Annotated in this window: 397 protein-coding genes, 2 tRNA genes and 5 pseudogenes; 219 read left to right on the top strand and 185 right to left on the bottom strand. The window is 65.8% G+C overall.

Annotated features, from left to right (window positions below; translation table 11 throughout):
- From A1D30_RS09530 to A1D30_RS25485, 5 genes are all read left to right on the top strand, one after another.
- Window positions 1-978 (top strand): RHS repeat-associated core domain-containing protein (locus A1D30_RS09530; protein WP_277922019.1); only part of this gene is annotated, 978 nt, incomplete at its 5' end.
- A gap of 4 nt (window positions 979-982) precedes the next feature.
- Window positions 983-1,402 carry a hypothetical protein gene (locus A1D30_RS25490; protein WP_131798442.1) on the top strand — a complete coding sequence of 140 codons (420 nt, stop codon included), beginning with the start codon at window positions 983-985 and terminating at the stop codon, window positions 1,400-1,402.
- 96 nt (window positions 1,403-1,498) lie between these two features.
- Entirely contained in the window at window positions 1,499-2,416 is a 918-nt protein-coding gene (locus tag A1D30_RS09520) for a transposase (RefSeq protein ID WP_082836383.1), read from the top strand.
- 219 nt (window positions 2,417-2,635) lie between these two features.
- Window positions 2,636-3,394 (top strand): RHS repeat-associated core domain-containing protein, encoded by a 759-nt coding sequence (locus A1D30_RS09515; RefSeq protein WP_063460486.1) that lies wholly within the window; start codon window positions 2,636-2,638, stop codon window positions 3,392-3,394.
- Window positions 3,385-3,888 (top strand): hypothetical protein, encoded by a 504-nt coding sequence (locus tag A1D30_RS25485; RefSeq protein WP_131798441.1) that lies wholly within the window; start codon window positions 3,385-3,387, stop codon window positions 3,886-3,888. The genes A1D30_RS09515 and A1D30_RS25485 overlap by 10 nt, the downstream gene beginning before the upstream one ends.
- 594 nt (window positions 3,889-4,482) lie before the next feature.
- On the opposite strand, the gene A1D30_RS09510 is transcribed toward A1D30_RS25485, so the two are convergent.
- Complete coding sequence (locus A1D30_RS09510; RefSeq protein WP_063460485.1) at window positions 4,483-4,776, bottom strand: hypothetical protein; 294 nt, start codon at window positions 4,774-4,776, stop codon at window positions 4,483-4,485.
- A gap of 290 nt (window positions 4,777-5,066) precedes the next feature.
- On the opposite strand from A1D30_RS09510, the gene A1D30_RS09505 reads away from it, so the two are divergent.
- The 3 genes from A1D30_RS09505 (at window position 5,067) to A1D30_RS09495 (ending at window position 9,612) form a co-directional block, all read left to right on the top strand.
- Window positions 5,067-7,436, top strand: coding sequence for a Tex family protein (locus tag A1D30_RS09505; RefSeq protein WP_063460484.1), 2,370 nt, complete (start codon window positions 5,067-5,069; stop codon window positions 7,434-7,436).
- Window positions 7,437-7,509: 73 nt separating this feature from the next.
- Window positions 7,510-8,337 carry an HDOD domain-containing protein gene (locus tag A1D30_RS09500; RefSeq protein WP_063460483.1) on the top strand — a complete coding sequence of 276 codons (828 nt, stop codon included), beginning with the start codon at window positions 7,510-7,512 and terminating at the stop codon, window positions 8,335-8,337.
- Between the two features lie 63 nt (window positions 8,338-8,400).
- Complete coding sequence (locus A1D30_RS09495; protein ID WP_063460482.1) at window positions 8,401-9,612, top strand: patatin-like phospholipase family protein; 1,212 nt, start codon at window positions 8,401-8,403, stop codon at window positions 9,610-9,612.
- 119 nt (window positions 9,613-9,731) lie between these two features.
- Here the strand turns inward: A1D30_RS09495 and A1D30_RS09490 are convergent, their stop codons facing one another.
- On the bottom strand, window positions 9,732-12,524 hold the full coding sequence (locus tag A1D30_RS09490; RefSeq protein ID WP_242421833.1) for an EAL domain-containing protein: 2,793 nt from the start codon (window positions 12,522-12,524) through the stop codon (window positions 9,732-9,734).
- 286 nt (window positions 12,525-12,810) lie between these two features.
- On the bottom strand, window positions 12,811-13,947 hold the full coding sequence (locus A1D30_RS09485; protein ID WP_063460480.1) for an iron-containing alcohol dehydrogenase: 1,137 nt from the start codon (window positions 13,945-13,947) through the stop codon (window positions 12,811-12,813).
- Between the two features lie 97 nt (window positions 13,948-14,044).
- On the opposite strand from A1D30_RS09485, the gene A1D30_RS09480 reads away from it, so the two are divergent.
- From A1D30_RS09480 to A1D30_RS09470, 3 genes are all read left to right on the top strand, one after another.
- The gene (locus A1D30_RS09480) at window positions 14,045-14,914 is read left to right on the top strand and encodes a fumarylacetoacetate hydrolase (RefSeq protein ID WP_109790914.1); all 870 of its coding nucleotides are present in this window, start codon (window positions 14,045-14,047) and stop codon (window positions 14,912-14,914) included.
- Window positions 14,915-15,021: 107 nt separating this feature from the next.
- Entirely contained in the window at window positions 15,022-15,942 is a 921-nt protein-coding gene (locus A1D30_RS09475; RefSeq protein WP_063460898.1) for an alpha/beta hydrolase, read from the top strand.
- An 8-nt stretch (window positions 15,943-15,950) separates the two neighbouring features.
- Window positions 15,951-16,811 (top strand): YbgC/FadM family acyl-CoA thioesterase, encoded by an 861-nt coding sequence (locus A1D30_RS09470; protein WP_063460479.1) that lies wholly within the window; start codon window positions 15,951-15,953, stop codon window positions 16,809-16,811.
- A gap of 60 nt (window positions 16,812-16,871) precedes the next feature.
- Here A1D30_RS09470 and A1D30_RS09465 read toward each other — a convergent pair whose 3' ends face one another.
- Window positions 16,872-17,780, bottom strand: coding sequence for a folate-binding protein YgfZ (locus tag A1D30_RS09465; RefSeq protein WP_063460478.1), 909 nt, complete (start codon window positions 17,778-17,780; stop codon window positions 16,872-16,874).
- Window positions 17,781-17,789: 9 nt separating this feature from the next.
- Between A1D30_RS09465 and mltG the strand changes: the two genes are divergently transcribed.
- The 6 genes from mltG to A1D30_RS09435 all read left to right on the top strand — a co-directional run bounded on the left by mltG (window position 17,790) and on the right by A1D30_RS09435 (window position 22,428).
- Window positions 17,790-18,812, top strand: a complete 1,023-nt coding sequence (gene mltG, locus A1D30_RS09460) for an endolytic transglycosylase MltG (protein WP_199865942.1) — start codon at window positions 17,790-17,792, stop codon at window positions 18,810-18,812.
- A 17-nt stretch (window positions 18,813-18,829) separates the two neighbouring features.
- Window positions 18,830-19,507: a dTMP kinase gene (tmk, locus tag A1D30_RS09455; RefSeq protein ID WP_063460476.1), complete on the top strand. Its 678-nt coding sequence runs from the start codon at window positions 18,830-18,832 to the stop codon at window positions 19,505-19,507.
- Window positions 19,504-20,511 carry a DNA polymerase III subunit delta' gene (locus tag A1D30_RS09450; protein ID WP_063460475.1) on the top strand — a complete coding sequence of 336 codons (1,008 nt, stop codon included), beginning with the start codon at window positions 19,504-19,506 and terminating at the stop codon, window positions 20,509-20,511. Before tmk ends, A1D30_RS09450 begins: the two co-directional genes overlap by 4 nt.
- A 15-nt stretch (window positions 20,512-20,526) precedes the next feature.
- Complete coding sequence (locus tag A1D30_RS09445; protein ID WP_063460474.1) at window positions 20,527-20,886, top strand: PilZ domain-containing protein; 360 nt, start codon at window positions 20,527-20,529, stop codon at window positions 20,884-20,886.
- 64 nt (window positions 20,887-20,950) lie between these two features.
- Window positions 20,951-21,757, top strand: a complete 807-nt coding sequence (locus A1D30_RS09440; protein WP_063460473.1) for a TatD family hydrolase — start codon at window positions 20,951-20,953, stop codon at window positions 21,755-21,757.
- Window positions 21,754-22,428 carry an ankyrin repeat domain-containing protein gene (locus A1D30_RS09435; protein WP_063460472.1) on the top strand — a complete coding sequence of 225 codons (675 nt, stop codon included), beginning with the start codon at window positions 21,754-21,756 and terminating at the stop codon, window positions 22,426-22,428. The genes A1D30_RS09440 and A1D30_RS09435 overlap by 4 nt, the downstream gene beginning before the upstream one ends.
- A gap of 28 nt (window positions 22,429-22,456) precedes the next feature.
- Here the strand turns inward: A1D30_RS09435 and msbA are convergent, their stop codons facing one another.
- Window positions 22,457-24,259 (bottom strand): lipid A export permease/ATP-binding protein MsbA, encoded by a 1,803-nt coding sequence (gene msbA / locus A1D30_RS09430; protein ID WP_063460471.1) that lies wholly within the window; start codon window positions 24,257-24,259, stop codon window positions 22,457-22,459.
- A gap of 184 nt (window positions 24,260-24,443) precedes the next feature.
- Here msbA and tolB point away from each other — a divergent pair, with 184 nt between their 5' ends.
- The 5 genes from tolB to A1D30_RS09405 all read left to right on the top strand — a co-directional run bounded on the left by tolB (window position 24,444) and on the right by A1D30_RS09405 (window position 28,090).
- Window positions 24,444-25,763: a Tol-Pal system beta propeller repeat protein TolB gene (tolB, locus tag A1D30_RS09425; protein WP_063460470.1), complete on the top strand. Its 1,320-nt coding sequence runs from the start codon at window positions 24,444-24,446 to the stop codon at window positions 25,761-25,763.
- Between the two features lie 44 nt (window positions 25,764-25,807).
- Complete coding sequence (pal, locus tag A1D30_RS09420) at window positions 25,808-26,350, top strand: peptidoglycan-associated lipoprotein Pal (RefSeq protein WP_063460469.1); 543 nt, start codon at window positions 25,808-25,810, stop codon at window positions 26,348-26,350.
- Complete coding sequence (gene ybgF / locus A1D30_RS09415; protein ID WP_063460468.1) at window positions 26,350-27,141, top strand: tol-pal system protein YbgF; 792 nt, start codon at window positions 26,350-26,352, stop codon at window positions 27,139-27,141. Before pal ends, ybgF begins: the two co-directional genes overlap by 1 nt.
- The gene (locus A1D30_RS09410) at window positions 27,141-27,989 is read left to right on the top strand and encodes a tRNA threonylcarbamoyladenosine dehydratase (RefSeq protein ID WP_063460467.1); all 849 of its coding nucleotides are present in this window, start codon (window positions 27,141-27,143) and stop codon (window positions 27,987-27,989) included. The genes ybgF and A1D30_RS09410 overlap by 1 nt, the downstream gene beginning before the upstream one ends.
- 25 nt (window positions 27,990-28,014) lie before the next feature.
- Window positions 28,015-28,090, top strand: a tRNA-Lys gene (locus tag A1D30_RS09405).
- Window positions 28,091-29,225: 1,135 nt separating this feature from the next.
- On the opposite strand, the gene A1D30_RS09400 is transcribed toward A1D30_RS09405, so the two are convergent.
- The 13 genes from A1D30_RS09400 to A1D30_RS09345 form a co-directional block, all read right to left on the bottom strand.
- A complete protein-coding gene (locus A1D30_RS09400; protein ID WP_063460466.1) occupies window positions 29,226-30,014 on the bottom strand; it encodes a hypothetical protein in 789 nt (262 codons plus the stop codon).
- 3 nt (window positions 30,015-30,017) lie between these two features.
- Window positions 30,018-30,227, bottom strand: coding sequence for a hypothetical protein (locus A1D30_RS09395; RefSeq protein WP_063460465.1), 210 nt, complete (start codon window positions 30,225-30,227; stop codon window positions 30,018-30,020).
- 2 nt (window positions 30,228-30,229) lie between these two features.
- Window positions 30,230-30,433: a hypothetical protein gene (locus tag A1D30_RS09390; protein ID WP_063460464.1), complete on the bottom strand. Its 204-nt coding sequence runs from the start codon at window positions 30,431-30,433 to the stop codon at window positions 30,230-30,232.
- 1,931 nt (window positions 30,434-32,364) lie between these two features.
- Window positions 32,365-32,814: a hypothetical protein gene (locus tag A1D30_RS09385; protein WP_063460463.1), complete on the bottom strand. Its 450-nt coding sequence runs from the start codon at window positions 32,812-32,814 to the stop codon at window positions 32,365-32,367.
- Window positions 32,815-32,821: 7 nt separating this feature from the next.
- Window positions 32,822-34,051 carry a hypothetical protein gene (locus tag A1D30_RS09380; protein ID WP_063460462.1) on the bottom strand — a complete coding sequence of 410 codons (1,230 nt, stop codon included), beginning with the start codon at window positions 34,049-34,051 and terminating at the stop codon, window positions 32,822-32,824.
- Between the two features lies 1 nt (window position 34,052).
- Window positions 34,053-34,337: a hypothetical protein gene (locus tag A1D30_RS09375; RefSeq protein WP_242421832.1), complete on the bottom strand. Its 285-nt coding sequence runs from the start codon at window positions 34,335-34,337 to the stop codon at window positions 34,053-34,055.
- A gap of 20 nt (window positions 34,338-34,357) precedes the next feature.
- Entirely contained in the window at window positions 34,358-34,690 is a 333-nt protein-coding gene (locus tag A1D30_RS24730) for a hypothetical protein (protein ID WP_082836379.1), read from the bottom strand.
- A 79-nt stretch (window positions 34,691-34,769) separates the two neighbouring features.
- On the bottom strand, window positions 34,770-34,949 hold the full coding sequence (locus A1D30_RS09370; protein ID WP_063460460.1) for a hypothetical protein: 180 nt from the start codon (window positions 34,947-34,949) through the stop codon (window positions 34,770-34,772).
- Entirely contained in the window at window positions 34,946-35,200 is a 255-nt protein-coding gene (locus A1D30_RS09365) for a hypothetical protein (RefSeq protein ID WP_063460459.1), read from the bottom strand. The genes A1D30_RS09370 and A1D30_RS09365 overlap by 4 nt, the downstream gene beginning before the upstream one ends.
- 186 nt (window positions 35,201-35,386) lie before the next feature.
- Window positions 35,387-36,148, bottom strand: a complete 762-nt coding sequence (locus A1D30_RS25480) for a hypothetical protein (RefSeq protein WP_131798440.1) — start codon at window positions 36,146-36,148, stop codon at window positions 35,387-35,389.
- A 106-nt stretch (window positions 36,149-36,254) separates the two neighbouring features.
- Window positions 36,255-36,665: a type II toxin-antitoxin system HicB family antitoxin gene (locus A1D30_RS09355; protein ID WP_063460457.1), complete on the bottom strand. Its 411-nt coding sequence runs from the start codon at window positions 36,663-36,665 to the stop codon at window positions 36,255-36,257.
- Between the two features lie 12 nt (window positions 36,666-36,677).
- Window positions 36,678-36,857 (bottom strand): type II toxin-antitoxin system HicA family toxin, encoded by a 180-nt coding sequence (locus A1D30_RS09350; protein ID WP_063460456.1) that lies wholly within the window; start codon window positions 36,855-36,857, stop codon window positions 36,678-36,680.
- Window positions 36,858-36,909: 52 nt separating this feature from the next.
- Window positions 36,910-38,244 (bottom strand): integrase family protein, encoded by a 1,335-nt coding sequence (locus A1D30_RS09345; protein WP_063460455.1) that lies wholly within the window; start codon window positions 38,242-38,244, stop codon window positions 36,910-36,912.
- A 132-nt stretch (window positions 38,245-38,376) separates the two neighbouring features.
- On the opposite strand from A1D30_RS09345, the gene A1D30_RS25835 reads away from it, so the two are divergent.
- Window positions 38,377-38,445, top strand: a tRNA-Ser gene (locus A1D30_RS25835).
- A 1,194-nt stretch (window positions 38,446-39,639) separates the two neighbouring features.
- Here the strand turns inward: A1D30_RS25835 and A1D30_RS26015 are convergent.
- The 3 genes and pseudogenes from A1D30_RS26015 to A1D30_RS09325 form a co-directional block, all read right to left on the bottom strand.
- A complete protein-coding gene (locus A1D30_RS26015; RefSeq protein ID WP_199865976.1) occupies window positions 39,640-40,263 on the bottom strand; it encodes a hypothetical protein in 624 nt (207 codons plus the stop codon).
- Window positions 40,264-40,519: 256 nt separating this feature from the next.
- Window positions 40,520-40,835: pseudogene (locus A1D30_RS24720) on the bottom strand (transposase); the annotation flags it as partial.
- A 105-nt stretch (window positions 40,836-40,940) separates the two neighbouring features.
- Entirely contained in the window at window positions 40,941-42,005 is a 1,065-nt protein-coding gene (locus A1D30_RS09325) for an AI-2E family transporter (protein WP_063460451.1), read from the bottom strand.
- Window positions 42,006-42,248: 243 nt separating this feature from the next.
- On the opposite strand from A1D30_RS09325, the gene A1D30_RS09320 reads away from it, so the two are divergent.
- The 5 genes from A1D30_RS09320 (at window position 42,249) to A1D30_RS09300 (ending at window position 49,850) form a co-directional block, all read left to right on the top strand.
- A complete protein-coding gene (locus A1D30_RS09320) occupies window positions 42,249-45,128 on the top strand; it encodes a 2-oxoglutarate dehydrogenase E1 component (RefSeq protein WP_063460450.1) in 2,880 nt (959 codons plus the stop codon).
- Between the two features lie 52 nt (window positions 45,129-45,180).
- Entirely contained in the window at window positions 45,181-46,449 is a 1,269-nt protein-coding gene (gene odhB / locus A1D30_RS09315; protein WP_063460449.1) for a 2-oxoglutarate dehydrogenase complex dihydrolipoyllysine-residue succinyltransferase, read from the top strand.
- A gap of 90 nt (window positions 46,450-46,539) precedes the next feature.
- Complete coding sequence (gene lpdA / locus A1D30_RS09310; RefSeq protein WP_063460448.1) at window positions 46,540-47,967, top strand: dihydrolipoyl dehydrogenase; 1,428 nt, start codon at window positions 46,540-46,542, stop codon at window positions 47,965-47,967.
- A gap of 84 nt (window positions 47,968-48,051) precedes the next feature.
- The gene (gene zapE, locus A1D30_RS09305; protein ID WP_063460447.1) at window positions 48,052-49,149 is read left to right on the top strand and encodes a cell division protein ZapE; all 1,098 of its coding nucleotides are present in this window, start codon (window positions 48,052-48,054) and stop codon (window positions 49,147-49,149) included.
- The gene (locus A1D30_RS09300; RefSeq protein ID WP_109790912.1) at window positions 49,146-49,850 is read left to right on the top strand and encodes a hypothetical protein; all 705 of its coding nucleotides are present in this window, start codon (window positions 49,146-49,148) and stop codon (window positions 49,848-49,850) included. Before zapE ends, A1D30_RS09300 begins: the two co-directional genes overlap by 4 nt.
- A gap of 150 nt (window positions 49,851-50,000) precedes the next feature.
- Here the strand turns inward: A1D30_RS09300 and A1D30_RS09295 are convergent, their stop codons facing one another.
- A complete protein-coding gene (locus A1D30_RS09295; RefSeq protein WP_063460446.1) occupies window positions 50,001-50,807 on the bottom strand; it encodes a protein phosphatase 2C domain-containing protein in 807 nt (268 codons plus the stop codon).
- Window positions 50,808-50,914: 107 nt separating this feature from the next.
- Here A1D30_RS09295 and A1D30_RS24715 point away from each other — a divergent pair, with 107 nt between their 5' ends.
- Window positions 50,915-51,118 carry a YdcH family protein gene (locus A1D30_RS24715; RefSeq protein WP_094291039.1) on the top strand — a complete coding sequence of 68 codons (204 nt, stop codon included), beginning with the start codon at window positions 50,915-50,917 and terminating at the stop codon, window positions 51,116-51,118.
- Window positions 51,118-53,178, top strand: a complete 2,061-nt coding sequence (locus A1D30_RS09285; RefSeq protein ID WP_063460444.1) for an ATP-dependent DNA helicase — start codon at window positions 51,118-51,120, stop codon at window positions 53,176-53,178. The genes A1D30_RS24715 and A1D30_RS09285 overlap by 1 nt, the downstream gene beginning before the upstream one ends.
- Here the strand turns inward: A1D30_RS09285 and A1D30_RS09280 are convergent.
- Window positions 53,141-53,938, bottom strand: a complete 798-nt coding sequence (locus A1D30_RS09280; RefSeq protein WP_063460443.1) for an outer membrane protein assembly factor BamD — start codon at window positions 53,936-53,938, stop codon at window positions 53,141-53,143. The genes A1D30_RS09285 and A1D30_RS09280 overlap by 38 nt on opposite strands.
- A gap of 196 nt (window positions 53,939-54,134) precedes the next feature.
- Between A1D30_RS09280 and dnaE the strand changes: the two genes are divergently transcribed.
- The 3 genes from dnaE (at window position 54,135) to clpA (ending at window position 60,570) form a co-directional block, all read left to right on the top strand.
- Complete coding sequence (dnaE, locus tag A1D30_RS09275; RefSeq protein WP_063460442.1) at window positions 54,135-57,674, top strand: DNA polymerase III subunit alpha; 3,540 nt, start codon at window positions 54,135-54,137, stop codon at window positions 57,672-57,674.
- A 121-nt stretch (window positions 57,675-57,795) separates the two neighbouring features.
- Window positions 57,796-58,164, top strand: coding sequence for an ATP-dependent Clp protease adapter ClpS (clpS, locus tag A1D30_RS09270; RefSeq protein ID WP_029414237.1), 369 nt, complete (start codon window positions 57,796-57,798; stop codon window positions 58,162-58,164).
- Window positions 58,165-58,221: 57 nt separating this feature from the next.
- Window positions 58,222-60,570: an ATP-dependent Clp protease ATP-binding subunit ClpA gene (gene clpA, locus A1D30_RS09265; protein ID WP_063460441.1), complete on the top strand. Its 2,349-nt coding sequence runs from the start codon at window positions 58,222-58,224 to the stop codon at window positions 60,568-60,570.
- A gap of 248 nt (window positions 60,571-60,818) precedes the next feature.
- Here the strand turns inward: clpA and A1D30_RS09260 are convergent, their stop codons facing one another.
- The gene (locus A1D30_RS09260; protein WP_082836376.1) at window positions 60,819-62,204 is read right to left on the bottom strand and encodes a lytic murein transglycosylase; all 1,386 of its coding nucleotides are present in this window, start codon (window positions 62,202-62,204) and stop codon (window positions 60,819-60,821) included.
- A 246-nt stretch (window positions 62,205-62,450) separates the two neighbouring features.
- Here A1D30_RS09260 and sbcB point away from each other — a divergent pair, with 246 nt between their 5' ends.
- The 3 genes from sbcB (at window position 62,451) to A1D30_RS09245 (ending at window position 66,930) form a co-directional block, all read left to right on the top strand.
- Window positions 62,451-63,899: an exodeoxyribonuclease I gene (gene sbcB, locus A1D30_RS09255; protein WP_063460439.1), complete on the top strand. Its 1,449-nt coding sequence runs from the start codon at window positions 62,451-62,453 to the stop codon at window positions 63,897-63,899.
- A 255-nt stretch (window positions 63,900-64,154) separates the two neighbouring features.
- Window positions 64,155-65,402, top strand: a complete 1,248-nt coding sequence (locus tag A1D30_RS09250; RefSeq protein WP_063460438.1) for a cystathionine gamma-synthase family protein — start codon at window positions 64,155-64,157, stop codon at window positions 65,400-65,402.
- Between the two features lie 184 nt (window positions 65,403-65,586).
- Window positions 65,587-66,930: a protein kinase gene (locus A1D30_RS09245; RefSeq protein WP_063460437.1), complete on the top strand. Its 1,344-nt coding sequence runs from the start codon at window positions 65,587-65,589 to the stop codon at window positions 66,928-66,930.
- A 70-nt stretch (window positions 66,931-67,000) separates the two neighbouring features.
- Here A1D30_RS09245 and A1D30_RS09240 read toward each other — a convergent pair whose 3' ends face one another.
- Window positions 67,001-67,672, bottom strand: coding sequence for a pYEATS domain-containing protein (locus A1D30_RS09240; RefSeq protein ID WP_131798438.1), 672 nt, complete (start codon window positions 67,670-67,672; stop codon window positions 67,001-67,003).
- A 401-nt stretch (window positions 67,673-68,073) separates the two neighbouring features.
- Between A1D30_RS09240 and A1D30_RS09235 the strand changes: the two genes are divergently transcribed.
- The 3 genes from A1D30_RS09235 to A1D30_RS09225 all read left to right on the top strand — a co-directional run bounded on the left by A1D30_RS09235 (window position 68,074) and on the right by A1D30_RS09225 (window position 70,346).
- Window positions 68,074-68,580 carry a hypothetical protein gene (locus tag A1D30_RS09235; protein ID WP_082836375.1) on the top strand — a complete coding sequence of 169 codons (507 nt, stop codon included), beginning with the start codon at window positions 68,074-68,076 and terminating at the stop codon, window positions 68,578-68,580.
- Window positions 68,581-68,704: 124 nt separating this feature from the next.
- Window positions 68,705-69,328: a superoxide dismutase gene (locus tag A1D30_RS09230; RefSeq protein ID WP_063460435.1), complete on the top strand. Its 624-nt coding sequence runs from the start codon at window positions 68,705-68,707 to the stop codon at window positions 69,326-69,328.
- A gap of 61 nt (window positions 69,329-69,389) precedes the next feature.
- Window positions 69,390-70,346 (top strand): ZIP family metal transporter, encoded by a 957-nt coding sequence (locus tag A1D30_RS09225; RefSeq protein ID WP_082836374.1) that lies wholly within the window; start codon window positions 69,390-69,392, stop codon window positions 70,344-70,346.
- A 219-nt stretch (window positions 70,347-70,565) separates the two neighbouring features.
- Here A1D30_RS09225 and A1D30_RS09220 read toward each other — a convergent pair whose 3' ends face one another.
- Window positions 70,566-72,845 (bottom strand): EAL domain-containing protein, encoded by a 2,280-nt coding sequence (locus A1D30_RS09220; RefSeq protein ID WP_082836373.1) that lies wholly within the window; start codon window positions 72,843-72,845, stop codon window positions 70,566-70,568.
- A gap of 296 nt (window positions 72,846-73,141) precedes the next feature.
- The gene (locus A1D30_RS09215; RefSeq protein WP_063460434.1) at window positions 73,142-74,371 is read right to left on the bottom strand and encodes a spore maturation protein; all 1,230 of its coding nucleotides are present in this window, start codon (window positions 74,369-74,371) and stop codon (window positions 73,142-73,144) included.
- A 210-nt stretch (window positions 74,372-74,581) separates the two neighbouring features.
- Between A1D30_RS09215 and A1D30_RS09210 the strand changes: the two genes are divergently transcribed.
- From A1D30_RS09210 to A1D30_RS09180, 7 genes are all read left to right on the top strand, one after another.
- Window positions 74,582-75,295 (top strand): YebC/PmpR family DNA-binding transcriptional regulator, encoded by a 714-nt coding sequence (locus tag A1D30_RS09210; protein WP_063460433.1) that lies wholly within the window; start codon window positions 74,582-74,584, stop codon window positions 75,293-75,295.
- A gap of 87 nt (window positions 75,296-75,382) precedes the next feature.
- Complete coding sequence (locus A1D30_RS09205; RefSeq protein ID WP_063460432.1) at window positions 75,383-75,670, top strand: DnaJ domain-containing protein; 288 nt, start codon at window positions 75,383-75,385, stop codon at window positions 75,668-75,670.
- A 19-nt stretch (window positions 75,671-75,689) separates the two neighbouring features.
- Window positions 75,690-76,265: a hypothetical protein gene (locus A1D30_RS09200; protein WP_063460431.1), complete on the top strand. Its 576-nt coding sequence runs from the start codon at window positions 75,690-75,692 to the stop codon at window positions 76,263-76,265.
- A gap of 2 nt (window positions 76,266-76,267) precedes the next feature.
- Window positions 76,268-77,029, top strand: coding sequence for a hypothetical protein (locus tag A1D30_RS09195; RefSeq protein WP_063460430.1), 762 nt, complete (start codon window positions 76,268-76,270; stop codon window positions 77,027-77,029).
- Entirely contained in the window at window positions 77,029-78,285 is a 1,257-nt protein-coding gene (locus tag A1D30_RS09190) for a hypothetical protein (protein WP_082836372.1), read from the top strand. Before A1D30_RS09195 ends, A1D30_RS09190 begins: the two co-directional genes overlap by 1 nt.
- Before the next feature lie 173 nt (window positions 78,286-78,458).
- On the top strand, window positions 78,459-79,631 hold the full coding sequence (locus A1D30_RS09185) for a GGDEF domain-containing protein (protein WP_242421831.1): 1,173 nt from the start codon (window positions 78,459-78,461) through the stop codon (window positions 79,629-79,631).
- Window positions 79,632-79,817: 186 nt separating this feature from the next.
- Window positions 79,818-80,423, top strand: coding sequence for a DUF1569 domain-containing protein (locus A1D30_RS09180; RefSeq protein WP_063460428.1), 606 nt, complete (start codon window positions 79,818-79,820; stop codon window positions 80,421-80,423).
- 179 nt (window positions 80,424-80,602) lie between these two features.
- On the opposite strand, the gene A1D30_RS09175 is transcribed toward A1D30_RS09180, so the two are convergent.
- Window positions 80,603-81,871, bottom strand: coding sequence for an amidohydrolase family protein (locus A1D30_RS09175; RefSeq protein ID WP_063460427.1), 1,269 nt, complete (start codon window positions 81,869-81,871; stop codon window positions 80,603-80,605).
- A gap of 37 nt (window positions 81,872-81,908) precedes the next feature.
- Complete coding sequence (locus A1D30_RS09170) at window positions 81,909-82,400, bottom strand: hypothetical protein (protein ID WP_242421830.1); 492 nt, start codon at window positions 82,398-82,400, stop codon at window positions 81,909-81,911.
- A gap of 177 nt (window positions 82,401-82,577) precedes the next feature.
- On the opposite strand from A1D30_RS09170, the gene A1D30_RS09165 reads away from it, so the two are divergent.
- Window positions 82,578-82,973, top strand: coding sequence for a VOC family protein (locus A1D30_RS09165; protein ID WP_063460425.1), 396 nt, complete (start codon window positions 82,578-82,580; stop codon window positions 82,971-82,973).
- 43 nt (window positions 82,974-83,016) lie between these two features.
- Here A1D30_RS09165 and A1D30_RS09160 read toward each other — a convergent pair whose 3' ends face one another.
- The 11 genes from A1D30_RS09160 to A1D30_RS09110 all read right to left on the bottom strand — a co-directional run bounded on the left by A1D30_RS09160 (window position 83,017) and on the right by A1D30_RS09110 (window position 95,562).
- Window positions 83,017-83,691, bottom strand: coding sequence for a helix-turn-helix domain-containing protein (locus A1D30_RS09160; RefSeq protein WP_063460424.1), 675 nt, complete (start codon window positions 83,689-83,691; stop codon window positions 83,017-83,019).
- 1 nt (window position 83,692) lies between these two features.
- Window positions 83,693-84,616 (bottom strand): ABC transporter permease, encoded by a 924-nt coding sequence (locus A1D30_RS09155; RefSeq protein WP_063460423.1) that lies wholly within the window; start codon window positions 84,614-84,616, stop codon window positions 83,693-83,695.
- Window positions 84,617-84,730: 114 nt separating this feature from the next.
- On the bottom strand, window positions 84,731-85,792 hold the full coding sequence (locus tag A1D30_RS09150) for an ABC transporter permease (protein ID WP_063460422.1): 1,062 nt from the start codon (window positions 85,790-85,792) through the stop codon (window positions 84,731-84,733).
- Between the two features lie 24 nt (window positions 85,793-85,816).
- Window positions 85,817-87,361 (bottom strand): ABC transporter ATP-binding protein, encoded by a 1,545-nt coding sequence (locus A1D30_RS09145; RefSeq protein WP_063460421.1) that lies wholly within the window; start codon window positions 87,359-87,361, stop codon window positions 85,817-85,819.
- Between the two features lie 362 nt (window positions 87,362-87,723).
- Window positions 87,724-88,695, bottom strand: coding sequence for a 5'-methylthioadenosine/S-adenosylhomocysteine nucleosidase (locus A1D30_RS09140; protein WP_063460892.1), 972 nt, complete (start codon window positions 88,693-88,695; stop codon window positions 87,724-87,726).
- A gap of 223 nt (window positions 88,696-88,918) precedes the next feature.
- Window positions 88,919-89,929 (bottom strand): BMP family protein, encoded by a 1,011-nt coding sequence (locus A1D30_RS09135; RefSeq protein WP_063460420.1) that lies wholly within the window; start codon window positions 89,927-89,929, stop codon window positions 88,919-88,921.
- A 223-nt stretch (window positions 89,930-90,152) separates the two neighbouring features.
- Window positions 90,153-90,782 carry a uracil phosphoribosyltransferase gene (gene upp / locus A1D30_RS09130; RefSeq protein WP_063460419.1) on the bottom strand — a complete coding sequence of 210 codons (630 nt, stop codon included), beginning with the start codon at window positions 90,780-90,782 and terminating at the stop codon, window positions 90,153-90,155.
- Window positions 90,783-90,859: 77 nt separating this feature from the next.
- Window positions 90,860-91,864 carry a threo-3-hydroxy-L-aspartate ammonia-lyase gene (locus A1D30_RS09125; protein ID WP_063460418.1) on the bottom strand — a complete coding sequence of 335 codons (1,005 nt, stop codon included), beginning with the start codon at window positions 91,862-91,864 and terminating at the stop codon, window positions 90,860-90,862.
- A 178-nt stretch (window positions 91,865-92,042) separates the two neighbouring features.
- Complete coding sequence (locus A1D30_RS09120; RefSeq protein WP_063460417.1) at window positions 92,043-92,888, bottom strand: enoyl-CoA hydratase-related protein; 846 nt, start codon at window positions 92,886-92,888, stop codon at window positions 92,043-92,045.
- A 130-nt stretch (window positions 92,889-93,018) separates the two neighbouring features.
- Window positions 93,019-93,837: a hypothetical protein gene (locus A1D30_RS25195; protein WP_063460416.1), complete on the bottom strand. Its 819-nt coding sequence runs from the start codon at window positions 93,835-93,837 to the stop codon at window positions 93,019-93,021.
- Window positions 93,838-94,014: 177 nt separating this feature from the next.
- On the bottom strand, window positions 94,015-95,562 hold the full coding sequence (locus A1D30_RS09110) for a helicase HerA-like domain-containing protein (protein ID WP_063460415.1): 1,548 nt from the start codon (window positions 95,560-95,562) through the stop codon (window positions 94,015-94,017).
- Between the two features lie 241 nt (window positions 95,563-95,803).
- Between A1D30_RS09110 and A1D30_RS09105 the strand changes: the two genes are divergently transcribed.
- The 7 genes from A1D30_RS09105 (at window position 95,804) to rng (ending at window position 102,711) form a co-directional block, all read left to right on the top strand.
- Window positions 95,804-96,523 (top strand): YebC/PmpR family DNA-binding transcriptional regulator, encoded by a 720-nt coding sequence (locus tag A1D30_RS09105; RefSeq protein WP_015014275.1) that lies wholly within the window; start codon window positions 95,804-95,806, stop codon window positions 96,521-96,523.
- Between the two features lie 114 nt (window positions 96,524-96,637).
- Window positions 96,638-97,918: a phosphoribosylamine--glycine ligase gene (gene purD / locus A1D30_RS09100; RefSeq protein WP_063460414.1), complete on the top strand. Its 1,281-nt coding sequence runs from the start codon at window positions 96,638-96,640 to the stop codon at window positions 97,916-97,918.
- Window positions 97,918-98,889: an oxygen-dependent coproporphyrinogen oxidase gene (hemF, locus tag A1D30_RS09095; protein ID WP_063460413.1), complete on the top strand. Its 972-nt coding sequence runs from the start codon at window positions 97,918-97,920 to the stop codon at window positions 98,887-98,889. The genes purD and hemF overlap by 1 nt, the downstream gene beginning before the upstream one ends.
- A 202-nt stretch (window positions 98,890-99,091) precedes the next feature.
- Complete coding sequence (gene rsfS, locus A1D30_RS09090; RefSeq protein WP_063460412.1) at window positions 99,092-99,946, top strand: ribosome silencing factor; 855 nt, start codon at window positions 99,092-99,094, stop codon at window positions 99,944-99,946.
- Window positions 99,947-100,013: 67 nt separating this feature from the next.
- Complete coding sequence (gene rlmH / locus A1D30_RS09085) at window positions 100,014-100,481, top strand: 23S rRNA (pseudouridine(1915)-N(3))-methyltransferase RlmH (protein WP_007858784.1); 468 nt, start codon at window positions 100,014-100,016, stop codon at window positions 100,479-100,481.
- A 99-nt stretch (window positions 100,482-100,580) separates the two neighbouring features.
- Complete coding sequence (locus A1D30_RS09080; protein WP_063460411.1) at window positions 100,581-101,195, top strand: Maf family protein; 615 nt, start codon at window positions 100,581-100,583, stop codon at window positions 101,193-101,195.
- Between the two features lie 25 nt (window positions 101,196-101,220).
- Window positions 101,221-102,711, top strand: coding sequence for a ribonuclease G (gene rng, locus A1D30_RS09075; RefSeq protein ID WP_063460410.1), 1,491 nt, complete (start codon window positions 101,221-101,223; stop codon window positions 102,709-102,711).
- 69 nt (window positions 102,712-102,780) lie between these two features.
- Here rng and A1D30_RS09070 read toward each other — a convergent pair whose 3' ends face one another.
- Window positions 102,781-103,389 (bottom strand): glutathione S-transferase family protein, encoded by a 609-nt coding sequence (locus A1D30_RS09070; RefSeq protein WP_063460891.1) that lies wholly within the window; start codon window positions 103,387-103,389, stop codon window positions 102,781-102,783.
- A 94-nt stretch (window positions 103,390-103,483) separates the two neighbouring features.
- Here A1D30_RS09070 and A1D30_RS09065 point away from each other — a divergent pair, with 94 nt between their 5' ends.
- Complete coding sequence (locus tag A1D30_RS09065; protein ID WP_063460409.1) at window positions 103,484-104,437, top strand: YafY family protein; 954 nt, start codon at window positions 103,484-103,486, stop codon at window positions 104,435-104,437.
- 30 nt (window positions 104,438-104,467) lie between these two features.
- Here the strand turns inward: A1D30_RS09065 and A1D30_RS09060 are convergent, their stop codons facing one another.
- Window positions 104,468-105,199, bottom strand: coding sequence for a TorF family putative porin (locus A1D30_RS09060; protein ID WP_063460408.1), 732 nt, complete (start codon window positions 105,197-105,199; stop codon window positions 104,468-104,470).
- A 362-nt stretch (window positions 105,200-105,561) separates the two neighbouring features.
- Between A1D30_RS09060 and A1D30_RS09055 the strand changes: the two genes are divergently transcribed.
- The 7 genes from A1D30_RS09055 (at window position 105,562) to A1D30_RS09025 (ending at window position 115,134) form a co-directional block, all read left to right on the top strand.
- Window positions 105,562-105,660, top strand: coding sequence for a potassium-transporting ATPase subunit F (locus A1D30_RS09055; RefSeq protein ID WP_056414695.1), 99 nt, complete (start codon window positions 105,562-105,564; stop codon window positions 105,658-105,660).
- Window position 105,661: 1 nt separating this feature from the next.
- Window positions 105,662-107,467, top strand: coding sequence for a potassium-transporting ATPase subunit KdpA (gene kdpA / locus A1D30_RS09050; RefSeq protein WP_063460407.1), 1,806 nt, complete (start codon window positions 105,662-105,664; stop codon window positions 107,465-107,467).
- 9 nt (window positions 107,468-107,476) lie between these two features.
- Window positions 107,477-109,576, top strand: coding sequence for a potassium-transporting ATPase subunit KdpB (kdpB, locus tag A1D30_RS09045; protein WP_063460406.1), 2,100 nt, complete (start codon window positions 107,477-107,479; stop codon window positions 109,574-109,576).
- A 10-nt stretch (window positions 109,577-109,586) separates the two neighbouring features.
- Window positions 109,587-110,159 (top strand): potassium-transporting ATPase subunit KdpC, encoded by a 573-nt coding sequence (kdpC, locus tag A1D30_RS09040; protein ID WP_063460405.1) that lies wholly within the window; start codon window positions 109,587-109,589, stop codon window positions 110,157-110,159.
- A gap of 50 nt (window positions 110,160-110,209) precedes the next feature.
- Entirely contained in the window at window positions 110,210-112,984 is a 2,775-nt protein-coding gene (locus tag A1D30_RS09035; protein ID WP_063460404.1) for a DUF4118 domain-containing protein, read from the top strand.
- Window positions 112,985-112,989: 5 nt separating this feature from the next.
- The gene (kdpE, locus tag A1D30_RS09030) at window positions 112,990-113,694 is read left to right on the top strand and encodes a two-component system response regulator KdpE (protein ID WP_063460403.1); all 705 of its coding nucleotides are present in this window, start codon (window positions 112,990-112,992) and stop codon (window positions 113,692-113,694) included.
- A 537-nt stretch (window positions 113,695-114,231) separates the two neighbouring features.
- Complete coding sequence (locus tag A1D30_RS09025; protein ID WP_063460402.1) at window positions 114,232-115,134, top strand: DMT family transporter; 903 nt, start codon at window positions 114,232-114,234, stop codon at window positions 115,132-115,134.
- Between the two features lie 171 nt (window positions 115,135-115,305).
- Here the strand turns inward: A1D30_RS09025 and A1D30_RS09020 are convergent, their stop codons facing one another.
- From A1D30_RS09020 to lptF, 6 genes are all read right to left on the bottom strand, one after another.
- Window positions 115,306-115,722: a hypothetical protein gene (locus A1D30_RS09020; RefSeq protein WP_131798437.1), complete on the bottom strand. Its 417-nt coding sequence runs from the start codon at window positions 115,720-115,722 to the stop codon at window positions 115,306-115,308.
- A 10-nt stretch (window positions 115,723-115,732) separates the two neighbouring features.
- Window positions 115,733-116,899: a pyridoxal phosphate-dependent aminotransferase gene (locus tag A1D30_RS09015; RefSeq protein WP_063460400.1), complete on the bottom strand. Its 1,167-nt coding sequence runs from the start codon at window positions 116,897-116,899 to the stop codon at window positions 115,733-115,735.
- Between the two features lie 66 nt (window positions 116,900-116,965).
- Window positions 116,966-117,907, bottom strand: coding sequence for a CysB family HTH-type transcriptional regulator (locus A1D30_RS09010; protein ID WP_063460399.1), 942 nt, complete (start codon window positions 117,905-117,907; stop codon window positions 116,966-116,968).
- A gap of 74 nt (window positions 117,908-117,981) precedes the next feature.
- Window positions 117,982-118,353: a CbiX/SirB N-terminal domain-containing protein gene (locus A1D30_RS09005; protein ID WP_063460398.1), complete on the bottom strand. Its 372-nt coding sequence runs from the start codon at window positions 118,351-118,353 to the stop codon at window positions 117,982-117,984.
- Window positions 118,354-118,380: 27 nt separating this feature from the next.
- Complete coding sequence (gene lptG, locus A1D30_RS09000; RefSeq protein WP_063460397.1) at window positions 118,381-119,499, bottom strand: LPS export ABC transporter permease LptG; 1,119 nt, start codon at window positions 119,497-119,499, stop codon at window positions 118,381-118,383.
- Complete coding sequence (lptF, locus tag A1D30_RS08995; protein WP_063460396.1) at window positions 119,496-120,620, bottom strand: LPS export ABC transporter permease LptF; 1,125 nt, start codon at window positions 120,618-120,620, stop codon at window positions 119,496-119,498. Before lptF ends, lptG begins: the two co-directional genes overlap by 4 nt.
- A gap of 73 nt (window positions 120,621-120,693) precedes the next feature.
- Between lptF and A1D30_RS08990 the strand changes: the two genes are divergently transcribed.
- The 4 genes from A1D30_RS08990 to A1D30_RS08975 all read left to right on the top strand — a co-directional run bounded on the left by A1D30_RS08990 (window position 120,694) and on the right by A1D30_RS08975 (window position 124,506).
- Window positions 120,694-122,214: a leucyl aminopeptidase gene (locus A1D30_RS08990; RefSeq protein WP_063460395.1), complete on the top strand. Its 1,521-nt coding sequence runs from the start codon at window positions 120,694-120,696 to the stop codon at window positions 122,212-122,214.
- Between the two features lie 15 nt (window positions 122,215-122,229).
- Window positions 122,230-122,664, top strand: a complete 435-nt coding sequence (locus A1D30_RS08985; protein WP_063460394.1) for a DNA polymerase III subunit chi — start codon at window positions 122,230-122,232, stop codon at window positions 122,662-122,664.
- 323 nt (window positions 122,665-122,987) lie between these two features.
- The gene (locus tag A1D30_RS26010; RefSeq protein WP_242421829.1) at window positions 122,988-123,248 is read left to right on the top strand and encodes a hypothetical protein; all 261 of its coding nucleotides are present in this window, start codon (window positions 122,988-122,990) and stop codon (window positions 123,246-123,248) included.
- Between the two features lie 130 nt (window positions 123,249-123,378).
- Entirely contained in the window at window positions 123,379-124,506 is a 1,128-nt protein-coding gene (locus A1D30_RS08975) for a branched-chain amino acid ABC transporter substrate-binding protein (protein ID WP_063460392.1), read from the top strand.
- A gap of 116 nt (window positions 124,507-124,622) precedes the next feature.
- Here the strand turns inward: A1D30_RS08975 and A1D30_RS08970 are convergent, their stop codons facing one another.
- From A1D30_RS08970 to lexA, 3 genes are all read right to left on the bottom strand, one after another.
- Window positions 124,623-125,630, bottom strand: coding sequence for a D-2-hydroxyacid dehydrogenase family protein (locus A1D30_RS08970; RefSeq protein WP_063460391.1), 1,008 nt, complete (start codon window positions 125,628-125,630; stop codon window positions 124,623-124,625).
- Window positions 125,631-125,890: 260 nt separating this feature from the next.
- The gene (locus A1D30_RS25475) at window positions 125,891-126,346 is read right to left on the bottom strand and encodes a hypothetical protein (RefSeq protein WP_131798436.1); all 456 of its coding nucleotides are present in this window, start codon (window positions 126,344-126,346) and stop codon (window positions 125,891-125,893) included.
- A 246-nt stretch (window positions 126,347-126,592) separates the two neighbouring features.
- Entirely contained in the window at window positions 126,593-127,279 is a 687-nt protein-coding gene (lexA, locus tag A1D30_RS08960) for a transcriptional repressor LexA (protein WP_063460389.1), read from the bottom strand.
- Between the two features lie 89 nt (window positions 127,280-127,368).
- Here lexA and A1D30_RS08955 point away from each other — a divergent pair, with 89 nt between their 5' ends.
- From A1D30_RS08955 to A1D30_RS08945, 3 genes are read left to right on the top strand one after another with little or no spacing between them, the layout of a single operon-like run.
- Window positions 127,369-128,322: an asparaginase gene (locus tag A1D30_RS08955; protein ID WP_063460388.1), complete on the top strand. Its 954-nt coding sequence runs from the start codon at window positions 127,369-127,371 to the stop codon at window positions 128,320-128,322.
- A 26-nt stretch (window positions 128,323-128,348) separates the two neighbouring features.
- A complete protein-coding gene (locus A1D30_RS08950) occupies window positions 128,349-128,768 on the top strand; it encodes a hypothetical protein (protein ID WP_063460387.1) in 420 nt (139 codons plus the stop codon).
- Window positions 128,769-128,803: 35 nt separating this feature from the next.
- On the top strand, window positions 128,804-129,274 hold the full coding sequence (locus tag A1D30_RS08945) for a DUF6152 family protein (RefSeq protein WP_063460386.1): 471 nt from the start codon (window positions 128,804-128,806) through the stop codon (window positions 129,272-129,274).
- Between the two features lie 181 nt (window positions 129,275-129,455).
- Here A1D30_RS08945 and adk read toward each other — a convergent pair whose 3' ends face one another.
- From adk to A1D30_RS08915, 6 genes are all read right to left on the bottom strand, one after another.
- Entirely contained in the window at window positions 129,456-130,112 is a 657-nt protein-coding gene (adk, locus tag A1D30_RS08940; protein WP_063460385.1) for an adenylate kinase, read from the bottom strand.
- Between the two features lie 210 nt (window positions 130,113-130,322).
- The gene (kdsB, locus tag A1D30_RS08935; protein ID WP_082836370.1) at window positions 130,323-131,141 is read right to left on the bottom strand and encodes a 3-deoxy-manno-octulosonate cytidylyltransferase; all 819 of its coding nucleotides are present in this window, start codon (window positions 131,139-131,141) and stop codon (window positions 130,323-130,325) included.
- A complete protein-coding gene (locus A1D30_RS08930) occupies window positions 131,138-131,320 on the bottom strand; it encodes a Trm112 family protein (protein ID WP_056165650.1) in 183 nt (60 codons plus the stop codon). The genes kdsB and A1D30_RS08930 overlap by 4 nt, the downstream gene beginning before the upstream one ends.
- A gap of 48 nt (window positions 131,321-131,368) precedes the next feature.
- Window positions 131,369-132,481, bottom strand: coding sequence for a tetraacyldisaccharide 4'-kinase (gene lpxK, locus A1D30_RS08925; protein ID WP_082836369.1), 1,113 nt, complete (start codon window positions 132,479-132,481; stop codon window positions 131,369-131,371).
- A gap of 5 nt (window positions 132,482-132,486) precedes the next feature.
- A complete protein-coding gene (locus A1D30_RS08920; RefSeq protein WP_063460384.1) occupies window positions 132,487-132,933 on the bottom strand; it encodes a biopolymer transporter ExbD in 447 nt (148 codons plus the stop codon).
- A gap of 17 nt (window positions 132,934-132,950) precedes the next feature.
- A complete protein-coding gene (locus A1D30_RS08915; RefSeq protein WP_063460383.1) occupies window positions 132,951-133,598 on the bottom strand; it encodes a MotA/TolQ/ExbB proton channel family protein in 648 nt (215 codons plus the stop codon).
- A 353-nt stretch (window positions 133,599-133,951) separates the two neighbouring features.
- On the opposite strand from A1D30_RS08915, the gene xseA reads away from it, so the two are divergent.
- Together xseA and A1D30_RS08905 are read left to right on the top strand one after the other, a co-directional pair.
- Window positions 133,952-135,280 (top strand): exodeoxyribonuclease VII large subunit, encoded by a 1,329-nt coding sequence (gene xseA, locus A1D30_RS08910; RefSeq protein ID WP_063460382.1) that lies wholly within the window; start codon window positions 133,952-133,954, stop codon window positions 135,278-135,280.
- A gap of 181 nt (window positions 135,281-135,461) precedes the next feature.
- Window positions 135,462-136,043 carry a Fe-Mn family superoxide dismutase gene (locus A1D30_RS08905; protein ID WP_063460381.1) on the top strand — a complete coding sequence of 194 codons (582 nt, stop codon included), beginning with the start codon at window positions 135,462-135,464 and terminating at the stop codon, window positions 136,041-136,043.
- A 174-nt stretch (window positions 136,044-136,217) separates the two neighbouring features.
- Here the strand turns inward: A1D30_RS08905 and A1D30_RS08900 are convergent, their stop codons facing one another.
- The gene (locus tag A1D30_RS08900) at window positions 136,218-136,760 is read right to left on the bottom strand and encodes a DUF192 domain-containing protein (protein ID WP_109790911.1); all 543 of its coding nucleotides are present in this window, start codon (window positions 136,758-136,760) and stop codon (window positions 136,218-136,220) included.
- 199 nt (window positions 136,761-136,959) lie between these two features.
- Window positions 136,960-137,163, bottom strand: coding sequence for a hypothetical protein (locus A1D30_RS08895; RefSeq protein WP_063460379.1), 204 nt, complete (start codon window positions 137,161-137,163; stop codon window positions 136,960-136,962).
- Between the two features lie 226 nt (window positions 137,164-137,389).
- Between A1D30_RS08895 and icd the strand changes: the two genes are divergently transcribed.
- Window positions 137,390-138,649 carry an NADP-dependent isocitrate dehydrogenase gene (gene icd, locus A1D30_RS08890; protein ID WP_063460378.1) on the top strand — a complete coding sequence of 420 codons (1,260 nt, stop codon included), beginning with the start codon at window positions 137,390-137,392 and terminating at the stop codon, window positions 138,647-138,649.
- Between the two features lie 108 nt (window positions 138,650-138,757).
- Here icd and A1D30_RS08885 read toward each other — a convergent pair whose 3' ends face one another.
- Complete coding sequence (locus A1D30_RS08885; protein WP_063460377.1) at window positions 138,758-139,669, bottom strand: LysR family transcriptional regulator; 912 nt, start codon at window positions 139,667-139,669, stop codon at window positions 138,758-138,760.
- Between the two features lie 106 nt (window positions 139,670-139,775).
- On the opposite strand from A1D30_RS08885, the gene gstA reads away from it, so the two are divergent.
- The 6 genes from gstA to A1D30_RS08855 all read left to right on the top strand — a co-directional run bounded on the left by gstA (window position 139,776) and on the right by A1D30_RS08855 (window position 147,173).
- Window positions 139,776-140,393 (top strand): glutathione transferase GstA, encoded by a 618-nt coding sequence (gene gstA, locus A1D30_RS08880; protein ID WP_242421828.1) that lies wholly within the window; start codon window positions 139,776-139,778, stop codon window positions 140,391-140,393.
- Between the two features lie 11 nt (window positions 140,394-140,404).
- Complete coding sequence (locus A1D30_RS08875; protein WP_063460376.1) at window positions 140,405-140,623, top strand: 4-oxalocrotonate tautomerase family protein; 219 nt, start codon at window positions 140,405-140,407, stop codon at window positions 140,621-140,623.
- A complete protein-coding gene (locus tag A1D30_RS08870) occupies window positions 140,620-141,003 on the top strand; it encodes a nuclear transport factor 2 family protein (protein WP_063460375.1) in 384 nt (127 codons plus the stop codon). Before A1D30_RS08875 ends, A1D30_RS08870 begins: the two co-directional genes overlap by 4 nt.
- A gap of 232 nt (window positions 141,004-141,235) precedes the next feature.
- The gene (locus A1D30_RS08865; protein WP_063460374.1) at window positions 141,236-143,089 is read left to right on the top strand and encodes a PAS domain S-box protein; all 1,854 of its coding nucleotides are present in this window, start codon (window positions 141,236-141,238) and stop codon (window positions 143,087-143,089) included.
- Complete coding sequence (locus A1D30_RS08860; protein ID WP_063460373.1) at window positions 143,086-143,484, top strand: response regulator; 399 nt, start codon at window positions 143,086-143,088, stop codon at window positions 143,482-143,484. Before A1D30_RS08865 ends, A1D30_RS08860 begins: the two co-directional genes overlap by 4 nt.
- A 20-nt stretch (window positions 143,485-143,504) precedes the next feature.
- The gene (locus tag A1D30_RS08855) at window positions 143,505-147,173 is read left to right on the top strand and encodes an EAL domain-containing protein (RefSeq protein ID WP_063460372.1); all 3,669 of its coding nucleotides are present in this window, start codon (window positions 143,505-143,507) and stop codon (window positions 147,171-147,173) included.
- 76 nt (window positions 147,174-147,249) lie between these two features.
- On the opposite strand, the gene A1D30_RS08850 is transcribed toward A1D30_RS08855, so the two are convergent.
- From A1D30_RS08850 to A1D30_RS08820, 7 genes are all read right to left on the bottom strand, one after another.
- Window positions 147,250-148,113: an META and DUF4377 domain-containing protein gene (locus tag A1D30_RS08850; RefSeq protein WP_063460371.1), complete on the bottom strand. Its 864-nt coding sequence runs from the start codon at window positions 148,111-148,113 to the stop codon at window positions 147,250-147,252.
- Between the two features lie 109 nt (window positions 148,114-148,222).
- Window positions 148,223-149,659, bottom strand: coding sequence for an ATP-binding cassette domain-containing protein (locus tag A1D30_RS08845; RefSeq protein ID WP_063460370.1), 1,437 nt, complete (start codon window positions 149,657-149,659; stop codon window positions 148,223-148,225).
- A complete protein-coding gene (locus tag A1D30_RS08840; RefSeq protein ID WP_063460369.1) occupies window positions 149,656-150,498 on the bottom strand; it encodes an ABC transporter permease in 843 nt (280 codons plus the stop codon). The genes A1D30_RS08845 and A1D30_RS08840 overlap by 4 nt, the downstream gene beginning before the upstream one ends.
- Window positions 150,495-151,463, bottom strand: coding sequence for an ABC transporter permease (locus A1D30_RS08835; RefSeq protein ID WP_063460368.1), 969 nt, complete (start codon window positions 151,461-151,463; stop codon window positions 150,495-150,497). The genes A1D30_RS08840 and A1D30_RS08835 overlap by 4 nt, the downstream gene beginning before the upstream one ends.
- Window positions 151,460-153,073 carry an ABC transporter substrate-binding protein gene (locus A1D30_RS08830; RefSeq protein WP_063460367.1) on the bottom strand — a complete coding sequence of 538 codons (1,614 nt, stop codon included), beginning with the start codon at window positions 153,071-153,073 and terminating at the stop codon, window positions 151,460-151,462. The genes A1D30_RS08835 and A1D30_RS08830 overlap by 4 nt, the downstream gene beginning before the upstream one ends.
- A gap of 159 nt (window positions 153,074-153,232) precedes the next feature.
- The gene (locus A1D30_RS08825) at window positions 153,233-155,413 is read right to left on the bottom strand and encodes a TonB-dependent receptor (RefSeq protein WP_109790934.1); all 2,181 of its coding nucleotides are present in this window, start codon (window positions 155,411-155,413) and stop codon (window positions 153,233-153,235) included.
- A gap of 344 nt (window positions 155,414-155,757) precedes the next feature.
- Complete coding sequence (locus tag A1D30_RS08820) at window positions 155,758-156,147, bottom strand: DUF2946 family protein (protein ID WP_063460366.1); 390 nt, start codon at window positions 156,145-156,147, stop codon at window positions 155,758-155,760.
- 306 nt (window positions 156,148-156,453) lie between these two features.
- Here A1D30_RS08820 and A1D30_RS25470 point away from each other — a divergent pair, with 306 nt between their 5' ends.
- Window positions 156,454-157,107 carry a hypothetical protein gene (locus tag A1D30_RS25470; RefSeq protein ID WP_131798435.1) on the top strand — a complete coding sequence of 218 codons (654 nt, stop codon included), beginning with the start codon at window positions 156,454-156,456 and terminating at the stop codon, window positions 157,105-157,107.
- Window positions 157,108-157,149: 42 nt separating this feature from the next.
- On the top strand, window positions 157,150-157,689 hold the full coding sequence (locus tag A1D30_RS25465) for a hypothetical protein (RefSeq protein ID WP_131798434.1): 540 nt from the start codon (window positions 157,150-157,152) through the stop codon (window positions 157,687-157,689).
- A 54-nt stretch (window positions 157,690-157,743) separates the two neighbouring features.
- On the opposite strand, the gene mmsB is transcribed toward A1D30_RS25465, so the two are convergent.
- The 6 genes from mmsB to A1D30_RS08790 form a co-directional block, all read right to left on the bottom strand.
- Window positions 157,744-158,670 (bottom strand): 3-hydroxyisobutyrate dehydrogenase, encoded by a 927-nt coding sequence (gene mmsB / locus A1D30_RS08815; protein ID WP_277922020.1) that lies wholly within the window; start codon window positions 158,668-158,670, stop codon window positions 157,744-157,746.
- A 76-nt stretch (window positions 158,671-158,746) separates the two neighbouring features.
- Window positions 158,747-159,148 carry a DUF488 family protein gene (locus A1D30_RS08810; RefSeq protein WP_063460364.1) on the bottom strand — a complete coding sequence of 134 codons (402 nt, stop codon included), beginning with the start codon at window positions 159,146-159,148 and terminating at the stop codon, window positions 158,747-158,749.
- A gap of 141 nt (window positions 159,149-159,289) precedes the next feature.
- The gene (locus tag A1D30_RS08805) at window positions 159,290-159,760 is read right to left on the bottom strand and encodes a TfoX/Sxy family protein (RefSeq protein ID WP_063460363.1); all 471 of its coding nucleotides are present in this window, start codon (window positions 159,758-159,760) and stop codon (window positions 159,290-159,292) included.
- A 292-nt stretch (window positions 159,761-160,052) separates the two neighbouring features.
- On the bottom strand, window positions 160,053-161,219 hold the full coding sequence (locus tag A1D30_RS08800) for an acyl-CoA dehydrogenase family protein (protein WP_063460362.1): 1,167 nt from the start codon (window positions 161,217-161,219) through the stop codon (window positions 160,053-160,055).
- A 172-nt stretch (window positions 161,220-161,391) separates the two neighbouring features.
- On the bottom strand, window positions 161,392-161,772 hold the full coding sequence (locus A1D30_RS08795; RefSeq protein WP_109790909.1) for a lysozyme inhibitor LprI family protein: 381 nt from the start codon (window positions 161,770-161,772) through the stop codon (window positions 161,392-161,394).
- Between the two features lie 190 nt (window positions 161,773-161,962).
- Window positions 161,963-163,486 carry a CoA-acylating methylmalonate-semialdehyde dehydrogenase gene (locus tag A1D30_RS08790; RefSeq protein ID WP_063460886.1) on the bottom strand — a complete coding sequence of 508 codons (1,524 nt, stop codon included), beginning with the start codon at window positions 163,484-163,486 and terminating at the stop codon, window positions 161,963-161,965.
- Between the two features lie 196 nt (window positions 163,487-163,682).
- Here A1D30_RS08790 and A1D30_RS08785 point away from each other — a divergent pair, with 196 nt between their 5' ends.
- The 4 genes from A1D30_RS08785 to A1D30_RS08770 all read left to right on the top strand — a co-directional run bounded on the left by A1D30_RS08785 (window position 163,683) and on the right by A1D30_RS08770 (window position 166,909).
- Window positions 163,683-164,582 carry a LysR family transcriptional regulator gene (locus tag A1D30_RS08785; protein WP_063460360.1) on the top strand — a complete coding sequence of 300 codons (900 nt, stop codon included), beginning with the start codon at window positions 163,683-163,685 and terminating at the stop codon, window positions 164,580-164,582.
- Window positions 164,583-164,685: 103 nt separating this feature from the next.
- Window positions 164,686-165,618, top strand: a complete 933-nt coding sequence (locus A1D30_RS08780) for a patatin-like phospholipase family protein (protein WP_063460359.1) — start codon at window positions 164,686-164,688, stop codon at window positions 165,616-165,618.
- A gap of 82 nt (window positions 165,619-165,700) precedes the next feature.
- Window positions 165,701-166,162 carry a YiiD C-terminal domain-containing protein gene (locus A1D30_RS08775; RefSeq protein WP_063460358.1) on the top strand — a complete coding sequence of 154 codons (462 nt, stop codon included), beginning with the start codon at window positions 165,701-165,703 and terminating at the stop codon, window positions 166,160-166,162.
- A 174-nt stretch (window positions 166,163-166,336) separates the two neighbouring features.
- Window positions 166,337-166,909, top strand: a complete 573-nt coding sequence (locus A1D30_RS08770; protein WP_063460357.1) for a hypothetical protein — start codon at window positions 166,337-166,339, stop codon at window positions 166,907-166,909.
- Between the two features lie 130 nt (window positions 166,910-167,039).
- Here the strand turns inward: A1D30_RS08770 and A1D30_RS08765 are convergent, their stop codons facing one another.
- The 6 genes from A1D30_RS08765 to A1D30_RS08740 all read right to left on the bottom strand — a co-directional run bounded on the left by A1D30_RS08765 (window position 167,040) and on the right by A1D30_RS08740 (window position 173,467).
- A complete protein-coding gene (locus A1D30_RS08765) occupies window positions 167,040-168,674 on the bottom strand; it encodes a DHA2 family efflux MFS transporter permease subunit (RefSeq protein WP_063460356.1) in 1,635 nt (544 codons plus the stop codon).
- Between the two features lie 15 nt (window positions 168,675-168,689).
- Window positions 168,690-170,012, bottom strand: a complete 1,323-nt coding sequence (locus A1D30_RS08760) for an HlyD family efflux transporter periplasmic adaptor subunit (RefSeq protein WP_063460355.1) — start codon at window positions 170,010-170,012, stop codon at window positions 168,690-168,692.
- A gap of 187 nt (window positions 170,013-170,199) precedes the next feature.
- Window positions 170,200-171,675 carry an efflux transporter outer membrane subunit gene (locus tag A1D30_RS08755; protein WP_199865941.1) on the bottom strand — a complete coding sequence of 492 codons (1,476 nt, stop codon included), beginning with the start codon at window positions 171,673-171,675 and terminating at the stop codon, window positions 170,200-170,202.
- A 53-nt stretch (window positions 171,676-171,728) separates the two neighbouring features.
- A complete protein-coding gene (locus A1D30_RS08750) occupies window positions 171,729-172,256 on the bottom strand; it encodes a MarR family transcriptional regulator (protein WP_063460354.1) in 528 nt (175 codons plus the stop codon).
- 215 nt (window positions 172,257-172,471) lie between these two features.
- Window positions 172,472-173,119: a zeta toxin family protein gene (locus tag A1D30_RS08745; RefSeq protein ID WP_063460353.1), complete on the bottom strand. Its 648-nt coding sequence runs from the start codon at window positions 173,117-173,119 to the stop codon at window positions 172,472-172,474.
- Between the two features lie 6 nt (window positions 173,120-173,125).
- Complete coding sequence (locus tag A1D30_RS08740; protein WP_063460352.1) at window positions 173,126-173,467, bottom strand: hypothetical protein; 342 nt, start codon at window positions 173,465-173,467, stop codon at window positions 173,126-173,128.
- Between the two features lie 149 nt (window positions 173,468-173,616).
- On the opposite strand from A1D30_RS08740, the gene A1D30_RS08735 reads away from it, so the two are divergent.
- Window positions 173,617-174,570, top strand: coding sequence for a ketopantoate reductase family protein (locus tag A1D30_RS08735; RefSeq protein ID WP_063460351.1), 954 nt, complete (start codon window positions 173,617-173,619; stop codon window positions 174,568-174,570).
- 142 nt (window positions 174,571-174,712) lie between these two features.
- On the opposite strand, the gene metE is transcribed toward A1D30_RS08735, so the two are convergent.
- Window positions 174,713-177,103, bottom strand: a complete 2,391-nt coding sequence (gene metE / locus A1D30_RS08730; RefSeq protein ID WP_063460350.1) for a 5-methyltetrahydropteroyltriglutamate--homocysteine S-methyltransferase — start codon at window positions 177,101-177,103, stop codon at window positions 174,713-174,715.
- Window positions 177,104-177,211: 108 nt separating this feature from the next.
- On the opposite strand from metE, the gene A1D30_RS08725 reads away from it, so the two are divergent.
- Window positions 177,212-178,138, top strand: a complete 927-nt coding sequence (locus A1D30_RS08725) for a LysR family transcriptional regulator (RefSeq protein ID WP_063460349.1) — start codon at window positions 177,212-177,214, stop codon at window positions 178,136-178,138.
- Here A1D30_RS08725 and A1D30_RS08720 read toward each other — a convergent pair.
- On the bottom strand, window positions 178,116-178,544 hold the full coding sequence (locus A1D30_RS08720) for a nuclear transport factor 2 family protein (RefSeq protein WP_063460884.1): 429 nt from the start codon (window positions 178,542-178,544) through the stop codon (window positions 178,116-178,118). The two genes, A1D30_RS08725 and A1D30_RS08720, sit on opposite strands and share 23 nt — an antisense overlap.
- A gap of 93 nt (window positions 178,545-178,637) precedes the next feature.
- Here A1D30_RS08720 and A1D30_RS08715 point away from each other — a divergent pair, with 93 nt between their 5' ends.
- Window positions 178,638-179,504: a LysR family transcriptional regulator gene (locus A1D30_RS08715; protein WP_063460348.1), complete on the top strand. Its 867-nt coding sequence runs from the start codon at window positions 178,638-178,640 to the stop codon at window positions 179,502-179,504.
- Between the two features lie 101 nt (window positions 179,505-179,605).
- On the opposite strand, the gene A1D30_RS08710 is transcribed toward A1D30_RS08715, so the two are convergent.
- The 4 genes from A1D30_RS08710 to A1D30_RS08695 form a co-directional block, all read right to left on the bottom strand.
- Window positions 179,606-180,574: a 2-hydroxyacid dehydrogenase gene (locus A1D30_RS08710; protein WP_063460347.1), complete on the bottom strand. Its 969-nt coding sequence runs from the start codon at window positions 180,572-180,574 to the stop codon at window positions 179,606-179,608.
- Window positions 180,575-180,743: 169 nt separating this feature from the next.
- Complete coding sequence (locus tag A1D30_RS08705; protein ID WP_063460346.1) at window positions 180,744-181,208, bottom strand: nuclear transport factor 2 family protein; 465 nt, start codon at window positions 181,206-181,208, stop codon at window positions 180,744-180,746.
- Between the two features lie 118 nt (window positions 181,209-181,326).
- Entirely contained in the window at window positions 181,327-182,238 is a 912-nt protein-coding gene (gene kdgD / locus A1D30_RS08700; RefSeq protein ID WP_063460345.1) for a 5-dehydro-4-deoxyglucarate dehydratase, read from the bottom strand.
- A 47-nt stretch (window positions 182,239-182,285) separates the two neighbouring features.
- Window positions 182,286-183,257: a tripartite tricarboxylate transporter substrate binding protein gene (locus tag A1D30_RS08695; RefSeq protein ID WP_063460344.1), complete on the bottom strand. Its 972-nt coding sequence runs from the start codon at window positions 183,255-183,257 to the stop codon at window positions 182,286-182,288.
- 402 nt (window positions 183,258-183,659) lie between these two features.
- On the opposite strand from A1D30_RS08695, the gene A1D30_RS08690 reads away from it, so the two are divergent.
- Together A1D30_RS08690 and A1D30_RS08685 are read left to right on the top strand one after the other, a co-directional pair.
- Window positions 183,660-184,781, top strand: a complete 1,122-nt coding sequence (locus A1D30_RS08690; protein ID WP_242421827.1) for a beta-propeller fold lactonase family protein — start codon at window positions 183,660-183,662, stop codon at window positions 184,779-184,781.
- Between the two features lie 85 nt (window positions 184,782-184,866).
- A complete protein-coding gene (locus tag A1D30_RS08685; protein WP_063460343.1) occupies window positions 184,867-185,862 on the top strand; it encodes a tripartite tricarboxylate transporter substrate binding protein in 996 nt (331 codons plus the stop codon).
- A 94-nt stretch (window positions 185,863-185,956) separates the two neighbouring features.
- Here A1D30_RS08685 and A1D30_RS08680 read toward each other — a convergent pair whose 3' ends face one another.
- Window positions 185,957-186,268, bottom strand: a complete 312-nt coding sequence (locus tag A1D30_RS08680; protein WP_063460342.1) for a helix-turn-helix transcriptional regulator — start codon at window positions 186,266-186,268, stop codon at window positions 185,957-185,959.
- 230 nt (window positions 186,269-186,498) lie between these two features.
- Here A1D30_RS08680 and A1D30_RS08675 point away from each other — a divergent pair, with 230 nt between their 5' ends.
- Window positions 186,499-188,496, top strand: a complete 1,998-nt coding sequence (locus A1D30_RS08675) for a tetratricopeptide repeat protein (RefSeq protein WP_063460341.1) — start codon at window positions 186,499-186,501, stop codon at window positions 188,494-188,496.
- 179 nt (window positions 188,497-188,675) lie between these two features.
- On the opposite strand, the gene A1D30_RS08670 is transcribed toward A1D30_RS08675, so the two are convergent.
- From A1D30_RS08670 to A1D30_RS08655, 4 genes are all read right to left on the bottom strand, one after another.
- Window positions 188,676-189,944 carry a hypothetical protein gene (locus tag A1D30_RS08670; RefSeq protein WP_131798433.1) on the bottom strand — a complete coding sequence of 423 codons (1,269 nt, stop codon included), beginning with the start codon at window positions 189,942-189,944 and terminating at the stop codon, window positions 188,676-188,678.
- Window positions 189,945-190,060: 116 nt separating this feature from the next.
- Window positions 190,061-190,321: a hypothetical protein gene (locus A1D30_RS08665; RefSeq protein ID WP_131798432.1), complete on the bottom strand. Its 261-nt coding sequence runs from the start codon at window positions 190,319-190,321 to the stop codon at window positions 190,061-190,063.
- Between the two features lie 176 nt (window positions 190,322-190,497).
- Window positions 190,498-190,875: a transcriptional repressor gene (locus tag A1D30_RS08660; RefSeq protein WP_063460338.1), complete on the bottom strand. Its 378-nt coding sequence runs from the start codon at window positions 190,873-190,875 to the stop codon at window positions 190,498-190,500.
- 99 nt (window positions 190,876-190,974) lie between these two features.
- Window positions 190,975-191,316, bottom strand: a complete 342-nt coding sequence (locus A1D30_RS08655) for an EthD family reductase (protein ID WP_063460337.1) — start codon at window positions 191,314-191,316, stop codon at window positions 190,975-190,977.
- Between the two features lie 186 nt (window positions 191,317-191,502).
- On the opposite strand from A1D30_RS08655, the gene A1D30_RS08650 reads away from it, so the two are divergent.
- Entirely contained in the window at window positions 191,503-191,934 is a 432-nt protein-coding gene (locus A1D30_RS08650; protein WP_063460336.1) for a GNAT family N-acetyltransferase, read from the top strand.
- A 1,541-nt stretch (window positions 191,935-193,475) separates the two neighbouring features.
- On the opposite strand, the gene A1D30_RS08645 is transcribed toward A1D30_RS08650, so the two are convergent.
- From A1D30_RS08645 to A1D30_RS08605, 9 genes are all read right to left on the bottom strand, one after another.
- Window positions 193,476-195,332, bottom strand: a complete 1,857-nt coding sequence (locus A1D30_RS08645) for an ABC transporter ATP-binding protein (protein ID WP_063460335.1) — start codon at window positions 195,330-195,332, stop codon at window positions 193,476-193,478.
- Window positions 195,333-195,456: 124 nt separating this feature from the next.
- A complete protein-coding gene (locus A1D30_RS08640; protein ID WP_063460334.1) occupies window positions 195,457-195,924 on the bottom strand; it encodes a CopD family protein in 468 nt (155 codons plus the stop codon).
- 110 nt (window positions 195,925-196,034) lie between these two features.
- Complete coding sequence (locus A1D30_RS08635; protein WP_063460333.1) at window positions 196,035-197,402, bottom strand: GGDEF domain-containing protein; 1,368 nt, start codon at window positions 197,400-197,402, stop codon at window positions 196,035-196,037.
- 154 nt (window positions 197,403-197,556) lie between these two features.
- The gene (locus A1D30_RS08630; RefSeq protein ID WP_063460332.1) at window positions 197,557-198,417 is read right to left on the bottom strand and encodes an isocitrate lyase/PEP mutase family protein; all 861 of its coding nucleotides are present in this window, start codon (window positions 198,415-198,417) and stop codon (window positions 197,557-197,559) included.
- Window positions 198,418-198,495: 78 nt separating this feature from the next.
- Entirely contained in the window at window positions 198,496-199,686 is a 1,191-nt protein-coding gene (prpF, locus tag A1D30_RS08625) for a 2-methylaconitate cis-trans isomerase PrpF (protein ID WP_063460331.1), read from the bottom strand.
- Window positions 199,683-200,066: an endonuclease domain-containing protein gene (locus A1D30_RS08620; RefSeq protein WP_063460330.1), complete on the bottom strand. Its 384-nt coding sequence runs from the start codon at window positions 200,064-200,066 to the stop codon at window positions 199,683-199,685. Before A1D30_RS08620 ends, prpF begins: the two co-directional genes overlap by 4 nt.
- Window positions 200,067-200,203: 137 nt before the next feature.
- Complete coding sequence (gene acnD, locus A1D30_RS08615) at window positions 200,204-202,870, bottom strand: Fe/S-dependent 2-methylisocitrate dehydratase AcnD (protein ID WP_063460882.1); 2,667 nt, start codon at window positions 202,868-202,870, stop codon at window positions 200,204-200,206.
- Between the two features lie 166 nt (window positions 202,871-203,036).
- Entirely contained in the window at window positions 203,037-204,194 is a 1,158-nt protein-coding gene (gene prpC / locus A1D30_RS08610; protein ID WP_063460329.1) for a 2-methylcitrate synthase, read from the bottom strand.
- Entirely contained in the window at window positions 204,191-204,586 is a 396-nt protein-coding gene (locus A1D30_RS08605; RefSeq protein WP_063460328.1) for a hotdog domain-containing protein, read from the bottom strand. The genes prpC and A1D30_RS08605 overlap by 4 nt, the downstream gene beginning before the upstream one ends.
- A 125-nt stretch (window positions 204,587-204,711) precedes the next feature.
- Between A1D30_RS08605 and A1D30_RS08600 the strand changes: the two genes are divergently transcribed.
- From A1D30_RS08600 to A1D30_RS08555, 10 genes are all read left to right on the top strand, one after another.
- Window positions 204,712-206,172, top strand: a complete 1,461-nt coding sequence (locus A1D30_RS08600) for a short-chain fatty acyl-CoA regulator family protein (RefSeq protein ID WP_063460881.1) — start codon at window positions 204,712-204,714, stop codon at window positions 206,170-206,172.
- Between the two features lie 273 nt (window positions 206,173-206,445).
- Window positions 206,446-209,532: an EAL domain-containing protein gene (locus A1D30_RS08595; protein WP_063460327.1), complete on the top strand. Its 3,087-nt coding sequence runs from the start codon at window positions 206,446-206,448 to the stop codon at window positions 209,530-209,532.
- 294 nt (window positions 209,533-209,826) lie between these two features.
- A complete protein-coding gene (gene smc / locus A1D30_RS08590; protein WP_063460326.1) occupies window positions 209,827-213,351 on the top strand; it encodes a chromosome segregation protein SMC in 3,525 nt (1,174 codons plus the stop codon).
- Between the two features lie 16 nt (window positions 213,352-213,367).
- Complete coding sequence (locus A1D30_RS08585) at window positions 213,368-214,483, top strand: hypothetical protein (protein WP_063460325.1); 1,116 nt, start codon at window positions 213,368-213,370, stop codon at window positions 214,481-214,483.
- Window positions 214,484-214,488: 5 nt separating this feature from the next.
- The gene (locus tag A1D30_RS25460; protein WP_131798431.1) at window positions 214,489-215,055 is read left to right on the top strand and encodes a hypothetical protein; all 567 of its coding nucleotides are present in this window, start codon (window positions 214,489-214,491) and stop codon (window positions 215,053-215,055) included.
- On the top strand, window positions 215,045-217,138 hold the full coding sequence (gene ligA / locus A1D30_RS08575) for an NAD-dependent DNA ligase LigA (RefSeq protein WP_063460323.1): 2,094 nt from the start codon (window positions 215,045-215,047) through the stop codon (window positions 217,136-217,138). The genes A1D30_RS25460 and ligA overlap by 11 nt, the downstream gene beginning before the upstream one ends.
- Before the next feature lie 35 nt (window positions 217,139-217,173).
- The gene (locus A1D30_RS08570) at window positions 217,174-219,459 is read left to right on the top strand and encodes a transglycosylase domain-containing protein (RefSeq protein ID WP_063460322.1); all 2,286 of its coding nucleotides are present in this window, start codon (window positions 217,174-217,176) and stop codon (window positions 219,457-219,459) included.
- A 323-nt stretch (window positions 219,460-219,782) separates the two neighbouring features.
- The gene (locus A1D30_RS08565) at window positions 219,783-220,484 is read left to right on the top strand and encodes a transporter substrate-binding domain-containing protein (RefSeq protein WP_063460321.1); all 702 of its coding nucleotides are present in this window, start codon (window positions 219,783-219,785) and stop codon (window positions 220,482-220,484) included.
- A 42-nt stretch (window positions 220,485-220,526) separates the two neighbouring features.
- A complete protein-coding gene (locus A1D30_RS08560; RefSeq protein WP_199865940.1) occupies window positions 220,527-223,649 on the top strand; it encodes a response regulator in 3,123 nt (1,040 codons plus the stop codon).
- The gene (locus A1D30_RS08555) at window positions 223,646-224,773 is read left to right on the top strand and encodes a two-component system response regulator (protein WP_063460319.1); all 1,128 of its coding nucleotides are present in this window, start codon (window positions 223,646-223,648) and stop codon (window positions 224,771-224,773) included. The genes A1D30_RS08560 and A1D30_RS08555 overlap by 4 nt, the downstream gene beginning before the upstream one ends.
- 64 nt (window positions 224,774-224,837) lie before the next feature.
- Here A1D30_RS08555 and A1D30_RS25455 read toward each other — a convergent pair whose 3' ends face one another.
- From A1D30_RS25455 to A1D30_RS08545, 3 genes are all read right to left on the bottom strand, one after another.
- Window positions 224,838-225,395, bottom strand: coding sequence for a hypothetical protein (locus tag A1D30_RS25455; protein WP_131798430.1), 558 nt, complete (start codon window positions 225,393-225,395; stop codon window positions 224,838-224,840).
- A gap of 121 nt (window positions 225,396-225,516) precedes the next feature.
- Window positions 225,517-226,068: an NUDIX hydrolase gene (locus A1D30_RS08550; RefSeq protein WP_063460318.1), complete on the bottom strand. Its 552-nt coding sequence runs from the start codon at window positions 226,066-226,068 to the stop codon at window positions 225,517-225,519.
- Between the two features lie 134 nt (window positions 226,069-226,202).
- Window positions 226,203-226,898: a fumarylacetoacetate hydrolase family protein gene (locus A1D30_RS08545; protein ID WP_063460317.1), complete on the bottom strand. Its 696-nt coding sequence runs from the start codon at window positions 226,896-226,898 to the stop codon at window positions 226,203-226,205.
- 168 nt (window positions 226,899-227,066) lie between these two features.
- Here A1D30_RS08545 and A1D30_RS08540 point away from each other — a divergent pair, with 168 nt between their 5' ends.
- The 3 genes from A1D30_RS08540 to pgeF all read left to right on the top strand — a co-directional run bounded on the left by A1D30_RS08540 (window position 227,067) and on the right by pgeF (window position 229,154).
- Window positions 227,067-227,522 carry a MarR family transcriptional regulator gene (locus A1D30_RS08540; RefSeq protein ID WP_063460880.1) on the top strand — a complete coding sequence of 152 codons (456 nt, stop codon included), beginning with the start codon at window positions 227,067-227,069 and terminating at the stop codon, window positions 227,520-227,522.
- Window positions 227,523-227,607: 85 nt separating this feature from the next.
- Window positions 227,608-228,276 carry a maleylacetoacetate isomerase gene (maiA, locus tag A1D30_RS08535; RefSeq protein WP_063460316.1) on the top strand — a complete coding sequence of 223 codons (669 nt, stop codon included), beginning with the start codon at window positions 227,608-227,610 and terminating at the stop codon, window positions 228,274-228,276.
- Entirely contained in the window at window positions 228,276-229,154 is an 879-nt protein-coding gene (gene pgeF, locus A1D30_RS08530) for a peptidoglycan editing factor PgeF (protein ID WP_063460315.1), read from the top strand. The genes maiA and pgeF overlap by 1 nt, the downstream gene beginning before the upstream one ends.
- Here the strand turns inward: pgeF and A1D30_RS08525 are convergent.
- Window positions 229,074-229,391 (bottom strand): hypothetical protein, encoded by a 318-nt coding sequence (locus A1D30_RS08525; protein WP_063460314.1) that lies wholly within the window; start codon window positions 229,389-229,391, stop codon window positions 229,074-229,076. The two genes, pgeF and A1D30_RS08525, sit on opposite strands and share 81 nt — an antisense overlap.
- A 125-nt stretch (window positions 229,392-229,516) precedes the next feature.
- Between A1D30_RS08525 and phaC the strand changes: the two genes are divergently transcribed.
- From phaC to phbB, 3 genes are all read left to right on the top strand, one after another.
- The gene (phaC, locus tag A1D30_RS08520; protein ID WP_063460313.1) at window positions 229,517-231,217 is read left to right on the top strand and encodes a class I poly(R)-hydroxyalkanoic acid synthase; all 1,701 of its coding nucleotides are present in this window, start codon (window positions 229,517-229,519) and stop codon (window positions 231,215-231,217) included.
- 80 nt (window positions 231,218-231,297) lie between these two features.
- Entirely contained in the window at window positions 231,298-232,476 is a 1,179-nt protein-coding gene (locus A1D30_RS08515) for an acetyl-CoA C-acetyltransferase (protein ID WP_063460312.1), read from the top strand.
- A 326-nt stretch (window positions 232,477-232,802) separates the two neighbouring features.
- Window positions 232,803-233,540, top strand: coding sequence for an acetoacetyl-CoA reductase (gene phbB / locus A1D30_RS08510; protein ID WP_063460311.1), 738 nt, complete (start codon window positions 232,803-232,805; stop codon window positions 233,538-233,540).
- Window positions 233,541-234,034: 494 nt separating this feature from the next.
- Here phbB and A1D30_RS08505 read toward each other — a convergent pair whose 3' ends face one another.
- The 6 genes from A1D30_RS08505 to dapC form a co-directional block, all read right to left on the bottom strand.
- A complete protein-coding gene (locus tag A1D30_RS08505; RefSeq protein ID WP_063460310.1) occupies window positions 234,035-236,071 on the bottom strand; it encodes an ATP-binding cassette domain-containing protein in 2,037 nt (678 codons plus the stop codon).
- Window positions 236,072-236,183: 112 nt separating this feature from the next.
- On the bottom strand, window positions 236,184-237,122 hold the full coding sequence (prmB, locus tag A1D30_RS08500; RefSeq protein WP_063460309.1) for a 50S ribosomal protein L3 N(5)-glutamine methyltransferase: 939 nt from the start codon (window positions 237,120-237,122) through the stop codon (window positions 236,184-236,186).
- Window positions 237,119-238,312 (bottom strand): succinyl-diaminopimelate desuccinylase, encoded by a 1,194-nt coding sequence (gene dapE, locus A1D30_RS08495; protein ID WP_063460308.1) that lies wholly within the window; start codon window positions 238,310-238,312, stop codon window positions 237,119-237,121. Before dapE ends, prmB begins: the two co-directional genes overlap by 4 nt.
- A 163-nt stretch (window positions 238,313-238,475) precedes the next feature.
- The gene (locus tag A1D30_RS08490) at window positions 238,476-239,639 is read right to left on the bottom strand and encodes a PilT/PilU family type 4a pilus ATPase (RefSeq protein WP_063460307.1); all 1,164 of its coding nucleotides are present in this window, start codon (window positions 239,637-239,639) and stop codon (window positions 238,476-238,478) included.
- Window positions 239,640-239,707: 68 nt separating this feature from the next.
- Entirely contained in the window at window positions 239,708-240,541 is an 834-nt protein-coding gene (dapD, locus tag A1D30_RS08485) for a 2,3,4,5-tetrahydropyridine-2,6-dicarboxylate N-succinyltransferase (RefSeq protein WP_063460306.1), read from the bottom strand.
- A gap of 45 nt (window positions 240,542-240,586) precedes the next feature.
- On the bottom strand, window positions 240,587-241,792 hold the full coding sequence (dapC, locus tag A1D30_RS08480) for a succinyldiaminopimelate transaminase (protein ID WP_063460305.1): 1,206 nt from the start codon (window positions 241,790-241,792) through the stop codon (window positions 240,587-240,589).
- A 172-nt stretch (window positions 241,793-241,964) separates the two neighbouring features.
- Between dapC and A1D30_RS08475 the strand changes: the two genes are divergently transcribed.
- Window positions 241,965-243,449, top strand: a complete 1,485-nt coding sequence (locus A1D30_RS08475; RefSeq protein ID WP_063460304.1) for a methyl-accepting chemotaxis protein — start codon at window positions 241,965-241,967, stop codon at window positions 243,447-243,449.
- Between the two features lie 56 nt (window positions 243,450-243,505).
- On the opposite strand, the gene rsxB is transcribed toward A1D30_RS08475, so the two are convergent.
- The 3 genes from rsxB to A1D30_RS08460 form a co-directional block, all read right to left on the bottom strand.
- Window positions 243,506-244,189 carry an electron transport complex subunit RsxB gene (gene rsxB, locus A1D30_RS08470; protein ID WP_063460303.1) on the bottom strand — a complete coding sequence of 228 codons (684 nt, stop codon included), beginning with the start codon at window positions 244,187-244,189 and terminating at the stop codon, window positions 243,506-243,508.
- The gene (phaZ, locus tag A1D30_RS08465) at window positions 244,186-245,808 is read right to left on the bottom strand and encodes a polyhydroxyalkanoate depolymerase (RefSeq protein WP_063460879.1); all 1,623 of its coding nucleotides are present in this window, start codon (window positions 245,806-245,808) and stop codon (window positions 244,186-244,188) included. Before phaZ ends, rsxB begins: the two co-directional genes overlap by 4 nt.
- A gap of 138 nt (window positions 245,809-245,946) precedes the next feature.
- Window positions 245,947-247,032, bottom strand: coding sequence for a (p)ppGpp synthetase (locus A1D30_RS08460; protein ID WP_063460302.1), 1,086 nt, complete (start codon window positions 247,030-247,032; stop codon window positions 245,947-245,949).
- Window positions 247,033-247,215: 183 nt separating this feature from the next.
- Between A1D30_RS08460 and A1D30_RS26645 the strand changes: the two genes are divergently transcribed.
- The gene (locus A1D30_RS26645; RefSeq protein WP_063460301.1) at window positions 247,216-250,041 is read left to right on the top strand and encodes an EAL domain-containing protein; all 2,826 of its coding nucleotides are present in this window, start codon (window positions 247,216-247,218) and stop codon (window positions 250,039-250,041) included.
- 56 nt (window positions 250,042-250,097) lie between these two features.
- Here A1D30_RS26645 and A1D30_RS08450 read toward each other — a convergent pair whose 3' ends face one another.
- A complete protein-coding gene (locus tag A1D30_RS08450; protein WP_063460300.1) occupies window positions 250,098-250,664 on the bottom strand; it encodes a GNAT family protein in 567 nt (188 codons plus the stop codon).
- On the bottom strand, window positions 250,651-251,709 hold the full coding sequence (gene dusA / locus A1D30_RS08445) for a tRNA dihydrouridine(20/20a) synthase DusA (RefSeq protein ID WP_277922018.1): 1,059 nt from the start codon (window positions 251,707-251,709) through the stop codon (window positions 250,651-250,653). The genes A1D30_RS08450 and dusA overlap by 14 nt, the downstream gene beginning before the upstream one ends.
- A 213-nt stretch (window positions 251,710-251,922) precedes the next feature.
- Between dusA and A1D30_RS08440 the strand changes: the two genes are divergently transcribed.
- Window positions 251,923-253,314, top strand: coding sequence for an HD-GYP domain-containing protein (locus A1D30_RS08440; RefSeq protein WP_063460298.1), 1,392 nt, complete (start codon window positions 251,923-251,925; stop codon window positions 253,312-253,314).
- Window positions 253,315-253,512: 198 nt separating this feature from the next.
- Entirely contained in the window at window positions 253,513-254,100 is a 588-nt protein-coding gene (locus A1D30_RS08435; RefSeq protein WP_063460297.1) for a lysophospholipid acyltransferase family protein, read from the top strand.
- A 70-nt stretch (window positions 254,101-254,170) separates the two neighbouring features.
- On the opposite strand, the gene A1D30_RS08430 is transcribed toward A1D30_RS08435, so the two are convergent.
- Window positions 254,171-254,650: an Lrp/AsnC family transcriptional regulator gene (locus tag A1D30_RS08430; RefSeq protein WP_063460296.1), complete on the bottom strand. Its 480-nt coding sequence runs from the start codon at window positions 254,648-254,650 to the stop codon at window positions 254,171-254,173.
- Between the two features lie 147 nt (window positions 254,651-254,797).
- Between A1D30_RS08430 and A1D30_RS08425 the strand changes: the two genes are divergently transcribed.
- Both A1D30_RS08425 and A1D30_RS08420 read left to right on the top strand, forming a co-directional pair.
- Window positions 254,798-255,907: a saccharopine dehydrogenase NADP-binding domain-containing protein gene (locus tag A1D30_RS08425; RefSeq protein ID WP_063460295.1), complete on the top strand. Its 1,110-nt coding sequence runs from the start codon at window positions 254,798-254,800 to the stop codon at window positions 255,905-255,907.
- Between the two features lie 56 nt (window positions 255,908-255,963).
- Window positions 255,964-256,902 (top strand): GSU2403 family nucleotidyltransferase fold protein, encoded by a 939-nt coding sequence (locus A1D30_RS08420; protein ID WP_063460294.1) that lies wholly within the window; start codon window positions 255,964-255,966, stop codon window positions 256,900-256,902.
- Window positions 256,903-256,920: 18 nt separating this feature from the next.
- Here the strand turns inward: A1D30_RS08420 and A1D30_RS08415 are convergent, their stop codons facing one another.
- On the bottom strand, window positions 256,921-258,777 hold the full coding sequence (locus tag A1D30_RS08415; protein ID WP_063460293.1) for a long-chain fatty acid--CoA ligase: 1,857 nt from the start codon (window positions 258,775-258,777) through the stop codon (window positions 256,921-256,923).
- Window positions 258,778-259,078: 301 nt separating this feature from the next.
- Between A1D30_RS08415 and A1D30_RS08410 the strand changes: the two genes are divergently transcribed.
- Window positions 259,079-260,296: a GGDEF domain-containing protein gene (locus tag A1D30_RS08410; protein ID WP_063460292.1), complete on the top strand. Its 1,218-nt coding sequence runs from the start codon at window positions 259,079-259,081 to the stop codon at window positions 260,294-260,296.
- A 14-nt stretch (window positions 260,297-260,310) separates the two neighbouring features.
- Here A1D30_RS08410 and A1D30_RS08405 read toward each other — a convergent pair whose 3' ends face one another.
- On the bottom strand, window positions 260,311-260,946 hold the full coding sequence (locus A1D30_RS08405; RefSeq protein WP_063460291.1) for a GntR family transcriptional regulator: 636 nt from the start codon (window positions 260,944-260,946) through the stop codon (window positions 260,311-260,313).
- Window positions 260,947-261,088: 142 nt separating this feature from the next.
- Between A1D30_RS08405 and scpA the strand changes: the two genes are divergently transcribed.
- From scpA to bioB, 7 genes and pseudogenes are all read left to right on the top strand, one after another.
- Window positions 261,089-263,257, top strand: a complete 2,169-nt coding sequence (gene scpA / locus A1D30_RS08400; protein ID WP_063460290.1) for a methylmalonyl-CoA mutase — start codon at window positions 261,089-261,091, stop codon at window positions 263,255-263,257.
- Window positions 263,258-263,403: 146 nt separating this feature from the next.
- A pseudogene (locus A1D30_RS26640) lies at window positions 263,404-263,610 on the top strand (GIY-YIG nuclease family protein); the annotation flags it as partial.
- A 198-nt stretch (window positions 263,611-263,808) separates the two neighbouring features.
- Complete coding sequence (meaB, locus tag A1D30_RS08390) at window positions 263,809-264,819, top strand: methylmalonyl Co-A mutase-associated GTPase MeaB (protein ID WP_063460288.1); 1,011 nt, start codon at window positions 263,809-263,811, stop codon at window positions 264,817-264,819.
- Window positions 264,820-264,854: 35 nt separating this feature from the next.
- A complete protein-coding gene (locus tag A1D30_RS08385) occupies window positions 264,855-266,387 on the top strand; it encodes an acyl-CoA carboxylase subunit beta (RefSeq protein WP_063460287.1) in 1,533 nt (510 codons plus the stop codon).
- A 27-nt stretch (window positions 266,388-266,414) separates the two neighbouring features.
- Window positions 266,415-268,463, top strand: coding sequence for an acetyl/propionyl/methylcrotonyl-CoA carboxylase subunit alpha (locus A1D30_RS08380; RefSeq protein WP_063460286.1), 2,049 nt, complete (start codon window positions 266,415-266,417; stop codon window positions 268,461-268,463).
- Window positions 268,464-268,582: 119 nt separating this feature from the next.
- Window positions 268,583-269,053 (top strand): VOC family protein, encoded by a 471-nt coding sequence (locus A1D30_RS08375; protein WP_063460285.1) that lies wholly within the window; start codon window positions 268,583-268,585, stop codon window positions 269,051-269,053.
- A 432-nt stretch (window positions 269,054-269,485) separates the two neighbouring features.
- Window positions 269,486-270,562: a biotin synthase BioB gene (bioB, locus tag A1D30_RS08370; RefSeq protein ID WP_063460284.1), complete on the top strand. Its 1,077-nt coding sequence runs from the start codon at window positions 269,486-269,488 to the stop codon at window positions 270,560-270,562.
- Window positions 270,563-270,660: 98 nt separating this feature from the next.
- Here the strand turns inward: bioB and A1D30_RS08365 are convergent, their stop codons facing one another.
- The 7 genes from A1D30_RS08365 to A1D30_RS08335 all read right to left on the bottom strand — a co-directional run bounded on the left by A1D30_RS08365 (window position 270,661) and on the right by A1D30_RS08335 (window position 278,169).
- Window positions 270,661-271,578 (bottom strand): response regulator, encoded by a 918-nt coding sequence (locus tag A1D30_RS08365; RefSeq protein ID WP_082836366.1) that lies wholly within the window; start codon window positions 271,576-271,578, stop codon window positions 270,661-270,663.
- Window positions 271,579-271,599: 21 nt separating this feature from the next.
- Window positions 271,600-272,769 carry a two-component system response regulator gene (locus A1D30_RS08360; RefSeq protein ID WP_063460282.1) on the bottom strand — a complete coding sequence of 390 codons (1,170 nt, stop codon included), beginning with the start codon at window positions 272,767-272,769 and terminating at the stop codon, window positions 271,600-271,602.
- Window positions 272,762-275,815, bottom strand: coding sequence for a hybrid sensor histidine kinase/response regulator (locus tag A1D30_RS08355; protein WP_063460281.1), 3,054 nt, complete (start codon window positions 275,813-275,815; stop codon window positions 272,762-272,764). Before A1D30_RS08355 ends, A1D30_RS08360 begins: the two co-directional genes overlap by 8 nt.
- 36 nt (window positions 275,816-275,851) lie before the next feature.
- A complete protein-coding gene (locus A1D30_RS08350) occupies window positions 275,852-276,337 on the bottom strand; it encodes a molybdopterin-dependent oxidoreductase (protein ID WP_063460280.1) in 486 nt (161 codons plus the stop codon).
- 321 nt (window positions 276,338-276,658) lie between these two features.
- Window positions 276,659-277,012 carry a carboxymuconolactone decarboxylase family protein gene (locus tag A1D30_RS08345; RefSeq protein ID WP_063460279.1) on the bottom strand — a complete coding sequence of 118 codons (354 nt, stop codon included), beginning with the start codon at window positions 277,010-277,012 and terminating at the stop codon, window positions 276,659-276,661.
- A gap of 60 nt (window positions 277,013-277,072) precedes the next feature.
- A complete protein-coding gene (locus A1D30_RS08340; protein WP_063460278.1) occupies window positions 277,073-277,264 on the bottom strand; it encodes a DUF2892 domain-containing protein in 192 nt (63 codons plus the stop codon).
- A gap of 44 nt (window positions 277,265-277,308) precedes the next feature.
- Window positions 277,309-278,169 (bottom strand): MBL fold metallo-hydrolase, encoded by an 861-nt coding sequence (locus tag A1D30_RS08335; protein ID WP_063460277.1) that lies wholly within the window; start codon window positions 278,167-278,169, stop codon window positions 277,309-277,311.
- A 103-nt stretch (window positions 278,170-278,272) separates the two neighbouring features.
- Between A1D30_RS08335 and A1D30_RS08330 the strand changes: the two genes are divergently transcribed.
- Genes A1D30_RS08330 through sulP form a run of 5 tightly spaced genes read left to right on the top strand, consistent with a single transcriptional unit; the run spans window position 278,273 to window position 281,675 of the window.
- On the top strand, window positions 278,273-278,620 hold the full coding sequence (locus A1D30_RS08330; protein WP_063460276.1) for a metalloregulator ArsR/SmtB family transcription factor: 348 nt from the start codon (window positions 278,273-278,275) through the stop codon (window positions 278,618-278,620).
- Window positions 278,614-279,045, top strand: a complete 432-nt coding sequence (locus A1D30_RS08325; RefSeq protein ID WP_063460275.1) for a YeeE/YedE family protein — start codon at window positions 278,614-278,616, stop codon at window positions 279,043-279,045. The genes A1D30_RS08330 and A1D30_RS08325 overlap by 7 nt, the downstream gene beginning before the upstream one ends.
- Window positions 279,046-279,071: 26 nt before the next feature.
- Window positions 279,072-279,536: a YeeE/YedE family protein gene (locus A1D30_RS08320; protein WP_063460878.1), complete on the top strand. Its 465-nt coding sequence runs from the start codon at window positions 279,072-279,074 to the stop codon at window positions 279,534-279,536.
- A 1-nt stretch (window position 279,537) separates the two neighbouring features.
- Window positions 279,538-279,882, top strand: coding sequence for a TIGR01244 family sulfur transferase (locus A1D30_RS08315; RefSeq protein ID WP_063460274.1), 345 nt, complete (start codon window positions 279,538-279,540; stop codon window positions 279,880-279,882).
- Between the two features lie 47 nt (window positions 279,883-279,929).
- On the top strand, window positions 279,930-281,675 hold the full coding sequence (sulP, locus tag A1D30_RS08310) for a sulfate permease (protein ID WP_063460273.1): 1,746 nt from the start codon (window positions 279,930-279,932) through the stop codon (window positions 281,673-281,675).
- 31 nt (window positions 281,676-281,706) lie between these two features.
- Here the strand turns inward: sulP and A1D30_RS08305 are convergent, their stop codons facing one another.
- Entirely contained in the window at window positions 281,707-282,195 is a 489-nt protein-coding gene (locus tag A1D30_RS08305) for a hypothetical protein (RefSeq protein ID WP_063460272.1), read from the bottom strand.
- A 321-nt stretch (window positions 282,196-282,516) separates the two neighbouring features.
- Here A1D30_RS08305 and A1D30_RS08300 point away from each other — a divergent pair, with 321 nt between their 5' ends.
- Together A1D30_RS08300 and A1D30_RS08295 are read left to right on the top strand one after the other, a co-directional pair.
- Complete coding sequence (locus A1D30_RS08300) at window positions 282,517-284,901, top strand: EAL domain-containing protein (protein WP_063460271.1); 2,385 nt, start codon at window positions 282,517-282,519, stop codon at window positions 284,899-284,901.
- 92 nt (window positions 284,902-284,993) lie between these two features.
- Complete coding sequence (locus A1D30_RS08295) at window positions 284,994-285,797, top strand: SDR family oxidoreductase (RefSeq protein WP_063460270.1); 804 nt, start codon at window positions 284,994-284,996, stop codon at window positions 285,795-285,797.
- A gap of 67 nt (window positions 285,798-285,864) precedes the next feature.
- On the opposite strand, the gene A1D30_RS08290 is transcribed toward A1D30_RS08295, so the two are convergent.
- Genes A1D30_RS08290 through A1D30_RS08275 form a run of 4 tightly spaced genes read right to left on the bottom strand, consistent with a single transcriptional unit; the run spans window position 285,865 to window position 289,604 of the window.
- The gene (locus A1D30_RS08290; RefSeq protein ID WP_063460269.1) at window positions 285,865-287,286 is read right to left on the bottom strand and encodes an MATE family efflux transporter; all 1,422 of its coding nucleotides are present in this window, start codon (window positions 287,284-287,286) and stop codon (window positions 285,865-285,867) included.
- Entirely contained in the window at window positions 287,283-287,810 is a 528-nt protein-coding gene (locus A1D30_RS08285; protein WP_063460268.1) for a MaoC family dehydratase, read from the bottom strand. Before A1D30_RS08285 ends, A1D30_RS08290 begins: the two co-directional genes overlap by 4 nt.
- A gap of 41 nt (window positions 287,811-287,851) precedes the next feature.
- Entirely contained in the window at window positions 287,852-289,114 is a 1,263-nt protein-coding gene (locus A1D30_RS08280; RefSeq protein ID WP_063460267.1) for an MFS transporter, read from the bottom strand.
- Window positions 289,104-289,604 (bottom strand): MarR family winged helix-turn-helix transcriptional regulator, encoded by a 501-nt coding sequence (locus A1D30_RS08275; RefSeq protein ID WP_063460266.1) that lies wholly within the window; start codon window positions 289,602-289,604, stop codon window positions 289,104-289,106. Before A1D30_RS08275 ends, A1D30_RS08280 begins: the two co-directional genes overlap by 11 nt.
- A 73-nt stretch (window positions 289,605-289,677) precedes the next feature.
- On the opposite strand from A1D30_RS08275, the gene A1D30_RS08270 reads away from it, so the two are divergent.
- Entirely contained in the window at window positions 289,678-290,229 is a 552-nt protein-coding gene (locus A1D30_RS08270) for a PaaI family thioesterase (RefSeq protein WP_063460265.1), read from the top strand.
- Window positions 290,226-290,639 carry a lactoylglutathione lyase gene (gloA, locus tag A1D30_RS08265; protein WP_063460264.1) on the top strand — a complete coding sequence of 138 codons (414 nt, stop codon included), beginning with the start codon at window positions 290,226-290,228 and terminating at the stop codon, window positions 290,637-290,639. The genes A1D30_RS08270 and gloA overlap by 4 nt, the downstream gene beginning before the upstream one ends.
- Window positions 290,640-290,756: 117 nt before the next feature.
- Here gloA and A1D30_RS08260 read toward each other — a convergent pair whose 3' ends face one another.
- Window positions 290,757-291,284, bottom strand: a complete 528-nt coding sequence (locus tag A1D30_RS08260) for an OmpA family protein (RefSeq protein ID WP_063460263.1) — start codon at window positions 291,282-291,284, stop codon at window positions 290,757-290,759.
- A 264-nt stretch (window positions 291,285-291,548) separates the two neighbouring features.
- On the opposite strand from A1D30_RS08260, the gene A1D30_RS08255 reads away from it, so the two are divergent.
- Together A1D30_RS08255 and A1D30_RS08250 are read left to right on the top strand one after the other, a co-directional pair.
- A complete protein-coding gene (locus tag A1D30_RS08255; RefSeq protein ID WP_063460262.1) occupies window positions 291,549-292,142 on the top strand; it encodes a gamma-glutamylcyclotransferase in 594 nt (197 codons plus the stop codon).
- 104 nt (window positions 292,143-292,246) lie between these two features.
- On the top strand, window positions 292,247-292,774 hold the full coding sequence (locus A1D30_RS08250) for a superoxide dismutase family protein (RefSeq protein ID WP_063460261.1): 528 nt from the start codon (window positions 292,247-292,249) through the stop codon (window positions 292,772-292,774).
- A 332-nt stretch (window positions 292,775-293,106) separates the two neighbouring features.
- Here A1D30_RS08250 and A1D30_RS08245 read toward each other — a convergent pair whose 3' ends face one another.
- Window positions 293,107-293,688: a nucleotidyltransferase family protein gene (locus A1D30_RS08245; RefSeq protein ID WP_063460260.1), complete on the bottom strand. Its 582-nt coding sequence runs from the start codon at window positions 293,686-293,688 to the stop codon at window positions 293,107-293,109.
- A gap of 42 nt (window positions 293,689-293,730) precedes the next feature.
- On the opposite strand from A1D30_RS08245, the gene A1D30_RS25825 reads away from it, so the two are divergent.
- The 4 genes from A1D30_RS25825 to A1D30_RS08230 all read left to right on the top strand — a co-directional run bounded on the left by A1D30_RS25825 (window position 293,731) and on the right by A1D30_RS08230 (window position 295,476).
- Window positions 293,731-293,889, top strand: coding sequence for a hypothetical protein (locus A1D30_RS25825; protein WP_157891320.1), 159 nt, complete (start codon window positions 293,731-293,733; stop codon window positions 293,887-293,889).
- A 327-nt stretch (window positions 293,890-294,216) separates the two neighbouring features.
- The gene (locus tag A1D30_RS08240) at window positions 294,217-294,630 is read left to right on the top strand and encodes a hypothetical protein (RefSeq protein ID WP_063460877.1); all 414 of its coding nucleotides are present in this window, start codon (window positions 294,217-294,219) and stop codon (window positions 294,628-294,630) included.
- 32 nt (window positions 294,631-294,662) lie between these two features.
- Window positions 294,663-294,872, top strand: coding sequence for a hypothetical protein (locus A1D30_RS08235; protein ID WP_109790933.1), 210 nt, complete (start codon window positions 294,663-294,665; stop codon window positions 294,870-294,872).
- A 268-nt stretch (window positions 294,873-295,140) separates the two neighbouring features.
- Window positions 295,141-295,476 (top strand): hypothetical protein, encoded by a 336-nt coding sequence (locus tag A1D30_RS08230; protein ID WP_063460258.1) that lies wholly within the window; start codon window positions 295,141-295,143, stop codon window positions 295,474-295,476.
- 86 nt (window positions 295,477-295,562) lie between these two features.
- Here A1D30_RS08230 and A1D30_RS08225 read toward each other — a convergent pair whose 3' ends face one another.
- The 4 genes from A1D30_RS08225 to A1D30_RS08210 form a co-directional block, all read right to left on the bottom strand.
- Entirely contained in the window at window positions 295,563-296,075 is a 513-nt protein-coding gene (locus tag A1D30_RS08225; protein ID WP_242421826.1) for a tetratricopeptide repeat protein, read from the bottom strand.
- A gap of 150 nt (window positions 296,076-296,225) precedes the next feature.
- The gene (locus A1D30_RS08220; RefSeq protein ID WP_063460257.1) at window positions 296,226-296,663 is read right to left on the bottom strand and encodes a hypothetical protein; all 438 of its coding nucleotides are present in this window, start codon (window positions 296,661-296,663) and stop codon (window positions 296,226-296,228) included.
- Window positions 296,664-297,101: 438 nt separating this feature from the next.
- Window positions 297,102-297,674: a flavodoxin family protein gene (locus A1D30_RS08215; RefSeq protein ID WP_063460875.1), complete on the bottom strand. Its 573-nt coding sequence runs from the start codon at window positions 297,672-297,674 to the stop codon at window positions 297,102-297,104.
- A gap of 14 nt (window positions 297,675-297,688) precedes the next feature.
- Window positions 297,689-298,573 (bottom strand): NmrA family NAD(P)-binding protein, encoded by an 885-nt coding sequence (locus tag A1D30_RS08210; RefSeq protein ID WP_063460256.1) that lies wholly within the window; start codon window positions 298,571-298,573, stop codon window positions 297,689-297,691.
- A 101-nt stretch (window positions 298,574-298,674) separates the two neighbouring features.
- Here A1D30_RS08210 and A1D30_RS24705 point away from each other — a divergent pair, with 101 nt between their 5' ends.
- Window positions 298,675-299,586 carry a LysR family transcriptional regulator gene (locus A1D30_RS24705; protein ID WP_206779304.1) on the top strand — a complete coding sequence of 304 codons (912 nt, stop codon included), beginning with the start codon at window positions 298,675-298,677 and terminating at the stop codon, window positions 299,584-299,586.
- Between the two features lie 100 nt (window positions 299,587-299,686).
- Here the strand turns inward: A1D30_RS24705 and A1D30_RS25450 are convergent, their stop codons facing one another.
- The 4 genes from A1D30_RS25450 to A1D30_RS08185 all read right to left on the bottom strand — a co-directional run bounded on the left by A1D30_RS25450 (window position 299,687) and on the right by A1D30_RS08185 (window position 303,672).
- Window positions 299,687-299,947 carry a hypothetical protein gene (locus A1D30_RS25450; protein WP_131798429.1) on the bottom strand — a complete coding sequence of 87 codons (261 nt, stop codon included), beginning with the start codon at window positions 299,945-299,947 and terminating at the stop codon, window positions 299,687-299,689.
- Between the two features lie 234 nt (window positions 299,948-300,181).
- Complete coding sequence (locus A1D30_RS08195) at window positions 300,182-302,461, bottom strand: xanthine dehydrogenase family protein molybdopterin-binding subunit (RefSeq protein ID WP_063460253.1); 2,280 nt, start codon at window positions 302,459-302,461, stop codon at window positions 300,182-300,184.
- A 28-nt stretch (window positions 302,462-302,489) separates the two neighbouring features.
- On the bottom strand, window positions 302,490-302,951 hold the full coding sequence (locus A1D30_RS08190) for a (2Fe-2S)-binding protein (protein WP_063460252.1): 462 nt from the start codon (window positions 302,949-302,951) through the stop codon (window positions 302,490-302,492).
- Window positions 302,952-303,099: 148 nt separating this feature from the next.
- Window positions 303,100-303,672 carry a TetR/AcrR family transcriptional regulator gene (locus A1D30_RS08185; protein ID WP_063460251.1) on the bottom strand — a complete coding sequence of 191 codons (573 nt, stop codon included), beginning with the start codon at window positions 303,670-303,672 and terminating at the stop codon, window positions 303,100-303,102.
- A 105-nt stretch (window positions 303,673-303,777) separates the two neighbouring features.
- Here A1D30_RS08185 and pdxH point away from each other — a divergent pair, with 105 nt between their 5' ends.
- Window positions 303,778-304,416 carry a pyridoxamine 5'-phosphate oxidase gene (gene pdxH / locus A1D30_RS08180; RefSeq protein WP_063460250.1) on the top strand — a complete coding sequence of 213 codons (639 nt, stop codon included), beginning with the start codon at window positions 303,778-303,780 and terminating at the stop codon, window positions 304,414-304,416.
- Between the two features lie 16 nt (window positions 304,417-304,432).
- The gene (locus A1D30_RS08175) at window positions 304,433-304,684 is read left to right on the top strand and encodes a hypothetical protein (protein ID WP_131798428.1); all 252 of its coding nucleotides are present in this window, start codon (window positions 304,433-304,435) and stop codon (window positions 304,682-304,684) included.
- A gap of 9 nt (window positions 304,685-304,693) precedes the next feature.
- Here the strand turns inward: A1D30_RS08175 and A1D30_RS08170 are convergent, their stop codons facing one another.
- The 9 genes from A1D30_RS08170 to A1D30_RS08130 all read right to left on the bottom strand — a co-directional run bounded on the left by A1D30_RS08170 (window position 304,694) and on the right by A1D30_RS08130 (window position 314,048).
- On the bottom strand, window positions 304,694-305,647 hold the full coding sequence (locus A1D30_RS08170) for an AEC family transporter (RefSeq protein ID WP_063460248.1): 954 nt from the start codon (window positions 305,645-305,647) through the stop codon (window positions 304,694-304,696).
- Window positions 305,648-305,861: 214 nt separating this feature from the next.
- The gene (locus A1D30_RS08165; RefSeq protein ID WP_063460247.1) at window positions 305,862-307,484 is read right to left on the bottom strand and encodes a sensor domain-containing diguanylate cyclase; all 1,623 of its coding nucleotides are present in this window, start codon (window positions 307,482-307,484) and stop codon (window positions 305,862-305,864) included.
- 320 nt (window positions 307,485-307,804) lie between these two features.
- On the bottom strand, window positions 307,805-309,940 hold the full coding sequence (locus A1D30_RS08160) for a TonB-dependent receptor (protein ID WP_242421825.1): 2,136 nt from the start codon (window positions 309,938-309,940) through the stop codon (window positions 307,805-307,807).
- Window positions 309,941-310,187: 247 nt separating this feature from the next.
- Window positions 310,188-310,625: a hypothetical protein gene (locus tag A1D30_RS08155; protein ID WP_063460246.1), complete on the bottom strand. Its 438-nt coding sequence runs from the start codon at window positions 310,623-310,625 to the stop codon at window positions 310,188-310,190.
- A 19-nt stretch (window positions 310,626-310,644) separates the two neighbouring features.
- The gene (locus tag A1D30_RS08150; RefSeq protein WP_242421824.1) at window positions 310,645-311,343 is read right to left on the bottom strand and encodes a DUF3299 domain-containing protein; all 699 of its coding nucleotides are present in this window, start codon (window positions 311,341-311,343) and stop codon (window positions 310,645-310,647) included.
- Between the two features lie 55 nt (window positions 311,344-311,398).
- Complete coding sequence (locus tag A1D30_RS08145; RefSeq protein WP_063460245.1) at window positions 311,399-311,650, bottom strand: hypothetical protein; 252 nt, start codon at window positions 311,648-311,650, stop codon at window positions 311,399-311,401.
- 60 nt (window positions 311,651-311,710) lie between these two features.
- Entirely contained in the window at window positions 311,711-312,946 is a 1,236-nt protein-coding gene (locus A1D30_RS08140; protein ID WP_063460244.1) for an FtsX-like permease family protein, read from the bottom strand.
- Complete coding sequence (locus tag A1D30_RS08135; RefSeq protein ID WP_063460243.1) at window positions 312,943-313,626, bottom strand: ATP-binding cassette domain-containing protein; 684 nt, start codon at window positions 313,624-313,626, stop codon at window positions 312,943-312,945. Before A1D30_RS08135 ends, A1D30_RS08140 begins: the two co-directional genes overlap by 4 nt.
- Window positions 313,623-314,048, bottom strand: a complete 426-nt coding sequence (locus tag A1D30_RS08130) for a hypothetical protein (protein ID WP_063460242.1) — start codon at window positions 314,046-314,048, stop codon at window positions 313,623-313,625. Before A1D30_RS08130 ends, A1D30_RS08135 begins: the two co-directional genes overlap by 4 nt.
- Window positions 314,049-314,300: 252 nt before the next feature.
- On the opposite strand from A1D30_RS08130, the gene A1D30_RS24700 reads away from it, so the two are divergent.
- Complete coding sequence (locus tag A1D30_RS24700; RefSeq protein ID WP_157891319.1) at window positions 314,301-315,380, top strand: hypothetical protein; 1,080 nt, start codon at window positions 314,301-314,303, stop codon at window positions 315,378-315,380.
- 170 nt (window positions 315,381-315,550) lie between these two features.
- Here A1D30_RS24700 and msrA read toward each other — a convergent pair whose 3' ends face one another.
- On the bottom strand, window positions 315,551-316,087 hold the full coding sequence (gene msrA, locus A1D30_RS08120) for a peptide-methionine (S)-S-oxide reductase MsrA (protein WP_063460240.1): 537 nt from the start codon (window positions 316,085-316,087) through the stop codon (window positions 315,551-315,553).
- 102 nt (window positions 316,088-316,189) lie between these two features.
- Here msrA and A1D30_RS08115 point away from each other — a divergent pair, with 102 nt between their 5' ends.
- The 6 genes from A1D30_RS08115 to A1D30_RS08090 all read left to right on the top strand — a co-directional run bounded on the left by A1D30_RS08115 (window position 316,190) and on the right by A1D30_RS08090 (window position 323,799).
- The gene (locus A1D30_RS08115; protein WP_063460239.1) at window positions 316,190-316,888 is read left to right on the top strand and encodes a TetR/AcrR family transcriptional regulator; all 699 of its coding nucleotides are present in this window, start codon (window positions 316,190-316,192) and stop codon (window positions 316,886-316,888) included.
- A 7-nt stretch (window positions 316,889-316,895) separates the two neighbouring features.
- Window positions 316,896-318,074 (top strand): efflux RND transporter periplasmic adaptor subunit, encoded by a 1,179-nt coding sequence (locus tag A1D30_RS08110; RefSeq protein WP_063460238.1) that lies wholly within the window; start codon window positions 316,896-316,898, stop codon window positions 318,072-318,074.
- A gap of 15 nt (window positions 318,075-318,089) precedes the next feature.
- A complete protein-coding gene (locus A1D30_RS08105) occupies window positions 318,090-321,275 on the top strand; it encodes an efflux RND transporter permease subunit (RefSeq protein WP_063460237.1) in 3,186 nt (1,061 codons plus the stop codon).
- Between the two features lie 24 nt (window positions 321,276-321,299).
- A complete protein-coding gene (locus A1D30_RS08100; RefSeq protein ID WP_063460236.1) occupies window positions 321,300-322,013 on the top strand; it encodes a protein-L-isoaspartate O-methyltransferase in 714 nt (237 codons plus the stop codon).
- A gap of 22 nt (window positions 322,014-322,035) precedes the next feature.
- Window positions 322,036-322,389: a rhodanese-like domain-containing protein gene (locus A1D30_RS08095; protein ID WP_063460235.1), complete on the top strand. Its 354-nt coding sequence runs from the start codon at window positions 322,036-322,038 to the stop codon at window positions 322,387-322,389.
- A gap of 75 nt (window positions 322,390-322,464) precedes the next feature.
- Window positions 322,465-323,799 (top strand): TolC family outer membrane protein, encoded by a 1,335-nt coding sequence (locus tag A1D30_RS08090; protein WP_063460234.1) that lies wholly within the window; start codon window positions 322,465-322,467, stop codon window positions 323,797-323,799.
- Between the two features lie 4 nt (window positions 323,800-323,803).
- Here the strand turns inward: A1D30_RS08090 and A1D30_RS08085 are convergent, their stop codons facing one another.
- The 4 genes from A1D30_RS08085 to A1D30_RS08070 all read right to left on the bottom strand — a co-directional run bounded on the left by A1D30_RS08085 (window position 323,804) and on the right by A1D30_RS08070 (window position 329,830).
- Window positions 323,804-326,104, bottom strand: coding sequence for an EAL domain-containing protein (locus A1D30_RS08085; RefSeq protein WP_131798427.1), 2,301 nt, complete (start codon window positions 326,102-326,104; stop codon window positions 323,804-323,806).
- A gap of 124 nt (window positions 326,105-326,228) precedes the next feature.
- Window positions 326,229-327,596: a 3-deoxy-D-manno-octulosonic acid transferase gene (locus A1D30_RS08080; protein WP_063460233.1), complete on the bottom strand. Its 1,368-nt coding sequence runs from the start codon at window positions 327,594-327,596 to the stop codon at window positions 326,229-326,231.
- The gene (locus A1D30_RS08075) at window positions 327,593-328,390 is read right to left on the bottom strand and encodes a carbon-nitrogen hydrolase family protein (RefSeq protein ID WP_109790908.1); all 798 of its coding nucleotides are present in this window, start codon (window positions 328,388-328,390) and stop codon (window positions 327,593-327,595) included. Before A1D30_RS08075 ends, A1D30_RS08080 begins: the two co-directional genes overlap by 4 nt.
- A gap of 51 nt (window positions 328,391-328,441) precedes the next feature.
- Window positions 328,442-329,830: a phosphomannomutase/phosphoglucomutase gene (locus A1D30_RS08070; RefSeq protein ID WP_063460232.1), complete on the bottom strand. Its 1,389-nt coding sequence runs from the start codon at window positions 329,828-329,830 to the stop codon at window positions 328,442-328,444.
- A gap of 153 nt (window positions 329,831-329,983) precedes the next feature.
- Between A1D30_RS08070 and A1D30_RS08065 the strand changes: the two genes are divergently transcribed.
- The 5 genes from A1D30_RS08065 (at window position 329,984) to A1D30_RS08045 (ending at window position 337,673) form a co-directional block, all read left to right on the top strand.
- Window positions 329,984-331,534, top strand: coding sequence for a DNA-3-methyladenine glycosylase 2 family protein (locus tag A1D30_RS08065; protein WP_109790930.1), 1,551 nt, complete (start codon window positions 329,984-329,986; stop codon window positions 331,532-331,534).
- A gap of 81 nt (window positions 331,535-331,615) precedes the next feature.
- On the top strand, window positions 331,616-332,188 hold the full coding sequence (locus A1D30_RS08060; protein WP_063460230.1) for a methylated-DNA--[protein]-cysteine S-methyltransferase: 573 nt from the start codon (window positions 331,616-331,618) through the stop codon (window positions 332,186-332,188).
- The gene (locus A1D30_RS08055; RefSeq protein ID WP_063460229.1) at window positions 332,185-333,111 is read left to right on the top strand and encodes a DMT family transporter; all 927 of its coding nucleotides are present in this window, start codon (window positions 332,185-332,187) and stop codon (window positions 333,109-333,111) included. Before A1D30_RS08060 ends, A1D30_RS08055 begins: the two co-directional genes overlap by 4 nt.
- Before the next feature lie 160 nt (window positions 333,112-333,271).
- Entirely contained in the window at window positions 333,272-337,108 is a 3,837-nt protein-coding gene (locus tag A1D30_RS08050) for an EAL domain-containing protein (protein WP_063460228.1), read from the top strand.
- 163 nt (window positions 337,109-337,271) lie between these two features.
- Window positions 337,272-337,673, top strand: a complete 402-nt coding sequence (locus A1D30_RS08045; RefSeq protein ID WP_131798426.1) for a hypothetical protein — start codon at window positions 337,272-337,274, stop codon at window positions 337,671-337,673.
- A 31-nt stretch (window positions 337,674-337,704) separates the two neighbouring features.
- On the opposite strand, the gene A1D30_RS08040 is transcribed toward A1D30_RS08045, so the two are convergent.
- A complete protein-coding gene (locus tag A1D30_RS08040) occupies window positions 337,705-339,606 on the bottom strand; it encodes a propionate--CoA ligase (RefSeq protein WP_063460226.1) in 1,902 nt (633 codons plus the stop codon).
- A 324-nt stretch (window positions 339,607-339,930) separates the two neighbouring features.
- Here A1D30_RS08040 and A1D30_RS08035 point away from each other — a divergent pair, with 324 nt between their 5' ends.
- Genes A1D30_RS08035 through A1D30_RS08025 form a run of 3 tightly spaced genes read left to right on the top strand, consistent with a single transcriptional unit; the run spans window position 339,931 to window position 343,209 of the window.
- Window positions 339,931-340,881 (top strand): chromate resistance protein ChrB domain-containing protein, encoded by a 951-nt coding sequence (locus A1D30_RS08035; protein WP_242421823.1) that lies wholly within the window; start codon window positions 339,931-339,933, stop codon window positions 340,879-340,881.
- The gene (gene chrA / locus A1D30_RS08030) at window positions 340,878-342,254 is read left to right on the top strand and encodes a chromate efflux transporter (protein ID WP_063460224.1); all 1,377 of its coding nucleotides are present in this window, start codon (window positions 340,878-340,880) and stop codon (window positions 342,252-342,254) included. The genes A1D30_RS08035 and chrA overlap by 4 nt, the downstream gene beginning before the upstream one ends.
- A gap of 28 nt (window positions 342,255-342,282) precedes the next feature.
- On the top strand, window positions 342,283-343,209 hold the full coding sequence (locus A1D30_RS08025) for a Fe-Mn family superoxide dismutase (protein WP_063460223.1): 927 nt from the start codon (window positions 342,283-342,285) through the stop codon (window positions 343,207-343,209).
- A 140-nt stretch (window positions 343,210-343,349) separates the two neighbouring features.
- Here the strand turns inward: A1D30_RS08025 and A1D30_RS08020 are convergent, their stop codons facing one another.
- From A1D30_RS08020 to A1D30_RS08005, 4 genes are all read right to left on the bottom strand, one after another.
- Entirely contained in the window at window positions 343,350-343,952 is a 603-nt protein-coding gene (locus A1D30_RS08020; protein ID WP_063460222.1) for an isochorismatase family protein, read from the bottom strand.
- A 90-nt stretch (window positions 343,953-344,042) separates the two neighbouring features.
- Window positions 344,043-344,954 carry a ribose-phosphate diphosphokinase gene (locus A1D30_RS08015; protein WP_063460221.1) on the bottom strand — a complete coding sequence of 304 codons (912 nt, stop codon included), beginning with the start codon at window positions 344,952-344,954 and terminating at the stop codon, window positions 344,043-344,045.
- A 2-nt stretch (window positions 344,955-344,956) separates the two neighbouring features.
- Window positions 344,957-346,486: a thymidine phosphorylase family protein gene (locus tag A1D30_RS08010; protein ID WP_063460870.1), complete on the bottom strand. Its 1,530-nt coding sequence runs from the start codon at window positions 346,484-346,486 to the stop codon at window positions 344,957-344,959.
- A gap of 195 nt (window positions 346,487-346,681) precedes the next feature.
- Entirely contained in the window at window positions 346,682-347,779 is a 1,098-nt protein-coding gene (locus tag A1D30_RS08005) for a PQQ-dependent sugar dehydrogenase (protein WP_063460220.1), read from the bottom strand.
- Between the two features lie 248 nt (window positions 347,780-348,027).
- Here A1D30_RS08005 and A1D30_RS08000 point away from each other — a divergent pair, with 248 nt between their 5' ends.
- Complete coding sequence (locus tag A1D30_RS08000; protein WP_063460219.1) at window positions 348,028-348,615, top strand: C40 family peptidase; 588 nt, start codon at window positions 348,028-348,030, stop codon at window positions 348,613-348,615.
- A 39-nt stretch (window positions 348,616-348,654) separates the two neighbouring features.
- Here the strand turns inward: A1D30_RS08000 and A1D30_RS07995 are convergent, their stop codons facing one another.
- Window positions 348,655-349,044, bottom strand: coding sequence for a hypothetical protein (locus tag A1D30_RS07995; protein WP_063460218.1), 390 nt, complete (start codon window positions 349,042-349,044; stop codon window positions 348,655-348,657).
- Window positions 349,045-349,223: 179 nt separating this feature from the next.
- On the opposite strand from A1D30_RS07995, the gene A1D30_RS07990 reads away from it, so the two are divergent.
- From A1D30_RS07990 to A1D30_RS07980, 3 genes are all read left to right on the top strand, one after another.
- Window positions 349,224-349,910 (top strand): adenylate/guanylate cyclase domain-containing protein, encoded by a 687-nt coding sequence (locus tag A1D30_RS07990; protein ID WP_063460217.1) that lies wholly within the window; start codon window positions 349,224-349,226, stop codon window positions 349,908-349,910.
- A gap of 135 nt (window positions 349,911-350,045) precedes the next feature.
- Entirely contained in the window at window positions 350,046-350,300 is a 255-nt protein-coding gene (locus A1D30_RS07985; protein ID WP_063460216.1) for a GlsB/YeaQ/YmgE family stress response membrane protein, read from the top strand.
- A 21-nt stretch (window positions 350,301-350,321) separates the two neighbouring features.
- The gene (locus A1D30_RS07980) at window positions 350,322-350,831 is read left to right on the top strand and encodes a hypothetical protein (protein ID WP_063460215.1); all 510 of its coding nucleotides are present in this window, start codon (window positions 350,322-350,324) and stop codon (window positions 350,829-350,831) included.
- A gap of 12 nt (window positions 350,832-350,843) precedes the next feature.
- Here A1D30_RS07980 and A1D30_RS07975 read toward each other — a convergent pair whose 3' ends face one another.
- From A1D30_RS07975 to A1D30_RS07965, 3 genes are all read right to left on the bottom strand, one after another.
- Complete coding sequence (locus A1D30_RS07975) at window positions 350,844-352,538, bottom strand: tannase/feruloyl esterase family alpha/beta hydrolase (protein WP_063460214.1); 1,695 nt, start codon at window positions 352,536-352,538, stop codon at window positions 350,844-350,846.
- A gap of 145 nt (window positions 352,539-352,683) precedes the next feature.
- Window positions 352,684-353,685: a tripartite tricarboxylate transporter substrate binding protein gene (locus A1D30_RS07970; protein WP_063460213.1), complete on the bottom strand. Its 1,002-nt coding sequence runs from the start codon at window positions 353,683-353,685 to the stop codon at window positions 352,684-352,686.
- Between the two features lie 70 nt (window positions 353,686-353,755).
- On the bottom strand, window positions 353,756-354,232 hold the full coding sequence (locus A1D30_RS07965; RefSeq protein WP_063460212.1) for a DUF3237 domain-containing protein: 477 nt from the start codon (window positions 354,230-354,232) through the stop codon (window positions 353,756-353,758).
- A 232-nt stretch (window positions 354,233-354,464) separates the two neighbouring features.
- On the opposite strand from A1D30_RS07965, the gene A1D30_RS07960 reads away from it, so the two are divergent.
- On the top strand, window positions 354,465-355,277 hold the full coding sequence (locus A1D30_RS07960) for a helix-turn-helix transcriptional regulator (RefSeq protein ID WP_063460869.1): 813 nt from the start codon (window positions 354,465-354,467) through the stop codon (window positions 355,275-355,277).
- A gap of 27 nt (window positions 355,278-355,304) precedes the next feature.
- Here A1D30_RS07960 and A1D30_RS07955 read toward each other — a convergent pair whose 3' ends face one another.
- Entirely contained in the window at window positions 355,305-355,748 is a 444-nt protein-coding gene (locus A1D30_RS07955) for an Lrp/AsnC family transcriptional regulator (RefSeq protein ID WP_063460211.1), read from the bottom strand.
- Between the two features lie 136 nt (window positions 355,749-355,884).
- Here A1D30_RS07955 and A1D30_RS07950 point away from each other — a divergent pair, with 136 nt between their 5' ends.
- The 10 genes from A1D30_RS07950 to alkB all read left to right on the top strand — a co-directional run bounded on the left by A1D30_RS07950 (window position 355,885) and on the right by alkB (window position 366,303).
- Window positions 355,885-356,799 carry a DMT family transporter gene (locus A1D30_RS07950; protein WP_063460210.1) on the top strand — a complete coding sequence of 305 codons (915 nt, stop codon included), beginning with the start codon at window positions 355,885-355,887 and terminating at the stop codon, window positions 356,797-356,799.
- A 171-nt stretch (window positions 356,800-356,970) separates the two neighbouring features.
- Window positions 356,971-357,228: a PepSY domain-containing protein gene (locus tag A1D30_RS07945; protein WP_063460209.1), complete on the top strand. Its 258-nt coding sequence runs from the start codon at window positions 356,971-356,973 to the stop codon at window positions 357,226-357,228.
- A gap of 45 nt (window positions 357,229-357,273) precedes the next feature.
- Entirely contained in the window at window positions 357,274-357,819 is a 546-nt protein-coding gene (locus A1D30_RS07940; RefSeq protein WP_063460208.1) for a cytochrome b/b6 domain-containing protein, read from the top strand.
- Window positions 357,820-357,838: 19 nt separating this feature from the next.
- Window positions 357,839-358,504, top strand: coding sequence for a response regulator transcription factor (locus A1D30_RS07935; protein WP_063460207.1), 666 nt, complete (start codon window positions 357,839-357,841; stop codon window positions 358,502-358,504).
- 13 nt (window positions 358,505-358,517) lie between these two features.
- Window positions 358,518-359,819 carry a HAMP domain-containing sensor histidine kinase gene (locus tag A1D30_RS07930; RefSeq protein ID WP_063460206.1) on the top strand — a complete coding sequence of 434 codons (1,302 nt, stop codon included), beginning with the start codon at window positions 358,518-358,520 and terminating at the stop codon, window positions 359,817-359,819.
- Window positions 359,820-359,872: 53 nt separating this feature from the next.
- Window positions 359,873-360,595 (top strand): hypothetical protein, encoded by a 723-nt coding sequence (locus A1D30_RS07925; RefSeq protein ID WP_242421822.1) that lies wholly within the window; start codon window positions 359,873-359,875, stop codon window positions 360,593-360,595.
- Window positions 360,596-360,633: 38 nt separating this feature from the next.
- Entirely contained in the window at window positions 360,634-363,471 is a 2,838-nt protein-coding gene (locus tag A1D30_RS07920; RefSeq protein WP_063460205.1) for a DEAD/DEAH box helicase, read from the top strand.
- Window positions 363,472-363,745: 274 nt separating this feature from the next.
- On the top strand, window positions 363,746-364,885 hold the full coding sequence (ada, locus tag A1D30_RS07915; protein WP_063460204.1) for a bifunctional DNA-binding transcriptional regulator/O6-methylguanine-DNA methyltransferase Ada: 1,140 nt from the start codon (window positions 363,746-363,748) through the stop codon (window positions 364,883-364,885).
- A 5-nt stretch (window positions 364,886-364,890) separates the two neighbouring features.
- A complete protein-coding gene (locus A1D30_RS07910; RefSeq protein ID WP_063460867.1) occupies window positions 364,891-365,640 on the top strand; it encodes a 2OG-Fe(II) oxygenase in 750 nt (249 codons plus the stop codon).
- 6 nt (window positions 365,641-365,646) lie between these two features.
- Complete coding sequence (gene alkB / locus A1D30_RS07905; protein WP_063460203.1) at window positions 365,647-366,303, top strand: DNA oxidative demethylase AlkB; 657 nt, start codon at window positions 365,647-365,649, stop codon at window positions 366,301-366,303.
- A 31-nt stretch (window positions 366,304-366,334) separates the two neighbouring features.
- On the opposite strand, the gene A1D30_RS07900 is transcribed toward alkB, so the two are convergent.
- Complete coding sequence (locus A1D30_RS07900) at window positions 366,335-367,393, bottom strand: DUF3592 domain-containing protein (RefSeq protein ID WP_063460202.1); 1,059 nt, start codon at window positions 367,391-367,393, stop codon at window positions 366,335-366,337.
- A gap of 104 nt (window positions 367,394-367,497) precedes the next feature.
- Window positions 367,498-367,881 carry a hypothetical protein gene (locus A1D30_RS07895; RefSeq protein WP_063460201.1) on the bottom strand — a complete coding sequence of 128 codons (384 nt, stop codon included), beginning with the start codon at window positions 367,879-367,881 and terminating at the stop codon, window positions 367,498-367,500.
- A gap of 206 nt (window positions 367,882-368,087) precedes the next feature.
- On the opposite strand from A1D30_RS07895, the gene A1D30_RS07890 reads away from it, so the two are divergent.
- The 3 genes from A1D30_RS07890 (at window position 368,088) to A1D30_RS07880 (ending at window position 370,903) form a co-directional block, all read left to right on the top strand.
- Window positions 368,088-368,771: a response regulator transcription factor gene (locus A1D30_RS07890; RefSeq protein WP_063460200.1), complete on the top strand. Its 684-nt coding sequence runs from the start codon at window positions 368,088-368,090 to the stop codon at window positions 368,769-368,771.
- Window positions 368,768-370,276: an ATP-binding protein gene (locus A1D30_RS07885; RefSeq protein ID WP_063460199.1), complete on the top strand. Its 1,509-nt coding sequence runs from the start codon at window positions 368,768-368,770 to the stop codon at window positions 370,274-370,276. Before A1D30_RS07890 ends, A1D30_RS07885 begins: the two co-directional genes overlap by 4 nt.
- Window positions 370,277-370,393: 117 nt before the next feature.
- Entirely contained in the window at window positions 370,394-370,903 is a 510-nt protein-coding gene (locus tag A1D30_RS07880) for an EVE domain-containing protein (protein WP_063460198.1), read from the top strand.
- A gap of 45 nt (window positions 370,904-370,948) precedes the next feature.
- Here the strand turns inward: A1D30_RS07880 and A1D30_RS07875 are convergent, their stop codons facing one another.
- On the bottom strand, window positions 370,949-373,753 hold the full coding sequence (locus A1D30_RS07875) for a PAS domain S-box protein (RefSeq protein WP_131798425.1): 2,805 nt from the start codon (window positions 373,751-373,753) through the stop codon (window positions 370,949-370,951).
- A gap of 168 nt (window positions 373,754-373,921) precedes the next feature.
- Here A1D30_RS07875 and A1D30_RS07870 point away from each other — a divergent pair, with 168 nt between their 5' ends.
- Complete coding sequence (locus A1D30_RS07870) at window positions 373,922-374,425, top strand: NAD(P)H-dependent oxidoreductase (protein WP_063460866.1); 504 nt, start codon at window positions 373,922-373,924, stop codon at window positions 374,423-374,425.
- Here A1D30_RS07870 and A1D30_RS07865 read toward each other — a convergent pair.
- Window positions 374,422-375,393, bottom strand: a complete 972-nt coding sequence (locus tag A1D30_RS07865) for a class I SAM-dependent methyltransferase (protein ID WP_063460196.1) — start codon at window positions 375,391-375,393, stop codon at window positions 374,422-374,424. The two genes, A1D30_RS07870 and A1D30_RS07865, sit on opposite strands and share 4 nt — an antisense overlap.
- 629 nt (window positions 375,394-376,022) lie before the next feature.
- Between A1D30_RS07865 and A1D30_RS07860 the strand changes: the two genes are divergently transcribed.
- The 4 genes from A1D30_RS07860 to A1D30_RS07845 all read left to right on the top strand — a co-directional run bounded on the left by A1D30_RS07860 (window position 376,023) and on the right by A1D30_RS07845 (window position 380,044).
- A complete protein-coding gene (locus A1D30_RS07860; RefSeq protein WP_063460195.1) occupies window positions 376,023-377,147 on the top strand; it encodes an ABC transporter permease in 1,125 nt (374 codons plus the stop codon).
- 153 nt (window positions 377,148-377,300) lie between these two features.
- Window positions 377,301-378,161 (top strand): ATP-binding cassette domain-containing protein, encoded by an 861-nt coding sequence (locus tag A1D30_RS07855; RefSeq protein ID WP_063460865.1) that lies wholly within the window; start codon window positions 377,301-377,303, stop codon window positions 378,159-378,161.
- Window positions 378,161-379,123 carry an MlaD family protein gene (locus A1D30_RS07850; RefSeq protein ID WP_063460194.1) on the top strand — a complete coding sequence of 321 codons (963 nt, stop codon included), beginning with the start codon at window positions 378,161-378,163 and terminating at the stop codon, window positions 379,121-379,123. Before A1D30_RS07855 ends, A1D30_RS07850 begins: the two co-directional genes overlap by 1 nt.
- A 255-nt stretch (window positions 379,124-379,378) precedes the next feature.
- A complete protein-coding gene (locus A1D30_RS07845) occupies window positions 379,379-380,044 on the top strand; it encodes an ABC-type transport auxiliary lipoprotein family protein (RefSeq protein ID WP_242421821.1) in 666 nt (221 codons plus the stop codon).
- A gap of 9 nt (window positions 380,045-380,053) precedes the next feature.
- Here the strand turns inward: A1D30_RS07845 and A1D30_RS07840 are convergent, their stop codons facing one another.
- The 3 genes from A1D30_RS07840 to A1D30_RS07830 form a co-directional block, all read right to left on the bottom strand.
- Window positions 380,054-381,448 (bottom strand): NAD(P)/FAD-dependent oxidoreductase, encoded by a 1,395-nt coding sequence (locus tag A1D30_RS07840; protein ID WP_063460193.1) that lies wholly within the window; start codon window positions 381,446-381,448, stop codon window positions 380,054-380,056.
- A 92-nt stretch (window positions 381,449-381,540) separates the two neighbouring features.
- Entirely contained in the window at window positions 381,541-382,986 is a 1,446-nt protein-coding gene (locus A1D30_RS07835; protein ID WP_063460192.1) for a DUF1501 domain-containing protein, read from the bottom strand.
- A gap of 31 nt (window positions 382,987-383,017) precedes the next feature.
- On the bottom strand, window positions 383,018-384,976 hold the full coding sequence (locus A1D30_RS07830; protein ID WP_063460863.1) for a DUF1800 domain-containing protein: 1,959 nt from the start codon (window positions 384,974-384,976) through the stop codon (window positions 383,018-383,020).
- A 382-nt stretch (window positions 384,977-385,358) separates the two neighbouring features.
- On the opposite strand from A1D30_RS07830, the gene A1D30_RS07825 reads away from it, so the two are divergent.
- From A1D30_RS07825 to A1D30_RS26380, 4 genes are all read left to right on the top strand, one after another.
- Entirely contained in the window at window positions 385,359-385,577 is a 219-nt protein-coding gene (locus tag A1D30_RS07825; RefSeq protein WP_063460191.1) for a CsbD family protein, read from the top strand.
- Window positions 385,578-385,704: 127 nt separating this feature from the next.
- Window positions 385,705-386,304, top strand: coding sequence for a hypothetical protein (locus A1D30_RS07820; protein WP_063460190.1), 600 nt, complete (start codon window positions 385,705-385,707; stop codon window positions 386,302-386,304).
- A gap of 173 nt (window positions 386,305-386,477) precedes the next feature.
- Entirely contained in the window at window positions 386,478-387,014 is a 537-nt protein-coding gene (locus tag A1D30_RS07815; protein ID WP_063460189.1) for a hemerythrin domain-containing protein, read from the top strand.
- A gap of 535 nt (window positions 387,015-387,549) precedes the next feature.
- Window positions 387,550-388,215: a GGDEF domain-containing protein gene (locus A1D30_RS26380; RefSeq protein ID WP_242421820.1), complete on the top strand. Its 666-nt coding sequence runs from the start codon at window positions 387,550-387,552 to the stop codon at window positions 388,213-388,215.
- 166 nt (window positions 388,216-388,381) lie between these two features.
- Here A1D30_RS26380 and A1D30_RS07805 read toward each other — a convergent pair whose 3' ends face one another.
- Window positions 388,382-388,750: a hypothetical protein gene (locus A1D30_RS07805; RefSeq protein WP_063460188.1), complete on the bottom strand. Its 369-nt coding sequence runs from the start codon at window positions 388,748-388,750 to the stop codon at window positions 388,382-388,384.
- Window positions 388,747-390,249 carry a cell envelope integrity protein CreD gene (gene creD, locus A1D30_RS07800; RefSeq protein ID WP_242421864.1) on the bottom strand — a complete coding sequence of 501 codons (1,503 nt, stop codon included), beginning with the start codon at window positions 390,247-390,249 and terminating at the stop codon, window positions 388,747-388,749. The genes A1D30_RS07805 and creD overlap by 4 nt, the downstream gene beginning before the upstream one ends.
- 136 nt (window positions 390,250-390,385) lie before the next feature.
- Here creD and A1D30_RS07795 point away from each other — a divergent pair, with 136 nt between their 5' ends.
- Window positions 390,386-390,931, top strand: coding sequence for a hypothetical protein (locus tag A1D30_RS07795; protein ID WP_063460186.1), 546 nt, complete (start codon window positions 390,386-390,388; stop codon window positions 390,929-390,931).
- Here the strand turns inward: A1D30_RS07795 and creC are convergent.
- The 5 genes from creC to A1D30_RS07770 form a co-directional block, all read right to left on the bottom strand.
- Complete coding sequence (gene creC / locus A1D30_RS07790; RefSeq protein WP_063460185.1) at window positions 390,928-392,394, bottom strand: two-component system sensor histidine kinase CreC; 1,467 nt, start codon at window positions 392,392-392,394, stop codon at window positions 390,928-390,930. The two genes, A1D30_RS07795 and creC, sit on opposite strands and share 4 nt — an antisense overlap.
- Before the next feature lie 79 nt (window positions 392,395-392,473).
- Window positions 392,474-393,865, bottom strand: coding sequence for a hypothetical protein (locus tag A1D30_RS07785; RefSeq protein WP_131798424.1), 1,392 nt, complete (start codon window positions 393,863-393,865; stop codon window positions 392,474-392,476).
- Window positions 393,866-393,958: 93 nt separating this feature from the next.
- Window positions 393,959-394,666, bottom strand: coding sequence for a winged helix-turn-helix domain-containing protein (locus tag A1D30_RS07780; RefSeq protein ID WP_063460183.1), 708 nt, complete (start codon window positions 394,664-394,666; stop codon window positions 393,959-393,961).
- 6 nt (window positions 394,667-394,672) lie between these two features.
- Window positions 394,673-395,308, bottom strand: coding sequence for a MarC family protein (locus tag A1D30_RS07775; RefSeq protein ID WP_057228413.1), 636 nt, complete (start codon window positions 395,306-395,308; stop codon window positions 394,673-394,675).
- Window positions 395,309-395,473: 165 nt separating this feature from the next.
- A complete protein-coding gene (locus A1D30_RS07770) occupies window positions 395,474-396,220 on the bottom strand; it encodes an SDR family oxidoreductase (protein WP_063460862.1) in 747 nt (248 codons plus the stop codon).
- Window positions 396,221-396,336: 116 nt separating this feature from the next.
- Between A1D30_RS07770 and A1D30_RS07765 the strand changes: the two genes are divergently transcribed.
- Together A1D30_RS07765 and A1D30_RS07760 are read left to right on the top strand one after the other, a co-directional pair.
- Window positions 396,337-397,026, top strand: coding sequence for a dienelactone hydrolase family protein (locus tag A1D30_RS07765; protein WP_063460182.1), 690 nt, complete (start codon window positions 396,337-396,339; stop codon window positions 397,024-397,026).
- 43 nt (window positions 397,027-397,069) lie between these two features.
- Entirely contained in the window at window positions 397,070-397,987 is a 918-nt protein-coding gene (locus A1D30_RS07760) for an amidohydrolase (protein WP_242421819.1), read from the top strand.
- Between the two features lie 164 nt (window positions 397,988-398,151).
- Here A1D30_RS07760 and A1D30_RS07755 read toward each other — a convergent pair whose 3' ends face one another.
- Entirely contained in the window at window positions 398,152-399,306 is a 1,155-nt protein-coding gene (locus A1D30_RS07755) for a magnesium transporter CorA family protein (RefSeq protein ID WP_109790929.1), read from the bottom strand.
- A 68-nt stretch (window positions 399,307-399,374) separates the two neighbouring features.
- Window positions 399,375-400,382: a porphobilinogen synthase gene (gene hemB, locus A1D30_RS07750; protein ID WP_063460181.1), complete on the bottom strand. Its 1,008-nt coding sequence runs from the start codon at window positions 400,380-400,382 to the stop codon at window positions 399,375-399,377.
- Between the two features lie 350 nt (window positions 400,383-400,732).
- Between hemB and A1D30_RS07745 the strand changes: the two genes are divergently transcribed.
- The 23 genes and pseudogenes from A1D30_RS07745 (at window position 400,733) to A1D30_RS07645 (ending at window position 415,993) form a co-directional block, all read left to right on the top strand.
- A complete protein-coding gene (locus tag A1D30_RS07745) occupies window positions 400,733-401,170 on the top strand; it encodes a CopD family protein (RefSeq protein ID WP_063460180.1) in 438 nt (145 codons plus the stop codon).
- 4 nt (window positions 401,171-401,174) lie between these two features.
- On the top strand, window positions 401,175-402,272 hold the full coding sequence (locus A1D30_RS07740) for a VanZ family protein (RefSeq protein ID WP_063460179.1): 1,098 nt from the start codon (window positions 401,175-401,177) through the stop codon (window positions 402,270-402,272).
- Window positions 402,273-402,281: 9 nt separating this feature from the next.
- A complete protein-coding gene (locus tag A1D30_RS07735) occupies window positions 402,282-402,641 on the top strand; it encodes a hypothetical protein (RefSeq protein WP_063460178.1) in 360 nt (119 codons plus the stop codon).
- A 92-nt stretch (window positions 402,642-402,733) separates the two neighbouring features.
- Window positions 402,734-403,384 carry an alpha/beta fold hydrolase gene (locus A1D30_RS07730; RefSeq protein ID WP_063460177.1) on the top strand — a complete coding sequence of 217 codons (651 nt, stop codon included), beginning with the start codon at window positions 402,734-402,736 and terminating at the stop codon, window positions 403,382-403,384.
- Window positions 403,385-403,474: 90 nt separating this feature from the next.
- Window positions 403,475-404,644, top strand: a complete 1,170-nt coding sequence (locus A1D30_RS07725) for a D-alanyl-D-alanine carboxypeptidase family protein (RefSeq protein ID WP_063460176.1) — start codon at window positions 403,475-403,477, stop codon at window positions 404,642-404,644.
- Window positions 404,645-404,960: 316 nt separating this feature from the next.
- On the top strand, window positions 404,961-405,338 hold the full coding sequence (gene rpsL / locus A1D30_RS07720) for a 30S ribosomal protein S12 (RefSeq protein WP_015012185.1): 378 nt from the start codon (window positions 404,961-404,963) through the stop codon (window positions 405,336-405,338).
- Between the two features lie 169 nt (window positions 405,339-405,507).
- Window positions 405,508-405,981 carry a 30S ribosomal protein S7 gene (gene rpsG, locus A1D30_RS07715; RefSeq protein WP_005798541.1) on the top strand — a complete coding sequence of 158 codons (474 nt, stop codon included), beginning with the start codon at window positions 405,508-405,510 and terminating at the stop codon, window positions 405,979-405,981.
- Window positions 405,982-406,131: 150 nt separating this feature from the next.
- On the top strand, window positions 406,132-408,234 hold the full coding sequence (fusA, locus tag A1D30_RS07710) for an elongation factor G (protein WP_063460175.1): 2,103 nt from the start codon (window positions 406,132-406,134) through the stop codon (window positions 408,232-408,234).
- Window positions 408,235-408,376: 142 nt separating this feature from the next.
- Window positions 408,377-408,549: pseudogene (locus tag A1D30_RS26190) on the top strand (GTP-binding protein); the annotation flags it as partial.
- A gap of 1 nt (window position 408,550) precedes the next feature.
- Window positions 408,551-409,671: pseudogene (gene tuf / locus A1D30_RS07705) on the top strand (elongation factor Tu); the annotation flags it as partial.
- A gap of 1 nt (window position 409,672) precedes the next feature.
- Window positions 409,673-409,867 (top strand): annotated as a pseudogene (locus A1D30_RS26185) (elongation factor Tu); the annotation flags it as partial.
- Between the two features lie 26 nt (window positions 409,868-409,893).
- On the top strand, window positions 409,894-410,205 hold the full coding sequence (rpsJ, locus tag A1D30_RS07700) for a 30S ribosomal protein S10 (protein WP_005796953.1): 312 nt from the start codon (window positions 409,894-409,896) through the stop codon (window positions 410,203-410,205).
- A gap of 225 nt (window positions 410,206-410,430) precedes the next feature.
- Window positions 410,431-411,105: a 50S ribosomal protein L3 gene (gene rplC / locus A1D30_RS07695; protein WP_063460174.1), complete on the top strand. Its 675-nt coding sequence runs from the start codon at window positions 410,431-410,433 to the stop codon at window positions 411,103-411,105.
- Window positions 411,105-411,725 (top strand): 50S ribosomal protein L4, encoded by a 621-nt coding sequence (gene rplD, locus A1D30_RS07690; protein ID WP_008906425.1) that lies wholly within the window; start codon window positions 411,105-411,107, stop codon window positions 411,723-411,725. The genes rplC and rplD overlap by 1 nt, the downstream gene beginning before the upstream one ends.
- On the top strand, window positions 411,722-412,036 hold the full coding sequence (gene rplW / locus A1D30_RS07685; protein ID WP_007847815.1) for a 50S ribosomal protein L23: 315 nt from the start codon (window positions 411,722-411,724) through the stop codon (window positions 412,034-412,036). Before rplD ends, rplW begins: the two co-directional genes overlap by 4 nt.
- A 2-nt stretch (window positions 412,037-412,038) precedes the next feature.
- Window positions 412,039-412,863 carry a 50S ribosomal protein L2 gene (gene rplB / locus A1D30_RS07680; RefSeq protein WP_063460173.1) on the top strand — a complete coding sequence of 275 codons (825 nt, stop codon included), beginning with the start codon at window positions 412,039-412,041 and terminating at the stop codon, window positions 412,861-412,863.
- 10 nt (window positions 412,864-412,873) lie between these two features.
- Window positions 412,874-413,149 carry a 30S ribosomal protein S19 gene (rpsS, locus tag A1D30_RS07675; RefSeq protein WP_010467177.1) on the top strand — a complete coding sequence of 92 codons (276 nt, stop codon included), beginning with the start codon at window positions 412,874-412,876 and terminating at the stop codon, window positions 413,147-413,149.
- A gap of 9 nt (window positions 413,150-413,158) precedes the next feature.
- Window positions 413,159-413,491, top strand: coding sequence for a 50S ribosomal protein L22 (rplV, locus tag A1D30_RS07670; RefSeq protein WP_005796970.1), 333 nt, complete (start codon window positions 413,159-413,161; stop codon window positions 413,489-413,491).
- Between the two features lie 15 nt (window positions 413,492-413,506).
- The gene (gene rpsC, locus A1D30_RS07665; protein WP_063460172.1) at window positions 413,507-414,388 is read left to right on the top strand and encodes a 30S ribosomal protein S3; all 882 of its coding nucleotides are present in this window, start codon (window positions 413,507-413,509) and stop codon (window positions 414,386-414,388) included.
- 2 nt (window positions 414,389-414,390) lie between these two features.
- Window positions 414,391-414,807 carry a 50S ribosomal protein L16 gene (gene rplP / locus A1D30_RS07660; protein WP_015012190.1) on the top strand — a complete coding sequence of 139 codons (417 nt, stop codon included), beginning with the start codon at window positions 414,391-414,393 and terminating at the stop codon, window positions 414,805-414,807.
- A 17-nt stretch (window positions 414,808-414,824) separates the two neighbouring features.
- Window positions 414,825-415,022, top strand: coding sequence for a 50S ribosomal protein L29 (gene rpmC, locus A1D30_RS07655; protein WP_063460858.1), 198 nt, complete (start codon window positions 414,825-414,827; stop codon window positions 415,020-415,022).
- 9 nt (window positions 415,023-415,031) lie between these two features.
- Window positions 415,032-415,301 carry a 30S ribosomal protein S17 gene (gene rpsQ, locus A1D30_RS07650; protein ID WP_063460171.1) on the top strand — a complete coding sequence of 90 codons (270 nt, stop codon included), beginning with the start codon at window positions 415,032-415,034 and terminating at the stop codon, window positions 415,299-415,301.
- Window positions 415,302-415,483: 182 nt separating this feature from the next.
- Complete coding sequence (locus tag A1D30_RS07645; protein ID WP_063460170.1) at window positions 415,484-415,993, top strand: peroxiredoxin; 510 nt, start codon at window positions 415,484-415,486, stop codon at window positions 415,991-415,993.
- An 11-nt stretch (window positions 415,994-416,004) separates the two neighbouring features.
- Here A1D30_RS07645 and A1D30_RS07640 read toward each other — a convergent pair whose 3' ends face one another.
- From A1D30_RS07640 to A1D30_RS07630, 3 genes are all read right to left on the bottom strand, one after another.
- Window positions 416,005-417,567 carry a reverse transcriptase family protein gene (locus A1D30_RS07640; protein WP_242421818.1) on the bottom strand — a complete coding sequence of 521 codons (1,563 nt, stop codon included), beginning with the start codon at window positions 417,565-417,567 and terminating at the stop codon, window positions 416,005-416,007.
- 246 nt (window positions 417,568-417,813) lie between these two features.
- Window positions 417,814-418,305 carry a GNAT family N-acetyltransferase gene (locus A1D30_RS07635; protein WP_063460169.1) on the bottom strand — a complete coding sequence of 164 codons (492 nt, stop codon included), beginning with the start codon at window positions 418,303-418,305 and terminating at the stop codon, window positions 417,814-417,816.
- 61 nt (window positions 418,306-418,366) lie between these two features.
- The gene (locus A1D30_RS07630) at window positions 418,367-419,047 is read right to left on the bottom strand and encodes a cytochrome b/b6 domain-containing protein (protein ID WP_063460168.1); all 681 of its coding nucleotides are present in this window, start codon (window positions 419,045-419,047) and stop codon (window positions 418,367-418,369) included.
- Between the two features lie 167 nt (window positions 419,048-419,214).
- Between A1D30_RS07630 and A1D30_RS07625 the strand changes: the two genes are divergently transcribed.
- The gene (locus A1D30_RS07625; RefSeq protein WP_063460167.1) at window positions 419,215-419,670 is read left to right on the top strand and encodes a cytochrome c; all 456 of its coding nucleotides are present in this window, start codon (window positions 419,215-419,217) and stop codon (window positions 419,668-419,670) included.
- A 116-nt stretch (window positions 419,671-419,786) separates the two neighbouring features.
- Here A1D30_RS07625 and A1D30_RS07620 read toward each other — a convergent pair whose 3' ends face one another.
- Entirely contained in the window at window positions 419,787-420,290 is a 504-nt protein-coding gene (locus A1D30_RS07620; RefSeq protein WP_063460856.1) for a TlpA disulfide reductase family protein, read from the bottom strand.
- Between the two features lie 137 nt (window positions 420,291-420,427).
- Between A1D30_RS07620 and A1D30_RS07615 the strand changes: the two genes are divergently transcribed.
- From A1D30_RS07615 to A1D30_RS07590, 6 genes are all read left to right on the top strand, one after another.
- Window positions 420,428-420,961 carry a hypothetical protein gene (locus tag A1D30_RS07615; protein ID WP_063460166.1) on the top strand — a complete coding sequence of 178 codons (534 nt, stop codon included), beginning with the start codon at window positions 420,428-420,430 and terminating at the stop codon, window positions 420,959-420,961.
- Window positions 420,958-422,214, top strand: coding sequence for an MFS transporter (locus tag A1D30_RS07610; protein WP_063460165.1), 1,257 nt, complete (start codon window positions 420,958-420,960; stop codon window positions 422,212-422,214). Before A1D30_RS07615 ends, A1D30_RS07610 begins: the two co-directional genes overlap by 4 nt.
- Window positions 422,215-422,300: 86 nt before the next feature.
- Window positions 422,301-422,753, top strand: a complete 453-nt coding sequence (locus tag A1D30_RS07605; RefSeq protein WP_063460164.1) for a PTS fructose transporter subunit IIA — start codon at window positions 422,301-422,303, stop codon at window positions 422,751-422,753.
- Entirely contained in the window at window positions 422,722-422,991 is a 270-nt protein-coding gene (locus tag A1D30_RS07600; RefSeq protein WP_063460163.1) for an HPr family phosphocarrier protein, read from the top strand. The genes A1D30_RS07605 and A1D30_RS07600 overlap by 32 nt, the downstream gene beginning before the upstream one ends.
- Window positions 422,992-423,036: 45 nt before the next feature.
- Window positions 423,037-424,794, top strand: a complete 1,758-nt coding sequence (gene ptsP, locus A1D30_RS07595; protein WP_063460162.1) for a phosphoenolpyruvate--protein phosphotransferase — start codon at window positions 423,037-423,039, stop codon at window positions 424,792-424,794.
- A gap of 64 nt (window positions 424,795-424,858) precedes the next feature.
- Window positions 424,859-426,088: an MFS transporter gene (locus tag A1D30_RS07590; protein ID WP_063460855.1), complete on the top strand. Its 1,230-nt coding sequence runs from the start codon at window positions 424,859-424,861 to the stop codon at window positions 426,086-426,088.
- Window positions 426,089-426,139: 51 nt separating this feature from the next.
- Here A1D30_RS07590 and A1D30_RS07585 read toward each other — a convergent pair whose 3' ends face one another.
- Window positions 426,140-426,973, bottom strand: a complete 834-nt coding sequence (locus A1D30_RS07585) for a DMT family transporter (RefSeq protein ID WP_063460161.1) — start codon at window positions 426,971-426,973, stop codon at window positions 426,140-426,142.
- Window positions 426,974-427,052: 79 nt separating this feature from the next.
- A complete protein-coding gene (locus A1D30_RS07580; RefSeq protein WP_063460160.1) occupies window positions 427,053-427,775 on the bottom strand; it encodes an AraC family transcriptional regulator in 723 nt (240 codons plus the stop codon).
- A 154-nt stretch (window positions 427,776-427,929) separates the two neighbouring features.
- Here A1D30_RS07580 and A1D30_RS07575 point away from each other — a divergent pair, with 154 nt between their 5' ends.
- The 5 genes from A1D30_RS07575 (at window position 427,930) to A1D30_RS26000 (ending at window position 442,433) form a co-directional block, all read left to right on the top strand.
- A complete protein-coding gene (locus A1D30_RS07575) occupies window positions 427,930-430,092 on the top strand; it encodes a type I secretion system permease/ATPase (RefSeq protein ID WP_063460159.1) in 2,163 nt (720 codons plus the stop codon).
- 1 nt (window position 430,093) lies between these two features.
- Window positions 430,094-431,509: an HlyD family type I secretion periplasmic adaptor subunit gene (locus A1D30_RS07570; protein ID WP_063460158.1), complete on the top strand. Its 1,416-nt coding sequence runs from the start codon at window positions 430,094-430,096 to the stop codon at window positions 431,507-431,509.
- Window positions 431,510-431,514: 5 nt separating this feature from the next.
- Window positions 431,515-432,159 (top strand): response regulator transcription factor, encoded by a 645-nt coding sequence (locus tag A1D30_RS07565; RefSeq protein ID WP_063460157.1) that lies wholly within the window; start codon window positions 431,515-431,517, stop codon window positions 432,157-432,159.
- Window positions 432,152-432,385 carry a hypothetical protein gene (locus A1D30_RS07560; protein WP_063460854.1) on the top strand — a complete coding sequence of 78 codons (234 nt, stop codon included), beginning with the start codon at window positions 432,152-432,154 and terminating at the stop codon, window positions 432,383-432,385. The genes A1D30_RS07565 and A1D30_RS07560 overlap by 8 nt, the downstream gene beginning before the upstream one ends.
- Before the next feature lie 145 nt (window positions 432,386-432,530).
- On the top strand, window positions 432,531-442,433 hold the full coding sequence (locus tag A1D30_RS26000) for a retention module-containing protein (RefSeq protein ID WP_063460156.1): 9,903 nt from the start codon (window positions 432,531-432,533) through the stop codon (window positions 442,431-442,433).
- The last annotated feature ends 258 nt before the right edge of the window (window positions 442,434-442,691 follow it).

The raw sequence follows: 442,691 nt of genomic DNA, 5'->3' as shown, positions 1-442,691 counted from the left end.
AGCCTGCTGGGCGAATACGGCTCGGGCGGCAGCAACAGCAGCGGCACCGCCCAATACATCTACCTGCCCACCGCCAGCGGCCCCATGCCGATAGCGGCAGTGATCAAAGGCCAAACCTATGCCGTCCACAGCGACCACCTGAACACCCCTCGCAAACTCACCCAGCCCGACGGCCAGGTGGCATGGCAATGGGCGTACAGTGCGTTTGGAGACGAGCAGCCCACCATCGGGGCCAAACGGTTCACCAGCCAGAGCACCAACCCCACCACGGGCGCCACCAGCATCCCGGAAGTCACGTTCAACCTGCGGTATCCGGGGCAGTACTTCGACAAAGAGACGAAGCTGCACTACAACCACTTCCGTAGCTACAGCCCGGCGATGGGCGGGCGGTACACGCAGTTTGATCCGATTGGATTAGCGGGCGGGTGGAACCGGGCTACCTATGCGGACGGTAATCCGCTGAGCGCGATAGATGCGGATGGTTTGAATTTCGTCAATGTCGCAAACTGGCTGGCAATGCGCGCTCAAAACGTGTATTACCGCTATGGTCCGGCGATCACGGAGTTCGTCGCCGGGGCGTCAGGGGTAAATGGGGCGGTCGTCTCGCCGATGAGCCCGCTGGTGGCACAGATTCCCACGAATGTGTCGCGTATGACGCCAGTGGTGCGAGGAATTCTTGAGGGGGTAGAGTCTGGAGGTTTTTGCTCTGCGGCTGCCTTTGGGCGCAAGATTGAGTTGGTAGATGGATTTTACCAGGCCGAGGGGTCAGCTTTTAAATTCTCGGAATATTACTATAATAAGCTTTGGACTTCAGGGCGTCCTGCTGCTTTTCTTCAGGCAGAAGAGGTGCTAAATACTTATAGGAGTGTTGCTCCTGATCGTATGCCTGGATTTAATCGCTACGTTAACGAGGTGTATGAAATGGTATACAACCCTGCAACGAGGGAAGTTTGGCACGTTCAGCCGCTGAGAAAATAATTTTATGTTTGAAGATAATCTATTTTCTGTGTACCAAGTCTTTCTTTTTGAGGGCGGGGAAAGAGTTGGTTATTTGGAGGATCGATTTGGTTTTTTTTCAAATCAGCCCGTTTTAATTGATGAGAGAAGAAATATAAAAAATTCATACGCTCTTTTATTTTCTGGTGAAAATAAAAGAAGATTGGAGGAGTTGTATTTTGATGCGATGAAGGAGATGGAGGGAGCTGATTATGATCGATGTGATCATATTTTGAGAGCTTTGGAGTTTATTCAGCAGATTTCAGCTACTGCAATGTGGCGATATGGCCAGAGCGTGAGCCAAGTAATGGAAGATTTTGTCAGGGATTTTGACCGATTGGATGTGCCGGCGGAGCGTCATCGTCTATATGAAGTTGCGCAAATGGCCAGGCGGTCTCAAATCTGAAGTGCAACACCCTCATATTCACCGGGGTCAGGTCTTGCCTTTTGCCTCCACTCCGCACAAACTCCGCTGCAATCTAACTCAGCGGAGTTTCCGAACATGGCAAGGCCCCTACGCATCGAGTTCCCAGGCGCTGTGTATCACGTGACCTCTCGGGGAGACCGGCGCGAGCCCATCGTACTGGGCGACGAGGATCGCGAAGACCTGTTGGGCGTGTTGGGTCAGGCGCTGCATCGGTTTGATGCTTGTGCCTTGGCATGGTGCTTGATGGACAACCACTATCACTTTGTTCTGCGCACGCGGCAGCCCAATTTGTCGCTGTTGATGCGCCATGTGAACGGTGTCTATACCCAGCGTTTCAACCGCCGCCATGGCAAGGTGGGGCATCTGTTTCAAGGGCGGTTCAAGGCCATTTTGGTGGACCGCGATGCCTATTTGCTGGAGGTGTGCCGCTATGTGGAGCTCAACCGGGTGCGCGCCCAGCTGGTGGAGCACCCGGCGCAATGGCCTTGGTGCAGCTACCACGCGCTGACGGGCGTGCGCCCAGCCCCGGACTGGCTGGATGTGCAGGCGGTGTGGGATTATCTGCTGGGGCGTGATGTGGTGGATGAGGACACGCGCAGCCAAGCGGCCCAGGCGTATGCAGCGTTGGTTCAGGCTGGGCAAGGGGTGCAGCTATGGACCCAGGGGCTGCGCCAGCAGGTGTATCTGGGCGATGAAGGCTTTGTCTTGCGCATGCAGGCTTTGGCCAGTAACCGGGCTGTGAGCGCCAAAGAGGTGCCCAAAGCCCAGCGCGCCAGCCCCAAGAGTCTGCAAGATTGGCTGGCCCAGTGCCCCACGCGTGAGCAGGCTTTGTATCAGGCGCACTATGCGTCGCAAATCAGCCTGTCAGAGATTGCCCGGCAGTTGGGGCTGTCCGTGTCCCGCATCAGCCGGATTGTTTCGGGGCAGAGGGCTTTGAGGGAAACTGCTAGGCTGGATGAAATGAGGCTGGGGGAGGCAAAAGGCAAGACCTGACCCTGTTCACTCCTGGGGGAGGCAAAAGGCAAGACCTGACCCTGTTCACTCCTGACCCTGTTCACTCCCTGTTCACTCCTCTGTTCACTCCTGACCCTGTTCACTCCATGACCCCGTCCACTCCATGAGGCTGGGGGAGGCAAAGGACAAGACCTGACCCCGTTCACCCACAGCGACCACCTGAACACCCCCCGCAAACTGACCCAGCCCGACGGCCAGGTGGCTTGGCAATGGGCGTACAGTGCGTTTGGAGACGAACAGCCCACCATCGGGGCCAAACGGTTTACCAGCGAGAGCACCAACCCGACCACGGGCGCCACCAGCATCCCGGAAGTCACGTTCAACCTGCGGTATCCGGGGCAGTACTTCGACAAAGAGACGAAGCTGCACTACAACTACTTCCGCACGTATGCGCCGGGTACGGGGCGGTATACGCAGGGGGATCCGATTGGGTTGGATGGGGGGTGGAATCGGTTTGGGTATGTGGGAGGGAATCCGCTCAGCCGGACCGACCCGCTGGGACTCTTTGAAGTCGAGGGTTATCCTAGTTCGGCCTTCGACAGGCGGAAGTATCCCGCCAATGTCCAGGAGCTTTATCGGTACGCTAGTCACCTTCAAGACTTGCTGGCAAAGGCGTGCCCTGGAAACAAAAAGGCAAAAGAGCTGTTTGATGCTTGGATTGGCCGGATCACTGCCGGTGGCGGGAACCCCGTTACGGACTATGAAAAGAGAACCACGGACTTCACTCGCCCGTTCTTCGATCCATCGAATTACGGCTATGGCAAGGCCAGTCCTCAGTTTGTCTTCATGCACGAATTTATGCATCTAGTTGACTCGAACAATCGAGTCATGCGGCAGACGTCGACTGGTGAATACATCAACAAGTACATGCAAGGCCAATCGAATCAGTTGCCTGGTGAGAGGCACGCTGATCAGCTTGTGCGCGATCTTCTGAATGGGAAGTGCCCATGCGACTAGCTCCCTTCGCACTCGCAGCGGCGCTGGCGCTAGCGTCGCCGCTCGCGTGCGCCGAATATTGGGTGTACTACGACATCCTCCATCCGAATAGCCAGTTCGTTCTGGAGACAAAGCCGGATCGAAGTGCGTGGGTAGACGTTGCAGGTCCAGTGAAGTACTGCCAACGTGGCGAGGGCTTTCAGTGCTTTGCGGCCGGTGACTTTCGATTCGCGGTTCCACGCGGCTTCACGGGAACACAACAGAGGTGGAATCTTGACGGTGCGGCCTATGAGGTGACTGGGACGAGTCGCCGACAACTTCTTGGCCGGACATACACAACCTACTTCATCGAAACCGACATTGCGCAGCATCGGCTGCGCTATCTCTACACCCTTGAAGCCGGCTTGATCGGAATTGCCACTGTTGGCAAACCCGAACGAATGCAGTTGATGCTGGGTGGAAAATGCGGATTTGGTGCACCGTCGGACTGCACCCAAAGCACCAAGCTTCGCTGACGTACCTAGCTCCCGCGCTACTGCGACCGGAGCAACGGGATCACCCATTAGCCGAGCCCGTCAAGTGGCAAATTGGGATTGGGGTCAGGTTTTGCCTTTTACCTGAGTCGCGTACCGGTGGATTCAAAGCTGAATTGCACACCGCCCCACATATGCTGGCTTACAGCTGTCAAAAACTCCTAAATTGATAGCTGTCAGCACATACCCATCAGGCGGTAGCGCCCAATTTGGCTCTAAACCCAGCAAGGCCAGCCCGCCTGCTGGGCTTTGAGCCGACGGCCACCAGCGCGGCAGGCAACAGCGCCAGCACCAGCGTCACTTACCAACACAACAGCGCAAGTGACCTGTTGGGCGACGGCCTGACTACCTACCGCTACGACAGCGAAGGCCGCATACAGAGCGCTTGAAACCGATGGGGCCAGGTTTCAGAGTTTCCGAGCCAATCAAGCACCAACAAAAAGGGCTCCCAACAGGAGCCCAGTTTGCTTGGCCAGCACGGGTGTCTTCAAAACACCTCCCATGGCACCAGCACCCGCACCGCGCGAAGTGCCGCCACCATGGGAAGTCCCGCAACTGTGTCAATCGATCAACCGATTACATGGCGCTGAATTCGCCGTGGGGGATCTGGCCGGTGCGCACGGCTTCGGCAGCCTGGGCGCGCACGGCAGCGCGGTCGGCGTTGGACTTGTAGGTCACCACGCGCGAGCCTGCGGGTTCCATGTTGTGGGTCTTGGCTTCCACTACGGCTTCGGCTTGCACTTCAGCGCGGGTGCGGTTGGTGTCGAACTTCAGGGCAAATTGCGAGCCATCGGCTTCGTCAGCGTGGGCGCCAAAAGAGGCGAAAGCAGCCACAGCAGCGATGGAGAGGAAACGGGCGGTCTTGTTCATGATGAAAATCCTTGAAAGTGAAAAAAGCGTCTCAAAAAAGCCGGGTCAAAAACCATTCCTGAACCGGGTTCGGTGAGTCGCCTTGCGGGTTCGGCTCATCGATGGGCTGAACTGTACGCCGATGGTGTTCACGGAAAAACCATCCAGTCGCAAACTAACTGTTCCGGTATTGAGAACAATCGACGATCCGGCCGTTGAGGGCCGGGGAGTGGCCAAACCGCCTGTGGCAAACTCCCGCGCTTCGCCTTTTGTTCCTATCGTTAGACCGCGTCTGAGAGAGTTTTCCCACCATGCAGCAGATCGTTCGGCAGTTGGCCGCAGAAATCAAAGTCAGTGAATCCCAGGTGCGCGCAGCGGTGGAGCTGCTGGACGGTGGGGCCACGGTGCCCTTCATCGCCCGCTACCGCAAGGAGGTGACGGGCGGGCTGGACGACATCCAGCTGCGCGAGCTGGAGGCGCGCCTGTCGTACCTGCGCGAGCTGGAAGACCGTCGCGTGGCCGTGCTCAAGGCGATTGACGAGCAGGGCAAGCTGACCGACGCGCTGCGCGCCGCGATTGCGACCGCGCCCACCAAGCAGGAGCTGGAAGACATCTACCTGCCGTTCAAGCAAAAGCGCCGCACCAAAGGCCAGATTGCGCGCGAGTTCGGCATTGAGCCGCTGGCCGACAAGCTGTTTGCCGACCCGACGCTGGACCCGGCTGTAGAGGCCGCCGCGTTCACCAAGCCGCCCGAGGTGCTGGACGATGGCAAGCCGGGCGCCGACTTCTCGACCGTGCCCGCCGTGCTCGACGGCGTGCGCGACATCCTGAGCGAGCGCTGGGCCGAAGACCCGGCCCTGGTGCAAAACCTGCGCGAATGGCTGTGGGCCGAGGGTCTGTTGCGCAGCAAGAAGGTGGAGAGCAAGAACGAGAACGACCCCGAGGTCTCCAAGTTCCGCGACTACTTCGAGTACGACGAGCCCATTGGCCGCGTGCCTTCGCACCGCGCGCTGGCGGTGTTTCGGGGCCGAGGCCTCGAAATCCTCGAAGCCAAGCTGGTGCTGCCCGTGGAGCCCGAGCCGGGCAAGCCCAGCCTGGCAGAAGGCAAGATTGCGCTGCACCTGGGCTGGAGCCATGCGGGCCGCAAGGCCGACGACCTGATCCGCAAATGCGTGGCCTGGACCTGGCGCGTGAAGCTGAGCCTATCGACCGAGCGCGACCTGTTCGCCCGCCTGCGTGACGATGCCGAGAAGGTGGCGATCAAGGTGTTCGCGGACAATCTGCGCGACTTGCTGCTGGCCGCCCCCGCTGGTCCGCGTGTGGTGATGGGGCTGGACCCCGGCATCCGCACTGGCGTGAAGGTAGCCGTGGTGGACGCCACGGGCAAGCTGGTGGAGACGGCCACGGTGTACCCGCACGAGCCCAAGCGCGACTGGGATGGATCATTGTTCACCCTGGCCAAGCTGGTGGAAAAGCACGGCGTGAACCTGATTGCGATTGGCAACGGCACGGCCAGCCGAGAGACGGACAAGCTGGCGGCCGACCTGATCAAGATGGCCGCCAAGGCCGAGCGCGCCATCGAAAAGGTGGTGGTGAGTGAGGCGGGCGCTTCGGTGTACTCCGCCAGCGAGTACGCATCGCAAGAGATGCCCGATGTGGACGTGAGCCTGCGCGGCGCCGCCTCCATCGCCCGCCGCCTGCAGGACCCTCTGGCCGAGCTGGTGAAGATCGACCCCAAGAGCATCGGCGTGGGCCAGTACCAGCACGACGTGAACCAGAGTGAGCTGGCGCGCACGCTGGGCACGGTGGTGGAAGACTGCGTGAACTCGGTGGGCGTGGACCTGAACACGGCCAGCGTGCCCTTGCTCAGTCGCGTGTCGGGCCTGTCAGGCAGCGTGGCAAAGGCCGTGGTGCGCTGGCGTGAGGCCAATGGCGCGTTCAAGAGCCGCAAGCAGCTGATGGACGTGGCGGGCCTGGGCGCCAAGACCTTCGAGCAGAGCGCGGGCTTTTTGCGTATTCGCGGCGGCGAGAACCCACTCGACATGACGGGTGTGCACCCCGAAACCTACCCCGTGGTCGAGCAGATCATGGAAAAGACGGGCAAGCCCGTGGCCGAGATCATGGGCCGCGCCGACATGCTCAAGACCCTGAAGCCCGAGCTGTTTGCCAACGACAAGTTTGGCGTGATCACCGTCAAGGACATCCTGACCGAGCTGGAAAAGCCCGGCCGCGACCCGCGCCCCGACTTCAAGGTCGCGCGCTTCAACGACGGCGTGGAAGACATCAAGGACCTGAAGGAAGGCATGGTGCTGGAGGGCACGGTGAGCAATGTGGCCCAGTTCGGCGCCTTCATCGACCTCGGCGTTCACCAGGATGGCCTGGTGCACGTGAGCCAGCTGGCGCACAAGTTCGTGAACGACGCGCGCGAAGTGGTCAAGACCGGCGACATCGTCAAGGTCAAAGTGATGGAAGTGGACGTGGAGCGCAAGCGCATCGGCCTGTCGATGAAGCTCGACGCCGCACCGCGCCCGCAGGGCGACCGCGACCGGGGCCCGCGCGACAACCGTTTTGAAGGGGCAGGCCGGGGTTACGCCCAGCCCCCGCGCCGCGCCAACGAGGCGGCCCAGCCGTCGGCCATGGCGTCGGCGTTTGCGAAGTTGCAACAGGCCAAGGGCCGGTAACTGCGCGCTGGCGGTGGGGGCCTGCCGGGGGCCATAATCGCCAGCACCCCCATCACAACAGGTGCCCTGTCCCATGGAGTTGAACGCACTGCTGGCCCAACCTGTGGCACTGCCCAGCCTGCCGCGCGCCGTGGCGCTGCTGATGAGCGAGCTGGCCCAGGGCGAACCCAGCCTGCGCCGCCTGAACCAGCTGTTTGGCACCGACCCGGCCCTGGCCGCGCGCCTGCTGGAGCTGGCCAATTCCCCCACCTTCCAGTTGCCGCGCCAGATCGCGGGCATCCCCGAGGCGCTGGCGCTGCTGGGCATTGCCCAGCTGCGCACGCTGGTGTCGTCGGCCCCGCTGGGCACCACCTCGCGGTCGGTGCCGGGCGTGAACATGCAGCAGTTCTGGCGCTACAGCCTCAACACCGCCAAGCTGGCCCGTTCGCTGGCGGGCATCGTGCACCAGAACCAGATTGCCGCCTACACGGCGGGCCTGCTGCACGCGGTGGGCGAGCTGGTGATCCACCTCGTCGATCCGGAAAAAGCCCAGTCGGTCAACACCCTGGTGGCGCCGTTCGATCTGCGCCGCGACAAGATCGAGCAGCGCATCTTTGGCTACAGCTACGGCCACGTCACGGCGGGCTGCGCGCGCCGCTGGCAACTGCCCGAGGTGGTGATCGACGCCCTGCAGTACCAGAGCGCGCCGTTCGACAACAAGGCCTACGAGCCTCTGGCGGGTGTGATCCACCTCGCCGCCTGGCGCGCCCGTGCCCGCGAAGCCGAGCTGAGCGAGAAAGAGCTGGCCGTGTCCTTCCCCGGTGAAGTGGGCCTGACCCTGGGCCTGGACATCGACATGGTGCTGCAGCAGGACCCCATCGACTGGACAGCCAAGCCGGAAGTGGCGGATTTTGTGGTGTAGGCCCCTGGGGCCCGCGCAGCTTGGCGACAGCCCGCAGCGTGCTGCTTTGCGACAATCGCCGCCATGAAAGCACTGCGCATCCACGCCGGCCCCCGCGCCCGGCAACACCTTGAGCAACACGGCCTGCAACCCGGCGATGTGGGGGTGATCCCCGCAGCCGCAGGGGGCCCCAAGGGGCTGATCCTGGGGCCGCTGGACCGGTTCATTTTTGGGGAGTGGCTGCCGCAATCTGACCAGCCCGTGCACCTGGTGGGCGCCTCGATTGGCGCGTGGCGCATGGCCACGGCCTGTTTGCAGCAATCGGTGCCGGCGTTTGAGCGGCTGGAGCATGACTACATCCACCAGGACTATGAGCTGCCTCCAGGCAAGAAGCGCCCTACGGCAGCCCATGTGAGCGAGCGGTTTGGACGCAACCTGGATGCGTTTTATGGCGGGCGGGKGGACGAGGTGCTGAGCCACCCGCGCTATCGCCTGCACATCATCACGTCGCGGGGTCGGCACCTGCTGGGGCGTGAGCATGGTGTGGCAACGCCGCTGGGCTATCTGGGCGCCTTCCTGACCAATACCGTACACCGCAAGGCCATGGGGGCCTGGCTCGAGCGGGTCGTGTTCTCGTCGCCCGACGCAACGGTGCCGGGGGCGGCCTGTGCGGCGCTGCCGTTTGGCACGTCGGACTACCGCACGCGGCAGGTGCGGCTCAGTGCGGCCAATTTCATGCCCGCGCTGCAGGCCAGCTGCTCCATCCCTTTTGTGCTGCAGGCCGTGCACAACATTCCGGGGGCGCCGCCCGGGGCGTACTGGGATGGCGGCATCACCGACTACCACCTGCATCTGGCCTATGGCCAGGCAGGCTCGGATGCTTCTAATTTGATAGCTGAAAAGGCAATAGGGACGCGCGCAGACGGCCTAAAAACCTTGAAAAGCGAGGGTGCGCAGGCCATGGCGGCAGGTGCGCGCCCGGGTTCTGCGGGCATCGTGCTGTATCCGCACTTCCAGCACCGGGTGGTGCCGGGCTGGCTGGACAAGGGCCTGAAGTGGCGCCACCGGGCCACCCCCGCGCTGGACAACATGGTGGTGCTGTCGCCCAACCCCGACTGGGTGCGCGCGCTCCCCAACGCCAAGCTGCCGGACCGCAAGGACTTCACCCACTACGGCACCGACAGCCGCGCCCGTGCCCAGGCCTGGCTGGGCGCCACCAGCGCCAGCCAGCAGCTGGCGGATGAATGGGCCGAGTGGCTGCAGCGGCCCGACATGGGGGCCGTGCATCCCCTGTAGGCGGGGTGAACGTGGTTTGAACGTGGGGTGGGCGCGGTCCGAACGCTCTGCCGCTTGGCCTGCTCTCACGCATCCACTGCGTTGCGAGGGAAGTTGCCCGTTCGCCGCTCTGGCGGCCCTCAAGCCGACGCAGGGCGCCGCGTGGCCGCGTCCTGCACCGCCCGGGCGGCGTGGCGGGCCGCATGGTCGCGCGCCCAGCCCAGCACCTCATGGGCGGGCATGGGCCGTGCGATGCCGTAGCCTTGCGCCCGCTCGCAGCCCAGCTCCAGCAGCCGGGCGGCATGTTCGGCGGTCTCCACGCCTTCGGCCACCACATGGCGGTGGAAGGCGGCGGCCAGGGCCACGATGGCCTGGACCAGGGTGAGGTCGTCGCCGTCCTCCAGAATGCCGCGCACGAAGGACTGGTCGATCTTGATCGTCTCGGCGGGCAGGCGCTTGAGGTAGGACAGCGATGAGTAGCCGGTGCCGAAGTCGTCCAGCGCAAACCGCACGCCCAGGGCCTGGCAGCTTTGCATCATGCTGCGCATGTACTGCATGTCCTCCAGGGCGGCGGATTCGAGGATCTCCAGCTCCAGCCGGGTGGGGGACACCTCGGGGCAGGTGTGCAGGATGTCCTTGAGGCGCGGCACGAAGTTGGGCCGGTGGAAATGGGGCGCGGCGATGTTGACGCTGACCTCCCACAGCATGCCCGCATCGGTCCACTGCCGCATCTGGGCCAGGGCCTGGCGCAGCACCCATTCGCCCAGCTCGACCTGCAGGTCGGTGTCTTCCACCAGGGGCAGCACATGCTGCGGGCCCAGCAGGCCTTCGGTGGGGTGTTGCCAGCGCAGCAGGGCCTCCAGCCCGATGATCTCGCCGGTGCGCAGGTTGACCTTGGGCTGGTAGTGCAGCACCAGTTCGCCCGCGTGCAGGGCCTGGGCCACGCGGGTCTGGCGCGTGTGCTGGGTCTGCACGGCATGGTCTTGCTGTACGTCGAACACATGCAGCTGGTTGCGGCCGAAGCTCTTGGCCTGGCACATGGCCTGGTCGGCGTGGCGCAGCAGGGTGTCGGGGCTGGCGTTGTCGTGCGGAAACACGGCCACACCAATGCTCACGGTGGTGTTTACCTCGCGGTTGTCGATGGCATAAGGCGCGGCCAGCTGTTGCATGAGCACGGCCAGGCGGGCTTCGATGGCCGGGATGTCGGGTTGCTCGCCCAGCAGCAGCACAAATTCGTCGCCGCCCATGCGGGCCACGGCATCGCTTGGGGTGATGAAGGCCCCCAGGCGCCGGGCGGTTTCCTTGAGCAGGCGGTCACCCACGCGGTTGCCAAAGGCGTCGTTCACCGCCTGGAAATGGTCCAGGTCCAGCATGCACACGGCCAGCAGCAGGCCCTTGTTGCGGGCCACGAACAGGGCGTGCGTGAGGCGCTCGGCCAGGGCGGTGCGGTTGTAGAGCCCGGTCAGCGGGTCGTGCCGGGCGTGCCAGGAGATCTGGTGGCGCAGGTTGCGGGCTTCGGTCACATCACGGAACACCAGCACGCAGCCCACGGCCTGGCCGTTGTGCTGGCGGATGGGCGAAGCGGTGTATTCGATGGCGTAGCGTTCGCCCGAGCGGTGGATCAGTACCTCGTGGGTGGCCTGCTGCAGCGCGCCGGGCTGGCTGTCGCGCTCGGCGGCCGTGCTGGCGTTGCGGCTGGCGGGCTCTTCGTACAGGCGGAACACATCGTCCAGCTGCCGGCCCACGGCCTGCAGGGCGGTGAAGCCGGTCATGAGCTGCGCGGCCTCGTTGAGGGTGTCGATGCGCCCCGCCAGGTCGGTGGTGATGACCCCGTCGCCAATGGAGGCGAGCGTGACTTCGGCGCGCTCCTTCTCGGCCTGCAGGGCCTCTTGGGCGCGCTTGCGTTCGGTCACGTCCACCAGGGTGCCGATGGTGCCTGCCAGCGCGCCGCTGGTGCTGGTGAAGGGCGCTTCGTAGTACGCCATGTACAGCGGTGGCTGGTGGGCGGTGTGGAGGGGGTGGATCGCGACCACGTTGTCCTGTGCGTTGGCGACCTGGGCCGAGTGTTCGGGCGCCAGGGCGTCGGGCACGTTGGAGGCGTGGTGGGCGCCGGTCGGGTCCACCGGGGCCTGGAAGAGCCGCTGCCAGGCGCGGTTGGTGTCCACATAGGTGCCGTCGGCATTGCGCACGAACACGGGCAGGGGCAGGGCGTCGATCAGCTGCCGGGTGAAATGCAGTTGCTCGCTTTGCTGGCGCTGGGTTTCGTGCAGCGACAGCACCAGCGACTGGACCTTGCCCGCCATGTCGTTGAACGTCTCGGCCATGGCCCGGGATTCGAGGGTGCCGGTCACCTCCATGCGGGTGCCCAGGTAGCCCTGGCGGAACGCATCGGTGGCCTGCGCCAGCCGCCGCAGCATGCGTGCATTGGCGCGCAGCAGCAGGGTGAGCAGGAACAGGATGGTGAAGATGTTGAGCGCCGAGATGCGGGCCTGGACGATCACCGTGCCCCAGACCCGGTCCACCAGCGGCTGGGTCTGCAGCGCGATGGTCAGGCGGCCCGGGGTGCCGTCGGCCAGGCGCTGGGCGGACTGCTGCAGGGGCTGGGGGATGTTCAGCCAGCGGGCAAACCAGGCCGGGGCTGCCGGGGCGGTGGGGGCGGGGGCATGCACCTCGGTGGCGGGCAAGGCGAGCTGCTGGGCCGACTCCGAGGGCTCCCACCGGAGCGCCTGCACGCCGGGCCCCAGGTGGGTGATGCCATCGCGCAGGATGCCCGCAATCGCGTCGGCATCCGGGGTGGGGGTGGTCGCCAGGCGCGGCAGGAGGTAGTCACTGGCGCGGCGCAGTTCGGCCGCAGCATGGCGGTGGACTTCGCCGGTCTCGGCCTGCAGCAGGGCGTGGTAGCGCACGCCACTGACCAGCAGGATGATCAGCACGATGGGGACGTAGAGTCGGGGGTAGGTGCCCCGCAGAAGCCATGTGCTGAGATTTGCAGTGCGCGTCATCGGCGGTGGCCCTCTCCCCCATCCCAGGTAATGAATCGTTAATTAATGGTGAACCGGTGGGAGTCTAGCCGCAGGTGCTGCGCGGGCTGACTTTTGATCGAAGCCTGGTGGGGGAGTGTGGCGAGTTTGTGACATTTTGTAATGTTCAAGCCAATGCCACCTGCGGCGGGGCCCGCGCGCGGGTCCGAAGACCCGTGGCGGGCGGATGGGGATGCGGTCAGCGCGACTGGGCCAGCATGTCGCGGTATTCCTCGGGGGTGGCAATGCGCGGGTTGGTCTTGTGGCAGTGGTCGGCCATGGCGCCTTTGATGATGTCGTCGAACATCGCCTCGTTCACCCCCATGGCGGCCAGGCCCGTGGGCAGGCCCAGGCGGGCGTTCATATCGCGGATGGCTTCGGGGATGTCGCCTGCGCTGGCCAGGCCCATGGCGTGGGCCATGCGTTCCAGGCGCTTTTCTTTTTGCACCGACTCGGCCTGCGCGTTGAAGCGCACCACGGCGGGCAAAAACATGGCGTTGAGCGTGCCATGGTGCAGGCGCGGGTTCACGCCGCCCAGGCTGTGGCTGAGCGAGTGCACGGCGCCCAGGCCCTTCTGAAAGGCCATGGCGCCCTGCATGCTGGCGCTCATCATGTGCAGGCGCGCGTCGCGGTCGCTGCCGTTTTTGGTGGCCTGTTCGATGTTCGCCCAGCCGCGCGTGAGGCCGTCCAGCGCAATGCCGTCGGCGGGCGGGTTGAACGCGGCGGACATGAAGGTTTCCATGCAGTGCGCAATCGCGTCCATGCCGGTGGCTGCCGTGAGCATGGGCGGCAGGCCCAGCGTGAGTTCCGGGTCGCAGATGGCGGTCTTGGGCACCAGGTTCCACGAGTGGAAGCCGAGCTTGCGGTGGTCGTCCACGATGATGATGGCGCCGCGCGCCACCTCGCTGCCGGTGCCGCTGGTGGTGGGCACGGCGATCAGCGGCGCAGCGCGGTCGGTGATGCGCGGCGAGCCGCCTTCGATGGTGGCGTAGTGCGTCAGCGGCCCCTCGTGCGTGGCGGCAATCGCGATGCCTTTGGCGCAGTCGATGGCCGAGCCGCCGCCCACGGCGATCAGGCCGTCGCAGCCCTGGGCCTTGTACATCTCCACGGCGGCGCGCACGGCGGCTTCGGTGGGGTTGGACGGGGTCTGGTCAAACACGGCCACCGTCATGCCGGGCAACGCATCGAGCGCCTTTTGCAGCACGCCAGCAGCCTTCACGCCAGGGTCCGTCACGATCAGCGGGCGGGTGATGCCCACACGCCCGCATTCCTGCTTGAGCAGTTGGACGGCGCCGAATTCAAACTGGATCTGGGTGACGTAGTAGATGAAAGCCATGGTGCAACAGGATGTGTGAATGGGAGTGCCAGCGATTACGATAGCCCGCCAGCCCTTGATACGGGTTCTGAGCCCACTTTATAAGGAGGAGACAGCCGTGAAAACGAAGCAAACCCTGATGGTGACCCTGGTGGCCGTCGCATCTGTGACAACGGCCCAGGCCCAGTGCCTGAGCGAAACACAGGCCGCCGAGCTGGTGGCCAGCTACGTGGCCAAGACCCCGGCCGCCAACCCCGAGAACCTCACCGACGCCGATGGCGCCTGCACACGCGGCAAGGTCAACGCCTTGCTGGCCCAGCGCATGGGCAAGGTGATTGGCTACAAGGCGGGCCTGACCAACCCCGCCGTGCAAAAGCGCTTCAACACCGACAAGCCCGTGTGGGGCAAGCTCTACGAGGGCATGGTGCTGCAAAGCGGCGCGACGGTGGACCCCGCATTCGGCGCCCGCCCCCTGTACGAAGCCGACATGCTGGTGCGCGTGAAAAGCGCCGCCATCAACCAGGCCAAGACCCCCATGGACGTGTTGGACGCTGTGGACCAGGTCATCCCCTTCATTGAACTGCCCGACCTGATGGTGCAGGCGCCACCCAAGCTCAACGGCGCTGGCGTGACCGCCATCAACGTGGGTGCACGCCTGGGGGTGGCCGGTGCGCCCATTGCGGTGCCTGTGTACCGGGGCGAGCGTTTTGCCATGCTCAAGGCACTGGCCGACATGAACGTGTCGCTGGCCGATGGCGCAGGCGCGCGCCTGGGCGGCGGCAAGGGCAGCGACATCCTGGAGCATCCGCTCAATGCCGTGGTGTGGCTGGCCGGTGCGTTGGCGCAGGAAGGCCTGGCGATGCAGCCGGGCGACCTGATCAGCCTGGGCTCGTTCTCTGCATTGCTGCCGCCCAAGTCGGGTCTGGCGGTGACGGCGACCTATGACGGCCTGCCCGGCGCGACGCCCGTGCGCGTGACCTTCAAGTAAGCCGCTCCCAACGGCCCGCCGCTGTGCAGGCCGTTGCCTTTCTTTTCGCCATAGAGACCCCACCGTTGACCGACCTGCACATCCACCACACCCGCCTGACCCCGCAGATGCGCAGCGTGCTCGAACGCATGGCCCGCGCCGGGCACCCACCGTTGCACACGCGCACGCCGCAGGACGCGCGCATTGCCTACCAGGCGGGTGCGGATGTGCTGGAGGTGCCCAAGGCCGCGCTGGCGCGGGTGGAAGACCTGCAGATCCCCACCCGCGATGGGGCCCAACTGCCCGCGCGGCTGTATGCGCCCAGCACCGACAAGGGCCTGCCCATGCTGCTGTACACGCACGGCGGCGGCTTCACCATTGGCAACATCGCCACACACGACATCCTGTGCCGCGAACTGGCGCGCCTGGCCGGTTGTTTGGTGGTGTCGCTGGACTACCGGCTGGCGCCGGAGCACCGCTTCCCCACCGCCAGCAACGATGCCTGGGATGCGCTGCAGTGGCTCGCAGCCAACGCGGAACGCCTTGGTGCTGACCCCCAACGCCTCGCTGTGGGTGGCGACAGTGCAGGCGGCACGCTGGCCGCCGTCAACGCCATCCTGGCGCGCGATGCGGGCCTGCCGCTGGCGCTGCAGCTGCTGATCTACCCCGGCTGTGCGGCGCACCAGGACACGCCGTCGCACGCCACTTTTGCGCGCGGCCTGGTGCTGGAGGAGCCTGCCATCAGCTGGTTCTTCGGCCATTACGTGACCACGCGCGAGGAGCGCGAGGACTGGCGTTTTGCCCCGCTGCTGGCGCCGGACGTGGAGGGCGTTGCGCCCGCCTGGATCGGTCTGGCTGAATGCGACCCGCTGGTGGACGAAGGCATTGACTACGCCGACAAGCTGCGCCTGGCGGGCGTGCCGGTGGACCTGGACATCTACCGCGGCGTGACCCACGAATTCATCAAGATGGGCCGCGCCATCCCCGAGGCGCGCAAGGCCCATGCCGACGCGGCCCGTGCGCTGCGCCTGGCTTTTCACCTGGAGTAAATCAATCCATGCAACGCAGTGACTTCCGTTGTTTCCACCGCCTGCGCGTGCGCTGGGCCGAGGTGGACATGCAAAAGATCGTGTTCAACGCGCACTACCTCATGTACATCGACACGGCCATGTCCGACTACTGGCGCGCGCTGGCGCTGCCGTACGAAGCCAGCATGCTGGCCCTGGGCGGCGAGATCTATGTGAAGAAGGCCACGGTTGAATACCACGCCTCGGCGCGGCTCGATGACACGCTGGATGTGGGCATGCAGTCCACGCGCATTGGCAACTCGTCGTGCCTGTTCACCGCAGGCATTTTTTGTGGCGACCGGCTGCTGATCTCGGCCGAACTGGTCTATGTGTTTGCCGACCCGGCCACGCAGACCTCCCGCCCCGTGCCGCCCGCACTGCGCGCAATCTTTGAAGGCTTCGAAGCGGGCGCCGAGATGGCCGAGGTGCGCACGGGCGACTGGAACACTTTGGGGCGTGACGCAGGCCGCGTGCGCACGGCAGTGTTTGTGCACGAGCAGGGCATCCCCGCCGACGTCGAGGCCGATATTCACGACATTTCAGCCCGCCATGCCGTGCTCTACAACCGGCTGGGCATGCCCATCGCTGCAGGCCGCCTGCTGCAGCCATCGCCGGGCGTGGGCCGCATTGGCCGCATGGCGGTGGACCGCTCGGTGCGTGGTGCGCAATGGGGGCGGCAGTTGCTGGATGCGCTGGTAGACGCCGCCCGCGCCCGGGGCGACACCGAGGTGCAGCTGCATGCCCAGAGCAGTGCCGAGGGCTTCTACCGCCGCGCGGGCTTCGCCGTGGTGGGCGAGCCGTACGAAGAGGCGGGCATTGCGCACATTGCCATGGCGCGCAAGCTGCAGTGATTTGCTATTAAAAAGTGAGCTGCTAGCGCATGATGGACGCGCGCAGGAGCCCATTTTTATTCAAATATCTTCGAGCAGAGGGTAGGGCAGGGGCTGCAGCGACAGCGCCACGCCATCCGCCGCGCCCACCTGCAGGCTGCCTGCCTGCGCTGCGCTGATCTGCAGCGACACGATGGTGTCGAAACCGCTGCCCGGTGCAGGTGCCACCTGCACCACCGTGCCGCACGGCTGCTCCAGATCGCTGGTGCTGAACACCTCGGCGCCCACCGCCACCTCGGCTGCGGCGTGGGCGATGTAGGCGCGGCGCTTGAGCGTGCCCCGGAACTGGCTGCGCGCCACCACCTCCTGGCCGGGATAGCAGCCCTTCTTGAAGTTCACGCCGCCCACGGATTCGTAGTTGAGCATCTGGGGCACAAAGGCTTCGACCACAGGCGTGGTCAGTGTGGCCACGCCACTTTTTACTTCGCTCCAGCGCCACAGCGCCTCGTCCAGCGCGGGGCCTGTGGGGGCGGGGTTGGCTGCCGGGGCCACCCACAGCGCGCGGGGCTGGCCGTCGGCGGGATAGAGATGGACCACTGATGCGCTGCCGGTGTCGGTCTTGGTCCAGGCGGGCTGGCTGCCGCCGGGCAGGGCGTCTCCGGCCAGGCCGTACAGGGCAAAGTCGTTGGTGGCGTCGGTCAGCTTGGCTTTGGCGCGCAGCACAAACATCGACAGGCGCTTGAGTGTGGGCGGCAGCAGGTCGCGGCTGCAGACCAGCAGCACTTCGGTGGCGCTGCGCTTGAAGCCAATGAAGCTGGCCTGCATCCGGCCCTTGGCCGACAAGAAGGCCGCGAGGCGGGCCTGCTCCATGCCGAGCAGGGCGAAATCCTGGGTGAGCTGGCCGTGCAGAAAATTGGCGGCGTCTTCGCCTTCCACGCGAATCACGCCGAGGTGGGACAGGGGGGCAATGCCATTCAAGGGGTAGGTCATCGCTGAATTATGATGCCCTGTTTCATACATACAGACGGCAGGGTTGTGCGACGTTTACTGGCTTTGATCGTGTTGGTGGGGATCGCACTGGGCGGTGCCGCTTACTGGTGGCTGCACCAGCCGCTGGACCTGGGTCCCGAGCCGCTGGAGCTGGCCATCGAGCCCGGCACCACGCCACGCGGCGTGGCGCGCGATGTGGTGGCGGCCGGAGTCAAGACGGACGCGCGCCTGCTCTACGCCTGGTTCCGCGTCTCAGGGCAAGACCGCGCCATCAAGGCCGGCAACTACGAAATCCCGCCTGGCACCACGCCCATCAGCCTGCTGCAAAAGCTGGCCCGGGGCGAAGAGGCGCTGCGCGCACTCACCCTGGTGGAAGGCTGGAACTGGCGCCAGGTGCGCCAGGCGCTGGCCAAGGAAGAGCAGCTCAAGCGCGACTCCGCCACGTTGACCGACGAAGCACTGATGGCCCAGCTGGGCCGCCCCGACGTGGCGCCCGAGGGGCGGTTCTTCCCCGACACCTACACCTACGCCAAAGGCTCCAGCGACATTGCCTTGCTGCGCCGGGCGATGCACGCCATGGACCGCCGCCTTGAAGCCGCCTGGGCGCAGCGCGCGGCCGACACGCCGCTCAAGTCGGCGGACGAGGCGCTGATCCTGGCCAGCATCGTTGAAAAAGAAACCGGCAAGGCCAGCGACCGGGGCCAGATTGCAGGCGTGTTCGTCAACCGCCTGCGCGTGGGCATGCTGCTGCAGACCGATCCCACGGTGATTTATGGCCTGGGCGAGAAGTTTGACGGCAACCTGCGCAAGCGTGACCTGCAGACCGACACCCCCTGGAACACCTACACCCGCCCCGGCCTGCCACCCACGCCCATCGCCATGCCCGGCAAGGCCGCGCTGCTGGCCGCCGTGCAGCCGCAGGCCACGCGGGCGCTGTACTTTGTGGCCAAGGGCGACGGCAGCAGCCACTTCAGTGCCTCGCTGGAGGAGCACAACCGTGCCGTCAACCGCTACCAGCGCGGGCAGCAGTAGATTCAACCAAGGCTTCCATGTCACGACCCGGACTCTTCATCACCTTTGAAGGCATCGATGGCGCAGGCAAGTCCTCGCACATCGAGGGCCTGGCGGCTGCGTTCCGCACCCAGGGCCGCACCGTCACCGTGAGCCGCGAACCCGGCGGCACGCCGCTGGCCGAAAAGCTGCGCGAGATGGTCCTGAACGACCCGATGGATGCGCTCACCGAGTCCTTGCTGATCTTCGCAGCCCGCCGCGACCACCTGCTCAACGTCATCGAGCCTGCACTGGCCCGGGGCGACGTGGTGCTGTGCGACCGGTTCACCGACGCCACCTTTGCCTACCAGGGCGCGGGGCGGGGCTTTGATCTGGAGGTGCTATCAACTTTGGAGCGCCTGGCCCAGACAGGACTGGCGCAGGACCCTGTTTTGATGCGTGAACCCGACCTGACGGTGTGGTTTGACCTGGCCCCCGAGGTAGCGGCCGAGCGCCTGGCCGGTGCACGCGTGCCCGACCGCTTCGAGGCCCAGCCGGTCGAGTTCTTCCGCCGCGTGGCCCAGGGCTATGCCGATCGCGCTGCTGCGGCGCCCCAGCGGTTTGCCCGCCTGGATGCGGCGCAAGACCGCCACCGCGTGTGGCAGCAGCTCACCAGCGTGTTTGTGCGCAAGGGCTGGCTGGCCATCATGGTCGCCACACAGGGAGGGCCGCAATGAGCGAGTCAGCCGTGCCATTGGCACCCTGGATCGCCGCGCAGCGCACCAGCCTGTTGGCCCAGCGCGGCCATGCGTGGCTGCTGCAGGGGCCGTCGGGCCTGGGGCAGTACGCCCTCGGGCTGGAAATGGTCCGTGCCTGGCTGTGCGACGCGCCGACAGAGCGGGGCGCCTGCGGCCAGTGCGGCAGCTGCCACGCCATCGACGTGCGCACCCATGCCGACCTGTGCGTGCTGATGCCCGAGGTGCAGATGATGGCGCTGGGCTGGCCCCTGTCGGAAAAAGCCCAGGCCGACATTGATGACAAAAAGCGCAAGCCCAGCCGCGAGATCCGCGTGGAGGCCATGCGCGATGCGGTGGAGTTCTCGCAGCGCACCTCGGCGCGTGGCAAAGGCAAGGCCGTGCTGGTCTACCCGGCCGAGCAGATGAACCATGTGACGGCCAACGCGCTGCTCAAGACGCTGGAAGAACCGCCGGGCGACGTGCGTTTTGTGTTGGCGAGCGAGGCTGCGCACCAGCTGTTGCCCACCATCCGCAGCCGCTGCCTGGGCCACACCATGGTCTGGCCTGTGGAGGCCGACAGCCTGGCGTGGTTGCAGGCCCAGGGCCTGGCCCGGGATGCGGCAGCGTCGTTTCTGCGTGCAGCAGGTGGGCGGCCCGAGGACGCCCTGGCGCTGGCCCAGTCCGGCCGCAGCCCGCAGGCCTGGTCTGCCTTGCCGCAGGCGGTGGCTCGCGGCGATGTGACGGCGCTGGGCGACTGGGCCCCGGCCCAGGTGATCGACGCGCTGCAAAAGCTCTGCCACGACCTGCTGGCCGCCAGCGTGGGCGCCGCACCACGCTACTTTGCGCCCGCCGACCTGCCCAAGACGCCGCCGCTGGGCGCGCTCACCCGCTGGTCGCGCGCGCTCTCCAAGGCCGCACGCACGGCAGACCACCCGTTCAATGGCGGGCTCATGCTGGAGGCGCTTGTCGCCCAGGCGCGAAACACCCTACACTCCAAACACTAAGCCGCACCCCCACCCATGAGCAGTCCATCCACCGCACCCCGTCCCAGCGTCATGCAGCTGGCCATCAAGGAGAAAGGGGCCCTCTACGCGGCCTACATTCCCTTTTTTGCCGAAGGGGGCATTTTTGTACCCACCCAGCGCGACTACAAGCTGGGCGACGACGTGTATGTGCTGCTGACCTTGCCGGACGACACCCAGCGCTACCCTGTGGCAGGCCGCGTGGCCTGGGTCACACCGGCCCGTGCTGCGGGCAACCGCACCCAGGGCGTGGGCATCCAGTTCCCCAAGGACGAAAAATCTCGCCAGCTCAAGGCCAAGATCGAGGAATTGCTGGGAACTGCGCTGGGCTCGGACCGTCCTACCCAGACGATCTGACCGCGCCGCCGCTGCCCCTGTGCCGACCCGCGCTGGCTGGTCGGCTTTTTTATTTTGAAATCGCATGTTCACTGATTCGCACTGTCACCTCAACTTCCCGGAACTGGTCAGCCAGCTGCCCGCCATCCGCCAGGCCATGGCCGAGGCGCAGGTCACCCGGGCCCTGTGCATTTGCACCACCATGGAAGAGTTCGAGGGCGTGCACGCCCTGGCCCTGGCCCACGACAACTTCTGGAGCACGGTGGGCGTGCACCCCGACAACGAGGGCGTGACCGAGCCCAGCGTGCAGGATCTGCTGGACCGCGCGGCACTGCCCCGCGTGGTGGCGATTGGCGAGACCGGCCTGGACTACTACGGCATGGAAGATCGCAAGGGCGGGCGCAGCATTGCCGACCTGGAATGGCAGCGCGACCGCTTCCGCACCCATATCCGCGCGGCGCGGGCCTGTGGCAAGCCGCTCATCATCCACACGCGCAGTGCGTCTGACGACACACTGGCCATCCTGCGGGAAGAGGGCGAGGACGGCGGCGGCAACCAGGCGGGCGGCGTGTTCCACTGCTTTACCGAGTCGATGCAGGTGGCGCGGGCCGCGCTGGATCGGGGCTACTACATCTCGTTCTCGGGCATCGTCACCTTCAAAAGCGCGCAGGAGCTGCGCGACGTGGTGGCCTTTGTGCCGCTGGACCGTATGCTCATCGAGACCGACAGCCCCTACCTGGCCCCGGTGCCCTACCGTGGCAAGACCAACAACCCGTCGTATGTGCCCCATGTGGCCCGACAGGTGGCCGAGACCAAAGGCCTGGCGCTGGAGGTGGTGGCCGAGGCCACCAGCCGCAATTTCGACCGCTTGTTCCCGGGGGTGATGGCATGAGTCTGCAACGACGTTCCGCCCTGGCCGCTGTGGCGCTGGGTCTGGTGTCTGCCCAGGCCTGGGCGGGTGCTTATGAAGATTTTTTTGTGGCCATCCTGCGGGACGATGGCGATGCGATCACTGCATTGCTGCGCCGGGGTTTTGACCCCAACACGCGCGACCCCAAGGGGCAGGTGGGGCTCACCATCGCATTGCAGAACGGTGCCAACAAGGCCTTTGCTGCGTTGCTAGCGTCGCGCACGGTGAATGTGGATGCCCGCAATGCCCAGGATGAAAGCCCGCTCATGATCGCCGCGATCAAAGGCAATGTGGATGCGGTGAAGGCGCTGATCGCCCGCGAGGCCGATGTGAACAAGACCGGCTGGGCGCCGCTGCACTATGCGGCATCGGCGGGCTCGCCGCAGCATGCGGTCATCATCTCGCTGCTGCTGGAGAACCATGCCTACATCGATGCCACCTCGCCCAACGGCACCACACCACTCATGATGGCCGCGCACTATGGCTCGATTGAAGCGGTGCAGCTTTTGCTAGACGAGGGCGCAGACCCTACGCTCAAGAACCAGCTGGGTTTGACTGCCGCCGATTTCGCCTTGCGTGTGAGCCGCACGGAGTCTGCCGAGAAAATTGCTGCCGCCATTCGGCGGCGCCAGCCCAACCGGGGCAAGTGGTAAACAGCAGGTAGCCTGCTGTCGCCGAGGGCTACTCTGGCGCGGCGCCGCCAACGGCTGGACGCGCCTGCAGGCGGGCATACAGCCCACCTTGCGCCATCAGTGCGCTGTGGGTGCCTTGTTCGGCAATGCGACCCCGTTCCATGACAACCACGCGGTCGGCGTGTTCGATGGTGGACAGGCGGTGCGCAATGACGAGCGTGGTGCGGCCCTGCATCAGGCGCTGCAGGGCGTCCTGCACCAGCCTTTCGGATTCGGTGTCGAGCGCTGAGGTTGCTTCGTCCAAGATCAGGATGGGGGCATCCTTGTACAGGGCCCGTGCAATGGCCAGCCGCTGGCGCTGCCCGCCCGACAGTTGCGTGGCGTTGTGGCCGACGATGGTGTGGATGCCCTGCGGCAGTCCCGCGACATGCCCCGCCAGGTTCGCGGCTTCCAGGCAGTCGCGCACCCGTTGTTCGTCCACCGTGGTTCCCAGTGCCACATTGGCTGCAATGGTGTCGTTGAACATGACCACGTCCTGGCTCACCATTGCAAACTGCGAGCGTAGCGACCCCAAGTCCCAGTCCTGAACGGGATGACCATCAACCAGGATGTTGCCCTCTACCGGTGCAATAAAACGCGGCAGAAGGTTGACGAGTGTGGTCTTGCCTGCACCGGACGGGCCAACAAGTGCCACGATTTCACCGGGCGCCACTTTCAGGCTGATCTGGTCCAGGGCAGGCGCATGGTCCGGCCCGAAGGACACCGTGACCCGTTCCAGCGCCAGCTCGCCCCGGACCCGATCGGTGCGGTACTGGCCGCCACTTTCGGCGCCGGTCTCGCCCAGCAGGGCCAGGCCGCGCTCCAGCGCCGCCACGCCGCGCGTGATGGGGCTGGCAACATCGGCCAGGCGCCGGATGGGGGCGATGAGCATCAACATGGCCGTGATGAAGGCGGCAAAGCCCCCCACCGTGACACCCTTGGCATCCACGGCCCCACGGCTCTGCCAGAGTGCAATGCAGATCACCACCGACAGTGCGGCTGCGGCGAGCAGCTGGGTCAGTGGCGTCATGGCTGCGGATGCAATCGTGGATTTGATGGCCAGCCGCCGCAGGCTGTGGCTGAGGCCCTCAAAGCGCCGGGCCTGGCTCTCCTGGGCACCGTGCAGCCGAACCATGCGGTGAGCCAGCACGTTTTCCTCCACCACATAGGCCAGTTCGTCCGTGGCCTGCTGGCTGCTTTTGGTGAGGTGGTACAGCCGCTTGGACAGCGTCTTCATGATCCAGGCCACGCCGGGCACCACCACTGCCACGATCAGCGTCAATTGCCAGTTCAGGTAGAGCAGGTAAAACAAGAGTGCGACCAGCGTGAATCCGTCGCGCGAAATCCCCATCAGCGCCTGCACGAGCAGTGTTGACCCGGTCTGGACTTCATAGACCACGGTGTTGGACAGCGCACTGGCGGATTGGCGGCTGAACAGGCCCATTTCTGCGGCAAGCACCCGTTCAAACAATGAAGTACGCAGGGTAAGCATGCCTTCATTGGCGATGCGCGCGAGGGCGTACTGGCCCACGAACTGGGCAAGCCCGCGCACGAAGAAGATCCCGAGAATGGCCAGTGGAACCATCCACAGCTGCAGGCTCCCTTGGGTGAACCCTTGGTCCAGCAGGGGCTGCAGCAGGGCAGGAATCAGGGGCTCGGTCACTGCCCCCACGAGGGTGGCAACAATCGCCAGGCCCCAGGCCAGCCGCTGGCCGCCGAAATAGACGGACAGCCGCTTCAGGCGCGTGGTCAGGCTGGCGGGTGGCGAGGAGGGGGCGTTGGCAGGCGTAGAGCCCGTGTCGGTGGCATGCATGTGGCCCGGATTCTAAGGTTGTGCTTCTTGGGGCCGCAGTCTGCGCCCAAGGCGCATACCCGGCCCAACCGGATATGGTGCACATGAAGCACATGTGGAGGCACAGTTTGTCACAGGGGGTTTACCGCTGTGTGTACCATTCAGGGTTGCCCTTCGGCATTTGTTCGGCCACTGCTGGATGCCAATGACCACAGATCGAATCTCCAAACACCTCTCCTTTGCGGCTTCGCCGCTTCCCTTGCGCCGCCAGCTTTTGGCCGCGCTCATTGCAACCCCCTCCCTTCCGGCCCTGGCGCAGTTTCGCGTCGAGGTGACGGGCGTGGGTCTCACCCAGTTGCCCATCGCCATTGCCTCCTTCCGGGGCGAGGCACAAGCCCCCCAGAAGATTGCGGCCATCATCCAGGCCGATCTGGAGCGCAGTGGCCAGTTTCGCGCCATCGACGCTGCGGGCGCTGCACTGGACGAAACCGCCCGTCCCGATGTAGCGCTGTGGCGGCAAAAAAGTGCCGACTCGCTGGCCACGGGCAGCGTGACGCGGCTGGCCGACGGGCGTTTTGATGTGCGCTTTCGGCTGTGGGACGTGGTCAAGGGGCAGGACCTGGGAGGGCAGAGTTTTGTCGTGACCCAGGGCGACCTGCGCTTGGTGGCACACCGCATTGCCGATTTCATCTACGAAAAGCTCACGGGCGAGCGCGGCGTTTTCTCAACGCGTATCGCCTATGTGACCAAGACGGGCCCCCGTTACAGCCTGTGGGTGGCCGATGCCGATGGCGAGAACGCGCAATCGGCTCTGTCGAGCCCGGAGCCCATCATTTCCCCCGCCTGGTCGCCCAATGGAGGGCAGCTGGCCTATGTGTCCTTCGAATCCCGCAAGCCGGTGGTCTATGTGCACGACGTGGCGTCAGGCCGTCGCCGCCTGATTGCCAACTTCCGGGGCTCCAACAGTGCGCCTGCCTGGGCACCGGACGGGCGTTCGCTTGCGGTGACGCTGAGCCGCGACGGTGGCTCGCAGCTCTACACCATCGACGCGAATGGCGGCGAGCCTCGTCGCCTGATGCAGAGCTCCGGCATTGACACCGAGCCGGTGTTCTCGGGCGATGGCCGCAGCATCTTTTTTGTTAGCGACCGTGGTGGCGCCCCCCAGATCTACAMGGTGGGTACCTCGGGCGGCAACGCCGAGCGCGTAACCTTCACGGGCACCTACAACATCTCGCCCACGGTGAGTCCGGACGGGCGCTGGCTGGCCTATATCTCCCGCGTGGGCGGTGCTTTCAAGCTGCACGTGATGGACCTGTCCACAGGCACCGTGAATGCCGTGACCGACACCATGGCCGACGAAAACCCCAGCTTTGCCCCGAACAGCCGCCTCATCGTGTACGCCACCCAGCAGCAGGGGCGTGAGGCACTGATGACCACCACGCTGGACGGCAAGATCAAGGCCCGCCTTGCAGGGCAGGCGGGCGATCTGCGCGAACCCGACTGGGGTCCGTTTCAAAAGCAATGAACTTATCGACATTTTCAGTTATCAAGCCTTCAGGAGAAATTTGGATGATCAAACGTTTTACCCTTGCCCTTACCGTTGTTGCGCTGGTCGCCGGCTGCAGCTCTGGTGTGAAGCTGGACGATGTTCCCGTCGAAGACAAAAACGCAACGTCCACCATGGGCGGTGCCAACAGCGGTGCCAACTCTGGCAATACGTCTCAGAGCGGCGTGGCCGGTGTGGATCTGGGGCAATCCGGCCGCGATGGCGCTGGTCCAGTGGGCGTGGCGCGCATCGTGTACTTCGACTACGACAGCTATGTCATCAAGCCCGAGTTCCAGTCCGTGATCGAAGCGCATTCCCGTTTCATCAAGGCAACCCCCAACCGCAAGGTCATGATCGAAGGCCACACCGATGAACGTGGCGGTCGCGAGTACAACCTGGCACTGGGCCAGAAGCGTGCCGAGGCTGTGCGCCGTTCGCTGGGCCTGCTGGGCGTACCGGACAGCCAGGTGGAGGCTGTGAGCTTTGGCAAGGAGAAGCCCGCAGCCCAGGGCGGTACAGAAGATGTGCACGCGAAGAATCGCCGTGCTGAACTGTCCTACCGTTGATGCGAACCGCTGCCGTGGTGTTCCCTCTTCGGCTCTTGGCGGCTGCCGCGTTGTCGGTGGCCTTGCTGCCCTCGGCCCAGGCGGCCATTTTTGAGGATGGCGAAGCACGCCGGGCCATCCTGGAAATGCGCCAGCGTGTGGATGGTCTGCAAATGTCCAGCCAGCGCTCTGCCGAGGAGCTGCGCAAGCTGGGTGAAGAAAATGCCCAGCTGCGCCGCAGCCTTCTGGATCTGCAGACGCAGATAGAGACCCTGCGGGCTGAGCAGGCCAAGCTCAATGGCCAAAACGAGCAACTGCTGCGCGATGTGGGCGACCTTCAGCGGCGCCAGAAGGACATCGCCCAAGGGGTGGATGAGCGGCTTCGCCAGTTCGAGCCCGTCAAGGTGGCGGTGGATGGCAAGGAGTTTCAGGCGGATCCTGCGGAAAAACGGGATTTCGAGGCCGCACTTGCGGTCTTCCGGTCCGGCAAATTCCCCGAGGCCAGCACGGCATTCGCGGGATTTGTGCGCCAGTATCCGCGCAGCGGTTTTGTGCCATCAGCGCGCTTCTGGCTTGGCAATGCCCAGTACGCCACGCGGGAGTACAAGGAGGCCATCGGTAACTTCAAGCAAATGCTGGCGGACGCGCCCGGCCATGCCCGGGCTCCGGAGGCCGCTTTGTCGATTGCCAACTGCCAGATCGAACTCAAGGACACGCGCACCGCACGCAAGACGCTGGAAGATCTGGTTCGCGCCTACCCACAATCTGAGGCGGCTGTCGCTGCCAAAGAGCGTCTGTCCCGCTTGAAGTAATGCCGGGCGAGATCGTTTCGCCGGGGTTGCCTTTGCCGCAAGAGTCTGAGGCTTCACTGGAGCGCCGGTTTGGTGGGTTGGCGCGGCTGTATGGCGTGGAAGGCGCGGCGAGAATCCGCTGCGCTCATGTTGCCGTCATCGGCATTGGCGGGGTGGGGTCCTGGGCTGCAGAGGCGCTGGCGCGCAGTGGCGTGGCCCAGATCACCCTGGTCGATCTGGACCATGTCGCCGAGTCCAATATCAACCGCCAGATTCATGCGCTGACAGATACGGTGGGCCAGGCCAAGGTGCTGGCGATGCGGGACCGTATTACCCAGATCCATCCGGCGTGCACCATCCATTGCATTGAGGAGTTTGTGGAGCCTGGCAACTGGCCTGGGTTGTTGACGACCCCAGTGGATGCGGTCATCGATGCCTGTGACCAGGTGCGGGCCAAGGTGGCTATCGCAGCATGGGCGCAATCTGCAGGTGTTCTGCACATTGCAGTCGGTGCTGCCGGTGGCAAGCGCCAGGCCCACAAGGTCGATGTGGATGATCTAGCCTACACGACCCACGACCCTCTGTTGGCCCAGTTGCGCTACCAGATGCGCAAGCACCACCGCGCACCGCGCGGGGGCAAGAAGATCGGTGTGACCTGCGTGTTCAGCCGTGAAGCTGTGGCTCCTCCCGATGCGTCCTGCAACATCCAGGGCGACGGCACTTTGAACTGCCATGGCTATGGCTCGGTGGTCGCGGTCACGGCCACCTTCGGGCAGTGCGCTGCTGGGTGGGTGCTCGACAAACTTGCGACAATTTCTAAGTTGGGGTCAAAAAAAGACGCTATAATCCAAGGCTTTGCAGCAGTCTGATCAGTCTGGATTGATGCAATCGGTCGGGACGTTAGCTCAGTTGGTAGAGCAGCGGACTTTTAATCCGTTGGTCACAAGTTCGAATCTTGTACGTCCTACCAAGCTACATAAGGAAACCTCGCTATCGTTTTGGTAGCGGGGTTTTTTCTTTTCCGTCGCCTGTAGGCAATCTGTAGGCAACTTGCCCAAAACAAGCCACGGTCACGGCACAGAAAAAGCACCACGGCGGCAGGCACTCGGCCACCAGCGCCAGCAAAAGAAAACCCGCTCGCGGCGGGGCTGTAGGTCGTTCTACTGGGTGGGTACTGAGTGCCCACCCTCCGCGTTGCTCTCTGCAATCGTGTACTCAGTGCCCATTTGGATGCAGCGCCAGGGTGTAACCATCGCCGTAACCATGCCTCAGTCCTGTCGGTTCAGCAGCAACTCAAGCTGCGCAGTTGGGTCGGGCGGTTGCGGTACGTGCTGGGCATCATCCAGCCCCGGCCCCTTTGGCCTTCGCCTGGGTCTGGTGGGTCGTGGTGCTGCCTCGCGCTTTCGGCTGGCGCTGTCGTCATCCTGCCCGATGTTTGCCCGCCTCTCCTGCCCCCCTTCAACACCCTGAACATCCGTCGCTGCGCTCGCTGTAGATGGTTCTCTAGATAGGTGTCCGTGTGGCGGTACAGGCAGAGCCCCAAAAACACCCCGGATAGGACCGTGGGGCGGTACAGTGGGCCCTCTCTCTGTACCGTGGGGCGGTGCAATGGGGCCATCTTTGGGACCGTGGGACGGTACAAGGGATGCGTTTTTCTCTGTACCGTGGGGCGGTGCAGGCGGGGCAATTTGCACAGGGTCTTGCAGGCGGTACGCGCCTCGCTGGAATGCTTCGGCAGTGCCTGCTTCATACCCTGGGTGTCGGTCCAGCGCACGCCATGTCACGGCATACCGGGCGGCCTTGTTCGGGCGCTGGCCCTTCACCGTCTCAAAGATGAATCCTGCGTCCAGCAGTTCGCGCTTTGCTTTGGTCAGCATGTCGTTGGAGTTCCAGCCCCTGCCTGCCATGTAGGCCCGTGACAGCAGCAGCCAGCCGTTGTTGTCCCGCGTGAACTGCCTCGCCACCTCCAGCAGCAGGGCACGGGCGTGCATGGATAGCTGGGCGTAGGCGGGACTGTCCAGCACCGCCCACGGCAGCGCCACGAACCCGCCAGCATCCCGGCCCGCATCGCCCCGGCGTAGCTTGTTGCGTCCGTTTGCCATGGCTCAGTGCTGCGCCGTGGTGCTGACTCTACGCTGTGCTTTGCTGAGTCTGGCGGCCTTCATGCGCTCCACGAAAGCGGCCTTCTCTTTTGCGTCCAGCTCCGCCATGGTTGCCTGCAAGCGCTCGGCCTCGGCAATCTTTGCGGCCATGTATTGCCCGTGCAAGGAGTGCCGGGCCATGAAAGTCAGGGCCTCACCGACAATCTCCATGAAAGCGGAACCTGCACCGCGCCGGGATGGCTTGCTGTAGGGTTCATCGCTGGCCTGCAATGCCGCCTTGATGACGTGTTGCTTGGTGATGTGCGGCCCGTAGCCACGCGCCAGGGCGTCCAGCAGTTCAGCGGCGCAGCGGTAGCCCGTGACGCACCCAGAGTAGAAGTCCTCTTGGGGAACATCAAAGCAGCGCTCTGCTTTGTATCCGCCTGCTGGGCCGACTTCCTCGGTGACAAAGGACAGAGCCCCTCGGCGCGTGCGGGTGCCGTCTGGGTGGCGGATGATGGGGTGGGCCACATGCTTGCGCAGTCGCTGCACGTCTGCCTGGGGCAGCTCAGAGAACAACGGGTGCCAAGCGTCTGCCTCGGTGGGCAGGTCAATCGTGCGCTGCCAGCCGCCAGGGAACTCCAGCAGCGCGGTCTTTCCGTATTCCCCTGTGCCCAGCGCCAGCAAGCGAATGGGCTTGGTCACCCCATCTTTGATGTGGTTGGCGGGCGTCCATGGCCCAGCGGCGGGTGCTGCGGGGGCTCTGGCCTCGGTCGGGTTGAGTGGGGTATCTGCGGGGATGAAGTACGCCATGGCTCAATCCCCTTTTCTGGTCAGGGCGTCATGGGCCAGGGCGCAGATACCGCCGAAAGTCCAGGTGTCGCCGTCAATGGTCATCCGGTCGTGCGTCTCGATGGCGCAGCCGTCATCAATGGCTTTTTCCAGCGCTGCCAGTGCCAGGCGCAGGGCCTCGCGCAATGCAGCGGCTTCGCCCTGGGGGTGGGCGTGGTGGTGAGTGCTGCTCATGGTCAGCCCTCCGCTTGCAGTTGGCCGATGGATGCCAGGGCCTGCACCAGCTTGCGGCGGGCGGCGGTGAAGTTGCCGCGCTCGATGTAGCTGGATGCAAGGTTTGCCGCATTGAAGGCGGCCAAAACGGCGGTCAGGTTGGCAGTGGGGATGGTGTCCGTGGTGGACGTGCTGGGCGCGGGTTTGCGCTCAGTGATTGCGGTCATGGTCTTGGCTCCTTCGGGAGTGGCAAGGAAAACCACCGTTTGCGTTTGAACGCGCATCAGGTGGACGGGATGTTTCAAACACGTCCGAAGCCGTGCGGCCATCCTTGCGGGTAAGCCCATCCCGCCCGAAACCATGCGGGGCCAGTGCAGACGCACCAGTCCCAGAATTTGGGCATGACAAAACCCCGCTTGTCGGTGGGGGCTGCTACCGCTTCGGATGTGGTGTTTGAACGCACCGGGCCTTTCGGCTTGGAGGAACTGTAGCACGGTCACAGGTCGTTGAGTGCAATTCGCGCCTGTAGAATCCACGCCATGTCGTAAGCCAACCCTCCTTGAGATGAACCATTGCACAGCACTAAACGTGTTGCGCTTTTCTATGCCTCAAGGAGAAGATATGCCTTACGTTCGTACAGCTCGCGCCTATGTTTGGGTCGATGCCCAAGCTACTGCAAAGCCTGAAAAATTTGTCCCCGCGCCCGAAGAAATCCGGTGGGCAAAGAATCCGCTCCCTTCACATCACGGCCTGTGCATCGGGTTCGCCGATACACCACACGGTGCCATTGTGTCCGTCAAAAGGTCATCGGGCACGTTCTGGCTCGCCGCTGACCACGTTCTCCCTCCCCGTGAACTTTCCGATTGGCTGCGCTCCGGATTTGGCGCTGTCGTGTAGCACGGCCTGCACCCGCCCCGGCTAAACTGCTGCCCGTGCCGAACCGGCGAGTTGTGTCATCCGGTTCACATACTTGGCGGTGTCCGCACTCGCGCCAGGGGCACACCCTACAACGTTTTTTGCCGTTACCATTTGCTTGCGGCTGGTTGGGGCGAGAGGGGTTTCCTTGCACCGTTCCAGAAGTCTCGACAGTGCGTGAAGTCTTGTCGGCACCGGCCCACTTTCCGTTGCGCGCAGCGCTACGCACTTTCTTTTTGTCGCTTCCAGGCGGGGGCGAAAAGCCTTCTCTAAAGCCTTTCATCAAGCCTTTTGCCGGTCAGGCAAATCCATCCGCGACAAAGATTAAGGGCACTCACCGGAGGGACAGCAGCGCACAGAACAAGCTGTGAATTCCCCTCATCCTTTAACCGCAGAAGCGGCAAATCCGGAAGCTGATTTCCCGGATGCTCGGTGAGGCCGTGAAAAGTGTACCCGCCAAACCTCAAGGTCTCCGCAGAAACACTTCCCGCAATCGCGCCAGCAGACCACGCCTTAGCGGGTTTCGCTTGTACCAATCCGGGTCGTACCGGGTGTCGTTTGGCGGAACGTCAGACTTGCGACTCGCAGGGCCGTAATTCCAGTGAGTCACTGCCTCTGCTGGCTGAGGGCTACGGCCTTCGCTGGTAGGTTCGAGTGGCATAAAAGCTAAGGAAAACTAAGCGTCGCAGGCACTGTAACGCAGCACCCGCAAGCATTGCGCTTTTCAGTGGTAACCGGCCTGGTAACCAACACGGTGATGCACCCTTGCGGAAATCTTGGGGTGGGGGGTGTTACGCCCATCGAATTCATGGATACCTGTATGGATACCAGCCTCGCGCGCGTGTGCGTACTGGTCCCTGAGCAAGCAGCCTCACGCGCGCGCGTATTGTTCTGAAAACTCAGGGCTGCTGCCATCGTTGCGCTTTTTTTGCGCCTTCGTCACACAGCACCAGACAACTTTGGTGCGGTCGTGACTGACGACCACACCATCCGCGCGTGCTAACTTTTTGCTGACAAGGTGGAATGTGGGGTTTTGACAGGTCCAAACGCTCGGCAATATGAGGTTTTCTGAGGTGCTGTCGCAGCCACGCACTAGAGCCCCTGCAAGGCTTCCGGCTGGGTAGGCATTGGCGGGCGCGGAAAGGGCCTTCCTGCGGCCTCCCAAGCCCCTTGCGCACGAAAGTAGGCGTCCACGTAGCTGCGCCATATGCGGCGTCGTTCTGCATCGGTCATGTCCAGCCTCTCAAAGCAATGAAGCCTGGGCGGCAGGTGCACTGGTGCACTCGGGCGGCGTGGTCTGTTGTTGCGGGCCTTCGCCAAAGCCTTCGGGTAAGCCTTCCTCGAAGTCCGCGCACCACTCGCCCGCCAGGTCTTGCAGCGCCCGTAGCTGGGTCGTTTCATAACTCAGGTCGGCGTGCGCGTGGTCGCTGTGATTTGCCATCCAGTCGGCCAAGTTGTCGATACGGTCGCGCAGTCCCACCATGCGGCGCTGCAATGTGGCGATGGTCTTTGCCGCACGGGTGTCGCTGGCGATGATGCCGAACCGTTCGCAGACTGCGCGAAGCTGGAACGGGTGAACCAGAATCGAATGCGGTTCTTCAATCCCGTCTTGCTGGGTCAGGAGGATGGCTGTTCCGTGGTCGTCATTGACCTGCTCCGCGCACAAGTGGTGGTGGGTCAGTTTGGTGGTCATGGTGGTGTCAGTCGTTCCAAGCGTGCAGGTCTTGGGCTTCGCTGCGGTCAACATGCCGGTCGTCGTCTGGGTCGGCCAGCACGGGCAAGGGCTTGATGGCGTGCCGGGTGGTTGCGGCCTCCTGGGCGGCCCGCGCCACGCTCAAGCGGTGGTGGCGTCCGGCGGCGGTCTTGCCGACCCGCACAGCACCAGCACGGCCAATCTTCGGCAGAGCCATCGCACGGATGCCGACACGCTGCCAAAGCTCGTCCAGCGATTCGATGACGTTGCGCTTCCCGATGCCATCAGCACCAGCGCCCGAACTGTCTTTGTGGGCCGGTTCTGGCATCGCTGGTGCTCGGCCTGGGCGGGATGCGGGGGCGGTTTTGAGGGTGGTTTTTGAGTCAATCCCTACACAGGATAGGGATTGGATTTTTTCACCCTGTTTTTCAATCCCTATAGGGTTTGCTTTGCTGCTCATCGTGGTTCCTTCAATCCCTATAGGGTTTGGCTCGGCCTGGGTTTGGCGGTCTTTTTGGGCGCTCAGTTCAATCCCAAGCGCACGCACGGCGGCGGTCGGGTCGCGCTCGATGGCAGCCACCAGCACCGGCCACAGCGGGCCATTGACGGCAGGGAGCCCCATCGCCTCACAGCGGGCCATGACGGCGGTAACTGCCCAGCGTTTGGCCTGTCCGCGCAGCTTGGCCGACTCGCGCTGCAATCCGGCAGGCCCGGCCACCACGTTGAAAAAGCTCTCGCGCAGTTGCAGCAGCTTGGGGCGCTCCACGGGTTTGCCTCCCGCATACACGCCATCAGCCAGCGGCAGCAGCAGAATGTGAAGGTGCGGCGCATGCTCGTCGGCATGGCTCACGGCAGACAGCAGCGGCATCGGTAGAGCCCCCGTCAGCCAGGCAAGGCAGCGGTCAAAGTAGGCGGCAGGGTCAACCCCGGACGATGGCGGCAGGCTGAAAACAAACTCCAGTGCCTGAACGTGGTCACGGCGCATGGTGTCAGGATTGAGCCCAGCAGCAGCCAGCAAAGACACGGCCAGGGCCTGCACCTGGGCGGCATCGGTGGGCCCGGCCAAGATGGCATTGGTGGCGCTGCGGCCTGGGTCAATCCGGCCCACACTGCCCATCTCGGCCTGAATCTCGCGCAGGTTGTGGCGGGCGGCGGTCAGCAGGTCGCAGGGCTTGCGCCCGTTGACCTTGCTCATGCCGATGGTCTTTGCCGCAAAGTAGGCAACATCACCGGCCATGTCAGGGCCCCACCTTTTCGCGTGCCGTGCGGGTGCGATACGTCAAGTCGCCCTTGATGATTGCCAACAGGTCGTGACGGTGGCGCGGTGTCATGGTCGGCAGCTCGGCCAGTAACTCGCGCTGTGCATCGTGCGGCAGTGCCTTTGCCAATGTCTCGCAATGCTTCATTGCGAGCACTCCGTCATGAGCAGCCTTGACCAGCTCGGCACAGCCATAACGGTGAACGGCGGCAGCTTGGAACAACAGGCGGCGCGACACGCCTGTACTGTCGGCCAGTTGCTGCATGGTCGGGTGCATTGGTGCACTCATGCTTCACCCCCATTCATGCGCCGGGCCTGCCATTGGTGGAGCTTGCGGCGGTCGGCTAGGGTCAGGAAGTACACGCCAGGACGGCAAATGAATCCATCACGGTCAACAAAGTTGATTCGCTTGCATGGCACCTCAAGCCCACGGCGGCGAAGCTCTGCCACCAGTTCCGGGCCATTGCTGCAACCCGCTACGGTGTCTAAGTTTTCGCGTGGCAGGGGACGGCGCAACAAAGCGGTGATTGCACGCAAGTGACGTGGGTTGTCTGTGCCGGTAAACTTCGCGCTGTTCGGGGCGCTCGGGTTTTCTTTGGAAGGCTCGGGCGTTTTCATTTGCAGCCCTCCACCTTGCGAAACCAGCGGGACGGGGCGGCGCACCACAGTGCCAGCAGCAGGTGATTGACGGCGGCGGTCATGATTGCACCTCCACTTCAGCGGCCAGCGCCAGCAGCTTTGCAGCCACATCGCGCAGGCCGTCAGGCCCGATGGGCAGGGAAACGGCGGTGCCATCGCTGGTGCAGGCGGTCAGCAGGCCATAGCCAACCGTGATTTCGTGCCCGTCCGGGTGGGCGTAGATGGTGGCGGTGCTCATACTGCCACCCCCAGCGCAGCGCGTATGCCAGCCACCGGCCAGGCAAGACGGCCATTGATGCGCACGGGGCGCAGACCAGCATCAAAAGTTTCGGCGCAAGCCCAGCCGCGCAAAGTCTGCGGGCGGCGGTTCAGGTAGTACGCAGCCTGTTCGGTCGGCACCGTGGGGCGGTTGACCAGTTCCAGCGGAGGGAACTGTTGGGGCTCAGTGGCAGCGCGGCGGGTGTCGGCGCTGTGTTGGATTGCTTGCATGGTTCGCTTTCCATTCCAGCATCGCGGGCCTTGCGTTGTGCATGGCGTCCGGGCTAGGAATGAGCGAATTGCAAATTTCCGGGGTTTGCGCGCTGTCACCCCGGAATTTGAATGCCTTTTGAAATCAAGCGGTTATGTGGATTGCGGTGGCAAAACGCGGAATTAATTCCCGGAAATTCAACGGCTTCACTTGGCATCGTTGAACATCTCGTAATGCTCATTCCAAGCAGCACGCCAGGGCTCTAATACCGGGTTGCTTTTGAATCGCTTGTTCAACGTTTCAAGCGTACTTTGCCTCGCTGGGCCGCTTCCCCTGTCGTGTATCAGTCGCGCCAGTGTTGCCGGGCACCAAAGACTTGTTGCTCCACCAGCAGCGCCTAATGCCACCCGAGCAGGCTGTAGCCACTTTGTGCCACTCAGTCGCCTCGGCCAGTTTTCAGCGGTGTATGGCAATCCATCGAAAATCACTGCAATCTGTGCTGTTGCAAGGCCATTGCTCGGCTCGCTGCTGGCGCTCTCGGCCACCTCTGGCGCGGTCGCTGCGGCCTGGGTCTGATGGCCTATCTCATGTGGTGGGTCGGCCTTGCCAACAGGACCGAAGTCATAGCAAGACTTGAGTCCACATTCGGCCATCAAGGTGAGGAATCTGTGGAGGTCACCGCGGCTGACGACTTCGCCTGCTACGTCTGCGAGGGCGGGGAATGGCGGCAGAGAGCCATCTTCATTCAAGATACCCTCCAAAACAATACTCTTGGGGCGTTCGGGGTTCTTTTTCTGGAAAAACCACTCGTAGTAAGCCCCGGCAAGTTTTATGAGAATAGGCCTCGCTTGAGGCGGCAATTCCTCACTTATTGGGTGCCGTTTTGAAATTGGCATAACGCCGGCAATCAAACACGCCGCCTCATGCAATCGAAAGCTGGACGCCCAGTTCCAGGCAGTGAAATCCATGCGCATTCCTCCCGGATGCTGCTCCACTGATAGGAGCCCCAGCAGGCCAGCGGGAGGAACCGGCTTTTCGGCAGGATTGCGGCCCTGCCTAGCTGGGGCGAAACTGTCAGGCGTGTGCGGCCTCGTGCCCCTCCACAGCCATGCGCGCAATGAATCCTGAGCGGGTTTCACCAGCACTGCGGGCGCGGGCGTCCAAGCGGTGCAGGACGCGGCGGGGCAGACTGATATTCACCCGCTCAAGCGTGTCGTCCAGCATGGCCGGGTCAACCTTCACCAGGGCCCACAGCCAGCCCTCAAACTCAGGATGGGCAGCGCGAAGGGCCTCGATGTGCGACGGTGCAGGAATGTCCTGTCCGTCATCAATAGCTGCCTCAATCCATCCGGTGATAGCGTCCTCGGCCTTAATCATGGCTTCTTCCAGCGTGTCGCCCGCTGAAAAGCAGCCGGGCAGGTCAGGCACGACAACGCCCCACGCGGTGGCGTCATTTCCGGGTTCGATGGCAATGGGGTAGCGCATGGGTGTCACCTCTCAAATACCGGCCTGCCGCCGGATGGCTTTGACCAGCCCTTGCCCCAAGTCTTTCTTGGGGTGCGGCACCACTACGATGCCTTGGCGGCTCGGGTGCTTGAAGATGTGGTGCGAGCCGTTCACCCGGTCAAGTTGCCACCCGGCACGCTGCATGTCTCGTATCAGGTCGGCGCTGGTCATTTGTGTGTATGGTACACATTGATGGTGATTGATGCAAACATAGGCGCGTTGATTACCCAGCCACCACGCGCAGCGCACCGGGCACGGCCTTGGCATCAAACTGCACACCGGCCTGCTCCAGAATCCACGCCTCGATGCGCTCATGGTGAAGGCGCAGCAGGTCAAGCGGGCGCACGGTGTAATGCTTTTCAGCGGTTGCGCTCGGCTTGTGGCCTTGAATCTGCGCCACCACGCCAGCAGGGATTTCAAGCCACTCGGTCAGGCTTTTGAAACTGCGGCGCAGGCCGTGGAATGTCAGTCCTTCGATGCCAGCCACTTTGCAGGCTGTGGCGTGGGCGTGGTGGGGCTTGGCAATCGGCCGGGCAACCTTGCCCGGCTCGCGTACAGCGCCAGCAAACACCCATTCACTGCGACGGGGTAGGGTGGTCAGCAGGTGATGCACATAGGGCGTCAGTGGAATGACGCGCTCTCCCTCCACCTTGTCGCGGATGGTCAGTCCTCGCCATTGCGTGTTCAAGTCGTTCCAGCGCATCGCCAACACCTCACCGGGCCTTGCACCGGTCAGCAGCAGGGTTTGCAGGTAGACCGATATGGCGGGGTTGCCGATGTTGCGCACGGCGGTGAACCAAGCGGGAAGCTGCTCACGCAAAAGCGCATCCTGCTTCACCCCCGCCTTACCAAGAGCATCGCGGGCGCGGCGGGTCTTGGCTGGGTTTTGTGATGGCACCACTGCGGAAAACTCAGGATGCTCGGCACACCACGCCAGAAAAGCGCGTATCAGACGCCAGGACAAGCGGGCAGGGGTAGGCCGGGTCTTGGCCTGCTCTGATGCCCATGCCTCGATAACCGGGGCGGTCAGGTCTTGCAGGCGCATCGCCATCAAGGGATGCAGCGGCCCGGCAATGGTCACGCCACGGCCACGGGTGCCCCGGTTGGCAGTCGTGCCGCCTGCACGGGCTAGCTTTTCGTGGTCTTGATAGTGGCGCTCGCCCCAGTGCGGGCGGCGGTCGGCAAGGTACACGGCCCACGCCTCGGCCACGGTGACGGCCTTCACAGCAGCAATGGCTTTCTGTGCAGCCTGGGCGGCTTGTTGCTGGCGCTCCACTTCGCGGGGGTCGATTCCACTGTCAACCAGCACTTTCAGGCGCTGCGCCTCGCCCCGTGCCTTTTCAATCGGCCAATCGGCTGCGGTGCCGATGTTCAAACGGATGGTGTTCCCGTGCAGGCGCGATTCAAACACGAAGGTCTTGCGGCCCGTGGGTGTCACGCGCAGCGCCAGGGCGGGGGTATCGGTGTCCCATAGGAATGCCTGGGACTTTCCAGGCTGGCAAGCGAAGTCAGCCACCCGGCCAGCGGTCAAACGCACCCGGCTTTTCTGTCCACTCATGGAGTCACCTGAAATCTGTAGGCAATCTGTAGGCAAATTTGGGAAATATGCCCATGTGTAAATCAACAGTGGTGAGCATTTAATCTCTCGCAAGTTGTTGATTTGTATTGATTGTATCTACAGCGCTCAACAAGGGCAAATGGTATCTTTCGTGGACTTTTAATCCGTTGGTCACAAGTTCGAATCTTGTACGTCCTACCACACATTCAAGGCCCTGTAGCAATACAGGGCCTTTTTGTTTGCTATCACAGTTGATGTATTCGCCGCTTCCGTTGATTGCGCTTGTTCCGCAAACATGATCGGTGTTCCGCAAAGTAAGTCAACTTGCTGCGATAGCGTGGGCTTCTTCGATTCTTTGAAGCTCAGTTTGCTCTGTGACTCCATCGCTCCCTATCCCAACCGACACATCTACAAATTCGCGTGTTTGTTTGGCTTTCATCGGGCACCGCGTCGAGCGCTGTGGCCAGCTCCGATGCTATCAAGGTGAATTCCCTGAGCTTGTCGGTAGGCATCTCCATGCGTGCGGCCGCCGTCATCATGTTGGTGATTTCGGTGGGAATCCTGCCGCTCAGCTCGCGCACGTCGCGCTCGGCCTGGTCCAACCCTGCTCGGTGTCGAAGCGGTGCGCAACCCTAGCACACGGGCTGCGGCGGGCGATTCCAGAACGCCCGCGCCGGTTTTGAGGGCCTTCCAGTTGGGCCGCAGCAGCATCAGCTCGCTGGCTCCGAAGTAGTTGCGGGAGGCCTGGGCTTCACCGATGGTGTCGCCCTGCGCGGCAGCGTAGACCATGGCGCGCAGCTTCCGGGCCACGGCAACCATGGCATCTGTCACGGCTTGGCGGTCCAGGACCGGGGTGCCCAGGATGCGCGGCCTCACGCCCCCGGCTCAGCCTGCGCCGACTGCAGCGCTTGCAGTCCGGTCTTTTTTTTGCCTGTGGGGGGCCGATGACCTTCACGGCTTGGTCGGCCGCCTTCTCTTCATCGTCGGCGCTCACGCTATTTTCCACCCGCACGATGACCGGCTTGGGGCGGGCTTGTTCCTTGATGGCGTTGAGCGAGGCGGCCAGCGTGCCCGGCTCTCCCGCTTTACCGATGGCCGTATCAATCTTGGTGACAAGCACCGGGGTGTTGAGGTGAAAAGACAGCCGCATCAGTGTCCGAGGCTGTGGCCTCCGGGCCGTCATTGACTTCAGTGACGCGCACGCCGTGGAGGTTGCCAAGGGTGGCCATGCGCACTCCGGCTGGGACGGGGAAATGGGATGTACTGATCTTCACCCCTTCCCACGCGCAAGGCCACCGGCGGCGAATGCATGCGCCGCCTGCACATGAAAAAGCCCGCCGTGCGCGAAGCGGGCGGGCTGTTTTCTGTGGCGGAGCTACGCAGAAACGCAATCCATCAGCGTCGCCCCCTTACGGTGTCTGCCTGTTCATCGCTCACGTTGTCGAGTTCGCCATGCAAGTGCCTCCACGAACCTTTGTGGCGAGAGCCGAAGATAAGCAAGCTAGCAAGTGACCAGAATAATCCGAACGCTACGACCAATACAAGCCACGTCAGCATGGCGCCGAGGGGCTTGTAGTCTCCGCCCCGCATTACCAGGGCTCCGGTCTGCCATGCCCAGAGCAAGAGACCCACAGGCACTATGGCAAACACAATGCCAATGGTCAGCCCGAGACGGGGGAGCGCCTTGCCCAGCCCTGCCACCACCCAGCAAACTGCCACCATCGTCACCAGCGCAGCCATATGTTCAGGCAGCACCAGCCAGCTCAATCCCGCCGCCAATATCTTCAACATGGCAGTTCCTACAACGGAGCCTTGATCCCCGCCACGGTTGGATGAGCTGGTTGGCTCGGGAGCTGGGTCTACATGTTCGAGCCTGCTGTTCAAAACCTCTTGCGCAATGGCCATGGTCGGAGCCGCAAGCATGCCGTTGGCGATTCGGTCCTCCAGCTCCTCGATGGGCATCCGGTGGTAAAGCGCTGCCAGTGAAAGTCGCTTCTTTTCGCTGAGAACATTCGTCATCTTGGCAGTCCAATGATTTGGTTATCGGGCTGGGTGCCGTTTTTGTGAATCCGGGTGCCGCTTTTTTTGGGGGGCGGGCCCTGGCGACGACAAGCGCAGGCGCCTGAACGAATGCGTGATGGACTATAGCCTGCGGCGGAGCGTGGGGGGGGGCAGGCTCCGGCGCTTGCACGCGGTGGCAAACGTTGTCAGTGTTCGCGACCGATACGGTGGCGGGGTCTTCAAGGTGGATCAACTGGGCGGCAGCTTGGCCGGCCAACTGTCGGCACATGGCAATGAAGCGCTTGCAGACGTTGCAGATGCGAGTGCCGTTGCTCCGGCGGAAGTCCGCAATGGTCTTGAAGTCCTGTCAAGGAGCCCGGTCAGCCACATCAGCTCGACATTGCGCTGGGCTTTGCGCTCCAGGCGGCGGCTCGATTGGATACGGTTGAGGTGGTCGTAAATGTAGAGTTTGAGCGGTACTGCCGGGTGGTACGCAGGCCGTCCAGTGGCCGCCGGATTGATCTCACCGAACCGAGCGACCGAAGATCCAGTTCGTGGGCAAACACATCGACAACGCGCACCCGATGCGTTACGCAGCGTCTGGTGTGCATTTCCAAAGGCCTCTCTCGCGGAGGCCTTTGTCTTTTCCGGCGTGTGTTTTGCAGGCGCCCCTGCAGGAGGGGGCGTGTTGCGCGTCACGGACTGGCCGTGGAGTCTGTTTGGTTCGGGGCAAAAAGGTCCCAGCTGGCCATGAACAGCGCAGCGATGACGGGGCCGATCACAAAGCCTGTCAGGCCGAAAAGTCCCATGCCTCCCAGTGTGGAGATGAGTACGATGTAATCCGGCATCTTGGTGTCCTTGCCGACCAGGATGGGGCGCAGGACGTTGTCCACGAGGCCAATCACGCCGATCCCGAATGCGGTGAGCACCGCACCCTGCCACACGGCTCCGGTGGCGAGGAAGTAGATGGCCACCGGTACCCAGATCAGGCCTGCGCCCACAGCAGGCAGCAGTGACAGGAAGGCCATCAGTACCCCCCACAGAACCGGGCCCTGGATGCCCAGCACCCAGAAGATCAGGCCGCCCAGGGCCCCCTGAGAGGCCGCCACCACGATGTTGCCTTTGACGGTGGCTCGGATGACGGTGGTGAACTTGCTGACCAGCTGCCGTTTATGGGCATCGTCCAGTGGGGTCGCATGGCCAATCCGGCGGGCCAGGCTGGCGCCATCGCGCAGCAGGAAAAACAGGAGGTACAGCATGATGCCGAAGCCGACGAGGAACTCCAGCGTGTTCTGACCAATGCTCAGCGCTTGTGTTGCGACGAACTGGCTGGCTTGTACGGCAACGGAGGAGAGTTTTTGCTGCAACTCACCGATGCTGGTGAGATTCAGTCGCTCCAGAAGATTGGCGGCCCACGCAGGCAGGGCTGCGATCACCTGCTGCAGATAGAGCCCGAAATTGAGCTGGCCTGAGCGCACCCGTTCGTAAATGACGCTGGCCTCCTGAACCAGCGACACGGTGATGGCGGTCATGGGCAGGATGACGATGACCAGGCAAAGCCCCAGCGTGCACAGGGCTGCCAGGGTGGGGCGCTTAGGCATGCGCTTGAGTAGCTTGCGATGCAGCGGGGCAAACAGGATGGCCAGAATCACGCCCCAAAAAACAGCGCCGTGAAACTGCCAGAGGATGGCTCCGAAGGCGATGGTCACGGCGATCAGCAGCAGCAGGAAGGCTTTGTCTTGGAGGTGATTGGGTGTCATGTCGCTTGGAGGCAATGAGATACCCGGAATGTACGCGAGGCCCGCTGACGTCAATTTGTCGGCGGCCTGTTGTGGGTGCGCGCATGCCCCTTCCTTTGGGCGATCGCCCGTTCGGTGGCACAATACCGCCCGTACCAAGGCCCTTCCCCAGCCACAGTCGCATCCGCCAATCGGTTCAGCCGTGTCGCGGAAGGTTTCTCAACCAGCTAATGCTTTCCCAAGGAAAGCGGAGGTCAGCGGAATATGAGCGATACGACATCCGTCTATCAAGCCTACCAAGGCAACACTTACCTCTTCGGCGGCAATGCGCCCTATGTCGAAGAGATGTACGAAAACTACCTTGCCAACCCAGGTAGCGTGCCAGACAACTGGCGCGAGTACTTTGATGCACTGCAAAATGTGCCCGCAGTGGATGGCAGCAATGCCAAGGACGTTCCCCACCTGCCGGTGATCAATGCCTTTGCCGAGCGTGCAAAGCAGGGCGGTACCAAGGTTGTCGTCGCCACCGGCGCGGACTCCGAACTGGGCCGCAAGCGCACCGCGGTTCAACAGCTGATCGCCGCATACCGCAATGTGGGCGCGCGCTGGGCCGATCTGGACCCGCTCAAGCGCACCGAGCGCCCTGCGATTCCCGAACTCGAACCCTCTTTCTACGGCTTCAGCGACTCCGACCAGGAAGTCGTGTTCAACACCAGCAACACGTTCTTCGGCAAGGAATCCATGCCGCTGCGCGAGCTGATCAATGCCTTGCGCGAAACGTACTGCGGCTCCATCGGCGCCGAGTACATGTACGCCACCGACCAGAACCAGAAGCGCTGGTGGCAGGAAAAACTCGAAACCATCCGCAGCAAGCCCAGTTTCGGCGCGGAAAAGAAAAAGCAGATTCTCGACCGCCTGACGGCTGCTGAAGGCCTGGAGCGTTTTCTGCACACCAAGTACGTCGGCCAGAAGCGTTTCTCCCTCGAAGGGGGCGAGAGCTTCATTGCTGCCATGGACGAGCTGATCCAGCAGGCGGGCTCCAAGGGCATCCAGGAAATCGTCATTGGCATGGCCCACCGTGGCCGCCTGAATGTGCTGGTCAATACGCTGGGCAAGATGCCCGCCGACTTGTTTGCCGAGTTTGACCACACCGCTCCGGAAGACCTGCCAGCGGGCGACGTGAAGTACCACCAGGGCTTCTCCTCGGATGTGTCCACCCCCGGCGGCCCGGTCCACCTGTCGCTGGCGTTCAACCCCTCCCATCTGGAAATCGTCAACCCCGTGGTGGAAGGCTCGGTGCGCGCCCGCATGGACCGCCGTGATGATCCCCGGGGCAGCCAGGTGCTGCCCGTGCTGGTACACGGTGACGCCGCCTTTGGCGGCCAGGGCGTCAACCAGGAAACCCTGGCGCTGGCGCAGACCCGTGGCTACACCACGGGCGGCACGGTGCACATCATCATCAACAACCAGATCGGTTTCACCACCTCGGACCCGCGCGACATGCGCTCCAGCGCGTTCTGTACCGACATCGTGAAGATGGTCGAATCGCCGGTGCTGCACGTCAACGGTGATGATCCCGAAGCCGTGGTGCTGGCCACGCAACTGGCGCTGGAATACCGCATGGAGTTCCGCCAGGACGTGGTGGTGGACATCACCTGCTTCCGCAAGCTGGGCCACAACGAGCAAGACACGCCTTCGCTCACTCAGCCGCTGATGTACAAGAAGATTGCGTCCCACCCCGGTACCCGCAAGCTGTACGCCGACAAACTGGCCACCCAGGGTCTGGGCGCCACGCTGGGTGAGGACATGGCCAAGGCCTACCGCGCTGCGATGGATGCGGGCAAGCACACGGTAGACCCGGTACTGACCAACTTCAAGAGCAAGTACGCGGTGGACTGGTCGCCCTTCCTGGGCAAGAAGTGGACCGACGCGGGCGATACCGCGATTCCGCTGACCGAATGGAAGCGCCTGTCCGAAAAGCTCACCACCATTCCTGCCAGCGTCACACCGCACCAGCTGGTGAAGAAGGTTTACGACGACCGCGCTGCCATGGGCCGTGGTGAAGTCAACGTGGACTGGGGCATGGGTGAGCACATGGCCTTTGCCTCGCTGGTGGCCAGCGGCTACCCGGTGCGCCTGTCGGGCGAAGACTGCGGACGCGGTACCTTCACCCACCGCCACGCCGTGGTGCACGACCAGGCCCGCGAGAAGTGGGATGCCGGCACCTATGTGCCGCTGCAGAACGTGGCCGACAACCAGGCCCCGTTTGTCGTTATCGACTCCATCCTGTCCGAAGAGGCAGTGCTGGGCTTTGAATACGGCTATGCGTCGAACGACCCCAACACCCTGGTGATCTGGGAAGCCCAGTTCGGCGACTTCGCCAACGGCGCCCAGGTGGTGATCGACCAGTTCATCGCCTCCGGCGAAGTGAAGTGGGGCCGTGTGAACGGCATCACGCTGATGCTGCCGCACGGTTATGAAGGCCAGGGCCCCGAGCACAGCTCGGCCCGCCTGGAGCGCTTCATGCAGCTGGCTGCCGACGCCAACATGCAGATCGTGCAGCCCACCACGGCCAGCCAGATCTTCCATGTGCTGCGCCGCCAGATGGTGCGTGACCTGCGCAAGCCGCTGATCATCATGACGCCCAAGTCGCTGCTGCGTAACAAGGATGCGACCTCGCCGCTGTCCGAGTTCACCAAGGGCAGCTTCCAGACGGTGATCCCCGAGCAGAACGAAGCCATCGTGAAGAAGGCCGCCAAGGTCAAGCGCGTGATCGCGTGCTCGGGCAAGGTGTACTACGACCTCGTGAAGAAGCGCACCGAGCGCGAAGACGAAGACGTGGCCATCGTCCGTGTGGAGCAGCTCTACCCGTTCCCCCACAAGGCGTTTGCGGCTGAACTCAAGAAGTACCCCAACGCGACGGACGTGGTGTGGTGCCAGGACGAGCCGCAGAACCAGGGTGCCTGGTTCTTCATCCAGCACAACATCCACGAGAACATGCTCGACGGCCAGAAACTGGGCTATGCAGGTCGCGCCGCGTCCGCTTCGCCCGCTGTGGGTTACGCCCACCTGCACCAGGAGCAGCAAAAGGCGCTGGTGGATGCAGCATTTGCCAAGCTCAAGGGTTTTGTCCTGACCAAGTAAGGCCAGCTACCCGAACGAACACAGAACAGAACCCCTACCGAAAGAATTCAAAATGGCTATCGTAGAAGTCAAAGTCCCCCAGCTGTCCGAATCCGTGGCAGAAGCCACCATGCTCACCTGGAAGAAGAAGGCCGGTGAAGCCGTGACCGTGGACGAGATCCTGATCGAGATCGAAACCGACAAGGTCGTGCTCGAAGTGCCCGCGCCCTCCGCAGGCGTGCTGTCCGAAATCATCCAGGGCGACGGCGCCACCGTGGTGGCCGAACAGCTCATCGCCAAGATCGACACCGAAGGCAAGGCGGGCGCCGCCGCAGCAGCTCCTGCCGCTGCCGCGCCAGCCCCCGCCGCAGCTGCCCCTGCTGCAGCGCCTGCCGCCGCTGGTGGTTCCAAGGGTGATGTGGCCATGCCCGCTGCTGCCAAGCTGCTGGCCGACAACAACCTGTCTGTCTCGGCCGTGGCCGGTTCGGGCAAGGATGGCCGCGTGACCAAGGGCGACGTGCTGGCCGCAGTGGCCGGTGGCGCCAAGGCCGCCGTGGCAGCCCCCAGCGTGATCCCCACTGGCGTGCCCTCCAAGGCACTGCCCCAGGTGGCAGCGCCCGCTGGCAAGGAAGACCTGAGCGGTCGTCCCGAGCAGCGCGTGCCCATGAGCCGCCTGCGCGCCCGCGTGGCCGAGCGTCTGCTGCAGTCGCAATCGACCAACGCCATCCTGACCACGTTCAACGAAGTGAACATGGCGCCTGTGATGGACCTGCGCAAGAAGTTCCAGGACAGCTTCACCAAGGAACACGGCGCCAAGCTGGGCTTCATGTCCTTCTTCGTGAAGGCTGCTGTGCATGCCCTCAAGAAGTACCCCGTGCTGAATGCGTCGGTGGACGGCAACGACATCGTCTACCACGGCTACTTCGACATCGGTATCGCCGTGGGTTCGCCCCGTGGCCTGGTGGTGCCCATCCTGCGCAATGCAGACCAGATGAGCTTTGCCGACATCGAGAAGAAGATCGCTGAATTTGGCAAGAAGGCTGCAGAAGGCAAGCTGGGTATTGAAGAAATGACCGGCGGCACGTTCTCCATCTCCAACGGCGGCACCTTCGGCTCGATGATGTCCACCCCCATCATCAACCCGCCGCAATCGGCCATCCTGGGCGTGCACGCCACCAAGGACCGCGCCATGGTCGAAAACGGCCAGGTCGTGGTGCGCCCGATGAACTACCTGGCGATGTCCTACGACCACCGCATCATCGACGGCCGCGAAGCCGTGCTGGGCCTGGTGGCGATGAAGGACGCGCTGGAAGACCCATCGCGCCTGCTGTTCGACATCTGATCCCCTGACTGCATCGACCCACCCGCGTGGCCCGGCCTCTGGTCCTGCCCGCCGGTGGGTCTTTCTCCAACAGACTGAACGAGATTTCCCATGAGCAAACAATTTGATGTGATCGTCATCGGCGGTGGCCCCGGTGGCTACATCGCCGCCATCCGCGCAGCCCAGCTGGGCTTCAACGTCGCCTGTATCGACGAGTGGAAGAACGGCAAGGGTGGCCCCGCACCCGGTGGCACCTGCACCAACGTGGGTTGCATCCCCTCCAAGGCGCTGCTGCAGTCGTCCGAGCATTTCGAGCACGCCAACAAGCACTTTGCCGAGCACGGCATCACAGCCACCGGCGTCAAGATGGACGTGGCCAAGATGATTGCCCGCAAGGACACCGTCGTGAAGCAGAACAACGACGGCATCCTGTACCTGTTCAAGAAGAACAAGGTCAGCTTCTTCCACGGCCGCGGCTCGTTCGTGAAGGCTGCCGAAGGTGGCTACGAGATCAAGGTGGCGGGCGCCGCCGAAGAGTCCATCGTCGGCAAGCAGATCATCATCGCCACTGGCTCCAACGCCCGTGCGCTGCCCGGCACGCCGTTTGACGAAGAACTGGTGCTGTCCAACGACGGCGCGCTGCGCGTCGGCGCCGTGCCCAAGAAGCTGGGCCTGATCGGCTCGGGCGTGATCGGCCTGGAAATGGGCTCGGTGTGGCGCCGCCTGGGCGCTGAAGTCACCATCCTCGAAGGCCTGCCAACCTTCCTGGGTGCAGTGGACGAACAGATTGCCAAGGAAGCCAAGAAGGCCTTCGACAAGCAGGGCCTGAAGATCGAGCTGGGCGTGAAGGTCGGCGAGATCAAGACCGGCAAGAAGGGCGTGAGCATCGCCTACACCAACGCCAAGGGCGAAGCCCAGTCGCTGGACGTGGACAAGCTCATCGTCTCCATCGGTCGCGTGCCCAACACCATCGGCCTGAACGTCGAAGCCGTGGGCCTGGCGCTGGACGAGCGCGGCGCCATCGTGGTGGATGGTGACTGCAAGACCAACCTGCCCGGCGTGTGGGCGGTGGGCGACGTGGTGCGCGGCCCGATGCTGGCGCACAAGGCCGAGGAAGAAGGCGTTGCCGTGGCCGAGCGCATCGCCGGCCAGCACGGCCATGTCAACTTCAACACCGTGCCCTGGGTCATCTATACCAGCCCCGAGATCGCATGGGTGGGCCGTACCGAGCAGCAGCTCAAGGCCGACGGCGTCAAGTACAAGGCCGGCACCTTCCCGTTCCTGGCGAACGGCCGCGCACGCGCACTGGGCGACACCACCGGCATGGTCAAGATGCTGGCCGATGCCGAGACCGATGAAATCCTGGGCGTGCACATCGTGGGCCCGCAGGCCAGCGAGCTGATCTCCGAAGCCGTGGTGGCCATGGAATTCAAGGCCAGCAGCGAAGACATCGCGCGCATCTGCCACGCACACCCCTCGCTGAGCGAAGCCACCAAGGAAGCGGCCCTGGCCGTGGACAAACGCACCCTCAACTTCTGATATTTGAATAAAAAAGGGCTTCAGCGCCTGCTAGTCATGCGCTGGTAGCTATCAAATTCATAGTATCGGAAGGGTGCCCATCCCGTGACAGTCAAACAGGCTTACCTGGCCGAGCTGGCCGCTAAAGGCTACCAAAGCGACCCGGCCCAGCTGCGGGCCGTGGATGCGCTGCAGCGCTGCGCCGATGAGTGGGCTGCCTACAAGGCGCGGCGCTCCAACGCGCTCAAGAAGCTGATCAACCGGCCCGAGATCCCGCGTGGCGTCTACATGTACGGCGGGGTGGGGCGGGGCAAGAGCTTCCTGATGGAGTGCTTTTTTGACGCCGTGCCCCTGAAGCGCAAGGTGCGCCTGCACTTCCACGAGTTCATGCGCGAGGTGCACCGCGAGCTGGTGGCGCTGCAGGGCACGCAGAACCCGCTGGATGTGCTGGGCGAACGCATTGCCAAGCGCTACAAGCTCATCTGCTTTGATGAGTTCCACGTAGCGGACATCACGGACGCGATGATTCTGCACCGGCTGCTGGTGGCGCTGTTCGACAACGGCGTGGGGTTTGTCACCACCTCCAATTTCAAGCCGGACGATCTGTACCCCGGCGGCCTGCACCGCGACCGCATCCTGCCTGCCATCGCACTGCTCAACGAGAAGCTGGAAGTGGTGAACGTGGACAACGGCACCGACTACCGGCGCCGCACGTTGGAGCATGTGAAGCTCTACCACACGCCTTTGGGCGCGGAGGCCGATGCCGAGATGAGCCAGGCTTTCGACCAGCTGGCCGAGGTGCATGACGAAGACCCGGTGCTGCACATCGAGCAGCGCGAGATCCGTGCACGGCGCAAGGCGGGTGGCGTGGTGTGGTTTGACTTCAAGGCGTTGTGCGGCGGCCCGCGTTCGCAGAACGACTACCTGGAGATCGCCACGCAGTTCCACACCGTGTTGCTCTCCGACGTGCCGTACATGCCTGTGAGCATGGCCTCGCCCGCGCGGCGTTTCACCTGGCTGGTGGATGTGTTGTATGACCGCCGCGTCAAGCTCATTCTGTCGGCGGCCGTGCCGCCTGAGCAGCTCTACACCGAAGGCCCGCTGGCGCACGAGTTTCCGCGCACGGTGTCGCGTCTCAACGAGATGCAGTCCAAGGAGTTCCTGGACCTGGAACGCCGCATGGTGGATACGGGGCTGACATGATGCAGCGAGCATGTTTTGCTACAGCGGTGCTTGCCACCTTGCTGGTGCTGCCAGTGGCTCCCGTGGGGGCCCAGGCCACCGATGGAACACAGGGCAGCGCTCTGGCCGCTGCGGCCGCGCACCGCAAGGCCGAACACGAACGCATCCGCCACGAGCGCGAGGCCCTGGCCGCCGTGCGCCAGAAGGAAGAAGCGGCCTGCTACAAGCAGTTTGCGGTGGAGGACTGCCTGCGCACTGCTCGCACCAAGGCGCGTGAAACCGGCGACCGCCTCAGAGCCCAGGAGGTGGAGCTGAACGACGCCGAGCGCAGGGAAAAAGCGGCTGAGCGCCTGCGCTCCATCGAAGAAAAGCAGAAGGCCGTGCCGCCCCCGGCCGCCAGAGGGCAGGGCACAGATGCCACGGTGCGCAAAACCCCGGCATCCCCCGCGAGCACCAAAGCGCAGCGGGACCACGAAGCCGAGCAGCGCGCGCAGCTGCAGCGCAACCGGGTCCAGCAGCATGACGGCGAGCAGGCTGCCCGCGCGGCCGTCCAGGCTGACCGCGCCGCCCAGGCGCGTGTCCGTCATGCAGAAACCCTGAAAGCAGCGGACGAGCGTCGTGCCAGGGTCGAAAAATCCAAGGCCGATGCTGCCGCCAAGGGGCACCCTCCTGCTGCGCCGCTGCCCGCACCGGCGCGGGTGGCATCCAGCCCGGCGCGGTGAATGCCTGAAAGGCGCAGCGGGGCATCGTCGGCCCGCTGGCCAGTTAATCTATGAGGGATAGCCGCTACCGCTGGAGGGTGGCAGCCAAAAGCGTCTGGCCGCCCCATGGCCCCATGAGGTGGCCGCAGTGTGCCGTGGAGCGTAAGCAGGTCAGGCGCGGCCTGCGTCGAGCGGAACGAGGCGTGCGATCTTCTTTTCTTCGACCAGTGCCTCGATCTTCACGATGACCAGCGACAGGTTGTCGCCGCCGCCCCGGGCCCGGGAGCGTGCCTTTTCAATCAGGAACTCGGTGGCTTCGCGGGGGGACAGCGAATCCACCACCGAGGCCAGTTCGGTGGGCGAGAAGTAGTGCCACACACCGTCGCTGCAGGCGAGCAGCACATCACCTGGCTGCAGTTGCGGAATGACGTGGGTGGTGATGGGCGGGTCGCTTTCGGTGCCCAGGCAGCCCACCAGGATGTTCGAGTGGGGGTGGTTGTTGGCCTCGGCCTCGGTCAGCTCGCCCCGGTCCACCAGCGCCTGCACATAGGAGTGGTCGCTGGTGCGGAACACCATGCGGGGGCCCTGGAAATGGTAGATGCGCGAGTCGCCTGCATGCACCCAGTGGCAGTCGCCCCGGGGGTTGATGAGGAAGGCGGCAATCGTGCTGTGGGGTTCCTGTTCGGCCGAAATGGCCGTCAGGCGGATGACGATATGGGCCTCTTCGACCATGTTCTTGAGCATGGACACGGCATCGTCGGTGTCGGGCGAGTAGCGCTCGAACAACTGCCGCGCGGTCATCATGACCTGGTCCGATGCCTTGCGGCCACCGCTGCGGCCGCCCATGCCATCGGCGATCACGCCCAGAACACAGCCATTGTGTCGGTCGTGGGAGATCAGGGCGACCTGGTCTTGCTGGTATTCCCGGTCGCCCTTGTGGATGCCGGTGGACGCGATGAGGCGAAACGCTTTGGTCATGCTGGTGATTGTGGGGGCGCGTGCACAAACGCTCGCCGTGAAAACGGGCCAAGCGCGTATTATCCGCCCGCCTGTGGCATTTTCGCCATGCTTGTGGCGCTCCCGCCTTGAAACCCAGCCTCCACTCTCCCCACCGACAACTGATCGAATTGCGCATGGAACATGCCGATCTGGACGCGTTGATCGATCGCTGCGCCCCTGATGCGGCGCCCGACGAACTGGCGCTGCGGCGGCTGAAGAAGCGCCGCTTGGTCCTGCGCGACGCGATGGACCGGCTGGAACGTGAGCTTCTGCCGCAAGAGCCTGCCTGATGGCGCTGGTTGACATGGTGGCGGAGGTGTTTGCCGCCGGCGGAGTTCTGGAGCGGGCAGACACGCACTTCCAGCCCCGCGAAGGGCAAACCCAGATGGCCTGTGCCGTCGCACGGACCATCGAAGCAGGGGGTGCCCTGGTGGTGGAGGCGGGCACCGGGGTGGGCAAGACCTTTTCTTATCTGGTGCCCGCGCTGCTCAGCGGCGAGCGGGTGCTGCTGTCCACCGCCACCAAGGCGCTGCAGGACCAGCTTTTTGCGCGGGACCTGCCCTGGCTGGTGGAAACGCTGGGCATGCCCGTGCGCATGGCGCTGCTCAAAGGCCGTTCCAGCTACCTGTGTCTGTACCGCATGGAGCTGGCGCGCCAGGACGCGCAGGCCCAGGACCGTGGCGTGGCGCGTGTGCTGGCCAAGGTCGAGGACTGGTCACACCACACCCAGTCGGGCGACCTGGCGGAACTGACGGGACTGGATGACCGCTCGCCCGTGATTCCCTTGGTCACATCCACCCGCGAGAACTGCCTGGGTTCGCAATGCGCCCAGTTCCGCCCCTGCCATGTGCACCGGGCCCGGCGCGAGGCGCTGGCGGCCGACATTGTGGTCATCAACCACCACCTGTTTTTTGCCGATGTTGCGGTGCGCGAGTCGGGCATGGCCGAGCTGTTGCCCACGGTGCGTGTGGTGGTGTTTGACGAGGCGCACCAGATCAATGAGACCGGCGTGCAGTTCCTGGGCACCCAGTTGTCCACAGGGCAGGTGATGGACTTCAGCAGGGATTTGCTTGCCGCTGGCCTGCAGCATGCCCGGGGCCTGGCAGACTGGGTGGAATTGTCCCGCAGGGTGGAGTTGTCGGCCCAGGACCTGCGCCTGGTCGCCCGCACGGCCTTGGGCGCCACCAAGCTGCGCTGGGCGGACGATGCCCCAGAGGGTATCCCGGCGGAGCATTGGCACGGCGCCCTGCGCGGCGTGGCGCTGGCCTGTGCCCAGGCCCAGGAGGCGCTCGATACGGTCAGCGAGATCGCGCCGGATTTTGTGCGCCTGTATGAGCGCGGCTCGGAGCTGCTGGCGCGCCTGGCCCGGTTCTCGGGCCCCGGCGATCCCGAGGTGGTGCGCTGGGTGGATGTGGGCACGCAGCTGAGGCTGGTTGAATCGCCGCTGGACATTGCCGAGGCCATGCGCACGCGCTTGCTGGGGGCGCCTGCCGAGGCTTCTGAGGATGCGGGCGGCGACGGCTGGCCCGGTGACAGCCCCGCAGGCCCGGGCCGGGCCTGGGTCTTCACCTCGGCGACCCTGGGCGATGACGAACGCCTGAGCTGGTTCACCGAACGGGCAGGGCTGCAGGAGGCTGAAATCCTGCGGGTGGTCAGTCCGTTCGACTACCCCGCGCAGGCCGCGTTGTATGTGCCGCGCCACCTGCCCGCGCCCGCCGACCCCGCGCACAGCCTGGCGCTGGCGCAATGGGTGGGCCAGGCGGCTGAGCAGCTGGGAGGGCGCACCTTGGTGCTCACCACCACGTTGAAGGCGTTGCGCGCGGTGGGGGATGCACTCCAGAAGCGGTTTGCGTCGTCAGGAGCGCTTGAGGTGCTGGTGCAGGGCGAGTGGCCCAAGCGGCGGCTGATGGAGCGCTTTCGGGAGGGGGCTGACCATGGCCAGCCAGGCTGCGTGCTGGTCGCCTCCGCCACCTTCTGGGAAGGGTTTGATGTGCCCGGCGACGCGCTGCAGCTCGTGGTGATCGACAAGCTGCCGTTTCCGCCCCCTGGCGACCCCTTGGTCGAGGCGCGCACCCAGCGGATTGAAAAGGCGGGGGGGAAGGCTTTCAAGGCCTATGCACTGCCCGAGGCCGCCGTGGCACTCAAGCAAGGGGCGGGGCGCTTGATCCGGCGGGAGTCGGACCGGGGAATCCTGGTGGTGGGGGACACCCGCCTTGTCACCATGGGCTACGGCAAACGCCTGCTGGCTGCATTGCCGCCGATGCGGCGGCTGGAGTCGGAGGAGGCGTTTGAGGATGCCCTGCAGGCGCTGCTTACCAGACCTTCCACCACGGATCCGACTTGCCCTTGAAGCCGCCACTCAGGTAGGGGCTTTGGGGGTAGGACTTGTCCATCACGCGGCGTGCGTCGTCACGCAACTGGGTCATGCCCAAGGCGTCATACGACTGGACCAGGATGTACAGCGCTTCTTCCAGCGCTGGCACGCCCTGGTAGTCGGCCACGGCCACCTGGGCGCGGCTGATGGCCGCCACATAGGCGCCACGCTGGAAGTAGTAGCGGGCCACATGCACTTCGTACTGCGCGAGCGAGTTGACGATGTAGGTCATGCGCTGGCGCGCGTCCTGCGTGTAGCGCGATTCGGGGAAGCGGGTGGACAGTTCGCTGAAAGCCTCGAACGAGTCCTTGGCGGCCTTCTGGTCCCGCTCGGACAGGTCCTGGCGCGAGATGAAGGAGAACAGCCCCAGGTTGTCGTTGAAGTTCACCAGGCCCTTGAGGTAGAGCGCATAGTCCAGCGCAGGGCTGGCCGGGTGCAGCTTCATGAAGCGGTCCAGCGTGGCGATGGCCTGGGCCTTTTCACCGGCCTTGTAGTGGGCGTAGGCCTTGTCGATCTGGGCCTGCTGCGCCAGCGGTGTACCGGCCGCACGGCCTTCGAGCTTTTCGAGCAACGGAACCGCCTTGTCATAGGCGCCGCTGCTCATTTCGTCCTTGGCTTCCGAGTGGATGCGGTTGGGGCTCCAGCCCGCCGTTTTGTCGTCGGGGGTGCTGGAGCATCCCGCCAGCAGACCGGCAAGCAGCAGGGCGGAAACGAGGGGCAGTGGGGCACGCAGCATCGCAGGCAGCTTTCAGCAAATGAGGGAACAGGTGCACACGGGGCTGGGTCCGTCCGGGGCGTGTGTTGCGCTTCCGGCCCCAGGGTCCACGGGCATCTTGAACAGAAAAGGCATTGTACTGGTGGCCGTTGCCGCCAAGCGGCGCCGTGTGCCCCGCTTTCCGGCGGGCGGGTGCAGGGCTTTCTACAATGGCTCCATGTTTGTTCACCTGCGCCTGCACACCGAATTTTCCGTCGTGGACGGGACCAACCGAATCGATGAGGTGGCCAAGGCGGCCGCCAAGGATGGCCAGCCTGCATTGGCCATCACCGATCTCAACAACCTTTTTGGCGCAATCAAGTTCTACAAAGAAGCCCGGGGCAAGGGCGTCAAGCCCATCCTGGGCGCAGAAATTTTCCTGGAAGGCGAAGCGGGGGCTGCGCCATCGCGAATGATCGTGCTGGTGCAAAGCCGCAAGGGCTACCTCAACCTGTCGGAGCTGCTGGCCCGCGCGTGGACGCGCAATGTGGTCAAGAACCTGGCGCTGTGCACCTGGGCGTGGCTGGAGGAGCTGTCGGAAGGGCTGATTGCCCTCGCGGGCGCGCAGGCGGGCCCGGTGGGGCAGGCCTTGCTGAAGGGGGACGAGTCTGGTGCGGCCGATCTCGCTCTGCGCCTGGCGGGGATATTTCCGCACCGCTTTTACATGGAGTTGCAACGCGCGGGGCGCGCTGACGATGAACCCCATGTGGCCGCTGCAGCCCAGCTGGCGGCGCGCCTGAACCTGCCCGTGGTGGCCACCCACCCGGTGCAATTTGCCACGGCAGACGACTACGAGGCCCACGAGGCCCGCATTTGCATTGCAGAGGGCGAAATCCTGGCCAACCCGCGCCGGGTGCGCAAATTCACCCGCGACCAGTATTTCAAGTCATCGGCCGAGATGGAGGCGCTGTTCGCCGATGTGCCCTCGGCCATTGCGAACACGGTGGAAATCGCCCAGCGTTGCAACTTGACGCTGGTGCTGGGCAAGCCGCAACTGCCGGACTTCCCCACGCCCAATGGCATACCGATCGATGAGCACTTCCGCAATGCATCGTTCGCAGGGCTGGAGGAGCGCCTTAAGCTGCTTTTTCCCAAGGAGGCCGTGCGCGATGCCCAGCGCCAGCGCTATGTGGACCGGCTGGAGTTCGAAATCGGCACCATCCTCAAGATGGGGTTCCCGGGCTACTTCCTCATCGTGGGCGACTTCATCCAGTGGGCCAAGGAAAACGGCTGCCCCGTGGGGCCGGGGCGGGGGTCGGGTGCGGGTTCGCTCGTGGCCTACGCGCTCAAGATCACCGACCTGGACCCGCTCGAATACAACCTGCTGTTCGAGCGCTTTCTGAACCCTGAGCGGGTCTCGATGCCTGACTTCGACATCGACTTCTGCCAGGGCAACCGCGATCGCGTGATCGACTACGTGAAGGACAAGTACGGCAAGAACGCCGTGAGCCAGATTGCCACCTTCGGCACCATGGCCGCCAAGGCTGCCATCCGCGACGTGGGCCGGGTGATGGACATGAGCTACACCTTCTGCGATGGCATCTCCAAGCTGGTGCCGGGCAAGCCGGGCATGTCGTACACCTTGCAGTACCCGCCCGAGGTGAAGAAGGAGGGCGACAAGAACAACTACGCGCTGGAGCTGGAGCCCATGCTCTACGAGCGCGTGCTCAAGGAAGAAGACGTCAAGACCGTCATCGAGATGGCGCAGAAGCTCGAAGGCATGACGCGCAACATCGGCATGCACGCCGGGGGCGTGCTGATTGCGCCGGGCAAGCTCACCGATTTTTGCCCGCTTTACCAGCAGCCGGGCAGCGAATCGGCCGTGAGCCAGTACGACAAGGACGACGTGGAGGCCATCGGCCTCGTGAAGTTCGACTTCTTGGGCCTGGCCACGCTCACCATCCTGGAGATTGCGCGCGAGTTCATCATGAAGCGCCACAAGGGCCAGGAGAACTTTGCGTTCGAAACCATTCCGCTGGATGACGGCCCCACCTACCGGCTGTTCTCCGAGGGCAAGACCGAGGCCGTGTTCCAGTTTGAAAGCCGGGGCATGCAGGGCATGCTCAAGGAGGCCAAACCCAGCCGCCTGGAAGACCTGATCGCCCTGAATGCGCTCTACCGCCCAGGCCCCATGGACCTGATCCCCACGTTCGTGAACCGCAAGCACGGCAAGGAGCCGGTGGAGTACCCGCACCCCCTGGTCGAGCCCGTGCTGGCCGAAACATACGGGATCATGGTGTACCAGGAGCAGGTGATGCAGACCGCCCAGGTGCTGGGCGGCTACAGCCTGGGCGGTGCCGACATGCTGCGCCGGGCCATGGGCAAGAAAAAGGCCGAGGAGATGGCCGAGCACCGCGAGATCTTCCGCAAGGGGGCGGCCGAAAAAGGCATCGGGCAGGAAAAGGCCGACGAGGTGTTCGACCTGATGGAGAAGTTCGCGGGCTACGGCTTCAACAAGTCGCACGCCGCCGCTTACTCGCTGCTCGCCTACCACACGGGCTGGCTCAAGGTGCACTTCACGGCCGAGTTCTTCTGCGCCAACATGACCGTGGAAATGGACGACACCGACAAGCTCAAGGTGTTGTACGAGGACGCGGTCAAGCACTTCGGCATGACCTTCGAACCACCGGACGTGAACCGGGGCAAGTACCGGTTCGAGCCGGTCACGGACAAGATCATTCGCTATGGCCTGGGCGCCGTGAAGGGCACGGGCCAGCAGGCCATCGAAGCCATGGTGGCCGCGCGCGAAGGCCGGGGCGAGGGGCCGAACGGCTCCACCACCGGGCCTTTCAAGAGCCTGTTCGACTTCTGCCTGCGCGTGGACAAGTCGCGCATGAACAAGCGCACGGTGGAGGCCCTGATCAAGGCGGGTGCCTTCGATTCGATCAACATGAACCGCGCAGCGATGGTGGCGTCCATCGACCGGGCTTTTGACTTTGCGGCCGCCACGCTGGCCAATGTGAACCAGGGCGGGCTGTTCGACATGATGGGCGATGACGCCCATGGCTCCAGCACGCAGGAGCCCGAGCTGGTGGAGGCATTACCCTGGGGCATCAAGGAACGGCTTACGCTGGAGAAAACGGCCGTGGGCTTTTACCTGTCCGGCCATTTGTTCGATGAGGTGGCCACCGAGGTGCGCCGCTTCGTGCGCACCCAGATTGACGAGTTGCTCGACAGCCGCGAGCCCCAGGTGCTGGCCGGGATCATCAGCGACTTCCGCGTCATCAATGGGCAGCGGGGCAAGCTGGCCCTGTTCAAGCTGGATGACAAGTCCGCCGTCATCGAAGCATCGGCCGACGAGGCCTTGATCAACACCTACCGCAACCAGCTCAAGGAAGACGAGTTCGTGGTGATGATGGGGCGCCTGCAGCTGGACCATTTCAGCGGAGGCCTGCGCGTGAAGGTGCAGCAGGTGTGGGACCTGGCCGGTGCACGCTGCCGGTTTGGCAAATACCTGCATGTGGTGGTGGGTGAGAAGCTGCCCGATGTGCCCCGCCTGGTGCAGGAGTTTCCCGCGCGGCGCGAGGAAAGTGCCGAGGGCGAGGTCGCCGTGCATGGCCTGCGGGTGCGCATGGGGGTGCGCTGCAAGGCCGAGGACGCAGCGGCGGTGGCGGAGCTGCAACTGGGCGAAAACGCGCGGTTTTTCCCGTCGGATGCGGCCCTGGCGGCATGGACCGCGCAGGCGGGCCCGGGGGCAGCCACGGTGGTGTACGAGTAAGGCGAGGGCAAGGCGAGTGGCGCGGTTCCGGGGTGTGGCGCCCTTTGCGGCGCCACGGCTTGAAAAATACCGGGTCAACTCCCAACTTCTTCAGCGGCAGCCCCCTGCGCGGGTCGCTAGAATGATTTTCATGGCAACAAAACCACCTTCACCCCCCACCGCGCCGCCGGTTACACGGCCAGCGCGGGATGATGGCGGTTCGGTCGTGCTCGAAAGGCGCACACAGAAGACCCAGCCGCCCCAGATGTACCAGGTGGTCATGCTCAATGACGACTACACCCCCATGGAGTTCGTCATCGTGGTTCTGCAGGAATTCTTCAGCAAGGACCGTGAACAAGCGACCCAGATCATGTTGAAGATCCATCTCGACGGCAAAGGCGTTTGCGGCGTGTATTCCCGCGATGTCGCTGCCACCAAGGTGGAACAAGTGCTTGACGCCGCCCTCAAGGCGGGCCACCCACTGCAATGTGTCAGTGAGCCTGTTGAATAACAGGTCTTTGATCCCGAAATACAGTTATCCCTTCCACGCAAGCACAAAGGAGTTCACATGATTGCCCAGGAACTGGAAGTCAGCTTGCACATGGCCTTTGTTGAGGCCCGCCAGCAGCGCCACGAATTCATCACCGTGGAGCATCTGTTGCTTGCATTGCTCGATAACCCCAGCGCAGCGGAGGTGCTGCGCGCATGTTCGGCCAATATCGATGATCTGCGTTCATCGCTGTCGAACTTCATCAAAGACAATACCCCCCAGGTCGCCGGTACCGACGAGGTGGACACCCAGCCCACGCTGGGCTTCCAGCGCGTGATCCAGCGCGCCATCATGCACGTGCAGTCCACGGGCAATGGCAAGAAAGAGGTGACGGGCGCCAACGTGCTCGTGGCCATCTTTGGCGAGAAGGATTCGCACGCTGTGTACTACCTGCACCAGCAGGGCGTCACGCGCCTGGACGTGGTCAACTTCATTGCCCACGGCATCAAGAAGGGCGAGCCGCCAGAACCCGCCAAGGCTGAGAACCAGGCCGAAGGTGAAGAGGGCGGTGGTGGCGAGCGCAGCGAAAAGGCCTCGCCCCTGGAGCAGTTCACGCAGAACCTGAACCAGGCAGCCAAGGACGGCAAGATCGACCCCCTGATCGGCCGCCACTACGAGGTCGAGCGCACGATCCAGATTCTGTGCCGCCGCCGCAAGAACAACCCGCTGCTGGTGGGTGAAGCCGGCGTGGGCAAGACGGCCATTGCTGAGGGCTTGGCCTGGCGCATCACGCAAAACGACGTGCCCGAAATCCTGGCCGAAGCCGTGGTGTATTCGCTCGATATGGGCGCACTGCTGGCGGGCACCAAGTACCGTGGTGATTTCGAGCAGCGCCTGAAGGGCGTGCTCAAGTCGCTCAAGGACAAGCCCAACGCCATTTTGTTCATCGACGAAATCCACACCCTGATCGGTGCGGGCGCTGCCTCGGGCGGCACGCTTGATGCGTCCAACCTGCTCAAGCCGGCGCTCTCCAGCGGCCAGCTCAAGTGCATCGGCGCGACCACTTTCACGGAATACCGTGGCATCTTCGAAAAAGACGCCGCGCTGTCCCGCCGCTTCCAGAAGGTGGACGTGGTCGAGCCCACGGTGCAGGAGACCATCGACATCCTGAAGGGCCTGAAGTCGCGCTTTGAAGAGCACCACAGCGTGAAGTACGCTGCGGCGGCCCTGCAGGCTGCGGCCGAGCTGAGCGCCAAGTACATCAACGACCGCCACCTGCCCGACAAGGCCATCGACGTGATCGATGAAGCCGGTGCGGCGCAGCGCATCCTGGTGCCCAGCAAGCGCAAGAAGACCATCGGCAAGGCCGAGATCGAGGAGATCGTGGCCAAGATCGCGCGCATCCCGCCTGCCAACGTGTCCAACGACGATCGCAGCAAGCTGCAGACGCTGGAGCGCGACCTGAAGAGCGTGGTGTTCGGCCAGGACAAGGCGCTTGAAGTGCTCGCTTCATCTGTGAAGATGGCGCGTTCGGGCCTGGGCAAGGGCGACAAGCCGATCGGCTCCTTCCTGTTCAGCGGCCCCACGGGCGTCGGCAAGACCGAAGCGGCCAAGCAGCTCGCCTACATCATGGGCATCGAGCTGATCCGCTTCGACATGTCGGAGTACATGGAGCGCCATGCCGTGAGCCGCCTGATCGGTGCGCCTCCGGGCTACGTCGGGTTTGACCAGGGTGGCCTGCTGACCGAAGCCATCACCAAGAAGCCGCACGCGGTGCTGCTGCTCGACGAGATCGAGAAGGCACACCCGGACATCTTCAACGTGCTGCTGCAGGTCATGGACCATGGCACGCTGACGGACAACAACGGCCGCAAGGCCGACTTCCGCAACGTGCTCATCATCATGACCACGAACGCTGGCGCCGAGACCATGAACAAGGCGACCATCGGCTTCACCAACCCGCGCCAGGCGGGCGACGAGATGGGCGACATCAAGCGCCTGTTCACGCCCGAGTTCCGCAACCGGCTGGATGCCATCGTCAACTTCAAGGCGCTCGACGAGCAAATCATCCTGCGCGTGGTGGACAAGTTCCTGCTGCAGCTGGAGACGCAACTCGCCGAGAAGAAGGTGGAAGTCACCTTCACCGACACGCTGCGCAAGCACCTGGCCAAGAAGGGCTTTGATCCACTCATGGGCGCCCGCCCGATGCAGCGCCTGATCCAGGACACCATCCGCCGCGCGCTGGCCGACGAGCTGCTGTTTGGCCGCCTGACCGAAGGTGGGCGCCTGACGGTGGACATCGAGATGAAGACCGACGACAAGGGTGTGGAAACGCCCGAAGTGTTGCTCGACATCCAGCCGCTGCCCAAGAAGGAGCGGTCTGCCAAGTCCGAGCCTGCCGAGCCGGAAGAGGCCACGGCAGACTGATCCGGCTGACGCTGTTGCTGGGGGCGCCTTCCGGGGCGCTGCCAGACAGATAAGAAACCCACGGTGAATGCCGTGGGTTTTTTGTTTTCCGGCTTGCGGATGAGGGGACTTTTCGCCTTACCGCCTTACCGCCTTACCGCCTTACCGCCTTACCGCCTTACCGCCTTACCGCCTTACCGCCTTGCCGCCTTGCCGCCACGCGGTCCCCAGGGCGGCCCGCCACGGACCGCCGCACCCGCCCAGTGTCTTCAGGGCGCCTGCAGCCGCTGCAGCAATTCCATCGTCGGATACCCATCGGCCGCCAGGCCCAGGCTGCGCTGGTAGCCGCGCAGCCCGGCGCGGGTGGCGGGGCCCATCACGCCGTCGGGTGTGCCTGCTGCAAAGCCCTTGCGGTTCAGTGCCTCCTGCAGCGTCTGCATCTGCGTGCGGGACAGCGGTTCCAGCTCGCGCGGCCAGGTGCCGGTGACCGGGGCGCCGCCGCCCATCTGGCGCGACAGCAGCGCCACCGCAAGCGCGTAGTTCACCGAATTGTTGTAGCGCAGGATGGCCCGGAAGTTCGCTCCCACCACAAAGGCCGGGCCGCGTGCGCCCGCCGGGGCGGTGATGGAAGCCGCGCCCAGGGCGGGCAGCGGCTGGCCGTCGGCAGACCGTACACCCTCGGCCTCCCACTGCGCCGTGGTCTGCCGCACGGCCGGGTCGGCCCGGGCATGGTCGAAGTTGGCGGGCAGCACCACTTCGGCGCCCCAGGTCTCGCTGGCCAGCCAGCCAGAGCGTGCGAGGAAGTGCGCGGTGGAGGTCAGAACATCGGGGATGCTGCCCCAGATGTCGCGCCGCCCATCGCCATCGGCATCCACGGCGTAGGCCAGAAACACCGAGGGCAGAAACTGCGTGTGCCCCATGGCGCCCGCCCACGAGCCCAGCATGCGCTCGGCCGCAATGTCGCCCCGGTCCACGATGCGCAGCGCCGCCAGCAGCTCGGCCTGGGCCCAGGCGCGGCGGCGGCCTTCGTAGGCCAGGGTGGCCAGCGCGTCCACCGTGCGGAAGCTGCCAAAGTTGCTGCCGTAGTTGCTCTCCATGCCCCAGATGGCGGTGACCACGGTGGCAGGCACGCCGTAGCGCGCGGCAGCGGCCTCCAGCGTGGGGCGGTGCTCGCCCAGTTTGGCCTGGCCCTGGGCCACGCGCTGGGCCGATACCGCGCTGTCGAGATACGCCCAGGGCGTGCGCGAGAACTCGGGCTGGGCCCGGTCCAGCTCCACCACACGCGGCTGCCACTGCGCCTGGCCCAGCACATCGCGCACCGTGTGCGGCGCAATGCCCGCCGCCAGGGCCTGCGCCGCAAAGGCGGTGCGCCAGGCGGCAAAACCGGCGGCGTGGTCATCCGCCTCGGCGGCCACGGTGGTTGCAGCGCCTGTGGTGCTTATGGTGCTTGTGGTTGCAGGTGCCGATGGGGCGCCGGGGCTGGCGGGCTTGGACGGCGCGGGGGCAGGGACCGCTGCGCAGCCCGCCAGCGCCAGGCCCACAACCCCGGCCGTGAACCAGGCTGCGAGTGGCGCGGGCCGCACAGAAGGAGGAGAGGGCGAACGCTGGGGCAGGGCGGCGGTGGCGGTGGTGAATTCAGGGTGAGGGCAATGCATGCGCCATTGTCCCGTGCAGCCATGCCGTTGCCCCGTACGCAGGTGTATCACTGCGTGAATGCCCAGTGAGCGCGCTGAGAGCGCCCTCTGAGCGCCGTGCAGCCGCAGAGTACGCATTGCTATCATTTAGATAGCTGTAAAGGCATGATGGACAGGCGGTAGGGGCATAAAAAGCCTGTAAATCCGGTTACAGTTGCGCCTCTACCCCGCCTTCATCCCCGCCTCGCCCCTGTTTGCCCACCAACCATGGCTGCCCACACCTTCCTCTGGCACGACTACGAAACCTTCGGGGCCAACACGCGCCGCGACCGTCCGGCGCAGTTCGCTGCCATCCGCACCGATGCCGACCTCAACGAGATCGGCGAGCCGCTGATGATCTACTGCCAGCCGGCCAACGACTACCTGCCCGACCCCGAGGCCTGCCTCATCACCGGCATCACCCCCCAGCTCTGCCTGGAAAAAGGCCTGCCCGAGCGCGAGTTTGCCAACCGCATCGAGGCCGAGTTTGCCCAGCCCGGCACCATTGGCGTGGGCTACAACACCATCCGGTTTGACGATGAGATCACGCGCTTCATGTTCTGGCGCAACCTCATCGACCCCTATGCGCGCGAGTGGCAGAACCAGTGCGGTCGCTGGGATTTGCTGGACGTGGTGCGCATGACCTATGCGCTGCGGCCCGACGGCATCACATGGCCGAAGAAAGAAGACGGCGTGACGCCCAGCTTCAAGCTCGAACACCTCTCCAAAGCCAATGGCCTGCTGCACGAAGCCGCGCACGATGCGCTGTCGGACGTGCGCGCCACCATTGCGCTCGCGCGGCTCATTCGTCAGCACAACACCAAGCTGTTTGACTTTGCGCTGAGCCTGCACAAGAAGGACCGTGTGGCCGCCGAGCTGCGCCTGCCCGCCACCGCCATCACCGCGCGGCCGTTTTTGCATGTGTCGGGCATGTTCCCGGTGGAACGCGGCTGCCTGGGCGTGATGTGGCCGCTGGCCAGCCACCCCACCAACAAGAACGAGCTGATCGCCTGGGACCTGGCCCACGACCCGCGCGAGCTGGCCACGCTGAATGTGGACGACATCCGCCTGCGCATGTTCACCCGCACGGCCGACCTGCCCGAGGGCGTGGCGCGCCTGCCCATCAAAACCATCCACCTCAACAAGTCGCCCATGGTGGTGGGCAATGTGAACACGCTCACGCCCGCACTGGCGCAGCGCTGGGGCATCGACCTGGCCCAGGCCGCGCAGCACGCCGAGGTGGCGCGCAGCCTGCCCGACATGAGCGGCATCTGGCCCGCCGTGTTCGCCCGGCCGCAAGAGCCCGCGCCCGATGTGGACCAGGACCTGTATGGCGGCTTTGTGGGCAACAACGACCGGCGCTATTTGAACGACCTGCGCAGCATGTCGGGCGCCAAGCTCGCCGCCGCCCGCACGGGCTTTGACGACCCGCGCCTGACCGAGCTGGTCTGGCGCTACCGGGCGCGCAACTTTCCGCAAACCCTCACCCCCGAAGAGCAGCAGCGCTGGGAGGCGCACCGCGCCGCCTGCCTGTTTGACGGGCAGGGCGGGGCGCGCACGGTGGAGCAGCTGTTCACCGAAATCGATACCCTGTCAGAGACCGCCGACGACGACCGCACGCAGGACATCCTGGGGGCCTTGTACGATTACGCTGAGCACATTGCACCGGAGCGGTAGCTCCTCTCACAGCGGTCCGCGTTCAAAGACATCCATCCGTTCACGCTGAGCGTGCCTGTCCTGAGCTTGTCGAAGGATCGAAGCGCCGCGCAAGGCTTCGACAAGCTCAGCCCGAACGGTTTTAATTGATCGAACGTGAATCCGCATGAGGGGCTGCACGCCTTTCCCTGATGGGGGCGGTGGCATCAGGGCGCGCCAGCGCTGATCGCCCCCGTTGCACGCCGACCCGCCGAAACAAAACAGCCGCAGATTTTTATGACGACACCGCAGAACCAAAGCTTCACCACCCAGATCGTGCATGCCGACCGCCTGGGCGGTGCCGAGCAGGGCGCCATCCACCAGCCCATCCACACCTCGGTGCAATACGGCTACGACAAGGTCGAAGACCTGATCGCCGTCTTCCAGGGCACGGCCAAGGGCGGCTTCAACTACGCGCGCCAGGGCACGCCCACCACGGCGGCGCTGGAGGCCAAGATCACCAAGATGGAGCGCGGCCACGGCACCATCGTTTTCTCCAGCGGCATGGCGGGCATCTGCGCCGTGTTCCTCACGCTGCTCAAGGCGGGCGACCACCTGGTGGCCAGCCAGTTTGTGTTTGGCAACACCAACAGCGTGCTGGGCACGCTGGCCGACCTGGGCGTTGAAGTGACCACGGTGGACGTGACGGACGCCGCCAACGTGGCCGCCGCGCTGCGCCCCAACACCCGCATGGTGTTTGTCGAAACCATTGCCAACCCCGGCACCCAGATCCCCGACCTGGAAGGCATTGGCGCGCTGTGCAAAGCGCATGGCGCGCTCTACGTGGTGGACAACACCGTGGCCTCGCCCTACCTGTTCCGCGCCGCCACGGTGGGCGCGGGGCTGGTGGTCAACTCGCTCACCAAAAGCATCGGCGGCCTGGGCGACGCGCTGGGTGGCGCCATCACCGACACCGGCCTGTACGACTGGTCGCGCTACCCCAACATCTTTGCCGCCTACCGCAAGGGCGACGCCAAGGGCTGGGGCCTGCAGCAGCTGCGCAAAAAGGGCCTGCGCGACATGGGTGGCACGCTGTCGTCCCACGCCGCCCACCAGTTGGCCCTGGGCGCCGAAACCCTGGCCCTGCGCATGGACCGGACCAGCGCCACGGCCCTGGCCCTGGCGCAGTGGCTGGAGGCCCACCCGGCTATCGCGCGCGTGCACTACCCCCTGTTGCCATCGCACCCGCAGCATGCCTTTGCAAAAAAGCACCTCAAGGCGGGCTCGTGGCTGCTGTCCTTCGAGCTGCGCGACCCCGACCAATGCCTGCCCGTGTGCAACCGCCTGCAACTGCCCATCAAGGCCACGGGCCTGGCCGACACGCGCACGCTGATCATCCCGGTGGCGCACACCATCTTCTGGGAGGCCGGCCCCGCCGTGCGCGCAAGCATGGGCATTGCCGACAGCATGATCCGCCTGTCGGTGGGCCTGGAAGAGGTGGAAGACCTGCTGGCCGACTTTGAGCAGGCGCTCGCCGGAGCCTGACAGCATCCTGCCTCGCTTCACCATGCGTTCAAACACATGAACCCGTTCACGCTGAGCTTGGCCTGTCCTGAGCCTGTCGAAGGGTCGAAGCGCCGCGCAAGACGCAGGCAGGCCCAGTCCGAACGGTTCCCACCTATTGCACGCAAATAGGTACTCACCGCCCACCCTCGCCGGGAGCCCCGCCATGGCCACAGCCACCTCCGCACCGCCCGCCAACATCGGCAAATACCGCATCGAGCGCGAACTGGGGCGGGGCGCCAGTGGCATTGTTTACCTAGGGCTCGACGGCTTCCGAGGCCGCAAGGTGGCCATCAAGCAGACCCACGCCCACCTGCTCAAGGTGCCCGAGCAGGCCGAGCGCTACCGCAAGCTGCTGCGCAACGAGGCCGCACTGTCGGGCCGCCTGCGCCACCCCAACATCGTGCGCCTGCTCGATGCCGACGAAGAGGCGGTGCCCCCGTACCTGGTGCTCGAATACGTAGACGGCCAGCCCCTGTCGGCCTTTGCCACGCCCGACGCGCTGCTGCCCATGCCCCAGGTGCTCGACATCGCCTTCAAATGCTGCAACGCGCTGGACTACGCCTGCCGCGAAGGCCTGGTGCACCGCGACATCAAGCCCGCCAACCTCATGCTGGCGCGCGATGGGGATGTGAAGCTGACCGACTTTGGCGCCGCCCTGTCATTGCGCAGCGACGCCACGCAGCTGTCGGGCCTGGTGGGCTCGCCCTCGTACATGTCGCCCGAACAGGTGCGCGAACACGACCTCACGCACCACAGCGACATGTTCTCGCTGGCCGTGGTGGTGTACGAGCTGCTCACCGGCCGCCGCCCGTTTGACGGCGACACCGACTTCGCCACCCTCTACAAGATCAGCCACGAAGCCCCCACACCCCCCAGCCTGCTGCGCGCCGCGCTGCCGCCGCATGTGGACGAGGTGCTGCTGCGCGCCCTGGCCAAAGACCCCGCAGACCGCTTTGCCACCTGGCCCGACTTTGCCCAGGCCCTGCTCGCCGCCCACCGGGGCCTGCCCCGCCAGCGCTCGCAAGACACCGAGGCCGAACGTTTTGCCCGCCTGCGCGCACTGCCGTTTTTTGCAGACTTTCACGATGTGGCCCTGTGGGAGCTGATGCGCCTGGGCAGCTGGCGCCGCCTGGAGCAGGGCACCGTGCTCATGCGCGAGAACACCCCGGGCGACTCGTTCTGCATCCTCATCGAAGGCCAGATCGCCATCAGCCGCCAAGGCTGGAACCTCAGCACCCTGGGCCCCGGCGTCACCCTGGGCGAGATGACCTACCTGCGCCCCGACAACAAAATGCGCACCGCCACCGCCGTGGCCGAAACCGAGGTGCTGGTGCTCAAAGTGCGCAACCCCGCACTGCGCGAGGCGTCGGAGGATTTGCAGTCTCGCTTTGACAAGGCCTTTATCAAGCTGCTGGTGGGGCGGTTGATTGCGACCAATGAGCAACTGGCGGAGTGGGAGCTGGTGGCTGCGCCGGGTGGGGGGATGCAGGAGGGGGTGGGGGATTGAGGGGCCCGGCTGGGAGCGGCCGGGATGCAGCAGTTGCTGAAAGTGAATGGTCAACGTTTGATATCGGAGGCTAGCCCGCACTCGGTGGACGCTGTACTGAATTGCCCATTTCAAAGTCAATGTACCTGTACACAATCGTCGATGTGCCGTCGTTGAAAATCAACTTCGCGGTGCAAAGGAACGAACCATAGGCTGAAGTGACGATGGGGAATCCACGACTTCTGTCATGCGAGGGATAGACCTTGTTTCCCCAGAAGCTCCCGAAGAAGTACTCGACGGTTACTAGTCCGGTGAAGCTGGTCTTGTGTGGAATCACATAGATCAGGATGTCGTAAAGCTGGCCGTCTTGGCTGGATTTTTGCAAGCGGTGCACCAGCATTACGCCACGCGCTTCCTTGTAAATTTCATGCCGCTGATTTGCGCGGCTCTCGTCGTCTTGATAAACACCGACCCTACTGTCTTCTTTCGAGAAGCTGCCTGGTATAGCAACCAAGCCCGACGCAGACCCAATTTCAAGTCCGCCCACCTTCAAGACCGCACCATCTTTGATACGAACAACAAGCGCCTTGAGAAGACTTGAGATGTGACCGCGAAAGTAGACCATCACACCGAGTGCTATCAGCGCCCAGAGGATGCTTGGTATTGCCGACCACACAGCCAGGTCAAAGATCGATTTCGTTGTGGAGTCTGCCGTTGATGCGGCTGAACTAGCAGCAGCAGCAGATGCTGGTGGCGAAGGCATTGGGTCTCCTTGAGCGGGCTAACGTGATGTTCCCCGCAAAACCTGCGGGACAAGCTGGGCCGTGAGCGATATTCTGGAAATTGACATCCTTCTGGATGTGCCTTGTAGGCTAGGGCTGCAGACGCAGGGCTGTTCAAACATTCAGATATAAGAATCCTGACGGACCCGGCAGGCGACAACTGCGCAAACTATAGCTTGCGAACGGGCAGGGCCGGAGCCCTCCGTAGGCAGCTTTTACACAGTGAGCAAGCCGGGCTTTGAGTCAATGTGGCTCCATCCACCAAACCCCAGGCACGCATCTCCAATTCCTGCTCGACATTGCAAATGCAAATCGTTATCATTTAATCGCCTGAGTACGCCACACCCCGTCCACCGCAAAAGGCTCCTCCAGGAGTTTTGCGATGGATCTGATGGGCACCCCCTCCCACCCCTACACCCCTGACAGCGCCGCTGCCTCCATAGGTCTGCCGCCAGTCCCCGCCACCTTGCCCCAGTGGGAGCGCACCATGCAGCGCGCCCGCGCCGCCGGGCAGATGGGCCAGATGGCCATGGCGCTGGCGTTTGAGCAGCAGGCGCTGGCGCTGGCGTTGCGCCTGGTGCAGCAAACGCCCCCGGCGGGGCGGGAGGACGATTGCATTGCGGCCCTGGTGGTGTCGCACCTGAATGTGGCCGATTTGCAGGTGCAGGCGGCCGAGCCCGATGCGGCGGCGCGTTTGCTGGGCCGGGCCCATGGGCTGCTGCAGAGCCTGGTGGCAGATGGCCGGTGTGGCGCCGCGCTGCGCCAGGCGGCGTGGCGGCATGGGCGCGAAACGCATGCGGCCTTGCTGGCCCATGTGCGCAGCCATGGCCCCCATCCCGCCATTGCCCAGGCGCTGGCCGGGGGCGGGCTTGCTGGCCTGTCGTCCTGACGGCAATGCGGCCGCCTCGCCGCTGTGGCCCGGCTGGCGTGGTTGCACCTTCTTCCCGCACCGGCCAGCGCTGCCCGCGCCGGATGTTGTCCTTGCTTCCTTCTCTCAACCCAACTGAAAAACCATGCCTTACACGCTGCCTGCCTTGCCCTATGCCTATGACGCGCTGGAGCCGCACATCGACGCGCGCACGATGGAGATTCACCATGCCAAACACCACCAGACCTACATCAACAACCTGAACGCCGCGCTGGAGGGCACGCCCCACGCCGATCTGCCCATTGACGAGCTGGTGGCGCGGCTGGTGCTGTTGCCCGAGAACCTGCAGGGCCACGTGCGCAACAACGGCGGCGGGCACGCCAACCACAGCCTGTTCTGGCGCGTGATGTCGCCCCAGGGCGGCGGGCAACCCGATGGCGAGCTGGCGCGTGCCATTGATACCGACCTGGGCGGGTTTGCCGCGTTCAAGGATGCGTTCACCAAGGCGGCGCTTACGCGGTTTGGCAGCGGCTGGGCCTGGCTGTGTGTGGGCGCGGCGGGCCAGCTGGTGGTGGAGAGCACCGGCAACCAGGACAGCCCGCTGATGGCAGGGGCGATGTCGGGCAACACGCCCATCCTGGGGCTGGATGTGTGGGAGCACGCCTATTACCTGCAGTACCAGAACCGCCGCCCGGAGTACATCGCGGCGTTCTACAACGTGATCGACTGGGCCGAGGTGGCGCGCCGCTTTGCGCTCGCACGGGCGTGACCGCTTCGCCCAGCGATTTCTGTTCCTCGACCCACCTGTTGCCCATACCGGAGCCGCCGCCATGCAGATGCCGCCCACTTCGCCCGACACCGCTTTGGACCCCCCCGTGCTTACCACTGAGCACGTGACCCCGCCCGCCGGGCGCGCCGTGGCTTTGCGCTGGCGGCAGTGGCTGGGCCTGGGCATTGTGTTGCTGGGCATCGTGGCCGCCGCTGCCCAGGCGTGGCAGTGGATGGCCAGCCAGCCCACGGTGGAGGCGGCGTGGTGGAGCGGCCTGGTGGCTGCACTGGCCACGGCTTTGGGCACGCTGCCGGTGCTGCTGTCGCAGCGGCTGTCCGAGCGCGCGCAAGACACGCTGTTTGGCTTTGGCGCGGGCGTGATGCTGGCGGCCTGTGCGTTCTCGCTGATCATCCCGGGCCTCCATGCGGCGCGCGGGGCAGGGGCGGGCGCCTGGGGCGCGGGGGCCACGGTGGGCGGGGCCATCTTGCTGGGGGCGCTGGTGCTGCTGTGGATGGAGCGCCTGCTGCCGCACGAGCATTTCATCAAGGGCGTGGAGGGCGCCCCGGCGTCGCGCACGCTGCAGCGCACCTGGCTGTTTGTGTTTGCGATTGCGCTGCACAACCTGCCCGAGGGGCTGGCCATTGGCGTGGCGCATGCGGGCGGCGACCCCCTGCGGGCCAACGCGCTGGCCACGGGCATCGCCATCCAGGATGTGCCCGAGGGCCTGGTGGTGGCCATGGCGCTGCTGGCGGCGGGCTACCGGCGCGCGCTGGCGGTGGGGCTGGGCATGGCATCGGGCCTGGTTGAGCCCCTGGGCGCCGTGCTGGGGGCGGCTGTCGTCAGCGCATCGGCCAGCCTGCTGCCCTGGGGGCTGGGGTTTGCGGCCGGGGCCATGTTGTTTGTGATCAGCCACGAGATCATCCCTGAGTCCCACCGCAAGGGCCACGAGGCCTGGGCCACGGGCGGGCTTATGGTGGGGTTTGTGGTGATGATGCTGCTGGATACAGCGCTGGGTTGAGTTGATTGCTATGTATTTGATAGCTATCAGGGCATGGTGGACGCGCGCAGGGGCCTGTTTTGACTTGGATTTTTCTGTCAGCAGGAACCGTTCGGGCTGAGCCTGCCTGCGCCTCGCGCGGCGCTTCGACAGGCTCAGCGTGAACGGTTTATGTTTTTGAACGGATGCCGCTATCAGCGCCTGTGACGCCAGTGGCCAGTGGTGGTCGGCGGCAGGCACTCAGTGCGCCACGGTTTCCAGCAGCAATTCGTCGATGGGGGCGGGGCGGCCCAGGGCGTATCCCTGGGCAAAGTGCACGCCCAGGCCGGTCAGCAGGTCCACGATGGCCTGGCTTTCGGCAAACTCCGCCACGGTTTTCTTGCCCATCAGGCAGCCGATCTCGTGGATGGACTTCACCATGGCAAAGCTCACGGGGTCGTCGGCCATGTTCTTCACAAACTGGCCGTCGATCTTGAGCGTGTCCACCGCCAGCTCGCGCAGGTAGGCGTATGACGACAGCCCGCTGCCGAAGTCGTCGAGCGCGAACTGGCAGCCCCGTGCGCGCAGGGCCTGGAAGAAGCGGTTGGCGGCTGCCAGGTCGCCCATGGCGGCGGTTTCGGTGATCTCGAAACACAGGCGGTCGCAGCGCACCGGGGTCTGGTCCATGGCCTGCAGCACCTGGCTTAGGAAGGCCGCGTCGCCCACCGACTGGCCCGAGAGGTTGATGCTGCACAGCTCCACCCCGTCCTGGTGTTCGGCCATCCACGCCAGGGCGTTTTTGATGACCCAGCGGTCCACACGGGCGGCCAGCTGGTAGCGCTCCACGGCGGGCATGAACTCTCCGGGCGAGACCAGGCGGCCGTCGGCCGTGCGCATGCGCAGCAGGATCTCGCAACGCAGGCCAGTGGGCTGGCTGCAAGGGGCCGCGCCCAGGCGGGCGATGGGCTGGCCGAACAGCTCGAACCGGTCGTGCTGCAGGGCGTCTTCGATGCGGCTGACCCATTCCATGACGCCGTAGCGCTGCGCCAGTGCCGGGTCGTTCTCGGCATAGACATGGATGCGGTTGCGGCCGCCGTCCTTGGCCACGTAGCAGGCGCTGTCGGCTGCCTGCAGCAGGGCGCCCACACTTTCGGTGGTGGCGTCGAGCATCACCGCCCCGATGCTGACGCTCACGCTGAACACATGGTCGCGCCACACAAAGCGGAACGCGGCCAGCTCCTGCTGCATGCGTTCTGCCACCTGCAAGGCCTGCTGCAGATCCTGCTGCCACAGCAGGATGCCGAACTCGTCGCCGCCCAGGCGGCACAGCAGGTCCTGGGGCTGCAGGTGGGCCAGAAACAGGCGCGCCACCTGCCGCAGCAGTTCGTCGCCTGCGGCATGGCCGCAGGTGTCGTTGATCACCTTGAAGTTGTCGAGGTCGAGGTAGCACACGCAGTGGCGGGCCGCGCCATCGCGCGTGGCGGCAAAGGCCTGGGCCAGCAGGTGCTCGAACGCACGGCGGTTGCCCAGGCTGGTGAGCGTGTCGTGCAGGGCCTGGAACTCCATTTCGCGGCTCAGCCGGCTGGCTTCGGTCACGTCACGAAACACCAGCACCACGCCGTCGGCACCCCCGCCGGGGCGCAGCAGGGGGGAGGCCGACAGATCGATCAGCAACGGTGCACCCGCCTGTGGCGTGCACCGCAGCTTGGGGTGGAACTGGGTGCTGCCTTGCGCCAGTGCGCGGCCCACCAGGTCGGGGGCGGTGTCGGTACCGGGCTCGGTGCCCAGGCCCAGCACGTCCTGGTGACTGCGCCCGCAGGCGGCGGCCAGCGGCCAGCCGGTCAGCGCCTGGGCGGCGGGGTTGAGGTATTGCACCAGCCCCGCAGCATCGGTGGTGACCACGGCGTCACTGATCGATTGCAGGGTCACCTGCAGGCGCTCTTTCTGGTGCACCAGCGCTTCTTCGGCCTCGCGCCGCGCGGTCATGAAGCGCACCCGGTCCAGCGCCACGGCCAGGTGTCCGGCGGTGGCCTGCATCAGCGCGATCTGCCAGGGCTTGGGTGGCCGCACGCCTTCTTCGTCGCCATAGGTGCCCATGCCCAGTGCGCCCAGGCGCTGGTCGGCCATGATCAGCGGTACGTTGACGATGGTGCGGTTGTGCAGTGCCGCCACCACGGCCTTGTTGGTGCGGGGGTCGGTGCGCGCGTCTTCCACCACCACGACGTGGGTGGCGCGCAGGATTTCTTCGATCAGCGCATCCCCTTTCACGGGGATTTTCATGGTCTGCACCTGGCGGCCCAGGGCGCTTTCTTCGCCGCTGGTGGTGTGGGTGAGGAAGTCCAGCATGCCTGAGGCTTCGTCGAAAAGCGCCAGCCAGACATGGCGATAGTCGAAAACGCTTTCGCCCATGGGTTTGACGGCTTCCAGCACGTCGGGCAAGGTCCAGGCGCGCTCCAGGCGCTTGCACAGCTGGAGCAGGGCGTCGGCATGTCGGCGCTCTTCGGCTTCGTGGGGCGCTGCGGGGTGGTGGGGCAAGGTCATGGAACGTGGTGGAGGGCGCTTTCCGGGTGCCCTGGAGCAAGGGTCAAAGTGCTGGATCGCTGCCGTGGCGCCGCTTGCGGGCCCGTGGGCAGAGCATAGGTAGCGCCTCGGTGGTCCGCATGGTGGAAACCACTGAGAGCGGCTCACAAAACTCTTCGGGTGTCGCTGCCGGGCAGCAGGGCAAGCCTGTGGGGGCGGTGTGCCCCCGGGAACAGGCCAAGGCAGTATTTTGCTGCAAATTTCGTAGCTATCTGGGCTTGATGGACGCGCGGTGGGGCCTGATTTGATCCATTTTTTTATCCGAAGAACTGATAGCACACGGCAATGGCCGCCACCACGCCCGCCAGCTCAGCCAGCAGCGCGCAGCCCACGGCGTGCCGCGCCCGCTGAATGCCCACGGCGCCAAAGTACACGGCCAGCACATAGAACGTGGTCTCGGTGCTGCCCTGGATGGTGGCGGCGGCCAGGGCGGCAAAGCTGTCCACGCCCTGGGTCTGCATGGTCTCGATCAGCATGGCGCGCGCGGCGCTGCCCGAGAACGGCTTGACCAGGGCGGTGGGCAGCGCATCCACAAACCGGGCGTCGGCGCCCAGCGTGGTCACGCACCAGCGGATGCCGTCCAGCACATAACCTAAGGCGCCCGAGGCGCGGAATACGCCCACGGCGCACAGCATGGCCACCAGGTAGGGCAGCAGGCCCTTGGCCACGTCAAAGCCTTCGCGCGCGCCGTCGATGAAGGCTTCGTACACCGGCACCTTGCGCCAGGCGCCTATCGCCACAAACAGCACCACCAGCGCAAACAGCGTGAGGTTGCCCAGCAGCGACGACAGCGAGGCCAGGGCCGCAGCGCTGAGCGTGGTGAGCAGCGCCATGAAGCCGCCCAGCACCAGCGCCACCGGCAGCAGGTAGGCCAGCACCACGGGGCTCCACAGCGGCAGGCGCTGCACCACGGCCACGCTCAGCAGCCCCACCAGGGTGGATGCGGAGGTGGCCAGCAGGATGGGCAAAAAGACCAGCGTCGGGTCGGGCGCGCCCTGCTGCATGCGGTACATGAAGATAGTGACCGGCAGCAGCGTGAGCGACGACGCGTTGAGCACCAGAAACAGGATCTGCGCGTTGGTGGCAGTGTCGGGCTGCGGGTTCAGCTCTTGCAGCGACTTCATGGCCTTCAGCCCCATGGGCGTGGCCGCGTTGTCCAGCCCTAGGGCGTTGGCGGCAAAGTTCAGCGTGATCAGCCCCAGCGAGGGGTGGCCGCGTGGCACTTCGGGCATGAGCTTGGCAAACAGCGGCGCCAGCCAGCGCGCCAGGGCATCCACAAGGCCCGCCTTTTCGGCGATGCGCAAGAACCCCAGCCACAGTGTGAGCGTGCCAAACAGCAGCACCATCACCTCGACCGACAGCTTGGCCATCTGGAACAGGGCCTGCACCATGGCCGAAAAAATCTCGGCGTTGCCGCCCACCAGCCACTGGGCCAGCGCGGCCACCGCCGCCGTCAGGAAGAAGCCGAGCCACAGGGTGTTGAGCATGGGATGAATGGAGGTGCTGGGGCGGGATGCTGCCGAGGTTACACGCTGGTCGGCGGGGGATGGGCGGGTTGCAACCCGTTTGGCGCCGCCACGACATCGCCAGGGTTGTCCGCACGGGGTGATGGAAGGGCTGCGGGTAAACTATAGGGTTTTGCCGCGCGGGACGACCCACGGCAAACACCCCCCAACCCACACACAAAGGTAACCCCCATGGGCGCGCAGTGGAAAGCAAAGGGCAAGGCACTGGTTGCCGATGCCAAGGGCAAGCTGTTTGGCAAGCTGGTCAAGGAAATCACCGTGGCCGCACGCGGCGGTGCCGACCCGGCCAGCAACTCGCGCCTGCGCCTGGTCGTCGAGCAGGCCCGCAAGGCCTCGATGCCCAAGGACACGCTGGAGCGCGCCATCAAGAAGGGCTCGGGCACCGGGGCCGATGCCGTGAACTACGAGCGCGTGATCTACGAAGGTTATGCACCGCACCAAGTGGCCGTGATGGTCGAATGCCTGACCGACAACGTGAAACGCACGGCGCCTGAGATGCGCGTGCTGTTTCGCAAGGGCCAGTTGGGCACCTCGGGCTCGGTGGCCTGGGATTTCGACCACGTCGGCATGATCGAAGCCGAGCCTGCCGTGGCAGGCGCTGACCCTGAAGAGGCCGCCATTGAAGCGGGCGCGCAAGACTGCGAGCCAGGCGATGAAGAGGGCACCACCACTTTTTGGACCGACCCGGCTGAACTGGACCTGGTGAGCCGTGCGCTGCCCGCCCATGGGTTCAACGTGCTGTCGGTCAAGCTGGGCTACAAGCCCAAGAACCCCGTCAACCCCGCCAACCTCACGGCCGAGCAGCTGGAAGAGGTTGAAAACTTCCTGGCAGCCATCGATGGCAACGACGACGTGCAGAACGTGTTTGTGAGCCTGGGCGGCTGATACACGGTTGATGCACGGCCGCAGGCCCCTGCGGCCTGCGTCATCGCTATCACCGTCGCCACCAGCGCTCACACCACCCACCATTCAATGACTGCAGACCACTACGCCGCCCTCGGGCTGGCGGCCAATGCGTCGCTGGCCGACATCAAGAAGGCCTTCCGGCAAAAGGCCTCGTTCTACCACCCCGACCGCAACGACGCGCCCGACGCTGCCCAGCGTTTTGCCCAGGTGCAAAAGGCGTACGAGGTGCTGTCTGACGACGAGGCGCGCCAGGCCTACGACGACAACCGCCGCCGCAACCTGCTGGACGACCCGCTGCAGACCGCGCAAGAGATCTGGCAGGCCTATTCGGCGCGCATTCTTTCTTCTTCCTGATTTCTTCCTGATCGCCTCTGTGAAACTTTCTCCTTACTTTCATGACCTGCGCTCCGCCTACCAGGCCGAGCTGGACGACCTGGTCTCCGACTCCGAAGGCAACGATGTGCTGCGCAAGCGCCTGGCAGAGAAGCGCAACGAAATCGCCTTTCTGGTGCAGATGATGGAGCTGGCCCCCGAGATGGTGGCCGTGGTGTTTCACCGGGGCTTTCGCTTCACCAAGCCTGCAGCGGTCGAGCAACTGCTGGGCCAGCCCGCCGACAGCCTGCCCGACTGGCACAGCCTGACCCACGCCGTGGCGCTGGAGCCCTGGGCGCAAAGCCTGGCGCAGACCGTGCTGCGCGAGCCCCAGGGCGCGCGTTTTCTGGCGGTGGCGGCCGGGCTGGAATACCTGCAGCAGCACGCCCGCATGGCGCCTGCATCGGCGGCGCATGGCGACAACGATGCCGAGGACGATGGTGAAGACGCCGCCGAGCACGACGACGACTACAACGCGTTGAGCGCCGACGACGCGGTGGACCCGCACAACAGCCGTACGCGCGAAGAGTCCAGCGCCAACTGGCTGGCCGACGCAGGTTTCGACCGGAAAGAATGACCATGAGCAGCAACCAACATCTCGCCCTGATCACCAAAACCACCAGCCTGATTGCGGCCGGTGACATCGTGGGCGCCGAATCGGCCCTGGCCGAGCTGGCCGACACTGACGGCGACGGCGCGCTGATGGTGGTGCTGGACCAGCTGGCACCCAAGGACATCCTGGCCGTGATGCGCGAGTACGACGACTCCAAGGCGTCCGTGGTCAACATGCTGGTCACGCCCGAGCAGTTCGCGCGCGCCATGGTGCTGGAGAAGCAGTACAAGGACCTCACCCACACGCACCTGCGCAACATGGTCAACGCCGTGGTCTTCCGCGACGATGCCGACCCGGTGGAGTTCCTCACCGCCATTGGCGACCTGGAAGGCGGCGCTGAGGCCCTGGCCAACTACTTTGCCGAGAAGTGGAGCCGCATTGAGGCCTTTGCCCGCACCGGCACCTTTGACGCGACCGAAGACTACGGCGTGACGCTGAGCGACGACGAGCTGCTGGCCTCTGGCTACGTGCAGCCGCGCGTGGACCAGGACGAAGTGGCCGACCGCGACTGGATGCAGATGGCCTGGCTGCTGCGCTATGAATGCCGCGACCTGTTCATCGAAATGCTGCTGGTGCTGCGCGCCAAGGCCCGCGCCTTTGACCTGGGCCTGGAAGAGGGCGACGACGCACCCGCCGAGGAAGACGACGGCAAGTTCGAGACCAGCGAGACCGACCGGGGCAAGGCCACGCCTGCGGCCCGCGCCTCTGACGAAGAGTCGGCGATCTGATGATGTCCCAAAGCTCGGCCCTGCAACTCCACGACGCCCGTCCTTTCTTTGAAAAGGCGCTGGTGCACGGCGTGCAGCACGGCATCCTCGATGCGGACCGTCTGGCGGCCATCAACACCGATGCGCCCAAGGGCATGGTGCAGATTGCGCGCTACTTTGGCAGCGAGTTCTTGCGGCCTGAGCTGGAAAAAGCGCGCGACCGCATGGTCAACCTCATCAGCCTGTACCTGCTGGAGACCACGGACGGCGATCTGGCCAAGGCGGCGGTCTCGCTGCGCGACAACTCGTTCCTCTCGCGCTCCAAGGGTGGCTCGGACATGCTCAAGCGCCTGATCGCCATGCCCGAGAGCAGCAACTTCGGCATGGCCGGGTATGCCGATGCCGAAACGCCGCTGCTGGCCGCTTGGTCGCTGCGCAGCCATGCCGACTACCGCGCCGAGCTGGCCCGGCGCAGCCAGATTGCCCAGGCCATCGCCGCCGCCGAGTGGCTGGCCGCGCAGTACGACCTGGACACTGACGAGCTGGAGTCCGCCGGGGCCGACGCCGAGGCCGTGGTCCGCACAGGCCTGCTGACGCAGGCCCTGGCCCCGCAGGCCATGGCGGCGGGCGAATGGCCCAGTGCACCAGCGTTTGAAAAGCTGGTGACGGCGCTGCGCAAGAAAAAGCTGCCCGTGCCCACGGCGCTGCGCCTGCCGCCCGGGCTGCCCCAGCCGCTGCACGACGCCGTGGCGGCGCACTGCAGCGCCGTGCTGGCTGATTTGCCCAAGCTGCTGCAGTCCACCACGCCGCTGCGCACCCTGCTACGGCCCATGGGGGCCTTCCGGGCGCGCTACTTCCTGCTGGACGACCCGCTGGCCGAGGTAGAGGCCCTGCACCACAGCCTGGACGCGCTGGAAGACGACGCCGAACCCCCGCAGCCCGCCAGCAAGACCTGGCTCAAGACCACCGACGGCAACGACGACGAGCATTCGCTGCTCACGCTGTTCCTGTGCCTGGCCGCCGGTGTGCCCAAGAAGACCTTGCTGACGGAGAAAACCGCCGCCAACCTGGTGCGCAAGGCGCGCAAGTCCGGCCTGCAGCCTGCGCTGGCCGCCGACTTCATCCGTGCCCATGCGCCCGGCGTGCACCAGCAGGACTACCTCGCGCTGTGGGCCAGCTTTGTGCAGGACGCCGAGAAAACCTTGCTCAGCGACATGGACTACCAGCTGCACGACGCGCTGGCGCTGCTGCGCCGCGAGTGCAATGTGGCGGGGTAGCCAGCCCCAGGTTTTTGATCGAGGTTCTTGACCCGGGCCTTAACCCAGGTCAAGCAAGCTTGCCCGGCGCACCGGCCCCGGGCAGGGCGCGGCGGCGGCGCGGTTAACATTTGGGGCACCCGCCTGCCCATCTCTTCGTGCACAGCCCCACACTCACCATCCTTGCGGCGCTTTTGACCGCACTTGTCACCGCCGTGCTCTACGCCGTGTGGCATTTCAACAAGAACATCCCCGGCCTGCGCCTGTGGATGTTGTCCTTTCTGTGCAGCTCGATTTTTACCGTGAGCCTGCTGGCGCGCAGCTGGCTGCCCGAGGTGGTGGGGGTGGTCATCTCGCAGGGGTTTGTGGCGCTGGGGGCGTATCTTTGCCTGCTGGCGGGCCGCATGTACATGGGGCGGCGGCCGTTTTCGCACCTGTATGCGGTGGTGGGCATCGGGGTGCTGGTGGCCTTGTCGGTGGTGTTCACGGTGGTGATCCCGCACCTGGGCATGCGGTTTTTGCTGGCGGGGCTGGGCGCAGGTGTCTGCTACCTGCTCACGGCGCGCACCCTGGCGGCAGGGGGCATGCACCGCGTGCCCGCCCGCTACCTGCTGGCGGGGGTGCTCGGCCTGCATGGCCTGTTCCTGCTGCTGCGGCCTGCCTTGTTCACGTTGGGCGGCGCAGGCCCCGGGGCGCTGCCGGGGGCGGGGCCCATGGTGCAGATATCGCAGTTTGTGGTGTTGGAGGCCATCGTGGCCGTCGTGCTGCTGGGGTTTGGCGCGCTGATCCTGGCCAACGAATTCATCACCAGCGAGCTGCGGCACCTGGCCGAGGTGGACCCGCTCACCAGCGTCTTCAACCGCCGCGCATTCTTCACTTTGCTGGACAAGGCAGTGAGCAGCGCCCAGCGCACCCACACCCCGGTGCCCGTGCTGGTGCTGGACCTGGACCTGGGCCACTTCAAGACCATCAACGACACCTGGGGCCACCGTGCGGGCGACGATGTGCTGCGCCACTTTGTGGCCCTGGGCCTGCGCTGCCTGCGCAAGGAGGACGTGATGGGCCGGCTGGGTGGCGAGGAGTTCGCCATCTTCTTGCCCAATGCCGGGGCAGAGGGCGCACGCGCCGTGGCCGAACGCCTGCGGCTGCTGGTCGAATCCCACCCGGCCACAGCGGGCGCGCGGTCGATTCCTCTCACGGTGAGCATCGGCATTGCCCTGTGTGGCCCCGGCGACTCGGCGGGCGCCGCGCTGCAGCGGGCCGACGAGGCCATGTACCTGGCCAAGCAACGCGGCCGCAACCGGGTGGAAATGTCGGGCCCTTTAACGCCCGCCGCTGCGCCTGCAGTGGTGGCAACAGCGGCCTGAGTGGAGCAGCTGCGGGATCGCGCTGGGGGCTTGGGCGGCCAGCGCACAGAAACGCCCGCACGTCGCCCAGCAGCCCAATGTCGGCTGCCCGACCTTCAGGGGGGCGTGCGCTGTAGGTGCCCGGCACGGGCCTGCCGCAAAATTGCAGGCCCTGAGGTCACCCCACGTCTTTGACAAGAACACGCCATGGCAGCCACTCCCCCCCGCAGTAGCAGCGTCCCTACCAGCCCGATGGCCCGGCCCCGCAGGGCCTTCCTGCGTGTGGGGGGCGGTCTGGCCGCCGCGGGGGCGGTGGCGGGGGGCGGCTACTTGCTGTACCGGCCTGCCAACGACCGGCAGCTGGTTTTTGCCACCGTGGCCGATGCCATGCGCGAGGTGGAACGCCTGGCCAGCGCCAAGGTGGGCCCACTGGCCCCCGCCATGGCCTGGAACTGGTCGCAGACGCTGGTGCACTGCGCGCAGAGCATCGAGTATTCGCTGCAGGGCTTTCCGGCACCCAAGTCGGCCCTGTTCCAGAACACGCTGGGCGCCGCAGCCTTCAACCTGTTTGCCCTGCGCGGCCGCATGAGCCATAACCTGGCCGAGCCCATCCCCGGCGCCCCTGCGCTGGACGCAGCAGCCCAGGCCCAGGCCGCCCTGGCCCGGCTGCGCAAGGCAGCGCAAGACTTTGCCGCCCACACCGGCCCCTTGCAGCCCCACTTTGCCTATGGCGCCCTCGACAAGGCCCAGTACGAGCAGGCGCATGCCATGCACCTCGCCAACCACCTGTCGGCATTTGATGTGGTGGTGTAGCTATATTTTTGATAGCTATTGGGGTATATCAGACGCGCGCAAAGGCCGTTTTTTGACTCGAATCGCAGGTCGGGTTGGCGCAGCGTAACCCGACGCGGTGGACCGCGCGGAAGATGTCGGGTTACGCCCTTTCGGGCTGACCCGACCTGCGGGTGCTGCGGTGCTGCGGGTGCTGGAGGCTACAAAAAGCCCACGCTGCCCGACCGCCCGGGCAGGCGCAGCTCCGCCGTGGGAGAGGGTTGGCTGGCCACCCGCTGGCCGCGCCGCCACACCCCCAGCCGCGTTGCGCGCAGGCGGATGGCGTCCACCGGGTTGCGCGCATGCAGCAGCACCAGGTCCGCATGGCAGCCGCGCGCAATCCCATAGCCCTCCAGCCCCAGCAGGCGCGCGGGGTTCACCGTCACCGCATCAAAACACTGGCGCATGGCCGCCTGGCTGGTCATCTGGCCCACATGCAGGCCCATGTGCGCGGCCTCCAGCATGTCGGCGCTGCCGCCGCTGTACCAGGGGTCCAGCACGCAGTCGTGGCCGAACGCGACCGTCAGGCCTGCGGCCATCAGCTCGGGCACGCGGGTCATGCCCCGGCGCTTGGGGTAAGTGTCGTGCCGGCCCTGCAGCGTGATGTTGATGAGCGGGTTGGCCACCACGCCCAGGTCGGCCTCGGCCATCAGCGCCATCAGCTTGCTGACGTAATAGTTGTCCATGCTGTGCATGGAGGTGAGATGCGAGCCCGTCACGCGCCCGTGCAGGCCCAGGCGCTGGGTCTCAAACGCCAGGGTTTCGACGTGGCGAGAGTGCGGGTCGTCAGATTCGTCGCAGTGCATGTCCACGCGCTTGCCGCGCTCGGCCGCCAGCTCGCAGAGGATCTTCACGCTCTCGGCTCCTTGGGCCATGGTGCGTTCGAAGTGGGGGATGCCGCCCACCACGTCCACGCCCATGTCCAGCGCGCGTTTCAGGTTGGCCAGCCCACCGGGCGCGCGCAGCACGCCGTCTTGCGGAAAGGCCACCAGCTGCAAATCCAGGTACGGCGATACGCGCTGTTTCACATCCAGCAGCGCCTCCACTGGCAGCAAGCTGGGGTGGCTGGTGTCCACATGGCTGCGGATGGCCAGCAGCCCGCGCGCCACGGCCATGTCGCAATAGCGCAGGGCGCGCTCTACGATGGCCTCGTGCGTCAGCGTGGGCTTGAGCTCGCCCCACAGCGCAATGCCTTCGAGCAGCGTGCCGCTTTCGTTCACACGCGGCTGGCCGTAGCTCAGGGTCGAATCCATGTGGAAATGCGCGTCCACAAACGGGGGGCTGACCAGCAGGCCGCCTGCGTCCACCGTTTCGTGCGCGGGGGCTTGCAGGCCTTCGGTCACTTCGGTGATGCGGCCGTTTTGCACGGCAATCGACATGTTCTGGCGGCCGTCGGGCAGGGTGGCGTTGTGGATAAGCAGGTCGAGCATGGGGAAGGTCTGCGGGTAATGGGGAAGGGGTGAAGGCCTATTTCCAGCGCTTCTGGTTGCTGCGAAAGCGCATGTCGCCCGGCTTGTGTCCGGCGTCGATGGTGATGCGGAACACCTCGCCATCGTGCCCGGATTCTGCGCGCGCCGTGAAGCGGATGCCGCGCCGCGTGGGCAGGCAGTTCATTTGGCTCAGGGTGATGGAGGCGTGGTCGTTGTTGATCTGCGCAAAGCTTTCGGTGTGCACCTCGCTGGCGCTGTCGGTGCCGTCACGCACGATCCACTGCAGGTACAAAAAAGACTGCGCATGCCGCGTGGCATGCACGATGCGGTACATGCCGCCGCCCTCGCCAGGCTGCACGGGCGCGGGCCACTGGCCGCAGACCTTGATCCAGTCCACGTCTGGCGCGGTGCCGAACGAGGTGTAGGGCATGTCCATGCCCAGCGCATGGGCCGACGGCTGGCCGCATGCCAGCGCCAGGCAGAGCAGGGCGCTGCGCCATGGCCGGCTGGGCCGGAGTACTTGGTGCAAAGGAGGGCGCTTCATTTATGCAGTGCAGTGTAGGCAGAGAGGCCGCAGGCGGTGCTGTCGGGTTTCTTCAAGACGCGCGCCTTGTGGCGCGACTAAGCTGCCTGCATGGATCGCCCGGCAACCTGCGGGCGCCCGTGGTCTTCTCGCCGTTTCACCCACCAGGAGCTTTTTCACACCATGCATTTTGGCTACACCATCCTTTACGTCGAAGACGTGCCGCGCACCATCGCTTTTTACGAAGCCGCCTTTGGCCTGCAGCGCCGTTTTGTGAGCGAAGAAGGCGATTTTGGCGAGCTGGACACCGGCGCCACGGCCCTCGCGTTTTCGTCGCTGCAACTCATGGCCCAGCTGGGCAAGAACCCGCAGCGCGCCTCTGCCAGCGCGCCCAGCTTTGAGATCGCCTTCACCACGCCCGACGTGCCAGCCGCCGTGGAGCGCGCCGTGGCCGCAGGTGCGCGCCTGGTGCAGGGCGCCGAACAAATGCCCTGGGGCCAGACGGTGGCCTATGTGGCCGACATCAACGACGCGCTGGTGGAGCTGTGCACGCCCATGGCGCCGCCCCCGGCCGCCTGAGCCACTCTGGCGGTGAGGCACCAGGCAGTCAGGCACGAAGCAGTCAGGCGCCATACCCGGGCTGGGCCACCGTGGTCAGCTGGTCGGGCGAGTGCCGCAACGTGTGCGGCGTGTGGCCCAGCCAGCGCAGGCATTCGCGGCTGAAGTGGGACTGGTCGGCATAGCCGTGGTCTGCCGCAATGGCGACCAGCGGCGCATCGCCAGACAACGCGCAGGCGGCACGGCGCATGCGGGCCAGGGCGCGCCAGTAGCGGGGCGGCTGGCCTGTGGCCTCTGCCAGCATGCGCTCCAGGCTGCGCGGTGAGATGCCCAGCGCACGGGCGGCGTCATCCACGCTGGCGCAGGCTTGCAGTGCTTCCAGCGCTTCTGCGGCGCGTGCATGCAGCACCACATGGTCTTCCAGCGCGCTCAGCACGCGTCCTTCATCCCAGCCGCCGGAGTGCCGCGCCGCACGCGCGGCGGCCAGCAACGCCCGTTCTTCCACCTGCACCCCGGGCCGCAGGCGAAACCCGATCCACTGCGTGGGCCGCAGCGTGTTCACCCGCCGCGCCTGGGTGTCCAGCGGCGTCACCATGCCGTCTGCCTGGCCAGTGGCCGTGTCCAGCCGCAGGACCAGATCGCGGCAGCCATCGGGCAGAACCGTGGTGGTGCCGGGCCCCTGGCTGGTGTGCTGCCAGCGCGCCAGCACGGTGCCGGGCAGCAGCAGCGCGGGCGCCATGTCAGCGCTCCCCCTTGCGGTAAGGCTTCATCAGCGCCTGCGGATACGCCGCCTTGCGCGCCACCAGCACCAGCGCCAGGATGGACAGCAGGTAGGGCAGCATCAAATACACCTGATAGGGCAACCAGGCATCGCCCGCCTGCTGCAGCCGCAGCTGCAGCGCGTCAAAAAAGGCAAACAGCAGCGCACCCAGCAGCGCCTTGCCGGGGCGCCAGGACGCAAACACCACCAGCGCCACGCAGATCCAGCCGCGCCCGTTGATCATGTTGAAGAAAAACGCGTTGAAGGCCGACAGCGTGAGGAACGACCCCGCCACGCCCATCAGCGCCGACCCCGCCACTATTGAACCCGTGCGGGTGGCCGCCACGGAGATGCCCTGGCCCTCGGCCGCCTGCGGGTTTTCACCCACCATGCGCACGGCCAGACCCAGCGGGGTGCGCAGCAGCAGCCAGGCCAAGAGCGGCACCAGCAGCAGCGCCAGCAGCGTGAGCGGAGTTTGCGCAGAGAGGATAGGAATCGGCAGCCACTCCATCGCCGCAAAGGGCTCGATGGTGGGCGGTGTGTTCACCTTGGGGAAGCTCACCCGGTAGCCGTAGTAGCTGAGCGCCGTGGCCAGCAGCGTGATGCCCAGGCCCGAGACATGCTGCGACAGCGCCAGCCCGACGGTGAGCCAGGCATGCAGCAGGCCAAACAACGCGCCCGTGAGCGCCGCCACCAGCACGCCCGTCCACAGTCCGTAGCCCGCATACACCGCCAGCCAGCCGGTGAAGGCACCCGCCACCATGATCCCTTCGATGCCCAGGTTGAGCACGCCAGCGCGTTCGCACATGAGCACCCCCAGCGTGCCCAGGATGAGCGGTGTGGCCACGCGCAGTGTGGCGATCCAGAACGCGGGGTTGGCGAGGATGTCGAGCAGTTCGGTCATGCGGCTGCTCCGGCATGGTTTGCTTTGTTTTTGATAGCTAACAAGGCATGATGGACGCGCGGTAGCGGCCCATTTTTCTTGAAGTTTTGGTGTGAATGAGGGTTCATGTTGCCCTCACTTCCAGCGCACGCGGTATTGGGTCAGCAGCCCCGCCACCAGCACCGCAATCAGCGAGGTCGCCACGATCACATCCGCAATGTAGGTGGGCACGCCCACCGCCCGGCTCATGCTGTCAGCCCCCACCAGCACACCCGCCACAAAGGTGCCCGCCGCGATCACGCCCAGCGGGTGCAGACCCGCCAGCATCGCAATCACGATGCCGCTGTAGCCATAGCCGGGCGACATGTCGGGCGTCACATAACCGGTGCGGCCCGCCACCTCGATGGCGCCCGCCAGCCCCGCCAGCCCGCCCGAGAGCAGTGCGACCAGCACCACGGTGCGGGTGATGGGCACGCCCGCAAACGCCGCCGCCCGCGCGTTGGCCCCGGCGGCGCGAATGTCAAAGCCCGGCACCGTGCGCGCCAGCAGCGCCCACAGCATCACGGCCAGCGAAACGGCCCACAGCAGCCCTGTGTGCAGCCGCGTCTGTGGCACCAGCTTGGCAAGTTCCAGGTCGCCCTGCAGCGCCACACTCTGCGGCCAGCCCATGGAGAGCGGGTCTTTCATCGGCCCATCCAGCAGGGCCGACACCAGCAACAGCATGATGAAGTTGAGCAGCAGTGTGGTGACCACCTCGTCCACCCCCAGCCGCGCCTTCATCAGCGCCGGGCCCAGCAGCAGTGCTGCCCCTGCCAGCGCGGCGGCCAGCATCATGAGCGGGAAGAGCACATACGGCGACCACTCCAGCCCCGTGCCGCCATGCATACCGCCCACGGCCACGGCGGCCAGCGCGCCTGCATAAAGCTGCCCCTCGGCCCCAATGTTGAACAGCCGCGCGCGGAAGGCCACGGCGGCTGCCAGCCCCGTCAGGATCAGCGGCGTGGCGCGGGTGAGGGTTTCGGTCAGTGCGAACACTGAGCCGAACGCGCCTTGCAGCAGCAATGCATAAGTCTGGCCCACGGGGGCCCCGGCCCACAGCACCAGCAGGGCGCTGACGATCAATGTGAACACCACAGCGCCCACCGGCGCCAGCACATAGGCGGCGGGGGAGGTGTGGTTGCGTTTTTCGAGTCTCATGTGGGTTGTTCTTGTTGTTGTCGCTCAATGTGCAGCGCCTGCCATCGCGAGGCCGATGGCTTCGCGCGTCCAGCCTTCTGCGGGCAGGGCCTCGCTCAGGCGCCCGTCATGCATCACTGCCACGCGGTCGCCCAGCGCCAGCACTTCGTCCAGGTCGTCGGAGATCAGCAACACCGCAGCACCACTGTCGCGAGCATTGATGAGCTGCTGCTGCACAAACATGACCGCGCCAATGTCCAGCCCCCAGGTGGGTTGGTGGGCCACGATGAGCTGGGGCACGGGGGCCGAGTTACCCGCTGCGTCCTGTGGCGGCATCAGTGCCCGGCCCAGGATGAGCTTTTGCATGTTGCCGCCCGACAGGGACCGTGCCGGCGCATCGGCCCCGCCGCCGCGCACGTCAAAGGTCTCGGCCACACGCTGTGCATGCTGGCGTGCGGCGCGGCGTTTGACCCAGAAGGCGCGAAACCACGGGTGCGCAAACCAGGGGCCGCGCAGGCGTTCGGAAACCGCGTTCTCCCACACCGGCAAATCGCCCACCACGCCCACGGCGTGGCGGTCTTCAGGGATGCGGGCCACACCCTGGCTGACCAGCCATGCGGGCCGGGCTTGCAGCGGCGCGCCGCGCAGGGTGACCTGGCCGGTGGTGGCTGCACGCACGCCACACAGTACATCGGCCAGTGCCACCTGGCCGTTGCCGCTCACGCCCGCAATCGCCACGATCTCGCCTGCGCGCAGGGTGAGGGACACATCGTTCAACCGGTCGCGCCCTGCGGGGGCGGTGCTGACGTTGGACAGGGTGCAGATGGGCTCGCCCACGTTCTGCGCGGGTCGGCGTTCGGCCGCTTCAATGGCGTGGCCCACCATCCATTGCGCGAGCTGCCCTTGTGTGGTGCCTTGCGCAGGCGCCTCGGCCACCAGCTTGCCCTGGCGCAGCACGGCCACGCGGTGCGATACACGCAACACCTCACCCAGCTTGTGGCTGATGAAGATGATGGACAGGCCCTGCGCCACCATTTGCGCCAGCGTGTCGAACAGTGCCTCGCTCTCCTGCGGGGTGAGCACGGCGGTGGGCTCGTCCAGGATGAGGATGTGCGCGCCTCGGTACAGAGCCTTCAGGATCTCGACCCGCTGGCGTTCGCCCACCGAGAGGCTGCCCACTTTCGCATCCGGGCTGACTGGAAGGCCGAACTGCTGCGACACGGCCAGCAGCTTGGCACGCGCCTCGCTGCGGCGTGAGAAAGGCTGCCACAGCGGCTCGCTGCCCAGCAGCACGTTGTCCAGCACCGTGAGGTTGTCGGCCAGCGTGAAGTGCTGGTGCACCATGCCAATGCCCGCCGCCAGTGCCGCGCGCGGCTGGCCGGGGGGCAGGGGCTGGCCAAAGACTTCGATGCTGCCTTCGTCGGCGACGTAGTGCCCGAACAGGATGGACATCAACGTGGACTTGCCCGCGCCGTTTTCGCCCAGCAGGGCCAGCACCTCGCCGCGTGCGAGGGTCAGGCTGATGCTGTCGTTGGCGACGAGTTTGCCGAAGCGTTTGGTGATGTGGGAGAGGCGAAGTACGTTGGACATATCAGCGGCCCATCAGCCACGCGCTGCCGACCATCGGCTATCACTCCCTCTCCCTTCGCGGGAGAGGGTGGGGGAGAGGGGGTTAGGCGCTGGAATCAAGCACTGCGCCGGTTTCCACGCTCCCCCTCTCCCCAACCCCTCCCCCGCGAGGGGGGAGGGGCTCTGGTGTCGCGGCGAACTCCGCGCTGCCTGCAGTGGCCCAAGACTCCCTCTCCCCTTGTGGGAGAGGGTGGGGGAGAGGGGGCTCTGCGCTGGTACCAAGCACGGCGCTGGTTTCCACGCTCCCTTTCTCTCCAACCCCTCCCCTGCGAGGGGGGCGGAGCTACTGGCACATCGCGAAGGCTGTTGTGGGCTCATGGCGCTCACTTCCAGGCTGCCAGAAACGCTCGCAACACTTTGGCCGAATTGGCTGCCGCCAGGCCCATGAAGGTGCCCATTTCGTTCTCGCCCTCGCCACCCCCGGCCAGGTCGCTCAGCGACCGGAACGCGATGTAGGGCACGCCGTTGCTGTGCGCGACCATGGCGGTGGCGGCGGTTTCCATGTCGAGTACGTTGGCTTCGAAAGTCTTGAATGCGTATTCACGGAAGGCCTTGTTGTCCACAAACGCCTGGCCCGATACGCCGTTGCCGCCCACCACCAGTTGCGGGCGCTGTTTGAGGCAGGTGGCGGCCAGGCAATGCTCCAGGCCCACGTTCTGCAGGCTGCGGGCGGTGGCCAGCATCTTGGGGTCGGCTTCGAACCAGAATTTTTTGCTGAGCTGGGGCTTAGCGGCAGACCGAACCTCGACCGGGCGCGGGTGCATCATGCCGAAGGCGGGCATCGTCAGCTCGTTTTTCATCCACGCGGGGGCGCTGTACTGGCCGGGCTTGTCCTCGCGCGCCATTAGCCATTCCATGTACTGGCCCCACTGTGCGGGCACCGTCACGTCGCCGATGTGCAGGCTGGGGTTCACGCCGCCTGCAATGCCGCTGAAGACCACATGGCTCACGTTGAAGCGGTCCAGCACCAGCTGCGTGTTCATGGCCGCGTTGGTCATGCTGATGCCCGACAGGAACACCACCACGGGCTTGCCTTCGAGCGTGCCGGTGGTGAATTCGACACCGTTGACGCTGTGCTTGGCGGGTTGCTGCACCTGGGGCAGCAGCACCGTCAGCTCAGGGGCAAAGGCGGAGATGACGGCGATGCGGGGTGTGTCGTCCAGCCGGACCGCCGTCTTGCTGGTGGGGCTCGATGCACAACCGGCCAGCGCACCAGCCAATGCCAGTGCTCCCAGCAGCCGGGTGGAATGAGAGGTGATGGAGTAGCGCAACAGGGTGGATGAGGAGGTGGTCATGGGCATACCAGGCAGGGACAGAGACGGACGGATAACGACAACGAAAAGGGCCACCGCGATGAGTGGTGGCCCAGGTATTTACCCGCTTTGTCTCGCATGGGTGATTTGGAGTGGCTGACAAAGCTCAGCGCAGCGGTTCTGGCGAGGCGCTGTGTCGCAGGCAGTACTGCAAGTACGACAAGACGCAGCAACAACGCCAGAAGAGTTTTGTCATCCACTCCGCTTACTTGGCCGTCGATTTAGGCTGGCTGTCGTCCACCTTCACGGTGAACTTGCCCACCAGGATGTCGGCCTCTTTGGCCTTGACCTTGGCGACGATGTCTGCGGGCACCTTCTTCTCGAACGTGCCCAGGGGCGCGAGTTCAGAGCCCTTGTGCTTCATCATCGAATACGGGCCGTAGTCTTCGGCGGTGAACTTGCCTTCCTTGACCAGCTTGAGCGCGCGCTCGATGCTGGGCTCCATGTGCCAGATGGCCGAGGCCACCACCGTGTCGGGGTACTTGTCCTGGGTGTTGATCACGTTGCCGATAGCGAGCTTGCCTTTTTCCTTGGCGGCATCGCTCACGCCAAAGCGCTCGGCATAGAGCACGTCGGCGCCCTTGTCGATCATGGCGAAGGTGGCTTCCTTGGCCTTGGGTGGGTCAAACCAGCTGTTGATGAAGGTGATGGTGAACTCGACCTTGGGGTTGGTTTCTTTGGCGCCCGCCATGAAGGCGTGCATCAGGCGGTTCACCTCGGGGATGGGGAAGCCGCCCACCATGCCGATCTTGTTGGTCTTGGTCATGCCGCCTGCGATCATGCCGCTGAGGTACGCGGGCTCCTGGATGTAGTTGTCGAACACGCTGAAGTTGGGCGCCTGGGGCTTGCCGGATGAGCCGAGCAGGAAGGAGGTCTTGGGGAAGTCCTTGGCCACCTTGCGGGCGGCGGCTTCCACCGCAAAGGCCTCGCCCACGATGAGCTGGTTGCCGCCGGTGGCGTACTCGCGCATCACGCGTTCGTAGTCGGCGTTGCTCACGTTTTCGCTGGCCTTGTATTCGATCTCGCCGCGTGCTTCGGCGGCTTTCAGGGCCTTGTGGATGCGGCTCACCCATTGCTGCTCGAAGGGCACCGTGTAGATCGCCGCGACCTTGAGCTTGGACTGCGCTGTGGCCAGCGAGGGCGCCATCGCCATGGCGGCCGAGAGGGCCAGGGAGGTGCAGAGCAAGCGTCCGGTGAAAAGGCGGCGAGTGGTCATGGTGGGGTTCCTTCAGACAAACGAACAAAGGGTTGGAAGTGCCTTTGTCAAGCAAGGAGCGCGCCAGTAGGCCCCCCGGACTGCGGCAAACCGCTGGCAAGTCTGCCAGAGGAAAGCCACCAGGTGGTAAAAATTTGCGGACGCGGACGGGCCATCATGAAAAAAGCCACCGCCGGGCTCCATGGCCCTGCGGTGGCTGGTGCACGCCAAGGCGACCGTGCGCTTATTTGGTGCCAAAAATCCGGTCACCCGCATCGCCCAGGCCCGGCAGGATGTAGCCGTGGTCGTTCAGCTCGCGGTCGATGGCAGCGGTGAAGATCGGCACGTCGGGGTGGGCCTTCTGCAAGGTGGCCACACCTTCGGGGGCGGCCAGCAGGCAGACGAACTTGATGGAGCGGGGGTTAAGTTTTTTCAGGCGGTCCACACAGGCGGCGGCCGAGTTGCCGGTGGCCAGCATCGGGTCCACCACGATGATGTCGCGCTCGTCCATCTCGGACGGCATCTTGAAGTAGTACTCCACCGGCTGCAGCGTGGCCGGGTCGCGGTACAGGCCGATGTGGCCCACGCGCGCGCCGGGCACCACGTTGAGCATGCCGTCCAGAAAACCGTTGCCCGCACGCAGGATGGAGACCAGCACCAGCTTCTTGCCGTCGATGACCTTGCCGGTCATGGTCTCCAGCGGGGTTTCGATCTGCACGTCCTGCAGCGGCATGTCGCGCGTGACTTCGTAGGCCATCAGCGTGGAGAGTTCGCCCAGCAGGCGGCGGAAGCTGTTGGTGCTCGCGTCCTTCTTGCGCATCAGCGTGAGCTTGTGCTGGACGAGGGGGTGGGTGATGACGGTGACGTTGCTCATGGAGAACCTGAAAGAGGAGGGCCGGAGGGCTGTGCTGGTGCGCAGTCCGCTGGGGCCAGGCTGTAAAAAAGTGGGGGCTAGTCTGCCAGAAACCGGGCGAGGCGCGGCAAATCGACGTTGCCCCCGCTCACGATCACGCCCACATGCTCGCCTTGCAGCAGCTTGGCGCCGTCGTCCTCGCCCGAAAACGCCTGCACGCCCGCAAAGGCCAGGGCGCCCGTGGGTTCAACGACGACCTTCATGCGCTCTGCAAAAAAGCGCAGGGCTTGGATGAGCTGCTGGTCGCTCACGGTGACGATGTCTTCGACATGCTCGCGGATGATGGGGTAGGTGAGTTCGCCCAGGCTTGGGGCCTGCGCGCCGTCGGCAATGGTGTGGGGGTTGGGGATGCGCACGATGTGGCCCGCGCGCAGCGACTGCTGGGCGTCGTTGGCGGTCTCGGGCTCGACGCCGATCACCTTGCACCGGGGCGCCAGCGCCTGCGCGGCCAGCAGGCTGCCCGACAGCAGGCCACCGCCGCCCAGGCAGACAAACAGGTAGTCGAGGTCGGGCACCTCCTGCAGCAGCTCCAGGGCGGCCGTGCCCTGGCCTGCAATCACATGGGGGTGGTCGAACGGCGGGATCAGCGTCATGCCGCGCTCGTGCGCCAGCTGGCGGCTGATGGCCTCGCGGTCTTCGGTGTAGCGGTTGTAGGTGACCACCTGGGCGCCGTACTCGCGCGTGGCGGCCATCTTGGAGGCAGCGGCGTCTTCGGGCATCACCACCAGGGCGGGCATGTCGAGCAGCCGGGCCGACAGGGCAATGGCCTGCGCATGGTTGCCGGCCGAGAAGGTCAGCACGCCGTGTTCGCGCTGCGCGTCGCTGAACTGGGCCAGCGCGTTGTAGGCGCCCCGGAACTTGAAGGCGCCGGTGCGCTGCAGGTTCTCGCACTTGAAGAACAGCTTGGCGCCCAGCCGCTCGTCGATGGTGTTGCAGCGCATCACCGGTGTGTGGTGTGCCACGCCCGCCAACCGCCGGGCGGCGGCGGCCACGTCGTCATGGGTGGGCAGGCTCACAGAGGGGGGCATGCTGGGCACGGTCATGGTGGCGTCCTTGCTGCGGGGCGTGTGCCGCCCCGGGTTGCCACATGATAGCCCTTCGGACCCGGAATAGGCATAAAAATAGCTGCCAACGCGCGATGGGTAAGCGCTAGCAGCTATGAATTTTGTAGTGAATGAGGTGTTTTGCCTCAGCGCCTGGCCTGGCCCCTGGCCCCGTCCCTCAACCCTGTTCGCTGAACCGGATCAGCGGTGTGAGCGCCGGGAACTCACCCGCCCGCTTTTGCTTCATCGCCGTGACGGACTCCATCACATGCCGGTTGCTCCAGATGGCGCCTTGCAGCCAGCCCATCTGGCGCAGGCTGTCTTCCACGCTGTGGTCGCGCGCGTAGTTCACGGCCTGCTTGGTGCCCCAGATGGCGACGGGCGGCTTGCTGGCAATCTCTTGCGCGCATTGCAGCGCGGCGGCCACCATGGCCTCTGGGGTGTCGAAGACTTCGTTGACCAGGCCGTAGCCCTGGGCCCTTTGTGCGCTCAGGCGGCGGCCGGTGTAGGCCAGTTCTTTCACCACACCCAGCGGGATGAGCTTGGGCAAGCGCTGCAGCGTGCCCACGTCGGCCACCATGCCGATGTTGATCTCCTGGATGCAGAAGAATGCGTCGGCCGTGGCATAGCGCACGCAGGCCGTCGTCACCATGTCCACCGCGCCGCCGATGCAGCCGCCCTGGATGGCCATGATCACGGGGATGCGCAGGCTTTCGATGCGGGTGAAGGTGGCCTGCATGTCGGTCAGCAGGTCAAAGATGGCGGCGCGGCCCTCGGGGCTCTGGTCGTCCATGGTGATGGCGCCGCCGAACGTTTCGAGCGCCATGCCCGCGCTGAAGTGTTTGCCGGTGCTGCTGACCACCAGCGCCCGCGCCTCGCCGCTTTTGTTCAGCTGGGCCAGCACCTCATCCAGCTCGCGCCAGAAGGTCGGGTGCATGGTGTTCATGGCCTCGGGGCGGTTCAGCACCAAATGGGCCACATGGTTAGTGATGCTGAGGGAGAAGCAGGTGAGGGTGGTGTTCATGGGCCGTCACTGTAGACCCGCTGGCCGCAGGCGGGTCGTCGCCTGGGTGACTTTGCATGATTTTGGCCGTTTCCGCCTGTCTGTATTGGGTTAATAGCTATAAAAATAAGAGCATTCGTGGGCAGGCGAGTCAGTCGCCGCCCCCGCCGCCGCAGCCACCACCGCCATCGCCCCCGCCGTCCCCTCCATCCCCGCCACCACCGTCCGAGCTTTCGGCGCCGCCAAAGTCGCCCGAACTGCCGCTGTAGCTGCCGTCCGAAAAGCTGGTGCCGCAGTAGCTGTCGCCGCCGCTGCCACCCGCGTCGCTCTTGCGGGCAATGTCAGAACAGTCGGGCACGTAGGTAAAGCCCCCGGCAATGGCGAACTTGGCATCCAGCGCAAACAGCAGGGGCAGGCGGCTGGGGGCCTTGGGGTCGATGGATTCCTCCTTGCACACCCAGTACCAGCAGCGGCGCAGGCCGTCGTTGTGACGGGCCTTTTTGCCCAAGGCCTCGGCCGGGGTGTGGTGCAAAAAGAAGCCCAGGGCGTTGTGGCACCACTGTTTGTAGGCCTGCGTGTGCAGGATGAACTCATGCCACAGCGCATCCACGGCCCTCGATGGCATGGCCACAAAGTCCTTGTTGCTGCGCAGGCAGGCCATGAAGAACTGGCGCAGGCCACGCTCCACCAGCTCGCAGTCGCGGGGGCTCAGATGGGGGTAGGTCTCGCGCAGCTTGCGCTGCAGAAAGCGGGGCAGGGGGGCTTCGCGGATGTAGCGCTCGCGCACGGCGGTGGTCCAGCGGATCAGCACTACGGTGAGCAGCACCGTGACAAACACATACAGCAGCCAGTTCCACTGGAGCTTCCACACCCCGGCAAACACCCCGATGAAAGCCAGCACCCACAGGACGATGGCCGCCTGGACCACCTTGTTGCCCCAGCGCACCAGGGCGTGTTCGACTCGTTGCATCGTGTCCCTCCTTGTTGTTGTGTGTTTCGGCCATTGCACGGCCGCAATGTGACCGAATCGTGACAAGCGCGTGGCATTGTCGCCAGCCTGTCACAAGGCCACCACACCTGCGGAGGGCTCTGGGCGGTAGCGGGGCGGTGGCTGCCTGGCCGGGCCGCCGCGCTACCCCTTCTCCGTTCAGCGGCGCTTGCTGCCGCCGCCGAAGATGCCGCCCAGCACACCGCGCAGGATCTCCTTGCCCACGTTGGTGCCCACGGTGCGCACGGCCGACTTGGCCATGGTCTGCACCAGCCCGTCCTTGCGCCCGCCGCGCGGGCCGGTGGTGCCAAACAGCAGGTCGTTGAGGAAGCTGCTCTCCTGCGGCTGGGCTCCGCCCGGCGCCGTGCCCACGGGGCTGGCGCCGCCCGCTGTGCGGCTGGCAGGCGTGCCCGCCGGTGCGGGCGGGGCGTTTTCGGCGCGGCCCTTGAGCTTTTCGTAGGCGGATTCGCGGTCCACCGTGGTTTCGTACACACCGGCCACCAGCGAGCTGGCCATCAGCGCCTGGCGCTGCTGCGGTGTGATGGGGCCCAGCTGGCTGCCCGGGGGCAGCACGAACACGCGCTCCGTCACGCTGGGGCGGCCCTTGGCGTCGAGAAAGCTCACCAGTGCCTCGCCCACGGCCAGCTCGGTGATGGCGGTTTCGATATCGAGGCCCGGCTTTTGCCGCATGGTGGTGGCCGTGGCCTTCACGGCCTTCTGGTCACGCGGAGTGAAGGCGCGCAGCGCGTGCTGCACGCGGTTGCCCAGCTGGGCCAGCACGCTGTCGGGGATGTCCAGCGGGTTTTGGGTGACGAAATACACGCCCACGCCTTTGGAGCGCACCAGGCGCACCACCAGCTCGATGCGCTCGACGAGCACCTTGGGCGCCTCGTTGAACAAGAGGTGGGCTTCGTCGAAGAAGAACACCAGTTTGGGTTGTTCGGGGTCGCCGATCTCGGGCAGTTGCTCGAACAGCTCCGACAGCATCCAGAGCAGGAACGTGGCGTACAGGCGCGGCGCGTTCATGAGCTTGTCGGCCGCCAGGATGTTCACCACGCCGTGGCCGTCCACGGTCTGCATGAAATCCTGGATGTTGAGCATGGGCTCGCCAAAGAACTCGCTGCCGCCCTGCTGTTCGATCTGCAGCAGCCCGCGCTGGATGGCGCCCACACTGGCGGCGCTCACGTTGCCGTATTCGGTGGTGAACTCCTTGGCGTTGTCACCCACGAAGGTGAGCATGGCGCGCAGGTCTTTCAGGTCCAGCAGCAGCAGTCCGTTGTCATCGGCGATCTTGAACACGAGGTTGAGCACGCCCAGCTGCGTCTCGTTCAGGTTGAGCATGCGGCCCAGCAGCAGCGGGCCCATGTCGGAGATGGTGGCGCGCACCGGGTGGCCCTGCTGGCCAAACACGTCCCACAGCGTGGTGGGGCAGGCCAGCGGGGTAGGCAGATCCAGGCCCCGCTCCTTGAGCACCGCCGCCAGCTTGTCGCCGATCTTGCCCGGCTGGCTGGCGCCAGTGAGGTCGCCCTTCACGTCGGCCATGAACACCGGCACGCCAATGCGCGAGAAGTTCTCGGCCAGGGTCTGCAGAGTGACGGTCTTGCCCGTGCCGGTGGCGCCGGTGATAAGCCCGTGGCGGTTGGCCAGGCCGGGAAGCAGGTGGCATTCAATCGTGTCGTGCTTGGCAATCAGCAGGGGTTCGGCCATTTCGGGTTTCCTCGGGGTGGGGGAACCTCTGCACGCATCGCGCGCCGTGTGCATCTGCGGTCTCGGGCGATCTGCTGCGTTACAAATGCTCGCAATAGCTGTGGCTATTGCTGCGCTTTGTGCCTTGCAGCCCATCCCGATCCGCAGCGCACACTTTCCGCGCGACGCGTGCAGAGGTTCCCAGGGTTCAGCAAAAAGTAAAATCTGCCAGCTAGATTAAATCAATACAAAAGGACTTCTCGTGGCAGGACACAGTAAATGGGCGAATATCCAGCACCGCAAAGGGCGGCAGGATGAAAAACGCGGCAAGATCTGGACCCGCATCATTCGTGAAATCACTGTGGCCGCCCGTGCCGGTGGCGGCGACCTGTCTGCCAACCCCCGCCTGCGCCTGGCGGTGGACAAGGCCAAGGCGGCCAACATGCCCGCCGACCGCATCAAATACAACATCGACAAGGCCACGGGCAACGCAGAAGGCCTGACCTACGAAGAAATCCGCTACGAAGGCTATGGCATTGGTGGTGCGGCCATCATGATCGACACCATGACCGACAACCGCGTGCGCACCGTGGCCGAAGTGCGCCATGCGTTCAGCAAACACGGTGGCAACATGGGCACCGAAGGATCGGTGGTGTTCCAGTTCAAGCACTGTGGCCAGCTCATTTTTGCCCCCGGCACCAGCGAAGACAAGGTGATGGAAGTGGCGCTGGAGGCAGGCGCCGAAGACGTGGTGACCGACGAAGACGGTGCAGTAGAGGTGCTCACGGCCCCGGCCGACTTTGAAGCCGTGAAAAACGCGCTGGAGGCCGCAGGCCTGACGGCCGAGGTGGCGGGTGTGACCATGCGGCCCGAAAACACCATCGAGCTGACCGGCGAAGACGCCGCCAAGATGCAAAAACTGCTGGATGTGCTGGAAGACCTGGATGATACGCAAGAGGTCTACCACAACGCGGCGTTGTGACTTTGCGCCTGCAGATCGCCGCTTTTTTCTTGCCCTGACTTGTTTTCCGACTGATATTTCCCCGAACCCCACCCAGCAGTGCAGCGCTGTGGGCCGGGTTCACCAAAGGTTCCTATGAAAGTACTTGTGATTGGTGGCGGCGGCCGTGAACACGCGATGGCGTGGAAACTGAGCGAGTCCCCCAAGGTGACTAAGGTGTTTGTGGCACCCGGCAACGGTGGCACGGCCTTGAACCCCAAGCTCGAAAACGTGGCGATCTCCGATGTGCGCGAACTGCGCACCTGGGCCCAGGCCGAGAAGATTGCACTGACGGTGGTGGGCCCCGAGGCACCGCTGGCGGCTGGTGTGGTCGATGAGTTTCGCGCCCACAACATGCGCATCTTTGGCCCGACCAAGGCGGCGGCCCAGCTCGAAAGCTCCAAGGCGTTCAGCAAGGCCTTCATGCGCCGCCACGGCATCCCCACGGCCGACTACGACACCTTTACCGACCCCGCCGCAGCCCATGCCTTTGTGGACCGCCTGGGTGCACCCATCGTCATCAAGGCCGATGGCCTGGCTGCCGGCAAGGGTGTGGTGGTGGCCATGACGCTGCAAGAGGCCCACGACGCCGTGGACTTCATGCTGGTGGACAACAAATACGGCGTGACGCACAACGAGGGCGGAGCACGTGTGGTGATCGAGGAGTTCCTCGAAGGTGAAGAAGCCTCCTTCATCGTGCTGTGCGACGGCAAGAACGTGCTGGCCCTGGCCACCAGCCAGGACCACAAGCGCCTGAAAGACGGCGACGAAGGCCCCAACACCGGCGGCATGGGCGCGTATTCGCCCGCCCCCGTGGTCACGGCCGATGTGCATGCCCGCGCGATGCGCGAAATCATCCTGCCCACCATCCGGGGCATGGAAAAGGACGGCATTCCCTACACCGGCTTCCTGTACGCCGGTCTGATGATCGACGCCAAGGGCCATCCCAAGACGCTCGAATTCAACTGCCGCATGGGCGACCCCGAGACGCAGCCCATCCTGATGCGCCTGAAAAGCGACTTCAGCGACGTGATGGCCGCTGCCGCAGACGGCAAGCTCGACCAGATGGAACTGCAATGGGACCGCCGCACCGCGCTGGGCGTGGTCATGGCTGCCCATGGCTACCCCGAGAACCCGCGCAAGGGCGACCCCATCACCGGCCTGCCTGCCGATGCGGACGATGCCGTGGTGTTCCACGCGGGCACGCAGCTCAAAGACGGCGTGGTCAGCGTGACGGGGGGCCGGGTGCTGTGCGTGACCGTGCTGGCGGACAGCGTCAAGCAGGCGCAGCAGCGTGCGTATGACGTGGCGCGTGGCATCCAGTTCGATGGTGCGCAGTACCGCCGCGACATCGGCTTCCGCGCCCTGAAGAGCTGATGGCAGACGCCCAGACTTTGAACCCCGCCGACACGGTGGCCCGTGTGCGTGGCTACCTGGTGGGCCTGCAGGCGCGCATCACGGATGCACTCGAAGCCGTGGAGGGTGAGGGCGGAGCGCGCTTTTTGGCCGATACCTGGAGCAAGCCGCCCGGCGAGCCGCTGCAGGGCGACGGCATCACCAAGATCATGGAAGGTGGCCGGGTGTTTGAGCGCGCGGGCTGCGGCTTCAGCCATGTGCGTGGCCCGCAGCTGCCGCCTTCGGCCACCCAGCACCGGCCCGAGCTGGCGGGTGCGCCGTTCGAGGCCATGGGCGTGTCGCTGGTGTTCCACCCGCGCAACCCGTATGCGCCCACGGTGCACATGAACGTGCGCATGATTGCCGCCGGGCACCCCGGCCAGGCGCCGACCTGCTGGTTTGGCGGTGGCATGGACCTCACGCCGTACTACGGGTTTGAAGAGGATGCTGTGCACTTTCACCGCACCTGCCGCGATGCGCTCAGCGCCTTTGGTGACGACAAGTACCCGCGCTTCAAGCAATGGTGCGACGAATATTTCTTCCTCAAGCACCGCAATGAACAGCGCGGCGTGGGCGGCGTGTTCTATGACGATTTCTCGGAGCTGGGCTTTGAGCAAAGCCTGGCGATGACGCAGTCGGTGGGCGATGCCTTTCTGGACGCCTACCTGCCCATTGTGGAAAAGCGCCAGAACACGCCCTTTGGCGAGCGCGAGCGCGACTTCCAGCTTTATCGCCGGGGCCGCTATGTCGAGTTCAACCTGGTGTGGGACCGGGGCACGCACTTCGGCCTGCAGTCGGGCGGGCGCACCGAGTCCATCCTGCTGTCCATGCCGCCGCTGGTGTCCTGGTCGTACCAGCGTACCGAGGCTGCAGATTCTGTCGAAGCCGAGCTGGCGCAGCGTTTTCTGGTGCGCCGGGACTGGCTGGCCAGCGCTGCTGCGGCAGCGTGCTGACGGGGTAAAAAGCGCAAAAGCTATAATTTCAATAGCTGGCCACGCTTTTTACACAGGCGCAGGAGCCCTGAAACACCCCAAACCAACGCTGCGCCAGGGTGCAACACCGGCGCAACAACACGCAACACCCAAGGCGCAGCCCTATTGGTTGCACGCCGTGTTGCGCGCTATATTGATCTATTCCCTCTCTAATCACCGCCTGATGACCACCTCCACCAAATCGGAAACCGCCGCCAAAAAAGACGTCACCAAACTCCAGCGCGCCATCGTCGATGGCCTGGAAGACGTCAAGGCGCAAGACATCCAGGTTTTCAACACCGAGCATCTCTCGCCGCTGTTTGAACGGGTGATCGTGGCATCGGGCACCTCCAACCGCCAGACCAAGGCCCTGGCCGCCAGCGTGCGCGATGCGGTCAAGGAAGCCGGTTTTTCCAAGCCCCGCATCGAAGGCGAAGACAACGGCGAGTGGATCATCGTGGACTGCGGCGCTGCCGTGGCGCACATCATGCAGCCCGCCATCCGCCAGTACTACCGCCTGGAAGAGCTGTGGGGCGACACCCCCGTGCGCTTGAAGCTGGGCGCGGCCAAGCCCCAGTCCAGCGCCGCCACCGAACTGGCCGAGAAGAAGTCGGCCCAGAAGGCCGCCAAGTCGGGTGCCAAGGCAACGGCCAAGAAGGCAGCGGCCCCCACGGTAGCCGCCCGTTCGGGCAAGGCCACGGTCAAGGCCGTCGCCAAGACCGCTGCGAAGACAGCCGCCAAAACGCCAGTCAAAGCCGCACCCAAGCCAGCAGCAAAAACAACGGCCAAGGCGGCACCCGCCAAGACGGTCGCCAAGACCAGCGGCACGGTGGTTGCCAAGAAGCCCGCAGCCCCCAAGACGCCTGTCAAGACGGTGGTGGTCAAGCCCGGCGGCGCCAAGAAGCCTGCGGCCAAGAAGTCGTCACCTGCCGCCAAGACCCCCGCACGCGCCGCAGCCAAGCCTGCTTCTGCAGCGGCACCCAAGGCGGCTGCCAGCAGCAAGCCCGCCGCCAAGAAGGCCCCGGCCCGCAAGGGTTGATCTGCGGCCGCAGTGCGCCCGGCTGGGTGCGCTGCGGCAACCATCCCCCACGCATCCAGGTTGATCCATGAAGCTGCTTATCGTGGCGGTCGGGCAGCGGGTGCCCGACTGGGCACAAACGGCTTACGACGACTACGCCAAACGTTTTCCCCCCGAACTCAAGGTCGAACTCAAGGCCGTCAAGACCGAGCCACGTGGCTCCAAGACGCTGGAAACGCTCTATGCGGCTGAGCGTGAGCGCATCGAAGCCGCCATCCCGCGCGGCACGCGCGTGGTGGCGCTGGACGAGCGCGGCACCAACCTCACCACCAAGGCCCTGGCCGAACGCCTCAAGGGCTGGCAGCTGGGGGGCGACGATGTGGCGCTGGTCATCGGCGGCCCCGACGGGCTGGACCCGGCGTTTCGCCAGGCCGCGCACGAACGCATTCGCCTGTCCGACCTGACCCTGCCCCATGCCATGGTGCGCGTGCTGCTCATCGAGCAGCTGTACCGGGCCTGGTCGGTGAACGCCGGGCACCCCTACCACCGGGAGTAAAGCGGGTGCCCGTGCTGTTGGCTCTATTTACTATTGTTTTGATAGCTGCTAGCGCTTGATGGTCAGGCGCTGAGGCCGATTTTTATTCAAAATCTGTTCATGCCTGACTTCATCTACCTCGCCTCCCAAAGCCCACGCCGGCGCCAGTTGCTTGAACAGTTGGGTGTGCGCCATGAGTTGCTGTTGCCCAATGTGGACGGCGACGAGCCCGAGGACACCGAAGCCATCGAAGTGGTGCTGCCCGCCGAAGCGCCCACGGCCTATGTGGAGCGCGTCACCGGCCTCAAGCTCGATGCCGCCGTGGCCCGGCGCACCCGCCGGGGCCTGCCGGATGCGCCCATCCTCTGCTCCGACACCACCGTGGCCCTGGGCCGCACCATCTATGGCAAGCCCGACGATGCAGCGCATGCCGCGCGCATGCTGGCCGAGCTGGCGGGGCACGAGCACCGCGTGCTCACCGCCGTGGCGCTGCAGGTGGGCGGCAAGCGGCTGGCGGCGCTGTCGGTGTCGCGCGTGACCTTCGTCGCCATGACACCCGCGCAGATCGACGCCTATGTGGCCACGGGCGAGCCGCTGGGCAAGGCCGGGGCCTATGGCATCCAGGGCCGCGCGGCAGCCTACGTGGAGCACCTGGCGGGCAGCTATTCGGGCATCATGGGCCTGCCGATGTACGAGACCGCACAGCTGCTCCGTGCAGCGGGCTTCTCCCTATAAGCAAGAACAACAAGGTACCAGAGCCATGCAACAAGACATCCTGATCAACTGGTCGCCGCAGGAGACGCGCGTGGCCGTGGTGGAGCACGGCGCCGTGCAGGAGCTGCACATCGAGCGCACGCTGGAGCGCGGCCTGGTGGGCAACGTCTACCTGGGCAAGGTCTCGCGCGTGCTGCCGGGCATGCAGTCGGCCTTCATCGACATTGGCCTGGAGCGCGCGGCCTTCTTGCATGTGGCCGACGTGTGGCAGCGCCAGCCCGATGGCGAGCCGCCCGCATTCGCCCGCAAGACCGAACCCCAGGTGCCCATCGAAAAGCAGGTGTTCGAAGGCCAGGCGCTCATGGTGCAGGTCATCAAGGACCCCATTGGCACCAAGGGTGCGCGCCTGTCCACGCAGATCAGCATTGCAGGCCGTCTGCTGGTGTTCTTGCCGCAGGATGACCATGTGGGCGTGTCGCAGAAGATCCCGCCCGCCGAGCGCGATGCCCTGCGCGCGCGCCTGCAGGCGCTGGTGGGTGACAAGTCCACGGGCGGTGGCGGCGGCTTCATCCTGCGCACCAACGGCGAAGACTCCACCGACGAAGAACTGGCCGAAGACATCGCCTACCTGCGCAAGACCTGGGCGCGCATCAAGGAGGCATCGCTCAAGCTGCCCGCGATGTCGCTGCTGCACCAGGACCTTGATTTGCTGCAGCGTGTGCTGCGTGATCTGGTGGGCGACCACACACAGACCATCCGTCTTGATTCGATGGAGCAGTTCCAGCGCCTGCGCGCGTTTGGGCAGGAGTTCATGCCCGCCGCCGCTGGCAAGCTGCAGCACTACAAAGGCGAGCGGCCGATTTTTGACCTGTACTCCATCGACGAGGAAGTCGCCAAGGCGCTGGGGCGCCGGGTGGAATTGAAATCGGGCGGCTACCTCATCGTGGACCAGACCGAGGCCCTCACCACCATCGACGTGAACACCGGTGGCTACGTGGGTGCGCGCAACTTCGACGACACCATCTTCAAGACCAACCTGGAGGCCGCGCAGGCCATTGCGCGCCAGCTGCGCTTGCGCAACCTGGGCGGCATCATCATCGTGGACTTCATCGACATGGTGCGCGAGGACCACCAGCAGGCTGTGCTGTCGGAGTTCAAGAAGCAGCTTGCGCGCGACCGGGTCAAAACCATGTCCTCCAGCGGTTTTTCGCAACTCGGCCTGGTGGAGATGACACGCAAGCGCACCCGCGAATCGCTGGCCCACATGCTGTGCGAACCCTGCGAGGTCTGCCAGGGCAAGGGCAGCGTGAAAACCGCGCGCAGCGTGTGCTACGACATCCTGCGCGAGATCCTGCGCGAAGCCCGCCAGTTCAACCCGCGCGAGTTCCGCGTGGTGGCCTCGGCCCGGGTGGTGGAGCTGTTTCTGGACGAGGAAAGCCAGCATCTGGCCGGGCTCTCCGACTTCATCAAGAAGCCCATCTCGCTGCAGGCCGAGAGCGCGATGGGGCAGGAACAGTACGACATCGTGCTGCTGTAGTTTGACCGGCGGGCTTGGCGGCAGCTGCCCGCGCCAGCCTTCGATCTGCAGCCAGCCCTTGATCGACCGTCAGGCCTCGATCTGCATCGCCGGGCGCGCCTGCACGCGTTCCAGCCAGGCCTGGACATGGCGGTGCGCCTTCACCGGAGCGCCCAGGTACACGCTGTAGCCCAGCACCGAGCCCACCACCAGGTCCACCAGCGAATAGTGGGCGCCCAGCATCCAGGGCTGCTGCGCCATCCGGGCATCCAGCACCGCCAGCAGCTCGTTCAACCCGCGCATCGCGGCGTCGGCGTGCACCGGGCTGCGCAGGGTTTCGTCCCCCTGCGTGGCCACCTGCAGGCGCACCAGCACTGCGCCATAGGTCACATATGCCCAGGCGCACCACGACAGCGCTTGCAGCGCCTCGGGCGTGCCCGCAGCAGGCCACAGCCCACGCTCCACGCCAAAGCGGTGGCCCAGCCACAGGTGGATGGCCAGGGCCTCGAACATCGGGGCGCCGTCCACGGTCATCGTGGGCACTTTGCCATTGGGGTTCAGGGCGAGGTACTCGGGGCGGCGCTGTTCGCCGGTGCGGATATCGATCTTCACGCGCTCATGCGGCACGCCCAGTTCTGTGAGGGCGCAGGCGATGGGGGTGGCGCTGGACATGGGGTGCCAGTAGAGGACGATGGACATGGAGAACTCCTTGGTTGTGGTGAAAGAAAAGGTGTTGCCACTGTAAAAACCATTGCGGACAATTTCGGTCCTCAATAAAAAGTAAAGTGCCCACATGCTCAGTTCATCGACCCGCCTGTTGCGCCTGCTTTCGCTGCTGCAAACGCGTGCCCACTGGATGGGCCCGGACCTGGCTGAGCGCCTGGAAGTGCACCCTCGCACGCTGCGGCGCGACATCGACCGGCTGCGCCAGCTGGGCTACCCGGTGCAGGCCAGCAGTGGTGTGGCGGGCGGCTATGCGTTTCGCGCAGGGCAGGCCCTGCCGCCGCTGCTGCTGGATGACGAGGAAGCCCTGGCGGTATCGATTGCGCTGCGCACCGCCACGGCAGGGGCGGTGGGGGGCATCGAAGAGCCCGCACTGCGCGCGCTCGTCAAGCTGGAGCAGGCCATGCCCGCGCGCCTGCGCAAACGGGTGGACGCGCTGCGCTCGGCCATCCTGCCGCTCACACGCACGGGGCCGGTGGTAGAGGCCTCGGTGCTGGCCACACTCGCATTGGCTTGCCGTGACCAGTTGCGCACCGAGTTCCAGTACCAGGACAGCCAGGGCCGCAGCGCACAGCGCTCGGTCGAGCCGCAGGGCGTGGTGCACACCGGCCAGCGCTGGTACCTGGTGGCGTGGGACAGGGTGCGCAACGACTGGCGCACCTTCCGCATCGACCGCATCGTGGGCGACCCGCAGGTGGGCGCACATTTCGCGCCCCGGGCCTCGCCCGATGGGGGGGATCTGAAAGGCTACGTGTCACGCTCCATCTCTGCGCCGCACCAGGCCGAACAGGCGCGCGTGGTGCTGCACGCGCCCTACGCCGTCATGTCGCGCCGCATCCCGCCGTCTGCCGGGGTTGTAACCACTCTGGACCAGGGCCAGCGTTGCCAGCTGGAATGCGCAGCCAACGATTCGCTGGTGTACTGGCTGATGGCCCTCGATGTGGAATTCGAGGTGCTGGCTCCCGCCGCACTGAAAGCGCGGCTGCGCGTGGCGGGGGAGCGGGCGCTGCGGTGCGCGCTGTGAAAGCCTGCTGCTAACCCTTGGCGCAGGGGGCTACAGGGTTTTGGTCAGCGTGACGATCACGCGCGACTTGTTCACGTGGCCGAAGAAGGCCTTCTTGTTGGCGCCGACCACGGCTGCACCCAGCGACACGCCACCGCCGAAGTCATACGCGCCACCCACGCTGTAATCCATGTAGTTGGGCACGCCCAGGTCCTTGATGTCGCTGGCAAAGCGGGTAAAGCCCACCGAGGCCTTCACCGTGACGCTGGGCGCCACTTCTTGCGCAAAGCCGAAGTTCAGGTAACCCGTGTTGCGGCCCTTCAGGCCCGAGCCGGACTTGGCACCGGCGAAGCCGAAGTAGTCCTTGGAGATGGTGTGCGAATACTTGGCGGTGAAGGGGCCCATGGTGGCCGCGCCATACAGCTCGGTGGTGTTGCCGTTGCTGTTGCCGGGGTAGATGTAGGTCAGTGCGCCCACATCGAAGTCAGCGCCAGCGGCCTTGAACTTGTAGCCGCCGTACAGATCGGATTCGAGCGAGTTGTTGGTCAGCCAGTCCACGCTGGAGTTCCAGTTGCCCACGTACCAGCCGGACTCGCCGAAGGCGTAGTCAAAACCGCCTTGCAGCGCAGGCTTGACGGCCTTGGCCTTGGTGGCGTCCTGGTCCTGGCCACGGAACTTGTAGTTGGTGGTCAGGCTGACGTTGCCGGTGAGCTGGGCACTGGCCAGCAGGGGCAACGCGGCCAGCAGGGCGGCGGCGAATACTTTGGATGAAGAACCGTTCATGGCAGCAATGTTTGAAAAAAGAACAAGAGCGCAAGCGTAAAAAAGCCCGCGTATAAAGTTCGCAAAAATTGCGCCCCTTTGCGTCAATGTTGCGCAAGTCTGCAGCCGCCGGGCGCGGTGGCTTGTGAGCTGCATCCCCCGACGCCGCCCTCGACGGGCCCGCGTTTTTACGCCGTTTTTACGGCCCTCACCACAGTCTGTGCACACTTTTTACGGCCACCTTCTCAGAATCAAACACCTGTTCTGATGCAGGAGTTGTCGATGGACGTGATTTGGATGGCCGCACTGGCGGCGTTGTGGGTGGTCATGGCCGAGGCCGTGGTTTTGCTGGGCAAGTTCGGCCCGGCCAAGGGGGAGCGTTCATGATCGGCATGGAAATGCTTTACGGCTTTGGCGCCATCGTGGCCTTGGTGCTGCTGGCCTACCTGGTGTTTGCGCTGATCTGCGCGGAGGAGTTCTGACATGGACACCTCTGCCTGGAGCCTGATGGGGCTCTTTTTGATGGTGCTGGGCGTGCTGGCGTGGCCGCTGGGCAAATGGCTGGCCGCAGTGTGTGAAGGCCGCCTGCCAAGGTGGATGCATGCCGCCGAAAAGCCGTTGTACAAGCTGGCCGGGGTCGCGCCGGATCAGATGATGCACTGGCGCAGCTATGCGCTGGCGCTGCTGGCGTTCAATGCCATCGGCGCTTTTGCGGTGTATGGCCTGCAGCGTTTGCAGCACCTGCTGCCACTCAATCCGCAGGGCATGGCCGCAGTGTCGGGCGATTCTTCGTTCAACACCGCCATCAGCTTTGTCTCCAACACCAACTGGCAGGGCTATGGGGGCGAGTCCACGATGAGCTACCTCACGCAGATGCTGGGCCTGTCGGTGCAGAATTTCTTCTCGGCGGCCACCGGCATCGCTGTGGCGTTTGCGCTCGCGCGCGGCTTTGCGGCGCGCAGCACCGATGGCCAGGGCTTTGTCGGCAACTTCTGGGCCGATGTCACGCGCATCACGGCATGGGTGCTGGTGCCCATCGCGTTTGTGATTTCCATGGTGCTGGTCGGGCAGGGGGGGATTCAGAACTTTGACGCCTACAAGGATGTGGCCACGTTGGAGCCAACGGCCTATGACGTGCCCAAGCTCGACGCATCGGGCCAGCCGGTGGTGGGCAGCGATGGCGCGCCGGTGATGGAAGCCAAGACAAGCAACACCCAGACCCTGGCCATGGGCCCGGTGGCATCGCAGGAGGCCATCAAGATGCTGGGCACCAACGGCGGTGGCTTTTTCAACGCCAACTCCGCCCATCCTTATGAGAACCCGACGGCCCTGACGAACTTCGTGCAGATGCTGGCGATTTTTCTGATTCCCGCCGCGCTGTGTTTCGCATTTGGCCGGGTCGTAGGCGACCAGCGCCAGGGCTTTGCGATCCTGGCAGCCATGACCGTGATGTTTGTGGTGGCCGTGATTGCGGTGGTTTCCGCCGAGAAAGCCGGCAATCCGCAATGGGTGGGGCTGGGCGTGGAGCAAACCGCCAGCGCCTTGCAGGCGGGCGGCAACATGGAGGGCAAGGAGGTGCGGTTCGGCATCAACGCGTCGGCCCTTTTCGCCGCCGTGACCACTGCAGCCTCATGTGGCGCGGTGAACGCCATGCACGATTCCTTCACGCCCCTGGGCGGCATGGTGCCGCTGGTGCTGATGCAACTGGGCGAAGTGGTGTTTGGTGGGGTTGGCACGGGCCTCTACGGCATGCTGGTGTTTGCCATCCTCGCCGTCTTCATGGCGGGCCTCATGATTGGCCGCACGCCAGAGTACCTGGGCAAGAAGATCGAGGTGCGGGAGATGAAGCTCACCTCGGCGGCCATCCTGGTCACGCCCATTCTGGTGCTGGTGGGCACGGCGATTGCCGTGGCCACGGACGCGGGCAGGGCGGGCATCGCTAACCCGGGCGCGCACGGGTTCTCTGAAATTCTGTATGCGCTGACCTCGGCCGCCAACAACAACGGCAGCGCCTTTGCAGGCCTGTCGGCCAACACACCGTTCTACAACGTGCTGCTGGGGCTGGCGATGTGGCTGGGCCGTTTTGGTGTGATCGTGCCGGTGCTGGCCATTGCGGGTTCGCTCGCGGCCAAGAAGCGCTTGCCTGTCACGGCGGGCACCATGCCCACACACGGGCCGTTGTTTGTCACGCTGCTGATCGGCACCGTGCTTCTGGTGGGTCTTCTCAACTACGTGCCCTCCCTGGCCCTGGGTCCGATGGTGGAGCACCTGATGCTCCGGGTTCAGTGAGGTATGGCAATGATCAAGAAAAAATCTTCTCCCGTTTCGCTGCTGGATGCAGCGCTGATCAAGACCGCGCTCTGGGGCGCACTGGCCAAGCTGAGCCCCTTTGTGCAGTGGCGCAACCCGGTGATGTTCATCGTGTACATCGGCAGCATCTTCACCACGCTGCTGTGGCTGCATGCACTCAATGCGCCTGAGGATGCCAGCATGCGCCCAGCGTTTGTGCTGGCCATCACGGTCTGGCTGTGGTTTACCGTGCTGTTTGCCAATTTTGCCGAAGCGCTGGCAGAAGGCCGCAGCAAGGCGCAGGCCGCCTCGCTGCGCGGGCTGCGCAAGGAGACCTGGGCCAAGAAGCTCAAGGAGCCGGTGCACGGCGCTGCATTTTTGCCCGAGCTGGCCACCAACCTGCGCCGGGGCGACGTGGTGCTGGTGGAGGCGGGCGATGTGATCCCGCTGGACGGCGAGGTGATCGAGGGCGTGGCCTCGGTGGACGAGAGTGCCATTACCGGTGAATCGGCCCCCGTGGTGCGCGAGTCCGGTGGCGATTTTTCTGCCGTGACCGGCGGCACCCGTGTGTTGTCCGACTGGCTGGTGGTGCGTGTGGCGGTGAACCCGGGCGAGTCCTTCCTCGACCGGATGATTGGCATGGTGGAAGCCGCCAAGCGCCAGAAAACGCCCAATGAGATCGCGCTGACCATCTTGCTGGTGGCGCTGACCATCGTGTTCCTGGTCGTCACCGTGACCCTGCTGCCGTTTTCAATCTTCAGCGTGCAGGCCTCGGGCGCGGGCACAGTGGTCTCGCTGACTGCGCTGGTGGCGCTGCTGGTGTGCCTGATCCCCACCACCATTGGCGGCCTGCTGTCTGCCGTGGGTGTGGCTGGCATGAGCCGCATGATGCAGGCCAACGTGATCGCCACCTCGGGCCGGGCTGTGGAGGCCGCTGGCGATGTGGATGTGCTGCTGCTGGACAAGACCGGCACCATCACCCACGGCAACCGCCAGGCCAGCGCGTTTCTGCCAGCGCCGGGTGTGTCCAGATCGCGGCTTGCACGCGCCGCGCTGCTGGCGTCGCTGGCAGATGAGACACCTGAAGGCCGCAGCATTGTGGAGCTGGCCCGCCGCGAGGGTGTGGAAGGCCAGAACCCGCAGGGCGTCAAGCTGGTGCCCTTCACGGCGCAAACCCGCATGAGCGGCGTGGACCTGCCTGCGGGCGAGGGGCAGCCGGAATCTGCGGGCACCATGCTGCGCAAGGGGGCCGTGCTGGCACTGGCCAAACATGTGGAAGCCCTGGGCGGCAAGATGCCGCAGGATGTGATGAGCGCGGCCGACCAGGTGGCCCTGCGGGGCAGCACGCCCCTGGCGGTGGCCGATGGCAACCATGTGCTGGGCATCGTCGAACTCAAGGACATCGTCAAGGCGGGCATCAAGGAGCGCTTCATCGAGCTGCGCCGCATGGGCATCAAGACCGTGATGATCACCGGCGACAACAAGCTCACGGCAGCGGCCATCGCAGCTGAGGCGGGGGTGGACGACTTTCTGGCCGAAGCCACGCCCGAAGACAAGCTGGAGCTGATCCGCAAATACCAGGCCGAAGGCCGCCTGGTGGCTATGACCGGCGACGGCACCAACGACGCCCCCGCGCTGGCCCAGGCCGATGTGGCCGTGGCCATGGGCAGCGGCACGCAGGCCGCCAAGGAGGCGGGCAACATGGTGGACCTGGACTCCAACCCCACCAAGCTGCTGGAGGTGGTGGAGACGGGCAAGGCGCTCTTGATGACGCGCGGCTCGCTCACCACCTTCTCCATCGCGAACGATGTGGCGAAGTATTTCGCGATCGTGCCGGCCATCTTCGTGTCCACCTACCCGCAGCTGTCGGCACTCAACGTCATGCAGCTGGCAAGCCCGTCGTCCGCCATCCTGTCGGCCGTCATCTTCAATGCGCTGGTGATCGTGTTCCTGATTCCCCTGGCCTTGCGCGGCGTGCGCTACCGCCCGGTGGGTGCGGCTGCGCTGCTGCGGCGCAACCTGGCCATCTATGGGCTGGGCGGGCTGCTGGTGCCGTTTGTGGGCATCAAGCTGATTGACTGGATACTGGTGGCCGTCGGGCTGATCTGAGGAGATTCTGATGAAAAACATTCTTCGCCCTGCGCTGGTGCTGTTTGCCTTGTTGAGCGTGTTGACGGGTCTGCTCTACCCGCTGGTGGTGACGGGCGCCGCCCAGGCGGTGTTCCCCCAGCAGGCAGCGGGCAGCCTGGTGCAGCGCAATGGCCAGACCGTTGGTTCGTCGCTGATCGGCCAGAACTTTTCTGACCCCCGCCATTTCTGGGGCCGCCCATCGGCCACGGCGCCCATGCCGTACAACGCGGCGGCGTCCGGTGGCTCCAACCAGGGGCCGCTCAATCCGGCGCTGACCGATGCCGTGAAAGCGCGCGTGGAGGCCCTGCGTGCGGCCGACCCCGGCAACACGGCCCCCGTGCCGGTGGACCTGGTCACGGCCTCGGCCAGTGGCCTGGACCCGCACATCAGCCTGGCTGCGGCGCAGTACCAGGCAGGGCGCGTGGCGCGGGCCCGCAGCCTGCCGGTGGCCAGCGTGAATGCCGTGATTGGCCAGCACGCGGAGCAGCCGCTGTGGGGGCTGCTGGGTGAATCTCGGGTGAACGTGCTGGCGCTGAACCTGGCACTCGATGGCCTGCGCTGATGCGCTCTGACATGCGCGGACATTTACTTGGCACCGATACTCGTTGATGCATGACTGACATCCAGCGCCCCGACCCCGACGCCTTGATTGCGCAACTGCGCGCCCAGGAAGCGCAGACCCAGCGGGGCAAGCTGCGCATCTACTTCGGTGCCAATGCCGGGGTTGGCAAGACCTGGGCCATGCTCAGCGCCGCGCAGCGCGAACGGCGCGCGGGGCGCGACATCCTGATCGGCGTGGTGGAAACCCATGGCCGTGCGGAGACTGCGGCGCTGCTGGACGGGCTGGAGTCCCTGCCCTTGAAGCAGGTGGCGTACCGGGGCCGGACCCTTTCCGAGTTTGACCTGGACGCAGCCCTGGCCCGCAAGCCCGCCATCCTGCTGGTGGATGAACTCGCGCACTCCAACGTGCAGGGTTCCCGCCACGCCAAGCGCTGGCAGGATGTGCAGGAGCTGCTGGCCGCTGGCATCGACGTGTGGACTGCACTCAACGTGCAGCACCTGGAGAGCCTGAATGGCACGGTGGGGGCCATCACCGGTGTGCGCGTGCACGAAACGGTGCCCGACACCGTTCTGGACAACGCTGACGAGGTGGTTCTGGTCGATGCCACGCCCGATGAGCTGATCGCCCGCCTGGGCGCGGGCAAGGTCTATGTGCCCCAGCAGGCCGAGCGCGCGGCGCAAAGCTTCTTCCGCAAGGGCAACCTGATCGCCCTGCGGGAGATTGCGCTGCGGCGCACGGCAGAGCATGTGGAGGACGATGTGCTGGGCTGGCGGGTGGAGCAGTCGGGCGCTTCCGGCAGCCGTGTGGCCAGTGCCTGGAACACCTCGGGCAGCATCCTGGCCTGTGTCGGGCCGCATGAAGATGCGGCGCAGACGGTGCGCACAGCCGCCCGCCTCGCGGGGCAGCTCAATGTGAAGTGGCATGCCGCCTATGTGGAGACACCCCGGCTGCAGCGCCTGGAGGCCGCCCAGCGCGACAAGATTCTGGCCGTGCTGCAACTGGCGCAGGAGCTGGGTGCCGAGACAGCCGTGCTCACGGGCGACCGGGTGGCGCCCGCGCTGGCGGCCCAGGCGCTGCATTTGAACTGCGCCACGCTGGTGCTGGGGCGCCCCGCCGTGCGGGCGGGGTGGCGCAAGCTGCTGGCCGCCAAGGGCGTTGCGCGCGAGTTGGCCGAACGGGCGCCTTCGCTCGACATCGTCGAGGCCGCGCATGCGGGCAGCTCGCGGCGCCTGCCCCAGGCGCTGTGGGACCGCCATGTGGGCCTGGAGGATGACGGGGATGTGGGCGAGCCCGGCGCAGGGCGCTATCGCTGGCAGGGTTTTTTGTGGGCACTGGGCGCCAGCATTGCCGTCACGGTGCTGGCAACGCCGCTGCATGGTTTGCTGGAGCTGACCAACATCGTGATGCTCTACCTGGTGGGGGTGGTCGCGGTGGCCATGCGTTTTGGCCGGGTGCCTGCGGCCATGGCGGCGTTGCTGAACGTGCTGGCATTCGATTTTTTCTTCGTCTCGCCGCGCCTGTCGTTTGCGGTGAGTGATGTGCAGTACATCGTCACGTTTGCGGTGATGCTGGGCGTGGGGCTGCTGGTGGGGCAGCTCACGGCCGGGTTGCGGTTTGCGGCCGGGGTGTCGATCAGCCGGGAGCGGCGGGCCCAGTCCCTGTTTGAGTTGACGCGCGAGCTGTCGGCGGCGCTGGAGACCAGCCAGGTCATCGAGATTGGTGCGGCGGCCGTGCAGGGGCACTTTGGGGGCCGCGCCGTGGTGGTGGCGCTGGACGCGTCAGACCGCCTTCAGTACCCCGACGATTTGCCGCCGGGCTTTGACAAAAGCGTGGCGGACTGGACCATGCGCCAGGGCCAGAGCGCCGGGCTGGCGACCAGCACCCTGGCTGCGCAAACCTGGCGCTACGTGCCGCTGAAGGCCCCCATGCGCGTGCGGGGCGTGCTGGCGCTGGAGCCCGCCCAGCCCCGCTGGCTGCTGATCCCGGAACAGGCGCAGCAGTTGGACACCCTGGCGCGGCAGATCGCGATTGCCCTGGAGCGTGTGCACTATGTGGACATTGCGCAGCAGGCTGTGGTGGACATGGAGTCGGAGCGGCTGCGCAATGCCCTGCTGGGCGCGGTGTCGCACGATGTGCGTACGCCTCTCACGGCGCTGATCACGCTCGCTGAATCGCTGCAGGCCGCGCCGCCGCAAGAGGCGGGCACCATGGCCAAGGCCATCGTGCACCAGGCGCACCAGCTCAACGCGCTGGTCAGCAACCTGCTGGACATGGCGCGGCTGGAGAGTGATGTGTCGGGGCAGAGCGTCCACTTGCGGCGGGACTGGCAGTCGGTGGAAGAGGTGGTTGGCTCGGCCATCCGGGCCGCCCGGCCAGCGTTGGGCGACATGCCCGTGCGCACCGAGCTGCCCGCCGACCTGCCGCTGGTGGAGTTTGACCCTGTGCTCATCGAGCGCGTGCTGGTCAACCTTTTGGAGAATGCGGCCAAATATGGCGCGGCGCCGGTGGTGGTGAAAGCATCCACCACCGACACCATGCTGGTGCTGAAGGTGCGGGACCATGGCCCGGGCCTGCCCGCCTCGGTGCGAGGCAAAGAGCACACCCTGTTTGAAAAATTCACCCGGGGCCAGGCGGAATCCGCCACCCCGGGCGTGGGCCTGGGCCTGGCGATCTGCAAGGCCGTTGTGCAAGCCCATGGCGGCGCAATTTCTGCCGACAGCGTGGAAGGGGGCGGGGCAGAATTCACGGTGACCCTGGCGCGGCGCGAGCCGCCGCCCGACCCCGGTTTGAGTGAGATGGAGCGGGGCGTTTCTGCCCCCAGATGACAACCATGCAGATACGTACCGTTTTGGTGATCGAGGACGAGCCACAGATCCGGCGCTTTGTGCGCGGCGCGCTGGAGGCTGAGGGCTGGCAGGTGCACGAGGCGGGCACCCTGCGCGAGGGCCTGTCGGCCGCAGGCACCCGCCACCCCGACTTGCTGGTGTTGGACCTTGGGCTGCCCGACGGCGATGGGGTGGAGCTGATCCGCGATGTGCGGGGCTGGTCTGCCGTGCCCATCATCGTGTTGTCAGCCCGCACCGACGAGACCGACAAGATCGCCGCACTCGATGCCGGTGCAGACGACTACCTCACCAAACCGTTTGGCACGGGCGAATTGCTGGCGCGGGTGCGGGCCAACCTGCGCAGACCCCGCGCCGCCACCGGCAACGGGCTGGTGCAGGAGGCGGCGGAGCCCCTGTTCCATTTCGGCGATGTCGAGGTGGACCGCAGCGCGCGCCTGGTGCGCAGGGCCGGGGTGGAGGTGCACCTGACCCCCACCGAGTACCGCATGCTCATGGTGCTGGTGGCCAACGCGGGGCGGGTCATCACCCAAAAGCAGCTGCTGCGCGAGGTGTGGGGCCCCATGCGCTCGGACCAGAGCCACTACCTGCGCATCTACATGGGGCACCTGCGCCAAAAACTGGAGGCCGACCCCGCGCAGCCCCGCCATTTGCTCACCGAGTCAGGGGTGGGATACCGCCTGGCGGTGTAGGGCCGACGGCAGGTGGAGCAGTGCTTCAGCGCCAGCCGGATGGTGGGCGGTCAGTATCACCGGCCCGCCTTGGGGCTGGCGATGGCTGCGAAGTAGAGCGTGTTTGCCGTTGGCGTGTCGGCACCCGAAGCCAGCCCGTTTGCAAAGGGAGGGTGTGGGCAGATGGTGGGGCTGCTTGCACCCGCTCTTTTTTCTGGGGGCAGAAATTCATGATTTTGCTATTAAATGTGTAGCGATTAACGCATGGTGGATGCGCGGAAGGCGGCATTTTTTCTTGTATTTTTTGTCTGTGTCTGCGCCGCGCGCACCAACAGGCGGTCGGCTTGCCTCGGACTTCGTGCCAGCTCATCGGGGCTGGTAGGGCAGTTCTGTATGCCTGGGGGGTGAATGGGGCTGCGACCAGGGCACGCGGGCGAGGCCCCAGTGGCCGGGCAGACGGTGCGATGATTGGCAGGCCCTCTGCCGTACTCCTGCTGCCTTGGCATCCTCCCAAGTCTGGCGTGACCGCCGCAGGCAGACGCTTCATCTTCACACCCCATGACCCAGACAACGCCCCACCCGTCCCCCATCTCGAATCCGCTGGATTCACTCGTCCCCTTGCTGTTTGTCGCGCTCTGGAGCACGGGCTTCATCGGTGCCAAGCTGGGCCTGCCGTACATCGAGCCGCTGACCTTCCTGGGGTTGCGCTTTGCCATCGTCACCGTGCTCATGCTGGCCGTGGTGGCGCTGGTGCGTGCGCCCTGGCCCCCGGCGGGCAGGGCCTGGGGGCACATCGCGGTGTCGGGCCTGCTGGTGCATGGCGTGTACCTGGGCGGGGTGTTCATGGCCATTGGCCACGGGCTGCCGTCGGGCATCACGGCATTGGTGGTGGGGTTGCAGCCGCTGTTGACGGCCCTGGTGGCGGGCGCCTTGCTGGGCGAGAAGGTGCGGCCCGCGCAGTGGGTTGGGCTGGGGTTGGGGTTCAGCGGCGTAGCGCTGGTGGTGGCGGGCAAGGTGGCCACTGTGCCCGCCGGTGCTTTGGCGGGCATGCTGCTGCCCGCGCTGGTGGCGCTGCTGGGTATCACGGCGGGAACGCTGTACCAGAAACGTTTCTGCCCCTCGTTCGATCTGCGCACGGGCTCGGTGATCCAGTATCTGCCGTGCGCGATTGCCATGGCGGTGCTGGCCTATGCCACCGAAACCATGGCGATCACATGGAGCGGTGAGTTCGTGTTTGCGCTGGGCTGGCTGGTGCTGGTGTTGTCGCTGGGGGCGGTGAGCCTGCTGAACCTGCTCATCCGCCGGGGCGGCGCGGTGAACGTGGCCAGCCTGTTTTACCTGACCCCACCCACCACGGCGCTGATTGCCTGGGCCATGTTTGGTGAAACGCTGACCGGCTGGGCGCTGGTGGGGATGGCGTTGGCGGCTGCGGGTGTGTGGCTGGCGCGGCAGACGCGGTGAGGGCGGCGTTTATCAGGGCGCGGCCCTCTGGAAGCACGCAGGGTTGCGCTGCAGTTTGAACGGTTGCGGATCGAATTTGCTATCTTATTTGCAGCATATTCCGCATGCTGGATGCGCGCAGAAGCCCATTTTTTCTATAAATTCACGTACCTCCGGACGGTACTTCGTCCCTCACACGGGGGGATGCACCGCAAGGATGTTCAGCGGCCCTGAGATAGAGAGCCCGCTGAAACCCACGGCGGACTCCAGTGCGGACACATGGCCGCCCTCTGCCCATACATCCACCAGTGCATCTTTCACCCCAAACTGGCAGGCAATGGTGGCGATGCGGAATGCATCCGCGCGGTCGAAAAGGAGCTGTGCCGGCCACCGGACCCGAAACCAGTGCTTGCACTGGAACTCAATGCGCTTCCAGTCCGACGGGCGGCGAATGTGGTTGATGCAGTCCACCTGCTTCGCCAGCAACGCGGCCTCAGTCGGTTGCAGCGCAGAAGCAGCGGCGTGGAGCAAGGCTTTCTCAAACGGTAGCAACTGGTTGGTGGGCGTGGGCGCGACGATGGGCCGGAGAGGTCCGGTCAGTGCAGCCATGGCAACGGCCTCAGAGCTTGCGCAGCCGCTCCAGCGCGGCGCGCAGCGTCTCGTCCTTCTTGGCAAAGCAGAACCGCACCACACGCTGGTCAAACCCGTCGCCATAAAACGCCGACAGCGGAATCGCCGCCACGCCCACTTCGCGGGTGAGCCACTGGCAGAAATCGGCCTCGTTCAGGTCGCTGATGGCCGAGATGTCCACGCACTGGAAGTAGCTGCCGGTGCTGGGCAGCAGCTTGAAGCGCGAGCCTGACAGCCCTTCTCGGAACAGGTCGCGTTTGGCCTGGTAGAACGCGGGCAGCTGCAGGTAGGGCGCGGGGTCTTGCAGGTAGGCGGCCAGCCCATGCTGCACGGGGGTGTTCACGGTGAACACGTTGAACTGGTGCACCTTGCGGAACTCGGCCGTCAGTGCTGCGGGGGCCGCCACGGTGCCGACCTTCCAGCCGGTGACGTGGAAGGTCTTGCCGAAGCTCGACACGATGAAGGCGCGGGCGGCAAGGCCGGGAAAGCGTGCAGCGCTTTCATGCTCGGCGCCGTCGAACACCATGTGCTCGTACACCTCGTCGCTGATGAGCAGGATGTCGGTGGGGGCGAGCAGGTCTTCAAGCTGGCGCATTTCCTCGGCCGTCCAGATGGTGGCGCTGGGGTTGTGTGGGCTGTTGACGAGGATGGCGCGGGTGCGCGGCGTGATGGCGGCGCTGATCTTGGCAAAGTCGGGGCGGAAGGTGCCGGGCGTGAGCGGCACACGCACGGCCTTGCCACCGGCCAGCTCGATGTTGGGCACATAGCTGTCGTAGCAGGGGTCGAGCACGATCACCTCGTCACCCGCGTGCACGATGGCCAGGATGGCGGTGATGATGGCCTGCGTGGCGCCAGCGGTGATGGTGATTTCGGTGTTGGGGTTGTACGCGCGGCCATGCAGCGCCTCAATCTTGCGGGCCACGGCCTCGCGCAGCGCTGGGATGCCGGGCATGGGCGGGTACTGGTTGTGCCCGGCCTGCATGGCGGCGGTGACGGCGTTCACCAGCTCAGGGGCGCATTCAAAGTCCGGGAAGCCCTGGCCCAGGTTGACGGCCTTGTGCTCTGCGGCCAGCGCCGACATCACGGTGAAGATGGTGGTGCCCACGTTGGGCAGCTTGCTGGGGAAGGCGGGTGTGCGGGCGGTGGATTGAGTCATAGCGCAGCAGCGAGGAAAGCGTGGCAATTCTGGAAGAGGTCAGTGTGTTTCGGGCCTAGGTGCAGGTCACAGCTCGTAGTCGTTGACATGGCCAGTCATCGCACGGGCAATCAGCTCGCGGCTCAGGCGGTCGCTGAGCAGCTCGGCAAACTTGTAAACGAAGTTGCGCAGGTAAGCCCCGCGCTTGAAGGCCACGCGCGCCACGCTCTGGCCGAACAGGTGGCCCACGGGGCGCACCACCAGGTCGCCCAGCGGGTCGTCGCGCATGGCCATTTCGGCCACGATGCCGATGCCCAGGCCCAGGCGCACATAGGTCTTGATCACGTCGGAGTCGATGGCTTCGAGCACGATGCGGGGCTGCAGCTTGCGGGCGGCAAACGCGTGGTCGATCTTGCCCCGGCCGGTGAAGGAGGGGTGGTAGGTGATGAGCGCCTCATGGGCGAGGTCGTCCAGACCGATGCGTTCCTTTTGCGCCAGCGGGTGGTCATTGGGCACGACCAGCACGTGTTGCCATTCGTAGCAGGGCAGGGTGACCAGCTCGGGGTAGTCGGCCAGGGATTCGGTGGCCATGCCGATCTCGGCCACCTCGTCGATGATCATGCGGGCCACTTCGTGTGGCGTGGCCTGGTGCAGGCTGATGTTGACCTTGGGGTAGGCCTCGCGCAGGCGGGCCACGGGCACGGGCAGCACGTAGCGGGCCTGGGTGTGCGTGGTGGCGATGCTGAGCGTGCCGCTGTCCTGGGCGCTGAACTGCTCGCCGATGCGCTTCAAGTTGCCCACCTCGCGCATGATGACCTCGATGCTTTTGAGCACATGCTGGCCGGGCTCGGTGATGCGCTTGAGGCGTTTGCCGTGGCGGGCAAAGATGTCCACGCCCAGCTCCTCTTCCAGCTCGATGATGGCTTTGGACACGCCCGGCTGCGAGGTGTGCAGGGCCTTGGCGGCTTCGGTCAGGTTGAGGTTGCGGCGCGCCGCCTCTTGAACGAAGCGGAATTGGTGCAGGTTCATATCTGATATCGCCTAAAGATTTGCATCATTATGCTGCAATCGTCTAAGCGCTATCGGGCGCATCCACAGAATTTTCAGTCCAGCGGAGCCTCGCAGGCGATGTCAGCCATCAGGGCGGTCATGCGCGGGTCTTCGCCGATGGCGGCCTGGACGTGGAACTGCACGCCGGGATGGGCCGCATGCAGTTCCTGCAACAGAACGGGCAGGTCTTCACGCGCATGTTTGCCGGTGCCCAGGAACATGGGAACCACGGTGACGTGGGTGGCGCCCTGGGTGACGAGCCGCTGGGTAGCCTCTGCCAGGCTGGGTGTGCACAGCTCCAGGTAGGCGCAGGCCACAGGGCGCGCTGGGCGCTGCGCCGCGATGTGCGCGGCCACGGCTTCGATGGGGGCGCGCCACAGTGGGTCGCGGGAGCCGTGCGAGAACAGGACGATGGCTTTTTGCATGGGTTGTGGAATGGCGTGCTATGGCGGTCAGCGCCGCAGCACCAGCCAGCCGAAAGCGGCCAGGGAGAGTACGGAATAGATCAACCCCGGCGCGGCGGCCGTGAGCATGGGCGACCAGTTCTGCAGATTGCCTGCATAGCCGAAGACGTTGTTCAGCAGGAAGAAGCTGATGCCCGCCATGACCCCGCCAAACACATAGCCCGCAATCCCGCCAGAGCGGAAATGCAGATAGGCAAAGGGCAGGGCCAGCACCACCATCACCAGGCAGGAGAGGGGGTAGAACACCTTGCGCCAGAACTCGATCTCATACTTTTGCGCGGACTGGCCATTGGCATTCAGGTGCCGGATGAACTGGAACAGGTCGAGCGTGGCCATGCGGTCGGGTTTGAGCAGGGAGGCGGCCACCATGTCGGCGCTGATGCGCGTGGGCCATTGCAGGCTGGGGGTATCCAGGTGCTCCACGCGCGCTTCGCCTTTGCTGTCGGTGGCGCTGTGGTGCTCAAAGCGGCTGCGCTGCACGTTCGTGAGCGCCCAGGCGCCGTCCGAGCCGAACTGGCCAGAGGCAGCCCGCGTCTGCGAGGCGAGGCGCCCTTTGTCGTCGAACTCGAAGATGCGCACATCCAGCATGCCGCCGTTGGGCGTGAGCGCGCGCACGTTGACGGCAAAGGAGTGGTTGTCCTGCCGCTCCTTGAGCCAGGCGCCAGTGGCGCCGGTGGTCAGTTTGCCGAGGTAGCGCACCTTGATGAGCTGGGCCGTGCGGTCGGTGAGCGGGGCCAGATAGTCACCCACGGCAAAAGTCAGCAGCACAAACATGCCGCCCAGGGTGACCAGGGTGCGCAGCGCGCGCCAGGGGCCCATGCCGCTCGTGCGCATGATGGTGAATTCGGAGCTTTGGGCCAGGCGCGCCATCACAAAGATGGTGCCGATGAGCACGGTGATGGGCAGCAGCTCGTAGAGGTGGCTGGGAATGCTGAGCACCACGAACAGCAGGGCGTGCGAGAGCTGGTAGCCCTCGGCCCCGGCGCGGCCCACCCAGCGCAGTTCGTCCACCAGGTCGAAGAAGAAGAACAAAGCCAAGAAACCGACCGTGACAAAGGTGACGGCGGACAGGGCCTCGCGGTGGATCAGGCGGCGGATGGTTCTCATGCGGGCTGCCCTCCCTGTGGCTGGGTGGCACCCGATGGGCGGGGCGGCAGCAGGCGGCGCACGCTCCACTGGTTGTGCCGTATCGCCAGCACCAGCAATGACACGGCCAGCATGCCGCCGTGCAGCAGCACCATGAAGCTTGCCAGACCCAGACGGCCCGCACCCACCCAGCTTTGGCCCAGGGTCATGAGGTTGTAGTAGACGATGAACCCGAACAGCGCAAACACCAGGCTGGTGCTGCGCGCGGCGCGCGGGTTGGCACTGGCCACGGCCAGGCCCAGCAGCACAAAGTTGAGCGCGGCCAGCGCCAGGCCCAGGCGCCAGCCCAGCTCGGCCCGGTAGGCAGGCAGGGGCTGCATGAGCAGGCTGAGGGTGGTACGGGTCTTTACGGCCAGCTCTTCGGCGGAGCCCGGCGAGGCGGCGCCGATGCGGGTGCCGTATTCGGAGAAGTCGCTGATCTTGACGCCGGGCTTGTCGCGCGACGTCTCCAGACGCTGGCCATTGCTGAGCAGCACCATGCGCTCGCCGGCCTGGGTCTCCAGCCGTGCGCTGCGGGCCGAGGTGACGGATTCGCGTGTGCCGTCGTTGGCCGCGATGAACACGTTGTTGGCAGCCTGGGTGTCGGGGCTGTCCTTGTCGATGAAGAACACCCGGCTGCCGTTGGAGGACTCCTGGAATTCGCCGGGTGCAATGCGGTCGATGTCGCTGCGCTGCTCGTAGCGGGTCTTGAGCTCCTGGATCTGCGAGTTGGCCCAGGGCCAGACCAGCAGCGACAGCACGGCAATCACCACCATCACGGGCCAGGCAAATCGCAGCAGGGGCTTGACCAGGCTCAGCAGGCCCCGGCCGCTCGCGAACCAGATCACCATTTCGCTGTCGCGGTACATGCGCGAGAGGGTGCCAACCACGGCAATGAACAGGCTCAGGCTCAGGATGATGGGCAACTGCCCCAGCACGGTGAAGCCCATGACGAGCATCACATCGGAGGGGCTCACGCTGCCTTTGGAGGCCTGGCCGAGGGTGCGGATCAGCATCATGGTCATGACCACGGTCACCAGCACCACAAGCGTCGCGCCGAAGCTGCGTGCCAGCTCTTTGCGAATGGATGAATCGAATAACATTGGCTCAGCGCGTGCTATGCATTTTTGCGTGCGCATCAAAGCGCATGGCCCGCTCAAAAGGAAAACACCGATTATGAACTTTGATCTCAAGACCCTGGATTTGACGGCGGCCGCTTCAGAGAAATGCGACCTGCTGGTGGTACTGATTCCGGAGGGTTTCAAGCCGGGGGCGGACGCCCTGTCTGCCCTGGCGGCGCTGGCGCTCAAGAACGGAGATCTGGCGCTGAAGGCGGGCAAGCAGCTGCAGCTGTACCAGGTGCCCGCCGTGGCCGCGCGCCGCGTGGTGCTGGTGGGTGGCGGTGATGGTTCTGCCCGCGCGCTGCGCCAGGCTGTGCTGGCGGTGGGCGCTGCGATCAAGGCTCCACATACCAAGCGGGTGGTGCTGTGCTGGGCAGGCGCCGCTTCTGCAGATGCCGTGGGCGCTGCCGTGCAGGCGGTGGCCGAGGCCAGCTACGTCTACACCACCACCAAATCCAAGGCAGAAGCCCGCAGCCTGGGCCGCTGTGTGATCGGTGTTGCCAGCCCCACCGAGGTGCGAGAAGGCTTTGACCGGGGTGTGGCGCTGGTGGCGGGGGTAGAGTTTGCGCGCGAATGGGGCAACCGCCCGGCCAACCATGCCACGCCCAGCCTGCTGGCCGATGCCGCCAAGACGCTGGCCAAGCTGCCGCGCATCCAGTGCAAGGTGCATGGCCCGGCCGAGGTCAGCCGTCTGGGCATGGGCTCCTTCATGGCCGTGGCCCGTGGCTCTGAAGAGCCGCTGCGGTTCATCGAGCTGCGCTACAACGGTGCCGCCAAGGACAAGGCGCCCGTGGTGCTGGTGGGCAAGGGCATCACCTTTGACACCGGGGGCATCTCGATCAAGCCCGCGCCTGAGATGGACGAAATGAAGTTCGACATGTGTGGCGCCGCCAGCGTGCTGGGCACGTTCCGCGCCCTGGGCGAGCTGCAACCCGCGATCAATGTGGTGGGGCTGATCCCGGCCTGCGAGAACATGCCCGATGGCCGCGCCGTGAAGCCCGGCGACGTGGTCACCAGCATGAGCGGCCAGACCATCGAGATTTTGAACACCGACGCCGAAGGCCGCCTGGTGCTGTGCGATGCGCTGACCTATGCGGCCCGCTTCAAGCCTGCTGCCGTGGTGGACATCGCCACCCTGACCGGCGCCTGCGTGATTGCGCTGGGTGGCGTGCGCAGCGGCCTGTTTGCCAACAACGACGGCTTGGCCACTGCATTGCAGGAGGCGGGCGAATCCGCACAAGACCCCTGCTGGCGCATGCCGCTGGACGACGACTACGCCGACGGCCTCAAGAGCAACTTTGCCGACATGGGCAATGTCGCCGGGCGTGCGGGTGGCTCCATCACGGCCGCCAAGTTCCTGCAAAAGTTTGTGGGTGACATGCCCTGGGCGCACCTGGACATTGCTGGCACGGCCTGGCGTGGTGGTGCGGCCAAAGGCTCCACCGGGCGCCCTGTGGGTTTGCTGGTGCACTACCTGCTGGCCCAGGCCCACGCAAAGGTGGGCAAGGCGGCGCCCGCACCACGTGCTGCCGTCAAGCCTGCGACCAAGCGCGCTCCCCGGGCCAAGGCAGCCTGATCGAGCGGGCATGCCATGACAGAGGTCGCCTTCCACTTCAACGCGCCAGACAAGCTGGCCTACGCGTGCCGTTTTGCGCGCAAGGTGCAGCGCAGTGGGGCGCGCCTGGTCATCACGGCACCGGCCGAGGCGCTGGAGACCCTGGACCGCATGCTCTGGGCCATGGCACCCCAGGACTTTGTGGCCCATTGCCGCAGCGATGCGGACGAGGAACTGGTGCTGTCATCGCCGGTGCTGCTGGCGGTCGATGCGCGGTCGTCAGCGCACCATGAGGTGCTGCTGAATCTCAACACGGAAGTCCCCGAAGGCTTCGGGCGGTTTGACCGGCTGGTGGAGGTGGTGAGTGCCCATGACGAAGCCGATCGTGCCGAGGCGCGCTCACGCTGGCGCCACTATGCCTCGCGGGGCTACGCCATCACGCGCCATGATCTGGTGCTGAAAGGCGGCTGATGGCCACCCCACCCAAAGCGCCTCCCCGTTTTGTGCCCACACTCACCGAAGTGGTGCAAGTGCCGGGGGCGCCACAGGCCGCGACGGCGGTGGAACCCCGTGCACGCACCACGGTCATGCCACCGCCGCACCCCACCGCACCTTTGGATATGCGGCAACCCGTTGCTACCGCATTGCCCGCTGCGCCCCGGTCGGCACGCCCACCGGCTGCTGTGCCCGCGAGTGGGATGGTTGGTGCCAGTGTGAGTGCCGCGAGGGCTCAGGCACCTGTATCCCAACAGCGCGTGCCGGGCGCTGCGGCAACTGTGCCAGGCGGGCTGCCAATGGCGCGCGCAGCCACCCCTGCGCTGGTGCGCCCCATGCCCGAGGGCATGGAGGAATACATGGTGCACCGTGTCATGCAGCGGGTGGACGTTGTGCTGGATCAACGTCTGCGCGAAGCGATCGCCACGGTGGTGCAAGAACAGACAAGATCGGTACTGCCCAGGTTGCGGGAAGAGATTGAGTCTGTGGTCCGCCACGCGGTGTACGAGGCCGTGGCCGAGGAGCTGGCCAGCGGTGCGCCCACAGCCAGCAAGGGATGACAGGGTATTCCCCTGTGGTTTCCCTCGCATTTAATCGTGTTCCCTAATGATCTGGCCCGTAAATTGCGATATGTTCGCCTGCGTTGAGACACAAGAAGATTCTCAGCGTTTATCTTTACTGGAGATTGATATGCAATTGAAGTTGAAACTGACCGTGGTTGCTGCTATCGCAGCTGCAGCTGGTGTGGCCTCTGCACAAGAGCAGGTGGTCAAGATCGGCCACGTGGCTCCGGTTTCCGGCGCCCAAGCCCACTACGGCAAGGACAACGAAAATGGCGCCCGCATGGCCATTGAAGAGTTGAACGCTCAAGGTGTCACCATCGGTGGCAAGAAGATCAAGTTCGAGCTGGTCGCTGAAGACGACGCTGCAGATCCAAAGCAGGGCACCGCTGCTGCACAGAAGCTGTGCGATGCCAAGGTTGCTGGCGTGGTGGGTCACCTCAACTCCGGTACCACCATCCCCGCTTCCAAGGTCTACAACGACTGCGGCATTCCCCACGTCACCGGCGCTGCCACCAACCCCAACCTGACCAAGCCCGGCTACAAGACCACCTTCCGCATCATCGCCAACGACAACGCCCTGGGCGCTGGCCTGGCGTTCTACGCTGTGGATACGCTGAAGCTCAAGACCGTTGCCATCATCGACGACCGTACCGCTTACGGCCAAGGCGTGGCAGACGTGTTCAAGAAGACGGCCACTGCCAAGGGCATGAAGGTGGTGGACGAGCAGTTCACGACCGACAAGGCCACCGACTTCATGGCGATCCTGACCGCCATCAAGGCCAAGAACCCCGACGCGATCTTCTACGGCGGCATGGACCCCCAAGGCGGCCCAATGCTGCGCCAGATGGAACAGCTGGGCATGGGCAATGTCAAGTACTTCGGTGGCGACGGCATCTGCACCTCTGAAATCGCCAAGCTGGCCGCTGGTGCCAAGACTCTGGGCAACGTGATCTGCGCCGAAGGCGGTTCTTCGCTGGCCAAGATGCCTGGCGGCACGGCCTGGAAGGCCAAGTACGACGCCAAGTACCCCAACCAGTTCCAGGTGTACAGCCCCTACACCTACGACGCTACGTTCCTGATCGTGGACGCCATGAAGCGCGCCAACTCCGTGGACCCCAAGGTCTACACGCCTGAGCTGGCCAAGTCCAGCTTCAAGGGTGTGACCTCCACGATCGCCTTCGAGCCCAACGGTGAAATGAAGAATCCCGCGATCACGCTGTACGTCTACAAGGACGGCAAGAAGACCCCTCTGTAATAGAGAGTCTTCATTTGCAGGGTGCTCAGGTGCCTTGCAAAAAACAAAAAGGCTTCCCTCGGGAAGCCTTTTTGTTTTTGGGCGTGAACCTCCCAGGGTTGTAGTGGGCGTGCGCCTTACCGCCGCACTTGCAATGAACCTGGGTTCACGATGTTGGTCGGTGTGCCCTTGATGAAATTCACCACGTTGTCAAAGGCCGCGCCAAAGTACAGCTCGTAGCTGTCCTGTTCGACATACCCGATGTGTGGCGTGCAGATGCAGTTTTCCAGCCGGAGCAAGGCGTGGCCTTGCAGAATGGGCTCGCTCTCGAACACATCGACAGCAGCCATGCCGGGGCGCCCCCGGTTCAGGGCGGCAATCAGCGCGTCGGGTTCAATGAGTTCTGCGCGCGAGGTGTTGACCAGCAGGGAGGTGGGCTTCATGCACGACAGGTCTTCGAGCGAAATGAGGCCTCGGGTCTCATCGTTGAGGCGCAGGTGCAGCGAGATCACGTCGCACTGCGAGAAGAACTCCTCGCGCGTCGTGGCCGCCTGGTAGCCATCCGTCAATGCCTGCGCACGCGAGCCCTCGCGGCCCCAGACGCGCACATTCATTCCAAACGCCCGGCCATAGCCGGCCACCAGTTGCCCGATGCGCCCATAGCCCCAGATGCCGAGTGTTTTGCCGCGCAGCACGTTGCCCAGCCCAAAATTGGCGGGCATGGACGCGGTCTTCAAGCCGGACTGTTGCCAGGCACCATGCTTGAGGTTGGAGATGTACTGGGGCAGCCTGCGCATGGAGGCCATGACCAGCGCCCAGGTGAGCTCGGCGGGGGCCACCGGGGAGCCCACGCCTTCGGCAACGGCAATACCGCGCTCGGTGCAGGCGGCCACGTCAATGTGGCTGCCGATCTTGCCCGTTTGTGCAATGAGCTTGAGCCGAGGCAGCTTCTCGACGAGCTGGCGGGTGATCTGGGTGCGTTCCCTCACCAGCACGATGATGTCGGCATCCTTGAGCCGCACAGAGAGCTGGCCCAGTCCCTTGATGGTGTTGGTGTAAACCTTGGCGGTGTACGCGTCGAGCCGGGTGGCGCAATGCAGTTTGCGCACTGCATCCTGGTAATCGTCGAGGATCACTATGTTCATCCCGACATTGTGCCTTGGCAGAGATTGCGTACCGCGCCAAGTGGCCGCTTGGCGTACCAAAATCCCCGGCTTTTGGTGACGGAGTGTTGGTGTTGCGCGGCTGGGCATTCCGCCGAGGGGGCGTGAAATTGGGCCGATGGGTTTGAGGCGCTGGTGTCTTTGCTCTCTGACGGCATCCAAGCTTGCGCGCCATCTCCAAAGCATGCACATCCATCACCGTGGGACTGCCATGCGATCTTCGAAAAAACTCCCGACAGTCTTCAGGCCCGCATGGCTTCGGAGGCCACCATGCGGTCCAGCTCGGCGCACACATCGGCCATGCGGCCCGCAATCACCAGGCGGCCGGTGCCAGAGTCGGACACCCGCCGCAGGACCTTGGGCGACCGCAGGCTGCTGGCATGCGAATCTGTGGGCAGCGCTGATAAAAATGCGTGGCGGTGGCTGCCCATGGGGTTGGCCATGGGCAGAAATGACCTGCCCGCTGGTGCAGGCTGCCGGGTGGGTGGCTCGGAGGGGCGCAGCGGAGGCCTGACCGTGAAAGGCCAGTTGCCACGCAGTGGCCGTGGGCCATGCTGCGGGGTTGGCGGGCGCGGGCGGCCCGCTGCTGTTGCGTTGGCATCTGCTGCGGTCTCTGCGCGTGCAGGGTGTACCAGCAGGCGCTTCAGGCCGCGCAGCGGATTTTGCAAGGCGGTCAGGGTGAACAAGGCAAGTCGCATGTGAAAACTCCGAAGGTCGGGGGTTGAACACAGGCAGGATTGCAAAGTGATTTCATGCCATGCAGTTTGCCGGGCCATGGCGGACGTGCGGGTGCCTGTGGTGCAAGAAACTGGCATCACAAGACAGACAACGTCGCCGCACTGGTACGACGGGTGACATGGCATGGGGTCTGCACTGCAGGGCTGGTGTGCTGTAGCCAGCCCACCAAACGCCCGCCACCCGCAGTGCGACCCAAACGGAGTGGCCTACATCAGCATGGTGTTGCGGATGAGCCCCACAGCCAGGCCTTCGATTTCGAAGGGTTCACCGGGCTGGACCACGATCACCGGGTAGTCGGGGTTTTCGGGCAAGAGCTCGATGGCGGTGGCGGTGCGGCGCAGGCGCTTGACGGTGACATCGTCACCCAGCCGCGCCACGATGATCTGCCCGTTGCGGGCCTCGCGGGTGGACTGCACGGCGAGCAGGTCGCCGTCCATGATGCCAGCGTCGCGCATGGACATGCCGCGCACCTTGAGCAGGTAGTCGGGCTTGTGCTGGAAGAGGCTGTTTTCCACACTGTAGGTCTGGTCCACATGTTCCTGCGCGAGAATGGGTGATCCTGCCGCCACGCGCCCCACCAGGGGCAGCACCAGCTGCGACAGGCCTGGAATCGGCAGGCTGAACTGGCTGCCCAGCTGGAGGCTACGGGCCGCATTGATGGAGCGGACCGTGTCACCCCGCAGGCGGATGCCACGCGATGTGCCGCTGACCAGCTCGATCACCCCTTTGCGGGCCAGGGCCTGCAGGTGTTCTTCGGCGGCGTTGGCTGATTTGAATCCCAGCTCGGCCGCGATTTCTGCGCGGGTCGGGGGCGCGCCAGTGCGTGCAATGGCGGTCTGGATGAGATCCAGAATCTGCTGCTGGCGGGCGGTGAGTTTGGGGTTGTCGAGCATGGTGGTTTCCGGTGGCGGCGGTTACAGTGGCGAACAACTGTTTTTTAATCCAGTAACTGTATTTTTCACCAGTTTTTCGGAGTACGCAAGTGAGTGGGCAAAAAATTGTGGTTTTGGGCACCGGAGGCACCATCGCGGGTACCTCGGCGCAGGCGGGGGACAACATTGGCTACACCGCAGCCCAGGTGGGGGTAGAACAATTGCTGGCCGCCGTGCCGGGCCTGCAGGCGCTGGCGGGCGGCACGCTGGTGGTCGAGCAGGTGGCCCAGGTGGACAGCAAGGACATGGACGACGGCGTCTGGCGGGCGCTGGCCCAGCGCTGCGCGCACCACCTGGCGGACCCGGACGTGCGGGGCCTGGTGATTACCCACGGCACCGACACGCTGGAAGAAACCGCCTGGTTTCTGCACGAGGTGCTGGACACCACCAAGCCAGTGGTGCTGACCTGCGCCATGCGCCCCGCGACGGCGCTGACGCCCGATGGCCCGCAGAACCTGCTGGACGCCGTGGCCGTGGTGCTGGCCCCCGGTGCCACCGGGGTGGTGGCCGTGGCGGCCGGGGAACTGCATGCCGCCCGGAACGTGCAGAAGGTCCACCCGTACCGGGTGCATGCTTTCAATTCGGGCGATGCCGGCCCCCTGGGCTGGGTGGAAGAGGGGCGGGTGCGCTTTGTGCAAAATTGGCCTCTTCCGCCTGTTGGACGTGCCTTTACTGCTATCAAAACAGGAATTGAATCCGCCGAATGGCCTTGGGTGGAGGTGGTGCTGAGCCACGCAGGGGCGCGGGCCCAGACCGTGGATGCGCTGGTGCACGCCGGTGTGCGGGGGTTGGTGGTGGCCTGCACTGGCAACGGAACCATTCACCATGCGCTGGATGCCGCCTTGCTGCGGGCGCAGCAGGCCGGTGTGCGCGTGGTGCGGGCCACCCGGTGCGCCGAAGGGCAGGTGCTGCCCAAGCCCGGCGATGTGTTGCCGGATTCCCGGGGGTTGTCTCCGGTGAAGGCGCGGGTGGCCTTGCTGCTTGACCTGCTGCAGGCGCACTGACGGGGCTGGCTGCCTTATTTACAGATATGTTCGCAGCACTCAAGACACATGCCTGGGCCTATCCGGCGTTGGAGGTGGTGCACATCGTGGGCATCGCGTTGCTGCTGGGCAACCTGGTGTTGCTGGAGCTGCGGGTGTTTGGCCGGGGCACGGCGCTGCCGGTGAAGGACCTGGCCCGGCTGAGCCTGTCGCTGGCGCTGTGCGGTTTCGCACTGGCCGCCGCCTCGGGCCTGCTGATGTTTGCCACGCAGCCTGCCGAGCTGCTCAGCAACCGGGCATTCACCTTGAAGATGCTGTTGTTGATGCTTGCCGGGTGCAATGCCGCATGGTTTCATGGGCGCGGTTCGCTCACGCGGCTCGATGCCCTGGCCCGCGCGCAAATGCTGGCATCCACGCTGGTCTGGCTGGCCGTGGTGGTGTGTGGCCGCTGGATCGCCTATCTGTAAAACCTGTCCGGTTCCTCTTTGCTTCAGGAGTCTGTATGAGCCTGCAACGACGCCACCTGCTTGTCGCCGCCACTGCCTGGCCCCTGGGGGCGCAGGCGCACCATGGCTGGAGCAGTTTTGACCCGGACCGCCCCATTTACCTGGAAGGCACCGTGCGCAAGGTGCGCTGGCAAAACCCCCATGCGGAACTCTCGCTGGAGCTTGCCGCTGGCCTGAAGCTGCCTGCCGACCTGGCCCAGCGCCCCGTGCCTGCGCAGACGGCGCCGGTGGATGGCCGGGCGCTGCTGGCCAAGGCCGTGTTGCCCACCCGCAAGGACCGGCTCTGGGAGGTCGAGCTGGCGCCCCTCACGCGCATGCAGGCGTGGCAGGTGCAGGAGATCCGGCCGGGCGCCCAGGTGTCGGTGGTGGGGTTCACCTTGCGCGAAGAAAAGGGCGACCCGGTGTTGCGCGCGGAGTACCTGTATGTCGATGGCAAGGCCTACGGCCTGCGGTCCAGCCCCGCATGATGCGTGGGTCAACACCTGAGTGATATGGGGCGCTGCGGCGGAGCTGATGCCGCCGGGCAGCGTCGGCGCACGGGCATGGTGGCGCCATAAAAAAAGCGACGCCCCTGTGCAGGGCGTCGCCGGTTCGTAGCGATCAGCGTGGCCGGGGCCGCCGCATTAGTGACCGCATTATTTTCTGGTCTCAGCTGGCCAGGGCCTGCAGCGCGCGGGCTGTGATCTCGTCCACGCTGCCCGTGCCGCTGATGGCGCGGTACTTGGGGGCGGCATCGGGCTCGGCCTTGGCCCAGTTGCCGTAGTAGTCCACCAGGGGGCGCGTCTGGTCGCTGTAGACCTGCAGGCGCTTCTTGACGGTTTCTTCCTTGTCGTCCTCGCGCTGGATCAGCTCTTCGCCCGTCACGTCATCCTTGCCTTCCACCTTGGGCGGGTTGAACTTGACGTGGTAAGTGCGGCCGCTGGCGGGGTGCGAGCGGCGGCCGCTCATGCGTTCGATGATGGCGTCGAAGGGCACGTCGATTTCGAGCACGTAGTCGAGCTTGACGCCTGCGGCCTTCATCGCGTCGGCCTGGGGGATGGTGCGGGGGAAACCGTCGAACAGGAAGCCCTTGGCGCAGTCGGGCTGCGTGATGCGTTCCTTGACCAGACCGATGATGATGTCGTCACTGACCAGGGCGCCCGAATCCATCACGGCCTTGGCCTGCAGGCCCAGCGGGGTGCCGGCCTTGACGGCGGCGCGCAGCATGTCGCCGGTGGAGATTTGCGGGATGCCGTACTTCTGGCAGATGAACGTGGCTTGCGTGCCCTTTCCGGCGCCAGGCGCGCCCAACAGAATCAGTCTCATGGAAGTCCTCGAAGGTTAGAAATCAGTTGGCGCCGCTGGCGGGGACGCGCGAAGGGCGCCTGTAGCCGTTCTGTGCGCCCGGGATGCGGTGCTCTCGTTGCGGTCGAGGATAGCATGTGACCACCTTGCGCTGACTTACATCGGCGACTAGATGGGCGGCAGTCTCCCCGGGCTGCACCACCACAGTGCAGCACAGGGTGGGCCGGGCCCTCAGCCAAGCAGTGCGCGCACCCGCTCCAGGTCTTCGGGGGTGTCCACGCCCGGGCCCGGGGCCGTGTCTGCGATGTGCACGGCGATGCGGTGGCCATGCCAGAGGGCGCGCAGTTGTTCCAGCGCCTCCACGGCCTCGGTCGGTGCCGGGGCCAGTTGCGGAAACTGCCGCAGAAAACCGGCGCGGTAGCTGTAGATGCCGATGTGCCGCAGCGGCGCAAAGCCCGCCAGTGCCGCAACACCCGGGGCCGCCGCCTGCGCGGCGCCTTGCCACCACGCAGTGCCCACATGGTCGCGCGCAAACGGGATGGGCGCGCGGCTGAAGTAATGCGCCAGGCCCTGCGCGTCGAGCACCACCTTCACCACATTGGGGTTGGCCACGTCGGCCAGCGAGGCAATCGCATGGGCTGCCGTGCCCATGCTGGCTTCGGGCCGCGCAGGCAACAGGCTTGCCACGGCGTTGATGAGCGCCGGGTCCATCAAAGGTTCGTCGCCCTGCACGTTGACGACGATGTCGTCGCCCGCCAGACCCAGCTGGGTGCAGGCTTCGGCCAGCCGGTCGCTGCCGCTGGCGTGGTCGGGCCGGGTCATGATGGCCTGCACGCCGTGGGCCTGGCAGGCCTGCAGGATGCGGGCATCGTCGGCAGCCACCACCACGCGGGTGGCGGCGCTTTGCGCAGCGCGCTGGGCCACGCGCACCACCATGGGCAACCCGGCGATGTCGGCCAGGGGTTTGTCCGGCAGGCGGCTTGAGGCCATGCGCGCCGGGATCAGCACCGTGAAGGGGCTGGTCGCTGCCGGGGCGGCGGTGGCGCTCACCGCTCCAGTTCCTCATCGGTCAGCGTGCGGGCTTCGTTTTCCAGCAACACCGGAATGCCGTCACGCACCGGGTAGGCCAGCCGTGCGCTGCGCGAGACGAGTTCCTGCGCCTCGCGGTCATAGGTCAGGGGGCCTTTGGTGACGGGGCAGACCAGCAGTTCAAGCAGTTTGGGGTCCATGGGGGCGGGGCTTTCCTGGAAGATTCAGGGGGGTGGGGCAAGGCCCATTCAGGCAGGGGGGGATGATAGCGGCGGCCTGTGTGCTGCGGCCTGGGCCAGCAGTGCTGACAGCTTCGTATCCAGCGCAGCAAAAAAGCGGGGGTCGATCTGCACGGCCAAAGGCACGGCCAGCGCCTCGGGGTGCAGGGCCCACAGTTTGACGGCGTCTTTTTCGGTGCAAATCACGGGCTTCCGCGCATCCAGTGGTCGCTTCCAGCTATTGAAATCATAGTGATCCGACAGGGCTTCGGTGTGCGCCAAGGTCAGGCCTTCAGACCGCAGCATGGCAAAGAAGTCGCCGGGCCGCGCCACGGCTGCCAAGGCGTGCAGAGCTTGGCCCCTCAGCTGGGCCAACGGTACCTGGCTGCCGTCTGACCGCACCGCCCAAGGGGCTAGGCGGCGCTGCAGGCCAAATGACGGGGCTGAGGTTCCACCGGGGGGCTTGTCACCCGCATGCAGCACAAAGTCCACCCGGCGCGGCCAGGGTTCGCGCAACGGCCCGGCGGGCAGCAGCCAGCCATTGCCCACGCCCTGGTCGTTGAAGATGCAGATTTCCATATCGCGCCGCAGCGCCAGGTGCTGCAGGCCATCGTCGCAGACGATCACATCGGTGCCGGGGTGGGCGGCCAGCAGTGCCCGTGCGGCGGTGATGCGGCGCGGCGCCACAAACACGGGCAGGGAGGCAGTTCCCGCAAAGCTGCGCGCGATCAGCGCGGGCTCGTCGCCCACTTCACTGGCCGGGCTTTCGGGCAGCACCGCGCGGCAATCCTGGGTGCTGCGGCCATAGCCGCGCGAAATGACACCCACCTGCAGGCCCTGTGCCTGCAGATGTTTCGCCAGCGCAATGACCACCGGCGTCTTGCCAGCGCCCCCGGCAATCACATTGCCGACCACGATCACGGGGCGGCCGGGGTGTTCAGAGTGCAGCAGGCCGGTGCGGTAAAGCAGGCGGCGCACTACCACCAGCGCGCCATACAGCAGCGCAACGGGCGACAGGGCCCAGGCGGCCAGGCCCCGGGTTTGCCAGATTTTTTGCAGGCCTTGTTCGGCGGTGGCGCGCCCGGTGGGCGGGCGGGCGGGGGAGGGCGTTGCCGGGGGCGGCTGTGGCCCGGGGGCGCCCATGCCCGTCAGCGGCTGGCCGCGTTGGTCGCGCGTGCGGACGCGGACGACGACTGCGTGGCAAACGTGATCTGCGTGAGACCCACGCGGCGCGCGGCCTCCATCACCGTGACCACGGACTGGTGCGGCGCCATGGCGTCGGCGCTGATAATGACCACGCTGCCGGGGCCGGCCGTGGCCGCAGCACGCAGGGCCTGGGCGATGGAATCCACGCCCTTGCCGTCTACGCCCGTCTTGTTGACAGCATAACGGCCATCGGCCGCCACGGCCACGATGATTTCCTTGGGGTGGTCGCGCTGCTGCTCGGCGTCGGCCACGGGCAGGGTGAGTTGCAGCTCGGTGAACTTGCTGTAGGTGGTGGTCAGCATCAGAAAGATGAGGATCACCAGCAGCACGTCGATGAACGGGATCAGGTTGATCTCCGGCTCTTCCTTGGCGCGGGGGCGGAAGTTCATGGGGCTTGAGGTCGGCTTTACTTGGCTTTGCGCAAGCGCAGGATGTGGCGCACGAATTGTTCCGAAGCCAGCTCCAGGGTAAGCAGGTACGCATCCACGCGGGCGCGGAAGTAGCGCCAGAAGATCAGCGCCGGGATGGCCACGATGAGGCCAAAGGCGGTGTTGTAGAGCGCGATCGAGATGCCATGCGCCAACTGGGCGGGGTTGCCGCCGCCCATGGCCTGGCCTACACCGCCGCCGCCTGCTTGCGAGCCAAAGATCTCGATCATGCCGATGACGGTGCCCAGCAGGCCCAGCAGGGGCGCTGCCGAGGCGATGGTGGCCAGCGCCGAGAGGTACTTTTCCAGCCGGTGCGCCACGGCGCGGCCGGTGCCTTCCATGGCGGCGCGCAGGTCGGTTTCACTGCACTGGGGGTTGCTGTTGAGGGTGCGCAGGCCGCTGGCCAGCACTTCACCCAGGGCCGAGTTCTGCGCCAGCTGGTTCACCACATCGGGGGTGGGCAAGGCCTTGGACGACACGGTGATCGCTTCATCCAGCAATTTCGGGGGGGCGACGCGGGCCGTCTTGAGGGCCACGAAACGTTCGAAAATCAGCGCCATTCCCAGGACGGAACACGCAATCAGGGGCCAGATGGGCCAGCCTGCGGCTTGTATGATGGACAGCAAATCTCTCTCCGCGCAGATGAAAGCAATCGGCGATTATGGCCCAGCTTGCGGGGGCTCTTGACGTCACAAACCGTTACGTTGCCGTGCACACGGCCCCCGTTCCTGCTCACCCACAAAATCTGTGGATAACTTTGTGGGCAACCCCTGTTCCAGGCCTCGCAAAGTGGCTCCACACCGTGCTTGCAACAGATTGATGAAAAATTGCGCAATGAAAAATCTTTATAAATCAATGACTTGTACGTGCGCTGGTGTTTTGCGGGCGGTTTTTGGTTGTGACCCAGTGTGCTCTGGTGCGGGCTGGTTTCTGTGGAGTACTTGCGCGGTGAGCCCTGCGCAAACGCCCGCCGTTTCTCATGTTTGAGCGCACAAACCCAGGCGTGGCGCCGCGTGTGTGGGAAGTTGGCGCGCTGTGCCGCGCCATTGCTGATGCGCTGGAGGCGCGCTTCAATCCTGTGGCCGTGCGCGGCGAGATAACGGGCTTCTCGCGCGCATCCAGCGGGCATTGCTATTTTTCGATCAAGGATGCCAACGGCCAGCTGCGCTGCGCCATGTTTCGCCGTGCCGCCAGCCTGCTTGACTTTTCGCCGCGCGATGGCGAATTGGTGGAAGTGCGCGGGCGCCTGGGGGTGTACGAGGCGCGCGGTGACCTGCAGTTCATCGTCGAGAGCATGCAGCGGGCCGGGCAGGGCGCGCTGTTCGAGCAGTTCCTGCGCCTGAAGGCCCAGCTGGATGCCGAAGGCTTGTTTGACACCGCCCGCAAGCGCCCGCTGCCGCTGCTGCCGCGCGCCATTGGCCTCGTGACCTCGCCCGGTGCGGCGGCGCTGCACGACGTGGTCACGGCGCTGCGCCGCCGCGTGCCACACATCCCCGTGGTGCTGGTGCCTGCGCTGGTGCAAGGGGCAGCCGCCCCGGCGTCGCTGGTGGCGGCGCTATCAAAAATGTATCTGCTTGCGCAAGCGGGGCGCGCCCAAGGGGCCGATTTGGCCCAAAACCCGCCGGTGGATGTGATCCTGCTCGTGCGCGGTGGCGGCTCCATCGAAGACCTCTGGGCCTTCAACGACGAGCAACTGGCCCGCACCATCGTGCAAAGCCCGGTGCCCCTGATCAGCGGGGTGGGGCATGAGACCGACTTCACCATTGCCGACTTCTGCGCCGACCTGCGCGCGCCCACGCCCACGGCGGCGGCCGAGCTGGTGGCCCAGCCGCGCGAGGTGTGGCTGGGCGCCTTGGGTCTGTTGGCCGGTCGCCTGGCCGATGGCGTGGAGCGCCAGCTCGACGCACGCCACCAGCGGCTGGACCAGGCCGCCGCGCGCCTGGGCCGCCCCTCGGGCCTGGTGGCGCGTGAGCAGCTGCAGCTGGCCCGGCTGGCCCAGCGCATGCGCCATGGCGTGCTCCTGAAACTGCAGCGGCTTAGCCAGTCCCAACAGGCGATGGAGGCCAATTTGCCTCAAAAAATGCAGCGCTGCGTGGCACAACACACCCAGCGGCTGGATCGCGCCGCCCTGCGCCTGGATCTGCTCGACCCGCGCCTGGTGCTGCAGCGCGGCTATGCGCTGCTGACCGACACCGGGGGCCGGGCCGTGACCAGCGTGCAGCAGGCCCACCCGGGCGATGCCCTGCGCGCTACGCTGGCCGACGGTGTGGTGGATGTGACGGTGGCCGCACAACCACGCCTGTTGTGAACAGGTTCTGAGGGGCTATCGGTTTTTTCGGGCCCCTTGTGTGCGATGGGGTCTCCCTGAGCCTGCACAGGTCACCTGATGTTCCTACAATGCCCCCTCGCGCTGTGTCCGACTGCATTGCTCAGGAAAGCCCGCGTTGCAGGCGGCATCCCAGAATTTCAAACCACGAGGAAATACCACCATGGAACACACCCTTCCCCCGCTGCCCTACGCCATCGACGCTCTGGCCCCGCACTACAGCCAGGAAACGCTGGAATTCCACCACGGCAAGCACCACAACGCCTACGTGGTGAACCTCAACAACCTGCAAAAGGGCACCGAGTTCGAATCCCTGACGCTCGAAGAGATCGTCAAGAAGTCGAGCGGCGGCATCTACAACAACGCCGCGCAAATCTGGAACCACACCTTCTTCTGGAACTGCATGGCCCCCCAGGGTGGCGGTGAGCCTTCGGGCGCACTGGCTGCTGCCATCAACGCCAAGTGGGGCAGCTACGCCGCTTTCAAGGAAGCCTTTGTGAAGTCTGCCGTGGGCAACTTCGGTTCGGGCTGGACCTGGCTGGTGAAGAAGGCCGACGGCAGCGTGGACATCGTCAACACCGGCGCCGCCGGCACGCCCCTGACCACCGCCGACAAGGCCCTGCTGACGGTGGACGTGTGGGAACACGCCTACTACATCGACTACCGCAACATGCGCCCCAAGTTTGTCGAGACCTTCCTCGACAAGCTGGTTAACTGGAAGTTTGCCGAAGCCAACTTCGCCTGATGCCCAGCGCATGGCCGCCGGGGTTCGCCCTGGTGGCTGTCGCCACAAAAAAACGGCCCGGGGGCCGTTTTTTTGTGGGTTCTTCAAAGCTTTTTCGGCTGCTTGCGCGCGTCCATCAAGCGATGTTTGCTATCGAAATGGGAGTGAGTGCGGGCGGCGGGCGCAGCCCCGGCATCATTTGCGGCTGAAGGGCGCCCCGGTCAGTTTGGCGCCCGCCTTGATGTTCTTCTTGGCAAACCAGCCCTGGTTCATCTCCAGCACATAACGCACCGGCTTGGCCGAGCAGTGCGAGTCCAGCGTCTGGGGCTTCATGTCCGCCAGGTTCACGATGGTGCCGTCGTCATCCACAAACGCCGCCGTGAGCGGCAGCAGCGTGTTTTTCATCCAGAAGCATTGCTGCGCGGGTTGTTCAAACACAAACAGCATGCCCTCGTGCTGGGGCATGTCCTTGCGGTGCATGAGCCCGGTCTGGCGCTCCTGCGGGGCGGCGGCCACCTGGGCGTCAATGCGGTGCATGCCAGCGGTCAGCTCTACGCGCTGCAGGTTCAGCTGGGGGCCCTCCTGGGCGGTTGCGACACCAGCGGGGACCGCCAGCGAACATGCCACGCACACAGCACTCCAGAACCCCGCAGTGCGTCGGGCAAGGCGCTGAAGAATGCCCGTGGCAGTGTGCAAGGCATCCAACGAGGGGGCAGGGGTGGCGCGTGAGGCGGTCATGGGCGGAACTTTCAATTCAACAAGGAACATGGCGGACAACAACGGGCTGCGCCAGGGACGGACTGCTCAGCGCGCAGAAAGTTCTGGCGCTGTGTGCCGGGTCGCGGCACCAAAGAAAACGCCCGCTGGTGCGGGCGATTTTGAATCAGTGAAGGTCAGAGGCCCCTGTGATGGGGGTGCCTGACCTTGCCAGACTGCTTCAGGCGGCCTTGTGGGTGGCTTTCTTCTTGGCGACCTTTTTGGTGGCCTTTTTCTTGGCAACCTTCTTGGTGGCGGGGGCGGCGGACTGGGCCGTCATGGGGGCCGCAGCGGGGGCGGTGGTGGTGGGGGCGGCTGCAGGTGCCTGTGCAAAAGCACCAGCGGTGAACAGACCGGCCACGAGGACAGCGAGGAGTTTTTTCATATATGCCGATTCCAGTGTGAACGAAGGTTGAAGGGCCGTACGAGAACCGCACGGCTCCACTCGCAACGATAGCAGCGCCCAGCGCGTTGACAGGGTCTTGGATGAAAAATTTTGTCATTAGAATGGTTTGAAACCACACCGCCGCGCCGTTGGCGGTGCTCCCTTTTCTTGCTTTTCCCCTTCATCGACCGAATTCCATTCGGCGCATACCGGAGACTCCCCACCCATGACCACCTACCAGCACATCGTGGTGCCTGCCGCAGGCCAGAAAATCACCGTCAACGCCGACATGTCGCTGAACGTGCCGGACGAGCCCATCATCCCCTTCATCGAAGGCGACGGCACGGGCCTCGACATCACGCCTGTGATGATCAAGGTGGTGAATGCCGCTGTGGCCAAGGCCTATGGCGGCAAGAAAAAGATCCACTGGATGGAGGTGTACGCGGGCGAAAAGTCCACCAAGGTCTATGGCCCCGACGTGTGGCTGCCCGAAGAAACCCTGGCAGTGCTGCGCGAGTACGTGGTCTCGATCAAGGGGCCGCTCACCACGCCCGTGGGGGGCGGCATCCGCTCGCTCAACGTGGCGCTGCGCCAGGAGCTGGACCTGTACGTCTGCCTGCGCCCCGTGCAGTACTTCAAGGGCGTGCCCTCGCCGCTGAAGGAGCCTGAAAAGACCAATATGGTGATCTTCCGCGAGAACTCGGAAGACATCTACGCTGGCATCGAATTTGAAGCCGAGTCCGACAAGGCCAAGAAGCTCATCAAGTTCCTGCAGGACGAGATGGGCGTGAAGAAGATCCGCTTCCCCAACACCTCGGGCCTGGGCGTCAAGCCCGTCTCGCGCGAGGGCACCGAGCGCCTGGTGCGCAAGGCCATCCAGTACGCCATCGACAACGACAAGCCCAGCGTGACCATCGTGCACAAGGGCAACATCATGAAGTTCACCGAAGGCGGCTTCCGCGACTGGGCCTATGCGCTGGCGCAGAAGGAGTTTGGCGCCGAACTGATCGATGGCGGCCCCTGGTGCAAGCTCAAGAACCCGAAGACGGGCAAGGACATCACCGTCAAGGACAGCATTGCCGACGCCTTCCTGCAGCAAATCCTGCTGCGCCCCGCCGAATATTCGGTGGTGGCCACGCTCAACCTCAATGGCGACTACATCTCCGACGCGCTCGCAGCCCAGGTGGGCGGCATCGGCATTGCGCCCGGCGCCAACATGTCCGACTCGGTGGCCTGCTTTGAAGCCACCCACGGCACGGCGCCCAAGTACGCAGGCAAGGACTACGTGAACCCCGGCTCCGAGATCCTCTCGGCCGAGATGATGCTGCGCCACATGGGCTGGACCGCCGCCGCCAACCTGATCATCAGCTCGCTGGAGAAGTCGATTGCCTCCAAGAAGGTGACCTATGACTTTGCGCGCCTGATGGACGGCGCCACGCAGGTCAGCTGCTCGGGCTTTGGGCAGGTCATGATTGACCACATGTAATCGAGGCTCCCTGGCTTCGGGGCGGCTCGGAACGCCGCAAAAAAGAACCCTGGTGCGTTGATCGGACCAGGGTTTTTTTGCTTGGTGCTGCCTCAGCGCCTGAACCTCTTAACGCCCCAGCGCACGCACCAGGTAGTCAATCAGAACCCGCACCCGCAGGGGCATGTGCCGGTTGCCGGGGTAGATCAGCGAGAACGGCCGCGAGGCGCCTGCGTGTGCGGCCAGCACCTCGACCAGCTGGCCGCTGCGCAGATCGTCCTCGACCAGAAAGCGGTAGGTCTGCACCAGCCCGGCGCCCGCGCGGGCCAGTGTGACCTGGCCCAGGATGTCGTCGGCGCAGCGCAGCTTGCCTTGTGTGGGCCAATCGACGGCCTGGCCGTCGCGCACCAGCAGCCAGGGCACCACCTGCCCGCTGCTGGGCAGCACAAACTGCACACATTCATGCTGCTCCAGCTCCTCGGGCATCTGCGGTGCGCGGTGGCGCTGGAGGTAGGCGGGCGCCGCGACCACCACCAGGCCCGCGTCCTCCAGCTTGCGGGCCACCAGGCTCGAATCGGGCGGCGTGCGGCCCCGGATGGCGAGGTCAAAACCTTCCTCGGTGAAGTCCACGTTGCGGTTGGACAGCTGCAGCTCGATCTCGATGTCGGGGTACTTTTGGCTGAAGGCGGGCAGCAGCGGCAACACGCGGTGGTGGCCGTACGAAGTGGGCAGGCTCACGCGCACCAGGCCGGCAGGCTTGAGCTGCTGGCCCGATGCCTCGCGCTCGGCCTCGCTGAGCTGGGTGAGCGCGTTGCGGCACTGGTCGTAATAGCGCTGCCCGACCTCCGTGAGGCGCACCTGGCGCGTGGTGCGCATGAGCAGGCGCACGCCCAGGCGCTCTTCCAGCCGCGCCACCGACCGGCTCACAGCCGCCGCCGTGAGCCCCGTGGCCTTGGCCGCTGCGGTGAACCCCTGGTGCTGTGCCGTGAGGCAGAACAACTCGATGCTGCCCAGGCGTAGGTTGTCGAATTGCCGGTTCATTGGTGATTTATGTGTAATTAGTGATTTGAAAGTAGTCTGCTTTATTGTCAATAACATCGCAAATAGAGTCACTGCATCACCAACCCAGGACATAAGGAGTCCCCCGATGCAGACCTCTATCAAGCTCTACTACGCCCCCGGCGCATGCTCGCTGGCCACGCACATCCTTCTGCGCGAAACCGGCACACCCTTCACGCTGGAGAAGGTCGATACCAGCAAACACACCACCAGCGGCGGCGACTTCTATGCCATCAGCCCGAAAGGCCAGGTGCCGGTGATCGAACTCCCGGACGGGACGCGAATCACCGAAGGCCCGGTGGTCGCCCAGTACGTGGCCGACCGCGCGGGTGCCCACACCCTGATGCCGCCAGCGGGCAGCCTGGAGCGCTACCGCGTCATGGAATGGCAAAACTACGTGACGGCCGAGCTGCACAAGTCCTTCACGCCGCTGTTCCACAGCGATGTAGATGCCACCGCCAAGAAGGCGCTGGCTGCGGTGCTCTACAAAAAGCTGGTCTGGCTCGACGGGCAGCTGGCGGGCAAAAGCTACCTCACGGGCGACGATTTCACTGCCGCCGATGCCTATCTGTTTGTGGTGCTCGGCTGGGCCAAGTTCGTACAGATCGATCTGGTCGAGCTGCAGCACATCGGCAGCTTCATGGCGCGCGTGGCGGCCCGCCCCGAGGTCCGGGCCGCGATGCAAGCCGAAGGCCTGGTGGGCTGAGGAAGCGAGCCATGCCCTACATCAACATCCAGATCACCCGCGAAGGTGCATCGCGTGAACAAAAGGCCCAGCTGATCCGTGGCGCGACCGACCTGGTGGTGCAGGTGCTGGGCAAGAACCCGGCCACCACCTTTGTCGTGATCGAAGAGGTGGACACCGACCATTGGGGCATTGCGGGTGAAACCGTGACCGTGCTGCGCGAGCGCGCCAGACAAGGGGGTGCGCAATGACCAGCACCGCCGCCGACTTTGCCGCCATCCACGCGGTGCTGGAGCTGTACCTGGACGGCCTGTACCACAGCGACACAGCGCGCCTGGCCCAGGTGTTCCACCCGCAGGCCCTGTACGCCACGGCGGTGGGTGATCAACCCATCTTCTGGCGCATGCACGAGTACTTCCCGGTGGTGGACGCCCGCCCGGCACCGGCCGCGAGCGGCCAGCCGCGCACCGACCGCGTGCTCTCCATCGAACTGGTGGGCCCCGTGACGGCGCTGGCCAGGCTGCAGTGCTCCATCGCGCCGAAACACTTCATCGACCTGCTCACCTTGCTTTGGCTGGATGGGCGTTGGCAGATCGTCTCCAAGGTCTTTCACTACGACATCCGGGGTTGATCGCCCGGCGCCGTGGGCGTTCTGGGTCCACAGAAAAAGTCTCTGAAGCCCTTGCCGCTTCAGGGGCTTTTTTGTGCCTTGCGCCCTGTGGCGCAGCGGTTGTGGCCCGGGCATTCACGATGGCACTTCTGTGTTGGTGTTTTCTTGCGTTCCCACATAATATGGTTTTGCACCCTGGCGGTGCGGTGCAGGGAAGGAACTCCACTTGGAACAAGAGGCACAAGAGGGCTGCATGGGATCCAAACTTTCTGTCGCGTATTGGGAGCAGAACCCCGACGCACTGCTGGTGCTGTCTCCGGAGGGGCTGGTGCTGGAGTGGAACCCGGCCGCCGAGTTGATCTTTGGCTACAAGCAAGCCGACGTGCAAGGGCGCTCTCTGCTGGATCTCATCGTGCCCCCGGACCGGGCCCACGAAGAGGACATCATGCGGGCAGAGGCCGTGAATATGGGGAGTTCGGTGCGAGAGACGGTGCGCCGCCGCAAGGATGGCACGCTGGTCCACATCAACGTGTCCACCAAGGCGGTTCTCGATGGCAGCGGCCAGTTGCTGTACTTCCTGTCGAGCAAGAAGGACGTGACCCAGCTGAAGGTGGAGCGCGAGGCCAAGCTGCTGGAGGCCCGCTTTCGCGACCTGCTCGAATCCACCCCCGATGCCATCGTGATGGTCAATGTGACGGGGCGCATCGTGCTCGTCAACTCGCAGGCCGAGCGCGTGTTTGGCTATCCCCGCGCCGAACTGCTGGGCCAGGCGATCGAGATGCTGCTGCCCCACCGCTACCGGGGCGCCCACCTGGGCCACCGCAGCGGCTTTTTTGGCCAGCCGCGCACGCGCACCATGGGCGCGGGGCTGGAGCTGCATGGCCTGCACAAGGACCGGGGCGAGTTCCCGGTGGAGATCAGCCTGAGCCCGATCGACACCGAAGAGGGCACCATGGTGATGAGCGCCATCCGCGACATCACCGACCGCAAGCGAGCCGACCAGAAGTTCAAGGACCTGCTCGAAGCCGCGCCCGACGCCATGGTCATCGTCAACCGCGAAGGGCGCATCGTGCTCGTCAACTCGCAGGCCGTGAAGCTGTTTGGCTGGAGCCGCGACGAGCTGCTGGGCCAGCCCATCGAGCTGCTGGTGCCCGAGCGTTTTGGCGCCCGCCACCCCGAGCACCGGCACCGTTTTTTTGCCGAGCCGCGTTCGCGCTCCATGGGCGCGGGGCTGGACCTGTATGGCCTGCGCAAGGACAAGTCCGAGTTCCCGGTCGAGATCAGCCTGAGCCCGCTGGAGACCGAGGAAGGGCTGTTTGTATCGAGCGCCATCCGCGACGTGACCGAGCGCAAGCGCATCGAGCAGGTGCTGCGCGACAAGAACCTGGAGCTGGAGAACGCCGCCCTGGTCAAGGACCGCTTCCTGGCCAGCATGTCGCACGAGCTGCGCACGCCGCTCAACGCCATCATCGGCTTCACCGGCACCTTGCTTATGAAGCTGCCCGGCCCGCTCAACGCCGAGCAGGAAAAACAGCTGCGCATCGTGCAGACGGGTGCCAAGCATCTGCTGTCCCTCATCAACGACCTGCTGGACGTGGCCAAGTTGAGCGCCAACAAGGTGACGTTGAACCTGGAGGCCGTGGACTGCAAGGCCCTGATCGAGGAGGTCTCGGCCACGCTGGAGCTGGAGGCACGGCGCAAGGGGCTGGCATTTGCCGTGCATGTGCCGACACAGGCGGTGGCCCTGCAGACCGACCGGCGCGCGCTGAGCCAGATCCTGATCAACCTGGTGGGCAACGCCATCAAGTTCACCGAGCAGGGCCGGGTCGATGTGGTGCTGCACGAGCTGCCCATGCCTGACGGCGGCCGCAGCGTGCAGCTGCGGGTGCAAGACACCGGCCCCGGCATTGCGCTGCAGGAGCAGCCCCGCCTGTTCGAGGCCTTCTCGCGCGTCGAGAGCGCAGACCGCCGCCACCACGAAGGCACGGGCCTGGGCCTGCACCTGAGCCGCAAGCTGGCCGAAGCCCTGGGCGGAACCCTGGGTTTTGACAGCGAAGAAGGGCGCGGCAGCACCTTTGTTCTTGAAATCCAGGAGCGCAGCGCATGACCAAAGCCACCATCCTGGTCATAGAAGACGACGATGCCAGCCGCCAGCTGGTCACCTACCTGCTGGAAGCCGCAGGCCACCGCGTGCTGGCCGCAGAAAACGGTGCCGTGGGCGTGCGTGTTGCACTGGCAGAAAGCCCGGACATCATCCTGTGCGACCTGCAGATGCCTGTGATGAACGGCTATGAGGTGGCCCGCAGCCTGCGCACCAGCATGATCTGGCGCGTGGTGCCGCTGGTGGCGGTCACGGCGTTCTCGATGCCGGGCGACCGGGAGAAGGCGCTGGACGTGGGCTTCAACGAACACCTGTCCAAGCCCATCACGCCCGAAACCTTCGTGCAGCAGGTCGAGGCCTTCCTGGGGCCGCCGTTCAACACCCCGCCCACCGAGGGCTGACCAGAAGCACCGGGCAGCGCATGGCAAAGATCCTTGTTGTTGATGACCTTCCCGCCAACCGGGCGCTGGTGGTCACGCTCATCGGGCACAGCGGCCACCAGGCCCTGGAGGCCGCCGATGGCGCCGAGGCCCTGGCCCTGGTGCGCGCCGAGCGGCCTGACCTGGTGATCTCCGACATCCTGATGCCGACCATGGACGGCTACGAGTTCGTGCGCCAGCTGCGGGCCGACCACCACCTGGCGGCCACGCAGGTGATCTTCTACAGCGCGCACTACCGCGAGCAGGAGGCGCGCAACCTCGCGCTGGCCTGCGGCGTCACGCAGGTGCTGGTCAAGCCCTGCGAGCCGCAGGACATCCTGGCCGCCATCGAGCAGGCGCTCACGCAGATTGCGCCCCGGCCTTCGGTGGCGCTGGAGCATGGCTTCCAGACCCGCCACCTGCAGCTCGTTACCGACAAGCTCACGGGCAACGTGGCTGAGCTGGAGGCCATGAACCGGCGCCTGGCGGCGCTGACCGACCTGAACCTGCAGCTCGCCTCCGAACGCGACCCGCAGGTGCTGCTGGCCAATGTGTGCCGTGGGGCGCGCGAACTGGTGGGGGCGCAGTACGCCGTGTTGTGCGTGGTGCGCAAACACAGCGGCAGCGCCATCACCTGCACCAGCGGCATCGATCCCGCACGCACAGGGCCGCAGGACCGGCCGCTGGACCTGCCCGTGGTCTCCCACGGCCTGCTGGGGCAGTTGCGGGCCGACCGCCGCTCCGAGCGCGTGACCAACCCCGGTGGCAACCCCAGCGTGATCGGCCTGCCCGCAGGCTACCCGCCGCTGCACACCGGGCTGATCGCGCCCGTCACCTCGCTGTCGTTTTCCTACGGCTGGATCTGCCTGGCCAACAAGGAGGGGGCCGAAGAGTTCAGCGCCGACGATGAAAAGGTCTTGGCTATCCTGGGCGCCCAGGTGGGGCGCATCTACGAAAACGGCAGCCTCTACATGGAGGTGCAGAAACACGCCGAACAGCTGCAGGTGGAGGTGTTCGAGCGCCAGCGCGCCATGGACGAACTGCGCGCCAGCAAGGTCAGCCTGCGCCGGGCGCAGGCCCTGGCCAAGATCACCCATGTGATCAGCGGGCACGACGGCGCGTTTGAAAGCTGGCAAGACACCTTGCCCGACATCCTGGGCCTGCCCGCCGACGCGGTGCCCCGCTCGGCGCGCGAATGGCTGGAACTGGTGCACCCGCACGACCGGGGCACGTTCCGCCACCATGCGCTGCAGGCCGCGCGCCAGAGGATCCGGGTGGACTTCACCTACCGCGTGCTCAACCCGTCGGGCGAGCTGCAGTACCTGCGCCAGGTGATGGAGCCGCTGGAGGACGAGACCGGCCGGGGCACGGTGGGCCGCTGGTTCAACACCATCCAGGACGTGACCAAGGAAAAACGTGCCGAAGAAGAGCTGCACGAAAGCGACCGGCGCTTCAACACCATGCTCGACAAGGTCGAGATGATCTCGCTGATGCTGGACTGCACCGGCCTGATCACCTACTGCAACGACTACCTGCTGCGCCTGACGGGCTGGCAGCGCGAGGAGGTGTTTGGCCGCAACTGGTTCGAGCTGTTTGTGCCGCCCGAAACCGCCCATGTGCGCGATGTGTTTGCCGACCTGCTGGCCGACCGGCCCTCGGCCTGGCACTACGACAACGAAATCCTCACCCGCTCGGGCGAGCGCCGCCTGGTGCACTGGAACAACACCGTGCTGCGCTCGGTGGGCGGGCAGGTGACGGGCGTGGCCAGCCTGGGCGAAGACATCACCGAGCGGCGCGAGGCCGAGCGCAAGATCAAGCGGCTGAACCGCGTGTACGCCATGCTCAGCGGCATCAACACCCTGATCGTGCGCGTGCGCCAGCGCGACGAGCTGTTCCGCGAGGCCTGCCGCATTGCCGTGGACCATGGCCACTTCCGCATCGCCTGGATCGGCCGGGTGGACCGCGCGGCGCGGCGCGTGGTGCCCGTGGGCGTGTCGGGGGCCGAGGCCGACTTCATCCACAACATCCACGACCGGCTGGGCCTGTTCGATGTGCCCACGCCCGAAGAAAGCCTGGCCGCCGCCGTGGTGCGCTCGGGGCGGCCCGTGCTGTGCGACGACATCACCGGCGACCCGCGCGTGATGCTGCGCGAACAGCTGCAGGCGCGTGGCGTGGCCAGCATTGCGGTGCTGCCCATTGTGGTGGCGGGGGATGTGGTGGCCGTGGTGGCCCTGCTGGCGGACGAGGTGGGCTTTTTCGACGCGGCCGAGATGAAGCTGCTGACCGAGCTGGCCGGGGACATCGGCTTTGCCATGGACCACCTCGACAAGGAAGACCGCCTGAGCTACCTGGCCTATTACGACGAAATCACCGGCCTGCCCAACCGCACGCTGTTTCTGGAGCGCACCGGGCAGCACCTGCGGGCCCGCGACGGGGCCAAGGCCTTGCATGGCGTGGCGCTGATGGATGTCAGCCGGTTTCGCATCGTCAACGACACCCTGGGGCGCCAGGCGGGCGATGAACTGCTCAAGCAGGTCGCGCTGCGGCTGCAGCATGCAGCGAGCAACCTGCACGACGTGGCGCGCATCGGCATCAACAGCTTTGGCATCGCCGTGACCGAGGCCCGCGACGCCGGGGCCGTGGCGGTGGCGGTGGACCTGCTCATGCGTGCCTGTTTCGACACGCCTTTTGTGGTGGGCGGCACCGAGCTGCGCATGGCCGCCAAGGCCGGGGTGGCCCTGTACCCCATGGACGGTGCCGATGCCGAAACCCTGCTGCGCAACGCCGAAGCCGCCGTCAACAAGGCCAAGGCATCGGCCGACAGCCTGCTGTTCTACACCTCCGAGATGAACACCCGCGTGGCCGAGGCGCTGAGCCTGGAAGGGCGCCTGCGCGCGGCGCTGGAGCAGGGCCAGTTTGTGTTGCACTACCAGCCCAAGCAGCACCTGGCCAGTGGCGCCATCACGGGCGTCGAGGCGCTGATCCGCTGGAACGACCCGCGCCGGGGCCTGGTGCCGCCCGGCCAGTTCATCCCCATCCTCGAAGAAACCGGCCTGATCTACGACGTGGGCCGCTGGGCGCTGCGGCAGGCGCTGGCCGACAACCTGCGCTGGCGCCAGGCGGGGCTGGCGCCGCTGCGGGTGGCCGTGAACGTGTCCATCCTGCAGCTGCGGCACCAGGGCTTCATTGCCGAGGTGCGCGACGCCGTGGCGCACGACGCCGCCGCCGCCAGCGGGCTGGAGCTGGAGATCACCGAAAGCATGGTGATGGACGATGTGGAGCGCAGCACCCAAAGCCTGCACGCGCTGCGCGAGATGGGCATCACCATCGCCATCGACGACTTTGGCACCGGGTTCTCGTCGCTGAGCTACCTGGCCCGGCTGCCGGTGGACACGCTCAAGATCGACCGTTCGTTCACCATGAACATGGCCTCCGGGCCCCAGGGGCTGTCGCTGGTGTCCACCATCGTCAACCTGGGGCATTCGCTGCGCCTGAAGGTGGTGGCCGAGGGCGTGGAGACCGAGGACCAGCGTGCGCGGCTGGCGCAGCTGGGCTGTGACGAGATGCAGGGCTACCTGCTCAGCCAGCCGCTGCCTGCCAGCGCGTTCGAGCAGCGCTTTTTGCGCGCTGCGGCACCCTCGGGGGCGGCTGTTTCAGTGCCTGTGCCGTAGTGATGCTATGTATTTGATAGCTATAAAGGCATGATGGTCGCGCGGTAAAGGCACTTTTTGCTTGAAGTTTCAGGCTCTACCGGACCCGTTCGGTCTCTACCACCATGTCGAGCAGATACGCATGGCTGGGCGCATCGGCGGGCAGTTGGCCGTTGCGCGCCAGCGAGTAGCGCTGCACCCGCAGCACGTTGCGCAGGCCCGGCTCGTGGCGGTAGCCCTCGATCTCGCCCTGGAAGATGCGCCACTCGCCCACCCCTTGGCGCACACCGTTGTCGGCATAGCGCACATCGCGCACGCGCAGACACTGGGCCTGGGGCATCAGCGGGTGGTTGCAGGCCACACGCTCGGGGGCCACTTCCAGAAACATCCGTTCGCCCGCCGAGCCAAACCGCGTGGCCGGTGTGGGCGAACCCGCCAGCTCCCAGCGGCTGCCGTCGGCAAACCACAGCGCCAGCTGCGGCGCGGTGGTGGCGGTGACTCCCTTTAGCTCCCAACGCTGGGCCTGGGGCAGCAGGGTGGCCACCCGCTGCTCCAGATCCATCAGGTCGCGCTCGGCGCAGGCGCGTTTGGTGGACACGGGCTGGCCTACCTGCAGATTCGGGCCGCTCAGCGTGTAGCCCGCGCCCATCACGTTGCACAGGTTCTGCACCGACAGCCGCTGGGCCTCAAAGTGCAGGCGCAGCGGGCGCTTGCCCGCCAGCAGCCAGCCAGGCGCCGCCTGGCCCCGGGCATCGTGGGCGGCGACCAGGTCCCAGTCATAGGCCTGCAGCGTGTGGGCGGAAGAAGACGGGGAAGAAGAAGGAGACGGGGGCTGCGTCATGGGGGCTCCCTGGGGCTGGCTGCTGCAGGCCGCCAGCAGGGTTGCAAGGGTGGCGGCCGCCAGGGCCTTGCCGAAGGCGGGGCGCCCGCCGCTGAGGGTGTTGAGTCGTTTCAGATGCATCCCGCCACCTTAGCGGAAAAGCGCCCCGGGCAGGGTAGGAGAAGGGCGCTTTGGGGCGAGCGCCTGGGTAGACTCCTGCCCGGCCCCATGCGTGAAGTGATGCGTGGACTCACGCCGCGCAGGCCAGCGTGTTGCCCTGTGCAAAGTCCAGCGTGCGCGTTCCCACGGCGGCGGCCAGGTGGGGGTCATGGGTCACCAGCATCAGCGCGGCGCCGGTGTCTTGCACCGCGTGCAGCAGCACCTGGATGGCCTCCTGCTGCGTGATCGGGTCCAGGCGCGAGGTGGGCTCGTCGGCAAACAGCAGGGCCGGTTGCGCCACCAGCACGCGCGCCAGCGCAATGCGCTGCAGCTCGCCGCCCGACACCTGGTCGGGCCTGCGCGCCAGCAGGTCTTCGGGCATACGCAGCTGCGCCAGGCGCTGCTGCACCGCCTTCCAGTCGCAGCGGTGCAAGCGGGCAGCATCGCGCAGCGACTGGGCCAGGCTGATGTGCGGCGCAAACGAACCCACCGGGTCCTGGTACAGCTTTTGAAAGGCATGCGGGCGCAGCCGGGCGCTGCGCTCCACGCGGCCGGTGTCGGGCGCCACCAGGCCCAGCAGCACATTGCCCAGCGTGCTTTTGCCGGTGCCGCTCGGGCCCTGCACGGCGATGCGTTCACCGCTGTGCAGCGTCAGGTCCAGCGGCGCAAACAGCTGCTGCGCGCCATAGGCTTTGGAGATGCCATGCGCCTGCACCACCGGCTCGCCCGGCGTGGGCGCGCCAAACGGCAGCCAGCGGGCCGGGTCGGCCTGCAGCAGCTGGCGCGTAAACGCGTGCTGCGGTGCGGCGGCCACGGCGTGGATGTCGCCTTGCTCCACCGCCTGCCCGTGGCGCAGCACGATGACCTGGCCGCCCAGCGCCTGCGCCACCTGCATGTCGTGGGTGATGGTGAGCAGGCAGCCGCCCGCCTGCAGCACGCCCTGGAACAGCTCCACCATGCGGCCGCGCCAATGCGCGTCCAGGCCCTTGGTGGGCTCGTCCACCATCAGCACCGGCGCGCCCCCGGCCAGGGTGATGGCGGCCACGGCGCGCTGGGCCATGCCGCCCGACAGTTGCCAGGGGTAGTGGCTGCCAGCACTGCCCAGGCCCGCAGCGCTCAGCGCCTGGACGGCCTGTGCGCTGGCGGCGCTGGGGGGCTGCTGGTGCAGCAGGCGGTACACCTCGGCCAGCTGCGGCGCCACGCGGGCCAGGGGGTTGAGCGCCAGCGAGGGCTCTTGCGGCAGCAGCGCCAGCTTGCGGCCCCACAGGGCACGGCGCGCGGCGGCGTCCTGGGCGCGGGTGGTGGTGCCATCCAGCGTGATCTGGCCCGTCGCCTGCAGTGCAGGCGGCAGGTTGCCCATGATGGCCTGGGCCAGCAGCGACTTGCCCGCGCCGCTTTCGCCCACCAGAGTCAGCGCCTCGCCCGGCCGCAGGCTGAAGCCGATGTCGCGCAGCAGCCGTTTGCCGCCCACCTGGATGCCCAGCCCCTCCACAACCAGCAGGGCGTCGGATTTCAAAGGCGTGGTCATGCGGTCTCCCGGTCGGGGTTGAGCAGCATCAACGCGGCCACCAGCCACACCAGCAGGGCGGTGGGGGCGGCAATGAGCCACGGGGCTTCTTCGTAGTAGGGCATGGCCTCGGTCATCATCAGTCCCAGCTCGGGCGTGGGCGGCTGCATGCCCACGCCCACAAAACCCAGTGCGGCCAGCGCCAGCACGGCCTGCGATGTGGTGAAGGCCAGCAGCGTGCCCAGCGTGGGTGCCAGCGCGGGCAGCAGGTGGCGGCGCAGCACATAGCCGCGCCCAAAACCCAGCAGGCGCGATGCCTGCACTGCGTCGCCCGCCAGCACGGGCCGGGCCACTGCACGGCTCACGCGAAAGTATTCGACCCACAGCGCAGCCGACAGGCCCGCATACAGCGCCCACAGCGCGCCGGGCGCCAGGGCGGCCACCAGCAGCACCAGCAGCAGGCCGGGGATGGCCAGCACCGAGTCCGACAGCATGAGCAGCGCCCGCTCGGTGCGCCCACCGCGCCATGCGGCGACGATGCCCAGCAGCGTGCCGGGCACGGCGGCGCTCACGGCCGCCAGCAGCGCCATGCCCAGCGAGAGCTGCGCCGCATGCGCCAGCCGCGCCAGCGCCGAGCGGCCCAGCACATCGGTGCCCAGCCAGTGCTGGGCGCTGGGTGGGGCCAGGGTGTTACGCAGGTCTTGCACCACCGGGCTGGCGCCCACCAGCCAGGGGCCGAGCAGGGCAAACAGGGCCAGCAGGCCGAGCAGGGCCAAGCCCAGCATGGTGCGCAGCGGCCAGCGAGGCTGGGCCACCAAGCCGCCAACTGGCGACGAAAGAGTGGAAGGTACGGCACTCATGCAGCTACCTTCTGGGTATGCCGAGGGTCCAGCGCCAAACACGCCGCATCTACCAGCAGGTTGAACACTACAAACAGCACGCCCATGCACAGGGCCGTGCCCTGCACCACGGGGATGTCGCGCCCGAACACGGCGTGCACCAGCGCATGGCCGATGCCGGGCCAGGCAAACAGCGTCTCCACCACCAACGCGCCCTCCACCAGAAACAGCGCTTGCACGCCCAGGTAGGCCGTCACCGGCACGGCGGCATTGCGCAGGCCATGGCGCACCAGCGCCTGCCAGTCGCTCAGGCCCTTGGTGCGCGCAAATTCAAAAAAGGGCGATACCACCACCTCCAGCATCGCGGCGCGGGTTACACGCGCCAGCCCGGCAGCCAGGCCCAGCCCCAGCGTGAGCGCGGGCAGCACCAGGCTGGCCTGGCTCTCGTCACCGCCCGCAGGCAAAAAGCCCCATTGCACGGCCACCAGCAGGATGAGCAGCACCGACAGCAAAAACGGCGGCAGCGCGCGCAGCACCACGGCCATCAGCCAGCTGGCCTTGTCCACCCAGCCCTGGGACCGCAGCCCGGCCCACACGCCCAGGGGCACGCCCACGGCAAAGGCAATGGCCAGCGCGGCGGCCGACAGGCGCAGCGTGGCGCCCAGGTGGTGCGTGACCTCGTGCCACACCGATCGCTGCGACACCAGCGACTGCCCCAGGTTGAAGGTGACCATGTCGCGCCACCAGTGCAGCAGCGCCAGCCAGCCGGGGCGGTCCAGCCCCAGCTCCGCGCGCACGGCGTCGGCGGCTGCGTTGCTCACCAGGTCATAGCCATAGCGGCCCGCGGCCACGCGCATGGCCAGGTCGCCGGGCAGGGCGCGCACCATCAAAAAGCACAGCGTGCCGATCAGCAGCGACACGGCCAGCACCTGCACCAGCCTGCGGCCGAGCAGGGCGGCCCAGGGTTTTGACATCAAGGGGTTCATGGGTTGGTCCACTTCATGCCGGTCAGGCGGTAAGAACGCTCCAGCGGGTCCAGCGTGACGCCCGCCAGCCGGGGGGCCACGGCCACATGCTGGCGGTACCACGCCACGGGGATCACGGGCAGCTCCGCTTGCAGGGTGTGCGTGATGGATCGCCGCAGCACTCGCGTGCGCTCGGGCGGCGTCTGGGTGCGCGTCAGCTCGTGCAGGGCCTGCACCACGGTGTCGCTGTGCCAGCCCATGGCGCCCCAGTCGCCGCCCTGGGCGGCAAAGTCGCCCGCCAGCGTGCCTGTGGGGTCGGGCACGTTGGCGTAGTTGCGGGTGGCCAGCGCCAGTTGCAGGCTGCCGTCGCGGTGGCCCCGGGGCACGTCGCCCGAGTTGCCAATGCTCACCTTCACCGCCATACCCGCCAGCCGCCACTGCTCCTGCAAGGCGGTGGCAATCAGCGGCAGCTCGGGCCGGTCCACAAAGGTTCGGATCACCAGGTGCAGCGGCTGGCCCTGGGCATCGCGCAGGCCATCGCTGTGGCGCTGCCAGCCTGCGGCGCGCAGCAGGCGTGCGGCGGCTTCGGGGTCGTGCTGCAGCGGGGGCAGGTGCGGGTTGTGCCACGCGCCCAGCGTGGGCGGCAGCAGCTGCGTGGCGGCCAGCGCCTCGTCGCCCATCAGCGCCAGCGCAATGCCCGCGCGGTCAATGGCCAGGCTCAGCGCCTGCCGCACGCGCACATCGCGCAGCGCAGGCAGGCCCGCATTGAGCTTGACGATAACGGTGCGCGGCAGCGTGACCGAGGCAATGCGCACCGGCGTGCGGCGCGCCAGCGCAGGGTTTTGCGCATGGCGCTGCAGCCGCCGCAGGCTGGCCGGGTCCAGCCCATAGGCCAGGTCGGCCTGGCCACTCTCGGCCATCAGCGCGCGGGTTTCGGCACGGCTGGCGGCCAGGTAGCGCACGGCGGCAATCGCGGGGCGCGGGCCGTCGTAGGCGTCAAACACCACTGTCTCGACCTGCTGCGGCGGCACCAGCAGCGCAATGCGGTAGGGGCCGCAGCCAATGATGCTGCGCACCTTGCCGTCGGCCCCATAGCTGGCCGGGGCCAGCACCATGGTGCTGGAATGCGCCAGCAGCGCAGGCAGGGCGGTGTGGGGGCGTTGCAGGCGGATGAGCACCGTGCCTTCGTCAGGCGCGGTGATGGACTCGATGGGCGCTTGGCTCAGCAGCGCAGGCGCCACCTGCGCGGCCTGCAGGCTGCGCACCACGGCGGCGGCGGTCACGGGTTTGCCGTCGTGAAAACGCGCCCCGGCCCGCAGCTCAAACTGCCACGCCAGCCCATCTGCCGACCGGCGCCAGTGCTGCGCCAGCGCGGGCCGTGGTTGGCCGTCGTCTGCAGCGTCCAGCAGGGTTTCGGTGACCTGCAGGCGCGTGAACACATAGCCGCTGCTGGCGGGCGCCAGGCCGCTGATCTCCCACGGGCCGACGATTTGCAGCGGTGCGGGAGGGGCGGCGGGTTTTGTGTCCTGCGCCCAGGCTGCGGGCAAGGCGCCCGCAGCCAGCGCGGCCACGGGGGCCTGCAAGGCACGGCGGCGCGTCAGCGGTGAAAAGGGGTTGAAGAAACGATTCATTTCAGTGATTCATGGTGCTGTGCATGCAGTGCAGCCGCTGAAATTCGGGCGGCGATGGCTTCGGCATCTTTGAACTTCCACTCACCGTTCGGGCTGAGCCTGTCGAAGCCTTGCGCGGCGCTTCGACAAGCTCAGCGTGAACGGTTCTGGCTCACTGGGTCAAAACTTCGCCTGCAAACCCACGGTGACCGTGCGCGCCGCCCCCGGCGCCACCCACACGCGGCTGTACGAGCTGGTGTAGTGCACTTTGTCAAACACGTTGTCCACGTCCAGCGACAGGTTCAGCGTGGGGCTCAGGCGCCAGTACGCCATCAGCTTTGCTGTCGTGTAGCTGGGCAGTTCAAACGCAGCCGTGCCTGCATTGGCCTCGGCCTGCGTGCGGGCCTGGCCCAGGCGCTTACCCATGTGGGTCACGCCGCCGCCCACGCCGTAGCGCTGGCCGTTGGCCAGTGCGTTTTCGTACACCGCCAGCACGCTGCCGTTGACCTTGGGCACGTTCAGCAGGCGGCCGCCCACCTCCAGCGTGTTGTCGCGGGTCACCTCCACGTCGTTGAACACCAGGCTGGCGTTCACCCGCCAATGTGCGCTCACGCGGCCCGACAGGTCCAGCTCCAGCCCCCGGCTGCGCACCTCGCCAGCGGCGGCTGAAAAGCCCGCGTTCAGCGGGTCGCTGGTCAGCACATTGCGCTTGGTAATGTCGAACAGCGCCGCCGTGGCGCCCAGGCGCTGGTCGGTGCTCTCCCACTTGGCGCCCAGCTCCAGCGCGCGGGATTTTTCGGGGTCAAAGCCGTTGCCCGCCACATTGCTGCCCGTGTTGGGGCGGAACGAACTGCCCGCATTGGCATACACCGTCCACCCCTGCGTGGGCAGCCAGCTCACCCCCAGGCGCGGCGACACGGCCGAGGGGCTTTGCGCCGTGGTGCGGTGGGTGATGCGGTTTTGCAGGCTCTGTTCATAGTTGTCGGCCCGCAACCCGGCCATCACGCGCCACTGCTCGCCCAGCTTCAGCGTGTCTTGCACATACAGCGCGGTGTTGCGCTGCTTCTCCAGCGTGTCGGTGTTGCGCCCCGGCGTGGGCTGGGCCTGGCCGTAGACGGGGTTGAAGATGTCGATGGCATAGGGCGCGGCAGCGCTGGGGTTCACCCGCAGCATCACCGAATCCATGCTGAACCGGTAGCTCTCCACCCCCACCAGCAGCTCATGCTCCAGCCCGCCCGTGCGCAGGTTGCCCTGCAGCTCGGCCTGCACGGCCACGTCGTCCGACTGGAAGTCGCGGTACCGCCGCTGGCGCGTCAGCGTGCGGCCATTGGCCTGCAGCGCGGTGGCCTCGGTCGAGAAGCCTTCCATCCCGGTCTCGCGGTACGACAGCCCCACGCGGCTGCGCCAGTCGGGGTTCCACTCGTGCGACAGCACCAGCTGGTGCGTCTGGTTGGTCACCGTCACATCGCCATCGGCAGGCTCGCCCAAAAAGCGGCTGGCGGGCACCGGGCCCAGGCGGTTGTTGACCGCCACCACGCCCCGGTCCAGCGGAGTGGCGTGGCGCAGAAATTCGGCCGTGTACTCCAGCACCGTGTCGGGCGAGAGCTTCCAGGTCAACGCCGGTGCCACCACCTGCCGCTGCGCGCGCACATGGTCGCGAAAACTGCCCTTGTCTTCCACCGCCACATTCAGGCGGTAGGCCAGCCGGTCGCTGATGGGGCCCGTGGTGTCCAGCGCCGCCCGGCCCAGGCCGTAGCTGCCCGCGTAGGCCTCCACCGAATGGGCGGCCTTCCACAGCGGCTTCTTGCTCACGATGTTGAGCGTGCCGCCGGGCTCGCTGCTGCCATACAGGGCCGCCGCTGGGCCCTTGAGGAACTCCACCCGCTCCACCCCCGCCAGGTCGCGCGGCGCATTAAAGCCCCGGTTAGACGAAAACCCGTTGAGCAGCGTCGCCATGCCCGTGTTCTCGTTGCCCGGCAGCCCCCGGATGGCGATGTTGTCCCACAGCCCGCCAAAGTTGTTCTGGCGCGAGACCCCGCCCACATAGTCCAGCACATCATCCAGCCGCGTGGCACCCAGGTCGTCCAGCGTCTGGCGCGACATCACCCGCACCGACTGCGGCAGCTCGCGCAGCGGCAGGCTGGTTTTGGCACCCTCGGCCTCGTCGGCGTAGTAGGTGCCCGAGGCACTGCGGCCCACCACGTCTACGGCAGACAGGGTGGGCGGTGTGACCACATCGCCGTCTGCGGCCCAGGCGGGGTGGAGGGAGGCCAGCAGGGCCGCTGCCGCCAGGGCCGTCAAGGTGGGGCGCGGCAGGGGCGCAGGGCGTGAAGAAGAATCAGGAGAAGACGAAGAACGCATGGCAAACCAGTCCAAAAGCGGTGAATGCAAAAGCCAGTAGCAACGCGGCTCACACCCGCCAGGGAGTTGGCAGGCGCACATGGCCGCGTGCCCGCACGCACCCCACGGGGGTGAATGCAAGGGCAAAAACGAAAAGGGGATGCGCTGGGGAGCGCAGGCTGGCTAGGGATCCTCTGTGCGAATCGAGCGGCGAGTGAGCGCTGCGGATCGGGATGGGCTGCTAGGCGCAAAGCACAGCAATAGCCGTAGCTATTGCGAGCATTTGCAACGCCGCAGACCGCCCGAGACCGCAGATGCACACGGCGCGGTGATTTGCGCAGAGGATCCCTCGGGCCCGACGCGTGTCAGGCCCGCTGGGCTGGCGGGGGATCGCGTGCTGCAAACGGCCAGCGCACCTGCTGGGCCGTAAAGGGGTCTGCGCTGTGCGGCGCGACGGCGCTGGGTTCTGCGGGGACTTGCGGCTGGCGAGCCGGTGCATGCGCCAGCCCCGCCTCCAGCGCGTGGGTCAGGCACCAGGCGCAGGTGGTGTGTGTCTCTTCGCTGTGATCGTCGCTGGCTGTGGCGTTGTTTGCCAACGCATCCACATCGCCTGCGGTTGCTGAGACTGTGGCGCTGCTAACCAGCTCCTGGATGTGCCGCGCCTCGTGTAAGGGCGTGCCCGCCAGCGCGTTGAACAACGCCACCAGCAGAAGCACGATGTGGAAAGGCAGAGCGGGGATGGTGCGGTGCAGCATGAGGGATGCGAATCATACTCAACTGCGGGCTGCGAATTGGTGGGCAAGTCGTTCCGCCATGAAGTGACGGGGAGGCAAAAGCCGTCAATCCAACCTACGTGAAATGCTCGGGTGAGAACGCTCCGTTGGACTGCGCAACTCAGGTCGGACCGACTGAATGGCAGTCGTTTTAGCTGGCTAAAACAACCTGCATCCGGAAGCTAAACTGCCCCTTTCGGACTGAAGCCGCCACTCCCGCGCCTTCTCCGATGAAGCTAAATTCGACGCTCCGAAGGGTTAGCCAAATGAAAAACTACCGAGGGACCAATGAAAGAAGACGATAACGAATTTGTCCTCTACGAGCCCACAAAGTCTGTAAGTTATGGTCATCAGGCTCGGGAAAAGAATGCACGGAGGGCGTGGGCACAAATTGAAGACTTTCTTCAAAAGTGGACCATTGCAAAGCTGCATGACTCCATCTCACTTCAATGCGTACCTCCCTATGATGGCCCGGTGAAGGTCTATAACGAGTTTCGCGCGCACATTAATCGCACTCTCGGAACGGAAGGCGAGGGACTCTGGCACTTCTCGCCCGAAGACCTTCCCAGGGCACTGGCGTTGGCATTCGACGAAGAAAAATGGCCAAGGCAGCAAGGCGATGGCCCTGCATATTTGCGGTTTACCTATGATTTTGAATGGGCGACACCGATACTACCGGCCGCCAGTCCCCTGCGGCGAGGTTCATCGTTCACCATCACTGTCAGCGGTAAACGCATTTTCATTCAGCCGACGCTTATTTTCCCTTGGCCCATCGACTCAGGCATAATCCAAAAATTTTTGTCCGACATTGGGCCTGATGCTCCTATTCAATTGCGAGAGGGTTATTTCAAGCGCATGATTCCAACGAAGAATGGCGAACATAGGGTCCTGCGCATTGCCAAAGATCGGCTAGTTCTTGGTCCTGGGATAGTATTGTCATAGTGGCGGCGCAAACCACATTCATTCCATCAGCGTAGGTAATATATGAAATCACCAGAGGTTTATGCACTACTCAAGTCCGAACTCGCGCCTTGGTTCAAATCTGCTGGATTCAAGCGCGCAAACGGGCCTTTGAGCTGGTATCGTGAATGCGGCAGCGCTTACGTCGTCGCGTGGTTTCAGATTTCGCAAGACGGTTGGGATTTCCACTCCGGCTCAAAATTTGTAGTTGAATTTCAAAAGTCAACGAAGCCAATCGTCGGAGCCAATCCGTCAAGAAGGAAGCGGCTCGCAAAATTTCTCTCAGCAGGTGAGCGAGAAGAAATTCGATTAATTCAAAACAGAGTTATTTCGGATCTGCCCCCTCCACCTCAAGATCATCCGACGTTTCAAATATCTCCAGACGTTGCAAAGTGGTATATTGAGAAGTTCCGAGAAGTCTCGGCTCCTTATCGTGAAAACGAGGACATATGGCTGCGGTACCACTCCTCCCAGCACGTGTCTAGCTGGGCAAGTTTCATCGGGCCCAAATTGCCAGAATGCGTCAGTATTGCTGAGTCATGGAGTTCAGAATTTTTTTCTTAGCACCAATGAAAAAACGCCAGCAGACGCTGGCGTTTTTCTGTGACGGAAGAGCGATTAACCCTTCTGCACCATCTTGATAATGCTGGAAAAATCCAGCCCCCCATGTCCCGCCAGGCTGTGCGCCGCATACAAATTGCGCGCCATGCCCCCCAGCGGCGTGGCGGCCTTCACCGCCATCGCGTTCTCCTGTGCCAGCCCTAGGTCCTTGAGCATCAGGTCCGTGCCAAATCCCCCCGCGTAACCCTTGCTGGCGGGTGCGGKTTCCATCACGCCGGGGAAGGGGTTGTACTTCTCCAGCGCCCAGTTGCCGCCCGAGCTGCGGCGCATGATTTCTGAGAGGACTTTGGGGTCCAGGCCGTTGGCGACGCCCAGGGCAATGGCTTCGCTGGTGCCTGCCATCAAGATGCCCAGCAGCATGTTGTTGCAGATCTTGGCCGTCTGGCCTGCGCCCACGCTGCCTGCGTGGAAGATGTTGGCGCCCATTTTTTCGAGCACGGGGCGGGCGCGTTCCAGGTCGGCGGCGTCGCCGCCCACCATGAAGGTGAGGGTGCCTGCGATGGCGCCGCCGGTGCCGCCCGACACGGGTGCGTCGATGAACGCCACGCCCTTGGCCTTGGCGGCGTCGGCCACCTTGCGGGAGGTAGCGGCTGCGATGGTGGAGCAGTCGATGATCAGCGTGCCCGCAGGCAACTGGGCCAGCAGCTCGCCCGCGCCCAAAAAGAGGCCTTCCACATGCTGGCTGGCGGGCAGCATGCTGATGACGACTTCGGCGCCTGCGACTGCTGCCTTGGCGTCGGTGGCGATGGGCACGCCGTCTGCGGCCAGCTTGTCGCGGGCGGGTTGCGAGAGGTCGAACGCGCGCACTTCGTGGCCTGCCTTGTGCAGGTTGTGTGCCATGGGGCCGCCCATGTTGCCGAGGCCGATGAATGCGATTTTCATGCTGTGTTGCTCCTGGATGTCGTTGTGATGGTGAAAGGGAATGGGTGCGGATTTAGTATGAATTTGATAGCTGGAAAGGCTTATCCATCGCGCGGTAGCGGCCTAAAAAGCTTGAAATCTAGGGGCTGATGTCGGCCCCGCGCTGGGCCAGCTCGGCGCGCAGCACCGAGCGGTGGCAGCGGGCTTCGTCCTCGCAGTAGCAGCCCAGCGACATGGCGCTGTGGTGCGACAGCGCGGCCAGCAAATCCAGCGTGCGGCTGGCTTCGGGCTGGGCCAGTTCTTTGCGGAATTGTTTGGTGAAGGCCTCCCATTCCTTGTCGCCTTCTTTGCCGGTGGGCACCTGCTGGCCCTGGGCCATGAGGTCGGCGCTGGGGGAGAGCAGGGGGTACCACACGTCGTAGTAGTCGCGGCTGGCGAACTCGGCCTTGGGCACGCCGCGCGGTGGGCGGCGCACGGTGCCGATGCGGGTGCCTTCCCCGGCGGCGCGCGGGGTGCCAAGGCGGACTATGCGTAGGGGCATGGGGGTGTCTCCGGGCAGGCTGGATTCATACGGATCTGCGTTCAAACTTCCATACCGTTCGGGCTGAGCCTGTCGAAGCCTTGCGCGGCGCTTCGACAGGCTCAGCGTGAACGGTTTTGTATTTTTAAAGGCCAATTGGTATCAGTCGTCGGCTTCGAAGATGCTGTGCTTCTTCTGGGCAGCGGCTTTTGTCTTGGGCGTCTTGCTGGCGGCAGGCGAAGCCTTGTTGTCTGCAGCCGCAACGGGGGTTTTCTTCGGCTTCTTGCGCGGTGATGCCTTGGCCAGCGGGTTGTAGGCCAGGGCCTCCTGAACCCAGTAGGTCCACTGCTCGCGGGTGGCGTAGCCGTTGGGCTCCACCCAGAAGTAGCCTTTCATGCCGCCGCCCGGCGAGAGTTCGCGGGTGTTCTGCATCTCCTGTAACTCGCCGTGGCGCTCGGGCGGCAGGCGCACCAGCAGGTCTTCGCCCTTGATGCCAATGCACAGCTTGCCGTCCACAAAGAAGCAGTAGCAGCCAAACATGGTCCGTTCTTCCACGTCGCTGCGGTGCGCGAGCGCGCTGCGCACGGCGTCGATCAGGTGCAGGGTTTCGTCGGAGAGGGGACGGGCGGGCATGGTGGCTGGTTCAAATGGCGCTGGCTAGATACCTGTCTCAGAGGGTTGTCTCAGTGGGCTGTGGCTCCCTCTCCCCTTGTGGGAGAGGGCCGGGGAGAGGGGTGAAACCGGCGCGGTGCGGGTGCGGCCCCCTCTCCCCAACCCTCTCCCGCGAGGGGAGAGGGGGTAGCCCCCGGCGCTGCTGCAGGTGCGTGGGCGGGTGTTCCTGTCTGAGAGAGGTGTTTCATGAGGAAAATTGGCCGTTACCGCCCGTTGGGTAAGCGCTAGTAGCTATGAAAACAGGAGTAAACGCTCAGCGAATCACTTCCGTCGCATCCCCATCCAGCATGCGCCGCGCAATGATCACCCGCATGATTTCGTTGGTGCCTTCCAGGATCTGGTGCACGCGCGCGTCGCGCAGCAGGCGCTCCAGCGGGTATTCGCGGATGTAGCCGTAGCCGCCGTGCAGCTGCAGCGCGTCGTTGATGACGGTGAAGCCTGCATCGGTGGCAAAACGCTTGGCCATGGCGCAGTAGGTGGATGCGTCGCGCGCACCGGCGTCCAGCTTGCTGGCGGCCAGGCGCACCATTTGGCGGGCGGCGACCAGCTCGGTGGCCATGTCGGCCAGCTTGAACTGCAGGGCCTGGAAGCTGGCGATGGGTTTGCCAAACTGCTTGCGGTCTTGCATGTACTGCTGGGCGGCGTTGAGCGCGCCTTGCGCCGCGCCCACCGAGCAGGTAGCGATGTTGATGCGGCCGCCGTCCAGGCCCTTCATGGCGATCTTGAAGCCTTCGCCCTCGCGGCCCAGCAGGTGGTCGGCAGGGATGCGCACGTTGTCGAAGCTGATGGTGCGCGTGGGCTGGCTGTTCCAGCCCATCTTTTGTTCCTTTTTGCCGTAGCTGATGCCGGGCGCATCGGCGGGCACGGCAAAGGCGCTGATGCCGCTGGCGCCGGATTGCGCATCGCCCGTGCGGGCCATGAGCACCAGCACGTCGGTGCTGCCTGCACCGCTGATGAAGGCCTTGGCGCCGTTGATGACGTATTCGTTGCCCACCAGCTCGGCGCGGGTCTTGAGCGAGGCGGCGTCGGAGCCTGCGCCCGGCTCGGTCAGGCAGTAGGACGCGAGCTTTTCGCCCGTGGTCAGCAGCGGACCCCAGTGGTCGCGCACGGCGGGCGTGGCCCAGGTGCCCAGCATCCAGGTGGCCATGTTGTGGATGGTGATGAAGGCGGTGGTGCTGGGGTCCACAGCCGCCATTTCTTCAAAGACAAGCGTGGCATCCAGCCGGGGCAGGGCCAGGCCGCCTGCGGCTTCGGGCGCGTACAGGCCACAAAAGCCCAGCTCGCCCGCCTTGGCGATGGCTTCTTTCGGGAAGATGCCTTCCTCGTCCCAGTGCGCGGCGTGGGGTGCGAACTCAGCTTGTGCAAAGTCGCGGGCCGTCTGGGCAAAGGCGCGTTGTTCTTCGGTGAGTTCAAAGTCCATGGTGTGTCTCGATGTCGCTTGTTGTTGTGCTTTTTTCGGATGAATGGGGTTTACGCGCCAATCAACCGTTCACGCTGAGCGCAGTCGAAGCGCGGCGCGAGGCTTCGACAGGCTCAGCCCGAACGGATATTTGAAGTTCAAAGAGGTCGAGTCCATCGTGAATCCATCTTGTTCACGGCTTGGCGGACGGGTGGTCCAGCGTCAGCCAGCGCATCAGGCCCTTGCGGCGGGCCTGCGTTTCGGCCGTGAGGCACTCGTGGTACAGGCGCGGCCACTGGGGTTGCGCTTCGTTGCTACGCTGCGCCTGCTTGCAGCGCGTGGTGCGCTCGCGCTGCCAGGCCGTGTGCTCTTGCCGCAGCTGGGGCCGCTCGTGGGCCGACAGGGCGCGCATCACATCGCCGTAGAGGATGGCGATCTCGGTGTCGGCCGCCTGGAAGGATTGCACGGCGCAGGCGTTGGTTTCTTCCACCGTGCCGCCGGGTTTGCAGGCGGCACCGGCCTGTGCGTGGGCATCGGCACCCACCAGCACTACGCACCCAGCACCGACGACCATGGCCCATCTCCGCATCGTTGTCTGAAAAGTTTGCATGCCCTGCTTTTACCACCGACAGCCGCGCGCAAGAACTGGCACAGCCTAGGCCAGTGCCACCGCGCAAGGGCCGCCCCGCCGCGCTGGTGGCGTCCCCCTTCCGCATCGCGCAGCGATGCAGAGAAAGGGGGAAGCGGCGAAGCCGCTCAGGGGGTTACTTCAAACTAATCGTCGTATTGACACCGTGCGAGATGGTGCTGTCATCAAACCAGCGCGCCGTCACGGTCTTGGTCTGCGTGTAGAACAGCACGACCTGCTTGCCGTAAGGGCCCAGGTCGCCCAGCTTGGAGGCACGCGAGCCCGAGAACGAGAACAGGGGCACTGGCACAGGGATTGGCACATTGATGCCGACCTGGCCCACGTCGATCTCTTCCTGGAACTTGCGTGCGGCAGCACCCGACTGGGTGAAGATGGCGGTGCCGTTGCCGTTGGGGTTGTCGTTGATGAAGGCGATGGCTTCGTCAATGTCTGCTGCAGCCGACAGGCACAGCACGGGGCCAAAGATTTCCTGGTCGTAGATGCTCATGCCGGGCTTGACGCCGCTGAACACCGTGGGGCCCACGAAGTTGCCCTTTTCGTAGCCAGCCACCTCTGGGTTGCGGCCGTCCAGCTCCAGCGTGGCGCCGTCGGCAATGCCGCGCTCGATCAGGCTCTGCACGCGGTCCTTGGCGGCGCAGGACACCACCGGGCCCACGTCCGTGCCTTTTTCCACACCGGCGCTCACCTTCAGGGTCTTGGCCTTGGCGACCAGCTCGGGGATCCACTTTTGCGCCTCGCCCACCAGCACCACCACCGACAGCGCCATGCAGCGCTGGCCTGCGGCACCAAAAGCCGCACCGGCCAGGGCGTTCAGGGTTTGTTCCTTGTTGGCATCGGGCATCACGATGGCGTGGTTCTTGGCGCCCATCATGCATTGCACGCGCTTGCCGTTGAGGCTGGCGCGGTTGTAAACGTGCGTGCCCACCTTGGTGGAGCCCACAAAGCTGATCGCCTTGATGTCCTTGTGGTCGCAGATCGCGTTCACAGCGGCTTCGCCACCGTGGATCACGTTGAGCACGCCGGGGGGGATGCCCGCTTCGAGCGCCAGCTCGACCAGGCGCATGGTCACCATGGGGTCTTGCTCGGACGGCTTGAGCACGAAGGTGTTGCCCGTGGCGATGGCCATGGGGAACATCCACAGCGGGATCATGGCGGGGAAGTTGAAGGGGGTGATGCCTGCGCACACGCCCAGGGGCTGCATCAGTGTGTAGGTGTCCACGCCACCGGCCACGTTGTTGGCCAGCTCGCCCAGTTGCAGGTTGCCGATGCTGGCTGCGTGTTCGACCACTTCGAGGCCACGGAATACATCGCCTTCGGCATCCGGCAGGGTCTTGCCTTGCTCGGCCGTCAGGATGGCGGCCAGCTCAGCCATGTTTTCGCGGATCAGCTGCTGGTATTTGAGGAAGATGCGGGCGCGGGCGCCGATGGCGGTCTTCTTCCAGGTCTTGAAGGCCTCCTGGGCCGAGGCCACGGCTGCGTCGATTTCTTCAGGGGTGGCAAACGGCACGCGGGCCAGCACTTCCTGCGTGGCAGGGTTCACTACGTCGCGCCACTGCGTGGTCTTGGACTCGACGAACTTGCCGCCGATCAGCAGTTTGACGGTGGGGGCCAGCACGGCCTGGGAAGTCGGTGCATTCATGGGTTTGTCTCCTGGGTTGGCACGCGGCGGTTTGCCGACGAATGGCGCATCGTAGCTGTGCAAAATTGCTGAAGCAATAGACAATGCTGCACTTTGGTTTTGCAAATTTGCACATCATTGATCGCCACGCCTTGCTTGGCACGCCGATCACGGCACTGGGCATTGGCGAGCGCGTTCAACTACCGTTTCTAGGATCATGGACTGGGACAACCTGCGTTACTTCCTGGAGCTGGCCCGCTCTGGCACCCTGGCAGCCGCCGCCCGCCGCGCGGGGGTGGAGCACACCACCGTGGCCCGCCGCATCCAGGCGCTGGAAAAGCAGATGGGCGCCGCCCTGTTTGCGCGCGAGGCGGGCGGCCACCGGCTGACCGAGGCCGGGCGCCAACTGCTGCCCGCCGTGGAGGCCATGGAAACCGCCGTGCTGGGCGTGGAGCGCGCTGCCCCGGCGCAGGCGGGGGCAGGGCCCTCGGGCCTGGTGCGCGTGGGGGCCACCGAGGGCTTTGGCACGTTGATCCTGGCGCCGCACCTGGCGCGTCTCACGCAAAAGCACCCGCATTTGTCCATCGACCTGCTGGCGTTGCCGCGCATGCTGCACCTGTCGCGGCGCGAGGCGGACATCGTCATCTCGCTGGAGCGGCCCACGCGCGGCTCGGTCATCGTCACCAAGCTGGCGGATTACTCGCTGCACCTGTACGGCCAGCGCGAGTACCTGGCCCGGCGCCCCCTGGTGGCCACGCGCGAGGACCTGCGCCACCACGCGTTTGTGAGCTATGTGGACGATCTGCTGTTCACCAAGGAGCTGCAGTTTCTCGACCAGCTCTACCCGCCCGAGCGGTTTGCCATGCGCAGCACCAGCGTCACCGCGCAGTACGAGGCCGTGCGCGCCGGGGCCGGGCTGGCGGTGCTGCCCGCCTTTCTGGCCGACACCGACCCGGTGCTGGCCCGCGTGCTGCCGCAGGAGGCGCGCTTTACCCGCACCTTCTGGATGAGCATGCCCGCCGAGGCGAAACACCTGGCGCGCATGCAGGCGGTGTGGAGCTTTTTGAAGGAAGTGGGGCAAGGGGAGAGCGGGCGGCTGCGGCCGGACCGGCGGTAGCGATGGGTGTGGTGGCCGCGTCGGGACTGGCACGATTCTTCTTGGCACCCGCCTCGGCGCCTCCTAGCATGCGGTCCATCCATTCACAGACTTGGAGGCGCCCATGGCCAAGTACCGAATCCTCTGCCTGGACGGCGGCGGCCTGCGTGGTCTGATCACGGCGCGGCTGCTGGCCCGGCTCAACGCCCACCCGCAGGTGGCGGGCTGGCTGAGCACCGTGGACCTGTTCGCAGGCACCTCCACTGGCGGCATCCTGGCGCTGGGCCTGGCCTGCGGCAAAACGCCCGAGGAGATCTGCACCGTCTACAAGGAGCGCGGTGGCGTCATCTTTGACGACAGCATCTGGGACAACCTGCGCGACCTGGGAAAAACCGTGGGCGCCGACTATTCAAGCAAGGGCCTCAAGGCCGAGCTGAAAGCGGTGTTTGGCGACCTGAAGCTGCGCGACATCCCACGCAAGGTGGCCATCCCCACCTTCGACCTCGACAACGAGGAAGTGGCCGCCAAACGGACCTGGAAGCCCAAGATCTTTCACAACTTCCAGGGCGCGGACTCGGACGGCGAGCAGCTGGTGGCCCACATCGCCCAATACACCAGCTCGGCGCCCACCTACTTCCCCTCGGCCGATGGCTACATCGACGGCGGCGTGTATGCCAACAACCCCAGCATCGTCGCGCTGGCCCAGGCGATTTCGCGCCGCAACCAGCCCGCCGAACGCGCCGCGCTGGATGAGGTGGTGATGCTGTCACTGGGCACCGGCGTGAGCCTCACCTACATCAAGGGCCAGACGCTGGACTGGGGCTACGCGCAGTGGGCGCAGCCGCTCATCAACGTGCTGATGGATGGCGTGGCCGGCATCTCGGACTACCAGGCCCGGCAGCTGCTGGACGACCGCTACCACCGCCTGCAGATCGTCTTCCAACCGAACGAGACGATTGCGTTGGACGCGGTGGACAAGCTCGAACGCATGGACGAGATTGCGAGGGGGCATCCGCTGCAGGAGACAGTGGATTGGCTGCGGGGCGTGTGGCTCTGAGCCTGGGTGGCTTCGGCGAGGGGCGGGGGCGCCTGTATCAGAATCGCGCCACCACAACCCACCGGTTTCCCCGGCGCGCACCGTGAATCCTCTTGAACTCCAGGCCTACCTGCACCAGCACATTCCCTTGTCCCACGCCATGGGCGTGAGCGTGGTGGAGGCATCGCCCCAGCAGGTGGTGCTGAGCGCGCCGCTGGCGCCCAACATCAACCACCGCGACACGGTGTTTGGCGGCAGTGCCTCGGCCGTGGCCATTCTGGCGGCGTGGTCCATGCTGCACCTGCGGCTCTCGGCCGAGGGGCTGGGCAGTCGGCTGGTGATTCAGCGCAACACCATGGACTATCTCGCGCCCATGGCGGGCACCTTCACCGCTGTGGCGCAGGCACCGGCCGCGCAGGTGTGGCAGCCCTTTGCGCGCATGCTGCAGCGCAAGGGCATCGGGCGCATCGTGCAGGCGTCGGTGCTGCACTACCAGGGCGAGCCTGCGGGGCAGCTGGAGGGGGAGTTTGTGGCTTTTGGGCCTGGCTACATTTCGCCAGCCTGATGGACATGGGGTCAAGCGGCCCGGGTGATCCTGCAAAGTGGGCCCGGGAGCCCCGTTTTATTGCGCCACCGCCGCCTGCCGCGCCGCGTACGCTCCGATCACAAGGCGAAGCGGTGGCTGGCGGGATGTGTCCCAGCACGGCACTGGGATGTCGCCACGCAGGAGTTCAAGGCGATGTCACCTCTTCTTTCCGGTCTTGCATCCGTAGCCTCGCTGGTCTTCAACGCTGCGTCCAGCGGGGCGGCCAAACCTGCGGCGCCCCGGCGCGGCAGCGAAGAAGCGCAGGCGCAGCCATCGGCCGTGGTCACGCTCAGCCCCCAGGCCGAGGCGCTGGCGGGGTTTGCGGGCAAGGGCATTCTGGTGTCGCAGGGCAAGGTAGACAGTGCCCTGGGCGGCGTGCAGCGTGGCGGTGGCAGTGGTGGTGGCCTGGTGGGGTTGCCTGCGGCGGGGGGCGCGGTCTCTGCGCAGGATTTCAAGGCGCTGCTCAGCGAGTTTGGTGCGGACGACGCCCAGCAGGAGCAGATTGCCGCCGGGTTTGACACCAGCAAGGACGGCCGGATTTCGCACCAGGAGTTTCTGCAGGGGCTGGCGAGCACGTCGATCACCCGGCCGGGCAATGATTTTTCGCAGGCCGTGCTGCAGCTGATGGACCGCAGCGGCATTGCCGATGGGGTGGTGAGCCAGAGCGAATTTGCTGCGCTGGCCACGGCGTTTGCCAACGCAGAAAAGCGGGTGGGGGCTGCATAGGCCCATTGCGGGCCATGCGGCGCACCCTCAACACCAAAAAGCGGCTCCGAGGAGCCGGTTTTGGCATCAATGCTATGCAAAAGATAGCAAACTTTTCTTTTCTATAGCGCGGAGAGGGCGTTTTTTCCTCTCAATGTGCGCCGCCTGCATCGGCCGCACCACCGCCACCTGCCGTTCTGGCGGGCCGCTTGGTCAGCCAGATCAGCGCGATCAGCAACAGGAACAAACCTGCCGAGCCCAAAAAGATGTCATTGGCCGCGCGGGTGAACGCCTGCTGGTCGATCAGCCGGTTGATCTGCGCCAGCGCCTGCATCTGCGTGAGGCCGGACGCGGTGAGGTTGTCCAGCGTCTGCGCAAACACGCCCTGGCCTTGCACCAGCCCTTCGGTCAGGTGGGCGTGGTGCATGGCGGCGCGGCTCTCCCACAGCGTGGTGGCGATGGACGTGCCCATGGCCCCGGCGGTGATGCGCACGAAGTTGGAGAGGCCTGCGGCCGCCGGGATGCGCTCGGGTGCAATGCCTGCCAAGGTCAGCGTGGTCAGCGGGATAAAGAAGAACGCCATGGCTGCGCCCTGCAGCAGGGTGGGGATCAGGATGTGGATGAAGTCCGTCTGCACCGTGAACTGCGAGCGCATCCACAGCACCGTGCTGAACACGATGAACGCGCCCGTTGCCATGCGGCGCGGGTCCCACTGGCCCACCTTCTTGCCCACCAGCGGCGTGAGCAAGATGGCGAACACGCCCACCGGCGCCAGCGCCATGCCGGCCGAGGTGGCGGTGTAGCCCATCCACTGCTGCAGCCACAGCGGCAGCAGCACCACGTTGCCGAAGAAGAGGGCGTAGGCCACCGACAGCGCCAGCGCGCCAAAGGTGAAGTTGCGGCCCTTGAAGAGCTTCAGGTCCACCACCGGGTGCTTCTCGGTCAGCTCCCACACCAGGAACACGGCAAACGCCACCACCGCGACCACGGCCATGGTGATGATCTCGCCCGAGGCAAACCAGTCCAGCTCCTTGCCCTTGTCGAGCATGAGCTGCAGCGCACCCACCCACAGCACCAGCAGGGAGAGGCCCACGGTGTCGATGGGCAGCTTGCGGATGGGGGTCTCGCGCTGGCGGTAGATGCCCCAGGTGAGCAGCCCGGCCAGCAGGCCCACGGGCACGTTGATGTAGAAGATCCACGGCCAGGAGATGTTGTCAGTAATCCACCCGCCCAGCAGCGGCCCCACCACAGGCGCCACCAGCGTGGTCACGCCCCACAACGCCAGGGCGGTGCCCGCCAGCGCCTTGGGATAGCTGGCCAGCAGCAGGGTTTGGCTCAGCGGGATCATCGGCCCCGCCACCAGGCCCTGCAGCACGCGGAAGAACACCAGCATTTCCAGCGACGAGGCAAAGCCGCACAGCCAGGAGGTCAGCACAAACAGCATCACGCTCATGGTGAACAGGCGCACCGCGCCAAAGCGCTGCGTGAGCCAGCCAGTGAGCGGCACCGAGATGGCATTGGCCACGCCAAAGCTGGTAATGACCCAGGTGCCCTGGCCGGGGCTCACACCCAGGTCACCGGCAATGGCGGGGATGGAGACGTTGGCGATGGACGAGTCCAGCACGTTCATGAACGTGGCCAGCGACAGCGACAGCGTGCCTAGCAGCAGGGCCGTGCCTTGCAGTGGCGGGTAGGCGGCAGGCGGCCCGGGCGGGGCAGGGGGTTGTGTTGCAGCAGGCGCCGAACTGGCGGGCGCCTGGTCTGCAGTGGGGTTGGCGGCGGTCATGCTCTGTCCACCGGTTTACTGCACCACGGGCGACTGCACGGTGGCTGCGGTTGGCGCCGAGGCATGCTGCTGGCTTGCCACAGGCGCCTTGCCCACCTTGGGCGATGCCACGGCCACGGCGGCCTTGCCGCTGCGGCCCAGGTTGGCGGCAATGATATGGGCCACCTCATCGTCGGCAGCCTTGAACTGCGCGTCGAACACGGCGGTGGCAGCCACGGGGGTGGTGCGCTGGGTGTCGGCCAGGGTCTTGCCAGTCTGGTCGGCGGTGTCCACCTTCACTTCCATCGACAGGCCCACGCGCAGCGGGTGCTCGGCCACTTCCTTGGGGTCGAGCGCAATGCGCACGGGCACACGCTGCACCACCTTGATCCAGTTGCCGGTGGCGTTCTGTGCGGGCAGCAGCGCAAAGGCGGCGCCGGTGCCTGCGCCCAGGCCCGTGACGGTGCCGTGGTAGACCACCTTGGTGCCGTACACGTCGGCTTCCAGCTCGGCGGTCTGGCCAATGCGCAGGGTCTTGAGCTGGCTTTCCTTGAAGTTCGCGTCCACCCACAGGTCGTTCAGCGGCACCAGCGTCATCAGCGGGGCACCCGCCTGCACACGCTGGCCCACCTGCACGCCGCGCTTGGCCACATGGCCGTCCAGCGGGGCCACCAGCTGGGCGCGCTGCACGGCCAGGTAGGCCTCGCGCACGCGGGCCGAGGCACGCGCCACGTTGGGGTGCTGCTCGATGGAGGTGCCCTCGGTCTGTGTCTGGCTGGCGGCCAGTTGTTCTTGCGCGGCCAGCACGGCCGACTGCGCGGCGGCCACGGTGCTCTTGGCGGCGGCCAGCTGGGCGCTGGCGTGCTGGAACTCTTCCTTGCCCACGGCCCCGCTGGCCATCAGCGGGGCGCGGCGGTTCACGTCGTCCTGCATGCGGGCGGAGTCGGCCTGGGCGCGGGCCAGGTCGGCACTGCGCAGGCTGACCTGAGCCTTGAGCGTGGCGTTGTTGGCATACAAGGTGCGCACCTCGCGCACGGTCTGGGCCAGCTGGGCCTCGGCCTGCTCCAGCGCCACGCGGGCGTCGGCAGGGTCCAGCTTGACCAGCAGTTGCCCGGCCTTCACGTAGTCGGTGTCGTCTGCGCCGATAGACACCACGGTGCCGCCGATCTGCGGCGTGATCTGCACCACGTTGCCTGCCACGTAGGCGTTGTCGGTGGTCTCGACATGGCGGCCATTGGCCCAGTGCCAGCCGCCCCAGCCGATGGCTGCGATCGCCACGGCGGCAGCAATGATCGTGAGGCCCCGGCGGCGGGCGGTGTTGGCTTCGTTGGCGGTGAGGGGTTCGCTGTTGGCGGTCATGGCAGTGGTCTTTCAGGAATGTGTTGTTGTTTGGTTTTGTCTGTTTTCACCTCACCATCGTTCGGGCTGAGCTTGTCGAAGCTCTGCGCGGCGCTTCGACAGGCTCAGCGTGAACGGGTGGGGGTGTGCATGAAGGGGGGGCGGCCTCGGGTCTCTACGTTGGACTTCAGCGCTTACTTTTCTGCGCTTATTTCGCCGCGGTGTGCAGCACGGCGGTGTCATCGGTCCAGCCGCCACCCAGCGCCTTCATCAGCACCAGGCGGGTGTCCAACTGGCGCGCCCGCAGGTCCACGGCCAGGCGGCGCTGGGCCAGCACCTGGCTTTCGGTGGAGAGCACCACCAGGTAGTTGCCCAGGCCCGCGCGGTAACGCTCCTGTGCAAAGCGGTAGGCCTTTTCGGCGCTGGCCACGGCTTCGTCCTGCAGCGCCTGCTGGCGGGTGAGCGACTGGATGGAGGCCACGGCGTCGCCGGCTTCTTTCACCGCATCGAGCACGGCGCCGTTGTACTGGGCGATGGCCATGTCCAGCTCGGCAGCGCGGCCGCCCAGCTGGGCACGCAGGCGGCCCCCGTCAAAGATCGGCAGGCGCAGCGCGGGCGTCACGCCCATCTGGCGCGAGCTGCCGTTGAACAGCCGGTCCAGCCCCAGCGAGTTCAGGCCAATGAACGCGCCGATGTTGATGTTGGGATAGAACTCGCTGCGCGCGCTGTTCACGCCCTGCGTTGCCGCCTCCACGCGCCAGCGCGCGGCCACCACGTCGGGGCGGCGGCCCAGCAGGTCGGCGCCCAGCACCTCGGGCACGGCTGTGGGTTGCAGTGCGGCGAGCTGCGGCGTGACCGTGGGCAGCGCGTCGGGCGCCTGGCCGGTCAGCACGGCCAGCTGGCGGCGGGCCAGGGTGATCTGCTCGTCCAGCGCTTCGATTTGTGTGCGGGCGTCGGGCACAGCGGCCTGTGCCTGGGTCAGCTCGACCTGGCTGTCCAGGCCTGCAGAGGTGCGCTCTTGCGTGAGCTTGCGTTGTTCTTCACGCTGCTCCAGCGCGCGTGTGGCCACATCGCGCTGGGCCACCAGCCGGGCCAGGGCCACATAGCTGCGGCCCACCTGGGCGGCCAGGGTGTTGGCAGCGGCGGCTGCATCGGCCTGGGCGGCGCGGGCCTGGCCCAGGGCGGCCTGCAGCTCGGCGGCGTGCTGGCCAAAGAAGTCGGGCGACCAGCTCAGCGTGGCCTGCACGGTGCCGCTGTTGTAGGTGTTGCCTGCCACGGGGGCTGGCACCAGCCCATTGGCGGTGTAGCGCTGGCGGGTGGCGTCCACGCCCAGGGTGGCCTGCGGGCCGTTGGCGGCTTCGCGCACCTGGCTCAGCGCCACGGCCTGTTCCAGGCGCGCACGGCTCACGGCCAGGCTGGGGTTGCCTTGCAGGGCGGTGTCGATCAGGGTGTTGAGCTGCGCGTCGCCCAGGGCTTTCCACCACTGGCTGGGGGCGGCGGTGTCGGTGGTGCCGGCTGCCGCCAGGCCGACCGCAGCAGGCGTGGTCTGGGTCAGCGGAGTATGCGGCGCGCCAGGGCTGGCGCAGCCCACCAGCAGGATGGCGGCGGCCAACGCCAGTGCGGAGACCGCGAAGTGCGCGGCGAACGCCGTGCGGATGGAGGGCTGGGGGGCGGTGGTGTTCACAAAGTTCTCCCGAATGATTTTGAGGTGTTGTGTGGAGGAAAACGGTGCGCGGATCAGGCAGAGGGCATAGCGGCGGAGTCCGGCCTGAGCTGCTGGCGCAGGGCTTCGCCATTGGCCAGCATGCGGCGCAGCAGGCTCAGCAGCGTTTGCCATTCCTCATGGCTGAAGTCGCTCAGGTGGCCGTTGAGTACGTCGGCCAGCACCGGCGGCACCTGGGCGGCTACCTTGTCGCCCTCGGGAGTGAGCGCCAGTTGCACCACGCGGCGGTCGGTGGTGGAGCGCTCGCGCGCCACCAGGCCCTTGGCCTCCAGGCGGTCCAGTGCGCGGGTCATGGAGGCCGGGTCGGTCTCCAGGTCCCGCGCCAGGCTGGCCACGGTGGTGGTGGGGCAGCGCGAGATCTTGAACAGCGGCAGCCACTGGGCGTAGGTCAGGTCGTGGGTGGACAGCTGCGCATCGGCCTGGGTGCGGATGGACGTCATCACCTTGCGCATCAGGTAGCCCACGCTGTTTTCGGGCTGGAGCTGGTTGGGGCTGTAAAAGCCAGGGCCGGGCTGCGACGGCGAGGAGGTGTGGGAAGTCATGGAGGGTGAATTTAATTGACTAGACAATTATTGTCTTGGCAAATAGATAACACCCGCGATGTACTCAGGGTTTTTGCGGGGTCATGATTGCTATCAAAGGGATAGCTATGGATGAATACAGACGTGCGCAGGGCACCAATTTGACATTGAGCCGACGGTACAGCAGATGAGAGTGGGCCGCCCGCGCAGGCCCGTGCAGCGCGTGGGCGTATCGGCTATTGCCCGGTCAGGCGCTGCGCCCAGGCGGGCAGCGGCTGGGCCAAGGGCGCGACCTGGGCGGGGGAGCACACGGCCACCAGCTGCGGTCCGGTGCTGGTGCCGGTGGCCTCGGCAGCGTCATACAGATAGGACACATCCGCCTGCCGCACGGCCTGGGCCAGGTTGTCCATGGTGCGGGGGTAGCGGGCCAGGATGCGTTCGGGCAGCACCGGGTGCCCGCCTTCGCGCACGCGCTGCGCCACGCGGGTCAGCAGCCGGGCCGGGTCGTCCAGCGCCACGATGTACAGGGCCACGGTGTAGCCGCAGCGCTGGGCTTCTTCGATGAGCGCCAGTTTGGAGGGGTGTGAAAACACGGTTTCGCTGGCGAAGTCGGTGCCCTCGCGCAGCAAGGTGGCACGGCGGTCATCGGCCCATTGGCGGGCGGCTTCGGACCGGGCTTCGGGGTCGGCAATGTGTTGCAGGTGCGCCTGTTCGTACAGGTCGGCGTTCACAAACTCCAGCGGCGGGCCCAGGATGCCTTCGCGCACCAGGGCGCGGTACAGCGTGGATTTGCCCGCGCCGTTCGGGCCTGCCAGCAGGTGGAACCAGCGGGGTGGAGTGTTGTGGCGGGGCGGCGGAGAGGGCTGCTGGGCGGGGGCCACCATGCAAGGTCAGGCGACAGGGGTGGCGGCTTTGGCCTGGTTCTCCAGCACCACTTCACGCACCCGCTGCGCCAGCGTGCCGCGCGTTTGGGCTGCCAGCAGGCGGGCGGTGAGGGCGTCCACCGACGTGGGGGGCGCCAGGGCGGCGGTGCGCGCCGCTGCGGCTTCGTACTGCTCAATGGCGCTGCGGGCCTCCTGCACGCTCAGGCCCGTGTGTTCCACGATCTGGCCCAGCGTGGCCCAGTATTCGATCTGGCTGGCCACCGAGCGGCGCATGGGCTGCGCGGCCTGGCGGGCCTGCTCCACCAGGTGGGCGGGGAGCTTGACGGAAGAAAAGGCGGTGGCGGACATGGCGATCTCCTGATTGGCGCATTTTGCGCCAATCAGGACGCAGATGCAAAGTGCCCGGCCGGCCTCACTCTCTCCGTACATGGGTGTAGGGCGATACCATGCGCGCTCAAACCTTCATTCACCCGCCGATTCAGCCTGCAGATTGCCCTATGACCGAATCTCCCTTGCTCGCATCCGCCCCTTCTGCCACCCCTCCGCTGCGTTTTGCTGTGATGGGCGCGGGCGCCGTGGGTTGCTACTTTGGCGCCTTGCTGGCGCGTGCGGGCCATGCCGTCACGCTCATCGGGCGGCCCGCCCATGTGCTGGCCGTGCGCGACAACGGCCTGCGGTTGCAGACGGCGGAAATGGACGTGCAGGTGCCCCTGGCGGCCAGCACCGAGGCCAGTGCCGTGCACGGTGCAGACGTGGTGCTGTTCTGCGTGAAGTCGTCCGACACGGAAGACGCGGCGCGCCAGATTCGCCCGCACCTGGCCTCCGGCGCGCTGGTGCTGACCTTGCAGAATGGCGTGGACAACGACGAGCGCGTGCGCGCCGTGCTGGACGCCAGCACCCCCGTGGCCGCTGCCGTGGTCTATGTGGCCACCGCCATGGGCGGCCCGGGGCATGTGGTGCACCATGGCCGGGGCGAGCTGGTGATTGCGCCATCGCCACGCAGCGATGAAGTGGCCCGCCATCTCACGGCGGCAGGCATCCCCACCCAGGTGTCAGACAACGTGCGCGGCGCGCTCTGGGCCAAGCTGGTGCTCAACAGCGCCTACAACGCGCTGTCGGCCCTGTCGCAACAGCCCTATGGTCCGCTGGTGCAGGTGCCCGGCGTGACGCAGGTGATTGCCGACATCGTGGCCGAATGTCTGGCCGTGGCGGCGGCCGATGGGGTGACGATTCCGGGCGATGTGCAGGCGGCCGTGCGCGGCATTGCCAGCACCATGCCGGGGCAATATTCGTCCACCGCGCAGGACCTGGCGCGAGGCAAACCCACCGAGATCGACCACCTGAACGGTTATGTGGTCCAGCGCGGCGCGGCCCTGGGGGTGCCAACGCCGCTGAACCACGCGCTGCAGGTGCTGGTGAAGTTGGCAGAAGCGCGGGGCGTTTCTGCTTAGTGGGGGCGCTTAGCGGGGCTCCAACCGTACGCCCTCAAAAACCTGAAAACCGTTCACGCTGAGCCTGTCGAAGCGCCGCGCACGGCTTCGACAGGCTCAGCCCGAACGGGTATTTCTGGCGGATCGAACGCGAAAAACGCTATCAGGCTGCCGCTTCCTCCAGCAGCCGCTCCCGCACTTCCCGTGCCGCCTGCACCATGTGGCGCAGGGCGGCTTCGGTCTCGGGCCAGCCCCGGGTTTTCAGGCCGCAGTCGGGGTTCACCCACAGGTGCTCCACGGGCACGACCTCGGCGGCTTTTTCCAGCAGCGCGGCCATCTCCTGCACGCCGGGCACGCGGGGCGAGTGGATGTCGTACACGCCGGGGCCGATCTCGTTGGGGTAGCGGAAATCTCCGAACCCCTGCAGCAGCTCCATGTCCGACCGGCTCGTCTCAATCGTGATCACATCCGCGTCCATGGCCGCGATGGCGGGCAGGATGTCGTTGAACTCGCTGTAGCACATGTGGGTGTGGATCTGCGTGTCGTTGCGCACCCCGCTGGCACTGATGCGGAAGGCGCGTGTAGCGCGGTCCAGATAGCTCTTCCACCCCGCGCGGCGCAGCGGCAGCCCTTCACGGATGGCGGGTTCGTCGATCTGGATGATGGCAATGTCGGCGGCTTCCAGGTCGCACACCTCGTCGCGGATGGCCCAGGCGATCTGGTCGGCCGTGGTGGCGCGGGGCTGGTCGTCGCGCACAAAGCTCCACTGCAGGATGGTGATGGGGCCGGTGAGCATGCCTTTCATGGGCTTGGTGGTCAGGCTCTGCGCGTACTGCGTCCAGGCCACCGTCATGGGCGTGGGACGGGCCACGTCGCCGTAAATGATGGGCGGCTTCACGCAGCGCGAACCATAGCTTTGCACCCAGCCATTGGCGGTAAAGGCAAAGCCGTCCAGCTGCTCGCCAAAGTATTCGACCATGTCGTTACGCTCGGCCTCGCCGTGCACCAGCACGTCGAGGCCCAGCGCTTCCTGCTTGCGCACGGCCAATTCGATTTCGGCTTGCATCTTCTGTTGATAGTGCGTGGAATCGAGTGCGCCACGCTTGAATGCAGCGCGTGCGGCGCGGATCTCCGCCGTCTGTGGGAACGAGCCGATGGTGGTGGTGGGCAGCAGCGGCAGCTTCAGCCGTGCGCGCTGGGCCTTTTGCCGGGCGGGGAAGGCACTGGCGCGCTGGTCGGCCCCCGGTGCGGCGGCGGCAATGCGGGCCGCCACGGTGGCGCGGTGCACACGCGGGCTGGCGCGGCGGGCGGCCAGCGCGGTGCGGGCGGCGTGCAGTTCGTCGTCCACCGCCGCTTCGCCTTGCGACAAGGCGGTGGAGAGCACACGCAGCTCGTCCAACTTCTCCACCGCAAACGCCAGCCAGGACTTCACTTCGGCGTCCAACTGCGTTTCGGCCTCTAAGCTGAACGGCACATGCAGCAGCGAGCACGATGGTGCCAGCCACAGCTCGCCCTGGTGTTTGTCGGCCACGGGGCGCAGCTTTTGCAGCGCTGTATCTAGGTCGGTGCGCCAGATGTTGCGGCCGTCCACGATGCCCACTGACAGCACCTTGTGTGACGGGAGCCAGTCGGCCACGCCCACCAGCTCGTCGGGGGCACGCACGGCATCCACATGCAGGCCCGCCACGGGCAGCTGGCAGGCCAGGCGCAGGTTTTCGGCCAGCGGCGAGAAGTAGGTGGCCAGCAGCAGCTTGGGCGCGCTGCGGGCGAGTTGCCAGTAGCTGGGCTCGAACGCATGGCGCCACGCATCGGGCAAGTCTAGGCCCAGGATGGGCTCGTCGATCTGCACCCATTCCACACCCTGGGCCTTCAGGCGTGCCAGCACGGCTTCGTACACGGGCAGCAGGGACTCCAGCAGGCTGAATCGGTCGAAGCCCGCCGTTTTGGATTTGCCCAGCCACAAGAAGCTCAGCGGCCCCAGCAGCACGGCCTTGACGCGGTGGCCCAGCGCCAGGGCCTCGGCCACTTCGGCAAACAGGCGCTCACTGGCCAGGTGGAACTGGGTGTGGGCGCTGAACTCGGGCACGAGGTAGTGGTAGTTGGTGTCGAACCACTTGGTCATCTCCAGTGCGGGCTGGCCTGCGGTGTGGTGCTTGGCGGTGCAACCGGCGCTGCAGCCTGCGTGGTCAGGTGTGGTGTGGGCCGACACGCCCCGTGCCATTGCAAAGTAGCGGGCCAGCTCGGGCGTGTGGGCATCAAAGCCAAAACGTGCAGGCTCGCAGCCCAGCAGTTGGATGTGGTTGGCTACGTGGTCGTACAGCGCAAAGTCGCCCACGGTCACACAACCCAGGCCTGCATCGGCCTGCGCTTGCCAGTGTTGCTGGCGCAGCTGGGCGGCCGTGGCCTGCAGATCGGCCTCGGTGCTGTCGCCGCGCCAGAAGGATTCGAGTGCGAACTTCAGCGCGCGCTGCGCCCCCATGCGCGGAAAGCCCAGGGTGTGCGTGAGCACGGGGCGGCGGGTGGCGGCTGTTACGACAACTGCGGCGAGCGACATGGTGATTTCCTTCTTCTGAATGGAGCAATGCAATGAAGGCACCGATGGTCGCGCGGGCTCGTTTATTATTCAAACGAAAGTTTTAGTCGATCAACTTGAAAATTTATAATGAACCAGTCGATTCTGGAAGTGCGCCACCTGCGCACCCTGGTGGCCTTGCGTGACAGCGGCAGCCTGGTGCGGGCTGCGCAGCTGCTCAACCTCACGCAGTCGGCCCTGTCGCACCAGATCAAGCTGCTGGAAGACCGCTACGGCCAGCCGCTGTTTGAGCGCAAATCGGTGCCGCCGCAGTTCACCGCCGTGGGCGAACGCCTGCTCGCGCTGGCCGATGCGATGCTGCCGCAGGTGGAAGGGGCCGAGCGCGACATTGCCCGCCTGGTGCTGGGGCAGGGTGGGCAGATGCGCATTGCGGTGGAGTGCCACACCTGCTTTGACTGGCTGATGCCCGCGATGGACGCGTTTCGCACCCGCTGGCCCGAGGTGGAGCTGGACATCGTGAGCGGCTTCCATGCCGACCCCGTGGGCCTGCTGCACCAGGGCCGGGCCGATGTGGCCATCGTGTCGGAGGTGGATGCCGACGAGGCGGGCGTGGACTACCACGCGCTGTTTGCCTTTGAGATCCGCGCGCTGCTGGCCAACACGCACCCGCTGGTGGCCAAGCCGCACCTGGTGGCGCAGGACTTTGCCGACCAGACCATCATCACCTACCCCGTGCCCGACGAAATGCTCGATTTGATCCGCCAGGTGCTGGAGCCCGCCGGCGTGCGCCCCCCGCGCCGCACCACCGAGCTGACGGTGGCCATGCTGCAGCTGGTGGCCAGTGGGCGCGGCGTGGCGGCGCTGCCGCTGTGGGCGGTGCAGAGTTACCTGGACCGGGGGTACGTGACTGCTAGGCCGATTGGCGACAAAGGCCTGCGCGGCGAGCTGCACGCCGCCTGCCTGCCCAGCCTGTCGGCCAAGCCCTACCTACAGGATTTTGTGCAGGTCACGCGCGAGACGAGTTTTGTGACGCTCAAGGGCGTTGAGCTTTTGTAGTCGGATCAGGCGCGTACTTGTCGCCCACCTCTTCGCGCAGCGGGTGGGTGTCGTAGACGATGTTCATGTCGCGGATGCGGGTGCTGCCCGCGTCGAAGGTGAACACATCCACGCAGGTGAAGGTCACCTCGCGGCCGTCGTTCAAAGTCCAGTCGTAGCGGAAATAGGCAGCGACCCGCACGGCGCCGCCGTTGTCTGGTTGGACGGATTCGAACAGATCCAGCACGGTGATCACGCTGCCGCTGGAGGCCTGGGCGAGCTTTTGGAAAAAGTCGCTCGCGCGCATGGTGCCCAGAAACGGCGAGTGCACCACGCCATCGTCTTCAAAGCAGCCGATCAGCCCGTCGGTGTGGCTGGCGTGCAGGTGGGCGAGGTAGGTGCGGACGGTGTCGAGTGGCGTGGTCATGGGCAGGAGCGTGGTGGAGAAAGATGCCCAGAGCTTCGCCGCGCCCGGCGGCTGCGACAAGAGACAATGGCGCCTCATACATAAAAGCTGCTTATGTATCTGCGCTACCTGCACTACCTCCAATCCGTCATCGACCAAGGCTCGTTTGCGCGTGCCGCGCAGGCCTGTGGGGTGTCGCAGCCCGCCATCAGCCAGGGCATGAAGGTGCTGCAGGCGCAGTTCGAAACGCCCCTGCTGGTGCGGGACGGGCGCCGTTATGTGCCCACCGACCTGGCCCGGCGTGTGGTGGCCGAAGGCGCGCCGCTGGCCCAGCGCATTGACGCCTTGCCGCTGACCCGCGCGGGCGCTGCAAACCGCAAGGTGTTGCGCGTGGGGCTCACGGCCTCCGCCGCGCTGGTCTGTGGGCCGCTGCTGTACGAGGCCTGGTGCCTGCCGCAGCCCCAGCGTTCACTGGAGATGACCACCACCGACGAGGGGAGCCTGCTGACGGGCCTGCTGCATGGCAGTTTCGACGCCGTGATTGCGCCCCGGCCGCGCCAGTTTGCCCACCCGGATGTGGTGCAGTGGCGCTTGTACGAGCTGCAGCCGCAAATTTATGCACGGCGGCGCCACCCGCTGGCGCGTGCCCGGTCGCTGGCCGATTTGCAAGGCGCTGCCTGGGGCTGTGTGGGCCCGAGCGTGAGCGGCCCGGTGGACGTGCTGACCGAGGCACACCGCGTTCGGCGCATGCCCGCGCCGCGCATGGCCGTGCGCTGCCCGGACTTTGCCAGCCTGTTGAACCTGGTGGTGGACTCGGACCTGCTGGCTGTGGTGCCGCACCCCGCGCTGCTGGGGGCGGCGGCAGAGTTGGTGGCCCCGCTGCAATTGGCCGAGGCGCTGCCGCTGTATGGCATGTGGCTGTTCGAGCGCAAGGCGCGCAAGCCCCGCCTGGGGCCGCAGGTGTTTGCGGGGTGGGTGTGAGGCAGGGCCGCACGGGTGTGGAGCTTGGCGCTATGTATTTGATAGCCATCTAGGCATGATGGTCGCGCGCAGATGGCCTAAAAAACTTGAAAAACCAACGATCAGCCAGCCACCGTGCCTGGCACGGGCACCCGCACGGCGCCCGAGGTGTAGAACGCGTGCAAATTCTCCAGCACCAGGTCGGCCATCGCCCGGCGGGTTTCGTGCGTGGCGCTGGCGGTGTGGGGGGTGAGCACCACGTTGTCCAGCGCCATCAGGGCGGCGGGCACCTGGGGCTCGTTGTCGAACACATCCAGGCCCGCCCCGGCGATGCGGCGTTCGGCCAGCGCGTCGATCAGTGCGGCCTCATCCACCACGCTGCCACGCGCCACGTTGATGAGGTAGCCCTGCGGGCCCAGGGCATCGAGCACATCGCGGTTGACCAGGTGGCGCGTGCCCGCGCCGCCCGCCACCGTCAGCACCAGGTAGTCGGCCCATTGCGCCAGGGCGGTCAGCGATTCAAAGTAGGAGAGTGCGCAGCCCTCGGCCGGGCGGCGGTTGTGGTAGCTCACCTCCATGCGGAAGCCCGCCGCGCGCTCGGCCACGGCCTGGCCGATGCGGCCCATGCCCACGATGCCCAGGCGCTTGCCCGACACCCGCGTGCCCAGCGCAAACCGCGCCTTAGGCCATTGGCCTTGGCGCACAAACCGGTCGCTGGCCGCAATGCCGCGCGACACATCCAGCATCAGCGCAAACGCCATGTCGGCCACGCAGTCGTTGAGCACGCCGGGCGTGTAACCCACCTGCACGCCGCGCGCCGTGGCCGTGCCGATATCCAGCGCATCAAAGCCCACGCCAAAACTGCTGATGACCTGCAGATGGGGCAGGGCTGCAATCACCTCACCCTGGAGCCCGATGGATGCCGTGGTGACCACCCCCGAAAACTCCGCGCCCTGCGCCGCCAGAAAACCCTGCGGGTCGGCCTGGTCGGCCAGGCAGGCCACGCTGTAGCGCGCGGCCAGTTCGGTTTCGAGGGCGGGCAAGGGCAGGCGGCCGATTTGCAGGATGCGGGGCTGGGCGTTGGTGGTCATTGGATGGAGTGCAACCTGGAATGTTGAGAAGGCGGACTTGAGTCGCAGTGTCGCGTATCGCCGTGCTACGGAGACGGGCGCGGCCCCGCCAGCGCCGCCGTGCAAGGGCCGCCCCGCCGCAGGGGCGGCGTCCCCCTGAGGGGGATGGCGCGAAGCGACTCAGGGGGTATCAAGTGTTTACGCGAACGGCCTGGCGGGCCAGCAGCTTCCACTGGCCGCCTTGCTGCTGCCACACACCCAGGATCTTGATCTGCACCTTGCCGGGCTTGCCCGAGTCATTGGTGTCGGCCGTGAGGGTGTGGCGCACGATGGCAGAGTTGCCCACCACCTTGATGGTCTGGTCGGTGATGGTGATGGTCACGAAGTCAGACTTGCCCGCCACCAGATCGCCAATGAAGCTGTCCTTGGTGTCCACGCGGCCACCCGAGTGGCCGTAGCTCAGGTCGTCGGCCACCAGCGGGGCCAGGGCGGCAGGGGTGGGGTCGATCATGGCCAGGCGCAGGCGCTCGGCGGCGGCGGCCACGGCCTGTTCGGCCGATGCAGCGTGCGAAGCCGCTGGTGCGCTGGCGGCGCAGCCCGCCAGGGTGGCCACGGCGATGGCGGCGGCGGTGGCGAGAAGGAATTTCCTGAACATCTTGTCTGTCTCCGTTGTGGTGGTTTTGTGGACGAGAAGGGCGTGCCAAAGCAACACCACACGCCCGTGCACGGCCAGGTGTGTGGTGGTTTCTTGCGAAGGTGTTGGCCGGGCGTGCTTACTGCGGCCCGAGCTTCTTGATCAGCGCAGCCAGCTCTTCCACCTCATGGGGCTTGAGGTCCGTCAGCGGCGCCCGCACCGGCCCGCCGTCATGGCCCACGATCTTGGCGCCCGCCTTGATGATGGATACGCCATAGCCTTCCACCCGGTTGCGGATGGCCAGGTAGGGCATGAAGAACTCCTTGAGCAGCTTGTGCTGCGTGGCAATGTCGTCCGCCGCCACCGCCTTGTAGAAGTCCATCGCCGTCTTCGGGATGAAGTTGAACACCGCCGACGAATACACCGGTGTGCCCAGCGCCTTGTACGCCGCCGCATACACCTCGGCCGTGGGCAGGCCGCCCAGGTACGAGAAGCGGTCGCCCATCTTCATGTAGATGGAAGACATGGTCTCGATGTTGCCCACGCCGTCCTTGAAGCCAATCAGGTTGGGGCAGCGCTCGGCCAGGATGGCCAGGGACTCGGCCGTGAGCTTGGTGCGGTCGCGGTTGTAGACGATCACACCGAACTTCACGCTGTTGCAGACCTGGGCCACATGCTCGATCAGGCCCTCCTGGCCCGCTTCGGTCAGGTAGTGGGGCAGCAGCAGGATGCCGTGGGCACCCAGGCGCTCAGCCTCTTGCGCATGGGCAATCGCTGTGCGGGTGGGGCCGCCAGCTCCGGCAATGATGGGCACCTTGCCCCGGCAGGTGTCCACGGCGGTCTTGATGACCTCGCTGTACTCGGGGCCCGAGAGCGAGAAATACTCGCCCGTGCCACCAGCGGCAAACAGGGCGCTGGCGCCATAGGGGGCGAGCCACTCCAGGCGCTCGATGTAGGTCTTGGGGCGGAAGTTGCCCTGCTCGTCGAAGTCCGTGATGGGGAAGGACAGCAGGCCGGAGCCCATGATGGTTTTGAGGTCTTGAGGGGTCATGTCAGTGCGGGGCGGTAAGAGGAAATGGGGAGGCGGGGGCGGGGGACTCAGTCCAGCTTGATGTTGGCGGCCGTGACCACGCTGGCCCAGCGCGCGCGTTCCTTGGCAAAGAACTGGTCTTGCTCGGCGGGAGTCATGGTCACGACTTCGGCGCCCTGGCCTGCGAGGCGCGAGCGGATCTCAGGCGCGCGGATGGCGGTGATGAGGGCCTTGTTGAGCTTTTGCACCACGGCCTCGGGCGTGCCGCGTGGCAGCAATACGCCTTGCCAGGTGCCGGATTCGTAGCCGGTCACGCCCTGTTCGGCAATGGTGGGCACGTTGCCGATGAGTGGCATGCGGGTGGACTTGGACACGCCCAGCACCTTGAGCTTGCCGTTCTGCACCTGGGGCAGGGTGGCGAGCATGCCGTTCATCAGCACCTGGGTCTGGCCCGCCACGGTGTCCTGGATCGCGGTCACGCCGCCCTTGTAGGGGATGTACTGCCAGCGGGCGCCGCTGGCGCGCTCCAGCGCCACACCGGCCAGGTGGGGGGCGCTGCCGGTGGCCGTCACGGCAAAGTTCAGGTCGTTCTTCTTGGAGTAGGCAATCAGCTCCTTGAGGTTGTTGACCGGCACCGAGGGGTGCACCACCAGCAGGTGGGGCGAGTAGGCCAGCATGGTCACGCCGCGCAGGTCTTTGGAGGGGTCGAACGACAGCTTGGTGTACACCGAGGGGCTGATGGCCAGCGCGCCCACGTCGCACAACAGCATGGTGTAGCCATCGGGTTCGGCCTTGGCCACAAAGTCGGCGCCCAGGTTGCCGTTGGCGCCCGGCTTGTTCTCGACGATAACGGTTTGCTTGAGCGACTCGGACAGCACCTGGCTGATGGAGCGCGCAATGATGTCCGAGCTGCCACCGGGCGGGTAGGGCACCACGATGCGCAAGGTCTTGGCGGGCCAGTCGGCCGTCTGGGCGGTGGCAGAGGCGGCAGCAAGGGCTGCGGTGCAGGCCAGAAGGACGGCGCGGCGGTTCAGGGTCATGGAATGTCTCCGGTGGGTCAGGTTGTTGTTAGTCATCGTACAACTAGGTCGGTAAAAACACAAGACACCGAATCGCAAACTGGCCTGATGTGCGAAAAAATCAGGGTAAATACTGAGAATTTTGCCCGCTATTGGCTTTGGAATGCCTCTGAAACAGGGCGCCAGGCGCTCACAAAAACTGCGGGTAATCCCTTTGCTCAGATGGGCTCGGTTCGGTTCACAATGCCATCTATGTTGTATGACGACATATAACAAAACAGCACCTAACCCAGGATGAACACCTGCTTCCCATGGGTTGGGTGCTGCCAGACCCGCCCCGAAGAAGGCGCCCCGGCACCGAGACATCGCATGTCTGTGGCCCCCGGCCCGCAGGCTGTGCACCACCAGAAGAAGGAAAACCGAATGACCGCTGTACTTCACACCCGCCGCCCGGCCGGGCCTCATGCGCGTCTTGCGCGCCTGGCGCCTTTGGCTGCGCTTGCCCTGGCCCTGGCTGCGCCCGGTGCCGGGGCCGCCACCTGGGTCTATGTGTCCAACGCCGACAGCCAGGACGTGTCGGTGTTCGAGCTGGACCGCAATGCGGGCGCCTTGAAGCCGGTGGACACGACGGCACTGGGCGGTATGGCCATGCCCATGGCCGTGAGCCCGGACAAGAAGGTGCTGTATGTGGCGCTGCGCTCGCAGCCGTTTCGGGTGGTGAGCCTGGCCATCGACCCGGCCAGCGGCAAACTGCGCAAGCTGGGCGAGGCCCCGCTGGCCGACAGCATGGCCAACATCGACACCGATGCCACGGGCCGCTGGCTGTTCGCGGCCTCGTACCCCGGCCACAAGATCACGGTCAACAGCATTGGCAAGGACGGCGCGGTGGGCGCGGTGCAGCAGCTCATCCCCACAGCGCCCCACGCACACGCCATCCATGCCGATGCGGCCAACCGCCATGTGCTGGCCACCAGCCTGGGGGGCGACAACCTCTCGGCCTGGCGCTTTGATGCCGAGACCGGCAAGCTCACGGCACACGAGCCCGCGCTGACCACGGTGACCCCCGAAAAGTCGGGCCCGCGCCACTTTGTGTGGGACAAGGCCCAGCGCAGCCTGTATTTGCTGAACGAGCTGGACGCCTCGGTGCACGTGATGGCCTACGACAAGGAGCGCGGCACGCTGCGCGCCGTGCAGCGCGCCACCACGCTGCCCGCAGGTTTTGCTGGCAAGCCCTGGGCGGCCGACATTCACCTGTCGCCCGACGGTCGCACGCTGTATGCGTCCGAGCGCACCTCCAGCACGCTCAGCAGCTTCCGCGTGGATGCCGCCACCGGCCAGCTGCAGCCGCTGGGCCAGGTGCCGACGGAGAAAACCCCGCGCGGCTTTGCGGTGGATTCGTCGGGCCGCTTTCTGATTGCGGCGGGGCAGGAGTCGCACCACGTCGCGCTGCACCCCATCGACCCCGCCACCGGCATCCCGGGCGCCGCCACGCGCGTGCCTGCGGGCAAGAACCCCAACTGGGTCGAGATTGTTGACCTGCCTTGACGCGCGCTGGACGCCAGCCGCCGCGCCAGAACGGCCCCGTCCTTCCGCCCCCATTCACTATTTACACACCAGGAGACTTTTGACCATGCAACAACGCAGACACCTCATCCACACGGCAGCCCTCGCCGCTGCCGTGGGCTTCATCGGCCTGCCCGCCGCCGCCCAGGGCACCTGGCCCACGGGCAAGACCATCAGCTACGTGGTGCCCTTTGCCGCAGGCGGCACCACCGACACGCTGGGCCGCCTCATCGGCCAGCAGCTGGGGCCCGTGCTGGGCACCACGGTGGTGGTGGAGAACAAGGGCGGCGCGGCGGGCAGCGTGGGCTCGGAGGCCGCTGCGCGCGCGGCGCCCGATGGCTATACGCTGCTGGGCGGCACCGTCAGCTCGCACGCCATCAACATCAGCCTGTACCCCAAGCTGGGCTATGACCCCATCAAGTCCTTCAGCCCCGTGACGCTGATCGGCACCAACCCCGTGGTGCTGGTGGTGGCCGCCAACAGCCCGCACAAGACCCTGAAGGACGTGCTGGCCGCGGCCAAGGGGAAGGAGGGCGGGTTGTCGTCGGCGTCGGCCGGCACGGGCAGCTCGCAGCATCTGGCGGTGGAGCTGCTGGCCTACAAATCGGGTGTGAAGTTCACCCACATCCCCTACAAGGGCAGCGGCCCCGCCATCCAGGACGTGATCAGCGGCCAGGTGGACATGATGTTCGACACCACCGTGGTGGCCGCACCGCACATCCAGAGCGGCAAGCTGCGCGCCATTGCCGTCACCTCGCCCAAGCGCCTGGCGTCGATGCCCGACGTGCCCACCGTCGCCGAGTCGGGCGTGAACGGCCTGGCCGACTTCCAGGTGCAGTCGTGGCAGGCGATTTTTGTGCCCGCCGCCACGCCCGCACCCATCGTCTCGCGCCTGCACGACGAGATCCGCAAGATCCTGGCCCAGCCCGACATGCAGACCCGCTTGAAGGGCTTTGGCATGGAGCCCGCCGACCTCAACACCACGCAGATCGCCGCCTTCCAGAAGGCCGAGGTGGAGAAGTGGGCCCAGGTGATCAAGGCGGCGAACATCAAAGTGGACTGAGCCGCCGCGTACTTTTTTATCTCCCTGTGAAGACTTTGCGGAACCGCCTGCGGGCTGTTCCGCTTTTTTTATGGTGTCCGCGTTGGTGTGCCGGTCAGCCGGTGGCGGTGGCGCTGTCGCCGCCGTCCACCGGGCGCGCCGCCAGCACAAAGTCGGGGTGCTGGCCGGTCAGCAGCAGGAACATGGCGTACACGGGGCCCTGCATATTGCGCTCGTCGCTCATGCTCTCCAGCGCCTGCCAGGTGCGCGACTGCACGCCGCCCCGGCTGCCGGTCTGCAGCGGGTAGCCCATGAGTTCGGCCGCCTGGGCCTGGCTCAGCCCGGCGGCGGCGCGGGCGGCCTTGAGCTGGTCGCCAGTGGGCACGGGCATGGCGAGGGAGAGGGCAGGCAGTGGTGGCTGGGACATAGGTTTGCTATAAAAATAGGAGCTATTTGGGCAGGATGGACGCGCGCAGAGGCCCATTTTTATCCAAAACTGCGTGCCAGCAGCCGGGTGTGGCGCGGGTGCGTCACTGGACAAACTGGTGGGGTGCGCCTCTGGGGCGTGGCGTGGGGCCGCTTCTAGAATTCGCTCGCGCTTGACGAAAGACAACACGACCACACGCCGCGCACCCAGCGGCATCCGAGGAGGGACCTGTGAGTTACACCATCCAGATCTGGGAAAAGCCCGCCGATTGGCCCTGGCCCACCACCAAGGCCGAGGCAGACGCGCAGTACGAGCGCGCAGAGGCGGGCCCCCAGGTGCCGATGAACCCCAGGTTCGTTGCCTGGGCCCAGGCCGTCGAGCAGCGCTTTCCCGGGTTCTGGGACGTCTACCTCGACGTCCCTGGGATGACCGACCCCACCTGGGGCGTGGGCATCAACACCCGCGCTTCGGAATGGGGCGCTCCGTTTGACGATGGCTGGGAGCAGGCCGTGCGCCTGGGCCTGAACCTGTACGACCCGCAAAGCGGCGTGCACTACCTGGCCAACGGCGATGCGCCCGAAGAACCCGACCTGCCTGTGCAGCGTGCGGCGCGCGCCCGCAAGGCGGGCGACGACGCCACCGCCTGGGCCGAGTACCGCCACTGGGCCGCGCGCGGCAACCCCCACGCGCTCTACGCCGTCGGCCGTGCGCTGCGCTTTGGCACCATGGGCCAGCGCAGGCATTTCGACCTGGCGGCTGCGCTGCAGCTCTTGGGCGCCCACGATGCCGAGACCCGCAAGGATGCCCAGGCGTTCTTCCAGCGTTTTCCGGACCCGGCCAAGGCGCGCGTGCAGGCGCTGATGGCGCGCCTGAAGGGCGTCCCGGCCGAGCAGCTGCTGCAGATCGTGGACGATGACCGCAAGGCCGTGGACGACGCCGTGACCCGCAGCGAGCAACTGGCGCTGTACTCGCGCAAGCGCATTGAAGCCGCCGACGCCCTGGAGCCCGCCGCAGCGCTGGGGCACGAGGTAGCGGCCTTCCTGCACGCGCTGGATGTCGTGATCGGCTGGGAGCAGCCCAACTTTGAAAACGCCCGCACCTGGTGCCAGCGCGCCGCCGAATGGGACCACGAGCCCGCCAAACGCCTTTTCGCCCTGATGCACGAGCGCGGCTGGGGCGGGCCGGTGGACATGCAGGAGGCCGCAAAGTGGAACGCCGCCGCGCAAGAGCAACGGCAGCGGGCGCAGAAAAAGCAGCATGCACGGGAAGAGGCGGAATCGCCCGGTGGCCTGAGCCTGGCGCCTATGTCGCCAGCCGCGCACGCGTCGGCCGCAGCAGCGCCGGTGGTGTGGACGGGCAACCCCCTGCGCGACCTGCCCGGCTGGTACGCGCACGAGGGCGACCCCCACGCCGCCTTCCACCTGGGCACCAGCGACGAGCATGGCCGCTATGGCGGGCCCGTGAACCTGGCCCAGGCCCGCGCCTGGTACGCCCAGGCGGCCGAGGCAGGCCACGCCGATGCCACCTACAACCTAGGCACCTTCATCGAAAGCGGCAAGGGCGGCCCCAAGGACGCGCAGGTGGCCAAGGCGCTGTTCATGCTGGCCAACACGCGCGGCACCACCATGCAGGTGGCCGACCTGGGCATCAAGCCGCAGGAGCAGGGGCCCGTGCGGGCGCTGGTGGTGGCCCTGCGCGAGCCCGGCCGCCTGCGCAGCGTGCTGCAGCAGCGCGGGCTGGCGGCTGCCGTGGCGGCACCCGGGAGTGTTGCGCCTGCGGCAGCCGCAGTGGTGGCTTCGGCCGCCGCTGCGGGGTTGTCGGCATCGGACTGGGGCCGGGCCGGTGGTGCGGCGCCGCAGGCCCCCCGACCTGCGCCCAGCCGTGCGCGCAGCACACGGGATGATGACGAGGATGAGGAAGCAGACGCAGACACTCAGGGCGCTGGTTATGGCGCCCGCTCGGGCTTCTCGCTGCACCTGGGCCATGTGGCCCTGGGGGTGGGCGTGGCCAGCGTGCTGCTGCTGATCGCCTTCTTCAAGCCCGGCGCGAGTTTCCGCATGGGCATGGTGGGCCTGGGCCTGGTGGCGGCCTTTGGCGCCTGGCGCACGGCGCGCGACTTTGACTGGTCGCCCCTGGCGCGCGCCGTGGTGGCGCTGCTCGCTGCCATCCCGCTGCTGGGCATGGCGGTGTGCCTGGGGCTGCTGTTCAAGGCCTTTCGCGCACGCTAGGGATGTCCCGCATAACTCCCTGCGGTCCGTGATAGCGCGGTCTCGGGCGGTCCGCTGCGTTGCTTTTTTTGCCAATAGCCGCGCTATTGGCTGCAAAAAGTCGCCTTGCGGCCCATCCCGATCCGCACTACCACCGACCCGCGAGGGTTGTGCAGGACATCCCTCGGCGCTGTGCTCACTTATCTCGCGATGCCCAGCCAGGCAAGGTAGGTGGGCCGGAAGTCCAGCGCAGTGCGGCGTGCCACTTCGAGGGTGGTGGTGTTGATGGCCACCAGCTGGCGCGCGCCGGGGTCGGAGAGGTAGACCTCATCGCGCGCCTCGTTGGCAACAAACGCCGGGAACGGCGCCGCCGTGGGCATGGCCGGGATGGCGCCGGTGATCGTCTTCTTCACCACCCAGCCCGTTGCCCCCCGCTCCAGCGCATGCAGGGCGCCGGTGTCGTCCAGCACAAAGAAGGTGCGCCCCGCGCGGTCAAACCCGTGCGCGCGGCGCAGGCGCCCGTCGGCCCATCCGGTGATGGCCACCGGCGTGGCTTTGGCCGCCGCGGTGTCGATGTCGTAGAAGCGGGTGGTGGAGGGTGTGCCCGCATTGCCGATGCCGATGAAACGCGCCCCCAGCTTCGGGTGGCCCGCAATGGTGCCCACACCCGTGGGGGTGGCGATCTTGGTGGCGGCTGCTGTGCCCGTGGCCTGGGGTGATACGGCCAGCACGCCGTCGGCGCAGCCGCTCACGGTGGTGCCGCCGCTGGTAAAGCTGCCGTGCATGCCGGGGCACTGCGCATCCAGGCGCCGCGTCAGCGTGTATTGAGCGCCCTGGCGGCTGTAGACCTCGACCTGGGTGGGGCCGGTGGCATCGGGCGCCCGGTAGGTGGCCACCAGGAAGTTGCCATTGGGCTCGGCAAAGCCATGCATGGGCTGCGCAAAGCTGATGCTTGCGCCCACGCGGCCCGCACCCAGATCGGCATCCTGGAAAACGGTGGCCGAGGCCACAGCCGATGGCGCGCGGCCGTCCATGAAGATACTGGCCTGGCCCGCGCGGTCGTCGTAGTGAGTGGGCTGCGGGCCGGTGATGCGGAAGCTCAGCAGCTTGGGCACGGCCTTGTAGTCGTGCAGGTGGTCGCCATGGTCTTCCTGCCAGATGCCCGCATCGGCGATCTGCACCGTGTCCTGCGGCCGCTGGAAGGCCAGCGCATAGCGCCGCCCGGGGCTGGCATACACGGCAGATGGCGGGTTGGCCAGGGGGATGTTGGCCACCACGGCGCTGCTGTCCAGGTCATAGATGCGCAGCGCGGTGGCAGCGTCTTCGGCCATGGCCAGTCGGCCTGCGGTGTCGATGCGGGTGTCCTGGTGCGGCGCTTCGCTGCTACTGCCGCCACTGCCGCCGCCGCAAGCGGCCAATGCCAGAACGAGGGACAGCGCCAGGCCGCCCTGAAGGGATGAATGTTTCATGGTTTTTTCTCACTGAATAGGTCGATGCGGCCCGGCAGGTACGCATGGGCGCATAGGCGCACCGGTACATGCGTGCTTGCACATGCCCGCCGGTCGCAGGTGGGTTGCCGAGGGGTTCAGTGAGACAAGGGCGGGCCGCGCGCGTCAAACAGCGTGGCCCAGCGCGCCACAAACGCGCCTTCCAGGCGCCGCAGTCGTTGCATGCACGGGGGCACTGCGGGCGGGGGCACTGGCCCGGCCATTGCGGCGCCCGGCTGCTGGCCCAGTGCGTCGAACAAGCGGCAGTCTTCGGCGTCTTCGTGCTGGGCGAAGAGGGTTTCCAGCACATCCGGCGCAACCTGCGCATTGCCGTGGGCATGCCCAGGGTGGGCCGCCACAGCCTGTGCGGCCTGAGTGCCAACATCCCCGTGGACCGGGCCATGTGCAATGCCATGCGCCAGCCCAAGCATCTGCGCAAACAAGATGCACAAGGCACACCACGCGCACAGCAGCGCGGTGGCCCGCCACCGAGGTGGCTCCGCCCGGGGGCGGTGCAATGCAATGGCCCTCGCGCTCATGCTGCCTGCGCGCAATCTGCACACAGGCCGTAGAGCGTCAATTCATGGCGCTGCACCTGGAATCCCTGTGGCGCCAGCCCCTTCAAGTCGCCCGGGCAGGCATGCACATCAAAAACACGCGCGCACTGCGTGCACTGGAAGTGGTGGTGGTGCGACTGGCCTGCGGGCTCATAGCGTGGGCTCTCGCCGGGCAGTTGCACCACTTCGATGGCGCCATCTTCCAGCAACGCCTTGAGGTTGCGGTAGACCGTGGCCAGGCCCAACCCCTCCACCGACACCTGGGCGGTTTCCAGGATCTCCTGCGGCGACAGCGGACGCTGCGCGCCAGCCACCACGGCATAGATCGCTGTGCGTTGCCGGGTGAATCGTTCCATGGAGGTTTGCTGTGGGGTGGTATTTAATGAGAATGAATTATCAACTAAATCCGGGTGGCTGAGGCCACCCGTTTCCGCCCCCGCGCAGAAAAGTCGGCCTTACCCCGTGACAGCAGGGCCCGGCACTTCGTGCGCCAGCATTTGCGCGAAGTACGACTCCGGCTGGATGTTCGTGTAGTTGGGGATGTCGCCCGCCAGTTCGGCCATCGTCTGCTTGGCCGCTGTCTGGGCCTGTTTCAGGTCGCTGAAGAAGGCATTGGTCAGCGCCACCACCTGGCCTGGGCGTGGTTCGCCAGGGTAGAGCACGCGGTCGCTTTCGAGCCGCACCAGGCCCAGGGGCTGCAGCGCCGCGCGGGCGATGCGCATGTGCTCGCTGTGGTAGTAGTCGTGGTCGAAAGTGGCGCCTTCGCGCCAGCGGTATACGGCGGTGACTTTGATCATGGGTGGGCTTCCATCCGGTCGTTGAAAACCTCCACCGTAAAGACACTGCACCTGCTGCACAGCCGCCTGGGTGACAGGCTGTCACCCAGGTGCGTAGTCCGGTGATGACGACCGGTCAGTCCGGCGTCATGAGCGCCCGCAGCAGGTATCCTCGTCAGCGGCCGCAAGCAAACATTGGAGTCTCAAATGCCACTCGAATGGAAACACTCCACCGAGGGAGTCGATTGGGAAGAGCTTTCTGCCCTCTATCGGGCCGCCCCACTAGGCGAGAAGCCGCCGCATCATCTGCAGAGAGTCTTCTCCAACAGCATGTTCACGTGTTTCGTCTACGAGAATGCGAAGCTCGTTGCGGTGGGGCGCGCGCTCGCTGATGGTGGAGATTGCTCGTACATATGCGACGTTGCGGTATTGCCCAGCTATCAAGGCACAGGCCTCGGCAAACAGGTTGTCAGTGACCTGGTGGAAATGTCATCCGGTCACAAGAAAATCATCTTGTACGCGGTCCCTGGCAAAGAGCCTTTCTACAGGAAATTCGGCTTCATGCGAATGAAGACGGCTATGGCCATCTTTAAGAATCAGCAGCAGCAGGTTGAGGGGGGCTACCTTAGTGAAACTTAGTCCTTCAATCAGGATGATGTACACCAGGCATGCCTGGTCACGGACGTCTACTACAGGGATGCCAAATGTCTGTAACGGGCCCGAAGGCGACTGTGAGCGCCACTCCCCAATCTGGTCATTGGTTTGCGGGCGGCCCAAACGTGAGTGTCGGCACCGCTGCCTCTGTAAGTTCGGAGGCTATATTTTCCCAGCTGAAGCTTGCAGGGTTTGATGTCCGGATGTCTCAACAGCCCTACGCTTGAAACCCAGGCTGCAAGCCACTTTCAGGAGAAAGCAGTGTCTGGTCTATCCCGCAGGTTTTTCGGTCAACATTACGAGGTGAGTCATAGCTATGCGCTACTGTTCCGAATATTGCATCGAGGTCCCTGACGACTTTCCAGTCGAAGAACTCACCACCTTCATGGCGGCCGCCCGTCGAGTTCTACTGTCGCCAATGGGGCCTGAGTGGGCCGAGTTTGCGGGGGCGTCAAACCTTATTGGCTGGCGGTACAGAGCATCCTCCGAAGAATGGCACTACTACAAGCGCTCTTGGCAAACGCATGGTGTGGCAGTGGATCACGAGTGCCTCTATCGCAGAGAGCGAGCTCTATTTGCCATGTTCACGGCGGGCGTGTCTTGTATCGAAAGCACTTCGTACGCACTAGCTGCCCTTTCAAGTCACCCGCGCATTGACCTCATCTCTTTTGGTGCCAGTGAAAAAAGAAACTGCAGCCCGAAGAAGCTGCTTGAATGGCTTGCGCCATTACCGATGGCGGCTGCGCTTACCCAAGCGCTGTCGGAGCTTTGCGCATCCGCAGAGTGGAAGCTATGGGTCGATCTCCGCAACCGAATGAGCCACAGATCCAACCTACCGCGAGTTAGCTTTGGCGCAATTGGCGCAGCGCCACCGCCTGCGAAGCCTCTTCAATTCGCGGCGACTTCTAGTACTCCAGTCGTTGAGGGCGACTTGGAGTCATTCGACGCTCTGCACAGTTGGCTAACTGACTCGCTTCGTAAGCTTCTCATTGAAGGCAACAACCTTTGTCCGAAATGACGACCAACCCATCAATTTATCGGACCTAAAGACGCGCGAGGCCACTCATTTCAGTCGTTGTGCGTTCGCTTTTTCTTTGGCGCCACAGACTGCTTCTGGCCGAATTCTGCCGGAGAAGAGCGCCTGGAAAGGGAGTTGTCGGCCGGTGATCGGTGCTGGCGGAGTGGTCAGGTCGAAATGAACCCCGTGTTCAGGTGCATCCGGAACATGTACTCAGGTGGCGTAGAGCCTGTTTACGATCTCCCCGGGGTCGCGCAGCAGTCTTTGCGGGATGGGGCGCCAGGCGCGGTGCGCAGTGGATAGCCCGGCTATCCACCAGCGCCGCAACGCCGCAGATCACCCGCAAAGACCACTGCCCGCAGGGTTGGAGCGAAATCGGGCCAATGAACTCGAAGCTTTGGCGCCCCGGCTGCTTGCATGGGCACGAGCCCATGCAGCGCATCCGAAGCGTCCACGTCCATCACGATGGCGCTCCAAAGCGACCCCCTGCGAGATCGCAAACAGACCCTTAGTCTTCGTCCTCCTCGCCCAGGAACCCGCCGCTCTGGTGCCCCCACAGCCGCGCATACACGCCGCCCTGGGCCAGCAGCTGCGCGTGGGTGCCTTCTTCCACGATGCGGCCTGCGTCCAGCACGATGAGCCGGTCCATGGCGGCGATGGTGGACAGTCGGTGCGCGATGGCGATCACGGTCTTGCCTTCCATCAGGCTGTCCAGGCTTTGCTGGATGGCGGCCTCGACCTCGGAGTCGAGCGCGCTGGTGGCTTCGTCCAGCAGCAGGATGGGCGCGTCTTTCAGCATCACGCGCGCAATCGCCACGCGCTGGCGCTGGCCGCCCGAGAGCTTCACGCCGCGCTCGCCCACCTGGGCGTCGTAGCCGGTGCGGCCGTGCAGGTCGCTCAGGGTGTCGATGAACTCGGCGGCCTCGGCGCGGCGGGCGGCGATGTGCATGTCTTCTTCGGTCGCATCGGGGCGGCCATACAGGATGTTGTCGCGCATGGAGCGGTGCAGCAGCGAGGTGTCTTGCGTGACCATGCCGATGTTGCGGCGCAGGCTGTCTTGTGTGACCTGGGCGATGTCTTGCCCGTCGATGAGGATGCGGCCCGCGTGCACGTCGTGAAAGCGCAGCAGCAGGTTCACCAGGGTGGATTTGCCTGCGCCCGAGCGGCCGATCAGGCCGATCTTCTCGCCCGGGCGGATGGTGAGCTGCAGCGCATCGATGACGGGGCGGCCCTTGCCCAGGGCGTCGCCCCGGCTGTCGTAGGCAAAGCTCACGTTGTCAAAGCGCACCTCGCCGTGCGTGACCTGCAGCGGCTGTGCATCGGGTGCATCCACCACGGTGCGGGGTTTGGTCAGTGTGTTGATGCCGTCCTGGATGGTGCCCACGCTTTCGAACAGTGTGGTCATCTCCCACATCACCCAGTGGGCGTGGCCCGACACACGCAGCGTCATGGCGATGACCGCAGCCACGGCGCCCGCGCCCACCTCGCCCAGCGTCCAGAGCCACAGCGCCGTGCCGCAGGCGCCCAGGATCATGGCCACCACCAGCGCCTGGTTCACGATCTCGAACAGGCTCACCAGCCGCATCTGCGCGTAGCCGGTGAGTTTGAAGGCATCCATGGCCGCGCGCGCAAACTCGGACTCGCGCCGCGTGTGCGAGAACAGCTTGACGGTGGCGATGTTGGTGTACGCGTCGGTGATGCGCCCGGTCATCACCGAGCGCGCGTCGGCCTGCGCCTTGCCCACCTTGCCCAGGCGCGGCACAAAGTACCAGCAGGCCAGGCCATAGGCCACGATCCAGAGCGCAAACGGCACGATCAGCCGCGCATCAAACCCCGCCAGCAGCACGAGGATGGTGACCAGGTAGATGCCCATGCCGATCACCACGTCGGTGGTGGTGAAGATCATGTCGCGCACGGCCAGCGCGGTCTGCATGATCTTGGTGGTGATGCGGCCCGCAAACTCGTCAGCATAGAAGGCCATGCTCTGGCCCAGCATCAGGCGGTGGAAGTTCCAGCGCAGGCGCAGCGGGAAGTTGATGGCCAGCACCTGGTGCTTGAGGCTGGTCTGCCAGGACACCAGCACCAGCGTGCCCATCAGCAGCGCGACGATGCCCAGGATCGCCCCTTTGTGCTCGGCCCACAGCGCATGGGGCGCCACGGTAGACAACCAGTCCACCACATGGCCGAGCACCGCAAACAGCAGGGCCTCGAACACGGCAATGGCCGCAGACAGCGCCGCCATGGCCACCACGTAGCCGCGCAGGCCACGGGTGCAGTCCCACACAAAGGCCATGAAGTCCTTCGGGGGCAGATGGGGTTCGGCGGGGGGATAGGGGGGAAGGCGGCTTTCGAAATACTTGAACACGTAGCAGGGCTCCTCGTTACCCGATGGTAGAGGAGCCGCAGGACCAGGGTGTGTCAGCAGTGGCTTGCCCGCGCCTGAAGTAGGTGCACTGTGGCCAGCGGCCTGCGCAATGCGTTGCCGTGGGTTACAGCAGCAGGGTGATGACCACAATGGCCACGCCCAGGCCCAGGTTTACCGCCACCCATTGGCGGATGGCCGCCATGGCCTGGCCGCCTGCGGACCAGTCGGATGCTGCCACCGCCCGCTGCAGCCGCCGAAAAAGCGCAAAGCGGATGTGGCCGAAGATGGCCATCATCACGATGCCCAGCGCGGCCATGAGGGTCCAGTCCAGCGGCATGGCAAAGCTACCGCCCGACTGCACGGCCTGCCGGGCGACGTTGCCGATCATCCACAGCCCGCTGACGAGCACCACCACCACCGCCACGCTGACCGCGCCCAGAAACCGCTGCAGCACGTCGTGCATCAACCGCAGGCGCTGCGGCGGCTCCAGCGACTGCGCCGCCGGGCGCAGGAAGAAATGGGCAAACACCATGCCACCGATCCACACAATGATGGACAGGACATGGGCGAGCTTGAGGGCGTTGTAGAGCATGGGGATGAACCTGGTGGGGAGGGGCGGGCCGCAGGGCTTGCTGCGGGCCCGGATTGTGCCGCGAACGCCCGCTGCACGGGGGCTTGGCCCTGCCTGTCAGAGGGCTTGGGTCAGAGGGCCTGGACCGGGGCTTCTGCCTGCTGCGCCACACGCACCTGGTTGCCGCCGCTTTTTTTCGACTGGTACATGGCCTCGTCGGCGTGGCCCAGCAGGTGGTCTTCTTCGCCCCCGTGTTCGGGGTAGATCGCCACGCCAATGCTGGGCTGGATGTTCAGGCGAATGCCTTCCAGGTCGAACGGTTGGGTGAAGGCCGACAGGATCTTGTCGGCCACGGTGGTGGCGTGGTCGCGCGCCAGGCCGCTTTCGAGCAGCACCACAAACTCGTCGCCCCCGAGGCGGGCCACGGTGTCGGAGCCGCGCACACATTCGAGCAGGCGCTGCGCCACGCGCTGCAGCAGCAGGTCGCCCATGGCGTGGCCCAGGGTGTCGTTGACCTCCTTGAACCGGTCCAGGTCGATGAACAGCAGCGACAGCAGGCGCTGGTCGCGCCGGGCGCGGGCCAGGGCGGTCTTGAGGCGGTCCAGAAACAGCTGGCGGTTGGGCAGGTGGGTGAGCTGGTCGTACTGCGCCATGTGTTCCAGGCGCTCGTGCATCTGCTTGCGCTCGATGGCGGCGGCCACCTGGGTGGAGACGAACTGCAGCAGGTCCTTGTCCTTGTCGGTGTAGCGGCCCTGTTCGGTGTAGCTTTGCAGCACCAGCGCGCCAATCGCGCCTTTCTGGGTTTGCAGGGGCACGCCCAGCCAGTACAGCGGCGGGCGCTGCTGCGGGGCCGGGGGCGGGTGGGCGGTGCGGTTTTCGGGGGTCAGCAGCAGGGTGCAGCCGTTGTGGATGACCTCGGCACACAGCGCGTCTTGTGCCAGCGCCATGGGGGGCGGGGCAGGCAGTGATTCGTTGACGTGGTAGGGGAAGCTCAGCGCATCGGCCTGCGCGTCGTACAGCGCCACCGCAAAGTTGGTGGCGGGCAGCAGCCGCCCGATGATCTGGTGGATGTGCTGGAACAGCGCCTGCAGGTTCTGCGTGGTGTGGGCGGCCTCGGAGATCGCGTAGATCACGGCCTGCATGGACTCGGTGAGGCGGCGCTCGGTGATGTCGTGCGCCACGGCCAGCCGCACCTGCTGCTCGGGCAGCCAGCGCGCCGTCCAGCGGATGTGGGCAATGGTGCCGTCCTTGCGCAGGTAGCGGTTTTCGAACTGCAGCTGCAGGTTGCCTTCGGTCACGCTTTTGGCCTGGCGCTGGGTGATGGCGAGGTCATCGGGGTGCACCATGTCCAGCATGCGCTTGCCCACTACTTCTTCGGGCTGGTAGCCAAAAATGCGTTCGAACGCGGGGCTGACAAAAACAATGGTGCTGTCCACGTTGACGAGGCAGACGGCATCGAGCATCAGGTCCACCACGTTCAGGGAAGGAATGCTGTGCATGGGGCAGCGCGCGCAGAGTGCATGGAGCGACCATTGTGCCGCGCGCATTGTGTTTGTCGCCGCTTTTGTGGCGCTGTGTGGATAAACAAATACGCCCCATCCCGCCCGCCGTGCCGTCCCCGTCCCGTTGGAGACAGGACACAGGCGCTGGATATCAGGTGTACCTGGCCTCCAACGCATCCCACTCGGTCTTGCGCACCAGGCGCTGGCGCTCGGCAAACGGCGCCACCAGGGCCGGGTCTTCGTCGATGCGCCGCTGCTCGCGCAGCACCGTGAGCGCCTTTTGCATGCCTGCCACCGCGCCCTGCAGCGCGGCGTTGGCATACAGCACCAGGCCGTAGCCGAGCGTGGCCAGCTCTTCGGCGCTGGTGATGGGGGTCTTGCCGCCAATCACCATGTTCATGAGCTGGGGCGCCGCCAGCCGCTGGGGCAGGGCGCGGATCTCGTCCAGCGTGGTGACGGCTTCCACAAACAGGATGTCGGCACCCGCCTCCTGAAAGCGCTGGGCACGCTCCACGGCGGCCTCAAAGCCCTGGGTGGCGCAGGCATCGGTGCGGGCGAGGATGAGAGTGCCTGCGTCGCGGCGCGCGTCCACGGCGGCCTTGATCTTGCCCAGCATTTCGTCGGTGCCGATCACCTCCTTGCCATTGAAGTGCCCGCAGCGCTTGGGGCTGACCTGGTCTTCGAGCTGGATGCAGTCGGCGCCAGCGCGCTCCAGCGTGCGCACCGCGTGGTAGGTGTTGAGCGCGTTGCCAAAGCCGGTGTCGGCATCGACGATGAGCGGCAGCTCCACCGCGTCGCGGATGCGCGCCGTGTGGTCGGCAATGTCGGTCAGGCCCATGAAGGCCTGGTCGGGCAGGCCGAACCACATGTTGGTGACGCCCGCGCCGGTCACGTAGATGGCTTCAAAGCCCAGGTCGGCCACCACACGGGCGGAAAGCGCGTTGAATGCGCCGGGCACGATCACGCCCCGGCGGGCCTGGGCCAGGGCTTTGAGTTGTTGTTTGGTGTTCATGAATCGCAAGGAATTTGATTTGCTACTGTTTTGATAGCTATAAAGGGATGATGGATGCGCGGAAGGGGCCAAAAAACCTCAAAAAACACCGCCAGGCACACGCACCCAGCCCTCCATCAGGATGCGCGCGCTGCGGCTCATCAGGGCTTTGGTCACCTTCCATTGGCCGTTGATCTGCGCTGCCTCGGCCCCCACACGCAAGGTGCCCGAGGGGTGGCCAAACCGCACGCTGCTGCGCACGCCGCCACCCGCCGCCAGGTTGACCAGCGTGCCCGGGATGGCTGCCGCCGTGCCAATGGCCACGGCCGCCGTGCCCATCATGGCGTGGTGCAGCTGGCCCATGGAGATGGCGCGCACCAACAGGTCGATGTCTTTGGCATCGATGGCTTTGCCGCTGGAGGCCGTGTAGCTGGCGCGCGGCGCGACGAACGCGATCTTGGGTGTGTGCTGGCGTGTGGTGGCCTCTCCCAGGTGCTGGATCAGGCCCATGCGCAGGGCGCCGTGGGCACGGATGGCCTCGAAGCGCGCCAGTGCCACCGCATCGCCATTGATCGCGCCTTGCAGTTCGGTGCCGGTGTAGCCCAGCTCCTGCGCGTTGAGAAAAATGGTGGGGATGCCCGCGTTGATCAGCGTGGCGGCAAAGCTGCCGACGCCCGGTACTTCGAGGGTGTCTACGACATTGCCGGTGGGGAACATGCCGCCCCCTTCGTCGCCATCGTCCGCTGGGTCCATGAACTCCAGTGCCACCTCGGCCGCCGCAAAGGTCACCCCGTCCAGTTCAAAGTCGCCCGTCTCCTGCACCTGCCCGTGGGTGATGGGCACATGCGCCACGATGGTCTTGCCGATGTTGGCTTGCCAAATGCGGACGGGGATGGTGCCGTTCTGCGGAATGCGCGCCGCATCGATCAGCCCCATGTGGATGGCGCAGGGCCCCACGGCCGCCGAGAGGTTGCCGCAGTTGCCGCTCCAGTCCACAAAGGGCTGGTTGATGGACACCTGGCCAAACAGGTAGTCCACATCGTGCCCCGGCCGCGTGCTGCGCGACAGGATCACGGCCTTGCTGGTGCTGGAGGACGCATTGCCCATGCCGTCGATCTGCTTGCCATACGGGTCGGGGCTGCCCAGCACGCGCAGCAGCAGGGCGTCGCGCGCGGGGCCGGGTTGTTGGGCGGGGGCGGGCAAGTCTTCTAACAGGAAGAACACGCCTTTGCTGGTGCCGCCGCGCAGGTAGGTGGCAGGTACTTTGATTTGATGGGGATGGTTGTTCATGGTGTTCCTCCCCTCGCCCCTTGCGGGAGAGGGGTTGGGGGAGAGGGGGTGTCCGTGTGCATGGCGTGCCAAATGGCTTCGAGGACTGCGTTGGTGTTGTGCAGGATGTCGTTGTTCCAGAACCGCAGCAGGGTGAAGCCCTGGCTGCGCAGCCAGGCGTCGCGGATCGCGTCGTGGTCCGAATCCACATGCTGCCCGCCATCCGCTTCCACGATCAGCCGCTGGCCGAAATGCACAAAGTCCACGATGTAGGGGCCGATGGGTTGCTGGCGGCGGAACTTATGGTCGCTCATGCGGTGGGCGCGCAGGTGCTTCCAGAGCAGTTGCTCGGCGTCGGTCATGTTTTGGCGCAGGGTTTTGGTGAACTGGCGCTGGTCCATGGGTGGGGCCCCCTCTCCCCCGGCCCCTCTCCCGCGAGGGGCGAGGGGAGCAAGGCAAAAGGGAGCATTGTCTGACTGAGCAAGCTCCTCGGCGCGATGCAGTGATGGTGACAGGGTTTGCATGAGCGCGGCCCTCATCAACGCGCGCTAGCCCCTCTCCCCTCGCGGGAGAGGGGTTGGGGAGAGGGGGCTGCCCCAGCCCGCGCCGCCAGAAAGTCCTGTGCAAAACGCTGCAGCACCCCACCCGCCTCGTACACCGACACTTCCTCCGCCGTGTCCAGCCGACAGCGCATGGGCACCTTCACCACCTCACCCAACTTGCGTTGCACAACAAGCGTCACGGTGGCCCCGGGCTTCAGATCCCCCTCCACGCCATAAACCTCTGTGCCCTCGAGTTGCAGCGTGGTGCGGTTGACCCCCGCCTCAAACTCCAGCGGCAACACCCCCATCCCAATCAGATTGGTCCGGTGGATGCGTTCAAACCCCTCGGCCACCACCACCTCCACCCCCGCCAGCCGCACACCCTTGGCGGCCCAGTCGCGGCTCGATCCCTGGCCGTAGTCGGCCCCGGCAATGATGATCAGCGGCTGGCGGCGGTGCAGGTAGGTTTCGATGGCCTCCCACATGCGCATGACCTGGCCCTCGGGCTCCACGCGGGCGAGCGATCCTTTCTGGACCTTGCCATCGACCACGGCCATCTCATTGACCAGTTGCGGGTTGGCAAACGTGGCGCGCAGGGCGGTGAGGTGGTCGCCCCGGTGGGTGGCGTAGGAGTTGAAGTCCTCCTCCGGCAGGCCCATGCGCGCCAGGTATTCGCCCGCCGCGCTGTCCGGCAGGATGGCGTTGGACGGCGAGAGGTGGTCGGTGGTGATGTTGTCGGGCAGGAGGGCCAGCGGGCGCATCCCCTGCAGGGTGCGCGGGTGGGCGGCCAGTGCGCCGATGCCTTCGGTGTCCCAGTAGGGCGGGCGGCGGATGTAGGTGGACTGTGGCCGCCAGTCGTATTGCGGCGACACGCGCGGGCCATCGTCGTGCCGGATGGCGAACATGGGCTCGTACACGGCGCGGTAGTGTGCGGGTTTCACGGCGGCCTTCACCACGGCGTCGATTTCTTCATCGCTGGGCCACAGGTCCTTGAGCCGGATAGGCTGGCCATCCACTACCGCCAGCACATCCTTTTCAATGTCAAACCGCACCGTGCCCGCAATCGCATAGGCCACCACCAGGGGCGGCGAGGCCAGGAACGCCTGCTTGGCGTACGGGTGGATGCGCCCGTCAAAGTTGCGGTTGCCCGAAAGCACGGCGGTGGCGTACAGGTCGCGGTCGATGATCTCCTGCTGAATCGCAGGGTCCAGCGCACCGCTCATGCCGTTGCAGGTGGTGCAGGCAAAGGCCACGATGCCAAAGCCCAGCGCCTCCAGGTCGGTCAGCAGACCGGCTTCTTTCAGGTAAAGCTCCACCACGCGCGAGCCCGGCGCGAGCGAGGTCTTGACCCAAGGCTTGCGTGTGAGGCCCAGCCGGTGAGCGTTGCGCGCCAGCAGCGCGGCCGCGATCACGTTGCGCGGGTTGCTGGTGTTGGTGCAGCTGGTGATGGCGGCGATGACCACGGCGCCGTCGGGCATCGTGCCTTCGCCCGGCGACGGCAAGGCCCAGGGGCCCGCAATGCCCCGGGCGGCCAGGTCTGAGGTGGCTACGCGCGCATGCGGGTTGGAGGGGCCGGCCAGGTTGCGCACCACGGTAGACAGGTCAAAGCGCAGGGTGCGGTCGTACACCGCGCCCGCGAGCGCATCGGCCCACAAACCTGCGGTTTTGGCATAGGTTTCGACCAGCTTGACCTGGCGGGCCTCGCGACCAGTCAGCCGCAGGTAGTCCAGCGTCTGTTCATCGATGCAGAACAGCGCCGCCGTGGCGCCATATTCCGGCGCCATGTTGGAGATGGTGGCGCGGTCGCCAAGGGTGAGCTTGGCGGCGCCTTCGCCAAAGAACTCCAGGTAGGCGCCCACCACCTTGGCCTTGCGCAAAAACTCGGTCAGCGCCAGCACCACATCGGTGGCGGTGATGCCGTCCTGGCGCTGACCGGTCAGCTCCACGCCCACCATCTCGGGCAGACGCATCATCGATGCGCGGCCCAGCATCACGTTCTCGGCCTCCAGGCCGCCCACGCCGATGGCGATCACGCCCAGCGCATCCACATGCGGGGTGTGGCTGTCGGTGCCCACGCAGGTGTCGGGGTAGGCCACGCCCCGGTCGGCATGGACCACGGGCGACATTTTTTCCAGATTGATCTGGTGCATGATCCCGTTCCCCGCCGGGATGACATCCACGTTGGCAAAGGCTTTTTTCGTCCACTCGATGAAGTGAAAGCGGTCCTCGTTGCGGCGGTCTTCAATGGCGCGGTTCTTGGCGAAGGCATCGGGGTCGAACCCGCCGCACTCCACGGCCAGCGAATGGTCCACGATGAGCTGCACCGGCACCACGGGGTTCACCTGGGCCGGGTCGCCGCCCCCCTTGGCAATCGCATCGCGCAGGCCCGCCAGATCCACCAACGCCGTCTGGCCCAGGATGTCGTGGCACACCACGCGCGCGGGGTACCAGGGGAAGTCGCGGTCACGCTTGCGCTCGATGAGCTGGCGCAGGCAGTCGTTGACGGTGGCCGGGTCTGCGCGGCGCACGATGCTCTCGGCGTGGACCCGGGCGGTGTAGGGCAGGGTGGCCCAGGCGCCCGGTTGCAGGGTTTCGACAGCGGCACGGGCGTCGAAGTAATCAAGATCAGTGCCCGGCAAAGGGCGGCGAAACAGGGTGTTCATCATGGGCTGAAGTGGCGGGGCATTCTGGCGCCCGGCTGTTCACTCCCCCTCGCGGGAGAGGGGTTGGGGGAGAGGGGGCGGTTGCAAGGTGACGCTGTGCGGGTTCACCCCCTCTCCCCGGCCCTCTCCCGCGAGGGGAGAGGGAGGAAGAAAGGGGAGGCGAGATTCAAGCGCGGTGTTCGATGGGCACAAACACCAGGTCTTCGGGCCCGGTGTAGTTCGCACTCGGCCGGATGATCTTGTTGTCGATGCGCTGCTCGATGATGTGCGCCGCCCACCCGCTGGTGCGCGCAATGACGAACAGCGGCGTGAACATGGCGGTGGGCACGCCCATCATGTGGTAGCTCACGGCGCTGAACCAGTCGAGGTTGGGGAACATCTTTTTGACCTCCCACATCACAGATTCCAGCCGCTCGGCAATGTCGAACATCTTGGTGCTGCCCGCCTCTTGCGACAAGTTGTGCGCCACGCCCTTGATGACCACGTTGCGCGGGTCGCTCACGGTGTAGACCGGGTGGCCGAATCCTATGACCACCTCTTTGGCGTCCACGCGGCGGCGGATATCGGCCTCGGCCTCGTCGGGGCTGTCGTAGCGTTTCTGGATCTCGAAGGCCACCTCGTTGGCGCCGCCGTGCTTGGGGCCGCGCAGCGCACCAATGGCGCCGGTGATGGCCGAGTACATGTCGCTGCCCGTGCCAGCCACCACGCGGGCGGTGAAGGTGCTGGCGTTGAACTCGTGCTCGGCATACAGGTTGAGCGAGGTGTGCATGGCGCGCTCCCAGGCCGCGCTGGGTGGGGTGCCGTGCAGCAGGTGCAAGAAGTGCGCGCCGATGGAGTCGTCATCGGTCTCTACCTCGATGCGGCGGCCCGAGCTGGCCCAGTGGTACCAGTAGAGCAGCATGGAGCCCAGTGATGCCATCAACCGGTCGGCAATGTCGCGCGCGCCGGGCAGGTTGTGGTCGTCCTTTTCGGGCAGCGCGCAGCCCAGGGCCGAGACGCCCGTGCGCATCACGTCCATGGGGTGGCTGGCGGCGGGCAGTTGTTCCAGCGCCTGCTTGACTGACAGCGGCAGGCCGCGCAGGGCCTTGAGCTTGGCCTTGTAGGCGCGCAGTTCGGCGCGTGTGGGCAGCTTGCCGTGCACCAGCAGGTGGGCGATTTCTTCAAACTCGCAGACCTCGGCAATGTCGAGGATGTCGTAGCCCCGGTAGTGCAGGTCGTTGCCCGTGCGGCCCACGGTGCACAGGGCGGTGTTACCGGCGGTCACGCCCGAGAGCGCGACGGACTTCTTGGGCTTGAAGCCCGGGGTTTCAACGGTGGTAGTCATGCGGTCTCCTGGTTTGCATAGGCGTTGGTGATGGCGGCGGGGCGGCCTTTGCCATCCACCGCCACCATTTCAAAAATTCCCTTCAGCACCTCCTCAGGTGGCGAGCCCAGCGTGGCGGCCAGGCCGGTCACACACACGGTGAGCGAGCTGCGCCCGATGCGGCTGACCCAGGCGCGCAGCGTGAGCACATGGCCCACGGGCACGGGGGCCAGAAAGCACACATCCGTCACGCCCGCCATCACCACATCGCGCTGTGCGGCGCCGCGCGCTGCCAGAAACGCCGCCTTGGCCATGAGCTGCAAGGCGTTGCCGCCGAACAGCGTGCCGTAGTGGTTGGCGATGGTGGGGAAGACGATCTCCGTCAGCTCGACGGTGCCTTGAGGGGTTGTCATGCTTCGCAATTTACGCACAATGGCACCCCTCCGTAAGGGCTGAATTGGCGAATGATTGCGAAGGTGGCGGCAGTGATTTGCAAAGTTTGCGAATGAATGGCGCCACCCCACTGCCGAAAGAAACAATGAAAAAAACCTTCATGGGTGTGCGCCTGCGCCGCCTGCGCGAAGAGCGCGGCATGACCCAGATTGCGCTGGCCCGGGCCTTGGACCTGTCGGCCAGCTACCTCAACCAGCTGGAGCAGAACCAGCGCCCGCTCACGGTGCCCGTGCTGCTCAAGATCAACGCCGTGTTTGGCGTGGATGTGCAGCGCTTCTCCGACGACGACGAGGCGCGCCTGATCACCGGCTTGCGCGAGGTGCTGGCAGACCTGCCCGCAGGTCTGGGCGGGGAGGGCGCGGGCGAAGCCGTGTCTCTGGCCGAGATCCGCGAGCTGGCCGCTGGCATGCCCGCCGTGGCCCGCACATTGCTCGCGCTGCACCAGCGGCACCGCCAGGCGCTTGAACGCCTGGCCGCCCTGGGCAATGACCGGGGCGGGGAGGGCGCCATGGCCCACCACCCGCCCATGGCCTATGAAGAGGTGCGCGACTTCTTCTTTGCGCGCCAGAACCACATTGCCGAGCTGGACGACGCGGCCGAGCAGTGCGCCGCCGACTGGGGCCTGCTGCCCGGCCGCGCCGACGAGGCGCTGGCCCAGCGCCTGCTCGCCGCCCATGGCGTGCGCGTGGTGGATGTGGCCGACCTGCCGGGGCAGGCACAGCGTGTGTTCCAGGCCGACACCGGGCTGCTGCAGCTGGCGGCGGGGCTGGAGCGCGGGCAGCGCGCGTTTCAGATGGCGACGCAGCTGGCGTTTCTGGAGCAGGGTGCTGAGCTGCAGCGCCTGGCCGACAGCGCGGGTTTGTCGAGCGACCAGGCCCGGGCGCTGGCGCGCATTGGCCTGGCCAACTACTTTGCGGGGGCGCTGGTGCTGCCCTACACCGCCTTCTTGCGCGCGGCCGAGGCGGCGCACTACGACATCGACCGGCTCGGCCACCAGTTTGGCGTGGGTTTCGAGACCGTGTGCCACCGCCTGTCTACGTTGCAGCGGCCCAGTGCGCGGGGCGTGCCGTTCTTCTTCATCCGGGTGGACCGCGCGGGCAACATCAGCAAGCGGCAGTCGGCCACACATTTCCACTTCAGCAAGATCGGCGGCACCTGCCCGCTGTGGAATGTGTACGAGGCCTTTGCCCAGCCCGGGCGCACCGTGCCGCAGGTGGCGCGCATGCCCGATGGCCGCGCCTACCTGTGGGTGGCGCGCACCGTGGCGCGCGGCGGGGGCGGGTGGGGCGTGCCGGGCAAGGAGTTCTCGGTGGCGCTGGGCTGCGACATCCGCCATGCGCCGCAGCTGGTGTACTCCCGCGGGCTCGACCTGGCCAACCCCGAGGCCGCCGTGCCCATCGGCATGGGCTGCAAGGTATGCGAGCGCGACGCCTGCCCGCAGCGCGCGTTCCCACCCATCGGGCGGGCGCTGGATGTGAATGAGAACCACAGCCGTTTTGCCCCGTATCCGGTGGCTGCGCCGCAAACCGCGACCCATCGGTCATGAAATATGCTCATCATTTCATAGCATGCAAGGCATGACAGTGCTGCGGAGACGGCACTTTTTTATCGAATGTTGCGCGATAACAAAATGTTGGTGCCGCTGGGCCAGGTTTGCCGCTATCCTGCGTCCATCCCGCTCTGGCTGGCCGACTTGTTGCTTGGCTGGCGTCCCACCAACCTGCTCCCCGGCTGAGGCATTCGTCTGACCCTCCCCCCGAGTTCCCCCCTCCCGGCCGGCCCGCTTGCGCCCGGCCGCTACAGGCACTGGTGGTCTGGCCTGGGCGTGGCCGTGCTGGGGCTGGGCCTGAGCCTGTGGCTGGGAGCGCACCAGGCGGATTCGATGGCACAAATTGACGAAGCGCGGTTTGTGCAGGAGGCGCGGGCTTTTTCCGATGCGTTGAGCCAGCGCATCACCGGGGACACTGAGGTGGTCAACTGCCTGCGGGGCCTGTTCACCGCCAACCCCCATCTGTCGCGGCTGGACTTCGAGCGCGCCGCCAGCGAGATGGAAGTGGGCCAACGTTACCCGGGGGTGCGCAACCTGTCGTTCACCCGCTGGGTGCCAGGCCCGGAACGCGAAGCCTACGAGGCCCGCGTGCGGGTGGACACCTCGCTTTCGCCCGATGGCTTCCCCAACTTCCGCATCCACCCGCCGGGCGAGCGTGCCGAGTACTTTGTGGCCGAGTACCTCTGGCCCATGGTGGGCAACGAAGGGGTGCTGGGCCTGGACATCAGCGCCCAACCCACCAACCTGGCGGCCATGCGCTACAGCCGCGACAGCGGCCAGACCGTGGTGTCGGCGCCGTTCGACCTGATCCAGGAAGAAAAATACCGCCAGGGCATCGTGATCCGCGTGCCGGTGTTCGACCCCACGGCGGGCACGGCCGAGCAGCGGTTTGTGGGGGCCGTGGCCTCTACCCTGCGGGTGTACGACCTGGTGCAGGGCCTCGGCAGCCAGGGCTTTCTGAACGGCATCGCCGTGGCCATGACCGACCAGGGCCCGGTGCGCACGGACGCCCGCGACACCACGGTGCGCCCGCTGCTGGAGCAGACCTCGCCCGGCCTGCCCGGCGCGCGGCCCCTGGTGCGTGACCTGGTGGTGCACGACCGGCGCTGGCAGCTCACGTTTTATCCCACACGCTCGTTCCTGACGCAGCAAGAGGCGCGGCTGCCGCTGTTGGCGGGGCTGGCCGGTGTGCTGGTGTCGCTGCTGGCCGCGTCCACGGTGGGGCTGCTGGTGCGCCAGCGCACCCTGGCGCTGGTGCGCGCCCAGGTGTCAGACGACGCCCGGCGCGAGAGCGAAGAGCGGTTTGGTGCCCTGTTCAACCAGGCCACCGTGGGGGTGGCTCAGGTGGATTCCGACACCGGCCAGTTTTTGCGCGCCAACCAGCGCTATGCCGACATCCTGGGCTACAGCGTGCAGGAGTTGCTGGGCAAGACCTTCCAGAGCCTCACCCACCCCGACGACCTGGCCGCCGACATGGCCCAGGTGCGGCGCCTCAAGAGCGGCGACCTGCCCGAGTACCGCCTCGAAAAACGCTACATCCACAAGGACGGGCATGTGGTCTGGGGCGACCTCACCGTGTCGTCGATGTGGTTCACCGGCCACCACATCGCCGTGGTGCAGGACATCACCTCGCGCAAGCGCATGGAAGAAACCCTGCGCGCCAACGAGCAGCGCTTGCGCAGCATCCTGGAGCGCCTGCCCATGGGTTTGTGCCTGGTGCAGGAGGACGGCCTCATCAGCTTCCGCAACGAGCGTTATGTGCAGATCTGTGGCTACACCCAGGAAGAAGTCCCCGACGTGGACACCTGGTGGCAGCGTGCCTACCCGGATGCGGTGGAGCGCGATGCCATCCGGCAAGAGCTGATCAATGCCAGAAACCAGGGCGTGATTCCTGCAGCCGAGTACACCATCCGGTGCGCCGACGGCAAGCTCAAGCCGGTGGAGATCTCCGGCATCTTTGTCGATGGCGGGCGCCTCATCACCATGCAGGACCTGAGCCAGCACAAGGCCGCCGAGGAAGAGATCAACATCCTGGCGTATTACGACCCGCTCACCCGCCTGCCCAACCGGCGCCTGCTGATGGACCGGCTGCAGCAGGCACTGGCCACCAGCGCCCGCCACCACCGCAGCGGTGCGCTTTTGATGCTGGACCTGGACAACTTCAAGACCCTCAACGAAACCCGGGGCCATGACCGGGGCGACACCTTGCTTTTGCAGGTGGCGCACCGCCTGCGCGGCTGTGTGCACGAGGACGACACCGTGGCCCGCCAGGGTGGCGACGAGTTTGTGGTGGTGCTGGAAGACCTGGGCGCCAGCCCCGAAGAGGCGGCGGCACGCGGCGAAGAAGTGGGCCAGCGCATCCTGTCCGTGCTGCGTGAGCCCTACCTGCTTGACGGCGACACACACCACAGCTCGCTGAGCATGGGCGTGGCGGTGTTCAGCGGCATGCGCGAGACGGCGGACGAGCTGCTCAAGCGCGCCGACCTGGCGCTCTACCAGGCCAAGGACGCGGGCCGCGACACCCTGCGTTTCTATGACCCCAAGATGCAGGCCGCCGTGAGCGCGCGGGCTGCGCTGGAGCTGGACATGCGCACTGGCCTGGCCCAGGGGCAGTTCGAGCTGTACTACCAGCCGCAGATCGACCATGGCCGCATCATTGGTGCCGAGGCCCTGCTGCGCTGGCGCCACCCGCGCGACGGGTTCGTGTCGCCCGCCCATTTCATCCCGCTGGCCGAAGAAACCGGGCTCATCTTGCCGCTGGGCGAATGGGTGCTGAAAACGGCCTGCCAGTGCCTCGCGTCGTGGGCGCTGCAACCCGCACTGGCGCCTTTGAGCCTGGCCGTCAACGTGAGCCCGCGCCAGTTCCACCAGAGCGGCTTTGTGGCCCAGGTGCTGGCCGCGCTGGCCGGTGCCGGGGCCGACGGCCGCCAGCTCAAGCTGGAGATGACCGAAGGCCTGCTGCTGGAAGACGTGGAAGACACCATCGACAAGATGGGCCAGCTCAAGGGCTACGGCGTGGGCTTTTCGCTGGACGACTTCGGCACTGGCTATTCGTCGCTGAGCTACCTCAAGCGCTTGCCGCTCGACCAGCTCAAGATCGACCAGAGCTTTGTGCGCGACGTGCTCACCGACCCCAACGACGCCGCCATTGCCCGCACCGTGGTGGCCCTGGGCACCAGCCTGGGCCTGCGCGTGATCGCCGAAGGGGTGGAAACCGAGGCCCAGCGCGAGTTTCTGGAGCGGCACCACTGCCATGCCTGGCAGGGCTACCTGCTGAGCCCCCCGCTGCCCGTGGCCGAGTTTGAGGCCCTGGTGCGCCGCACCAATGCGGTGGACGGGTTGCCGCCCCAGGCCTGAACGCCGGGCGGGGCAGGGGCTTTCCGCGCGCTGTTTGCCGGGTTATCCGGCAGGGTATAGGTATTCAAAATTGATAGCTATAAAGCCATGCTGGATGCGCGGCAAGGCCTGTTTTAACCAAATGTTTCCGCAATACACGGCTTAGGGAGCCGCCCCAAGCCGCCAGGGCAAGGGGGCACGCAGGCGGCGCGGTATCATTCCGCCGTGGCTGCAGCCAGCGTGTTCCCCGCCGGAACGCCCGTCCGGCGCAGCTTCCCATCCCCGCTTCTCCCATTTTTGCCCGCCCCCTGACCCGTGCGTCTTACCTCCATCAAGCTTTCCGGTTTCAAGTCGTTCGCTGAACCCACCAACTTCATGCTGCCCGGCCAACTGGTGGGCGTGGTGGGCCCGAACGGCTGCGGCAAGTCCAACATCATGGATGCGGTGCGCTGGGTGCTGGGCGAAAGCAAGGCCAGCGAGCTGCGCGGCGAGAGCATGCAGGACGTGATCTTCAGTGGCACCACCACCCGCAAGCAGGCCAGCCGTGCGAGTGTGGAGCTGGTGTTCGACAACTCCGACCACCGCGCGGGCGGCCAGTGGGGCCAGTACGGCGAGGTGGCGGTGCGCCGCGTGCTCACGCGCGACGGCACCAGCAGCTACTACCTGAACAACCAGCCCGTGCGCCGCCGCGACGTGCAGGACGTGTTTCTGGGCACCGGCCTTGGGCCGCGCGCCTACGCCATCATCGGCCAGGGCACCATCAGCCGGATCATCGAAAGCCGCCCTGAGGAACTGCGCCTGTTCCTCGAAGAAGCTGCGGGTGTCTCCAAATACAAGGAGCGCCGCCGCGAGACCGAAAACCGCCTCTCGGACACGCGCGAGAACCTCACGCGGGTCGAAGACATCCTGCGCGAGCTGAACGCCAACCTCGAAAAGCTCGAAAAGCAGGCTGAGGTGGCTGCCAAGTACAACACCCTGCACGCCGACGCCACGCTCAAACAGCACCAGCTGTGGTTTTTGAAGCGGGCCGAAGCCGAAGAGCAGCAGAACAAGGTGCGCCTCGATGGTCTGCAGGCCGTGAACGACCTCGAATCGCGCATGGCCGATTTGCGCGCCGTCGAGTCCGACCTCGAAACCATCCGCCAAGCCCATTACGCCGCCGGTGACCAGGTCAACCAGGCCCAGGGCAAGCTCTACGAAGCCACGGCCGAAGTCGGCAAGCTCGAAGCCGAGATCCGCTACGTGGTCGAAGGCCGCCAGCGCGTGGAACAGCGCCTGGTGCAACTGGCCGAGCAGATCGCCCAGTGGCAGGCCCGCAAGGAAGACGCCGACGTGGAGCTGGAAAACCTGGCCGGTGCGGGCGTGGACGCCGAAGAACGCGCCGAACTGCTGGCTGCCCAGGTCGAAGAGCAGGCCATGCAAATGCCTGACCTGGAAGAGGCCCTGCGCCAGGCCCAGGCCCGCACGGCCGAACAGCGCAGCAGCGTCGTGCAGGTGCAGCAGCAGATCGGCGTGTTGGCCGCCGAGCAGCGCAGCTTTGACGAACAAAGCCGCCAGCTGGACGCCCGCTTTGAACGCCTGCGCACCGACCGCAACGCGCTGGCTGCACCCGACGAAGCCCGCCTGACCAACCTGCGCGAACAGCTCGAAGAAGCGCAGGAGATTGCCGAAACCACCGCAGCCCGCCTGCACGAGCTGCAGGAGTCCGTACCCCAGCTCGACGACGACCGCCGCGCGCGCCAGCAAGCCGTGAACAGCGAAAGCGCGCGCCAGGCCGAGCTGTCGGCCCGCATGGAGGCGCTCAAGGCGCTGCAGGAAAAGGTCAAGACCGACGGCAAACTGCGCCCCTGGCTTGCCAAACATGGCCTCGACGGCTTGCAAGGCCTGTGGAGCCGCATCCACATCGAACCCGGCTGGGAAAACGCGCTGGAAGCCGCCTTACGCGAACGGCTGGCCGCCTTGGAAGTAGGGCGCCTGGACATGGTGCGCGGCTTCCTCGGCTCCGGAGGCAACGATGCGCCGCCCGCGCGCCTGGCCTTCTACAGTGCCCCCGCTGCGGGCCACCCCGAAACATCGTCCCCCCACGCCCGCCTGTCAGACCTGCTGCGCCTGAACGATGCGGGCCTGCGGGCCGTGTTGGTGGACTGGCTGCAAGGCTGCTACACCGCGCCCACCTTGGACGACGCTTTGGCCCGCCGCAGCACGCTGCAGCCTGGGGAGGTAGTGTTTGTTCCTACCGGCCATGCGGTCAGCGCCCACAGCGTGAGCTTTTACGCGCAGGACTCCGAACAGTCCGGCATGCTGGCCCGCGCGCAGGAGATCGAGCACCTCGAAAAGGAGCTGCGCGCGCAGGCCCTGATCGCCGAAGAATCACGCACCGCCCTGGTCCGTGCCGAGGCGGCCTATGCCGACGCCTCGCAGCGCCTGGTGGCCGCCCGCCGCGAAGCCACCGAAACCCAGAGCCGTGCCCACGAGCTGCAGGTCGAAACCCTGCGCCTCACGCAGTTGGCCGAACAGACCCGCGCGCGCAGCCAGCAAATCGACGGCGACCTGGCCGAAGTCGAGGCCCAGCTGGCCGACCTGCAGGAACGCCGCGTGGCGGCCGAAGCGCGTTTTGAAGAACTGGACATGCAGCTGGCCGACAGCCAGGAGCGCGAGGCGCAACTGGGCGACAAGGTCATCGAGGCTGAGCGCAAGCTCACCGCCTGCCGCGAACAGCAGCGCACGCTGGAGCGCCAGGCGCAAGAGGCCACTTTCTCCCAGCGCAGCCTGGAAGCGCGCCGCGCCGAACTCAACCGTTCCATCGAAACCGCCACGCAGCAGGCCAAGGCCCTGGCCGATGAAGAGCAGCGCGCGCGTGACGAGCTGGCCCGCCTGTCCGACGCCGCCGCGCAAGGTGGCCTGCAGGCCGCGCTGGAAGTGAAGATGGAACGCGAAAAGGCGCTCGGCGCCCAGCGCAGCGAATACGACGACCTCACGACGAAGCTGCGCGCCAGCGATGAACGCCGCATGCAGCTCGAACGTGCGCTCGACCCGCTGCGCGCGCGCATCACCGAATTCCAGCTCAAGGAACAGGCCGCGCGCCTAGGCCTGGAGCAATACACCACCTTGCTGGCCGACGCCCAGGCCGACCTCGAAGCCGTGGCCCAGTCGATCACCGACGGCAATGTGCGCGTGGGTGGCCTGCAAAGTGAAATCGACCGCCTGCACCGCGAAATCGCCGCCCTGGGCGCCGTGAACCTGGCAGCACTGGACGAACTCAAGCTCGCCAGCGAGCGCAAGATCTTCCTCGATGCGCAGACAGCCGACCTGACCGAGGCGATGAACACGTTGGAAGACGCGATCCGCAAGATCGACGGCGAAACGCGCCAGCTGCTCTCGGGCACCTTCGACACCGTCAACGGCCACTTTGGGCGCATGTTCCCCGAACTGTTCGGCGGTGGCCAGGCCAAGCTCATCATCACGGGCGACGAAATCCTCGATTCCGGCGTGCAGGTGATGGCCCAGCCCCCGGGCAAGAAGAACCAGACCATCCACCTGCTGTCGGGCGGCGAGAAGGCGCTCACGGCCATCGCGCTGGTGTTCGCCATCTTCCAGCTCAACCCCGCGCCGTTCTGCCTGCTGGACGAGGTGGACGCACCGCTGGACGATGCCAACACCGAGCGCTACGCCAAGCTGGTCTCCAGCATGAGCAAGGGCACGCAGTTCTTGTTCATCAGCCACAACAAGATCGCGATGGAAATGGCCGAGCAACTGATCGGCGTGACCATGCAGGAGCAGGGCGTGTCGCGCATCGTGGCCGTCGATATGGAATCGGCCCTCTCCATGGCAGACGCTTGAAACAACCCACCCAACCATGAGCACATTGCAACTGAGTCTGGCCATCATCGGCGGTCTGGTGCTGGCCCTCATCGTGGCCTACAACACCTGGACCTCGCGCCGCAATGCGCCCAAGCGCGCCCTGCCCACGGAGCACGATCCAGCGGCAGAGCCCGCGCAGCGCCTCGAGCCCGGCTTCGATGCGGGCGCGACCGGTGCCATGCCACCCAGCGAGTTCCATGGCCTCGACCGGGGGCCGGAGCCGTCTGAACATACCGTGGACGCGGGCGATGCCCTGCAACTGCCCGTGCCACCGTTTTCGCCCGAGCGCCGCCCCGGGCTGGACCCGCTGATCGACGTGATCGCTTTGCTGCAGCCTGAGCACGTCGTGTCGGGCGACGCGGCGCTGGCCGCGCTGCCACCCACCCGCCGTGCAGGCAGCAAGCCCTTTGCCATCGAAGGCCTGAACGAAGCCACCCAGCAGTGGGAAACCCCGGCCCCCGGCCAGCGCTACCAGTCGTTCCAGGCGGGCGTGCAACTGGCCAACCGCATGGGCGCGCTCAACGAGATCGAGTTCTCCGAATTCGTGGTCAAGGCCCAGGCCTTTGCCGACACCGTCAACGCCGCGCCCGACTTCCCAGACATGCTGCAGGAAGTGGCCCGCGCGCGCGAACTGGACCAGTTCGCCAGTGACCACGACGCCCAGCTCATGTTCATGCTGCGTGCCCGCCAGGCCGCGTGGAGCCCCGGCTATGTGCAGCAGAATGCCGCCCGCCTGGGCTTTGTGCCCGGCGCCATGCCCGGCCGCCTGGTGCTGCCCGCCAGCACCCCGGGCCTGCCGCCCTTGCTCACCCTGGGCTACGACACCCAGGCCGCATTGGCCGACGACCCCGACCAGTCCGCCATCCGCGACATCACGCTGAGCCTGGATGTTGCCCAGGTGCACCGCACCGAGCAGCCCTTTGCCCGCCTGCGCGACGTGGCCGCCGCTCTGTGCCAGGCCATGGACGGCGTGCTCTGCGACCAGAACGGCACCCCGCTGCCCGCGATGGCCATGGACCCGATCGCGGGCGATCTGGAGCTGCTGTATGACCAGCTGGATGGGCGGGATCTGTCGGCGGGGTCCGTGCTGGCGCGGCGGCTGTTCAGCTGAGCAACGTGAACTCTGTTCCAACACAGCAGGAGTCCACCAAGCGCTGGTGGCACCTCTTGTTTCCTCCTGTGGTGGAAACGCACGAAGGACTTTTTCGCCCATCGAATCTGGCGCTTGATCTGGCAGTTCCCGCAGTGTGCGGCGTGCTGGTGTTGGTTTTATTTGTGTGGTCTAAATCCCAAGGCAAGGCCAACTACGTGGCCCTTTTTCTCACCTTGGTCTGCATATGGGGCACTGCGCGGAGTTGGCTTGAGTGGAAAAAATTTGGAGCTATGGGCCGACCGCTGGTGCGGATCAACGAAACCACCATCTTTTTGGCGCTGCCTGAGAATCTCACGCAGCGGCAAGTTGAGTTGCAGTTGGTGGACATCAAAGCGCTTGTGATCCAAGGGGAGGCTAGCCAACGGACTTTTGTGTTTGAACGCCACGAAGGCGGTCCCATCAAAGCCAAGGCCTGTCTGGGGCGCCTGGATACCCGTATCGTGGACTTTCTGAGGCAAAAGATGCCTGCCGCCGTTACTGTGCGCATGCAACGACCTTCTTCTCTGTTTGGTTTTATCCGTGGCGACTGACCCTGATCTTTTCTCTGCCATCACGCCTGAACCTCAACCTAGTGAGGTGGCTCTGGCTTTACGCGCCCAGCTCAACCACTGGGCCCACCAGTACTACGTGCTGGACGAGCCCACCGTGCCCGACGCCGAGTACGACCGCGTGTTCCGCGAGCTGCAGGCGCTCGAAGCCGCGCACCCCGATCTGGTCACCCCCGATTCGCCCACGCAGCGCGTGATTGGCGCGGTGATGGAAGGCCTGGCCCCCGTGCGCCACACGGTGCCCATGCTGAGCATCCACACCGAAACCGACACCGAGGCGACGGGCGCGCAGGCGTTTGACGCGCGCGTGCGGCGCGAGCTGGGCCTGGCTGACGCTGACCCTGCCATCGAATACGTGGCCGAGCCCAAGTTTGACGGCCTGGCCATGAGCCTGCGCTACGAAAATGGCCGCCTGGTGCAGGCCGCCACGCGCGGTGATGGCGAGGTGGGCGAGGACGTGACGCACAACATCCGCACGATCCGGCAGATACCCCTCACGCTGCCTAGCGGTGTACCGCCGCTGCTCGAAGTACGTGGCGAGGTCTACATGCGCCGCGCAGACTTCGACGCGCTGAACGAGCGCCAGCGGGAGCAGGGTGGCAAGACCTTTGTGAACCCGCGCAATGCCGCAGCGGGTGCGGTGCGCCAGCTCGACTCCAACATCACCGCCCAGCGGCCCTTGAGCTTTTTTGCCTACGGCCTGGGTGCGATCACTCCGCCTGCCGAAGGCGGACCGGTGTTCCGCACGCACTACGAGATGCTGCAGACGCTGAAATCATGGGGTTTCCCGGTCGCAACGCAGGTGCAAATTGCGGTAGATGCTACTGAATTGGTAGCGTTTCACCAGCAGGTGGGCGCCAGCCGCGATGCGCTGCCGTACGACATCGACGGTGTGGTCTACAAGGTCAACTCCCTGCAGCTGCAGCGCGACCTGGGCTTTAAGACCCGCGAGCCGCGCTGGGCCGTGGCGCACAAGTACCCCGCGCAGGAGATGGCCACCAAGATCGAAGGCATCGACGTGCAGGTGGGCCGCACCGGCAAGATCACGCCGGTCGCGCGTCTCGCGCCGGTGTTTGTGGGCGGTGTCACCGTCACCAACGCCACGCTGCACAACCTGTTCGAGATCCGCAAGAAGGGCGTGCGCGTAGGCGACACGGTCATCGTGCGCCGTGCGGGCGACGTGATTCCCGAGGTCGTCGGCGTGATGCCGGGCAACCGCACGGGCTATGTACCCAACTTCCAGATGCCCACAGCCTGCCCCGTGTGTGGCAGCGCCGTGGTGCGCGAAAAGGGCGAGGCCAACCACCGCTGCACCGGCGGCCTGTTCTGCGCCGCGCAGCGCAAGGAGGCCATCCTGCACTTTGCCGCGCGCCGTGCCATGGACATTGAGGGCCTGGGCGACAAGCTGGTGGACCAGCTGGTGGACGCGAATGTGATCCGCACGCTGCCCGACCTGTACCGGCTGGGCCTGACCTCCCTCATTGCGCTGGAGCGCATGGCAGAAAAGTCGGCCCAGAACGTGCTGGCTGCGCTCGAAAAATCCAAGCAGACCACCTTGCCGCGTTTCTTGTTCGGCCTGGGGCTGCGCCATGTGGGCGAGGCCACGGCAAAGGACCTTGCCAAACACTTTGGCACGCTGGACGCGATCATGGACGCCAGCGTGGAGCAGTTGCTGGAGGTGAACGATGTGGGGCCGGTGGTGGCGCAGAGCCTGCACACCTTCTTTGCCCAGCCGCACAACCGCGAGGTGGTCGAACAACTGCGCGCCTGCGGCGTGACCTGGCCCGAGGGCCCGGTGGCCGAGCGGGCTCCGCAGATTCTGGCGGGCAAAACCGTGGTGCTGACCGGCACACTGCCCACGCTCAGCCGCGAGGCCGCCAAGGACATGCTGGAGGCCGCTGGCGCCAAAGTGGCCGGTTCTGTCAGCAAGAAGACCAGCTACGTGGTGGCCGGCGCCGAAGCGGGCAGCAAACTGGCCAAGGCCGAAGAGCTGGGCGTGCCGGTGCTGGATGAAGCGGGCATGCTGGCCCTGCTGTCGGGCGCGGGCGCGGGCGCGGGCGCGTGACGCGCTCTTTTTGCGCTTTTTTCTCTGGGTTTTTGATGCGCACCTTGCTGCTTTCTCTCCAGGCCCGCGCTGCGGCCCTGTTCCGCTGGCTGGCCGGCCTGTTCGCCTGGATGCCCCGCCCGCTGCGCCGCGCGCTGCTCTGGGGCGCCCTCGCCGTGCCCGCCGCCGTGCTGGCCTACACGCTGGTGCTGATCCCGTTCACGCCCTCCATCAGCGACATCCGCAAGGCCAAAAGCGAGCTGCCCGCGCAGCTCATGTCGGTGGACGGCAAGCTGCTGGCCGAATACCGCTGGGCCAACCGCGAATGGGTGGAGCTGAACGAGATTTCGCCGAATGTGGTGAATGCTCTCATCGCCACTGAAGACCACCGCTTCTACGACCATTTCGGGCTGGACTGGAAGCGCACGGCATCGTCGGTGGTGCACACGCTGCGGGGCGATCCGCAGGGTGGCTCCACCATCACGCAGCAGCTGGCGCGCAATCTGTTTCCGGACGAGATCGGCCGCTCGCGCGTGTTCCCGCAGGCGCTCACGCGCAAGCTCAAGGAGGCGATCACGGCCCTCAAGATCGAGGCCTCGTACACCAAGGACGAGATCCTGGAGACCTACCTCAACACCGTGCCGTTTCTGTACAACGCCTACGGCATCGAGATGGCCGCGCGCACGTATTTCGACAAGTCGGCCGACAAGCTCAATGTGCTGGAGAGCGCTACGCTGATCGGCATGCTCAAAGGCACGGCCTACTACAACCCCGTGCTCAACCCCGAGCGCGCGCAGGCCCGCCGCAACACCGTGCTGTCGCAGATGGTCAAGCGCGGCAAGCTCGAAGAAAAGCAGCTGGAAGCCCTGCAAAAGCGCCCGCTGCGCGTCAACTTCGAGCGCCAGACCGAGGTGATGGGACCCGCGCCGCACTTTGCGATGCAGCTGCGCAAGCAGCTCATCGAGTGGGCCGACAGCCATGGCTACAACCTGTATGCCGATGGCCTGGTGATCCGCACCACCATCGACTCGCGCCTGCAGGCCATGGCCAACCAGGCCGTGGCGCGCCAGGGGCGGCAGCTGCAGGGTGTGGCCGACACGGCCTGGTCGCAGCGCAATGGCTGGGGCCCGAACAACGAGCTGGTGCAGACGCTGGTGCGCGAAAGCGCCGAATACCGCGCCGCCGTGGACAAGGGCGAGGCGCCCGAGGATGTGCTCAAGGCGCTGCTGGACGACACCGCCTTTTTGCCGAAGCTGCGTGCCGAGAAGACACGGGTGCAGGCCGGGTTCCTGGCGCAGGACCCGGTCACTGGCCATGTGCTGGCCTGGGTGGGCAGCCGCGACTTTGCGCAGGACCCGTTCGACCACGTGCAGGCCGCGCGGCGCCAGCCGGGCTCCACCTTCAAGCCGTTTGTGTATGGCGCGGCCTTTGCGCAGGGCGCATCGCCCGACGACACGCTCATGGACTCGGCCGTGGAGATCCCCCTGGGCGGTGGCCGCGTGTGGCGCCCCACCGACGGCGGCCCGCCCAGCGACGAGCCCATGACGCTGGCCGATGGCCTGGCGCGCTCCAAGAACACCATCACCGCCCAGGTCATGCACCAGGTGGGCCCGGCGCGTGTGGCCGAGGTGGCGCGGGCCCTGGGCGTGCGCCAGTCCAAGCTCGAAGAAGTGCCTTCGCTTGCGCTGGGCACGAGCCCGGTCACGCTCAAGGAAATGGTGTCGGCCTACAGCTCCATCGCCAACTTGGGGCGCTATATCGAGCCGGTGCTCATCACCCGCATCGAAGACCGCCACGGCAAGGTGCTGGAAACCTTTGCCCCGTCGGCCCCCGAGGCGGTGTTCGACGCCCGCGCCGCACAAACCCTGCGCAACACCATGCGGGGTGCCATCGACCATGGCACGGCCACCGCCATCCGCAGCCGCTATGGCATCCAGGCCGACGTGGCGGGCAAGACGGGCACGACCCAGGACAACACCGACGGCTGGTTCATCCTGATGAATCCGCGTGTGGTGGTGGGCGCCTGGGCAGGCTTCAACGACGGCCGCATCACCCTGCGCAGCGACCATTGGGGGCAGGGCGCCCGCAGCGCACTGCCCATGGTGGGCGAGTTCATGCAGCAGGCCATCCGCAGCAAGGTGATCGACGGCAATGAACGCTTTGTGGACGAGTTCGACACCCGCCCGGTGCCGCCGCCCGACAGCTCGCTGGACACCATGCGCGACTGGCTGCGGGGGCTGTTCCGCAGCGATCCCAACCAGCCGTCCCTGCCTGGCGGAGCGCCAGGTGTGCCGGGCAACGCGACCCCGCCCGTGCCTGCCGAGGAGCGGGTGGGCGGCTAGGCTCGCGTCTCCCTGCCGATGGCCGTCAAGCGCTGGGCGCCGCCCATGCAATGGTCTTGGCGAATCGTTTGCGTGGTGCGTGGATGGAGTCCGTCGCACCGTGCTGCGGGGTGGCTCCTCGTCGCCTGGGTGGAGCATGGTTTTCTGCCCTTGTGCAACGCCCTTGCCTCACTACAATTGCAACAAACTGCTTCATAGTCTTCAACGATCTTGATCGCGGTCAGCAGTCCGGCGGCGGTGCTGACGCTCTGGGAGTTGCCATGAAAGCTTGCGTTGAGTGCGACCGTCTGGCGTTGTGGTCACGTCGGACACTCCTGGCGGGTGTGGCATCTTCCCTGGCCTGGCCCCTGGCGGCCGATACCCCTCCGACCGACATCCACCTGGTCTCCGACGCCTGGCACGGCCTCACGCGCAAGGATGGCTCGGGCCTGTATTTCGACCTCATCCGCGCGGTGTATGCCCAACGCAAAATCAAGCTGCGCATCACCATCTACCCCTATGCGCGCACGGTGCAGGCGGTCAAGGACAAACGGGCCGATGCATGGGTGGCCTCGTTTTTGGAGGAGAAGGACTTTGCGCTGTACCCGCACTGGCACTTTGACCGCAACGTGCAGCAGGCACTGTTCCGCAAGCGTCCGGGCTATCGATTTGGCGGGACCAGCGATCTGCGCGACAAGCGCGTGGCGTGGCTGCGCGATTTTGGCCTGGACAGATACCTTAACGTGCCGGTGAAGATCGTCGAGGTGGACACCATCCAGAGTGCCATGCAGATGCTGGAAGCGGGCCGCATCGATTACTTCATCGGTGCGCAGTCCGACATTGCCGATGACATCAAGGCGCGCAGCGCGGACATGCGGGATTTTGAACTGGCGTTTGTGATGCACCTGGGGCTGTACCTGGCCTTTGCCAACACCCCCCGTGGCGAGGTGTTGCGGCGCATCTGGGACGAGGAAATGGAAACCTTCCACAAGGCAGATGCGTTCAAGGCCATCTATAAAAAGGCAGGGTTTGATTACCCTTTCTGAAACAGCGGGTCTTCATCCAAAGCGGGTTGCATGGGCCGGTTCATGAACTCCATACAAAACCGCTTCATTGTGCTGCTGGTCATGGTGGTGTCGCTGGTGCTGGGCAGCTTTGGTGCCTACAACTACCGGGATAGCAGGGCGCAGAAACTGCAGCAGCTGAACTTGGAGCTGGATGCGGCCGTGGCCAGGTTGTCCCGTAATTTGCCCGATGCGCTCTGGCGCTTTGAAAACAACCTGGTGCGCACCATCGTGGACTCCGAACTGGGCACGGGCGATGTGCTGGGAATCGAGGTGTTTGATGAGCAGGGGCAGTCCGCCTACCTGGCATCCAACCGGGTTTCGGGGCAGCCCTGGAACCCGGCGAAGACCCCGGCTGATGTTGAGCGCAGCGTGCGCCTGAGCTACGAAGAAAGCCAGGCGCGGCACCCTCTGGGTGTTGTGCGCATCTATGCCAGCACCCAGGCCATCCGTGACAACGTGCGGCGCGATCTGGTGCGTCTGGTGGGTGTCATGCTGGCGCTCAATGTGCTGGTGGCACTGGTGTTGCTGGTGGGTTTGCGCATGGTGGTGCTGCGCCCGCTGTTCGCGGTGCGCGACGCGCTGGAGCACATCGCCTCGGCCGACGCGGATCTGTCGCTGCGGCTGCCCAGCAGCAACAGCCTGGAGTTTGATGCGGTCGCCCGCAGTTTCAACACCTTTGTGGCCCGGCTGGAGCGCATCATGGGCGGCTCCGTGGACGAGGTGCACCAGGCCATCGGCCGTATTTCCAGCGGTGATCTGGCGACCCCCATTCAACTGGGCGAGCGCACAGACAGCGGCAGCGTCATGGGCCGCCTGGCGGCCATGCGCGAGAACCTGCAGCGCGTGACCCTGGCTTTGCGCGACGCCACGTTGCAGGCAGAGCAGGCGGCGTTGGTCAAAAGCGAGTTCATGGCCAACATGAGCCACGAGATTCGTACGCCCATGAACGCGGTCATCGGCATGAGCCACCTGGCCCTCAAGACCGACCTCACGCCGCGCCAGCGGGACTACCTCGAAAAAATCCAGCGCTCCGGCCAGCATCTTCTGGGCGTCATCAACGACGTCCTGGATTTTTCCAAGATCGAGGCCGGCAAGATGACGGTGGAGCACATCGAGTTTGAACTTGATGCGCTGCTCAACAACCTGGCCGGGCTTCTGGGGCAGCGCGCCAGTGACAAGGGCCTGGAGATGATCTACGACGTGGCGCCCGATGTGCCGCTCTGGCTGGTTGGCGACCCGCTGCGACTCGGGCAGGTGCTGATCAACTACACCAACAACGCCATCAAGTTCACGGAGCGCGGCGAGGTGTGCGTGATGGTGCGGGTCGAGGCGCGCAGCGATCAGCAGGTGCGCCTGCGCTTTTTGGTGCGCGATACCGGGGTGGGGCTGGCGTCCGAGCAGCAGGAGCGCATGTTCCGCAGCTTCGAGCAGGCCGATTCGTCCACCACCCGCCAGTTTGGCGGCACCGGGCTGGGCCTGGCCATCACGCGCAAACTGGTGGAGCTGATGGGGGGCGAGGTCGGGGTCGAGAGCGCGCCGGGTGTTGGCTCTACATTCTGGGCCACGGTGGACCTAGGAGTGGCTGCGTCCCAGCGGCCCCAGCCGCCGCAGCACGCCGACCTGCTGGGGCGTCGGGTGCTGGTGGTGGACGACAACGAAAGTGCGCGCACCGTGCTGCTGCACATGCTGGAGCAAATGGGCTTTGACGCCGAGGCCGTGGCGTCTGGCGCCGCTGCGCTGGCGGCGGCGGTGGAGGCCGACCACCGGCACCAGGCCTTTGATGTGGCCCTGGTGGACTGGCAAATGCCAGGCCTGGATGGCCTGCAGACCCTGGAGCGCATGCAGGGCCTGGGCTTGCGCAAACAGCCGCGCGGGGTGCTGGTGACGGCACATGGGCGCGAGGAATGGCTGCAGCAAGGCCACCACGCGCTGGGCAAGCTCGACGTGTTGCTCAAGCCTGTGGGTGCCTCCTTGTTGTTTGACACCTTGCTGCGCTTGCTGGCAGACCAGCCCTTGCCAGGGGACACGCGCGAACCCGTGGACGGCACACCGGCCCTGCGGGACGTGCCGCATGGTGTGCCGACCGGCCTGCAGGGGCGGCGCGTGCTGTTGGTAGAGGACAACCCGCTGAACCAGCAGGTGGGAGCCGAGTTGCTGGCAGAAACCGGCCTGGCGGTGGATGTCGCTGGCAACGGGCGTGTTGGCGTGGAGATGGCCCAGCGCCAACACTATGACCTGGTGCTGATGGACATGCAGATGCCCGAAATGGACGGGCTGGAGGCCACCCGGTGCCTGCGGGCTCTGCCGGCATTGGCGAGCCTGCCCATCGTCGCCATGACGGCCAACGCCCTCGCCGAAGACCGTGCGCGTTGCCAGGCAGCCGGCATGGACGACTTTGTGGCCAAGCCCATCGAGCCCGCCAGCCTGTGGCGCGTATTGCGGCGCTTTCTGGTGCCTGCCGACGATGGACCGGCCGATGGCTCGGCGCCCGCACTGGGTGAAGCGCCACCACCGGATGCCCAATACCAGGCTGTGCTGCAGCAACTGCAAACGATCCCTGATCTGGACACGCGCGGTGGGCTGCGCCGCGCAATGGACCGCCCCGCGCGCTACATCGCCACCCTGCGCGAGTTTGCTGCCAGCCAAGCGGGTACCGCAGAGCAACTGGCCGATGCCCTGCGTGGTGGCGATTGGCCGCTGGCTGAGCGACTGGCCCACACCCTCAAGGGTTTGGCGGCCCATATCGGTGCGGGCGCGCTGCGTTCGCACGCCGATACGGTGGAACAATCGGCCCGCCAGGAGCGCGCGCACTGGAGCAGCCATGAGCAACTGGCCCGCGAGCTGCAGTCGCTCGTGGCTCACCTGCAGGCGGTGTTGCCGGCAGATGTATCGGTGCCCGGCACTCGGCCAGCCAGCCCATTGCGCCTGCAGCGCACGGCCGGGGTGCTCAGGGCCAGGCTGGAGCTGGACGATCCGCGTGCCAGGCGCCTGCTGGAGCGCAGGTCTGCAGAGCTGCGCGCCCTGATGGGCGTTCAGTTCGAAGCCTTTGAATCTCACCTGCGCGGTTTTGATTTCCCGGCCGCGCTGGCTGTGCTGGATACGGCAGAGGGAAGTACGCTGAGTGGATCAGGAGCATTGACATGAACGATTTCATTCCAGCTGCCGTGCGGCCCTCGGTGCTGGTGGTGGACGACACGCCGCAGAACCTGCAGCTCATCAGCGACCTGCTGGCCCCCCGCTACCGGGTGCGCGTGGCGCCCAGCGGTGACCGCGCTCTGCAGATTGCCCAGGCCACGCCGCCCGACCTGATCCTGCTCGACGTGCTGATGCCCGAGCCTGACGGCTACGAGGTCTGCCGCCGCCTCAAGGCCCATGTGCGCACGCGCGACATTCCGGTGATCTTTCTGACCTCGCGCCACGACATGGAGAACGAAGCGCTGGGTTTCTCCCTGGGGGCGGTGGACTACATCGCCAAGCCGGTCGTTCCGCCCCTGCTGTTGGCACGCGTGCACACGCACCTCACCCTCAAGGTGGCTTCTGACTTCTTGCGAGACAAATCCAGCTACCTGGAGCAAGAGGTGGAGCGCCGCACGCAGGAAGTGCGCGACGTGCGGGACGTGACTGTGCTCGCTTTGGCGTCACTGGCCGAGGCGCGCGACAACGACACGGGCAATCACATCCTGCGCACCCAGCGTTACGTGCGCCTGCTGGCCACCGCGCTGCTCAGCCACCCCGACTACGCGCCGCAGTTGGACGAGCAGACCATCGAATGGCTCTACAAAAGTGCGCCGTTGCACGATGTGGGCAAGGTGGGCATTCCCGACGCCATCCTGCTCAAACCGGGCAAGCTCACGCCGGACGAGTTCGAAATCATGAAGACCCACACCACGTTGGGGCGCGATGCCATTGCAATGGCTGAGCAGCGCCTGGGCAAGACCGTGCCCTTTCTGCGCCTCGCCAAGGAGATCGCCTACTCGCACCAGGAAAAATGGGACGGCAGCGGTTATCCGCTGGGCTTGGCGGGGGATGCGATTCCGCTGTCCGCCCGGCTGATGGCGTTGGCCGATGTGTACGACGCCCTGATCACCCGGCGCGTCTACAAGGAAGCGATGACCCACGAGGAGGCGGTAGGCATTGTGGCGGCAGGGCGGGGCAGCCACTTCGACCCGGCCCTGGTCGATGCTTTTCTGGCCAATGAGGCCGAATTTCAAGCCATCGCCCGGGCCTTTGCCGACGAGCCCGAGGGGGCGTTGTCGCAGGGTGGCTGAATCAACGCCTTGGAATTGTGCCGTGAAAAGTTAGATGGCCTGCACACACCCCTCATGCGTGTGGCTATCGCTCAAAGTAGTTCACTGGTGGAACGTTCTGCCACGGGCAAGCGGACTGGGTCAATGTGCTGATAGACAAGGTAGTCCATGCACGACCTTCTTTGGGGTAGCCGTAGGCACACACGCCGTATCTATAAGTAGCGAGATTTTTCGCCCCGTCCGGGAGGCCTTGGTAGAGTGATTTGTCCACATGCAGCACGATGGCCGCATCGGTCTCTTTCAATGGGTTTCTCAATGCACCGGCCAGGTTAGCGCGCTGTGATTCAGGGACCTCTGTCGTCCAATTGTCTGCAACACGGATCGGAAAAGGTTTATCGACGTAGCGCAAGGCCAGATAGGCATCGCCCGTTAAAGTTTCGGAAAAAAATGCTATCCCGGAATCATTGCTGATTTCGGGGTTCACGATAGTGCAAGCCACCAAAGGCTCATCTTTGGAGGCCCAGCCTGCAGAGGAAACATTCAGCAGCTGGCTATCTGGAAATGGGCGCATGACACAAGCACCGGTAGTTGCAGAGGCTGCCTGCGAAATAAGCACGATGGAGAGGACAAACGGGTATTTCATGCATTTACCTTTGTGAATGGAAAGTGAGATATGAATACAGTCAGGCACTAGTTTCAATTCTGATAGCTGTTGACAGAGTCTGCTTTGGGCTCTTTCATCGCGGTTCAGGCTGTTCGTTGTGCTACTCGACATCAATGCAATGCAGCCCAAAGCTGCCCGCCTTGCGGTCTGCAAAGTAGGCCTCCAGCGTTTCCTTTACGGTGCGAAAGGCAATCTCGTCCCATGGCACTTCATCTTCTGTAAACAGCCGCGCCTCGATGGTTTCGTACCCCGGGTTGAACTGGTCGCTGAGCAGCGTGGCGCGGTAGAACAGATGCACCTGGCCCACGCGGCGCACGTTGAGCAGGCTGAACAGCGGGCCCATCTCAATCTGTGCGCCCGCTTCTTCGTCCGTCTCGCGCGCGGCGCCCTGGGCCGTGGTTTCGTCCAGTTCCATGAAGCCTGCGGGCAACGTCCACTTACCCCAGCGGGGTTCGATGTTGCGCTTGCACAGCAGGATGCGCCCATCGGGGAGTGCGGGCACGGTGCCCACGACGTTCAGCGGGTTTTCGTAGTGCACCGTGTTGCAGGCGGGGCACACCGCACGCTGTTTGGTGTCGCCGTCGTCCGGCAGCCGGTAGACCACGGCGGTGCCGCAGGCGCGGCAGTGTTTGATGGGGCTGCGAAAAGTCATGCGGGATTTTGATCTAAAAATGGCCTCTGCGCCCGCTGGGTAAGCGCTGATAGCTATCAAAAAATGAGTATTTGGAGCCTGGAGGCGCGCCTCGGCGGGACCGCAGGTGGGCTCCAGGCAGGCTCCAGGCGGGCCTACACCACGCTCAGGCGCAGCGTGCCCAGGCCCTCCACGCCGCCTTCCAGCACATCGCCGCGCACCACGGCGCCCACGCCTTCGGGGGTGCCGGTGTAAATCAGGTCGCCGGGCTGCAGCTCCCAGGCGGCCGAGAGGTGTTCGATGGTTTCGGCGATGTTCCAGATCAGCTGAGCCACCGTGCTGCGCTGCCTGTCGGCACCGTTGACCTGCAGCCAGATCGCGGCGTTGGCCACATCGCCTGCCTGCGCGGCCGGGGTGATGGGGCCGATGGGTGCGCTGGCGTCAAAGCCCTTGCCGATGCACCAGGGGCGGCCCTGCTTCTTCATGTCGTTCTGCAGGTCGCGGCGGGTCATGTCCAGGCCCACGGCGTAGCCGTAGATGTGCGCGAACGCATCGGCGGCCTTGATGTTTTTGCCGCCCTTGCCGATGGCGACCACCAGCTCGATCTCGTGGTGCAGGTTGGCAGTGAGGCTGGGGTAGGGCAGCTGGCCGGTTTCACCGGTGTTGACCACCACGATGGCATCGGCGGGCTTCATGAAGAAGAAGGGCGGCTCGCGGCCGGTGAAGCCCATTTCCTTGGCATGTTCTTCGTAGTTGCGGCCCACGCAGTAGATGCGGTGCACGGGGAAGCGGTTGCCGCTGCCCACCACGGGCACGCTGGCCACGGGGGCGGGGGTAAACACGTAGCTCATGTCTGTCGGTCTTTCATGGGGTGGGGCCTGCGCCAACCAGCGGTGCAGCATGCCGCTGTCACCGGTTTGTGCGCAAGCCGTGGGTGTTGGCCGGGTGGGGTGGTGCGCACCCCGTGGCAGTGTGCCATGGCTCTGGGCCGCCTGCTGTGGGGCGCTACACTCGCGCCCATGGCAAAGAGCTTCGATTTCCACAACACGCCGGGCCACCTGGTGCGCCGCGCCCACCAGCGGACCGTGGCGCTTTTCATGGAAGAAACCGCCGGGTTCGACGTGACGCCGGTGCAGTTCGCCATCCTGCACGAGCTGCTGGCCCAGCCGGGCGAAGACCAGGTCACGCTGGCTGCGCGGGTGGCGTTTGATGCGGCGACCTCGGGTTCGGTCATCGGGCGGCTCGAAAAACGGGGCTGGATCCGCCGCGAGCCCGACACCCGCGACCGCCGCCGCAAGCTCCTGTGGATCACGCCCGAAGGCGAAGTGGCTGCCTTGCAGATGCGCGATGCCGCCCAGCGTGTGCAGGAGCGCCTGATGGCCCCGCTCAACGCGCAGGAGCGGGTGGATCTGATGTCCATCCTGTCCAAGGTGGTCTACAACCACCAGGACCCGGCAGGCACCTCGGGCGCCTGACCTGCGCTCTCGGCCGCCGGGGCGCCGCCGCAGCAGCATTCCCTGGCTCCTCCACCGGTTCATCGATTCATCGACGGGTTTCTCCATGCAGCTCTACAACTATTTCCGCTCCTCTGCCTCGTTCCGTGTGCGTATCGCGCTGCAGATCAAGGGCTTGGCCTATGACTACCTGCCTGTGCACCTCGTCAAAGGCGAGCACAAGGCGCCGGAGTACGCGAGCCGCATCGGCGATGCGCTGGTGCCCACGCTGGTGACGGACGGGGGCACGGCGTTGTCGCAGTCGATGGCCATCATCGAATACCTGGACGAGACCCACCCCACGCCCGCCTTGCTGCCCGCCACACCGCTGGCCCGCGCCCGCGTGCGGGCCCTGGCGCAGATGGTGGCCTGCGAGATCCATCCGATCAACAACCTGCGCGTGCTCAAGTACCTGGTGCGCGACCTGAAGGTGGACGAAGACGCCAAGAACGCCTGGTACCGCCACTGGGTGCGCAGCGGGCTGGAGGCTTTCGAGCGGCAGTTCGCGCTGCTGGCGCAGGAGCGTGCCGCCCAGGGCCTGGCGCCGTCGGTGCTGTGCTGGGGCGACACGCCCACCCTGGCCGATTGCTGCCTGGTGCCGCAGATCTTCAATGGCCAGCGCTTCAACGTGAATCTGGACGGCTTGCCGCTGACGATGGGCGCGTTTGAGGCCTGCATGGCGCTGCCTGCGTTCCAGCAGGCACAGCCCTCGGCCTGCCCGGACTTCGAGGCCTGATGGCCATCCCCTCTACGCCTGGCGGTGCGGGCGCCGACTGGCTGGTGCCCGACTGGCCCGCGCCGCCCGGCGTGTGGGCGCTGTGCACCACGCGCACGGGGGGCAGCAGTCTGCCGCCCTACGACAGTCTGAACCTGGGCAGCCATGTGGGCGACGACCCGGCTGCGGTGCAGGCCAACCGGCAGGCACTGCAAGCGGCTGTGCAGGCACGCACGCCAACGGCGCGGGCCGTGTTTCTGAACCAGGTGCATGGCGACGGCGTGGTCCACCTGAATGCCGTCACCCCTGATGGCACCGAGGCCGACGCCTGCGTGGCCACGGCCCCGGGTACCGTCTGCACCATCATGGTGGCCGATTGCCTGCCAGTGCTGCTGGCCCATCGCAATGGCCAGGTGGTGGCTGCCGCCCATGCGGGCTGGCGCGGGTTGGCAGGAGAGGGCGGCCAAGGGGTGCTGGAGTCCACCTTTGAACGTTTTGAGGCCTTTGCGCGCGCCCCTATTGCCTCAGTAGCTATTAAAAGTGAAGCGAGTGCTGGTGTGCCTGCCGTGGCTGCAGACACGCTGGCCTGGCTGGGTCCTTGCATCGGCCCCCAGGCGTTTGAAGTGGGGCCTGAGGTGCGCGCAGCGTTTTGCGACGCCGATGCCGTCGCGCAAGACTGCTTTGTGGCCCGCGCAGACGCTCCAGGCAAGTACCTGTGCGACCTGGCAGGCCTGGCCCGCTTGCGACTGCGGGCCCTGGGCATCACCCAGATCTACGGCAACGACAGCACGGCGCCCTGGTGCACGGTGACCAACGCCTCACGGTTCTTTTCGCACCGGCGCGACGCGGCCGTGCTCGGTGCCAGCGGGCGTTTCGCTGCCTGCATCTGGCGTGGCTGATGCGGTTGTTGCCGCTGCCTGCTCCGCATCGTAGGCGGCCTGTTCGGCGGCTTCGCGCGCCTTGATGGCGCGCTTGCGCGACGGTGTGCCCAGGATGTAGACCAGGATGCCCATGGGCAGCGCGCCATACAGCACAAAGGTGATGATGGCGCCGAGCAGCGTGCCCGTGGGGCTGGTGGCTTCGGCCACGGCCATCATGAGGGTGACGTAGGTCCAGGCGATGACGATGAGGTACATTGAATTGTGTTCACTGCAAGTGCCGGATCCGTTGCCATGCGCCAATGGGTCGGCAACAATGAACCCGAGGGGGAGATCGCCAAGGTCTTCTGCCGCTGCGAGCGATCAACCATTGAGGAAAGAGCATGAATTCTGAATCACCCTGGGCTGAGAGCGCCCAGCAGTTCCAACAGATTTTCGGGCAAAGCTGGTCGCAGGCGCTGCAATCGTTTCAGAAGATGGACCTGGGCGCGCAAATGCCCACGGCCCCGGCGCTGCAGCTTTCGCCGCCCAAGCTGCAGGCCTTGCAGCAGCAGTACCTGAAAGAAGCCCAGGAGTTGTGGGCCCAGGGCCTGCAAGGGGCGCCCGAGGTCAAGGACAAGCGCTTTGCCGGCGAGGGCTGGGCCAGCAACCCGGTGGCCGCGTTCTCGGCCGCCGCTTACCTGCTCAACGCCCGCACCCTGATGGGCCTGGCCGACGCGGTGGAGGCCGACGAAAAAACCAAGGCCCGCATCCGCTTTGGCGTGGAGCAGTGGATGGCGGCCATGGCGCCCAGCAACTTCCTGGCCTTCAACGCCGAAGCGCAGAAAAAAGCCATCGAGACCAAGGGCGAGAGCATTGCCAAAGGCATGCAGAACCTGTTGCACGACATCACGCAGGGCCACGTGTCGATGACCGACGAGAGCCTGTTCGAGGTGGGCCGCAATGTGGCCACCACCGAAGGCGCGGTGGTGTTTGAGAACGAACTCTTTCAGCTGCTCGAATACAAGCCGCTCACCGCCAAGGTGTACGAGCGACCGTTTTTGCTCGTGCCACCCTGCATCAACAAGTTCTACATTCTCGACCTGCAGCCCGAGAACTCGCTGATCCGCTATGCCGTCGAACAAGGCCACCGCACCTTTGTGGTGAGCTGGCGCAACCCCGACGACAGCCTGGCCCACAAGACCTGGGACGACTACGTGGAAGACGGCGCCATGGCCGCCATCGATGTGGTGCAGAACATCACGGGGGCCGAGCAGATCAATGCGCTGGGCTTCTGTGTGGGCGGCACCATTCTGAGCAATGCGCTGGCCGTGCTGGCCGCGCGCGGCGACGAGCCTGTGGCCAGCGCCACCTTCCTCACCACGCTGATTGATTTCTCCGATACCGGCATCCTCGACGTGTTCATCGACGAGGCGTTCGTGAAGTTCCGCGAGATGCAGATGGGCAGCGGCGGCCTGATGAAGGGGCAGGACCTGGCCTCGACCTTCAGTTTTCTGCGCCCCAACGACCTGGTGTGGAACTACGTGGTGGGCAACTACCTCAAGGGCGAAACGCCGCCGCCGTTTGACCTGCTCTACTGGAACAGCGACAGCACCAACCTGCCTGGCCCCTTCTACGCCTGGTACCTGCGCAATTTCTACCTCGAAAACAGCCTCATCCAGCCCGGCAAGCTTACGGTGTGCGGCGAGAAGATGGACCTGGGCCAGGTGGACCTGCCCGTCTACATCTACGGCTCGCGCGAAGACCACATCGTGCCAGCCACGGCAGCCTATGCGTCCACGCAGGTGCTGCCGGGCAAAAAGCGTTTTGTGATGGGGGCATCGGGCCACATTGCGGGCGTGATCAACCCCCCCGCCAAGGGCAAGCGCAGCCACTGGATACGCGCCGACGGCAAGTTCCCCGCCACCCTGGACCAATGGCTGGATGGTGCCACCGAACACCCCGGCAGCTGGTGGACCGACTGGTCGAACTGGCTCAAGGGCCATGCGGGCAAGCAGATTGCTGCGCCCAAGGGCTATGGCAAAGGCACCAAGTTCAAGGCCCTAGAGCCAGCCCCTGGCAGCTACGTTAAGCAGAAATCCTGATACGCAAAAGTCCTGACCTGTCCCGACTTCCTGCACCACGAAAATTACCCAGCAACAACCTCCAACCACAAGGACATTCCATGGAAGACATCGTCATCGTTTCGGCCGCCCGCACCGCTGTGGGCAAGTTTGGTGGCGCGCTGGCCAAGACGCCCGCGAGCGAACTGGGCGCCATCGTGATCCGCGAGGCCATTGCGCGCGCGGGCCTGTCGTCCGACCAGATCGGCGAAGTCATCATGGGCCAAGTGCTGGCGGCTGGCGTGGGCCAGAACCCCGCTCGCCAGGCCTCGATGAAGGCCGGTGTGGCCAAGGAAACTCCGGCCCTCACCATCAACGCCGTGTGCGGCTCGGGCCTGAAGGCCGTGATGCTGGCCGCCCAGGCCGTTGCCTGGGGCGACAGTGACATCGTGGTGGCCGGCGGCCAGGAGAACATGAGCCTGGCACCCCATGTGCTGAATGGCTCGCGCGACGGCCAGCGCATGGGCGACTGGAAGATGGTCGATTCCATGATCGTCGATGGCCTGTGGGACGTGTACAACCAGTACCACATGGGCATCACGGCCGAGAACGTGGCCAAGGCTTATGGCATCACCCGCGACATGCAGGATGCTCTGGCCCTGGGCAGCCAGCAAAAAGCTGCCGCCGCGCAGGACGCAGGTAAGTTTGCCGACGAAATCGTGGGCGTGAGCCTGGCACAGAAGAAGGGCGACCCCATCCTCTTCAATGCCGACGAGTACCTCAACCGCAAGACCAACGCCGAAGCGCTGGCGGGCTTGCGCCCTGCGTTCGACAAGGCCGGCAGCGTGACGGCGGGCAACGCCTCGGGCCTGAACGACGGCGCCGCCGCCGTGGTGGTGATGAGCGCCAAAAAAGCGGCGGCCCTCGGCCTCAAGCCCCTGGCCCGCATCGCGGCGTTTGGCACCAGCGGCCTGGACCCCGCCACCATGGGCATGGGCCCCGTGCCCGCGTCGCGCAAGGCCCTGCAGCGTGCAGGCTGGAACGCGGCTGACGTGGACCTGTTCGAGCTGAATGAAGCCTTTGCAGCACAAGCCTGTGCCGTGAACAAGGAACTCGCCATCGACCCTGCCAAGGTCAATGTGAACGGTGGCGCCATTGCCATCGGCCACCCCATTGGCGCATCCGGCTGCCGCATCCTGGTGACGCTGCTGCACGAGATGCAGCGCCGCGACGCCAAGAAGGGCCTGGCCGCGCTGTGCATCGGCGGCGGCATGGGCGTGTCCTTGGCGCTGGAGCGCTGATGGGCTGACGGTCTCGCCGCCGCGTCGCTGGGCGTCTCGCCATTCGGTGTGGACGCTCTGGGTGTGGCCTGAGTGAAAAGCCGCGTTGTTGCAACGCGGCTTTTTTTGTTTCTGATCGTTGCCATGCCCCCTGGATGTGCACCAGGCGGGCACGAGCATGTGCCGTGCACCAAAGCGGTGACTTGGAAGAGGGCCCGCGTTGTGTCAGATGTGTGACGCATGCCGATATGCCAAAAAGGAAAGGGCTTCAGTGTTTTCCTTCACGGCGGGGCCTGTTTTCTTCGGTAGAGTGGGTGCTGGGCAAATCACTAACAAGGAGAAATCACATGAGCCAGAAAGTCGCGTATGTCACCGGTGGCATGGGTGGTATCGGAACCGCCATTTGCCAACGACTGCACAAGGAGGGCTTCAAGGTCATCGCCGGCTGTGGCCCTACCCGTGATCACGCCAAGTGGCTGGCAGAGCAAAAAGCCCTGGGCTTCACCTTCTACGCATCGGTGGGCAATGTGGGCGACTGGGATTCCACGGTGGAAGCGTTCGGCAAGACCAAGACCGAACACGGGACCATCGACGTGCTGGTGAACAACGCCGGTATCACCCGTGACCGCATGTTCCTCAAGATGTCGCGCGAAGACTGGGATGCGGTGATCGAGACCAACCTCAACAGCATGTTCAACGTCACCAAGCAGGTGGTGGCAGACATGGTGGAAAAGGGCTGGGGCCGCATCGTCAACATCAGCTCGGTGAACGGCGAGAAGGGCCAGGCCGGCCAGACCAACTACTCGGCTGCCAAGGCGGGCATGCATGGCTTCTCGATGGCCCTGGCCCAGGAGCTGGCTACCAAGGGCGTGACGGTCAACACCGTGAGCCCGGGCTACATCGGCACCGACATGGTCAAGGCGATCCGCCCCGACGTGCTCGAAAAGATCGTCGCCACCGTGCCCGTCAAGCGCCTGGGTGAACCCAGCGAGATCGCGTCGATCATCGCCTGGCTGGCTTCGGAAGAAGGCGGCTACGCCACGGGCGCCGACTTCTCGGTCAACGGCGGCCTGCACATGGGCTGATCTCTGGGGCCGTGGGCCCCTTGGGAAAATAAAAAACCCCGCAATGCGGGGTTTTTTATTGGGAGGAGCAGAGGAAGAAGGGGCTGCCTACGGACCTTTCTTCGGTGGACTCAAACAACGGGCCGCGAAGTCAATGCGTTCATCATGCTGTGGCATAGTTTTTGCATTGATAACGTGGCGGTCATTGCGTGGGCTGCGAATAGAAGAACGGGCTGCCGCGCCTTCGTTCAGAAGCGGGCCGGGGCGCGCTTGCGATCGCGTTCGTCTTCGGGCCAAGCGGACAAGATTGCGGTGGTGTTCATGCTGGAAAACTCCTGTGATGTACCAACAACGCGGCCCATTCACAGTCCGTTGACAGCGTTTCGCAAAAAAATGCAACCGCAAGTGCCCGAATGTTTACAATCAAATTGCTATAAATTAAGCAGCAACAATCTCTTTGCTGTAAGGCGGTAGGTGCCAAAAAGACGCTTGATTCTTTACAGGAATTTACATCCTCAGGTGGCGGTGGCCGCCGAAATTTCTTCCAGTGCAGAAGAGATTTCAAGCCAGCGTTCTTCCAGCTGAGCCGTTTCGTCGTTCCCCACTTTCAGGCGTCGGCCGCACTCGGCAATCTCGGCGGGGGGCAGGGGTTCGGTCAGTTTCTGCTCCAGACTGGCCCGTTCGGCAGACAGTGCCGCAAGGCGCTTGTCGATCTGCTCCAGCTCCTTTTTGAGCGGGCGGGTTTTCTCGGCCAGCTGCTGGCGTGTCTGGGCGTCGATCTTGCGCTGTTCGCGGCCGTCCCGGGTTACGGGGGCTGAGGGCGTTGAGACTGGAGCGGCGACAGGGGCCGATGGAGCAACAGCGGGCGAGGGCGCGGCGGCTGTGGTGTTCGCCCCCGCCACCTGTGCCTGTTCGGCCAGCCGTGCTTCTTCGCGCAGGCGCTTGGACTCTTCGAGCAGGTAACGCTGGTAGTCGTCCAGATCGCCGTCAAATGGCCCCACCACACCCCGGCCCACCATCCAGAAGTCCTCACAGACCGAGCGCAGCAGCGCACGGTCGTGGCTGACCAGCATGACGGTGCCGTCAAAGTCGTTGAGCGCCATGGCCAGGGCCTCGCGGGTAGCCAGGTCCAGGTGGTTGGTGGGTTCGTCCAGCAGCAGCAGGTTGGGGCGTTGCCAGACGATCATGGCCAGCACCAGGCGGGCTTTTTCGCCGCCGCTCATGGTGCCCACGGCCTGTTTGACCATGTCGCCCGTGAAGTTGAAGCTGCCCAGGTAGCTGCGCAGGTCCTGCTCGCGGCTCGGTTGCTTGGCTTCTGCCCCCAGCTCCTTGGCCAGGCGGATCATGTGCTCCAGCGGATTCTCGCTGGGGCGCAGCACGTCCAGTTCCTGCTGGGCAAAGTAGCCGATGTTCAGGCCCTTGCCCTCGGTGATGCTGCCGCCCAGGGCCTTCATGGTGCGCGCAATGGTCTTGACCAGCGTGGACTTGCCCTGGCCGTTGGCGCCTAGGATGCCGATACGCTGCCCCGCCAGCACCGAGCGGTTGACGCCCGTGAGGATGGTGGTGGGCACGCCTTCGTCGTCCACATAGCCAAACGACGCATCGCTGATGGCCAGCATCGGGTTGGGCAGGTTGGCCGGTTCCTTGAACTCGAACGTGAAGTCGGCTTCGGCCAGCACGGGTCCAATCTTCTCCATGCGTTCAAGCTGCTTGACGCGGCTTTGCGCCTGCTTGGCCTTGCTGGCCTTGGCCTTGAAGCGGTCGATGAACTTCTGCAGGTGGGCCATCTTCTCCTGCTGCTTGGCAAAGCTGGCCTGTTGCAGCTCCAGCTGCTGGGCGCGCAGTTCTTCGAACTTGCTGTAGTTGCCGCCGTAGCGGTTCAGCTCGCCTTGCTGGATCTGCAGGGTGACGTTGGTAATAGCGTCCAGGAACTCGCGGTCGTGGCTGATCACGATCATGGTGCCCGCGTAGCGCTTGAGCCAGGCTTCGAGCCAGACGAGTGCGTCCAAATCCAAGTGGTTGGTGGGCTCGTCCAGCAGCAGCAAATCGCTGGGGCACATCAGCGCGCGCGCCAATTGCAGGCGCATGCGCCAGCCGCCCGAGAAGCTGTTGACCGGCTGGTCCAGCTCACTCACGCGAAAGCCCAGGCCCAGGATCAGCGCCTGCGCGCGCGCCACGGCATCGTGCGCACCGGCATCGTGCAGGTCCGAATAGGCGTGGGCGATGGCCATGCCATCGTCACTGGCTTCGGCCTCGGCCAGCTGTTTCTGGACTTCGGCCAGGCGGGTGTCGCCTTCGAGCACGAAGTCGGTGGCCGATTGATCGGTCTCAGGCATGTTCTGCGCGACCTCGGCCATGCGCCAGCTGGTGGGGATGTAGAAGTCACCCCCATCCTCGTGCAGCTTGCCGTTGAGCAAGGCAAACAGGCTGGACTTGCCCGCGCCATTGCGGCCCACCAGACCGACATTTTCGCCGGGATTGATGGTGGTGGACACGCTGTCGAGCACGACCTTGGTGCCGCGTCGCAGGGTAACGTTCTTGAGGGTGATCATCCGGAACTCAGAAAAAGACGCACCCGCACAAGGCGGGTGGCATGAAAAATCAGGGGGCCAGCGCGAGTGCAAATCGGTGGAACCGATGCACAGGGCGGCGGCGCGCAACCCTCTATTGTGCCGTGAGGCGGGCTTGGGCGGCCAAAGCCTGCCGGGTGACCAGCAAAACCTGGTCTTCTCCCGCACTGGTATCAAGCCAGAAAACGGGCAGTTGGGGGAACGCCGCTTCGAAGTACGCGCGCTCGTTGCCGATCTCCAGGATGATCACGGCGTCTTCCGTCATGCAGGCGGGTGCGGCGGCAAACAGCTGGCGCACGAAGTCCATGCCGTCGGTGCCACCGGCCAGGGCCAGTTCGGGCTCGGCGCGGTACTCGCTGGGCAGCGCGGCCATGCTGGCGGCGTTGACATAGGGCGGGTTGCAAAGGATCAAATCCCAGGGGCCGGGCAGGGCGGCCAGGCCGTCGGAGAGCTGCAGCTGGATGCGGTCCTGCAGGCCGTGTTTGTCCGCGTTGATGCGGGCCACGGCGAGGGCGTCGGGCGAGATGTCGGCGCCGGTCACTTGTACTTCGGGCCAGGCCATGGCGGCCAGCACGGCCAGGCTGCCGTTGCCGGTGCACAGGTCCAGCACCTGGCGGGTGTTTTCGCTCAGGAAGCCGTCCACGCTGCCGTCGGCCAGCAGTTCGGCGATGAAGCTGCGCGGCACGATGGCGCGTTCGTCCACGTAGAAGGGCACACCTTGCAGCCAGGCCTCGTGTGTGAGGTAGGCGGCAGGTTTGCGGGTGGTGATGCGTTCTTCAAAAAGTGTAGCAATCAAGGCAAGCTGGTCGGGCGGTACGGGCTGATTTTTGATCGAATCCGGGGCGTCCGAGAGGTCGCTGTCCAGCGGCAGGCCCAGGCGCCACAGCACCAGCCAGGCGGCTTCGTCATGGGCATTGCTGGTGCCGTGGCCGAAGGACACGCCGGCCGAGCGCAGGCACTGGGCGCCAGATTCGACCAGAGCGCCCACGGTGTCGCCCGTGACGGCGGGGTGTGGTGTTTTGGGCGTGCTCATGCGGGCACCGCTGTCGCTGCCAGGGCCTGCGCGTGCAGGTTTTCCAGTGTGCGGCGGTAGATGTTCTTGAGTGGCTCGATGTCGGCCACCACCACATGCTCGTCGATCTTGTGGATGCTGGCGTTGGGTGGGCCGAGTTCGATGACCTGCGGGCAGATCTGGGCAATGAAGCGGCCGTCGCTGGTACCGCCGGTGGTGGAGAGTTCGGTGGTGATGCTCGTCTCGGCGGTGATGGCCTGCTGCACGGCGGTGACCAGCTCGCCCGGGGTGGTCAGGAAGGGCTGGCCGCCCAGCGTCCAGCGCAGGTCGTATTCCAGTCCGTGGCGGTCCAGCATGGCGTGCACGCGCTGCTGCAGGCCTTCGGCCGTGGATTCGGTGGAGAAGCGGAAGTTGAAGTCGATCACGACCTCGCCCGGGATCACATTGGTGGCGCCGGTGCCGCCGTGCATGTTGCTGATCTGCCAGCTGGTGGGCGGGAAAAACGCATTGCCGTGGTCCCACACGGTGGCAGCCAGCTCGGCCAGGGCGGGCAGGGCCTGGTGGATGGGGTTGCGCGCGAGCTGCGGGTAGGCGATGTGGCCCTGGATGCCACGCACGCTGAGCTTGCCGCTCAAGGTGCCGCGCCGCCCGTTCTTGATCATGTCGCCGGTCTTCTCGACCGAGGTGGGCTCGCCCACGATGCAGTAATCCAGCGGCTCGCCGCGTGCCTTGAGCTGCTCGACCACCACCTTGGTGCCGTCCACCGAGGGGCCTTCTTCATCGCTGGTGAGCAAAAAGGCGAGTTGAACCAAGGGTTCTGGCGTGGCGGCCAGGAACTCCTCCACCGCCACCACAAAGGCGGCGATCGAGGTCTTCATGTCGCTGGCGCCACGGCCGTAGAGCTTGCCGTCCTTGTGCGTGGGCACGAACGGGTCGCTGCTCCACTGTGCCAGCGGGCCGGTGGGCACCACATCGGTGTGGCCTGCAAATACTACTGTTTTGATAGCTGCTTGGGCAAGCTGGTCGCGCGGTAGAGGCCTTTTTGCCCACAAATTGCTGACCCGGAAGTCGGCCGGACCGCTGTCCAGGCGCTCGCACTCAAACCCGAGCGGGGCCAGCCGTGCGGCCAGCAGGTTGAGGCAGCCCGCGTCGTCGGGGGTGATGGAGGGCAGGGCGATGAGCTGTTCGGCCAGGTGCAGGGTGCGGGACATTGGGGATTCGGTGGGATGGGGCCGTGCAGTCAGCGGTGATTAGAGAGCGATGCGTAAGCATCAGCGCGGCCTAGGCGAGAGACGCCTAGCAAGGGCCGCCCCGCAGCGAGGGCGTCGTCCCCCAGGGGGGAAGGCGCCGTAGGCGACTCAGGGGGGAGACATTTCATGCCGCTGGTTTGACGTCCAGCACGATTTCGGTGAACGAAGGGGCGTCGTCGGGTGCATCGCGCGCTTCCTTCTGGGCCTTGGCAGCGTTGGCGGCCAGGGAAAAGTCGTTCTGCAGGCGCCACATGAGGTTGGTGGGGGAGTCGGCGTAGGACATGCCTTCCTTGCGGTCGATCTTGGCGTCCATGATGAGGTGGGCCAGGGCTTCCTCGAAGGTCTGCGAGCCCTCGGCCATGGATTTTTCCATGGCTTCCTTCACGCCCGAGAAGTCGCCTTTTTCGATCAGGTCCGACACCAGCTTGGTGTTGAGCATGACCTCCACGGCGGGTGCACGGCTTCCGTCCACGGTGCGCACCAGGCGCTGCGAAATGATGGCCTTCATGGCGGAGGCCAGGTCGCCCAGCATGGTGGGGCGCACTTCGACGGGGTAGAAGCTCAGGATACGGTTGAGCGCGTGGTAGCTGTTGTTGCCGTGCAGCGTGGCCAGGCACAGGTGTCCCGACTGGGCATAGGCAATGGCGGCCGACATGGTTTCGCGGTCGCGGATTTCGCCGATCAGGATCACGTCGGGCGCCTGGCGCAGCGCGTTTTTCAGGGCGGTTTGCAGCGATTGCGTGTCGCTGCCGATCTCGCGCTGGTTGACGATGGATTTCTTGTTCTTGAACTGGTATTCGACCGGGTCCTCGATGGTGAGGATGTGGCCGGTCATGGCCTCATTGCGGGTGTCGATCATGGACGCGAGCGAGGTGCTCTTGCCCGAGCCCGTGGCGCCCACCATGAGGATCAGGCCGCGTTTCTCCATGATGAGTTCGCGCATCACGGGCGGCAGGCCCAGGGTGTCGAACTCGGGGATCTGCTGCGAGATGAAGCGGATCACCACCGCATAGCTGCCCCGCTGGCGCATGGCGCTGATACGGAAGCGCCCCACGCCGCTGAGCGGCACCCCCATGTTGAGTTCGCCGGTTTCTTCCAGCTCTTCGATGCGGTCCGGGGGGACCACTTCGGAGAGCAGGTTGCGCGGCGCATCGGGCGGCAGGATCTGGTTGTTGATGGGCACGCACTCGCCGTTGATCTTGATCAGCGCCGGTGCGTTGGCCGACAGATAGACGTCGGAGGCCTTTTTCTCAGCCATCAGGCGAAGAATCCGTTCCATTGTGCTCATGGTGTGTCCCTCTTGTTGTCAGTCTCTGTCGGCAAAGCGGCCAAACAGGCCGCCCTTGTGCAGCGGAATCAGTCGCGCAGCAGGTCGTTGATGCTGGTCTTGGAGCGCGTCTGCGCATCGACCTGCTTGACGATGATGGCGGCGTACATGCTGTAAGGCGCGCCGTTGGCCGCCGTCTTGGGCAGATTGCCGCTCACCACCACCGAGCCCGAGGGCACGCGGCCGTAGCTGATTTCGCCGGTGGCGCGGTTGAAGATGGGAGTGCTCTGGCCCAGGTACACGCCCATGCCCAGCACGGAGTTCTCTTCGACGACCACGCCTTCAACCACCTCGGAGCGGGCGCCGATGAAGCAGTTGTCTTCAATGATGGTGGGGCCGGCCTGCAGGGGTTCCAGCACGCCGCCGATGCCCACGCCACCCGAAAGGTGCACGTTGGAGCCGATCTGCGCGCACGAGCCCACGGTGGCCCAAGTATCGACCATGGTGCCTTCGCCCACATAGGCGCCGATGTTCACGTAAGACGGCATCAGGATCGCGCCCTTGGCGATGAAGCTGCCACGGCGGGCCACGGCGGGGGGCACCACGCGCACACCGGTGGCCTTCATTTCTTCTTCGGACAGGTGCGCGAACTTGGTCTGCACCTTGTCATAAAAGCCCAGGTCGCCAGCCTTGACGACTTCGTTGTCCTTCAGGCGGAAGGACAGCAGCACGGCCTTCTTGATCCACTGGTGTACGGTCCACTGGCCCACGCCTTCACGGGTGGCCACGCGCAACGTGCCGTTGTTCAGTTCGGCGATCACATGCTCGACGGCGTCCTGGATTTCCTTGGGGGCGGCGGCGGGCGAGAGGCTGGCGCGGTTGTCCCAGGCGTTGTCGATGATGGTTTGCAGTTGTTGGGTCATGTTGTTGTCTGTCAGTCGGTCAATCTGTGGATCGGGATTCAGAAATCAGGCAGTGCGGGACTGGATGAACTGCACGATGCGCAGCGCGGCCTCCACGCACTCTTCGGTTTCGGCCACCAGGGCCATGCGCACGCGCTGGGCGCCGGGGTTGCTGCCCTGGGCCTCGCGGGCCAGGTAGCTGCCGGGCAGCACCGTGACATTGTATTGAGCCAGGAGGGCCCGCGCGAACTCGGCGTCGGTCATCCCCAGGGCATCGGGCACCTTGGCCCACAGGTAGAAACCGGCATCGGGCAGGGCCACCTCCATCACGCCTGCCAGCAGCGGGGTGACCTGGGCAAACTTCTTGCGGTAGCGCGTGCGGTTTTCCACCACATGCTGCTCGTCGCCCCAGGCGGCAATGCTGGCGGCCTGCACGATGGGACTCATGGCGCTGCCGTGGTAGGTGCGGTAGAGCAGAAAGGACTTGATCAGCGCCGCATCGCCCGCCACAAAACCGCTGCGCAGGCCGGGCACGTTGCTGCGCTTGGACAGGCTGGTGAAGGAAATCAGGTTCTTGAAGTCGCGCCGCCCCAGCTTTTCTGCGGCCTGCAGGCCGCCGAGGGGAGGTTCGTCGCGGAAGTAGATCTCACTGTAGCACTCGTCCGAAGCGATCACGAAGCCGTAGCGGTCGCTCAGCGCGAAGAGTTTTTGCCACTCGCACAGGGGCATCACGGCACCGGTGGGGTTGCCGGGCGAGCACACAAACAGCAGTTGTGTGCGTTCCCACACCGATTCGGGCACCGTGTCCCAGTTCACCGCAAAGTTGCGTGCCGGGTCGCTGGGGGCGTAGTAGGGCTGGGCGCCCGCCAGCAGCGCGGCGCCTTCATAGATTTGGTAGAACGGGTTGGGACAGACCACCAGCGGCTGGCCCTTGGAGGGGTCAATGATGGTCTGGGCAAAGGCAAACAGCGCCTCGCGCGAACCGTTCACGGGCAGGACCTGGGTGCCCGGGTCCAGGGTCAGCGCATAGCGCTGGTTCAGCCAGCGTGTGAAGGCCTCGCGCAGCCGGGGTTCGCCTGCCGTGGCGGGGTAGCTGGCCAATCCTTCCAGGTTGTTACTAAGTGCATCCTTGATGAATTGCGGTGTAGGATGGCGCGGCTCACCCATACCCAGGCTGATGGGGCTGTAGGCCGCCGGGGGCGTGACCCCCGCAAAGAGTTGCCGCAGCCGCTCGAACGGGTAGGGCTGGAGGTGGGAGAGCAGGGGGTTCATGGTGCGACATTATGGGCGATGGCCACTGTGCAAAGGCCTGCGCGCCAGGTGCGGCCGGGCCGCCAGGCGCCGGACCGGATGCACGGCAGTCGCGCCAGAGCCCCTGTGTCAATCCGACGTAAGAGCGGGGACATAGCATCCGCCGCTGGAAAGAACCATAACAGGAGACAAGATGTCTGGATTTCTACCACTGCGCCCCGGACTCTGGTGGATGCGCAGATGGCACCTGCCCGGCAAACTGGTGACGCTGGGAGTGTTGATGGCGGTGGTGCTGGTTGCCACCGCTGCGGCGCCGGGATGGGGCGGGGCTGTGGGCGCTGTGGCCTTGCTGTATGGGCTGCTGGCGCTGTACCTGAGCCTGTCGTCCGATCTGGAGGGCCTGTCCCGCGCCATGCAGAAGACCACCCAAGGCGATCTCAGTACCCGTGCCGGTGTGTACGGCCAGGACGAAGTGGGGGCCATGGCGCAGTCGCTCGACCAGATGGTGCTCACCCTGTCGTCCATGGTGGCCGATATCCGCAGCAATGCGGCCCTGGTGGCCCATGCGGGCCAGAGCCTGGCACAAGGCAACCGCTCGCTGGCCGACCGCACCGAACAGCAGGCCGCCAACCTGGAGCAGACCGCTGCCAGCGTCGAGCAGCTTTCATCGGCCGTGCAGAACAACGCCCAGACCGCCCGCAGCGCCGATGCGCGGGCGGCCGATGTGCGCAAGGCGGCCGATGCGGGGGCCGAGGCCATGGCCCGGGCGGTGCAGTCGGTGGAGGCCATCCAGCAGGGTGCCCGCCGCATGACCGAAATCATTGGCGTCATCGACAGCATCGCCTTCCAGACCAACATCCTCGCGCTGAACGCCGCCGTGGAAGCCGCCCGCGCGGGTGAGCAAGGCCGGGGCTTTGCCGTAGTGGCAGGCGAGGTGCGCACCCTGGCCAAACGTTCGGGCGATGCGGCACGCGAGATCCGCGAGCTGATCGGGGCCTCGGTGAGCCAGGTGGAGGCCAGCGCCGGGCTGATCCGCTCGGCGGGGGATGGGATTGCCAACATGGCGGGTGGCATTCGCAGTGTGGCCGCCAGCATGACGGAAATTTCGGGCTCCAGTGCCGAGCAAAGCACGGGGCTGAGCGAGGTGAGTTCGGCCGTGCAGCAGCTGGACCAGATCACCCAGCACAACGCGCAGATGGTGGGCCATGCGGTGGCGCAGGCCGAGGCGCTGGAGCAGCGCGCCACCACCCTGTCGCGGGCGGTGGCGGCCTTCCGGCTGCAGCAGGGCACGGCCGATGAGGCGGTGGCCCTGGTCCAGAAGGCCGTGGCCCTGTACAAGACCACCTCGCACGACCAGTTCCTGCGCAGCCTGACGGACAAGAACCAGCCGTACCATGATCGGGACATGTATGTGTTTGTGCTGGACAGTGCGGGCACCTACCGGGCGTTTGGGGGCAACCCCGCCAAGGTGGGCACCCGGGTGCAGGACATCCCCGGCATTGCGGGCGACCGGCTGGTGAGCGATATCGTGGCCCAGGCCGACCGGGCGCCGGGCTGGGTCGAGTACGACATCAACAACCCGGCCACGGGCGCGGTGCAGACCAAGATGTCCTATGTGAGCCGCGTCGGAGATTTGTACGTAGGCTGCGGGGTCTACAAGTCGCTGGCGGCCCGTTGACGGGGTGATTTTTCCCTCGGCCCCGTGGCAGGGGCGAAGGGGCGGGCGCCTGGATTTCAGTGCGGGTTTTGTTCCCTGCGTTGCCGCGCGCGCTCCATGGCCGCTGCAATGGCGGCCTTGCGCGCGTCGGCGGCGCTGGTTGGGGTGCTGGCGGAGTCCTGGGCAGGCTCGCCCATTGCCGCTGCCGGTTCTTCTTCCGCATCTTCCAAAGGCATCCGCTGGCGATGCTGCTGGTAGCGCGCCCGGGCCTGCTCGGCCAGGGGGGCGGACCATGCGGCCCAGCCTGTGGCCATGCCGCTGGCGGTTTCCAGCTGGATGCAGTCCACCGGGCAGACTGGGATACACAGCTCGCAGCCGGTGCAATACGGCTCGATCACGGTGTGCATCCGCTTGTTGGAGCCCACGATGGCGTCTGTGGGACATGCCTTGATACACAAGGTGCAGCCGATGCACCAGGCTTCGTCAATGAAGGCCACGGTGCGCGGGCCTTCCACGCCGTGTTCGGTGCTCAGGGGCAGCACGGCCAGGCCCGTGATGGCCGCCAGGCGCGCCACACCCTCGGCGCCACCGGGCGGGCACTGGTTGATGGCGGCCTCGCCGCTGGCAATGGCCTGCGCGTAGGTGGCGCAGTCGGGGTAGCCGCAGCGTGTGCACTGCGTCTGGGGCAGCGCGGCGTCAATCCGCGCTGCAAGGTCCGTCGGGGCAGCGCAGGCGGGTGGGGCTTCCGGCTGGCGGATCAAGCCTTGCGCGCCTTGCTGCTGCGGCTGGCGCTGCGAGCAGGGGCTGCCGTGACTGCGGTGGCCTTGGCTGCGCCGAGGTCGGCGGGCGCCTGCTCTGCCGCACCGGTTGGCTGTGCCGCACCCTCTGTTTTGACCCAGCGTGTAGCCACTGTGGCGGCGGGCGCAGTGGTTTTGGCGGCCGCTGCTGTGCGCGCGCGTGGGGCTGAAGGAGCCGCCTTGGCTGCCTGGGCCTTCTTTGCTGCAGGTTTGGGTTGAGGGGCCGCCTTGGGTTTGGCGGAGGGCGCTGCTACCGCCACAGCGGGCGTTGCCGCCTTGGCCACGGGTGCGGCGGCCAATGGAGCTGCGGGGGCACGGGGAAGTTCGTGTTCCAGAATGAACGCGCGCACCTTGGGGTACACCAGATCGCGCCAGCGGCGGCCGCTGAAGATGCCATAGTGGCCCGCGCCCTTGGCTTCCAGGTGGCGCTGTTCCTTGCGCACAATGCCGCTGCACAGGTCGTGGGCCGCTTCGGTCTGGCCCGAGCCGGAGATGTCGTCCAGCTCACCTTCCACGGTGAACAGGGCGGTGGTGGTGATGTCCTGCGGGCGCACACGCTCGATCTTGCCGGTGGGCGAGCGCACATCCCAGGTGCCGTTGACCAGCTTGTAGTCCTGGAACACGGTCTGGATGGTCTCCAGGTAGTAGTCCGCGTCCATGTCCAGCACGGCGTTGTACTCGTCGTAGAACTTGCGGTGGGCTTCGGCGCTGGCGTCGTCGCCCTTGATCAGGTCCTTGAAGTAGTCGTAGTGGCTGTTTGCGTGGCGGTCGGGGTTCATCGCCACAAAACCCGTGTACTGCAGAAAGCCCGGGTACACGCGGCGGCCCGCGCCAGGGAACTTGTCGGGCACGCGGTAGATGACGTTGTTCTCGAACCACTCGTAGCTGCGGTTCGTGGCCAGGTTGTTCACCGAGGTGGGCGACTTGCGGGCGTCGATGGGGCCGCCCATCATGGTCATGGTCAGCGGCGTTTTCTCGCCCCGGCTGGCCATCAGCGACACGGCAGCCAGCACCGGCACGGTGGGCTGGCACACGCTGATCACATGGCAGTTGCCGTACTGGCCCTGCAGGTGGCGGATGAACTCCTGCACGTAGTTCACGTAGTCGTCCAGGTGGAACTCCCCTTCGGCCAGTGGCACCAGGCGGGCATTTTTCCAGTCGGTGATGTAGACCTTGTGGTCCTTGAGCATGGTGCGCACGGTGTCGCGCAGCAAGGTGGCGTAGTGGCCCGACAGCGGTGCCACGATCAGCACCACGGGCTGGCCCTTGAGCTTGGTCAGCGTGGCGGGGTCGTCCGAAAAGCGCTTGAAGCGGCGCAGCTCGCAGAACGGCTTGTTCACCTCAATGCGCTCATGGATGGCGACACCGATGCCGTTCACGTCCACGGTGTGGATGTCGAACGCGGGCTTCTCGTAATCCTTGCCCAGCCGGTAGAGCAGGTCGTAGCCCGCTGCCATGCGCTGGGCTGCCGAGGTCTGGCTCAGGGGCGACACCGGGTTGCTGAACAACTTGGAAGCCGCCTGCGCAAAGTCTGTAAAGGGCTCCATCAGGGAGCGCTGGGTTTCGTAAATGTGATATAGCATGGGGCGAAACTCCGATTTGTTGCAGTGCAATATAGCAGCACTTGGTAACAAGCGCATGGAGTAAAACCACCAATGCCAAGTCGCCTATGTGACATGCGGGGGCGTCCGATTGTCGGGCCTGTGGCGTCCCCCTGTCGGTCAATGTGGCCGGGGGTCGGTGTTGTCGATCAGCCAGGCTTCGAACGCCTCGCGCGCCGAATTGCGCAGCGCCGGGCGGAAGGCGGTCTTGTTGCTCAGGTACAGGCAGTGCCGCATCACCGTGTAGGGGTTGAAGCTGCCCTGGGGGTTCTGCTCCTCGAAGTGCTGCTTGTAGCGCTTGACCACGCCGATGGTCTCGCGCATCAGGGTGTTGAAGCGTGCGCGTGTCATGCGCGGCGACCAGGCCTGGATGTCGTCCACAAACCCATCGACCTTGGAGGGCTCGAACTCGAAGTCCTTGAAGAAATGGGTGGCGATCTTGAGGAAGGTGAAGGCGTTCAGCTCGCTGCTGCCACCTGCCGCCTTGTGGGGGGCCAGTGCGTCGGCGGGGGCGTCCAGCGCGGGGTCGGCGGTCTCGTCGGGGGCCTGGAGCAGCTCGGCTGCGGTGGCATCGCGGATCTGCAGGAACTCCCGGTCGGCCAGCTCGAACAGGGCCGACAGCACATTGATGCGCCGCTTGAGCTGCTGCGGGATGGATTTCTTGTACTTGATCTTGTGGTCCAGCACGCTCCAGGAGTCCTGGATGATGGTGCGCACCTGCAGCTCGAACGCCCAGTGGGCATAGGCCGCATGTTCCGGCAGGTCGCGCTCTGCGGTGCCCAGGCGCAGGTCCAGGTGCAGGCCCTTGTAGCCAAACGATGCCTCGGTGCTCTCCACGGCCGTGACCTTGTCCGTGACATCAATCACTGCAAAACGGGCGCGCATGGTCTGCGCCACCTTCTCCAGCTCGTCCTCATACAGGCACACCACCCGCACCCCGATGAGGTCGGAGATGTAGCTCTGGATGTCATAGGGCGTGTTGCTTTCTTCCAGCGCCGGGCGGTACTTGCGCACAAATTTGCGGATGCACTCGTCGGCATCCTTCACGCGGCCTTCCACCTTGGCGATGTCGATGCCCCCTGCCTGCGCCACCGCAGCCGCCACCAGGCTGGTGATGGCCGTACACGCGGCCTGCAGCGCCGTGGCCTGCTGCGCGTAGTAAGTGCGGAACTGTGATTCTTCCAGGTCAAAGTCAAGTGATGCCATGTGTGGACTGCGCAGAACGCGCCGAATTGAAAACCAACCACCAAGGAATGCCGAGCTGCTGGCGCAGGACCGGGCAAATCAGGGGAAAGCCCGGCGGCGCAGCGCTTGCACAAACAAGCTGCCAAACTGCACTTGGCGGCGCTGAACACCGGCCCATAATGGTGCACGCCTTGGTGCCTTGCCATGCCCCCCTTACACCCTCCAGCCTCTGCCGACGACGATACCACCGCCGCAGGCGCGCGGGAGGGTATGGCCAGCGCCAACGCGATCACCAGGCGGCGCTGGGTGCCTCTGGTCCTGCCTCCGCTGGTGGGCATGTTTGCGCTGGGTCTGTCCTATCTCTACTGGCAGGGCGAGGAAGACAATGTCCAGGCCAAGAACGCTCTGAATTTTGAGGTCGCAGCCGACCAAGTGGCTTACAACCTCAAGGACCGGATGGCCACGTATGAAGTGGTGCTGCGCGGCGTGAAAGGGTACTTCGAGGGTTCCGAGCGCATCAGTCGAGAGGAGTTCAAGACCTACGTGGAGGCCCTGCAGCTGCAGGAGACCCGGCCCGGCCTGCAGGGGGTGTCCTTGATACTTCACCTGTTCGAGCCACAGCTTGACCTGCACATTGCAGACATGCGTCGGCGCGGGTTTCCCCACTACAGCGTCCTTCCTTCTGGTGTGCGCGCTGCATACGCTCCCATCACGCACATCGAGCCACTGCGGGGCGACAACGTGCGTGCGCTGGGATTTGACACGCTGACCATGCCAGCCGCACGCGAGGCACTGGAGCGGGCCAGGGACAGCGGTGAACTGGCGCTCAGCGCACCGCTTACCCTGTTGCAAAACGACACCTCTACAACGGCCGCGCAGCCTGGGGTGGTGATGTACCTGCCCATCTATGCCCCGCAGGCAGACACAAGCACGCAGCTGGTGCGCCGGGCGGGCCTGGTCGGCTGGGTGTCGGCCCCGTTCCGGGCGGGCGACGTCATCGCCGGAATGGCGCGTGAGCTGGACCCGGACATTGAGATCACCCTGTACGACGGTCTGGCCAAACCGGGCGGGCTGCTTCTGTACGGGCCATCGGCTGACAAGTCGCCGATGGCCTCCGGGGGCGACAAGGGGGCGGCACCCGCACGCCAGGCGCTGCGCACACTGCAAATTGGCGGGCGCATGTGGACGCTGCAGATGCAGCCCACGCCCAGTTTTTCCCTGCGCCATCGGGAGGACAGCCACGCCATGATTGCAGCGGTGGGTGTGGCCCTGGGCCTGCTTTTGTCCTGGTTGACCTGGCTGCTGGCCACCGGACGCGAGCGCGCCGTGGCGCTGGCGCATGGCATGACCACCGAGCTGCGCGCCACGCGCGATGACCTGGAGAGCACGCTCAACGCCATCCCCGACCTGCTGTTCGAACTGGGGCTGGACGGCCGCATCCACCACTACCGCTCGGCGCGGTCTGACCTGCTGGCCGTGCCGCCCGAGATGTTTCTGGGGCGTTTGATGAGCGAAGTGGTTCCGCCCGAAGCCGCAGCGGGCTGCCATGCCGCGCTGGAGGCTGCGCACCACACGGGGTACTCGGCGGGACACCAGTACCGGCTGGAGCTGGGCGGCACCACCCACTGGTTCGAGCTGTCCATCGCCCGCAAGGACGCCGCCGCGCCCGGCGACGAGGCCCGGTTCATCGCCCTGTCGCGCGACATCACCGAGCGCAAACAGGCCGAGGCACGCTCGCACCAGCTGGCGTACTTCGACGGCCTCACCGGCCTGCCCAACCGGCGCATGCTGCTTGACCGCATGGAGCATGCCCTGCACCGCGCCCTCAACGCCGCCGAGGTGGGGGCGGTGCTCTACATCGATCTCGACAACTTCAAGCAGATCAACGACGCGCGCGGCCACACCGTGGGCGATGCGCTGCTGATGCAGGTGGCCCAGCGCCTCACGCAGCAGCTGCGCCCGGGCGACACCGTGGCCCGGCTGGGCGGCGACGAGTTCGTGGTGCTGGTGCACAACGTGGCTGCCGACATGGAATCGGCCGGGCGCGCGGCCCTGCTGGTGGCCGAGGAGATCCGCGCGGTGCTGGAGGCGCCCTACACCATTGCCACCCACCTCTACAGCACCACGGGCAGCATTGGCATCACGCTGTTCCCCAAGCGCGGCGATGGCGTGGAAGACCTGCTGCGCGAGGCCGACACCGCCATGTACCGCGCCAAGGACCTGGGCCGCAACCGCATCCGCTTCTACGAAGCCGCCATGCAGGCCGACGTGCAGGAGCGCCTGGCGCTGGAGCAGGACCTGAAAAAGGCCCAGGCCGAAGGGCAACTGGCTGCCTTTGTGCAAAGCCAGGTGGACGCCACGGGCGCCGTGGTGGGCGGCGAGCTGCTGATGCGCTGGACCCACCCGGTGCGTGGCAACGTGCCGCCCAGCCGCTTCATTCCCATTGCCGAGGCCTCGGGCCTGATCCTGCGCATGGGCGACTGGATGATCCAGCAGGCCTGCGAAACCCTGGCGCGCCTGCAGGCGGCGGGGCGGGAGCTGTCGCTGTCGGTCAACGTGAGCCAGCGGCAGTTTCGCCAGGATGACTTTGTCGAGCGTGTGCGCCATGTGCTGGCCCACACGGGGGCCCACCCTGGCAACCTGATCCTGGAGATGACGGAAAGCCTGCTCATCGAAGACCTGGACGACACCATCGCCCGCATGACCGAAATCGTGGGCCTGGGCGTGCGCTTTTCCATCGACGACTTTGGCACGGGCTATTCGAGCCTGGCCTACCTCAAGCGCCTGCCGCTGTTCGAGCTCAAGATCGACAAGAGTTTTGTGCAGGACACGCCCGACGACCCGAGCGACACTGCCATCGTGCAGTCCATCCTTTCGGTGGCCAGCCACCTGAACCTGCGCGTGGTGGCCGAGGGCGTGGAAACCCGCGCCCAGGCCGATTTTCTGCTGCAGAACCAGTGCGAATGCCTGCAGGGCTACCTGTTCGGTCGGCCCGAGCCACTGGCGGTGTGGCTGGCGCGGCAGGTGTAGCGGGCGCCCGGCACAGACACAGCAGGGCTAGAAGCGTCAGGTTGCGGGCGGGCTAATCACTGGGCGACCAAGGCCCAGCGCTCATGGTCCCGCCAGCGACCATTGATTTTGAGGTAGCGGGGCGAGAAGCCTTCCTGATTGAACCCACAGGCCTTGACCAGGGCGATAGACGCTGTATTTCCAACCTGGATGTTGGCCTCCAAACGGTGCAGTTTCATGGCGCCAAATGCGTGGCGGATCAGTTGTTGTAGTCCCGCGCGCATTACCCCACGGCGTTCGTACCCCGCAAAAACGTAGTAGCCCAGGTAGGCGCTACAGAAATTGCCCATTGCGATCTGGGAGATGTGAAAGGCACCCGCAATTTGTTCATCACCGTGGGCCGAGTCTTTCAGGCAGACCAAGAAGTAACGGTTTGCAGGTGACTCCATTTGTTCCAGGTAGGCTGCAAATGCTTCAGGGGTTGACGGCGCTGAAGTCCAGGGGGCATGCAGTCTGCGGCTCCGCTGAGCCAAGGTTGTAAAAATGGCTTCATCCGACGGCAGGGGCGCGCGCAGAGTCATTCGGCCGAGCACCCGGGCCGCCTTCAGTGTTTTGTTGTTGGTGAGGCGGTCAAACCGATTCATCTTGTCTCACTGAGCTTGCAGTTGCTGCTTCGGCCGTTTGCCCATAGGCAAAAGTGCCATAGGTTTCCTTCGCCAGCGCATGCACCTCGCGTGCGGGCCGGTCCTTGAGCAGATGGTTGCTCCACACCTGGCGCCAGATGCGGGCGCCGGGCAGGCTGTGGCGCAGGCCCAGCATGTGGCGGGCGATGTGGGGCCAGGGCGTGCCGTGTTGAGCGGCCTCGCGTTCCATGTACTCGACCATGGCCAGCTCCACCTCTTCGCGGGTCAGGGGGCAGGGGGCACCGCCGTAGTAGAGCTGGTCCCAGCGCGCCAGCCACCAGGGGTTGTGGTACGCCTCGCGGCCGATCATCACGCCGTCCAGGTGGTCGAGCTGCTCCAGCACCACGTCATCGGTCTGGATGCCGCCGTTGATGGCAATGGTGAACTGCGGAAACTCGGCCTTGAGGCGGTGCACCACCTCGTAGCGCAGCGGCGGGATGTCGCGGTTTTCCTTCGGGGAGAGGCCCTGCAGCCAGGCGTTGCGCGCATGCACGATGAACACGGTGCAGCCCGCCTCGGCCACGGTGCCGATGAAGTCGCGCACAAAGCCGTATTCCTCCACCTTGTCGATGCCGATGCGGTGCTTGACGGTCACGGGCACGCTGACCACATCCTTCATAGCCTTCACGCAGTCGGCCACCAGTTGGGGCGCTTTCATCAGGCTGGCGCCAAAGGCGCCGCGCTGCACCCGGTCGCTGGGACAGCCGCAGTTGAGGTTGATTTCGTCGTAGCCCCATTGCTCGCCCAGCCTAGCGGCCTGGGCCAGCTTGTCGGGCTCGTTGCCGCCCAACTGCAGGGCCACGGGGTGCTCTTCGGCGTTGAAGCGCAGGTGGCGCTCGGTGCCGCCATGGATGATGGCGCCCGCGTTCACCATCTCGGTGTACAGCAGGGTCTGGCGGGTCAGCAGCCGGTGAAAGTAACGGCAGTGGCGGTCGGTCCAGTCCATCATGGGGGCGATGGACATGCGCCAGGGGCTGAATGCGGGAGCTAGGGGAACGGGCGACACGTTGTCTGAGGGCTCGGTATGGGTTGTTGGCTGCAGCTGTAGCACCGTCTGCGCTGAAAAGCCTAGTGAGGCTTGGTAGATGAAACAGGAAGAAGGGGCCGAATTGTCGCAGCGAATGCATTGCAGCGTTTCACGTTTGAAGACAAGGACTGCTCATGGCCACCTTGCGTCAAAGCAAGTTTGGTGTCAGTGAGCCATTGAAACTGACGAAATATGCAAAAGGACGTTATTTCACAACGCTTGTTTGCTATCAATATCGCTATAGTCACCTGGGAGCAGTACATATCGTTTCAGACGAGGATCAATAGAATCATGTGGAGAAGTCCCGGAACCCCCGTAGCTATCCATCCCAGCCAACTGGTGCCTGGTCTCTACGTTTGGCTCAAAGTCCGTTGGGACGAGCACCCGTTCATCTCCAACAGGTTCCTGATCAAGAACACCAAGGATGTCGAGGTCATCCAGTCGCTCGGAATTGATGACCGGGTGCTTTATTTCCCGGACAAAAGCTCTGTGGTTCCTCCGGAATACGTACCTCCTCCGCCAACCACAGAGGAGTTGGAGGTGCAACGCTTGGCACAGCAGGCTGCAGAGCGAGCGGCGTTGCAGGCTGAAATCAAGCTGAAGGAAGAGCAGAAGAAGCAAAAGCGCCAGCGGCAGCGAGACGCGGCGGCACGTGCTGAACGTTCTTGGGAAGATGCTGCTCGTAAAACCCGAGAAGCCTTGTTGACCCTGCAGCGTTCTCCCAAAGCGGCTGGGGAGATGATTTCTGAGTTGTCAAACGACACGGCTTCGGCCATTGCGCGCAGCAAGGAGGTGTTGCTGCATTTGCTTGGCGACAAAAAGGACCAGGGACCGCAATTCCATGCGCTCAACGTGATGACGTTGTGCATGCTGCTTGGCAAAAAAGCCGGGCTGACCGAACGAGAGCTTTCTGACCTTGCGATGGCAGCTCTGGTGCATGATGCTGGCAAAGTTAAAGTGCCCGCGCATCTGTTCAAAACCATCAAGCGCAAAAAGCATGAGGAAGCCTTTGTGCATCAGCATGTGATGTTTTCCTACCAGTTGGCGAACGAGTCTGGCGCTTTCAGCAAGGATGCGCTTGCGGCCATTGCGGATCACCATGAAGCGCTGGATGGCTCCGGCTTTCCTCGGGCTCATAAGGATATGAGCCGGCAAGCATCCATACTGGCTTTGGTCAATCGCTACGACAACTTATGCACACCTGAGGCTCTGGACCAAGAGCCGCTGATGCCAGCGGAGGCCTTGTCGCACATGTTCCGCACCGAGTCGAGCCGCTATGACGCCTCGCTCCTGGGAGCCTTGGTAAAGATGTTGGGGGTCTATCCTCCGGGCACCGTGGTGCAGTTGTCAGATGACTCACTGGCCTTGGTGGTGGCTCCTGGAGCTGAAAGCCTACGCCCGCAGGTGTTGGTTTATTCGCCCGAACTTCCGAAGGAGGAAGCGCCCGTGGTCGAGTTGCATACCGAGCCTGATCTAAAAATTGCCGAAGCCTTGCGTCCTTCAACCTTGCCACTCGACGTGCTTAGGTGGTTGAATCCGCAGCAGCGTCTCTCGTATTATTTTTCGGTGGAACCAGCAAACTGATCGGTACTTGCGGCGCCTGCTCATTGTTGATTTGGCCGAACTGGTTTTTTGACGGTCTTTCTACGTACGTCGAAAAAGCGCGGAAAGTTGGGGCAGGCGATCAATCCCCGCCACAGCGTTTAGCAACGTAGCAATTGCACTGCCGGTTCTGTCTATTTTTGTGCGCCTTGGATACCCTGTGCGCCACGAACGCTTCCCATGCACCACACCATTTTCGACACGCCGGTTGTCAACACGCTCCTGCGCGCTTTTTCCCGTTTGACCCTGCGCATCACCGGCTGGAAGGTCGAAGGCGCCTTGCCTGCCCATGCCGCCAAAAGTGTGCTGATCGCTGCACCCCACACCAGTAACTGGGACCTGCCCTACACCCTGATGCTGGCGTTCTCGCTGCGGCTGCGGGTGTACTGGATGGGCAAACACAGCCTGTTCAAGGCGCCGTTTGGCGGGGTGATGCGCTGGCTGGGCGGCATCCCGGTGGACCGAAGCCAGGCCAACAACCTGGTGGCCAGCTCGGCCCAGGCCATGCGGGATGCGGAAGGCCCCATGCAGCTCATCGTGCCGCCCGAGGGCACGCGCGGCAAAACGCGGCATTGGAAGACGGGCTTTTATTTCATCGCCCAGCAGGCAGGTGTGCCCATCGTGCTCGCGTTTGTGGACTATGGCCGCAAGGTGGGTGGGCTGGGCCCGGTGTTTGAGCCCACGGGCGATGTGGAGCGCGACATGGCGGCCATCAAGGCGTTTTATGCGCCCATCCGGGGCAAGAACCCGACGCAGTTTGAGGCCTGAGTCGGAAAATTCCAGTAAAAAATGGCCTTTCCGCGCATCCAGTATGCGTTTTAAGCTATCAAAATAGTAGTCAAGCACCCACGCTGCGGCGGTCGATCTTGCGGCTGAGCACGATGCTGGTCTGCGTCTGGTGCACCCCGTCAAGCTGGCCTACGCGGTCGAGCAGGGTGTCAAGCTGCTCGTGGCTGGTGCAGCGCAAGAACACCAGGTAGTCGAACGGCCCACTCACGGCCGACACCTCTTCGACCTCGGCCATGGCCTGTAGCGCACGCAGCACGGCGGGCGCTGCCTTGGGCAGCACGCTGATGCTGCACCAGGCCCGCACCGTGGTGGCATCGAGCCGCGCCCCCAGCCGCACACCGTAGCCCGCCACCACGCCCGAACGCTCCAGCCGCGCAATGCGCGCCACCACCGTGGTCCGCGCCAGCCCCAGCTTGCGGGCGAGCTGCGCCGTGCCTTCGCGGGCATTGGCCTGCAGCAGGCTCAGCAACTGGCGGTCGGTGACGTCCAGCGTGGGCGGGGCGGTGGGGGTTGTGGGCTCAAAAGTCATAGCGGCCATGATATTCGCCGTTATGACGTTATGGAAATGGTTTTTCGACGATCTGGTAGCTACACATTGACAGTGCGAGTGCCTAGCATCGAGGCATCTCACACAACAGCTGCGGCCCGGTCGCCAGCACACACCAGGAGCACTGCCATGACCTCTACGACCTCCACCCGCCACACCGTCACCATCCTGGGTGCGGGCCACATTGGCTTTGCCATGGCGCTCTTGCTGCAGCAGGCCGGTGACTACGACATCCTGATGGCCGACCGCGACCCGGCCCGCCTGGCCGAGGTGGCGGCTTTGGGCGTGGCGACCCGCCTGGTGGGCGACGACACCAGCCTGCAATCCGCCATCGCCGGCCGTTTTGCCGTGCTGAACGCGCTGCCGTTCCACCGCGCCGTGCCTGTGGCGACCTTGTGTGCTGCGGCTGGTGTGCATTACTTTGATTTGACCGAAGACGTGGCCAGCACCCAGGCCATCCGTGCCCTGGCGGCCAAGGCGCGCAGCGTGCTGATGCCCCAGTGCGGGCTGGCGCCGGGTTTTATCGGCATCGTGGGCAACGACCTGGCCCGGCGTTTTGACACCCTGCACACCCTGCGCATGCGTGTGGGCGCGCTGCCCCGCTACCCGCAGGGCGCCCTGCGCTACAACCTGACCTGGAGCACTGAAGGCCTCATCAACGAATACTGCAACCCCTGCGAAGCCATTGTGGACGGCGTGCGCACCACGGTGCCTGCGCTGGAAGGGCTGGAAACCTTTGCGCTGGACGGTGTGGAGTACGAAGCCTTCAACACCTCGGGCGGCCTGGGCACGCTCACCGAGACGCTGGCCGGCAAGGCGCGGCAGGTGGACTACCAGTCCATCCGCTATCCGGGCCACAACGCCATCCTCAAGCTGCTGCTGAATGACCTGCGCCTGCGTGATCGGCGCGATTTGCTCAAGGACATCCTGGAAAGTGCCATCCCCACCACCGATCAGGATGTGATCGTGATTTTTGCCACCGCAGCGGGCCTGCGCGGCGGGCGGCTGGTGCAAGAGTCGTACTCGGCCCGCATCGTGGGCACCGAGCTGGCGGGGCACCGGCTCAGCGCGATCCAGCTCACCACGGCGGCGGGCATCTGCACGGCGCTCGACCTGGTGGCCCAGGGGCGGCTGCCGCAGCGAGGGTTTGTGGGGCAGGAGGCGGTGCGGCTGGGGGATTTTCTGGCGAACCGGTTTGGGGTGGCGTATGCGGGGGAGGGGGCCCTGGCCCTCGCATAGACCCTCTTCATTCGCAATTGGCCGTATAAAATTAAAAAACAATATTTATACGGCCAATGGACTATCTTCCCATCCCCGACGCTGCAGCGCGCCAGTTCATCGACTCGATCACCGTCTTCGAGGAGTACCAGCGCACGCGCAAACAGGCGGCCCAGTATGCCGGTGGCATGTACTGGAAGACGCAAGGTGCGTACGAGTACCTCGTCAAGACGCAGCGCGACAACAGCCAGGAGCGGATCGGGCCGCGCAATGCGCAGACCGAGGCTATCTACCAGGAGTTCACCACCCGCAAAAGCACCCTGGAAGACCGCTTGAGGACTTTGCGTACGGCCTTGACCGACGCGCAGCGGTTGAACAAGGCCCTGAAGGTGGGGCGCACCCCGGCCATGGTGATCGACATCCTGCAAGCTTTGGAAGATGCGGGCTTGGCAGACCACTTCGCCGTGGTGGGAACCCACTCGCTGTACGCCTACGAAAGCGCGGCAGGGGTTCGCATCGTGCCGGGCGCGCTGGCTACGCAGGACGTTGATTTGCTGTGGGATGCCCGCCGCAGGGTGCGATTCATCACCGAGATGGAGCGCTCCGAGGTGTCGATGCTCAAGGTGCTGCAGCGCGCGGACGCGACTTTTCAACGCAAGGAAGGCCAGAACGAGACCGCCATCAACGCCAAAGGCTTTGAGGTGGATTTTTTGCGCAGGATGGCCGAGGGCGACGATCCGCATCCGTTTCGCTTTTCTGCTGACGAAGAGGACTTGTGGCCGGTGCAGGCGGTGCGTGCGTCGGTGCTGACCAACGCCCCCCCATTCCAGCACGTGGTGGCATCCGCCACGGGCCACATGGCGATGATGCGGACCATCTCTCCGGCCACCTTTGTGGACTTCAAGCGCTGGATGGCGGAGAAAGCCCCGGCGAGGGAGCCGCTCAAGCGCAATCGGGACCGGCGCCAGGCCGACATCGTTCAGGGCCTGCTCGACCAGGGGCTGCTGATCCCCTGAGCCTTTGGGCGCAGGGTCTCAGCGCCCGCCCGGCTTCTGGTACATCCCCTCGATCGCCTCCGCAAAGTGCGCCATCAGGTTGTTCCGCTTGAGCTTGAGCGTGGGCGTCATGAAGGTGTTTTCGATGGTCCACGGCTCCAGAGTGCAGTGCACGGCGCGGGGCACGGCGTAGCGGGCAAAGCTGGCGGTGTTCTTCTCGACGCGCGCCAGCACCGCGCGGTGCACGCTGGGGTGGTTCAGGCTGCCTTCGTCCTGTGGGCTCAGGCCCAGATCGGCGGCCAGGCGCTGCCATTCGTCACGCTTGAGCACGGCCACACAGGCGATGAAGGGGCGGTTTTCGCCCACCACAAAGGTCTGTTCCAGCAGCGGGTCGGCCAGCATGGCCAGCTCCAGGTCGCCCGGGGGCACCTTTTCGCCGGTGGAGGTGACGATGATTTCCTTGATGCGGCCCTTGATGTAAATGCGGCCGCTCACGATCTCGGCCTGGTCGCCCGTGCCCAGCCAGCCGTCCGGGCTCAGGATCTTGGCCGTGTCTTCGGGGCGTTTCCAGTAGCCCTTCATCACGATGGGGCCGCGCACCTGCAGCTCGCGGTTGTCGCCAATACGCACCTCCACACCGGGCAGGGCCTTGCCCACGCAGGCGGGATCGTTGTCGTCCAGCGAGTTCACCGACACCACCGGCGCGGTCTCGGTCATGCCATAGCCTTGCACCAGCGGCAGGCCCAGGCCCAAAAAGCACTTGGCGATGGTGGGCGACAGCGGCGCTCCGCCACTCACCGCCACGCGCACACGGCCGCCAAACTGGGCCAGCAGCGGCCGGGCGACCAGCGCTTGCAGCAGGGGCCAGGGCAGGGCGGCCATCCAGCCTGCGGCCTGGCCTTCGCTGGCTACCGGGGCGGGCAGGCCTTGCGCCGCACAAAAGCGGGCCCAGCCCTTGTTCTGCGCGGCTTCATACAGCTGCATCTTCCAGGGCGTGAGCGAGAGTTTTTCGAGCAGCTTGGCGTGGATGCGCTCGTAAATGCGCGGCACCGACACCAGCACGGTGGGGCGCACGGTCTTCAGGTCCTCGGCCAGTTGGGGGACCGAGCGCGCATAGGCCACGCAGCTGCCTGCTGCAATCGGCAGGTAGTAGCCACCCGTGCGCTCGAAGGTGTGCGACAGCGGCAGGAACGACAGGAACACGTCGTCCACTGTGGGGGCGATGCGGTCGAGCACGGCCTTCACATCGCTGACCACGTTGCGGTGCGTGAGCATCACACCCTTGGGCTTGCCCGTGGTGCCCGAGGTGTAGACGATGGCCGCCAGGTCGTCCGCCCCCGGTGGTGTGGGGGCCGGGGCAGCACCGGCCCCTGCCAGCCACTGCGCCAGCGAGCCCACGGCAGGGCCATCGGTCGAAGCGGCGGTGGGAGAGAAGGTCGAAGTGTCATCGTCCGTGATCACCACCGCCCGCAGGGCCGGGAACGGCGTGCCCACGGCGCGGACCTTCTCCCACTGCTCGGCCTGGCCCACGATGAGCATCGAGGCTTCGCAGTCCGCCAGGATGTAGGCAATGCTGCCGGGGTTGTCGATGGCGTGCAGCGGCACGGGCACACAGCCCGTGGCCAGCGTGGCCTGGTCGGCACACATGGCGTGCAGGCCGTTGGGCAGCAGGATGGCCACGCGGGCGGCGGGGGGCAGTTGCAGGGCCGCCAGGGCCTGGGTCCAGGTGGCGATGCGCCCAGCGGCCTGCTCCCAGTTCAGGCTTTGCCAGGACTGGCTGGCCGTGTCGTAGGCGCGGAAGGCCTCGGCCTGGGGCGTCTGACCCACCCGGAAAGCCAGCAGTTGGGGCAGTGTCTGAACGTCGGAAATTCGGGTGGGGGTCGTGGCGGAGGTCATCTGGCTGGCGAAGGGGGCCCGCAGCGGGGCTTTCAGTCGGGCGCGCGCTCGTTCTCGAGCGCTTTGCCGGGAGCGTTTGGCCTGGATCAGGGCAAACCCGGGGATCATAGCCAGCGCCGGTGCCTGGGGCGCCCATCCGGCGGCCTGCTTTGTGAGAAATGGTGCATTCCTAAAGATGGAATGCCGGGGGGGCACTTGGGGTGGCTGCCCCATGGCGCGCCGAAGGCTGCAGGCGCCATGGGCACCATGGGCACAATAGGCGCCATTCCACAGCCACGCGAACGCCGCACCTGCAACACCCATGGACCCCGTCACCATCTTTTTCATTGCCACACTCATGATGCTGGCAAACGGTGGGGTTCTGGGCCTGATGCATAAGGACCTGCCTTTGCCCATGCGGCCCGCTGCGGCCAGCTGGCGCATTGCCACGCTGCTGTTTGCCGGGGGTTCCATCCTGTTTGCCGCGCAGGGGCTGAACCCGCCTGCCTACACCCTGGCCCTGGCCAATGCGCTGGTGATGTTTGGGTTTACCGGGTATCTGCGCGCGTTACGGCAGTTCTACGGACTCAAAGACCAGCTGTGGGTCATGGTGCCCGCGGCGCTGGGTACGACGGCCGTCTTCTGGCTGACCCTGGGCACGGCCGATGTCGGGGGGCGCATCCTGACCGTGTCGGTGGTCTGGTCGGTGCTGATGGTGGCCTGCATTGTGGTGCTGGTCTCGCAGGAGCGCCGCGACGGTGCCCGCAGCCGGCGTGTGATGGCGGGCCTGTTCACGGCCGTCGCCTTGTTTGTGCTGTTCCGCGCGGGCTACTTTGTGGTGATCGGGGTGAACCCGGCCTTCAATGTGCTGGGGGCGGGCGCCTGGATGAACATTGCCACCCCCATGGTGGCCGCCACCTTGCCCGTGATCGGCACCACCGCGTTCTTGCTGATGTGCTCAGAGCGCATCCGCCGCCAGTGGGAACGCGCCGCCTCCACCGACTACCTGACCGGCCTGCCCAACCGCCGCACGCTGGTGGAGATGGGGCTGAAGCGTTTTGAGCAGGCCCGCACCAGCGCGGCGTCCGGTGGTTTTGGGCTGGCGATTGTGGACATAGACCACTTCAAGCGCATCAACGACGAGCACGGCCACGAGATGGGCGATGTGGCCCTCAAGCATGTGGCGGGGCGGCTGCAGTCGGCCTGCCGAGGGGCTGAGCTACCGGCTCGCCAAGGTGGTGAAGAGTTTGTGGTGCTGTTCGACCACCTGCAGCTGCATGACGCACTGGCCGCTGGCGAGCGGTTGCGCCAGGCCGTCGCCCAGGCACCGTTCACGGCAGGTGACCTGGTGTTGCCGTTGACGGTGTCGATCGGCCTGGCGGTGCTCCGTGCCGACGACACCCACTTTGATAGCTTGCTGCGTCGCGCGGATGAAGCGCTTTATGCGGCCAAGGCGGCCGGGCGAAACCGGGTTGAGATCGCTCCTGAGAGGGCGATGGAGCCGAGTTCCATGGGATCCGGCGTCGGGCTCCCGGCCTGATCCGGTGCTGAGAATCAGGTTGCTGCTTCCAGCCCCTGCGCAAAGTGCGCCTGCATGGCCTTGACCGTGGCCTTGGCGTCACGCGCCACCATGGCGGCCAGGATGGCGCGGTGTTCGCCCAGCGAATCCTCAATGCGCCCTTGCTTGAACAGCGAGTTGTGCCGGTTGAGCTTCATCACCTTGCGCAGGTCGGCCACCATCTGGCTGCGCCAGCGGTTGTCGGCCATCTCCAGCAGATGCATGTGAAAACGCTCGTTGATGGCAAAGAATTTTTCGCGATCCGCCACCGCAGCTTCCAGCTCGGCGTGCAGGTCCTGCAGCGTCTTTAGCTGCGCATCGGTGGCGTGCTCAGCCACCACACCGGCGGCGTCGCTCTCCAGCAGGCTGAGCAGGTGGTACACGTCGCGCAGGTCTTTTTCGCTCATCTCCGTCACGTAGGCGCCACGGCGCACCTTCATCGTGACCAGGCCTTCGGCGGCCAGCACCTTCAGCGCCTCGCGCAAGGGGGTGCGGCTGATGCCGAATTCTTCGGCAATCTTGAGCTCGTCGATCCAGCTCCCAGGCTCCAGCTCGCGGCGGAAGATGCGCTGGCGCAATTGCTCGGCGACTTCTTCGTACAGGGCGCGGGGCGTGAGGGTGAGGGCAGACATGGGCGGATTGTAAGCTGCGAGGAATATTTTGAATCAATAATTATGAATGATGTAAACTCGCCGCCACACCACAGCACCCGTGCGGTCACCGCCTGTGCGCCGTGTTGGACGCCCCCATGCCATCTTCGGAGTAGCTTTCGCCATGAGTGACAAACCCACCAACAACGCCCCTGAGTTCGCAGCCGCATCGCTGGAGGCCTGGGCCAAGGCTGCCGCCAAGTCCGCGCCGGGTGGCGATGTGAGCGCGCTGAACTGGGTGACGCCCGACGGCATCACCGTCAAGCCGCTGTACACCGCCGAAGACACGGCCAGCCTGCCGTACGCCAACACGCTGCCGGGCTTCGAGCCCTACCTGCGCGGCCCCCAAGCCACCATGTATGCGGTGCGCCCATGGACGATTCGCCAGTACGCCGGCTTTTCCACCGCAGAGGAATCCAACGCCTTCTACCGCAAGGCCTTGGCCGCAGGCGGGCAGGGCGTGTCGGTGGCTTTCGACTTGGCCACCCACCGGGGGTATGACAGCGACCATCCCCGCGTGACGGGCGATGTGGGCAAGGCGGGTGTGGCGATTGATTCGGTTGAGGACATGAAGATCCTGTTCGACCAGATCCCGCTCGACAAGGTCAGCGTCTCCATGACCATGAACGGCGCCGTGCTGCCCGTGCTGGCAGGCTATGTGGTGGCGGCTGAAGAGCAGGGCGTGAGCCAAGACAAGCTCAGCGGAACCATTCAGAACGACATTCTGAAAGAGTTCATGGTGCGCAACACCTACATCTACCCGCCCAAGCCGAGCATGCGGATCATTGGCGACATCATTGGCTACACGGCCAAGAACATGCCCAAGTTCAACTCGATTTCGATCTCGGGCTACCACATGCAGGAAGCCGGGGCCAACCAGGCGCTCGAACTCGCCTTCACGCTGGCCGATGGCAAGGAGTACGTGAAGACCGCCATGGCCTCGGGCCTGGACGTGGACGAATTCGCCGGGCGCCTGAGCTTCTTCTGGGCCATCGGCATGAACTTTTACCTTGAAGTGGCCAAGATGCGTGCCGCGCGCCTCTTGTGGTGCCGCATCATGAAAGAGACCGGCGCCAAGAACCCCAAGAGCCTGATGCTGCGCACGCACTGCCAGACCAGCGGCTGGAGCCTGACCGAGCAGGACCCGTACAACAACGTGGTGCGCACCACCATCGAAGCCATGGCGGCTGTGTTTGGCGGCACGCAGAGCCTGCACACCAACGCGCTGGACGAAGCCATCGCGCTGCCCACCGAGTTTTCGGCCCGCATCGCGCGCAACACGCAGCTCATCATCCAGGAAGAAACCCATATCACCAACGTGATCGACCCCTGGGCCGGCAGCTACATGATGGAAAAGCTGACCCAGGACATGATGGACGCCGCCTGGAAGATCATCGAAGAGGTCGAGGCCATGGGCGGCATGACCCAGGCCGTGGACAGCGGCTGGGCCAAGCTCAAGATCGAAGCCGCCGCTGCGGAGAAGCAGGCGCGCATCGATAGCGGCAAAGACGTGATCGTGGGCGTCAACAAGTACAAGCTGGCCAAGGAAGACCCGGTCGATATCCTGCAGATCGACAACATGAAGGTGCGCGATGGCCAGATCGCCCGCCTGGAAAAAATCCGCGCCACCCGCGATGCGGCCAAGGTGCAGGCCGCGCTGGATGCCCTGACTGCAGCCGCAGAAAGCGGCGAAGGCAACCTGCTGGAACTGTCCATCAACGCCGTGCGCCTGCGCGCCACCGTGGGTGAAGTGTCCGACGCGCTGGAGAAAGTTTTTGGGCGCCACCGCGCCGATACGCAAAAGGTGACCGGTGTGTACGCAGCTGCCTATGACTCGGCCGAGGGCTGGGACAAACTCAAGACCGAAATCAACGCCTTTGCCGAAGAGCAGGGCCGCCGCCCCCGCGTGATGATCGCCAAACTGGGCCAGGACGGCCACGACCGGGGCGCCAAGGTGGTGGCCACCGCGTTTGCCGACCTGGGCTTTGACGTGGACATGGGCCCGCTGTTCCAGACACCCGAGGAATGCGCGCGCCAGGCCATTGAGAACGACGTGCACGCCGTGGGCGTGAGCACGCTGGCTGCGGGCCACAAGACGCTGGTACCCGCCATCATCCAGTCGCTCAGGGACCAGGGCGCGGACGACATCATTGTGTTTGTGGGCGGTGTGATCCCTGCGCAGGACTATGACTTCTTGTATGAGTCGGGCGTGAAGGGCGTGTATGGCCCCGGCACCCCCATCCCAGCCAGCGCCAAGGATGTGCTGGAGCAGATTCGCAAGGCAGTGGCGTGATTACGCCTCGCACCTCACCTCTATCCGTTCGGGCTGAGCCTGTCGAAGCCGGGGCACTGTCCTGTGCCGGCCTTCGACAGGCTCAGGCTGAACGGTCTGGGGTGGCTCAGGCTGAGCGCGTGTCTGCCCAAATCAACGCCTGAAACATGCGCCCCTTTTACGTCTACATCCTGCGCTGCGCCGACGGCTCTTACTACGTCGGCCACACCGACGACATGGTGCTGCGGATGCAGCAGCATGAAAACGGCAAGGTGGGTTACACGGCACTGCGAAAGCCACTGGAATTGATGTGGCAAGGTGAGTTTGAAACCCGCGAAGGGGCTCTGGCTTTCGAACTGCAAATCAAGGGCTGGTCAAGGGTCAAGAAGGAAGCGTTGATGGCGGGTGATTGGGAGCGAGTTCAAGAGTTGGCGCAGTCGCGCGGCAAAGTTGCGAGCGCACCCCGGCTTCGACAAGCTCAGCCCGAACGGGTGGGGGGAGACGAGGTAAGCCCACCCCCAACCGTTCACTCTGAGCCTGTCGAAGGCCGGGCTAAACCCGCGCACGCTCTGATGGAGGGAGTCATTGGCCAGCCCGGCCCCGTGCAGCGCCGCGCCATGTCCAAGGCCATCACGCTGCTCGAATCCACCCGCACTGACCACCGCGCGCAGGCGGACGAGCTGCTGACCCAGCTGCTCCCGCACACCGGCAAGGCCTTCCGCCTCGGCATCAGCGGCGTGCCTGGTGTCGGTAAATCCACCTTCATCGAGGCGCTGGGCCTGTACCTCATCGGCCAGGGCCATCGCGTGGCCGTGCTCACCATCGACCCCTCCAGCACCGTCTCGGGCGGCTCCATCCTGGGCGACAAGACGCGCATGGAACACCTGTCGGTGCACGAAAAAGCCTACATCCGCCCCAGTCCGTCGAGCGGCACGCTGGGCGGAGTCGCAGAGAAGACGCGCGAGGCCATGCTGGTCTGCGAGGCCGCAGGCTACGACGTGGTGATCGTCGAAACCGTGGGCGTGGGCCAGAGCGAGATCGCAGTGGCGGGCATGACGGACATGTTTGTGCTCATGCAGCTGCCCAACGCGGGCGACGACCTGCAGGCCATCAAGAAGGGCGTGATGGAAATTGCCGACCTGGTGGTCATCAACAAGGCCGATATCGACAAAAACGCCGCCACGCGCGCCGAGGCGCAGATCACATCGAGCCTGCGCCTCTTGAGCCAGCACGGCAACCCCGAGAACGCACACCACAACGAAACGCTTTGGCACCCGAAGGTCGTGCAGATCAGCGCGCTGCTGGGGCAGGGCGTGGACAGCTTCTGGGCTGCCGTCACGCAGTTCCGCCAGCTGCAAACCGCCAACGGACGCCTGGCCACGCGGCGCGAGAAGCAGGCGCTGGCCTGGATGTGGGAGCGCATTGACGCAGGCCTCAAGCTCGCGTTTCGCCAGCACCCGCAGGTCAAAGAGCTGCTGCCCCAGATGCAGGCCGACGTGGCCGCCGGGCGCATTGCGGCATCGACCGCAGCAAGAAATCTGCTGCTAGCGCACACCCAACAAGCGCAAGCAGCTATCAAATAAATAGTAGACACCAACCCATTCACCAAAGGACGACCATGCAAGACATCCTGGAGCAACTGGAGAAAAAGCGTGCGCTGGCACGCCTGGGCGGCGGGCAAAAGCGCATTGATGCGCAGCACGCCAAGGGCAAGCTCACGGCGCGCGAGCGCATCGAGCTGCTGCTGGACGACGGCACGTTCGAAGAATGGGACATGTTTGTCGAGCATCGCTGCACCGACTTTGGCATGGAGGACAACAAGATCCCCGGCGACGGCGTGGTGACGGGCTACGGCATGATCAACGGCCGCCTGGTGTTCGTGTTCAGCCAGGACTTCACGGTGTTTGGCGGTGCTTTGAGCGAAACGCACGCCGAAAAAATCTGCAAGGTGATGGACCAGGCCATGAAGGTCGGCGCACCGGTCATCGGCCTCAATGACTCGGGCGGCGCCCGCATCCAGGAAGGCGTCGCGTCCCTCGGCGGTTATGCCGATGTGTTCCAGAAGAACGTGCTCGCCAGCGGCGTGATTCCGCAGATCAGCATGATCATGGGCCCCAGCGCTGGCGGCGCCGTGTACTCGCCCGCCATGACGGACTTCATCTTCATGGTCAAGGATTCGAGCTACATGTTCGTGACCGGCCCCGAAGTCGTGAAGACCGTGACGCACGAAGAAGTGACGGCCGAGGAACTGGGCGGCGCCGTGACGCACACCACCAAGAGCGGTGTGGCCGACATGGCCTTTGAGAACGATGTGGAGGCGCTGATGATGCTGCGCCGCCTGTACAACTACCTGCCGCTCAACAACCGCGAAAAAGCCCCGGTGCGCAAGAGCAACGACCCGGCCGACCGCATGGACCTGAGCCTGGACACCCTGGTGCCCGAGAACCCCAACAAGCCTTACGACATGAAGGAGCTGATCCTCAAGACCGTGGACGACGGGGACTTCTTCGAGCTGCAGCCCGAGTACGCCAAGAACATCCTCATCGGTTTTGCCCGCATGGAAGGCCAGACCGTGGGCATCGTGGCCAACCAGCCGCTGGTGCTGGCGGGTTGCCTGGACATCAAGTCGAGTATCAAGGCCGCGCGTTTTGTGCGCTTTTGCGACGCGTTCAACATCCCTGTGGTCACGTTTGTGGATGTGCCCGGCTTCATGCCCGGCACCAGCCAGGAGTACGGCGGCATCATCAAGCACGGCGCCAAGCTGCTGTACGCGTACGCCGAGTGCACCGTGCCCAAGATCACCGTCATCACCCGCAAGGCCTACGGCGGCGCGTACGACGTGATGAGCTCCAAGCACCTGCGCGGCGACGTGAACCTGGCCTGGCCCAACGCCGAGATTGCGGTGATGGGCGCCAAGGGCGCGGTGGAAATCATCTTCCGCGAAGACAAGAACGACCCCGTGAAGCTGGCCGCGCGCGAGGCCGAATACAAGCAGCGTTTTGCCAACCCGTTTGTGGCCGGTGCACGCGGCTTTATCGACGATGTGATCCTGCCGCACGAGACCCGCAAGCGCATCTGCCGGTCGTTGGTGATGCTGCGCGATAAGAAGCTCGAAAACCCGTGGCGCAAGCACGGGAACATTCCGCTCTAAGAAGAACAAGAACCCAGGAGATCACACATGTTCACCAAAATCCTGATCGCCAACCGTGGCGAAATCGCCTGCCGCGTCATCGCTACTGCCCGCAAGATGGGCATCGCCACCGTCGCCGTCTACTCCGACGCCGACAAGGAAGCCCGCCACGTCAAGCTGGCCGACGAGGCCGTGCACATTGGCGCCGCGCCGTCGCGTGAGTCCTACCTGCTGGCCGACAAAATCATTGCCGCCTGCAAGCAGACCGGCGCGCAAGCGGTGCACCCCGGCTACGGCTTCCTTTCGGAAAACGAAGCCTTTGCCAAGCGCTGCGAAGACGAGGGCATTGCCTTCATCGGCCCCAAGGCGCACTCGATTGCGGCCATGGGCGACAAGATCGCGTCCAAGAAGCTGGCCAACGAGGCCAAGGTCAACACGATTCCTGGCTACAACGACGCCATCGCGGGCCCCGAGCAGGCGGTGGAGATTGCCAAGGGCATTGGCTACCCCGTGATGATCAAGGCCTCGGCCGGGGGCGGCGGCAAGGGCCTGCGCGTGGCGTTCAACGACAAGGAAGCGTTTGAAGGCTTTGCCAGCTGCCAGAACGAGGCCCGCAACAGCTTTGGCGACGACCGCATCTTCATCGAGAAGTTCGTGCAGGAGCCGCGCCACATCGAGATCCAGGTGCTGGGCGATTCGCACGGCAACGTGATCTATCTGAACGAGCGCGAGTGCTCCATCCAGCGCCGCCACCAGAAGGTGATCGAAGAGGCGCCATCGCCCTTCATCAGCGACGCCACCCGCAAGGCCATGGGCGAGCAGGCGGTGCAACTGGCCAAGGCCGTGAAGTACCAGAGCGCGGGCACGGTGGAGTTTGTGGTCGGCAAGGACCAGGACTTCTACTTCCTGGAGATGAACACCCGCCTGCAGGTGGAGCACCCGGTGACGGAATGCATCACCGGCCTGGACCTGGTGGAGCTGATGATCCGCGTGGCAGCGGGCGAGAAGCTGCCCTTGACGCAAGCCGATGTGAAGCGTGACGGCTGGGCCATCGAGTGCCGCATCAACGCCGAAGACCCGTTCCGCAACTTCCTGCCGTCCACGGGTCGCCTGGTGCGCTTTCAGCCGCCGGAGGAAACCATGTTCCAGTCCGATACGACCAAAAAATTGGGCGTGCGGGTGGACACGGGCGTGTACGAGGGCGGCGAGATCCCCATGTACTACGACTCGATGATCGCCAAGCTCATCGTGCACGGCACGGACCGCAATGACGCGATCGCCAAGATGCGCGCAGCGCTCAACGGGTTTGTGATTCGCGGCATCAGCAGCAACATCCCGTTCCAGGCCGCGCTGCTGGCGCACCCCAAGTTTGTGACGGGTGACTTCAACACCGGCTTCATCGCCGAGAACTACGGCAAGGGCTTCCACGCCGAAGACGTGCCACACAGCGACCCGATGTTCCTAGTGGCGCTGGCCGCCTTCATGCACCGCCGCTACCGCGCACGCGCCTCGGGCATCAGCGGCCAGTTGGCGGGGCACGAGGTGAAGGTGGGCGAGGAGTTTGTGGTGGTCACGTTGGGCGCCGAAGGGCAGAACCAGCACCACGCGGTGACGGTGTCTGACTTTGAAGATAAATCGGGCTCCAGCGCCATCCAGGTGGGCGACAGCAGCTATCAGATCAGTAGCAACGCCACGCTGGGCCAGATCCGCGTGCAGGGCGCGTGCAACGGCCAGGGCTTCACGGCACAGGTGGAGCGCGGCGTGGGCAAGAACCCGCTGGCGCTGCGCATTGCGCACAACGGCACGCAGATCGACACGCTGGTGCTGTCGCCGCTGGGCGCCAAGCTGCACAAGCTGATGCCCTTCAAGGCGCCGCCAGATCTGTCCAAGTTTTTGCTGTCGCCCATGCCCGGCCTGCTGGTCGATGTGGCGGTGCAACCCGGCCAGAAGGTGCAGGCGGGTGAAAAGCTGGCGGTAATCGAGGCCATGAAGATGGAGAACATCCTCTTTGCCGCGCAAGACGGCGTGGTGGGCAAGATCACGGCGGGCAAGGGCGAGTCGCTGGCGGTGGACCAGATCATTCTGGAATTCCAGTGACGCGCCCTGCGGTCCCGCAACCCATCCATCCCCAGGGGCCTTGTGCCCCTTTTTTTGAATTTTTTTGGCCGTTACCGCGCATCCAGTAAGCGCTGATAGCTATCAAATCAGGAGTAATCATGACCCACCCCCAACGCCCGTTCAAAGTGCTGGGCATCCAGCAGGTCGCCATTGGCGGCACCGACAAAGAGCGCATGAAGACCCTGTGGGTGGACATGCTGGGCCTCACGCAGACCGGCACCTTCCAGAGCGAGCGCGAGAACGTGGATGAAGACATCCTGGCCATGGGCCAGGGCGCGTTCAAGGTCGAGGTGGACATCATGCAGCCGCTCGATATCGACAAAAAGCCCGCCGTGCACACCACACCGCTCAACCACATCGGCCTGTGGATCGACGACCTGCCCAAGGCGGTGGAGTGGCTGACGGCAAAGGGTGTGCGTTTTGCGCCCGGTGGCATCCGCAAGGGTGCGGCGGGGTATGACATCACCTTTTTGCACCCCAAAAGCAACGACGAGTTTCCGATTGCGGGCGAGGGGGTGCTGATCGAGCTGGTGCAGGCGCCTGCGGACGTGGTTGCGGCGCTGGGCTGAGGTTTTGCGGGGCTGCGGGCCGCCAACGGGGCCCAAGCCTGCTGCAACGTCGCTCATCTCCCTGCGGGGGCGGCGGCTGTTGCGCGGCAGATGGCTGCAGATAGGCCTATGTTCCCGCCACGGCGGTAAGGCCTGTTTTGCGCTCATGCCGAATGGCTAGCAAATGCTCCGAAAACGCTGGCTTCTGCGCTCAAAAAAACTGGCAATTGCCTGCTGTTGTGTGCGCCCTTTTGTTGGCACTTTTTGTGACCCTGCAGTGCGCGTTTGTACCGTTTTCTCCTCCAGAATCCGCCCCAGCCGCTGCGCACCCAGCCCCAACCCGATGAACCGGGTGGTGCGCGCCGAAGGATCGATGACCGAGTAAGCAACCCTGGCCCAAGGCTGGCAACCCGCCGCCGCAGGGCCAACGCCTAGATTGAAGGAACCCACCCGATGTCCGCCACCCTGGCTCCTACCGCTGCCTCCACCGTGCAGCCCGCACCTTCGTCTGTGCAACCGGTTCAATTGCACCGCCGCACCCCAGCACCCGCCGCACAGGGCCCTTGGTCGGTGGAGGCCATCCAGGCGCTGCTCGACAAACCTTTGATGGACCTGCTGTTCGAGGCGCAAACCGTGCACCGCCAGCACTGGCCTGCAGGCGACATCGAGCTGGCCACGCTGCTGTCGGTGAAAACCGGCGGCTGCCCCGAAAACTGCGGCTACTGCCCGCAGGCGGCCGAGTTCGACACGGGCGTGAAGGCCGAAAAGCTGATGGAAGTGGATGAGGTGGTGCGCGCCGCCCAGGCCGCCAAGGACGCGGGCGCCACCCGCTTCTGCATGGGTGCTGCCTGGCGTGCGCCCAAGGACCGCGACATTGAGAAAGTCAGCGCCCTGATCGGCGCCGTGAAGGGCCTGGGCCTGCAGACCTGCGCCACGCTCGGCATGCTCGAATCGCACCAGGCGCAGGCGCTGAAAGACGCGGGCCTGGACTACTACAACCACAATCTGGACACCGCCCCCGAGTACTACACCGACGTGGTCAGCACCCGCGCCTACCAGGACCGGCTGGACACGCTGCAGAACGTGCGCAGCGCGGGCATCAGCGTGTGCTGCGGCGGCATTGTGGGCATGGGCGAGGCGCCGGTGCACCGCGCGGGCCTGATTGCGCAACTGGCCAACCTGCAGCCATACCCCGAGTCGGTGCCCATCAACAGCCTGGTGCGCGTGCCCGGCACGCCGCTGGCCGACAGCGACCCCATCGACCCGTTTGACTTTGTGCGCGTGATTGCGGTGGCCCGCATCACCATGCCCAAGGCGCGCGTGCGCCTGTCGGCCGGGCGTCAGCAAATGGGCGAGGCGGTGCAGGCGCTGTGCTTCATGGCCGGGGCCAATTCGATCTTCTACGGCGACAAGCTGCTGGTGACGGGCAACCCCGATGTGGATGCCGATGTGCAGCTGCTGGCCAAGCTGGGGCTGAACGGCCACCGCACGACCACCACCGAGGCCGAGCACGCCCACCACCACGCCTGAGGCACGGCGCGCCGCGTCGGGATGGCGCTTACGGGCGCCACCGGTGGACGGACGGCCGTGGGAGGAGGGTGCTTGTGCGTGGCGCCGCTATGCGCCCGCTATGGGCCCGCTGGCGCCTGTAGGCGCTGCAGGTCGCCGCGCAGGCGCTGCACCTCAGAGCGCAGCTGGGCGTTTTCGCGCAGCAGGTCAAAGTCTTTTTGCAGCTGCTTGCGGTGCTCCACATAGACCATGAGGTTGCCCACGCGCAGCTTGAGCAGTTCGGGGTCGATGGGTTTGAAAACGTAGTCGATGGCGCCCAGGCTCAGGCCCTTGTGGCGGGCCATCTCGTCGGTGATGGCGGTCACGAAGATGATGGGCGTGTACTCGGAGGTGTGGTGCTCGCGCAGGCGGCGCGCCACCTCAAACCCGTCCATGCCGGGCATCATCACATCGAGCAGGATGACATCGGGCGGCGCGTCGGACTGGCAGATGCTGAGCGCCTTCTCGCCGCTCTGCGCCACCTTGACCTTGAAGCGGTCGCGGAACAGGCCCGCCATCAGCTGCAGGTTGTCGGGCGTGTCGTCCACCACCAGCAGGGTGGCGCGGTCGGCGCTGCCGTCGCCCTCCGGGGCGGGCTCGGCGGCAGGTGCTGCGGCCCCGCGTGTGAGCACGCGCTGCATGCGCTCCAGCAAACGGCGGGTGGTGAAGGGTTTGATCAGCAGGTCGTCAATGCCCAGCTGGATGGCCTTGGCGGCCGAGGCCCGGTCCAGCCCGCCCGACATGAGCAAAAAAGGCAGGCTGGCCAGGCGTGGCTCGGCCCGCATGGCTTCGAGCACCTCCAGGCCACTGTGCACCGGCATGTCGAGGTCGGCCAGGACCACCTGAACGGGCTCGGTGCGCAGGATCTGCAGCGCGCGCTGGCCGTCCTTGGCCTGCAGCACGCGGGCGAAACCGGCGGCTTCGAGCTGGCTGGCCAGGGCCTGGCGCATGGCACCGGCGCTTTCGGCCAGCAAGACGGTGGTTTGTGAAGCGTGCATGGGGTGCGTTGTGGTGCTGGCTCAGAGTTCGATGCGCTCGGCGGGCACGTCGGCGGCCAGGCGGTCGATCTGCGCCAGCAGGGCCGGTTCGCCATCGGCAAACCGCTGGGCAATGCGGCGGAACTCTTCAGACAGCGCGAGGAAGGCGTCCACCATGTCGGGGTCGAAATGGCTGCCCCGGCCGTCGCGGATGATCTCCACCGCCTGTTCGTGGGGGAACGCGGCCTTGTACACACGCTCGGAGATCAGCGCGTCGTACACGTCGGCCACGGCCATGAGGCGCGCCGACAGCGGGATGTTGTTGCCCATCAGGCCTTCGGGGTAGCCCGAGCCGTCCCACTTTTCCTGGTGGCTGTAGGTGATCTCCTTGGCGTAGCGGAAGAAGGGGTTGTCCTGCGTGGTATCGCTCTCTGCGGCCACGATGGCGTCGCGGCCCAGCGTGGTGTGGGTCTTCATGATCTCGAACTCTTCGGGCGTGAGCTTGCCGGGCTTGAGCAGGATGCGGTCCGGGATGCCCACCTTGCCGATGTCGTGCAGCGGGGCGGACTTGAAGATGGTCTCGATGTTGGTGTCGGTCAGCTCTTCCTTGAAGCGCGGGTGGTTTTGCAGGTGGCGGGCCAGCGCCTCCACATAGTGCTGGGTGCGCCGGATGTGGTTGCCGGTTTCGTTGTCGCGCGTTTCGGCCAGCGAGGCCATGGCGCGGATGGTGGCGTCCTGCAACTCGGCCAGCGCGCGGGTGCGGCTGGCCACTTCTTCTTCGAGCACGTGGTTGTGGTGGGCCAGGAAGTCGCGGGCGCGTTTGAGCTGCAGGTGGTTGCGCACCCGGGCCATCACGATGGCGGGGTTGACGGGTTTGGTGATGTAGTCCACCGCGCCCAGCTCCAGGCCGATACTTTCATCGTCCGCCGCGCTCATGGCGGTGAGGAAGATCACCGGGATGTCTTCGGTGTCGGGGTTGAACTGCAGGCGGCGCAGCACCTCGTAGCCGTCCATGTCCGGCATCATGATGTCCAGCAGGATCAGGTCGGGCTTGCTCTCGCCCGCCACGATCTGCAGCGCGCGTTCACCGCTGGGCGCCAGCTTGACCTTGTAATCCGTGCGCAGCAGGTCGCTCATCAGCGAGAGGTTGTCGGGGGTGTCATCCACCACCAGCACCGTGCATTTGCCGCTCAGCTCTATCGGGCTATTCATGAACCGGGTCCTCCTTGTTGTGGTTGCCGTGGATGCGGGTGGCGCGCAGTGCGGCCAGCGCTTCCACAAAGTCGTAGCTGTCCAGTGCCCGCTTTACCCCGGCATAGGCTGGGCCCAGCAGGGCCTTCAGGGTGGGGGTGGACTCCTTGAACAGTTCGATGGCGTCAGAGTCGTCGTCCGCCAGCAGGGCATCGAGCTGGGCCAGCAACTGCTGCGCGGCGGCGGTGTCGATGGGCGCCTGGGGCGCACCGGCGGCCGTGGCTGCACCAGCGTCGTCTTCAGGGGGCAGGGCTGTGCGCAGCGCGGCCACCAAGGCCTGGCAGGCAGCATCCACAGGGTTCAGTAATGTGTCGATGGTGGTCGCTGGCGCTTTCTGGCCAATGGCTTCTTCCACGGCCGCGGCCAGCTTGGCCAGCGGGGCTGCGCCAATAGTGCCCGCCGTGCCCTTGAGGGTGTGCATGGCGCGCAGCGCCTCGTCATGCTGCCCGGCCGCCAGTGCGGCGCGCGTGGCCTGCACAGCACCCGCCTGGCCGGCCACAAACTTGCGCAGCAGGCTTTCGTAGGCCGGGCGTTTGTCGAGCACGCGGCGCAGACCGGCGGCCACGTCCAGGCCCTCGATGCTGCGCAGCGGGTCGGGGGCATCGGCGACTTCGGAGGGCAGGGCGGCTGGTGGGGCTGTTTCTCCCAGGGGGGCAAATGCAGCAGCGCGCGGCGCGATCCATTGCAGCAGGCTGGCAAACAGCTCGTCGGGGTCGATGGGCTTGGCCAGGTGGCCGTTCATGCCAGCGGCAAGGCACAGGTCCCGGTCGCGGCTCATGGCGTTGGCGGTCATGGCCAGCACCGGCAGCTGGGCCCAGGCGGGGTTCTGGCGCAGCTGCCGCGTGGCAGTGAGTCCGTCCATCACCGGCATCTGCATGTCCATGAGCACGATGTCGTAGGGCGCGCGCGCCAGCATGTCCAGTGCGATCTGGCCGTTGTCGGCCACGTCCACCACCAGCCCGGCGCCTGCCAGCAGCTCGGCGCCCACCTGCTGGTTCAGGTCATTGTCGTCCACCAGCAGCACCCGGGCCCCCTGGATGGTGGCCAGGTTGGGGGCGCTGCGCGGGCCATGGCCCCGGTGGGCCTCGGCCGACAGGGCATGGCCACCCAGGGCGCGGATGGCCGTGTCAAACAACTGCGAGGGGCTGACGGGCTTGGTCAGCATGAGCCCGATGCCTGCGTTTTCCAGCTCTTTCTGCACATCGTCGCGGCCAGCGGCGGTGACGATGACCGAATGCGGTGGGTGGGGCAGCAGCGCCAGCGCGCGGTGGGTGGCAAAGCCGTCCATGCCGGGCATCTTCCAGTCCAGAAAAGCGATCTCGCAGGGGTGCCCGGCTGCATCGGCGGCGCTTGCCTTGGCCACCGCCTCTTCGCCCGAGCTGGCCGTGGTGACGGCAAAACTCATGCTGCCCAGCAGCCCGCCCAGAATCTGCCGCGCCTGTTCGCTGTCGTCCACCACCAGCACATGCCGCCCACGCAGGTCGGGCTCGGGCAGCAGGGGGCGCTGCGGGGCCGTGCCCAGGCCCAGCCGGGCCGTGAACCAGAAGGTGCTGCCCTGGCCCGGCGCGCTTTGCACGCCCACCTCGCCGCCCATCAGGTCTGCGAGCTTTTTGGAGATGGCCAGGCCCAGGCCGGTGCCGCCGTATTTGCGCGTGGTGGAGGTGTCGGCCTGCTCGAAGGAGCGGAACAGGCGCGACTGCTGTTCTTCGGTGAGACCGATGCCCGTGTCCTGCACCTCAAACCGCATCAGGATGCCCTCGGCATCGCGCGAGGCTTGGCTGACCCGCACGATGATCTCGCCCGCGTCGGTGAACTTGACGGCGTTGTTGGCGTAATTGACGAGGATCTGCCCCAGGCGCAGGGGGTCGCCGCGCAGGTTGTCGGGCAGGGCCGGGTCTACGTCGAACAGCAGCTCCAGGCCCTTGCTGGCCGATTTGCCGCTGATCAGGTTGGCCACGTTGTCGAGCACGCCGCGCAGCTCGAAGTCCACCACCTCCACTTCAAGCTTGCCCGCCTCGATCTTGCTGAAGTCGAGGATGTCGTTGATCAGGCCCAGCAGGTGCTGGCCCGAGCGCTGGATCTTCTCCACATAGTCGCGCTGGCGGGGCGAGAGGTCGGTGCCCAGCGCCAGGTGGCTCATGCCGATCACGGCGTTCATGGGCGTGCGGATCTCGTGGCTCATGTTGGCCAGGAAGTCCGACTTCATCTGCGAGGCGTCCTCGGCCTTGGCCCGGGCGATCTCCAGCTCTTCCTCATGCTCACGCAAAGCCACATTGAGCTGCTGCAGCTCGGCTGTGCGCTGGGCCACGCGGGCCTCCAGCGCCTCTTCGTTGCGCTTCAGGGCCTCCACCAGCTCGGCCTGCGCGGCCATGGCCAGAGACTTGGCCTTTTCGCGCTTGAGGAACTGCCGCGCCATGGCAAAGGCCAGCAAAAAGGTGAGCACGGCCTGGAAGGCCGTGAGCCCGGTGGTCAGCAGCGTCTGGTGCTTGACTTCGGCATTGCGCGAGTCGCCCAGCAGGGCCGATACCCGCGAGGCGTTCAGCGACAGTTCCTGGACGGTGTCGCGCAGGGTGTCCAGCTCGGCGCGCAGCAGCCGCATGTGCTGCTGGCTGGAGGCCAAGTCCACACTGGCGCCAAAGTGGTTGTCGCCCGCCGCCACAAACTTCTGCAGGGCCGCCAGCGCCTGGGCGTAGATGGGCTCTTCCTGCATCAGCGTGCGCGCGGTGCCGCTCTCCAGCGCGCTGAAGCGGCTCAGGAACAGGTCGTAGCGCAGCTCCAGCCGGTCCATGGGAATACTTTTCGGGTCCAGTTCGAACTGGTGCAGCGCATGGTCGAACTTTTCGTACTCGACGTTGAGCTGCAGAAAGGACCACAGCGCATTCACATCGCCACGCCGCATGACGGCTTCGACGCTGCGGTACTGGTGGTACTGCACGGCCGCAATGGCCACATAGGCCAGCACCAGGCCTGCAATGATGAGCCGCAGGATGTGTTTGCTGCGCAGCATGCGTGGGGGGGGTGCGGGGCCTGGCCGGGCTGCAGGCTACCTGATGCGCAAGGCGTTGAGCTGCCAGGCCGCACGGTTGTAGTACAGCTCGCTGCGCAACTCGGCCTTGGTGTCGAAGGGGTAGACGATGAACAGCGGGCCTTTTTCACGCACGGGCATGGGCCGGTTGTTCATGAGCCGGGCCACGATCACGTCGTGGCGGGTGGCGTCGTCCAGCGGGATCTCGGTCTTGTAGTCGTTCAGGGCCACGGCCGTGATCTTGCTGCCCTTGGCGCCCACAGCGGCGAGCACGTCGCGCAGCAAGGGGCCGGTGAAGGTGACGGCATTGGGGTACCAGGGGGTCTGGGTGGAGAAGCTGTGCTGGGGCAGCTTCTCCAGCATCTTCATGTCGAACTGCGCCTGCTGGCCCTGGTTGGTGTGGGTGATGGCGCCTTCGATGGTCAGCACCACCGGGCCAGTGGCCTTGTCCAGCGCCTGCGCGGTGGTGCCATACAGCGCGCATGCACCGACGGCAATGCCCATCAGCCAGACAACAGCACTCCGGCGTGTCTTCAAAAGACCTGAATGCATGGCGATCCCCCCTTTTTTTGCAACAGTCTCATGGATAGACGCACAAAATGTAAACCGATTTATAACAACCGGTCGCTGTTTCGGTGTGGGCGGTGTGTCGCACGCGTACTACGCCGTGGCACAGGGCGGGCCTGCGCAAAGATCGGCCATGAGCCTGTGGCTGCACGGTACTGGAAGACGCTGGGTTGTGCCAGATTTATTTGCCCGCTGGCAGCGGGCGGTGCGTCTCCATGGTCAGAGAAGGCAAGGGCGCAGCCCCTCGCTGGCGAGGGATCAGGTGTTGCCTGCCGCCAGGGTGTCCCAGGCCTTCAATGCTTCGGCGGTGTACATCAGCGCGGGGCCTCCGCCCATGTAGACACACACAGCCAGCATTTCCTCCAGCTCGGTGCGGGTGGTGCCCAGTTTTTGCAGTGCCTTGACATGAAAACCAATGCAGCCCGAGCAGCGCTGGGTGACGCCGATGGCCAGGGCGATCAACTCTTTGTGTTTGCTGCTCAGCGCACCTTCGGCCATGGAGGCCTGCGCCAGCTGTGCGAAGCCCCGCATGGTGTCGGGCTGGGCCTTGCGGAAGGTCGCCAGACTCTCGTTGATGCCCTGGATGAGGCCAGCGTGGTCAAAAGTGCTCATTCCTTGTTCCTTGTGGTGCTTTGGGTGCTTGCGTGCGGCTGTGCCGCGCGCGGGGTTGGCTTACTTCTTCATGGGGCAGGTGTTGATGCCCAGCAGCGTGTAGGCGGGGCAAAAACGGAACAGGCCGGTGGCCAGGGGCAAAGCGCCCAGCCAGCCCCACCATCCAACAGTGCCGGTGGCGGCAAGGGCAATCAGCACAAGGCCTGCGGCGATGCGCAGCACACGGTCGAGGGTTCCAACGTTTGTGTTCATGGTGTTTCCTTTGGTGCGTGGTGTTTTTTGGGGAATGGGCCGGGTCACAGCGCGTTGACCGGAATCTTGAGATAAGCCACGCCGTTGTCTTCAGTGGGCGGCATGGCGCCGGCGCGGATGTTGACCTGCACCGAGGGCAGGATCAGCGTGGGCATCTCCAGCGTGGCATCGCGCCGGGTGCGCAGAGCCACAAAGGCCTCTTCGCTCACGCCGTCATGCACGTGGATGTTGTGTGCGCGCTGGTCGGCCACCGTGGTCTGCCAGGCGGTGGCGCGCCCGGCCGGCGGGTAGTCGTGGCACATGTAGAGCCGCGTTTCGGACGGCAAGCTCAGCAGCTTGCGCACCGACTGGTACAGGTGGTGCGCGTCGCCACCAGGGAAGTCGCAGCGTGCCGTGCCCACGTCGGGCATGAACAGTGTGTCGCCCACAAACACGGCATCGCCCACCTGGTAGGCCATGCAGGCTGGGGTGTGGCCGGGCACGGCGAGGGCCTTGGCCTCCAGCTGGCCGATGCGGAACACTTCGTTGTCGTGCAGCAGGTGATCGAACTGGCGGCCATCCGGGCGGAACTCGGGCTCCAGATGGAACACGGCCTTGAACACATCCTGCACCTGGGTGATGGCGGCGCCAATGGCGATGCGCCCCCCCAGCTTGTTGCGCAGATAGTGTGCGGCCGACAGGTGATCGGCATGCGCGTGGGTCTCCAGGATCCACTGCACGGTGAGGCCGTGGGTCTGTACAAACTCGATCAGGCGTTCGGCGGAATGCGTGCGGGTGCGGCCGGACTTGGGGTCGTAGTCCAGCACCGAATCCACCAGGGCGCAATGGCCGCCGGGCTGGTCATAGACGACATAGCTCACCGTCCAGGTGGCGTCGTCAAAGAAGGCCTGTATCTGGGGTTTCATCGCTTCTTTCCTCAGTTTTCAATTTCGATGAAGATAGTTTATTGACTTATAAATTGTTAGTCAATAGAATATCAACAACGAAATTGAAGAGGAGTGCACATCCATGCTCACCGAGATACCCATCGAACTGGAAACCTTGCGCAGCTCGGCCGACAGCGCCTGTCGCCTCATGAAGGTGCTCTCCAATCCCGACCGGCTGCTGCTGCTGTGCCAGCTCAGCCAGGGCGAGAAGAGGGTGGGCGAGCTGGAGGAGTTGGTCGGCATCTCCCAGCCCACCCTGTCCCAGCAACTGGGGGTGCTGCGCGAAGAAGGCCTGGTGAACACCCGCCGCGAAGGCAAGAACATTTACTACCAGATCGCCAGCCCGCAGGCGCTGGCGGTCATGAATGTGTTGTTTGAACAGTTTTGCGGGCCTGCACAAGGCCCCGCCGAGGAGGATCAGAAATGCTGATCGACTGGACCCATTTCACCCCCTGGAGTGCCCTGGCCGGGGGCGTTCTTCTGGGCCTGGCATCGGCGCTGTTTGTGCTACTGCATGGCCGCATTCTGGGCATCAGCGGCATTGTGGGCGGTTTGTTGCGGCCCAAGGCAGGGGATACAGGCTGGCGCCTGGCCTTTGTGCTGGGCATGCTGGTGGCCCCTGGGCTGTACTGGTTGTTTGCTGGCGCAACGGCGCCGCGCATTGATGCCGGCTGGGGTGCGGTGGTCGCCGCCGGGCTGCTGGTGGGCGTGGGCACACGCTATGGATCAGGTTGCACCAGCGGCCATGGTGTGTGCGGGCTGTCGCGCCTGTCACCCCGGTCCCTTGTTGCCACCCTGGCCTTCATGGGCGCGGGCTTCCTCACAGTGTTTCTTGTCCGGCATGTGCTGGGCTGATGCCACACAACCCATGGAGCATGGACATGAAAAAAACCTTGGTGAAAAGCCGAATTTCTGAATTTTTGGTGGGCTTGGTGTTTGGTCTGGGCCTCATCGTGTCGGGCATGACCGACCCCGGCAAAGTGCTGGGCTTTCTCGACCTGGCAGGCCTGTGGGACCCTTCACTGGCTTTTGTGATGGGCGGTGCGATTGCCGTCGGCCTGTTCGCGTTTGCCTTGGCCAAGAAGCGCACGACCAGCTTTCTGGGGGGCGCCATGCACCTTCCCACCTCCCGCGACATTGATCGCCGCTTGGTGGTCGGCAGTCTGGTGTTTGGTGCCGGCTGGGGCCTGGCGGGCTTCTGCCCGGGGCCGGCCATTGTGTCGGCCGGGGCTGGGCAGCCCAAGGCCATCGTGTTTGTGCTGGCCATGCTGGCAGGCATGTGGCTGTTTGAAATGGCCGAAGGCCGCATGCGGCGCACTCCCAACCAGCAAGCAGGAGCACTTTGACATGGGCATGCAGATCATTGCTTTGACGCCTGACTTTGCGGTGTCGCCGCAATTGCTGGCTGAGGACTTCGCCTGGGTGTCTGTCCAGGGGTTCAAGACGCTCATCAACAACCGGCCAGACGGGGAGGGTGGAGACGCCCAGCCCACCAGCCATGCGCTGGAAGAGGCCGCCCGCGCCGCCGGGTTGCACTATGTGTATCTGCCGGTGGTGAGCGGTGCGATCACCCCGGAGCAGGTGCAGGCCCTGCACAACGTGCTGGCTGCTGCACCAAAGCCCATGCTGGCCTTTTGCCGATCGGGTGCACGGTCTGCCCAGCTGTTTGGCCTGGCCCAGCAACTGGGCTGAGAGCCTGAGCACCTCAGAAAAACGAGAAAAAAATCAAAGGCCGTCGCATGCAATTCATGCCCAGCTGGATGCGCAACTACCAGCGGTCCTGGCTCTCGGGGGACCTGGTGGCGGGTGTCATCGTCACAGTGATGCTCATTCCGCAGAGCCTGGCCTACGCGCTGTTGGCGGGGCTGCCCCCTGAAGTCGGCCTGTACGCCAGCATTCTGCCCATCGTTGCTTATGCGCTGCTGGGGTCGAGCATGACGCTGGCGGTGGGCCCCGTGGCGGTGGCTTCGCTCATGACGGCGAGCGCGTTGCAGCCACTGGCGGCAGCGGGTTCTGCAGAGTATGTGGGGCTGGCCATGCTTCTGTCCCTTTTGTCAGGGGGCATGCTGCTGCTGTTCGGCCTGCTGAGACTGGGGTTTCTCGCTCACTTTCTGAGCCATCCGGTCATCAGCGGATTTATCTCGGGCTCGGCCATCCTGATTGCGGTGGGCCAGCTCAAGCACCTGATGGGCGTGAAAGCAGGGGGCGGCAATGTGCTGGACACATTGCTGCAGCTAGCGCACGCGGTGCCTCACACCAACGGCGTGACTTTGGGCATTGGCGCCGGGAGCGTGTTGTTTTTGCTGCTGGCGCGCAAGTCCCTTGCACCTTGGCTGGTGCGTGCAGGGGTAGATGCCAAGTTGGCAGAGCTTGCTTCCAAGCTTGCCCCCATGCTGGCAGTACTGGTCACCACAGCGCTAGTGGCCGCGCTGCGCTGGGACGAATCCGCTGGCGTCAGCATTGTGGGCGCCGTGCCGCAAGGGTTGCCCATGCTGGCTTTTCCTCCGGTTGCAGCGTCGGCCATTGGCCAGCTGTGGCTGCCTGCGCTGCTTCTCTCCCTGGTGGGGTTTGTCGAAAGTGTGTCGGTGGCGCAATCGTTGGCGCTCAAGCGCCAGCAGCGCGTACAGCCCAACCGCGAGTTGCTGGGCCTGGGCGCCGCCAACGTGGCCAGCGCCTTGTCGGGTGGTTTCCCCGTCACCGGCGGTTTTGCGCGCTCGGTGGTCAATTTCTCGGCCGGGGCCAACACACCCTTGGCGGGCGTGGTGTCTGCCATGCTCATGGCAGTGGTCATCGCGGCGCTCACCGGCCTGTTCCACTACCTGCCCCATGCAGTGCTGGCAGCCACCATCATCGTGGCGGTGGTGTCGCTGATCGATATGCAGACCCTGCGCGAAGCCTGGCGCTATGACAGGGCCGATGCCTGGTCGCTGCTGGCCACTGCGGGCGGTGTGATCGTCTGGGGGGTGGAGGTGGGCATCCTGATGGGAGTGGGCCTGTCGCTGGGCACCTTGGTCTGGCGCAGCAGCCACCCGCACATCGCGGTGGTGGGGCGTGTGCCTGGCACCGAGCATTTCCGCAACATCGCGCGCCACCCTGTGGCGACCGAGCCTGAGCTGATTGCGGTGCGCGTGGATGAAAGCCTGTACTTTGCGAACTCGGAGGTTCTGCAGGACACCATAGAAAGCCTGGTCGCAGCCCAGCCCCGCACCCGCCACGTGCTGCTGGTGTGCTCAGCCATCAACCAGATCGACGCCACTGCGCTGGGGGTGCTCACCGATCTGGAGAGCAGCCTGGCCCGGCGCGGCATTGCACTATTGCTCTCGGAGGTCAAAGGCCCCGTGCTGGACCGCCTGCAGAAAACAAGCTTGGGTCAAAACCTGCAGGGACGGGTGTTCTTGAGCACACACCAGGCCTTTGAGTCCGTGCGTCAAAACACAGCCACCCCGATGGCTGGCGGCGAAAAGCAGGTTGCCCCATCGCTTTAGTCGAGGCGTCTGTATTGCGCGCAGTCTGCCTTCAGCGCTTGCCAGCGTGGTAGCGCAGGGTGTCCAGCGCCATGGCAAAGCCTGGCTCGGCCGCCTTGGCATCTTCGTCAGCCACCTGCGTCATGATGATTGCAGTGGTTCCATCCAGCGCGGCCTTGAAGAAGCGCGCTTCATGCGGCAGGTTCTGGCCCAGCATGCTGACCACAAAGCGCTGCGAAACCCCTTTGTTCTCTTTGCCCGCCACCTGGCGGGTAATGGGCGTGGCCGTCACCGGGCCCATGCGGGCCTGCTGCGCGGTGTTGGCCCGGGCGGCATCCGCGCGGTTGCGCGCAGCAGCGGCCGCAAACTTCTCAATGTCCTGGCCCGAAAAAAACGGGCTGAACATCAAGGTCACAACCGCCTCGTTCGGCCCCTCCAGATCGATGCTGCGCATGCGGGTTTCGTCCTGCGCGACCACGTCTTCCGTCACTTTCCAACCCACGGGGTGTTCAAAGCTCACGCCGTCCTTGTTGTATACCAAGGGTGGCGCCGCGTGAGCAGGAGCCAGTCCACTGGCGAGTAATAGCGCCAGGACAGCCAGACACAAAGCCAGTTGGAAAGCCGCAGTACGGCGGAGCAGGCGAAGGGAATGCATGGTTGAGAGAGTGGGGAACAGCTGGAAATTTTCGCATGGGCGCCATGCCCGGGTTTTGAAGCAAGACGGAACGGCCTTGTTCGATAGGTTTGATATTTTACATAATATACATCGTATCAACTATAGGCTGTCCTTTACGAACGCCACAAACCAGCCCAACTGCACCGTCTTTCCCTATGATGGCCCACCTACCGACCACAAGGCGCCATGAACATCGACACCACGTCTTTGATCCGGGACATGGGCATGAACGCGGGCCTGCTGTGTTTTCTGGCCGCGCTGTACAGCATTGTCCTGAGCGGGCTGCGCCATCCCGATCTGAGCATCCGGAAGGCGCGGCAACGGTGGTTGCCCTGGATCACGGGGTTCATGTTTGGGCTGACCGGTATCCTGACCATGCTCGTGCCGCTGCGGCTGGCCGAAGGCGTGATTGTTGATGCCCGGCTGGTGATGGCCGGCCTGGCCGGTGCCTATCTGTCGCCCCTGGGGGCCGTGTTGTGCGCGGCGGTGCTGGGGGCTTACCGGCTCAGCCTGGGGGGCATTGGCAGCGGCCCGGCCATGGTCGGGATTGTGCTGACCACGGGCATCGGGTGGCTCTGGCAGCGCTACAGGCCTTACTTTTCTCGGCAGCGCTTTGGCGCCTGGTCCGATGGGTTCTGGCTGGTCGGGCTTGGCTTCAGCCTGGCGGCGGGCGGCATGCTCGCGATACAGACCTTGCCGCCAGAGATCGCACGGGCCGTTACTGCGCGGTCCTGGATGGCCGTGGTGGTGATCTATCCCATCGGCACGGTCCTGCTGGGGTTTCTGCTGGACAACACGCAAAAGCTCAACCAGCGCGAAGAAGCCCTGGAGCAGACGGCCGACACCTTGAAGACCATGCTCGCCGAAGCGCGCCAGGCCGCCAGCGTGTTTATCAACAGCAAGGACACCATCGCCATCGTGCAGCCGGATGGCACCGTGCTGGATGTCAACCCGACCTACACCAACGTGCTGGGCTACTCGCGCGAAGAGCTGATTGGCAAGTCGTCCGCCGTCCTGCGCATTGACGAAGGGGGCGACGCCACCTTCCTGCGCCGTGTGGCGCAGGCCATCGAGCGGGACGGCCGCTGGCATGGCGAGCTGGTCCGGCGCCGCAAGAATGGGGAGGCTTTTGTGTCCGAGGTCACTATCGAAGGCATCAAGGACGCGGACGGCGTGGTGCGCAAGTGGGTGTCGGTGGGCAAGGATGTGACCGAACAGCGCCGCCTGGAGCAGGCGCTGCAGCAGTTTGGCAACTACGACGCCCTCACCGGCCTGTCCAGCCGCCGCCTGTTTGCTAAGGAACTCAACGCGGCCCTCCAGAAACACACCGACGCCGCCGGCATCCTGGTTCTGTGCCTGCTGGACATCGACCAGTTCAAGGACCTGAATGAGCAATGGGGCCAGCCGCTGGCGGACCAGTTCCTGCGCGTGTTTGCGCAGCGCCTTCGGGCCGAGGCTGGGCCGGACAACCTCATTGGCCGCATTGGCGGTGACGAGTTTGCCGTGGCACTGAAAGACTGCGCACATGCCGAGGCCGCCCTGCAACGGCTGGAGGCCCTGCGCCAGGCCCTCGCGCGGACGGCGGTGCTGGACAACGCGCAACTGCGCCTGACCTGCAGCGCCGGGGTCACCTTCTACCCCGACGATGTGGCCGACGCTGACGGCCTGATGCGCCACGCAGACCTGGCGCTGTATGCGGCCAAGGAGCAAGGCAAGGACCGGATCGTGGTGTTCGACATCCAGCAGGGCCAGCGCGTGCAGGCGCGCAGGCACACGGCCAAGCTGGTCGAAGATGCCTTGCTGCAAGGCGAGATGGAGCTGTTCTTCCAGCCCAAGGTCAGGATCTCCGATGGGCAGGTCATTGGGGCGGAATCACTGATCCGGTGGCACCACCCCGAGCGGGGGTTGCTGGCGCCGGGCGCTTTTATGGATGACATCGTGGGCACCCCTGCGGCCAGCAAGCTCGACTACTGGGTGCTGTCCGCCGCGTTCAAGGCCGGTCTCACCCTCGTCGCCCAGGGCAGCCCCCTGCCCTTGAGCATCAACGTCGCTGTGTCCACGCTCATCGACAGCCGGTTTCAGCAGGAAGTCGGCCGACTCCTGCGGCAGCACCCTTCCCTGCCCCAGCCGTTTCTGGAGGTCGAGCTGCTGGAGACCGAGACCTTCAACGACCTCTCGGCCGTGGCCTACGTCATCCAGGGGCTGGACGAGCTGGGCGTGCAGTGCTCCATCGACGACTTTGGCACGGGCTATTCGTCGCTCACCTACCTGCAGCGCCTGCCTGCGCAGATCGTGAAGATCGACCAGTCCTTCGTGCGCGACATGCTCAACGACGAGCGCGACCGCGCCCTGGTGCGCGGCATTGTGAGCCTGGCCCATGCGTTCCACCGCACGGTGGTGGCAGAAGGCGTGGAAACCCCGGCCCATGCCGAGGCCCTGCGTGAGCTGGGGTGCGATGGCCTGCAGGGCTATGGCATTGCCAGGCCCATGCCGCTGCCGGATCTGGTGCGCTGGATCCGGGCGTGGCAACCCTCACCTGAGTGGGGCGGCGCCGGGGAGCCTGTGCGCTGACCGTTGGCCGCACTTTTCACGCGCTGGCGACAAAGCAAAACTACTCCGCTTGTGGCGCTGCCCTCCTCCCCCAGCCGCTACCATCCACGCCCATGAATCCTTCAAGCCCTGCCCCTTCCCTCCCGTCTTCCATCTACTTTGGCCACACAGGCCGCGTCTGCATCGTCACCGGTGGCGCACAAGGCATTGGCGAAGCCTGCGTGCGCCGGTTTGCCGCCGAAGGTGCCAAGCCCGTCATCGTGGATGTGGACGACGCGCGCGGCCAGGCCTTGGCGGCAGAGCTGGGGGCGCTGTATGTGCGCTGTGATGTGGGCGACAAGGCCCAGGTGGATGCATTGGTGGCCCAGGTGCTCGCAGCGCATGGGCGCATTGATGTGCTGGTGAACAACGCGGGCATCTTCCGCGCGGCAGACTTTCTGGAGGTGACCGAGGCGGACTTTGACGCCGTGCTGCGGGTCAACCTCAAGGGCTCGTTCTTGGTCGGCCAGGCGGTGGCGCGGGCCATGGTCACGTCAGGTGGTGGCGCCATCGTCAACATGAGCTCGGTCAACGGTGTGCTGGCCATTCCCAACATCGCCAGCTACAACGTGAGCAAAGGCGGCGTGAACCAGCTCACGCGCGTGATGGCGCTGGCGCTGGCCGACAAGAACATTCGCGTGAACGCTGTGGCCCCCGGCACCATCGCCACCGAGCTGGCCGCCAAGGCGGTGTTGACCAGCGACGAAGCAAAACGCAAGATCATGAGCCGCACGCCCATGAAGCGCCTGGGCCAGCCGTCGGAAATTGCCGACGTGGTGGCCTGGCTGGCCAGCGACGCTGCCAGCTACGTCACGGGCGAGATCGTGACGGTGGACGGCGGGCGCATGACGCTCAACTACACCGTGCCGGTGCAATGAAATGCTATTTTATTGATAGCTTAAAAGGCAATACCATCAGGCGGTAGGGCCGTTTTTTATTCATATTTCAAGCCTGTGCCACGCGCCGCAGCAGCCCCGACATGCTGCGCGGCCAGCCCACCCGGCCAAACCAGGCACCGCCTGCGATGGCCCAGGCGTTGATCAGCCCATACAGCACCAGCGCCCCGCCCTGCGCAACAAACACCGCCTGCAGGCCGCCGCCCCAGCGCAGGGCCAGCCAGCCCCCGGCCACGGCCACTGCCAGCCGCGCGATGTTGCCGATCACCGGCCACATCAGGCGCCCTGCCCCTTGCGAGGCAAAGTACAGCACCAAGCCCAGGCCGAAGAAACCATAGACCGGGCCGACGGTGCGCAGATAGAGCGCGCCGGATTCGAGCATGGCCGAGTCGCTGTTGAAAAGCCGCAGCCAGGTCGCAGGGTACGCGGCGGCCCAGAGCCCGATGGCCTCGGCCATGGCAAAGGCCATGGTGGCGCCGATCCAGGTGGCGCGCAGGGCCCGCTCGCGCTGGCCCGCGCCAATGCAGGTGCCGACCATCGCCACCAGGGGCGCGCCCAGGCCAAACACCAGGGGCACCAGCAGGTATTCAAGCCGCGACGCCGTGCCATAGCCCGCAATGGCCGCTGTGCCAAAGCCGCCCACCAGCGCCGTTGTCACGCCAATCGCGAGGTTGGTGGCCACGGTGGAGACCGTGCCCACCAGGCCCACGCGCAGGATGTCCTTGAACAGCGCCCAGCGAAAACGGATGTGCGCCAGCGACGGCCGCAGCAGGCTGCGTGGCGACCACAGGTAGGCCGCCAGAACCGCGCTGCCCACCGCGTAATACGCCATCAGCGCAATGGCACCGCCCGCAATGCCCAAGCCCGGCAGCGGGCCCCAGCCAAAGATCAGCAGCGGCGACAGCGGCACCAGCACGACGGCGCCCAGCACCGTCACATACGCAGGCACAGCCATGTTGCCCGTGCCGCGAATCACGGCCGAGAGGGTGTTGAACAGCCAGACCAGCACCGCGCCCGCAAACACCCAGTTGGAGTAGACCAGCGCCGCCTCCAGCGCCCCGCCCGTGCCGCCCATGTGGGTGTAGAGCCAGCGCCCTCCTCCCACCACGCCCACGGTGAAGACCAGCGCAAACACCGCCGCAATGGCCAGCGCGTGCAGCACCAGCGCATCGGCATCGTCACGCCGCCGTGCGCCCAGCGCGCGCGCAATGGCCGAGGCAATGCCGCCGCCCATGGCACCGGCCGAGGTCATCTGCATGAGCATGACCACCGGGAACACCAGCGCCATGCCCGCCAGCGCGTCGGTGCCCAACTGGCCCACGAAGTAGGTCTCGATCAGGCCCACGCCCGCCTGGGCCAGCATGACCAGCACATTGGGCATGGCCAGGCGCAGCAAGGTGGGGGCGATGGGCGCCTCCAGCAGCATGCGCGTGCGCGGGTCCAGCGCTTGGGCGGCCGATGCGGTGCTCATGAAGCCGCCCCAGTTGCTGCGGTGGGTGCGGTTGCTGCGCCGGGCCGCCGTGGCACCACGATGCGCACGGTGGACAGCTGCAGCACGTCGCCATGCTGGTTGCGGGTTTCGCTGCGCACCGTGACCATGCCCCGGTCAGGCTTGGATTTGGAGGGCTGGATCTCCATCACTTCGCTCACCACATGCAGCACATCGTTGGCGCGGGTGGGACGGGGCCAGCTGATCTCGGCCCCCGCACCGATGATGCCGCCCGCAATCGGCAGCCCCGTGGTCACCTGCAGCCGCATGGTGATGGCCGCCGTGTGCCAGCCGCTGGCAGCCAGCCCGCCAAACAGAGTGGCGCGCCCTGCGGCATCGTCCAGGTGAAAGGGCTGGGGGTCGAACTGCGCTGCAAATGCCTTGATCTGGGCCTCGTCCATCGCGTGTTCGCCGCTGGTGTAGCGGTCGCCCATGGCCATGTCGTCCAGGTACAGCGGGGTGTGCGTTTCGGGCAATGCGGCGGCTGCCGCCAGGGTGGAAGTCATGGCAGGTTGCTTTCGATGTCGAAGAAAAATGCGTGGGGCGGTCAGGCCGCAGCGGCAGCGGTCCGGCGCGGCAGCGGCGATTCGCGGATGGGCAGGTTCACCAGCGCGGCCCCGGCAGCCAGCGCGATGTCGATGTACCAGACCCAGTCGTAGCTGCCCGTGGCCTGGAAGACGCTGCCGCCCAGGTAAGCGCCCAGAAAACCGCCGATCTGGTGCGACAGCATCACGATGCCAAACAGCATCGCCATGTTGGCCGTGCCAAACATCTTGGCCACCAGGCCCGCTGTGGGCGGGACGGTCGAGAGAAACGTGATACCCATCACCGCAGCAAACACCAGCACCACGGTGGGCGTTTTGGGCGCAAGCAAAAAGACGAGCACCGCGATGCCGCGTGTGGCGTACAGCAGCGCCAGCAGCGACTTCATACGCCAGCGCCCCACCGCCCAGCCCATGGCCAGGCTGCCGACGATGTTGAACAGCCCGATCACGGCCAGCGCCCAGCCGCCCACCTCGGGGGCCAGCCCGCAGGAGGCGATCACGCCCGGCAGATGGGTGGCCAGGAAGGCCACATGAAATCCGCAGACCAGAAAGCCCGCCGCCAGATAGCGGTAGCTGGGCGTGGCCAGCGCCTGGGCAATGGCCTCGCGCGCAGTCAGCGCCTTCTGGCCCGATGCGGCAGCGGCCTGCGCCGCCAGCGCGTTGGAATTGCCCTTGAGCACCCACACCGCAGGCAGCGCCAGCAGCACCAGCACGCCCAGCCACTGCATGGCGTTGGCCCAGCCCACGGCGGCCGTCAGGCTGATGGCGATGGGCGCCATCACAAACTGCCCGAACGAACCACCCGCGTTGACGATGCCGCTGGCCAGCCCGCGCTTGTGCGCAGGCACCAGCCGCGCGGTGGCCGCCATCAGCACCGAGGGGCCCGCCATGCCCGCCCCGCCCGCTGCCAGCACGCCAATCGCAAAAATCAGCCCGGCGGTGGTCGTCATGTAAGGGGTGATGAAGGTGCCCAGCGCCACCAGCGCCACACCCAGCAGGATGACGCGACCGGTGCCGATGCGGTCGGCCACCGCCCCGGCAAACGGCTGGGTCAGGCCCCACCACAGCTGGCCAAAGGCAAACGCCAGGCTGATGCTGCCAATGCCCAGCGCGGTGGAGGTGTTCAGCGCCGAGAGGAACAGGCCCATGGTCTGGCGTGTGCCCATGGTCATTGCAAAGGTGCCTGCGGCGGCCAGCAGCACCAGCCACAGGGCGATGGTGGGTGCGGCCGACTTGCTGGGGGTGGGCTGGGTGTCAGTCGTCATGGCCGGTCTCCGGATGGGGCAGCGCAGCCAGCAGCTGCAGTGAGTCGTCCACCAGCGCATGCAGCGCCACCACGCGGTCTGCGCCCAGGGCATCGTTCAAGGCCAGCTGGGCGGCTTTCCAGTGGCGCTGGGCCTCGGCACGTTTGTCGCGGCCCGCGTCGGTGATGTGCACCAGGCGGCTGCGCGCGTCGGCGCCCGCCTCCAGCGTCACCCAGCCCGCGTCCACCAGCGGGCGCAGGTTGCGGGTGAGTGTGGATGCGTCCATCTTCATCTCGGCCGCCAGATCGCCCGGGCGGATCGGCCCGAGCTTGAGCACATGCGACAGCAGCGAATACTGCGTGGTCTTGAGCCCGCAGCGGGCCATTTCCACGTCGTAGTGGTTGGCCACACGGCGCATGAGCTGGCGCAGCTTGAAGTTGGTGCAGCCCTGCGGCACTGCAATGGTTGCGGCAGAAGCGCCAAGGCGCTGGGGGCTGGTATCGGCTTGCATGAATTTAATTGTATCTGCAATAATTGCATATGCAAGTCATCAGTTTCAACCACGGCACCGACCAGGACACCCCATGACCCAACACAACCACCTCGAACACTGGCTGGCGCAGGAGCGCGACATCCTCGCCACCCTGGACGCGGGCCCCGGCCCGGGCGTGGCCCGGCGCGAGCAGATTGCGCACCTGAACGGCCTGCAGCAGATGCAGGCCATGCTGCGCGGCGAGCTGCCCTATGCCGCCATTGCCAAGACGCTGGATTTCTTGATTGTGGAAGTGGGCGACGGCACGGCCATCTTCCAGGGCACGCCGCGCGCAGAACACCTCAACCCCATGGGCACGGTGCATGGCGGCTGGTTTGCCACCCTGCTCGATTCGGCCCTGGGCTGCGCCGTGCACACGCGCATGGAGCCTGGGCGCGGCTACACCACGGCCGAGCTGGGCATCAACCTCGTCAAGGCCATCACCCCCAAGGTGCAGCGCGTGCGCGCCGAAGGCCGCGTGATCCACAGCGGGCGCCAGCTGGCAACGGCCGAAGCTCGCCTGGTGGGGCCGGACGGCACGCTGTATGCCCACGCCACCACCACCTGCTTGGTCTTTGACATGCCTGCACAATCGAAGGGATGAAATTCCTCCACACGATGCTGCGCGTTGGCAACCTTCAACGCTCGATTGATTTCTATACCCAAGTCCTCGGAATGCAGCTGCTGCGCCAGTCCGAGAACCCCGAGTACAAATACTCGCTGGCCTTTCTGGGCTTCGAAGGCGGCAACCCCGGCCAGGCCGAGATCGAGCTGACCTACAACTGGGGTGTGGAAAGCTATGAGATAGGCACGGCCTACGGCCACATCGCCCTGGGGGTGCCCGATGCGTATGCCGCGTGCGAGAAGATCAAGGCGTCGGGTGGCAACGTGACGCGTGAAGCGGGCCCGGTGAAGGGGGGCACCACGGTGATTGCGTTTGTGACCGACCCCGATGGCTACAAGATTGAGCTGATCCAGCGTGCCGAGGGTGCCGCTGGCGCGGGCCTGCGGTGATAGTTGCTATCAATAGAATAGCTGCTTGGGCATGATGGATGCGCGCAGACGGCATTTTTCGACCATAAAAAAACCCGGCATTGCCGGGTTTTTTTATGGAGCGCGGGGGGGCAGCCGTTACAGCGCGCCCAGGGCCACTTCCACGCGGCGGGCTTCGGCGTTGCTGCCACTGGCCGTGGTTTCTTCGGGCTTCTTCAGTTCGATCTTGTCTTCGGCCACACCCAGGGCCTTGAGGGCGTCGCGCACGGCAAAGGCACGCTGCTTGGCCAGCTCAGCGTTCAGGGCGGCGTCGCCCGTGGCGTCGTGAAAGCCCGAGACCACAGCCTTCTTGCCTTCGGCCACACCCTTGACCACATCGGCCAGGGCTTCGTTGGCGCCGCCCGCCAGGTCGGCCTTGGCGGTGGCAAAGTAGAACTTCACCACACCGTTTTCCACCCGCACGCTGGCTTCGTCGGCCACAGCTGCAGCCACTGGTGCCGTTGGCGCGCTGCTCGCAACGGCAGTGGCCGCAGGCTTGGCTGCGCCCGAGGCGCCGACGCGCTTCACCACCACAGTGCCCACAACGGCCGAAATCACCAGCGCAATCAGCGCAAACAGGAAACCAAGGGCAAAACGTTGTTGGCTATCGTCGTCAGAACTAGACATTGAAAATCCCCAGAGTGATGGATGAATGAATGGATGAGCGAATGGCTAGGGATGTCCTGCATAACTCCCTGCGGTCGGTGATAGCGCTGCCTCGGGCGGTTAGCTGCGTTGCTTTTCTTGCCAATAGCTGGGCTATTGGCAAGAAAAGACGCCTTGCGCCCCATCCCGATCCGCACTACCACCGCCCCGCGAGGGTTATGCAGGACATCCCTAGGCTTTGGGCCCCGGCCTGCTGAACAAAGCTTTCGATTGTAGAGTGCACCCATGACGAATTTCCCCGTGCCCCTGCGCGATCCGGCCCCGATGCTGGAGCGCGCCTTGCATGAATGGGGCGGCCACCAGGACCTGTGGATCTTTGGCTACGGCTCGCTCATCTGGCGCCCGGATTTCGACTACGCCGAGCGCCGCCCGGCCACGGTGCACGGCTGGCACCGGGCGCTCAAGATGTGGAGCCGCATCAACCGGGGCACCCCCGAATGCCCGGGCCTGGTGTTTGGCATGCTCTCGGGTGGCAGCTGCCGGGGCATGGTGTTCCGGGTAGACAACGCGCATGCCCGCCAGGTGCTCATCAACCTGTGGCAACGCGAAATGCCCACCGGCGTGTATGACCCCCGCTGGCTCACCTGCCACACGCCCCAGGGCCCGGTCAGTGCGCTGGCCTTCACCCTGTCGCGCAAAAGCCCCAACCACACGGGCGAGCTGCCCGACCACGAATACCGCCGCATTTTTGACCAGGCCTGCGGCCGCTACGGCACCACGCGGGACTACGCCCAGGCCACCTACGACGAACTGCGCCGCCATGGCATCCACGACCGGGCCCTGGCAAGACTGATTGCGCTGGCCCGAAAAGAGGCATAGTGCACACTTTTGCTGGACGCTCATGCAGCGGCTGGCGAGACTGTGCCCCTTTGCCGGTTTCAATACCGCGTTCTTTTAGCTATTCATCTGGAGGAGTTGGAACCATGAAGAAAATCCGTTTTGCTTATGCCCTTTCGGCCATTGCCGTGCTTGCCATGGCAGGCTGTGCTGCCTATTCATCGGGCCCCAGTGCCACGGCCAAGCTGGAACCCACGCGCGGCAACACCGCCTCCGGCACGGTTTCTTTTGTGCAGTCGGGCGATGCAGTGAAAGTGTCTGGCTCCATCAGCGGCCTCAAGCCCAATGCCGAGCACGGTTTTCATGTGCATGAAAAAGGCGACTGCTCCAGCGGCGATGGCATGAGCACAGGCGGCCACTTCAACCCCGGTGGCAAGGCCCACGGCCACCACGGCATGGGCGACCACCACACGGGCGACCTGCCCAGCCTCAAGGCCGATGCCAACGGTGTGGCCGCTTTCAGCTTTGAGTCGCGCACCATCCGCGTGGGCAGCACGGCCAATGACATCGTGGGCAAGGGCCTGATCGTCCACCGCGACCCCGACGACTACAAGACCCAGCCCACGGGCAACGCCGGGCCCCGCCTGGCCTGCGCGGTCATCGCTGCCAAGTAAACCGCCGGCCTTGCGCCCGGCGGCAGCCTTTGGCCCCACCGCCGCAACCCTGGCTCCAAGCCGCTGCCCACTGCAGCGGCTTTTTTACGCGCCATAGCTTCACAAATGGTCAGCGCACACGGTGGCTCAAACGCTGCTGTCGGTACAGGAGGAAACCGTGAGATGAAAGCCAACCCTGTCGTTACCCACTGCGACAGCGGGTTCTGCTACGACGATGCTGGCACTGCTCCTGAGTCCGCGACCCAGACTAACAGGGTCCGCTGAATCACACCCCGCCGGGGCTGCAATGAACGCATCAGCCAAGGTCGTCATCGGCTGATATCCGCTCCAGATCAGCGCCCGCCAGTGCCTCGGTGCACCTGAGTTTTCGCCAACAACGCCTCAGCCCGCTGCAGCGCCTGCACGGTGTCAATGTCCGTCACCACGCCCTCGTCCTGCACCGGCACCGCCAGCCCACGCCCCAACTGCGTCCAGTGCCGAACCACCGGCGCGGCACCCTGCTCGCCAGACAAGGCCAGCAAACCCTCCAGGCAATCCTGCCCAAACGCCACCGGGTGCCCTCGCTCGCCCGCAAACTCCGGCCATGCCACCACGGCCCGCTGATCCAGCAGCACCTGCGCCATGGCCTGCAACGTGGCGGGCTGCACCAGCGGCAAATCGCCTGGCAACACCAGCCAGCCCGCAGCGCTCACTGTCTGCCGCACAGCGGCCGCAATCGAATCGCCCATGCCAGGGTGTCCGGCATCCTCCACATGCCAGGGCAAGCCACTGGCGCGCACGGCATCCAGCGTGTGCTGCAGCACAGCTTTGCCCGCCAGCAGGGCCTGCAACTTGTGAACGCTGCCACCCGATGCTTTGAAACGCTCGCCACGGCCCGAGGCGAGGATAAGGACGGTGGGTGGGGGCGGATGCATGGAGTGGATGAGGGAATGCTTGGTTTGGAGGCAAGTCAGATCATGGCATCGCTGCGCAGCAACGGCTGGACCGTGACCGGCAAGCTCGGTCGCGACCAGCCCGGCATCTTTGCGCCTGGAGGGCGGCTGCACCACTTGCAGGATGCGTTTGTGGAAACCATGAAAGAGGCGATGACGCGGCTTGGGGCACCTGCGCAATAAGGTTTTATAGAAATTTGAGGCTGTTGCTAAAGAAAAATAGGGATCGCGAACGAATCTGCGGGCTGTGGCTCGGACTTTCACTCGACAACCATTGGCAGGCAGTTTTGACCCGAAGTGGTCTGTTTGCCGCGCAGTAGGAATCGGCCATTGGCTGCCGTTCGGTTACAGTCCTCGTCCTCCGGGTGATTTTTGCCCGTATCGTGCACTCCGCATCCCAAAGGGCATTGGCTCCCCGGTGACGGGGCTTGAAAGCAAAATCTGCGACTTTGGGCAGTACGTCGGCTGATGCGGCCGTGCAAACCACAACTCGCGGAGCCAGAAAAAAATATGCTGTTAACCGATATAGCCGTCGAGCACACGCTGGTGTCCAAAAAAGACGGCGTTCGTCAGACTTTCTTGCTGCATCCTTTTACCGATACACAGCGCGATTCGCTTGGTAAATTCGAACTCGTCCGCGACGTCAGCCAGCCAGGATTCAAAGACGTAAAACGCTCCACCTTCGTATCGTTTCAACAATTAGCGGAGCTGTATGCGAAGGGCCAGCTCGAAGAATTCGGGTTTTCCGTTCGCATGTGTCCGGGTAAAGGCACTTACCCTGCCAAGCTTCCGGCGAAAAAGATACTGCCAACCAGCATCAAGCCTGGCTCTTCGTTCGATCTGGCGGTGCAAAAGGTGGATATTTCCAAACCTGCGACTCGCGAATTGCGAACAGCCTTGCTGCGCGCCAACGTCAAAATTTAAAAGTACTGCCGCTGACTGATATGGGAGCCACTGTGAATCCACCCATTGCGCATGCTGAACTGATTGCCACGTTCAAGCGGGCCGAGGCAGATGCCGATCACAAGTTCGGGCTGATCAAAGCTGCGGCAAATAAAGGCCCCAAGGCAATCCAAGCCGCCACCGAGACAGCTGCAAAGGCGGCAAAACGCAGGGACTCGTATGCCAAAAAGCTGGGCATTCTCGGGGTGGACTTCAAGGATTGAATGCCGCCAAGCATACGGCGTGACACCAGCATTGGCGACTGCCCATAACGGGCCCTGGTCGTCAAAATCATCTCTGTAATCTAAAAGCAAAATCGGTAGCGCTCGGATTCGCTTGATGTCCACACGCAGTAGCGAAAGCGTATCTGTTTTCAGATCGCGAAGGTGTGGAGAGATGGAAAGCCGCTTTCCGGCTGGCTTCGGATATACGGGACGCGTCCGCGAATGAGTAATATCGGCCAGGAGCGGTCATCCGTAGACGAGGAATGTTATGGCGACACTGCTAGATTCGGCCTCCAGTAATCCTCAGCACAACCTAGAACTGGAGCTGTGGGATCTCCAAGCCCTGGAAGAATTTGAGGCGAGAGCAAGCCGTGTTCAACCAACATTGCTGCGGGTGGGGGTGCACTTGTACAGCGCGTTGCCACTTGACCAGCTTTTGGCCAGGCTTGCTCAGTTTGAAAAACTGAGCCGCGTCGTGGTGGCGGATGACCGCGTATATGACAGAGATATGCCTTCGGTAGAAATGTCGTTCAAATCGGCTTTCCCAAGAGCGCAGTTTCAATGGGATTCCGATGGAGTCATTGCCGGTAAGCACGGGCGTTAGTGGCGTAGTGACCGGCTGCTTCGGGCCCGATGCTGCCACTCGGTACTGCAAGGTAGCCTACTCAGAAGCGGTCGTACAACGATTCTTCAGAGCTTGATCCTGGACTCTAAGAACTCCAAGTATTTCGGGTCGTCTTCAAGAAGAATGTTCATCCCGCCGCCCATGTATGCACGTGTCAGTTCGTCTGCCGCGCGATCGCGCTCTCCGAGTTCGAACTGGCATTGCCCAAGCCGCAAGTGAATGAACGGGTTGCCGATCGCGTCGGGATAGTGCATGGCCGTGGTCAGGTTGTCACGGCCAGCCACGAAATCCCCAGCGAGAAAATTGGCATCACCGATCACCGTCAAGATCCAGGTTCCAGCGTTCCACTTTGTGCGAGGCTCCGGCAGCAGATCGAACGCCTCCCAGTACAGCGATAACGCTCGATTGAACTCGCGCTTCGCCGCATGATGGTCACCGCGTGCGCAAAGGTCCTTGATCTGCTGGTCGGCAGCATTTGGCAGCTCTGTCGCTTCGGTCGCATCTGGAGTAGGCGATGCCGGGGGCGTTTCGAGTTCCTTTTCGTTCTTCTTAAACCAACCAAATATCAGTTTTCTCACTTGTAAGATCCCGCCAAATACAGACCGTAGTCAGCGTCTGCTCTTGACCTATGGCAACCATGGCATCAGCGGCAGTCGGGGGCCAAAGCGTTTTTAGCCAATGATCCCTGCGGCAGCGCGTACGAACGAAGCGAGATCCACAACGCGAAGCTAGCTGTCGGCATCCAACTTGCGGCGGCGTTCCAAGAAGCGGTGAATCAGGTCCCGTAGGCTCCTCGGAAGGTTTGGCGTATTCGCAGTTTCGACCAGCGCCGACATGTACTTGGATCGCTCCTCGGTCGAAAGGCGACCATTGAGAATTCGATTCGCCATCAAAATGGCGTTGTACGAAGGCTGTGCTCGCAAGGAGTCGAGCAAGCGCTCCACGTAACTTGGATAGAGCCCCTCTGTCAGATGTACGAGAGTACCGGGCGCACCCATGTCCTCTAGCGGGTGCGCCTCGAAGAACGTGAAGATCGGCTCAATCAAACCGTCATTTCTATCGAACTCAGGTACCGCCTCCACGAGTTCGTCAACACGAAGCAAAAAATCCGCGGCGGTCGGATCTAGGCGCAATAGCTGCTTTTCGAATTCTTTGTGACTATTCATGGCATCGGTTGCAAGAAGGGCGGCTTGTAGCCGGATTCTGCTTCACGCGAGGTGCGCAAGCGTGCCAGAAGCGGAATTCCACCAAGTCAGACTTACCACCCAAAACGCTGACGTCAAAAGCGCGAGGTCGCTTAGGTCAGGTGGGCCGCTGAAAAGCAGTGATTTCCGCCGATGCCAATCGCACCACGACCTCGCGCTTTGTGATTGAAAGGAGCTATTCATGAGCGGGAAGCCTCGCAACCCGGATGAGGGTGTCAAGTTTTGGGGCCGCCGTCGTGAACGCACCGCTTCGGACCTTCGTCTTGAAGAATCCCTACCTTTGACTGCCAAAGAAAGCTTTCGCACTGCGTGGGCTTAGCGATTTCAAGTATTTTCACGACGAGGGTGAAAAATGGATAGAAGAGCGGGTCAAGCCGAGGATGCTGAAGGAGCGTCCTGTTACGCCTTGTGAGGCGACGCATTCGCGTAGCGCTTCGCAACGTCCCGAAGCCGTTCACCAAAGCGCCTGGCCGTCTCGATGTCGCCTTCGAATACTTCGTCAACCCCCGCATCGACCGGGGTGGTGGCCATCGCGCCTGAAGATGAGCCGACGTAATTCAGGTCATTGCGCAGGGCTGCCTTGGTATTGGAGGGCATCATGCCGGTGCCCACCCACAGGCCACTGTGTTGCATCGCAAATGTCATGAAGTACTGCAAGGTGGACAGCTTGTCGCCGCTCATACTTCCGCTGTTGGTGAAGCCCGCAAAGAGTTTGTCTTTCCATTGCTGGGTCATCCAGGCCGCGGAAGAGTCATCGGCAAATTTCTTGAATTGCCAACTCGCGCTTCCCATGTAAGTGGGTGAGCCCAGCACAATCAAATCCGCAGCAGCCAATTGCGTCCAGGCGGACTCGGGAAGAATGCCTTGCGCATCAATCTGCAGCAATGCGGCCTCCGCGCACTGTGCAACGGCCTGCGCCAGTCGCTGGGTATGGCCGTAACCGGAATGGTAGACAACCACAATGGACGGCATGGTGTGTTTTGCTTTCATTGGGCAGCCCTCCAGCGCCCAGCCGTTTCCCGCGCATAGTCGCGGTAGCTCCGCAACGAGGTGCCCAGTTCTTGCTGCATGCGCTCGACTGCGGCGGCGGAACCCAGCTCGCCATCCTTTTGCATGCGCGCCATCATCAGCCGCATGTCATACGCCATCCACCCGGGTGCAAAGCTCTGGAATCGGGCTTCAAAAGGTCCGGTGTCGTCACCTGCATACCGGACGGGCTTGCCCAGCACATCGCTCCACACAGCGGCGGCCGTTTGACCCGACAACGCTGTTGGCCCCACAACATCCAACACCTCCGTTGGCAAGGGTTCGCTGGCAGCACCCCGGCGCAGCAGATGCCGTGCGGCAACCGCCGCCACGTCACGCGCGTCCACCATGGAAATGCCTGCACTGCCGATAGGCATGGGATACACGCCCCGCTCCAGAACATCGGACTGAATCAAGAAGTCGTCGTTCTGCATGAAGTAAGCGGGACGCAGAATGGTCGCGTGCATTCCAAGCTGTTCGATCATGCGTTCCACCGTGTGCTTTCCAGTGAAATGCGGAACCTCGGTAAAACGGTCGCTGTGCATGACAGACAGGTAAACGATGCGCTCGATACCCGCTTCGCGCGCCAGGTTCAATGCAATCAGTGCCTGGGTGACTTCGTCTGCGGCCACGGTGTTGAGCAAGAAAAGCGTTCTTGCGCAACCCATGGCAGCGCGCATCGAATCCACATCCTGAAAGTCTCCCTGGACGGCCGTAACGCCGGGTGGAAACTGTCGCTTTTCTGGTGTTCTGGTGAGGGCATGAACGTCTGCGCCTTGCGCGGCTAATAGCGCCACCACATGTGAGCCGATCAGCCCTGTGCTGCCCGTAACGAGTATGGTCAATTGAGTTCCTTGAGAGTGTGCAATGGTTGAGTGAAGCTGAATTGTTTCTGGTTTAACCTTGTGCTAATAGACTCGTTATGTAGACACCGATGTACCAAAATATGAACAATGAAAACTACTCGATTGATGATCTGCAGTGGTTCATCAAGATCGCAGAGGCCGGGAGCCTCTCCCGGGCCTCTCGCCAACTGGATGTTCCGAAATCAACCTTGTCGCGCCGCCTGGCGCGCATGGAGACGGCAGCAGGGGTCAGTCTCGTCAAGCGCAACACCCGAGCCTTCGCATTGACCGACGCAGGCCAACGCCTGCTGGACGAAACAAGTCCACTGATCCATAAATTGAACACCGTCACCCACGACCTTTTTTCTCAGGACCAAACGCCGAGTGGTCGCGTTCGTCTGGCTGCGTCAGCCACATTCGGCAAAGTCGTGCTGCTTCCGCTGGTAACCGAGTACCTGTTCCAACACGAACATCTGGAGCTGGATGTCAAGCTCAGCAACCGCCACATCAACATCGTCGAAGAAGGCATTGATCTGGCGGTGCGCATTGGCGAACTTGCCGATTCCAGCCTGAAGGCCCGTGCCATCGGCACCGTACGCCCAGCGCTGTTTGCAAGCCCCGCCTATGCGAACCAGTACGGGTTGCCGCAGCATCCAGGTGAACTCAGTGCCCACGCCGGCCTTCTGCAGTCGAGGGAAGCCGCAGAAATCAAACTGCATTCGCGGTCCAGAACCGCAAAAGGAATTTTGCGTTCACGTTTGGTCATCGGCCCTTCCGATGCCTTGCTCGCGCCCACATTGGACGGACTGGGAATTGCCGTACTGCCCGAGTTCCAAGCGGCGCCCCTGGTCGCATCAGACAATTTGGTCAGAGTGCTGGAAGGCTGGCAAATGTCCGCGTTGAAAGTCCAGCTTGTCTACCCCATGCAACGCCATCAATCGCCAACAGTTCGGGCACTGATGGCGTTTCTCGCGGAACAGATCCCCAAAAGGTTGAACACACTGTCGATCTGATTTGCCTCGGGTCAACTAGACACTTTTTAGCTGTCGGGACAAGGTTTTGGGAGAGCTATCTGCCTCAAAGCAGTCATTCGTCAAGGTCAGAAGATGGCCGTTAAGTGCCCTGCATGCCCTCTGAAAAAACCACTGTGATTTTCGTGTAGCGCCCGTCTCGTCCGGCACATACTGCCCACACATTCACGAGTCCCTCCATTGGCGTGATGTACATGATGTGGTCTGGCCCAAGCTTGGGGGACAGTGCTTCAGCCACTCGATGTGCAAAAAAGGCATGGACGGCCTCCTCAACAGTCGCGCCTTCGAATTGGGTGCTGAAGCTTTCACCTTCGGGTTGTACCAGCAGGGTATAGAGGGCCATGTCGAGTGATCGGTGTTGGCCGATAGTACGCGTTCGACGGCGAAGGGCGGACGACCGCAACTGCTGCATTGCAGCAACCTCTCCACCACATTCACCACCGTTTGAAGCAGGCTAAAAGCCGCTCGCGAAACACAGCCATGGCAATGCCCCGCACGCCGAACTGGCGCAACCGAATGAGCCGTAAAAAAGCGCCGGGCTTTTTCAACCCCGGCGCTTTCAAGCCATCCAACCCGATCAAGCCAACTTAAACGGCAACTCCCTCGGCGTCTTCCCCGTCAACCGTGCCACCGCATTCGCAAACGCAGGCGCCAGCGGTGGCAACCCAGGCTCGCCCATGCCCGTGGGCGGCTCCGCGCTTGGCACGATGTGCACAGCCACCTGGGGCATGTCGGTGATGCGGGGCACGGCGAAGTCGCCGAAGTTGCTTTGCTCCACCACGCCGTCCTTGAGTGTGATGGCTGCGCCCGGGAGGCACATTGACAGGCCCATCAGCGCCCCGCCCTGCACCTGGGCTTCCACGCTTTTGGGGTTGACCACCAGGTTGCAGTGCACGCCGGCCGTGATGCTGTGCAGCTTGGGCGTACCGTCTTTGACAGACGCTTCGACCACGTAGGCCACGACGGACTGGAAGGACTCGTGCACCGCCACGCCCCAGGCGCGGCCTGCGGCCAGCTTCTTTTTGCCGTAGCCTGATTGCGCCACGGCCAGTTGCAGGGCGGCCTTGTGGCGTGGGTGCTTGTCGCCCATCAGGGCCATGCGGTAGGCCACGGGGTCTTGCTTGGTGGCGCGGGCCACTTCGTCGATGAGCGTTTCCATGACGTAGGCCGTGTGGGTGGAGCCCACGCTGCGCCACCAGAGCACCGGCACGTTCACGTCGGGGTGGTGCACCGTCAGCTTCATGGGCAGGTCGTAGGGCTCCTTCATGCCCTCGATGGCCGTGGCGTCGATGCCGTTCTTGACCATGAAGGCCTCGAACGGCGAGCCCTTGGTGATGGATTGGCCCACGATGCTGTGGTCCCACGCCAGGACCTTGCCCTGGGCGTCAAAACCGATCTCGGCGCGGTGCACGTGCATGGGGCGGTAGTAGCCGCCCTTGATGTCGTCCTCGCGGCTCCACAGGGTGCGCACCGGGGCGGTGATGCCTACGGTGCGCGCGGCCTTGGCCACGCCGCAGGCTTCCACCACGTAGTCGCTGGTGGGGATGGCGCGGCGGCCAAAGCCGCCACCGGCCATCTGGGTGTTCACCTTCACGTTTTGCGGCTGCAGTCCCAAAGTTTTGGCGGCGGCCATGGCGTCCAGGCCGGGCATCTGTGTGCCCATCCAGAGTTCGGCCTTGTCAGCATCCAGCTTCACCGTGCAGTTGAGCGGCTCCATGGGCGCGTGCGCCAGGTAGGGGAAGACGAACTCGGCGCTGATCTTGTGCGCTGCGCCTGCCAACGGCGCCATGTCGGCCTGCATGGCCACGTTGCCGGGCTTGGCAGCCAGCTCGCGGTATTGCGCCAGCAGTGCCGTGGTGTCGGGCTTGGCGACTGCGCTGGTGTCCCATTCCACCTTGAGCGCATCGCGGCCCTGTTTGGCGGGCCAGTAGCCGTCGGCAATGATGGCCACGCCCTCCCCGCCCCGGTCGGTGGGCACGCGCAGCACGGCCTTCACGCCCTTGATGGCTTTGGCGGCGCTGTCGTCCAGCGACTTCGGCTTGGCGCCAAACACGGGTGGGCGCGCCACCACGGCGGTGAGCATGCCGGGCAGGCGCACGTCAATGCCGTAGTCCTGCTGGCCGCTCGACTTGGCCTTGGCATCGAGCCGCCCGGTGGGCTTGCCGATGATGCGGAACTGTTTGGGGTCTTTGAGGGTGACCTTCTCGGGCACAGGTTGCTTCATGGCGGCTTCGGCCAGCGCGCCGTAGCCCAGCTTCTTGCCGCCGGGGCCGACCACAAAGCCGTTGCTGGTGCGCAGCGCCGATGCATCCACGCCCCACTGCGCGGCAGCGGCGCCCACCAGCATGGCCCGGGTGCGGGCGCCCAGCTCGCGGTACTGGGTGTACGAGTTCTTGATGGAGTTGGAGCCACCCGTGAGGTGCATGCCAAACGCCGGGTCGGCATAGGCCGGGTTGGCGTCGCCGTGCACGCTGCGCACCTTGCTCCAGTCGGCATCCAGCTCTTCGGCCAGGATCATGGGCAGGCCGGTCTGCACGCCCTGACCAAAGTCCAGGCGGTTGATGGTGACGGTGACGGTGCCATCGGCGTCGATGCGCACAAAGGCCGAGGGCTGCTCGTGCGGCTTGAGGCCCGCAGGCGCCGCCGCGCCCGCACCCTGTGCGGTGGCCGCGAGCGGAAACGCGCCCAGCGCAAAGCCCGAGGCCGCCGTGACCTTCAGGAAGGTGCGGCGCGCCATGCCATCGGCTGCGTCGTTTGCTATTGAATCAGTAGCTACTTGGGCTTTATCCATCAGCGCAAGCAGGTTTTTTGGCATGTGGTGGCGTGCGGCCGCCACGGCAGAAGGTTCGAAATGCATGGTGTTCTCCTTCAGTCAGTGGGCTCGGTCAGGCCAGCGCCTTGGCGGCGTCGTGGATGGCGGCGCGGATGCGCACATAGGTGCCGCAGCGGCACACGTTGCCCGCCATGGCGGCATCGATGTCGGCATCGGTGGGCTTCTTCTTGCCCTTGAGCAGCGCGGTGGCGCTCATGATCTGGCCGCTTTGGCAGTAGCCGCACTGCGCCACGTCGTGCTTAACCCAGGCGGCATGCACGGCCTTGCCCACCTTGTCGCTGGCCGTGACGGCCTCGATGGTGGTGATCTTCTGCCCTGCGGCCGCCGAGATGGGCGTGATGCAGGAGCGGATGGGCGCGCCGTTCAGGTGCACCGTGCAGGCGCCGCACAAGGCCTGGCCGCAGCCAAACTTGGTGCCGGTCATGCCCAGCGTGTCGCGCAGGGCCCAGAGGATGGGGGTGGATTCGTCGGCATCGACTGCAGTGTCTTTGCCGTTGACGTTCAAAGTGGGCATCGTGGGACTCCTTGGGGTGAAGGACAGCGCTCAAAAGTTCAGCGCAAGCAGGTGCGGCTTGGGGGATGGGTTTCCGCCGCGTTGTTGTTTTGGAGAATATTTATTCGATTAAAACTGAAATCGGCAATCTGTGCTGGCCTTCAAGTTTTCAGGCCTTGATCGCGTCCCAGCACAGGCCAAAGGCCATCTGGTGCACGGCGTCGTCGTCGGGCAGCACCTGGGTGCGGATCAGGTTGCCCGTCTCGCGCACCGAGCCCACCAGGCTGGCGGTGAGCAGCGGGATGGGCACGGCCTTCAAGATTTCCTGCTGCTGGCCCTCTTCCATCAGCGCAAAAAAGCCCGCCATCAGCCGGGTCGAGAACTCGCGGTTGCCCTCGGTGAACCAGGGCGAGTTGTAGTACTGCTCTTGAAACACCACCTCGGCATACTGGTCCAGCCGGTGGCGCAGCAGGTTGCCCCAGATGCGCCGCACCCGCCCCCGGTAGGGCGTGCCGGGCACCACACCGTCCATGATGCGGGCAGCGGTCACCGTCTTGGCGTCCTGGTAGAGCTGGCTGATGAGTTCGTCCTTGGACGGGTAGTACACATACAGCGTGCTGGTGGCCAGCCCCGCGTTGCGGGCAATCTCGGCCATGGTCAGGCCGCTCAGACCCGTCTGGGCCACCAGCTCGAAGGTGGCCTGGGCAATGGCGCGCTGTTTTTCGTCGTCTTTGGGTTTCATCGCTGCGCCAATATAAGCGAATAAGCATTCGACAACAACCCGCCCCGTCTCCGACCGCCTTGCACCGGCCTCAGGCCCCGAATCCCGGCGTGCACAATCGGGCCCATGACCACCTCCATCGCCGACCTCCGCAAGAGCTACGAGCGCGCCGAACTCAACGAAGACGCCTCGCACGCCGCCCCCCTGCAGCAGTTTGACCAGTGGCTCAAAGAAGCCATCAGCGCCCAGGTGCCCGAGCCCAACGCCATGACCCTGGCCACCGTGGGCAGCGACCTTCGCCCCAGCACCCGCATCGTGCTCATCAAGGGCTACGACGAGCGCGGCATCGTCTGGTTTACCAACTATGACAGCCGCAAGGGCCGCCAGATCGCGGGCAACCCGTTTGCAGCGCTGCAGTTCCACTGGGTGGAGCTGGAGCGTGTGGTGCGCATCGAAGGCACGGTGGAAAAAGTCAGCGACGAAGAAAGCGACGAATACTTCCAGAGCCGCCCGCTCGACTCGCGCATCGGCGCCTGGGCCAGCCCGCAAAGCCAGGTCATTTCAGGCCGCAGTGTGCTGGTGGCCAACGCCGCCAAATACGGTGCGCAGTTTTTGCTGAAACCGCCCCGCCCGCCGCACTGGGGTGGGTATCGCCTGAAGCCTGATCAGTGGGAGTTTTGGCAGGGGCGCAAGAGCCGCCTGCATGACCGGTTGCGGTATCGGATGGATGGGGGGGAGTGGGTGCGGGAGCGGCTGGCGCCCTGAGCCCAAGGAGATCACGATGACCAGCCTCTTGCTACTTTTGCTATTGGTTTTGCTGGTCGGGGTGCCAGCTTTTGCGTACCTGAAAAAGCCTGCTGCGCTTGGCTTGGCGAGCCTGCTGCCCCCCTTGCTTTTTCAGCTTGGCAATTGGATGTATCTGGGCTATCTGGACCCTTTCTGGCCCATCGCCCTGGTTGTCAGCGGCGCTATTGCGCTGGTTGCTGCGATGGCCGTCGGTCAGCTGGTGGGGCGGTTCGCGCACCAGCGTTGAGTGCTGCCGCTACACCACCCACCGCGTCACCACCACAATCACCACCGGCATCGTCACCAACCCCAGCGCGGTGGACACCGCCACACTGGCCGTCACCTCTTCCTCTGCCACGCGGTAGCGCTGCGAGAACAAGAACACGTTGGCCCCCACGGGCAACGAGGCGGCCACGATCATCACCGCCAGTGGCAGCCCCGACAGGCCCAGCGCCCAGCCCAGGGCGGCCAGCACGACCGGGTGCACCACACATTTGACGAGCGCAATGCGCATTGCCGCCTTGAACTGGTGGCCGACCTTGGTAAACGCCAGCGTCACCCCCACCAGCAGCAGCGCAATCGGCCCCAGGGCCTGGCCCAGCAGCAGCAGGGGTTTGTCCACGACCTGGGGCACCACCAGACCCGTCTGCGCAAACAGCAGGCCCGCAATGATGGGCAGCGGTACCGGGTGCACGATGCCGTTGCGGATGGCCTGCAGCACGGTGCGCCACATGGGCTGCTGCGTGCCGCCCGGCTGCCCTGCGTGTTCGCGCGCGGCGGCCAGCTCGAACACCACCGTGGCAGCGGTGAGCAGGATGAGCGAGTGCACCGAGATCAGCGTGAACAGCGTGACCAGCCCCGCATCGCCAAACACCAGGCCTACCAGGGGCACACCGATCATCAGCGTGTTGCTGAAGGTGTTGGCCAGCGCCCGCGCCGCGCTTAGCGTGTTGAAGCCCTGCAGCGCCAGTGTGGCTGCGTACACGATGCCAAACGCCACAAAGTAGATGCCCACGGGGCCAAAGTTCAGGTCCTGGATGTGCACCGTGCTCATGGTGCGAAACAGCAGCGCAGGCGTGAGCACCATGAACACCAGGTTGGCCAGGTCCTTGACCGACGCCGCACGGATCCAGCCACGCCGCCCTACATAAAAGCCGATGGCGATGAACAGGATGACGGGGATCAGCGAGGTGAAAACGGGCGAGTTCAATGTGGTAGCCGGCGCGCAAACGCGGCGAGAAGGGACAGGCGGGTGGGGGCAGGTAGCCAGCAGCAGGGCCCTATTGTGGCCTGTGCGGCCGCCGCACGCGCGTCTCGATACTATGAATTCAATAGCTGTCAGCGCTTATCTAGAGGGCGGAAGAGGCCATTTTGATACGGAAACTCCGGCGCCAGTGGCGGCTCGCGATCCCTGGCGCGACGTTTTACTGAAACACGCACACGCCCAACGACTGGCTTTTGGCCCGGTACATGGCGGTGTCTGCGGCGCGCAGGTAGTCATCGACCGTTGCCAGCCCGGATGCGCTGCCGACCAGTCCAATGCTCGCGCCACTGACCACGGTGTGTTCGCCGATCACATACGGCGCTGCGAGGGCGGCGGCGATTTGCCCTGCACGGTGGGTGGCTTCGGCGGGATCAATGGACTCCAGCAGCACATTGAACTCGTCGCCACTCATGCGGGCGACCAGGTCCACCGCCCGCACGCAGGATTCGAGCCGCCGCGCCACCTGCTGCAACAGCTGGTCGCCCACATGGTGCCCATAGCTGTCATTGACGGCCTTGAACCCGTTGAGATCCAGCAGCAGCACCGAGAACATCGTGGCTCCATCGCGCGCCGGCACGCCATCACCGTTCACCACCTCGTTTTGCTGCAGCGCGATGAGTTGCGCGAGGCGATCGCGGAACAACGGCCGACCCGGCAAGTTGGTCAGCGCATCGTAGGAACTGCCCCGCTCGGCCAGATCGCTCAACGAGCCTGCCATGCGCACCGGCACACCCTCTTCGAACTCGGCGAGCCCGCGCCAATTGACCCACACCAGCCTCTCAGCCCCGTGGAACGCACGGAAATCCACCGAAAAGTTCGGGCTGCCTCCCGACAGGTGCCTGCGGTAGGCCTCCTGCACGCGAGCGCGATCCTCGGGATCGATGAGTTGCTCCAAAAAGCGCCAGCCTCCGTCATGCACATGATCGCGGCTACCCAGCCCGACGATCTGGAGAAAGCGCCCCGACACATGCAGGGCGTCGGTTCGCAAGTCCCAGTCCCAGATGCCGTCATTGGACCCGCGCGTGGCCAGCGAATAGCGGTTTTCGGAGCGCACCAAATCGAGTTCGGTGTTCTTCTGCTGGGTCACGTCGATCATCAGGCCGATCATGCGGTTCGGCCGTCCCGGCTCGACCACGGCGCGGCACAGATCCCGCACCCACACCACCTTGCCGGACTTGGCAATCAGCCGGTAACTCATCTCGTAGGCATGGCTGTGCGTGGCGTTGTAAGCGGCATCGTCAATCACCAGGGCCTGCGCCAGATCATCGGGATGCACATGCGCCCGCCAAAAGCCCGGGTCGGCCCGCCACTCCTCGACGGAGTAGCCAAACAAGCGTTCGACCTGCGGGCTCAGAAAGGTATTGCCCACCCCGATTTCAGCCTCCCACACCACGCCGTCAATGGTTTCCAGCAAGCGCAGAAAGCGCTGGCGAATTTCCACCAGCACCTGTTCGGTGACCTCGGTGATCTCGATCAGGACCCCCTGGCGGCTGATCACCCGCTCCGCCGCATCCGTCTCCGGGTGGAGCTGCAGACGCACCCAGCGGTAGTCCGCGTCGGCAAAGCGCAAGCGGAACACCGGCATGCCCGAGCGCATGGTGCCGATGTCGTCGGGGTGAACGAATTCCAGCAAAGACCTGCCGAGCGCCGCCGCCACCGGATGGCCGGTGAGCTTGTGCCACGCCGGGTTCAGATAGGTGATCTCCCACAGCGCATCGGTTTGCACCACCGCCTCGGGAAGCAGTTGCAGCAGGTTCGCAGATGGCTTGGGAGTGGTGAGCATGCAGGGAGGGCTATCGCAAATGGGTCAGATTCATGCAGGGCCGCGCTGAACAAGTCCTTCGCGCGTCGCGCAACCCGGTTTCGGGCGGCCTGCTGCGGTGCCCATCCCAGTCGAACATCGGGTGTGCGCCATCACCAGGGCTTAGGCAGCGTCGCCTTGACGGATCGGAGAATCAACCATGTAAACCGAGTATGGCATGCATCCAGGCCCCCCTTGGATTGGGTGGTTTTGGTGGTTTTGGGCATTGATGTGAGCGAGCCTGCAACACCCTCCCCCGCTGCTGGCTCTCTCACATCATCACATCACGACGGCATCACCCGTCAGAACGCCACTTTCACCCCCACCGTCAGATTCCGCCCCATCAGCGGCGCGGCGTTCTTGATGAACGAGGTGTGCGCATACGCCAGGCGGTCTGTCAGGTTGGTGCCCTTCAGGTACACCTGCCAGGGCGTGCCGCTGCTGAACTGGCCGTTGTAGGCCAGGCCCACATTCAGCATGCCGTAGCCGGGGGTTGCGGTTTCGAAGGCGGCGATGCGGTTCTGGCGCGCCACCTGCACCCATTCCACCTGGCCCTCCCAGGCGTTCCAGTTGCCATCCAGCCGCAGGCCGGCGCGGGTGGCGGGGATGCGCGGCAGGTTGCCTGCGCCGTCGATCCTGGCGCGCACGGTGTCGCCGAACAGGGTGACGCCCAGGTTGCGGTTCAGGCGCTGGCGCACCTGGCCTTCGATGCCGGTGAAGGTGGCGTCGGCCTGGCTGTATTGCAGCAGTTGCAGGCCGTCCAGCGCATCAAGCGTGCGGCCATAGATGTAGTTGTGGATGCTGTTGCGGAACACGCTCACGCCAAAGGTGGTGTCGCCCGCCGTTTTCTTCAGGCTGAGGTCGAAGTTCTGCGAGGTTTCGGAGCGCAGGCTGGCATCGCCGCGCTCGTACGTGCTGGTGGCCATGTGCAGGCCGCGTGCGTACAGCTCCTCGGCAGACGGGGCACGGCTGGCGCGGGTGAAGGAGGCTCCCACCTGGTAGCCGGGCGTGAACTTCCAGACCGCGCCCAGCGATGCCGATGTGCCGTTGTGGCTGCGTTCGATGCCGCTGGTTTCGGCGTGGGTGGTCTGGCGGTCGTGGCGCAGGGCGGCTTCAAAGCGCCAGTCGCCCAGGCGGTATTCCTCCAGCGCAAACAGGCCGGTGCGGCGGGTGACGGTGGGCTGCACGTAGGCCTCTTCGCCTTCGGCGCTGAACTTGCGCTGCGAGGTCTGCAGGCCGATCACGCCCTTGAAGCCCGCGATGGGCTCGTGCTGCAGCTCGATGCGGGTGTCGTAGGCCTTGTTCTTGAAGGTGGTGCTGATGGCGCCGTCCTCGACCTCGTCGTGCACGTAGTCCGTCACACCCGCGCGCAGGCGCAAGGCCGAGAAACCCGCAAACGGGTTGCGCAACTCGCCCCGGATGTCGAAGCGTTCGCTGCGCAGATCAACCACCGGGACGTCGCCATGCCCGGCGCCGTGGTCATGGTCGTGGCCGTCTTCACCCTCCTCGCCCTCGTGGGCGCCGCAGTGCAGCTGGTTGCCGTGGGTGTGGCAGCCCTCAAAGCTGTGGTTGTGGCCCGGCAGGCCGTATTTGGCGGCCTGGCGGGTGTAGGCCGCGCCCAGGTAGCCCCGGTCGCCCACCCACGACAGGCCCACGCTGCCGGTGTTGGTGCGGTTGAAGCTGCCCAGCACCTTGCGTGTGGCTTCGCCCTCGGGCGCCCAGCCTTTGCCCACGCGGTAGTCGCCCGCATCGCGCGCCACGCCTTCCACATGCACGGCCAGGTTGCCGGTGCCGCCCGTCAGCGAGAAGGCCCCGGCGCCTTCGCGCGCACCCGTGTTGGCGCGCAGCTCGGCACTGCCCTCCAGCCCCTTGGCCGGGACGGCGGTGGGCACCTTGCCATCCAGCACATTGACCACGCCGCCCACGGCGCCGTTGCCGTAGATCAGGGCCGAGGGGCCGCGCAGCACTTCGATCTGCGTGGCGAGCATGGGTTCGGACACCACGGCGTGGTCGGGGCTGATGGTGGAGGCGTCGTGCAGCTCGGCGCCGTCAGACAGCACTTTGACGCGTGGGCCGTCCATGCCCCGGATGATGGGGCGGCTGGCACCGGCGCCAAAGTGGCTGCTGGTGATGCCGGGCTCGCTGTTGAGCGTTTCGCCCAGCGTGGCCTCGCGGCGGCGCACGAGTTCGTCGCCCTCCAGCACGGTGGCGGGCGTGGTCATGTCGCTGGCGCCCAGCTGCAGGCCGCTGGCCGAGACGGTGACGGTGACGGGCGGCAGGCTGGGCGTGGCTTCGGCGGCGGCCGGGGCCGGGGTCTGCGCCTGGGCGATGGAGCCCGCACCCGACAGCGCCAGCATGGCGGCCAGGGCCACGGGATGCAGGGTGGTGGGGCGGCGGCGTTGGGGCATTGTGGGGTGGGCGAAGGAAGTAGAGGTCATGGTGGTGGCTTGCAACAGGGGCATGCGCTGCGCCACACCGGGCGGGCCGGGTGTGTGCGGGCAGGCAGACAGCTTCACGCCGGGTGGGCGTGAAAATATGAATAAAAACAGCCTTCTGCGCGCGTCTGTATTGCGCTTCTAGCTATGAAATTGGGAGTAATGGGTGCCGAGGGGCGCTTGCGCACGGTGCGACCCCGGCCAGGGGCGGCTGGGGGGGCACGGCGGAGGTGCCAACGCGGGCAGGCGCTCAGGCCGCTGGCGGGCCCCGCGCCAGGAACAGCGCGGTGTGCGGGAGCGTGGTGCGCCCGGCGGGGGGACAAGGCTGCGCCTGCGTGGGGGCCGCCTCGGGCAGCGCCAGGGGGGCGCTGTGCACTGCGTCGCCCAGCGCGAGCTGGTCGAGCAGCAAACAATCGGCGGGGGCGTGACCCGCCACCAGCTGCGCGAGCAGCCCGTGGCCGTGCTCGGCGCTCGCCGTGTCTGTGATGTGGGCATGGCCCTGCACCCGGTCCAGCGCATCGCCATGCACCACCTGGTGCAGGCGCCCCAGGCTGGGGGCTGCGACCAACGCCAGCACCAGCCATACCAGGGCCAGGTGCACCCACCAGCGCGCAGGCGCACCCTGCCCTGCGCCGCGCGGCAAGGCGGGCAGCCGGGGCTGGAGTGGGCCGAAGCAGCGGCGCGTCATGGGAGGGTTCAGAGTCGGTTCACTTCACCTGCACGGCATCGACCACGCGGTAGTACAGGCCGTACTGGTCGTTGGTGAGCACGGTGAAGCGGCCCTCCACCACCACGGGCTCCATCGAGTAGCGCACGGGGGTCTTGGCCTTGATCTCGACCATGCTCTCGGGCCCGCCGGGCAGGCAGAACGAGCAGGTCATGGGCACGGAGGTGAGCAAAAAGTGCGTCTGCGTGGCCTTGGCGTCCAGCGGCATCATGAAGCCCTGGATGCGCTGCACCGTCTTGTCCATGCCCTTCTGTGCCTCGTTGAACACGGGCACGATGCCGTCCTTGGTGGTCTTGCGCGTCAGGTCGGTCAGCACCGACCAGGGCACCACGTCATTGCGCTGGGGCAACGGCGCGATGGGGCTGTTGGGGTTGTGGTAACCCGCCCCGGTGCCGGATGGAATGCCTGCGGCAGCCCCTGCAGGCAGTGGGGACGAGAGCACGGGGGCTGCACCCGCCCCGCCCGCCGCCGCAGGTGCTGCAGCGGTTTTTCCCGTCGCCCGCTCGAACGCGCCCGGCTCGGGCTTGGTGGCCGGGGGCTGGCCGGACGCCTGGGCCAGCACGGCCCCGACGCAGCACAGCAAGGCGACCGCCGCAGCCACCTGGCGTGCGGCAGGGGCGCGGCGGGCGGCGGGCTGCCAGGCGACAGTGGTCAGGCGAAGGGGCTGGTGGATGGCCATGGCGGGAGAACCTGTGGGTGGGGGCGAACGAGGGGTGGAAGCGGTGCGCCGCAGCTCAGTGCGCGTGCTTCATGCCGCAGTATTTTCCGATAGCCAGGTTTTTGCAGGCGGTCTGCAGGTCTTTCTGGCACTGGTCGTGGCCCTTGCCAGACTCCAGGCATTTGGCGGCAGCCTCGTGCGCGGCGGCCATGGCGCGGTGGCGGGCGATGTCCTCCTTGGTGTCCTTGTCATTGTGCGCCTGGGCGTGGGCCAGGGCGCCGACGAGGAGCATGGGGGCCAGGGCGAGAGCGGTGAGGAGCTTTTTCATGGACGGACTTTCAGCTGGAGTTGGTAGAGGGTTGAGGGTGGTCAGAGCTCGAAGGGCGCATCAGGGCTGACTCAACAGGTCGGCCACGTCGGTGCGGTAGGCCTGCATGGCAGGCAGCAAGGCCGCCAGCGCTGCCACACCGGCGGCCAGCAGCGGCACACCCGCCTCGGCGGGCAGCCAGATAAGGCCGGTAACGGGCAACAGCCCCTGTGCCTGCAGCGCCCAACCCAGGCCATGCGCCAGGCCATGGCCCAGCAGCAGCCCCAGAGCAGAAGCCAGCGCAGCCAGCCACAGCGCCTCCCACAGCACCAGCCCCGCCACGCGGCCGGGCGGCGCGCCCAGCATGCGCAGCATGGCCAGGTCGGCGCGGCGCTCGCGCACGGCGTTCCACAGTGCAATGAACACACTGAGCGCGGCCACCGCCAGCAGCACGCCGCCAAAGGCACGCAGCACATCGGCCCCCACCCCCAGCAAGCGCAGCAGGCGCGTGACCTCAATGGCGGGCGCCGCCGCCTGCATGGATGTGCCGCTGTTGACCTGGCGCGGCAGCGTGACGGCCGCCATGGGCGTGCGGTAGCGCACCAGGGCCACGGTCACCTCGCGCTCCTGCTTCATGATTTCCAGGTCTTCCGCATCGTTGGCCGTGGCGGTCTCGTGCACCATCCAGACCGATTCGGTGCTGGTGAGGATGAGCCGGTCGAGCACACAGCCGCAGGGCGCGAGCACGCCGCTCACGCGGTAGGGGTGGTTGCCATGCGCGTGCCCTCCCCCACCCAGCCCGTGGCTGCCGACAAAGGTGGCGCCCACCAGCGGCGCACCGGCATGGCTGCTTTTGACAATGCCACGCGCCACGCTGGCGCCCAGCACCGCGTCCATGGGCTGCTGCCACAGCGCGCCCTCGGCCAGCGTGGCCCCGTAGTGCGCCACATAGTCGGGCGTGGTGCCCACGATGCGAAAGCCCTGGTAGCTGTCGCCCAGGCTCAGCGGGATGACCTGCGCCACCAGCGGGTTCTTCTGCAACGCCTGCACTTCTTGCAGCGGGATGTTGCCCGTGGGCACGTCGATGTGGAACACGCCCGCCAGGATCAGCTGCAGCGGGCTGCCCTTGGCGCCCACCACCAGGTCGATGCCATCCAGGTCGCGCTCAAAGGCCTTGTCGAGCTGCGTGGCCACCAGCAGCACCAGCGTGATGGCGGCCAGGCCCAGCGTGAGCACCAGCAGGTTGAGCACCGCCGCCAGCGGCCGGGACCACAGGTAGCGCCAGGACAGGTGGGCCAGTTTTACTATGTTTTTCATAGCTGCTCGCGCCCGTCTGTTGCGCGGTAGGCCGCTATTTCATTCAAATCCAGTGTCTGCGCACCGGCCAGGGCCAACACCACGCGCTGGTCGTGGGTGGCGATGATCAGGCTGGCGTCGCAGGCGGCAGCGCTGCGCTGCAGCAGCGCCAGCGCGTCGGCGGCGGCTTCGTCGTCCAGGCTGGCCGTGGGCTCGTCGGCCAGCAGCACCTGCGGCGCCAGCAGCACAGCCCGCGCCAGCGCCACACGCTGCGCCTGCCCGCCCGAGAGCTGGTGCGGCTTGCGGGCGGCCAGCTCGGCCACGCCCACCTGGGTGAGTGCGCGGTGGATAGCTGCTTCGTCGCGCGGCAGCCCGGCTGCAAAGTAGACCAGCGCGAGGTTGTCGGCCACCGTGAGCGCGCTGCTTAGATACAGCTTCTGCGGCAAAAAGCCGATGGTGCGCGCACGCCAGGCATCGATCTCGGCCCCGCGCTGCGTGCCGAGCTGCGTGCCCGCCACAAACAGGTCGCCCCCGCTGGCACCGCGCAGCCCCGCCATCAGCGCCAGCCAGGTCGATTTGCCCGTGCCCGAGCGCCCGCGCAGCAACAGCGTGCCGCCCTGGCGCAGATCCACATCCGGAAACCGCAGCGGTGCGGCACCGCCCGTGGCGTAGGTATAGGAAAGCCCCCGGGTGCGGATCATGCGGCAGCCCCCTCGGTGGGGTGGGCACATTCCGCACAGCGCCCGTGCACGGCAATGTCCACCGCAAGGCTTTCGTGCCCGGCAGTGGCCAGGGCCTGCAGCACCTGCTTGAGGGCGCTCTGCACCTTGGCCGAGCCTTGCGACAGACGGAACTGGCGGTGGCAGTCGTCGCATTCAAAACGGGGTGCGGCGCCCTCCTCGCCCTGCGGCGCGCGCGCGTAACGGGTGACGCGGGCGGTATCCACCTGCTTGTGCAGCAGCCCGGCGGCGGCAAAACGGTCGAGCATGCGGTAGACGGTGACTTTGTTGACCGCAACACCGGCTGCAACCAAGGCCGCCTCGACTTCGGGTTCGGACAGGGCCGCGTCGGGCCTGGTTTCGTAGACCGCCGCCAACGCTCGTGTAGCGCGGGTGGCGCGCATGCCGGGGGGGAGTGTCCAGGGCGGGGATGAAGTGGCGGGGGCGGGCATAAGTAGCTGCGATGGCCAGGCAAGGCTCGTAACGCAATTGGGTTGCATTATGCACACTCCGTAGGCCAAGGGCGTCATTGCTACTGCAGACAAAACAACACAAGAGATTCGCCCGTTTGAGTGGATGGGCGAGAATCACCGAGGAGCTTAGGGGTGACAGGTCGGATACCACGCACAGATAGGCAATTGAAGATGACTATTAGCATGCAAAGACAGTTGGAACTGTTGGACCAGTACAAAAAATCTCAGGGTACTTTTTCTGATTTTACGGCCACGCTTTCAGTACTAATAACTACATTACTCGGATCCTCGGGGATTCAAGTTCACACAGTCACGCATCGGTTCAAGAGTTATGAAAGCCTTGCTGGAAAGCTCTCTCGGCCAGATAAAACCTACGATCTGCTCACCGAAATAACAGATCTCGCAGGTATCCGCATCACCACATACTTTGCCGGGGATGTTGATCGAATTGCCAAAGTTCTTGAGCGCGAATTTCAGGTCGATCCAAACGCTTCTGTCGATAAGCGAAAATACATTGAGCCCGAACGATTTGGCTATAGTTCACTTCACTATGTTGTCGAATTGTCTGCCGCCAGAACAAATTTATCAGAATATTCAAAATATCAAGGACTAAAGTGTGAAATCCAGGTTAGATCCATACTTCAGCATGCATGGGCGGAAATAGAGCATGATCTAGGTTACAAATCTGCGGCTGGGGTTCCAATAGACATTCGGCGTAGATTTGCACGAGTTGCAAGCCTCTTGGAATTAGCGGACGACGAATTTAGTCATATTCGGGTTACATTGAAGGAATATGAAGCTACGGTTGCGGCGAAAATTTCTCAATCACCAACTGACGTCAGTCTTGATCTTGCCTCTTTTAGGGCGTTGTACGAGATTGATTCCCATGTCGAGCGCTTGGATCAATTGGTCCTTAGCATTGGCAATGGGCGTATAGGCAGTCAAGACGACCTTCGTGCGGACACTTTGGTTGAAAGACTCCACTCCTTTGGGGTTGCCAATATAGGGCAGCTAGAACACATCGCTCAACGCGAAGTTGAGGCTGTTTCGGCATTTGTGGCCCTCTGGGTGGAAGAGGAGCTTGGCCCCGTCAGTCGCGGTATTGGAATTTTTTATCTTTTATATGTTCTCGCGGCCAGCACCAAGAGCAAAACTTCGATCGAAGAATATTTGACCAAATTTAATATCGGCACCGACGAGGATCGCCCAATGCTAATAGATAAAATACTTGAGTTTGGGTTGAGTCAAAGTGGCGCGGATTAATCTATTTTGCAAAATAGAGTATTAACATCCAGTAAAAATAATTTGTGATTCATTAAGCAATGCAGGCAAAGGGAATTTGATTGATTTTCAATGTAGGCTTCAGGAATATTTGAGGTGTAAATATTATTAATCTTTGTGAAAGTGCAAATGGGCTATGGTAGTCAGGAAATTCAATCGCGTAAGTACCGCGCAAACGTCTTCCTGAACTTCTCCACCTTCGGCCCCACCACAAACGCGCAGTACCCCGCGTTGGGGTGGTTCGCGAAGTAGTCCTGGTGGTACGCCTCGGCCATGCTGTAGTTGGTGAGCGGCTTCACCTCGGTGGTGATGGGCGCGCCAAACAGCTTGTCCTGCGACATCTGGCGGACCATGGTGTTGGTAATGTCGCCATGCGCAGGGTCTTCGTAATAGATGCCGCTGCGGTACTGCGTGCCCACGTCGTTGCCCTGGCGGTTGAGGGTGGTGGGGTCGTGGGTGTGGAAGAAGATTTCCAGGATTTCTTCCAGGCTGATCTCGTCGGCATCAAACGTCAGCCGCACCACCTCGGCGTGGCCGGTGTCGCCCTGGCAGATCTGTTCGTAGCTGGGGTTCAGCGTGTGGCCGTTGGTGTAGCCGCTTTCCACGTCGGTGATGCCGCGCACGCGGTCAAACACGGCTTCGGTGCACCAGAAGCAGCCGCCGCCCAGGGTGATGGTTTGCAAAGTCATGGGGTCCTCGGGTTCAAACGGAGACAGGGCCCCTGATTATGAATTGACGCCCCATCCCGTGCTTGCTACATTACTAACCGGTCAGTCATTAACTCAAACACCTTGTCTCCCACACCCTCTTCCCCTTCGACAGCCGCAGGCACCAAGCGCGAGCGCCGCAAGGAAGCCCGCCCTGGCGAGCTGCTGGAGGCCGCGCTCGACCTGTTTGTCGAAAAAGGCTTTGCCGCCACACGGGTGGACGAGGTGGCTGCGCGGGCGGGGGTGTCCAAGGGCACGCTGTTTTTGTATTTCCCCAGCAAGGAAGAACTCTTCAAGGCCGTGGTGCGCGAGAACATTGCGGGTCGGTTTGCCGAGTGGAACAACGAGCTGGAAAGCTTTGTGGGCACCACCAGCGAGGTGCTGCGTTATTGCTACCAGGTCTGGTGGGAGCGCATTGGCGCCACCAAGGCGTCTGGCATCACCAAGCTGATGCTGAGCGAGGCGCAAAACTTCCCCGAGATTGCGCAGTTCTATCAGCACGAAGTCATTCTGCCGGGCCAGGCGCTGGTCCGCCGCATTCTGGAACGAGGCATTGCACGGGGTGAGTTCCGCCCCGTGAACCTGGACTACGCCGTGTATCTGGTGCTGGCCCCCATGATCTTCCTCATGATGTGGAAGCACTCGGTGGGCGCCTGCGTGCCCGATGCTTTGGGCATGACGCCCGAGCAGTACATCGAGATGCAGGCCGACAACATCCTGCATGGGCTGTGTGTGCGGCCCGGTGCCACCCCGCCCTCCCCCTCCTCTTCAACCCCTGTCTGATCAGATCATGAAACGCTGGATTCCCTGGATGGCGGCAGCCATCGCCGTTGTGTTGGTGGGCAGTGGGGTCTGGCGCGCCATGGCCGCGCGGCAGGCGCAGCAAAAAGCCCTGAGCGAGGCTACCGCGCAGCGCGTGGCAGCGCCGCTGCAATTGGGCGCCGACGAGGTGCTGCGGGTGGTGCAGGTCAACCTGCCGCTGGGCGTGCCGGTGTCTGGCGCGCTGCGGGCGGTGGATTCGGCGATGGTCAAGGCCCGCGTGGGCGGCGAGCTGCAGGGCCTCACGGTGCGAGAAGGCGACAGCGTGAAGGTGGGCCAGGAGGTCGCGCGCATCGACCCCACCGAGGCACGCGCCCGCCTGCGCCAGGCGCAGCAGCAGGCCGATGCCGCCAAATCCCAGGTGGACATCAACCAGCGCCAGTACACCAACAACCGCGCGCTGGTGGACCAGGGCTTTATTTCGTCCACCGCGCTGGTCACCTCCCAGGCCAGCCTGGAGGCAGCCCAGTCGAGCTACCAGGCGGCCGTGGCTGCGGCCGATGTGGCGCGCAAGGCGCTGGACGACACCGTGCTCAAAAGCCCCATCAGCGGCCAGGTGGCGCAGCGCCTGGCCCAGCCCGGCGAGCGCGTGGCGGTAGACGCCCGCATCATCGAGGTGGTGGACCTGTCGCGCCTGGAGCTGGAGGCGCTGCTGCCCCCGGCCGACTCCGTGGCAGTGCGTGTGGGCCAGAAGGCGCAACTGTCTGTCGAAGGCATGCCCGCACCGGTGACGGCCACGGTGGTGCGCATCAACCCCAGCGCCCAGATGGGCAGCCGCACCGTGCCGGTGTACCTGCGCGTGGAACAAATCCAGAATGCAGCGCCCCTGCGCCAGGGCCTGTTTGTGCAAGGCACGCTCGACACCGGCCGCGCCGATGTGCTGGCCGTGCCGCTCGATGCCGTGCGCACCGACAAGCCCGCGCCGTATCTGCAAACACTGAAAGACGGCCGCGTGGCCTACACCGAGGTCAAGACCGGCACCCGCGCTGTGGTTGGCGGCCAGACCCTGGTGGCGGTGGAAGGGGTGCCTGTGGGCACACCCGTGATTGCTGGCCGCATCGGCCAGTTGCGTGAGGGCACGGTTGTGTCTACCGCCGGGGCGGCCGCTGCGGCTGCCGCTGTGCCTGCCGCCTCCCGCACGGCCCCCTGAGCGCCCCGCCCCGCCATGTGGTTCACCAAAGTCAGCCTCAAAAACCCCGTGTTCGCCACGATGGTGATGCTCGCCATCGTCGTGCTGGGTTTGTTCTCGTACCAGCGCCTCAAGGTCGATCAGTTCCCCAACATCGACTTCCCGGTGGTGGTGGTCACCGTGGACTACCCCGGTGCGTCACCTGAAATTGTCGAGAGCGAAGTCACCAAGAAGATCGAGGAAGGCGTCAACTCGATTGCGGGTATCAACGCCCTCACCTCGCGCAGCTATGAGGGCACGGCGGTTGTCATCATCGAGTTCCAGCTGCACATCGACGGCCGCAAGGCCGCCGAGGACGTGCGCGAGAAGGTGGCCACCGTGCGCCCCAACCTGCGCACCGAGGTCAAGGAGCCGCGCGTGCTGCGCTTCGACCCCGCCAGCCGGCCCGTGTGGTCGCTGGCCGTGCTGCCCGATGAAGCATCCAACCGCAGCGCCGTCGAGCTGACCACCTGGTCCGAACAGGTGCTGAAAAAGCGCCTGGAGAACGTGCGCGGCGTAGGCGCCGTGAACCTGGTGGGCGCCACCAAGCGCGAAATCAACATCTACCTGAACCCGCAGGCGCTCGAAGCCTTTGGCGTGACGCCAGAGCAGGTGGCCAGCGCCGTGCGCAACGAAAACCAGGACCTGCCCGTGGGCGCGATCCGCTCCCTCGCTCAAGAGCGTGTGGTGCAGATCGACGCGCGCATGCAGCGCCCTGAAGACTTCGGCAAGATCATCGTGGCCCGCAAGAACGGTGCGCCGGTCCGGCTGGACCAGGTGGCGCGTGTGAACGATGGCGCGCAGGAAGTGGAGAGCCTGGCGCTCTACAACGGCCAGCGCACCCTGCTGCTGTCGGTGCAGAAGTCGCAGGGCGAGAACACCATCGAGGTGGTCGATGGCCTGAATGCGGCCGTGGCCGAACTCAAGAACCAGCTGCCCCCCGGCGTGCGGCTGGAGAGCATTGGCGACAGCTCCCGCCCCATCCGCGTGGCGGTGAACAACGTGCGCCAGACACTGATCGAGGGCGCCATCCTCACGGTGCTCATCGTGTTCCTGTTCCTGAACTCCTGGCGCTCCACCGTCATCACGGGGCTGACCCTGCCGATTGCGCTGATCGGCACCTTTTTGTTCATGAACATGTTCGGCTTCACCATCAACATGATCACGCTGATGGCGCTGAGCCTGTGCGTGGGCCTGCTGATCGACGACGCCATCGTGGTGCGCGAGAACATCGTGCGCCACGTGCAGATGGGCAAGGGCGCCTATGACGCGGCCATGGACGGCACGCAGGAGATCGGCCTGGCGGTGCTGGCCACCACCCTGTCCATCGTGGCGGTGTTCATGCCCATCGGCTTCATGGGCGGCATCATCGGCAAGTTTTTCCACGAATTCGGCATCACCATCGTCGCGGCGGTGATGATCTCGATGTTTGTGAGCTTCACGCTCGACCCCATGCTGTCCAGCATCTGGCACGACCCGAGCATCCACGCGCACGGCCAGAAGGCGGTGCCCGTCACCCTCTACGACAAGACCATTGGCCGCGTCACCGGCTGGTTCGACCGCGCCACCGATGCGCTGGCCGAGGGCTACCAGCACATCCTGCGCTGGTCGCTGGTGCACAAGCTGGCCACCATGGCCATTGCCGTGGCGATCTTCGTGCTGAGCGTGGTCATGGTGCCGCTTTTGGGCACCGAGTTCGTGCCCAAGGCCGACTTTTCGGAGACCAGCCTCAACTTCTACACCCCCGTGGGCTCATCGCTCGAAGCCACCGAGGCCAAGGCCAAACAGGTGGAAGGCATCCTGCGCGAGATGCCCGAGGTGCGCTACACCCTCTCCACCATCAACACCGGCAGCGCCCAGGGCAAGATTTACGCCAACATCTATGTGCGCCTGGTGGACCGCAAGGACCGCAGCCGCAGCGTGGACCAGATGTCCGACGTGCTGCGCGAGCGCCTGAAGACTGTGCCCGGCATTACCATCACCCACGTGGGCCTGCTGGACGCCGTGGGCGGCAACAAGCAGGTGGAGTTCTCGCTGCAAGGCCCCGACCTGCAGGAGCTGGAGCGGCTGACCAAGGTGGTCACCGAGAAGATCCGCGACATTCCCGGCCTGGTGGACCTGGATACCAGTGCCAAGCCCAACAAGCCGGTGATCGCACTCGAAGTCAAGCGCGACGTGGCCTCGGACCTGGGGCTGTCGGTGGCGCCCATGGCGGCATCGCTGCGCACGCTGGTGGCGGGCTCCACGGTGGGCAACTGGCGTGCGCCGGACGACCAGACCTACGACGTGAACGTGCGCCTGGCCCCCGAGGCCCGCACCCAGCCCGCCGACCTGGAGCGCCTGCCCTTTGCGCTGACCGCTGCCGACGGCAGCACCCGCATCGTGCGCCTGAACCAGGTGGCCCGTGTGACCGAATCCACCGGCGCCAACCAGATCAACCGCCGCGACCTGACCCGCGAAGTGGCCGTGAACGCCAACGTGGCCCAGCGCTCTGCGGGTGAGGTGTCGGCAGACATCAAGAAGGCGCTCGACACCGTGGCCTTCCCGCCCGGCTACCGCTACCAGTTTGGCGGCTCCACCAAGAACATGGCCGAGTCCTTCGGCTACGCCATCTCGGCCCTGGCCATGGCGATCATCTTCATCTACATGATCCTGGCCAGCCAGTTCAAGAGCTTCCTGCAGCCGCTGGCGCTCATGACCTCGCTGCCGCTCACGCTGATTGGTGTGGTGCTGGCGCTGTTGATGTTCCGTTCCACGCTGTCGATGTTCTCCATCATCGGCGTGGTGATGCTCATGGGCCTGGTGACCAAAAACGCCATCCTGCTGGTGGATTTTGCGATCCGCGCGCGCGAGGAGCACGTGAACGACGCAGGCCAGACCGTGCCCGGCCTGCCCCGTGCCGAGGCCCTGCTGCTGGCCGCCCGCGTGCGCCTGCGCCCCATCCTCATGACCACGCTGGCCATGATTTTTGGCATGGTGCCGCTGGCATTTGCGCTCTCCGAAGGCTCCGAGCAGCGCGCGCCCATGGGCCAGGCGGTGATTGGCGGGGTCATCACCTCGTCGCTGCTCACGCTGGTGGTGGTGCCGGTGGTGTATTGCTATATGGATGATCTGGCCCGCTGGGCACGCCGCAAGTTCTCCGGTGCGCCTGCAACGCCCAGTAAAATCGAGGGTTTGTCCTAGACGCCCGCCCCACGGAGATATTCCATGAACATGCCCCTGAACACGTCCGCCAACATCAGCGACCCTGTCGCCCAGGCCCGCTACAACATGATCGAGCAGCAGATCCGTCCCTGGAACGTGCTGGATTTCGACGTGCTGGAGTTGCTGGCCGTGGTGCGCCGCGAAGACTTTGTGCCCCCGGCCTACCGCAGCATGGCGTTCATGGACATTGAAGTGCCCCTGCTGGGCAGCGACGCCGAAGAGGCCGTGCGCCGGGGCCACAGCATGCTGCAGCCTCGCGTGGAAGCGCGCATCCTGCAAGACCTGCAGGTCAAGGCGACCGACCGCGTGCTCGAAATCGGCGCTGGTTCGGGTTACATGGCCGCCCTGCTGGCCCACCGCGCCGAGCGTGTGGTGTCGCTCGAAATCAACCCCGAGCTCGCCGAAATGGCCCGCGAGAACCTGCGCGACGCCGGTATCCAGAACGCCGATGTACGCCAGGGCGACGGCGCCCGCGATGCGATCCCGGACGGCCCCTTCGATGTGATCGTGCTCAGCGGCTCGGTGGCCGAAGTGCCCGCCGCCCTGCTCGCGCTGCTGAAAGACGGCGGCCGCCTGGGCGCCATCGTGGGTGGTGAGCCTGTGATGCGCTTCACCCTGACGCGCCGCACCGGCGATCGCTTTGAAACCACGGCCCCTTGGGACACCATCGCGCCCCGCCTGGTGAACTTCCCTGAGCCATCCGGCTTCACGTTCTGATTACCGTCCTTCGGAGTTCTGCATGATCGATCACGTCCGCCCTGCCCAGCTGTCTGCCTGGTTTGCCACGGCACCCGAAGGCAGTCAGCCCCTGGTGCTGGACGTGCGCGAACCCTGGGAGCTGCAAACCGCCAGCGTGCGCGCTGAGGGCTTCGAGCTGGTGGCCATCCCCATGGGCGAGCTGCCCGCACGGCTGGCCGAGCTGGATGCTGCCCTGCACGCGCAACGCCCCATCGCCTGCCTGTGCCACCACGGCGCACGCAGCCTGCGGGTGGCCGCGTTTTTGCAGCACAACGGTTTTGAACGGTTGGCCAACATCACCGGCGGCATTGAGGCCTGGTCGCATGAAAACGACCCCGCCGTGCCCCGGTACTGACGTTTGGCCACAGCCCACGACCGCCCCGCTCGCTCGCATCTTCCATCGAACCGCAGACCCTTCCGAAGGACCTACATGACACCGTTCCGGCCTCTTTCCCTGTCCCTCCTGTCCCTGGCACTGGGCGCGGCGCTCACTGCCCCGGCGCAGGCCCAGAGCCTGCTGGAGCTGGTGGAATCGGCCCGCACCTATGACACGGCCTGGCAGTCGGCCCGCGCCCAGCTGGATGCCGCAGGCCGCAAGGCCGACCAGGCCCGCGCGGGCCTGCTGCCCTCGGCGGCGCTCACGGGGGGCCTGACCCGCAGCAATGTGGAGCTGAGCAGGCCCAAAATTGAAAACACCGGCACGGCGCAGACGGTGGGCATCAATGCCTCGCAGCCGCTGTACCGCCCGGCCAACCGCATCAACCTGGAGCAAGGCCAGCGCGGTGTGGACGTGGCCCAGGCCCAGCTGGATGGTGCCACCCAAGACCTGCTTGTGCGTGTGAGCCAGGCCTACTTTGACGTGCTGGCCGCGCAAGACACCCTGACTTTTGTGCAGGCCCAGAAAGCCGCCGTGTCGGAGCAACTGGCCTCGGCCAAGCGCAATTTCGAGGTGGGCACCACCACCGTCACCGATTCCCGCGAAGCCCAGGCCCGCTACGACCTGGTGATTGCGCAGGAGATCGCCGCCGAAAACGATCTGCGCGTGAAGCGCCTGGCGCTGGACCAGCTCGTGGGCATTACCGGCACCCAGCCGCGCCCCCTGGCCCTGCCCTTGCAGCTGCCCAGCGTGCAACCCGCCAACGTGGCCACCTGGGTGGACACCGCGCGCGACCAGCAGCCCGGCGTGCGCCAGGCCGCCATCGCGCTCGACATCGCCCGGCTGGAAACCAAAAAAGCCGAAACCGGCCACCTGCCGACGGTGGACCTGCAGGCGGGCTACAACGTCACACGCAACCTCAACGGCACCATCAGTGCCCCCGGCGTGACCAACCGCAGCAACGCCGCCAGCGTGGGCGTGGCGCTGAACCTGCCGCTGTTTGCGGGTTTTGCAGTGCAAAACCGCGTCAAGGAAACCTTGGCCCTGGAAGAAAAAGCCACGGCCGACCTGGAAACCACGCGCCGCAACGTGGCCCAGGCCACGCGTGCCGCCTTCTTTGGCGTGCAGTCCGGCCAGGGGCAGGTGCAGGCGCTTGAAGCGGCCGAGGCCTCCAGCCAGAGCGCGCTCGACGCCAACAAGCTTGGCTACCAGGTGGGCGTGCGCATCAACATCGACGTGCTCAATGCCCAGAGCCAGCTGTTCCAGACCAAGCGCGACCTGGCCCAGGCGCGCTACAACGTGCTGCTGGGCACGCTCAAGCTGCGCCAGGCCGCGGGCACGCTGACGCAGCAGGACGTCGAAGCCATCAACGCGCTGCTGGTGAAGTAAGCCCTCAGATCACCGCGTCGGGGATGTTGCTCTCCTCCCCGGCCAGCACCTGCGGGTGCGCGCGCAGCTGGTCGGCCGCCATGGGCCGCCCCAGCAGGTAGCCCTGCAGGTAGTCGCAGCCCTCGGCCTTGAGGATTTCGTACTGGCGCCAGGTTTCCACGCCCTCGGCCACCACGTTGAGGTGCAGGCTGTGTGCCATCGAGATGATGGCGCGCACCAGCGAATGGTTGCGGCTGCTCTCCTGCAGCCCCATCACAAAGCTGCGGTCGATCTTGACGGTGTTGAGGCTGAAGCGTGAGAGGTAGCTCAGCGACGAGTAGCCAGTGCCGAAATCGTCCAGCGACAGCCCCACCCCCGCGTCGTGCAGGCGGTGCAGCAGTGCGGGCAGGTCCTCCTGGTCGCTGGCCAGCAGGGTCTCGGTCAGCTCCAGCTCGATGCCTGCGGGGGGCACGCCATAGCGCTCCAGCAGGGCAAACACCTGGCTCTCAAACCCGGGCTGCGCAAACTGCCGAACCGACACATTGATGCTGATCACCGGCGCCAAACCCGACTGCGCACGCCACTGCGCCGCCTGGCGGATCGCCTCTTCCAGAATCCACTGGCCCACTTCCAGGATGAGCGAGGACTCCTCGGCCGCCGGGATGAAACGCCCGGGCGGCACCCAGCCGAGCTGCGGGTTTTCCCAGCGCACCAGCGCCTCGGCCTTGGTCATGCGGCCGGTGCTGCAGCTGTAGATGGGCTGGTAGTGCAGGCGCAGCTCCCCGCGCGGCACGGCCTGGCGCAACGCCGATTCCAGCCGCAGGGATTCGGCCAGGCGTTCGTCCATATCGGATTCAAAAAAGCACCAGCCCCCACGCCCCCGCGCCTTGGATTCATACATGGCCACCTCGGCGCGCTGCAGCAGCACAGGGGCCGAGAGCCCCTCCCTGGTCGAAAAAGCAACCCCGATGCTGGCCTCGATCTGGTAGTCCATACCGTCGGACTTGAACTGGCGCCGGATCAATTGCAGGAGCGCCAACGCGCGGGCTTCCACCTCAAGGATGCTCATGAGGGACGGAAGCCCCGCCATCACCAGCGCAAACTCGTCTCCGCTCAGGCGCGCCAGCAGGTCGCCGGGTCTGAGTTGGTCCTGCAGGGCCTGGGCAATTTCGCGCAGAAGCTCGTCGCCAAATGCATGGCCCAGGGTGTCGTTCACCTTCTTGAAATGGTCCAGATCGATGAGCAGCACGGCGCACTGCGTGTGCTGGCGGTGCGCGATCCAGAGCACGGCGTCGAGCTGCTGCTCCAGAAAACGGCGGTTGGGCAAGCCGGTCAGCTGGTCGGTGTTGGCCTGGTGCAGGCGCTCCTCCTCGCCCCTTTTGCGCTCGCTCAGGTCGCGGATCAGGCCCAGGATGACGGGGTAGCCCAGGTCCATGTAGCTGGAGAAGATGATCTCGGCCGGGAACGGCTCGCCCCGCGCGGGGGTGACAGCACGCTCCAGGCGCATGGGCGCGTCCATGGGGCCCGACTGCACCATGGCATTGACCTTGCGGAACATGGCCTCGGCCTCTTCCTGCTCCCGGGTCAGCAGCGGCACCTGCTGGCCCTCCAGCTCTGCGGGGGACGCGCTACCCGCCAGCTGGGCAAACCGGTCATTGCAGAACAATATCTTGCCGTCGAGCCTGCGGGCCACCAGCGCGTCGGGCAGGTGCTTGATCACGTTGGACAGCCGCTGCCGCGTCTGCGCAATGGCTGCGTCCACCAGCACCAGCCCCAGGAGCACACTGGAGACCCAGCCCACCGACAGAATGTCCGGGTTTTGAAACGGCGTGCCGATGGTGGACGGCTCCAGAAAGTACAGCAGGAAGGCCGCCGTCTTGAGGGAAAACGCCGCCGCCAGCAGCCGGTAGTGCATGCGCAGGCACAGATAGGCCGACACCCCGTACACCAGCATCATCAGCCCCAGCACCAGGATGCTGGCCGCGCGCTTGTCGCCCCCGATGCCCACCACCGCGATCAGGAACGCCACCCCCAGGCTGCGCCCGATCAGGGTGCCGGGGCCGATGATGCGGCCCCTGAGGAAGTTGGTGCCCCCGTGCAGGCTGGCCAGGAAGAAGCCGGTGAGCAGCGTGGCCATCACCCCCAGCCACAGCGATTCAGGCTGCAGGTGGTAGCGGTAGCCAGTGAAGGTGGCCCCGGCCAGCGACAGGTGGGCAATGCCCCAGAGTAGCGTGGCCTGGTTCAGGCGCGCACTGCTCCAGCCGATCAGGAACGCCACGCCCAGAATCGCGAGTGCCGCAACGCCCAGGTCGTGAACAGGAACCACAGGACACCGCCAGATACAGTTGTTTCACACCATCGTAGCGGTTGCGGCTTGTTTTGTGCTTAGGGTCGGACGCTGTTTGTCATCTATTGATCAACACAAGTCGGCGCTTGAGGGCGCCAACCCCTCACCGGCGCTGCACCAGGCCCAGCACGGCCTGTGCCGTGGCCTGCGCGGCCCCCCGGTGGGCGGTGGAAAAGCGGCTGGCGCGCTCGCTGGCCGCCGCGTGGGCGGCCGGGTTCAGGGCCAGGCCTGTAGCCTGGGCGATGCCTGCGGCCATGTCGGGCACACGCTGCGCGGCGCCAGCGGCGCAGGCCAGCTCGGCAGCCTCGGCAAAGTTGAAGGTGTGGGGCCCCAGCACCACCGGGCAGCCGCAGGCGGCGGCTTCGATGAGGTTCTGCCCGCCCAGCGGGGCAAAGCTGCCGCCCAGCATGGCCACATGGGCCAGGCCGTAGTACAGCGCCATCTCGCCCAGCGAGTCGCCCAGCCACACGTCAGCGGCGTCGGGCGCGCCCGTCCAGGTGCTGCGGCGGGACACGGTGAGGCCTGCCTGCAGCAGCAGCTGGTGCACCTCGTCAAACCGCTGCGGGTGGCGCGGCACGATGAGCCACTGAACGGGTTGCGCAGTGCGCGCCGCAGGCTCTGCGGGAAGCGCTTCACTATTGATAGCTGCTTGGGCAAGCTGGACGCGCGCAGAGGCCGATTTTGACCTCAAATTTTCCAGCCACAGCGCCTCTTCGCCCTCGCGGCTGCTGGCCAGCATGACCACGGGGCGCTGCGCCTGTGCGCGCCAGCTGCGGCCCTGCGCCAGCTGGGCGGCGTCGGGCACCACGTCGAACTTGAGGTTGCCGAACACGCCTGCCACCCGTGCGCCGATGGCGCGCAGCCGCTGGGCATCGCCTTCGGTCTGGGCCCACACGGCGGCCAGGTTGCTGTAGGCGGGCCGCGCCAGCGCGGCCAGGCGCTGGGCGTTGCGCAGGGACTTGGCGTTGAGCCGCGCATTCGCCAGCACCAGCGGCACGCCCCGCTTGCGGCAACCGGCCACCAGGTTGGGCCAGACCTCGGTCTCCATCAGGATGCCGATGGCCGGGCGGAACTTGCGCAGAAACCGCGCCACGGCGCCGGGCGTGTCCCAGGGCTGCCACACCTGCACGTCGCCGGGCAGCAGCAGTTTTTCGCCCTCGGCCCGGCCGGTGGCCGTGCCATGGGTGAGCAGCAGGCGCATGCCGGGCAGCTGCTCGCGCAGCGCGGCCAGCAAGATGGCGGCGGCCCGCGTTTCGCCCAGCGATACCGCGTGGATCCACACAAACCGGCCCAGCGGGTCGGAGCTGCTGTGCATCATCAGGCTGTCGATGGGCGCGGGATAGCGGCCAAACCGCTCGCCAATGGCCACGCCGTAGCCTGGCTCGGCCCTGGCGCGGCGGCGCAGCTTGCGGCGCAGCAGGGGCTGGGCGCCCCAGGTCACCACCGAATACAGGGCGCGGGCGGGGTTCATGCCACGGCGAGGTGCTGGAGGTCCACGGCCACCACGCCGCCGCTCCAGCCGCTGTCGCCCCGTGCGGCCCAGACGATGCACGGCGCGTCGCCCTCGGCCGCCACCACACAGCGGCCACCGGGCTCCCAGACCGCGCTGCGGCCTGCGCTGACATAACCGCCGGAGGGCCCGCTGTAGTTGGCCAGCAGCACGGCCATGGCGTGGTCGCGCGCATAGCCCTGCAACAATGCCGACTCAGGGCCATAGCCCTGGTGGCTGATCAAAGCCCCGGCCGCATACAGCGCGGCGCCCGCGCCATGTGCGGCACGGGCGTGTTCTGGGTGGGTGATGTCGGCACACACCGCCATGCCCGTGGGCTCGCCCGCAAGCAGGTGCACCTGCGCGTCGTGGGTGCCCGCGCTGGCAAAACGCTCTTCGCTGGCATGCAGGTGCCGTTTGCGGTACAGCGCCACGCTGCCATCGGGCGCCAGCACCCAGGCGCCGATGGCTGGCAAGGCGCCTGCCTGCACGGGAGCGGCGGGCCCGCCGACCACAATGGCCATGCCCTGCTCGCGTGCGGCCTGGCGCAGCGGTGCCAGCGCCGCATGGTTGGCGTCCAGCACGTTGGCGGCCAGCACTGTGGGCTCGTAGCACGTGAGCGACAACTCGGGGAACAGCAGCACCTGCACGCCCTCGCTGGCCGCTACCCGAACAAAGGCCAGGTGGGTCAGCACATTGCGCGCCACGTCCCCGGGGACGGATGGCGACTGTGCAGCGGCGATGCGCAGGGGGGTGGACACGGAGGGGTTGTTCACGCGGGCAGCTCGGTCAGGAAGGTGGCAGACAAAAGGGTTGTCGATGGGCGCTCAGTGGCTGGCCGCGCCCACATGGGCGTCGGGCAAGACCCGGTGCAGCAGCGCCAGCATGGCGGCCTCGATGCGCGCCAGTGCCTCGGGGGTGTGGCCCTCAAAGCGCAGCACCAGCACGGGCGTGGTGTTGCTGGCGCGGATCAGGCCAAAACCGTCCGGCCAGTCCACCCGCAGGCCGTCAATGGTGCTCACCGTGGCGGGCGCGGCAAACTGGCCTGCGGCCAGGGCCTGCAGCTCGGCCGTGAGGCGATGCGGTTCGCCCTCGGCGCAGGCCACGTTGAGTTCGGGCGTCGAGAAGCTGGTGGGCAGTGCGTTGAGCACGGCGCTGGGGTCCTGGGACTTGCTCAAGATCTCCAGCAGGCGGCAGCCCGCGTAGGTGCCGTCGTCAAAGCCGTACCAGCGCTCCTTGAAGAAGATGTGGCCGCTCATTTCGCCGCCCAGCGGGGAGTTGGTCTCCTTCATGCGCGCCTTGATGAGCGAGTGGCCGGTCTTGAACATAACCGGCACGCCGCCCGCGGCCGCAATGGCGGGCGCCAGGCGCTGGGTGCACTTCACGTCAAAGATGATCTCGCCGCCGGGCACGCGCGAGAGCACATCTTGCGCAAACAGCATCATCTGGCGGTCGGGGAAGATGTTGGTGCCGTCCTTGGTGACGATGCCCAGGCGGTCGCCGTCGCCGTCAAACGCCAAGCCCAGCTCGGCATCGCTGGCCTTCAGGGCGTCGATCAGGTCGCGCAGGTTCTCGGGCTTGCTCGGGTCGGGGTGGTGGTTGGGGAAGTTGCCGTCCACCTCGGAGAACAGCTCGATCACCTCGCAGCCCAGCGCCCGGAAGATGGCGGGGGCCGACGCGCCCGCGATGCCGTTGCCGCAGTCCACCACGATCTTCATGGGGCGGGCCAGCTTCACATCACCCACGATGCGTTCGCGGTAGGTGGGCAGCACATCCACATGCCGCACCGATCCACCCGGTGCCAGCTGCCAGCTTTCCTGCTCCATCGTGCGGCGCAGGCCCTGGATCTCCTCGCCATAGATGGCGCGGCCGTTCAGCACCATCTTGAAGCCGTTGTAGTCCTTGGGGTTGTGGCTGCCCGTGACCTGGATGCCGCTGTTGCACAGCGTGCTGGCCGCAAAGTACAAAAGCGGCGTGGTCACCAGGCCCACGTCGATGACCTCGATGCCCGCCTCCACCAGCCCCTGAATCAGCGCCGCCGACATGGCCGGGCCCGACAGGCGCCCGTCGCGCCCCACGGCCACCGTGGTCTGCCCCTCGGCGCGGGCGGCGGTGCCAAAGGCCCGGCCCAGGCCCAGGGCGACTTCTTCGTTCAGGGTGGAAGGCACGATGCCACGGATGTCGTAGGCTTTGAAAATGGCGGGCGTCGGTTGCACGTCGAAAGACCTTTAGCAATGGGTATTGAAGAGCCGGCTGCATTGTAGGCGGGCCCCCTGCCCGGCCCTCCCCCGGCCAGCCCACCGGAGCACCCGCAGGCACATGTCCGAAAACGGCCAGTGCAGACGGGCCCGCTCTCTATGATCCAGCCCATGACCTTGCCTCCCCTGCCCGCTGCGCCCGGCGCCGACACCCCCTCGGACGAGGGCCGCTACCTGGCCGTGCTGGCGCGGGACGCGCGCTTTGACGGGCACTTCTTCACGGCCGTGACTTCTACCGGCATCTACTGCCGCCCCGTGTGCGCCGTGCGCGCCCCCCGGCGCGAGAACTGCCGCTTTTTTGCGCTGGCCGCGCAGGCCGAACACGCGGGTTTTCGCCCCTGCCTGCGCTGCCGGCCCGAGCTGGCGCCCCAGGCGCTGGTGTGGTCGGTGCAGGACGCGAGCAGCATCCTGGTGCAGCAGGCCGTGCGCCTGCTGGATGCGCCCGACCTCTGGCCCACACCCCCCGCACCGGGCGAAGGCAGCGCCACCGTGGCCCGCCTGGCCGAGCGCCTGGGCGTGAGCGACCGGCACCTGCGCCGCATTTTTGAGGCGGCCCTGGGCGTATCGCCCCTGCAATACCTGCAGACCCGCCGCCTGCTGACGGCCAAACAGCTGCTCACCGACACGCGCATGCCCGTCACGCAGGTGGCGCTGGCCAGCGGCTTTGCCAGCGTGCGGCGCTTCAACGCGGCGTTTGCAGGGCACTACGGGCTCAACCCCACCCAGCTGCGGCGCAGCGGCACCAGCCCGGCCGCATCGGCAGCGCCCGAGGGCGGCAGCACCCTGCTGCGCCTGGCCTGGCGGCCACCGTTTGATGTGGCGGCGCTGCTGGCGTTTTTTGAGCGGCGGCAGTTCCACGGCGTGGAATGGGTGCTGCCCGAAGTGGCCACGCTGCGCCGCACCGTGCGCCTTCCCGCCAGCGCCACCGGCCTGGGCCAGGAGACCACCGGCTGGTTCAGCGCCCGTTTTGACGTGGCGCGCCACCAGGTGCTGCTGCAGACCAGCGACAGCCTCTACCCCGTGCTGCCGCTCGTGATCCGCCGCGTGCGCGCCATGCTCGACCTGGACGCCGACCCGGCCGCCATCAACGCCGTGCTGCACGCATCCTTCCCCAACAGAGACGGCCTGCGCGTGCCCGGTGCGTTCGACGGCTTCGAGCTGGCCGTGCGCGCCGTGCTGGGCCAGCAGATCACCGTGGCCGCCGCACGCACCCTGGGCCAGCGGCTGGTGGAGCGGCTGGGCGAGCCCATCGACACACCGTGGCCCCAGCTGAACCGCCTGTTCCCCACCGCCGCCACGCTGGCCGTGGCCGACGGCGACACCCTGGGCCAGCTGGGCATCGTGCGCCAGCGCCAGGCGGCCATCGTGGCGCTGGCCCGCGCAGTAGACAGTGGCGGCCTGGCCCTGCACGCAGGCGCCGATGTGGCCAGCACCACGGCGGCGCTGTGTGCGCTGCCGGGCATTGGCGACTGGACGGCGCAGTACATCGCCATGCGCGTGCTGCGCTGGCCCGACGCCTTCCCGGCCGGGGACGTGGCGCTGCACAAGGCGCTGGGCGTGCAGGGCCAGAAGAACCCGGCCCGTGCGGCCACTGCAGCCTCCGAGCCCTGGCGCCCCTGGCGCAGCTACGCCGTGCTGCGCGCGTGGGCTGCGCTGGCATAGTTACTATCAAAATAATAGCTATCAGCGCTTACCCATTGCGCGCAGAGGCCATTTTTTACTCATAAAACACAGACACCTGCCATGCAATACCACCCCCACACCGTGCAAGCCCGCGCGGACACGGCCCTCGGGCCCGTGCGCCTGGCCGCCTCGCCCACCGGCCTGTGCGGCATCTGGTTCGAAGGCCAGCGCCACGAGCCCAGCCCGCAGCTGTATGGCGGCGGCGCCTGGGCCGAGGCGGACGGCCACCCGCTGCTGCAGGTGGCCACCGGCCAGCTGCAGCAGTACCTGCGCGGCGAACGCGACGGCTTTGACCTGCCGCTGGACCTGTCGGGCGGCACGCCGTTCCAGCAAGAAGTCTGGCAGGCCCTGCTGGCCATTGGCCGGGGCGCCACGCGCAGCTATGGCGAGCTGAGCCAGCACCTGGGCCGCCCCCGCGCCGTGCGGGCCGTGGGCGCGGCCGTGGGGCGCAACCCGCTCTCCGTGGTCGTGCCCTGCCACCGCGTGCTGGGTGCCGATGGCAGCCTGACCGGTTACGCTGGCGGGCTGGACCGCAAGGCCGCCCTGCTGGCGCTGGAGAATGCGCGGGCGTCGGCCCAGGCATCCCTGCTCTCCCACAGCCACGACAAGGAAAAAGCGAAAGGCGCCCCATGACCCCACCCGGCCAACAGCCCGTCTCCAGTTGGATCGCTGAATTCATCCTGCTGGCGGCGCTGTGGGGCGCCTCGTTTCTGTTCATGCGCATGGGCGCCTCGGAGTTCGGGCCCCTGCCCATGGTGGGCCTGCGCGTGGGGCTGGCTGCTGTCTTTCTGTGGCCGATCATGCTGCGCCAGGGCGACTACCCGGCGTTTCGCCAGCATTGGCGGCCCATCATGCTGGCGGGCATCATCAACTCCGCCATCCCCTTCGCGCTGTTCGGTTGGGCCGTGTTGCACATCCAGACCGGGCTGGCCTCCATCCTGAACGCCACGGTGCCGTTGTTTGGCGCCCTGGTGGCCTGGCTCTGGCTGGGCGACCGCATCAACCGGCTGCGCTGGGTGGGGCTGGCGCTGGGGTTTGTGGGCGTGGCCCTGCTGGCCTGGCGCGCGCCTGCGGGCACGGGCTTCAAGACCGACAGTGCCGCCTGGGCGATCGGCGCCTGCCTGCTGGCCTCGGCGTTCTATGGGCTGTCGGCCAGTTTTGCGCGGCGCCACCTCACAGGCATCCCGCCCCTGGCCACGGCCACCGGCAGCCAGCTGGGTGCGGCGCTGGGCCTGGCGCTGCCCACGCTATGGCTGTGGCCCGCGCAGATGCCCGGGCTGCGCGCCTGGGGTGCCATCGTGGCGATTGCCGTGTTGTGCACCGGCATTGCCTACATCCTGTACTTCCGCCTCATTGCCAGCGCAGGCCCCAGTCGCGCCCTGGCCGTGACCTTCATCACGCCGGTGTTTGCGGTGCTGTATGGCGCGCTGTTCCTGGGTGAAACCATCACGCCCTGGATGATTGGCTGCGCCCTGGTAATTGTGTGCGGCACGATGTTGTCAACCGGGCTTATCAGGGGGCGCGCTGTCCCCGCCACCACTGCCGAACGCGCCTAAACTCGGTGCATGGTTTCTGCGCCGGGTTCACGCTCATACCCCACGGCTGTGCCGTGGCGAGACACCGGGTTGGAGGCGTGCCTGTGCGCCCTGCCCGGGGGGCTGAGCACACGCCCCTGTCCTGAGCAAACGCTGCTCTCTTTGGCGCGGGCCATCCACCATGGCCCATAACGCACTGCTGGCTGGCGGGCTGCTGCTCCTGATGGTGCTGGTGCTCGCGCACCTGCAACCGACCGAAATCCTGACCCCCTCCCGCCGCACGCAGGTGCTGGTTGGCGTGACCGGCGGCGTGGTGTCGGCCCTGGTGCTGGTGGTGCTGAACCTGAACGCGCCCGAGCTGGGAGTGGTGGCCTACCCCACGGCCACCGCGTTCATGACCTTGTATTTCGGGCCCATCGCGGCGGTGATCACGGCCGCCCTGGCACTGCTGGCCATGGTCTGGAGCGAAGGCGCCGTCTGGCTGGCGGGCCTGGCCACACTGGTGGGGGCGGCAGCCCTGGGCGCGCTGTGGCGCACGGTGGACACCCGCCCCGGCGCCAACCCCTGGCTGGCGATTGCGGGCATGGCGGTCACCCTGCCCCCCGTGGTCTCGCTGTGCCTGGTGGCCACGGGCGGCGCCCCGCTGCCTGGCCCGGCCATCGACTGGCTGCGGCAGCTGCCCTGGTACCACGGCGCGGGCATGCTCATTCTGGGCACGGGCCGGCAGCTGCTGGTGGGCAAGGCGCAGTCGGTGGTGGCGCTGGAGCAGGCCCATCGCACGCTGGCAGAGCGCGAACAACAATTGCGCCTGGCCCTCGACTCGCTGGGCGGCGGGCACTGGCAATGGGATGTGCTGGAGCGCCGCTTCCGCTGCGACGGCCACTTTTATGAGGCCTACGGCATCACCCAGGCCGACGCCGACGCGCCCGACCTGTGGACACGCTGGTATGCCCGGCGCCACCCGGCCGACGCCAAGCGCAATGCCGCCAAGCTGGCGAGTGCCATGGACGGGCTGGAGGAAAGCTACGAGGCCGAGTTCCGCGTGCGGGACACGGAAGGCCGCTGGCGCTGGCTGATGTCGCGCGGCACCGTGTCGCGCCGCGACGCACAGGGCCGCCCCACGGCAATGATCGGCATGGACGTGGACATCACCGCCCACCGCGCGGCCGAGGACGCGCTGCGCTCGTCCGAAGCCAAATACACCACCTTCTACCAGACGCTGCCCGACCCGGCGGGCATCTCGCGCATCTCGGACGGCCGCTATGTGGACGTGAACCCGGCCTTTTGCGAGGTGCTGGGCCGCCCGCGCGAGGAGGTGATCGGGCGCACCTCGACCGAGCTGCAGATCTGGGCCACCGAGCAGGAGCGCAAGCGGCTCATCGAAGCCTTCAAGCGCGACGGCAAGGTGGACCGCCTGCCGCTGATGGCGCAGAGCAACGGCGTGCGCATCCCGGGGCTGATGTCGGCACGCTCCGTGCTTGTGGATGGCGAAAACTGCTTTGTTTTCGTTTTCCATGACATGACCGAAGCCCAACGCACCAGCGACGAACTTCGGGCGCTTTACAACCAGCTGCAGCAGGCCGGCCGCCTGGCCCGCCTGGGCGCCTGGGAGGACGAGCGCGGCAAGGGGCTGGTGTACTGGTCGGAGATGTGTTTTGACATCCATGGCCTGGACCCCAGCCAGCCCCCGCCCAGCGACTACATCGACCGCCATGTGGCCCCCGCCTACCGCGAGGCGCTGCGCGAAAAATTCCGCCAGAGCCTGCGCTCGCGCACGGCCTGGAGCATGGAGATGGAGGTGCAGCACGCCGACGGCCACCTGCTGTGGATGCGTGCGCGCGGCGAGCCCGTGATCGAAAACGGCCGCGTGGTGCGCGTGCGCGGTGTGATGCAGGACATCGACGAGGCCAAACGCGCCGAGCAGCGCCTGCGCCAGTCCGAAGAGCGCTTCTCGCGCATCTTCCACCTCATGCCCTACCCCATGGGCCTGTCCCGGCGCAGCAACGGCCTGTATGTGGACATCAACCCCGCCTGGGTCGAGATGCTGGGCATCCCGCGCAACGAGGCCATTGGCCGCACGGGCATCGAGCTGGGCATCTTCACGGCCGAAGAACGCCAGCGCCTCATCGACCAGGTGGACGCCAGCGGCCAGGTCAGCGACCACGAAATGATGCTGAACGTGCGCGGCGGCCCGCCCCGCACGGTGCTGCAGTCCATGCGCGCGACCGAGTTCGACGGCGAACCCTGCTGGCTGTTCTCGGTGCACGACATCACCGACCGCAAGCGCGAGGAAGAACAGGTGCGCGAGCGCGAAGAGCTGCTGTCGCTCACCTTCTCGGCCGCGTCGCTGGGGCGGTGGGACTGGAACCTGCAGACCGGCCTGGTCACGGGCGACAGCCGCTGGCGCGCCATGCGCGGCCTGGAGGCCCCCGGCAACACGCCTTTGTCGGTGCAGTGGGCCAACGCCGTTGCGGCCGACGACATCGAACGCATCCACGCCGAGCTGGCGCGCCACACCACCAACCCCGGCACCCCGTTTGACGCCACCTGGCGCGTGAACCCGCCCGGCGAAGCCACCCGCTGGGTGCGCAACCTGGGCAAGATTGTGGGGTTTGACAGCCAGGGCAACCCCGCCCGCATGCTGGGCGTGGCCATCGACGTGACCCCCCAGCGCGAGCAAGAGGTGATGCTGCAGCGGCTGGCGCTGTTTGACGCCCTCACCGGCCTGCCCAACCGCGTGCTGCTGGCGCGCAAGCTGCAGGAAAGCATGGACCTGGCCCGCGAGAACGGCACCCAGCTGGGCGTGGCCTACCTCGACCTGGATGGCTTCAAGCCCGTGAACGACCGCCTGGGCCATGGCGCGGGCGACCGCCTGCTGGTGGTGGTGGCAGGCCGTCTCACGCGGGCGCTGCGGGGGCTGGACTGCGTGGCCCGCCTGGGCGGCGACGAGTTCGTGATCCTCATGCCCGGGCTGGGCTCGGTCAGCGACTGCGAACGCCTGCTCGAACGCGTGATGGAAAGCATCTCGGCCCCCTACACGCTGGATGCCGAGCGGGTGGTCGTCACCGCCAGCATTGGCTACACCGTGTTCCCGCAGGACGACGCCGATGCCGACACCCTGCTGCGCCATGCCGACCAGGCCATGTACGCCGCCAAACAGGCCGGGCGCAACCGTTTTCACCAGTTCGATGCGGAGCAGGAGCGCTCGGTACAGCTGCGGCGCGCCCAGGGCCGCCACCTGCGCGACGCGCTGGCCGACGCCCAGTTCACGCTGTACCTGCAGCCCAAGGTGGACATGCGCAGCGGCACCGTGGTGGGCGCCGAGGTGCTCTCGCGCTGGCAACACCCCGAGCGGGGCCTGGTGCCGCCGGGCGAGTTCCTGCCGCTGCTGCAGGGCACCGAGCTGGAGATCGGTTTTGGTGAATGGGTGGCCGAGGCCGCGCTCACGGTGCTCGAGCAGTTGCAGGACCGGGGCCTGCCCATGCCGCTGAGCATCAACATCGCCGCCCAGCACCTGCAGCAGCCCGGCTTTGCCCCCTGGATGGCCCAGTGCCTGGCGCGCCACCCCAAGGTGCCCACGCACCTGGTCGAGATCGAGATCACCGAAAGCGCCGCGCTGTACGACCTGTCGGCCGTGGCCGCCACCCTGACCGAGCTGCGCGCCATGGGCGTGACCGTGTCGCTGGACGACTTTGGCACGGGCTACTCGTCCCTCACCTACCTGCGCCGTCTGCCCATGGACACGCTCAAGATCGACCAGAGCTTTGTGCACGGCATGATGGGCGACCCCGGCGACCTGGCCATCGTGCAGGGCGTGATCGGCCTGGCCCGCTCGTTCGGCTACCGTGTGATCGCGGAAGGCGTGGAAACCGTGGAACAAGGCCAGATGCTGCTGCAGCTGGGCTGCACCCAGGCCCAGGGCTACTGCATCGCCCGGCCCATGCCTCTGGAGGACTTCATCGGCTGGACGCCGGGGTGGCAGCCGCCTGCGGGGTGGCAGCGGAACCGGCCGGTGTAGGGTGCGCAGGGGTGTGGCCTCTCGGGATCGCAAAAAGACCAAGACGGAAGGAAAAATGGCGGGCCTGTTTTCTCGTAAGGAAAAATTGGCAGATCTTTTTTCTGCGCACGTTCCTCCCCACATCCTCCAACAGCTGGCGCATCCCCCCGCGCAAGGCGAGCGTTTGTCCCAAGGGCCTGTCGAGTTCATTTTTGTGATGGCCCAGGGCCATGGCGATCAGGACACGGCAGAACTCATCGGTGCCATCACCGCCGATGCCCACGGCGCAGGATGGATGGTCCAGGCCCTTCTGTGCAACCTGGTGGTGCTGGTTCGCGGCACGGTGCCGCTGCGCGAACCGCCAATGCTGGCACGCGCCGCGCTGGTTCAGCAACTCATGGACACCTGCGCGCGCAGGATCAAGGCCGTTCATGGTGCTGAACAGGCCTTGTTCGGCACCATGGGCAGCAGTGCCCGCAAGGCCCACGGTGTGCTGCTGCCGTCTTTTCCTCAAGCCTTGGGCCAGCTTCTGGCGCTGCCGCTGGGGCAGTCTCACGATCTGGGGGCTGAGGCGGCAGCGCTATAGCCTGCGCCGCGTGCGGGCCGCCTCGGCTGAATCAGCCCACCAGCTCCTTCACCTGCTGCAGCGCTGCCGGGTCTTCCATCGTCGTCAGATCCCCCGGGTCGCGCCGCTCGGCCACGGCCTGCAGGGCGCGGCGCAGCAGTTTGCCGCTGCGGGTCTTGGGCAGCACGCTCACAAAGTACACGCGCGATGGCCGGGCCACGGCGCCGAGTTGGCTGTCCACCTGCTTCATCACCTCGCCTTCAAGCTTGAGGCGCGCTGCGTCGGAATCGAGCCCTGAAGCATCGCGCGCCACGGCAAACGCCATGGCCACCTGGCCTTTGAGGCTGTCGGCCACGCCCACCACGGCCACTTCGGCGATGTTGGGGTGCGAGGCAATACTCTCCTCGATCTCGCGCGTGCCCAGGCGGTGGCCAGCCACGTTGATCACGTCGTCGGTGCGGCCCAGGATGAAGTGGTAGCCGTCCGCGTCACGGATGCCCCAGTCAAACGTGCTGTAGATCAGCCGGCCGGGGATGCTCTTCCAGTAGGTGTTCACAAAGCGGGCGTCGTCGCGCCACACGGTCTGCATGCAGCCGGGGGGCAGCGGGCCTTCGATGGCGACCACGCCCTTCTGGTTGGCACCTGTCAGCTCCTCGCCCGTGGCCTCGTCAAGCAGCTTGACGTGGTAGCCGTAGACCGCCTTGCCCGGGCTGCCCCAGCGCGCCGCATTGGCCTCGATGCCGTTGGCCACCGCCAGGATGGGCCAGCCGGTTTCGGTCTGCCAGTAGTTGTCGATGATGGGGATGTTCAGCGCCGCGCCAATCCATCGCGCCGTGGGCTCATCCACCGGCTCGCCCGCCAGCCACAGGGCCTTGAGGCTTTTCACGTTGTATTGGGTGAGGAAGGCCGGGTCCTGCTTTTTCAGCACCCGCACCGCTGTGGGGGCCGAGAACATGTGCGTGACCTGGTACTTCTCGACGATGCTCCACCACACGCCCGCATCGGGCCGGATCGGCAGGCCCTCGTACATGATGGTGGTCATGCCGGCCAGCAGCGGCCCGTAGATGATGTAGCTGTGCCCCACCACCCAGCCGATGTCGCTGGTGGCGAAGTACACCTCCCCGGGCTGGGCGTCGAAGATGTGCTTCATGCTGGCGGCCAGCGCCACGGCGTAGCCGCCCGTGTCGCGCTGCACGCCCTTGGGCTTGCCGGTGGTGCCGCTGGTGTACAGCGTGTAGCTGGGGTGGGTGGAATCGACCCATTCGCAGGGCACCACGGTGTTCAGGTGCTGCTCGCGCAGCGACGCCCATGCGTGGTCGCGGCCCGGCTGCAGGTGCATGGGGGCCAGGCCCCGGTTCACCATCAATACGGCGGCGGGCTTGTGCTTGGAGAGCGCAATGGCTTCGTCCAGCAGCGGCTTGTAGGGCACCACCTTGCCGCCGCGCGAGCCCGCATCGGCGCTGACCACGGCCACGGGCTCCGAGTCTTCGATGCGCGAGGCCAGCGAGCCCGAGGCGAAGCCACCAAACACCACCGAGTGCAGCGCGCCAATGCGCACGCAGGCCAACATGGCAAACGCGGCCTCGGCAATCATGGGCATGTAGATGAGCACGCGGTCGCCCTTCTTCACACCCAGGCTCTGCAGCACGGCCGCCATGCGCTGCACCTCGGCGTGCAGCTCGGCAAAGCTGTAGCTGCGCTCGGTGTCGGTTTCGGTGGAGATGGCCACCAGCGCCGCTTGGCTGGCGCGTGTGGCCAGGTGCCGGTCTACCGCGTTGTGGCACAGGTTGGTGGTGCCGCCCACAAACCATTTGGCAAACGGCGGGTTGCTGTAGTCGCACACCTGCTGGGGCGGCGTCTTCCAGTCGATCAGCTGGGCCTGCTCGCTCCAGAAGGCGTCGCGGTGGTCGATGGACTGGCGGTAGAAGTCGGCGTAGGTGCTGTGTGCGGTCATTGTGGGTGTCTCCTCGGCATCTCTCTCGCCCTGCCAGGACAGCAGGTTTTGAATTCATAATTATTCATGACGGGCTTGCGGCAAACTGACGTGGTGGCGCTGAGTGCGCTGTGATCAGTGGCTTGCTCGTCCTGCTGCAGCGCTTTTACCGGCGCCCCAGCGCGCCACTGCCGCTTGCAGACGGCCCACGCCCTTCCCTCCTCCGCCTTTTAGACCCTCTCGCATCCCGTGCGCAAGGATTCTTTGGCTAGAACGATATCAAAAATAGACATAAATATTTCACAAACTAAAGCATATACTTCAGTCATGTGGTCCACGCTCATCATGACACTCCCCACACAGCCCAACGCCGTGCGGCTGCGTGTGTGGCGCAATCTCAAGGCACTGGGCTGCGCCGCCCTGCGCGACGGTGCCTACCTGCTGCCCGAAGAACACGCGGGCCTGCTGGCCCCGATTGCCGCCGAGGTGCGGGAACACGGTGGCACGGCCATGGTGCTGACCCTGACGGCCAACGACGCCACACAGCGCCAGGAGATCGAAGCACTGTTCGACCGCACCGAGGCCTTCACCCAATGGCGCGACACGGCCACCACCCTGCAGGCCGAGCTGCCGCAGCTCACCGAAACCGACGCCCGCCGCCGCCTGCGCAGCATTGCCGATGCGCTGCAGGCGCTGCACCGCACCGACTATTACCCCGGTGCCGCCGCCGCGCAGGCCGATGCCGACCTGGCCAGCCTGCGCCAGGCACTGGACGCCTGCTTCTCACGCGGAGAGCCCGCCGCCTTGCCCGCCCATGGCATCCCGCGCCTGGACGCCGCCCGGTTCCAGAACCAGCGCTGGGCCACCCGCGCCCGGCCCTGGGTGGACCGCCTGGCCTGCGCCTGGCTGATCCGCCGCTTCATCGACCCGGGTGCACAGTGGGTGTGGCTGGCCGACCCGGCCTCAGCACCTGCCGATGTGCTGGGCTTTGACTTTGACGGCGCCCGGTTCACCCACGTGGGCGCCCTCGTGACCTTTGAGGTGCTGATCGCCAGCTTCGGGCTCGAAGCCGACCCCCGGCTGCAGCGCCTGGCGCGCGCCGTGCACTACCTGGACGCGGGCGGCATGCCCGTGCCCGAGGCCGCCGGGCTGGAGGCCGTGCTGGCCGGCCTGCGCGAGGTGCATGCCGACGACAACACCCTCACCCAGGCCGCCGCGCAGGTGTTTGACGCCTTGTATGCCGTGCCGCCGCCTTCCTCAACCTCTCCATCCACCGTGCCCAGCGCCGCCCCATGACCACCCACACGTCTTCTGCCGATGCGCCTGCGGCGCTAGAGCGCCCCGCTCCCGCAACCTTTGGTGCGGCCTTCCTGTTCTGGCTCAAGCTGGGCTTCATCAGCTTTGGCGGCCCGGCGGGCCAGATCGCGATCATGCACACCGAGCTGGTGGAGCGCCGCCGCTGGATCAGCGAAAACCGCTTTCTGCACGCCCTCAACTACTGCATGCTGCTGCCCGGCCCCGAGGCGCAGCAACTGGCCACCTACATCGGCTGGCTCATGCACCGCACCTGGGGCGGCATCGTGGCCGGGGCCTTGTTTGTGCTGCCCTCGCTGTTCATCCTGATCGGGCTGTCGTGGGTGTACCTGCGTTTTGGCGATGTGCCCGTGGTGGCGGGCATTTTCTACGGCATCAAGCCCGCCGTGACGGCGCTGGTGCTGCATGCCGCACACCGCATCGGCACCCGCGCGCTCAAGAACGGCTGGATGTGGGGCATTGCCGCTGCATCGTTTGTGGCCATCTTTGCGCTCAACACGCCCTTCCCGGCCATCGTGCTCGCGGCGGGCCTCATGGGCTACTTTGGCGCACGGCGCTGGCCGACCGTGTTCGCCCTGGGGGGCGGCCATGCCAACGGTAACCAGGGCTACGGCCCGGCGCTGATCGATGACGACACCCCCACACCAGACCATGCCCGCTTCTCGCGCAGCCACCTGGCCAAGGTGCTGGCGGCGGGGCTGGCGCTGTGGCTGGTGGCCATGGGCCTGCTGGTGGCCACCCAGGGCTGGCAAGGCACGCTCACGCAGATGGGCTGGTTCTTCACCAAAGCCGCGCTGCTGACCTTTGGCGGCGCCTATGCCGTGCTGCCTTATGTGTACCAGGGCGCGGTGGAGCATTACCAGTGGCTCAGCGGCCCGCAGATGATCGACGGCCTGGCCTTGGGCGAGACCACGCCCGGCCCGCTGATCATGGTGGTGGCATTCGTTGGCTTTGTGGGCGGCTGGCTGCAGCAGGTGTGGGGCCCCGATGCGCTGTTTGCGGGCGCAGTGGTGGCGGCGGCGGTCGTGACCTTTGTGACCTTCCTGCCCTCGTTCATCTTCATCCTGGCGGGCGGCCCGCTGGTGGAGTCCACCCACGGCAAGCTCGGCTTCACCGCCCCGCTGTCGGCCATCACCGCCGCCGTGGTGGGCGTGATCCTGAACCTGGCGCTGTTTTTTGCCTACCACCTGCTCTGGCCCAAGGGTTTTGGCGGGGCGTTCGATGCCGTGTCGGCGGTGATCGCCGTGGGCGCACTGGTGGCGCTGTTCCGCTTCAAGCTCGGAGTGATGCCGCTGCTGGGCCTGTGCGCGGCGGTGGGGCTGGCGGTGACTTTCCTCAAACCCTGGCTGGCCTGAGCGGCCATCCCCCTCCCGGAGCCCTGCCATGCAAGCACGTCCTCAAGCCCTTCCTTTTGACCCGGCTACGCTGCCGGGCCTGTCCGAAAAGCTGCTGCGCAGCCACCACCAGAACAACTATGGCGGCGCGGTGGAGCGGCTCAACGCCATCCGTGGGCAGCTGGCTGAACTGGCCTTTGCCTCGGCACCGGGCTTTGCGCTCAATGGCCTCAAGCGCGAGGAGCTGATTGCGGGCAATTCGATGCTGTTGCACGAGCTGTACTTTGGCAGCCTGGGCGGCGGTGGCGCCGCCCCCGCACCCGCCATGCAGCTGGCACTGGCGGCCAACTTTGGCAGCGTAGAGCGGTGGCGCGAGGAGTTTGTTGCCATGGGCAAGGCGCTGGGCGGCGGCTCCGGCTGGGTGCTGCTGGTGTTCCAGCCGCGCGAGGGCACGCTCGTCAACCAGTGGGCCAGCGACCACACCCAGGTGGCAGCGGGAGGGGTGCCCATCCTCGCGCTGGACATGTACGAGCACGCCTACCACCTCGATCACGGCGCTGCAGCGGGTGCCTATGTGGATGTATTCATGGCAAACATCCACTGGGCCGCCGTTTATGAGCGCTACCAGCATGCGGTCCACGCCGCGAGCGAAGGGCTGCAAGCGTCGATCCAGGACGCACAAGCGGCGGCGCAACTGATTGATGTGCGCCGTGCCGGTGTGTACGAGGCGGCCACCACCGCGATCCCCAAAGCCCGCTGGCGCGACCCTGCTGCCATCGACACATGGGCCCCGGAGCTGTCTGCCAGCGAAGACGTGGTGGTGTACTGCGTCTATGGCCACGAAGTCGGCCGCTCGACCGCGTTGCGCTTGCGTGCAGCGGGCTTCAAGGCGCGCTTTCTGCAAGGGGGCATAGACGGCTGGGCCGCCTCCGGCAACGCCGTGTGTGCCAAGGCCGAGGCGCAGCGGGCGGGGTGAATCGAAGGCGGCGATGAACCGGGCCGCCGGTGGGGTTTCGGCGACTCGCCGCCCCCACCACCTCTGGGTTGATTGCTATTATTTCAATAGCTATCAGCGCTTGATGGACGCGCGGCAGGGGCTAAAAAGACCCAAAGTTTTTACTTGATCAGCCCCAGCACATCCTTGAACGCCGGGTGCTCGCAGCTGCCCAGCCATTCAAACGCCACCATCTCGGTGGTCACCAGCTCGGCGCCTGCGCCGGCCAGGCGGTCGAAGGCAGCGTCGCGGTTGCGTTCGGTGCGCGAGCCGCAGGCGTCGGTCACCACCCACACTTCAAACTCGTCGTCGATCAGGTCCAGTGCGGTCTGCAGCAGGCAGACATGCGCTTCGCACCCGGCAATGACGATGGTGCCGCGCTCTGCGGCCAGCGGGGCAGGCTTTTGCAGGTGCTTGGGCAGGCTGCGGGCGTTGCCGCCCTGGGGCTTGGCGGGGGGGCGCAGCCATTCGCCCAGGCCTTCCTCGGCGGCGCTGAAATGCATCTTGGCCAGGGTCTTCTGGCACAGGGCGCGCAGCGCGGCGTCGTTGGCGCCCAGACGGGATGGGTTTTGCTCGGTGCCCCACACGGGCACGTCCAGCATGCGGGCGATCTCGGCCAGGCGGCGGGCGTTGGCCAGCACGGCGGGGCCTTCAAAGATGGCAGGCATCAGGCGCTCCTGGTAATCGACCAGGACGAGTTGGGATTCGGTGGCGTCAAGCAGCATGGTGGGTTCGATCGTGTGCGTGTTCTGGAATGCGCTGGCCGGGACGGGGCGCGGGGGGAATGGCGCATTGTCGCAGCCCGGCGGTGGTTCTTATGCCGCCAGAACCCTGTGCAGCGCCGCCGCCAGCGGTCCGGCCATGGCCACAGCGTTGCTGGGGTGCGGAATGCAGTCCGTGCTCCACACCTCCCCCACCCCGGCTTCCGTCAGCACCTGCAGCGCATCACCCGCAAACAGCGCATGCGTCACGGCCACATCCACCGAGGCAGCACCCGCCTGCAGCAGCAACCGCGTTGCCAATGCCAGCGTGCGGCCGGTGCTGGCCATGTCGTCCAGCAGCACCACGGCACGGCCCTGGGCGTTGAGGGCGGGCAGCTCGATGGCCACATTCCGGTCGCCATGGCGCACCTTGGTGCACACGGCATGGTCAAAACTGTGGCGCGCAGCGGCCTGGGCGATCCACTGGGCGGATTCGCCGTCAGGCCCCACCAGCAAGGCGCCGGGGCGGCGCTGGGCGATCAGGTCGGCCAGTGGCTCTGCGCCGCTGAGTACCACGGCCTGCGTCACAGGCATGGCCTGCTCCAGCCGCTCGATGCGGTGCAGGTGCGGGTCCACCGTGATCACCGCGTCGAACAGGCCCGCCAGAAACCCGCCCACCACCTGCTGGCTCACGGCCTCGCCGGGGTGGAAGGCGATGTCCTGCCGCATATAGGCCAGGTACGGCGCCACCAGCGTGAGGTGCTGCGCGCCCAGCTGGCGCGCAGTACGCGCGGCCAGCAGCAGTTCCACCAGTTTTTCATTGGGCTGGTGCAGGCTGCGCAGCAGCACGGCGCGCTGTGGCAAACGCCCGGAGGCATCCACCGGCAGGCGCAGCTTGAGTTCACCATCGGGGAAGCGATGGCGCTCAATGGCCTGGGCCGTCAGACCGGCGGCCTGCGCCAGGCGTTGCGCAGGCGCGGCTTCATCGTCGAAATACAGCACGCAGGAAGCGTCGGGCAGGGCCATGGTCAGAACTCCACAAACACCTGCGGCACCTCATCGGCCGTGCCCAGGCGATAGCCGCTGTCCCGCTCGCACGCGTGGCGCGCAAACTCCAGGTCTGCCGGGTAGCTGGCGTGCACGCGGTACAGCAGGTCGCCAGCGGCCACGGTGTCGCCCAGCTTGTGCATCAGGTCCACCCCGGCGCCGGGTACCTTGGGCGCACCGGCCAGTCGGGCCACGCAGGCGATCTGGTAGTTGTCGATGGCTGACACCACGCCGCTGGCGGGTGCCACCACATCCAGCGTCAGCGCACCCAGCGCCGGATGGTTGTGGTCAAACCCGGTGCTGCCCTGGGCGGCGATGATGGCGTTCATGCGCGCCAGCGCCCGGCCGGAGTCAAGGATGTCGCGCGCAATCGCGTAGCCATCACCGCCGCGCACATCAGGGTCGCATTCGATCAGGCGCCCGGCCAGGCGCAGCGCCTTTTGCCGCAGGTCGTCGGGCGCTCGGGGGTCGTTTTGCAGCACGCGCATCACGTCGCGCGCCTCCAGCACCGGGCCCACGCCCTGGCCCACGGGCTGGCGGCCGTCGGTGATCACCACGTCCAGCGACAGGCCCATGCGCCGCGCCACATATTCAAACAGGCGGCGCAGGCGCTGCGCGTCGGGCATGGAGCGCACCTTGGCCGTGGGGCCGATGGGAATGTCCAGCACCAGGTGCGTGGCACCCGCTGCCACCTTTTTGGACAGGATGGACGCCACCATCTGCCCGGCCGAGTCGATGGAGAGCGGCCGCTCCACCGAGATCAACACATCATCCGCAGGCGACAGGTGGGCCGTGCCGCCCCAGGCCAGGCAGCCCCGGTAGTCGCGCACGATGTCGGCCAGTTGCTCCAGCGGCAGCTCCACCTTGGCCAGCACCTCCATGGTGTCGGCCGTACCGGCGGGCGAGGTGATGGCGCGCGATGAGGTCTTGGGGCACAACATGCCGTGCGCGGCCACGATGGGCACCACCAGCATGGTGGTGCGGTTGCCGGGGATGCCACCAATGCAGTGTTTGTCCACCACCAGCGGCTCATGCCAGTCCAGCCGCCTGCCGCTGGCGACCATGGCGTCGGTCAGGAAGAAGACCTCTTCCCGGTCCAGCTCGCTGCGGTGGCAGGCCACCACAAAGGCGGTGAGTTCGATCTTGGAGTACCGGTGGTCGGCAATGTCGCGCACGATAGCGCCAAAGTCCTCGCGCGTAAGGCGCTCGCTGGCGATCTTGCGGAACAGCGCGCCCATGGACTCGGGCGGCTCGGCCTGGGCGACCGACACGGTGTGGCCGTTGTCCACGCCCAGCTGGGCAAACGCGTCTTCCGACAGGCCCAGCTCCTGGCAGCCCACGATGGCCGGGTCGTCCACCACATTCACCGTGGCCAGGATGCGGCGGCCGTTGGCGCGCACCTCGATCTTGGACAGGGCCTGGAAGCCCTCGGCCCGGTACACGGCGCAGTCGCGGTGCAGGTAGGCGACGTTTTCCCGCCAGGTGTCGATGGCGACGCGGCGCAGGGCCAACTGGGAGCGAGGGGGCGCGTCGGCCAGGGCAGACACAGGAGCAGAGGCAAGGGCGGGAGAAGAAGGCTCGGCGTGCATGGCGCCAGCCTAAACCCAAAGCGCTGGCCGACACCTAGTGAACACCCCGCGCCAGCGCGCTGGCCGGGCGAAAACTGCGGGCGGCATGACCTGGGTCAAGCAGCCCTGCTCCCGCCATCAGTCGGGCTGCAGGCGCAGCAGCCGCCCCTGGGGGCTGTCGGTCACCATATAGAGAAGGCCATCCGGCCCCTGGCGCACATCGCGGATGCGCTCGCCGTTGCCTTGCAGCAGTTTTTCCTCGCGCTGCAGCTTGCCGCCCGCCACTTCCAGCCGGTGCAGGGTGCCAAATTTGAGTGAGCCCACAAACAGGCTGCCCTGCCAGGCCGCGCCATAGCGCGTGCTGGTCAAAAACGCCATGCCCGAAGGCGCGAGGGAGGGCGTCCAGTGGTGCAGCGGCTGTTCCATGCCCGCGCGGGCCGTGCCCTCCCCCATCTTGCCGCCACCATAGTTTTCGCCGTAGGTGATGACGGGCCAGCCGTAGTTGCGGCCGGGCTGGGGCAGGTTGATCTCGTCGCCGCCCTGGGGGCCGTGTTCGTGCATCCATAGCTTGCCATCGGGGCCGATCGTGGCGCCTTGCGGGTTGCGGTGGCCGTAGCTCCAGATCTCGGGCAAGGTACCGGGCTGGTTTGTAAAGGGGTTGCCAGGCGGCACGGCGCCATCGGGCGTGATGCGGATGACCTTGCCGTGGTGGTTGTCGAGTTTTTGCGCATCGTCCTTGCGGTGGTAGCGCTCGCCCAGGGCCACAAACAGGTTGCCGTCGGGCGCCTGCACGATGCGGCAGCCAAAATGCAGCGCGCTTTCGACCTTGGGGCGCTGGCTGAAGACCACGCGCACGTCCTGCAGGCTCTTCGCATCGGCCGCCAGGGTGGCGCGTGCCACGGCGGTGCCGTTGCCCGCGCCGCTGGTGGCAAGCTCTGAAAAGCAGAAGTAGATGCGCCGGTTGCGCGCAAAGTCGGCATCCGTCACCACATCCAGCAGGCCGCCCTGCCCGCCTGCGGCCACCGGGGGCACCCCGGCCAGGGCCGGGCCCAGCTGGCCGGTGGCGCTCACCACCCGCATGCGCCCCGGGCGTTCGGTGAGCAGAAACTGCCCGTCCGGCAAAAAGGCCAGCGCCCAGGGGTTTGCCAGCCCGGTGGCCACCGGGACCAGCGAGACGGCGGGCCCGGTGTTTTGGGCACTGCCACTGGCCGCGCAGCCAAAAGCTATAAAAAACATAGCTACTTGGACTTTGCTGGTGCGCCGAAAGGCCGGTTTTTTCATGAAATTCATTGCAAAAAATTCCTCCACCACAGGATGGGCGCCAAGGCCGCGCAAACAACCAAACCCGCACGGCCAAACAGCCCGCCAGCGCAACGCTTTGCAGGCCCCCGCGACCGGCCATCGCCATTTAGTTGAATCAAATCAATGGCTTGCAAAACAGCTTATTTTTAATAAGCAACCATACCGTGTTACCCTTCGCCCCCATGTCCAGATGGTTTTGCCTCCTCCTCCTGGTCTGCGCCACCACCGCGCAGGCAGCCCCCCAGACGGCCAATTCTGACGATATGGACCGTTTGCTCGCCGACAAAGGCCTGCTCACCCGGCTCGAAAACGTGAGCCATCAGGTGGCCGACAAGGCCCACACGGTGGCCGGACAGGCCTCCGAACTGGTGGTCAACGCCATGGGTTTCCTCGGCGTGCCCTACAAGCGCGGTGGCAACAGCGCCGAAACCGGCTTTGACTGCAGCGGTTTTGTGCGCGCCATGTACGAACAGACCGTGGGCCTGCTGCTGCCCCGCCGCGCAGACCAGCAGGCGGCCGCCACCCAGGTCATCGACAAAAAAGAACTGCAACCGGGCGACCTGGTGTTCTTCAACACCATGCGCCGCAATTTCAGCCATGTGGGCATCTACGTGGGCGATGGCAAATTTATCCATTCCCCCCGCAGCGGCTCGGAGATCCGGGTGGAAGACATGGGCGTGGCCTACTGGAAGCGCCGCTTCAACGGCGCACGCCGCGTGACTTCGACCGAGGGCGCCACCAGCACCGCCCAGGCGGCACAGCCGCAGTAAACCTTTGCTGCGTCCTCGCCTGCAGGCGGCGGGACCCCATCAGGGCTTGATCTCGTACACCGTCTCGGTGCTGCGGATCGGCCCACCCACCACATTCACCGGCCCGGCAGACGGGTCCTTCAGCAATGCCTTGGCGGCCGCTATGTCGGCCTGGTAACGCGCGCGGGCCTGGGATTCGCAGGCCTTGCGCTCTGCAGCGGCCATGGTCCGGCATTCCTCCAGGCTGACCTTGAGCCCGCCACCGGCTTCGCGGATGGCCGACTGGTAACGCTGCTGGGGCGTAGTGTCCGGCACGGCGCCACGGGCCAGCGAGGCTTCGCCCCCTTGCGATTGCGCCATCGCCCCTGTGGGCAGGGCCAGCAGGCCCCCAAAGGCGCAGGCAGCCGCCGCCAGGGCGGCACCGGAGCGGGTCCAACGTGGGTAGGTCATGGGAGTTTCCTTTCTTGGTGGATCGAGACAAGCCGGGGTCCGGGGTTGGCAAGCAGCCTGTGAAGGCCTCACCGCCGGGCCCTGCGGCACGGAAAACCCCACTGTAGTTTTGCGGCCGGGCCCTGCCCCGCCAGCAGGTGCCGCGCTACCATGTCAGACACCACCCACAGGCCGTCGCCATGCACCACCCTTCTGCGCCACCCGGGGCCCAGGCCCCCCACGACAAGGACTACCTGCGGCGCCTGCTGGCCGAGCGCAACCAGGCGCCCGGCGATGCGGCAGGCATCGACACCGCCATCGAGCAGGCCTTTGTGCGCAACGTGGCCATCCTGGTGCTGGACATGTGCGGCTTCTCGCGCATCACGCAGAGCCACGGCATCATCCATTTCCTGGCCATGATCCACCAGATGGAGCAGGCGGCCCGCCCCGCCATCCGGGGCAATGGCGGCGAAATCATCAAGCAGGAGGCCGACAACCTGTTTGCAATCTTCAACACACCCGGGCAGGCGCTGGAGGCCGCACTGGACACCTTGCGCGCCCTGCAGGCCATGAACTCCGTGCTGCCGCCCGAACGCATCCTGAACGTGAGCGCAGGCATTGGCTTCGGCCCCACGCTGGTGATTGCCCAGCAGGACCTGTTTGGCCCCGAGATGAATTGCGCCTGCAAGCTTGGCGAAGACATCGCCGGTGCCAACGAGATCCTGCTGACCGAAGCCGCCCACGCAGGCCTGCCACCGGACCGCTACATCTGCGACAGCACCAGCTGCCAGATTTCGGGCATGGACCTGCATGCCCACCGCTTCGGGCACTGCCTGTTCGAGCGGCCCTTGAACTCACCGCTGCCGGGCGCCACCTCCCTCCGGTGACGCACACAGGGGGTGTTGTCCGACAGCAGGGGCGCCCGCCCCTTCGGTACAGTCCCCCTGGTTCGCTTTCGTTCGCTTTCATCACATCCATCTGCAAGCTCCAACAAGCTCGCACAAGTTCACAAAGGGGAAAACATGCTGTCAATTCTGGGAACGCTGCTGGTCGGTCTGGTCGTGGGTTTCATTGCCCGCGCCATCAAGCCCGGGGACGACAAACTGGGCTGGATCATGACCGCGCTGCTGGGGGTGGCGGGTTCCTTCTTGGCCAGCTATGTGGGCATGGCCATGGGCTGGTATGCCCAGGGCGACTCGGCTGGCTGGATCGCCTCGGTGCTGGGCGCCGTGGTCCTGCTGGTGGTGTACGGCCTGGTCAAGGGCAAGTCGTCGTAAACCGCTGCACTGGACTGCCCTATGCCCAGCTCATCGCAAATGGCCGCCAGTGACCCGGATCTGGCCGCCGCCGTGCGGCGCGCCCGCAAGCTGCTGCACCGGCGGGCCCTGGTGGCCGCCGCTGCCAGCATGGTGCCCGTGCCGGGCCTCGACTGGGCCGTGGATGCGGCCCTGCTGTCCCGGCTGATTCCGCAAATCAGCGCCGAGTTTGGCCTGTCCGCCGGGCAGATCGACCAGCTGGACCCCAGCAAACGCGAGCAGTTGCAAAAGGCCGTGGGCTTGGTTGGCTCGGTGCTGATCGGCAAGCTGATCACACGCGAACTGGTGCTGCGCACTGCACAAACGGTAGGCCTGCGCCTGACCACCAAGCAGGTTGCCAAGTATGTGCCCCTGGCGGGCCAGGCCGTGGCCGCCACCTTGGGCTACGCCACGCTGCGCTACCTGGGCGAACAGCACCTGCGCGACTGTGTGCAGGTGGTGCAGGAGGCCCGGCTGCAACTGCCCGCCCCTGCCTCTGCCTCCCGCAAGTAGCCCCGGTCAGGCCTACTCTGCCGCGCAGACAAAGCTGCTGGCGTCTTCCACATTGCCCGAGCCCTTGTATTTGGCGAACTGCGGGTAGGCGCACAGCGGCCGGGTGCGGTTGGGCATGAAGGTGTTGGCGGGCAGCGCCTTGGCCGCAATGGTGTCGGGCGCCACGCCCTTTTCCACCCAGTCCACCATCGCCTGGACCGAATCAAAGTTGTCGGTGGCCGGGCCGCCCGAGCAGTGGTTCATGCCAGGCACGAGGAAGGTGCGCGCAAAGCCTTGTGTGGCCTTCATGCCACCGTTGTTGGCCGCCAGGCGTTCGTAGTAATCCATGGTGTCCAGCGCCGAGAAGATCGGGTCGGACATGCCGTGGATGAACAACATCTTGCCGCCGCGCTGCTTGAAGGCCGCCAGCTTGTCATCGCGGTAGGTGTCATAGATGGCCGAATACGCCTCCATGCGCGCCGGGTCGGTGTCGAAGTTGAAGGCGAGCGGGTTGAAGCTGAGGTCTGGCGGCGTGAAGAACTCGTTCACCAGCGCATCCACCATCAGCGTGATGTAGCGCGCGTCCGGCGTGGCCGTGGTGGAGCTGCCCAGCGTCCAGGTGCGCCAGCCTGGCGCGGCCAGGCCCGGGTCCCAGGGTTGGCCGGCATACAAGGCCTTGCCGGCAGAGTTGCGCGGGCCCGCAAACACGCTTTTGAGTGCGCCCACCTGGGCGCTGCTCAGGCAGCTGGCACCCTTGGCGCCGCTGCACTGCAGCACCGCCGGGTCAAACTTGCAGGCCTTCACGTTGTTCACCAGGCCGTCGGTCACACCATCGGCCGCGTCGCACGACGCCTTGACCGCATCGGCCACCAGGTTCAGGTCGGCGTTGCTGAACGCCTGCGACAGGATGCGCTTGCCCGATGCGTCCTGCGGGGCGATGGCATCGAACTGGATGGTGTTCCACATGGCGGCCACCGTGGCGCCGCTCGACACGCGCATGGCGGGCGCACCGGCCGTGATGGCGTCGAAGTAGTCCGGAAAACGCTGCGAGAACATCATCCCCTGGCGCCCGCCGCCCGAGCAGCCCGAGAAGTACGAATGGTCGGGCTTGCGGCCATAGCGCGTGGCAATCAGCGATTTGGCGGCCACGGCCGTCTTGTCATACGAGTTGTAGGCATGGTCGATGCGCGCCTGCGGGTCGGCGCCAAAGCTGGCCGTGGTGCCGGTGTGCCCCGCATCGGTGGACACCACCGCAAACCCCTGGCCCAGCGGCGACGGTGTGCCGCCCGAAATGCTGGAGCTGAGCGAGGTGTCGCGCAGGATGCCGTCGTTGCAGCCTCCGCCAATGAACAGGAAACGCCCGTTCCAGTGGTCCGGCAGGCTCAGCTGAAAGCCGATCGCGTAGTTCTTGCCATCCACGCCCACACGGGGGTTGATGGCACCCGTGACCACGCAGTGGCCCGGCAGAAACGCGCCGGTGGCCGCGCCGCCCGGGCGTTTGGTGTCTGCCGCCACATAGCTGGTGGTGAGCGTGGTGGCCGCCAGCCCGCCCTTGGTCGATAGCTCGGCGCAGGCCGCAGCGGGCGTGAGCGGCTGGGCCGACGCATCGCCATTGCCGCCACCGCAGGCGGCCATCAGCAGGGGCATGGTGAGTGCGGCGGGCACCAGCTTGCGGCGCAATCCTGCAGCCGGGGGGCTGGCAGGCTGCAGGGTGTGGAGAAAGGACATGGGGTGTGCCTCCGGTCGTGTTGTGGTTGGAATGAAAGTGGAGCGCGTGCCCGGCGCCAGGCATGGCTGCGCCCGGGCCCGTGCCGCCTGCAAAGGCAGGTGCGCGGGTCTGGATGCGGGGGGATGTGTTGAGCGGGCTGGGCGCTCAGTCGGCCTTGAAGCCGGTGGCGGCCACGGCCTTGCCCCAGGTCACCGTGTCGGCGGCGATGGTGCGGGCAAAGTCCTGCGAGTTGGTGCCCGTCACGCGGAAACCGGCCTCTTCCATCTTGGCTTTGCCCTCGGGCGACTGCACGGCCCGGATGATGTCGGCGCTGAGCTTGGCGACGATCTCGGGGGGCGTCTTGGCCGGGGCCACGATGCCAAACCACGACGAGAACTCCAGGTTGGCGTAGCCCTGCTCCTTGATGGTGGGCACATCCGGCAGCGCGTTGGTGCGCGTGGCGCCGGTGGAGCCCAACGCCGCCAGCTTGCCCGCCTTCACATTGGGTGCGGCCAGGCCCACGCTGGCAAACACGCCCTGCACGTCGCCGCTGAACAGGCCGCCCAGCGCGTCCGCCGTGTTTTTGTAGTGCACCGGCTCGGGCTTGAGCTTGACCGCATCGCCAAACATGAAGGCGCCAAAGTGCCCCGGCGTGCCCGCGCCAAACGTGGCCAGGAACAGGCCCTTTTGCTGCTTGGTCCAGTCCACAAACTCCTTCACGTTGCGCGATGGCACCTTTTGCGGGTTGACCAGCAGCACAAAGTCGGAGGTCACGACCTGGCTCACTGGCACGAAGTCCTTGGCCGGGTCGTAGGGCAGCTTGTTGTAGCTGCTGGGGGCAATGCTGAGCTGGCCGGTCTCGCCCAGCATCAGCGTGTAGCCATCGGGTGCGGCACGGGCGGCCTCGCTGGCCGCGATCAGGCCGCCCGCGCCGGGCTTGTTGTCCACGATCACGCCCGCGTTGCCCCAGCCTTCCGAGAGCTTTTGCGCCAGCAGGCGCGCCACGATGTCCGGCCCCGTGCCCGCCGGGAAGCCGACGATGATGCGCACGGGCTTGCTGGGGTAGGCCGCAGCCCCCTGTGCCTGGGCCCCCGCCCAGGGCATGAGCCCGGCGAGGATGGATGCAGCCACCAGGGCGCGGCGCAGGGGTTGGGTGGTGTTTTTCATGGTGTCTCCAGGTCTTGTACGTTGGGAAAGGTCAAAAGATCAATCAGGGAAGCAAAAAAGGGCCGGACTGTTACCGCAGTTCAAAAAAACGCATGGCTACGGCGTCGGGGTAACGTGCGCCCGTGCCCACAAACATGCGCTCAGCCATCCAGGACAGCGCGGGCGACGCTGTCTCGAAACTCGGACTGCAGCGGAAATAGACCTGCGCCGGGTCCACCAGCTCGCCGCGCACCAGGCGGGCAATCAGCTCGGCCGGGCCCGAGCGCACGGCACGGTTTTGCACATAGATCAGGTCGCCGCCGTCGGTCTCCAGCACATAGCGCGCGTCCAGCTCCGACAGCCGGTCGTTCACGATGAGCTGGAAGTCTGCGCCGCCCGGCAGCACCCGCGCGCTCCAGCCGTCGCCGGTGGCGGTGCCGCCCAGGATGGGGATCAGCCTGCGCAGGCCGTGCACGGTGTGCCCCACCTCCTGGGGGGGGCCAACCTCCACGCGAAGGTCGGCAAAGAATTTGAACTGCGGATCGGGCAAGGGGATGAGGTCAGACATAGGACCTAGCGTAAGTCCCGTTGCAAGCAGCGCCTGTCATCCCAGAGGATGACGGGATAACCCGAGCGCCCCGATGGCCGCATCGGGGGCAGTTTCAGCGCACACTTCCCGTTTTCGCCCCCCATCCCTCGCAATTTCCATCTTTTCCATGCGGCAGTGGCTCCCCTCCTCTTCACAGACTGCGCCCGGCCGGCAGGTGCTGCACAGCCCCGCCAGCCAGACCTTGGCCAGCATGGTCCATCGCCTGGGCGACAACGGCTTTGCGCCGGGCCTGCTGCAAGACCTGGAACCCGTGCTGCCCGCTGCCTCCTGGTCGGTGTACCGCACCGGCCACCGCTGCAAACCCACGCTGTTCATGTCCGCCAGCCGGGGCGTGCCCGACACCACACAGGACTGCTGGTGGGCCTACCTGTCGGGCCCATACCGCAGCGACCGCACCTGGGGCCGCCCGTTTGACGAAGTGCCTGTGGCCGCGCCCGAAACGCGCCTGTGCCATGTGACCGCGACCGAGGTGGAGGGCGAACACCGCGCCCGGGTGTATGAGGCCCACGGCGTGGCCGAGCGCGTGTCGGTGGTCGAGTATGAAAGTGATGGCTCGGTGTTTGCGGTCAACTTCTACCGCCACCAGCACCAGCGTGCGTTCAGCGACCGGCAGATCAGCGCGTTTGAATCCGTCGCGCCCGTGCTGCTGGCGCTGACCCGCAAGCACATCGACCTGTCACACCCGCATCTGCACCCTGCCCCGCTGTGGCCGGACGCGGCCGCCCCCGGCCCCGTGTTGGCGCTGCCCGCCGATGCGGCCCTGGCCCCGCTGGCCGCCGACGGTCTGCCCGTGCTGCGCATGCGCCTGGTGCGCCTGCAGGCCGAGCTGACCGACCGCGAGCTGGACGTGTGCGCCCGCCTGCTGCAGGGCATGACCCACGAGGGCATCGCCAGCGACCTGGGCCTGAGCGTGCCCACCGTCAAGACCTACCGCAACCGCGCGTTTGCGCGCCTGGGCATCCACTTCCGCAACGAGCTGTTTGCGCGGGTGCTGGGCGGCTGACGCGGCCCAGCACCTCATTCACTCACATCAAACGCCTGGCACCCACGGCGGCGGCCGCCGCCGGATGGTCTGCGCTTTCACGATGGCCGTATTGGTCTGCGCCTTGTCAGCAATGCGGTCCAGCACCCCGTCCAGCTGCTCGATGGAGCGCACAAACACCCGGGCCACAAAACAGTCGTCGCCCGTGACCTTGTCGCATTCGCAGAACTCGGGCGTGTCACGGATCAACTGCTCCACCGCCGCCAGCTGGCCCGGCAGCGGCCGGATGCGCACGATGGCCTGCAGCTGGTAGCCCAGCGCGCGTGGCTCGATGTCTACCGTGAACGCACGCACCACCCCACGCTCTTCCAGCCGCCGCAGGCGCTCGGACACGCTGGGCGACGACAGGCCCACGCGCTCGCCCAGTTCCTTGAGCGAAGTGCGGGCGTCCTGGTGCAGCTGGGTCAGGATGGCTTGGTCGATGGCGTCCATGGCGCAGAGGTGAAATTGCAAAAGTACCTCAGATTATCAGTAGCAAATAAAAAATCACCTAATACAAAGCATTCACTGCACGACTTCTGTTTTCTATAGTTCTGCCATCACCACACAGGGCAACAGGCACACAGGTATGGACAAGAAAACACAGGGCACGCTGGAGATGGGCGCCGCCATGGCCATATCAGGAACCATCGGCTGGTTTGTCGTGCAGTCGGGCCTGCCCGCGCTGGAGGTGGTGTTCTGGCGCTGCGCCTTTGGTGCCGTGGCCCTGGGCCTGGTGTGCTGGGCCATGGGGCTGCTGCGCGGCATGACCTGGCGCATTGCGCGCTGGGCCGCACTGGGCGGCGTGGCCATCGTCACCAACTGGCTGCTGCTGTTTGGCGCCTACTCCCATGCCTCCATCTCCGTTGCCACAGCGGTCTACAACACGCAGCCGTTCATGCTGGTGGTCTTTGGCGCCCTGCTGTTTGGCGAGCGCGTCACGCTGGCCAAACTCGGCTGGCTGGCCACGGCCTTTGTGGGCATGCTGCTCATCGTGCAGGCCAAGCCCGGTGCGGGCCTGCCGGGCGGCGACTATGCCCTGGGCATTGCCATGGCGCTGGGCGCGGCGTTTTTCTGGGCCGTGGCCTCGGTCATTGCCAAACGGCTCACGGGCACACCGCCGCACCTGATTGCGCTGGTGCAGGTGACCGTGGGCGTGCTCATGCTCGCACCTTTTGCCCGGCTGGGCACCCCGCCGCAGGGCGCCAGCACCTGGCTGCTGCTGGTCACCCTGGGCGTGGTGCACACGGGCCTCATGTACATCCTGCTGTATGGCGCGGTGCAAAAGCTGCCCACCTACCTGCAGGGGGCGCTGTCGTTCATCTACCCCGTGGTGGCGATTGGCGTGGACTTCGTGGCGTTCGGCCACCGGCTGCAGCCCGCGCAGTGGCTGGGTGCTGCCACCATCTTGCTGGCCGCCGCCGCCATGAACCTGCAGGCCACCCGGGGCCGCCCCGCCGTGCAGCCTGCCCCTGCGGGCATTGGCAGCACCAAACCCCGGTAGCCCGGCGGTGGCTGCGGAACAACCACGTTTCTTGTCCCCCAGCCAGCGCCCCCGGACCTGCTCCGGCGTGGCGCTGGCGGCGCTTCATGTCCACTTAATCTAGGCCGCGCCCAATGCAGTTCGTGGGCAGTCAGTCCACATCTTCACCACCACGGACACAGAAACCTCACCATGAAACTGCACATCACCGCCCTTGTTCTTGCACTCAGCTCTGCTGCCGCCCTGGCAGGCCCCGCCTGCAACGCCCCCGAGGGGACATGGATGAAGGAAGCCGACTTCAAGGCCGCGCTCGAAAAACAGGGCTACCAGATCCGCACCTTCAAGGTCAGCAAGGGCAAGTGCTACGAAATCTATGGCCTGGACAAGGCGGGCAAGAAGGTGGAGATCTATTTCAACCCCGCCACCGGCGCCGAACTGGAACGCAAGTAGGCGGCAGCACCCGCCCCCTGGCAGCCTCTACCCCGCGAGTTCCCCATGAACCTTGCCCACTCCACACAAGCCCTCGAAACCCACCGGGTGTGGGACCCCTTCGTCCGCATCTTCCACTGGAGCCTGGTCGCCTGCGTGGCGCTGAACCAGTTTGTTCTGGAGGACGGAAAAACCGCCCACGAGTGGGTGGGCTACACCGCCAGCGCGCTGGTGCTGGCGCGCGTGCTCTGGGGGTTTGTGGGCACCCGGCATGCGCGCTTCAGCGACTTCTTCCCCACCCTCACGCGCCTGGCCGCCCATCTGCGGGCCTTGCAACGCGGCGAGCATCCGCACCATGCCGGCCACAACCCGCTGGGGGCCGTGATGATGCTGGCGCTGATGGCACTGGTGCTGGCCCTGGGCGCCACGGGCTGGATGCAGACGACCGACGACTTTTTTGGCGAAGAGTGGCTCATGGAGCTGCACGAAGCCCTGTCCCACGGCTTGCTGTGGGCGGCGGGGCTGCACGCGGCGGCGGCCATCGTCATGGGGCGGCTGGAGCGGGTGCGCCTGGTGCGTGCCATGGTCACCGGCGTGAAGCAGCGCTTCTGACGCGAAAAAAAAGAAACGCGTGCGATTGCTGCTGCTGGAAGACGACCCCACACTGGGCGAAGGGCTGCGGGATTTTCTGCAGCACGACGGCCACCGGGTGGACTGGTGCACCACCCTGGCGCAGGCCAGGGCCCTGGTGTCCGAGCCCTATGACGCCTGGCTGCTGGACTGGAACCTGCCCGATGGGTCGGCGCTGGACTGGCTGCGCAGCCTGCGTGCCAAGGGAGGCCGGACACCCGCCCTGGTCCTCACGGCGCGCGACATGCTCAGCGACCGCATCCATGGCCTGGACAGCGGGGCCGACGATTTCCTCGTGAAGCCGTTTGCGCCCGAGGAACTGTGCGCGCGGCTGCGGGCCCTGTCGCGCCGGATTACCGGTGGCGCACCCTGCAAGGCGTTTGGCGCCGTCGATGTGCGGCTGGCCGACAAGGAGGTGCGCCTGCACGGCCAGCGGGTGGAGCTGACGGCGCGCGAATGGGCTGTGCTGGAGGCCCTGGTGCTGCGCGCGGGGCGCACGGTGTCGGCGCCTGACCTGCAGGCGCTGGTGCTGGGGCTGGACAACGACCTCAATAGCAATGCGCTGCAGGTGCATGTGTTCCACCTGCGCAGCAAGCTGGGCAAGGACCTGATCCAGACCGTGCGCGGCCTGGGCTACCGGATGGCCGCCCCCGGCCTTCCGGGCTGAGTGCAAGCACCACATGGTCCACAACACCCGATTGCCGTCCATCCGGGGCCGCCTGATCCAGTCGCTGCTGTGGTCCTCGGTCGCATTTGGCCTGCTGACGGCCCTGGTGGTCTGGTTTGTGATCGCCCACGAAATGGGCGAACTGATGGACCAGGAGCTGCGCGAAACCTCCGAGATATTCCACAACGTGCTCGCAGCCCAGCCCGGTTTTGCCTATGGCGCTTCCAGCGCCACCCAGCACTTCGACTACGAAAAGCACCTGATCTGGCAGGTGGTCGATGCGTCCACAGGCGAAGTCCGAGGCCGTTCACACAAGGCCCCCGCCACGGCCCTGCAGACAGCGCCAACGGCCCAGGTTGCGTGGACGGCCGATGGCCGGTGGCGCGCTTTTTCGTCGGCCTTCCCGCAAAGCCCCCAGCACGTTCTGGTGGTGGCCCAAAGCCGGCAAGAGCGCAACGAGGCGCGCAGCGAGGTGGTGCTCTACACGCTGCTGGCCGCCCTGTCCATGGGCCTTTTTTCTGCGCTGTGGATGAACTGGCGCATCCGCCAGGAGCTTCGGCCCCTGGCCGCCCTGAGCCACGACGTGCAGCGCTACGACCCGCTGCACCCCGACACCGCGCCCCGCGTTGAGCCCAGGGCCGAGCTTTTGCCCATCGAGCAGTCCATCGCCGACCTGGGGCACCGGCTGGCGCGGCGCATCGTCAGCGAACGCGCCTTCACCGCCCACGCCGCCCATGCCTTGCGCACGCCCGTGGCAGGCATCGACGTGCAGCTGGCCCTGGCGATCAAGGAGGCGCCCGAGCCCTTGCAGCCCCGGCTGCAGCGCGCACGCGAGGCAGCGGGCCGGCTGGGGCGCGTGATGCAGGCGCTCTTGACGATGTTCCGCAGCGGCATCGAGCCACAGCGCCAGGACGTGGACCTGCGCCAGCTGATCGATGCGCTGGCCTTTCACGACATGGCGATCACCATCCACCAGCCCACGCGGCTCGCGGCCGACCCGGACCTGCTGGTGGCAGCCCTGCTGAACCTGCTGGACAACGCGCACCGTTTCCATGCCCGGCAGGTCACCATCACCACGTTGCAGGCGGGCGCACACAGCATCCTGCGCGTGCAGGACGATGGCGATGGCTGCCCGCCTGCCACCCGGGCCCTGTTGCAGCAGGCACTGCAGCAACAAGCCTATGGCGACGGCAGCGCGATGCGCGGCCTGGGCCTGGTGCTGGCAGACCTGGTGGCCCGCGCACACGGCGGCCAGACCGTGTTGCCAGAATGTGCATCGGGCTTCACCATCGAACTGCACTGGCCCGCCCCATGAGCCCGCACACGAACTGCACAACAACCCTAAGAACCTGTTCAAAGAGCCGCCCGATGAAAAGCCGTCACCAACCCCGCCCCCCCTCCCGCATCGCGCCCTGGTGCCTGGCGCTGCCGTGCATCGCCGGTGCCCTGCATGCCCATGCCGAAGCGCCCATGCACACCGACGATGCGGGCACGCTGGCCCAGGGCGCGCTGAAACTGGAAGGCACCCTGGGCCGCGACGCCCACACCCGCAGCGGCGAGCTGCTGTTTGGCATGGGGCTGCTGCCCGGGCTGGAGGTGGAGGTATCGCTGGCCCACGGCCGCGACAAGGGCCAGAGCCCGGCCACCACGCTGCAGGGCCGGGGCTGGGGGGTGAAGTGGGTGCCTATCCAGAACGATGCAGGCTGGTCGCTGGGCGCCAGGGCCGACCTGGGCCACACCCGCGTGCGCGACGACGCCACCCCGGCGCATTTTTCCGAGCGGGCTGTCACCATCACCGGCCTGGCCACCTACCGGTTTGCCAACGACCAGGCGCTGCACCTCAATGCGGGCCACCACACCGTCCGCGTGCAGGGCGTGCGCCACCGCGCCGTCACCTGGGCGGTGGGGCACGAGCTGCCGCTCACCGCCCAGCTGCGCCTCACCTCCGAGGTGTTTGGCGAACAACGGTCGCGCCCCGACAAGGCCCTGGGCCTGCGCTACGAAATTGCCGAAGGGCTCAAGGCATCGGTGGCCGTGGGCCGTGGCAATGGGCGCAGCTTCAGCCAAATGGGCCTGGCCTGGGAGTTCTGACCGGGGGCGTACAACCACCACGGCACAATCGGCGGCCTATGCCTGCCGCTGGCCACGACCCTGCCCACCCCGCGCCCCCTGATCAGCCCCGGTCGAACCGGGGTGCCCTGATCGCCGCCTGGGCCCAGGCCCTGCGCCAGCGCGCCGATGCGGCCACGCTGCAGGCGCTGGCCCCGCTGACCGACGCCGAGGCCGCGCGCGTGATGGCGCTGCTGCGCGACGGCGCCGCACCCATCCCTCCCGGGTCCCCCACCGCTTCATTGGCGCCAGCCCCTGCGGCATCCGGTGTGGTCGCAGGCCAGTTCCGCCCCCGCATCACCCTCATGACCCTGGGCCGGGGCGAGGGCCTCTTGGGCATGGCGCCCCAGGGCAAGCTGGGGCCGCGCGGCGACAGCGTGACCCTGGCGCAGATCGACTGGACCTACCGCACCGACGGCGGCGCGCAGTGGGAAACCGCCGCGCCCACCTCGGTGCTCAACGCCCGCCCCGCGCCCGTGCAAGACCTGTACGACACCGGCGGCCCCGTGCAGCGCATGCAGCGCCACCTGGCCGCCGAGGCCGACGCCATGGACCGCGTGTGGGACCTGGGCCTGACCCCCGTGGACCCCAAAAGCCTGCAGTGGCGCCACCGCGCAGCCGCCGCCACGCTGGGCCCCGTGTGGACACTGGCACAGGAGGCGCACTTTGGCGACTTCTGGGCCGACGTGGTGCCGCAGCTGCGCGCCCAGGGCTGGAGCGTGGTGGTGCACCCCGGCTTTGCGCACGAAAGCGTGCCTGTGCAGCGCTGGAAGCTCGTCATCGCGCCCGACACCGGCGAGCTGCTGGCCAAAGAGGTGGATGGCCCATTGGGCACACGCCAGCGCCCCGTGCAGAAGTTGCACCTGCCCGAGCGCGAAGGCGCCTGGCTGCTGAGCCTGGGCATCGAGATCGACGGCGTGGTGCTGGACCTGGCCCCCATGCTGGCCGACCTGCTGCGCCGCGACGTGCGCTGGCTCAACGCGCGGCAGATGGCGGCCATCGACGACATCGCGGTCATCTCGCTGCGCGCACCGGGCGGGCGGCGCATCGACGCACCCGCCGGGCCACTCAAGGCCATCGTGGGCGCCATGGTGGATCTGCTCACCGATCCCACCCGTAAACAGCTCAAGGACGGCGACCCGCTGCGCCTGGGCGCCTGGGAGGCCCGCCGTATCGAGGCCCTGCGAGCCGGGCTGGTGCAAGCGCACCGCGTGGGCACCGTCAGCGGCTGGAGCAACGACTGGCAGCTGCAGGGCGACGCGGGCCTGGCCCAGCTGGCGCAGCGCCTGCGCCGCATCGGCACCCCGCAGCCCGTGGCCGCGCCGCAGGGCCTGCAGGTGCAGCTGCGCCCCTACCAGCTCGACGGCCTGGCCTGGCTGCAGTACCTGCGCGCCCAGGGCCTGGGCGGCATATTGGCCGACGACATGGGCCTGGGCAAAACCGCGCAGGCGCTGGCCCATGTGCTGGCTGAAAAGGAGGCGGGCCGCCTCACCCGCCCGGCCCTGGTCGTGCTGCCCACCTCGCTGCTCTTCAACTGGCAGGCCGAGGCCGCGCGCATGGCGCCGGGCCTGCGGGTGCTGGCCCTGCATGGCGCGAGCCGGGGCCAGCGCTACCTGCAGATCGCCGACCATGACCTGGTGCTGACCACCTACCCCCTGCTCTGGCGCGATGTGGATGCGCTGGCGGCAGAGCCCTTTCACCTGCTGATCCTGGACGAAGCCCAGATGGTGAAAAACGCAGGCAGCCGCAGCGCCCGCGCCCTGCGCAAGCTGCAGGCCCCGCACCTGCTGTGCCTGACGGGCACGCCGCTCGAAAACCACCTGGGCGAGCTGTGGGCGCAGTTCGACTTCTTGATGCCCGGCTTTCTGGGCGATGTGCGCAGCTTCAACGCCCGCTGGCGCAAGCCTATCGAAGAGAACGGCGAAACCCTGCGCGCCCAGCTGCTGGCCCAGCGCGTGCGCCCCTTCATCCTGCGCCGCCGCAAGCAGGACGTGGCCACTGAACTGCCGCCGCGCACCGAGGTCATCCAGCGCGTGCAGCTGCAGGGCAAACAGCGCGAACTGTACGAGGCCGTGCGCACCACGGCGGACAAACAGGTGCGCCGCGTGCTGGAGCGGCAGAGTTTTGACGGCGCGCAGATCACCATCCTGGACGCGCTGCTGAAACTCCGCCAGGTGTGCTGCGACCCACACCTTGTGAAAGGTGCCAAGGTCCACCCCGGCACCGAACGCGCCAAGCTCGAACTGCTGGCCGACATGCTGCCCGCCCTGGTCGATGAAGGCCGCCGCGTGCTGGTGTTCTCGCAGTTCACCGAGATGCTGATGCTGGCCGCCGAACAGCTGGACGCGCTGGCCCTGCCCTACCTCACCCTCACCGGCCAGACGCCACCGGGCCAGCGCGGCGCGGTGGTAAAGCGTTTTCAGGCGCAGGACGCGAGCAGCGCGCCCGTCCTGCTGGTCAGCCTCAAGGCGGGTGGCACAGGCCTCAACCTCACGGCCGCCGACACCGTGATCCACCTCGACCCCTGGTGGAACCCCGCCGTGGAAGAACAAGCCACAGCCCGCGCCCACCGCATCGGGCAGAACCAGCCCGTGTTCGTCTACAAGCTGGTGGTGGAAGGCAGCATCGAAGAGCGCATGCTGGAACTGCAAGCGCGCAAGGCCGCCCTGGCCAGCGGCGTGCTGGGCCACGACGCGGCCGGGGCACTCAAATTCAGCGAGGCCGACCTGCAAGCCCTGCTGGCGCCACTGGCCGAGCCCGCCGACAACCCGCTCGCTATCCCTGGCGAGGATGCGCGCCGCTGGGGTGGTACCGGAAAACGCCGCTCTCGCCCGCTGCAACCACCAGAATATGAATAAAAATGACCGCTACCGCCTGATGGTCATGCCTTTATAGCTATCAAAATAATAGTATTTGAGGGATCAATGAGGCCCCCCAGGGGCAACCGCCTGCGCACCCGCCCCCAGGTGCAGAATTCAAAAGCAAGCTTCGGAGTGCGCCCAGTGCGCCCCGTTTCTACAGTGAGGGCATCGCAACACCAGCTGTTCGCACCCTGAGTGCGAACAGGTTCTTTTCGGAGCCCTCACCATGCAAGCCTTGGCCACCGCAATTTCCTCAACGCCCCCACTGCCCATGCCCACCCGCCCGGCCCCCCGCCGCACCCAGGCAGCGCAACAAGCCGCCGCCACCCAGGCCGACCCGCGCTGGGCGGCGGTGTTGGCGCGCAGCGCGGCGGCAGACGGCAGCTTCTGGTATTCGGTGTTGTCCACGGGCGTGTACTGCCGCCCCAGCTGCGCGGCACGCACGCCCCGGCCCGAGAACGTGCGCTTCCACGCAAGCTGCGCCGATGCTGAAAACTCAGGCTTTCGCCCCTGCCAGCGCTGCAAGCCACAGCAGCCCTCGGCGCAATCGCACCATGCCGGATGGGTCACGCAGGCCTGCCGCTTCATCGAAGCCGATGCGGCCGAGGGGCGCGCACCGACGCTCGATGCGCTGGCCGCCCGGCTGGGGTTGAGCAGCTCGCACCTGCACCGCATCTTCAAGCAGGCCACGGGCCTCACGCCCAAGACCTACGCCGCCGCGCAGCGCGAGCAGCGCGTGCGCAGTGCACTGGGGCACGCCACCGATTCGGTGACCGAGGCCATCTACGAAGCGGGCTACCAGTCCAGCAGCCGCTTTTATGAAAAATCGGCCCAGGTGCTGGGCATGACCCCCGCGCGCTACCGCGCAGGCGGCGCGGCGCAGCGCATCCACTTTGCCGTGGCGCAATGCTCGCTGGGTGCCCTCCTGGTGGCGCACAGCGGCCAGGGCTTGTGCGCCATCCTGCTCGGCGACGACCCGGATGTGCTGGTGCGCGATCTGCAAGACCGGTTTGCGCAGGCCCAACTGGTGGGCGGCGATGCCACTTTTGAATCGCTGGTGGCCCAGGTCGTGGCCTTTGTCGAGGCGCCGGGGCGGGGGCTGGATTTGCCGCTGGATGTGCGGGGCACGGCCTTCCAGCAGCGCGTGTGGCAGGCGCTGCGCACCATCCCGCCCGGGCAGACCGCGAGTTATGCCGAAATTGCAGCGCGCATCGGCGCCCCTGCCGCCACCCGCGCCGTGGCCCAGGCCTGCGGCGCCAACGCGCTGGCGGTGGCCATCCCCTGCCACCGGGTGGTGAGGAGCGACGGCGCGCTCTCGGGCTACCGCTGGGGTGTGGAGCGCAAGCGCGCGCTGCTGGAACGCGAGTCTGGCGCTGCCGCACCCACAAGCGCACAGGAGAAGGCCGCATGATCGGCATGAGCGCCCTGCCCCACAGCACACCACAGGCCACCAGCCCCTGGCCCGGGCGCGTGGCCGCGCTCGACTGGGCCCAGGCCACCGACGACCTGCACACCCAGGGCCACGCGGTGTTGCCGCAACTGCTGAGCGCCGAGGAATGCACGGCCCTCGCCGGGCTTTACAGCCGCCCTGGCCCACCCCTGTTCCGCAGCCGCGTGGTCATGCAGCGCCACGGCTTTGGCCTGGGCGAGTACCAGTACTTCAGCTACCCGCTGCCGGACCTGGTGGCCGGGCTGCGTGACGCGCTCTACCCCCAGCTGCAGCCCATCGCCAACCACTGGAATGCCGCCATGGGCATCGACGTGCGCTACCCCGCGCAGCACGCCGACTTCATCTCCCGCTGCCATGCGGCCGGGCAACTGCGCCCCACGCCGCTGCTGCTGCAGTACGCACCGGGCGACTACAACTGCCTGCACCAGGACCTGTATGGCGAGCATGTGTTCCCGCTGCAGGTGGCCATCCTGCTGTCGGAGCCCGGCCGTGACTTCACCGGCGGCGAATTTGTGCTGACCGAACAACGCCCCCGCATGCAGTCGCGGGCCGAGGTCGTGCCTCTGCGACGCGGCGACGCCGTGGCGTTTGCCGTGCACCACCGCCCGGTGCAAGGCACACGCGGCACCTACCGCGTGAACCTGCGCCACGGGGTGAGCCGCGTGCGGTCTGGGCAGCGCCACACAATGGGCATCATCTTTCACGACGCTGAGTAGGTGGCGATGACCCTCGGCCTGTTTGACGACCTGCCCGCCACCCCCCAGGCCCCCGAGTGGCTGGAGCCGGGCGCGGTGGTGCTGCGCGGCCTGGCCCTGCCGCAGGCTGCCGCGCTGCTGCAGGCCGTGGATGCCGTCACAGCCCAGGCGCCCTTCCGGCACCTCATCACGCCCGGTGGGCAGCGCATGTCGGTGGCCATGAGCAACACCGGCGCGCTGGGCTGGATCAGCGACCGCAGCGGCTACCGCTATGGCCCCATCGACCCCACCACGGGCCTGCCCTGGCCGCCCATGCCTGCGCTGTTTCGCCAACTGGCCCGGGACGCAGCCGAAGCGGCGGGCTACCCCGGCTTTGCGCCCGACGCCTGCCTCATCAACCGCTACGCACCCGGCACGCGGCTGTCGCTGCACCAGGACCGCGACGAGGGCAACTACGACCACCCCATCGTGTCGGTCTCCCTGGGCATCCCGGCCATCTTCCTCTGGGGCGGCGCGCTGCGCGCCGACAAGGCCCGGCGCGTGGGCCTGTGGCATGGCGACGTGGTGGTGTGGGGCGGCCCGGCGCGGCTGCGTTTTCACGGCGTGGCGCCGCTGGCCGACGCCAGCCATGCGATGACGGGAGGGTTGCGCATCAACCTCACGTTTCGCAAGGCAGCAGGCTGACCTCCCCTCCTGGCCCCCCTCGTGGGCGGGCTCAGCGAATGGGGTAACCCGTGGCGCTGCCGATGGCCGCGAGCATCCGGTCGGCGTCCTTGCGCCCCTGCAGGTCCTGCGCCACGGTGATCTTCTTGCCGCTGCGCAGCTCGGCCTCGATGCGGTAGTACACGTCGCGGCGGTTGTTGCTCTCTACCGTGTAGCTCTCCACCACACGCAGCCGGGCGATTTCGGGGCCGGGCACCTGGTGCCACTGCAGCATCAGGCCCAGCAGGCGCCGCTCGGTGCGCAGGCCCTCGTGGTCAATCTGCACGCGCAGGCTGTTGGCCAGCGCATAAAACGCAGCCACCAGCACCGCGCCACCCACGCCGCCAAAGCCCAGGCGCAGCAGCCAGGGCGCAATGTCGGACTGACCCTCCTGCTCCCAGGGCACGAGCACGCCCACGGCCAGAAACACCAGGCCCACCATCCCCAGTGCCAGCTTGAGTCCCCACCAGCGCCCGGCCGGGAAGTGCATCTGCACCCCGCCGGGGATTTTTTCGAGCTTGCCGGGTGTGCCCGCTGCAACGGTTTTGCTCGCCTGCGGCTTGGATGGCTTGCCCCCGCGTGCAGCAAACACCAGCAGGCCCACGCCCACACCGCCAAACAGCACCACAAACACCATCTTGAAGGCCAGCAGCCCGGGCCGCAGGCTGCGGTCGATCACCGCATCGGCCGGGTGCGAGGGGTTGACCCAGACCGGCACCGGCTGCCCGGCGCGCAGCGCCTGCTCCAGCCGCTCGCCCAGCGCCTCCTGAAAGTCGCCCACGTTGTCGCCGCCGCCGCTGATGGCCACGCGCTCGCCCTCGTACACCTGGCCCGCCACGGTGTAGCGGTAGCGCGCCGTCACGGTATAGGAGGTGGACTTGCTGCTGCGGCTGCTGTTCAGGCTCGCGGCCAGCAGCGTGGCATTGACCGGCTGCCAGAACTGCATGCGCGACCAGTCGTACAGCGTGGGCAACACGCTCAGCAGCAGCATGCCCATGCCCACGGCGGCAAAAGGCAGGGCAAACAAGCCCATCACCCATGCGCCCGGCTGCTTCTTGGCTGGCTTTTCCATCGGTATCTCCCGCACCGCACTGCGGCGGCTGGGGTGATTCTGCGGGCAAAGCCGGTCTTATGGCCAGATTTGCGAGGGCGCAGGGCTGGCCTGCGTCTGCCCCCTCAGCGCTCGATCACGTCGTTGTTGCTGCCATTGCGCGAGATGCGTGACTTGAACCCTACGGGCACATAGACGGTGTTGCCGCTGCCGTCCAGCTCGATGCGCTCCACCGTGGCGGTCTTGAGCACAAAAATGCGGTTGTTCATGCCCGCCACGATCAGCCGCGCCACGGTGTTGCCTGCGGCCACCGTCACATCGTTGCGCGCGCCGGTCACCTCCAGGTCGTAGATGCCGGTCTTGTCGATGGTCTTGTCCATGCTGATGCCGTCCACGGTGACCACATGCCCCTCGTCCGACGTGCCGCCGCAGGCCGACAGCACAGACATGAACAGGGCGCACACCAGGTTGCGCGGTGAAAAGAGGGTGATGGCGTTTTGCAGATTCATACGGAAGCCCCCAGCCGGGGGTGAAAGAAACAGAGAAGCCCGCAGTCTGCAAAGACCCGCATGAAGCCCCCATGAAGCCGCCGCCGTGCCGGGCGCCCCAGATGAAGCTTTCATGAACACCCGCTGCGCGCGCATCCCCTGGGCGGCACGGCCCGCTCCTAGAATCGCCGCGACCGCCCCATTTCTTACCCCTCACACCCCGTCGCATGGCCAGCATCCTTCTTGTGGAAGACGATCTCCCCCTGGGCAACTCGCTGCAGCGCGTGCTGACCGTGGCGGGCCACCATGTGGTGTGGCTGCGCACCAGCGCCGATGCACGCCGGTTTTTGCAAGAACAGCCCTTTGCCCTGGTGTTGCTGGACATCGGCCTGCCGGACGAGACGGGGCTGGACCTGCTCGCCTGGCTGCGCGCCCAGGGGCAGGCCACGCCGGTGATGCTGCTCACCGCCCGCGACAGCGTGGGCGAGCGCGTGCTGGGCCTGGACGCCGGGGCCGACGACTACCTGGGCAAGCCGTTTGCCATCGAAGAGCTGCTGTCGCGCGTGCGGGCCCTGCTGCGGCGCCACAGCGGGCAGACCAGCAGCGTGTGGCAGATCGGCCCGCTGTGCATCCACACCGCGCGGCGCAGGGTGCAGGTGCATGGGCAGGACGTGCACCTCTCGGCGCGCGAATACGACATCCTGCGCGCCCTGGCCGAAGACCCGGGCCGCGTGCTCACCCGCGCGCAGATCGAGGCCAGCTCCAGCCCCGCCGACACGCTGGACAGCAACGCCACCGACGTGCATGTCTACAAACTGCGGCGCAAGCTGGGCAACCACCTCATCAGCACCGTGCGCGGCGTGGGCTATGTGCTGGAGGCACCAACCCCAGCCATGGACCCGGCACCATGAGCGCAGCCGCCATGCACGCCGCACGCGCGGCCACCACGGCAACGGCCCCCGGCGCCCCCCGCCTGCCCTCGCTCATCCGCCGCCTGATCGCCTGGCAAGCCCTGGCCCTGGTCGTGGCCTGGCTGGCCCTGGCCTCGGTGATGACCTGGGTGGCGCTGGAGCGCAGCCCCGAAGACATCGACACCCGGCTGCGCGAAACCGCCCGCATCCTGGCCGAGGCCGCCGCTGGCCCCGAGGCCACCCTGCCCGCCCGCATGTTGGCAGCCCAGGGAGCGCTGCTGCGCATCACCGGCCGCGACCTGCTCGGCATGGCGGGCCTGACCCACACCCGCGTGCTGAACACGAAGGGCCAGGTGCTGTACCGCAGCAGCGACGACGTGCCCTGGCCGCACACTGCAATGGAAACCACCACGGAAACCGCCCCGGCCCCGCCCAGCAACCCGCCCTGGCACCTGCACACCCAGGCCGCCAGCGACGGCAGCGTGGTGGTGCAGGTGGCCGAGCCCGGCGCGCTTCACCTGGGCGCCCTGCTGCCGGTGCTGTGGCTGGTGCTCAAAAGCCAGCTGGGCGTTTTTTTGTGGCACGGGCTGGTGGTGTGGGTCACGGTGCGCAGCGGCCTGGCGCCGCTGCGGCAGCTGGCGCAGCGCATCTCGCGCCGCCGCGCGGGCGACCTGGCGCCCGTGCAGGTGGACAGGCTCTATGCCGAAACCGCGCCCGTGGTGCACGAACTCAACGCCCTGCTCGCCCACGAGGCCCAGCGGCTGGAGGCCGAACGGCGCTTTCTGGCTGACGCCGCACACGAGCTGCGCACGCCCCTGGCCGCCATCAACGCCCAGGCGCACCAGTTGCTCACCGAGCCCGACCCCGCCGCGCAGGCCGACGCCGCCCACGCGCTGCAGCAGGGCATCACCCGCGCATCGCACCTGCTCACCCAGCTGCTGACCCTGGCGCGCGCCGACGCCGCCGCCCAGCCCGTTGCCCCGGCCGTGCACCCCACGCTGGACCTGGCCGACCTGCTGCGCAACCGCGTGGCCCTGCTCGTGCCCCTGGCGCGCGCACGGCGCATCGAACTGGCCCTGAACGCCCCTGACCACCTCAGCGCCCGGCTGGACCGCGAAGGCCTGTGCTCCGTCATCGACAACCTGGTGGACAACGCCATCCGCTACGGCGTGGCCGGTGGCAGCGTGGAGCTGACCCTGGGCACTAATGACGCAAGCCCCGGCGGCCCTATCGTGCTGCTGGTGCAGGACAACGGCCGGGGCATCGCCCCCGAACACCGCGCCCGGGTGTGGGAGCGCTTTTATCGCATCCCCGGTACCAGCGAGGCGGGCACCGGCCTGGGCCTGGCCATCGCGCAGCGCGTGGTGCAGCGCATGGGCGGCACCCTGGGCTTTGCCGACGGGCTGGGGGGGCACGGCGTGGGCCTGCGCTGCGTGCTGCCGCGCGAGCCGCTGGCTGCGCCCGGGGCGTTGCCCGGCACGGCAACAGCAGAGAAATTTGAATAAAAACAGGCTCTACCGCGCGATGGATATGCCCAAGCAGCTATCAAAATAGAAGCAACCCAACACCCGCATCTGCAACGCAGCCCCCGAGGCGAGCCTGCCCTTTGCCAGAATGCCGCCATGACCGCCACCACCGCCATCCCAGCCACCCCACAACGCCCGCCGCGCTACTGGCTCATGAAGTCCGAGCCCGAGGAATGCTCCATCGACGACGCCCTGGCCGCCCCGGGCGCCACCGTGCCCTGGACGGGGGTGCGCAACTACCAGGCGCGCAACTTCATGCGCGACGAGATGCAGGTGGGCGACGGCGTGCTGTTCTACCACTCCAGCTGCCCCGAACCCGGCATCGCAGGCATCGCCCGCGTGGCCGGCAGCACCCGGACTGACCCCACGCAGTTCGACCCCACCTCGCCCTACCACGACCCAAAATCCAAGCCCGACCAGCCCCGCTGGCTGCTGCTGGACGTGCAGGCCGTGCGCAAGACCCGGCTGATCTCCCTGGCCGAGCTGCGCGAGCACCCCGACCTGGCCCCCATGCGCGTGCTGCAGCGGGGCAACCGGCTGTCGATCACGCCGGTGGAGGTTGCGGAGTGGGAGGCGATTACGGGGCGGCTGCTGGGGGACCGCTAACGGCACCTGCCGGCCAGTACCCGCCGTGCCGCTTTGGGGTTGTGCTCACCGGCTGCGCTCGGCCGACACATGCCCCTTGTTTTCGTACATGGCGTGGTCGGCGCGGCGCAGCAGGTCGGTGGTGTTGGTGCCGTCCTGGGGGTAGATGGCGGTGCCCACGGCGGCGGACACGCGCACCACACGGCCAGCGCCCAGGTCGATGGGTTGTTCGATGGCGTTGATCACCCGCTCCATGGCCCGGGTGATCTCGGCGGGGTCGGTGATGGCGGTGAGCAGCAGCACAAACTCATCGCAACCGATGCGTGCGGCGGTGTCGTTGGCGCGCACCTGCTCTTGCAGGCGCTGGCCAATCACGCGCAGCACCTCGTCGCCCATGTCGTGGCCGTACTGGTCGTTGATCGGCTTGAAGCCGTTGAGGTCCATGTAGCACAGCGCGGCCATGCTGCCGGTGCGGTCGCACAGGGCCAGCGCCTGGGCCACGCGGTCGGCCAGCAGCAGGCGGTTGGGCAGGCGGGTCAGGCCGTCGTGGAAGGCGATGTGCTCTACCTGCTGCTGGTACTGCTTCATGGCCGTGACGTCCTGCATCAGCCACAGGGATTCGCCCTCGGCGTTCAGCGCCACGCCGTTCACGTCGATCCAGACTTCTTCGCCATTGAGCTTGCGCATGCGGCGCTGCTGGCGGTAGTGCTGGCCCGAGGCCAGGACGGCGTAGGCTTCGCGGCCAAAGGCCAAAAAGTCCTCGCGGCTCACATACATCTCTTCGGTGGTGTGGCCCTGCAACTGGCCAGGGGCATAGCCAAAGATGCGTTCCAGCGCCGGATTGCGCCACAGGATGACGCGGTCCTTGATCTTGGAGATGCCGATCAGGTCGTTGTGCAGCATGGCCTGCTGCTCCTGGTTGAGGGCGTGCAGCGCCTGCCGCGCCGCGTGCAGCTCCGACACGTCGTACATGATGGAACGGCTCATCACAAATTCGCCCGCCGCATCGCGGATGGCGGTGGCCGAGACGCTGACCCTGCGCGGTGCTGCGCCTTTGCCCAGCAGGGTCAGCTCCAGGGGGCCGATTTTTCCGGTCGCCTGCAAGATGGGGAAGTACTTCGCGAACAGCGCCTTGCCTTCGGCATCCAAAAAATCGGCCACCCCCAGCTTGCCCACCACCTCCTCGCGGCTAGCGCCCAGCCAGGACAGGCTCTGCTGGTTGATGTGCACGTATTTGCCATGGCGGCCGAGCGCGTAGTAGCCGCAGGGAGCGTTGTCATACAGGTCCTGAAAGCGCTCTGACGTGCGGGCCAGGTCGGCCTCCAGCTGGCGGCGCTCGGTGATGTCGCGGCCCACCGACTGCCATTCCACCAACTGGCCATCATCATCAAACAGCGCCCGGTTGCTGAACTGGCACCAGCGCACGGCGCCGTCGCCTGCAAACACCCGGTTCTCGACCACCACCACCGGGTTGGCGGGGGTGACGGTGGCCAGTTTCTGCGCCACCTGGGGGTAGTCGTCCGGGTGCACGACGGGCGCCCACACGCGGCCCAGCAGGTTCTCGCGCTTGAAATCGAACAGCCTGCAAAACGCGTCGTTCACAAAGGTCAGGCGGTTGCCGCCGTCAAAGCGGCAGATGATCTCGGTCTGGTCTTCCAGGATGTTGCGGTAGCGCTGTTCGCTCTGGTGCAAGGCCTCGGTGCGCTCCAGCACGCGGTGCTCCAGGTCGGCGTTGGCGCGCTCCAGTGCGGCGCGCCCATCGATCAGGCCCTGGGTCATGTGCTGCAGCGCAGAGCGCAGGTGCTGGAACTCCACCGTCTCGGTCTTGAAGTCCAGCGCCACAAACCGCCCGGTGGTCTCGACCTGCCGGGCCGCCTCGGCCAGCTTTTCCACCGGCTGGCTGAAGCGCCGCGCGGCCCAATAGGCCACGCCCACCAGCATCACGGTCATCAGCACCAGCAACACGGCCACGATGCTGTGCAGGCGGCTGATGGGTTGCAGCGCCAGGTCCAGCGGCTGGCGCGCCACCAACAGCCAGCCCAGGTCGGTGATGGTCTGCGAAGGCACGGGCACCAGGCCGGTGAGGTAACGCTGGCCCGCCGAATCGCCCCAGGACATCACCTGAAACTGGCCCTGGCTGGGCAGGATGGGCAGCGCAGAGCGTGGCAGCTCGATGGCCCCGGCTGCGTTGAGCACGCCGTCCTTGTTGACCAGCAGCACCTCCATGCCACTGCGGGCCACCGACGCGGGGCTGGAACGGCGGATGATGTCCTGCACCCAGGCCCAGTTCACGTGGGCCGAGATCACGCCCTTGAAGACCGAATCCTGCCCGCGCACGGGCGATGCGTAGTCCATGAAGCGCAGGGGTACCGTGCTGCCGGGCTCGCGCAGGTGCTTGTCCAGCAGCACGGCGTCGTGGGCGTCGCCCACGTAGGGGCCGGCTTTTCCCGCATTGAACCAGGGCCGCTGCGACACGTTCTGGCCCAGCAGCAGGTTGCCGGTGGCCACCTGCACCACGCCCGCATCGTCGGTCAGGCCAATCCATGAATAAAAGGGGTAGGACTGCCGGATCTGCTCCAGGTGCGCCTGCAGTTGCGGCCCGTAGGCCTCGGGCCGGGTGACCATCGGCAGGTGGCTGAGCAGCGAGATTTCGCGCTCGCGCTCCAGCATGCCCTGCGAAAGCGCCAGCGCAATGGGCTGGCTGGCGTTGAGCAGCGACTGCCCGCTGAGTTCGGTGAGGTGGCGGCTCAGCACCTCGTCGGCCACAAAGCCGATGGCCAGGCCAGTGAGCACGGCCGTGCCCCCAAACAGCAGGGTCAGCCGGGCGCGGGTGGTCTGCAGCCAGTGGGAAACGTGGGACACGATGGTCATGAAAACGGCTGCGGCGGCAAGTTCGGTGATGAACCATTGTGGCACCGGGGCATGGCGCCGAACCTCGTGAAACCCCTCGTGCAAACCCGTGGCTGCTGGGGCGAACGGCGGGAAACCGAAGGTTAGGCAACCCCCTGCCGCCCAGCCACAGGGGCTATGCTGCCGCCCATGCCCGCCACCAAGACCCTGCTGATCGTCTACCACTCCATGACCGGCGGCACGCGCCAGATGGCCGAGGCCGCCTGCGCCGCCGCCCGGGCGGCCGAGCCCACCACGGTGGTGCGCCTGCTGCACGCCGCAGAGGCCCACGCAGCCGATGTACTGGCAGCCGATGGCTACCTGTTTGCCACGCCCGAGAACCTGGCGGCCATCAGCGGGCAGCTCAAGGACTTTTTTGACCGCAGCTACTACGGCGCGCTCGACCAGATCAATGGCCGCCCCTACGCCCTGCTGGTCTGCGCGGGCAGCGACGGGCAGAACGCGGCGCGGCAGATGGCGCGCATCGCCACAGGCTGGCGCCTGAACGCGGTGGCCGAGCCGCTGATCGTGTGCACCCACGCGCAGACGCCCGAGGCCATCCTGGCGCCCAAACACATCGGCGCGGACGACCTGGCGCGCTGCCAGGCGCTGGGCGAGGCCCTGGCGGTGGGGCTGGCGCTGGGGGTTTTCTAACCCTGGGCGGTCGGTTCCAGCTCGGGCGCCTGGTACACCAGCACCTTGAGCGCGCGGTCGGGTTCCACATCGGCAAACACAGGCGGGTTGGCCACGCGCTCAACAAACCGCAGCTCGGGCGCCAGCTCGCGCATCTGGTCCTGCAAAAAGTCCACGCCCAGCTCGGGCGCGTTCAGGCACAGCAGCGCGTGGCCGCCCGGGGCCAGCAGGTCGGGCAGGCGGCGCATCAAGCGCGCGTAGTCCTTGGTGGCGACAAAACTGCCCTTCTGGTAGCTGGGTGGGTCCACGATGACCAGGCCATAGGGCCCGCTGCGCGTGATCTTGCCCCAGCTGCTGAAGATGTCGTGCGGCAAAAATGCCGCGCCCGTGGTGATGCCGTTGAGCTGGTGGTTCTGCTGCCCGATGCCGATGGCGCCGTGGCTCATGTCCACGTTGACCACCTGCCTGGCACCCGCCTGCAGCGCCACCACCGAAAACGCGCAGGTATAGGCAAACAGGTTGAGCACCTTGAGGCCGTAGCGGTCCTGGCTGCGCGCGGCGGCATGGTCGCGCACCCAGCGGCGGCCTGCGGCCATGTCGAGGAACAGGCCGTGGTTCTGCCCCTGCAGCACATGCACCCGGTAGCGGGCCCCGGCTTCGGTGACCACATGCGGATCGGGCACGGCACCGGCCATCAGCCGCGTCTCGCTGCGGCCTTCGATGCGCAAAGCCTCACCCCGGTGCTGGAACACCCAGTTCAGCGGCTCGCCCGCCGGGGCAATCTGCACCCAGCGGGCCTGCAGCGCGGCGCCGATGGTGGCCAGCTCGTCCTCGGTGGCGGGCGCAAAACTCGTCAGCACCCACACGGGCGGATACGCGTCCAGCACCCACTGCTCTGCCCCCGGGTGCAGCCCGCCCCGGCCATGGAAGATGCGCTGCGCCTCGGTGGGCAGGGGCATGGTGGCAATGGCGTCGAGCAGGGCTTGCATGGATGGTGGTGTGTGGGTGGGCTGGAAAATCAAGCAAAAAAGGCCGCTACCGCCTTCTGCATATGCCTTGATAGCTACGGATTCGATAGCACCCTCAATTATCGCCGTTTGTATTAGGGCGTGTCATCAATCAATACCCCCACGCGAAAGCCAGCCAGGCCGTGCAGTGCTAGGCGCCCTGAGTGCCGTGTAGCTCAGCTACACAAGCGAAGGGCAACGACGCAATGCGCGGCCTGGATGGCTTTCCCTCCGGGCTGACCCCGNTAGGGCGTGTCATCAATCAATACCCCCACGCGAAAGCCAGCCAGGCCGTGCAGTGCTAGGCGCCCTGAGTGCCGTGTAGCTCAGCTACACAAGCGAAGGGCAACGACGCAATGCGCGGCCTGGATGGCTTTCCCTCCGGGCTGACCCCGCAATGCGGCGTCTGCTTTGTCGGGTGGCTTGCCAATAGCCCGCTATTGGCTGCGCCCCCCTTCGCGCATCCATCCGCATTGCGGGGCCAGCGCGTGGGGGTATTGATTGATGACACGCCCTAGTGGGGCGGGCAGGGTGGGGTCCGCTACCATGCACCCTCTTCCTTTCTGCTTCTTGACTGCTACCTACCTCTGGCTGCTTGCGCAGCCCGGCCCATGACCGACCACGCCCCCCGCATTGTTCGCACCGAGACGCCCCAGGGGCCGTGTGTGCAGCTGCGTGGGCGCTGGGGCGCGGCCGAGCTGGGCTCCGAGTCGCAATGGGAGGCCGTGTCCGAGCAGTTACGCAGCCACCCGGCCGCGCCCACGCTGGGCTGGGATCTGCGGGAGCTGCAGTGGCTGGACCATGTGGGCGCGCAGCTGCTGTGGAACCACTGGCAACACGCCTGGCCCGCGCAGCTGGCCTGCACCGAGGGCCAGCACACCATGCTGTCGCGCGTGGCCGGTTTCACCACCGTGGCCCCGCCGCCCGAGCCCTGGCGCCTGGGCGATCAGATCGACCACCTGGGCGTGCTGGTGCTGCATGGCGTGGACCACGCCCGCCACCTGCTGGAGATGGTGGGCCAGCTGGTGCTGGACCTGGTGCGCCTGGCGCGCGCCCCGCGCAAGGGGCCGTGGCGTGATGTCTCCGGCCACCTGTACCGCATGGGCGCCACGGCCCTGCCCATCACGGCGCTGGTGGGGTTCTTGATTGGTGTGGTGCTGGCCTACCTCATGAGCCTGCAGCTGCGGCAGTTTGGTGCCGAGTCCTTCATCGTCAACATCCTGGGCATCTCGCTGATCCGCGAGCTGGGGCCCATGCTCGCGGCCATCCTGGTGGCGGGGCGTTCGGGCTCGGCCATCACCGCGCAGATTGGCGTGATGCGGGTGACCGAAGAGTTGGATGCCATGCGCGTGATGGGCATTCCGCACGGTTTTCGGCTGGTGATGCCGCGCACGCTGGCGCTGGCGCTGGCCATGCCGCTCATCAGCGTGTGGACCACGCTGGCCGCGCTGGCGGGCGGCATGCTGGCGGCCGACATTGCCATGGACATCTCGCCGTCGTATTTTGTGCAGGCGCTGCCCGCCGCCGTGAAGGTGGGCAACCTCGGGCTGGCCATGGCCAAGTCGGTGGTGTTTGGTGCATGCATCGCGCTCATCGGCTGCCACTGGGGCCTGCGCGTCAAGCCCAACACACAGAGCCTGGGCGAGGGCACGACGGCCTCGGTGGTGTCGTCCATCACCATGGTGATCATCGTGGACGCGCTGTTTGCGGTGGCCTTCAAGAACATCGGCATATGAAGACGAAGTGGCATCCCCCTGAGGCGCTTTGCGCCTTCCCCCTTCTCTCGAATCACTGCGTGATTCGGGAAGGGGGACGCCGCCAGCGCGGCGGGGCGGCCCTTGCGCGGCGGCCGCTGGCCTGGGGCGTGCCAGTTTCGACCGGTGGTGGCCATGTCTGAGCGTATCGCCAAGCCCGAGCACATCGCGACCACTCCCGGCGAGCCGCCCATCGTGGACGTGCGTGGCCTGTGGTCGCAGTTTGGCAAGGGCAGCGAAACCTTCACCGTGCACCAGGACCTGAACTTCAGCGTGCAGCGCGGCGAGATGCTGTCGCTGGTGGGGGGCTCGGGCACGGGCAAGACGGTGCTGCTGCGCCAGATCCTGGGCCTGGCCCGGCCTGCGCGCGGCAGCGTCACGGTGCTGGGCCGCCCCGCTGCTGAAATGGGGCGCGAGGGCGCGGCCAGCCGGGTGGGCATGCTGTTCCAGCACGGCGCGCTGTTCTCGGCCTTCAACGTGCTCGACAACGTGGCCTTTGCGCTGCGCGAGCAGGGCACCTTGCCCGACGAGCTGGTGCGCGATGCCGCCTTGGTCAAGCTGCAGATGGTGGGCCTCAAGCCCGAGCACGCCACGCGCATGCCGGCCGACCTGTCGGGTGGCATGGTCAAGCGCGTGTCGCTGGCGCGCGCGCTCATCATGGACCCGCCGCTGCTGCTGCTCGACGAGCCCACGGCGGGGCTCGACCCCAGCAGCTCCGACGACTTCTGTGCCCTGCTGCGCGAGCTGCGCGCGGCGCTGGGGCTCACGGTGGTGATGGTCACGCACGACCTCGACACCCTGTTCGCGCTCAGCACCCGCGTGGCCGTGCTGGCCGATAAAAAGGTCATCGTCACCGGCCCGCCCCACGAGGTGGCGCATTTCCCGCACCCGTTCATTGAACATTTCTTCCTGGGCGAACGTGGCCAGCGCGCCATGGCCCCGGTGCAACCCGTGGAGCCCGCCGCCGCGCCCACGCCCGCAAAGGAACCCCGCTGATGGAAAACAAATCCCACGCCCTCGCCGCCGGCATTTTTGTGCTGGTGGTGGCCGCCATGCTCGCGGGCCTGGCCGTCTGGCTCACCCGCGACAACGCCAACTACGAGCAGTACGAACTCTCCACCCGCGACGGCGTGAGCGGCCTGCAGCCCCAGGCCGCCGTGCGCTACAAGGGCGTGGCCGTGGGCAAGGTCACGCGCATCGGTTTTGACCCGCAGGTCACCGGCAATGTGCTGATCCGCATCGCCGTCAACGAGCAGGCGCCCATCAGCCCCACCACCTTTGCCGTGCTGGGCTACCAGGGCGTCACGGGGCTGGCCCATGTGCTGCTCGACGACGCCGAAAAGCCCTACCCCGAGCTGCCCCCCGGCCCCAGCGGCCTGCCGCGCCTGCCGCTCAAGCCCTCGCCCTTTGGCAAGCTGGCCGAGCAGGCCCCCGCCATCCTCACCCAGGTGGAAGAAGCCACGCGCCGCATCAACCAGCTGCTGGGGGATGGCAACCAGCAAAAACTCACCGAGGCGCTGTCGAACATTGGCCAGGCCGCCGGCAGTGTCAACACCCTGACACAGCGGCTGGACGCCACCGTGGCCCAGCGCCTGGACCCGGCCCTGGCCGCGCTGCCGCCCCTGGCCAGCGACGCGCGCCAGACCTTGCAGTCGCTGCAGCAGGCGGGCGCCGGTGTGTCGGCCCTGGCGGCAGACCTGGGCAAGACCACCCAGCGCCTCAACGCCGAAGGCGGCGCCATCGACCAGATCACCATCGGCACCCAGTCACTGGCCCGCGCGGCCGACCAGTTCAGCAACACCACACTGCCCCGCGTGAACCGCGCCGCCGACGACACCTCGCGCGCCGCCCGCCAGCTGGGGCGCGCGGCCGGGGGCATCACCGACAACCCGCAGCTGTTCATCTACGGCTCGGGCCGTGTCCCGCCCGGCCCGGGCGAGGCCGGGTTTGCGCCTTGAGATGAGGCACCCCCTGAGTCGCCTTCGGCGCCTCCGTGCGGCCACCAGAGGCGGCAGCCCTTCGGGGCCGTCCAAGCCTGCGCAGGCAGGCTTGGGGCCGCGGCCCTCAGCCCCTCTCCCGCTGCGCGGGAGGGGGACGCACCCTGCGGCCTGGCGAAGCCAGCTCCACGGGTGCACTGGGATGTGCCGCGCCAGTTGCATGCAATGCCGGGCAAGGCAGAGGTGAGACGGATCATTGAGGAATGGATGGGTACTATGAAAAATATAGCTAAAAAATCATATGCAGCAGGCGCAAGCGGCATTTTTTGCTTGATTCTGGCAGGCTGCTCGGCCCTTCCCGCCCCGCCCGCGCGCCCGGCGCTGTACGACTTTGGCCCGGGCGCCGTGGCCCCCGCGCCCACCGACCGCCGCGCGCCTTTGCCGCCGTTGGCCCTGGCCGACGTGGAGGCCACCGGCCTGCCCGAGGGCAGCAACGCCGTGCTCTACCGCCTGGCCTATGCCGACGGCCAGCAGCTGCGCCCCTACAGCCAGGCCCGCTGGAGCCAGCCGCCCGCCCAGTTGCTGCAGCAGCGCCTGCGTGAACAACTGGGCCAGCGCCGCGCCATCCTGAAAGCCGACGACGGCGCCGCCCAGGCCCGCGATCCGGCCCAGGGCGGCAAGCTGCCGCTGGTGCTGCGCGTGGAGCTGGAGGAATTCAGCCACCTGTTCACCAGCCCCACCGAGAGCAGCGGCGTGGTGCGCTTGCGCGCCACAGTGATCGAGCTGACGCCAGCGGGCGAGTCCTTGCGCGGCCAACGCGTGTTCATCGCCCAGCAACCTGCCCGCTCGGCCGACGCAGCCGGGGGAGTGGCGGCACTGGCCGATGCCTCGGGCCGTGTGGCGCAGGAGCTGGCGGAGTGGGTGGAGCAGGTGGGGCGGTAGGTCAGGGGCTCAGCCGGGCGGCTTTGCCGAAGAGGGGGCGGGAGGCTGGTGCGGCCCGCCCTCAATCCCCGTCACCACCCGTGCATAGCGCGCAAAGCTCCAGTACGCCCAGGCCCAGTCCAGCAGCACCACCAGGCGGTTGCGGAAGCCGATCAAAAAGTACACGTGCGCAAACAGCCAGAACAGCCACGCAAAGTAGCCTGAAAACCGCACCGGCCCGGCGGGTAAGGTGAGGTCCACCACGGCCGAGTTGCGGCCGATGGTGGCCAGGTTGCCGTAGTCGCGGTAACGAAACGGCTTTGTGGGCTGTCCGGCCAGGCGGCGCAGGATGTTGGCGGCCGTGGCGCGGCCCATTTGCTTGGCGCCGGGCGACACGCCGGGCACGGGGGTGGGCTCGCGGCCGGGTGTGTGGCTCTTGGCGGCGGCCAGGTCGCCGATCACGCTGATCTCGGGGTGGCCGGGCAGGGCCAGGTCGGGCGCGACTACCACGCGGCCTGCGCGGTCGGTGGTGGCGCCGGTGGCCTCGGCCAGTTGGCGGCCCAGGGGGGAGGCGGCCACACCCGCCGCCCAGACGATGCATTTGCTATTTATTTGATAGCTATTGGGGTTTGATGGTTGCGCGGAAGAGGCCGATTCGACCCTTAAACCCCGCGCGTCGATGGCCGTGACGCGGGCGTTCAGGCGCACGTCCACGCCCAGCTTTTCGAGCTGTTCCTTGGCGCGCTGGCTTAAGTGTTCGGGCATGGCCTGCAGCACGCGGGCGCCGCCTTCGAGCAGGATGATCCGGGCAGCGGCCGGGTCGATGTGGCGGAACTCGCCGGGCAGCGTGTGGCGCGCGATCTCGGCCAGGGTGCCTGCCATCTCCACGCCCGTGGGGCCTGCGCCCACGACCACAAAGTTGAGCCAGTCGGCGCGGCGCGCCGGGTCGGGCTCTTTCTCGGCGGCTTCGAAGGCCAGCAGCACGCGGCGGCGGATCTCGAAGGCGTCGTCCAGGGTCTTGAGGCCGGGGGCGTAGGCTGCCCAGTCGTCCCGGCCGAAGTAGCTGTGGGTGGCGCCTGCGGAGACGATGAGGTGGTCGTAGAGGAGGTGGCTGCCGTCTGCAAGGTGCACTTCGCGCCGGGCCACGTCGATGCGTGTGACCTCGCCCAGCAAGGTGGTCACATTGGGCTGGCGGCGGAACAGGTGGCGGATGGGCGCTGCAATCGCCGGGGCCGACAGCCCGGCCGTGGCCACCTGGTAGAGCAGGGGCTGGAACAGGTGGTGGTTGGTCTTGTCCACCAGGGTCACGTCCACCGCCGCGCCCTGCAGCGCCCGGGCTGCTTCGAGGCCGCCAAAGCCGCAGCCGATGATGACGATGCGAGGGTGTTGCGGGGTGTGTTCGCTGGGGGCGGAGGGCGTTGTCATGCCGCCATTATTGGGGCTGCCGCGCCTGCTCCGCAGGGGATGCGGGGTTCGGGGCGGCGGGGAGGCAGGGCACGCCCAAGCGTGCCCTGCGCTCAGGCCATGAAGCCCAGGTTGGTCGGGTAGTCGGCCCCGCCAAAGTGACTCAGGTTGGGCAGCACGCCTGCCAGTTCGCTGTTGCTCACGCCAAACCAACTGGCCAGCGTGGCGGCGTACTGGTCCACCGAGGTGCTGGGCAGCAGGCGGCCCTGGCCCACATGCCACTGGTCGTTGGCATCGGCGGTGTTGCTGTTGCTGACCGGGGGCGCCTTGCCGTAGAACGCCTTGCCCTTGACGGCGCCGCCCACCATGAGGTGGTGGCCGCCCCAGCCGTGGTCCGAGCCGTCGCCATTGGAGCTGAGCGTGCGGCCGAAGTCCGAGGCGGTGAAGGCGGTGACCTTGTCGGCCACGCCCAGCTCGACGGTGGCGTTGTAGAACGCGGTCATGGCCTCGCTCACGCGCTGCATGAGCACGGGTTGCTGCGAGATCAGGTTGTCGTGCAGGTCGAAGCCGCCCAGGGACACCATGAACACCTGGCGCTTGCTGCCCAGCGCCGAGCGTGCCCCGATGAGACGCGCCACCATCTTCATCTGGTTGGCCAGCGAGTTGTTGCTGGGGAAGGGGGTGGCCAGCGTGACGGCGGACAGGCCGCTGGTGATCTGGCTTTCGGCCGTGACGGCGCGGGTGGTGACGCGGGTGTATTCGTTCTCCAGCGTCTGCGTGCTGCCTTGCTGGATGAGCGAAGTGAGGGCGGTGCGCACGGCCGAGGAGCCATACACGTTGTTCTTCACACCGTTGATGGCCACGGCGCCGTTGGTACTGACCTGGTACTGCAGGGCCGAGTCGCCCGACAGGAACACCGCATTGCCTGTGACCGAGATGCAGGTGAACAGCGAGTTGCCGTTGGACGACAGTGCCAGGTCACCGATGTTGCCGCCCCAGCCCACGGTGGAGCCTTCGGGCGACGACGATTGCCACACCGATTGCTGGTCGTTGTGCGAAAACAGCTTGGGCGGGACGGGGTAGGTGACGCGGTCGGCGCTGTTGTACTGCGTGCGGGTCAGGGGCACGACCAGCGGGCCCACGTTGAGCTGCACCGCCGCCTTGCCGCTGTTGAACAGGCCGGTGAGCCCCGTCATGGCCGGGTGCAGCGCGTACTGGCGGCCGCCGGGCAGGGCGGCGGTGGGCGTGAGCAGCGTGGGGGTGAGGTCCGCCTTGGCCAGCGCAATGCCTCCTGCCGTCTGGCCCGAGCCGCCACCCCGGATGGTGTTGTAGCGGTTGTAGCTGTCGTCGTCGTAGGTGACCACGGTGTTGGCGTAGTCGTTGCCGCCGTACAGGAAGACGCAGACCAGGGCCTTGTAGTCGGTGGCGGTGAAGGCTGCGGCCTCGCCCATGGCGGCCAGGTTCAGGGCAAAGGGCAGGGCGGTGCCCGCCAGGCCCAGTTGGGTGGAGCGGCGCAGGAAGGCGCGGCGCGTGTGGAGTTCGGGTTGAAGCAGGTGCATGGCTGGGCTTCTTGGGTTCTGTCGGCGGGGCTTACTTTTGAATGAGGTATTCGGCCGAAGCCATCACCAGGAGGACGGCGGCGGCCACACGGTCCAGCTTGGCGCTGTCCGGGCTGGCCGCGGTGACGGCCGTGGCTTTCAGCGCATCGGCAATGAGCTTGACCGTGGCCGCCGAGAGCTGGCCTGCGCACAGCAGCAGGTTGATGCGTGCGACCAGGGCATCGGCATCGGCCACGATGGCCAATTCGTTAGCGTAGGTGGCCTTGATGTCGTAGCCATTGTTGGCTGTGTTGGCGTTGTTGGGCAGCTCCGGGGCATTCACAAAAATGCCGTTGCGGATCACGCCTTGCATGTAGTTGAGGTAGCCGCCCACGCTGCTTTCGTTGACCAGCTGGAATTCGGGTGCGACGGCCCCGGTGGCGGCCAGCGCGGTGGATGGGGGCACGTAGCCGGGCCGGAAGAAGTTGAACACCGAGGGCGAGCGCAGCGGGCTCTGCCCCAGGCGGGAGCCGGGGTCGCTCAGGTCACCGATTTTCCAGCTGCCCATGGCCGAGTTCAGCCCGAAGGTTCGGCCCCACTGCACCAGGCGCAGCATGGGCTCGCGCAGTTTGCCGAAGCCGGGCTGGGTCAGGCCGGCGGGCGAGCGGGCTTCGTCGTCCAGCAGGATGGCCTGGACCACGGTGCGCAGGTCGCCCCGCACCCCGGCGCCGTTGTTGTTGAAAGCCGCTGTTACGCGGGCCACATAGGCGGGCGAGGGGTTGCTGGTGACCAGCCGCTGGATCAGCTGCTTGCCGATGAATGGGCCCACATTGGGGTGGTTGAACAGGGTGTCCAGCGCCATCTTGAGCGCCGCCGGTCCGGGCGTGTTGGCGGGCACCGTGGTGCCGAGGAAGGTGGCCGCCAGGGTGGAGTGGCGCGATGCATTGAGCGCCATGGGCAGGCGTGCAAACGTGGTGTTGGACACCACCCGCGACGTGCCTGGCACGGTGGTGGGCACGTTCTGCGTCTGGTCGTAGTCGTAGCCGGTGAACACCCGTGCGAGGTTGGTCACATCGTCCATCGTGTAGCTGTCGATGGGTTTGCCCGCGCCGTCCTTCTTGGTCGTGCCATCGGGGTTGAGCGCTACCAGCCCGATGGACATCAGCTGCATGATTTCGCGGGCGTAGTTCTCGTCCGGCTGGCGGCCGGTGGCCGCGTTTTCCTTCTGGTTGCCCCGGGTGTTGAGGTAGTAGCCCATGGCCGCGTTCAGCGTTACGTCTTCGAGGATCGAGCGGTAGTTGCCAAACGCGTTGTTGACCAGCTGGTCCCAGTACCAGGCCATGGCATGGCAGCGCCAGGTGATGTCCACCCCGGTGAGCGAGACCACGCAGATTTCGGACAGCGCCAGGGCCACCCGCTTGCGCAGGCCATCGGGGGCGGTCATGAGCTGGTTCCAGATCATGTGGTCCGCCGGGTAGGAGTTGTCGTAGTAGGCCGTGCTGTCGCTGATGGCCGTGTAGCCCCGCTGGTTCAGCCAGTCCCAGCCCGTCTGGCTGGCGGGCGCGCTGAACTGGCTGCTGAGCCAGTTGGCATAGGTGGTGGAGCGCAGGGCCGCAATCTCGGCGGTGGAGGCCGAGAACTGCGCCTGCAGCAGGAAGCGTGCGGCTTCCTGGTCGGTGGTGGCAGTTGGGTAGGCGTAGTTGCCAGGCGCAGGAGCGGGTGTGGGGCTGGGGGCTGGGGTCGGGGAGGGCCCGGGGGTTGAAGGTGCCGGGCTGGGTGTCGCAGTTCCGGGTGCGGGTGCCGGACTTGGGGGGAGGGGGGCTGGCGAGTTGCTCGCGGTATCTGCACTGCCTCCGCCGCAGGCGGCCAGTGCGGCGGTGGATGCGAACAGCGCGGCCAATAGGGGCGCATGCCCGCGGTCGGCGATGGCGGGGTGCATCTGCTTAGCAGATGGGGCCTCTGCATCCTCTGCGACCTGGGTGGCCCGAGGTTCCTCGTATGTGTTTGTCATGGTGATCGTGGTGAAACGCGCATTGCTTTTTGGCGCAACCGCCACTTAATCACAGGGCAGGCGCAGGCCGGGGACACAAGTGTTACCAAGAGAAACGCCTCCTTGGGTGGACGCACGGGGCCTTGGGGCGGAGTGATGGGCAATTGCAACACTTTGTGGCCTGCCGGGGGCGTGTGTTGCGTGCCAGCCCTTGTGGCGCGCGGCATGGCGCCCTGCCCGTCGGCCCCGTCCGTCAACCCCGTAGGCCTGGGCCCACGCACACCGCTTGGCATGGACTACGGCCCGCTGACTGATTCGTTTTTACAGTGAATCCATCGCCCCACGCAGTGTTTCCACGCATTCCGGGTGGATGGCCAGGGCGAGGTTTTTGAAGGATGCAACCATGAATGAAGACACCATCAAGGGCAATTGGAAGCAGTTCAAGGGCAAGATGATCGAGCAGTGGGGCAAGCTCACCAACGACGACCTGGATGTCATCGACGGCAAGCGTGAGCAGTTCCTGGGCAAGCTGCAGGAGCGCCAGGGCCTGGCCCGCGAAGCGGCCGAAAAGCAGCTCAAGGAATGGCAGGAACGCCACCCGGGCTTCCGCTTCAACGATTGACGGGCGGGGGCTGCACAGCCCGGGTTGTGCAGCCCGCCCATCGCCGCCGCAGCAGCAGCAGGCATGCCCTGCTGCCCGCGCACTGCACTGCACTGCACTGTCTACCCCCGATGCCGAGGAGAACCTCATGCAATTCCCATCCGCACGCACGCTGATCGCCGCCGTGGCCGCCGGTCTGGTGGCTACATCCGCCTTTGCCATGACACCGGCCGAGCACAAGGCCGCCAAGGACAGCATTGAAGCGACCTACAAGGCCGACAAGGAAAAATGCGATGCCCTGACCGCCAACGCCAAGGACATCTGCCAGAAGGAAGCCAAGGGCAAGGAAAAAGTGGCCCAGGCCGAACTGGAAGCCCAGTACAAACCCAGCCCCAGAAACACGCAAAAGGTAGCCGAAGCGCGCGCTGACGCTGCCTACGAAGTCGCCAAGGAAAAATGCGACGACCTCAAGGGCAATGAAAAGGACGTCTGCGAAAAAGACGCCAAGGCCGCCCGCGTGAAGGCCAAGGCCGACGCCAAGGTGGCCGCTGTGCAGGCCAAGCCTGCGGACAATCCGGCCGAGAAGGCGGCCGAGAAGGCGGCCGATGTGGCGCAGGCCCGCAAGGACGCCAACGCAGAAAAGAACGATGCCAACTACCAGGCGGCCAAGGAGCGCTGCGACGCGCTGTCGGGCAACGCCAAGTCGGCCTGTGTGGACGACATCAAGCGCATGTACGGCAAGGGCTGATCACTGCCCCCGCGCAATTTTTCGCACAACGCCCCGCTCTGGCGGGGCTTTTTTGCGTGTGCATGCGGGACTTGCCTGACCTGCATCAATACGCGGTGCCAGGGCGGCTTCTAAGCTGGGCTTTCCATTTTTCCCCATTGTTTTGCTGCCGGACGGCAGAGGGATTGATACCCATGGCCCAACTCGAATGGTCGGACGCGCTGAACCTGGACCTGCCCCTGATGGACGACACCCACCGGGAGTTCGTCGATCTGCTGGCGGTTGTGGCGCAGGCCGACGACGCGCACTTGCAGCCGGCCTGGCAGGCGCTGGTGGAGCACACCGACCAGCACTTCGGCCAGGAAGACGCCTGGATGGCCTCCACCCGTTTTGCCTCGGGCAACTGCCACAGCATGCAGCACCGCGTGGTGCTGCAGGTGATGCGTGAAGGCGCCACACGGGCCGCGCAGGGCGACCTGCAGGTGCTGCGCGTGATGGCCAGCGAACTGGCCCTGTGGTTCCCCCAGCATGCGCAAAGCATGGACGCGGCGCTGGCCCTGCACCTGCGTCGCGTCGGCTTTGACCCCGCCACCGGCGTGGTGCACGCGCCGCAGGCATTGCCCGGTGAGCTGATCCACGGCTGCGGCGGCGCCACTTGCTCGGACGCGGACGCGGGCGAGGAGCCCGTGGCGGACGGCACCCACAACGCGCGGCAGGCCGCAGTGGCCTGAAGTCTCCGGCTGGCTTGCGGGAGCCTTCGCGCATCGCAACTGCGCGAATGGGGGATGTGCGTTGCGCGGCCGCAAGCGTGCTTTTACCCGTGCGCGGGCCCCGCTTGTGTGGCATGCTGCCTTTTCTTTAGGCAAGTGTGGGCGGCATGGCCGCTGTGCTCCATGGCCGCAACCTCTTCCCTCGAAGCACTGGTCGATGACACCGAGCGCCTGCAGGCCCTGCAGCGCTACGGGATTCTCGACACCCCCATGGAGCCCGCCTACGACGAGCTGGCCGAGATTGCGGGCCATGTGTGCGAGGCGCCCGTGGCCCTGGTGAGTTTTGTGGACCGCGACCGCCAGTGGTTCAAGTCGGCGCAAGGGCTGCCCGATCGGGAGACGCCGCTCGACCAGTCCGTGTGCCGTTACGCCATCCGGCAGCCAGATGTGTTCATCGTGCCCGACCTGGCCCAGGACGTGCGGTTTGCGCACTACGGCATCGTGACCCAGAAACACCCGCTGCGCTTTTATGCGGGCGCCCCCCTGGTCACGCCCGATGGCTACGCCCTGGGCACCCTGTGCGCACCGGCCGCGCCAGCTGTCGCCGCGTGCGCAGGAGCTGCTCAGCGCCCTGGCGCGCCAGGTGGTCCGGCTGCTGGAGCTGCACCGCGCCAACGACCGCCAGGGCCAGATGCTGGCCGAGCTGGATGCCGCGCGCCAGCAGATGGCCGTGCTGGCCCATACCGATGTGCTGACCGGGCTGGCCAACCGCCGGTCCTTCACCGAACGCCTGCGGCAAGAGCAGGCCCTGCTGCAGCGGGGCAATGAACCCGCCTGCCTGTTGATGATGGACCTGGACCACTTCAAGCGCATCAACGACGTGCATGGCCACCATGTGGGTGACCAGGCGCTGCAGCTGTTTGCCGACCTGTGCCGCAGTGTGTTCCGGGCCTCCGACGTGGTCGGGCGCTGGGGCGGCGAGGAGTTTCTGGCCCTGCTGCCCGCCACCGGGCTGGAGCAGGCCCAGGCCGTGGCGCAGCGTGTGCATGCTGCGCTGGCCGAGCAGCCCCTGCCCGGCATCGAGCCCCCGCACCGGCTGTCGGTCAGCATGGGGCTGACGCTGTTTGACCCGCTGCGCCCGCTCGACGTGACCCTGCGCCTGCTCGATTCCGCGGTGTACACCGCCAAGCGGGAGGGCCGCAGTCGCACCGTGGCGGTGTAGAGACATAGATTGCTCATTTATTAATAGCTATCTATGCATTTTGGATAAGCGGTAAGCCCCTTTTTGACCATTGTTTTTGAGGTTGCAAGACGTATAAAAGCCCGGCATGTCCAGGCGGGCATGCCGGGCTCTGCCACGCGGGCGCGGGTCAAAGGCCTTCAGTCTCTCAGCACCCGGGGCTGCGTGGCAGCAACAGTGCCGCCATGCGCCACGACAGATCGCGCAGCGCGCGGCGCAGGGCGGGCGACGGCGCTGCGGCTGCACTGGCCGAGCCCGGTGTCTCGCGGGGGCAGAAGGCCGCCTCCAGCACCTGCTGCTTGGCGCTGACCAGCGCCACCCGGTCCCGGGCGCGCAGCGCGCTCATCAGCTGGTCGCGGTGGCGCTGCACGCGGGCGGCCTCGGCCGCCGTCAGCGTCGTCGCCAATGCCGCCGGGGTGAGGGGGCCCGCGTCCCCCGGGCCCTGGGCCAGGTGCGCGGCCCAGGTGCGAGGGGCTGGCGGGGTACCGGGCTGCGGGCCCAGGGTGCCGGGTGTCATGCGGCCTCCGCGCGGGGGGTGACAGGGCGGGCCGGTGTGGCGGGCACAGCAGGCGCGGCTGGTGTGGGTGGCATGGGCGAGGTGGGCGGTGTGGACGGTGGCTTGGGCGGCATGGGGCGGCCCGGCGTGCCGCCGTTCTGCGACAGCCCGTACCAGTTCACCTTGCGCGTCAGCACCATCACCGCCGCCAGCACCAGGAAGAGTGCAATCGCGCCCACCACCAGCGCCGTCTGCTCCAGCTGCAGCAGCACATACAGCAGGCCATACAGCAGCGCAATGCCCGCCCCCAGCGGAATACCCCGCGCCAGGCTGCCCAGCATGTGGCTGGCGTAATAGGCCAGCAGCAGCACACAGGCCGTGGCCGCCACCGCGTACGAGATGCCAAACGGCAGGTGCTCCGACAGGCTCACCAGCAGCAGGAAGAAGCTGCACAGCGCGCTGCCCACCAGCAGGTACTGCACCGGGTGCACGCGCAGCTTTTTCATCAGCTCGAACAGGCCCACGGCCACAAAGGTGAGCGCAATGAACAACACGCCGTATTTGGTGGCGCGGTCTGAGAGGGAATAGGGGTTCACCGGGTCGATGAAGGCCACGCTGAAACTGTCGGCGCAGTCGCCCGGGCTGCTGCCGGGTGCATTGCCGATGCCGTCTTCTGCACCCGCCAGGCACACGCGCTTGCCACTGGCCACATCGGCCTGCGCCGTGGTGGCCAGCGACGACAGGCGCCACTGGGCCGAGAAGCCGGTTTTCTTGACCTCACGCTCCGACGGCAGAAAGCGCCCTGCGAACGACGGGTGGGGCCAGCTGCTGGTCATCAGCACCTCGGTGTTGCCCCCCAGCGGGACGATGCCCAGGCGCTCCGTGCCCACCAGCTCCAGGTCCAGCGTGGCCGTGAGGCCGTCGGCCTTGCCACGCACCGACTCCGGCAGCATCGCGTGCAGGCCCCGGCTGTAGGTGGGGTGAAAGGTGCCGGGTTTGAGGGCCATGGCCTGGTCGCCCAGCGTGAGCTGCGCGGTGCGGATGCCGCGCGCATCGCCCACCGCCATCATCACCACGGGGGCGCCACACACCATGCGCGAATTCTTCATGGTGGTTTGTGGCAGCAGGCTGGTGAGCGGCCCCCACTGCGCCGTCACATGGGCCTTGAGGTTGTAGGTGTTCACCTTGTGCAGGCCGCGTGCGCGTTCTTCCATCGCGGCGCCGGTGCTGAGCTTGAGCTGCTCGGGCATGGCCGTGAGCAAAAACTCGCGGCGCTGCTCCACCATGCGGCGCTCGTCGCCCTTGCCGGTCTCCACCTCCCAGCTCTCCACGCAGGCGCTGTGGATCATGGGGCCCATCAGCGTCTGCGGCCCGGCCAGGCTCTCGGCCACGCTTTGTGCGGTGATGCTGCGGTAGCGCAGCCGGTCGCGCACCACATCTTCGATCAGCCCGAGGCCAAAAAGCAGCAGCACGGTGATGGCGGCCAGCGCCGCCAGTTTGGTGAACAAGGGGTGTTTCAGCAAAAGATCCTCCACAAGTGAATGTTGTGGGAGCAGTGTTGTGGCGCGCTGTGAGGGCGCTATGAAGTTTGTGAGGTGGGTGTGAAGTGGGGCGCTGGCAGAATGGGTCCTCTTCAGTCGCCGCAAGAGGATCACCATGCGAAGAGCTTCCCGGTTCATGCCCAAGGCTCAGCGCCCCGCTATACCGTGGCGCGGGCGCATCTTCATGGCCGTCGCTGTATTGGCGCTGCTGTGCTCATTACTGCTCGTCTTGTGGGCCTATCCCGTCACGGTGTGCTCGATAGCAGTTGCGATCTGGGCCCTGGTTGCCATAGAGGAGCGACAGCAGGGCAAGCGTCTGGTGCAACGGCTGCAGACGCGTTCGGGAGAGTCCATTTGCCAATTTGCCCGTGCTATCGACTGTCGCCAGGTGGATACCTGGGTCGTTCGATCGGTTTATGAGGAGCTTCAGCGCTATTACTCGGAAAAATGGGCGCTGCCGTTGCGAGTGACAGACCGTCTGGAGGAGGACCTGCAATTGGAGTCCGAAGACCTGGACCATGTCTTAGTGGATATGGCGCAGCGCGCTGGCCGCAACCTCTCTGACACGCGGACCAATCCCTTTTACGACAAGGTCAACACCGTGGGTGACCTCGTGCACTTCCTGAATGCCCAGCCCCGCCTCAAGGTGGCGGCCGCTTAGGAGCCCCGAAACACCAGCTCCACCCGCAGCCCCGGCGCCGTGTTTCGCGCCACCATCTGCCCCCCATGCAGCGCCATCACGCGCTGCACAATCGCCAGCCCCAGGCCCGATCCGCTGCGCTCGCCACCCGGCCGCGCGGTGGTGAAGAAGCGCTCGCCCAGGCGCGGCAGCGCGTAGTCGGGCACGCCGGGGCCGCTGTCCTGCACGGCCACCGTGGCGCCGTCCAGCTCCACCCGCACCGTGCTGCCTGCGGGCGCAAAGTCGATCGCGTTGTCCAGCAGATTGGTCAGCGCCAGCGTCACCAGCTCCGCCTCCCACGGGCCGCTGGTGCCGTGGCCTTCCAGCGCCAGGCTGATGCCGCGCTGCCCCGCGCGGGCGCGGGTCTGGGCAATGGCGGCCTCGGCGCAGTCGTGCAGCGCCACGGGCCCGCGGCCTTCGGCGTGCTGGCGCTGTTCCAGCTTGGACAGCTCCAGCAGCCGGTCGATGATGCGCTGCAGGCGCTCGCTTTGCTGTACCACCTGGGTCGCAAACTCGGCGCGGTCGGCGGCGGGCAGCTCGTCCTGCAGCAGCTCGCCCGCGCCCCTTATGGCGGCCACGGGGCTTTTGAGTTCGTGCGTGAGCGCGCGCACATAGCCCTCGATGTAGTCGCGCCCCTCCAGCCGCGCGCGCATGCGGTCCATGGCGCGGGCCAGGTCGCCCAGCTCGCCGGGCACCTCGGGCACGGCCAGGGCCGGGGTGGGCGGAAGGTTCGGATCGTGGCGTTCGCCATCGGCGGGGCCCTGCACGCTCAGGGCGTAGTCGCGCAGGCGGCGCACGTTCCACACCATCCACAGCGTCACCGCCACACCCACGGCCGCCGAGAGCGCCAGCAGCAACAGCCCGCCCATGAACACCTTGCGCTCGGCCCGGTCGATGAAGCGCTGCACCGTGCGCGTGGGCTTGGCCACGGTGAGTACGCCCGCGATCTGGCTGTTCACGTAGATGGGTGCGGCCACATGCATCACGCCGCTGGTGTCGTCGTCCTCCACATCGCGGGTGGAGCGCGCGCCGTACTCGCCGCGCAGCGTGCGCGCCACGTCGCGCCACCGCGAATAATCGGCACCGATGGCGCGGTTTTCCGAGTCGAACAGCACGCGCCCCGTGGTGTCGGTCACATAGATGCGGTAGTCGAGCGACTGCTTGGAAAAGCCCCAGATGGCCGCATCAACGGGCCGCGTGGCGTAGCGCCGTACATGCTGGGCAAACGGGCTGGTGCTGCTGTTGTTGGCCTGTGCCGCCAGCCGCCCGGCGGCCAGGTCCTCGCTGGCCAGCTCGGCCAGGATGTTGGCCGTGTCCACCATCATGTCCTCCATCACCTCGCGCACGCTGGGCTTGATCTCGGCCATGAACACGCGCAGCACAAAAAACGCGGCGATGCCGTTGATGAGGAAGAAGGCGAACAGCAGGCGGATGCCGAGGCGCATGGATCAGCGGGCCTCTCTATAAAAACAGTAGCTGCAAAAGATTGCTGGGCGCGCGCAGACGGCGGATTTCATGCCTTTTTTACCCCCGCAGGCGAACGCGGTAGGTCGAGGACCGGCCAGGGTTCTGGTTCTGCTTCTCGCGGCCTTCAAACACCAGGCTGCGGGTGGCTGCGTCCCATTGCATCGGCTCCAGGGTGTAGGGGTTGCGCAGCGCCTCGGGTGACTGTGCTAGCCACGCGGGCATGTCGGGCGGGGCGACCTGTTCTGTGGCGGCGCGGTGCTGCAGGAGGACAAGGCGGCGATAGCCGCTCATGTCTGTCACTCGTTGGGCGTACCCCTGGTAACTGGGCGCCGTGATCGCCGCCAGACAAGTACCCGTGACATTGCGCAAGCGTTTCCAGGGCAGACACGCTCCATCATCTTCCAGTTGCTGCATGAGACTGGAAAAAGCAGCGTCCTGCTTTTGGGCGGGCATTCCGCCAATGGCTTGCACCTCCTGCAGGTAGTCGAGCGAGAGATTGAGCGTCTGTCCGGGTAAGTAGGCCCAATTGCTCGCTTTGTTCAAGAGGCGTTGCCACCATGTGGGGGGTGCGTCCCATGGACTGGTGAACAAATCAACGGTTTTGTACATATAAAAACCGCTGGCAACAAAACGCATTTCCCCCTCCATGGCTGACCCCAAGGACTCGGTCGGCACGGAAAGAAGTTCTTCGATCGCTGTGGACACAGCCGCAGGTGTTAGCGATGCTGTTTGTGCGCTCGCATCGCTGAACCATCGCAGTTCGCGGTGCTGCATGGCCAGTGTGATCATGGACGCAATCAGGCTGTTGGAGGTGCTTGCCATACGGCTACGTAGTTGGGCGGCCTGGCGGGCGATGTCCACGGCCTGTTGCGGCTGCCCGTGCATCCATTCCAACGCGGCCTGGGCCAGCAAAAGTTCATGGGCGCGTACCAGGAGCGCATAGGGCGGGAATTCGGCCAGCAGGTAAAAAGGGGCGGGGTTGCTGAACTGCGGGGCACCGGCCGCTGCCGCCAGCCGTTGCAGCAGGGCCTGGTGGGTTTTTGCCAAGGCCTGCACTTCATCGCCATGCTTCACAAACCAGGCAAAACAATCCGGTTCGCCGACTGGGCAACGCAGCCGGTCGGGCAGTACGTCACCCAAGGTGGCCTCGGCTGTGATGGATGGAGGCATCCCTTCCTGCCGGTCGCCATGGGCCTCCACCCAGCGCCTGCGCTCAATCTCTCGCGCCAGGCGCTGGCGGCCCAGTGCGATGGCGTCACCGATGGCATCGCCACCGGCAGGTGCGTCCAGCCCCATGAGGATCAGATAGCCGTTGCCGTCCAGGGCTTGCTCGGTGGGCGGCGTGTACTGCAGCGCGCGCTGGGCCGCCTCGGTCAAGGCATCGTCGTTCCAGTTGGCAATGACCAGTGCGGCCAGCCACACGGCTACCAAACCCCCCAGGGCCAGCATCAGCCAGCCCAGTGCTTTCAGGCAACGGCGCAAGTACTTCATAAAAAAGATAGCTATGAACCCAATCTGGACGAGCGCAGAAGCCGGTTTTTACTACACATCCAGGCAATACCCCATGCCCCGGTGCGTGCTGATGTATTCGCGCGCCGGGTCCACCTCGCGCAGCTTGGCGCGCAGGGTCTTGATGTGGGTGTCCACCGTGCGGTCGGTGCTTTCGCTGTCGTCGCCCCAGGCGGCGGCCAGCAGGGCGTCGCGCGAATGGATGCGGCCTGCGCCGCGCAGCAGGTGGGACAGCAGGCGGTATTCGCGCCGGGTCAGCGGCAGGGCCTGGCCGCGCAGGCTGATGCGCTGGCCAGTCTCGTCGTCGTGGAACAGCGCGGTGGCCGAGGCGGCGGGTGCTGCGGCAGGGTGGCCATTACCGTTCCCGTGGCCCGCCCGGCGCAGCAGCGCCTTCACGCGGGCCGCCAGCTCGCGCGGGCTGAAGGGTTTGGTGAGGTAGTCGTCGGCACCCAGCTCCAGGCCCAGCACGCGGTCGATCTCTTCGCCGTGGGCGCTGAGCATCAGCACGGGCAGGGCGGCGGTGGGCGCGGCATTGCGCACGTCGCGCAGCAGGTCCAGCCCGCTGCCGTCGGGCAGGCCCACGTCCAGCACCAGCAGGTCAAAACGCGTGCGCTGCAGCTGCTGGCGCGCGTCGTGCACCAGCAGGCTGTGCGTCACGGCCAGGCCGTCGCGCTCCAGCGCATAGGCCACGGTGCGGGCGATGGCGGGGTCGTCTTCGAGCAGCAGCAGGCGGGCAGACATGGACGGTCAGCGCGCGATCAGTACGGGGAAAATCTTGCCCAGCCCGTCCGCCATCACCTCCACCGCCAGCGCGGCCAGGATCAGGCCCATCAGGCGGGTCATCACGTTGATGCCGGTCTTGCCCAGCACGCGCGCAATCGGGTCGGCCAGCGAAAAACACACGGCGGTGGCCAGCGCGATGACCACGCCGTAGCCCACCAGGGTGGCGGTCTGCCACACGCCCTGGGCGCGGTCGGCATAGATCACCACGGTGGACATGCTGGCCGGGCCAGTGAGCAGCGGGATGGTGAGTGGCACCACGGCAATGCTGCTGCCCGCTGCGGCTTTCTCTGCCCCTTCTTCGTATTCGTTGGTGCTGGGCTTGGCCTCGGCGGGCTGGGCGTTGAGCATGTTCATCGCGCTGATGAGCAGCAGCATGCCGCCACCCACCTGAAAGCTCTGCAGCGAGATGTTGAAAAAATCCAGAATCTGCAGCCCCAGCAGCGCGCAGGCCGCAATCACGCAGAACACGCTGAAGCTGGCCACCCGGATGGTGCGGCGCCGCTGCGCGTACGAAAAGCCCTGGGTGTAGTGGATGAAGAACGGGACGATGGCCAGCGGGTTCACGATGGCCAGCAAGGTAATGAGGGGTTTCAAGTCCATATCAGTTCTCCATTCTGTTGTGTGCTCATAGCCGTTGAAACTGTCACGGCAAAGGCCAGTGCCCCCGCGCAAGGGCCGCTCCGCCGCGCTGGGGGCGTCCCCCGCCCGCATCGCGCAGCGAAGCGAGAGAGGGGGAAGGCGCGAAGCGACTCAGGGGGGGCTTCATTACCTTCCTCCAGAGACTTCGAGCAATGACATGGTGGTGTACGGCGAAGCATCCGACATCAGCCACACGATGGCCTCGGCTACTTCTTCGGCCGTGCCGCCGCGCAACATGGGTACCTGGTGGGCCAGGTCGCGTACGCGGTCGGGCAGGCCGCCGCTGGCGTGGATGTCGGTTTCGATGAGACCGGGGCGCACGGCGTTCACGCGGATGCCTTCGGCAGCCACCTCGCGCGCCAGGCCGATGGTGAAGGTGTCGATGGCGCCCTTGGCCGCCGCGTAGTCCACATACTGGTGGGCCGAGCCCAGCCGGGATGCGGCGCTGGAGACGTTGACGATGCTGCCGCCCTTGCCGCCGTGTTTCGTGCTCATGCGGCGCACGGCCTCGCGGGCGCAGACAAAGCTGCCGATCACGTTGACGTCGAACATGCGGCGCAGGCGCGCCACGCTCATTTCGTCCACCCGCTGGGTGGTGTCCACCACGCCCGCGTTGTTTACCAGCGCGGTGATGCGGCCCAGTTGCGCGTCGATGGTGGCAAACATGGTCAGCACCTGGGCCTCGTCGGCCACATCGGCCTGCACGGCCAGCGCGGTGCCGCCTGCGGCGCGGATCTGCTGCACCACCGCATCGGCGGCGGCCTGGTTGCCCTGGTAGTTCACCGCCACCGCCCAGCCCTGGCGTGCCGCCAGCAGGGCGGTAGCGGCGCCAATGCCTCGGCTGGCACCGGTGATTAAGGCGATCTTGTCCATGAAATCGGGGTCTCCTGCAAGAATGGCGCATTGGAACAGGTTCTGGGTGCTGCGGGCAGCGGTTTGCTGCAGGCACACCGCCACTCCAGCGCATTTTTTATCAAGGAGATTGCAGCATGGGACAGTTTGTCGATCTGACCTCGGGTGACGGTTTTGTGTTTCCGGCCTGGGTGGCCCAGCCTGACGCCGCACCGCGCGGCGCCGTGGTGGTGCTGCAGGAGATTTTTGGCGTGAACTCCCACATCCGCGCCGTGGCCGACCGCTTTGCGGCGCGGGGCTACCTGGCGGTGGCGCCTTCCACCTTCCACCGCGTGAAGCCCGGCGTGGAGCTGGGCTACACCGGCGACGACATGCAGGCCGGCATGGGCCTGAAGGCTGCCGTGGAGGCGCTGCCCGCCCCAGGCGTGATGCCCGACATCCAGGCCGCCATCGACTACGCCGCCGCGCAAAGCGGCCGCAAGGTGGGCATCGTGGGCTTTTGCTGGGGCGGGCTGCTCACCTGGCGCGCCGCCTGCACGCTCAATGGCCTCTCGGCCGCCGTGCCTTACTACGGCGGTGGCATGACCAGCCCCGACGAAGCCGCGCGCCAGCCGCGCGTGCCCGTGCTGGCCCACTTTGGCGAGCGCGACCACTGGATCCCCGTGGACAGCGTGCAGGCCTTTGCCCGCGCCCAGCCGGGTGCCGAGGTGCACATCTACGCCGCCGACCATGGCTTCAACTGCGATCAGCGCGGCAGCTACGACGAGCCGGCGGCCATGACCGCGCGCGACCGCACGCTGGCGTTCTTCGACAAGCACCTAGCCTGAGACAACCAACACCCACCTACCAACGCATCTACCGGGGGCTGTCATGGAAAAATTCAAGCTTTTTAGGCCCCTGCCGCCCGTCCAGAAAGCGCTGATAGCTATATTTTTGATAGCAATTGGCGCCAGCGTCCGCGCCGCCGACTACACGGGCCCCCTGTTCGACGCGCACCTGCACTACAACGAGGAGGCCTGGGACGGCAAAACCGGCCCCCACCCGCCCGCCGATGTGCTGGCCCGCATGAAGGCCAGCGGTGTGCGCGCCATCGTGGCCAATTCGCGGCCCAACGCGGGTTCGCTCACGCTGGCGGGCCTGCCGCAGACGCGCGAGGCAGGGGTCACCGTCGTGCCCTTTGTGCGGCTGTACCGCAACCGGGCCGACTACACCGGCTGGTTTGCCGACGAGAGCATCTACACCATGGTGCAGACCGAGCTGGCGCGCGGCACGGCGGCCGGGCCCTACCGGGGCATTGGCGAGTTCCACCTGTACGACAGCGCCAATGCCAACGGCCCCGTGGCCCAGAAACTCATGGCCCTGGCCGAAGAGCGCGACCTGGTGGTGCTGGCCCATGTGGACGATGTGGCCATCGACCTGCTCATGGCCCACACGCCGTCGAAGGGCCAGAAGGCACGCCTGATCTGGGCCCACACCGGCATCGGCGGCGCGCCGGTGGAGCGGGTGGATGCGCTGATGGCCCGCTACCCCGGCCTGGTGGGCGAACTCTCGTACCGCCCTGGCCTGGTGTGTGACGACAACCAGCTGTGCCCCGCCTGGCGCGCCCTGCTACTCAAGTACCCCACGCGTTTCGTGATCGGCTCGGACACCTGGGTCAACCAGCGCTGGCAGCACTACGAAAGCCTGATGCAGGGCTACCGCCAGTGGCTGGGCGGCCTGCCTGCCGACGTGGCGCGCAAGGTGGCGTGGGACAACGGGGCGGGGTTGTTTGGGGTGGCCAGGCCATAAGGCACTGGAACTTGTGACTTTGCGGCGGCGTCCTTTAATACTGGCGCTGACCCAGGTCAGGGATGCCGAGCAAGGGCCGCCCCGAAGCGAGGGCATCGTCCCCCTTCCCGAACTGCTCAGCAGTTCGAGAGAAGGGGGAAGCGGCGCAGCCGCTCAGGGGGTTGTCACCTCGTCCTCGCCAGATACCGCTTGCGCCAGAACAGCAGCACCAGCGACAGGGCGATGAACACCATCGACCCCAGCGCCCACCAGAAGCCATCGGCCTTGTGGATCAGCGGCAGAAACTCGAAGTTCATGCCAAAAATCCCCGCGATCAGGTTCAGCGGCAGGAACACGGCGGTGAGCGCGGTGAGCGTGCGCATGATGTCGTTGGTGCGGTTGCTCTGCACCGAAAAATGCATCTGCACGGCGGTTTCGGTGCTTTGCTCCAGCCGCCGCACGTGGTGCACCACACGCTCGATGTGCTCCAGCACGTCGCGGCTGCGCACCTTGAGCAGGTCCAGCTCGCGCAGGCCGGCCGGGGTGTCGGGCAGGGTCCAGGTTTCCAGCGCGTCGATCCAGTCCTGCACGGCAGTGCGCTGGTCTTCGCAGATCTCGTCGAGCATGTGCAGGGACAGGCGCGCTTCGAGCAGCGAGTTCCAGTTGACGTAGCGCGCGCGGGGTTTGAGCAGCTCGGTCTGCCAGTGGTCCAGCTGGCGCGTGAGTTCACGGCGCAGGTCCAGGTAGCCGTCCACCATCTGGTTGACCACGCGCAGCATGAGGTCGGCCGGGCTGGTGGGCACGCGGGCACCGGCCGCCGGGTTGCTGCGGCCCTCGCCGTTGGTGCTGGCGGCGGGCGCCGAGGCCAGCAACCGCGTGGCATAGGCATCGCGCACGGCGCAGTCGCTGGGGTGCACGGTCAGCAGCAGCTGGTCGAACACGGCAAAACCCACGGGGCTGGTGTCGATGCGGCGCAGCACGGGCGGGCCGCTGCGGCGCGCGGGGCTCTCTGCCGGGGCCACAGGCGCAGGCGCAGGAACTGGTGCCGGGGGCTGGGCCGCCCCGTCGCCCTGCGCCGTGGCCAGGCGGCGGAACACCAGCAGGTCGTACTGCGAGGTGTAGTCGTAGTGCGAGGGCAGCTGCGCGTTGAGCAGGTCGGACACATGCAGGTCCACCAGCTGCAGCCCCACCAGGGCCTGCAGGCTCGCCTGGATCTCGGTCAGCTGCGCCTGGAACACCGGGCGCGCGCAGGCGATCCAGACAAAACCCTGGGCGGGCATCTGTGCGGGCAGCTCGGCCAGCTCCTGCACGCCGCCGCTGTGGATGTGAAAGATGCGCATGAACAACAAGGCCCCGGATTTGTGCTCAAAAATGGCTTCTGCGCGCGCTGGGTAAGCGCGGGTAGCTATTATTTTTGAAGTTTCCGGGCCACGTCGCGCGCAAAGTAGGTCAGCACGCCATCGGCGCCTGCGCGCTTGAAGGCCAGCAGGCTTTCCATCATCACGGCGTCGTGGTCCAGCCAGCCGTTGGCGGCGGCGGCCTTGATCATGGCGTACTCGCCGCTGACCTGGTAGGCGAAGGTGGGCACCTTGAACTCGTCCTTCACGCGGCGCACGATGTCCAGGTAGGGCATGCCGGGTTTGACCATCACCATGTCGGCGCCTTCGGCGATGTCGATGGCCACCTCGCGCAGCGCCTCGTCGCTGTTGCCCGGGTCCATCTGGTAGACGTTCTTGTCGGCCTTGCCCAGGGCGCCGCGCGTGCCCACCGCGTCGCGGAAGGGGCCGTAGAAGGCGCTCGCGTACTTGGCGCTGTAGGCCATGATGCGGGTGTGGATGTGGCCCTGCACCTCCAGCGCCTCGCGGATCGCGCCGATGCGCCCGTCCATCATGTCGCTGGGCGCGACGATGTCCACGCCCGCCTCGGCATGCGTGAGCGCCTGCCCGGTGAGGATCTCCACCGTCTCGTCGTTGATGATGTAGCCGGTCTCGTCCAGCACACCGTCCTGGCCGTGGCTGGTGTACGGGTCCAGCGCCACGTCGGTCATCACGCCCAGGTCGGGAAACTCCTTCTTCAGCGCCCGCACCACGCGCGGGATCAGGCCGTCGGGGTTCAGGGCTTCCTTGCCGTCCGGCGTCTTGAGCGCCGGGTCGATCGCCGGGAACAGCGCCAGCACCGGGATGCCCAGCTTCACACAGTCCTCGGCCACGGGCAGCAGCAGGTCCAGGCTCAGGCGCTCCACGCCCGGCATCGATGCAATGGCCTCGCTGCGGCCCTGGCCCTCGTGCACGAACACGGGGTAGATCAGGTCGTCGGCGGTGACCAGGTTCTCGCGCACCAGGCGGCGGGTGAAGGCGTCGCGGCGCAGGCGGCGGGGGCGGTTCTGGGGGAAGGGGGCGGGGCTTTGGAGGTGCATCTTGTGGATTATGAAGCCCCCCCTGTGCCGCTGCGCGGCTTCCCCCCGAGGGGGACGCACCCGCTGGACCGGCGAAGCCGGATCCACGGGTGCGCTGGGAGCGCCGGGCCAGGTGCGTGCCGGTTGCACATGCTCCATGTGGCCGTGCCAGCGTCGGGATATGCCGCTTGTAACAGCGTGTGCCCGGTGCTAAATTGGCGCCGGGCGGCTTGCTGCCCCCCGCTTTCCTCCCTGAGCGGGGCCTCGGATTGCAGCAATGCAAAACAGGCTTTCCTGGCCCGGCGGACAGCCGGGCTTTTTTTGTCCGGCCCTCGGCTGTGGCAAAGCTTGCTGGAACGTAAACTGCACCCATGCTCTGGGTCAAAGCCTTTCACATCGTCTTCGTGGCCAGCTGGTTTGCTGGCCTTTTCTATTTGCCACGCATCTTCGTCAACCTGGCGATGGTGGCGCCAGGCTCGGTGGCCGAGCGCGACCGGCTGCTGCTGATGGCGCGCAAGCTGCTTCGCTTTACCACCTTGCTGGCGGTGCCCGCGCTGGCCCTGGGCGTGTGGCTGTGGATGGGCTATGGCATCGGCCGGGGCCCTGCGTCACAGGGAAATGGCTGGATGCACGCCAAGCTGGCCGTGGTGGTGCTGGTGATCGGCTACCACCATGCCTGCGCCGTGCTGCTGCGCAAGCTGGCCGACGGCACCTGCCGCAAGAGCCACGTGTGGTTCCGCTGGTTCAACGAGGCGCCTGTGCTGCTGCTGCTGCTGGCGGTGGTGCTGGTGGTCGTCAAGCCTTTCTGAGCCGGTGCACAAGACCTCCGCCTGGCCGCTCGCGCTGATCTACACGGCGCTCATCGTTTTTGCGAGCCTGTTCCCGTTTGACGGCTGGCGTGCGCAGGGCATCGACCCGCTGGTGTTCCTGCTGGCCCGCCTGCCCCCGCCGTACTGGACGGGGTTTGACGTGGTCACCAACGCAGCCGGTTATGCGCCGCTGGGTTTTTTGCTGGTGCTGGGCATGCTGCGCTCGGGCTGGGGCCGGGGGGCGGTGTTGCTGGCCACGGTGGTGGGCGCGCTGCTGTCGCTGTCTCTGGAGTTTCTGCAGATCTACCTGCCCCGGCGCGTGCCGTCCAACCTGGACCTGCTGCTCAACATCGGCGGCACCCTGGCGGGCGCCCTGAGCGCGGCGCTGCTGGAGCGCCTGGGTGCTCTGGACCGCTGGAGCGACTTCCGCTCGCGCTGGTTTGTCGCGGACGCCAGCGGGGGCATGGTGCTGCTGGCGCTGTGGCCGATGGCGCTGCTGTTCCCGGCGGCCGTGCCTTTTGGGCTGGGCCAGGTGCTGGAGCGGCTGGAGGCGGCGCTCATCGAACTGCTGGCCGACACCCCGTTTCTCGACTGGCTGCCCCTGCGCGAGGCCGCGCTGGACCCGCTTTCGCCCAGTGGCGAGCTGCTGTGCGTCACGCTGGGCCTGCTCATCCCCTGCCTGCTGGGCTACTGCGTGATCCGCCAGATGGGGCGGCGCGCACTGTTTGCGCTGGGCGTGGTGGTGGTGGGCGTGGTCCTCACGGCGCTGTCGGCCGCGCTGAGCTGGGGCCCGGTGCACGCCTGGGAATGGATGAGCCTGCCCGTGCGCGTGGGCGTGTGGGGGGCACTGGCGCTGGCGCTGCTGCTGGTGGCCCTGCCGCGCCGAGCCTGCGCCGCCGTGCTGCTGCTGGCGCTGGCCTGGCATCTGGCGCTGCTCAACCAGGCGCCCACCAGCGCGTACTTTGCCCAGACCCTGCAGATCTGGGAGCAGGGCCGCTTCATCCGCTTTTATGGTCTGGGGCAGTGGCTGGGCTGGCTGTGGCCTTATGCCACGCTGCTGTATGTGCTTTTGCGGGTGTCCCGGCGGGATGCGCAAACTTAAAATGCCCGGATGAGTGACACCTCCTCCGCACCGGCCGCAGCGCCCGGCTACTACCAGCGCCATATCTTCTTCTGCCTGAACGACCGCACCAACGGCGAAGACAGCTGCGCCCACCACAACGCCCAGGCGGGTTTTGACCGCTGCAAGGCCCAGGTCAAGGCGGCCGGGCTGGCAGGCGCAGGCAAGGTGCGTGTGAACAAGGCCGGTTGCCTGGACCGCTGCGCGGGCGGCCCCGTGGCCGTGGTCTACCCCGAGGGCACCTGGTACACCTATGTGGACGCGGCCGACATCGACGAGATCGTCGAATCGCACCTCAAGAACGGCCAGGTGGTGGAGCGCCTGGTCACACCGGCGGAACTTGGCCGCTGATGCGGGCTCCATTCCCCTGTCTTTTTTGAATGATTTTGGCTGCTTGCGCCTGATGGATAAGCGTTTGTAGCTATTAATTGAGTAGCAATCCCGTGAATGCCCAGACCGAACGCCTGACCCTGTCCGGCCCCGCAGGCGCCATCGAGGCCGTGCGCGACAGCGCCGCACTGGCCGACGGCGCCAGCCCCCGGGGCGTGGCCATCATCGCCCACCCCCACCCGCTGTTTGGCGGCACCATGGACAACAAGGTGGTGCAGACCCTGGCGCGCGCCTTTGTGCAATGCGGCTACACGGCCGTGCGCTTCAACTTTCGGGGTGTAGGCGGCACGGCGGGTGCACATGACGACGGCCGGGGCGAGTTGCAGGACCTGCTGGCCGTGGTCGAGCAGGTGGCGCCTGCAGCCGAAGGCCAGCGCATTGCGCTGGCAGGTTTTTCGTTTGGCGCGTTTGTCACCAGCCACGCGCTGGCCACGCTCTGGCCCACAGGCCGTGTGGACCAGGCCGTGCTGGTCGGCACCGCCGCCAGCCGTTTCACTGTGGCCCCCGTGCCGCCCGACGCCCACCTGCGCACCCTGGTGGTGCACGGCGAGGCGGACGACACCGTGCCGCTGGCGTCCGTCATGGACTGGGCGCGGCCCCAGATACTGCCTGTCACAGTGATCCCGGCGGGGGGGCATTTCTTTCACGGACAATTGCCGCTTTTGAAGAATCTGGTGGTGCACCACCTGCAATCGGGCGCCTGAGGGGGCAGCCCGGGCTCTCCGGGCCTTTTCCCCTCTCTGCGCGTTTTTCTTTTCCTCTTTTTCCGAGCCTCCCCAGCCCCCTGTTGCCCCATGAAACGAATCCTGTCTGCGTTGCGATCCCTGGCCGTCTTTGCTGCGGTGGCCCCGGCGGCCTTTGGCGCCCTGGCCCAGGCGCCCCAGCCCCCTGAAATCGCCGCGCGCACCTACATGCTGGTGGATGTCACCGCCAATCAGGTGCTGGCCGCCAAGGACATCGACGCGCCGGTGGAGCAGGCCTCGCTCACCAAGCTCATGACGGGCTACCTGGTGTTTGACGCGCTGCGTGCCAAGAAGATCGCGCTGGACCAGAAGCTGCCCGTGAGCGTGCGCGCCTGGAAGATGCCCGGTTCGCGCATGTTCATCGACCCCAAGATGCAGGTGCCGGTCGAAGACCTCATCAAGGGCATGATCGTGCAGTCCGGCAACGACGCCACCATGGCCCTGGCCGAAGGCGTGGGCGGCACGGCCGAGAACTTCGTCAAGCTCATGAACGACCAGGCCAAGGCCCTGGGCATGAATGGCACCAGCTACAAGAACCCCGAAGGCCTGACCGAACCCGGCCACACCACCACGGCGCGCGATTTGTCCATGCTGGCCATGCGCCTGATGAAGGACTTTCCGGAGTACATGCACTATTACTCCACCAAGCAGTACAGCTACCCGGGCACGCCCGCATCGAACGGCAACAACCGCAATTCGCTGCTGTTCCGCGACCCGACCGTGGATGGCCTCAAGACCGGCCACACCGCTGCGGCGGGTTACTGTCTGGTGGCCACGTCCAAGCGTGAATTCCCCGGCGTGGGCCAGCGCCGGCTGCTGTCCATCGTGCTGGGCGCTGCGAGCGAAAACGCGCGCGCGAACGAAAGCCAGAAACTGCTGAACTGGGGCTACACCGCGTTCGAAGCCGTCAAGCTGTTCGACGCGGGCAAGCCCGTGGCCACCCCCGCCGTCTGGAAGGGCAAGGACAGCGTGTTGAAAATCGGCCGCGAAGAGGCCATCGTCGTGGCCGTGCCAGCAGGCAGCGCTGGCAAGGTCACCACCCAGATATCCCGCCCTGATCCGCTGGTGGCGCCCTACACCAAGGGCCAGCCTATTGGCACCCTCAAGGTGATGCTGGGCGAGCAGTCCATCGGCGAGGTGCCTTTGGTGGCGCTGGAGGCGGTGGAGCAGGCGGGAATTTTGGGTCGCGCCTGGGATGCGATCCGTCTTTGGATTAAATAGAGGGCAACCCCCTGAGGCGCTGTCGCGCCTTCACCCCTTCTCTCGAATCGCTGCGCGATTCGGGAAGGGGGACGCAGCCGGTGCGGCGGGGCGGCCCTTGCACGGCTGCCCCCGCGTGGGTAGCGCGCTTTCGACGGTTGTGGGTGGCGATGCTTTGCGCTGCAGTCCGGCGGGGTATGGAGTGAACGCTCGTTGCGTCCATGGGGGAAAGCCTTGTACTGCTTGCCCGTTCAGGGGCTTGCTGCTACATTAGAAGGCTTTTCGGAATTTCCGAAGGGTTTCACGTTTTCGTTTTTTACGTTTAGGGACGTATTTCATGCCAACCATCAATCAACTGGTCCGTCAGGGGCGCGAGGTCGAAAAGACCAAGTCCAAGAGCCCTGCGATGGAAAACTCTCCACAGCGCCGCGGCGTGTGCACCCGTGTGTACACCACGACGCCTAAGAAGCCTAACTCCGCTCTGCGTAAGGTTGCCAAGGTGCGCCTGACCAACGGTTTTGAGGTGATCTCCTACATCGGCGGTGAAGGCCACAACCTGCAGGAACACAGCGTGGTGCTGGTTCGTGGCGGTCGTGTCAAGGACTTGCCCGGTGTGCGTTACCACATCGTGCGTGGTTCGCTCGACTTGCAAGGCGTGAAAGACCGCAAGCAAGCGCGCTCCAAGTACGGCGCCAAGAAGCCCAAGGCCAAGTAAGCCCTGCGCTTTTTTGCAAAGAATTTTCGGTGCTGTTTCCCGCGTGGCGCGGTGATGCAGCGTAGTGACCCCAAACGCAGGTGTTCTGCGCGGGTCGAGTAAGTGGGAGTTTTAATGACTCTCGCGGTGTCTGAAAAGACGCCAGCTGAAGCAAAGATAGAGGTAAAAAATGCCACGTCGTCGCGAAGTCCCCAAACGTGAAATCCTGCCGGATCCCAAGTTCGGCAATGTAGAGCTGTCCAAATTCATGAACGTGATCATGGAAGGCGGCAAGAAGGCAGTTGCAGAGCGCATCATTTACGGCGCCCTGGAGCTGATCGAGAAGAAGCACCCCGACAAGGACCCTCTGGAAGCCTTCACCGTTGCCATCAACAACGTGAAGCCCATGGTGGAAGTGAAGTCCCGCCGCGTGGGCGGTGCCAACTACCAAGTGCCCGTGGAAGTGCGTCCTGTCCGTCGCCTGGCTCTGTCCATGCGCTGGATCAAGGAAGCCGCCCGCAAGCGTGGTGAAAAGTCGATGGCCCAACGCCTGGCCAACGAGCTGCTGGAAGCCACCGAAGGCCGTGGCGGCGCCATGAAGAAGCGTGACGAAGTGCACCGCATGGCCGAAGCCAACAAGGCATTCAGCCACTTCCGCTTCTAAATCGACGAATCGCTTCGTCGCCAAGCGCAAGGCTGCCGGCATTTTTGCCTGCAGCCTTGTGGCGATTGAGGTGGTCACAAAATTGACGGGTCGCAGCGCCACAATGCTGCACCCTTCCCCTGAATAACACGACCCATCCAAGGATCCACCATGGCTCGCAAGACTCCCATCGAGCGCTACCGCAATATCGGTATCTCGGCCCACATTGACGCTGGCAAGACCACGACCACCGAACGTATCCTGTTCTACACGGGCGTGAGCCACAAGATTGGTGAAGTGCACGACGGCGCTGCCACCATGGACTGGATGGAGCAGGAACAAGAGCGCGGCATCACGATCACCTCGGCTGCCACGACCTGCTTCTGGAAGGGCATGGACAACTCGTACGAAGAGCACCGCTTCAACATCATCGACACCCCCGGTCACGTGGACTTCACGATCGAAGTGGAACGTTCGATGCGCGTGCTCGACGGCGCCTGCATGGTGTACTGCGCCGTGGGTGGCGTACAGCCCCAGTCGGAAACCGTCTGGCGCCAGGCCAACAAGTACAAGGTGCCACGTCTGGCCTTTGTGAACAAGATGGACCGTACCGGTGCCAACTTCTTCAAGGTCTATGACCAGATGAAGCTGCGCCTGAAGGCGAACCCCGTGCCCGTCGTGATCCCGATCGGCGCCGAAGACAAGTTCACCGGCGTGGTCGATCTGCTGAAGATGAAGGCCATCCTGTGGGATGAGGCTTCGCAAGGCATGAAGTTCAGCTACGAAGAAATTCCCGCTGATCTGGTCGCATCCGCCAAGGAATGGCGCGAGAAGATGGTCGAAGCGGCTGCTGAAGCCTCTGAAGACCTGATGAACAAGTACCTGGAAGAAGGTGACTTGACGGAAGCCGAGATCAAGTTCGGCCTGCGCACGCGCACCATCGCCACGGAAATCCACCCGATGCTGTGCGGTACTGCGTTCAAGAACAAGGGTGTGCAGCGCATGCTGGACGCCGTGATCGACTACCTGCCAGCACCGACGGACATTCCGGACGTGACGGGTACCGACGAAGACGAGCAGCCCGTGACCCGCAAGGCGGACGACGGCGAGAAGTTCTCTGCCCTGGCGTTCAAGCTGATGACCGACCCGTTCGTGGGCCAGCTGACCTTCGTGCGTGTGTACTCCGGCGTTCTGAGCAAGGGCGACACCGTCTACAACCCCATCAAGGGCAAGAAGGAACGTATCGGCCGTATCGTGCAGATGCACGCCAACGAGCGCCAGGAAGTCGAAGAAATTCGCGCTGGCGACATCGCTGCCTGCGTGGGCCTGAAGGACGTGACCACCGGTGAAACGCTGAGCGACATCGACTCCCAGATCATTCTGGAGCGCATGGTGTTCCCTGAGCCTGTGATTACACAGGCCGTGGAACCCAAGACCAAGGCCGACCAGGAAAAGATGGGCATCGCTCTGCAGCGCCTGGCCGCAGAAGATCCATCGTTCCGCGTGAAGACCGATGAAGAATCGGGCCAGACGCTGATCGCCGGTATGGGCGAGCTGCACCTGGAAATCATCGTGGACCGCATGAAGCGTGAATTCGGCGTGGAAGCCAACGTGGGCAAGCCCCAGGTGGCATACCGCGAAACCATCCGCAAGACGGTGGAAGAAGCCGAAGGCAAGTTCGTGCGCCAGTCTGGTGGTAAGGGCCAGTACGGCCACGTCGTGCTCAAGATCGAGCCCAACGAAGCCGGCAAGGGCAACGAGTTCGTGGACGCGATCAAGGGCGGTGTGGTTCCTCGCGAATTCATCCCTGCCGTGGAAAAGGGTTTCAACGAAGCCGTGACGCAAGGCGTGCTGGCGGGTTACCCCGTGGTGGACGTCAAGGTCACGCTGCACTTCGGTTCGTACCACGATGTGGACTCGAACGAACTGGCGTTCAAGATGGCTGCCATCTTCGGCTTCAAGGAAGGCTGCAAGAAGGCCGGTCCAGTCATTCTGGAACCCATGATGGCCGTGGAAGTGGAAACGCCTGAAGACTACGCCGGCAACGTGATGGGCGATCTGTCCAGCCGTCGCGGCATGGTGCAGGGCATGGACGATATCCCGGGCGGTGGCAAGGCTATCAAGGCCGAAGTGCCCCTGTCTGAAATGTTCGGCTACTCCACGACCCTGCGCTCGATGTCGCAAGGCCGCGCCACCTACACGATGGAATTCAAGCACTACAGCGAAGCCCCTCGCAACGTGTCCGAAGCCATCATGGCAGCACGCGCCAAGTAAGTAAGCGCTTCGCCCGGGCCTCTTGGGCCTGGGCTTTGTTTTGTCTGCGATCCGGTGCCACCCTGTTCCCTGTGCGGGGTGATTCAGCAACCAGATGCAGACGTAAAACCACTACACAGGGATTGCTCTTTGGAGAATTGAAATGGCAAAAGGTAAGTTTGAACGCACCAAGCCCCACGTCAACGTGGGCACGATCGGCCACGTGGACCATGGCAAGACGACCCTGACGGCAGCCATCGCTACCGTGCTGTCGGCCAAGTTCGGCGGCGAAGCCAAGGCCTACGACCAGATCGACGCAGCGCCCGAAGAAAAGGCNACCAAGCCCCACGTCAACGTGGGCACGATCGGCCACGTGGACCATGGCAAGACGACCCTGACGGCAGCCATCGCTACCGTGCTGTCGGCCAAGTTCGGCGGCGAAGCCAAGGCCTACGACCAGATCGACGCAGCGCCCGAAGAAAAGGCCCGSGGTATCACGATCAACACCGCCCACGTGGAATACGAAACGGCCAACCGCCACTACGCCCACGTGGACTGCCCTGGTCACGCCGACTATGTGAAGAACATGATCACCGGCGCTGCCCAGATGGACGGCGCTATCCTGGTGTGCTCGGCCGCTGACGGCCCYATGCCCCAGACCCGTGAGCACATCCTGCTGGCCCGCCAAGTGGGCGTGCCTTACATCATCGTGTTCCTGAACAAGTGCGACATGGTGGACGACGAAGAACTGCTGGAACTCGTCGAAATGGAAGTGCGCGAACTCCTGGACAAGTACGACTTCCCAGGCGACGACACCCCCATCATCCGTGGCTCCGCCAAGCTCGCCCTGGAAGGCGACAAGGGCAAGCTGGGTGAAGAAGCCATCATGAAGCTGGCCGAAGCCCTGGACACCTACATCCCCACGCCAGAGCGCGCTGTGGACGGTGCCTTCCTGATGCCTGTGGAAGACGTGTTCTCCATCTCTGGCCGTGGCACCGTGGTGACCGGCCGTATCGAGCGCGGCATCATCAAGGTCGGCGAAGAAATCGAAATCGTCGGTATCAAGGACACGCAAAAGACCATCTGCACCGGCGTGGAAATGTTCCGCAAGCTGCTGGACCAAGGCCAAGCTGGCGACAACGTCGGCCTGCTGCTGCGCGGTACCAAGCGCGAAGACGTGGAACGCGGCCAAGTGCTGTGCAAGCCCGGCTCGATCAAGCCCCACACCCACTTCACGGCTGAGGTGTACGTTCTGTCCAAGGACGAAGGTGGCCGTCACACGCCTTTCTTCAACAACTACCGTCCTCAGTTCTACTTCCGCACGACCGACGTGACTGGCGCCATCGAGCTGCCAGCCGACAAGGAAATGGTCATGCCTGGTGACAACGTGTCGATCACTGTGAAGCTGATCAACCCCATCGCCATGGAAGAAGGTCTGCGCTTCGCTATCCGCGAAGGNTTCTACTTCCGCACGACCGACGTGACTGGCGCCATCGAGCTGCCAGCCGACAAGGAAATGGTCATGCCTGGTGACAACGTGTCGATCACTGTGAAGCTGATCAACCCCATCGCCATGGAAGAAGGTCTGCGCTTCGCTATCCGCGAAGGCGGTCGCACGGTGGGCGCTGGCGTCGTGGCCAAGGTCATTGCTTAATTCATAAGCAGAACAAGGAACTTGCCATGTCCAAGCAAAAAATCCGCATCCGCCTGAAGGCTTTCGATTACAAGTTGATCGACCAGTCCGCTGCCGAGATCGTTGACACCGCCAAGCGCACCGGCGCCATCGTCAAGGGCCCCGTGCCCCTGCCAACGCGCATGAAGCGTTTCGACATCCTGCGTTCGCCCCACGTCAACAAGACGTCGCGCGACCAGCTGGAAATCCGCACGCACCAGCGTCTGATGGACATCGTGGACCCAACGGACAAGACCGTTGATGCCCTGATGAAGCTCGACCTGCCTGCTGGCGTGGACGTCGAAATCAAGCTGCAATAATCCCGGAAGGCTGGTCCGCAAGGGTCAGCCCGATGGTTTGTAACGCGGACTTGCTCGAAAGAGCAGTCCGCGTTATACTTTAGGGCTTCGCCTTTCTCGCGCCTGCAAAGCTGCGGGGTTGGGGTGGAGTTTTATTAACCTTCTTTCGCACGCTGGCGCGCAAGTGCTGAGCAAAAACGCTGAGGCCAATTGAAGTCGCAGCGGTGGAAGTTTTGGAGAAAACCAATGAGTCTGAGCAACTCCCTCGGGTTGCTGGGTCGCAAAGTGGGCATGATGCGTCTGTTCACCGATGATGGGGACGCAGTGCCTGTCACGGTGGTGGATGTGTCCAACAACCGCGTTACCCAGATCAAAACCCAAGAGAACGATGGCTACGTGGCCCTGCAGGTCACGTTCGGTTCGCGCAAAGCATCGCGCGTGACCAAGCCAGAAGCCGGCCACCTTGCCAAGGCAGGTGTGGAAGCCGGTGAAATCATCCAGGAATTCCGCGTGACCGCAGAAACCGCCGGCAAGTATGCCGCGGGTGCTGCAGTGCCTGTGGCTGATGTTTTTGCTGTCGGCCAGAAGGTGGACGTGCAAGGCACCTCCATCGGTAAGGGCTACGCCGGTACCATCAAGCGCCACAACATGGCCTCGCAGCGCGCGTCGCACGGTAACAGCCGTTCGCACAACGTGCCTGGCTCTATCGGTATGGCACAAGACCCCGGTCGCGTGTTCCCCGGCAAGCGCATGACGGGCCACCTCGGCGACGTCACCAAGACCACGCAAAACCTCGATGTCATCCGCATCGACGAAGCGCGTCAACTGCTCTTGATCAAGGGCGCTATTCCGGGCTCCAAGGGTGGGTTCGTGACGGTGCGTCCCGCCATCAAGGCCAAAGCCTCCAAAGGAGCGAACTAATGCAGCTCGAACTCCTGAATGACCAAGGCCAAGGCGCATCCAAGCTGGATGTTCCTGAAACCGTGTTCGGTCGTGAATACAACGAAGATCTGGTGCACCAGATCGTGGTGGCCTACCAGGCCAACGCACGCCAAGGCACTCGCGCTCAAAAAGACCGCGAACAAGTCCGTCACTCGACCAAGAAGCCTTTCAAGCAAAAGGGTACGGGTAACGCACGTGCAGGTATGACTTCCTCGCCACTGTGGCGTGGGGGTGGTCGGATTTTCCCGAACATGCCTGACGAAAATTTCACGCAGAAGATCAACAAGAAGATGTACCGCGCCGGTATGTCTGCCATCTTGTCGCAGCTGGCCCGCGAAGGCCGTCTGGCTGTTGTCGATTCGCTGAAGCTTGACTCCCCCAAGACCAAGGTCCTGGCCGACAAGTTCAAGGCGATGAACCTGCAATCGGTGATGGTGATTGCCGACGAAGTGGACGAAAACCTGTACCTGGCCTCCCGCAATCTGGTGAACGTGCTCGTCGTTGAGCCCCGTTACGCCGATCCCGTGTCGCTGGTCCGATTCAAGAAAGTGCTCGTCACCAAGGGCGCAATCGACAAACTCAAGGAGATGTTCGCATGAGCACGCTCAAGTTTGACGAAGGTCGTCTGATGCAAGTGCTGGTCGCTCCCATCGTGTCCGAAAAGGCCACCATGGTTGCTGAAAAGTCCAATGCTGTGACGTTCAAGGTGCTGCAGAACGCTACCAAGCCAGAAATCAAAGCCGCTGTGGAATTGATGTTCAAGGTCGAGGTCAAGGGCGTTTCCGTGGTGAACACCAAAGGCAAGACCAAGCGCTTCGGCAAGACCGTCGGCCGCCGCGACAATGTTCGCAAGGCATACGTCACGCTGCAGCCAGGTCAAGAGCTGAACCTCTCCGGGGAGGCCGCGTAATCATGGCTGTCATTAAGATGAAACCCACTTCGCCCGGCCAACGTGCCGTGGTGAAGGTCACGCGTGACCACCTGTACAAGGGTGAAGCGTTTGCTCCCCTGCTGGAACCCCAGTTCCAGAAGGCCGGCCGCAACAACAACGGTCACATCACCACCCGTCACAAGGGCGGTGGCCACAAGCACCACTACCGTGTTGTGGACTTCAAGCGCAACAAGGACGGTATTCCGGCCAAGGTTGAGCGCATCGAGTACGACCCGAACCGTACGGCCCACATCGCTCTGGTGTGCTATGCCGACGGCGAGCGCCGCTACATCATCGCTCCCCGTAACCTGGAAGTGGGCGCAACCCTGCTGTCCGGTTCGGAAGCCCCGATCCGCGCTGGCAACACGCTGCCTATCCGCAACATCCCCGTGGGTTCGACCATCCACTGCATCGAGCTCAAGCCCGGTGCCGGTGCACAGATCGCCCGCTCGGCTGGTGCTTCGGCAACCCTGCTGGCCCGCGAAGGCACCTACGCTCAAGTGCGCATGCGCTCGGGTGAAGTGCGCAAGATCCACATCGAATGCCGCGCCACCATTGGCGAAGTGGCCAACGAAGAACACAGCCTGCGCCAACTGGGCAAGGCCGGTGTGAAGCGCTGGATGGGTATTCGCCCAACGGTTCGCGGCGTGGCCATGAACCCGGTGGATCACCCTCACGGTGGTGGCGAAGGCCGCACCGGCGAAGGCCGCCATGCAGTCGATCCTTGGGGCAATCTGACCAAGGGTTATCGCACCCGTAACAACAAGCGCACACAGATCATGATCGTGTCGCGTCGCAAGAAGTAAGGGGTAACAGATGACTCGCTCTCTCAAAAAGGGTCCATTTGTTGACCATCACTTGCTGGCCAAGGTCGAAAAGGCCGTTGCCACCAAGGACAAGAAACCAGTCAAGACCTGGTCGCGTCGCTCCATGGTTCTGCCCGAGTTCATCGGTCTGACCATTGCCGTGCACAACGGCAAGCAGCACGTGCCGGTCTATGTCACCGACCAGATGGTGGGCCACAAGCTGGGCGAATTCGCCCTGACGCGCACCTTCAAGGGTCACCCCGCTGACAAAAAAGCGAAGAAGTAAGGAACGACCATGTCTGAAACACGTGCAGTCCTCCGGGGCGTCCGTCTGTCGGTCGATAAGGGCCGTCTGGTCGCCGATCTGATCCGCGGCAAGAAGGTGGACCAAGCTCTGAACATCCTGACGTTCACGCAGAAAAAAGCTGCTGGCATCGTCAAGAAGGTTCTGGAGTCGGCCATTGCCAACGCCGAACACAACGATGGCGCTGACATCGACGAATTGAAGGTCAAGACCATCTACGTCGAACAAGGCACCACGCTCAAGCGCTTCACCGCGCGCGCCAAAGGCCGCGGCAACCGCATCAGCAAGCCCACGTGCCATGTGTACGTGACGGTTGGCAACTAAAGGCTCGGGAAGACTATGGGACAGAAAATCCATCCTACCGGCTTCCGCCTTGCGGTCAGCCGCAACTGGTCCAGCCGTTGGTACGCCAGCAACCGTGACTTCGCCGGCATGCTGGCCGAAGACATCAAGGTGCGCGAGTACCTGAAGGCCAAGCTCAAGAACGCGGCTGTGTCGCGCATCCTGATCGAGCGCCCCGCCAAGAACGCCCGCATCACCATTTACTCGGCACGTCCTGGTGTGGTGATCGGCAAGAAGGGTGAAGACATCGAGAACCTGAAGAAGGAACTCGCGTCGCGCCTGGGCGTGCCTGTCGCAGTGAACATCGAAGAAGTGCGCAAGCCTGAAATCGATGCCAAGCTGATCGCCGACAGCATCACGCAACAGCTCGAAAAGCGGATCATGTTCCGCCGTGCCATGAAGCGCGCCATGCAAAACGCCATGCGTCTGGGTGCCCAGGGCATCAAGATCATGTCGTCCGGCCGTCTGAACGGTATCGAAATCGCTCGTTGCGAGTGGTACCGCGAAGGCCGCGTGCCACTTCACACGCTGCGTGCGGACATCGACTACGGCACCTCTGAAGCCAAGACCACCTACGGTGTGATCGGCGTCAAGGTCTGGGTCTACAAGGGTGACACGCTGGGTCGTAACGACCTGCCAGCCGTGGAAACGCCTCGTCCAGACGAAGAGCGCCGCCCACGCGGTCCACGCCGTGATGGCCGCCCAGGTGGCGACCGTCCAGGCGCAGGCCGTGGCCCACGTCGTCCTGTCGGTGGCAACACCGCTCCGGCCGACGGCAGCGACAAGCCAGCGGAAGCTGGTGGCGCTGATAACACCGCCGTTAAGCGCGTACGCAAAGTCGCCGCGCCCGCTACAGCAGCGGACGGTAAAGGAGAATAACTATGCTGCAACCTGCTCGCCGTAAGTACCGCAAAGAGCAAAAGGGCCGTAACACTGGTGTTGCAACGCGGGGTGCCTCCGTTGCTTTCGGTGATTTCGGTCTGAAGTGCACCGATCGTGGCCGTCTGACGGCTCGCCAGATCGAAGCTGCACGCCGTGCGATTTCGCGTCACGTCAAGCGTGGCGGCCGTATCTGGATCCGCGTGTTCCCGGACAAGCCAATCTCTACCAAGCCCGCAGAAGTGCGTATGGGTAACGGTAAGGGCAACCCCGAGTACTACGTGGCCGAAATCCAGCCCGGCAAGATCGTGTTCGAAATCGTCGGTGTGCCTGAAGAACTGGCCCGTGAAGCGTTCCGCCTGGCTGCTGCCAAGCTCCCGCTGCGCACCACGTTCGTCAGCCGTCACCTTGGCGCGTAATTCAGGAGACCATGAAAATGACCAAAGCTACTGAACTGCGCCAAAAAGACGTTACCGGCATCGAAGCCGAAATCAAGGCGTTGCAAAAGGCCCACTTCGGCCTGCGCATGCAAAAGGCTACGCAGCAACTGGGTAACACCAACACGCTGCGCACCACCCGCCGCGATATCGCACGTGCCAAGACCATCCTTGCTGAAAAGCAAGCCGCCAAGTAAGGAGCCCCTATGACGGAAGCTAAAAAATCCCTCAAGCGCACCTTGGTTGGCAAGGTGGTCAGCGACAAGCGTAACAAGACCGTGACCGTGCTGATCGAGCGCCGTGTGAAGCACGAGCTCTACGGCAAGATCGTTGGCAAGTCGAGCAAGTACCACGCGCACGACGAAAACAACGAGTACAAGCTGGGCGACACGATCGAAATCACCGAGAGCCGTCCGCTCTCCAAGACCAAGAACTGGGTGGCTACCCGCTTGGTGCAAAAGGCCGGTCTGCTGTAATAAGCAGTGCTGCATTGAAGCCCGGGGCAACCCCCCGGCCTGCAAGGCCCTTCAAAACGACCCACAATGTGGGTCGTTTTGCTTTGTGGGCCGCCTTTTTTTGGATGGCCCCGGCAAATTCCCAGGCCCACCCGGGGTCCGTGGACCCCTTCCCCCATCTACCAACCTCCAAGGAGATAACAATGATCAAAGTCGGTGACACCCTGCCTGCCAGCACGCTGATGGAATATTCCGAAGTCGAAGGTGAAGGCTGCAGCATTGGCCCGAACCCCGTGCCCGTGGACAAGGCCACGGCGGGCAAGACGATTGCCCTGTTTGCGCTGCCTGGCGCCTTTACGCCCACCTGCTCGGCCAAGCATGTGCCTGGCTACATCGAGAAGGCCGCCGAGTTCAAGGCCGCTGGCGTGGACGAAATCTGGTGTGTGAGCGTGAACGACGCCTTCGTGATGGGCGCCTGGGCGCGTGACCAGAAGACCGACGGCAAAGTGCGCATGCTGGGCGACGGCGATGCGACCTTCGCCAAGGCCACCGGCCTCACCCTGGACCTGACGGGCAAGGGCCTGGGCCTGCGCAGCAACCGCTACTCGATGCTGGTGCGCGACGGCAAGGTGCTCACACTCAACGTGGAAGGCCCTGGCAAGTTCGAAGTCAGCGACGCGGACACGCTGCTGCAGCAAGCCCAGAAGGCCTGAGTCCTCTTGTCCTAAGGCGCGTCCGTGAATCGGATGGCACCGAACAGCCGCTGGAGCTTCTCCTTGCGCGTCGGTGCCAGCCACTGGCCAGCCCAGTGGATTTCTCCCTCCAGGCGCGCGCGTTCGGCCACATCCACCCCGGGCAGGCGCGCCAGCCGGTGCAGCCGGGCCTTCAGGATGTCGAACTGCTCACGGCTGTAGTTGGGGCGCTGGTTGACCACCAGCCCCGTGACGGACTGGCGCCGGTGCGCGGGCATCAGCCGGGTTTTGTCACCGCGCAGTGCAAAACCCTCGTCCTGCGCGATGGCGCCGACCCAGGCGCGCAGCGCGCCAAACTGGCCCTGCAGGTTCTGCGGGCCTGAAAACACCAAGTCATCCGCATACCGCGTGTAGCGTGCGCCAAAGCGCTGCGCCAGCGCATGCAGCCGCAAGTCCAGCCCGAACGCGCACAGATTCGCCAGAGCGGGTGAAGTGGGTGCCCCCTGGGGCAGATGGAGCTGCGCCAGGCGGGCGTGGGTGGTGCGGCGCTGCACAATCGTCTGCGCCGAGGTCGGTGCGCTGCCTTCCCACAGGCGTTCGCGGACAGGCGCAGGGGTGCGCGTGGTGGTCAGGCGCGTGAGCAGCTCGGCCGCTGGGCGGCCATGCCCCAGCGCGCGCCACAGCGTCCGCACCCGCGTGGCGTTGATGTGGGTGAAAAAGTCGGCCAGATCAAAACGGACCACCACCGCCTGCCGGGTGTGCGCCTGCGCATGGCTCCCCACACTGCGGCCCCGCACAAAGCCGTGCGCGGCCTCGTGGACGGGGATGTCTGCCAGCAGGCGGTCCAGAATGCGGCGCTGGGCGGTTGCCAGGCGCGGGCGCGGGGCCTCCAGCAGGCGCAGGCCGCCGCTGGGTTTGGGCAGCAGGCGATAGCGGTAGTGCGATGCGGGCAGGGCGCAACCGCCCTGGGGTTCGCGCCAGTGGGCATGGTCGGGCGCCAGCCACAGCAGATCCTCCAGGGGAACGCCCAGCAGCTGGACCAGGTCCTGTGCCGTGGCCAGCACGGGGGCGGAGCACTGCGGGGCACGCCCCATCCAGGCGGGTGCCGGGCCTGCCGTGCCCGGGCGCAGCAGCCAGTGCAAGGGCCCGCGCGTGCGGGGGCTGGCCGCCCAGGTGCGGAAGCTCTGGGCAAGCTGGGCGTCGGTCCGCAGGTGCCACGGCGTGGCGGAGGGGTCGTCGCCGTCGCCGTCATCGTCTTCGGTGATCAGTTCCCCGTCATCTTGCAACGGCCAGGGCGCGGTGCCGTTGCGCACCCCGGCCTTGCGCCACCAGAAACCCCGGCACAGCCAGGTGGCGAGGTCTTCGGGTTCCAGCCGGACCCATTCGGCGGTGGACACCGTGGACAGGCGGCGCAGCTGCTCGAAGAGCACCTCGGGCAAAGGTGGGTTTCCGGGCTCCGGGGCGGCATGGCCCAGGCAGTGCCCGGCCCGGGCCGCCAGTGCGCGCAGGCTGCGGCGCTCGGGGCTGTCCGCATCGGCCAGCAGGGCCAGTGCCAAGGCCCTGGCCAGGGCGCGGATGGGGGCCGACAGCGTCACGGCACGGCGTTCAGAAAGAGGTTGGCCTGGTACCAACCAGCGGGTTGGGCGCGAACTGTTTGCCACCGGTGGCGGCTGGTTCGCGCGCCCCAATGTGGGCGTATGAGGAGAACACCGTGGGGCTGCCCCATGGCCCGAACCTGTGCAGGCTCGACATGCTTGGCACCAGGCCGCTGTGATTCTATGTGAACTATCAAAATGATAGCTATCAGGGCTTATGGGATGCGCGCAAAGGCCCGAAAAAGCTCAAGAAATATCGACCTTGAGGTAATGCGCCCCGGCAATCGGGTTGTGGTAATAGGGCGGAATCTCCTCAAACCCCAGATCGGTGTACAGCGCGCGGGCAGATTCCATGTCGTCCAGGGTGTCGAGCAACACGCAGGCATAGCCCGCTTGGCGCGCGCGGTCCAGCATGGCTTCGGCCAGCTCGCGCCCCAGGCCAAAACCCCGAAACGCCTTGCGCACAAACAGGCGCTTCATTTCGCTGGCGTTGGGGTAGTCGGCGGTGTCCAGGGGGCGCAGGGCGCAGCAGCCTGCCACAGCGCCTTCGACCTCGGCGATCAGCAGGGCGCCGCGCGGCTCGGCGTAGTCGCCCGGTAGCTGGGCGAGTTCGGCGTCAAACCCCTGGAAACACAGGTCCACGCCCAGGGTGCTGGCGTATTCCCGAAAGATGTCGCGCACGGCGTCCAGCTCGGTGGGGGTGCTGGGGGTTCGCAGGGTGATGGAAGGCTTGTCCAAAACGCGAGGGGGCAAAACGATGGAAGCCGCAGTGTAGCGAGGTCGTTCCTTGAGCAGCCCGTCAGAACCCCGCCGCCATGGCCAGCGACGAGACCCACCAGGCCAGGCTAGCGCTGCCAGCCAGCACCACCAGCGCCAGGGCACGGCTCAGCGCGTCGTCGCGCGAGGGCGCGGCGGGCGTGGGCAGGGCCTTGTCGCCGCCCAGCATGGGGCGCACCAGGGTGTGCTTGCGCACCACCACGTAGAACAGCACGGCCAGCACATGCAGCGCGACCAGGCCGAGCACGAGGTACTGGCCGATCTCTTTGTGGTAACCCGTGGCCTGGCCCACCACGGCGTTGGAGACAAAACGGGTGAGCGGCCCGGCAAAAGCGATTTCGTCGTCGCTCAGCAGGCCCGTGCCCACCTGTGCGCCCAGCACGGCCAGCAGCGCAAGCACCGACAGCGCCCCCAGCGGGCTGTGCCCGGCGTTGTCCTCGGGGTGGGCGTTGCCGCGCAGGTAGCGCACGAGCCGGGCGGGTGAATACAAAAAGGCCGAGAAGCGCGACCAGCGCCCGCCGATCAACCCCCAGACCACCCGGAACACCAGCAGCGCCAGCACCGCGTAGCCCAGGCGAAAGTGCCATTCCATGGCGTTGCCGCCCACCTTGGCGGTGATGACCAGGCCGACGACACAGGCGGCCAGGGCCCAGTGGAAGAGGCGGGTGGGGAGGTCCCAGATGCGTACGGTGTGTGGCGTCATGGTGGGGAAGGCGAGGTAAAGGGGAGGGAACGGGGAGGGGATGGGCGCATTGTGAAGGAGGCCACGCGCGGCCGGAAGGGCCCCGGCCATGCGAAAACAGGTCTGACGCGGCATACTGCCACCGGGCCCCAAGGTGGGAGCCCACCCCACGACAAAGGAAATCTCCCATGAAAGCACTTGCCGCATTTGCCCTTGCCGCCGCCACGCTGACCGTGTCGGCCCCCGCCTCGGCCCAGTTTGCCAAGGCCGAGGACGCCATCAAATACCGCCAGAGCGCACTCTTCGTGATGGGCCAGCATTTTGGCCGCCTGGGCGCCATGGCCAATGGCCGTGTGCCGTTTGATGCCAAGGCTGCGCAGGAGAACGCCGACGTGGTGGCCGAAATGGCCAAGCTGCCCTGGGCCGGTTTTGGCGCGGGCACGGACAAGGGCGCACCCACCAAGGCGCTGCCGGAGATCTGGACGGAGCAGGCCAAGTTCAAGGAACATTCCGACAAGCTGCAAGCCGAGTCGGTCAAGCTGGCCGCCGCTGCCAAGACGGGCAACCTCGACAACCTCAAGACCGCATTCGGCGCTGCCGCAGGCACCTGCAAGGCCTGCCACGACAACTACCGTGCGAAGTGATGATTGCTATTGAATGAATAGCTGATAGGGCAATCCCATAGCGCGCAAGGGGCTGATTTCTTTGGAAATCAGCCCCTTGTTCGTCAGAGCAGCCTCGCCGTCCGGCTCACACCGGGTCAGGTCTCGGCCAGCAGCTTCTCGATGAGCTGGTGCAACTCGGGGAAATTGGGCGCACCCACATAGGTTTTCACGATCTCGCCGCGCTTGTTGACGATGAAGGTCGAGGGCGTGAGGCGCACATCGCCCCAGGCCTTGGCCACGTTGCCGGTGTTGTCGATCGCCACCTTGAAGGGCAGCTTGCGGGTTTCGGCAAAGTTGACCACGTAGCTGGGCGGGTCGTAGCTCATGGCCACGGCCAGGGTCTCGAACCCCTTGGTGTTGTACTTGTTGTAGGTGGCGACGATCTCGGGCATCTCGGCCACGCAGGTGGTGCAGCTGGTGGCCCAGAAGTTCACCAGGGTGACCTTGCCCTTCAGGTCAGCAGTGGATTTGCTGGTGCCATCCAGCAACACAAAGGTCGATGCGGGCGCTTCGGCGCGGCCCGTGTCCAGGTACACGTATGCACCCACGGCCGCAAACGCCGCCACCGCCACACCTGCTGCCCAATGCTTGATCGCCATGACTTCACCATCCATCCAGAAAGAACGAGGCTCTGAGGCCCATCCGGCATTGTGCCGGAGGGCTGGCCCAGGGGGTCGAGTCGGCCCAGCCGCAAAAGTTCGGGCCGCTGTGCCGACGCTCTGTCGATAATGGGCCGATGCATAGGACATTGACCGGGGCGCTGGCCCTGCTGCTGGCGGGCTGCAGCCCCGCGCTGAACTGGCGCACCGTGCCGCTGCCCGAGGCGGGCCTCACCATCACGCTGCCCTGCAAGCCTGACCAGGCCACCCGCACCGTGGAGCTGGCCGGGGCGCCGGTGGCGCTGGCCATGGTGGGCTGCGATGCCGATGGCGCGACCTTTGCCGTGTCGCACGCGGCGCTGGCGGACCCGGCCCAGGTGGGCACGGCGCTCACCCACTGGCGCGCGGCGGTGCTGGCGCGCCTGGGGCCGCAGGCGGCCACCTCGGCGGCCGACACCCCCTACACACCGCGCGGCGCCTTGCCGCTGCCGCAGTCGCTGCGCACGGTGGCCCAGGGCCAGCGCGCGGATGGCGCTGCGGTCACGGCGCAGGCCGTGTGGTTTGCGCGCGCGGCAGGCCCCGAGGTGCGGCTGTTCCACGCGGTGGTCTACAGCCAGAAGCCCCGGCCCGAGGTGGCCGACCAGTTCTTCGCCGGACTGGCGCTGCCATGAGCAGCAGCGTGTTGCCGCGGCGGGCGGCCGTCATCGTCTTTCTGGCGTTTGCCTTTGCCTACTTTCTGTCGGCGCTGGTGCGCGCCGTCACGGCCACGCTGGCGCCGACGCTGGCCCAGGAGTTCTCGTTGCAGGCGCGGGACCTGGGGCTGCTGGCGGGCGGGTACTTTCTGGGCTTTTCGGCCACCCAGCTGCCTTTGGGCACTTGGCTGGACCGCCACGGGCCCAAAAAGGTCGCGCTGGGGTTTCTGGGCGTGGCCGTGGTGGGCAGCCTGGTGTTTTCGGCGGCCACGGGGTTTTCGGGCTTGCTGGCCGGGCGCGTGCTGTGCGGCGCGGGTGTCAGCGCCTGCCTGATGGCGCCGCTCACGGGCTACCGCCGCTGGTTGGACCCCGTGGCCCAGATGCGGGCCAACTCGTGGATGCTGATGACCGGCTCGTTGGGCATGGTGGCGTCCACGCTGCCGGTGCAATGGGCCTTGCCACTGGTGGGCTGGCGCCCGCTGTTCTGGGGGCTGGCGGTGCTGATTGCGCTGTCGATGGTGGTGATCGCCGTCTGGGTGCCGGGCTGGGGCCCGGCGGGGCAGGTGAAGGCAGACTCCGGCGCCGCAGAGGCCGTGCCCCAGGGCTATGGGGTGGTCTGGCGCCACCCTTACTTCCAGCGCCTCGCGCCGCTGGGGTTCTTCTGCTACGGCGGCATGGTGGCCATGCAGACCCTGTGGGCCGGGCCGTGGATGCAGCGCGTGGCGGGCTACACCGCGCTGGAGGCCGCCACCGGCCTGTTCTGGATCAACGTGTCCATGCTCTGTACCTTCTGGTCCTGGGGCATGCTCAACCCCTGGCTGCTGCGCAAGGGCTTTGGGGCCGACCGGCTCATGGCCTGGGGCCTGCCGCTGTGTTCGGTGGTGCTGCTGGGCATCATCCTGGCCGGTCCGCAGGCCGGGGGCGGGGCCTGGGCGCTGTTCTGTGTGTCGTGCACCTTTGTGTCGCTGTCGCAGCCCGCCGTGGCCATGGCGTTCCCGCAGGCGCTGGCGGGGCGGGCGCTGTCGGCCTACAACCTGGTGATTTTTGTGGGCGTGTTTGTGGTGCAGTGGGGCATTGGCCTGGCCGTGGATGCGTTTGCGGGGGCCGGGCTGGCCACGGTGCCTGCGTTCCAGGCGGCCATGGCGGTGTACCTGGTGTGCAACGCGGGCGCCTATGCGTGGTTCCTGCTGCGGGGGCGGCGCCATAATGTGCTGCCAACCCCCACACCATGAAGACCTGCGCACATGCCGATGCAACAACGGGCCGCGTCCCTGTGACACGCGATGTGTTGATGCCCTGTATTGCGTAAGTCCTGACCATGAGCCCCACCAGCATCCTCATCATTGCCCACGCCCCACTGGCCCATGCGCTGCGCGAATGTGCGCTGCACGTGTTTGCCGACTGCGGCAGCAGCGTGGCCGCGCTGGATGTGCAGCCCAACCAGCCGCCCGAAGAATCGCTGGCCCAGGCGCGCATCCTGCTGGAGCAGCTGGGCACCGATTCCACCCTGGTGCTGACCGACGTGTTTGGCGCCACGCCGTGCAACGTGGCGCAGCGCCTGGTCGATGGCGTGCGCTCGCGCCTGGTGACAGGTGTCAACGTGCCCATGCTGCTGCGCGCCGTGAGCTACCGGGCCGAACCCCTCGACTCCGTGGTCAGCCGCGCGGTGGTGGGGGGCACGCAGGGGGTGATGCAGGTGGCCATTTCCGCGCCACAGAACCAGAACCGCCGTCACCGACATGATCAAGACCCGTACGACCATCAGCAATAAACTGGGCCTGCACGCCCGCGCATCGGCCAAGCTCACCAAGCTGGCCGGCAGCTTTCCCTGCGACGTTTTCATGAGCAAGGGCGACCGCCGCATCAACGCCAAGAGCATCATGGGCGTGATGATGCTGGCCGCCGGGCTGGGCTCCGAGGTGGAGCTGGAAACCAGCGGCGACCGCGAGCAAGAGGCCATGGATGCCCTGCTGGCGCTGATCAACGACAAATTTGGCGAAGGGGAGTGATCCCCTCGACCGTTTTCTTGGCCCTTTTGACCCCGTGACACCACCATGACCTTTTCCGTCCACGGTCTCGCCGTCGCACGCGGCATCGCCATCGGCCGTGCCGTGCTGGTGGCATCGAGCCGCGTGGATGTGGCGCACTATTTTGTCGAGCCCTCCCAGGTCGAGGGCGAAATCGAGCGCGTGCGCCAGGGCCGCAACGCCGTGGTCGAGGAACTGCAGCGCCTGCAGACCGACATGCCCACCGACGCGCCGCACGAGCTGACCGCGCTGCTCGATGTGCACCTGATGCTGCTGCAGGACGAGGCCTTGACCGGCGGCGTCAAGCACTGGATCACCGAGCGGCTGTACAACGCCGAGTGGGCTTTGACCACGCAGCTCGAAGTGATTGCGCGCCAGTTCGACGAGATGGAGGACGAGTACCTGCGCGAGCGCAAGGCCGACCTGGAGCAGGTGGTGGAGCGCATCCTGCGCCACATGAAGGGCGTGGCCAGCCCCGTGGCGCCACCCGCCAGCAGCCCGCGCCGCAAGACGCAGCAGGATTTGCTGCTGGACGACACGGTGGACGTGCCCCTGGTGCTGGTGGCGCACGACCTCTCGCCCGCCGACATGCTGCAGTTCAAGCAAAGCGTGTTCGCCGGGTTTGTGACTGACGTGGGCGGCAAGACATCGCACACCGCCATCGTGGCGCGCAGCATGGACATCCCCGCCGTAGTGGGCGCGCGCGCCGCCAGCCAGCTGGTGCGGCAGGACGACTGGGTCATCATCGACGGCGATGCGGGCGTGGTCATCGTCGATCCTTCGCCCATCATCCTGGCCGAATACGGCTTTCGCCAGCGCCAGGTCGAGCTGGAGCGCGAACGCCTGGCGCGCCTGCGGCACACGCCCGCCATCACCATCGACGGCCACAAGATCGAGCTGCTGGCCAACATCGAGCAGCCCGGCGACGCCGCCGCCGCCGTGCGCGCAGGCGCCGTGGGCGTGGGCCTGTTCCGCAGCGAATTTTTGTTCATGGGCAAAAGCGGTAACCTGCCCGGCGAAGACGAGCAGTACCGCGCCTACTGCGAGGCCATCGACGGCATGCAGGGCCTGCCGGTCACCATCCGCACCATCGACGTGGGGGCCGACAAGCCGCTCGATAACAAGGCCCACAAGGACAACTACCTGAACCCCGCGCTGGGCCTGCGCGCCATCCGTTGGAGCCTGGCCGACCCGGCCATGTTCCGCACCCAGCTGCGCGCCGTGCTGCGTGCGGCCGCGCATGGCAAGGTGAACCTGCTGTTCCCCATGCTCGCGCACACGCACGAGATCCAGCAGACGCTGGCCCAGGTCGATCTGGCCCGCGCCGAGCTGGACGCGCGTGGCGAGCCCTACGGCCCCGTGCAGCTGGGCGCGATGATCGAGGTGCCCGCCGCCGCGCTCATGGTGCGCACCTTCCTCAAGTATTTCGACTTCCTCTCGATCGGCACCAACGACCTGATCCAGTACACGCTGGCCATCGACCGTGCCGACGAGGCCGTGGCCCACCTGTACGACCCGCTGCACCCCGCCGTGCTGCGCCTGGTGGGCGATGTGATCGCCGAGGGTGAACGCCAGGGCAAAAGTGTGTGCGTGTGTGGCGAAACGGCGGGCGACGTGACCATGACGCGCCTGCTGCTGGGCCTGGGCCTGCGCAGCTTCTCCATGCACCCCGCGCAGATCCTGGCGATCAAGCAGGAGGTGCTGCGCGCCGACACCCGCAAGCTCGCGCCCTGGGCGCAGCAGGTGATTGGCGGCGAGGAGCCTGCCACGCTGCTGGCTTCTTAAGGTTTATCAAAATTGATAGCATCCAAGGCATGCTGATCAGGCGCAAAGGGCCGATTTGACTCCTATTTCTGCGCCCGCTGCAGACGCCTCCCTCATCGACTCGCGCCAGGCCCTGCAGCGCCTGCTGGCCACGCTGGGCCTGGTGGTGCTGGGCAACAGCAGCATGTACGTGGTGTCGGTGGTGCTCCCGGCGGTGCAGGCCGAGTTCGGCGTCGGTCGCGCCAGCGCCTCGCTGCCCTACACGCTGATGATGGTCTGCCTGGGGCTGGGCGGCCTGGTCACCGGCCGACTCGCCGACCGCCACGGCCTCACGCCCGTGCTGTGGCTCGGCGCGCTGGCCGTGCTGGGCGGTTTTGTGGGCGCGGCGCTCTCCGGCAGCATCTGGGCGTTTGGCATCGCGCATGCGGTGATGGGGTTCATCGGCAGCTCGGCCACCTTTGCGCCGCTGCTGGCCGACACCGCGCTGTGGTGGAACCGGCGGCGCGGCATTGCGGTGGCGGTGTGTGCCAGCGGCAACTACGTGGCGGGCGCGCTCTGGCCGCCCATCGTGCAGTACGGCATCGACACCATCGGCTGGCGGCCCACCTACATGGCGCTGGGCGTGGTCTGCGGCCTGGGCATGCTGGCCCTGTCCCTGCGCATGCGCCAGCGCCCGCCCGCCATCCAGGCTGCAGCGGTTGGCGCCAGCACCATGCCCGTGGACCGCGCCCGCCCCTTTGGCCTGGCGCCGGGCACCGCGATGGCGCTGCTGTGTGTGGCGGGCGTGGCCTGCTGCGTGGCCATGGCCATGCCGCAGGTGCACATCGTTGCCTACTGCACCGACCTGGGGTTTGGCGCGGCCCAGGGCGCGCAGATGCTGTCGCTCATGCTGGCCTGCGGCATCGTGAGCCGCCTGGTCTTCGGGCTGATCTGCGACCGCATCGGCGGCATCCGCACGCTGCTGCTGGGCTCGGCGCTGCAGGGTGTGGCGCTGCTGCTGTTTCTGCCGTACGACGGACTGGTGCCGCTGTACATCATCTCGGCGCTGTTCGGCCTGTTCCAGGGCGGCATCGTGCCGACCTACGCCATCATCGTGCGCGAGCACTTTGAGCCCGCCCAGGCCAGCGTGCGGGTGGGCGCCGTGATCATGGCCACGCTGGTGGGCATGGCGCTGGGCGGCTGGCTGTCGGGCTGGATCTTCGACATCACCGGCAGCTACCACGCCGCGTTTGTGAACGGCATTGGCTGGAATTTGCTGAACCTGTCCATCACCGGCTGGCTGTTTCTGCGGGTGCGCAGAAATACTCAAAATTGATAGCTATCAAGCAATGATGGACGCGCGGTAGCGGCCATTTTTGCTTGAATTTCAGCGGGCCCGCATGCCCATGACGGCCGCGCCAATGATCATCACCGTCGCCAGCGCAATGCTGGCGCTGAACTGGCGCCCGCTCGCCACGATCAGCAACGCGGTGGAGGCCAGGGGTGTGATGTAGCTCAGGATGCCGATGTGCCGCGCGTCGCCCAGCTTGAGCGCCTTGTCCCACATGAAAAACGACGCCCCCAGCGGCCCCAGGCCCAGCACGGCCAGCAGCGCCCAGTCGCGCGGCTGCAGGCTGACGGCGGGCTCCAGCGCCACATGGCAGAGCAGCGACAGCACCCCCGACACCAGCCCGAACAGCCCGATGGCCGTGGTCGGGAAGGCGGCCACGCGCTTGGTCAGCAGCGAGTAGGTGGCCCAGATGAAGGCGGCAGCCAGCGCGGGCAGGTAGCCCCAGGCCAGGGTGCCGCTCAGCTCGCGCCCACCCGCAATCGCAATGGCCGCGCCCCCAAAGCCCAGCAGCGCCGCCAGCAGATGCGGCAGGCGCAGCGCCACGCCCGGCAACACCACGGGCGAAAGCACCACGATGAACAGCGGCCAGAGGTAGTTGACCAGGTTGGCCTCGACCGGCGGCGCGTGGCGCAGCGCGATGAACAGCAGGAAGTGGTAAGCGAACAGCCCATAGACCCCCAGCGCCAGCGTGCGCAGCGGAATGCGCCACTGCGACGGATCGCGCAGCACAAAAGGCCAGGCGGGCACGCTGCCGATGATGAGCGCAATGCCCGTGAGCAGGAACGGCGGAACATGGGTGAGCGACACGCCCAGCGAGGCGAGCGAGGCCCACAGCGCAATGGCGCCCAGGGCGTAGAGGTTGGCTTGCATGGGGGACGAGCTTACGCGCACCCATCGTCGCGCAACGGCGGTTTGTCGTCGCGTGCTGGGGGTTGCCCTGCGTCCGGCGTCAAGGATGCTGGGTGCGGCGCAGGGCGGCCGTCAGGGCCGAGGGCGAGCGGTAGCCGGTGCGCCGCGCCACTTCGGCCACCGTCATGCCGGTGCCACGCAGCAGCCGCGCGTGCGCCAGGCGCTGGCTGCGCAGCCAGGCCATGGCACCCATGCCCAGGTCGTCCTGGCAGCGGGCGGCAAACTGGCTGGGGCTCAGGTGCACCTGCGCGGCCAGGTCGGCCACGGTCAGCTCGGTGTGCCACTGCCGTGCGGCCCATTGCTGCAGCGCAGGCCAGTCGATGGGGCGGCGGCGCGTGGGGCCCGGGGCTGCGTACGCCTGTGTGGCAGGCCCGTGCCCAGCGGCCAGCCAGGCCTCGCGCAGCAAGGCAGGGCCATGGGCCAGCGCCAGCGGGCGGCCCTGCTGCAGCGCGCTGGCCAGGTAGTGCGCCAGGGGCAGCGCCTGGGCGGGCGGGGCCATCGCCGCTGGCGGGCGCACGAGTGCCGACCAGGCCGGGTGGGCGCTGTCGAGCACCAGGCACAGGCTGCCCCCTGCAGACTCGAAATCGTGCCGGTCCCCCGGGGCGATGACACAGCCCCCGCCGGTGGCCACCCGCACGCCGCGCCCTTCCACCTCCAGCTCCAGCGCACCCGACAGCCCCAGCAGGATCTGGAAGTGGTCGTGGCTGTGGCTGCCGGGGGAGGCGCCGTAGCGGCGCAGGGAGAGCTGGTCTGGGGTGTCCATGGGGGCGGTCCGATCCCGGATTTTGCTGCAACCGGCGGCCAGGCTCCAGAGGGGCGCGGCCGGGGCGGGTGTTCCCGAGGCTGCCATTTAGTGCTTCGCGGTTTGAATTTATGTTGCTAGAGTGAATTCGAACATTAAGCAACAAGGAATTCATATGGTTTCAAATGCAGGTGTGGCACCGCCTGCAGAGCTTGCAGGGGGCAGTCCCGACGAGTTGTTGTCGTGCCTGCTCATCGTGGCCAAGGCCCACGGCCTGCCGTCCACCGCCGAGGCGGTGATGGCAGGCCTGCCCGCTGACAACCACCGGCTCACGCCCAGCCTGTTTGCGCGCGCTGCGCGCCGGGCGCACATGAGCAGCCGCCTGGTGCGCGAGCCCCTGGCGCGGGTCAAGGATGTTTTGTTGCCTGCGGTGTTGCTGCTGCAGGGCGACCGTGCCTGCGTGCTGCTGGGCTGGAGCGAGGACCGCAGCGAGGCGCTGGTGGTGTTGCCCGAGCTGGGCGATGCCCCCATCCAGGTGTCGTGCGCCGCGCTGGAGGCGGACTACCTGGGTACCACGGTGTACGTGCGCCCATCCCAGCGGTTTGACGCGCGGGCGCCGCAGGTGAAAGCCGGGCGGCATGGGCACTGGTTCTGGTCGGTGCTGGCAGAAAACCATGGCCTGTACCGCGACGTGCTGCTGGCCGCGCTGCTGGCCAACCTGTTCGCGCTGGGCATGCCCATCTTCACCATGAATGTGTACGACCGCGTGGTGCCCAACAACGCGGTGGACACCCTGTGGGTGCTGGCGCTGGGGCTGTCCATCATGCTGGTGGGTGACCTGGTGCTGCGCACCCTGCGGGGGCGTTTTGTGGACCTGGCCAGCAGCCGTGCGGACGTGAAGCTGTCAGCCCACATCATGGAAAAGGTGCTGGGCACGCGCATGGAGCAGCGGCCTGCGTCGGCGGGCTCGTTCGCGTCGAACCTGCGGTCTTTCGAGTCGGTGCGGGATTTCATCAGCTCGGCCTCGGTGGTGGCGTTCATCGACCTGCCCTTTGCGCTGATTTTTGTCGTGGTGATTGGCTGGATCTCCTGGCCCATGCTGATTCCGCTGCTCGTCGGGGCCCTGGTGATGCTGCTGTATGCCCTGGCGGTGCAGGGGCGCATGCACGAGTTGTCTGAAACCACCTACCGCGCCGGGGCACAGCGCAATGCCACGCTGGTCGAGGCGCTGGTGGGCTTCGAGACCGTGAAGGCGCTGGGCGCCGAGGCGCCGCTGCAGCGCAAGTGGGAGCGCAGCACGGCGCTGCTGGCGCGCGTGGGCGTGCAGCTGCGCCTGCTCTCGGCCACGGCCAGCAACAGCTCGGCCTTTCTGCAGCAGCTCATCAACCTGGTGATCGTGATCCTGGGTGTGTACATGATTGGCGAGCGGCAGCTGACCATGGGCGGCCTGATCGCCTGCACCATGCTGGCCTCGCGCGCCATGGCGCCGGTGGGGCAGGTGGCGGGGCTGCTGGTGCAGTACCACACGGCCTCCACCGCGCTGACCTCGCTGAATGAAATGATGAAGCGCGAGGTGGACAGGCCCGAGGGCGCGAATTTCATCAGCCGGGGGCGGCTGCAGGGCGGCATCGAATTCCGCGACGTGAGCTTCACCTACCCGGGCCAGCAGTCGGCGTCGCTGCGCAATGTCACGCTGAACATCAAGCCTGGGGAGCGTGTGGCCATCCTGGGGCGCATCGGCTCGGGCAAGACCACGCTGCAGAAGCTGATCCTGGGGCTGTACCGGCCCACATCGGGGGCGGTGCTCATCGACGGGATCGACCTGCGCCAGCTGGACCCTGCCGAGCTGCGGCGGCAGATGGGCTACGTGCAGCAGGACGTGATGCTGTTCTATGGCTCGCTGCGCGACAACATCACGCTGGGCGCACCGCTGGCGGATGACGCCTCGGTGGTGCGCGCCGCCGAGATCGGGGGCATCCTGCCCCTGATCAATGCCCACCCGCAGGGCTTCGACATGTTGGTGGGGGAGCGCGGGGAGTCGCTGTCCGGGGGGCAGCGCCAGGGGGTCTCGATTGCGCGCGCCGTGATCAACGACCCGGCCGTGCTGCTGCTGGACGAGCCCACCTCGTCCATGGACCATTCGAGCGAAGAAGACATCAAGCGCCGCCTGGCCGATTTCTCCCAGGGCCGCACCCTGGTGCTCATCAGCCACCGCACATCGCTGCTGGCGCTGGTGGACCGCATCATCGTGATGGACGCGGGCCGCGTGGTGGCCGACGGCCCCAAGGAGCAGGTGGTGCAGGCCCTGCGGCAAGGTCGCATCGGAAAGGCGGTGTGACATGGCCGAACTCAACGAGAAAGCCTTCGAGCAGATCGGGCGCGCCGTCAAGACGGGCGGGGCGGCCAGCGACTCGGTCTTCGGCCACATGGTCAAGCGGCTCACGCCCGCAGGGACTGCCGAGTCGCTGGACTGGGCGGATGATGCCGACTGGGCGCGCCTGCAGCAGGAGCCCCTGCGCGCCCGCGCACTGCTGCGGCTGGCGGTTCTCTTCTTGTTGCTGCTGGTGCTCTGGGCCGCGTATGCCGAGCTGGACGAGGTGACGCGCGGCGATGGCAAGGTGGTGCCCACCAGCCAGGTGCAGGTGATCCAGAGCGTGGACGGTGGCATTGTGGAAGAGCTGCCCGTGCGCGAGGGGCAGCTTGTGGAGGCCGGCCAGCTGCTGCTGCGTGTGGACTCCACCCGGTTCCTGTCCACCATGCTTGAAAGCAGGGCCAGCCTGCTGGCCCTGCAGGCCAAGGCCTTGCGTCTGCAGGCGCTGACGCAGGGGGGCAGCTTCCTCCCGCCGCCCGAGCTGCTGCGGGACGCGCCGGACATCGTGGCGCAGGAGATGCGCCTGTACCGATCGCGGCGCGAGGAGATCAGTGCCCAGGTGTCCATTTCGCAGAACCAGCTGATGCAGCGGCAGCAGGAACTCAACGAGGTGCGCGCGCGCAAGGAGCAGGCCGAGCGCGGGCTGGAGCTGATGCTGAAGGAACTCAATGCCACCAAACCCATGGTGGCCACGGGCGCTGTCTCCGAGGTGGAGGTGCTGAGGCTGGACCGCGAGGTGGCGCGGCTGCGCGGGGACCGCGAGCAGGCGGATGCGCAGATTTCCAGGGTCCAGGCGGCCATCCAGGAGGCCACCCGGCGCATCGAGGAGGTGCAGCTCACGGCGCGCAACCAGATGAGTTCCGAGCTGTCGGAGACCATGAGCAAGCTCTCCAGCATGTCGGAGGGCGGGCGCGCGCTGGCCGACAAGGTCAAGCATGCCGACATCCGCTCGCCCGTGCGTGGCACGGTTAAACGCCTTCTGGTCAACACCGTGGGCGGGGTGGTGCAGCCGGGCAAGGAGGTGGTGGAGATCGTTCCCTCGGACGATGCACTGATCCTGGAGGCACAGGTGAGCCCGCGCGACATCGCCTTTTTGCATCCCGGCCAGGAGGCGATGGTCAAGTTCACGGCCTACGACTTCTCCATCTATGGCGGGCTGGTGGCCGAGGTGGTGAACATCAGCGCCGACTCCGTGGTCGATGAAAAGGGCAACGCCAACTACCTGGTGCGTGTGCGCACGCGCAAGGCCAGCCTGGGGCCCAACCTGCCCATCATCCCTGGCATGGTGGCGCAGGTGGACATCCTCACAGGCAAGAAGACCGTGCTGGCCTACCTCCTCAAGCCTGTGTTGCGAGCCAAGGCCAATGCCTTGTCGGAGAGGTGAAACCCATGCGCCACTTTCTGGCCAGCGACGCTGTGCAGCCATCCGACCGCTGGTGGATGGCTTTCCCGCAGGGAGCCCGTTTTGGCAAAGCCGACCGGCCCGCCCTGGTAGATGCCTTGCAGAAGGCAGACGCCGCACCTGCGGCCGTGTGGCTGAGCACGGAGTATTCCGATTGGCCGGAGTTGCTGCGCACGGTGCTGGCGCAGGCGCCTGCGGCCCGGGTGGTGGTGGTGTCCGGAGTGCCGGAGGACCGCGAGGGGCTGCGCGCCATCAACGAAGGCGCGCGCGCCTACTGCCATCTCTTCGCAGTCCCTGAAATGCTGCAGGAGGTGGCAGTGGTCGTGCAGCATGGGGGACTGTGGGTCGGGCCTGCGCTGGTGGCCCGGCTGGCAGCGGCCACCTGGAGTCTGACGGCGTCTCAGACCCCGGCGCAAGGGCAGGAGGATCTGCAGCAACTGTTGTCTTCGCGCGAGCTGGAGGTGGCCCAGGCTGTGGCCCGGGGGCTCTCCAACAAGGAGATTGCCGAGAAACTTTTCATTTCGGAGCGGACGGTGAAGGCCCACCTGGGCGCCACCTTCGAAAAACTCCAGGTGCGGGACCGCGTGCAGCTGGTGCTGCGTCTCAACCACGGTGCCAATGGCCATGCCTGACAAAGACACCCACCCCAAAGACACCCATCTTTTGAGTTCTTCGGACGCGGGGCTGGCCCGGGTCACGGAAGACCTGATCGAGCTGCTGATCGCCCGGGGCGTCATCCGCTTTACAGACCTGCCGTTGGCGGCGCAGAACAAATTGCTGGAGCGCAAGGAGACCCGGGCGCGGCTCAGCAATAGCCTGGATCTATTGGGAGACGATTCGGGCAACGAAACAATTTGAGACCTTTGGGGTGCCAGACCCACAAAAGTGGACCTAAGTCCAATGGTGAGCCAGAGGCCCTGTCGGTAGCCTTCACAGCTATCAGTCACATGCCGTTCTTCTGGGCAAAAAAGCGCAGAGGTTTCTGGTTCACCGGAGCATTCTCATGTCTCAAATCGCCACCGTCGTTGCCGTGACCGGCACAGCCTTTGCGGTCGATGCCAATGGCAATCGCCGCGCCCTCAAAGCGGGGGACATTCTGCAAAAAGGGGAGGTGGTCCAGACCCCGGCGGGCTCCAGGGTGGAGCTGCTGATGGACGACGGCAAGGTGCTGGCCGTGGCGCCCGAGCAGAACATCAAGCTCGACGAAAGTGTTACGCAGACCGCCGAGCGCCCCACGGCGCAGGATGCCAGCGTGGCCCAGGGGACCATCGACACCGTGATCCAGGCGCTGGAGCGTGGCGGCGACCTGAGCGACCAGCTGGAAGCCACGGCGGCCGGCCTGGGTGGCGGCGGTGGTGGTGAAGGCGAGGGCAGCAGCTTTGTGCAGCTGCTGCGCATCTTCGAGGGGGTGGACCCTCTGGCCTATCTGTACAGCTTCACGCCCCAGTCGTCGCCGGACATCGATGTGAATCCGCTGGCGGTACTGGCGCTCGATACGCCCGCACCGGCGCCTGCGCCCGCACCGGCCCCCACGCCCGTGCCTCCCGCTCCGCCACCAGCCCCAAATCCTCCGGTGCCTGCACCCCCCCCACCACCTGCACCTCCCCCACCCGGCCCTCCACCTGTGTCGCCTCCTCCCCCTCCCCCATCGCCCGAGCCGGTGCGGGTGAACCTGAACATCACACTCGAAGAAGAGTCTGTTCCCTCTGGTCGCGGTAGCCGCAGTGTGAACGGTGTGATTGGCAATGATGAGGACGAAGGCCTCTACAGCTACCAGCAAGGGACGTTCGACTTGGGCGGTGGCAGCATTTTTTCCATCAGCGTGCCGGGCTTTGCGCCTGTGCCTGTCACGACAGAAGGCGTGACCATCTACTTCAATGCCTTGGGCCAACCCGTACCGCAGGGCGATCCGACGCCCCCGGCGGTCCTGCTGGTCATCACCTCCAGCGGTAGCTATACGCTGACGGTGGTCGGTCCGCTGCAGCATGCAAGCGGCCCAGACCTGCCTGCAGAGAACATGCTGTTCCTGCCCACGGTGACCATCAATGGTTTCACGGGCGAAGGTGGGGCGTTCACGGCCGAGGTGGGCATGTCCGTGCAGGACGACATCCCCGTGATCGATTCCAGCACCGAAGGCATCCCCACGCTCATGACCTCGGACCGTGGCGTGAACCAGGCCACCAACACCGGCGCCGAAGGAACCGAAAACAACCCACAAGGGCCCGACGCGGACACCGACAGCAACACCTTCAACGGCACGGCGTTTGTGGTGTCCTTTGGCGCCGATGGTCCCAAGCTGCGTCCTGGCGGAGGCAGTGAGGGTGAGGGAGAGAAGACGCCCGATGGCTACGCTTTTGCCTTCCAGATCGGCAACGGCGGCGCGACGGGACTGTATGCCACCGGCACCAACACCGAGATCATGCTCAGCGCCACCGGCAACCCCGGCGAAGTGGTGGGGCGCGACGGCAGTGGCAATGTGATCCTCACGCTGCAGATGGATCCGCAGACGGGTGCTGTGGTCATGACCCAGACGGGCGCCATTCGCCATGCCACGCCCGACGGCGTGGAAGGCGGGCAGGACGAGCTGCAGGCCATTGGCAAGGGCGTGCTTTCCGTGGTGCTGGCCGCCACGGACAACGACGACGACACCGTGATGGCCGCGCTGGACCTGGGTGGGCGGCTGCTGTTTGGCGACGACGTGCCGGTCTATCGCTACGGCAACGACGGGGAAGAATGGCCCGAAGAGGGCGGTGAAAACCAGTACCTGCAAGCAGGGCTGGAGCCCAGCCTGTCGCTGGACGCCGAGGAAGAGTCCGTGCGCGTCGATGGCAGCAAGATCGGCAACGACGAGAACGACCTGCCGCTCACCTCCACGGCCAATGGTGGGCTCACCCAGATCAATGGCGCCATCAACTGGGGTGCCGATGGTTTCGGCCAGCTCACCGGCGTGCGTGTGGGCAGCGGCGAAGGTGCCAGCGTGGTACCGGTCGGCCAGACCGTCTGGTTTGGCGCCGATGGCTCCGTGATTCCTTCGGGCCCCGGTGGTGCCCGGCCCGAGGGTGCTGCAGCCAGCTTGCTGGTGGAAGCCTCGGGCAGCTACACCCTGACCGTGCTGGCCACCATGAACCATGCGGCCGGTGGGACCGTGGTGCAGGGCGAAGATTGGCTCAACCTTGAAACCGTGCGCCTGATGGGCGAAGACGGCGACGGCGACCCCATCACCGTGGCCCTGGAGACCCGGGTGCAGGACGATGTCCCGGTGCACGTGAAGGTGCTGGGCGTTCCTGTGCCACTGCTTGCGCTGCTGGAAGAAGAGTCCGCATCGAACGGCGATGGCGGCGTGATTGGCAACAATGAAACCGGGTTCTTTGACCCGCTGAGCGCCTCCACCGGCAACCAGTCCATGACCGGTGTCGTGCGCTGGGGGGCTGACCAGTTTGGTGGTGTGGTGGCGGTGCGGATTGCGGGCCAGGAATATGCCGTGGGCAATGCAGGCGCCACGGTGTACCTGGACCGCGACGGCCAGCCCATTGCCGATGGCGACACCACAACGCCTCGCTCCGTGGCGCTGGAGATCGACGGAGCTTCCGGCGGTTACAGCCTGACGGTGATCGGACCTCTGAACCACGAGGCGGGCTGGGGCGAAAACCTGCTGCTGCTGCCCACGGTGACTTTCGTGGGGGTGGACGGCGACGGTGACCGCATCGGGGTGGACCTGTACGCCAAGATCCAGGATGACGTGCCCGAGCACGCCAAGGTGGACGGCAAGGTTGTCAAGCTCAGTGTCCTGGTGGAAGAAGAGTCGGTGCCCGTGTCGGGCGGCGGCACGCTGGGCAACAACGAAACCGAGAACCCTGACCTGAGCTACGTGAAGTCCGACGCCACGGGCTTCCAGGGCGCGGTGAAGTGGGGGGCTGACCAGTTCGGCGGCCTCACGGGCATCAAGGTGCAGACCGGGTTCTTGACCGAAAACAGTTACAGCCCGGTGAGCGGCGTGGTGACGGTGTACTTCGACCAGAACGGCAAGGCGCTGGCGGCAGGGGCCACCAGCGGCGCCGCTGTGCTGACGGTGAATGCAGAAACCGGGGCCTACCAGTTCCAGGTGCTGTCGGCACTCAAGCACTCCTCGCAGGGCGAGGATCTGCTGAACCTGCCCAGAATCATGTTCATGGGCCAGGACGGCGATGGCGACACCATCGGCGTGGAACTCAATGCATCGATCAAGGACGATGTACCCATCGTGACGGTGTCCGAAGCCGTGCCTGTGGCGGCACATGGTTTCACGGTCGAGTACAAAGGCGGCGAGGCGGGCTACAACAACAGCTTCGGCTACTACTTCAAGAATCCCGACGGTACGATCGACACCTCCAAAGGCGGCATGGTGCTCTGGGACAACGTCAAGACCGAGGGCAATGCGGCGGTGTCGCTGCCCACAGGGGTCACGGCGGACCAGATCGGTTTCTTCATCATTCCCAACGGGGACGGCCGCAACGGCACACTGGGAGATACGCAGGCCGTGTCCTTCCAGCAGGTCAACGGAAAGTGGACGGCCTTTGTAGGAGGCGTTGCCCTGTCGGGCGACGGCGCGCCGGTCTATTTCTCGGACCAGCGGCTCAACAGCGACGGCCAGTCGCATGTGCAGCAGACTCCCTCCGGAACCTCGGCCGGCCAGGGCAGCAAGGGCAACTTCAACTGGGAAGACCTCAAGATCACTTCCACCAGTTCGGACAAGGACTATGACGACGTCAACCTGAACCTGAACTGGAACGTGCCGCTGCTGGTGAAGGATGCCGAGGCCGATGCAGGCACCAGCTCTGACACGGACGGCAAGGCGCTTTCGGGCAGCTTCCAGTTCAGCTTCGGGGCGGACGGCGCTGCTGCCACGGGCAGCAAGACGTTTGGCCTGAGCGTGGGTGCCCAGGGGCAGGCATCTGCCCTGAAGGACACCGCAACGGGTTCTACCGTGCTGGTGAAGATGGAGGGCGGCGCAGCCGTGGGCTACATCCTCATCGGTGGTGTCCAGACCAATGTGTTCAAGGTCACGGTGGCCGGCGATGCGGCCAACAACGGCCAGGTGACGGTGGAGCAGTTCCGTGCGGTGGTGCACCCCACCAACGATCCGCACGAGATCGTCAACATCGGCGGTGGCGTGATCCAGCTGACGGCGCAGGCCAAGGACGGCGATGGCGACAAGTCCAACGTGGCCACTTACGACATTGGTCGGCAGATCAACTTCCAGGACACCGGGCCCGTGGCTGCGGACGATGCCCGCAACCTGGTGGCCACAGCCGGTGCCACGGGCACCACAAGCCATGCGCTGGGCAGCGTGCTCAGCAACGATGCCTATGAGGCCAAGGCCGACGGCGGCACTGCCAGTGTGGTGTTCACACGCTCTGGAGGCGACCGGTCGTACGACACCACCGATCTCACCGGCCCGTCGCTGGATGCCACGGGCACCATGGGTGCGCTCAAGATCACGACCGACGGTACCGTGTCCTACACCCTCGACAACCTCAAGGCCATGGCCCTGGGCGCCGGGGCCACGCTGACCGACCAGTTCAACTACCAGATGAAGGACGCAGACGGCGACACCGATGTGGCCAACGTGCGCGTGACGGTACAAGGCGTCAACGATGCGCCCGAGTTCGTGACCGGCAACGACCAGACGACCCAGATATGGATCGACAAGGACGGCGATGGCAACAAGGACGAAGGCGAAGTGTCGCGCTACTCCGGGGCGAACGCTGACCAGATTGCCGTGAGCGTGCAGGAAGACGCCCTGGCGCAGGGCAACCGCGAGAACCCCGGCCAGAGCACCACGGACTCCGCCAGTTTTGGCGTGGCGGACCCGGACATCGGCGACACCGTGTCGGTGCGCTTTGACACCACGGGCCCCTTGCCTGTGCTGACCTCCGGCGGTGTGGCCATCCAGTGGGTGCCCAATGCCGCTGGCACCGAACTCGTGGGCAAGGTGGGCGACACCGCCATCATCAAGGTGACCATTGGCGGCAGCTACGACAGTGGCTACACCAGCAATGTTGTTCTGCTGGGCCCGGTCGATCACGCCCGCCCGGCCGCTGGGACGAGCACCGACGGCGACGTGAAGGAGCTGAACTTCACCGTCATCGCCAACGACCGGCCCGCCAACCCGGCCACCGGCCTTACCGACTCCATGGCCCTCAAGGTCTCGCTGGAGGACGATGCACCCGTTGCGAAGCTGGTGGAGGGAACCTCTCAGGCCGTGGTGCTGACGGCGATGCTGGAGGAAGAATCTGCCATGCGCGATGGCGCGAAGATCGGCAACGACGAACGCGATGCCAGCGATCTCGTCAACGGAGCCCAGCTGGAGGCATCCACCGGCGTGCGCGTCATGACCGGGGCTGTCAGCTGGGGTGCGGATGGCTTCGGCAAGGTCACGGGTGTGCAGTTTGGTGGCGTCACCGTGGCCGTGGATGGTGTTTCCGGCGGCAAGGTGTATTTCAATGCAGCGGGCCAGGCGCAAACCGGCGCGACGGGAGCGGCTGCCGTGCTGGAGGTCAAGGCTAACGGTGAATACACGCTCACGGTGACCGGTGCACTGACCCACTCGGCGCAGGGCGAGGACACGCTGAACCTGGGCCGCGTGCAGATCGTGGGCGAAGACCGCGATGGCGACTCCATCGGTGTGGAGCTGGGTGTTAGCGTCAAGGACGACATCCCCGTCATCACCACGGTGGATCCCGACCCCGTTCCAGGCATCACGGTGCAACTGGTGGGCAGTGACGCCGGGTACAACAACACCTGGGGCTACTACATCAAGAATGGCAGTGGCGAGCCCACTGCCGGCATGGTGGTCTGGGACAACGTGAAGAACCAGCCGGTGACCAGCGTCACCCTGCCGCCCGGCGTGTTGCCTGGCCAGGTCGGCTTCTTCATGATTCCCAATGGCGACAGCCTCAATGGCGCGCTGGGCAACAACACCCCGGTGAGCTTCACCAAGGATGGTAACGGCCAATGGGTGGCGAACGTGGGAGGCTCTCCGCTCTCGGGCCAGGGGGCACCCGCGTTGTTCGACAACAGCAATTTGAATCTCGACGGCCTGTCGCATGTGAACACGGTGGCCGTGGGCTCCGTCACGGGCAATCAGAACTGGGAAGATATCTACGGTGGCGGTGACGGTGACTACAACGACGTCATGCTCAATGTCTCCATGCCGCTGCTGGTGGACGACAGCTTCCTGGATGTCGATGCGGAGTCCGATCTCGGGTCCACACGCTTCACAGTGAGCTATGGGGCAGACGGTGCCGCCACGCTGAACAGCAAGGTGTACGGCCTGGTGCTCAATGGCGGTGAAGGCAGCTCTTCGGGCTTCCGCGATACCGCGCTCTACTCCAACGGCCAGCCCTCGGATGTGCTGCTCAAGAGCGGCCCCGGCGGCTCGGTGATTGGCTTTGTGGTGGTGGATGGTGTGCAGAAAACCGTCTTCACGCTGTCCATCGATGCTGCCACGGGCGAGGTGACCTTCGACCAGCAGCGCACGGTGGTGCATTCCACACCGGGCGACTCGAACGAAGTGCAAGCGGGCATGGCGGGCAAGATTGGCCTGCAGCTCACCGCCGTTGACGGCGATGGCGATAAGGTCGATGCCAGCATCGACGTGGGCCGGATGCTGTTCATTGCCGATGATGGCCCGGTGGCTTTGGACGATACCGATGGCACGCAGTGGGTTGTGGACCGTTTGGAGGCCACAGGCAACGTGCTGACCGGTGTGGGCACCACCTCGGGCCTGGCCGGAAAAGACCAGCACGAAGGCATGCAGGACGGCGCCAAGGCAGAGGTGGTCCAGGTGCGCGCCGGTGCCGAAGGTGCGGTGTGGCCCCCCGGCACGGCTGTCGCCAGCGGCGGCAGCGCCACAGTGGCGGGCCAGTACGGCACGCTCACCATGGAATCCGACGGGGACTACACCTACACCGGCCACCAGACGACCATCCAGCTGGGTGGTGGGGTGGCAGTGCCTGCCGGGACCGATGCCTTCGACTACGGCAAGCCCTACACCACGAACCTGGGCGAGCAGCTCATCACCAACCCCAGCCCGGCGCAGACCGGCGGTGCCGTGGTCACCAGCCAGGGCAACGGCGCGGGGGTGGACGACCCGACCGAGCCCGTGCCGGGCGACGTGGGGGCGAGCACGCCCGAGCAGGTGGGGTATTCGCCCTCCCAGGGTACGGAAGCCCTGTCGGTGGACCTGGGCAAGATGGCGGTGCGGGCGGTGGTGGACATCTCCAACCTGTTCCAGAACGAATCGGGCCAGACGGGCAACAACGGCGAAACCGGCCGCTGGGAGGCTTTCGACGCCGCAGGCAACAAGGTGGGCGAGGGGATGATCGGCGGTTCGCTGTTCCAGAACGGCGCGAACGGCAGCGACCCTGTGCACCAGGGCCAGGTCGAGATCGAGGTGCTGGGTGCCGATGGCCACCCGATTGCCTTCCAGAACGTGGTGTTCTCTGGCGTGGACTACCTGGCGGGCGACAAAGGCAGCGACAGCTCAGATTATTTTGTGAAGGCCGTCAGCTTTGAAGAGTATGTGGAGACCGGCTCCAAGGACCAGTTCAGCTACCAGATGAAGGACGGCGATGGCGACACCGACAGTGCCACGCTGACCATCGACACGGGCCATGAGCTGAGTACCCAGGGCCTGGGTATGGTCTACGAAGACGGCCTGGCCACAGGCAATGTGGACAGCAGCCCGCACACCACCGACACCACAGGCACGCTGGGCATGGGCGGCGCCACCTACACGCTGGGGGTGCCGGTGCAGAAGATCACCTCTGCCGGCGACGAGGTGCGCTGGACGGTGTCGGGCGATGGCAAGACGCTGACGGGTGTGGCGGGGGCGGGCGCAGATGTGCGCACGGTGGCCGTGGCCACCATTGACGACAGCGGCCAGTACAAGCTGGAGCTGAAGGGCCAGGTGGACCACGCCTACACCGAAAGCGGCGAAGAAAACCTGTACCTGCAACTGGTGGCCAACAAGACCGAGGGCGGCGAGACCGAAGTGCAGGGCTTCAACATCAAGATCCAGGACGATGCGCCGGTCTACGTAGGAGGCACGCAGGACACGCTGGTCGCCAACAGCGGTGTGGGCGAGGTCGTCGCCGACCTGGGTGCCCGCGTCGGTGCCGATGTGGTGGGGGCGGACGTGAACATGGCCGCCACCACGACGGAGTCCGTGGGCGGCTCGTCGCTGCGCTATGTGTCCCTGTCTTACATGCAAGGGGGCTCGGTGCAGTCCACGGTGATGACGGTGGATGGCAACAAGGTGTATTACCAGGCCACCTCCGACGGCACCATCAAGGCGGTGTACGAAGACTGCGGGGAGATCAAGACGGCCTTCACGGTGGAAGGCGTGGTGAACGCCGATGGCACCACGAGCTATGTCACCAACATGGTGGCCGTGGCTGACAAGGTGCAGGTGGGAGTCACGGAAGTTCCTGGTGGCACAACAACGGTGTCCAAGACGGTGACCTTTGGCAACAGCACGCAGGACAAGGTGTACAAGCCCGACAACTACACCCAGTCGTCTTCTGGGGGCAAGGAGGACGCGGCGCGGTATGTGGATTCCGCCACGGGCGTTTACATGCAGATTTCCGCCGAGAAGGATAAGACCATCGTCAACGAGGTCGAGCGGCAGCGGGATGGTGATTGGGAGGTGAAGAAAGACGACACCACCTTTGGCCCTTCGACCAGCGGCGAGGACGTCAACTGGTCGTCCACGGGCGGCGGCAACGGTGGTGGGGGCTTTGGTGTGGGAGACAACTACATCGGCAACAAGAGTTCCGTGGGCGAAGAGGAAGACTCCCAGTCCGATGCCATCAAGGAAGGGGATGGCGCCGGGGAGCGGCTGGTCATCGAGTTCTTCAAGGCCGATGGAACCCGGCTGGCTGTGACCTCTGCGGGCTTCGAGCTGGACCACCTGGGCAAGAAGGAAACCGCCGTCGTCACTGCAGCCAACACGACCACGCCTGTGGGGTCGCCGATGGACATCCAGGGGACGACCTCGGGCAACAACACGAACAGCGGGAACGCCAGCGTGGAAACACCCGTCGGCGTGGACCCCAGCGGCACGACGACCTTCAACACGGTGCAGTTCGCGGCCAAGGACGGGACGGAGTACCGCGTGACGGACGCCATGACCTTGACCTACACCGAAACCGTGACCAAGCCCCCGGTCATTACGCCGGTCTACGCCGACCAGGTGTGGATCAACTTCCAGGCGGTGGTGGTGGATGGCGATGGTGACAAGCTGGCCGAACCCATCGACGTGAAGGTGGTGATTGATACCAACACTACGCTCGATGGTGACAAGGTGGACCTGTCCGATCCCGCCAAGGGCGGCCTGGCCATCAAGGGTGGCGATGCTTCCGAGACCATTGTGGGCAGTGCTGGCCACGACACTGTGCAGGCTGGCAAGGGCGATGACGTGGTCAAGGGCGGCGATGGCGATGACAAGCTCGACGGCCAGGCAGGCAACGACACGCTGGACGGCGGCAAGGGGAACGATACCCTGGTGGGCGGGAAAGGCAGCGACACACTCACTGGCGGGGATGGCGACGACACGATCAAGATCAACCTGGCGGACAGCACCCCCGGCGGCACCGACAAGGATGTCGTCAAGGACCTGGCCGAGGGCGACAAGATCGAGGTGGCCGACCTGCTGGCGGACGATGGTGGCGACCTGCTGGCCAGCCTGCCCCCCGCGGCCGTCGCAGGCGACACCACCGTCACGCTCGACAGCAACGGGCCTGCGGGCGGCGGCGCATCGCAGACGGTGGTGGTGGAAGACACCACGCCAGCAGCCCTGGCCGTGGACCTGGCCTTGGGGGCGCCCAGCGTGGCGACCATCGAGGTCAAGCCGAACGACGACTGACCACGCCACGTGCCTGGGACGGTGTTCCAGGCGCCTCCGGCCGCTGTGGCCCTTGCCTTCAGGCCCTTGCGCTTCGCTGCGTGAGGGCCTTTTCTATTGGGTTTTCAGTGGCGGTTTAAACAACGAAGTGCACGCAGCCCAAAGGTAGGCCCAGACAAGTAAGTGAAGATGACTTGTGTGACCTGCCAGTCAACCCAAGTGCACCATGAACTACACCCATCTGAGCCAAAGCGAACGTTACCAAATCCAATGCCTGCG

The sequence above is a fragment of the Acidovorax sp. GW101-3H11 genome (genome assembly GCF_001633105.1).
Lineage (GTDB): Bacteria > Pseudomonadota > Gammaproteobacteria > Burkholderiales > Burkholderiaceae_C > Acidovorax.
This window is presented reverse-complemented; position numbering and strand designations above follow the sequence as displayed.

What these genes read in the sequence shown, in the direction of transcription:
- A1D30_RS25490 (WP_131798442.1), top strand. Translation starts at nt 983, where the DNA reads ATGTTTGAAGATAATCTATTTTCTGTGTACCAAGTCTTTCTTTTTGAG.
- A1D30_RS09520 (WP_082836383.1), top strand. Translation starts at nt 1,499, where the DNA reads ATGGCAAGGCCCCTACGCATCGAGTTCCCAGGCGCTGTGTATCACGTG.
- A1D30_RS25485 (WP_131798441.1), top strand. Translation starts at nt 3,385, where the DNA reads ATGCGACTAGCTCCCTTCGCACTCGCAGCGGCGCTGGCGCTAGCGTCG.
- A1D30_RS09510 (WP_063460485.1), bottom strand. Translation starts at nt 4,776, where the DNA reads ATGAACAAGACCGCCCGTTTCCTCTCCATCGCTGCTGTGGCTGCTTTC.
- A1D30_RS09505 (WP_063460484.1), top strand. Translation starts at nt 5,067, where the DNA reads ATGCAGCAGATCGTTCGGCAGTTGGCCGCAGAAATCAAAGTCAGTGAA.
- A1D30_RS09500 (WP_063460483.1), top strand. Translation starts at nt 7,510, where the DNA reads ATGGAGTTGAACGCACTGCTGGCCCAACCTGTGGCACTGCCCAGCCTG.
- A1D30_RS09485 (WP_063460480.1), bottom strand. Translation starts at nt 13,947, where the DNA reads ATGGCTTTCATCTACTACGTCACCCAGATCCAGTTTGAATTCGGCGCC.
- A1D30_RS09475 (WP_063460898.1), top strand. Translation starts at nt 15,022, where the DNA reads ATGCGCAGCGTGCTCGAACGCATGGCCCGCGCCGGGCACCCACCGTTG.
- A1D30_RS09470 (WP_063460479.1), top strand. Translation starts at nt 15,951, where the DNA reads ATGCAACGCAGTGACTTCCGTTGTTTCCACCGCCTGCGCGTGCGCTGG.
- A1D30_RS09465 (WP_063460478.1), bottom strand. Translation starts at nt 17,780, where the DNA reads ATGACCTACCCCTTGAATGGCATTGCCCCCCTGTCCCACCTCGGCGTG.
- mltG (WP_199865942.1), top strand. Translation starts at nt 17,790, where the DNA reads ATGATGCCCTGTTTCATACATACAGACGGCAGGGTTGTGCGACGTTTA.
- tmk (WP_063460476.1), top strand. Translation starts at nt 18,830, where the DNA reads ATGTCACGACCCGGACTCTTCATCACCTTTGAAGGCATCGATGGCGCA.
- A1D30_RS09450 (WP_063460475.1), top strand. Translation starts at nt 19,504, where the DNA reads ATGAGCGAGTCAGCCGTGCCATTGGCACCCTGGATCGCCGCGCAGCGC.
- A1D30_RS09445 (WP_063460474.1), top strand. Translation starts at nt 20,527, where the DNA reads ATGAGCAGTCCATCCACCGCACCCCGTCCCAGCGTCATGCAGCTGGCC.
- A1D30_RS09440 (WP_063460473.1), top strand. Translation starts at nt 20,951, where the DNA reads ATGTTCACTGATTCGCACTGTCACCTCAACTTCCCGGAACTGGTCAGC.
- A1D30_RS09435 (WP_063460472.1), top strand. Translation starts at nt 21,754, where the DNA reads ATGAGTCTGCAACGACGTTCCGCCCTGGCCGCTGTGGCGCTGGGTCTG.
- msbA (WP_063460471.1), bottom strand. Translation starts at nt 24,259, where the DNA reads ATGCATGCCACCGACACGGGCTCTACGCCTGCCAACGCCCCCTCCTCG.
- pal (WP_063460469.1), top strand. Translation starts at nt 25,808, where the DNA reads ATGATCAAACGTTTTACCCTTGCCCTTACCGTTGTTGCGCTGGTCGCC.
- ybgF (WP_063460468.1), top strand. Translation starts at nt 26,350, where the DNA reads ATGCGAACCGCTGCCGTGGTGTTCCCTCTTCGGCTCTTGGCGGCTGCC.
- A1D30_RS09410 (WP_063460467.1), top strand. Translation starts at nt 27,141, where the DNA reads ATGCCGGGCGAGATCGTTTCGCCGGGGTTGCCTTTGCCGCAAGAGTCT.
- A1D30_RS09400 (WP_063460466.1), bottom strand. Translation starts at nt 30,014, where the DNA reads ATGGCGTACTTCATCCCCGCAGATACCCCACTCAACCCGACCGAGGCC.
- A1D30_RS09395 (WP_063460465.1), bottom strand. Translation starts at nt 30,227, where the DNA reads ATGAGCAGCACTCACCACCACGCCCACCCCCAGGGCGAAGCCGCTGCA.
- A1D30_RS09390 (WP_063460464.1), bottom strand. Translation starts at nt 30,433, where the DNA reads ATGACCGCAATCACTGAGCGCAAACCCGCGCCCAGCACGTCCACCACG.
- A1D30_RS09385 (WP_063460463.1), bottom strand. Translation starts at nt 32,814, where the DNA reads ATGACCACCAAACTGACCCACCACCACTTGTGCGCGGAGCAGGTCAAT.
- A1D30_RS09380 (WP_063460462.1), bottom strand. Translation starts at nt 34,051, where the DNA reads ATGGCCGGTGATGTTGCCTACTTTGCGGCAAAGACCATCGGCATGAGC.
- A1D30_RS09375 (WP_242421832.1), bottom strand. Translation starts at nt 34,337, where the DNA reads ATGCAGCAACTGGCCGACAGTACAGGCGTGTCGCGCCGCCTGTTGTTC.
- A1D30_RS24730 (WP_082836379.1), bottom strand. Translation starts at nt 34,690, where the DNA reads ATGAAAACGCCCGAGCCTTCCAAAGAAAACCCGAGCGCCCCGAACAGC.
- A1D30_RS09370 (WP_063460460.1), bottom strand. Translation starts at nt 34,949, where the DNA reads ATGAGCACCGCCACCATCTACGCCCACCCGGACGGGCACGAAATCACG.
- A1D30_RS09365 (WP_063460459.1), bottom strand. Translation starts at nt 35,200, where the DNA reads ATGCAAGCAATCCAACACAGCGCCGACACCCGCCGCGCTGCCACTGAG.
- A1D30_RS25480 (WP_131798440.1), bottom strand. Translation starts at nt 36,148, where the DNA reads ATGGATTTCACTGCCTGGAACTGGGCGTCCAGCTTTCGATTGCATGAG.
- A1D30_RS09355 (WP_063460457.1), bottom strand. Translation starts at nt 36,665, where the DNA reads ATGCGCTACCCCATTGCCATCGAACCCGGAAATGACGCCACCGCGTGG.
- A1D30_RS09350 (WP_063460456.1), bottom strand. Translation starts at nt 36,857, where the DNA reads ATGACCAGCGCCGACCTGATACGAGACATGCAGCGTGCCGGGTGGCAA.
- A1D30_RS09345 (WP_063460455.1), bottom strand. Translation starts at nt 38,244, where the DNA reads ATGAGTGGACAGAAAAGCCGGGTGCGTTTGACCGCTGGCCGGGTGGCT.
- A1D30_RS26015 (WP_199865976.1), bottom strand. Translation starts at nt 40,263, where the DNA reads ATGACGAATGTTCTCAGCGAAAAGAAGCGACTTTCACTGGCAGCGCTT.
- A1D30_RS09325 (WP_063460451.1), bottom strand. Translation starts at nt 42,005, where the DNA reads ATGACACCCAATCACCTCCAAGACAAAGCCTTCCTGCTGCTGCTGATC.
- A1D30_RS09320 (WP_063460450.1), top strand. Translation starts at nt 42,249, where the DNA reads ATGAGCGATACGACATCCGTCTATCAAGCCTACCAAGGCAACACTTAC.
- odhB (WP_063460449.1), top strand. Translation starts at nt 45,181, where the DNA reads ATGGCTATCGTAGAAGTCAAAGTCCCCCAGCTGTCCGAATCCGTGGCA.
- lpdA (WP_063460448.1), top strand. Translation starts at nt 46,540, where the DNA reads ATGAGCAAACAATTTGATGTGATCGTCATCGGCGGTGGCCCCGGTGGC.
- A1D30_RS09300 (WP_109790912.1), top strand. Translation starts at nt 49,146, where the DNA reads ATGATGCAGCGAGCATGTTTTGCTACAGCGGTGCTTGCCACCTTGCTG.
- A1D30_RS09295 (WP_063460446.1), bottom strand. Translation starts at nt 50,807, where the DNA reads ATGACCAAAGCGTTTCGCCTCATCGCGTCCACCGGCATCCACAAGGGC.
- A1D30_RS09285 (WP_063460444.1), top strand. Translation starts at nt 51,118, where the DNA reads ATGGCGCTGGTTGACATGGTGGCGGAGGTGTTTGCCGCCGGCGGAGTT.
- A1D30_RS09280 (WP_063460443.1), bottom strand. Translation starts at nt 53,938, where the DNA reads ATGCTGCGTGCCCCACTGCCCCTCGTTTCCGCCCTGCTGCTTGCCGGT.
- dnaE (WP_063460442.1), top strand. Translation starts at nt 54,135, where the DNA reads ATGTTTGTTCACCTGCGCCTGCACACCGAATTTTCCGTCGTGGACGGG.
- clpS (WP_029414237.1), top strand. Translation starts at nt 57,796, where the DNA reads ATGATTTTCATGGCAACAAAACCACCTTCACCCCCCACCGCGCCGCCG.
- clpA (WP_063460441.1), top strand. Translation starts at nt 58,222, where the DNA reads ATGATTGCCCAGGAACTGGAAGTCAGCTTGCACATGGCCTTTGTTGAG.
- A1D30_RS09260 (WP_082836376.1), bottom strand. Translation starts at nt 62,204, where the DNA reads ATGCATTGCCCTCACCCTGAATTCACCACCGCCACCGCCGCCCTGCCC.
- sbcB (WP_063460439.1), top strand. Translation starts at nt 62,451, where the DNA reads ATGGCTGCCCACACCTTCCTCTGGCACGACTACGAAACCTTCGGGGCC.
- A1D30_RS09250 (WP_063460438.1), top strand. Translation starts at nt 64,155, where the DNA reads ATGACGACACCGCAGAACCAAAGCTTCACCACCCAGATCGTGCATGCC.
- A1D30_RS09245 (WP_063460437.1), top strand. Translation starts at nt 65,587, where the DNA reads ATGGCCACAGCCACCTCCGCACCGCCCGCCAACATCGGCAAATACCGC.
- A1D30_RS09240 (WP_131798438.1), bottom strand. Translation starts at nt 67,672, where the DNA reads ATGCCTTCGCCACCAGCATCTGCTGCTGCTGCTAGTTCAGCCGCATCA.
- A1D30_RS09235 (WP_082836375.1), top strand. Translation starts at nt 68,074, where the DNA reads ATGGATCTGATGGGCACCCCCTCCCACCCCTACACCCCTGACAGCGCC.
- A1D30_RS09230 (WP_063460435.1), top strand. Translation starts at nt 68,705, where the DNA reads ATGCCTTACACGCTGCCTGCCTTGCCCTATGCCTATGACGCGCTGGAG.
- A1D30_RS09225 (WP_082836374.1), top strand. Translation starts at nt 69,390, where the DNA reads ATGCAGATGCCGCCCACTTCGCCCGACACCGCTTTGGACCCCCCCGTG.
- A1D30_RS09220 (WP_082836373.1), bottom strand. Translation starts at nt 72,845, where the DNA reads ATGACCTTGCCCCACCACCCCGCAGCGCCCCACGAAGCCGAAGAGCGC.
- A1D30_RS09215 (WP_063460434.1), bottom strand. Translation starts at nt 74,371, where the DNA reads ATGCTCAACACCCTGTGGCTCGGCTTCTTCCTGACGGCGGCGGTGGCC.
- A1D30_RS09210 (WP_063460433.1), top strand. Translation starts at nt 74,582, where the DNA reads ATGGGCGCGCAGTGGAAAGCAAAGGGCAAGGCACTGGTTGCCGATGCC.
- A1D30_RS09205 (WP_063460432.1), top strand. Translation starts at nt 75,383, where the DNA reads ATGACTGCAGACCACTACGCCGCCCTCGGGCTGGCGGCCAATGCGTCG.
- A1D30_RS09195 (WP_063460430.1), top strand. Translation starts at nt 76,268, where the DNA reads ATGAGCAGCAACCAACATCTCGCCCTGATCACCAAAACCACCAGCCTG.
- A1D30_RS09190 (WP_082836372.1), top strand. Translation starts at nt 77,029, where the DNA reads ATGATGTCCCAAAGCTCGGCCCTGCAACTCCACGACGCCCGTCCTTTC.
- A1D30_RS09180 (WP_063460428.1), top strand. Translation starts at nt 79,818, where the DNA reads ATGGCAGCCACTCCCCCCCGCAGTAGCAGCGTCCCTACCAGCCCGATG.
- A1D30_RS09175 (WP_063460427.1), bottom strand. Translation starts at nt 81,871, where the DNA reads ATGCTCGACCTGCTTATCCACAACGCCACCCTGCCCGACGGCCGCCAG.
- A1D30_RS09165 (WP_063460425.1), top strand. Translation starts at nt 82,578, where the DNA reads ATGCATTTTGGCTACACCATCCTTTACGTCGAAGACGTGCCGCGCACC.
- A1D30_RS09160 (WP_063460424.1), bottom strand. Translation starts at nt 83,691, where the DNA reads ATGGCGCCCGCGCTGCTGCTGCCCGGCACCGTGCTGGCGCGCTGGCAG.
- A1D30_RS09155 (WP_063460423.1), bottom strand. Translation starts at nt 84,616, where the DNA reads ATGACCGAACTGCTCGACATCCTCGCCAACCCCGCGTTCTGGATCGCC.
- A1D30_RS09150 (WP_063460422.1), bottom strand. Translation starts at nt 85,792, where the DNA reads ATGAGACTCGAAAAACGCAACCACACCTCCCCCGCCGCCTATGTGCTG.
- A1D30_RS09145 (WP_063460421.1), bottom strand. Translation starts at nt 87,361, where the DNA reads ATGTCCAACGTACTTCGCCTCTCCCACATCACCAAACGCTTCGGCAAA.
- A1D30_RS09140 (WP_063460892.1), bottom strand. Translation starts at nt 88,695, where the DNA reads ATGACCACCTCCTCATCCACCCTGTTGCGCTACTCCATCACCTCTCAT.
- A1D30_RS09135 (WP_063460420.1), bottom strand. Translation starts at nt 89,929, where the DNA reads ATGACCACTCGCCGCCTTTTCACCGGACGCTTGCTCTGCACCTCCCTG.
- upp (WP_063460419.1), bottom strand. Translation starts at nt 90,782, where the DNA reads ATGAGCAACGTCACCGTCATCACCCACCCCCTCGTCCAGCACAAGCTC.
- A1D30_RS09125 (WP_063460418.1), bottom strand. Translation starts at nt 91,864, where the DNA reads ATGACCGTGCCCAGCATGCCCCCCTCTGTGAGCCTGCCCACCCATGAC.
- A1D30_RS09120 (WP_063460417.1), bottom strand. Translation starts at nt 92,888, where the DNA reads ATGAACACCACCCTCACCTGCTTCTCCCTCAGCATCACTAACCATGTG.
- A1D30_RS25195 (WP_063460416.1), bottom strand. Translation starts at nt 93,837, where the DNA reads ATGCAACGAGTCGAACACGCCCTGGTGCGCTGGGGCAACAAGGTGGTC.
- A1D30_RS09110 (WP_063460415.1), bottom strand. Translation starts at nt 95,562, where the DNA reads ATGGCCGAACCCCTGCTGATTGCCAAGCACGACACGATTGAATGCCAC.
- purD (WP_063460414.1), top strand. Translation starts at nt 96,638, where the DNA reads ATGAAAGTACTTGTGATTGGTGGCGGCGGCCGTGAACACGCGATGGCG.
- hemF (WP_063460413.1), top strand. Translation starts at nt 97,918, where the DNA reads ATGGCAGACGCCCAGACTTTGAACCCCGCCGACACGGTGGCCCGTGTG.
- rsfS (WP_063460412.1), top strand. Translation starts at nt 99,092, where the DNA reads ATGACCACCTCCACCAAATCGGAAACCGCCGCCAAAAAAGACGTCACC.
- rlmH (WP_007858784.1), top strand. Translation starts at nt 100,014, where the DNA reads ATGAAGCTGCTTATCGTGGCGGTCGGGCAGCGGGTGCCCGACTGGGCA.
- A1D30_RS09080 (WP_063460411.1), top strand. Translation starts at nt 100,581, where the DNA reads ATGCCTGACTTCATCTACCTCGCCTCCCAAAGCCCACGCCGGCGCCAG.
- rng (WP_063460410.1), top strand. Translation starts at nt 101,221, where the DNA reads ATGCAACAAGACATCCTGATCAACTGGTCGCCGCAGGAGACGCGCGTG.
- A1D30_RS09070 (WP_063460891.1), bottom strand. Translation starts at nt 103,389, where the DNA reads ATGTCCATCGTCCTCTACTGGCACCCCATGTCCAGCGCCACCCCCATC.
- A1D30_RS09065 (WP_063460409.1), top strand. Translation starts at nt 103,484, where the DNA reads ATGCTCAGTTCATCGACCCGCCTGTTGCGCCTGCTTTCGCTGCTGCAA.
- A1D30_RS09060 (WP_063460408.1), bottom strand. Translation starts at nt 105,199, where the DNA reads ATGAACGGTTCTTCATCCAAAGTATTCGCCGCCGCCCTGCTGGCCGCG.
- A1D30_RS09055 (WP_056414695.1), top strand. Translation starts at nt 105,562, where the DNA reads ATGATCGGCATGGAAATGCTTTACGGCTTTGGCGCCATCGTGGCCTTG.
- kdpA (WP_063460407.1), top strand. Translation starts at nt 105,662, where the DNA reads ATGGACACCTCTGCCTGGAGCCTGATGGGGCTCTTTTTGATGGTGCTG.
- kdpB (WP_063460406.1), top strand. Translation starts at nt 107,477, where the DNA reads ATGATCAAGAAAAAATCTTCTCCCGTTTCGCTGCTGGATGCAGCGCTG.
- kdpC (WP_063460405.1), top strand. Translation starts at nt 109,587, where the DNA reads ATGAAAAACATTCTTCGCCCTGCGCTGGTGCTGTTTGCCTTGTTGAGC.
- A1D30_RS09035 (WP_063460404.1), top strand. Translation starts at nt 110,210, where the DNA reads ATGACTGACATCCAGCGCCCCGACCCCGACGCCTTGATTGCGCAACTG.
- kdpE (WP_063460403.1), top strand. Translation starts at nt 112,990, where the DNA reads ATGCAGATACGTACCGTTTTGGTGATCGAGGACGAGCCACAGATCCGG.
- A1D30_RS09025 (WP_063460402.1), top strand. Translation starts at nt 114,232, where the DNA reads ATGACCCAGACAACGCCCCACCCGTCCCCCATCTCGAATCCGCTGGAT.
- A1D30_RS09020 (WP_131798437.1), bottom strand. Translation starts at nt 115,722, where the DNA reads ATGGCTGCACTGACCGGACCTCTCCGGCCCATCGTCGCGCCCACGCCC.
- A1D30_RS09015 (WP_063460400.1), bottom strand. Translation starts at nt 116,899, where the DNA reads ATGACTCAATCCACCGCCCGCACACCCGCCTTCCCCAGCAAGCTGCCC.
- A1D30_RS09010 (WP_063460399.1), bottom strand. Translation starts at nt 117,907, where the DNA reads ATGAACCTGCACCAATTCCGCTTCGTTCAAGAGGCGGCGCGCCGCAAC.
- A1D30_RS09005 (WP_063460398.1), bottom strand. Translation starts at nt 118,353, where the DNA reads ATGCAAAAAGCCATCGTCCTGTTCTCGCACGGCTCCCGCGACCCACTG.
- lptG (WP_063460397.1), bottom strand. Translation starts at nt 119,499, where the DNA reads ATGAGAACCATCCGCCGCCTGATCCACCGCGAGGCCCTGTCCGCCGTC.
- lptF (WP_063460396.1), bottom strand. Translation starts at nt 120,620, where the DNA reads ATGTTATTCGATTCATCCATTCGCAAAGAGCTGGCACGCAGCTTCGGC.
- A1D30_RS08990 (WP_063460395.1), top strand. Translation starts at nt 120,694, where the DNA reads ATGAACTTTGATCTCAAGACCCTGGATTTGACGGCGGCCGCTTCAGAG.
- A1D30_RS08985 (WP_063460394.1), top strand. Translation starts at nt 122,230, where the DNA reads ATGACAGAGGTCGCCTTCCACTTCAACGCGCCAGACAAGCTGGCCTAC.
- A1D30_RS26010 (WP_242421829.1), top strand. Translation starts at nt 122,988, where the DNA reads ATGGCGCGCGCAGCCACCCCTGCGCTGGTGCGCCCCATGCCCGAGGGC.
- A1D30_RS08975 (WP_063460392.1), top strand. Translation starts at nt 123,379, where the DNA reads ATGCAATTGAAGTTGAAACTGACCGTGGTTGCTGCTATCGCAGCTGCA.
- A1D30_RS08970 (WP_063460391.1), bottom strand. Translation starts at nt 125,630, where the DNA reads ATGAACATAGTGATCCTCGACGATTACCAGGATGCAGTGCGCAAACTG.
- A1D30_RS25475 (WP_131798436.1), bottom strand. Translation starts at nt 126,346, where the DNA reads ATGCGACTTGCCTTGTTCACCCTGACCGCCTTGCAAAATCCGCTGCGC.
- lexA (WP_063460389.1), bottom strand. Translation starts at nt 127,279, where the DNA reads ATGCTCGACAACCCCAAACTCACCGCCCGCCAGCAGCAGATTCTGGAT.
- A1D30_RS08950 (WP_063460387.1), top strand. Translation starts at nt 128,349, where the DNA reads ATGTTCGCAGCACTCAAGACACATGCCTGGGCCTATCCGGCGTTGGAG.
- A1D30_RS08945 (WP_063460386.1), top strand. Translation starts at nt 128,804, where the DNA reads ATGAGCCTGCAACGACGCCACCTGCTTGTCGCCGCCACTGCCTGGCCC.
- adk (WP_063460385.1), bottom strand. Translation starts at nt 130,112, where the DNA reads ATGAGACTGATTCTGTTGGGCGCGCCTGGCGCCGGAAAGGGCACGCAA.
- A1D30_RS08930 (WP_056165650.1), bottom strand. Translation starts at nt 131,320, where the DNA reads ATGGACCCCAAACTGCTTGAACTGCTGGTCTGCCCCGTCACCAAAGGC.
- lpxK (WP_082836369.1), bottom strand. Translation starts at nt 132,481, where the DNA reads ATGGGCGCCCCCGGGCCACAGCCGCCCCCGGCAACGCCCTCCCCCGCC.
- A1D30_RS08920 (WP_063460384.1), bottom strand. Translation starts at nt 132,933, where the DNA reads ATGAACTTCCGCCCCCGCGCCAAGGAAGAGCCGGAGATCAACCTGATC.
- xseA (WP_063460382.1), top strand. Translation starts at nt 133,952, where the DNA reads ATGTTTGAGCGCACAAACCCAGGCGTGGCGCCGCGTGTGTGGGAAGTT.
- A1D30_RS08905 (WP_063460381.1), top strand. Translation starts at nt 135,462, where the DNA reads ATGGAACACACCCTTCCCCCGCTGCCCTACGCCATCGACGCTCTGGCC.
- A1D30_RS08900 (WP_109790911.1), bottom strand. Translation starts at nt 136,760, where the DNA reads ATGACCGCCTCACGCGCCACCCCTGCCCCCTCGTTGGATGCCTTGCAC.
- A1D30_RS08895 (WP_063460379.1), bottom strand. Translation starts at nt 137,163, where the DNA reads ATGAAAAAACTCCTCGCTGTCCTCGTGGCCGGTCTGTTCACCGCTGGT.
- icd (WP_063460378.1), top strand. Translation starts at nt 137,390, where the DNA reads ATGACCACCTACCAGCACATCGTGGTGCCTGCCGCAGGCCAGAAAATC.
- A1D30_RS08885 (WP_063460377.1), bottom strand. Translation starts at nt 139,669, where the DNA reads ATGAACCGGCAATTCGACAACCTACGCCTGGGCAGCATCGAGTTGTTC.
- gstA (WP_242421828.1), top strand. Translation starts at nt 139,776, where the DNA reads ATGCAGACCTCTATCAAGCTCTACTACGCCCCCGGCGCATGCTCGCTG.
- A1D30_RS08875 (WP_063460376.1), top strand. Translation starts at nt 140,405, where the DNA reads ATGCCCTACATCAACATCCAGATCACCCGCGAAGGTGCATCGCGTGAA.
- A1D30_RS08870 (WP_063460375.1), top strand. Translation starts at nt 140,620, where the DNA reads ATGACCAGCACCGCCGCCGACTTTGCCGCCATCCACGCGGTGCTGGAG.
- A1D30_RS08865 (WP_063460374.1), top strand. Translation starts at nt 141,236, where the DNA reads ATGGGATCCAAACTTTCTGTCGCGTATTGGGAGCAGAACCCCGACGCA.
- A1D30_RS08860 (WP_063460373.1), top strand. Translation starts at nt 143,086, where the DNA reads ATGACCAAAGCCACCATCCTGGTCATAGAAGACGACGATGCCAGCCGC.
- A1D30_RS08855 (WP_063460372.1), top strand. Translation starts at nt 143,505, where the DNA reads ATGGCAAAGATCCTTGTTGTTGATGACCTTCCCGCCAACCGGGCGCTG.
- A1D30_RS08850 (WP_063460371.1), bottom strand. Translation starts at nt 148,113, where the DNA reads ATGCATCTGAAACGACTCAACACCCTCAGCGGCGGGCGCCCCGCCTTC.
- A1D30_RS08845 (WP_063460370.1), bottom strand. Translation starts at nt 149,659, where the DNA reads ATGACCACGCCTTTGAAATCCGACGCCCTGCTGGTTGTGGAGGGGCTG.
- A1D30_RS08840 (WP_063460369.1), bottom strand. Translation starts at nt 150,498, where the DNA reads ATGAGTGCCGTACCTTCCACTCTTTCGTCGCCAGTTGGCGGCTTGGTG.
- A1D30_RS08835 (WP_063460368.1), bottom strand. Translation starts at nt 151,463, where the DNA reads ATGAACCCCTTGATGTCAAAACCCTGGGCCGCCCTGCTCGGCCGCAGG.
- A1D30_RS08830 (WP_063460367.1), bottom strand. Translation starts at nt 153,073, where the DNA reads ATGAATCGTTTCTTCAACCCCTTTTCACCGCTGACGCGCCGCCGTGCC.
- A1D30_RS08825 (WP_109790934.1), bottom strand. Translation starts at nt 155,413, where the DNA reads ATGCGTTCTTCGTCTTCTCCTGATTCTTCTTCACGCCCTGCGCCCCTG.
- A1D30_RS08820 (WP_063460366.1), bottom strand. Translation starts at nt 156,147, where the DNA reads ATGCTGCACCGCACCATCCCCGCTCTGCCTTTCCACATCGTGCTTCTG.
- A1D30_RS25470 (WP_131798435.1), top strand. Translation starts at nt 156,454, where the DNA reads ATGAAAGAAGACGATAACGAATTTGTCCTCTACGAGCCCACAAAGTCT.
- A1D30_RS25465 (WP_131798434.1), top strand. Translation starts at nt 157,150, where the DNA reads ATGAAATCACCAGAGGTTTATGCACTACTCAAGTCCGAACTCGCGCCT.
- A1D30_RS08810 (WP_063460364.1), bottom strand. Translation starts at nt 159,148, where the DNA reads ATGCCCCTACGCATAGTCCGCCTTGGCACCCCGCGCGCCGCCGGGGAA.
- A1D30_RS08805 (WP_063460363.1), bottom strand. Translation starts at nt 159,760, where the DNA reads ATGCCCGCCCGTCCCCTCTCCGACGAAACCCTGCACCTGATCGACGCC.
- A1D30_RS08800 (WP_063460362.1), bottom strand. Translation starts at nt 161,219, where the DNA reads ATGGACTTTGAACTCACCGAAGAACAACGCGCCTTTGCCCAGACGGCC.
- A1D30_RS08795 (WP_109790909.1), bottom strand. Translation starts at nt 161,772, where the DNA reads ATGGTCGTCGGTGCTGGGTGCGTAGTGCTGGTGGGTGCCGATGCCCAC.
- A1D30_RS08790 (WP_063460886.1), bottom strand. Translation starts at nt 163,486, where the DNA reads ATGAATGCACCGACTTCCCAGGCCGTGCTGGCCCCCACCGTCAAACTG.
- A1D30_RS08785 (WP_063460360.1), top strand. Translation starts at nt 163,683, where the DNA reads ATGGACTGGGACAACCTGCGTTACTTCCTGGAGCTGGCCCGCTCTGGC.
- A1D30_RS08780 (WP_063460359.1), top strand. Translation starts at nt 164,686, where the DNA reads ATGGCCAAGTACCGAATCCTCTGCCTGGACGGCGGCGGCCTGCGTGGT.
- A1D30_RS08770 (WP_063460357.1), top strand. Translation starts at nt 166,337, where the DNA reads ATGTCACCTCTTCTTTCCGGTCTTGCATCCGTAGCCTCGCTGGTCTTC.
- A1D30_RS08765 (WP_063460356.1), bottom strand. Translation starts at nt 168,674, where the DNA reads ATGACCGCCGCCAACCCCACTGCAGACCAGGCGCCCGCCAGTTCGGCG.
- A1D30_RS08760 (WP_063460355.1), bottom strand. Translation starts at nt 170,012, where the DNA reads ATGACCGCCAACAGCGAACCCCTCACCGCCAACGAAGCCAACACCGCC.
- A1D30_RS08750 (WP_063460354.1), bottom strand. Translation starts at nt 172,256, where the DNA reads ATGACTTCCCACACCTCCTCGCCGTCGCAGCCCGGCCCTGGCTTTTAC.
- A1D30_RS08745 (WP_063460353.1), bottom strand. Translation starts at nt 173,119, where the DNA reads ATGGTGGCCCCCGCCCAGCAGCCCTCTCCGCCGCCCCGCCACAACACT.
- A1D30_RS08740 (WP_063460352.1), bottom strand. Translation starts at nt 173,467, where the DNA reads ATGTCCGCCACCGCCTTTTCTTCCGTCAAGCTCCCCGCCCACCTGGTG.
- A1D30_RS08735 (WP_063460351.1), top strand. Translation starts at nt 173,617, where the DNA reads ATGACCGAATCTCCCTTGCTCGCATCCGCCCCTTCTGCCACCCCTCCG.
- metE (WP_063460350.1), bottom strand. Translation starts at nt 177,103, where the DNA reads ATGTCGCTCGCCGCAGTTGTCGTAACAGCCGCCACCCGCCGCCCCGTG.
- A1D30_RS08725 (WP_063460349.1), top strand. Translation starts at nt 177,212, where the DNA reads ATGAACCAGTCGATTCTGGAAGTGCGCCACCTGCGCACCCTGGTGGCC.
- A1D30_RS08720 (WP_063460884.1), bottom strand. Translation starts at nt 178,544, where the DNA reads ATGACCACGCCACTCGACACCGTCCGCACCTACCTCGCCCACCTGCAC.
- A1D30_RS08715 (WP_063460348.1), top strand. Translation starts at nt 178,638, where the DNA reads ATGTATCTGCGCTACCTGCACTACCTCCAATCCGTCATCGACCAAGGC.
- A1D30_RS08710 (WP_063460347.1), bottom strand. Translation starts at nt 180,574, where the DNA reads ATGACCACCAACGCCCAGCCCCGCATCCTGCAAATCGGCCGCCTGCCC.
- A1D30_RS08705 (WP_063460346.1), bottom strand. Translation starts at nt 181,208, where the DNA reads ATGTTCAGGAAATTCCTTCTCGCCACCGCCGCCGCCATCGCCGTGGCC.
- kdgD (WP_063460345.1), bottom strand. Translation starts at nt 182,238, where the DNA reads ATGACCCCTCAAGACCTCAAAACCATCATGGGCTCCGGCCTGCTGTCC.
- A1D30_RS08695 (WP_063460344.1), bottom strand. Translation starts at nt 183,257, where the DNA reads ATGACCCTGAACCGCCGCGCCGTCCTTCTGGCCTGCACCGCAGCCCTT.
- A1D30_RS08690 (WP_242421827.1), top strand. Translation starts at nt 183,660, where the DNA reads ATGACCGCTGTACTTCACACCCGCCGCCCGGCCGGGCCTCATGCGCGT.
- A1D30_RS08685 (WP_063460343.1), top strand. Translation starts at nt 184,867, where the DNA reads ATGCAACAACGCAGACACCTCATCCACACGGCAGCCCTCGCCGCTGCC.
- A1D30_RS08680 (WP_063460342.1), bottom strand. Translation starts at nt 186,268, where the DNA reads ATGTCCCAGCCACCACTGCCTGCCCTCTCCCTCGCCATGCCCGTGCCC.
- A1D30_RS08670 (WP_131798433.1), bottom strand. Translation starts at nt 189,944, where the DNA reads ATGAAACATTCATCCCTTCAGGGCGGCCTGGCGCTGTCCCTCGTTCTG.
- A1D30_RS08660 (WP_063460338.1), bottom strand. Translation starts at nt 190,875, where the DNA reads ATGGAACGATTCACCCGGCAACGCACAGCGATCTATGCCGTGGTGGCT.
- A1D30_RS08655 (WP_063460337.1), bottom strand. Translation starts at nt 191,316, where the DNA reads ATGATCAAAGTCACCGCCGTATACCGCTGGCGCGAAGGCGCCACTTTC.
- A1D30_RS08650 (WP_063460336.1), top strand. Translation starts at nt 191,503, where the DNA reads ATGCCACTCGAATGGAAACACTCCACCGAGGGAGTCGATTGGGAAGAG.
- A1D30_RS08640 (WP_063460334.1), bottom strand. Translation starts at nt 195,924, where the DNA reads ATGCTCTACAACGCCCTCAAGCTCGCCCATGTCCTGTCCATCATTGTG.
- A1D30_RS08635 (WP_063460333.1), bottom strand. Translation starts at nt 197,402, where the DNA reads ATGCACAGCATTCCTTCCCTGAACGTGGTGGACCTGATGCTCGATGCC.
- A1D30_RS08630 (WP_063460332.1), bottom strand. Translation starts at nt 198,417, where the DNA reads ATGAACACCAAACAACAACTCAAAGCCCTGGCCCAGGCCCGCCGGGGC.
- prpF (WP_063460331.1), bottom strand. Translation starts at nt 199,686, where the DNA reads ATGAACAACCATCCCCATCAAATCAAAGTACCTGCCACCTACCTGCGC.
- A1D30_RS08620 (WP_063460330.1), bottom strand. Translation starts at nt 200,066, where the DNA reads ATGGACCAGCGCCAGTTCACCAAAACCCTGCGCCAAAACATGACCGAC.
- acnD (WP_063460882.1), bottom strand. Translation starts at nt 202,870, where the DNA reads ATGAACACCCTGTTTCGCCGCCCTTTGCCGGGCACTGATCTTGATTAC.
- prpC (WP_063460329.1), bottom strand. Translation starts at nt 204,194, where the DNA reads ATGACTACCACCGTTGAAACCCCGGGCTTCAAGCCCAAGAAGTCCGTC.
- A1D30_RS08605 (WP_063460328.1), bottom strand. Translation starts at nt 204,586, where the DNA reads ATGACAACCCCTCAAGGCACCGTCGAGCTGACGGAGATCGTCTTCCCC.
- A1D30_RS08600 (WP_063460881.1), top strand. Translation starts at nt 204,712, where the DNA reads ATGAAAAAAACCTTCATGGGTGTGCGCCTGCGCCGCCTGCGCGAAGAG.
- A1D30_RS08585 (WP_063460325.1), top strand. Translation starts at nt 213,368, where the DNA reads ATGAGCACATTGCAACTGAGTCTGGCCATCATCGGCGGTCTGGTGCTG.
- A1D30_RS08570 (WP_063460322.1), top strand. Translation starts at nt 217,174, where the DNA reads ATGCGCACCTTGCTGCTTTCTCTCCAGGCCCGCGCTGCGGCCCTGTTC.
- A1D30_RS08560 (WP_199865940.1), top strand. Translation starts at nt 220,527, where the DNA reads ATGAACTCCATACAAAACCGCTTCATTGTGCTGCTGGTCATGGTGGTG.
- A1D30_RS08555 (WP_063460319.1), top strand. Translation starts at nt 223,646, where the DNA reads ATGAACGATTTCATTCCAGCTGCCGTGCGGCCCTCGGTGCTGGTGGTG.
- A1D30_RS25455 (WP_131798430.1), bottom strand. Translation starts at nt 225,395, where the DNA reads ATGAAATACCCGTTTGTCCTCTCCATCGTGCTTATTTCGCAGGCAGCC.
- A1D30_RS08550 (WP_063460318.1), bottom strand. Translation starts at nt 226,068, where the DNA reads ATGACTTTTCGCAGCCCCATCAAACACTGCCGCGCCTGCGGCACCGCC.
- A1D30_RS08545 (WP_063460317.1), bottom strand. Translation starts at nt 226,898, where the DNA reads ATGAGCTACGTGTTTACCCCCGCCCCCGTGGCCAGCGTGCCCGTGGTG.
- A1D30_RS08540 (WP_063460880.1), top strand. Translation starts at nt 227,067, where the DNA reads ATGGCAAAGAGCTTCGATTTCCACAACACGCCGGGCCACCTGGTGCGC.
- maiA (WP_063460316.1), top strand. Translation starts at nt 227,608, where the DNA reads ATGCAGCTCTACAACTATTTCCGCTCCTCTGCCTCGTTCCGTGTGCGT.
- pgeF (WP_063460315.1), top strand. Translation starts at nt 228,276, where the DNA reads ATGGCCATCCCCTCTACGCCTGGCGGTGCGGGCGCCGACTGGCTGGTG.
- A1D30_RS08525 (WP_063460314.1), bottom strand. Translation starts at nt 229,391, where the DNA reads ATGTACCTCATCGTCATCGCCTGGACCTACGTCACCCTCATGATGGCC.
- phaC (WP_063460313.1), top strand. Translation starts at nt 229,517, where the DNA reads ATGAATTCTGAATCACCCTGGGCTGAGAGCGCCCAGCAGTTCCAACAG.
- A1D30_RS08515 (WP_063460312.1), top strand. Translation starts at nt 231,298, where the DNA reads ATGGAAGACATCGTCATCGTTTCGGCCGCCCGCACCGCTGTGGGCAAG.
- phbB (WP_063460311.1), top strand. Translation starts at nt 232,803, where the DNA reads ATGAGCCAGAAAGTCGCGTATGTCACCGGTGGCATGGGTGGTATCGGA.
- A1D30_RS08505 (WP_063460310.1), bottom strand. Translation starts at nt 236,071, where the DNA reads ATGATCACCCTCAAGAACGTTACCCTGCGACGCGGCACCAAGGTCGTG.
- prmB (WP_063460309.1), bottom strand. Translation starts at nt 237,122, where the DNA reads ATGAGCACGCCCAAAACACCACACCCCGCCGTCACGGGCGACACCGTG.
- dapE (WP_063460308.1), bottom strand. Translation starts at nt 238,312, where the DNA reads ATGTCCCGCACCCTGCACCTGGCCGAACAGCTCATCGCCCTGCCCTCC.
- A1D30_RS08490 (WP_063460307.1), bottom strand. Translation starts at nt 239,639, where the DNA reads ATGAGCACAATGGAACGGATTCTTCGCCTGATGGCTGAGAAAAAGGCC.
- dapD (WP_063460306.1), bottom strand. Translation starts at nt 240,541, where the DNA reads ATGACCCAACAACTGCAAACCATCATCGACAACGCCTGGGACAACCGC.
- dapC (WP_063460305.1), bottom strand. Translation starts at nt 241,792, where the DNA reads ATGAACCCCCTGCTCTCCCACCTCCAGCCCTACCCGTTCGAGCGGCTG.
- A1D30_RS08475 (WP_063460304.1), top strand. Translation starts at nt 241,965, where the DNA reads ATGTCTGGATTTCTACCACTGCGCCCCGGACTCTGGTGGATGCGCAGA.
- phaZ (WP_063460879.1), bottom strand. Translation starts at nt 245,808, where the DNA reads ATGCTATATCACATTTACGAAACCCAGCGCTCCCTGATGGAGCCCTTT.
- A1D30_RS08460 (WP_063460302.1), bottom strand. Translation starts at nt 247,032, where the DNA reads ATGGCATCACTTGACTTTGACCTGGAAGAATCACAGTTCCGCACTTAC.
- A1D30_RS26645 (WP_063460301.1), top strand. Translation starts at nt 247,216, where the DNA reads ATGCCCCCCTTACACCCTCCAGCCTCTGCCGACGACGATACCACCGCC.
- A1D30_RS08450 (WP_063460300.1), bottom strand. Translation starts at nt 250,664, where the DNA reads ATGAATCGGTTTGACCGCCTCACCAACAACAAAACACTGAAGGCGGCC.
- A1D30_RS08440 (WP_063460298.1), top strand. Translation starts at nt 251,923, where the DNA reads ATGCAAAAGGACGTTATTTCACAACGCTTGTTTGCTATCAATATCGCT.
- A1D30_RS08435 (WP_063460297.1), top strand. Translation starts at nt 253,513, where the DNA reads ATGCACCACACCATTTTCGACACGCCGGTTGTCAACACGCTCCTGCGC.
- A1D30_RS08430 (WP_063460296.1), bottom strand. Translation starts at nt 254,650, where the DNA reads ATGACTTTTGAGCCCACAACCCCCACCGCCCCGCCCACGCTGGACGTC.
- A1D30_RS08425 (WP_063460295.1), top strand. Translation starts at nt 254,798, where the DNA reads ATGACCTCTACGACCTCCACCCGCCACACCGTCACCATCCTGGGTGCG.
- A1D30_RS08420 (WP_063460294.1), top strand. Translation starts at nt 255,964, where the DNA reads ATGGACTATCTTCCCATCCCCGACGCTGCAGCGCGCCAGTTCATCGAC.
- A1D30_RS08415 (WP_063460293.1), bottom strand. Translation starts at nt 258,777, where the DNA reads ATGACCTCCGCCACGACCCCCACCCGAATTTCCGACGTTCAGACACTG.
- A1D30_RS08410 (WP_063460292.1), top strand. Translation starts at nt 259,079, where the DNA reads ATGGACCCCGTCACCATCTTTTTCATTGCCACACTCATGATGCTGGCA.
- A1D30_RS08405 (WP_063460291.1), bottom strand. Translation starts at nt 260,946, where the DNA reads ATGTCTGCCCTCACCCTCACGCCCCGCGCCCTGTACGAAGAAGTCGCC.
- scpA (WP_063460290.1), top strand. Translation starts at nt 261,089, where the DNA reads ATGAGTGACAAACCCACCAACAACGCCCCTGAGTTCGCAGCCGCATCG.
- meaB (WP_063460288.1), top strand. Translation starts at nt 263,809, where the DNA reads ATGGAGGGAGTCATTGGCCAGCCCGGCCCCGTGCAGCGCCGCGCCATG.
- A1D30_RS08385 (WP_063460287.1), top strand. Translation starts at nt 264,855, where the DNA reads ATGCAAGACATCCTGGAGCAACTGGAGAAAAAGCGTGCGCTGGCACGC.
- A1D30_RS08380 (WP_063460286.1), top strand. Translation starts at nt 266,415, where the DNA reads ATGTTCACCAAAATCCTGATCGCCAACCGTGGCGAAATCGCCTGCCGC.
- A1D30_RS08375 (WP_063460285.1), top strand. Translation starts at nt 268,583, where the DNA reads ATGACCCACCCCCAACGCCCGTTCAAAGTGCTGGGCATCCAGCAGGTC.
- bioB (WP_063460284.1), top strand. Translation starts at nt 269,486, where the DNA reads ATGTCCGCCACCCTGGCTCCTACCGCTGCCTCCACCGTGCAGCCCGCA.
- A1D30_RS08365 (WP_082836366.1), bottom strand. Translation starts at nt 271,578, where the DNA reads ATGCACGCTTCACAAACCACCGTCTTGCTGGCCGAAAGCGCCGGTGCC.
- A1D30_RS08360 (WP_063460282.1), bottom strand. Translation starts at nt 272,769, where the DNA reads ATGAATAGCCCGATAGAGCTGAGCGGCAAATGCACGGTGCTGGTGGTG.
- A1D30_RS08355 (WP_063460281.1), bottom strand. Translation starts at nt 275,815, where the DNA reads ATGCTGCGCAGCAAACACATCCTGCGGCTCATCATTGCAGGCCTGGTG.
- A1D30_RS08350 (WP_063460280.1), bottom strand. Translation starts at nt 276,337, where the DNA reads ATGGGCATTGCCGTCGGTGCATGCGCGCTGTATGGCACCACCGCGCAG.
- A1D30_RS08345 (WP_063460279.1), bottom strand. Translation starts at nt 277,012, where the DNA reads ATGAGCACTTTTGACCACGCTGGCCTCATCCAGGGCATCAACGAGAGT.
- A1D30_RS08340 (WP_063460278.1), bottom strand. Translation starts at nt 277,264, where the DNA reads ATGAACACAAACGTTGGAACCCTCGACCGTGTGCTGCGCATCGCCGCA.
- A1D30_RS08335 (WP_063460277.1), bottom strand. Translation starts at nt 278,169, where the DNA reads ATGAAACCCCAGATACAGGCCTTCTTTGACGACGCCACCTGGACGGTG.
- A1D30_RS08330 (WP_063460276.1), top strand. Translation starts at nt 278,273, where the DNA reads ATGCTCACCGAGATACCCATCGAACTGGAAACCTTGCGCAGCTCGGCC.
- A1D30_RS08325 (WP_063460275.1), top strand. Translation starts at nt 278,614, where the DNA reads ATGCTGATCGACTGGACCCATTTCACCCCCTGGAGTGCCCTGGCCGGG.
- A1D30_RS08320 (WP_063460878.1), top strand. Translation starts at nt 279,072, where the DNA reads ATGAAAAAAACCTTGGTGAAAAGCCGAATTTCTGAATTTTTGGTGGGC.
- A1D30_RS08315 (WP_063460274.1), top strand. Translation starts at nt 279,538, where the DNA reads ATGGGCATGCAGATCATTGCTTTGACGCCTGACTTTGCGGTGTCGCCG.
- sulP (WP_063460273.1), top strand. Translation starts at nt 279,930, where the DNA reads ATGCAATTCATGCCCAGCTGGATGCGCAACTACCAGCGGTCCTGGCTC.
- A1D30_RS08300 (WP_063460271.1), top strand. Translation starts at nt 282,517, where the DNA reads ATGAACATCGACACCACGTCTTTGATCCGGGACATGGGCATGAACGCG.
- A1D30_RS08295 (WP_063460270.1), top strand. Translation starts at nt 284,994, where the DNA reads ATGAATCCTTCAAGCCCTGCCCCTTCCCTCCCGTCTTCCATCTACTTT.
- A1D30_RS08290 (WP_063460269.1), bottom strand. Translation starts at nt 287,286, where the DNA reads ATGAGCACCGCATCGGCCGCCCAAGCGCTGGACCCGCGCACGCGCATG.
- A1D30_RS08285 (WP_063460268.1), bottom strand. Translation starts at nt 287,810, where the DNA reads ATGACTTCCACCCTGGCGGCAGCCGCCGCATTGCCCGAAACGCACACC.
- A1D30_RS08280 (WP_063460267.1), bottom strand. Translation starts at nt 289,114, where the DNA reads ATGACGACTGACACCCAGCCCACCCCCAGCAAGTCGGCCGCACCCACC.
- A1D30_RS08275 (WP_063460266.1), bottom strand. Translation starts at nt 289,604, where the DNA reads ATGCAAGCCGATACCAGCCCCCAGCGCCTTGGCGCTTCTGCCGCAACC.
- A1D30_RS08270 (WP_063460265.1), top strand. Translation starts at nt 289,678, where the DNA reads ATGACCCAACACAACCACCTCGAACACTGGCTGGCGCAGGAGCGCGAC.
- gloA (WP_063460264.1), top strand. Translation starts at nt 290,226, where the DNA reads ATGAAATTCCTCCACACGATGCTGCGCGTTGGCAACCTTCAACGCTCG.
- A1D30_RS08260 (WP_063460263.1), bottom strand. Translation starts at nt 291,284, where the DNA reads ATGTCTAGTTCTGACGACGATAGCCAACAACGTTTTGCCCTTGGTTTC.
- A1D30_RS08255 (WP_063460262.1), top strand. Translation starts at nt 291,549, where the DNA reads ATGACGAATTTCCCCGTGCCCCTGCGCGATCCGGCCCCGATGCTGGAG.
- A1D30_RS08250 (WP_063460261.1), top strand. Translation starts at nt 292,247, where the DNA reads ATGAAGAAAATCCGTTTTGCTTATGCCCTTTCGGCCATTGCCGTGCTT.
- A1D30_RS08245 (WP_063460260.1), bottom strand. Translation starts at nt 293,688, where the DNA reads ATGCATCCGCCCCCACCCACCGTCCTTATCCTCGCCTCGGGCCGTGGC.
- A1D30_RS25825 (WP_157891320.1), top strand. Translation starts at nt 293,731, where the DNA reads ATGGCATCGCTGCGCAGCAACGGCTGGACCGTGACCGGCAAGCTCGGT.
- A1D30_RS08240 (WP_063460877.1), top strand. Translation starts at nt 294,217, where the DNA reads ATGCTGTTAACCGATATAGCCGTCGAGCACACGCTGGTGTCCAAAAAA.
- A1D30_RS08230 (WP_063460258.1), top strand. Translation starts at nt 295,141, where the DNA reads ATGGCGACACTGCTAGATTCGGCCTCCAGTAATCCTCAGCACAACCTA.
- A1D30_RS08220 (WP_063460257.1), bottom strand. Translation starts at nt 296,663, where the DNA reads ATGAATAGTCACAAAGAATTCGAAAAGCAGCTATTGCGCCTAGATCCG.
- A1D30_RS08215 (WP_063460875.1), bottom strand. Translation starts at nt 297,674, where the DNA reads ATGCCGTCCATTGTGGTTGTCTACCATTCCGGTTACGGCCATACCCAG.
- A1D30_RS24705 (WP_206779304.1), top strand. Translation starts at nt 298,675, where the DNA reads ATGAACAATGAAAACTACTCGATTGATGATCTGCAGTGGTTCATCAAG.
- A1D30_RS25450 (WP_131798429.1), bottom strand. Translation starts at nt 299,947, where the DNA reads ATGGCCCTCTATACCCTGCTGGTACAACCCGAAGGTGAAAGCTTCAGC.
- A1D30_RS08195 (WP_063460253.1), bottom strand. Translation starts at nt 302,461, where the DNA reads ATGCATTTCGAACCTTCTGCCGTGGCGGCCGCACGCCACCACATGCCA.
- A1D30_RS08190 (WP_063460252.1), bottom strand. Translation starts at nt 302,951, where the DNA reads ATGCCCACTTTGAACGTCAACGGCAAAGACACTGCAGTCGATGCCGAC.
- A1D30_RS08185 (WP_063460251.1), bottom strand. Translation starts at nt 303,672, where the DNA reads ATGAAACCCAAAGACGACGAAAAACAGCGCGCCATTGCCCAGGCCACC.
- pdxH (WP_063460250.1), top strand. Translation starts at nt 303,778, where the DNA reads ATGACCACCTCCATCGCCGACCTCCGCAAGAGCTACGAGCGCGCCGAA.
- A1D30_RS08175 (WP_131798428.1), top strand. Translation starts at nt 304,433, where the DNA reads ATGACCAGCCTCTTGCTACTTTTGCTATTGGTTTTGCTGGTCGGGGTG.
- A1D30_RS08165 (WP_063460247.1), bottom strand. Translation starts at nt 307,484, where the DNA reads ATGCTCACCACTCCCAAGCCATCTGCGAACCTGCTGCAACTGCTTCCC.
- A1D30_RS08160 (WP_242421825.1), bottom strand. Translation starts at nt 309,940, where the DNA reads ATGACCTCTACTTCCTTCGCCCACCCCACAATGCCCCAACGCCGCCGC.
- A1D30_RS08155 (WP_063460246.1), bottom strand. Translation starts at nt 310,625, where the DNA reads ATGACGCGCCGCTGCTTCGGCCCACTCCAGCCCCGGCTGCCCGCCTTG.
- A1D30_RS08150 (WP_242421824.1), bottom strand. Translation starts at nt 311,343, where the DNA reads ATGGCCATCCACCAGCCCCTTCGCCTGACCACTGTCGCCTGGCAGCCC.
- A1D30_RS08145 (WP_063460245.1), bottom strand. Translation starts at nt 311,650, where the DNA reads ATGAAAAAGCTCCTCACCGCTCTCGCCCTGGCCCCCATGCTCCTCGTC.
- A1D30_RS08140 (WP_063460244.1), bottom strand. Translation starts at nt 312,946, where the DNA reads ATGAAAAACATAGTAAAACTGGCCCACCTGTCCTGGCGCTACCTGTGG.
- A1D30_RS08135 (WP_063460243.1), bottom strand. Translation starts at nt 313,626, where the DNA reads ATGATCCGCACCCGGGGGCTTTCCTATACCTACGCCACGGGCGGTGCC.
- A1D30_RS08130 (WP_063460242.1), bottom strand. Translation starts at nt 314,048, where the DNA reads ATGCGCGCCACCCGCGCTACACGAGCGTTGGCGGCGGTCTACGAAACC.
- A1D30_RS24700 (WP_157891319.1), top strand. Translation starts at nt 314,301, where the DNA reads ATGCAAAGACAGTTGGAACTGTTGGACCAGTACAAAAAATCTCAGGGT.
- msrA (WP_063460240.1), bottom strand. Translation starts at nt 316,087, where the DNA reads ATGACTTTGCAAACCATCACCCTGGGCGGCGGCTGCTTCTGGTGCACC.
- A1D30_RS08110 (WP_063460238.1), top strand. Translation starts at nt 316,896, where the DNA reads ATGAAACGCTGGATTCCCTGGATGGCGGCAGCCATCGCCGTTGTGTTG.
- A1D30_RS08105 (WP_063460237.1), top strand. Translation starts at nt 318,090, where the DNA reads ATGTGGTTCACCAAAGTCAGCCTCAAAAACCCCGTGTTCGCCACGATG.
- A1D30_RS08100 (WP_063460236.1), top strand. Translation starts at nt 321,300, where the DNA reads ATGAACATGCCCCTGAACACGTCCGCCAACATCAGCGACCCTGTCGCC.
- A1D30_RS08095 (WP_063460235.1), top strand. Translation starts at nt 322,036, where the DNA reads ATGATCGATCACGTCCGCCCTGCCCAGCTGTCTGCCTGGTTTGCCACG.
- A1D30_RS08090 (WP_063460234.1), top strand. Translation starts at nt 322,465, where the DNA reads ATGACACCGTTCCGGCCTCTTTCCCTGTCCCTCCTGTCCCTGGCACTG.
- A1D30_RS08080 (WP_063460233.1), bottom strand. Translation starts at nt 327,596, where the DNA reads ATGAACCCCGCCCGCGCCCTGTATTCGGTGGTGACCTGGGGCGCCCAG.
- A1D30_RS08065 (WP_109790930.1), top strand. Translation starts at nt 329,984, where the DNA reads ATGACCTTGCCTCCCCTGCCCGCTGCGCCCGGCGCCGACACCCCCTCG.
- A1D30_RS08060 (WP_063460230.1), top strand. Translation starts at nt 331,616, where the DNA reads ATGCAATACCACCCCCACACCGTGCAAGCCCGCGCGGACACGGCCCTC.
- A1D30_RS08055 (WP_063460229.1), top strand. Translation starts at nt 332,185, where the DNA reads ATGACCCCACCCGGCCAACAGCCCGTCTCCAGTTGGATCGCTGAATTC.
- A1D30_RS08050 (WP_063460228.1), top strand. Translation starts at nt 333,272, where the DNA reads ATGGCCCATAACGCACTGCTGGCTGGCGGGCTGCTGCTCCTGATGGTG.
- A1D30_RS08040 (WP_063460226.1), bottom strand. Translation starts at nt 339,606, where the DNA reads ATGACCGCACACAGCACCTACGCCGACTTCTACCGCCAGTCCATCGAC.
- A1D30_RS08035 (WP_242421823.1), top strand. Translation starts at nt 339,931, where the DNA reads ATGACACTCCCCACACAGCCCAACGCCGTGCGGCTGCGTGTGTGGCGC.
- chrA (WP_063460224.1), top strand. Translation starts at nt 340,878, where the DNA reads ATGACCACCCACACGTCTTCTGCCGATGCGCCTGCGGCGCTAGAGCGC.
- A1D30_RS08025 (WP_063460223.1), top strand. Translation starts at nt 342,283, where the DNA reads ATGCAAGCACGTCCTCAAGCCCTTCCTTTTGACCCGGCTACGCTGCCG.
- A1D30_RS08020 (WP_063460222.1), bottom strand. Translation starts at nt 343,952, where the DNA reads ATGCTGCTTGACGCCACCGAATCCCAACTCGTCCTGGTCGATTACCAG.
- A1D30_RS08015 (WP_063460221.1), bottom strand. Translation starts at nt 344,954, where the DNA reads ATGGCCCTGCCCGACGCTTCCTGCGTGCTGTATTTCGACGATGAAGCC.
- A1D30_RS08005 (WP_063460220.1), bottom strand. Translation starts at nt 347,779, where the DNA reads ATGTTTTTTATAGCTTTTGGCTGCGCGGCCAGTGGCAGTGCCCAAAAC.
- A1D30_RS08000 (WP_063460219.1), top strand. Translation starts at nt 348,028, where the DNA reads ATGTCCAGATGGTTTTGCCTCCTCCTCCTGGTCTGCGCCACCACCGCG.
- A1D30_RS07995 (WP_063460218.1), bottom strand. Translation starts at nt 349,044, where the DNA reads ATGACCTACCCACGTTGGACCCGCTCCGGTGCCGCCCTGGCGGCGGCT.
- A1D30_RS07990 (WP_063460217.1), top strand. Translation starts at nt 349,224, where the DNA reads ATGCACCACCCTTCTGCGCCACCCGGGGCCCAGGCCCCCCACGACAAG.
- A1D30_RS07985 (WP_063460216.1), top strand. Translation starts at nt 350,046, where the DNA reads ATGCTGTCAATTCTGGGAACGCTGCTGGTCGGTCTGGTCGTGGGTTTC.
- A1D30_RS07980 (WP_063460215.1), top strand. Translation starts at nt 350,322, where the DNA reads ATGCCCAGCTCATCGCAAATGGCCGCCAGTGACCCGGATCTGGCCGCC.
- A1D30_RS07975 (WP_063460214.1), bottom strand. Translation starts at nt 352,538, where the DNA reads ATGTCCTTTCTCCACACCCTGCAGCCTGCCAGCCCCCCGGCTGCAGGA.
- A1D30_RS07970 (WP_063460213.1), bottom strand. Translation starts at nt 353,685, where the DNA reads ATGAAAAACACCACCCAACCCCTGCGCCGCGCCCTGGTGGCTGCATCC.
- A1D30_RS07965 (WP_063460212.1), bottom strand. Translation starts at nt 354,232, where the DNA reads ATGTCTGACCTCATCCCCTTGCCCGATCCGCAGTTCAAATTCTTTGCC.
- A1D30_RS07960 (WP_063460869.1), top strand. Translation starts at nt 354,465, where the DNA reads ATGGTCCATCGCCTGGGCGACAACGGCTTTGCGCCGGGCCTGCTGCAA.
- A1D30_RS07955 (WP_063460211.1), bottom strand. Translation starts at nt 355,748, where the DNA reads ATGGACGCCATCGACCAAGCCATCCTGACCCAGCTGCACCAGGACGCC.
- A1D30_RS07950 (WP_063460210.1), top strand. Translation starts at nt 355,885, where the DNA reads ATGGACAAGAAAACACAGGGCACGCTGGAGATGGGCGCCGCCATGGCC.
- A1D30_RS07945 (WP_063460209.1), top strand. Translation starts at nt 356,971, where the DNA reads ATGAAACTGCACATCACCGCCCTTGTTCTTGCACTCAGCTCTGCTGCC.
- A1D30_RS07940 (WP_063460208.1), top strand. Translation starts at nt 357,274, where the DNA reads ATGAACCTTGCCCACTCCACACAAGCCCTCGAAACCCACCGGGTGTGG.
- A1D30_RS07930 (WP_063460206.1), top strand. Translation starts at nt 358,518, where the DNA reads ATGGTCCACAACACCCGATTGCCGTCCATCCGGGGCCGCCTGATCCAG.
- A1D30_RS07925 (WP_242421822.1), top strand. Translation starts at nt 359,873, where the DNA reads ATGAAAAGCCGTCACCAACCCCGCCCCCCCTCCCGCATCGCGCCCTGG.
- A1D30_RS07920 (WP_063460205.1), top strand. Translation starts at nt 360,634, where the DNA reads ATGCCTGCCGCTGGCCACGACCCTGCCCACCCCGCGCCCCCTGATCAG.
- ada (WP_063460204.1), top strand. Translation starts at nt 363,746, where the DNA reads ATGCCCACCCGCCCGGCCCCCCGCCGCACCCAGGCAGCGCAACAAGCC.
- A1D30_RS07910 (WP_063460867.1), top strand. Translation starts at nt 364,891, where the DNA reads ATGAGCGCCCTGCCCCACAGCACACCACAGGCCACCAGCCCCTGGCCC.
- alkB (WP_063460203.1), top strand. Translation starts at nt 365,647, where the DNA reads ATGACCCTCGGCCTGTTTGACGACCTGCCCGCCACCCCCCAGGCCCCC.
- A1D30_RS07900 (WP_063460202.1), bottom strand. Translation starts at nt 367,393, where the DNA reads ATGGAAAAGCCAGCCAAGAAGCAGCCGGGCGCATGGGTGATGGGCTTG.
- A1D30_RS07895 (WP_063460201.1), bottom strand. Translation starts at nt 367,881, where the DNA reads ATGAATCTGCAAAACGCCATCACCCTCTTTTCACCGCGCAACCTGGTG.
- A1D30_RS07890 (WP_063460200.1), top strand. Translation starts at nt 368,088, where the DNA reads ATGGCCAGCATCCTTCTTGTGGAAGACGATCTCCCCCTGGGCAACTCG.
- A1D30_RS07885 (WP_063460199.1), top strand. Translation starts at nt 368,768, where the DNA reads ATGAGCGCAGCCGCCATGCACGCCGCACGCGCGGCCACCACGGCAACG.
- A1D30_RS07880 (WP_063460198.1), top strand. Translation starts at nt 370,394, where the DNA reads ATGACCGCCACCACCGCCATCCCAGCCACCCCACAACGCCCGCCGCGC.
- A1D30_RS07875 (WP_131798425.1), bottom strand. Translation starts at nt 373,753, where the DNA reads ATGACCATCGTGTCCCACGTTTCCCACTGGCTGCAGACCACCCGCGCC.
- A1D30_RS07870 (WP_063460866.1), top strand. Translation starts at nt 373,922, where the DNA reads ATGCCCGCCACCAAGACCCTGCTGATCGTCTACCACTCCATGACCGGC.
- A1D30_RS07865 (WP_063460196.1), bottom strand. Translation starts at nt 375,393, where the DNA reads ATGCAAGCCCTGCTCGACGCCATTGCCACCATGCCCCTGCCCACCGAG.
- A1D30_RS07860 (WP_063460195.1), top strand. Translation starts at nt 376,023, where the DNA reads ATGACCGACCACGCCCCCCGCATTGTTCGCACCGAGACGCCCCAGGGG.
- A1D30_RS07855 (WP_063460865.1), top strand. Translation starts at nt 377,301, where the DNA reads ATGTCTGAGCGTATCGCCAAGCCCGAGCACATCGCGACCACTCCCGGC.
- A1D30_RS07850 (WP_063460194.1), top strand. Translation starts at nt 378,161, where the DNA reads ATGGAAAACAAATCCCACGCCCTCGCCGCCGGCATTTTTGTGCTGGTG.
- A1D30_RS07845 (WP_242421821.1), top strand. Translation starts at nt 379,379, where the DNA reads ATGAAAAATATAGCTAAAAAATCATATGCAGCAGGCGCAAGCGGCATT.
- A1D30_RS07840 (WP_063460193.1), bottom strand. Translation starts at nt 381,448, where the DNA reads ATGACAACGCCCTCCGCCCCCAGCGAACACACCCCGCAACACCCTCGC.
- A1D30_RS07835 (WP_063460192.1), bottom strand. Translation starts at nt 382,986, where the DNA reads ATGCACCTGCTTCAACCCGAACTCCACACGCGCCGCGCCTTCCTGCGC.
- A1D30_RS07830 (WP_063460863.1), bottom strand. Translation starts at nt 384,976, where the DNA reads ATGACAAACACATACGAGGAACCTCGGGCCACCCAGGTCGCAGAGGAT.
- A1D30_RS07825 (WP_063460191.1), top strand. Translation starts at nt 385,359, where the DNA reads ATGAATGAAGACACCATCAAGGGCAATTGGAAGCAGTTCAAGGGCAAG.
- A1D30_RS07820 (WP_063460190.1), top strand. Translation starts at nt 385,705, where the DNA reads ATGCAATTCCCATCCGCACGCACGCTGATCGCCGCCGTGGCCGCCGGT.
- A1D30_RS07815 (WP_063460189.1), top strand. Translation starts at nt 386,478, where the DNA reads ATGGCCCAACTCGAATGGTCGGACGCGCTGAACCTGGACCTGCCCCTG.
- A1D30_RS26380 (WP_242421820.1), top strand. Translation starts at nt 387,550, where the DNA reads ATGGCTACGCCCTGGGCACCCTGTGCGCACCGGCCGCGCCAGCTGTCG.
- A1D30_RS07805 (WP_063460188.1), bottom strand. Translation starts at nt 388,750, where the DNA reads ATGACACCCGGCACCCTGGGCCCGCAGCCCGGTACCCCGCCAGCCCCT.
- A1D30_RS07795 (WP_063460186.1), top strand. Translation starts at nt 390,386, where the DNA reads ATGCGAAGAGCTTCCCGGTTCATGCCCAAGGCTCAGCGCCCCGCTATA.
- creC (WP_063460185.1), bottom strand. Translation starts at nt 392,394, where the DNA reads ATGCGCCTCGGCATCCGCCTGCTGTTCGCCTTCTTCCTCATCAACGGC.
- A1D30_RS07785 (WP_131798424.1), bottom strand. Translation starts at nt 393,865, where the DNA reads ATGCTGGCCCTGGGGGGTTTGGTAGCCGTGTGGCTGGCCGCACTGGTC.
- A1D30_RS07780 (WP_063460183.1), bottom strand. Translation starts at nt 394,666, where the DNA reads ATGTCTGCCCGCCTGCTGCTGCTCGAAGACGACCCCGCCATCGCCCGC.
- A1D30_RS07775 (WP_057228413.1), bottom strand. Translation starts at nt 395,308, where the DNA reads ATGGACTTGAAACCCCTCATTACCTTGCTGGCCATCGTGAACCCGCTG.
- A1D30_RS07770 (WP_063460862.1), bottom strand. Translation starts at nt 396,220, where the DNA reads ATGGACAAGATCGCCTTAATCACCGGTGCCAGCCGAGGCATTGGCGCC.
- A1D30_RS07765 (WP_063460182.1), top strand. Translation starts at nt 396,337, where the DNA reads ATGGGACAGTTTGTCGATCTGACCTCGGGTGACGGTTTTGTGTTTCCG.
- A1D30_RS07760 (WP_242421819.1), top strand. Translation starts at nt 397,070, where the DNA reads ATGGAAAAATTCAAGCTTTTTAGGCCCCTGCCGCCCGTCCAGAAAGCG.
- A1D30_RS07755 (WP_109790929.1), bottom strand. Translation starts at nt 399,306, where the DNA reads ATGCGCATCTTTCACATCCACAGCGGCGGCGTGCAGGAGCTGGCCGAG.
- hemB (WP_063460181.1), bottom strand. Translation starts at nt 400,382, where the DNA reads ATGCACCTCCAAAGCCCCGCCCCCTTCCCCCAGAACCGCCCCCGCCGC.
- A1D30_RS07745 (WP_063460180.1), top strand. Translation starts at nt 400,733, where the DNA reads ATGCTCTGGGTCAAAGCCTTTCACATCGTCTTCGTGGCCAGCTGGTTT.
- A1D30_RS07735 (WP_063460178.1), top strand. Translation starts at nt 402,282, where the DNA reads ATGAGTGACACCTCCTCCGCACCGGCCGCAGCGCCCGGCTACTACCAG.
- A1D30_RS07725 (WP_063460176.1), top strand. Translation starts at nt 403,475, where the DNA reads ATGAAACGAATCCTGTCTGCGTTGCGATCCCTGGCCGTCTTTGCTGCG.
- rpsL (WP_015012185.1), top strand. Translation starts at nt 404,961, where the DNA reads ATGCCAACCATCAATCAACTGGTCCGTCAGGGGCGCGAGGTCGAAAAG.
- rpsG (WP_005798541.1), top strand. Translation starts at nt 405,508, where the DNA reads ATGCCACGTCGTCGCGAAGTCCCCAAACGTGAAATCCTGCCGGATCCC.
- fusA (WP_063460175.1), top strand. Translation starts at nt 406,132, where the DNA reads ATGGCTCGCAAGACTCCCATCGAGCGCTACCGCAATATCGGTATCTCG.
- rpsJ (WP_005796953.1), top strand. Translation starts at nt 409,894, where the DNA reads ATGTCCAAGCAAAAAATCCGCATCCGCCTGAAGGCTTTCGATTACAAG.
- rplC (WP_063460174.1), top strand. Translation starts at nt 410,431, where the DNA reads ATGAGTCTGAGCAACTCCCTCGGGTTGCTGGGTCGCAAAGTGGGCATG.
- rplD (WP_008906425.1), top strand. Translation starts at nt 411,105, where the DNA reads ATGCAGCTCGAACTCCTGAATGACCAAGGCCAAGGCGCATCCAAGCTG.
- rplW (WP_007847815.1), top strand. Translation starts at nt 411,722, where the DNA reads ATGAGCACGCTCAAGTTTGACGAAGGTCGTCTGATGCAAGTGCTGGTC.
- rplB (WP_063460173.1), top strand. Translation starts at nt 412,039, where the DNA reads ATGGCTGTCATTAAGATGAAACCCACTTCGCCCGGCCAACGTGCCGTG.
- rpsS (WP_010467177.1), top strand. Translation starts at nt 412,874, where the DNA reads ATGACTCGCTCTCTCAAAAAGGGTCCATTTGTTGACCATCACTTGCTG.
- rplV (WP_005796970.1), top strand. Translation starts at nt 413,159, where the DNA reads ATGTCTGAAACACGTGCAGTCCTCCGGGGCGTCCGTCTGTCGGTCGAT.
- rpsC (WP_063460172.1), top strand. Translation starts at nt 413,507, where the DNA reads ATGGGACAGAAAATCCATCCTACCGGCTTCCGCCTTGCGGTCAGCCGC.
- rplP (WP_015012190.1), top strand. Translation starts at nt 414,391, where the DNA reads ATGCTGCAACCTGCTCGCCGTAAGTACCGCAAAGAGCAAAAGGGCCGT.
- rpmC (WP_063460858.1), top strand. Translation starts at nt 414,825, where the DNA reads ATGACCAAAGCTACTGAACTGCGCCAAAAAGACGTTACCGGCATCGAA.
- rpsQ (WP_063460171.1), top strand. Translation starts at nt 415,032, where the DNA reads ATGACGGAAGCTAAAAAATCCCTCAAGCGCACCTTGGTTGGCAAGGTG.
- A1D30_RS07645 (WP_063460170.1), top strand. Translation starts at nt 415,484, where the DNA reads ATGATCAAAGTCGGTGACACCCTGCCTGCCAGCACGCTGATGGAATAT.
- A1D30_RS07630 (WP_063460168.1), bottom strand. Translation starts at nt 419,047, where the DNA reads ATGACGCCACACACCGTACGCATCTGGGACCTCCCCACCCGCCTCTTC.
- A1D30_RS07625 (WP_063460167.1), top strand. Translation starts at nt 419,215, where the DNA reads ATGAAAGCACTTGCCGCATTTGCCCTTGCCGCCGCCACGCTGACCGTG.
- A1D30_RS07620 (WP_063460856.1), bottom strand. Translation starts at nt 420,290, where the DNA reads ATGGCGATCAAGCATTGGGCAGCAGGTGTGGCGGTGGCGGCGTTTGCG.
- A1D30_RS07615 (WP_063460166.1), top strand. Translation starts at nt 420,428, where the DNA reads ATGCATAGGACATTGACCGGGGCGCTGGCCCTGCTGCTGGCGGGCTGC.
- A1D30_RS07610 (WP_063460165.1), top strand. Translation starts at nt 420,958, where the DNA reads ATGAGCAGCAGCGTGTTGCCGCGGCGGGCGGCCGTCATCGTCTTTCTG.
- A1D30_RS07605 (WP_063460164.1), top strand. Translation starts at nt 422,301, where the DNA reads ATGAGCCCCACCAGCATCCTCATCATTGCCCACGCCCCACTGGCCCAT.
- A1D30_RS07600 (WP_063460163.1), top strand. Translation starts at nt 422,722, where the DNA reads ATGATCAAGACCCGTACGACCATCAGCAATAAACTGGGCCTGCACGCC.
- ptsP (WP_063460162.1), top strand. Translation starts at nt 423,037, where the DNA reads ATGACCTTTTCCGTCCACGGTCTCGCCGTCGCACGCGGCATCGCCATC.
- A1D30_RS07585 (WP_063460161.1), bottom strand. Translation starts at nt 426,973, where the DNA reads ATGCAAGCCAACCTCTACGCCCTGGGCGCCATTGCGCTGTGGGCCTCG.
- A1D30_RS07580 (WP_063460160.1), bottom strand. Translation starts at nt 427,775, where the DNA reads ATGGACACCCCAGACCAGCTCTCCCTGCGCCGCTACGGCGCCTCCCCC.
- A1D30_RS07575 (WP_063460159.1), top strand. Translation starts at nt 427,930, where the DNA reads ATGGTTTCAAATGCAGGTGTGGCACCGCCTGCAGAGCTTGCAGGGGGC.
- A1D30_RS07570 (WP_063460158.1), top strand. Translation starts at nt 430,094, where the DNA reads ATGGCCGAACTCAACGAGAAAGCCTTCGAGCAGATCGGGCGCGCCGTC.
- A1D30_RS07565 (WP_063460157.1), top strand. Translation starts at nt 431,515, where the DNA reads ATGCGCCACTTTCTGGCCAGCGACGCTGTGCAGCCATCCGACCGCTGG.
- A1D30_RS07560 (WP_063460854.1), top strand. Translation starts at nt 432,152, where the DNA reads ATGCCTGACAAAGACACCCACCCCAAAGACACCCATCTTTTGAGTTCT.
- A1D30_RS26000 (WP_063460156.1), top strand. Translation starts at nt 432,531, where the DNA reads ATGTCTCAAATCGCCACCGTCGTTGCCGTGACCGGCACAGCCTTTGCG.